Consider the following 376584-nt stretch of genomic DNA (forward strand, 5'->3'; position numbering starts at 1 on the left):
ACGGCCAGCCAGGACGCGCGCGTGATTGCCGACAAGCTGCCGCTCACGCTCAACAAGGACGGCGCGGGCAAGCTCACCATCGACAACGTGCCCCAGGCGCGCCAGCCGCAGGAGCTGGTGATGGAAGCCACCTACGCCGACCCCAACGGCGAGGTGCAGACCCTGCGCAGCACACAAACCCTGTGGCCCGCCGGTGTGGTGGCAGGCATCAAGACCGAGGGCTGGGTGTCGGCCCGCCAGAAGATCCGCTTCCAGGCGCTGGCGCTGCAGCACACCGGCAAGCCCGCGCCTGACGTCGCGCTGCAGGTGCAGGCGATTGCGCGCATCACCACCACCACGCGCAAGCGCATGGTGGGCGGCTTCTACAGCTACGACAACCAGACCGAAACCAAGGACCTGGGCACGCTGTGCAGCGGCAAGAGTGATTCGCGCGGCCTGCTGCTGTGCGAGTCCAAACTCGACGAGGCGGGCGAGGTGGAACTGGTGGTGACCGCCACCGACAAGGACGGCAACACCAGCGTGGCCGCATCGTCGGTGTGGGTCACGCGCCAGGGCGAGCTGTGGTTTGGCGGCGAAGACCACGACCGCATCGACCTGCTGCCCGAGAAGAAGAGCTACCAGCCCGGCGAGACCGCCAAGTTCCAGGTGCGCATGCCGTTCCGCTTTGCCACGGCGCTGGTGGCGGTGGAGCGCGAGGGCATCATCGACACGCAGGTGGTGCAGCTCAACGGGCAGGACCCCACGGTGAGCCTCAAGATCCAGCCCGAGTGGGGGCCCAACGTGTACGTGAGCGTGCTGGCCCTGCGCGGCCGCCTGCGCGAGGTGCCGTGGTACAGCTTCTTCACCTGGGGCTTCAAGTCGCCGCGTGAGTGGTGGACCTCGTTCTGGTACGAAGGCCGTGAGTACCAGGCGCCCACGGCGCTGGTGGACCTCTCCAAGCCCGCCTACCGCCTGGGCCTGGCCGAGATCCGCGTGGGCACGCAGGCCCACCAGATTGACGTGAAGGTGCAGGCCGACAAGGAAAGCTATGCCGTGCGCGGCAAGGCACAGGTCACCATCACGGCCACCCTCCCAGGTGGCAAGCCCGCCGCGAATGCCGAAGTGGCCGTGGCCGCCGTGGACCAGGCCCTGCTGGAGCTGATGCCCAACACCAGCTGGAACCTGCTCGAAGCCATGCTGCAGCGCCGCAGCTGGGGGGTGGAGACATCGACCGCGCAGATGGAAATCATCGGGCGCCGCCACTATGGCAAGAAGGCCGTGCCCGCAGGTGGTGGCGGTGGCAAGGCGCAGACGCGCGAGCTGCTCGACACCTTGCTGCTGTGGCAGCCCGCCATCCAGCTCGACGCCAATGGCCAGGCCAAGGTGACGGTGCCGCTCAACGATGCGCTGACCACCTTCAAGATCGTGGCCGTGGCTGATGCGTCCACCGGCCTGTTTGGCACGGGCAGCACCAGCATCCGCGCCACGCAAGACCTGCAGATCATCAGCGGCCTGCCGCCCCTGGTGCGCGAGGACGACCAGTTCCGCGCCCAGCTCACGCTGCGCAACACCACCAAGGCGGCGATGAAGGTCGAAGTGGCCCCGCGCGCCACGCTGCTCGACTTGAAGCCCCAGACGGTGGACATCCCCGCAGGGGAATCGCGCGAGGTGGCCTGGACGGTGACCGCGCCCGCGCAACTGGCGCAGACCCGCACCCAGGCCATCCTGTGGGAGATCGAGGCCAAGGACACCGTGAGTGGCGCGCGCGACGCGCTCAAGGCCAGCCAGAGGCTGATCCCGGCCGTGCCGCTCGCGGTGCAGCAGGCCACGCTGGTGCAGGTGGATGGCAGCTTCAACCTGGACGTGAATCCACCCGCTGACGCCATCCCCGGGCGCGGTGGGTTGAAGATGTCGCTGCAGCCCAAGCTGGCCGAAGGCCTGCCCGGCGTGCGCGACTGGTGGGCGCGCTACCCATTTGCCTGCCTGGAGCAAAAGACCAGCAAGGCCGTGGGCCTGCGCGACGGCGCGCTGTGGCAGACCGTGGTGGCGCAGCTGCCCACCTACCTCGACAGCGATGGCCTGGCCAACTACTTCCCACCGCGCGATGGGGACGCTAACCGGGGCAGCGACACGCTCACCGCCTACGTGCTGGCCGCCACGCACGAGGCCGCCGCCATCAACCCCGCGTTTGCGCTGCCCGACGACGTGCGCGCCCCCATGGAGCGCGGCCTGATCGCCTTCATCGAAGGCCGCATCGAACGCAGCTTCTGGAGCCCGCGCAAGGACCTGGACATGCGCAAGCTCGCCGCCATCGAGGCGCTCTCGCGCTACGGCAAGGCCCAGGGCCGCATGGTGAGCAGCATCACCATTGCGCCCAACCAGTGGCCCACGCACGCGGTGATCGACTGGGTGAATGTCTTGAAGCGCGTGGCCGATGTGCCGCAGCGCGACCAGCGCCTGGCCGAAGCCATGCAGGTGCTACGCGCACGCCTGTCGTTCCAGGGCACCAAGCTCATCTTCAGCACCGAGCAGGACGACTACTGGTGGTGGCTGATGCAGAACGGCGACGTGAACACCGCCCGCCTGATGCTGGCCGTGATGGACGACCCCACCTGGAAGGACGACATGGGCCGCCTAGCCAACGGCTTCATCGGCCGCCAGCAGGCGGGCGCCTGGCACACCACCACGGCCAACCTGTGGGGTGGGCTGGCGCTGGAAAAATTCAGTGCCAAGTTCGAGGCGGTGCCAGTCTCCGGCACCACCAAGGCCAGCATGGGTGGCAACACCGCCAGCGTGGACTGGAGCAAGGTCGAGCGTGTGAAGACCAGCGACCTGACCGGTGCGCCCCACCAGGGTACCTGGTTTGGTGCGCCTGCTTCGCCGGGCAACCTCAAGAACAACGGCATGTTCCTGCCTTGGGCCAATGCGGCGGGCAAGGCAGGTGGCAAGGAGCAGCTCGCCGTCGCGCACCAGGGCCCCGGCAAGCCCTGGCTCACGCTGCAGTCGGTGGCCGCCATCCAGCTCAAGGCGCCGTTTGCGGCAGGCTATGCCATCACCAAGACCATCACGCCGGTGGAGCAGGCCAACAAGTCGCTGCCCGCAGGCCAGTACACGCGCGGCGACGTGCTGCGCGTGACGCTGGAAGTCAACGCCAGCGCCGACATGACCTGGGTGGCCATCACCGACCCCGTCCCGGGCGGCGCCACGATCCTGGGCAGCGGCCTGGGCCGCGACTCCGCCATCGCCACGCAGGGCGAAAAGGCGCGCACCGGCCCCGGCTGGCCCGCGTTTGAGGAGCGCAGCTTCGAGTCCTTCCGCAGCTACTACGAGTACCTGCCCAAGGGCACTGTCAAGATGGAATACACCGTGCGCCTCAACAACGTGGGCGACTTCGCGCTGCCCCCGAGCCGTGTCGAGGCGATGTACGCGCCCGAGATGTTTGGCGAGTTTCCCAACGCGCGGGTGAAGGTCGAAGCGGCGAAATAATTCGCTGTTGCACCACATGCCTCTTCAGCCACCCCAACCCGCTCCATCACGGCCATGAGCCTCAGCGTATTTGTCGAGCTGCGGTTCTGGCTGCTGGTGGTGTTTTCGGTGGTGCTGCCCGTGGGCATCTATGCGCTGCTGTTGGCCACCCGGTCCATCTCGCGCATGGCGGTGTTGGGCTTTGGCGTGGCGCTGGTGTTGATCGCGGGGGTGGATGTTTACCTGCTGCAGTCGCTCGCATCGCTGGCCAAGACCACGCCGTCGCTGGCGGACGACGCGGTGTTCCTCTCCGAACTCAGCATCGCGCTGTATGTGCTGCCCGTGGTGTTTGGTGGCATTGGCGTCAACCTGATGTCGCATGTGCTGCTGCGCCACCTGAGCGAGGCAGAAACCCGGTTTGACCGGGAGCATCCCGATGATTGAACGGTGGCGATCTCCCTTGCGCCCCAGGTGGTGCGCGGTGCTGGCTGGCACCCCTCTGGCCCCCCACGCCCATGGGCAGGAGGTGCTGGCCGTGGTGTACGCCCAAGCGGTGGTGGTGGCGGCGTGCCTGCTGCTGGCATGGTGGGTGCCTGGGCTGCGTGCGGCCCGCTGGGCTGCGGCGCTGGGCTGCGCGGCCGGGGTGGTGCTGGCATGGGCGCGGGTGCTGGATGTGCCCCGCCAGGCCCACGCGGCAGAGACCATGGCCTGGATGATGCTCTCGCCGCTGCTGGGCGCCGCTATGGCCGTGTTCTGGGCCTGGGTGCGCCGAGGCCGCCATGGCCGCTGACATCGGCGTGGCTGCGCGGGTGGGGCGCTGGTGGCGGCAGCATGCCCCCAGCCCGTTGGTGTTGTTTGCTGCGTTTTTGATAGCTATTGCGGCAAGCCCAGCGCGCGCAATACCCACTTTTGACGAGGTGCGGGCTGATTTCAAACCCTCCGACACCGTGCTGCTCTCGCGCGAAGGCGAGGTGCTGCAGCGCCTGCGCACCGACCCCACGGTGCGGCGCGGGCAGTGGGTGCCGCTGGCCGACATCTCGCCCGCGCTGCGCCAGGCGCTGGTGCTGAGCGAGGACAAGCGCTTTTTTGAACACAGCGGGGTGGACTGGCGCGCCGCATCGGCCGCCGCCTGGGGCAACCTGTGGAACCAGCGCACGCGCGGGGCCAGCACCATCACCATGCAGCTCGCTGGTTTGCTCGACGGCGACTGGCGCCAGGGCCCCGGCGGACGCACTGTGGTGCAGAAGGTCGGCCAGACGGTGGCGGCCCAGGTGCTGGACCGGCGCTGGCGCAAGGACCAGATCCTGGAGGCCTACCTCAACCTTGTGCCGTTTCGCAGCGAGCTGGTGGGCATCGACGCGCTGAGCCGCACGCTGTTTGGCAAGGCTGCCCATGGCCTGGACGACCGCGAGGCCGCAGTGGCCGCCGCGCTGGTGCGCGCGCCCAATGCCCGGCCTGCGCTGGTCGCGCAGCGGGCGTGTGGGGTGCTGCGCGACATGCAGAGGGGTGGCGTTGGCGGTAGTGGTAGCGGTGGTAGCGGTGGTAGCGGTGGGGCCCGCATCGACTGCGATGCGCTCGACCTGTTCACCACCGCCGCGCTGCAGCGCCGCGCGTTTGACGCGAGCGAAGGCGTGGCCCCGCACTTTGCGCGCCACCTGCTGCGCCAGCGCTTTGGCAAGGATGTAGCGGTTCCCGAGCGTGTGCAGAGCACGCTGCGCGCGCCGCTGCAGCGCTTTGCCGTGCAGACCCTGCAGCAGCACCTGCGCGAGCTGCGCGGCCGCAATGTGGAAGACGGGGCGCTGCTGGTGCTCGACAACGCCACGGGCGTGGTGCTGGCCTGGGTGGGATCGTCGGGCCAGCTCAGCCAGGCGAGCGAGGTGGATGGCGTGCTGGCGCTGCGCCAGCCGGGCTCTACGCTCAAGCCGTTTTTGTATGGGCAGGCGATTGCAGAGCGGCGCCTTACGGCCGCGTCGCTGGTGGATGACTCGCCCGCGCACATCGCCACGGCGGGCGGGCTCTACATCCCGCAGAACTACGACCGGCAGTTCAAGGGCTGGGTGTCGGTGCGCACGGCGCTGGCGGCGTCGCTCAACGTGCCGGCGGTGCGCACGCTGGTCATGGTCACGCCCGATGCGTTCCACCGCCAGCTCGGTGCCGTGGGCCTGCCGCTGCGCGAGAGTGGTGATTACTTCGGCTACAGCCTGGCGCTGGGCAGTCCCGAGGTGCCGCTCTTGCATCTGACCAACGCCTTTCGCACGCTGGCGAATGGTGGGCGGTTGAGCCCCGTGGCCCTGGCCTGGCCTGCCACGGGCCGGGCACCCGCGTTCACCCCAGGGATGGACCCGCGCGCGGCCTTCATCGTGGGCGACATCCTCTCGGATGTGAACGCACGCGCCCGCACCTTCGGCACTGACAGCGTGCTGGCCACGCGCTTCTGGACGGCAGTGAAGACCGGCACCAGCAAGGACATGCGCGACAACTGGGCCGTGGGCTGGTCCGAGCGCTACACCGTGGGCGTGTGGGTGGGCAACGCCAGCGGCGCGGCCATGCACGACGTGAGCGGCACCAGCGGCGCCGCGCCCATCTGGGCGGCGGTGATGGGCTTTTTGCACGCGCGCGAGCCCAGCCGTGCACCCAGGCCGGCGCAGGGGCTGCTGCAGGCGAAGGTGCGGTTTGGTCCCGGGCCCGTGGCAGATGGCATGCTGGGCCGTGCGCCCGACCTCCGCCTGCCGCTGGAGGCCGCGCGCGAAGAGTGGTTTGTGCAGGGCACGCAGCAGCCCTTGTTTGCTATTGATTCAGTAGCTGATACGCCATATCCATCGCGCGCAGAAGGCCCAAAAAGCTTCAAAAAAGAGCTTGCCCAGGCGGCCGAGGCACCCGGCAGTCCGGCCCGCATCACCGCGCCCGCTCCCGGCACCATCATTGCGCTGGACCCGGACATTCCCCCCGCGCGCCAGCGCCTGCAGTTCACGGCCACGGGCGACGGGCTGCTCTGGCGCATGGATGGCAAGCCCCTGGGCCGGGGCCCGCGTGTGGCCTGGCTGCCCTGGCCGGGGCGGCATGTGGTGCAGATCACCGATGCCCGAGGGCAGGTGCTGGACGAGATCCGCATCGAGGTGCGCGGAGCGGGCGTGGTGGCAGGCACAGGGACATCCCTAACCCGTGCGGCAACGCCTTGACGCGCCCAAAGCCGAGGAATACGGTGTGATTTCCCCATTCAGCGCCCCGATACGGGTCGCCTAAAATGGTTACAAATTATTTCTATGCCGTTTTTGCGCCAGTTCTTTTCGCATCGCCTGATCTGGCTTGCTGTGTTGGTCTCTTTGGGGATCGGTGCGCTGTTTGCGCGCTCGATCTGGACCATCCGCCAGGACGAATGGAACTACGCTGCGCAGACCAATGCCAACCTGGTGCAGACCCTGGAGCAGGGCCTGGGCTGGGTGCTGGATTCGTTCGACAAGTCCCTGGAGGGCGTGGCCCGTGAGGTAGGCCGCCCCGAGGTGTGGGCGCTGCCCGCCGAGCTGCGCGCGCGGGTGGTGTTCGACAACTCGCTGCGCGCCCGAGGCGCGGGGGATGTGCTGGTGCTAGATGCCCAGGGCAACATCATCCTGGATTCCGGCTCGCTCGTGCCGCGCAAGGCCAACCTCGCCGATCGGGACTACTTCCTGGCGTTCAAGAAAGACGGGCACCAGGGCCTGTACATCGGCAAGCCCGTGCCTTCGCGCATCACAGGGCTCAATATCCTGCCCTTGTCGCGGGCGTATTTCCATGCCGATGGCAGCTTTGCGGGCGTGGTGGTGGGGGCCGTGCGCCTGAGTTACTTCAACGAACTCTTTGGTGCGCTGGACATGGGCTCCAACAGCGGCGTGAATCTGTTCCGCAGCGATGGCGTGGTGATCTCGCGCTTCCCCTACGGTGACATGGATGTGGGCAAGACGATTGCCGGGTCGCCCAACATGCTGCGCTTTCAGAAAGAGGGCAATGGCGCTTTTGTGGGCACGGCGGCGCTCGATGGGGTCGAGCGCCTGTATGCCTTCCGGCAGGTTGGCGAGTTCCCGCTCATCATCAACGTGGCCCAGGCCACCGACACCATCCTGGGCAAGTGGTACCGCAGCTCCCTGTGGTTGGGTGGCTTTGCGCTATTGCTGATGGCTGCCTGCCTGGGGCTGGCCCTTTTGTTCGTGCGCGAGCTGACCCTGCGCCAGAAGGTGGCGGCCCGGCTCAGCGAGGCCGAGCACGATGTGCGCACCATCCTCAACAACATGCCGTCGATGATCGGCTACTGGGACGCGCAGCTGCTCAACCGCTTTGCCAACAAGTCCCACTTCGAGTGGTTTGGCATCCAGCCTGAGCGGCTGCGGGGCATGCACTTCAGCGAGCTGGTGGGCCCCGAGCGTTTTGCAGTGAACAAGCCGTTTCTGGAGCGCGCGCTGCAGGGCGAGCCGCAGCTGTTCGAAAGCACCTTGCTGGATGTGCATGGCGTGTCGCGCCACATCATCGTCTCGTATGTGCCCGACACCGAGGCGGGCGCCGTGCGCGGCATTTTTGTGCAGACCACCGACATCTCCGACCGAAAGCGCATGGAGGACGAGCTGTTTGACGAAAAGGAGCGCGTGCGCCTCACGCTGCAGTCCATTGGCGATGCCGTGGTCTGCTCGGACGCCCGGGGCGCTGTCACTTACCTCAACCCGGCGGCCGAGCGGCTCACGGGCTGGCAGGCCTTTGATGCCGCAGGCCACAACGTCGATGGGGTGGTGTGCCTGCGCAGCCCAGACAACGATGCGCTGCTGCCCAGCCCGTTGCGCACCGCCATCCAGCAAGGCTCTGTGATGGAGGCCGTGCGGGGCATCGTGGTGCACCGCCGCAGCGGCCAGCGCTTTCAGGTGGAGGAAACCGCCAGCCCCATCACCGACCGCCATGGCGCCGTCAAAGGTGCGGTGGCCGTGCTGCGCGACGTGACCGAGGCCGTGGCCATGGCCGAGCGCATGGCGCACCTGGCGCAGTACGACGCACTGACCGATCTGCCCAACCGCGTGCTGTTGCACGACCGCGCGCAGCTGGCCATTGCCCAGGCCCGGCGCGATGGCAAGTCGCTGGCCGTGATGTACCTGGACCTGGATGGCTTCAAGGAAGTCAATGACCGCCTGGGCCACGATGTGGGCGATGTGCTGCTGGTGCAGTTTGCCCAGCGCCTGAAGGCGGCCGTGCGTGCGTCTGACACCGTGTGCCGCCAGGGCGGCGACGAATTTGTGGTGCTGTTGCCCGGCCTGGAGGGCGCCGAGCCCGCGCGCAGTGTGGCGCGCAAGATCCTGGCGTCGTGCGACGCGCCCTTCGAGCTGGCGGGCGAGCCCATGCGCGTGGGGCTCAGCGGTGGCATCGCGCTGTTCCCGCAGCATGGCGACACCTTCGACGCACTCTCGCGCCACGCCGACAGCGCCATGTACGCCGCCAAGCGCGGTGGCCGCATGCGCTTCATGCTGTACCGGGGGGCTGACGTGGAACCCGAGGTGGTGTTGCCCGACGTGGTGGTGGGTGCCGAAGGGTGAGCGGCGGGGCTGGGTGCATGATTTGCTACTAAATTTGTAGCTATCACCGCATGACCATTGCGCGGAGAAGGCACTTTTTTCTTGAAAAGCGGCCGCCCGCGCGCCACACACAGAGGCTGCGCTGAAAATTTGTTGCAGCCCGTCGAAATAATTTTGATGGCTGCCCCCGGCGCCTGCGCCTACCATCTGGCGCATTCCCCACCCTGGAGAGCCTGCGTGCCTGACCTGTCCAAAATCACCTGCATCGAAGACCTGCGTGCCATCGCCCAGCGCCGCGTGCCGCGCATGTTCTATGACTACGCCGATTCAGGCTCGTACACCGAGGGCACCTACCGCGCCAACGAAAGCGACTTCCAGCGCATCAAGCTGCGCCAGCGCGTGGCGGTGAACATGGAAGGCCGCACCACCCGCACCACCATGGTGGGCCAGGACGTGGCCATGCCCGTGGCGATTGCGCCCACGGGGCTCACCGGCATGCAGCATGCCGACGGCGAGATCCTGGGCGCCAAGGCGGCCAAGGCCTTCGGCATCCCGTTCACGCTCTCGACCATGAGCATCTGCTCCATCGAAGACATTGCCGAACACACGGGCCGCCACCCGTTCTGGTTCCAGGTGTATGTGATGCGCGACCGCGACTTCATCGAGCGCCTGATCGACCGCGCCAAGGCCGCCAACTGCTCGGCGCTGCAGCTCACGCTGGACCTGCAGATCCTGGGCCAGCGCCACAAGGACATCAAGAACGGCCTGTCGGCCCCGCCCAAGCCCACCATTGCCAACCTCATCAACCTGGCCACCAAACCCCGCTGGTGCCTGGGCATGCTTGCTACCCGCCGCCGCAGCTTTGGCAACATCGTGGGCCATGCCAAGGGCGTGGGCGATCTGTCGTCGCTGTCGTCGTGGACGGCCGAGCAGTTCGACCCACAACTCAACTGGGGTGATGTGGAGTGGATCAAGAAGCGCTGGGGCGGCAAGCTGATCCTGAAGGGCATCATGGACGCCGAAGACGCACGCCTGGCCGTGAACAGCGGCGCAGATGCACTCATCGTCAGCAACCATGGCGGCCGCCAGCTCGATGGCGCGCCATCCTCCATTGCCGCGCTGCCAGGCATTGCCGCAGCGGCAGGCAAGGACATCGAGGTGTGGATGGATGGCGGCATCCGCAGCGGGCAGGACGTGCTCAAGGCCCGCGCGCTGGGCGCGCAGGGCACGCTGATCGGGCGCAGCTTCCTGTACGGCCTGGGCGCCTTTGGCGAGGCGGGCGTGACCCGCGCGCTGCAGATCATCCAGAAGGAGCTGGACATCACCATGGCGTTTTGTGGCCACACCAACATCAACAACGTGGACCGCTCCATCCTGCTGCCGGGTACGTTTCCCGTCGCCTGAGCCGGGAGGCGTTACCGGGCGGCTGCCTCCGGTGACGGCAGGCGTTTGAGAGTGGCCAGATAGGCCACCACGTCCTCACGGTCGCGCGCCTTGTCGAGTTGGTAGTCCATGGCTTGGCCGGGGATCAGCGCCTCGGGGTCGCGCAGCCAGGCCTTGAGCGTGTCCCGCGTCCACAGAATCTTGCTTGCGCTCAGCGCGGGCGAATAGTCAAAGTCCTTCAGCGCCCCCGCGCGGCGCCCCAGCACGCCCCGGTGAGCCGGGCCGTCTCCATGCTGGTCGGCGCTGTGGCAGCTACTGCAGTGCGCGGCATACAGCGCGGCACCACGTTCTACCGACTGGGCGGCAGCGGGGCTGTGGGCCGTCCATAGCAGGGCGGCTGCCACGGCTACACAATGAACAAGGGGCACTGGGCGAGGCAGGGGCATGGCGGGGAGCGACGGGTGGAAAGCGCCTTGGGCGCGAGCAGGCGAACCCTTGCAATACGGCCTCTCCATCCATCTGGATTCATTCGGCCCTGTCCGGGTGGGGAAAATCCGGCGACACGTGACTCCGCTGCCGAGACGCTGTTTGTGCCCCCACTACATCCAAAGTGCCCGCTGTTGCGTATTCACCTACAGCAATGCCCTGCAGGCACTGCCGAACCGACCAATCCCAGAGAATGGGCGCATGAGCACCCTCCACCCAGACAGTGAACTGATGGACCTCCTAGATCGTATTGCCGCGCAGGACGATTCCGCGCTGAAGAGACTGTACGAGCGCACCTCGTCGCAGCTTTTTGGCCTGGCCCTGCGCATCGTCCGCAACCGTGACGCTGCGGAGGATGTGCTGCAGGAGGCGTTCTTGACCATCTGGCGCAGCGCAGGCAGTTACCGGGCTTCGCTGAGCCCGCCCATGGCGTGGATGGGGCTTATCGTGCGCAGCCGGGCGCTGGATGCCCTGCGCAAGCGCACCTCCGACCGGGCCGATCTGATGAACGAGCTGGACGATGACATGGCGCAGACGCTGGAAGGCGACTCGCCCAACCCCATGGACGCTGCCGATGCCAGCGAGCAGGCCTTTGCCCTGCACCACTGCCTGGGCAAGCTGGAGAGCAAACAGCGCGAGGTAGTGAGCCTGGCCTACCTGCGCGACCAGAGCCATGGTGAGCTGGCCGAGCAGCTCAAGCTGCCGCTGGGCACCGTCAAGACCTGGATTCGCCGGGGGCTGGAGCAACTGCGTGCCTGCATGGCGCGCTATGCCTGAGGTCGTCGCCATGAACATCACCCAACACCCCGATCTGCTCGACCGCCTGGCCGCCAGCTACGCCCTGGGCACGCTGCGCGGTGGCGCCCGCCGCCGCTTTGAAACCCTGGCGCGCGAGCACGCCACCGTGCGCGCCGCCGCCCTGGTGTGGCAGACCCGCTGGTCGGGCCTGACCGAATTGCAACCCGCCATCACGCCCGCACCGGTCGTGTGGACCCGCATCGACAACCTCGTGCAAGCCGACAAGTCGGCGGCGGCCATGCAGGCAGCGCGCGCCCCCACCCCAGCCACGGCCCCCGGTGGCTGGTGGCGTAACCTGCTGGTGTGGCGAGGTGCCGCAGCCGCGGGTGCCATTGCCACGCTGGCCGCGGTGGTGGTGGGCGTGCAGGTCAACGGTGGCCTGCGGGCTACGACCGGCGCGCAGATTGCCACGCTGCAGCAGCAACTGCAGGCCACGCCGCAGATCCAGTACGTGGCCGTGCTGGCCGACGACAAGGCTGCCGCTTCGATGCTGGTCACCTTCGATCCCAAGAACAACCAGCTGAAGCTGCAGCGGGTGGGCAGCTTTCAGGAGAGCGCGGACAAGTCGCTGCAACTGTGGGCGTTGCCGCCTGCGGGTGGGCCGCGCTCGCTGGGGGTTCTGGGACAAGACAAGCTACTGACCCTGGTGGCCGGTGAGGCCGATGTGCGCCAAGTGCCCACGCTGGCCATCAGCCTGGAGCCCAAAGGTGGTGTGCCAAGCGCTACCGGGCCGACGGGGCCGGTGCTGTTCAAGGGCGAGCTGATCCAGCGGATGCTGTAAGCGCGTAGGCGCTCGCTCGGAGCGCGGCAGAAGGCATCGAGGCCAAACGCCCGAAAGCCGAGGATCGCCGGGCCGTCCCCACCAGTCCAGGCTGGGGGCCCTGGGTCTGCCGCTGCACGCAGCATGCTGATCCGGGCAGAAGTCCCTCAGGGTTTGTACCTGCCTGTGTGGGGAGAGGACTGGGTTTTTGGCAACTGGCCAAAAAATATTCGCTGTTCCTGAATCCGGTTTGGATCTATGGTCGTATCTAAGTTGCAACAACTTTTTACAACCTGTTTCTTCACTGGAGACCGCGATGACACTCAGGCCCCCCTTCACTTTGCTCGCTGCGGCCGCAGCGCTGGCACTTGCCACCTGCGGTGTTGCCCATGCCGACACGGGCAAGCTCCTGCTCACGGGCGGCGTCAGCACCATCGCCGGGTCGGCGGGCGGGGGCCTGACGCCCTGGGCGGTCATCGGCAGCAACGCCACCGCAGGCGAGGTGGGGTTTTCGGGCTACGTCACGCGTGCGGCAACGCAGGACTACAGCCTGAACGGCTACGGTGTGGCGTTGGGCCTGCATGACCGGGTGGAGCTGTCGCTGGCCCGGCAGGACTTTGATGCATCGCCAGCCATTGCACTGAACGGCATTGCGCCGTTTGGTGTCACGCCGGGGCAGCACATCAAGATGGATGTGATCGGCATCAAGGTCAAGGTGGCGGGCGATGCTGTGCTGAACGCCGATTCGTTCATGCCGCAGATCGCTGTGGGCCTGGAGCACAAACAAACGCGTCCCGGCTCCATCGGTTCGGTGCTGGATTTCCTGGGCACCAAGACCAGCGGGACGGATGTGTACGTCAGCGCCACCAAGCTGCTGCTTGCACAAAGCCTGCTCGTCAACGGCACGCTGCGCTACACCAATGCCAACCAGAACGGCCTGCTGGGCTTTGGCTCTGCCGCCCCCGGCAAGAACAGCCGCAGCCTGCAGCCCGAATTCTCGATTGCGTACCTCATCAACAAGAACCTGGCCGTGGGCGCCGAATACCGTTTCAAGCCCAACAACCTGCAGGCGCTGGGCGCCGCCGCCGGGTTGGGCGCCGCACTGCGCGAGGACGACTGGAAAGACATCTTCATTGCCTGGGCCCCCAACAAGAACGTGTCGCTGACGCTGGCCTATGTGGACCTGGGTCGCATCGTGCCCGGCATCACCAACAACCGCCGCCAGACGGGCTATTACCTGTCGGCCCAAGTCGCTTTCTAAGGAGATTTTTTCCATGACGGACTCCAAAACCCTCATCGCCATTGCCCTTGCCCTGGGTGGCCTGCTGGCCCAGCCAGCGTTTGCACAAACCACCAGCATGGGCACGGCCGCAGCGCCTGCGGGCCTGTACCAGGCGCTGGGTGAAAAGCCCGGTATCACCCGCCTGATGGATGACTTTGTGAACCGCCTGGTCAAGGACCCGCGCATCGGCAGCCACTTCAAGGACGTGAAACCAGCCGCTCTGAAGGAAAGCCTGACCGACCAGATCTGCCAGCTGAGCGGCGGGCCTTGCAAATATGAAGGCGCTGACATGAAATCGGCCCATGCCGACATGGACATCAACAAGGGCCATTTCAATGCCCTGGTGGAGGTGCTGCAAAGCGCCATGGATGCCCAGGGCATACCGTTCGCTCAGCAAAACCGTCTTCTGGCACTGCTGGCGCCCATGCACCGTGATGTGATCACCATCCGTTAACACACTGCTTTCATGAAAAACACTCTGGTTTTTATAGCTGCCAGCGCTTTGTGGGCAAGCGCTAGCGCCGGAAACGTTCAGATTCAGGTGCTGGACCGCGACGGAAAACCGGTGCCCGAGGCCGTGGTGGTGCTGTACCCCAGCGGCACCGGCGGCACGCCCCCCGGCCTGCTGCAACCCAACCCCACCATCGAGCAGGAAAAAATGCGCTTTTTGCCCGCGGTCACGGTGGTCGAGCCCGGCGCCACGGTGCGGTTCACCAACCAGGACCGCTGGGACCACCATGTGCGTGGTGCGGCGGCCGGTCTGTCGGCCACGGCTTCCAACGCCAATGCCGGGTTTGAGTTGCGTCTGGCGGGCAAGGCCGATGGCAAGCCCGCGAACTCCGCCGAGGTCAAGCTCGATGCGCCGGGGGTGATGCTGCTGTCCTGCCATTTGCATGGCTCCATGCGTGGCCATGTGTTTGTGACGGATTCGCGCTGGACGCTGAAGACCGACGCCGACGGCATTGCGCGTTTTCCGGGCGTGCCGGATGGCGCTGCACAGGTGCGCGTTTGGCATGCTGAGCAGTTGATTGATCTACCGCGCAAGGCCCTGAACGTGGTGCCAGGGCCGGTCCTGGACACCGTGCAGCTGAGCGTGGTGCCGCGCGTGCGCCGTGCGCCTCCGGCGGGGCCTGCGCCCTCCACCACACCAGGGGGACCGACGGGGGGCTATAGCCAGGGGCCTGCGGGGTCGACGGAGCAGGTGGCGCACCGCCATTGACCGAAGCGCGGTGCGATTGGGGTTTGAGGTGCTGGGACTGGGCTGCGTTGATTGCGCAGATTGCGGTGGCCGAAGGTCGCCTTCCCGGGTATCAGCCCAGCGCTCATCCCCTCTGCCTGCGCTCAGTCGACTATCAAAATAATAGCTGTTAGCGCTTTGTCAGAAAGCGCCAAGGGCTAAAAACATCCCGCAATCGCGCATCAAAACGCGTCAACCCGGCATCCGCAACCCCGAAGAAACCGAAGGCAAGCTGGATGGGCGATGCGGCTGCCCCAGCGGTTGTTCCACGCGCACCACCTGTGCCTCCGTGGTGAGGGCCCCCCGCACCCCGTCGCCACTGGGTGCTGTCGTGCCCACGTTCGCGCCGGTGCCCACTGTCTTCGCACTTTCGCCTTGCGCGGTCAGAAACAAATACAGCGCCTGGGCATCCACGTCGCTCAGTTGCCCCAAAGACTCAAACGGCATCACCTTGATCGGCGTACCATCCGGGCGCTTGCCGGAACGCAGCATGGTGACAAAGCTGGCGCTGCTGGCGTAGCGGGCCATAGCGCTGTCCTTGCCGGGACGAATGTCGGATGCAGCGGGCCAGTCCGGAGGGCCGCCCGGAATCTTGCCGCCCGACAGGTCGGCGCCATGGCAACCGATGCACATGTTGGCGACGTATTGCCCGTTGGCCACTGTCAGGCCAGCAGGCACGGGGCGCGATGGCGCCATTTGGTGGTCGATGCGTGCGGCGGCATCGGGGACGGCGCCCAGGCCATACAGCACCCAGGCGGGGCGGGGCAGCTCCACCACCGCCTGCTGGGTGCTCTCCTGGGGCGGCAGCTGGCGGATGTACGACACCAGTGCGTTCAGGTCGTCGTTGGTGAAGCGGTTGTAGTCTTCGCTGGGCATCACCATCACGGGGCGGCCGTTGGGCTTGACGCCATGGCGGATCACGCTGTTCCAGTCCTCGGGCTGGTAGCGGCCCACCACGCCTGCGGAAGTGATATTGGGCCCTGCGATGCGCGTGCCCTTGCCATCGTTCACAAACTCGCGGCCCGTGCCCTGCGCGCCATGGCAGTCGGTGCAGCCGCGCGATGCATACAGGTAGCGCCCGCGTTCAATCGTTTGCGCATCGGTGGTGTAGGCCACGGGGCGCGGCTTGATGTCGATGTAGCGGTTGCGCCGCTGCTCGGCCAGGTACAGGCCGCTGGTTGCGGTGGCGGCCACGATCACGCCCAGCAGCATGGCGCCGCCTGCAGTCCATTTGATCCAGCGTTTCATGGTGGTATCCCTCTTCTTCGATTCAACGACCCAATTGCCGTGTTCAGGCGGCGGATTCTGAATTCGAAGCAGCGGTTTGGGTCACCCCCATGCCGCAGTGTGTGGCAGGGCCGGTGACATTTGTCACAAACAGCCCGCTGGTGTGAGCAGGCGTTGCCTGTTCACACCCTTCTCAGCGCTCGACGGTCTTGTTCCAGCGCGTGTTCCAGGCGGGGCGGTTGGCGTTCACGCTGTCCCAGTCCAGCGTCACGGCATTTTTCATCCACTGGCTGATCTGGGCGACCTGGGCCGCGCCTTCGCCCACGGCCGGTGCCTTGGGGTTGGTGGGGATCTGTGCGCCAAATTGCAGCACGTTGGCCTGGGCCAGCGGGCTCAGCAAAAATTCGGCGAGCTTCTGTGCCAGCTCGGGCTCACTGTTTTTCGCAATCACGCACTGGCCGGTCATGAGCACCACCGAGCCTTCCTTGGGCTGTGCATATTCCACCGGGATGCCCTTGGACTTGAGCGCTGCCACCGCCGTGGGTGTGAGCGGGAACAGCGCGGCCTCACCCGTCTGCACCATCTCGGAGATCTTGGCCGAGCTGGGGATGTACTCCAGCACATTGGGGCCGATGGTCTTGGCCCAGTTGTTGAAGCCCGGCTCCACGTTCTTGTCGTTGCCGCCCTGGATGCGGTTGAACATCAAGAAGCCGTGCAGCCCGAAGGACGACGACGGCATGGACTGGAACACCACCTTGCCCTTGAACTTGGGGTCGGCAAAGTCCATCCACGACGTGGGCGCGGCCCAGCCCTTTTCGGCAAACATCTTGGTGTTGTAGGCAATGCCCGTCATGCCCAGGCTCACGCCGCTGGCCAGGTCGTCCTTGAAGCGCGCGGCAGGGTAGATGTCGTTCAGGTGCGGGTTGGGCTTTTGCTTCTCGCACAGGCCCATGCCCATGGCGCGCACCATGATGCCGTCATCGAGGAACATCACGTGCATCTGCGGCTTGTCCTTGTTGGCCTGGGCCTTGGCCAGGATGTCCGAGGACGTGCCGGGCACCACCACCACGCGCGCGCCGTGCAGCTTTTCAAAGGCCGGGAACACGTACTGCGTGTATGCCTTCTCCATGGTGCCGCCGTTCATGCCGATGTACAGCGTCTTGGTTTGTGCAACGGCGGCGCCGCTGGCGGCCAGGGCCGTGGCAGCAGCCGCTGCGGCCAGCAGGCCACGGCGCAGGGAGACAACGTTCGAGCGGAAAGCGAAGTTCATGGTGATTGCCTTTCGGGTGGGGAGGGGGGTGATGAAAGATCGGCGGGCTCAGTGGGCCTGCACTGTGGTTGTGGGGATGGCGCCAGCGGCGGGCGCGGGCGGTTCGTCAAAGCGAGCGAGAGAAAACGCGTCGATGGGTGTGCTGGTCTGCCCGTCGCGCGCCAGTTCGGCCAGCACCTCGCCCACGGCGGGGCCGATCTGGAAACCCGCGCCCGCAAAGCCGAAGCCGTGGACCAGGCCCGGCGTGGTGCGGCTTTTGCACAGCACGGGCTGGCGGTCGGGCAGGTAGCCTTCGGTGCCGCTCCAGGTGCGGATGAAATGCGCGTGTTTGAGCGCAGGCAGCAGCTCGATGGCCTGCTCTGTGAGCGATGCGATGGCGCCGCGCTCCGAGCGCGCGCGGTCGGCATCGAGCCAGAAGCCCGAGCCGCCGCCCAGCACCAGGTTGCCGCGTTCTACCTGGCGGCAGTAGATGCCACCACCTTCCACGCCCAGGCTCCAGCGCATGAAGTAGGGCAGGGGCTCGGTGACCATCATGGCCGGGTGGCCGGAGCGCAGCGGCACGGCCTCTCCAAACTGCGCGGCCAGGGCACCCGCCCAGGCACCCGCGCAGTTGAGCACCACAGGCGCCTGCACCTGCAGTGTGTTGCCCGACTGCAGCGTGAATTGCCCGCCACTGTGCTCGATGTGCGTGAGCGGCGAGCGCTCGAAGATCTGTGCCCCGGCACGTTGGGCTGCCAGTGCGAACGCGGGCGACACCAGGCGTGGGTTGGCCTGCCCATCGTCCACACACAGCGAGCCGCCCACGGCCTTGCCACCCAGCCACGGGCATTCGGCGCGCAGGCGCTCGCCACTGATCAGCTGGATGCCCAGTTCGAAGTCGCGGCTGATGTCTGCGTAGTGCTCCAGCGAGGCCATGTCCGCCTCGCTGCGTGCGATCTTGAAATGCCCGGTGCGCGCGTATTCGCCATCGGTGCCGATCAGCTCGGGCAGGCGCGCCCAGATCTGGTGGGCGCGCTGCGCCAGGGGCAACTGGCTCAGCGGGCGGCCTTGGCGGCGCACGCCGCCGTAGTTCACGCCGCTGGAGCGCGAGCCACACAGGTCGCGTTCGAGCAGCACCACATCCACGCCCTTGCGGCGCAGCGCCAGCGCGGCCGATGCGCCCACGATGCCGCCGCCCACGATGGCGACGTCGGTTTGGATGGTGCGGGGGGGGCTGGTGCTCATGCGCTGGCTCCCGCATCGGCGCTCTGCCGCACTTGCCGTGCCTGCAGGTGGATCGGTATCGGCTTGATGGGGGCCTGCCCGCGCAGGCGGCCCACCAGCTCCACGGGCTTGCCAGTGGCCTGGGCCAGGATTTCGGCGGCTGCCACACCGCAGCTGCGGCCCTGGCAGCGGCCCATGCCCACGCGGGTGAGGGCTTTGAGCCGGTTCATCTCGTCGGCGCCGGTGTCGCGCACGCAGGCACGCAGCGCACCGGCCGTGATGTTCTCGCAGCGGCACACCACCAGCGCATCGGGTGCATGTGTGGCCCAGTCGGTGGGGAAGGGGAAGGCGCGCTCCAGCCCCTGGCGAAAGCGCATCAGGTGGCCTAGCTGGCCGCGCAGCGTTTGCATGCGGGCAGCATCGACAGCCACACCGTGGTCCTGCAGCAACGCCAGTGCCGCCAGCTCGCCGGCCCACTCGGCCGCGTCGGCGCCCATGATGCCCGCGCCATCACCCGCCAGGTACACGCCCTGCACGCTGCTGCGGCCGTCGGCATCCCGCTCGGGCAAGTGGGCGCGGTGCAGGGGGGCCCAGGCAAATCGGCAGCCCAGCAGGTCGGCCAGCTGGGTTTCGGAGCGCAGTGCGTAGCCAAAGCCCACGGCGTCGCACGGGAGCGTGTGTTCGCGCCCAGCACCATCGGCCCACACCACACCCGCCACGCGGGCGTCGCCCTGCACCCGCACGGGGCGCACTCCGCTGTGGATGGACACGCCGTGCGTGCGCAGCCAGGCCACGTAGTACACGCCTTTGGCAAACACCGCAGGCTGGGTGAGCATGGCGGGCACGGCGGCCATCTGGTCGGTGAGCTTTGCGGTATCCAGCACGGCGGCCACGCTGGCCCCGGCCTTCACATACTGGTAGGCCACCAGGTAGAGCAGCGGGCCCGTGCCCATCAGCACCACGCGGCTACCAATCGCACAACCCTGGAACTTGAGCGCCACCTGCGCGCCGCCCAGCGTGTACACGCCCGGCAGCGTCCAGCCCGGGATGGGCAGCACGCGGTCTGTGGCGCCGCTGGCTACGATGAGCTGGCTGTAGGGCACCGTGCGCGTGGTCTGTGTGGGGCCATGCAGCACGTCCAGCTGGCCGCCCTGGGCGTTCCACACCAGGCTGTCGGGCTGGTAGTCGATATGGTTCTGCAGGCCATCGAGCGCGCTGTGCACGGCAGTGGCGCGCGGCGCCTCGGTGCCATACAGCGTGGCCGGGGGGCGTTCAAAGTGCGCGGGCGGGCGGCGGTAGATCTGCCCACCGCCGCGCGCGGCCTCGTCGATCAGCACAGGTCGCACGCCATGGGCCGCCAGTGTCTGCGCGGCGCGGATACCCGCCGGGCCTGCGCCCACGATCACGGGTTGCAAAGAGGGCGCGGTTGTCATGCCTGGCCTCCGCTGGCCAAGGCCATCGTGTCCACGGGCTCGGTGTGCAGTGCCAGACCCGGTGCAATGAATGTGCTGCAGGCGCGCAGGCGTTCGCCGCTGTCGGTCTGCACCCAGCAGTCCTGGCAGGCGCCCATCAAACAAAAACCTGCGCGGGGCTCGTGGCTGAACTCGTTGCGGCGCAGTTGCGCATGCTGGGTGAGGATGGCGGTCAGCACCGTGTCGCCTTGCAGGGCGGTGGCGGGTTGGCCGTTGAGGGTGAAGTGCACAGGCGCACGGCTCTTTTCGGCCACGCGGTGCAGCAAGGCTGGGCTGGAACTCATGGTGTGGGTGCTCATCTACTTCCGGCCCACGAGGACGCGGTCCAGTCCATACACACGGTCCAGCAGCACCATGGCGCAGGCCGTGACCGCCACCATCAGCGCCGACACGGCGGCCATCAGCGGGTCGATGGATTCGGTGGCGTACATGTACATGCGCACTGGCAGCGTCACCGTGCTGGGCGAGGTGACGAAGATCGACATGGTCACTTCGTCAAAGCTGTTGATGAAAGCCAGCATCCAGCCACCCGTCACGCCCGGCAGGATCATCGGCAGCGTGATGCGCGTGAACACCGTGGCCTGGCTCGCGCCCAGCGACAGGGCTGCATGCTCGGCACTGCGGTCAAACCCCACCAGCGCCGCCACCACCAGCCGCAGCGTGTAGGGCGTGACGATGAGCGCATGCGCCACCACCAGCCAGCCAAAGCTGCCCGTGCCGCCGATCAGTGCAAACAGGCGCAGCAGGGCCACGCCCAACACCAGGTGCGGAATGATCAGCGGTGACAGGAACAAACCATTGAGAAAGCCGCGCCCGGGAAAGTCGTAGCGCGTGATCGCAATGCCCGCAGGAACGGCCAGCACCGTGGCCAGCGTGGCCGATGCCAGGGCCAGCCACAGGCTGTTCCAGAACGACTGCACAAAGTCGGAGTGCTCGAACACCGCCTTGAACCAGCGCAGCGAGAACTCGGTGGTGGGCAGCGTCAGCGTGTTGTGCGGCGTGAAGGCGACGATGCACACCACCAGCAACGGGGCAAGCATGAAGGTGATGACCAGCGCGTTGAACGCGAGGGCGAGGGGGCCGTTCTTTTGCATCTTGGTTATCCCAAAGACTTTTTGTAGCGGCCTTCAACCAGCCGGTTGTAGCTCAGCATGACCACCAGGTTGGCCACCAGCAGGGTCAGCGCAATCGCAGCGCCCAGCGGCCAGTTCAGCTCGTGCAGGTACTCGTCGTACACCACCGTGGCCACCATCTTCAGCCGCCGCCCGCCCAGCAGGCCGGGGATGGCGAACGAGCTGGCCGCCAGGCCAAACACGATCAGGCTGCCCGACAGAATGCCGGGCAGCACCTGCGGCAACACAATGCGCCGCAGCGTGGTGAAGGGCGAGGCCTGCAGCGACAGGGCCGCGTTCTCCACACCCGGGTCGAGCTTCTGCAGTGATGTCCACACAGGGATCACCATGAACGGCAGCATCACGTGCACCAGCGCAATCACCACCGCAATCTCGGTGTAGAGCATCTTCACTGGGCCGATGCCCACCAGGCCGAAGGCGGCATTCACCAGCCCCTCGGGGCCCAGCAGCATGCTCCAGCCAAAGGCGCGCACCACCACCGACACCAAGAGCGGCGCCAGCACCACCAGCAGCAAGATGGAGCGCCACGGGTTGCGCATGCGGCTGAGCACATAGGCCTCGGGTGCGCCAATCAGCACGCAGATCAGCGTGACCAGACCGGCGATCCAGAACGTGCGCCAGAAGATCGCGTGGTAGTACGAATCGGCAAACACATGGCCGTAGTGCTCCAGCGTGAACTCGCCCGCTTTCACCCCCGTGGCCGGGTCGAAGGCGTTGAACGAGAGCACGGCTGTGAGTGCCAGCGGCACCAGCAGCAGCACGGTGAATAGCAGCAGCGCCGGGCCGGACAGCCACCAGGGCAGTGCCTTTTTGCCCAGCAACGGATGGGGCGTTGCTGCCGTCGTCGTTGTCGTAGCGCTTGTCATGGCGTGGCCTCGGCTTCGGCCATGGCCGCTTCATCGGCAGGCAGCAGGCGCATGCAGTGGTCGGGCCAGTCCAGGCCCGTGCGCTCGCCTTCGTCGAGTGCGCTGCGGCCATCGTTGGGGGCCAGCACCATCAGGTCGCCCATGGCTGTGCCCACGCGGTACAGCCACTGGCTGCCCAGGAAGAAGCGCTCGCACACCTCGCCGTCGATGCGGCCCTGCACCGTTGGCACCAGTTGCAGCTTTTCGGGCCGTACGCTCAGCAGCACGGCCGCACCGGGGCGAAACGGTGCGCCTTCCACGCGCACCTCGATGGGGCCTGTGCCCACATGGGTGTGTGTGGCGCTGGCCGTGGTCACCTTGCCGGGCACCAGGTTGGCCTTGCCCACAAAGGTGGAGATGAAGCGCGTGCGCGGGTGTTCATACACGCGGTGCGGGTGGTCGATCTGCGTGGCGCGGCCCGCCTCCATCACCACCACGCGGTCGCTGATGGACATGGCCTCGCTCTGGTCGTGGGTGACCATCACCGTGGTGGTGCCCACCTTGCGCTGGATCTGGCGCAGCTCGAACTGCATCTCTTCGCGCAGCTTGGCGTCGAGGTTGGACAGGGGCTCGTCCAGCAGCAGCACGGGCGGCTCGATCACCAGCGCGCGGGCCAGCGCCACGCGCTGGCGCTGCCCGCCCGACAGCTCGCGCGGGTAGCGGCCTGCATGTTTTTCCAGGTGCACCAGGCCCAGCGCCTGGGCGACGCGCTCCTTGCGCTCGGCCTTGGGCACCTTGCGCATCTCCAGGCCAAAGCTCACGTTGTCGGCCACCGTCATGTGCGGGAAAAGGGCGTAGCTCTGGAACACGATGCCCAGCCCGCGCGTGTTGGCCTTGGCATGCGTGATGTCGCGCCCAGCCAGTGCTATGCGGCCACTGCTCACCGCCTCGAAGCCCGCCACCATCTGCAAGGTGGTGGTCTTGCCGCAGCCCGAGGGGCCCAGCAGCGATACGAATTCGCCTTTTTCCACCGAAAGATTCATGGACTGCACCGCGCAGGTGCTGCCATAGAACTTGGTCACATCCGTGAGTTGAAGGAAGGACATGCGTGGGCCTTTCTGCTGTCTGTCTTTTCTGGATGCCGTCGCCCGGTTTCCTTGAGGGGATACGGGGCAACAGACGGTGTCTTGGAACGCCGGGTTGCCTGTGTTCCAGTTTGTGGAGCGGTGTGCACCGCTGTGGTGCACCTTGTTCCCTGAAATTGGACTTGCCCGGTGATGTTGATTCACTCTATTGCAATATGCGAACCAGCCTGACTCGGGTATTCCATTAAACAGAATTTTTATTCAATTTATTCCGTTTGATGAAATATGAAGATTAGAATGCAACCCATCTATTCCGCAGGAGTGACGCATGGAAGCAGCATCCGCAGGCACGGGCGGCGTACCCCGGGTCTTTGCCCTCATCCGCGCCCTGGTGGCCGTTCAGGCCGAAGGTGGCCGAGTCACCCAATTGGCGCGTGCCATTGGCCTGACGCAGGGCACCACGCACCGTTTGCTGCAATCGCTGGTCGCCGAGGGCATGGTCGAGCAGGACGAGCGCAGCAAGCTCTATCGCCTTTCCACCGAGTTTTTTGCGCTTGCGGCCAAGGCGGGCAACCCTGGCGACCTGCGCAGCATCTGCCGCCCTGCGCTGCTGCGCCTGAGCGCCAGCCTGGGTGACAGCATCTTCTTGTTGGTGCGCAGCGGGTTCGACGCGATCTGCCTGGACCGCAGCGAAGGGCCGTTCCCCATCCGCTCGTTCACCGGCGACATTGGCGGCCGCGTGGCGCTGGGGGTGGGGCAGGGGGCCTTGTCCATCCTCGCCTTCCTGCCCGAGGCCGAGCGCGAAGAAGTGATCCGTTTCAACCTCTCGCGCGTGCGCGAGTACGGCGTGTACGACGAGGTCTATCTGCGCACCGAGATCGAGCGTGTGCGCCAGACTGGCTATGCCGCGCGCAACACCGGCCTGCTCGAAGGCATGGCCGGCGTGGGCGTGCCCGTGCTCGACCGCGAAGGCCGCGCCGTGGCCGCGCTGAGCGTGGGCACCATCTCTGCCCGCCTCAACGAAGACCGACTGCCCACAGTGGTGGAACTGCTCAAGCGCGAGGCCGCCGCCATCGGCCCGCGCATCCACCCCTTCGACGCCACGCTGCGCCGCCCCGCACAAAGCCTGGCGGGGCAGCCGTCTGAGCAACTGCTGGCGCCGCCCGGCGCCGCCAACTCTTCGGTGTGATGGCACGCGCGTGCTGCACCCGACGTGCGGTTCGCTGTGATGACGGATTGGATGTGGCCTGTTGTTCCAGTGCGCAGACCGCCCGCCCAGCCGCTGCAAAAAAGCGCCAAATCCCAGAGGTGTGGTGCCGATAGAACGCAGCACTACCAAGGTGGCTTTGCGTCGCTATAGTCCGCGCTTTCCTGTGCGCAGGCAGCTCCACCGGCAGGTGGATGCAGATTGCGGCACTGCCACCCATTCACCGAGCCAACGCGACCCCATGAGCCTGCAACAAACCACCCCCGGGTACCTCGACCAATGCCGCGCCGCACAGCGTGCCGAACAAGAACAATCCCTGGCCATCACCGACAACTGGGCGCATGTGGACAAAACTAAGGTGCATGCCGACTTCGACGCCTTCTACAAAGAGCTGGCGCCGCTGATCGACGCCAATGCCCCCGAGTCCGAGGCGATTCAGGCACTGATGGAAAGACACTTTGCCATCGTTGCGCGGTTCTACGTGCCATCGCGCGATGCTTACGTGGGCACCGCGCTGTTCTACGCCGACAACGCCGATATGAAGACCTTTCACAACACCTACCACCCGCGCATGGTGGAGTTTCTGGGCGACGCCGCATATTGCTACGCGCTGCAGAACCTGCAGTAATACCTGCAGAGAGCCTCGGCGCAGGCCATTGTGCAGAGATGGGGCATCGCCCCGCAAGGCCTGCAGGTCGCCAACGGGTGGCATACAGCAGCAGGTAAGCCCGGGTAATCTCGCGGCTCCTGCTTGTCGTTTTTTGGGGTCGCACACCCCTGGAGGCTGCTTTGACTCTCAAACCTATTGCACTCTCTGCGACCTTGCAGCCGCCACTGGCTTCCAGCCTGCCGTACAGCTTTGGTAGCCCTGTGCCACTGCACAACGGCGCCTGCCTGCTGCTATGGGTTGCAAGTGCCCTGGCGTTCGCCCTGTTGTTGCTGGTTCCGCGTTGGTGGCAGGGTGCGTGGGTCGGCGTTTTGGCCGCGCTGCTGTTTGTGGGCGTGCAGTGGGCGGGGTTGCGCGTCGCCGTGGGCCAGGACTGGGTGGCCCTGTTCAGACGCCCCCGTTGGCGCGATGTGGCGTTGGCATTGGCCGCCGTGCCGCTGGTGTTGGGCTTGCCTGCCCTGGTGGCGGTGTACGGGCTCGGCATGTCACACCTCAGTGCCAACGCCAGTTTGGATGTTGCGGCGGGCCTGACTTCGGCACAGCTGGTGGTGCGGTTTGCGTTGACGGCCGTGCAATTGCTGGGTGAGGAACTGGTCACCATCCTGCCCCTGCTGGCCACCGTGGCTTTGCTGCACCGCGCTGGCATGCCTGCCCGCTGGGCTGTTGCCTTTGCGTGGGTGGCCACGGCGCTGCTGTTTGGTGCGCTGCACCTGCCCACCTACCAATGGCATGTCGGCCAGGCCCTGCTGGTCATCGGCACCGCGCGTCTGGTGCTCACGGCCGTCTTCATCTACACCCGCAACCTGTGGGCCAGCACCATCGCCCACATTGCCAACGACTGGGCGATCATGGCCTTTGCGCTGGCCTTTTCAAGCAGCGTGGGCACCTGACTGAACGGGCCCTTGGCCTCAAGGAGTTGCTGGTGGACTTTCTCAAGATCCTCAAGTCGTTTGAAGACTTTGTGTACGAAGCCCTGATCTGGCTGGTGTTGTTGCCCAAAACGTTGTGGCGCATCGTGCTGCATCCCCGCCAGATGGTGGCTTACGTGCAGACGGAGCAAACCCGCGAGGGCGACGACCGCTACGGCGACGCCATCAGCCCGCCGCTGCTGCTCATCCTGTGCGTGCTGGTGGCCCATGTGCTGGATCTGGCGCTGCGCAAGCAGGCCGACCAAGAGATGGGCTCGCTGGCCGCCGCACTGCTCAAGTCCGAGCAAAACCTGCTGCTGTACCGCACCATGGCCTTCGGCATCTGGTCGCTGGCAGGCGCTGTCTGGTACATGCGCCACAGCCGGCAGCCCATCCACCGCGTGAATTTGCGCAACCCGTTTTACGAGCCGTGCTACCTGGTGGCGCCATTCGCGCTGGCCATGTCCATCAGTACCTCGTTCGCTCTGTCTGGCGGGGTTCTGCCGGCAGTGGGCGTGGGGCTGGCGGGGCTGGCGCTACTGTGGTTTTGTGTCGCTGAGTGGCAATGGGTGCGCGAACGTGCGGGGCTGGGTGCCGGGCATGCCGCGCTGGTGGCAGGGGCACTGGTGGTGCTGGGGCTGGTGGCGAATACCGGGCTGGGGTACTTGTTGCGGCATTTGTGAGCACGCCAATGGGCGATGTACACCGTTGTGATGGACGGGCCAGCGCAAAAAATCATCGGCAGGGCTGGATGTCAGGCTGTTGTGCTCCTCCGCCGCCCTCCAATCCCTGCCGACCTGGGTGCGCTTCGGAGTCAGAACACCGCCAGTGCCCGGGCCACTTGCGCGTGCGCATCGGTGTCAATGACGCAGTTGTGGGCCACCACCACCCGTGTGAAGGGCCAGCGCAACAAACGCTCCGCACTGCGGGCCGCTGCAGCCCGGTCGCGCACCAGCGCACGCACCGTGAGCGGCACGGCCAGCTTGCCCCGCACCCCCGTCAGCGTGGCATAGGCCCGCGTGGGCCAGGGCAGATCACCCGCCATCCACTGCAGCAGGTCCGTCACGATCAGCGTGGCCGATGGCCGGTGAAACCACACCGATTCATTGCCCGCTGGAATGCCCTCGAATGCAAAGTGCTCCAGCTCCGGCAGCCACTCGGGCAGGTCGCCCGCAGGCAGCGCACGCAAGGTTGCGGCCAGGTCCCGCCGCTTCTGCGCAAGCCCTTGCGGGCCGTAGACCACCGCGCCCGGAAAGGCCTGTGCACAGGGCGCCAGAAACAGGTGGTGCATCTTGTTCGGCGCCACGATAAAGGCCACGCTGCCGAGGTCTTGCACCTGGCGCAACAACGCGCTGCCGGGCGGCATCGGAATGGGCGAGTGGATCAAAAGCTTGCGCCCTGGCAGGCGCACCACCGTCATGCGCGTGGTGATGGGAAGGCCGTTGGCCTTGAAGGCGTGGGTGGCGTGCCAGAGGTGGGTGTCGAGGGGTTCAAGTTGCATGGCGCGGGATGGTGCCTTTGCGAGGGGGGTGGGGTCTTGAACGAAGGCGACACTGGGCTCTGGGTGCTGATGTGTCTTGCTCTGTGGGTATGTGGGCAAATGTCAGCGCTGTGTTTGGGCCGCAGAGCCCAGCACCTGGGACATTTGCGTCAGCATCCACCGATGGCCCGGGGTGCTTGCATGCCGGGGATGGAAGAACGCCTTGAGCGTGTACGGCGGCGTGCGCAAGGGCGCTGGGTGGATGGCGAGCGGCAGGCTCGCCGCAGCATGAACCGCCGCACTGTGCGGAAGTGTCAGAAGGAGATCGGTGGCTGCAATGATGCTGGTCGCAGCCAGCATGCTCGGAAGCTCCAGCGCTACATCGCGCGCTTGCTTCATCTGAAGCAGCGCTCCGTCAATCACACTCGTTTCATGCTCCCAGGGAAGAACGGCGACATGCCGTTCCTTCAGGTATTGGGCTAGCGTAAGCTTGCCTTGGATGCGTGGATGGTCGGCCCGCGCGAGCACCACGTAGTCGCCTTCCATGAAGGTGACGGAATCTAGGCCCTTATGGATGGTGGCGCTTTCGTCTGCGAACCCCAGGGCGAAATGCGCGCGGCCACATGCCAGTGCTTCCACGGAATCACGGCGTCGCGAATGCTCCACCTTGATGCGTATCCGGGGCGCCACGGCCGCCACGGCAGCAACCAATGGAGGCAGGAGTGCGAATGTGGTGAAGTCCGTGGCCGTGAAAACGAAGGTTTGCCGACTGCTTGCCGGGTTGAACGAGCGGCCTTCGCCCAGGCTCGTCGAGAGCAGGCGCAATCCATCCTGCACGCCGTCCGCCAGCCTCCTGGCCTTTGCCGTGGGCTCCATGACCGTCCCCTCGCGAACGAACAACTCGTCCAGCAAGGCGGAGCGAAGACGCGCCAGCGCATGGCTGCACGCCGAAGGGCTGATCGCCAGCTCGTCAGCAGCCACCGCCACGCTGCGGTGCCGCAGCAGGGCGTCGAATACCAACAGCAGGTTCAGGTCCAATTGGCGAAGAGCATCGTGCATGCTGTTCACTATAGCCTGAAGAAAATGCAGTACATGCATTGAGGGGCATGCGTACCATTGGCCTGTTCTCACAGTTCTTTTTTTCGCCCCTTTCCTCCACCATGTCTGTTGCCTCCTCTGCTTGCTCCCCTTTTCGCAACGCCATCGCCTGCGATGCGCAGCGCTGCTTTCAGATCGAATCGGCTGCGTACGGCGGTGACGAGGCGGCGACGCTGGAGAAGATAACGAAGCGCATCGCCGACTATCCCGAAGGTTTCCTGGTGATGGAGCTGGAGGGGCAGGTGGTGGGTTTCATCAACAGCGGCTGCGCACACGAGGTTGCTATGGCGGATGATGCATTCAAGCAGTTGGTGGGTCATGACCCTGCTGCGTCGCACGTGGTCATCATGTCTGTTGCGGTGGATCCCGTGCACCAGGGTAAGGGCTACTCCCGTCGCATGATGGAGCGGTTTGTCCGCGGGATGGTAGAGCGGGGCAAGACCAGTATCCATCTGATGTGCAGGGAGCGCCATGTTGGTCTGTATGAACGCATGGGCTACCGGTATGTCAGGCCGTCGGCCTCTGGCCATGCGGGACTTGCTTGGCACGAGATGGTGATGGAGCCGCTGCCGATGTGAGAGCAAGTGCAAGACGCCGACGATTGCCGCTGTGCAGACCTGCAGCTACCTGATATTCCTGAGACTTGAAACCAGCCTTTTCCCATGTACCCAGTTTTTCGCCCCTGTTCCCCTGGGGATGCAGCGGGCTGTCTTGAAATCTTTGACAGCAACACCCCGCCGTTTTTTGATCCATCCGAACGTGCCTATTTCGTGAAGTTCTTGGAGGAGAACAGTTGCCACTACTTTGTTCTGGAGCAGGCGCAGGCCGTGGTGGCTTGCGGCGGATACTGCGAGGATGCGCAAGGTGGCATGGTGCTGGTTTGGGGCATGGTCCGCCGTGACCTGCACCGACGAGGCCTGGGAAAGGTACTGGTCCACCAGCGTGTCCAAAGGATCCTGCAGGCCCATCCCGGCGCCCCCATTCGTCTGGAGACCAGCCAGCACACCCAAGACTTCTATAGCCACCAGGGGTTCAGGGCAATGGACTGTACCCTGGACTTTTACGGCCCTGGGTTGCACCGCGTGGAAATGGTACTCACACCAGCCTGAACCTGCCGCGCATCCTCGCGCAGGGTGGCCCCCCCTATGTTCGCACGTGAGGGTGTGAAGGGCTCTGGCCGTACCCACCTCAGTTACTGTCCGTGCCCCGCACACTCCCCCACCACCCAATCCCTGAACGCCTTCACCAGAGGCGTCTGCGCCCGCGTCTCTGGGTACACGAGGTAGTACGCATCGGTGCTCGTCAGCACCTGGTCTGACAGCTCCACCAGGCTGCCTGCTGCCAGCTCCTGCTCAATCAAAAAGCGCGGCAGCAGCGCCGCGCCCAGGTGCGAAACCGCAGCCTGGGCAATCATGGCGAAGTGTTCAGACTGAGGGCCGCGCAGGGCCAGGGCGGTGGGGGCGCCCACCAGCTCAAACCACTCGGCCCACTGCGTGGGGCGGGTGCTTTGCTGCAGCAGCACCACACGCGTCAGGTCCTGCGGGGTGCGGATGTGGTGGCGGTCGCGGTAGGTGGGGCTGCACACGGGCACGGTCTCTTCGTGCATCAGGTATTCGCACACGGCGCCCGCCCAGTGTGGGGTGCCGAAGTGGATGGCGGCGTCGAACGGTGTGCCCGCAAAGTCAAACGGCTCGGTGCGGGCCGAGAAGTTGACCATGGCCTCGGGGTGCAGCGCCATGAAGCCGCCCAGGCGCGGGATGAGCCAGCGGGTGCCCAGCGTGGGCAGCACGGCCAGGTTGAGCAGGCCATCGGTGCTGGAAAACGCCATGGCTTTCTGCGTGCTGGCCGACAGCTGCTGCAGCACGTTTTGCACATCGGCCGCGTAGACGCGCCCTGCGTCGGTCAGCACCACACGCTGGCGCACGCGGTGGAAGAGGGCGGTGCCAATCTGTTCTTCCAGCTGGCGGATCTGGCGCGACACCGCGCTTTGGGTGAGGTGCAGCTCCTCGGCCGCTCGCGACACGCTCTGGTGGCGGGCGGCGGCCTCAAAGGCCAGCAGGTCGGCGGTGGAGGGGAGAAAGGCGCGGCGCAGCAAGGTCATACCGGGTTATGCACTGGGGGAATGATGGTGTATGCCAAAAATTGAGCCTTTTGAGTCCCTGCCGCGCATTGGGTATAGGACAGCGGTCCTGATATTTTCAGGTACTTCATTCTGATGTGTGATCAAGTAGTTCCATTTTTTTGCTATCCAGCTCGGCGCGATTGGCGGATATTGGCGCATTCATTGCGTGTGTTCTCCCACGCTGTTGCCATCTCTCTGCCTCTATTCACCTTTGCGAGCCGCCATGTCTGCCACCCCTGTCGCCACCCCCCTTGTGTCCGAAGTCGATCAACTGCTGCAACGTCTGGGCGTGCCCCGCGCCGCCTACACCGGCGGCACGCTGGCGGCGCGTTCGCCCATCTCGGGCGAGGTGCTGGCCCAGGTGCCGCAGCAAAGCGCGGCCGACGCCACGGCCGCCATCGGCCGCGCGCATGCGGCCTTTTTGGCATGGCGCAATGTGCCCGCACCACGCCGGGGCGAGCTGGTGCGCCTGCTGGGCGAAGAGCTGCGCGCCGCCAAGGCCGACCTGGGCCTGCTGGTGACCATCGAGGCGGGCAAGATCCCGTCCGAAGGCTTGGGCGAGGTGCAAGAGATGATCGACATCTGCGACTTTGCCGTGGGCCTGTCGCGCCAGCTGTACGGCCTGACGATTGCCACCGAGCGCCCCGGCCACCGCATGATGGAAACCTGGCACCCGCTGGGCGTGTGCGGCGTGATCTCGGCCTTCAACTTCCCCGTGGCTGTGTGGTCGTGGAACGCCGCGCTGGCGCTGGTGTGCGGTGATTCGGTGGTGTGGAAACCGTCGGAAAAGACCCCGCTCACCGCCCTGGCCACGCACGCGATTGCGCAGCGTGCCATCGCCCGCTTTGGAAGCGATGCACCCGAAGGCCTGCTGGAGCTGATCGTGGGCCAGCGCGACATTGGTGAGGTGCTGGTGGATGACGCCCGCGTGCCCGTGCTGTCCGCCACAGGCTCCACCGCCATGGGCCGCGCCGTGGGCCCGCGCCTGGCAGCGCGGTTTGCGCGCGGCATCCTGGAGCTGGGCGGCAACAACGCGGCCATCGTTGCGCCCACGGCCGACCTGAACCTGGCATTGCGCGGCATCGCGTTTGCCGCTATGGGCACGGCAGGCCAGCGCTGCACCACGCTGCGCCGCCTGTTTGTGCACGAAAGCATTTACGACCAGCTGGTGCCCCAGCTGGCCAAGGTGTACGCCAACGTGCAGGTGGGCGACCCGCGCACCGCTGGCACGCTGGTAGGCCCGCTGATTGACCGCCCCGCGTTTGACGGCATGCAAAAGGCGCTGGAGCAAAGCCGTGCGCTGGGTGCCACGGTGCACGGCGGAGGTCGCGTGGAAGGCATCGGTGGTGGCGAAGCGTATTACGTGCGCCCCGCACTGGTGGAGCTGCAAAAACACGAAGGCCCCGCGCTGCACGAAACCTTTGCGCCCATCCTTTACGTGGTGCGCTACGGCACCATTGACGAAGCCATTGCCATGAACAACGCCGTGGGAGCAGGCCTGTCGTCGTCCATCTTCACGCTCAATGTGCGCGAGGCCGAACAGTTCATGTCTGCAGCAGGCTCGGACTGCGGCATTGCCAACGTGAACATTGGCCCCAGCGGCGCCGAAATTGGCGGCGCGTTTGGTGGTGAGAAGGAAACCGGCGGTGGCCGCGAAGCGGGCTCGGACAGCTGGAAGGCCTACATGCGCCGCGCCACCAACACCATCAACTACTCCACCGCTTTGCCGCTGGCGCAGGGCGTGACGTTTGACGTGTAAGCCACGCGCTGCTGGCACCGTTCATGTTGACCGCTACAGCCCCACACCCCATCGTCATCATTGGCGGTGGCGTCATCGGCAGCGCGATTGCGTACTTCCTCACGCTGCAGCAACCGGGCTGCGAGGTGGTGGTGGTCGAGCGCGACCCGACCTACGCGCGGGCGTCGTCAGCGCTGTCGGCCAGCTCGATCCGCCAGCAGTTTTCTACCGACATCAACATCCAGATCTCAGCGTTTGGCATCGGCTTTTTGCGCAACGTGGGCCAACTGTTGGCGTGCCATGGCGATGTGCCCGACATTGGTCTGCACGAAGGCGGCTACCTGTACCTGGCCACCCAGGCGGGCGAGGCCACGCTGCGCGAGAACCACGCTCTGCAAACGCAGCATGGCGCCGATGTGGCGCTGCTGATCCCGCAGCAACTGGCCGAGCGCTTTCCGTGGCTGGCGTTGCAGGATGTGGTGCTGGGCTCACTGGGTCTATCGGGCGAGGGCTGGTTTGATGGCTACCTGCTGCTGACGGCCTTGCGCAAAAAGGCGCAGAGCCAGGGCGTGCGCTACGTGGCCGATGAGGCCGTGGGGCTGGATACGGCGGCCAGCGATGGCGTGCTGCATGTGAACGCGGTGCGCCTGCAAAGCGGTGCTGTGCTGCCATGCCGCTATGCCGTGAATGCCGGTGGCCCCTGGGCTGCGGCGATTGCGGGCTGGGCGGGCATTGACCTGCCCGTGGTGGGCAAGCGCCGCACGGTGTTCAACCTTGCCAGCCCTGCCGCGCTGCCGGGTTGCCCGCTGCTCATCGACACCAGCGGCATCTGGCTGCGGCCCGAGGGCCAAGGCTTTATTTGCGGCTTTGCGCCTGACGCGGACAACGACGCCGACTTTGCCCCGCTGGAGCCCGAGTACGACGCGTTTGACCACCACATCTGGCCCACCCTGGCCGAGCGTATCCCGGGCTTTGAGGCACTGCGCATGCAGGGCGCCTGGGCGGGCTACTACGAGATGAACACCTTCGACCACAACGCCATCGTGGGCCTGCATCCGGCGTGCGACAACCTGGTGTTTGCCAACGGCTTTTCGGGCCACGGCCTGCAGCAGTGCCCTGCCGTGGGCCGGGGCGTGGCCGAGTTGTTGCTCACGGGCAGCTACCAAAGCCTGGACCTGTCGCCGCTGTCCATCGAACGCATTGCGCGCAACGCGCCGCTGCTCGAAAAAAACGTGATTTGAGCGTCACCAAAGCCGCCCGATTTCTCTCTCACCGATTCATCCAACTGCCAACCACAACACACAAGGAGACAACGACATGGCAATTTCCCGCAAGACCTTCACTGCGCTCGCCGCAGGCCTGGCCCTGGCCTGCATGGCCACAGCCCCCGCGCAGGCGCAGACGGTCACCCAGCCCACGCTGGAAAAGATCAAGGCCAGCGGCAAGGCCGTACTCGGCGTGCGCGAGACTTCGCCGCCCATGGCCTACGCGTTGGGCGCGAATGAAAAATATGTGGGCTACCACGTGGAGCTGTGCGAGCGCGTGCTGAAAGAAATCGCGCCCGACGCCAAGCTCGAGTACATGGCCGTGACCGCGCAGAACACGCTGCCCCTGGTGCAGAACGGCACGTTGGATATCGGCTGCGGCCCCACCACCAACAACACCGCACGCCAGCAACAGGTGGCCTTTGCCGTGACCACCTACGTGAGCGAAGTGCGCATGGCGGTGCGCAAGGATTCGGACCTGAAGTCCATCAGCCAGCTCGCAGGCCGCACCATTGCGGCGTCCACCGGTACCACGGCCGTGCAACTGCTGCGCAAGCAAGAGCGCGCACTGGGTGGCGCCCCCATCAAGACCGTGCTGGGCAAGGACCACCACGAGAGCTTCTTGCTACTCGAATCGGGCCGCGCTGATGCGTTTGTGCTCGACGACAACCTGCTGGCCGGGATGATCGCCAACTCCAAGGACCCGTCGGCCTTCCGCATCGTGGGTGAGCCGCTGGGCGCTGAGCCGATTGCGCTGCTGTTCCGCAAGGACGACCCGACCTTCAAGGCCGCTGTGGACGGTGTGCTCACCAAGTTGATGCAGTCCGGTGAGATGGAAAAGATCTACACCAAGTGGTTTGTGAACCCCATCCCGCCCAAGAGCATGGGCCTGAACCTGCCGCTGGGCACCACACTGCGCCAGCTGTTTGCCACCCCTAACGACAAGCCCCTGGAGACCTACCAGCAATGAACGCCCCCATCCCCGCCACTGCCTTCCGCGCGGCCGACCGCCTGGGCGCCATTGGCGTCTCCGAAATCGTGCGCCTGACGCAAGAGGCCAACCAGCTCAAGCGCCAGGGCCAGCCCGTCATCGTTCTGGGCCTGGGCGAGCCCGATTTCGACACGCCAGCCCACATCCTGGAGGCCGCGCAAAAAGCCATGGTGCGGGGGGAGACGCACTACACGGTGCTGGATGGCACGGCCGAACTCAAGGCCGCCATCCAGCACAAGTTCAAGCACGACAACGGGCTGGACTTTGCGCTGAACGAAATCACTGCGGGTGCAGGTGCCAAACAGATCCTCTACAACGCGCTGATGGCGTCGGTGAACCCGGGTGACGAGGTGATCCTGCCCGCGCCGTACTGGACGTCGTACGCCGACATGGTGCTGATTGCGGGCGGCGTGCCCGTGGTCGTGCCCTGCAGCGAGGCCAACGGCTTTCGCATCACGCCCGAGCAGCTGGAGGCGGCCATCACGCCGCGCACGCGCTGGGTGTTCATCAATTCGCCCTCCAACCCCAGCGGCGCGGCCTACAGCGCCGAGCAACTGCGGCCGGTGCTGGAGGTTGTGGAGCGCCACCCGCAGGTGTGGCTGCTGGCGGACGATATCTACGAACACATCCTGTACGACGGCCGCGCGTTTGCCACGCCGGCTGCTGTGCTGCCCTCGCTGCGCGATCGAACGCTCACGGTGAACGGCGTCTCCAAGTCGTATGCCATGACCGGCTGGCGCCTGGGCTACGGCGCAGGGCCCAAGGCGCTGATTGCGGCGATGGCGGTGGTGCAGAGCCAGGCCACATCGTGCCCGTCGTCCATCAGCCAGGCGGCAGCTGTGGCGGCGCTGACGGGACCGCAAGACGTGGTGCGCGAGCGTTGCCAAGCATTCCAGGACCGGCGTGATCTGGTCGTGGCCGCGCTCAACGCATCGCCCGGCCTGCGCTGCCGTGTGCCCGAGGGCGCGTTCTACACCTTTGCCAGCTGCGAGGGCGTGCTGGGCCGCACCACGCCGGGAGGCATGCTGCTGCGCACCGATGCCGACTTCTGCGCCTACCTGCTACGCGAACACCATGTCGCCGTGGTGCCCGGCGGGGTGCTGGGGCTGGCGCCATACTTCCGCATCTCGTATGCCGCCTCTACTGCCGATCTGCAAGAGGCCTGCACACGCATCCAGCGCGCCTGCCAAGCCTTGTTCTGAATTTTTGATCCGATACCGTTGACATGAAAACGACCTCCCTCACCCCCCGCACTGGCGGCCAGATTCTGGTGCAGCAGCTCATCACCCATGGCGTGGAGCAGCTTTTTTGCGTGCCCGGCGAAAGCTACCTGGCCGTGCTGGATGCGCTGCACGATGCCAACATCGCCGTGACCGTGTGTCGCCAGGAAGGCGGTGCGGCCATGATGGCCGAGGCGCAAGGCAAGCTCACCGGTCAGCCCGGCATCTGCTTTGTGACGCGAGGGCCGGGTGCCACCAATGCGTCGGCCGGTGTGCATATTGCGCACCAGGACTCGACGCCCATGATTCTGTTTGTGGGCCAGGTGGCGCGCGGCGCCATGGGGCGTGAGGCGTTTCAGGAACTGGACTACAGCGCCGTCTTCGGCACCATGGCCAAGTGGGTGGTGGAGATTGACGACCCGGCGCGCGTGCCGGAGCTGATCTCGCGCGCATTCCATGTCGCCACCTCGGGCCGCCCTGGCCCCGTGGTGGTGGCGCTGCCCGAAGACATGCTGACCGAGGCCGCCACTGTGGCCGATGCCTTGCCCTATCAGGTGACGGAGACCCACCCCGGCACTGCGCAGATGGCCGAGCTGGCCCAGCGCCTGCAAGCCGCCAAAAATCCCGTGGCCATCCTGGGCGGCAGTCGCTGGTCTGAGCAAGCGGTGCGCGAGTTCACGGCGTTTGCCGAAGCGTGGTCCCTTCCCGTGTACTGCTCGTTCCGCCGCCAGATGCTGTTCCCGGCTACGCACGCCTGCTACGGCGGCGACCTGGGCCTGGGCGTCAACCCCAAGCTGCTGGCCCGCATCAAGGCGTCAGACCTGGTGCTGGTGGTGGGGGGGCGCCTGTCCGAAGTGCCGTCGCAGGGCTACGAGCTGTTCAACATTCCCACGCCCGCGCAACCCTTGGTGCATGTGCATGCCGACGCGGATGAACTGGGCAAGCTCTACCGCCCCACGCAGGCCATCCACGCCACGCCACAGGCGTTTGCTGCAGCGCTCAATACGGTGCGCCCTACGACCGCTGTACCCTGGAGGGCGCACGCCGAGGCCGCCCATGCCGAGTACCTGGCCTGGAGCGACACGGCGCCCATCCGCATCCCCGGCAACCTGCAAATGGGCCAGGTGATGCAGCACCTTAAGGAAGTGCTGCCCGCTGACACCATCTTCTGCAATGGCGCGGGCAACTTCGCCACCTGGGTTCACCGCTTCTGGCCCTTCACCACCTACGCGAGCCAGCTTGCGCCCACCAGCGGGTCGATGGGCTACGGCCTGCCCGCAGGCGTCGGTGGGAAGCGCCTGTGGCCCCAGCGTGAGGTAGTGGTCTTTGCGGGCGATGGCGACTTTCTGATGCACGGCCAGGAATTTGCGACCGCCGTGCAATACGGCTTGCCCATCATCGTGGTGCTGCTGGACAACGCCATGTACGGCACCATCCGCATGCACCAGGAGCGCGAGTACCCGGGCCGTATCAGCGCCACGCAGCTCAAGAACCCCGACTTCAAGGCCTACGCCCAAGCCTTTGGTGGCCACGGTGAACGCGTGACCACCACCGAGGAGTTCGGCCCGGCATTGGCCCGCGCCCGTGCCAGCGGCCTGCCCAGCGTGCTGCACTGCCTGATCGATCCGGAGGCGATCACGCCCACGGGCACGCTGCAGGGCATTCGCACAGCGGCGTTGGCAAAGCAGTGATGGCGATCCGGCGGTAGCGCCGGGGAGCGGTGTGTGGGCGCGGTGTGGCAGCAGGCTGTCGCACCGCCGCGCACAATAGCGGGCGTGACCGTTCCCGCATCTGAATTTGCTGAAAGCGACCCCGCAACCCCGGCCCAGACCGGGGGCAAGCTGCGCCGCATTGCCCACCTCGACATGGACGCCTTCTTCGCGTCCGTCGAGCTGCTGCGCTACCCGCAACTCAAGGGCCTGCCGGTGGTCATTGGCGGCGGGCGGCGCAAGGTGGACGAGTTGCTGCTGCGCGGCCCGGATGGCACCGAGGAGCGCGAGCGCCGTTTTATTCCTGTGGAAGATTTCCCTCTGCTCAAGGACTATGTGGGCCGGGGCGTGATCACCACCGCCACCTACGCCGCGCGGCAGTTCGGCGTGGGGTCGGCCATGGGCATGATGAAGGCGGCCAAGCTGTGCCCCCAGGCCATCGTGCTGCCGGTGGATTTTGACGAGGTGCGGCGCTTCTCGCGCACCTTCAAGGCCGCCATTACCGAGATCGCGCCCGTGATGCAGGACCGGGGTGTGGACGAGGTGTACATCGACTTCACCGACGTGCCCGGCGGGCAGCGTGAGGGTGGGCGCGTGTTGGCGCGGCTCATCCAGAAAAGCATCTTCGACAAGACCGGGTTGACCTGCTCTATTGGCGTGGCGCCTAACCGCCTGCTGGCCAAGATGGCGAGCGAGTTCAACAAACCCAACGGCATCTCCATCGTCTATGCAGAAGACCTGCAGGAAAAGATCTGGCCGTTGAATGTGCGCAAGGTCAACGGCATCGGCCCCAAGGCGGGCGAGAGGCTCGCGCGCCTGGGCATCGAGACCATCGGCCAGCTGGCGGCGCAAGACCCGCAGTGGCTCATCGGCCACTTTGGCAAGTCCACCGGCGCCTGGATGCACCGCGTGGCCTGGGGCCGTGACGACAGCCCCGTGGTGACCGAAAGCGAGCCCGTGAGCATGAGCCGCGAGACCACGTTCGACCGCGACCTGCACGCCGTGCGCGACAAGGCGGAACTGGGCGCGATCTTCACCGACCTGTGCCTGCGTCTGGCCGAGGACCTGCAGCGCAAGGGCTATGTGGCGCGCACCATTGGCATCAAGCTGCGCTACGACGACTTCAAGATCGCCACGCGCGACCACACGGCAGACATCTACACGGCCGATGGCGGCACCATCCGGCGTCTGGCGGGCCAGTGCCTCAAGCGCGTACCGCTGGACAAGCGCCTGCGGCTGCTGGGGGTGCGGGCCAGCACGCTGGCGCGCCTGGGCGAGGAGCCGGTGCTGGACACGCGGTCTGGGCGCCGCAATGTGGGCGCGGGTGATGGCGGAGCGGAGACCGGCCAGCTTTTCTGAGCCACGGAGCACCGTGCACTGGTGCCCCGTGCGCGCTGGTGCGAATGCGTTTTGGTGTTCCTTTTTTGTGGTGCGAGATGTGTTTCGCCCATTAGACTTGATCAGTATCAAGCGGTTACAACAACGGCAGCATCACGCCGCGCTCCTTGCCGTTTCGGCAGACCGTTCAGGAGGTCCCCCATGCGTATCAACATGCCTGTCACCCAGCAGAACTTCGACTTCCCAGGCGACGAGCTGCTGGTGTCCAGCACCAACACCAAGGGCGAGATCACCCACTGCAACCCTGCCTTTGTGCGCGTGAGCGGCTACAGCTATGAAGAGCTGATCGGCCAGCCGCACAACCTGATTCGCCACCCCGACATGCCGGCCGAGGCTTTCAAGGACATGTGGCGCACCATCGGCCGGGGCGAGCCGTGGACGGGATTGGTTAAGAACCGCCGCAAGAACGGCGACCACTATTGGGTGCGGGCCAACGTCACGCCCATCCTGGAAGGTGGCAAACCACGTGCCTACATGTCGGTGCGCACCAAGCCCGCTGCCGCCGAAGTGGTCGCTGCCGAGGCGCTGTATGCGCAAATGCGTGACGAAGCAGCGGCAGGCACCAGCAGCTTCAGCCTGCAGGCGGGCGTGGTGCGCCAGCACGGCCTGCGCGGTCAGTGGCAGCGGCTGAAGGACATGGCCTTGCTGCCGCGCATGGCATGGATGCTTTTCGTGCTGGTGCTGCTGGCCCTGGTGCCCGATGTGCTGGGCCTGCAGGGCACTGCGGCCTGGGTGGCCCGCGTGGTGTTGATGCTGCTGGGCGCGGGGTGGACGCTGTGGCGCTTTCAGGCCACCGTGCTGCAAGGGGTGCACGACGCCACCCGGTTTGCATCCGACATCTCGGCCTGCAATCTGGCCACATCGGTGGGCACCGACTACCCCCAACCCCTGGGCGCGCTGATGCAGCGCCTGCAGCAGACCCAGGTCAACCTGCGCGCCGTGGTGGGGGATGTACGCACCGAGGTGCGCAACTTCATCCAGTCGGCCGAAGAGATCTCGCGCGGAGGGCTCGACCTGTCGGCGCGCACCGAGTCGCAGGCCAGCAGCCTGGAGGAAACCGCCGCAGCCATGGAGCAACTGGCCAGCACGGTGCTGCAGACCTCCGAGACTGCGGCCAAGGTGTCGCACGAGAGTGCGCAAAGCAGCGACATCGCCACCCGGGGCGGCCAGGCCGTGCAGGAAGTGGGCGCTGCCATGCAGCAGATGAAGCAGTCGTCCGCCAAGATCAGCGAGATCGTCGGCGTGATCGAGGGCATTGCCTTCCAGACCAACCTGCTGGCCCTCAACGCCGCTGTGGAGGCGGCCCGTGCGGGGGAGCAGGGCCGGGGCTTTGCGGTGGTGGCGGGCGAGGTGCGGGCGCTGGCGCAGCGCAGTGCCAGTTCGGCCAAGGAGATCAGTGCCCTGATTGGCGTGACGGTGAACCAGATCGCCAGCGGAGCGCAGCAGATGGACCACGCGGGCTCCACCATCGAAGGCGTGGTGCATGCCGTGGAGCGCGTGAGCACGCTGGTACAGCAGATCAGCAGTGCCACCAAGGAACAGTCGCAGGGCATCGCCCAGGTCAACGAGGCGGTGACGCAGCTTGACACCGTGACGCAGCAGAACGCCGCGCTGGTGGAGGAGTCGGCCGCCGCCGCCCAGGGTCTCAAGGAGAGCGCGGTCTCGCTGGGTCGCTCGGTGGATGTGTTCCGGCTGGGGTGAGCGGCGCCGCAAGAAGCCGCCCGCAGCCATCCGGATCTTGACGAATTCTTACTCGTAACTTACAGTGATTTTCCCGTTTTCCGGGAGATCACCATGACCCTCAACGAGCTGCAACGCATCAAGCAATGGCATGTTGCGCACAAGGCAGACCACCCGCTGGAGTATCACCTGTGGGACCTGGTGCTGACGCTCTGGGTGCTGGGTTGGGTGGGCTGGTTTCCCATCTGCGCCTTTGGCGACGCCTGGACCGCCCCGGTGTGTGTGATCGGCATTTTTGTACCCAGCCTGTATGTGACGTGGCGCACGCGCGCACACCTGCGGCACACCTTGCGGTGTGACTGGATCGAGGTGGACGGGCGGGGATGACGGGCGGTTGCGGCGGCGTTGCATCCGATCCATCAAACCGTTCATGCTGAGTCTGTCGAAGCCTTGCGCGGCATTTCGACGGGCCCTGCGTCAAAGGTTGGGTGTTTTTTGAAGCCCTGTCGGGGGCAGGCCGCTGCGCCTTACTGCCGTGCCGTGCGCACGTTGCGCGGCAGGCCCTGCGGGTGGCTGGTGCGCAGGGGGTTGATGTCCAGCCCGCCCCGGCGCGTGTAGCGCGCATACACGGTGAGCTTGATGGGTTTGCAGCGCGCCCACAGATCCATGAAGATGCGCTCCACGCACTGCTCGTGAAATTCGTTGTGGTTGCGAAAGCTCACCAGGTACTGCAGCAGGCCTTCCTGGTTGATTTGCGGGCCGCTGTAGCTGATCTGCACGCTGCCCCAGTCGGGCTGGCCGGTGACGAGGCAGTTGCTTTTCAGCAGGTTGCTGGTCAGGGTTTCGGTCACCGGGCCCGCGTTGAATTCGGCCGTCAGCAGCTCGGGCGCGGGCTGGTACTGCGTGCATTCCACGTCCAGCCGGTCCAGGCTCAGGCCGTCCAGCTCGTGCACGGGCTCCTGGTCGAACAGCTCGGGGCTGATGAGCCGCACGCCCACGGTGGCGGGGTGCTCCGCGCCGCGCCACGCGGCCTCGCTGATGTCGGTGCGGATGCGCGCCTGTACCTCGGCCATGTCGGCAAAACGCGTGTTGTTGAAGCTGTTGAGGTAGAGCTTGAACGACTTGCTTTCGACGATGTTGGGCGTTTCGCAGGGCACGGTGATGTGCGCCAGCGCCACCTGCGGCTTGCCGCGCGCATTCAGCCACGACAGCTCGAACGCTGTCCACAGGTCGGCACCGAAGAAGGGCGCAGCGCCCGTGATGCCGATTTCGGCCCGCTTGCCCGCGCGCGGGATGGGGAACAGCAGCGAGGCGTCGTACTGGTCCACATAGGCCGATGTTTTGCCGAGCTGGGATTGTTCTGGCGTGTTCATGCTGGTGCGGTGATATGAATGTTTGCTATTATTTTAATAGCTATAAAGGTATGATGGACAGGCGGTAGGGCCTGTTTCTATTTGAATTCTCGCTCGCGCATCCACTTGGTGGCTATCCACTTCTCGCCTGCAATCACCGGGGCGCCGCCGTGCAGGGTGCGTGTGGAGGTGTGGGGGCGGTCGTAGCTGAAGAACACCGCATTGCCACGCTGCGGGCCGACCTCGACATGCACGTCGGGGAAGGTGGTGCCGCCGCCTTTTTCGGGGGTGTTGAGGTACATCACCAGCGTGCCCACACGCTGCCCGCCGCGCTTGACGATGGTGGCGGTGCCGGGCTCGGCGGGGTCGAAGTAGTCGTAGTGGGGCTTGTACTCGGCGCCGGGGCGGTAGTGCAGCACCTGCAGGCCTTCGCCGTTTTCGATGGGCCAGTTCAGGAGGCGCGCGATGCGGGCCTCGATGCGCTGGATCAGCGGGGTTTCGCCGCGCTGGAAGAACATGCCGTCGCTGGTGCGGTCGTCGTTGACCTCTTCGCCACCCGTCTTGGTGGCCACCGTGAGCGAACGTGCCAGGCGGGGCTCGGCGTCGGCAATCAGGGCATCACATTCCTCGGGCGAGAGCAGGTTGCCAAATACCACGATGCGCGGCTGGGCCATGGCCAGCAGCACGTTGACCATGCGGTCGCCGCAGTCCACCTGCGACGGCGATGCATCGAGCGGTGGCTCGGGCACGGGCACGGCCGAGGGCAGGCCCTGTTGCACCGCCAGCTCGTTCAGGTGGTCCTGCAGCGTGATCTCCAGCGCGTCGGCGGCTACGTCCTCGTCCCAGCCTGCGTCGCGCATGGACTGCAGCACCACGGGCGCTGCGTGGCCGGCCTGCGCCTGCTCGATGATCCAGCGGCGCAGCTCGGGCGTGATGGCCTGGCGCGCCGTGTGGGTGCGCTGGGCTGTGGCGGTGCTGTCGGAATGCGTGTCAGAGCGTGATGCCATGGCGGTCCTTCAACGGGGTACAGGCGGTTGGGCAGAGCAATTTACACGGCAGGCGCCGCCTTGCGCCGGAACACCAGGCGCTCGGGCTCGGATGATGCCGGTGCAAAGGCATAGCCGTCCAGATCAAAACCTTCGAGCTTGTGTGGCGTGGCAATGCGGTGGGTGATGGCATAGCGCGCCATCAGGCCGCGCGCGCGCTTGGCAAAGAAGCTGATGATCTTGTAGTTGCCGCCTTTCCAGTCCTCGAACACACATTCGATGACGCGGGCCTTGAGTGCCTTGTGGTCCACGGCCTTGAAGTATTCCTGCGAGGCGAGGTTGACCACCACCGGTGTGGTGTCGGCACGCAGCCGGGTGTTCAGGTGCTCGGCAATCTGGCTGCCCCAGAACTGGTACAGGTTGCTGCCCGCGCCGGTGGCCAGGCGCGTGCCCATCTCCAGGCGGTAGGGCTGCATGCGGTCCAGCGGCCGCAGCACACCATACAGGCCGCTCAGGATGGCCACGTGGCTTTGTGCCCAGCCCAGGTCGTCGGGGCTCAGGCTGCGGGCTTGCAGCCCTTCGTACACATCGCCGTTGAAAGCCAGCACGGCTTGGCGCGAATTGCTGGCCGTGAAACGCGGGCGCCAGGCCTGGTAGCGCGCCACGTTCAGGGCTGCGAGCGTGTCGCTCAGCGCCATCAGCGAGGCGATCTGCTGCGGGGACTGCGCACGCAGCACCTCGATGAGGGCCGTGGATTGCGGCACAAACTGCGGCGTGGTGTGTGGCAGGCCCTCGGGCAGGGGCGTGTCGTAGTCGAGCGATTTGGCGGGGGACAGCAGGAACAGCATGGGGGCGAAAAGCTCTCGGGTCTTTGGGGGGCGATCGGCCAGCAGCGGTGCTGGCGCTACAGGAAATGGTACTTGCTGAGCTCTGGCCGCTGGTTGCCCAAGGGTAATGGCGGGGGCGCAGGCAGCACTTGCAAACCGTTTGGATTGTTTTGCCGCGCACCAAAAAAAGAAGGCGGCCGGGGCCGCCTTCTGGGGGCACAGCCACCGCCCGGGGGCAGCAGCCATGTGTGCGCGCCTTACGCCGCTGGCGGCTGCTCAAAAGGCAGCGCCATGGCCGACAGGTCGCGGCGGGTTTCCACCAGCACCAGCGGGCCTTCGTCCAGCACCACCACGGGGGGGCGTTCGCGGGGCACGTGGATGGGCTTGGGTTCGGCGGCAATCGCGGCCTGCACGGCAGCGATCTTGTCCACATCGGAGTTCACCCATTGCAGACCCGACGAGGCAGCCACTTGCTGCAGCGCATCGACAGGCAGCGTGAACGCCTGCACGCGGGGCAGACCGCCCTTGGCTGGGGCGCTTGCAGGGGCGGCCGCCGGAGCGGGTGTCACTGCAGCGGGCGCGGCAGGGGCTGCAGCCACAGGCGCTGCAGCTGCCGCTACGGGCGCGGGCGCAGCAGCCACGGGGGCTGCCGCAGTGGCTACGGCTTCGGTGGCTTCGGGCGCTGCGGCCACTGGAGCCGCGGGCGTGGCGGCCGGGGCACTGAAGTAGCTGCGGCGTGGTGGCTCGTCCTGCTCGGAGGCTACGGGCGCCACAGGGGCTGCAGCGGGCTCTGCCTGGGTGGGGTCGAAGTCCAGCATGGCCGGTGCGGCGGCTGCGTCGGCACCGTTGCCATCGCGGGGGCCACGTTCACCGCGTTCACGGCGGTCACGGCCATAGCGGTCACGCGAACGGCGCTCGCGGCGCTGTTCTTCTCCACCGGCACCCTGGCCATTGCCAGGGGCGTCATTGCCGCTCAGGTCCAGGTCGGGCAACGAGGCCATGGGCGCGGTGTCCACAAAGTCGCCAGGCACGGCGGGGGCTGTGGCCGCTGCGGCTTCCTGGGCTTCTACGGCGCGGGGTGCGCGTTCGCCACGGGGAGCGCGGTCACCACGGTCACCGCGTTCGCGGCGGGGGCCCCGTTCGCCACGGGGTTGCTGGGCTGGAGCGCCTTCGGTGCCGGTGCCCTGGTTGCCTGGGCCCTCCACCTGCGCACTGGCGGCGGTGTTGTCACCATTCAGGCCGGCGGTGTGCTGGCGGGGCTCGGCATCGCGGCGGCCACGGCCACCGTCACGGCCATCGCGTCCGTTGCGGCCACCACCTTCGCGGCCTTCGCCTTCGGGGCGGCGGTCGGCGTCACGCGGTGGGCGGCTCTCTGCGTCGCGGGGGGCGCGGCCTTCGGCCGAACGTTCGCCACGGCGGCCACGGCCTTCGCCGCTGCCCGCTTCGCGGTTGCCGTCACGGGCACCTTCGCGCTGGCCATCACGGCTGCTGTCCCGGTTGCCATCGCGGCCACCGCTGCGGCGGCCACGGCCTTCGCCATTGCGGCCTTCGCGGCGGGGTTCACCACGGCCAGCAGGCTCGGCGGCCGGTGCAGCTGCGGGGGCTGCCACCGGGGCAGGGGCCGCTGCGGGGGTGCCACCAAAGCCGAACAGGCTCTTGAGCCAGGCAAAGAAGCCTTGTTCTTGGGGAGCTGCCGGTGCAGGCGCGGCCACGGGGGCTGGTGCGGGTGTCGGTGCTGCGGCGCCACGTTGTGGCTGGCCTGCACGTGGTGGGCGGGCTGCGCCTTCGGGGCGGGGCTCGGCCACGGGGGCGGGAGCATCAGGCAACACGCCCTTGATCACCGGGGTTTGCTTGTTGGTGGGCTCCTGCGAGCGACGCGTGACAGACGTCGGGTCTTCCACTTCTTCGGCAAGCTTGTAGCTGGCCTCGATGTGGTCCAGGCGCGGGTCGTCGTGCTTGAGGCGTTCCAGGCGGTAGTTGGGGGTTTCCAGCGTCTTGTTGGGCACCATCAGCACGGCCACGCGCTGCTTGAGTTCGATCTTGGCGATCTCGGTGCGCTTTTCGTTCAGCAGGAACGAGGCCACTTCCACCGGCACCTGGCAGTGCACGGCAGCCGTGTTGTCCTTCATCGATTCTTCTTGAATGATGCGCAGGATCTGCAGCGCCGACGATTCGGTGTCACGGATGTGGCCCGAGCCGCCGCAGCGGGGGCAGGGGATGGAGGAGCCTTCGGACAGCGCCGGCTTGAGGCGCTGGCGGCTCATTTCCATGAGGCCGAACTTGCTGATGGTGCCGAACTGCACGCGGGCGCGGTCCTGGCGCAGCGCGTCGCGCAGGCGGTTTTCCACTTCGCGGCGGTTCTTGCTCTCCTCCATGTCGATGAAGTCGATCACGATCAGGCCGCCCAGGTCGCGCAGGCGCATCTGGCGGGCCACTTCATCGGCGGCTTCCAGGTTGGTGCGGGTGGCGGTTTCCTCGATGTCGCCGCCCTTGATGGCGCGGGCCGAGTTCACGTCCACCGAGACCAGCGCTTCAGTGTGGTCGATCACGATGGCGCCGCCCGAGGGCAGGCTCACGGTGCGGGCGTAGGCCGACTCGATCTGGTGCTCGATCTGGAAGCGGCTGAACAGGGCGGCGTCGTCGCGGTAGCGCTTCACACGGGCGGCATGCTCGGGCATGACGTGCGCCATGAACTGCTGCGCCTGTTCGTAGATGTCGTCGGTATCGATGAGGATGTCACCGATGTCGTTGTTGAAGTAGTCGCGGATCGCGCGGATCACCAAGCTCGATTCTTGGTAGATCAGGAACGCGCCCCGGCCACCCTTGGCGGCGCCGTCGATGGCGTTCCAGAGCTTGAGCAGGTAGTTCAGATCCCACTGCAGCTCAGGCGCGGTGCGGCCAATGCCTGCGGTGCGCGCAATGATGGACATGCCATTGGGGTACTCCAGCTGGTCCATCGCCTCCTTGAGCTCGGCGCGGTCCTCGCCCTCGATGCGGCGCGACACGCCACCGCCACGGGGGTTGTTGGGCATCAGCACCACATAGCGGCCTGCCAGGCTGATGAAGGTGGTCAGGGCTGCGCCCTTGTTGCCACGTTCTTCCTTTTCGACCTGGACCAGCAGCTCCTGGCCTTCCTTGATGACTTCGTTGATGCGCGCCTGGCTGGGCGACACGCCGGGGGCAAAGTACTGGCGCGAAATTTCCTTGAAGGGCAGGAAACCGTGGCGGTCTTCGCCGTAATCGACAAAACAGGCTTCCAGCGAGGGCTCGACGCGGGTGACGACGGCCTTGTAGATGTTGCCCTTGCGCTGCTCGCGCCCTTCGATTTCGATTTCGTAGTCGAGGAGTTTTTGTCCATCGACGATGGCCAGGCGCCGTTCTTCGGGCTGCGTGGCGTTGATGAGCATCCGCTTCATGATGCGATTCCTTCAGTGTGTTGCGGACAGCAGCGGTGCAACCATCCCTCTCAGCGGGGAAAGCTGCGCAGGCTGCCGCCCACAGTTCCAAACCATTAACAACAAGCTCTACAGGAGCTGTGAATGCCTGGACTGACGCATCGAAACGAAGGGAATTGCCGGGAATGCCAATGATCTGCCGCGCTCTAGCGCAGCATCGTGAGGCAGGGGCGCGTGGATGGGGGCGAGTGGTAGGAGCGCAGTTTTGCTAGCAAAAAAGTAGCTGATTGCGCTTGCTGGCTGGGCGTTAAAGGCGATTTTGAGCATGCAGCCAGAGGCCGCAGCCTCCGCCACAGGGTCATCATCCATGCCATCAACAGCCACATGCTCGCTTCGATCCGCTGGCAGGCTGCGCCCGGGTAGGGAACATCTGCCAGCTTGGGGGATTCCGTATCAGTGTTTCAATCTGTCAGCCCGCCGCGTGGCATGCGGGCCACCACAGGCATCTGGCCTGCAATCTGCGCGCACGACACCCGCTGGCATCGACCTGCCTGCGTGAAGCAAAGGGCTGAGTGGACTAAACTCCAGACAAATCAACCACTTACATGACAACGCGCAGGTGAAACACATTATAGGGGCCAAACCGCCCATCGCCCCTGCGGGGCTACCCGCAGCCCGCCTGGTGGAGGTGGACGAAGACTCCGCAGGCCAGCGGCTCGACAACTTTTTGATACGCCACCTGAAAGGTGTGCCAAAAACGCATGTCTACCGCATCATCCGCAGCGGCGAGGTACGCATCAACAAAGGCCGCGTGAGTGCTGACACGCGCGTGGAAGCAGGGGACGTGGTGCGCCTGCCGCCCGTGCGCATTTCCGACAAGGTGGCCGAAAAGGCCGAGCGCCCGGCGCCCGCGCGCGAATTTCCCATCCTGCTCGAAGACGAGCACCTGATCGCCATCGACAAACCTGCGGGCGTGGCGGTGCACGGCGGCAGCGGCGTGAGTTTTGGCGTGATCGAGCAACTGCGCCAGGCGCGCCCGGCCTCCAAATTCCTGGAGCTGGTGCACCGACTGGACCGCGAAACCTCGGGCATCCTGCTGGTGGCCAAGAAGCGGTCAGCGCTCACTCACTTGCAAGACCAGTTCCGCGAGCGCGAGACGGGCAAGACCTATCTGGCGCTGGTCACCGGCACCTGGCCTGCCAACAAGAAGGTCATCGACCTGCCGCTGCACAAATATTTGCAAGCGGATGGAGAACGCCGCGTGCGTGTGACCACGGCCGACGACCCGGACGGCATGCGCTCCATCACCCTGGTCAAGGTGCGCAGCACGGCAGCTGCCCGGCCGGAGCAGGGCCTGCCTGCGATGTCGCTGCTGGAGGTGACCATCAAGACCGGTCGCACCCACCAGATCCGCGTGCATCTTGCCAGCCAGGGCCACGCCATTGTGGGCGACGACAAATATGGCGATTTCGACCTCAACAAACGCCTGCAGAAGCAGGGGATGAAGCGCATGTTCCTGCATGCATGGCGGTTACAGTTCAACCACCCCGCCTCGGGCGAACGTGTGCAACTGAACGCCGAGCTGCCCCCCGAGCTGGCCGATTTTGTGCCCCGCGCCTGACGATCCTGCGCGAAAAAACTCTGCTTCCATGTCCGCCAAAAACTTCCGTCCGCGCCGCTTTGACCTGATTGCCTTTGACTGGGATGGCACCTTGTTCGACTCCACTGCCATCATCGTGCGCTGCATTCAGGCGGCGGTGCGCGATGTGGGCGGCACCGTGCCCACCGACAAAGAGGCCGCCTATGTGATCGGCATGGGCCTGATGCAGGCGCTGGCCCATGCAGCGCCCGATGTGCCGCCCGAGAAGTACACCGAGCTGGGCAACCGCTACCGCTTTCACTACATCCAGCAGCAGGACGACCTGAGCCTGTTCGACGGCGTGTTGCCCCTGCTGAACGACCTGCGCGAGCGCGGCCACCTGCTGGCCGTGGCCACGGGCAAAAGCCGGCGCGGGCTGGACGAGGCACTGCACTCGGTGGACTTGCGCGGTGTGTTCGACGGCTCGCGCACCGCCGATCAGACCGCTGGCAAGCCTCACCCGTTGATGCTGCAGGAGCTGATGGCCGAATTCGACGTGGCACCCGAGCGCCTCTTGATGATCGGGGACACCACCCACGATCTGCAGATGGCGGTCAACGCGGGCTGTGCCAGCGTGGGGGTGAGCTATGGCGCCCACGAGCCCGATGTCTTCCACGCGCTGAATCCGCTGGCGGTGGTGCATTCGGTGCGCGAACTGCACGACTGGCTGCTACAGCACGGCTGAGGCTGGTTGGCGCGACGTGACCCCTTCCATGCCCACGCCCCCTGAGCAGGCCATTCCCCTGTGCAACAGCACCGACCTGGTCGATGGTGGCCGGGCCGTGGCGTTTGATGTGCACTATGCAGGGCAGACCTGCCGGGCCTTCGCCATCCGTTACCGGGGCCTGCCCCACGCCTATCTGAATCGCTGCACCCATGTGGCGATGGAGATGGACTACCAGGAAGGCCAGTTTTTTGACGACACCGGCCAGTGGCTGCTCTGCGCCACCCATGGGGCGGCCTACCTGCCCCACACGGGCCAGTGTGCCGGAGGCCCCTGCCGGGGCGGGTTGGTGAAAATAGTTTTGTCAGAAAGCGAGGGTGTGGTGCACTGGCATACTGCCTACAACCTGCAGCCCGTGGAGTTCTAGACAATCCAGACGAAAACCTCCACCGGCAGCCACTTGCCACCCGCCGCCTGTGTGGGGGCTCAGGCAGCAGCGGTGCAGCGCCCAGGACACAAGACATGACCGACCCCCAATCGCCCGGATCCTCGGGTTTTGATCCAAAAACCAATCCTGCGCCCGACCTGTGGGTGCAAGCAGCTACAAATTCAGGAGCATCTGTGAGCGACCCATCGCGTGAACCCGGCTGGGAGCGCGCCACGCTGGAAAAGCTGGCCTTCTCTGCCCTCAACGAACAGCGCAGCGCCCGCCGCTGGAAGATTTTTTTCCGCCTGGTATGGCTGGCGCTGATTGCCGCCGTGGCCTTCACCGCCCTGCGCCAGGCCTCGCCCAGCGCCAGCAAGAGTACCCCCCACACGGCGGTGGTGGACATCAAGGGCGAAATCGCCAGCGGCGCCGAGGCCAGTGCCGAATTTGTCGTCGCCGCCATGCGCAGCGCGCTCGAAGACGAAGGCTCGCAGGCGCTGGTGCTGCTGATCAACTCGCCGGGCGGCAGCCCGGTGCAGGCTGGCATCATCAATGACGAGATCATTCGCCTCAAGGCCAAGCACAAGAAGCCCATCTATGCTGTGGTGGAAGAAACCTGTGCCTCGGCCGCCTACTACATTGCCGCTGCTGCCGACGACATCTACGTGGACAAGGCCAGCATCGTGGGCAGCATCGGTGTGCTGATGGATGGTTTTGGCTTCACCGGCACCATGGAAAAACTGGGTGTGGAGCGCCGCCTGCTCACCGCAGGCGAAAACAAGGGCTTTCTCGACCCCTTCAGCCCGCAGACCGAAAAGCAGCGTGCCTATGCGCAGACCATGCTCGACCAGATCCACCAGCAGTTCATCGCCGTGGTGAAGGCCGGCCGGGGCGACCGCCTCAAGACCACGCCCGACACGTTCAGCGGCCTGTTCTGGACCGGCCAGCAGGCCGTGGAGATGGGCCTGGCTGACAAGCTGGGCAACCTGGACTACGTGGCGCGTGAGGTGGTCAAGGCCGAAGACATCATTGACTACACCCGCCGCGACAACGTGGCCGAACGCCTGGTCAAGCGCTTTGGCGCTGCGATGGGGGTGGGCGCGGTCAAGTCACTGTCGTTGGCGGGGCCCCAGCTTCGCTGACTGTGATCCACCCGGCCTGACGGCCGGTGACCACCAAAAAATGCCCCGGATGGAGACTCCATCCGGGGCATTTTGCGTTGGGGTTGCTGGCTGTGCCGCGCCTGCGGTGACTCTCAGAAGGAGAGGGGGCATTGCCTTGGGGGCGCATCAAGGGGTGACGCCCTCAGCTGTCCACCCCGCCGGCCTTGCGCTGGCGCGAGCCGTCTTCCAGGATGGTGTCGTCCGCCACCAGCTTGCCACTTTCGTCCCACTGCTTGCGTGCCGTGAGCCGGGTGCGCCCGCGTGCATCGGGGTCGGAGTACTGCTCTTCCAGCGCCAGGCGGCCGTTGTCGTGAAAGGCCTGCTGCGTGCCCGCGGGCCACTGGTCGGCATTGAGCTGGTCTCGCCGCGCCAGCTTGCCATCGTCACGGTACATCTCGCGCAGCAGGCGGGCGTCCTTGCCGGTGCCGCTCCAGGCGCTGCGCTCGCGCACCGCGCCGTTCAGGTACCAGCGCTCCACCTGCACCTCGCGGCCTTCGGCAAAGCTGCGCTGCTCGATGAGCTGGCCCGAGGCGCCATAGCGCTTGGCGCTCAGCAAGTGGCCGCGGGTGTCCCGCAAGGTGCGTTCGTCGGGCGCGAAGACGCGTTCCTCGCGCAGCACGCTCTTGCCGCCTTCGGTGGTGAAGCCCTTGTGCACCCTTCGGCCATCCACCACCAGTTGCTGGGCAGAGACGATGCCGTCGGCAGTCCATTCGGTGGCGTTCAGCAGCCGGCCCTGGTCGTAGCGCAGCTGGGCCGAGCGCGCACCGCTTTCGGCATAAAGCAGGGTGTCGGTGGCACCATCAAAACCGCAGAGTTTGCGGTCTTCAGGCAGCACGCTGGTGCGCGGGCACAGCAGGCGCGCTGGCTGGCCTTTGCTGGTGTACTCCACGTAAAAAAGCTCCTGGCCCTCACCGTGGAAGGACACGCGCTCCACACGGCCGCTGGCGTCGAAGCGGCGCACCGCGCCCTGGGTGCGGCCGTTGTCGGCGGTTTCCTCGCGCCGCACCTGGCCGTTGGGCCAGAACTCCGCCACCCGGCCGTGGCTGTTGCCACGGTCGTTCACCGTGCGTTCGCGCTGCGGGCGGCCGTCGCGGTCGAACATGCGCTCCAGGCCCATGAACTTGCCGTTTTGCAACTGCTGTTCACGCTGCACATGGCCGGTGTTCTCGTCACGGCAGCGCACCAGGCCTGACTGGCCCGCTGTTTCAGCGCCATTGGAAATATTGATCGCCTTGCCATTCAATTCGCAACGAATAATGGCCTCTGCGCGCGTTCCATAAGCACCAATAGCTATTAAGAATATAGCAATTGGGTGGAAATGCTTTGCCATGCTCAGCGGCCCAGTGCAAACACGACCGGGGTGCGGTTGTCGGGCGGTGCGGGTTGTTGGCGCCATTGCCGCACCAGCTGGCTGTGGATGCGTGCGTCGGGCAGCGTCAGCCCGCTGGCCAGTGCCAGCCGGGTGTGGGGCTGCAGTGTCTGTACCAGGGCCTGCCACAAGGCGGGGTTGCGGTACGGGGTTTCGATGAAAAGCTGGGTCTGCCCCGTCTTGAGGGCCAGGCCCTCCAGCTCCTTGATGCGCTGGGTGCGCTCCTGGCTGTCCTGGGGCAGGTAGCCCACAAAGGCGAAGTTCTGTCCGTTCAGCCCGCTGGCCGCCAGGGCCAGCAGCAGCGACACCGGGCCGACCAGGGGAACCACCGGGATGCCAAGGTCATGCGCAGCGCGCACCACGGACGAGCCGGGGTCGGCCACAGCGGGCATGCCCGCCTCGCTGACCAGGCCGATGTCGTGCCCGTTCAGTGCTGCGGCCAACAGCGGGCGCGCGTCGAACGGGGCCGAGCCTTTGTCGCCGTGGTCGCCTTTTTTGTGGACTTCGCGTGGCAACTCGGTGATCTGCTGTTGCTGCAGGGAGGCTGCCAGGGGATGAAGGGCGTCAATGCGCTTGAGGTATGCGCGTGTGCTCTTGGCGTTTTCGCAGACCCAGTGGGTCAGGCGTGCGGCCGTCTGCAGGGTGGCCGAGGGCAGAGCGTCCTGCAGCGGGGCCTGGGTGTCGCAGCCAAAGTCGAGGGGGGCAGGAACCAGGTACAGCGTGCCGGTTTTCGCGCTCATGGCAGCACCAGTCCTGCAGCGCGCAGCATGCGGCAGGTGCGGATCAGCGGCAGGCCGATGAGCGCTGTGGGGTCGTCGCTGTGGATGGCGTCGAGCAGGGCGATGCCCAGGCCTTCGCTTTTGGCGCTGCCTGCGCAGTCGTAGGGCTGCTCGGCGCGCAGGTAGCGCTCGATTTCTTCGTCGGACAGGTCGCGGAACTTCACCTCCACCGGGGCGAGATCTGCTTGCTCAAAGCCGGTGGCGGCGCACACCACGGCCAGCGCGGTCTGGAACACCACTGTCTGGCCGCGCATCTGGCGCAACTGCTGCACGGCGCGCTCATGCTGGCCCGGCTTGCCCAGTGGCTCACCGGCCAGGTCGGCCACCTGGTCGGAGCCAATCACCACGGCCTCGGGGTGTTGTTGCGCCACGGCGCGTGCCTTGGCCAGCGCCAGGCGCAGGGCCAGCGCACGCGGCGCTTCGCCGGGCAGGGGGGTTTCGTCCACATCCGGGGCCACCACGGCAAAAGGCAGGTTCAGCCGCTCTAGCAATTCACGCCGGTAGCGCGAGGTGGAGCCCAATACCAGAGGACGCTGCAGGGAGGGGGATTGATGCATGCGCCGATTCTCTTACACTGCCGCCATGACCAAGGAATTCTCCCCGCAGCGCCTGGACGTGAAAGCCTTTGCACAGGCGGGCGGACGGCTGGCGGGCCACGACTCGCTGCTGAAGTACGAACGGCTGGCCCAGGAGGCCAAGGGCCTGCACCCGGACCTGCTGGTGGACTGGGAGGCGGTGGGCGAAGTGCGTACCGCGCTGGGGGGCATGGGGCAGGTGTGGCTGCACATCAAGGTGCGCGCAAGTTTCCCCATGGAGTGCCAGCGCTGCATGACCCCCGTGGACGTGCCGCTGGAGGTGGACCGCGAGTTCCGTTTTGTGGCCGATGAGGCCACGGCCGAGGCCCTGGACGACGAGAGCGAGGAAGACCTGCTCGCCCTGAGCCGCGAATTTGACCTGCACGAACTCATCGAGGACGAGCTGCTGATGGCCTTGCCCGTGGTGCCCAAACACGACGAGTGCCCCACGGCCGTGCCGCTGGCGTCTTCCGACGAGGATTTCGAAGAAGCCAACGCCGAAAAGCCCAACCCCTTTGCCGCGCTTGCCGGGCTGCGCAAGGACCCCAAGGGGTGATTGGCTGACCCAAAAATCATTTGGGTTATAATCGTGGGCTTCACGCGAATCCCATCGTGTCTTTTGGGCTGATCGCGTTTTTACCAACCTACTCAAGATCAGGAGCCATCATGGCCGTTCAGCAAAACAAAAAGTCCCCTTCCAAGCGCGGCATGCACCGCTCGCACAATGCCCTGAACGTGCCAGGCATTGCTGTGGAACCCACCACCGGTGAAACGCACCTGCGTCACCACATCAGCCCCAACGGTTTCTACCGTGGCCGTCAGGTGCTGAAAAACAAGTCTGAAGCCTGATTTCAGCCTCCACCAAGGCCCGCAACTACTTTGCGTAGTGCGGGCCTTTGTTTTGACCGTCGTATTTTTCTTCCGGCCCCATCCGTTGGTCGGACAAGTCGCCCATGATCACACTGGCTGTTGACTGCATGGGGGGCGACCATGGCCCCCGCGTCACGCTCGCGGCGTGCCGCCAGTTTCTCGAACACCACCCCGACGCCCGCCTGCTGCTTGTGGGGCTGCCCGACAGCCTGCAAGCATTTGCGCACGACCGCGCCGTCATCGTCCCGGCCTCCGAGGTGGTGGCCATGGACGATCCGGTGGAGGTGGCGTTGCGCAAGAAGAAGGACTCTTCGATGCGTGTGGCCATCCAGCAGGTCAAGGATGGCGCGGCGGCGGCGGCTGTCTCTGCGGGCAACACCGGCGCTTTGATGGCCATTGCCCGTTATCTGCTTAAAACACTGGATGGCATTGACCGCCCCGCCATTGCCACCCAGTTGCCCAATGCCACGGGCGGCGCCACCACGGTGCTGGACCTGGGGGCCAATGTGGACTGCTCAGCCGAGCATCTGCTGCAGTTCGCGGTGATGGGCTCGGCCCTGGTGTCGGTCCTTCAGGAGGGGGGTGAGCCCACGGTGGGTTTGCTGAACATCGGCGAAGAGGTCATCAAAGGCAGCGAAGTCATCAAAAAAGCGGGTGAACTGCTGCGATCTGCCGCCAAGTCTGGCGATTTGAACTTTTTTGGCAATGTTGAGGGCAACGACATTTTCAAAGGCACCGTGGACATCGTGGTGTGTGACGGTTTTGTGGGCAATGTGGCACTCAAGGCCAGCGAAGGTGTGGCCTCGATGATCATCGGTGCGCTCAAGACCGAGTTCTCGCGCCACATCTTTACGAAAATGGCTGCGATCATCGCTTATCCGATTCTAAAAGCGCTCATGAAGCGCATGGACTACCGTCGGTACAACGGCGCAGCCCTGCTGGGCCTGCGCGGACTGGTGTTCAAGAGCCATGGATCGGCCGACGCCATGGCCTTCGAGCAGGCTTTGAACCGGGCGTATGATGCAGCCCGCAACAACCTGCTCGACCGTGTCCGGACCCGGATTGCGCATGCGGCGCCGCTTTTGGTGCCTGCAGATGCCCAGCCCCAGCCTGGCGTTGCGGCGACCGCACAATAATGAGACGTTATTCCCGCATTACCGGCACCGGCAGCTGCCTGCCCCCCCGCCGGTTGACCAACGCCGATCTGGTGGCCGAACTGGGCCAACGCGGCATCGAAACCTCGGACGAATGGATTGTGGAGCGCACTGGTATCCGGGCGCGCCACTTTGCGGCCCCCGATGTGGCCAGCAGTGATCTGGGTGTGGAGGCGGCTCGCCATGCCCTGCAGGCGGCCGGTTTGCAGCCGACGGACATCGACCTGATCATCGTGGCCACGTCCACGCCCGACATGGTGTTCCCCTCCACCGCCTGTATCTTGCAGAACAAGCTGGGGGCCAATGGCTGCCCTGCGTTCGACGTGCAGGCGGTCTGCAGCGGCTTTGTGTACGCGCTGTCAGTGGCGGACGCCATGATCCAGACGGGGGCGGCCAGCCGTGCGTTGGTGATCGGTGCCGAGGTTTTCAGCCGCATCCTGGACTTCAATGACCGCACCACCTGCGTGCTGTTTGGTGATGGCGCTGGTGCGGTGGTGCTGGAGGCGTCGGAGACGCCCGGCATTCTGTCGAGCGACCTGCACGCTGACGGCAAGCATGTGGGCATCCTGTGTGTGCCAGGCAATGTGTCGGGTGGCCAGGTGCTGGGGGATCCCCTCCTCAAGATGGATGGGCAGGCGGTTTTCAAGTTGGCAGTGGGGGTGCTGGAAAAGGCCGCCCACGCCGCGCTGGCTAAGGCCGGGCTGACCGAGGCCGATATCGACTGGCTGATTCCGCACCAGGCCAACATCCGCATCATGCAGGGCACGGCCCGCAAGCTGAAGCTGTCCATGGACAAGGTGGTGGTCACGGTGGATCAGCATGGCAACACGTCTGCGGCGTCCATTCCGCTGGCGCTCGACCACGCGGTGCGTTCCGGCCAGGTCAAAAAGGATGAGACCCTGCTGCTGGAGGGGGTGGGTGGTGGCTTCACTTGGGGTGCCGTGCTCCTGAAGTTGTAGCTATAAATCCAATATGGGCAGGCGGTAGCGCCCAATTTCTCTCAAACTTCTGGATTTTTCATGACGTCTTTTGCATTTGTCTTTCCCGGACAAGGCTCACAGTCCGTGGGCATGCTCGATGGTTGGGGCGACCACCCCGTGGTGGCGCAGACCCTGCAGGAAGCATCGGATGCCTTGGGTGAAGATGTGGGCGCCCTGATCAAAGAGGGCCCCAAGGAGGCGCTGGCGCTGACCACCAACACCCAGCCTGTGATGCTGGTGGCGGGTGTGGCGGCTTGGCGTGTCTGGCGTGCCGAGGGGGGCGCGGCCCCGGTGGCGTTGGCTGGGCATTCGCTCGGTGAGTATTCGGCCCTGGTGGCTGCGGGTGTCCTGACGCTGGCGCAGGCGGCTCCGCTGGTGCGACTGCGCGCTGCGGCCATGCAAGAGGCCGTGCCGGTGGGCACCGGCGCCATGGCAGCCATCCTGGGCATGGAGGCCTCCAAGGTCATCGCCGGGTGTGCCGAGGCGCTGGCATCGTTCGGGCCCGGCACCGCCGAGGTGGTCGAGGCTGTTAATTTCAACGACCCGATCCAGACCGTGATTGCTGGCACCAAGGCGGGCGTGGACAAAGCATGTGAAGTGCTCAAGGCTGCGGGTGCCAAGCGCGCGCTGCTGTTGCCGGTGTCGGCGCCTTTCCACTCCAGCCTGATGAAGCCTGCAGCCGAAAAGCTGCGCGTGGCCCTGGCCGACGTTGCTTTGGCTGCGCCGCAGATTCCGGTGGTCAACAACGTGGACGTGGCGGTGCAGCAGGGCGCCGAAGCCATTCGCGATGCGCTCTACCGCCAGGCCTTTGGTCCGGTGCGCTGGGTGGAGTGCGTGCAAGCGCTCAAAGGCCGTGGCGTGACCCACATCATTGAAAGTGGCCCTGGCAAGGTATTGGCAGGCCTCACCAAACGCATCGACCCCGAACTGGTCGGCGCTGCATTGTTTGACTCGGCCACGCTGGCCGAAACCCGGGAGTTGTTGGCATGACGGAATCGACCCAGACAGCAGTACAGGCAGCGCAGGTGGCGCTGGTGACCGGCGCATCGCGCGGCATTGGCGCGGCGATTGCCTTGGAGCTGGCTGTGCGTGGCTACCAGGTCGTGGGTACGGCCACCACGGACGAGGGCGCTGGGCGGATCAGCCAGGCGTTGTCGGCCTACCCAGGTTGCCGTGGTGCGAACCTCAATGTGAACGACGCTGCGGCTGTCGAGGCGCTGATGGATGCCATTGTGAAGCAGCAGGGCGGCCTGCATGTGCTTGTGAACAACGCTGGCATCACGCGCGACACCCTGGCCATGCGCATGAAGGACGACGACTGGGATGCGGTGCTCGACACCAACCTCAAGGCCGTGTTCCGCATGAGCCGTGCGGCCATCCGCCCGATGATGAAGCAGCGTTTTGGCCGCATCATCAGCATCACCAGTGTGGTGGGTGCATCGGGCAATCCGGGTCAGGCCAACTATGCGGCGGCCAAGGCTGGCGTGGCCGGCATGACGCGCGCACTGGCCCGTGAACTGGGCAGCCGCAACATCACCGTGAACTGCGTGGCGCCGGGTTTCATCGAGACCGACATGACCTCCGTGCTGCCCGAAGACCAGCAAAAAGCACTCAATGCACAGATCCCGCTGGGCCACATGGGCAAGACAGCGGACATCGCACACGCCGTGGCATACCTCGCCTCGCGCGAGGCTGGCTATGTGACGGGGCAGGAGTTGCACGTCAATGGCGGCATGTACATGTAATTGAGACAAGTTAACGCCGGTTCATCCGGACGGCGGGTCGTTTAGGGGCTTCTCCTTAAGCGGCTAGAATCGCGGATTCATTCACAACCCCCAGAGGGAAACCATGAGCGATATCGAAGCACGCGTCAAAAAAATCATTGCCGAACAACTCGGTGTGGAAGAGTCCCAAGTCACCAATGAAAAGTCCTTCGTGGCAGACCTCGGTGCCGACTCGCTCGACACGGTGGAACTGGTGATGGCTCTGGAAGACGAATTCGGCATCGAGATCCCGGACGAAGACGCCGAGAAGATCACCACGGTGCAAAACGCCATCGACTACGCCAATACCCACCAGAAGGCCTGAGCGGCGCCCTGCGCCTGACTCAAGCGATCAGCAGAAGGTTTTTACGCATGAGCCGTCGTCGCGTTGTCGTGACCGGCCTGGGTTGCGTCAGCCCCGTGGGTAACACGGTGGCCGATTCCTGGGCCAACCTCCTTGCCGGCAAGTCCGGCATTGATCTCATCACCAAGTTCGACGCGTCGAACTTTGCCTGCAAGATTGCAGGAGAGGTCAAAGGTCTTGACCTGGAGTCGTACATCAGCGCCAAGGATGCGCGCGCGATGGACACCTTCATCCACTTCGGCATTGCCGCTGCTGCACAGGCTGTGCAGGATGCTGGCTTGCCCACGGGCGAAGCGCTCAGTGACGAGTTCGCCACGCGCATTGCCTGCGTGATCGGCTCTGGCATTGGTGGCCTCCCGCTGATCGAAGACACCCATGCGGAACTGGCCAGCCGTGGGCCGCGGCGTATCACGCCGTTTTTTGTGCCTGCGTCCATCATCAATATGGTGGCCGGCCATGTGTCCATGCGCTTTGGCTTCAAGGGGCCGAATCTGGCTGTGGTGACTGCCTGTACAACGGGCTTGCACTGCATCGGAGAAGCGGGCCGCATGATCGAATACGGCGACGCGGATGTGGTGGTGGCCGGCGGCACGGAGTCCACGGTCTCGCCGCTGGGCATTGGTGGCTTTGCGGCCATGCGTGCCTTGTCCACCCGCAATGACGATCCCCAAACTGCCTCCCGCCCCTGGGACAAGGACCGCGACGGTTTTGTGCTGGGCGAAGGCGCTGGCGTGATGGTGCTCGAAGAGTATGAACACGCCAAGGCCCGTGGCGCCAAGATTTACGCCGAGCTCAGTGGCTTTGGCATGAGCGCGGATGCGGGCCACATGACGGCCCCCAATATGGACGGCCCCCGCCGCGCCATGCTCAGCGCCTTGCGCAATGCGGGTATCAATGCCGACCAGGTGGATTACCTGAATGCGCACGGCACGTCTACTCCGCTGGGCGATATCAACGAGACCAACGCCATCAAGGCGGCCTTGGGTGCACATGCCTACAAGACCGTCGTCAGTTCCACCAAATCCATGACGGGCCATCTGCTCGGTGGTGCCGGGGGGATTGAAAGCGTTTTCACTGTGCTGGCCTTGCACGAACAGAAGGTGCCTCCCACCATCAATCTGTTCAACCAGGACCCCGAGTGCGATCTGGACTACTGCGCCAACACGGCGCGTGACATGAAGATCGACGTGGCCGTCAAGAACAACTTCGGTTTTGGCGGCACCAACGGGACGCTGGTTTTCAAGCGTATCTGATCCCTTTGGCTGCTTGCTCCATCGCGGCGTGTATGCCCGTGGACTGCCATTGCGAAACACCTCAGGTGCCCATCCCCTGCTTGGCAGGGCGATGGGTGTTTGCCGGGTGTTTTTTTGTTGGCTCGCTGGCGGTGCTGTACCCATGACCCGTCTCACGCGGCGCGCGCCTGCGGTGTTTTACCCCTTGCGGCGCAGCAGGACTTTGGGTGTCGTGTTGGCTGGTTTGGTGCTTGCGGGGGCGGCGGTGCTAGGTGCTTGGCTTGCAAGCGGGGCGAGGCCGTCCTGGGGCGCTGTGATTGCGGCTGGCGCTCTTTGGTTGACGGCTGCCGTTGGTGCAATGCATTTCTGGCGCCGCCAGTGGGTGGGTGCCCTGCGTTGGGACGGGCAGGGCTGGACGATGGAGGGCGACGGGCCTGGCGAAATATTCTGGGCACTTTCTGCACCACCTGAAGTCCTTCTTGACCTGCAGGCCCACCTTTGGGTGTGTGTCTCTCCTGCGGGGCATCGCCGTACCTGGCTTTGGCTGGAGCGTGCAAGCCAGCCCGGGCGCTGGCTGGACATGCGCCGTGCGGTATATTCGCGCGCCGTACCGGGCGCTGACAACCCTGATGCAACCGCCCCGGCCACGGCCGCTGGGCGTGAATCCTGAGTATCCATGACTGTAAATTCGCCTTCTCCCTCCGAAGACAGCGATCTCCACCTGGTGGAGCGCACGGTAGCGGGCGATCAGCGCGCCTATGAACTGCTGGTCGTCAAGTACCAGCGCCGCATCGAGCGTTTGATCGGGCGCATGGTGCGCGACTCGGATATCGTCCAGGACATTGCGCAAGAGACTTTTATCCGGGCCTACCGGGCGCTCCACCAGTTCCGTGGCGATGCGCAGTTCTACACCTGGCTGTACCGCATTGCCGTCAATACTGCCAAAAAGGCGTTGATGGACATGAAGCGCAACCCGGTCATTTCCGAGAATGCCTTTCGGGGCAGTGACGACGAGGATGAAACTTCCCGGCTCGGACACGAACTAACCAGCGACGAAACCCCCGAGACCGTGCTGGCCGCCCAAGAGATTGCGCAGGTGGTGAATGCGGCCATGGAGGCATTGCCCGATGACTTGCGCCAGGCAGTAACGCTGCGCGAGATTGAGGGCCTGAGTTACGAAGAGATCGCAGCGGCCATGGGATGCCCCATCGGCACGGTGCGGTCCCGGATATTCCGGGCGCGCGAGGCCATCTCGGCCAAAGTGCGTCCCCTGCTTGAGAACCAGTCGGGCAAACGGTGGTGAGGTGATGGAATGAACAAGGTTAAAACAGGTACCAATGAATGGGCGAGCGGCCCTGCGGCCCAAGGGGTGGATCCCAGGGAGCGGCTCTCTGCCCTGGCCGATGGCCAGCTCCACGGTGATGAACTGGAGGCTGCATTCGCCTACGCGTCTGGGGATGAAGAAGGGGCCAAGACTTGGCAGCTGTATCACATGGTGGGTGATGTGCTGCGCTCCGCAGATCTTGCACAGCCTGCGAATCCGGCCTTCATGGCCCGCTTGCGTGAGCAGTTGGCCCAGGAGGCGCCTCCTGTACGCCCCCATGTCCCGACCCCGGTGGAGGTGGTTGCCGCCGGTTTGCCCGAGGCGGCCAATGCGTCCGTGTTCCGCTGGAAGATGGTGGCGGGCTTTGCTTCATTGGCCGCTGTGGCGGCTATAGGCTGGACGTCCTTGGCCAGCTTGCAGGGGGCGGGACCTGCCGGAGCGGGCGCCCAGTTGGCGGCGGTGCCCGAGCGCAGCACCCCTGTCCAGGGGGCGCCTGTGGTGGCCGTGGCGGATGCTGATGGGCAACAAGTGATGCTCCGAGATCCCCGGCTGGATGAGCTGCTGGCTGCCCACAAGCAGTTTGGTAGCACATCCGCACTGCAGATGCCTGCCGGCTTTCTGCGCAATGCAACGTTTGAAACTCCAGGTCGGTGAGTCTGGAATAGGTATGCCTGCTACAGGCGTTGAGATCGCGTGATGAACACATCGGGAGTGCTGGGCGCTGTCAGAATCCTTCGCAATCGGTGGCTGATGCCCTGGTGGGTCGCTGTTGCATGTGGTCTGGGGGCTTCTGCGGTGATGGCTGCGGCCCCGGGGGGCAGCCATGCTGCCGCTCCTTCTGGAGATGTGGCTGCTGCACCCGCTGAGCGTGATATGGCGCAGTGGGTGGAGCGCATGCACAGTGCGCCCTGCCGGAAATCCTATGCCGGGGTGTTCGTGGTGATGTCTGCGAACGGGGCGATGTCCAGTTCTCGCATTTGGCACGCGTGCGACGGGGCGCAGCAGATGGAGCGGGTGGAGTCGCTGAGTGGTACGCCGCGCACTGTGTTCCGGCGCAACGATGAGGTGCGCACTTTCTTGCCGCAGGCGCGTGTTGTGCGCACGGACCGTCGCGACGCTGCCGGGCTTTTCCCGCGAGTGCCCGTAGTCAGCGGTACGTCCATGGCCCAGTTCTATACATCCCAGCTGCTTGGGCAGGAGCGGGTGGCAGGGTTTGTGGCCGATGTGGTGTGGTTCAAGCCTATGGACGCCTTGCGGTTCGGTTACCGCCTCTGGGTAGAGCGCGATACCGGGTTGGTGGTGAAATTGCAAACCTTGGCTCTGGATGGCCGGGTGCTGGAGCAGGCGGCTTTTTCGGAGCTGGATTTGAACGCATCGGTGCGGGTGGAGCAACTCTCCCGATTGATGGATTCCACATCGGGCTACAAGGTGGTCGCCTCGACTGTGGTGAAGACGACGGCCCAGGCCGAAGGTTGGGCGTTGCGGCAGCCGGTGGCTGGCTTCGTGCCCGTCAGCTGCCATCGGCGTGCGGTCTCTGCGGCAGACGATGCCCAGAGTGTGCTGCAGTGCCTCTACTCCGACGGCCTGGCTTCCGTGTCTTTGTTCCTGGAGTCCTTCGATCCCCAGCGCCACCCGGCGCAATCCCAGGTGTCAGGTATGGGCGCGACGCAGTTGCTGGCCCAGCGGGTATCGCCCGATACCTGGCTCACGGCGGTTGGCGAGGTTCCGCAGCAGACGCTACGCCTCTTTGCCGGGCAGCTCGAACGCTTGCGCTGAACGGCTTCGTGTTCTGTGTTGGGCGCCACCGCTGTCCAGCTGCTGACGCACTGCGAAAGTGGGGCCCTCTCCGGGAACCAATTCGCGGCACACTCTTCACAGTCACAGCAAGTTGATGGACAGCATTTGCACAATTCACGAAAGGTCGAAGATGACGAAGTTCGATGGAAATAAGCTGCGCTCTGTGGCATTGGCGTGCATGTTTGCCGGGGTCGCCAGCGCTGTGGCGTTGCCCCAGGCCGTGGGTGCCCAGCCAGCGGCGGTGGTCCGGGGTTTGCCAGATTTCACCGAATTGGTGGACCAAGTGGGTCCATCGGTGGTCAATATCCGAACGGTCGAAAAAGCATCGTCCCGCGCTGGTGCCAATGGTATGGATGAGGAGATGCTGGAGTTTTTCCGGCGGTTTGGTGTGCCTATTCCCAACCAGCCGCGCCAGCAGCGCCCGCAGAGGCCGCAGCAGGAAGAGGAGCAGCAGCCACGGGGAGTGGGATCCGGGTTCATCCTGACGGCGGACGGTTTTGTCATGACCAACGCCCACGTGGTGGAGGGGGCTGATGAGGTCATCGTGACGCTTCCGGACAAGCGCGAGTTCAAGGCCAAGATCGTGGGGGCAGACAAGCGCACGGATGTGGCAGTGGTCAAGATCGAGGCGACGGGCCTGCCTGCAGTCAAGGTGGGGGACGTGAGCCGCCTGCGTGTGGGTGAGTGGGTCATGGCGATTGGCTCTCCCTTCGGGCTGGAGAACACGGTCACGGCTGGCATCGTGAGCGCCAAGCAGCGCGACACGGGCGACTACCTGCCGTTCATTCAGACCGATGTGGCCATCAACCCCGGCAATTCAGGCGGTCCGCTGATCAACATGCGTGGCGAGGTGGTGGGCATCAACAGCCAGATCTATTCCCGTTCGGGTGGCTTCATGGGCATCTCGTTTGCCATTCCCATGGATGAAGCCATGCGGGTGAGTGAGCAGTTGCGCGCCTCGGGGCGCGTGACGCGCGGGCGCATCGGCGTGCAGATTGGCGCAGTCACCAAGGATGTGGCCGAGTCGATTGGCCTGGGCAAGGCGCAAGGCGCCCTGGTCACTGGCGTGGAGGGTGGGTCGCCCGCCGACAAAGCCGGAGTGGAGGCGGGTGACATCATCACGCGGTTCGACGGGAAGCCTATCGAGAAAGTGGCCGATCTGCCGCGTCTTGTGGGCAACACCAAGCCTGGAAGCAAGAGCACGGTGACGGTGTTCCGTCGCGGGGCGTCGCGTGATCTCGGCATCACCATCGCCGAGATCGAACCCGACAAACCTGCTGCAAAGCTCGCTGAGCGCGAAGAAAAACCCAAGGCATCTGCGGCCGCACAACAGGTGGGGCTGTCGGTGACGGAACTGACGGACGCGCAAAAGAAAGAGTTCAAGCTCAAGGGTGGCGTGGTGGTGGTGACTGCCACCGACGCTGCCGCCCGTGCAGGCCTGCGTGAGGGGGACATCATTCTGTCGGTGGCCAATACGGAAATCTCGGGCGTGAAGGAGTTCGAGTCCGTGCTGGCTAAAGCCGACAAAAGCAAGTCCATCAATGTGCTGTACCGGCGTGGTGAGTGGGCCCAATACGCCCTGATCCGGTCTGGCCGCTGAAGAGGCGGCGACAGGGAAGGGGAGTTGCGGGTGACCGATTCCCCTTGTCTTTGATCAGGCCTTTGGGGGCTCATTTCTTTTTTTGTGTTTTTTGCGGTTGCCTTCCGAGGATGTCTAGATGTTAGCTTTTGCTAACTTTTTGAAGCTCCTTCAACCGAATTCGATAGAATAGAGGCTTCCGTTAAACGCTTATTTGCATATTGACTGGCGTCGGGTTCACGATGCGGGATGTTTCTGTGCAATGCACAGCTGATCCACAGCTCACCCACAAGTTGTCCAGCGTTGTTGTTGCGCCAACTGTGAATAAACTGTGTATAAAATCCCTGTTGCAGACCGGCAACTTCCCTTGGGTACAGTCAGGCGGGCTTTTCCAAGCGGCCTTTTTGCCTACAATGAAGATCCAACTATCGCAGTTGCCAATGATTGTTGGTTCAGGGCGCGTCGCCACTCGACGCGCCCTTTTTTCTTGTGGGCGCCGTTTTAATTCAATCACTTGACGCTTTCCGTTGATGAATCACATCAGAAATTTTTCCATCATTGCGCACATCGACCATGGCAAGTCGACGCTGGCTGACCGCTTGATCCAGCGGTGTGGCGGGCTTGCGGAGCGCGAGATGGAGGCCCAGGTCCTGGACTCGATGGACATCGAAAAAGAGCGTGGGATAACCATCAAGGCGCAGACCGCTGCGCTGCAGTACAAGGCGCGCGATGGCCAGACCTACAACCTCAATCTGATCGATACGCCGGGCCATGTGGACTTCTCCTACGAGGTCTCTCGTTCACTGTCTGCATGTGAGGGCGCACTGCTCGTCGTCGATGCCTCGCAGGGAGTGGAAGCCCAGACGGTGGCGAACTGCTACACGGCGCTGGACCTGGGTGTGGAGGTGGTGCCAGTCCTCAACAAGATGGATCTGCCCAACGCCGACCCAGACAACGCCAAGGCCGAAGTGGAAGATGTGATCGGCATCGACGCGACCGATGCCATCCCCTGCTCGGCAAAAACGGGCATGGGCATCGACGAGATTCTTGAAGCCATTGTGGCCAAGGTGCCCGCGCCGCGTGGCGCTGCGGACGGCCCGCTGCGCGCGATGATCATTGATAGTTGGTTTGACAGCTACGTGGGCGTGGTGATGCTGGTGCGCGTGGTCGATGGCCGTTTGCTGAAAGGCGAACGCATCAAGATGATGGCCAGTGGCGCGGTGTACAACGCGGACAACCTGGGTGTGTTCACGCCTGCCAACGAGCCGCGCAATTCGCTCGACGCAGGGCAGGTGGGCTACATCATCGCCGGCATCAAGGAGCTGCAGGCAGCCAAGGTGGGCGACACGATCACCCTCGAAAAGAAGTTGCCCAACAATGCGGGCCCTGCCGCCGAGGCGCTGCCCGGCTTCAAGGAAATCCAGCCCCAGGTGTTTGCCGGTCTGTACCCGACCGAGGCGAGCGAATACGACTCGCTGCGCGATGCACTCGAAAAGCTCAAGCTCAATGACGCCTCTTTGCATTACGAGCCGGAAGTCAGCCAGGCGCTGGGTTTCGGTTTCCGCTGCGGCTTCCTGGGCTTGTTGCACATGGAAATCGTGCAAGAGCGTCTGGAGCGCGAGTTTGACCAGGACCTCATCACGACGGCGCCCAGCGTGGTCTACCAGGTGGTCAAGGCCGATGGCGAAGTGATCATGGTCGAGAACCCTTCCAAGATGCCCGACCAGGGGCGGCTGGAGGAGATCCGCGAGCCCATCGTCACGGTGCATCTGTACATGCCCCAGGACTACGTGGGCCCGGTGATGACTCTGGCCAACCAGAAGCGTGGTGTGCAGATGAACATGGCGTACCACGGTCGCCAGGTGATGCTTACCTACGAAATGCCACTCGGCGAAATCGTGCTCGACTTCTTCGACAAGCTCAAGTCGGTGTCGCGCGGCTATGCCTCCATGGACTACGAGTTCAAGGAATACCGTGCGTCCGACGTGGTGAAGGTGGACATCCTTCTGAACGGCGAAAAGGTCGATGCACTCTCCATCATCGTGCACCGCTCGCAATCTCAGTACCGGGGTCGCGCCGTAGTTGCCAAGATGCGCGAGATCATCAGCCGCCAGATGTATGACGTGGCCATCCAGGCTGCGATCGGCGCCAACATCATTGCGCGCGAGACCATCAAGGCCTTGCGCAAGAACGTGCTGGCCAAGTGCTACGGCGGGGACATCTCCCGCAAGCGCAAGCTGCTCGAAAAGCAGAAGGCAGGCAAGAAGCGGATGAAGCAGATCGGTTCGGTCGAGGTGCCCCAGGAGGCGTTCCTGGCCATTTTGCAGGTAGAAGATTGATGCAGTTCATGCAAATTCTCACGTCCCTGGTGCTGGCCGGGTTCGCTGGTTATGTCGGTGCCTGGTATTTTGGTGCCATTGAGGGCAACTTCGCGTTGCTGCTGTTCCTGGCCACGGTGATTACCGGCGCTTACTGGGTGGCAGAGCGGTTCTACTTCTTGCCGCGCCGCCGCCTTGCTGCGCAGGCGATCGAAGATGCGGCGGTGGCGCGCCGCGCCGAGCTGGACCGCATGGGCATTCAGAAGATCGATGTTGATGTGCAGGAGGCCAAGGGCCAGATCCTGATGCAGCCCTGGTGGTTGGACTGGACTGCCGGGCTCTTCCCTGTGATCGTTGCGGTGTTTTTCTTGCGCTCGTTCCTTTTCGAGCCGTTCAAGATTCCGTCTGGCTCCATGATCCCGACCCTGCTGGTGGGGGACCTGATCCTGGTGAACAAATTCACCTACGGTCTGCGCCTTCCGGTGATCAACACGAAGATCACGGAAGGCAACAAGCCGGTGCGTGGCGATGTGTTGGTGTTCCGGTATCCGCCTCAGCCCAGCATGGACTACATCAAGCGTGTGGTGGGCGTGCCCGGAGACGAAGTGGCCTACATCAACAAGCGCCTCACCATCAATGGCAAGGCCATCGACACCAAAGCGGTGCCAGATTTTTTTGAAGAAGACGCGATGCGTTACTTCAAGCAGTTTGAGGAAACGCTGGGTGAGAAGCCGCACCGTTTGCTGAACAACCCCGACGTGCCCGCTTTTGTGCAGGGTGCCAGCAATTTTGCTTATCGCGAAAACTGCCGCTACAGTGTTGAAGGCGTTGCCTGCAAAGTCCCTGAGGGCCACTATTTCATGATGGGCGACAACCGCGATAACTCGCTGGACTCCCGCTACTGGGGGTTTGTTCCCGAGGGAAATATTGTGGGCAAGGCCTTTTTTGTCTGGATGAATTTCGGTAATCTCAAGCGCATCGGTTCGTTCCACTGACGCGCGCAGTTGCCGCACACCACATAGTGAGGGGGTTATTTATGCATAAGAATCGCACCGCAAGCCGTTCGCGCCAGCGTGGCCTGTCTTTTTTTGGACTGATCTTTATTGGCCTGATTGCGGTGGCCGTGTTTGCCATTGGGGGGCAGTCCTTTCCGATCTTCCTGGAGTACTCCTCCGCGAAGAAGGCTATTGAAAAGGCCAAAGTCGAAAGCACGGTGCCTGGTGTGCGTGCCGCTTTTGATCGTGCCGCTGCAATTGATGACATCTACTCCATTCAGGGTAAAGACCTTGAAGTCACCAAACGCGGTGACAAAGTGATCGTGTCGTTCAAGTACGCGCGTGAGATCCCTCTGGCGGGGCCGGCATACCTGGTCTACCGCTTTGAAGCGCAGACCAACTAGGTGCAGTCAGGTCTCATCGCGCTGCAGGGCCGCCTGCAGCATGTCTTTTCCAATCCTGCGCTGCTCCAGCGTGCCACCACGCACCGCAGTTTTTCTGCGGACCACAACGAGCGGCTCGAATTTCTGGGCGACTCCGTCCTGAACCTGGCGGTGGCCAGTCTGCTATACCAACGGCTGTCCGCATTGCCCGAGGGCGATCTTTCGCGGGTGCGCGCCAACCTGGTCAAGCAAGATACCTTGCACCAGCTGGCATTGCGGCTCAAGGTTTCCGAGGTGTTGCGCCTGGGCGAGGGCGAGGCCAAGTCGGGTGGGCAGCAGCGCCCGTCCATTCTGGCCGACGCCCTTGAGGCCCTGATTGGCGCGGTGTACCTTGATGCGGGTTATGCCAGTGCCGAAGCGCTGGTGCACCGGCTGTTTGAAGGGGTGGAGATCAACCCCCAGATGCAGGCCGCTTCCAAGGATGCCAAAACCGCGTTGCAGGAGTGGCTCCAGGGCCGCAAAATGAAGCTGCCGCAGTACCAGGTGGTGGCGACTGTGGGCGCGGCCCACCGCCAGACCTTTGATGTCGAGTGCGATATTCCCGAACTGGGCCTGACCGAGCGTGGCATCGGTGGTTCGCGCCGGGCGGGTGAGCAGGCGGCTGCGGCGGCCATGCTGGCCACATTGAAAGCAAAGAATTTATGAATGATGCTACGAAAAATGTAGCTGGTGACGAGAGTGCAGAAGGCGCTCCCGTGCAAAACGACCTGGAGGCCATGCTGGCCGCCGCTGCGGTGCCTGCTGCCGTGCCGGGGCAGCGCTGTGGCGTGATCGCCATTGTGGGCAAGCCCAACGTGGGCAAGTCCACGCTGCTCAATGCGTTGGTGGGGCAGAAGATCAGCATCACCTCGCGCAAGGCGCAGACCACGCGCCATCGCATCACGGGCATCCGCACGCGGGAGCAAACCCAGTTCATCTTTGTGGACACGCCGGGTTTCCAGACACGCCACGCCACGGCGCTCAACAAGTCGCTGAACAAGACCGTGATGGGCGCGATCGGCGATGTGGACCTGATCCTCTTTGTGGTCGAAGCCGGCAACTTCACGCTGGCTGACGCCAAGGTGCTTTCCCTGTTCAAGCCCGGCATTCCCACGCTGCTGGTGGCCAACAAGCTCGATATGGTGCACCGCCGTGCCGAGCTGGCACCCTGGCTCAAGAGCATGCAGGAGCGCCACCCGTTCGCCGAATTCGTGCCCATGTCGGCCAAGAACAAGGGCGACATCGAGCGCATGTTTGGCATCTGCGCCAAGTACCTGCCCGAGCAGGCCTGGTGGTACGCCGAGGACGAGCTGACCGACCGCAGCGAGAAGTTCCTGGCCTCCGAAACCGTGCGCGAAAAGCTCTTCCGCTTCACGGGTGATGAGCTGCCCTACACCTCGACGGTGGTCATCGATAAGTTCGATGAAGAAAAGAGCAAGCAGCACAAGCGCCTGGTCAAGATCGCCGCCACCATCGTGGTCGAGCGCGACAACCACAAGATGATGGTCATTGGCGACAAGGGCGAGCGCCTCAAGCGCATCGGCACTGAGGCCCGCCAGGAGCTGGAAAAACTCATGGATGCCAAGGTGTTCCTCGAACTCTGGGTCAAGGTGCGCTCGGGCTGGGCCGACGACGAAGCGCGCGTGCGCTCCTTCGGCTACGAGTGAACTGCGGGCCCTGATTCGCCCACCGGCTGGCCTGCCGTCCCCAGCGGCAGGTTGTTGTTGTCACCCTCTCGCACCACCTTTCCAGAAAAAGCACCGTGGCTGCCGCCAAGCGCATTGCCGATGAGCCCGCCTTCGTGCTGCACAGCTACGACTGGAGCGAGTCCAGCCTGATCCTGGAAGTCTTTTGCCGCCGCCAGGGGCGTGTGGCCCTCGTGGCCAAGGGCGCCAAGAAGCCCAGCTCCAACTTCCGCCCCGTGCTGCTGCCCCTGCAGCCACTGCTGCTCACATACACCCTGGCGGGCGACGGCACGGCCGACATCCACACCCTCAAGGGTGCCGAGTGGGTGGGCGGCCATGTGATGCCCACCGGCGATGCGCTGCTCTCGGGCCTGTACCTTAACGAACTGCTGCTGCGCCTGCTGGCGCGGGCCGATGCACACACCGCGCTGTTTGACGCCTATGCCGGTGTCGTGCGCGTGCTGGCCAGCGAACATGGCGACGCGCTGGAGCCCGTGCTGCGCAGCTTTGAATTGCTGCTGCTGCGCGAGATCGGCCTCTTGCCCAGCCTGGATGCGCAGACCATGACGTTGGAGCCGCTGAACGCCGACGCGCGCTACACCCTGGTGGCCGAAGGCGGCCTGCGGGTAGCGTCCGCCACCGACCGCGCGGCTCTGGCGGGTCGCCAGTGGATCGCCTTGCAACGCGCGCTGGACGATGGCTCAGCCAGCTACACCGCCACGCTGCGCGCCTGTGCCCCCATCGCAGCGGAACTCAAGCCCCAGCTGCGCACCGTGCTGCAATACCATTGCGGCAGCCCGATGCTGCGCACCCGCCAGCTCATGATCGATCTGCAGGCCCTATGAACCAGCCCTCCCACCCCGCTTCGCATCCGACCACCGCCCTCTCGGTCAACGTCAACAAAGTCGCGCTGCTGCGCAACACGCGCCACCTGGGCATCCCCAGCGTCACGCGCGCGGCCGAGTTGTGCCTGCAGGCGGGCGCGCAGGGCATCACGGTGCACCCCCGGCCGGATGAGCGCCACATTCGCAGCGGCGATGTGTTCGAGCTGGCCGCGCTGATGAAGGCCTGGCCCGACCGCGAATACAACATCGAAGGCAACCCCTCGCAGAACCTGATGGAGTTCATCCGCCAGGTGCGGCCCCACCAGGCCACCTTTGTGCCCGACAGCGAAGACCAGTTCACCAGCGACCACGGCTGGAGCTTTCCGCAAGACGCCGAGCGCCTCAAGCCCCTGATCGCCGAATGCAAGGCGCTGGGCGTGCGCGTGAGCCTGTTCATGGACCCGGTGCCCGAGCAAATGGCCGCCGCCCGGGCCGTGGGCGCCGACCGGGTGGAGCTGTACACCGAGCCCTACGCCGCTGCCTGGGGCACGCCGCAGCACGCTGTGGAGCTGAAGCGCTACGCCGCCGCTGCCCAGGCTGCGCTGGATGCAGGCCTGGGCGTGAACGCAGGCCACGACCTCAACCGCGACAACCTGGAAGCCTTTGTGCGCGAAGTGCCCGGCGTGCTCGAAGTCTCGATTGGCCACGCCCTCATCGCCGACGCGCTGGAGCTGGGCTACAACGCCACGGTGCTGGCCTACCTGGCGTGTATCCAGGCGGGGTTTGCTCGTTCAGCCACTAACTCCTGATTTGATAGCTGCAAAGGCATGATGGTCGCGCGGTAGAAGCCATTTTTATTCAAAAAACCCCATGATCTACGGCATTGGCACCGACATCTGCGACGTGCGCCGCATCGCCGCCAGCCTGGAGCGCCATGGCGATCGGTTTGCCGAGAAGGTGCTGGCCGAAGGCGAGCTGGCCACCTGGCGCGAGCGCAGCCGCCGCTGGCCCGACCGGGGCCTGCGCTACCTGGCCACGCGGTTTTCAGCCAAGGAAGCGTTCAGCAAAGCCGTGGGCCTGGGCATGCGCATGCCCATGACCTGGCGCCACTGCGAGGTGGCCAAGCTGCCAAGCGGCCAGCCGGTGATCGTGCTGCACGGCGCGCTCAAGGAGTGGTTCGAGACCCAGGGGCTGAAGGCACACCTGAGCGTGACCGACGAGACCGACTACGCCGCCAGCTTCTGTGTGGTCGAGAAAATTTAAAGAAAATTGGCCTTTCCCGCGCAACTGGTAAGCGCTGATAGCTATTGTTTTGATAGTAAATCTCTGATGGATTCCGATGACTGAACACGCACCCCTGATTCTCGACGTGGCGGGCACCACACTCACCGACGTGGACCGCCGCCGCCTGGTCCACCCGCTGACCGGCGGTGTGATCCTGTTTGCCCGCAACTGGGAAAGCCGCGCGCAGCTGCTGCAGCTCACCAGCAGCATCAAGGCGGTGCGCGACGACCTGCTGATCTGTGTGGACCACGAAGGCGGCCGTGTGCAGCGCTTTCGCACCGATGGCTTCACCCACCTGCCGCCTATGCGCGCGCTGGGCGAGATGTGGATGGATGACGGCCAGGGCGCCAAGGCCGTGCCTGGCAGCGGCGCGCTGCGCGCCACCAATGCGGCCACAGCAGCGGGCTATGTGCTGGGGGCCGAGTTGCGCGCCTGTGGCGTGGACTTCAGCTTCACGCCCGTGCTCGATCTTGACTGGGGCGAAAGCGGCGTGATTGGCGACCGCTCCTTCCACCGCGACCCACGCGTGGTGGCGCTGCTGGCCAAGAGCCTCATGCACGGCCTGCTGCAGGCGGGCATGGCCAACTGCGGCAAGCACTTTCCCGGCCACGGCTTCGTCAAGGCCGATTCGCACACCGATGTGCCGGTGGACAAGCGCAGCCTCAAGGCCATCCTGGCCGACGACGCCGCACCGTACCCCTGGCTCAGCAGCACGCTCACCAGCGTGATGCCCGCCCACGTCATCTATCCCAAGGTGGACAGCCGCCCCGCCGGTTTTTCGCAACGATGGCTGCAAGACATCCTGCGCCGCCAGATGCGGTTTGATGGCGCCATCTTCAGCGACGACCTGAGCATGGAGGGCGCGCGCCGCCTGGACGGCCAGGTGGTGAGCTACACCGATGCCGGCATTGCGGCACTGCAAGCGGGTTGCGACCTGGTGCTGCTGTGCAACCAGAGCCTGGGCGACGGCCAGGCGGTGGACGAGCTGATCGACGGCTTGGAAAAGGCCCGCAAGCAGGGCCGCTGGCAGCCCAGCGCAGACAGCGAATCGCGCCGCCTGGCGCTGCTGCCCGAAACCCTGCCCCAGCCCTGGGACGAACTGATGCTGCAGCCTGCGTACATGCAGGCGCTGGATCTCTTGCCCTGACCTCCATGCCCCGACCTGCCAGCGGCAGGCAGACAGGCCTTGCTGTGCCCTGTCCCCTCGTCAGGTGCAGCGTTAGGGGGTGTTGAAAGGGCTCGGCGTCACGGGCGCCGGTGCGGCAGCTGAGGCATTGGCGGCCGCATCTGCCTGCGCTGCGGCGGTGAGCGGTGGGGCAGGGGGTGGTGGTACCCCCTGAAACCTGCGCACCACACGCTGGAACACCAGCGCATTGGGAATCTGCAGCCAGGCCACCTGTCCGGCTGCGGCGCCGTGGTCTTCCAGCGTGGTGTAGAGCAGGTTGATGTCCACCACGCGGCCCTTGGCGCCAGGCTTTTCGGCGGTGTCCAGCACTTCGATGTAGTCACCAATCTTGAACGGCCGCACGGTGAAGATCAGCAGCGCACAAAACAGGTTGGACAGCACGCTCCACGCCGCGAAGAAGGCGACGGCCCCCACCGTGGCAAAGCCGGTGAAAGCGGTCCAGAGCACGGTGGCTGACACGCCCATGCGCTCCAGTACCAGTAGCACTGCACTGGCCACGATGGTCCAGCGGATCAGCCCGTTCATGGGCACCACCAGTTCGTCGGGCACCTGGTAGTGGCTGCTAGCGCGGCGCACGATGCGGCGCAGCACACGCTGCAGCAGCCAGGCGGCGAACAGGATCAGCAGGATCTGCGTGCCGGGGATGATGACCTCCAGCCAGTCCTGCACCCAGTCGGGCAGGCGGGTTTTCAAGAGCTGCATGCGGGAGGCCACGGTGCGTGCATTGCGCTCCGTGGCGTCAAACGAGAAGGCGGAAAAGAAACTCAATTGCGCAGTTGCTCCACGGTGTCCATCTGCATTTCAAAACTGAAGAAACGGTTGCGGCCCTGGGCCTTGGCGGCATACAGGGCCTGGTCGGCACGCATGATCATGCTCTCGGCATTGGTGCTGTCGTCGGGCACGCAGGTGGTAATGCCCCCCGACAGCGTGAGCGTGCTGCCCAGGGGCGAGTTGGCATGCGCAATGGCCCGCACCTTGAGCAACTGCCCCAGCGCACGCGCAAACGTCATCGCGCCCGAGCGGGGCGTGTTGGGCAGGATGAGGGCGAACTCTTCGCCGCCGTACCGCGAGGCCACGTCCCGGGGGCGCACGCACACTTCGCGCAGCAGGCGGCCCACCTCTTTCAGGCAGGCGTCGCCTTGCACGTGGCCGCTGGCGTCGTTGAAGAGCTTGAAGTGGTCCAGGTCGCACAGCATCAGCGTGAGCGGCGTGCCGTCGCGCCGTGCGGCCAGGATCTCGTTGTGCAGGATGCGGTCAAAGCCTCGGCGGTTGACCAGGCCGGTGAGGGCGTCGATCTCCACCATCTCATTGAGGCGCTGGTTGGCCGCATGCAGCTCGGCCGACATCGTCACCAGCCGACGGCGCATGTCCAGCAGGCGCCGCATGGCACGCAGCTTGGCCATGAGCACGATGGGTTTGACGGGTTTGACCAGGTAGTCGTCGCCGCCCACCTCGATGCCGCGCCACACATCCAGCTCGTTGTCCAGGCCGGACAGGAAGATGATGGGTGTCCAGTCGCCCGCCTCGCTTTCGCGCATCTGCTGGGCCACCCAGTAGCCGTCCTGGCCAGGCAGCTTGATGTCGAGCAGCACCAGGTCTGGGCGGTGGGTCTTGAAGAGGTGCAGTGCAGCCTGGCCCTCGGGCGCCTCGAAAATGTCGGACACGCCAGCACGCCGCAACTCGGCCACCAGCGCTGCGCGCACGGAGCCCTGGTCCTCCACCACCAGCACCGAGAACGCATTGCCGGTGGGCAGGGGCTCGGGGGCCGGGTAGGGGGCGTTGCTGGAGCTGAAAGGCACGGTGGGTCTCCTTGGCGCCTTCAAGAAAGGCGCGGTCTCGGGCTCCCGGAGTACATGGCCCCGGAGCCTCGCACAGGCTCAGGATTCGCGGCGCAGCGCCGGGAACAGGATCACGTCGCGGATGCTCGGGCTGTCGGTCAGCAGCATCATGAGCCGGTCAATGCCAATGCCGCAACCCCCTGTGGGGGGCATGCCGTATTCCAGCGCGCGCACGAAGTCGTGGTCATAGAACATGGCCTCGTCGTCGCCACTGTCTTTGGCCGCCACCTGGGCGTGGAAGCGCGCGGCCTGGTCTTCGGCATCGTTCAACTCGCTGAAGCCGTTGCCGAACTCGCGGCCGGTGATGTACAGCTCGAAGCGCTCCGTCACTTCGGGGCGGGTGTCGTTGGCACGTGCCAGGGGCGAGATTTCGGTGGGGTGCTCCATGATGAAGGTGGGCTGCCAGAGCTTGTCTTCCACGGTTTCTTCAAAGTAGAACACCTGCAGGCTGGCCAGCGAGCGGGTGGAGAGCTTGTCCTTCTCTTCCGTCATGCCCAGCTTCTTGAGGGCGCTGATGAGCCAGGCGGCATCGTCCACATGGGCGCCTGCTTCTGTGTATTGGAAGATGGCTTCGCGGATGGTCAGGCGGGCAAAAGGCTGGCTCAGATCCACGTCGCGCCCACCGTAGCTCAGCTGCAGTGAGCCTGTGGCCTTCAAAGCCACCTCGCGGATCAGCGTCTCGGTGAAGTCCATCAGGTCCAGGTAGTTCCAGTACGCCGCGTAGAACTCCATCATGGTGAACTCGGGGTTGTGGCGCACCGAGATACCTTCGTTGCGGTAGCTGCGGTTGATCTCGAACACGCGCTCGAAGCCACCCACGATCAGGCGCTTGAGGTACAGCTCCGGCGCAATGCGCAGGTACATCTCCTGCTCCAGCGCGTTGTGGTGCGTGACGAACGGCTTGGCGTTGGCCCCACCCGGGATGGGGTGCAGCATGGGGGTTTCGACTTCCAGGAAACCGTGGCTCACCATGAACTCGCGCAGGCCGCTCACCGCCTTGCTGCGCGCCATGAAGCGCTTGCGGGCCTGCTCGTCGGTGATCAGGTCCACATAGCGCTGGCGGTATTTTTGCTCCTGGTCAGCCATGCCGTGGAACTTGTCGGGCAGGGGGCGCAGGCTCTTGGTCAAGAGGCGCAGGCTGGTCACCTTGATCGACAGCTCGCCGGTCTTGGTCTTCATCAGCGTGCCCTCGGCGCCCACGATGTCGCCCAGGTCCCAGTGCTTGAACGCGGCGTACAGGTCTTCGCCCACGGCGTCACGGGTCACATAGAGCTGGATGCGGCCGCCCACGTCGCCCAGCGAGCCGTCCTGGATGGTGGCGAAACTGGCTTTGCCCATCACGCGCTTGAGCATCATGCGGCCAGCCACGGAGACGCTGACGGGTGCTGCCTCCAACGTTTCGTTTGCAGTCTCGCCATGCTCCAGGTGCAACTGCGCCGCTTTGTGGGCAGGCTTGAAGTTGTTGGGGAAGGCCACGCCGCCACCATTGGCTTGCACTTCGCGCAAGGCGCGGAGCTTTTCACGGCGCTCGGCGATGAGCTGGTTGTCGTCCTGGGAGGGGAGTGTTGTGTTGTTGTCAGACATGGAGGGCCGCCCGCAGATGGAGGCGTTCAGAGGCGTTGTTTCGGACCAAAACCCGTGATTTTAGTTTTTTGGCCGTGCCGTGTGGAGTTTGCGCTGGCCTGAGCCCGGATAATTTGCTGCATGTTCCTTAAAGCTGGCCTGCTTTCGCTGTTGTTGCTGCTTGTCAGCCGCGTGCTGGGGGTATTGCGCGAAACGGCGTTGGCGGCCGCTTTTGGCAGCTCTGGCATGGCCGACGTGGCCGTCGTCTTGCTGACGCTGCCGGACTGGCTCGCTGGCGTGCTTGTCACCGGTGCACTGGCCTATGTGCTGTTGCCACAATGGGCCAAAGAGCCCGTCGAGGGGCAAAACGCCACCCAGAACCGCGTGGCCCGCCGCTTGCTGTGGGGGAGCGTCGCCCTGGCGGGCGCGATGTGCGTGTTTCAAGTCCCGTTGGGCGGCTTGCTGGTGCCGGGTGTCTCAGCCGATTTGCAGCAGGCGGCCAGCAGTGCGGTGGTTTGGAGCGCTCTGGCCCTGCCCGCCGCCATGCTGGCCGGTCTGTGGGCGACCAGGCTGCAGCATGAGCGTGATTTTGTGGGCCTGTACAGCGCAAACCTGGTGGTGAACAGCGTGCTCATCGCCGCGCTGCTGTTTTTAGGTTTGTATGGCACGGCAGAAGGGGCGACGCGAACACTGGGCATGTTCCTCTTGTTGGCGGTTGTTTTGCGGTTGTTGTGGCAGGGGTGGCGCATGCGGCATTTGCGCCAACCCGCATTGCGGGTGAATCCGCCTTCAGCGGCGGCGCCTTTGCCGGGATGGCGAATCTGGATGTGGGCTGCCTTGGGGGCTGGCCTGCCTTTGACATTGCCTTTTGTGGCTCGCACCTTTGCGTCCGGTGCGGGCGAGGGGGCTTTGGCGACCTTCAACTATGCCTGGAAGCTGGTGGAGTTACCGCTGGTGCTGGCCATCCAGCTTGTGGCGTCGCTGGCTTTCCCTGCGATCGCGCGGGCGCATGCGGCGCAGTCTGGCGCGGGGTCCTCTGGCGCCGAGGGCATGGCGACATCGGTACGCAATGCCCTGGTGCTGGCCTGGACCTTGGCCTGCGCTGCGGCTGCGGCATTGCTGGTGGGCGCGCCTGCTATTGCGTCCCTGTTGTTCGGCTGGGGGCGCATGGATGCATCCGCCTTGGCGCAGATCGCTGCCTGGGGCCGCGTGGGGGCATGGGGCTTGTTGCCGCAGGCGCTGCTGGCGGTGGCCTTGACGGTACTGGCTTCGGTAGGGCGCATGCGTTTTGCCGTGTTGGCCTACGGCGTGGCGCTGGCGCTGTTGCTGGCGGTGGGGGCTGTGGGGTGGACGGCAGGTGGTGCGCTCATGTGGGGCTTGAACGCCGGGTTTGTTGTTGCCGTCCTGATCGCCTGGGGTGCGCTGGGCGCTTCTGCCCTGCGGCATTGGATTCCCGTGCGAGCACTCTTGGCACCGCTGTGCGGCTTGGTGGCGGTTGCTGGTTTGGCGCTCTGGTGGGGAAGCGCTGACGCTGCGCCTGTACCGGTTCGTGAATTCGGTTTAAAACAGGCCCTCCCGCTTGTTGGTAGTGCACTATCTGCTATCTTTGTTGTAGCGATATGCTGGTTTTCCAGCCCCGGATTGCGCCGTGCCCTGCGGTCATAATCTGCGCCACGCCATGATTGAACTCCTCCAGATCACCAACGACCCCGCCCTGGCGCGCCGCTGCGACGCATTGCCGGGCATGCGCCTGTTTGTTGATCTGGAAGTAAACGGCAAGGCGGAGCGCCAAGCTGGCCGTAACACCTTTATCAGTACCCACCGGCTGGATGACGTTGGCCGCATCAAGTCGCAGCTCAAGCATTCACGGCTCATGGTGCGCGTCAATCCCCTGCACGCGGGCACGTCTGGCGAGCTGGACGCCGTTTTGGCTCAAGGCGCTGATTGGGTGATGTTGCCCATGTTTCACTCCCCTGATGAGCTGCAGACGTTCAGTCGCCTTGTCGCAGGGCGGGCGCCCATCGTGGCATTGCTGGAGACAGCGGGGGCTCTACAGTCGCTGGATGATTGGGTGGGGACCCAGGGGTTGTGTGAAGTGTTCGTGGGGCTCAACGACCTGCATCTTTCCTTGGGTTGCCGCTTCATGTTTGAACCTCTGGCGCAAGGTGTGCTGGACCGGGTGGCGGCCAGGGTGCAAGCTCAGGGGCTGCGCTTTGGATTTGGGGGAATTGCCCGGCTGGATGATGGCCTTTTACCGGGGCGGGATGTGTTGGCTGAGCACCTGCGGCTGGGATCTGGGGCGGTTATTTTGTCGCGTACGTTCCATTGCGCTGACCTTGCGCTTCTGGAGGCTCAGGTCGGGAGCTTACGGGACGCGGAGCATAAGCTCGTGAAGCGCTCGCCCGCCGTAATTGAGGTGGATAGACAGCGGGTTGCTGCGAAGATCGGCGATATTACCCAGGCGATGGGCACGCACACCTAGGAGTTCCCTTGAAGCGGGTGTTTGATATTTTGTTCTCGCTGCTTGCGCTGGCATTGCTCAGTCCCCTGCTTTTTGGCTCAGCACTAGCAGTTTTCTTGGAGTCAGGGCAGCCAGTTTTTTTTCGACAGGTACGTGTTGGGCTGAATGGGCGCGAGTTTGGAATGCTCAAATTCCGCAGCATGGTAAAAAACGCTGCCGCCCTTGGCTCCTATCAGACGGTCGTCGATGATCCGCGTATTACCAGAGTGGGCCGATTCCTTCGTCGCACCAGCTTGGATGAGCTGCCCCAGTTGCTGAACGTGCTGAAAGGTGAAATGAGTGTAGTCGGCCCTAGGCCTGATGTTCCTGTGCAGCGTCGGGACTATACGGTTGCGCAGTGGGAGGAGCGGCACCGGGTGCGACCAGGCATCACGGGGTTGGCGCAGGTTCTGTACAGATCTAATGCAGTAGGGGATCAGCGATTGGAGGCCGATCTGCGCTATGTGCGCGAGGCCAGCCTCTGGCTGGATTTGAAGGTAATTTTCTGGACCCTTGGCCGCTTGGCTGGCAAAGGAAGCAACTAGCGATGTGCGGTATCTTTGGTTATTGGGACCGTGGACGTCGTGCGATTGCCGATGAAGCATTGACCGGTATGGCGCAGCGGATTGTCCACCGTGGCCCGGACGACGGTGGCATACACCATCGACCCGAACGCGGAGTGGCCATCGGTAATCAGAGATTGTCGATCATCGACATTGCCGGAGGTCACCAGCCCATGTACTCGGCCGACGGCCGTGTGGCGGTGGTGCAGAACGGCGAGATCTTCAACTACGTGGAGCTGGCCGCCGAACTGCGCGCTCAGGGGGTGAAGCTGGACACTGCTTCGGATACCGAAGTGATCCTGCGGCTGTACGAGCGCGAGGGCATCGATTTCGTGCGCCGACTCAATGGCATGTTCGCAATCGCGATCGACGACGCGTCCCAAGATTCGCTGTACCTTGTCCGCGATCGTATCGGTGTCAAGCCGTTGTACTTCAGCGATAACGGTCAGCGTTGCTTCTTCGGCTCAGAAATAAAGGCTTTTCGGCCTATTGCGCATGTGGACTCCTTGGAGTCTGCTATCGATCTGGAAGCAATTCACCATTTCTTGACGTTCAATTACATTCCGGCTCCTTGGACCATTTGGAAAGACGTGAAACACGTGATGCCTGGCACGTGGATGAGGCTGACGCGCTCGGGCGTACCACAGGTGAAGCGTTGGTGGAGTTTGGCCGACCAGCAAGAGCGCGACTACTGCTTTGAAGAATGGTCTACCGAATTCATGGCCACGCTGGACGACTCAACGCGTATCAGGCTGCGCGCCGACGTGCCTTGGGGGGCCTTCCTCTCAGGGGGGGTGGACTCAAGCACCATCGTCGGCCTGATGGCGCGTCATGTTAAGGAGCCGGTCAAAACATTCTGTATCGGCTTTGTTGACCCGCTCTACGATGAGTCGCTGTATGCATCCGAAGCTGCTATGCGCTTTGGGTGCTCCCACACCATGGAAGTGGCAGCGTTAAACATGTTGGACCGCTGGCCGACGGTGCTACATCACCTGGATCAGCCGCATGGCGACGCGTCCTTCATGCCTATGTTGCGTGTCAGCGAGCTCGCGGCCAAGCACGTGAAAGTGGTGCTCACCGGCGACGGCGGCGACGAGCTGTTCGCGGGCTATGAAAAGTACCATGCATTCTTCTCGCAGCCCGGCGCGGCGGACCTGCCGGTAGATCAGTTCCGCCGCCGTTACTTCGACAGCATTTCGCTGTTCACGCCGCAGGCGAAATCCGCGTTGTACCGGCCAGCGATGCGCGCGAAACTGGACGGTTTCGACAGCTACGAGCGCGCTGCCCAGCCATGGTTGGAGGAAGCCGCGCACTTCGATCGTATCAACCAAGCGCTGTACCTGGATATGCAACTGCTACTTAGTGGCAACAATCTGGTCAAGCCCGACCGTATGGGTATGGCTGCGAGCATTGAGGCGCGTACGCCTTTCCTGGACTGGCGGATGATGGAGTTGGCCTTCCGTTCGCGCGGCTCTACTAAGCTGGATCTGGCCAGCGGCGACAAGAAGCACTGGCTCAAGAAGGCTGTCGCGCCGCTGATAGGCCAGAACTTGGCCTACCGCAAGAAGCAGATGTTCACCGTGCCCATAGGGGAGTGGTTCCGCGGCGAACGCCAAGCTTGGCTGCGCGGCTTGCTGGGTGGTAGTGAGCTACTGAACGCGCACTTCGAGCGCGCGGAAGTGACGCGGATGCTTGACAGCCACGTGGCCGGTACTTGTAATCTAACGCGCGAGCTGCGCGCGCTGGCGGCGTTGGCGCTTTGGTATCAGGACCTGCGATGAGTCCGTTCTGTGCGAAGCGTCTGCTGTTCGTCACCTATGGCGGCGGTCACGTGCACATGATCTACCCGGTCGTGCACGCACTGCGCGCAACCGAGGCGTTCAATCAGGGCCGTATCACCATCGACGTGCTGGGCCTCCCTGCGGCAACTTACATGCTCAACGCCAACGGCATCGACTGCCTGCGTTTCCGCGATTTCCTGGATCCGGCGCAGGACGCTGACGCGAGTGCTTGGGGTGACGAGTTGGCGCGCCAGCACCATTCACCCACCTTGGGCGTGAGCCGCGAGGATTCGGTCGCCTACCTGGGTTTAAATTACAAGGACCTGGTGCTGCAGCACGGCGACGCAAAGGCGGCCGAGCTATTCGCGCAGCGCGGCCGTCAATGTTTCCTGCCGTTGCATGCGATGGCACGCGTCTTCGACCGGCTCCGACCCGATTTCGTGGTGACTTCCAATTCGCCGCGCGCCGAAGCGGCGGCGCTGGCTGTTGCTAACGACCGCGGCATTCCCAACCTGGCGATGACCGACCTGTTCACAGGCCTGGGCGGCCATGTGCTCAGGGCCAGGAGCATTACATTCCTGAACGAGTTGGCGCGGGAAATGTTCCTGGCCGATGGCCTGGTGAACCCGGCGATCAGCGAACTCCACCTCACGGGCAATCCGGCTTTCGACAAAATCCTTGTCCTGCCGCATGGCAAGACGTCGGGCTGGATGGAGCGGCACTTCCCCGGCGTTGGCAGCCGCCGGACGGTGCTGCATGCGGACATGCCCGCTTGGTGGGATGCGGTTAACAAACGCTCCTATTTCAAGACTGAGGCCGACCTCACGGCTGAACTCGAAGCCTGTTACACAGCCACGGCGGCCAACGGTGCGGCCTACTTGGTGCGTCCTCACCCCTCGCAGGACCGTGCCTTCTATGAGCGCTGGCTGACCCACCGTCCAGGCTCTTTCTTGGCCGCCGACTGCCCGCTGCACGAGTTGCTGGCCAACGTGGACCTGTTGCTGGCCCGCTCCACCACCGTTGGCCTGGAAGCGGCCCTCATGCGCAAGCGCATCCTGCAACTGGAAGCGCATCTGCATCCTGATCTGCCGCTGGCCGCCATGGGTGTGGCCTGGGGCAGCCTAGGCTACCAGCACCTGCCGGGCGAGATCGGCAAGGCGCTGGACGACGACGAGGCCTTTGCAGCCATCCTGGCGGAGATTTCCCGCAAGCTGCCCACGCAGCCGGCGGCGCTTAAAATCGCCAGCATTATTTTGGACAAGTTGCACCTGGCGTGACGGCCGGAGCTTTGGAGAACCGGATGATCGATCACGCAAAGTATGAAACCGATACACCGCATGAGGCCTATTACGGTCTGCCAAAGAGGGTGGAGTTCTGCCGCAGTTGCGTCATCTCCAATCAGCGACCCAATTCCACCATCGAGCAGAAGCACACGCGCGAGACCAAAAAGGAAGTGATTGCCTTCAAGGATGGTATCTGTGACGCGTGTCTGACCAAAGACTGGAAGCAGAGCATCGACTGGGCCGAGCGCGAGAAGGAACTGGAGGCATTGCTAGCACCACACCGCAGCAATGGCGAGCGCTACGACGTACTTATTCCGGGCTCGGGTGGCAAGGATAGCTTCATGCAGGCCCACCTGCTCAAGTACAAGTACGGCATGACCCCGCTGACGGTGACCTGGGCCCCCCATATCTACACTGATTGGGGTTGGAAGAACTTCCAGTCATGGATTCACGCTGGCTTCGACAACGTGCTGATTACGCCCAACGGCCGCGTGCACCGTCTTCTCACGCGCCTGTCGACTGACCGCCTACTGCACCCTTTTCAGCCCTTCATCATCGGGCAGCGCCACCTGGCGGCCAAGATGGCGGCCAAGTACGATATCAAGCTCATCTTCTACGGCGAGAGCGGGGCCGAATATGGCAATTCCTCGGCGCACAACAAGAGCTCGCGCCGCGACATGCAGGAGTTCGAGTACTTCACTATGTCCGACGATTCCGACGTGTACCTGGGCGGTACCTCGTTCAAGGAGCTCAAGCAGGACTTCGACTTCAAGGCGCAGGACTTCGAACCCTACCTGCCGATCGACCCGCAGTTGTGTGACGACAAGGGCATCGAGGTGCACTGGCTGGGCCACTACGTGAAGTGGCATCCGCAGAGCGCGTACTACTACGCGGTGGAGCACGGCGGTTTCCAGGCTGCGCCCGAACGCACGCTGGGCACGTACTCAAAGTACAACTCCATCGACGACAAGATGGACGACCTGCACTACTACACCACCTTCATCAAGTTCGGCATCGGCCGCGCCACCTACGATGCTTCGCAGGAAATCCGCTCGAGCGACATCGATCGTGATGAAGGCGTGGCGCTGGTGCGGAAGTTCGACGGCGAATACCCAGCACGCTTCGAGAAGGAGTTGTTCGAGTACCTGTCGATCCGCGAGAACGAGTTCGGCAAGGCGATCTCGTCCAAGTTCAAGCAGCCGGTGATGACGCGCGAATACTTCGACAGGCTGTGCGACGAGTTCCGCTCGCCGCACTTGTGGAAGTACGAGAACGGCCAGTGGAAGCTGCGCCACACCGTCTTCAACCCCTGAGCGAGCACGCCGGTTTCAGGCGTGTTGGAGGCGGAAGAAAAGCTGACCGTCGAACGGCGAGGTCGAAATCGCGCCCGTGGCGTAGTTGACCGACAGCCGCTCGACCACCCGCAGGCCCGAGCTCTGGAACAGCCCGGCCATCTCGCCCGGCGTGAACAGGTGGCCCGAGGAAGGCACCGACTCGCTGCCGATTTTCCACTGGTAGTGCACGTCGCCGCGCTTCTCGTTGAACGCAACGGCGTCCAGCATGCGTCGCTTCCTCACGTTCCAGCGCCCGTAGGCTAGCCGGTTGTGGCGATTGTTCACGTCTAGCAGTATGGATCCATCCGGCGCCAGTTTGGCCTTGAGCAGGCCCAGTGTCTTCAGTCGCACTGCAGAATCGGCCATGTGCCCGAACACGTTCCACAGCACGGTGACGGCGGAAAAGCCGCTATCCGCCAACCGGTCCAGCTCGTCGCCGAACAGCTGGTGCACTGGAAAGCCGGTGGTCTTGCGGCACAGCGCAGCCATCTCAGCGCTGGGCTCTATGGCGACGACGTCGGTGAGCTGATGCTGCGAGGCTATCTTGTGTAGCCGGCGGCCATCGCCTGAACCCAGGTCCAGTAAGCGTGCACCGGGCGAGATGCGGTCGATGATGAGCTGGTCTACCGCATTAAGGTAGTTGCGGTAACGACTACTGTACTCCGCATACAGTGGCGCGATGGTGTCGTAGGCCTTGAGGGTGTTGGCTTGCGTTTCGGTCACCACGCTGTCCACCCTCCGTCGATCAGCATGTGCTGGCCGGTGATGTAGGCCCCCTCGGGCGATAGCAGCAGCGAAACCATGCCGGAGATGTCGTTCTCGGTGCCCATGCGGCCCAGGGGGGTGCGCTTGTTGTAGCGCTCCAGGAATTGCGCGTTATGGCCGCGCTCGATGCCGCCGGGCGAAACCATGTTCACGCGCACTTTCGGCGCCAAGGCTGTCGCCAGCCAGCGGGTGGTGGACAGCATGCCGCCTTTGCTGGCAGAGTACGCCGCAGGGTTGGTCATGTCCGTTCCTTCGTACAGACCCCAGTCCGGGCCCACGGCGCTGTACATCGTGCCGATGTTGACGATGGACGCGTCGTCGGACTTCTCCAGTAGCGGGTGCAGTGCCTGCGTGAGGAAGAAGGGTGCCAGCAAGTTGACGCGCATCACCTTCAGCCAGGCCTCGTAGCCTTCCTGCGCGAAGGGCACGCCCCAACCGGGCGCGTCGTCGTAGAAGGCGGCGTTGTTCACCAGGTAGTCGAGCTGGCCGAACGCGGATTCGATCTGCGCGCGGATGGCGGCAAAAGACTCCGGCTGCATCAGGTCGGCGTCGATGAAGCGGTGGCCGCCGGGGTGGGCGGCTTCCAGCTCGGCGGCGAAGGCGCGGCCCGCATCCGCGTTCTTGTCGAGCACGGCGATGAGCACGCCGCGGCCGGCGAGCTTGCGGGCGATGGCTCGGCCGATGTGGCCGGCACCGCCGGTGATGGCGGCAACGTAACGCGTCATGGCTGGCCCTTTCCGGCCGGATCGAACGGATGGCTGAGCAGCAACCCGGCCAGGTGGATGTCGTAGTAGGTGTCGATGTCCAGCGCCCGTTCGGGTGGGATGATGACGTGGCCCACGCGGCCTTCCATCAGGCGCGCGCAGCTCTGGATGTAGTTGGCATCGCCGACATACACGCAGGTTGTCACGTCGTACATCTCGGGCACGTCCTGCCGGCGCACGGCGGCTGAACCGGGGATAGCAATGTGGATCAGGCCCTCTGAATCCACCGTCACCATGTTCAGATGCGGGTTCCGATGGGCCGGACTGATGCTGAACAGTATGTCGCAAGGATGCGTGCGGAAGCGCTCGACGGCGGCGTCGATGTCCTGCGGGGCGCGCAGTGGAGACGTGGCCGGCAGCGAGATGAAGGGCTGCGTATCGGCGCCCTTGAAAAGTTCGGGGAAGCTGTCGATGGCGTGACGCCAGGCGACGATCTCAGGCGTGGTGTCGCCGGCGAAGGCGGCGGGCCGGTCCAGCACCTCGGCGCCATGTTCGCGCGCGGCTGCCGCGATCTGTGCGTCATCGGTGGAGACCACGACGCGGCTCACGGACTTGCTCGCCAGCGCGCCAGCGATGCTGTGCGCAATCAGCGGCTTGCCGGCGACCCGGTAGATGTTCTTGTTCTTCACGCCCTTGGAACCGCCGCGGGCGAAGATGAAGGCGGTGGCGCTCATGGTTTCATTTCCTGGCGGGTGCCGGTATCGCTGGCGCGCTTGGCGAGGTCGACGATCCGCAGCACCTTCTGCGCGCTGTCGACGTCGGCCCAGCCTTCGAAACCCGCTGTCTGGGGATACACCGGCTGGTAGCCGGGCAGGGCTTTGCTGAAGAATAAGTCGAACTGGCGCAGGTAGATGTCGTTGCCGTTGGGCAGCTTTGGCGCCTCCAGCGCGAGGCCCTGGGGTTGCTCCGGCGTGATCAAGCGGAGTTCTTCCTTGATCAGGTCGGCCATCAGCGTGCCCTTGCTGCCCACGACCTGCACAGCCATGTTGGCCACACGCTGCAGGAAGTCCAGTTGCAGGCTGACGCGCTTGTCCGAGTATTCGAGCAGGACATGGGCCGAATCTTCGACGTCGATCTCCAGTGGGCTGAGGCGCGCGCGGCTGCATTGCAGCGAGGCCGGCCAGCCGAACAGCCAGGTGGTGTAGTCGATCTCGTGGCTCAACTCCAGCAGGGCGCCGCCGCCCAGCTTGTTCTGGCCGCTCACGCCCTGGCGGTAGTCGCTGCCAGGGCGCCAGTCGGGCAGGTACTGGCCGACTTCGACGCGCGCGGTGTGTACCTGGCCCAGGAAGCCATCTGCTATGTATTGCCGGATAGCGTGCAGCGCGGGCAGGAAGCGGAGTACGTAGCCGACCATCGTGAAGCCGCGCGAGGCGCTGCACAGCGCGGGGAAGTCGCCCAGGTCATCACCGCGCGCCGCGAGCGGCTTCTCCAGGAACATCGGGATATGGCGCTGCGCGAAGGGCCGTGCGTTGGCGACGTGCTCGCTGGCGGGGGAGGACACGAGCACCGCGTCGGGCGCGAAGCCCAACGCGGCTTGCAGGCTACCGGCTACTTCGTCTGCGCCCTCGGGCACCTCGCTGTCAGGCGCCGTGTGTTGCCGCCAGACGGCGATGCGGGCGTTCGGCAGCAGGCTGCGCGCGTTGCGTAGATGGCGCTTGCCGATGCTGCCCAGGCTGATGCACAGGATCCTCGGGCTAGTGGAAATCGGACCAGAGGATGGCTTCATCGTGTTGCTTGTCGCGGCGCAGCTTCAGGCCCAGCACCTTCTCGATCTCGAACGGCTCCACGGCGCCCTGGGTCCATGGCCGTTTGACGCCCAGCATGGCTTCGGTAAGGGCGATGCCGGCTTTCAGCGCCGGTACGGCACAGACCACACTCTTGCGGATCAGCGGGCGGTTGGCTACCTCGGCTGGAACCGGGCGCTTGACACCATCGCCCAGGCTGGCGCTGGCATCGCGCACGGCGGCGACGAAGGTCCGCAGTTCCCCGATGTCCAGGGAGGCCTGGTGGTCCGGGCCCGGCAGGTTCTTGTCCAGCGTGTAGTGCTTCTCGATCATGGCAGCGCCCAGGCCTGCGGCCACCGACGCGACCACGTGGCCCAGCGTGTGGTCGGAATAGCCTACGGGCACATTGAAGGCGTCGCGCATGCTCACCATGGCGCGCAGGTTGGCCTGCTCCGCCGGGGCGGGGTATTCGGACAGGCAATGCATGAGTGCCAGCTCGCGCGTGCCGACCTGGCCGATCCAGTCGACGGCGTTGGCCACCTCGCCCAGATAGCTGGCGCCGGTGGACAGCAGCAGGCCGTCGAACTTGCGGGCCATGTGCTGCAGCAGCGGCTTGTTGCTGACCTCCGGCGAGGGAATCTTGACGGTCTTGCAACCCAGCCGGTCGGCCAGGAAGTCGACACTGCTGTGGTCGAACGCGGTGCACAGGAAGCCGACGCCGCGCGACTTGCAATAGTCGAAGGCCTTGGCCAGCCATTCGTCGGGCAGCTCCAGCTTGCGGGCCATCTCCAACTGGCCGTCGCCTTCCCCGGCCTTTTTCTGGTAGTCGGTGGACGGCGCCAGGGCGGCGATCTCCTCCTCGGCCTTGAACCGCTGTAGCTTGATGATGTCGAGTCCGGCGGCGATGCCTTCGTCGATCAGGCGGAAGAGCATGTCCTCCTGCCGGTTGTGGTTGACGCCGATCTCGCCGATGACGATACAGCGTTCACCCGGCCTGAAGCCAAACTGCTTTGATACGAAATCCATGCCTTCCCCTCAAGGGCGCCAGAAAACGATTTTCTCGGCGTCGGGTGGCGACCCCTGCAGCTCGTGCCACAGGGTCGCCATGGTATTGTAAGCGAGGGGGTCCACGACTCTCTTGCCGATATGGAAGGTGGCCGTAGCATTGGCGTTGCTGCGCTTGAACAGCAGTAAAGGGTCGTCTACCGAAGCAGTGCGGCCGCCAGTCATGTTGAGGAACTCCACGCCGCCTTCTGCGAGGCCGCGAGACATTGCGAAAAGGCTCAGATTACCGGCGCCAAGTCGGGCGTACTCCGTCAGGCTCGCACCCAGGTGGTACAGGCCCGAGCGGCCATGGGCTACGGCCATGGAGGCTGCGACGAGCCTGTCGCCTGCGAACGTGCCAAATAGCCGCAGGCCCTGCGCACCGAGGTTCAGCAGTTGCTCCCAGTAGGCGTCGTCGTAGCGGAAGAACACCGGCGCCTGATTCCGCTGCATTGTTTCATCGTACAGCGCGCGGAAGGCCGGCAGATATCTCGGCATTGGTAACTCACGCGCCGCCAGCCCCTCGCGCTCGGCCTTTCGCAACATGTTGCGCGTTTTAGAGCCTAGCGACTGCAGCAACGCCTCCGTGGTTGTCGGCAACTGCGAGGCCGCCAGAGTGCGGTTGGCGATCACCGTGGTGCCGGGGTGGGCAAAGCCCTCGTTGCGGTTGAAAGGGCTGAAGCGCACGAACTCCGCGATGATTTTCTGCCGCGCCGTGTAGGCGTCGAATGCGGCCCAGGCGGCGCGCAGGAAGGCCGCGTCGGCTGTGGTGGCGATGGGGCCTGTATAGCCGTAGATCCCGGTGATGTCGAAGTAAGGCGTGGCCTTGCCACCCAGCGTCACCGGCGTCAGCAGGAAAGGGTAGAGGAAGTGCGCACCACTCTGCTCGAAGTGCCACAGCAGCGGCGATGAGCCCTGAATGCGCAGGGCGTAGGCCAAGTGGTATTCGGGCAGGTAGGTCGCATCGACCTCGCCCAGCGGGGCCAGCGCCTCGCGCCAGCCGTCTCGCTCGCTCGCGGGGATCAGCCTGTCCATGGTTCAGCGCAGTCCCAGCGGGTCGACGAAGTGCTTGGCCAGCAGGCGCTGGCGGTCCCAGGGGTGCTTCAGGCAGTCCAGGATGCGCGTGACGGTGTCGGGTTGAACGTATGGGTTGCGGCCGTCTAGGCCTGCGCGGAAGGCCGGATCGGTGGCCTCGGCGATGGCCGCCGCGATCGCGGCCGGCTCCAGTCCGCAGTTCACCACGTTGTCGCCATGCACACGGCCCTGCTGCCGCGGCCCGATGTTCACCACCGGCAGCCGGAAGCTCGCGCTCTCCCACATGCCGCTGGAGGAATTGCCAATCATGTACCGCGCCCGGGCCATGGCGGCGTAGTAGTTCTGCGCGCCGAGGGCCTCGTACAGCCGGACATGGGGATGCGCGGCCGCATAGTCGCGGAACTTGGTGAGGAACAGCTCGCTGGCCGCGTCCGGGTTGGGTGCCGTCAGCACCACGGCGTTGGTGATGCCGTCTAGCGCCTGCAGGAACACTTCCACCTGTCGCACCGGCGCGGCGGTGTCGAACGAGGTGGGGTGGAAAGTGGCCAGCACGAAGGGCTCGCCGGGTTTGAGCCCCAGGCGGCCGTGGATGTCGGGCGAGGCCTGTGCATAGTCGGCCAACGCCGTCAAGGCCGGCTCGCCGGTGGCGATGACTCGCCACGCCTCCTCGCCCATGCGCAGCAGGCGGTCGCGGTGCTCGGGCAGTGCCGTCAGGTGCAGGTGCGACAGCGTGGTGAGCGCGTAGCGCGTCTGGTTGTCGGCCGAGCCCTGCGTGATGTCGCCGCCGGAATGGTGAACGACGGGTATCTGTAGCATCGAAGCCACCGACACCACGGCCAGCATCTCCCAGCGGTCGCCGATGATGAAAACATAGTCGGGCCGCTGCTCGGTAAGGATTCGAGTGAACTCGGCCGTGGCGCGCGCGAAGGCGGCCGCCAGTTCGGCGGGCGTGTCGTCCGTTTCGCGCAGGAACGTCGTGACGGCATGCAGCGGCAGCCCATCCGCTTCGATCTGCTGCAGCGTGTTGCCATAGCGCGCCAGGGCGTGGCTGCCGCCGGCGACTAGGCGCAGGTCGATGGCCGGGTCCGCCAGCGCCGCCAGCGCCACCGGCCGCAGGCTGGCGTAGTCGGAGCGGCTCAGGGTGACGAAGCAGGCCGAGGGCATGTCAGCGTGCCGTCCGGATGAACTGGCAATGGAATTCCTCGATCCGCTGGTTCGCAACCACGTCCGTGCGCTGGACGCTGTCGATGGCTTTCGCGTCGAACCAGGCGCCGAACATCGGTGCAATCTCTTCACGGGTGAAGAAGTGCGAAACGCCCATGCTCTTGCAGGGGCCCTCGGGAATATCGTCGTAGGTGCCGGGCTCCAGTTGCCGGCCGGTGCCGTAGCCGGTGCAGCCTGTACCCCAGAGCTTGCTGTAGAACAGCGCGCCGGGCTTGAGCACGCGGGCGATCTCCGCCAGGGTGGCGCGGATCACGCTGGCGGTGTTGGCGTACAGCGCGAAGATGTCCACGGCAGCGTCAAAGTGGGCATCGGGCCAGGGCAGGCTGCTGAAGTTGCCCACGCGCAGGTCCGGCGCCGGCGCGGGGATGCCCGCGTTCTCGTGCGCGATCCGGGCGCGGGCGATTCCTATGGCGGAGGGCGACACGTCGATGCCATGCACAGCGAAACCTTCGCGGTGCATGAACCACAGGTTGGCGCCCGGGCCGCAGCCGACCTCCAGAACCTTCACACTAGCCTTGTTGGCGTCGCGCCAGTTGCGTCCCATGAAGCGCACCAAGTCTTCCGGCGGGTAGCGTCCCCAGGCTCGCGTGCGGAATTTCTCGTCCCAGTGCCCGGTGTAGTCCGCAGGGGTCATGCATTCACCAGGTCGCGAACCTTGAACGAGTCGAGGTAGATGTCGCGCCGGAAGAAGGGCTTGACGTCGCGGAAGATCACGGCCGGCGCGCGCTTGGCCACTTCGGCCTGGAACGCCGCGATCCGCTCGTCGTAGCCGAGCTTGGCGACCTTGAAGGTCGAGGGCAGGCGCATCACCGCGTGGTCGGCCAGCACGGCGTCGGGGCTGACGATGCCCAAGTCCTTGCATTCCCTCCAGATGGCGTGGTGTGCCTCGGTGTGGTTGTTCCAGCGTTCCGAACCGATGGGCGTGGGGCACTCGGAGGTGACGAAGCTGTTGCCGTTGGCGTCGACCTGGCCGCTGTAGATGCCGGCCGAGGCTGTGCGGTAGGTCTTGCCCTCGGGGTCGAAGTTCTGCAGGTAGGTGAAGTCCTTGATGTGCTCCGCCTTGGTGATCAAGGTGGCGAACAGCATCGGCGTGCCCGACACGTGGGTGCTGGTGTCGAAGTCGAAGCCCAGCAGCGAGGCCAGGGCCTGGGTGTTGTCGTTGGTCCAGACGATGCGGTCGGCATCGATGGTGTGGCCCTCGGTCTTCAGGCGCAGCTTGCCACCCACGGCTTCGATGGACTGGATGCCCTGGCCCAGGCACATGGTGACACCGCGGTCCTCCAGCCATTTCTGGGCTCGCACGCACCAGCCACGCATTGCCTCTCCTGTGTCGGGATAGATCGAGACGAAGTCGTCCACTTTGCCCAGTGCCTTGCGGCGTGCGGCCAGCACCGAATCCAGAAAAGGGTCGGACGCCTTGAGCGCGATCATCTCCGCGTCATCCAGATGCTTCAGGCGGCCCAGTGAGGTCTTGGACAGGGCGTCGGGTTGGGCCTCGGTGGCGTCCAGGTTGTATAGGTTCTTGAAGATGCCGGCGAAGATACCTCCGGCGGTCGCTCCGTAGCGCGCTTCGAGTAACTCATGCAGGTTGCGGTGCGCTGGGCCCTTGCCGGCATTGGGCGAGAGCGCTTGGAGTTCCGCCGTGATGCGTGCTTTGGTGTCGGCGGGCAGCGAAGCCAGGTCCGGCAGTGAGAAGCCATCAGTGCGCAGGCCGTTGAAGGCGCTCACCGAAACGAAGTCGATGGTACGGACCTTGCCCTCCATGATCTCGGTGACGTTGTCGGCCAGTGCCTGCGGGATGCCGTCAAACATATGAACGCCCTTGTCGACCGAAAAGCCCTTGAGCTTGGCCGAGTAGGAGATGCCGCCAAAAAAGGGCTCTCGGTCGATCATGTAGATTTTCGCCCCCGGTTCTTGCAGCAGCTGCAGAGTGTCGCAATAGCCCCGAAACCCGGCCCCAACGACCACGTAAACCTTACCCATAAAAATCGCTCCATGTGGCGGCGCTTTGCCGCTGCCGAGAATAACCGTGGCTCGGTGGGGAGGAGTTGATACGCATCAGCCTGCGCCCGATAAGCTCAGCCGCTTGAAGCTGCCAAAGTACGCTTGGCGCGTTCAAGGTCGTCGTGGCGGCCAACGTCGATCCATTCGTCTTCGAGGGCAAATACGCCGATCTTACGGCCTTCACCGACCAGCGACAGCAGCAGGTCGGGCATGTCCAGGACCTGCTCCTTGGGAATGCGCGGCAGCGTCGATGGCGAAAGCACATAGATGCCGGCGCTGATCAGGTTGTCGTAGACGGGCTTTTCGACGATCCCGTGTAGACAGCCGTCACGCATTTCGATCACTCCATAGGGTACTTCCACGCGGTGGGCGCGGGCGCAGACCGTGGCGGTGTAACCGCCATCGGCGTGGAAGTCGACCAGACTACCGAAGTCTAGCCCGGTGAGGATGTCGCCGTTGGTCACCACCAGCGGGTGCTGATCACCCGGTGGCAGCAGCGAGAGCGCGCCGGCCGTGCCAAGGAACTCTTTTTCCTTGACGTAGCGGATGCGGCAGCCGAAAGCGCTGCCGTCGCCAAAGTAATCCTCGATGATGTGACCGAGGTAGTTGATGGCGAAGGTGAACTCGCGGAAGCCGTAGTGCGTGAGGCGAAGCAGGATCCATTCGAGGATGGGTTTGCCACCCACGGGCACCATGGGCTTTGGCATGTCTTGGGTAATTGGCAGCAGCCGCTTGCCCTTGCCGCCCGCCATCACCACCACATGATTGGGACGTTCGCCATGCTGCAGGCCTAGCAGGATGTCATGTACGGCGATACCTGCCACCGAGCCCTCTGGCGTCACTAGCGGTACTTGCTTGATCTCCAGCAGATGCATCGCCTCAAGGATCTTCTGGCGGGGCGAGTGTGCCGGCAGCACGTATGGCTGGCGGTGCATGATTTCGTGCACAGGCGATTGCAGGCCGTGCCCTCGTAGCAGGCCACGGCGCACATCGCCGTCCACGACGGACCCGGTCAGCTTTTCGGCGGCATCCACCACCAGCACGATCTTGGCTTGGGCCTGGTCCAATACCTGGATGGCCTGCAGGACCGAAGCGCTCTCGGGCAGCATATTCTGTCGGGCGTCCAACTGCATCGCATTAGCCTCCGATCAGTGAAAGGCCCAGCTTGACGCTGGAGGGCAGGCTGATGAGGCGCTTCGCCAGCGATTCCGTCCGGGTTAAATCGCTGCGGGGGTGCTCTTGATACATGGGCAGCATGTGCAGTGGCTGCCAGATGGGCCGGCATTGCAGTCCGACGTCGTGCAGGGCCTTCAGGGTGGTATCCAGCCACCCCTCGTCGGGCTGGTCGGCGACCATGCTCACAAGCCAGTAGTTGCTCTCAGTGTCCGGAGGGGTGGGCAGGATGCGTACCCCTTTCATTCCCTCGAATGCGCGCATATACGCGGCCGCGAGAGCTCGCTTTGCCGCGAGGAAGCGTGGTGCTTGCTCCAGTTGGGCCACGCCCAGGGCGGCATTGAGGTTGGGCATGCGGTAGTTGTAGCCCACCTGGTCATGCAGAAACGCCCACTTGTGTGGCTGTTTGGCTGTGGTCGTCAGGTGCTTGAGGCGCTGGTACAGATCTTCGTCGTGCGTGGTCACTGCACCACCGCCGCCGGTGGTGACCATCTTGTTGCCGTTAAAGCTAAAGACAGCCGTATAGCGACTGCCCACGGGGCGGCCCTCCTGTGTCGAGCCCAGCGCCTCGGTGGCGTCCTCTACCAGCATTAGGTTCCATTCGCGTGCGATGGCCGCCAGCTCTTCCAGGCGGCAGGGATGGCCGAAGATGTGGACCGGCATCATTGCGCGAATGGGCCGCCCAGTGAGCTTGTTGACGGTCTGGTTGCCCTGGCGCGTTGCGATCTTCTCGAGGTGGGTGATCAGGGTCTGCGGGTCCATGCCCAGTGAGGTTTCCTCCACGTCCACGAAATGCGGCACTGCACCCGCATGAACTACGGCGTTAGCTGTTGCCACGAAGGTCAGGGCGGGAATGATGACCTCGTCGCCTGGCTGGATACCCAGCACCATCAGGGCCGCGTGAATAGCGCAGGTGCCATTGACGACGACCACGGCGTGCGGTGCATTACAGAAGGCTGCCAGATCCTTCTCGAAGCGATTGACGAATTCGCCGACCGACGACACCCAGCCCTCATCGATGCAGGACTTGACGTACGCATTCTCGTTACCAACGAACAGCGGCTCGTGCAGCGCGACGGGGCGTGGAGCCTCGCCGACGACCGCCGAGACGGCGGCGATGATCTCAGACGACATAGCGCTGGACGTCATGGTAGTGACTACGGTTGACGGGGTTGGCGAACCATTCGAGGCTGCGAGCGAAGCCCAGCTTCAGACCTTCACGGTCGGCCATGGCGCTGCGCCAGCCAATCAGGGCCTGCGCCTTGGTCGGGTCGCAGACCAGGCGTTCCACCTCGCTGGCGGAGGGACGCAGACGTGCCTCGTCGGTCTCGACTTCCAGCGGCTTGCCGGTGATCTCGGCGATCAGCCGCACCGAGTCTGCGATGGAGATTTCGTGTCCGCTGCCCAGGTTGATCACTTCGCCGACGGACTTGTCGCTGTCGAGCACGGCGATCAGGCCCGACACGGTGTCGGTGACGAAGTTGAAGTCGCGGGTGGGCGTGAGCGCGCCGAGCTTGAGCGAGGGCGCATCGCCAAGCGCCTGCAGCATGATGGTGGGTAGCACCGCGCGTAGGCTCTGGCGCGGGCCGTAGGTGTTGAATGGGCGGGCAGTTGCCACCGGCGTGCCGAAGGCGCAGAAGTAACTGTGCGCCATCTGGTCTGCGCCGATCTTGCTGGCTGAGTAGGGCGACTGGCCGACCAGGCGATGAGTTTCCGAGATCGGGACTACCTGCGCGGTTCCGTAAACCTCGGATGTGGAGGTGTGTACTACCTTGCCGATACCCAGGTCACGAGCGGCTTGCACCACGTTCAGGGTGCCGGTCACGTTGGTATCTACGTATGACGATGGAGCTGAGTAGGAGTAAGGGATGGCGATCAGCGCAGCCAGATGCATCACCGCGTCGCAATCGCGCATTGTTTCTCGCACGGAAAATGCGTCCCGCACGTCGCCCATTACCAAATCAATCTTGGCACGGGTTGCTGGCTGGAGTGTGTCCAGCCAGCCGTAGCTGCCAAAAGAGTTGTACATGCCCATGGCCCTGACTTGGCGGCCCTGGGCGACCAGGGCTTCAACGAGGTGCGAACCGATAAAACCTTCGGCGCCAGTGACCAAAATGTGCTGAAACTGTGTCATGGGAAGCTGTCTGCTCTTGCTCTTAAGCAGGTACTATACAAGCCCATCTCCATAGAACTTTGATAACCGCTTTGGCTGGCATTCGCATCATTCCTCGACTTGATATCAAGGGCTCCAATCTGATCAAGGGTATCCACCTTGAGGGGCTTAGGGTCGTAGGCGACCCCCACGCATTCGCTTTGGACTACTACCGCCAGGGTGCGGATGAGTTGGTTTTTATGGATATCGTTGCTAGTCTGTATCAGCGCAACAACCTTGCAGAGATTATTAAGCGGGCAGCCGATCAAATTTTCGTGCCAATCACCGTGGGTGGTGGCATTCGCTCTTTGGATGACGTGCACACGATGCTGCGTTCGGGCGCTGACAAGGTCGCTATCAATACTGCGGCCGTGGCAAGGCCTGAACTGATCACTGAAGTATCTCAACGCTTCGGGGCGCAGTGCATGGTGTTGTCGGTAGAGGCAAAGCGCAGGGCTGGTGGGGGGGGGTGGGAAGCATTTATTGACAACGGACGCGAGCATACCGGGTTGGATGTGGCTGAGTGGATTGTGCGTGCCGTCGCTCTTGGCGCTGGTGAGATCATGCTCACGTCGGTTGACCAGGAGGGTACACGCAAAGGTTTCGATGTGGACCTTGTGCGAACTGTTGCAGCACTAGTCAAGGTTCCCATCATTGCTAGCGGTGGTTATGGGCAGCCCGTTGATCTTGCCCTGGCAGCGAAGGGGGGGGCTTCTGGGTTGGCTGTCGCTGACGCGTTGCATTGGAAGCGTACCTCCGTGCGTGCACTGAAAACTGAAGCGCGCGCTGCCGGGCTGGAGGTCCGGCTGTGATTGCCCCTGAAGTAACTGTCATCGACTACGGTATAGGTAACCTGCTCAATGTTGTGCGTGCATTGCAGCGTTGCGGGGCGGCGGTGACTGTCATAGACCGGGCCACGCAGATCAGAGATTTGCCTGATCGCCTTGTGCTGCCGGGAGTAGGCGCCTTCATTGGTGGAATGCAAGAGATGCGCCATCGCGGTTTTGATGACTTGGTCAAGCGTTTTGCCGATACTGGTAGGCCTTTCTTGGGCATATGCGTTGGCGCACAGATGTTGTTTGAGGCTGGTGAAGAGTTTGGTGAACACCCGGGTTTGGGTTTGATCCCTGGCCGTGTACAGCCGGTACCTGAGATGACGCCGACTGGTGTTGCACACCGCATTCCCCACATCGGGTGGAGCGAGTTGTATCGGTCGCCTGCTGGTTCGGATTGGGCGGAGTCGCCGTTGGCCCGTGTGCCGGAGGGGGCGTCCGTGTACTTCGTGCATTCATATGCGCCGGTTCCTGCTGAGGATGCGCACCGCTTGGCCGATACCTACTACGACGGCGTTCGCATCTGTGCTGCGGTTGGCAAGGGCAATGTCTGGGGTTGCCAATTTCACCCCGAGCGCAGTGGTGAAAGTGGTTTATGCGTGCTGCAGTCTTTTATTGCACTCTGAAGGCAGTTCGCACGTGCAGTTGTTTCGTTCTACCTTGCCTTTGTTCGCGGCTGACTTGGCGCTAACGCTGCTGGCTTGGTGGGGGGCCTTCTGGCTGCGTTTCAACCTGGATATTCCAGATGAGTTCATCCAGCTGGCGTTGTTAGCGAGTCCGTGGTGTTTGGTTGCCTATACGGTGGGGCTTGCATCAGCGAGAGTCCATCGACAAGTCTGGAGCTATATTGGCTTGTCTGAGTTGCGTCAACTGGTTATTGGCATTGGGCTAGGCGCTTTGCTTGTGACAGCAGGTGTGGTCATGCTGCGTTTGCCAGCTTTCCCTCGTTCCATTCTGTTGTTGCAGCCGTTGATTGCTTTGGTGCTTCTGGGGGCTGCGCGGGCCGGTTGGCGTACTTTGGTGGAGCGGCGGCAGGGGGGTAAGCACGGTAAAGCTGTGCTGATACTCGGCACATTGCAAGAGGCTTCGGATGCATTGCGCGCACTCAAGGGGTCTTCTCAATGGCATGCCGTCGGAATTTTGTCGCCACAGAAGGCTGATATTGGGCGTGCGTTGCACTCGGTCCGTGTTTGGGGGGTGTCGGAAGGCATGGTGCAACTGGCCGGATCGATGGATGTGAGGGCCTTGCTTGTTGCGAGCCAACCTGGCTCCGCAGGGCGACAGGAGATGTTGTTGCGCGCGGCTGATACAGGCATTCCATTGTTGACACTGCCACGGCCTGACGAGTGGATCAGAAATGATGGCACGGCTCCTCGCAAACTGGAGCTTGAGGACCTCTTGGGGCGTATGCCTGTGCAGTTGGACGTTGCTGGTCTGGCGGACCTGTTTTCAGGTCAAACAGTGTTGGTCACCGGGGCGGGAGGGTCTATCGGCTCGGAATTGTGCCGCCAGATCGCGCGCTTCGGAGCTCAGTGCCTGGTGTGCGTGGACGTGTCGGAATTCGCAGTCTATCAATTGGAGCAGGAGCTTCGCGAGGCGCATCCCCAAATGCGAGGCGTTTACTACACGGCAAACGTGCGCGAGCCCGAGCGGCTATCGGCTATCGCGCGCAAGCATCGGCCTGTAGCCTTTTTCCATGCTGCTGCGTACAAGCATGTGCCACTCATGGAGCAACTTAACGAGATTGAGGCGCTTCGTACAAATGTCGCTGGCACGCTTCATTCAGCACGTGCAGCAGGAGAGTGTGGTGCCAGTCGTTTTGTCATGATTTCTACTGACAAAGCAGTCAATCCGACAAACGTGATGGGCGCTAGCAAAAGGCTGGCCGAGCAACTGGTGCAAACTGTTGCGTCGAGGTATTCGGGCACGCAGTATGTCTCGGTTCGGTTTGGAAATGTTCTGGGTTCAAGCGGGTCTGTCGTGCCATTGTTCACACGCCAGATTGCAGAGGGTGGGCCCGTCACAGTCACTCATCCTGATATCGTTCGATTTTTTATGACAATTCCTGAGGCGGCCCAATTGGTGCTGCAAGCAGGGCTCATGGGTCGTTCGGGACAGATCTATGTGCTGGATATGGGAGAGCCTGTAAAAATAGTCGAATTGGCCCGCATGATGATTCGGCTATCAGGAAAAGCGGAACAAGACGTTCCTATTGTGTTTACGGGTCTTCGTCCTGGCGAAAAGCTGTATGAGGAATTGCTAGCGGATGACGAGACTAGCGTAGCGACCCATCACCCCAAATTGAGAATTGCCAAGACATCGAACGGACATGATATTGATTTAAACGCAGTCCTGTCTTGGATTGAAAATGCAGGGCCGGAGCCAGATGAAGTTCGGGTGCGAGAATGGTTGCGTAGCCACGTGCAGGAATACACGCCAATGCGCTAGCTGTCTTCTGGTGAAGATAGTCATTGGTTGTTGCTACTGCGCAATCCCCGTCCTCTCCAGCACATCCCCCACCAACTCCAGCCGCACCAAAGGGTTGTCGAGTTCCATCAGCCGTTGCTTGAGTTCCAGCGGGACAGGCAGCAGCTCGCACCAGCGATTGGACACCCAGCCGCAATCGTCAAGTTGGGCGTCTGTGGGCGTGATGGCATTGGGGGTTTCGGGGTCGCGTTGTTGGAGTGTGTGAAGCACCTGCGCCAGAGCAATCGCCGCCTTCTTGAGGTCTTCGGGGACGGGCACGGGGAGGTCAGGGGCCATGTGGTTCACGTCTGCGGTCCATAGGCCGTAGGGCAGGTGATGGCGCTGGGTAATGCGAAAACGCTGGCTGGCGCGGCAGAGCAGGGTGATCAGGCCTGGCTGGGGATGATCCAGTTGCTCAATGATGGCCAGGGTACCGACATCGTTGAAACGCTCTTCTGGCGCACCCGCTTGGCGCACTTCGTGGCCGTGGGTCAGAGATACCACGCCAAAGGGGGCGCCTGCTTGGTGGCATTTGCGCACCATGTCCAGGTAGCGCACCTCGAACACTCGCAGCGTCAGCACGCCGCCCGGGAACAACACGGAGTTCAGCGGGAACAGGGGCAGAGATGACAGTGTGAGGGACTGGGACATGACCGTGGTGAGGCGCCTGGGCCCGCTATCATCCCACGGAGCAACCCGCTTTCAGTGCCGCCACCGGTTTTTGTTCCGCCTGCCTCTTATTCACCCATGCTCTTCCAGATCGCCTCTTTCCTGCTCGACGTTGTTGGTGGCTTGCTCACGGGCGCGTGTTTGCTGCGGCTGTACATGCAGTGGCAGCGTGTTCCGTTTGGCAACCCGGTGGGGGGGCTCGTGTTTGCCCTGACGGACTGGTTGATCATGCCGCTGCGCCGGGTCATTCCTCCGGTGGGGCGCTGGGATGTGTCCAGCCTGGTGGCCGCTGCGCTGCTGCAGCTGGCGCAGTATTTCCTGCTGACTTTGTTGCTTGGCGCGGCATCGGCGTGGGCCTGGTTGCCGTGGTTGGCCCTGTGTGGCCTGGCGCGGGTGGCAGTGTCAGGGCTGATTGGCCTGTTGATCGTCTACGCGGTGATGTCGTGGGTGCAGGCGCGTTCGTCGTTGTCCGACGTGATCGCCAGACTGTGCGAGCCGGTGCTGCGGCCCTTGCGCAGGATCATCCCGCTGGTGGGGGGAATCGACCTCTCGCCCTTGGTGGCCCTGGTGCTGCTGCAGGTCGTGATGATTGTGCTGGGCCATGTGCAGGCCAGCGTCATGCGTTGAACGGGAGAGTCCAAAAAATGACTCTTCCGCGCAATAGGTAAGCTTTTTTAGCTATCAATTGAGGAGCAAATGGCCGTGCAAGTCGCGCAGGCCATTGATCCCATCAGGCGTTACATCACTGCGTCAGCCGGCAGGCGCTGCAGCATGGCCAGGCTGCTGGACACGGTGTTGCGCAGTTCGCGTCGGTCACAGATGAAGTCCACAGCACCCTTGGTCTGCAGGAATTCGGCGCGCTGGAAGCCTTCGGGCAGGGTCACGCGCACGGTGGATTCGATCACGCGGGGGCCCGCAAAACCGATCAGGGCCTTAGGCTCGGCGATCACGATGTCGCCCACGAAGGCGAAGCCAGCGCTCACGCCGCCCATGGTCGGGTCGGTCAGCACGCTGATGTAGGGCAGGCCCTTCTTGGCCAAGCGGGTGAGGGCCGCGTTGGTCTTGGCCATCTGCATCAGCGACAGCAGGCCTTCCTGCATGCGTGCGCCGCCGGTGGCGGTAAAGCAGATGAAGGGCACCTTTTGCTCGATGGCGGTTTCCACGCCGCGCACGAAGCGCTCGCCCACCACGGAGCCCATGGAGCCGCCCATGAAGTCGAACTCGAAGCATGCGGCCACCACGTTGATGCTCTTGACCGCACCGCCCATCACGATGAGGGCATCGGTCTCGCCGGTGTTCTCCAGTGCTTCCTTCAGGCGTTCAGGGTACTTGCGGCTGTCCTTGAACTTGAGAGCGTCCACGGGCAGCACTTCCTGGCCGATCTCGTAACGGCCCTCGGCATCCAGAAACGAGTCCAGGCGCGCACGGGCGCCGATGCGGTGGTGGTGGCTGCAGTGGGGGCAGACGTTCTGGTTGTGTTCCAGGTCAGCTTTGTAGAGCACCGTTTCGCAGCTCGGGCACTTGATCCACAGGCCTTCGGGCACCTGGCGGCGCTCGGTAGGGTCGGTTTGCTGGATCTTGGAGGGCAGAAGTTTTTCGAGCCAGGACATGGTGTTTTCCTCTTCAGTGGCGAGATCTGTCAGCGCAGCCGGTAGGCGTTTGGGGACAGGTCTTGAGTGAAATGAGGGCGCGCACCATGCGGCGCGCGCCGGGCAGCATTATGCGTCGAGTGCTTTACGCACACCACGCAGGAAGTCCACGGTGAGGGGCACCACCTTGGCGTGCTCCTGGTCTTCGATCAGCTGGATGATGCGACTGCCGATGACCACGGCGTCGGCCACCTTGCCGATGGCCTGGGCAGTGGCGGCGTCGCGGATGCCGAAGCCCACACCCACGGGAATGGTCACATGCTGGCGGATGCGGGGCAGCATCTGCTCCACAGCCGCCGTATCCAGCGCGCCGGAGCCAGTCACGCCCTTGAGTGACACGTAGTACACATAGCCACTGGCCACGCGCGCTACCTGGGCCATGCGTTCATCCGTGCTGGTGGGGGCCAGCAGGAAGATCAGGTCCATGCCGTGCTCACGCAGGCTGGCGGCAAAGGCTTCGCATTCTTCGGGCGGGTAGTCCACGATGAGCACGCCGTCCACGCCCGCCGCAGCAGAGTCGCGCACAAACGCGCCTTCGCCGTGCTTCTGGTCGTAGCGTTCCACGGGGTTGGCATAGCCCATCAACACCACGGGTGTGGTGCTGTTGCGCTTGCGGAACTCACGCACATGGTCGAGCACCTGCGTCATGCCAATGCCCAGGCTGAGGGCCTTTTCGCCCGCCTTCTGGATCACCGGGCCATCGGCCATGGGGTCGGAGAAGGGCACGCCCAGTTCGATCACGTCGGCACCTGCCTCGACCATGCCGTGCATGAGCGCGGGGGTGATGTCGGCGAACGGGAAACCGGCGGTCACATAAGGAATCAGCGCCTTGCGGCCCTGCGCTTGCAGGGCAGAGAAGGTGGATGCGATACGGCTCATTTATTTCACCACCTTGATGGGTTGCTCGCCACCCTTGACGGACTGCCCCTGGCAGCTGGGTCGGCAGTAAAAGTCGGCGCCGCTCAGGTCGGCCACGGTGCCGATGTCCTTGTCGCCTCGGCCCGAGAGGTTGACCAGGATGGACTGGTCTGGGCGCATGGTTTTGGCCAGCTTCATGGCATAGGCCATGGCGTGGCTGGATTCCAGCGCGGGGATGATCCCCTCGGTGCGGCACAGGTAGTGGAAGGCGTCCAGCGCTTCCTGGTCGGTGATGCCGACGTATTCGGCGCGGCCGATCTCCTGCAGCCAGGCGTGCTCGGGGCCCACGCCGGGGTAGTCCAGGCCCGCGCTGATGCTGTGGGTTTCGGTAATCTGGCCGTTGTCATCTTGCAGGATAAAGGTGCGGTTGCCGTGCAGCACGCCCGCGCTGCCTTTTTGCAGCGATGCCGAGTGTTTGCCCGATTCCAGTCCTTCACCTGCGGCCTCCACGCCGATGAGGCGCGTCTTCTCGAACGGGATATAGGGGTGGAAGATACCCATGGCATTACTGCCGCCACCCACGCAGGCGATGACGGCATCCGGCTGGTTGCCCAGTACCTTTTGCTCTGCCAGCATGGCAGGCATCTGCGTGATGGCTTCTTTGCCTATCACGCTCTGGAAGTCGCGCACCATCATCGGGTAGGGGTGCGGGCCTGCCACGGTGCCGATGATGTAGAAGGTGTTGTCCACATTGGCCACCCAGTCGCGCATGGCCTCGTTCAGCGCGTCCTTCAGGGTCTTGCTGCCCGACTCGACAGGCACCACGGTGGCGCCTAGCAGCTTCATGCGGTACACGTTGGGGCTTTGGCGCTTGACGTCCTCGGCACCCATGTAGACCACACATTCCAGGCCGTAGCGCGCGCAGATGGTGGCGGTGGCCACGCCGTGCTGGCCTGCGCCAGTCTCGGCAATCACACGGGGCTTGCCCATGCGCTTGGCCAGCATGGCTTGGCCGATCACGTTATTGATCTTGTGGGCGCCCGTGTGGTTGAGGTCTTCGCGCTTGAGGTAAATCTGCGCGCCACCCATTTCGCGGCTGGTGCGTGCGGCATGGTAGATGGGGGAAGGACGGCCTACGAAGTGCTTGAGCTCGTACTCGAACTCGGCGAGGAAGTCCGGGTCGTTCTGGTAGCGGGCGTAGGCCTCGCGCAGTTCTTGGATCGCGTGGGTCAGCGTCTCGCTGACAAAACTGCCGCCGTAGGGGCCGAAATGGCCCGATGCATCAGGTTGCTGATAGGAATTCATGGGGGTTCTTTGCAAGTTGGGCATCGGCCGCACGCACGGCGGCGATGAACCGTTGGATTTTTCCGGCGTCCTTGATGCCCTTCAGGGGGGCGCCATCGGGGCTGTTGGGGTCGGTGGCTTCGACGCCGGAGCTGACATCAACCGCCAGCGTCTTGCAACGCGGGCGGACTTGCAAAATGCCATCGGTCACGTTTGCAGGCGTGAGTCCACCAGACAAAACGAGGTGAGAGCTGACGCTTGGTGGAAGGAGTGACCAATTGAATGCCTTGCCGCCGCCGCCATAGCCTTCGACATGCGCGTCGAGCAGGATGGCCTGGGCGTGAGAATAATCGTGCGCGTATTTTACGAGGTCGAACCGGGCGGCACCATCACCCAGAGGAATGCGTGCGGCACGCAGGTAGGGTCGTGCGCCCTGGCCGGTGGCGGCGAGGCAGTCTTCGGGGGATTCATCGCCGTGAAACTGGATGGTTGCGCCTGCTATCAAAGCGCTTGCAGCTATCACATTTGTAGCTGATTCGTTCACGCAGAGCAGCACGGGGGTCACGAAAGGTGGTAACCGCCTGGCCAGCTGTGCTGCGCGCGCGGGTGTGACGGCACGGGGGCTTGGCGCATACAGCACGAAACCGATCGCGTCGGCGCCGGCGTCCACCGCCGCATCCACGTCTTCCTCACGCGTCAGGCCGCAGATCTTGATGCGGGTACGGGCGGGGGGGAGGGGGTGGTTGTCTTGGGCTTTCATGGCAACCAATCATACGCAGCCGTGCGCTGGGGCAGGCCCCAGCGGGCGTCGTAGACCGGGCCCTGGAAGTACAGCCCATCTGGCGAAAAGGTGGGCGCCGCAGCGTCGCGTGATCTGGCCGCCAGCACCTGCGCCACCCACTGGGGCGGCTGGTTTCCCTGGCCCACGGCGATCAGGCAGCCCATGATGTTACGGATCATATGGTGCAAAAACGCGTTGGCCTGGAACTCGAAGCGCCAGTAACAGGGGCTCCAGCCCAGCTCTGGGTGGGGCTCGCCCAGGCCTCGGTGGGTGATGTCGATGCGCTGTAGCGTCTTGACGGGCGACTTGGCCTGGCAGGCCGATGCGCGAAACGACGTGAAGTCATGCTCGCCCAGCAGGATGTCGGCGGCTTGCCGCATGGCGCTGTGGTCCAGCGGGTGGTAGACCCAGCCCACGCGGCCAGCATCTACGCTGGGCCGCACGGGAGATTGCAGCAGCACGTAGGCGTAGCGCCGTGCGACGGCGCTGGCGCGGGCATGGAAGTCGTCAGGAACGGGCTGTGCCCACTGAACGGCAATGTCGGCCGGGAGAAAGGTGTTGGTGCCGCGCACCCAGGACGATGCGGGCCGATGCAGCGGGGTGTCAAAGTGCACCACCTGCATCAAGCCGTGCACCCCTGCATCGGTGCGGCCCGCGCACAGGGTGCTCACAGGGTGCGTGGCAAAGCGGCCCAGGGCCGCTTCGAGTTTGTCCTGAATCGTGTTGCCCGACAGTTGGCTTTGCCAGCCACTGTAGGTTTGACCGTTGTAGCTGACACCCAGTGCCACCCGCGTCATGGGGAGGCCTGGGGACGGGGTGGGTAGGGAGGTGCTTGACGAAACGGGCTGCATCAGCCCAGTTCGGCCAGCATGCGCTGGGCGCGGGTCTTGAGCGCGCCGCTGGATTCGGCCACCACCTCTTCGATCAGCGTGCGGGCGCCGTCTGTGTCGCCAATGGCGTTGAACTCTTCCGCCAGCGCCAGTTTGGTGGCCAGGGGATCGTCCTGCGCGGCGGCGGAACCATCGTCAGAGGGCTCGGGGGCGGGCGCTGGGGCCTTGGCTGCAGGAGCGGCCATGGGCTTGCTGGGCGCATTCAGGTCCAGTGACAGTTCGCCCAGGTCGAACTCCATGGGGCCGGAGTCTTTGGCGTCGCCCGTCAGTGGCATGGGGCCGGAGGGCGCCATGCTCAGGTCGTCCGCGCTGGGGAAGTCCAGATTGGCCACCGGCGGGGGCGCGATCATGGAGCTGGGCGCCGTGTCGGGGCTGTTCCAGGCAGCAGGGGGTTCTGCGGAGGGTGGGGGCAGATCCAGTTCCGGGCGCAGCGTCGGGGGCTCGTCGTCGTTGCGGGCACCGGTGGCTGCGGCAGCGGCTGCTGCAAAACCGCCAGGTGCTGCGGGCGGCGCATCAGTGAGTGCGTCGTCAGGCAGGTCCAGGTCGAGATCGAGGTCCAGGTCGGGCGGCAGTGCCGCAGCGGCCGGGCCGGCTGCGCCGGTGAAGGTGCTGGGGAAGCCACCGGGAGGCAGCGATGGAGATTCGTCTTCGCCCATGCCAGGGCGGCCGCCAGGCTGGTACAGGCGGTTGTCGGGTTCCAGGTCGCGGCCCAGTTCGGCAACGCGGGCCCAGTCCGGCCCTTCGCCTTGGGTCAGCTTGAAGACTTCACCTGCCACGGCCTCCAGGGCCTTGCGGTCTTGGCGCTTGGCGTAGATCTCGCCCAGCTTGACGTGCACGGAAACACGGCCTGGGTTGTGGCGGACCGCTTCTTTCAGAATTTCTTCGGCTTGCAGATCGCGGCCATAGGCCAGGTACACATCGGCTTCGGCCACGGGGTCCACATCGCCGCCCGCGTCCAGCTGGCTGGGCGAGTAGGCCATGGAGGAACCGGTGGTCATCTCGCTGTTGGCCGTGTCCACGCGCTGGCCACCGCTGGCGCCGAAGAAGGAGTCGGGCTGGATACGGCTTTCGAGGAAGGAGCTGTCCACCCCATTGTTCTGGCGGCGCCGTTGGATGACGCGGTAGGCGCCAAAACCCAGCAGGCCCGCCAGCACGATGCCACCACCAATCGGTAGCAGTGGGTCGTCCAACAGGCCTGCAAGGAAGCCGGGCTCCTCAGCTGGTGCAGGCACCGGGGCTGGGACGGGCATGGGGGCTGGCGTTGGTGCCGGGGCAGATGCTTCGGCTGCGGGTGCCGAGGCTGCGGCTTCGGCGGGAACCGTGGCTTCTGCCGGGGCGCTGGCTGCAGCGACGGGGGCAGGGGCTTCAGGTGCCGGTGGTGCCGTGGGCGTTGCGGGCACAGCGGGTGCTTGCACTGCCACGCCTGCGGGGGCGCTTGCTGCGCCAGCCGCCGCAGGGGCCGCACTGCCGCCTGCGGCCGACGAGGCGGCACCCAGCTTGTTCAGGTCGGTGATGTTCTTGGACAGCTCGGCCATCCGGGTGGCGGCTTCGCCAGCTTGCTTGTCTTTGGCAACCTGCTCTTCAGCAGCCTTCTGGCCCTTGACGGAGCCCTTGGAGAGCGTGAGCTTGTCCGGAGCGGCTGTTGCGGGCTTTTTGTCTTCGACGCGGGTTTGCACAGAGCCGGAAGCGGATCGCTGCGCCGCAGCCACTTCGGTGGTGGGCGCTGCGCCAGCAAGCTTGCGGCGGAAATCGTTGAAGTCGCGCGCCTGTGCGGCGAGGATCTGGCGCGCCTCGGGGGCGGTGGTGGACTGGGCTGCTGCCTCGTCGGGCATCTGCAGCACGGCGCCAGCCTTGATGCGGTTGACGTTGCCCTGGATGAAGGCATCGGGGTTGGCGCGCATCATGGCGACCAGCATCTGGTCCAGCGACACGCCCGCGGGCTTGTAGGCGTTGGCAAGGCGGCCGGCTGTATCGCCAGCTTGCACGGTCACACCATCGGCAGGTGCTACGCGTGGTGCTGGGGCAGGAGCGGGACGGGGGGGCGCTGGTGCAGCGGCGGATTCGGCAGGCCTTGGCGCGGCGGGTGCGCGCACGGCGGGCGCGGCCTGCACCGCTGGTGCGGAAATTTGGGGTGATGCCGTAACCGCAGGCGCAGGGCGGCGCAGCGCGGGCGGATCGAACAGCATGGTGTAGCTGCGCACCAGGCGGCCGGTGCCCCAGTTGGCGTCCAGCACCAGGTCGAGGAAGGGTTCGTTCACGGGGCGGTCGCTGGTCAGGCGCAACACGGCCGTGCCATCGGGGCGGCGCTGCAGCTGGATCTGCAGGTTGTTCATCGTCTGGGTGTATTCCATGCCCTGGGCGCGGAACACTTCAGGGGCGGCTGCCGTGGCGCGCAGCGTGTCGGCTTCGGCCGGGGTGATCTGGGGCAGATCGATTTCTGCACGCAGGGGCTCGCCCAGGGCAGACTGCACAGTGATGCGACCCAGCGCGAGAGCGGACGCATCGGGGGCGTAAAAGCCGGCCGACACCACGGCCGCAGCCGCCAGGACAGAGAATTTCCAACGATGCATGTTTGCCAACAACTGATGAGGATTTTTTGCGGCTCGGACGAGCGGTGCTTTTTTTGTCATGGTCTGGTCCCGCCCCGGCGCGTGAAAATATGTAAAAAGCACCATAGCATCAATGTTTTGCACTGACAAGCTGAGGTGGCGCCGAAGCTTTGAGAGGGGCGCCGGGGCCCCAACTTGGGGCATGTGGCTGTTGCCAATTGCCAACGTCCCGTAACGGAGTGTGTCTGCAGCCTGGACGTAAAAAAGCGCGCACACGGGGGGTATGCGCGCTTCTAGGGCAGGGCCGGTAGCCCCCGGGATCAGGCGTCCAGCAGGATGCGCAGCATGCGGCGCAGTGGCTCGGCAGCGCCCCACAGCAGCTGGTCGCCGATGGTGAAAGCGCCCACGTATTCAGGGCCCATGGCCAGCTTGCGGATGCGGCCGACCGGGATGGTCATCGTGCCAGTCACCGCCACGGGCGTCAGATCCTTGATCGTGGCTTCGCGGGTGTTGGGCACTACCTTGGCCCACTCGTTGTCGGCAGCGATCATGGCTTCGATGTCCGCAAGGGGCACATTCTTCTTGAGCTTGAAGGTCAGCGCCTGGCTGTGGCAGCGCATGGCACCCACGCGCACGCAGAAACCGTCCACCGGCACAGCGGCGGCATCAAAGCCTTCGCCCTGGCCGAGGATCTTGTTGGTCTCGGCCATGCCCTTCCATTCTTCCTTGGACATGCCCCAGGCAGGATCGTCCTGGCTCTTGCCAATACCCAGATCCTTGTCGATCCAGGGGATCAGGCTGCCGCCCAGGGGCACGCCGAAGTTGGCGGTTTCGGCGCCGGTCAGGGCACGCTGCTTGGCGATGACCTTGCGGTCGATTTCCAGGATGGCGCTCTTGGGGTCGTCCAGCAGCGAGCGCACTTCGGCGTTCAGCGTGCCGTACTGGGTGAGCAGCTCGCGCATGTGCTGTGCACCGCCGCCGGAGGCCGCCTGGTAGGTCTGGGTGCTCATCCACTCCACGAGGCCGGCCTTGTACAGCGCGCCCACGCCCATCAGCATGCAGCTCACGGTACAGTTGCCGCCGATCCAGTCCTTGCCGCCGTTGGCCAGGGCGTTCTTGATGACGGGCATGTTGACCGGGTCCAGCACGATGACGGCGTTCTTCTCCATGCGCAGGGAGGAGGCGGCGTCGATCCAGTGGCCATTCCAGCCGGCGGCGCGCAGCTTGGGGTAGACCTCGTTGGTGTAGTCACCGCCCTGGGCGGTGATGATGATTTCGCAGCGCTTGAGGGCCTCGATGTTGAACGCGTCCTGCAGCGCAGTTTCGTTCTTGGCCTGGGCAGGGGCCTTGCCGCCTGCGTTCGAGGTGGAGAAGAACATGGGCTCGATCAGATCGAAGTCCTTCTCTTGTTCCATGCGGTCCATCAGGACCGAGCCGACCATGCCGCGCCAGCCGACCAACCCTACCAACTTGCTCATTTCAACGCCCCTTTTCAGTGTAAGAAACAGTGCCCGACCGGGACTGACCTTTGCCCCGGCTCGTCTGGGCCAGGGAGGGCGCACGACGATACCGGAGCTGGGTCAGCCCTTAATGGTCGTGGTTTTGGTGGTGATTGCGCGCACAGCCACGCCTGCCAGGGCGGCAGTAGCGGTGTTCAGGTCGAACGGGCGGGCGGCAAACATGGGCGAGATTGTAGCGGATTGCCTGCGAATGCAGCATTTTTAAGCCCAAACCACCGGATTTCAGGGATGGGCGATGCTTTCTTGAGACAGGTGGAGAGCAGGCACCCACAAAAAAAGCGCCGCAGTGCGGCGCTTCTCGGGAAGATCGGGCCCGCTGGCGGGGCCCGTCTTCATCAGTTCATCACTGCGCGGACAGCGCCTTCACCACGGCGTCGCCCATCTGCGAGGTGCCCACCTTGGTCGTGCCTTCACTATAGATGTCCGGTGTGCGCAGGCCTTGCTCCAGCACCTTCTGCACGGCGGCCTCGATGCGCTTGGCGGCTTCGTCCTGGTTCAGCGAGAAGCGCAGCATCATGGCGGCGCTCAGGATGGTGGCCAGCGGGTTGGCCACGCCCTTGCCCGCGATGTCGGGGGCGCTACCGTGGCTGGGCTCGTACAGGCCCTGGTTGCTGCTGTTCAGGCTGGCCGAAGGCAGCATGCCGATGGAGCCTGTCAGCATCGACGCTTCGTCGGACAGGATGTCGCCAAACATGTTGCCGGTCACGATCACATCGAAGGCCTTGGGCTTCTTCACGAGTTGCATGGCGGCGTTGTCCACGTACATGTGCTCCAGTTCCACGTCCTGGTAGTCCTTGTGCACGTCGATGACCACGTCCTTCCAGAACTGGAAGGTTTCCAGCACGTTGGCCTTGTCTACGCTCGTGACCTTCTTGTTGCGCTTGCGGGCGGCTTCGAAGGCCACGCGGGCGATGCGTTCGATCTCGGGGCGCGAGTAGCGCATGGTGTCGAAGGCTTCTTCAGCGCCGGGGAAGTGGCCGTCGGTGGCCACGCGGCGGCCACGGGGCTGGCCGAAGTAGATGTCGCCCGTCAGCTCGCGGATGATGAGGATATCGAGGCCCGCGATCAGCTCGGGCTTGAGGCTGGATGCACCCACCAGCTGCTCGTAGCAGATGGCGGGGCGGAAGTTGGCGAACAGGCCCAGGTTCTTGCGCAGGCCGAGGATGGCCTGCTCGGGGCGCAGGGGGCGGTCGAGCTTGTCGTACTTCCAGTCGCCCACGGCGCCGAAGAGGATGGCGTCGGCGCTCTTGGCCAGATTCAGCGTGGCTTCGGGCAGCGGGTGGCCATGGGCTTCGTAGGCGGCGCCGCCCACCAGGGCGGATTCCATCTCGAACTTCAGGTCGAGCGCCTTCAAGACCTTGACGGCCTCGGCCACGATTTCGGTGCCAATGCCGTCACCCGGCAGAACTGCGATTTTCATTGGTTTGCTTCTATTTTGATAGCTGCTTGCGCTTTATGGATGCGCGGAAACGGCCATTTTTGATGGATATTTTGGGGCTCAGGACACCATGGTGTGCGCCAGCCAGGGCTTGGTTGCCAGGCGTTCGGCCTCGAAAGCCTTGATCTTGTCGGACTTGCGCAGGGTCAGGCCGATGTCGTCGAAGCCGTTGAGCAGGCAGTACTTGCGGAAGGCGATCACATCGAACGGGATCTCCTCGCCCTGCGGGCGCACGACCACCTGGCGCTCCAGGTCGATGGTGAGCTGGTAGCCGGGGAAGGCGGCCACTTCGTCGAACAGCTGGGCCACGGTGGACTCGGGCAGCACGATGGGCAACAGGCCGTTCTTGAAGCAGTTGTTGAAGAAGATGTCGGCAAAGCTGGGCGCGATCACGGCGCGAAAGCCGAACTGGTCCAGCGCCCAGGGCGCGTGTTCGCGGCTGGAGCCGCAGCCAAAATTCTTGCGCGCGATCAGGATGCTGGCGCCTTTGTAGCGCGGCAGGTTCAGCACGAAGTCGGGGTTGGGCTTGCGCTGGCTTTCGGGGATGCCGGGCTCGCCCTTGTCCAGGTAGCGCCACTCGTCAAACAGGTTGGGGCCAAAGCCCGTCTTCTTGATCGACTTGAGGAATTGCTTGGGGATGATGGCGTCGGTATCGACGTTCTCGCGGTCCATCGGGGCCACCAGGCCCTTGTGCACGGTGAATTTCTGCATGGCTGCCTTGTGTTACTTGTTGGCGGCGCGTTCAAGCGCGCCCCCTGCCCGTTGAACGTCCTGGCCCACGCCCTTGACGGTGTTGCATCCGGCCAGCAGCAAGGCGGCAGACAGTGCGATGAGGGTTGCGGCAATTTTCTTCATGGCGGGCTCCTTCAGGCGAATTGGCGAATGTCCACAAAATGGCCGTGCACGGCCGCGGCGGCGGCCATGGCGGGGCTGACGAGATGGGTGCGGCCCCCAGCGCCCTGGCGGCCTTCGAAATTGCGGTTGCTGGTGCTGGCGCAGCGCTCGCCGGGTTCCAGGCGGTCGGCGTTCATGGCCAGGCACATGCTGCAGCCGGGCTCGCGCCATTCAAAGCCTGCGGCCTTGAAGATCTGGTCCAGGCCTTCACGCTCGGCCTGCTCTTTGACGAGGCCCGAGCCGGGCACCACCATGGCCAGCTTCACGTTGCTGGCCACCTTGCGGCCCAGGTTCTTGACCACTGCGGCGGCTTCGCGCATGTCTTCGATGCGGCTGTTGGTGCAACTGCCGATGAACACCTTGTCGATGGTGATGTCGTTGATGGGCTTGCCCGGTTGCAGGCCCATGTAGGTGAGCGCACGCTCGATGGCACCACGCTTGTTGGCGTCCTTTTCCTTGTCGGGGTCGGGCACGCGGGCGTCCACGCCCAGCACCATCTCGGGGCTGGTGCCCCAGGTGACCTGCGGCACGATCTCGGCCGCGTCGAGCTTGACCACGGTGTCGAACACAGCGTCTGCATCGGAGTGCAGCGTCTTCCAGTACGCCACGGCCTGGTCCCACTCCACACCGGTGGGCGACAGGGGGCGGCCCTTCACATATTCAATCGTCTTGTCGTCCACCGCCACCAGGCCCGCGCGTGCGCCGCCTTCGATGGCCATGTTGCACACGGTCATGCGGCCTTCCATGCTCATGGCACGGAACACCGAGCCTGCGAATTCGATGGTGTAGCCCGTGCCGCCCGCCGTGCCGATCTTGCCAATGATGGCCAGCACGACGTCCTTGGGGGTCACGCCTTTGGCCAGCTGGCCGTCCACCTGCACCAGCATGTTCTTGGCCTTCTTGGCCAGCAGGGTCTGGGTGGCCATCACGTGTTCGACCTCGGAGGTGCCTATGCCGTGGGCCAGCGCGCCAAACGCGCCGTGCGTGCTGGTGTGGCTGTCGCCGCACACCACGGTCATGCCGGGCAGGGTGGCGCCGTTTTCGGGGCCGATCACGTGCACGATGCCCTGGCGCTTGTGCATGAAGGGGAAGAACGCCGCCGGCGAGATGGTCGCCATGTTGTCGTTCAGCGTGGTGATCTGTTCCTTGCTGACCGGGTCGGTGATGCCGTCATAGCCGTTCTCCCAGCCTGTCGTGGGCGTGTTGTGGTCGGCCGTGCCCACGATGGAACTCATGCGCCACACCTTGCGGCCCGCTTCGCGCAGGCCTTCGAACGCCTGCGGGCTGGTGACTTCGTGCACCAGGTGGCGGTCGATGTAGAGGATGGAGGTGCCGTCCTCTTCGGTGTGGACGACATGCTCGTCCCAGATCTTGTCGTACAGGGTGCGTCCCATGGCGTGGCTTTCTACTTTCAGGTGGGGGATTGGATTTTAGTGTCGGGGGCCGGGTGCACTGGCGCCGGTTCAGGCTGTGGCGCGAGGTGTTCCACCAGCAGGCGTGCCGTGATGGGCAGGGCCTCAAAGTCGCGGGCCACCACCCGCAGTTCGCGGTGGGCCCAGGCGTCGGTCAGCGGGATGGCCTGCAGCTGGCCCACGCCGCGCATGAGCGCAAATGCCCGGTCGGGCAGCAGACCCACACCCAGGCCGTTGTCGATCATGCGGCACATGGCATCAAGCCCGGTTACCTGGATGCGCTGGCGCAGCGGCCGCCCGGCAGCAGCGGCGGCTGCGCGCATGGCCAGGCTGATGCTGCTGTTGGCGTGCAGGCCGACGATGTCCCAGTCCAGGACTTCTTCAAAATTGATAGCTGCTTGGGCAGACAGGGCGTGCCCAGACGGCACTACAAGCACCAAACGGTCTGACCGGTACGGGCGGCTTTGCAAGGCAGGGCTGCCCCCGGCGCTGGCGGTGCCGATGTTGCAGATGCCCAGATCGGCCGCGCCCTCCTGCACGGCGTGCAGCACGTCGCTGGAGAGGTGTTCCTGCAAGTCGATCTTGATCTGGCTGTGCTCGCGAGCAAACGCGCCCAGGTCTTCGGGCAGAAACTGGAAGATGGCCGAGATGTTGGCGTGCATGCGCACATGGCCGCGCACGCCGTCGGCGTATTCGCTCAGCTCGCCCTGCATGCGCTCCAGGCCAAACAACACAGTGCGGGCGTGGTGCAGCAGGCTCTCGCCCGCGGGGGTCAGGGTCACGCCCCGGCTGTGGCGGTAGAGCAGGGCGGTGTCCACGGCCGTTTCCAGGTCGGACAGGCGCTTGCTGACGGCCGATGCGGCAATGAATTCGCGCTCGGCCGCCCGGCCGATACTGCCGAGTTCGCACACCGCCACAAACAGTTGCAGCGAGGTGAGGTCGATACGGCGCGCAAAACTGCGCTCTGAGCTTTTCATGGGGCGTTTGTCTTCTCTGAATGAGAAGGTTGGCTATTTTCTGCCCATTATGTTTTGTTTGTCATCGCCATGTGCGATGGCTTGGCTGCCCGTCCGCGTGTGAATGGCGAGCTGGCGGGCCCCGGGCGGGCCGAGGTGGTGGATTCAGGCCGCGCAGGTGCTGCCGTGCTCCGGCACTGCCGCATTCCAGCGCAGCTCGTGCGCGATGCGCTGGCGCAGGTGGTCGGCCGCGCCCATTTCGCCATGCACCACATACACCTGGTCGGGCGCATGGCCCATGCTGCGCAGCCAGGCGATGAGCTGGTTGCCGTCGGCATGGGCCGAGGCGGACGACAGCCGCACCACCTCTGCGCGCACCGCCACGTCCTGGCCGTGGATGCGGATCGTCTTTTCGCCCTCGGCCAGGCGGGCGCCGCGTGTGCCCGGCGCCTGGTGGCCGGTCAGGATGATCATGTTGCGGTGATCGCCCGCGTGCAGCGCCAGGTGGTGCAGCACGCGCCCGCCGGTGGCCATGCCGCTGGCCGACAGGATGACCATGGGGCCATGCAGCCGGGCCAGGCCCTTGGACTGCTCGGGCGTCTGGACCATGGTGGCGCCATGCTCCAGCGCCTGCACCTCGCGGTCGCTCAGTCGGTGCTCCTGCATGTGGTGCTGGAACAGGCCTGTGGTGCTCACGGCCATGGGGCTGTCCAGAAACACCTTGAGCGATGCAGGCACCACCCCCTGCGCCTTGAGCAGGCCAATGGCATGCAGCACCACCTGGGCGCGGCCTACGGCGAACACCGGCACCACGGCCGTGCCGCCGCGCGCGGCCAGGCGCTGCAGGGCGGGGCCCAGTTCGTCCAGCAACCCCTCGGGCGGGTGTTCGCGGTCGCCGTAGGTGGATTCGATGAGCACCGTGTCGGCCGGGGGCGGGGCATCGGGTGGGTTCATGAGCAGGTCATCGGGCCGCCCCAGGTCGCCCGAGAACAGGATGCGCCGGCCGCCCACCTCCAGCAACACGCTGGCGGCGCCCAGGATGTGGCCTGCCGGGGAGAACGTCACCCGCCAGCCGGGCAGGGGCTCAAATGCCTTGTGGAAGGCGTGGGTCTGGAACTGCTTGAGGCAATGCAGCGCATCCAGCCGGGTGTACAGCGGCAGGGCCGGGCTGTGGCTGCTGAGCTGGTGGCGGTTGAGGAAGGCGGCGTCCTCTTCCTGAAGATGCCCGCTGTCGGGCATCAGGATGGTGCACAGGTCGCGTGTGCCTGGCGTGCAGTGGATGGCGCGGGCATAGCCATCGCGGGTGAGCAATGGCAGGTAGCCGCTGTGGTCCAGGTGCGCATGGGTCAGCACCACGGCATCGATCTGGTGGGGCGTGACGGGCAGGGGCTGCCAGTTGCGCAGGCGCAGCTGCTTGTAGCCCTGGAACAGGCCGCAATCCAGCAGCAGGCTCTTGCCGTTGTGGCGCACCAGGTACTTGGAGCCGGTGACCGTGCCCGAGCCGCCCAGGAAGGTGATATTGACGTTCATGCCGATGCCCCTTGTTCCCTTTTTTCCCGGATTGCGGCCCTTTGACCGGCCGGTGGGCTTTCATGCTACTGCGCAGATCGCCCAGGGTTGCGGCGGGCGGGAGGATTCTTGCCTCAGATCAAGAAATTACCGCTGGCAATGTTTTTCTGTTGCAAATCCCCCGGCGGTACTACAGTGGGCAGCCCATCTCCCTGATGCCCCGTTTTGGCGGGACCTTCATCCCAAAGGTTGAGGTATGCAACCCAGGTTTTCCTGTCACGCGCATGGCGCCTTGCTGGCAGCAGTTTTGCTGACGGGCGGGCCGCAGGTGCGCGCGCAGGCCCTGGACGATCCGCCCGAGTGGGCGGACGAGCCGCCCGTGCTGTCGCGCTGGCTGGAGGAGGGCTACGACGCCGAAGTGCGGCGCCAGCCGCACCGCGCCGCGCAGCGGTACTGCGATGCCGCACGCTATGGCAGTGTGGAGGCGCAATACCGCCTGGGTCGCCTGCTGATGCGGGGGCGCGATGTGGTCCCCGACCCGGCGGCCGCCGCCACCTTGCTGGCCCTGGCCGCCCAGCGGGGACACGAGAAGGCGCGCAGCCTGGCCGAAGGCCTGGTGCTTGGTGATCAGCTGCCGGACTGCCTCACCACGGGTGATGCGCCCCGGCTGGAGGTGCGCGATTCTGCCCAGGAGGTCGTGCCCCAGGAGGTGGTGGACCGCTATGTCAGCAACCTGCCCGACGACAAGCGCCGCCACGCCGAGCTGGTGCAGCGGCTTGCACCCCGCTTCGAGGTGGACCCGCGCCTGGCGCTGGCCATCGTGCGCTCCGAATCCAACTTCCAGGCCCGCGCGCTGTCGCCCAAGAATGCGCAGGGGCTGATGCAGCTGATCCCCGAGACGGCCGAGCGTTTTGGCGTGCGCGATGTGTGGAACCCCGAGCAGAACGTGCGGGGCGGGTTGACCTACCTGCGCTGGTTGCTCGACCGCTTCGGGGGCGATGTGGCACTGGCCTCGGCCGCCTACAACGCGGGCGAGAAAGCGGTGGAGCGCCATGGCGGTGTGCCGCCCTACAGCGAGACGCGCGAGTACGTGCGCCGCATTCTGGGCTTTTACCGCGCGCCGCAGCATGAGCGGCCTGGCAAGGCCACGGGGCTTGTAGCGCAGCCGGTTGTGCGCATGAAAAAACCCCCCGGGCCGTGAGGCCGAGGGCGGTTGGCAGTCGGGCGTTGCGGTGGCCTGATCAGCTGAAGAAATTCTTCAACCGGTCTGTCCAGCTCTCGCCGCTGGGCGAGTGGCGGGCGCCGCCCTTCTTGAGCGAATCTTCCAGCTCGCGCAGCAGCTTGCGCTGGTGCTCGGTCAGCTTCACGGGCGTCTCGACGGCGATGTGGCAGTACAGGTCGCCGGGGTAGCTGGCGCGCACGCCTTTGATGCCCTTGCCGCGCAGGCGGAACTGTTTGCCGGCCTGGGTGCCTTCAGGGATGTCGATGGCAGCCTTGCCGGCCAGCGTAGGCACCTCGATCTCGCCACCCAGCGCAGCCGTGATGAAGCTCACAGGCACCTGGCAGTGCAGGTCGTCGCCGTCGCGCTCAAAGATGTCGTGCTTCTTCAGGCGAATCTCGATGTACAGGTCACCCGGTGGGCCACCGTTGGTGCCTGGCTCGCCGTTGCCGGTGGAGCGGATGCGCATGCCGTCGTCGATGCCGGCAGGGATCTTCACTTCCAGCGTCTTTTGCTTCTTGAGCTTGCCCTGGCCATGGCAGGCTGTGCAGGGCTCGGGAATGATCTTGCCCGTGCCCCGGCAGTGCGGGCAGGTTTGCTGCACGCTGAAAAAGCCCTGGCGCATCTGCACCGTGCCCGCACCCTGGCAGGTGCCGCAGGTCTTGGCGCTGGTGCCGGGCTTGGCGCCGCTGCCATGGCAGGTGTCGCAGCTTTCCCACGAAGGGATGCGGATCTGCGCGTCCTTGCCACGTGCGGCCTCTTCCAGCGTGATCTCCATGGCATAGCTGAGGTCGCTGCCCCGGTAGACCTGGCGGCCACCGGCACCGCGCCCACGCCCGCCCTGCTGGCCGAACATGTCGCCAAAGATGTCGCCAAAGGCCTCGGCAAACCCGCCAAAGCCCTCCGCCCCCGCACCACCGGGGCCGCGCATGTTGGGGTCTACCCCGGCGTGGCCGTACTGGTCGTAGGCGGCCCGCTTTTGCGGGTCCGAGAGCATCTCGTAGGCCTCCTTGGCCTCCTTGAATTTCTCTTCGGCAGGCTTGGCCGCGTCACCCTGGTTGCGGTCAGGGTGGTGCTTCATCGCGAGCTTGCGATAGGCCTTCTTGATTTCTTCGTCCGAGGCGTTCTTGGGAACGCCCAGGATTTCGTAAAAGTCTCTTTTCGACATGGTGATCTGCGGTCCGGTTGGAACAGGAACGCCGCGCAAGCACCGTCAACGGCACCGCGCGGCGGCTGGGATCAACGGGAAGGTGTTCAGCCCTTCTTGACTTCCTTGACCTCGGCGTCCACCACGTTGTCATCGTCCGCAGGCTTTGCGGAAGATGCGGCGCCTGCAGCACCTGCTGCGTCGGCACCACCGGCGGCCTGGGCGGCTTGTGCAGCCTGGGACTCGGCGTACATCTTCTCGCCCAGCTTCTGGCTGGCGGCCATCAGGGCGGTGGTCTTTTCGTCGATGGAGGCCTTGTCCTCGCCCTTCAGGGCTTCTTCCAGTGCCTTCACGGCGGCCGTGATCGCGTCCTTTTCGCCTGCGTCCAGCTTGTCGCCGTGCTCGGCCAGGCTCTTGTTCACGCTGTGAACGGCAGCTTCGCCCTGGTTCTTGGCCTGCACCAGTTCCAGCTTTTTCTTGTCGTCGGCGGCGTTCAGCTCGGCATCCTTCACCATCTTCTGGATTTCTTCTTCCGACAGGCCGGAGCTGGCCTTGATGGTGATCTTGTTTTCCTTGCCCGTGCCCTTGTCCTTGGCGCCCACGTGCAGGATGCCGTTGGCGTCGATGTCGAACGACACTTCGATCTGGGGCACGCCACGCGCTGCGGGTGGAATGCCTTCGAGGTTGAACTCGCCCAGGGCCTTGTTGCCCGATGCCATCTCGCGCTCGCCCTGGAACACCTTGATCGTCACGGCGGGCTGGTTGTCGTCGGCCGTCGAGAAGGTCTGCGCGAACTTCGTCGGAATCGTGGTGTTCTTGGTGATCATCTTGGTCATGACGCCGCCCAGGGTCTCGATACCCAGGGACAGGGGGGTCACGTCCAGCAGCAGCACGTCCTTGCGGTCGCCCGACAGCACCTGGCCCTGGATGGCAGCGCCCACGGCCACGGCTTCGTCAGGGTTCACGTCCTTGCGGGGGTCCTTGCCGAAGAATTCCTTGACCTTCTCCTGCACCTTGGGCATGCGGGTCATGCCGCCGACCAGGATCACGTCGTGGATGTCGGACACGGACACGCCGGCATCCTTGATCGCCACGCGGCAAGGCGCGATGGTGCGCTCGATCAGCTCTTCCACCAGGGCTTCCAGCTTGGCGCGGGTCAGCTTGATGTTCAGGTGCTTGGGGCCCGACGCGTCGGCCGTGATGTAGGGCAGGTTGATGTCGGTGGAGGCCGAGTTCGACAGCTCGATCTTGGCCTTTTCAGCGGCTTCCTTCAGGCGTTGCAGGGCCAGCACGTCCTTGGACAGGTCCACGCCCTGTTCCTTCTTGAACTCGCTGATGATGAAGTCGATGATGCGCTGGTCGAAGTCTTCGCCGCCCAGGAAGGTGTCGCCGTTGGTGGACAGCACTTCGAACTGCTTTTCGCCGTCCACGTCGGCGATTTCGATGATGGACACGTCGAACGTGCCGCCACCCAGGTCATACACGGCGATCTTGCGGTCGCCCTTTTCCTGCTTGTCCAGGCCAAAGGCCAGGGCCGCTGCGGTGGGTTCGTTGATGATGCGCTTGACTTCCAGGCCGGCGATGCGGCCGGCGTCCTTGGTGGCCTGGCGCTGGGCGTCGTTGAAGTACGCGGGCACGGTGATCACGGCTTCCGTGACGGGCTCGCCCAGGTAGTCCTCGGCGGTCTTTTTCATCTTGCGCAGGATATCGGCCGACACCTGCTGGGCCGACAGCTTGCTGCCACGCACTTCCACCCAGGCATCGCCGTTGTCGGCAGCCACGATGGAGTAGGGCATCAGGTCGATGTCCTTTTGCACTTCCTTTTCGGTGAACTTGCGGCCAATCAGGCGCTTGATCGCGTACAGCGTGTTCTTGGGGTTGGTCACGGCCTGGCGTTTGGCCGAGGCGCCGACGAGGATCTCGCCATCTTCCTGGTAGGCCACGATGGACGGCGTGGTGCGCGCACCTTCGCTGTTCTCGATCACGCGCGTGGTGTTGCCTTCCATGATGGACACGCAGCTGTTGGTGGTGCCCAGGTCAATGCCGATGATTTTTCCCATGATTTTTCTCCGAATGCTTGAATGGTTTGGATGGCTAGTAACTTGTGGATAACTCGTGGGGGTTCAAGTCATCCGTGCTGATTTATTTGAAGATTTACTTCGGGGCCGTGACGGTGACCAGGGCTGGGCGCAGCACGCGCTCGGCGATCACATAGCCCTTTTGCAGCACGGCCACGACGGTGTTGGCTTCTTGTTCTGCGGGCACCACGCTGATGGCCTGGTGCTGGTGCGGGTCGAACTTGGCACCGGCGGCGGGGTTGATGGCGATCACCTTGTTGCGCTCCAGGGCCGAGGTCAGCTGGCGCAGGGTGGCGTCAGCGCCTTCGCGCAGCTGCTGGGGCGTGGCTTCCTTGATGGCCAAGGCGGCGTCCAGGCTGTCGGCCACGGGCAGCAGGCTTTCGGCAAAGCTCTCGATGCCGAACTTGCGGGCCTTGGCCACTTCGTCATCGGCACGGCGGCGGGCGTTCTCGGCCTCGGCCTTGGCACGCAGGAACTGGTCGGCCAGGTCGGCACTCTTGGCCTTCAGCTCGGCCAGCTCGCCCTGCAGGCGGGCCAGCTCGTCGGAGGCGTGGGCAGCCATGGCGGCTTCGACTTCTTCGGGGGCGGGGGCGCTCTGGGGCGGGGTGGTTTGGCTGTGGTCTGACATGTCTTGGTCTGAAGGTGAATGAAACAGTACGCGCGGGAGTTGGGGGCATGCCACCACAAATCAAGGTCTGCACCAGGGATTTGTCTTTTGGGGCCCTGCATGCAGCGCGCGGCGGTGGTGAGCATGTCGGCCCAACCCCGGGTTTTGCAAGGGTGGAGTGCCCTTTGGGCCTGCACTTGCGCTGTGCTGGGTGAGGCTTGCCGCGTGCAGAGTGTACAAGCGGCAGCGGCCGGGCTATAATCGCAGGCTTTCCCTTGCCACACCACTTCTAGACGCGGTGGGTGGTCTCACCCAAAAGGAGTTTGCATGCGTCATTACGAAATCATTTTGTTGATCCATCCGGATCAAAGCGAACAAGTTCCAGCCATGCTGGAGCGCTACAAGGGCATGATCACCGCTGGCGGTGGCAAGGTGCACCGTGTGGAAGACTGGGGCCGTCGTCAACTGGCGTACCTGATCAACAAGCTGGCCAAAGCCCACTACCTGTGCGTGAACATCGAAGCCGACCAAGCTGTGATGGCTGAACTGGAGCACGCCTTCAAGTTCAACGACGCCGTGCTGCGCCACCTGACGGTTCAGAAGAAGAAGGCCGACACGGGCCCATCTTCCATGATGAAGACCGTCGAGCGCGAAGAAGCCCGCAAGGCCAGCCAAGCGGAATACGCAGCTGCCGGCGGCGAGCGCGGCGAGCGCTGATCCATCACTCTTTGGAGTGGAGAACCGCGTTGTCCTGACCGCCTGTATCGCAGAGGCTGAACCCCTGCGCTACACCCCCGCCGGATTGCCTGCCATCACCCTGCGTCTCGAACACGAGTCCCAGCAAACTGAGGCAGACCATCCCCGCGAAGTCAGGGCAGCCATGAAAGCCGTTGCCTTTGGTGCAATGGCCGAGCGGCTGGCAAGGCAGAACATCGGAAGTCTCTGGACTTTCCATGGATTTCTGGCCAACCAGCGCAATGGCAAGACTGCAGTGCTCCACATCCAGGATATTCAACAAAATTAATTTTCAAGGGGTCCGCAATGGCCACGTTCAAGAAGTTCAACAAAGACAAGCGCCCAAAGCGCAACACCCAGTCCCTGCTGTTCAAGCGCAAGCGCTTCTGCCGCTTCACGGTGACGGGCGTTGAAGAAATCGACTACAAGGATGTCGATACGCTGCGCGATTTCATCGCCGAAAACGGCAAGATCATCCCCGCGCGCCTGACCGGCACGCGCGCCATCTTCCAGCGTCAGCTGAACACCGCCATCAAGCGCGCCCGCTTCCTGGCCCTGGTGCCTTACAGCGACCAGCACAAGATCTAAGGAGCACAACCCATGCAAATCATTCTGCTCGACAAGGTTGTGAACCTCGGCAACCTCGGTGAAATCGTCAAGGTCAAGGACGGCTACGCCCGCAACTTCCTGATCCCTTCGGGCCGTGCACGCCGTGCCACCGAAGCTGCCAAGGCAGAGTTCGAAGCCAAGCGCGCTGAACTCGAAAAGGCTGCTGCCGCCAAGCTGGCAGAAGCCCAAGCCCAAGGCGAGAAGCTGGCTGGCACCACCGTCAAGCTGACCCAAAAGGCGGGCGTGGACGGCCGCCTGTTTGGTTCCGTGACGAACCATGACATCGCCGAAGAGCTGAACAAGCTGGGCTACAAGGTTGCCAAGGCCCAGATCCGCCTGCCCAACGGCCCCATCAAGGTCGTGAGCGAAAGCGCTGTGAACGTGGCTCTGCACACCGATGTGGTGGTGGAAGTCAACGTGTCGGTCTACGGCGAAACCGCTTGATCGACAGCGCGTAGATAATCTGCGCGACTCACTGCGAAAGCCGCCTCCGGGCGGCTTTCGTGTTTTCGATCGGGGCATTTGTACAGGGTTGCCCACCGGTCATCCACAGATTGTCCCAAGGCTTATCCATCCAGGCCGCCGCCCCGTGGTCCATGGGGTGGCCTGTTTTCAGACCTGTCCCGGAGAAATCCATGTCCGCTGTTTTCCCTCCGCTCGATGAACAGGGCTCGCTGCCATCCCCCAGCGAGGATCAAGAAATCGCCAAGCTGCGCACGCCGCCGCATTCCATTGAGGCCGAGTCCAGCGTGTTGGGCGGTCTGCTGCTGGATAACAACGCCTGGGACCGTGTGGGAGACCTGCTCAAGGAAGGCGATTTCTACCGCTACGAACACCAGGCCATCTATGCGGCCATCGGCGCACTGATCAACGCCAGCAAGCCTGCCGACGTGATCACGGTGTTTGAGCAGCTCAAGAACCAGGGTAAGGCCCAGGAGATGGGCGGGCTCACCTACCTGAACAATCTGGCGCAGTACGTTCCGAGCGCCACTAACATCCGCCGTTACGCGGAGATCGTGCGCGAGCGGGCCATCCTGCGCAAGCTGGTCACGGCCAGCGACGAGATCTCCACCAACGCCTTCAACCCACAAGGCAAGACGGTGGAGCGGATCCTGGACGAAGCCGAGGCCAAGATCTTCGCCATTGGCGAAGAGGGGTCGCGCAACAAGCAAGGTTTTCAGTCGCTCGATAATCTGGTGATCGACCTGCTCGACAAGGTGCAGGAGATGGCCGACAACCCGGCCGACGTGACTGGTGTACCCACCGGTTTTGCGGACCTGGACCGCATGACCTCGGGCCTGCAGGCGGGGGACATGATCGTGCTGGCGGCCCGCCCCTCCATGGGCAAGACCTCGTTTGCCGTGAACATCGCCGAGCATGTGGCCCTTAACGAAGGTCTGCCGGTTGCAATTTTCTCGATGGAAATGGGGGCCGCCCAACTGGCGGTCCGTATCGTGGGCTCGATCGGTCGGGTGAACCAAGGCAACCTGCGCACTGGCAAACTCACGGATGATGAATGGCCGCGCCTGACCGAGGCCATCGAACGGTTGCGCACCGTCTCGCTGCACATCGACGAGACCCCGGGCCTGTCTCCTGGCGAGCTGCGCGCCAACGCGCGCCGTCTTGCACGCCAGTGCGGCAAGCTGGGCCTGATCGTGGTGGACTATCTGCAACTCATGAGCGGTTCCGGATCGGCAGCAAGTTCGGACAACCGGGCCACCGAGCTGGGCGAAATCTCCCGGGGTCTCAAGATGCTGGCCAAGGAGCTGCAGTGCCCGGTGATCGCGCTGTCGCAGCTCAACCGCTCGGTGGAGCAGCGCACCGACAAGCGCCCCATGATGTCCGACCTGCGCGAATCGGGCGCTATCGAGCAGGACGCGGACATCATCATGTTCATTTACCGCGACGACTACTACAACAAGGACAGCAAGGAGCCCAACGTGGCCGAGGTCATCATCGGCAAGCAGCGTAACGGCCCGACGGGGACCGTGAAGCTGTTCTTCCAGAAGAACCAGACCCGCTTCGAAAATTTGGCCATGGGCGGCGGCGACGACTACTGAAGCGCGGAAATCGATCTCCAAAAACAAAAGGCCCCTGCCGACGGCAGGGGCCTTTTCATTTTTGGTGCGATGTCAGAGAACTTCGCTGGCAAAGTCCGCCAGGCGCGAGCGCTCACCCCGTGCCAGCGTGATGTGCCCGCTGTGTGGCCAGCCCTTGAAGCGGTCCACCGCATAGGTCAGGCCCGACGAGCCTTCGGTCAGATAGGGTGTATCAATCTGCGCCAGGTTGCCCATGCAGATGATCTTGGTGCCCGGGCCTGCACGGGTGATCAGGGTCTTCATCTGTTTGGGGGTCAGGTTTTGCGCCTCGTCGATGATCACGTACTTGTTCAGGAAAGTGCGTCCGCGCATGAAGTTCATGCTCTTGATCTTGATGCGGCTGCGGATCAGCTCATTGGTGGCTGCGCGGCCCCATTCGCCTGCGTTGCCGCCGTCCCCCTTGGCCAGAAACTCCAGGTTGTCGTCCAGAGCGCCCATCCAGGGACCCATCTTCTCTTCTTCAGTGCCGGGCAGGAAGCCGATGTCCTCACCCACGCTCACGGTGGCGCGGGTCATGATGATCTCTGTGTAGCGGCGGTCGTCCAGCACCTGGGTGAGGCCTGCGGCCAGGGCCAGCAGGGTCTTGCCGGTGCCGGCTGTGCCGGTCAGCGTCACGAAGTCGATCTCCGGGTCCATGAGCAGGTTCATGGCGTAGTTCTGCTCGCGGTTGCGCGTGGTCACGCCCCACACAGCGTTCTTGGCCGAGCCATAGTCCTTGAGCGTCTGTAGCACCGCCGTTTTTTCGCGGATCTCGCTCACGCGCGCAAACAGGCTGGGCTCGCCGGGGGCCTCGAAGTACACGAACTGGTTGATCATCAGCTGCGGCACGATGGGCCCGCCGATGCGGTAGTAGGTGTGGGCGCCGCTCTGCCAGCTTTCCACATTCTTGCCGCTCTTGGCCCAGAAGTCGGGCGGCAGGGCCAGCACACCTGCATAGAGCAGGTCGCCGTCTTCGAGTGTCTTGTCGTTCTGGTAGTCCTCAGCGTTCAGGCCGAGGGCGCGTGCCTTGACGCGCATATTGATGTCCTTGGACACCAGCACCACCTCGCGCGGTGCGTGCAGCTTGCGCAAGGCTTCCACCACGCCCAGGATCTGGTTGTCGGCCTTGCCGGGTGGCAGGCTGGTGGGCAGGCTGTAGTCCAGCGGCACCGTCTGGAAGAACAGGTGGCCGCCCGCAGCACGCTGGCCGGTGGAGTCGAGCTTCAGGCCCTTGGCCATGTCGGCGCCCTGGGCGGCGGCCAGCGCATCCAGCGTGCGACTGGCTTGGCGGCCATTGCGGGCGACTTCGGTCATGCCCTTCTTGTGGCCGTCCAGCTCCTCCAGCACGATCATCGGCAGGAAGATGTCGTGCTCTTCGAAGCGGAAGAGGCTGGTCGGGTCGTGCAGCAGCACATTGGTGTCCAGCACGAAGAGCTTGGTCGGGCCTTGCGGTGCGGCCTTCTTGCCCCGTGGCGTAGTGGCAGGTGCTGCAGCGCTGGGGGTTGTGGTCGCAGTGGTGGCGCGGGCCTTGCGCGCGCCTGTCGCGCGGGCGGCGGGCGATGCTGCAGGCTCGGGGGCGCGGGCCAGGCTCTCTGCCGAGACCAGAGGAGTGGCGACTAGGGCGACGGGCGCCAGCGGCGCCGCGTTGCCTGTTTTGCGCCCGGTGCGGGCCGATGGGGTGGCTGCACGCACGGGGGCGGCAACGGGTTCATTGGCGGATGTGGGTGACACCCGTGGACGGGCCGTGACTTCAAAGGCTTCGGGCGCGAGGAGTGCAGCGCGCCGGCTGGGGGCGGGGGGCAGGGGCATGGTGGCAGGGCCTCGGTCGGTAAATGAAGAAAGACGGGTCAGAAAGCAAAAAGCCGCCTGGAGGCCAAGGCGGCTTTTTGGGGTGGGGCAAACGTCGCGATAACCAGGGGCATAAATCCATTATGCCCACTCTGGATGTCTTGCCAGGGCAAAACCAAGGGGGTGTCGCGTCGATGCTCCAGGGGCTTGATCCAGGCGCGTAGGCAGTGGAGGATCAGGCGGCCTTTTTCAGGGCCTTGATGGATTTGACGGTCTTGAGGACTTCGTCCACATGGCCGGGCACCTTGAGGCCGCGCCACTCTTGCACCAGCAGGCCGTCGGGGCCGATCAGGAAGGTGCTGCGCTCGATGCCCTTGACCTTCTTGCCGTACATGATCTTGTTCTTGACCACGCCGAACATGTGGCACATCTTCTCTTCGGTGTCGGCGATCAGCTCGAAAGGCAGTTCCAGCTTTTCCTTGAAGTCGTCGTGCGACTTCATGTTGTCGCGCGACACGCCGAACACTGCAGCGCCCGCTTTCACGAAATCCTTGTACTTGTCGCGAAACTGCATGGCCTCCGTGGTGCAGCCAGGCGTGTTGTCCTTGGGATAGAAGTACAGAACCAGAATTTGGCCAAGGTGGGAGGTGTTGGAGACCTTGATTCCACCGGTCGCGTTGGCTTCAAATTCAGGGAGGGGTTTGTTGACAACGATCGCCATATCACTTCAATCTCTCAGGATGTAGTCGTTGGTAAGCCGGGGGAGTGGGGTGTGTTATTGCTCTTGGTGGTGCCCCCGACCGCAACCGGTGATTTTACCCCGAAATCGATTGCCGGCCAAATGTAAGACTGTGTGTCTTGCCTTTGGTGGCGCGCACTTTTGCAAGGCTTTGCATAGGCTCTGCGCGCCTGGCGCGGGGGCTGCGGGCGGCCCTCAGGGCTCCAGAATCAGCGCTGCCACCACGTTGCGGCCTTCCCCGGCCAGGATGTTGTAAGTGCGGCAGGCCGCTGCCGTGTCCATGGTTTCCAGCCCGAGCCGCCGGGTCATCAGCGGTGCCAGCCAGGCGGGGGGCGGGAAACGGTTGCGTGTGCCGCTGCCGAAGATCACAAGTTCGGTTTCCAGTGTCGCCAGCTGTGCGAAGTGCTCCGGGGTCAGGTCTTCGTAACGCGCGCAGGGCCATGCCTGGCGCAGACCGCTTGAGCCCAGAAGGACGCTGTGGGTGATCTTCTCTGCGTCCACGCTGATCCAGCCGGGGCCATAGCCGCTGATGGTCTGTGCGTTCGAGCGGTCGGGCTGGAATTTCATGGATGTGCGTGTGGTGCGGTCTGCAGGGCGCCGCCGCAGGCGCGCGCCAGAGGGGAGGGGGCCGGTTCTGTGGTCAAATTATAGGTTTCGCCGAGTGCCCAGCGGCCCTGGCTGCCTTGTCGCCGCTGTCTCGCCGTCTTTTCCACCGCCTCGCTTTTTCGTCAGCGCATGAAAACCGTCCAAAAATCCGCCAAGCTCGCCAACGTCTGCTACGACATCCGGGGGCCGATCATGGACGCGGCCAAGAAGATGGAGGAAGACGGGCACAAGATCATCAAGCTCAACATCGGCAATCTGGCGGTGTTCGGCTTTGATGCCCCCGAAGAGATCCAGCTCGACATGATCCGCAACCTGCCCAACTCGGCGGGCTACTCGGACAGCAAGGGCATTTTTGCCGCGCGCAAGGCGGTGATGCACGAAACCCAGAAGCAGGGCATCAAGGGCGTCGCGCTGGACGACATCTACCTGGGTAACGGTGCCAGCGAACTCATCGTGATGGCCACGAATGCGCTGCTGGACACGGGCGACGAGCTGCTGTTGCCCTCGCCCGATTACCCGCTGTGGACGGCGGCTGCCAGCCTCTCGGGCGGCTCGCCCGTGCACTACCTGTGCGACGAGGCCAACGGCTGGATGCCCGACCTGGCCGACATCCGCGCCAAGATCACGCCCCGCACCAAGGGCATCGTGGTCATCAACCCCAACAACCCCACGGGCGCTCTGTACTCTGATGATCTGCTCAAGGGCATCGTCGCCATCGCCCGCGAGCATGGCCTGGTGATCTTTGCCGACGAGGTGTATGACAAGGTGCTGTACGACGGCGCCAAGCACACGGCGATTGGCTCGCTGAGCGAGGATGTGCTCACGCTCACCTTCAACTCGCTGTCCAAGAGCTACCGTTCCTGCGGCTACCGCGCTGGCTGGCTGGTGGTGTCGGGCGACAAGAAGCCTGCCAAGGACTACATCGAGGGCCTGAACATGCTCTCCAACATGCGCCTGTGCGCCAACGTGCCCGGCCAGTGGGCGGTGCAGACGGCGTTGGGCGGCTACCAGAGCATCAATGAGCTGGTAGGCGAGGGCGGCCGCCTGCGCAAGCAGCGCGACCTGGCCTATGAGCTGATCACCGCCATCCCCGGCGTGAGCTGCGTGAAGCCGCAGGCGGCGCTCTACATGTTCCCGCGCCTGGACCCGGCCGTCTACCCCATCGCGGACGACCAGCAGTTCTTCCTGGAGCTGCTGCAGGAAACCAAAGTGATGCTGGTGCAGGGCACGGGCTTCAACTGGGCCGCACCCGACCACTTCCGCATCGTGTTCCTGCCGCACGAAGACGACCTGCGCGACGCCATCGGCCGCGTGGCACGTTTCCTGGAGCAGTACCGCAAGCGCTGCGGCACCGATCTGCGGCGCGTCGGTTGATACTCATTTTTTGATAGCTGCTAGCGCTTGCTGGACAGGCGCAAACCCCCATTTTGATTGGCAAAAACTTCATGAAACCCATCCAAGTAGGCCTTCTGGGCATCGGCACCGTCGGCAGCGGCGTGTTCAACGTGCTTGCACGCAACCAGGACGAAATCAGCCGCCGCGCGGGCCGTGGCATCGAGATCACCATGGTGGCCGATCTGGACGTGGAGCGCGCCAGGGCCGTGGTGGGCGATGGCATCCAGGTCGTCAACGACGCCCGCGCCATCATTGCCAACCCTGACATCGACATCGTCATCGAGCTGATCGGTGGCTACGGCATTGCGCGTGCGCTGGTGCTGGAAGCCATTGCGGCGGGCAAGCATGTGGTCACCGCCAACAAAGCGCTGCTGGCCGTGCACGGCACCGAGATCTTCGCGGCCGCATCGGCCAAGGGCGTGATGGTGGCCTTCGAGGCCGCCGTGGCCGGTGGCATCCCCATCATCAAGGCGCTGCGTGAAGGCCTCACGGCCAACCGCATCCAGTGGCTTGCCGGCATCATCAACGGCACCACCAACTTCATCCTGTCCGAGATGCGCAGCAAGGGCCTGGACTTCGACGTGGTGCTCAAGGAAGCGCAACGCCTGGGCTATGCCGAGGCCGACCCGACCTTCGACATCGAAGGTGTGGACGCGGCCCACAAGGTCACGCTGATGAGTGCGATTGCGTTCGGCATTCCGGTGCAGTTCGACAAGGCCTATGTCGAAGGCATCACCAAGCTGGGCGCAGCCGACATCAAGTACGCCGAGCAGCTGGGCTACCGCATCAAGCTGCTGGGCATCACCAAGCGCGCTGAAAAGGGCATCGAGCTGCGCGTGCACCCGAGCCTCGTGCCCTCCAAGCGCCTGATCGCCAACGTCGAAGGTGCGATGAATGCCGTGGTGGTGCAGGGCGACGCCGTGGGCACCACGCTGTACTACGGCAAGGGTGCGGGCTCCGAGCCCACTGCCAGCGCCGTGATCGCCGACCTGGTGGACATTGCCCGCCTGCACACCGCAGACCCCGAGCACCGCGTGCCGCACCTGGCCTTCCAGGCCAACACGCTGCAAGGTGCCATGGACCAGCTGCCCGTGCTGCCGATGAGCGAAGTGGTCACCAGCTACTACCTGCGTCTGCGTGTGGCCGACCAGGCCGGCGTGCTCGCCAAGGTCACGGGCCTGCTGGCCGAGGCCGGTGTGAGCATCGACGCCGTGCTGCAGCGCGAGGCCGATGAAGTGGGCGGTGAAGGCTCCACACAGACCGACCTGATCATCCTGACCCACGACACCCGCGAAGGCACCATGGACGCCGTGATCGCCCAGATGCAGGCCCTGCCCACGGTGCTGGCCCCCATCACGCGCATCCGCAAGGAAGAGCTGAACTGAGCCAGCCCCCACGCGCCATGATGCCGCCCCGCCATGCCCACCCTGGTTGCCGCCCTCACGCTGTCGGCGCTGCTCAAAATGGCGCATGTCGATCTGCCGCGCTGGCATCTGGCGTTCTGGTTCGGCCTGCTGGTCATGCTGACCTTGTTCGGGTTCATGCCGCGCGCGCAGGCCATCCTCAACGGGGTGGGCAGTTTTCTGGCAGCCTGGCTGTACTTCGTGCTGCTGGAGCGCACGGACAACTACGAGGACAAGCCACTGCACTGGCTGGTCCTGATCGGCGGCTTCCTGCTGCTGATCGCCTCGCGTTTTTACCTTGATATCCGCGTGTACGGCATCAGTCTTTGAGCGACACCGGAGGGACACTTTCATGAAATACCTCAGCACACGCGGCCACGCAGACCGCAAACAGTTCTGCGACATCCTGCTCGAAGGTTTGGCGCCCGATGGTGGCCTGTACCTGCCCGAGACGTACCCCAAGATCACCGCCGCCGCCTTGACCAAGCTGCGCAAGGCGTACCACGAGCAGGGCTACGCCGAGCTGGCGTTCCAGATCCTGTCGCTGTACATCGACGACATCCCTGCTGCGGACCTCAAGGCCATCTGCGCCAAGACCTACACCGCTGAAGTCTTCGGCACGGGCGAGATCGTGCCCCTGCGCCACCTCGAAGACGGCCTGTGGCTCGAAGCCCTGTCCAACGGCCCCACGCTGGCCTTCAAGGACATGGCGATGCAACTGCTTGGTAACCTGTTCGAGTACGAACTGGGCCGCCGTGGCGAGCAGCTCAACATCCTGGGCGCCACCAGCGGCGACACCGGCAGCGCGGCCGAATACGCCATGCGCGGCAAAGAGGGCGTGCGCGTGTTCATGACCTCGCCCCACGGCCGCATGAGCGCCTTCCAGCAAGCACAGATGTTCAGCCTGCAGGACGCGAACATCCACAACATCGCCATCGAAGGCGTGTTCGACGACTGCCAGGACATCGTCAAGGCCGTCTCCAACGACCACGCCTTCAAGGCCAAGTACAAGATCGGCACGGTCAACTCCATCAACTGGGCGCGCCTGCTGGCGCAGGTGGTGTACTACTTCGCGGGCTACATCCAGGCCACCGAGAGCAATAGCCAGAAGGTCAGCTTCACGGTGCCCTCGGGCAACTTTGGCAACGTGTGCGCAGGCCATGTGGCGCGCATGATGGGCCTGCCCATCGCCAAGCTGGTGGTGGCCACCAACGAGAACGACGTACTCGACGAGTTCTTCCGCACCGGTGTGTACCGCGTGCGGGGCAGTGCCGATACGCACGAAACATCGAGCCCTTCGATGGACATCAGCAAGGCCAGCAACTTCGAGCGCTTCATTTTTGATCTGCTGGGCCGCAATGGCCAGCGCACCAAGGCGCTGTTCAGCGCAGCGCTGCAAACCTATGGCCGCTTTGACCTGAGCGCCGACCCGCTGTTTGCCGACGCCGCCAAGAAATACGGTTTTGAAAGCGGCAAGAGCACCCACGCCGACCGCCTGGCCACCATCAAGGACACCTTCGAGCGCTACGGCGTCACCATCGACACCCACACCGCCGACGGCGTGAAGGTGGCCCGCGAGCACCACAGCGATGCCAAGGTGCCCATGATCGTGCTGGAGACTGCACTGCCCATCAAGTTTGCCGAGACCATCGTCGAGGCCCTGGGCCATGCGCCCGAGCGCCCCGCCAAGTTTGCAGGCATCGAAGACCTGCCCAAGCGCGTGCACGTGATGCCCGCCGATGTGGAGCAGGTCAAGGCCTACATCGAGCGCCACTGCGCTCCCGCTGCGCAGGGTTGAGGCTGTTTCCCCTTCCTGGAGGGGAATGTTTGAGAAAAAAACGCCCCTGGCGCGCGTCTGGTAAGCGCTAGTAGCTATAAATACGATAGCTAACCAAGGAGCACTGGATGAAGGTTGTCGGTTTTGCCGGGTTCTCCGGCAGTGGCAAGACCACGCTGGTCGAGCAGCTGATCCCCGAGCTGCGGCTGCGCGGGCTGCGCGTGTCGGTGGTCAAGCATGCCCACCACAGTTTCGACATCGACCACCCGGGCAAGGACACCTACCGCCACCGCGAGGCAGGCGCCTTTGAGGTGGTGGCTGCGTCGGACAAGCGCCTGATGCTGGTGCGCGAGTTCGAGCAGCCCGCCACGCTCAGCGTGCACCACCTGCTGGCCGAGCTGTATCAGGGCGTGGACTGGGTGCTGGTGGAAGGCTTCAAGGACAGCGATCTGCTCAAGGTCGAAGTCTGGCGCGCCCCCGAGCCCGGCCAGTTGGCCAAGCCCGTGCGCTACCCCGAGGACGACTTTGTGGTGGCCGTGGCCACCGACGCCGCCGCGAGCCTGCCCCAGCCCACCCAGCTGCCGCTGCTGGACCTGAACCAGCCCGCACAGGTGGTGGACTGGCTGATCGAGTACGGGCACCGCTTTGAATACAACTGGGAACTGCACGGAGGGCTGGTGCCATGCGCCCCCCAATGAAGCCCCTCAAGGCGCTGGACGACGCGCTGGCCGAGCTGCTGGCCCAGGCCGCGCCGCTGCCGGGCACGGACACCGTCACCACCTTCGACGCCGACGGCCGTGTGCTGGCGCAAGACTGCGTCTCGGCCCTGCAGGTGCCCCCTCAGGACAACAGCTCGATGGACGGCTACGCCGTGCGCTGCGCTGATGTGGCGGCGGCAGGGGTGGTGTTGCCCGTGTCGCAGCGCATACCTGCGGGCAGTGCGGGTGCCCCCCTGCAGCCCGGCACGGCGGCACGGATCTTCACCGGCGCACCGGTGCCTGCAGGCGCCGATGCCATCCTGATGCAGGAAGACTGTGAGGCCCTTGCCGCCGCCGATGGCCTGGGTTCGGTGCGTATCAACGCCGTTCCCCAGGCCGGCCAGTGGATCCGCAGCGCGGGCGAGGACATCACCCGGGGTGCTGTGGTGCTGGCGGCGGGCACACGCCTCACCCCGGCCGAGCTGGGCCTGGCGGCCAGCATCGGCCTGCACCAGCTGCAGGTGGCCCGCCGCCCGCGCGTGGCGCTGTTCTCCACGGGCGACGAACTGGTCATGCCCGGCGAGGTGCCGCCTGAGCAGATGCGCCCCGGCGCCATCTACAACAGCAACCGTTTCTTTTTGCGCGCCATGCTGCTGCGCCTGGGCTGCGAGGTGACCGACTTCGGCATCGTGCCCGACCGGCGTGATGCCACCATTGCGGCCTTGCGCGATGCGAGCGCCGCCCACGACCTGATCCTGACCAGCGGCGGCGTGAGTGTGGGCGAGGAAGACCACATCAAGCCCGCAGTGGAAACGCTGGGCACGCTGGACCTGTGGCAGATCGCCATGAAACCCGGCAAGCCCTTCGCCTACGGCCAAATTCCGCGTGAAGGTGGTGCCGCCCACTTCATGGGCCTGCCCGGCAACCCGGTGTCGAGTTTTCTGACCTTTGCGCTGCTGGTGCGGCCCTTTGTGCTGCGGCTGCAGGGCGTGCTGGGTGTGGCTCCCCAATCCATCGCGGCCCGCGCTGATTTTGTGTGGCCCAAGGCCGACAAGCGCCGCGAATTTCTGCGCGTGCGCCACAACGCCGCAGGCGGGCTGGACCTGTTCAACAACCAGAGTTCGGGCGTGCTCACCTCGGCCGCCTGGGGCGACGGGGTGGTGGACAACCCGGCGGGCCAGACCATTGCTGCGGGCGATACCGTGCAGTACATCGCCTTCTCGGAACTCCTGTCATGAAGATATCTGTCCGCTATTTCGCCTCCATCCGCGAGGCCATTGGCACCGGGCAGGAGGGGGTGGAGACGGCCGCCGCCACGCTGGGCGCACTGCGCGACGAACTCATTGCGCGCGGCGGTGACCATGCCAGCAGCCTCGCGCGGGGCCGGGCCGTGCGCATGGCACTCAACCAGACCCTGAGCGATGAATCCGCCCCCCTGGCCGAAGGGGCCGAGGTGGCGTTTTTCCCGCCCGTTACCGGGGGCTGAGTCCGGCAGAGGCCAGGGCCTGAAGGCGCAGGTTCAGAGCTTCCGATGCGCCCATCATCGGCGCCCGCAGTTCATTGCACAGCTCGCCCGCATGGGCCAGAACGGCCTTCAGCGGCGCCGGGTTGGGCTCGGCAAAGCAGACCTCGATCCAGGGCAGCAAGGCCTGCCACACGCGGCGGGCTTCGCCCAGGTGGCCTGCGCGCAGCAACTCCATCAGCTCCACAAAGCGGGGTGTCTGCCAGTGCGCGCTGGCCGAGATCGCGCCCGCACCGCCCAGGGCCAGGGTATGGAAGATCTGCGCGTCTTCGCCCGTCAGCACCTGCAGGCGGCCATCGGCGATCAGGGCCTGTGTCTTGGCAGGGTTGCCGCCGCAGTCCTTGATGGCCGTAATGCGCGGATGTGCGGCCAGCGCCAGCAGCGTTTCGGTGCTGAGCGTGGCCCCTGTGCGGTAGGGAATGTCGTAGATCAGCAGGGGCGCGGCGCTGGCGTCGGCCAGGGTGCGGAACCAGTGCAGCAGGCCCTCCTGCGAGGGGCGGATGTAGTGCGGGGCCGACACCAGCAGGCCCGCCGCCGGATAGCGTGCCAGGGCCTGCACCTGCTCCAGCACCTGGCCCTGGTGGTAGCCCGACACGCCCATCACCACGGGCAGGCCCTGGGCGGCCGTGAGCACTGTTTCCAGCACCTGCAGCTGCTCGGCCTTGTCGAGTGCGGCGGCTTCGCCCGTGGAGCCGCAGGCGACAAAGCCTGCTACCCCCTGGGCACGCAGCCGGGTGGTGAGGGCAGCGAGCGCCAGGTGGTCCACGGCCCCGTCCTTGAAGGGCGTGACCAAGGCGATCCAGAGCCCGCTGAACAGCGGCTGCGGGGAGGGCTTGGTGGCAGTGGTTGGATTGGTAGCGGTGGCAGACATGCAAAACATCCTTTCAGGGTTCGACCAGGGGAAGAACCGTCCGGAAGGAATGCGCGCGGAATGCCGGGGAGGGAAAAGAGAAAAGAAAGAAGGGGATTTCTCTACCAGGTGGTTCCGTCGCTCATCCGGACGGAACCACAGCTCCGGTCAGATGAGCTCTGGTTTTTTGGCTTTGACCACGCACTGCAATGCGCCCGCGGGTGCGGTCGTCATGGCGAGAAGGGTGTGCGTGGGCATGGGGCGCAGTATAGCGAGGCCGTTGTGAAAAGCTTGTCTGAAAGCCGCCACGGCGCGGCTCTAGGGTTGTGCAGGGGCCGCAGCGGGTTGCTCGGGGATCAGTTCGGGGCAGGGCCAGTTCAGCAGCTCGGCCAGGCGGGTGGTGATCCAGGTGGCCTCGGCCACTGACACGCCCGATTCGGCCGTGCACAGCCCGGCGTGAATGCGCAGCAGGATCTCGGCCTCTGACGGGGCCTGCACGTGGTAGAGCGTCTGCGCATGCTCCACCAGGTGGCCCGTGAGGTCTTCGCACAGCTCATAGCGGGTGCGCACCACGGCAGGTTTTTCGGACAGGCGTTGGCGTGTATCGCTGTACACCGCCATGAACGAGGGCGGCACATGGATCTGGTTGTCGTTGTCGTCCATGGGCGCCCTTCAGTCGGGGGTGAACAGGCGCTCGAACTTGGCCTGGTCCGCCGCCAGCGCAAAGCTCACGAGCTGGCCCATCTTCATGTCCGACAGTCGGCAGGCGGCAAACAGCGTGGTCTTGCCTGCCAGCTCCATCACCTCCAGGTCGATGATGGCGTAGGGGTAGGGCACGAACACCTGGTGCTCGAACACCTCCTTGTGCGTATTGCGGGGCGAGGGGTAGAGCTTGTACAGCTCGGTGGTGATGGTTTGCGTGGCCATGGTGGAAAAAGGGGCTGCGGTGCGGGTACAGTGCGGGCGAATCGTACAGAAAAACCCTTTTACCCCTCTATGGCACGAAACAAAAGCGAATGGCCTGCCAAGGTCCTGGCCCTGATCCAGGGCGGCAACCTGCCTGCGGCCATCGCACAGATCAAGGTGGCGCCTTCGGTGTCCGACGTGACACGTCTGCAGACCCTGCTGGCGAAGCTGCCGCCCACCCCCGCGCTAGCCCAGCTGAACAAGGTGGTGGAAGAAGAGCATGCCCTGCTCTCGGCCCCCCGGCTGCACCGCTCGCCATGAGCGCGCCGCATGCCCCCCAGCCTGAAAGCCCTGCCGCCATGAGCCTGCCCCGCGTTTCCATCCAGACTGAAGATTTCGACCTGTCCGCCGAAGTGGCGGCCCTGCGCCGCGAGAACAAGGGCGTGGGCGCGGTGTGTAGCTTTGTGGGCACGGTGCGCGACCGCAATGAAGGGGACCAGGTGGCGTCCATGGAGCTAGAGCACTACCCGGGCATGACCGAAAAATCCATCGAGGCCATGGTGGACGAAGCCTTTCGCCGCTTCGACATCTTTGGCGCCCGCGTCATCCACCGCGTGGGGCTGCTGCAGCCGCTCGACCAGATCGTTCTGGTGGCCGTGACCAGCGCCCACCGGGGCCAGAGCTTTCAGGCCTGCGAGTTCTTGATGGACTACCTCAAGACCCAGGCGCCCTTCTGGAAGAAGGAAGAAACCGCCCAGGGCGCCCGCTGGGTGGATGCGCGGGTGAGCGACGACGCGGCGCTGGCGCGCTGGGGTATCACGCTGGGCAACGCGGCCTGATGCGTTGTGCGCTTTGGGCGCTGGAAATTGGAAAAAATTGGCCGTCTCCGCGCTCTGGTAAAGCGTTTATAGCTATAAAAATTATAGTAACTGATGCTTGTGTGATGGGGTAAATCACTGACGCAGGTCAACAAGGGGCCATGGGGTGGGCCAGGGAACTGTCTTGAAATCAGGCAGGCCGCGCCTCAAGTGTTCTGCAATTCGGAGGACATTCACCCATGCGTCTCGACAAATTCACCACCAAGTTCCAGGAAGCCCTGAGCGATGCGCAGAGCATTGCGCTGGGCCATGACAACGCCTACATCGAACCCGTGCATGTGCTGCTGGCCATGCTGCAGCAGGATGACGGCCCCAAGGCGCTGCTGCAGCGCGCGGGCGCCAATGTGTCCGGCCTGCTGGCTGCGGCCGAGGCGGCCGTCAAGCGCCTGCCCCAGGTGCAGGGCAACGACCAGGTGCAGGGCGGGCCCGAGCTGGGCCGCGTGCTGCAGGCCACCGAGAAGGAGGCCATCAAACGCGGCGACCCCTTCATTGCCAGCGAGCTGTTTTTGCTGGCCGTGATCGACAGCAAGGGCGATGCCGCCAAGATTGCGAAGGACAATGGCCTGACCCGCAAGAGCCTGGAGGCCGCGATCGACGCCGTGCGCGGCGGCCAGAAGGTGGACAGTGCCGAGGCCGAAGGCCAGCGCGGCGCGCTCGCCAAATACTGCCTGGACCTGACCGAGCGCGCGCGCCTGGGCAAGCTCGACCCCGTGATCGGCCGTGACGACGAGATCCGCCGCGCCATCCAGGTGCTGCAGCGTCGCACCAAGAACAACCCCGTGCTCATCGGCGAACCCGGCGTGGGCAAGACCGCCATCGTCGAAGGCCTGGCCCAGCGCATCGTTGCGGGCGAGGTGCCGGAGTCCCTCAAGGGCAAGCGCGTGCTGAGCCTGGACATGGCAGCGTTGCTGGCAGGCGCCAAGTTCCGCGGCGAGTTTGAGGAGCGCCTCAAAGCCGTGCTCAACGAGCTGGCCAAGGACGAGGGCCAGACCATCGTCTTCATCGACGAGCTGCACACCATGGTGGGCGCGGGCAAGGGCGAAGGCGCGATGGACGCGGGCAACATGCTCAAGCCGGCCCTGGCGCGTGGCGAGCTGCACTGCGTGGGCGCCACCACGCTGGACGAATACCGCAAGTACATCGAGAAGGACGCCGCGCTGGAGCGGCGCTTCCAGAAGATCTTGGTGGGCGAGCCGAGCGTCGAGGCCACCATCGCCATCCTGCGCGGTCTGCAGGAGAAGTACGAGGTGCACCACGGCGTGGACATTACCGACCCGGCAATCGTCGCAGCGGCCGAGCTGAGCAATCGCTACATCACGGATCGCTTCCTGCCGGACAAGGCGATCGACCTGATCGACGAGGCGGCGTCCAAGATCAAGATCGAGATGGACTCCAAGCCCGAGGTCATGGACCGCCTGGACCGCCGCCTGATCCAGCTGCAGATCGAGCGCGAGGCCGTGCGCCGCGAGAAGGATGAGTCTTCGCAAAAGCGCTTTGCGCTGATCGAGGAAGAGATCGCCAAGCTGCAAAAGGAGATCGCCGACTACGACGAGATCTGGCAGTCCGAAAAAGCCCAGGCGCAGGGCAGTGCCCATGTGCGCGAGGCCATCGACAAGCTCAAGTTCCAGATCGAAGAGTTCACCCGCAAGGGCGACTTCAACAAGGTGGCCGAGCTGCAGTACGGCAAGCTGCCTGAGCTGGAAAAGCAGCTCAAGGAAGCCCAGGCGCAAGAGGCTGGCAAGGACGGTGCCCCTGCCGCGCGCCGCCTGCTGCGCACCCAGGTGGGTGCCGAAGAAATCGCCGAGGTGGTGAGCCGTGCCACCGGCATCCCCGTGTCCAAGATGATGCAGGGCGAGAAGGACAAGCTCTTGCAGATGGAAGACAAGCTGCACGAGCGCGTGGTGGGCCAGCAAGAAGCGATTGCCGCCGTGGCCAACGCCATCCGCCGCTCGCGCTCGGGCCTGTCCGACCCCAACCGCCCCACGGGCTCGTTCCTGTTCCTGGGCCCCACGGGCGTGGGCAAGACCGAGCTGTGCAAGGCGCTGGCGGGCTTCTTGTTCGACAGCGAGGACCACCTGATCCGCATCGACATGAGCGAGTTCATGGAGAAGCATTCCGTGGCCCGCCTGATCGGCGCGCCGCCCGGCTATGTGGGCTATGAGGAAGGCGGCTACCTGACCGAGGCCGTGCGCCGCAAGCCCTACAGCGTGCTGCTGCTCGACGAGGTGGAAAAGGCTCACCCCGATGTGTTCAACGTGCTGCTGCAGGTGCTGGACGATGGCCGCCTGACCGACGGCCAGGGCCGTACCGTGGACTTCAAGAACACGGTGATCGTGATGACGAGCAACATTGGCTCGCACCTGATCCAGGCGATGGTCGGGCAGGACTCACAGGACATCAAGGACGCGGTGTGGGGCGAACTCAAGAACCACTTCCGGCCCGAGTTCTTGAACCGCATCGACGAGACGGTGGTGTTCCACGCGCTGGATGCGCAGCACATTGCGTCCATCGCCAAGATCCAGTTGCAGCTGCTGCAATCCCGGTTGGCCAAGATGGATTTGGAGCTGCAGGTGTCCGACGCCGCCTTGGCAGAATTGGCCAAGGTGGGGTTTGACCCGGTGTTTGGTGCGCGGCCGCTCAAGCGGGCGATCCAGCAGCGCATCGAGAATCCGTTGTCGAAGTTGCTGCTCGAAGGGCGATTCCCGCCCAAGAGCGTGATTCCGGTCACCGTCAATCCGGTGCTGGAGCCGGGTGTGTTCCAGTTCGGCGTGGCCGAGCGGGGATGAGCCCGGCGGGAAAGGGTGACCTTTACCCTTTCCCCAAGATGTGAAGGAGAGGTGTCGTTTGAATGAATTTGTTGCAGGCCTTGTGCGCCTGCTGCTGCGTGTCGTGGTCCTGGCCATGGGGCTGGTGCTGTTTGCCAGCCTGCTGGTGGCGGCCCTGGTGCTGGCGCTGGTGTGGATGCTGCGCGCAGGCTGGGCGCGCCTGACGGGCAAGCCTGTGACCCCCTGGGCCATGCGCATGGACCCCCGCACGGGTTTCAGCACCGTGTTCCGCTCCACCGAGCGCTGGTCGTCTGGCCGCCGTGGCGCAGCAGCGCCAGACGCGGGCGACGCGGGCGGCGATGCAGCGGCATCGCGCCGGGGCGGTATCCTGCCGGGATCTGCCGAAGTCACCGACGTCGAAGCGCGCGAAGTGCGCTGAGAGTGGCTGCCGGGACGCACCCACAGGGCGTTTACCCTGTGGGTGCGTTCGTTTTTTCGTGACACGCCCTGATCCATGACACCTGCCGATATCCACGCCCATTTCGACTCACAACGCCAGGCCAGCCGCGCGCAGGTGGATGTGCCCCTGCTGGTGCGCCGCGAGCGCTTGCTGCGCCTGTCCAAGATGCTCGACGAGCATGGCCCCGTGCTGGCCGCAGCGGTGCAGGCCGACTTTGGCATGCGCTCGCCGCGCCTGACCGAGGTGGCCGACTTCTTTGTGCTGCGCGCGCTGCTGTCGCACACGCTGCGCCACCTGGCGAAGTGGACCAAACCCCAGAAGGTGCGCACGCCGCTGTATCTGCAGCCCGCCCATGCCTTCATCCAGCGCCAGCCGCTGGGTGTGGTGGGCGTGATTGCGCCGTGGAACTACCCGGTGCAACTGGCCCTGGCACCCGCCATCACGGCACTGGCAGCGGGCAATCGGGTGATGCTCAAGCCCAGCGAGCTCACGCCCCACACCTCGGCCCAGCTGGCGGCCCTGGTGGCCCAGTTTTTTACCCCCGACGAGTTCTGTGTGGTGCAGGGCGATGCCAACCTGTCGGCGCTGTTTGCCTCGCTGCCGTTCGACCACCTGGTGTTCACCGGTTCTACCGCCGTGGGGCGCAAGGTGGCGCAGGCGGCGGCGCAGCACCTCACGCCCACCACGCTGGAGCTGGGCGGCAAGTCGCCCTGCATCATCGACGGCCACTGCAACATGCAGGACGCGGCGCTCAAGATCGCCCACGGCAAGCTGCTGAATGCCGGGCAGACCTGCATCGCACCCGACTACGTTCTGCTGCCCCGGGGGCGCGAGGGCGAATTTGCGCAGGCCTACCGCGCAGCGGTGGCCCGCCTGTTCCCCACCATCGAGGGCAACGCTGACTACGCCTCCATCATCACCCCGCGCCACCATGCGCGTCTGCGCACCATGCTGCAGCAGGCCCAGACCCAGGGGGCCGAGGTGCAGACCATCGACCCGGCCGCAGGCAAGCCCGTGGTCCACACGGTGGGCACGCTGGGCGATGGCGCCAGCCGCCAGATGCTGCCCACGCTGGTGTTTGGCGCCACCTCCCAGATGCAGCTCATGCAGGAGGAAATTTTTGGCCCCATCCTGCCGGTGATCTCGTACGAGCGGCTGGATGACGCCATTGCCCACATCAACACCGGGCCGCGCCCGCTGGCGCTGTACTGGTTTGGCGACAGCGAGGCCGTGCGTGACGACGTGCTGCGCCGCACCGTGAGTGGCGGCGTGACGGTGAACGACACGTTGATGCACATTGCCCACGACAACCTGCCCTTTGGCGGCGTGGGCGACAGCGGCTGGGGCGCCTACCACGGCGAGCAGGGCTTTCTGCGCTTTTGTCACCAGAAGTCGGTGCTGGTGCAGTCGCGCTGGGCGATGGGCGCGCTGTTCTACCCGCCCTATGGCGCCCGGTTCGACCAGATCATGGGTTTGTTGCGCCGCTGGCTGTAGCCGTCGTGGGGGGCTCGCTCTCAGGGCCCTCCTGCACCTGCGCCTGCGCTTGTGTCGCTGCGGTCCCATCGCTCGGCGGGGCTGGGGGGCGGGTGATGAGCTGCACGATGGCATCGCGCAGCTGGCCGGTGGACACCGGTTTGTGCAGCAGCAGTGCCGAGGTGGACTGCGCATCGCGCAGGCGCTGGGGCGAGGTGTCTCCCGTCATGATGATGGCGGGCACCGGCGTGCCCAGGTAGGTGCGCAGCGCCTGCAGCACCTGCTTGCCGGTCTCTTCGTGGCGCAGGCGGAAGTCCGTGATGATGATGTCGGGGGTCACGTCTTCCAGCGCCTCCAGGGCATCGGCGCTGGACTCGGCGGTGAGGCACTGGCAGCCCCAGCTTTGCAGCAGTGACTGCATGCCCAGGCGCACCGCCTCGTCATCGTCGATGGCCAGCACCTTCAACCCCGCCAGGCTGCGGGCCGAGGGCGTGGGGCTGGCATCGTCCTCCAGCGCGCCCTGCCAGCGGTCCAGCCACAGCCGAAACACCGAGCCCCGGCCGGGGTGCGAACGCAGCTCCACCGAAGTCTTCATCTCGCGCGCCAGCCGCTGCACGATGGCCAGGCCCAGGCCCAGGCCCTTGCGCCGGTCGCGCTCGGGGTTGCCGAGCTGGTGGAACTCCTTGAAGATGTCCTCCCACTGGTGCACGGGGATGCCCGCCCCGGTGTCCCACACCTCCAGCGCCAGCCGTTTGCCGCGCGTGCGGCAGGCGATGAGCACACCGCCGCGCGCGGTGTAGCGCAGTGCGTTGGAGATGAAGTTGTGCATCACCAGCCCGACCAGCGAACGGTCGGCAAAGGCGGCGGCTGATGTCTCGCGGGTGCGGTACACCAGCCCCGCCGTGTCGGCCTGCACGCCGAATTCCTGCTCCAGCGCCGTGAGCAGCGGCTGCACGGCAAAGGCCGCTGGCCGCACCTTCACCACACCGGCTTCCAGCCGCGAATAGTCCAGCAGCGTGGTGAGCATTTCGGCTGCCGCGCCCGAGGCGGCGTGCGCGTGCTGGAGCACCGTGCGCTGGTGGTCGTTGAGCGGGCTGCGCTGCAGCGATTCGAGGAAGAGCCCCATGGCATGCAGGGGCTGGCGCAGGTCGTGGCTGGCGGCCGCCAGAAAACGCGATTTGTCGCGGTCGGCCTGCTCGGCGGCCCCTTGTGCGGCCAGGGCGCGCTGGGACTCGGCGCGCAGTTCGTTCACCAGGCGCTCGTTTTCGAGCTTGAGCGCAATGCTGCGCCGCGTGGCCCGGTCGGCGGTGCGGGCCTGCAGGCAGGTCAGCGCGTAGTACACGCCGCTCAGGAACAGCGCGGGCCACATCACTGGCCCGCCGGCCAGCGCCACGGCTGTCATCACCCCGCCGATGGCGCTGGTGAGGTAGGTGACATAGGCCCGGTACAGCGGCGCCCCCAGGCCCAGTGCGCCCGAGGACACGGTGCTGATGATGCCGATGGCATAGATCACGCTATCGGACGTACCCCAGTACAGCACCACATAACCCAGGCTGCCCCAGCTCAGCCCCATGGCGGCCATGCAGGCAATCAGCTTGCGCGCGGCCTGGGGGGCCGGGTCGGAGAAGGGGGAGATGCTGCGCAGCGTGAGGTAGACACCCGCAACCACCAGCGCGTGGGTGGCCAGCCAGACGGTGGTGGCCTGCGTATCGGCCACCCGGGCCATGACCCACAGGGTGCCCAGCGCAGTGGCCAGCGACGCCAGCAGCGTCATCGGGAAGTTCTGCCGCAGCAGGGCTACTTGCTCGCGCAGCACCTCGTCGCGTTCCCACACGGGCCAACCCCAGCGGGTGGGGGGCTGGGCGCCTGGGGGCTCGGGCGCGGTGTCAGAGGGGGTCATGGAGCTGTGGTGTAGACAGGCCCAGGCGCTGCGCGGCCAGCAGCGCGGCGCTGCGGCTGTTCACGCCCAGCTGCGAAAAGATGGCGGCCACATGCACACGCACCGTGTTTTCGCTCAGGCCCAGGTCGCGGGCGATCACCTTGTTGGGTTTGCCGGTGCACAGCAGCGAGAGCACATCGAGCTGGCGCGCCGTGAGCGAGGGCGCATCGGGCCCGCGCGTGGTGGCGCCGTTGCCGCTGTTGATCGGGAAGCAGGGCTGGCCCGACAGCGCGCAGGTGATGGCCTCCAGGATGTCTTCGGCATTGGCTGACTTGGGCAGAAAACCGTCGGCGCCCCGGGCCCGCGCCTCGTGGACCGCGTCGGGCGCCACGCTGGCGGACACCAGCACGATGCGGGCTTGGGGACAGGCCTGGCGCACCAGGCGCAGGCCGTCCAGGCCACTCATGCCGGGCAGCTGGATGTCGAGCAGCACCAGGTCGATGTCGGCCTGCTGCAGTGCACAGGCGTCGGCAATCGAGCCCGCCTCGGCAATCGTGCCCACGCTGGGGTGGTCCTGCACGATCAGGCGCAGCCCGGTGCGGAACAGGGCGTGGTCGTCCACCAGCAGCAGGCGGGCATTCGTCCGGGCACTTTGTAGGGCACTCATTGGGCAAGTATTGCGCACAACCGGGTGTTGTTGGCTAGTCCATTTGTGCGATGGACGCAGGCTAGGTCACTTTCTAGACTTTCCGTCAAGCATTGAAAAGCACGTTGAACAGATTTCTGGAGTGCCCGCCGATGCGCAAACCTTCGTCTTCCACCTCGTTTTCAAAGGGCTTCCCATGACCACCAATGCGCTGATCCACGGTTCCACCCCTTCTGCAAGTGCCCACCGGGGGGGCGAGCGGCGACCGGCCGCCCCTGCGGGCGCCGGACTCGGGGGCAATACGCTGGCACAGATCATGGAAGAAAACTGCCCCGACATGCTGGCCGCCGCAGGGGTGGTGATCGAGCACCTGGATGCCCAGGCCGGAGCCTGGCAGTTTTCTGCCGACCAGGGACAGACCTGGCGCGCCATCCGCACCGACCTCATCAACCGCCCAGGCAACCTGGGCCTGGCGCTGGACCGCGATGCGCGCCTGCGGGTGCTGCCCTTTGGCGGCCACCGGGTAACGGGCGCACGGGTGGCTTTCCATGCCGTGCAGCGCAGCCACGGGCAAGGCAACGGCAGCTACCGCGCCTATGCCCCGGATGAGCGGGACGGCGGCTCGCGCACCGTGACGTTGGTGCTCAGCCTCGCGGCCATCAACGGTGCACCGCCCGTGGTGCATGTGCCGCGCCCGCGCAACAAGCGGGCCATGGTGCAGCGTGCGGCGGCCTCGGTGGGGGTGGGCGCTGCGCTGTCGGGCTCGATGGCCATGGCCTGAACCATGCGGCAGAGCGGGGCCGGGTGCCCGGCCGTGCATGCCACAAACACCGCATTTTGGGGAGCGAAGCCGAACGTTTGACGAGGACAAAACAGGGGCCTCTGGGGGGCAAAAAACCGTTTGCGGCGACAATGCCGACCTTTCGCATTTTCATTCTCTGTTTTCGTTCGGTTTTTTCATGTCCAGTATCCAGGTTCGTCCCGCTACGCTTCGCGATGCAAAAGCCATCGCCCAGATCCACACCGTTTCCGCCCAAGAGGCTTACAAAGGGCTGGTGCCAGACGAGCAGTTGAAATCCATGTCGTCGGTCGAAAAGCGCCAGGCCTACTGGCGCGAGGCCATTGAGTATTGCGAGCCCCAGGTGCAGGTGGCGGTGGACGGCGAGAAGATCGTCGGCTTTGTCGGCTACGACCGCTCGCGCGATGAAAAGTCCCGCCCCACCACCGGCGAAATCTGGGCCATCTACGCCGCCCCCACCCACTGGAACCAGGGCGTTGGCCTGGCGCTGTGGGATGCCGCCCGTGACGGCCTGCACGAAGAAGGCTGCACCAACGTCACCGCATGGGTGCCGCTGCGCAACGAGCGCGCCATTCGTTTCCACGAAATGGCGGGCTTCAAGCAAGAACTCTCTACCGCCAAGACCAATGTGATTGGCGGCGTGAAGATCGAAGAAGTGCGCCTGAAACGGCCCATCAACGCATAGGCCACACGATGATTGAATGGAGCCGCCAGGGCCAGACACAACAAGCCCAGTGGCGCTCCGAAGCTGGCGCCCCGGCACCGCGCCGGGTGGTCACCGCCGACGACACGCTGCCCGCCGACACGGCCTACCGCATGGCCTGTGAAGGCACGGGCCTGCTGTGGCAGGGCGATTTCCAGAACGCCCGGCACCTGCTGCAGGCGCTCATGCGGCGTACCGATTCCAAGACCGGCAAACACCGCCGCTCGGCTGCCAAGGCCGCCCAGAAGGCGGCAGTGGCCACGCCTTCCGAGGCTTTTCACCTGCACCGCCAGGCCCAGGCGCAGCGTGCGCGGGTGCTGGCGTCCATCCTGATCCCGCTGGAAGGCGACTACAGCATCGCGCTGCGCCGCGCGCCCGACTGGCGCGAGGCCTGCACCCAGGCCTGGGGGCCTTCCACCGGCGAGCGCTGCGTGGCCACGCTGCGCGAGCTGCTGGGCCTGGTGGGTGCCTACGAATGGCGCAAGAAGGGGGTGGAGGTGCCCGCGCTGGGCGCAGCGCCCCGCGACCGGATCCATCCGCACTACGGCGTTTTCTCGCCCGTGCGGGGCGAGTATGTGGACCTGGTGGCCAGCACCCCGCTGCCCAGCCAGGCGTTGGCCTTTGACATTGGCGTGGGCACGGGCGTGTTGTCTGCCGTTCTGGTGCGCCGGGGGGTGCAGCGGGTGGTTGCGACCGACCAGGACCCCCGGGCCCTGGCTTGCGCACACGACAACCTGCAGCGCCTGGGGGTGCTGCCCCAGGTTGAGCTGCTGCAGACCCACCTGTTTCCGCCCGGCCGTGCGCCGCTGGTGGTGTGCAATCCGCCCTGGGTGCCTGCGCGTGCCAGTTCGCCCATCGAACACGCCGTGTACGACGAAGGCAGCCGCATGCTGCGGGGTTTTCTGGCGGGGTTGCCCGAGCACCTGGAGCCCGGCGGCGAGGGCTGGCTGATCCTGTCGGACCTGGCCGAGCACCTGGGCCTGCGCCCGCGTGAGCAACTGCTGGGCTGGATTGCCGAAGCAGGCCTCGTGGTCCTGGGGCGGCACGATGTCAAGCCGGTCCATGCCAAGGCGGCCGATGCGGGGGATGCCCTGCATGCGGCGCGGGCGGCGGAGGTGACTTCGCTCTGGCGGCTGGCTGCAGCGGTCTGAGGCTGGAGTTTCAGAGCTTCAGCCCTCCAGCAGCGCGGGCTGCGTGGCGGCATAGACGCCGGGCGCGGCCCCGGGGGCACGTGGCAGCAGTTGCTCCAGCCGCTCGCGCAGGCTGGCGGCGCGTTCTGCGCCCGCGGCCAGGGCCACTTCCTCGAACATGGCATCTCCCACGTCCAGCATGCTGGTGCGGTCCCGCGCGGTGCGCAGGGCCTCGCGAAAATGCTGTGCCAGCAACGGGTCGCGGCGGGCAAACAGCCGCTCGCAGGTGTCGAACAGGTACATGCGCGCACCGGCGAGCGAGCGCAGGGATTCACCCGGCTCCGGCCGCTCGATGGACGGGGCCTGGCTGGTGGCCTCCGCCTCAGCGGGTGGGGGGAGGGGGGCTGTGGAGGGCGTGGGCAGCTCGGCCGGGCCCGTCAGGTAGCCCTGGCGCATGAGGTTGTCCACAATCTGCGCGCCGATGCCGTTGTACATGGCCTGCAGGTCGGACAGCGGTTTGCCGTCGGCCAGCAGTAGCAGCGAGCGTTCGCGCAGGCTCAGGGTGCGTACGCCGGGCGATAGCTCCTGGCGGGCTTTGTCGGTCTTTTGCAGCAGCATGGGGGGCTCCGTTCGGGCACGAATGCCCGCCATTGCAGCCGCCCGCCATGACGCCGTGATGACCCTTTGCCGCACAATCCGGGGGCTTCGCCCTGTAGCGTTTAGCCGCAGACTGGGGATTGCTCACTTTTTGATAGCTTTAAAGGCATATCCATCAGGCGGAAACACCTGTTTTTATTCATATTCTTAGGACTGTGCCGTGTGTGCGCGGCCCTGCACCGCCCCCGACCGCGATGACCCTGCTGCTTGCCCCCATGGAGGGGCTTCTGGATTTTGTGCTGCGCGACGTGCTCACGCGCGTGGGCGGGGTGGACCGCTGCGTGTCGGAGTTCATCCGCATCACCGGCACGCTGCTGCCCGACAAGGTATTCCTTCGCTACCTGCCCGAGCTGCGCAACGGCAGCCGCACGCTGGCGGGCGTGCCCGTGCGGGCGCAGCTGCTGGGCTCCGACCCGGTCAGCATGGCCGAGAACGCAGCACGCCTGGCCGCGCTGGGGCCGGAGGGCATCGACCTGAACTTTGGCTGCCCGGCCAAGGTGGTCAACCGCCACGGTGGCGGGGCCGCCCTGCTGCAGGAGCCCGAGCGCATTGCCGCTGTGGTGGGGGCCGTGCGCCGCGCCGTGCCCGCGCACCTGCCGGTGTCGGCCAAGATGCGCCTGGGCTTCAACGACACGGGGTTGATGCGCGAATGCGCCCAGGCCATGCAGGCCGGGGGCGCGGCCGAGCTGGTTGTGCATGCCCGCACCAAGGCCGATGGCTACCGCCCACCTGCGTACTGGGAGCACATCCCCACCATCCGCGCTGCCGTGGCCATCCCGGTGGTGGCCAATGGCGAGATCTGGACGGTGGCCGACGCGCAGCGCTGCCGCGAGGTCTCGGGCTGCGATGCCCTCATGCTGGGGCGCGGCATGGTGGCCGACCCGGGGCTGGCCCGTGCCATCCGTGCCTTGGACGCCGGGCAGCCGGGGGCGGACCCCGTGGTCTGGGCCGACCTGATTCCCCACCTGGCGGCCTTCTGGCAGCTGGTGTGTGACGACCTGGAACCCCGCCAGCGCGCGGGGCGCCTCAAGCAGTGGCTCAACCTGCTGCGCAGGCGGTTTGTGGAGGCCGAGGTGGCGTACCAGCATGTGCGCACCATGACGGACCAGCGCGCCATCACCGCGTGGGTGGCGGCGCAATAGGCCCAGGCGCAAAACGGCGTCTGATCCACCACGGCCTGTAGGTGCGCGGGCGGCGGATTACAGCAGGTGATCGGGCGCGAGGGGGCCCAGCAGTTGCAGCATCAGGCGCAGGGGCAGGCTGGCATCGGGCTCGGTGGTGGCGTCGGGCAGGCCGCTGTCCTTGGGCGCGCGCCACACCAGGCCCTGGTCGGTCTGCTGCACCTGCCACGCGGCGTCTTGCAGGGCGGTGTCGATCTGTACCGTGGCACGGCGTGACAGCTCGCCGCTGCGGATCAGCAGCGCCACTTCGGTGTTCTGCCGCTGCGAGCGCAGGTCCAGGTTCATCGAGCCGATGACGAGCAGGCGGCCGTCCACGATCATCAGCTTGGAGTGCAGCATGGCGCGCGAGCTGCCGCCAGCTCCGCTGCCGCCTGAGCCCCCCATGCTGCCGGTGCCACCGAAGGCCCCGCGCAGCACCCCGGTGAGTTCGCTGCGCATCTCGTACAGCTCCACCCCCATGGCCAGCAGCGTGGGCCGGTGGCGCGCGTAGCCCGCGTGGGCAATGGGGGCGTCGTTCGACGCCAGCGAGTTGGTGAGCACCCGCACACGCACGCCCCGTGCCCGTGCGGCGGCAAAGGCACGCTCCATGTCGGGCCCGGGCACGAAGTAGGGCGAGATGATCAGCAGGTCGCGCCGCGCCTGGCCCATGAGCTGCAGCAGGCCGTCCACCACGGTGTCGGTCTGGGTTTCGGCGGTGGTTTCGCCGTCGGGTGGGAGCGAGGGGGCGGTGTTGCCATTGCCATTGCCATTGCTCAGGGCGGGATTGGCTGACAAGGCAGGTGGCGCCACGGGCTGGGCGACTGTCTGGGAAGCCGTGGGCGCATCCGCCGAAGCGGATGTGGTTGTGATTGCAGTGCCCCGAGGGCGGACCAGCGCCGCGATGTTGGCGGGCGTGGCGCGCGGCGGGTTCTGGTCGGGCAGGGGGGTGGCGGAGGTGCCATCGGGCGGGATCTTGGCGGGCCGGTCCGCCAGGACGGCGGCGGGTGCCCAGACAAACTGCACCTGCTTCAGGTCCATGGGCTCCTGGTTCCAGATGCGTGCACGCCGCGTGTCCGTTGTGTTGCGCCCGGTGGGGGCGGGCGGGGCCCCGGGTGCGGTTGCGCTGGTACTTGCGCTTTCCACGCGCTCTTGCTGCGTGGCCTCGGCGGCGCGGATGCTCTCGCGCAAGCGGTCCAGCTCTTCACGGGTGATGAGCGACTGCACCGGGTAGGCGCGCTCGTTGTTCCAGTAGCTGTCAAAACTGTGCGAAAGCTCCTGCACGACGCTACCAGCAGCCAGCACGTCCAGGTCCACAAAGTTGCCCGATTCGGAATTGCCAAAGTAGGCATCCCCCAGGTTGCGCCCGCCCGTTACGCCGAGTGCGTTGTCAGCGATGAAGAGCTTGTTGTGCATGCGCTGCTGCACCCGCGAAAAATCACCCAGCAGGCTGAACATGCGGCCCACGGGCGACCCGCGCGCGCCTGTGAGCGGGTTGAACATTCGCATCTCGACATTGGGCACAAAGGCCAGCCGCATCACCAGCGCATCACGCCCGGTGCTGTGAAAGTCGTCCAGCAGCAGCCGCACGCGCACACCGCGCCGGGCGGCGGCTGCCACGCTGAGCAGCAGGCGCTCGCTGCTCGCGTCGGCGTGGATGGCGTAGTACTGCAGGTCCAGCGTTTTCTGGGCGGCATCCACCAGGGCCAGGCGGCTGCTGTAGGCCGCCTGGGGGCCGCTGAGCAATACAAAGCCCGAGGGATGGCGGGCCTTCTGGGCCATGCGGCGGGCCTCTACCCATTGGCCCAGTGTGGTGTCGCTGGGGTTTTGCAGTGCGGTGGACACAGGCCGCTCCACATCCTTGGGCAGACCCGCGCAGCCCATGAGGGCCACAGTGGCCAGCAGGACCAGGCTCCGTTGGGTATGGCGGGCAAGGGGTGTCAGGAAGAGAGGGAAGGGCAGCAACGGGGCCATGGTGGGATGAGAGGATGGGGGATTGTGACCTTGGAGCCGCAGGGGCGTTGCTCCAAGGTGTATCCCGCCATCAGGCCCGCGCCTGTCGGACGCGGCCCCCAATTTGCCCTACTGCCCTACGGATGCACCAATCCCAGGCCTCTCACGTCCGGCCCTGCGCTGGCGGCTTACCAGCTCACTTCGCGGTCGGGTGTGGCACTGATCTTGTGGATGGACAGGTCGGCGCCGTCGAACTCTTCTTCCTGCGTGAGGCGCAGGCCGACTGTGTGTTTGAGCAGGCCATAGACGATGAAGCCCCCCAGCAGAGCCCAGACCACCCCCAGGCCCGTGCCGATCAGCTGTGCCGACAGGCTGACGCCGCCCAAGCCCCCCAGCGCCTTGCTGCCGAAGATCCCCGCCGCCAGCCCGCCCCAGGTGCCACACAGGCCATGCAGAGGCCAGACGCCCAGAACGTCGTCAATCTTCCATTTGTTCTGGGTAAGGGTGAACATCAGCACAAAGATGGCGCCCGCCACAGCGCCCACCACCAGCGCCCCCAGGGGATGCATCAGGTCCGAGCCTGCACACACGGCCACCAGCCCGGCCAGCGGGCCGTTGTGCACAAAGCCCGGGTCGTTTTTGCCCAGCACCAGCGCTGCCAGCGTTCCGCCCACCATGGCCATGAGCGAGTTGACCGCTACCAGGCCGGAGATTTTGTCCAGGGTCTGGGCGCTCATCACGTTGAAGCCAAACCAGCCCACCACGAGCACCCAGGCGCCCAGCGCCAGGAAGGGGATGTTGGAAGGTGGGTGGGCCGAGATCGCGCCATCCTTGCGGTAGCGGTTGGCGCGCGAGCCCAGCAGGATCACGGCGGGCAGGGCAATCCAGCCGCCCATGGCATGCACCACCACCGAGCCCGCAAAGTCATGAAACTCTTCGCCCGTGACGGCCTTGATCCAGGCCTGCACGCCGAAATGCTGGTTCCAGGCAATGCCCTCAAAGAAGGGATACACAAAACCCACAATGACCGCCGTGGCCATGAGCTGGGGCCAGAACTTGGCCCGCTCGGCAATCCCCCCGGACACGATGGCCGGAATGGCGGCCGCAAACGTGAGCAGGAAGAAGAACTTGACCAGCGCGTAGCCGCTTTGCTGCGCCAGCGCTTCTGCCCCCATGAAGAAATGCGTGCCGTAGGCCACGCTGTACCCCACCACAAAGTAGACGACGGTGGACACCGAGAAGTCCACCAGGATCTTCACCAGCGCATTCACCTGGTTCTTCTTGCGGACCGTGCCCAGCTCCAGAAAGGCAAAACCGGCGTGCATGGCCAACACCATGATCGCCCCGAGCAGAATGAACAGAGCATCCGTGCCCTGTTTGAGTGCTTCCATAACGTCCTCGCGCTAGTGATTGATCGACTCTGGTGCATTTTGAGTGTCTGCAGCAGATTTGCACCAGATTGATGCAAAAGTCGTGCCAGATATTGGTGCGAGTATCTGCACTGAGATGGGGCGGCGTGGCAATGGGTGGCGGGGTGCCCTGCGGGCACGGTTCGTTGGACCAGGGGCTGTGGTCAATCCACCGAGGTGCTTGGGGAGCTTTCTTGCAGATCACCGCGCATCACTGCGATGGTGGCGTCTGCGGGCGCTGGCGGCCTGCGGCATTTCAATGCTCTTGGGGGGCCAACTGCTGAGCATGCCCTGGGACTCCCCGCAGCCCGTCCCAATCTGCTCTGGACTCATTGCCCCCTGCCTGGTTCGCGAAACATTTCCCCGTAAGCGCTCGTCCGGCGCCGCTGGAGAGGGCTTGATGCCTGGAGTCCTCTGAATAGGCCTATGGCCGCGCGTGTAGCAGAAAGAGTATTGAGAAGAGTGGTTGCTACTGGGGCCTGCTGAACCCAAGCTGTGGCGGCATGCGGCCTATGGAGGTGGGCGCCTGCCGGGTTGCGATTCCACCGGGGCGGGCGCTGGTCGCGCGGTGCAAAACCTTGACGCAGTGAAAGACAGGGGATGCCTGCTGCGTCAAAAAGCTTCGCGCCCAGGCACCCGGGCCACGATGCGCAGGTCCGGTCCCAGTGCTTCCACCGACCTGAAGTTAAGCTGCAGCCCCTGCGACAGCACTTCGAAAGGCCCCAGCTGGGCCAGTCCGAACCCAGAGCCCAGCAGCATGGGTGCCAGATACACCAGCATCTCATCCACCAGCCCCTCGCGCACCAGCGAACCATTGAGCTTGTGGCCGGCTTCGACGTGCAGCTCATTCACCCCACGAGAGGCCAGGTCGCGCAGCATTGCAGGCAAATCCACTTTGCCCTGCGCGGTGGGCAAGCAGATCACGGTGGCACCACGTGCCTCCAGGGCGGCTTTCTTTTCATCATCCTGGATGGCTGCGTAGATGTAGGTGGCGCGGCCCTCCATGAACAGGCGGGCGTCCGGTGGGGTCTGCAACTGGCTGTCCACCACCACCACATGGGGTTGGCGCGGGGTGGACACCTCGCGCACATCCAGGCGGGGGTTGTCGTCCAGCACGGTGCCAATGCCTGTGAGCACTGCACAGGCGCGCGCGCGCCAGGCATGGCCATCGGCACGGGCAGAGGGCGACGTGATCCACTGGCTGGCTCCGTTGGAGAGCGCGGTGGTGCCATCGAGCGAAGCCGCAGCTTTCAGGCGCACCCAGGGCGTACCCCGCACCATCCGACTGAAAAACCCAATATTGAGTTCGCGTGATTCAGCCGCCCCAGGGCCGACCTCCACCTTCACCCCTGCCGCACGCAACCGGGCAAATCCCTGCCCGGCGACCAAGGGGTTCGGGTCGGTGAGGGACGCCACCACTTTGCCAATCCCGGCCGCCACCAAGGCGTCGCAGCACGGCCCTGTACGCCCCTGGTGCGCGCAGGGTTCCAAGGTCACGTAGGCAGTCGCGCCTTGGGTGCCGTGCCCCGCTTCTTGCGCAGATCGCAGCGCCATAACCTCCGCATGAGGTCCTCCGGCCCGCTGGGTGTGACCACTGCCTATTTCCCGCCCGTCTGGCGCCACCAGCACACAGCCGACACGCGGATTGGGGTTGGAAACAAAAAGCGCCTGGGCGGCTAGCCCAAGCGCTTTGTTCATCATGGTCGTCAACTCGTCAGTGCGGTGCATGGGCGGATGCTAATGCATGGGCAACCAGTGGCGGCAGATCGATCTCTATCACTTGTTCCAGCACTCTGTCATCAAAGGCAATGCACCCGATGCTGCTCCTCGAACCCCGGTATGGGTCAAGGTGTAATTGCCGCATTTGTCACCTAGTTGTCCGCCAGCAGGAGTTGCAGTCAGTGTGTAAGCGGTACCTGACGCAGCGCTCGCTGGCGGCGATGCCACTGCAATGGTGTACCGACCAGACTTGATCGTAGTGAGTGTCGTTGGAAACGACGCCGTCAGGGGATAAGTGCCCGTCGCCGTCGCGGCACGTTCCATCCATTGGGACGCTTGAAGCAATGCCGCACGCGCTTCAGCGCGATGCCCACGCCGAATGTATTCCGTGTAGCTCGGAAATGCCAAGGCGGTAAGGATGGCCACGATGGCGACCACGATCATGACCTCAATCAGAGTGAAGCCTCGGTGCGGGTGATTCATTTGCAATCCATTTCGATTCTTCAGAGTTACTGTAATTGTCGCCAATTGATAGTCGAGGCTGGCTTCGCGAGTTGATTTTTTTCCTTATCACCAGGGTCATTGCCAGGGCCACCGCCGCCGCCGCCACCACCGCCACCGCCACCGATGGAAACAACAATTCCCTTTCCTTTAAAGGAGATACCCTTTGGGGATGTAGTGGTGCGATTAGTGTCATTGTCCTGTGCAGCGGCCGCCTGATAGAGGCCATCACCATTCGCGTCCAAGATTTGTTGTGTCGGTTTTAAACCATACTCAACACCTAGAAAGGTCCGGTAGCCACGTGCAGGGGTAGAGCTTGGCTGGCAGGTTTCTCCAGAAGTGTTACCACCAGATGCTGGAACAATGCTCAAGAGATCAATGACGTCACTACCGTCATAGAAGGTGGGCATATTCAAAACTCTCTCACCTGTAATGGGCAATTCGAAATACCAACCCTTTTGGGTTCCAGCAACAGAGTAAGTCAATGTTGTCTGGCTGGCTGGCATGCGCCAAAAGCTTGCATTGCTATTCACCCCTTGACCAGCAATGACTGGTGCACTGAAAACGCGCTCCGCTAGCTTGGTATCCCGTCCATTAGTCCCTATGGCAGCAGGCGTAACAACGGCCGTATCTATGACCACCTTACCAAGGTTGGGCCCTGCGACCGTATCCAGCTTGTAGCGTGTGTTGTCCAGTATCGAATACAGCGTTTGTACAGTCACATCGGTACGATCGCCTTCAGTCACGTTTCTCCCCGTTCCAAAAACGACCATCATGCCACCCACGGTTGTATTCGGCCGGAGGTTAGGTGCAGAAGAAATTGGCTGGCGATTCGCGGTGTTTGCTTTTTCTACAGCGGTATAGAAGGGCGTACACGCAGTACATCCAGCAGCAGAAAATGCCACTTTCCAATTGCTAGCATCTGCATTAGAGACGTCGAACTTCCAAATATTTCCACGCAAGTCACCTGCATACACAAAATCTACTGTGCCGTCACCATTGACATCCAGCATGCGTGGAGTGGAAAGGCCATTCGCGGAGGATTCTGTGCCAGTGCTCGCCGCATTGATCTTTTTGATGGATTTGTCACCATCAAGATATTGAATCAAAAGAACAGGATCTTCGCTGCCGCTATTATATCCATTGCCGAGAATTACCGCCCAGCGCCCATTGTTCATGCGCGTGATTTGCGTAGCGATTTGTGAATTGTTTTCTGATGTTACAGGGTCTCCGAAAATATGGCCGATATCAGCATCAGCCCCGTCGGTTTTATCCATTACGACGAGCGAAGATGCATTGGCGGCCAGAAAATTAGAAGTCTCTGTTCCACCCGTGTATCCAGGGCTTGTAACGTCGAGAATATAATAGCCTTTGCCGCCTGCTCCTAGTGTTCCAACCAGCATTGTTTTCCAAGACGGAAGTGCGCTGGTTCCCGTATTTACATCGCCCGTAAAAGGTGATCCGTCAACAAAATAGCGATGGCTGTAGTTTTGTTTGGTTAATTGAGAGAGATTTTTGATAATTCCCTGGGGAACATATGCAATCTTCTCTGTGCCATCTGCAGCAGAAAAGCCATGCAACATGCCATCATTTCCGCCGACGTAAATCATGGGCATACGATAGCGTTGGGCGTTTGCAAAAGTCCGATACCCATCAGCAGTCAGGCCGTTATTTGGGCGACTCACATACCATAGTGTAGAGTTCGCGATGTCGCCTTGTCTGGACCTACGGACGCGGAAAGGGGCTGTTGTGGTTGTCCCCTCCTTGGTTCTATCTCCGCGAATATAGTTCAGTCGATCCTCTCCCGACGTATCGGTCACAGTATCGACTGTATTCAGCAGAATTTGCTGGGCTGGGCTTATATTGGACCAGATAAAGGTCGCGCCAGCCGCCGTTGCGTCATTATAGGTAAAGATGAGTCTTGAGGATATATCACTCGCTGACAGTTCATCCAGCTTGTCTCCTGTGGTTTTTCCTCGCACTGGGAGGGTCGAAGTTACTCCCCAGGCCGAATTATCCGAAAGTGCACCAGTAGCAGCAGCAACCGTTTTTGATCCGATGCCACCAATCCAGCCATCTGCCTCATAGGTTGAAAAGAAGGCGGTGGAGCCCAAGTTGCTGATAGAGCTAGACGAGCTTGAAAACCCTGTAATAGGTCTTGTGGAGTCAGCAATAATGGTTCCAACAATGTCTTTAAAGGCATTGACCAAATCTTGAGATGTCTGCGCGGGGTAAAACTTGCCTCTGCTATTGATAGCAGTATGCCAAAGCTCTTCCTGGCGGCCACTTTCATTGGTTGTCAATGGGTCGCGCCAGAGTCGGGTGCCAACGATTGCGCGCGAGAAATCTCCTCCATACATGCCTTGAGCAGTGTTGAAAATTGGATTGGTGCCTATATTGGGCCATGCTGCAGCGCCGTTATATCCAATCGTATAGGTTACCATGTGCTGCCAGTTGGCAGGATTATTTTTTGGGTTCCAGTACTGTGGAATAGTTACCGTGGTCGCCCCATCTGCAAATGTTTCGGAGCCCGATTTTTTAATTAGTGGGACAACTTGATTGTTGATCCCCGATTGGAGGTCATTTCTCCAGTAGTAAAAGGCCATATCAGACAATGTGGATACAGCATTGGTGCCCCAATCATCCCGGTATATTCGAGTTTCAGGTGCGGTTATGTCGTAGGATGTCCCGTCTGGGAAGGTATGGTTAGTTCCGTCGTCATTATTAATCGTATTGGCTGGGTTATTATTCCAGCCGCCATCGGTCATCAAAATGTTGTACGAACGACGGCATGCATGGACGGGAGCTTCGGTAGTGCCAGGATCAAAATTATATGGGTTGTTGATTCCTGTGGTTTTCAGATATTCACCTGCAACGCCTTGCATGCGATGGGTTGGCGTGTTTCCGCCCGCAACTAATGTGTCCACCCATTTGATGAAGTTTCCTCGGTGGCTGTTGTCGGCGGCATCGTCAAGACCTCGCAAGACTTTCATCGAGTTTTTATTGTTGCAGCTCGCATCATTACTCGGAATTGTATTGCAACCCCAAAGTGCCTGATAGGCAAGTCTTATGGAGTCATCTGGTACGTTGGCCGGCCTGAAAGTCTCTTTCAGTGCATTTTTCAAAGCAGTAATTCCTACTGCGCCCATGCTGCCAGAATTGTCAACCGATACGATGATGTTTGGTGCTGGTTCTCTACTGGCTGATCCGGCTGGGTACTGAACAAGACTCAGAAATTCGCCCGCAAGGACTATTTGGGGAAGGCCAATAGTGCTAATTATCAGCGCGATGGCAGTTTTCTGAAAGTTATGATTTTTTTTCATATGATTTCCTGATTTTGCCGTTAATTACTTCGCTTCACCAGATATGGAGGGGAATGCAACAATATTTTGTAAAACAACCTGCGTGCTTGGTTTTAGGCCACGAGCAATGGCGGTAATGCGATAGAAAATTTTGGCATTTACCACCTCAGGTTCAGCGCCGGCTAATATGCCTGAGCCTGTTTCTTTGGGTTCGTATTTAATGGCTTCAACCCAATACCAGGCGCCTCGCCCTGCAGTCGTGTCTGCCAAGATGGGGTTGCTGGAAGTGCCCGCGCTTACGCCTGTGTATTGGCCATACCTAGCACCAATATTGGCGGCAATCATGGCATTCATTGTGGTGGAGTCATTCCAGAAATCTTGTGCGCCAGTGCGAAACTGACAAATGCCGTTGAAGCATTTTGTGGTCTGAGCATCAAGTGTGTATGTCAGTGCGTCCAGTTCATCATGAGCGGTGGGATAAAAAGTTGAACTGACAACAGCGCGTTGGTTTGTAATCAATTCCGAGCCTTGTCGAATATCAAGTTCTGCATCTTGTAGCATAACTTGTGCCGCCTCAAATGCTCTTTGGTAATCTGTATCGTTGCTCACAATGAGTTCATTGAAAAACGCTGTGCGCGATGCCCACAAGGCCAGCAGCATCGACATTAAAACCAGTACAATGACAATGAAAAGTGAGATGCCTTGCTGATTTTTGTATTTTTTCATGATTTACTCACGATATTGCTTTAGGCCAGGCATGGTTGCGAATATGAAAGACGTTCTTGAAAATCATTCGCAGCTTATTGCCACGGGTTGCAGTGGTTCCATCGCATTTGGTATAACTGGCGCCTACAGTATCTATCGATTGCTCACCCTCCAACTCCAAGCAAACTTCAATGCCATAGACCTCAGGCCAATCTGTGGGACCTAGGTTGGCCGCCGATGCATAGCGAAATTGTGGTTGGCTATCTGCTATATTCAATCTCTGCTGCAGGTAGCGGATTTGTAGATCTACGAGATTGCTAATGATGGGTTGTATGCTACCAATACTATTTGCACACTCCAGATCCGTGCCATTTTTTCGAAGCTGATTCAGAATCATCGGGGCTGATGCTATGCCGGGGTTGCTTCCTAAGCAGTCGCTTGTAAGGTATCCAGCGACTGGTGTTGATGAGGGGGGGGCTGGATAGACGGACTCGCTTGCGTTGACATACCGCAGCGAAATAATGAACTGACTGGCGGTCGGTGCGTCCAGTCCTGCTATGGGCGGGAGGCCAGCTAACGAAATGGCGGTTGGTTGAACAAATGTTGCCGCGTCCCGTGGGTCCGCCACTGCGTTCAGCGGCCTTCCCCCTGCTTGACGCAGTTGTTGGCCAATTACCCTGAAAGCATAGGAGGCTTGTTGTTGTAACGTCGTGGTGTCGGTAACTGTCGTAGTTACTCCTCGCGACAACATAATTGCTCCCAGGCCTACACTGACTGTGAGTAGGCCAATTGTCAATCCAACCAATAATTCTATAAGCGTTACACCGCGTTCTCTTTTACTCCATATGCGATTTGAGGTATATGGGTTGAAGGCGCTATCCGCTTTTGAGCTAGAGTGCATCATAGGCTTTGTTCAAATTTCGGAGCAGTAGACCAATGCGCCGCTGGGTATGCACCGTTGAGTGAGATTGATGTATTGCAAGTGACATATTTTTCCAGCAGGGCAAGTTACAGATCCAGAAGTTGAAGTGCCCGTTACTGAAAAAATAGATTTATATGCAGAAGTCTCTGATGCGGAGTCTCCCTCGCGGGCTCGTTCGTTTTCTCGCCAAGCGAGCATCACTCCCAGTTGTCTTGCGTCGCTTCCAGAAACAAATACAGCAGCATCACCAATAGGGAGATTGGCCCTTACGCTGCGCAGCCAACGATCGACGTCATAAGTAACTAACTGCGCAGCGGTACAGCTCGAGGCCGGGAAACCTGAGTTAATCGCGCAGGCAGGGGGGGTGCCTAGTGTGGATCCCCATGCAACTGCGTAGCTTGTGGCGTTTCCAATTGCATTCGGGTTGGCGCGGACCCTTTCGCTGAGATCCTCAATAAGTTTGACAGCTTGGGCGCGTCTCACGCCGGTTTGAGTGTCGGCCAAGGTTCGCATCTGGATGCCAACTATTCCAAGCAGGCCTAGCGCCATTACCACAATGGCTACAAGAGACTCGAGAAGCGTAATCCCCTTTTGGAGGGCCTTGCGCTCGCAGGAGATGTCATAAATTAGCATGTTACGCTTTCTTTAACAACACGGACCCGCCCGCCAGATGAGAAACAAACTGCGGTTGCTGCAGGTGAGGCGACGCCGCCTGCTCTCGGTACAATTGCGAAGCTGGCTGCGTTAATGTTATTGGTTCGCCCCCATCTGTCAAATCGAAATGATGCTACAAGATTAATGTTCATGATATCTACATTCGTGGGCATTTGAAAAGACTGGAGAATTTCCTCTCCTGCATCTAAGTTGCCATCTTCATCTGCATCCACAAAAATAATCCAGCCACAACTCCATTCTTGGGTGGTCGAGGCGAAATTGCAGCCATCTGTTCCATTTGCAATTTTCCTAACGCTAACCTTGCCGCCACGTTTGATAGCCTCCGAGCGCGCTAGATAAAGTGTGCTTGTGATATTGTTCACTGCTTGGTTGGTGCGCCAGCGCTCAATTAAGGGGCCAAAGCTTGGCCCCGCCAGAGCTGCCAGTACAGCCAGGATCGTGACCACAACAAGCAGTTCAATAACTGTAAAGCCCAGTGCGCGTGGCCGCATCTGTACTAGCTGCCTTGTTGAATAAGGGTGGGGTGCATGCATGTTCCGCATCATATTTGCTCGGAGTCTGCTCTGAGGGGGGGGGCTGGACAGGTGGCTTCGGGGGGGGGATGAGTGGCGCTCCCTAGCGCGTGTAGCCGAGGCATGCGCCCGCATTGTTTCGGCCTCGACACTCGCGTTTCAATCGGCGGTCTCTCTCTGTACTGGACTCTTCAGAGCTGCTTTTAGGTTGCTTGGCTCGAGCCTGTTTTTTTGTATGGCCACTAGTGCTTTGTGCCATGTTGGGATCCTTTTTTGCATAGACTTGTGAATGGGCTGCATTTGGAGCGCCTAGAGTTGTCAGGAAAATAAGTGCACAAAATAACTGAAAATTTATTGATCGCATTTTGGGATGGGTGAATTCGGAATTTTGGTGGCATTGATTGAGGGGTTTTGTATATTTGTAAGTGATTTCAATTTTTTTGATGTAAGGTTGTAGTTAATTTCAACGAAGAATTTTAAATTATTTTTTGCATTAATTTTCATATCTGACTGAATTATAATTTCAAAGTCAAGTAGATTTTTAGTGGCGGTTTTATTATTTTTCATTGTCTGCTCTAGAATCATCTGGCCCCCCTTTTGTCTATTTTTCGCTCAGCTCGGATAAATCTTGAGGAGTTCCTTGCCTGTGAAGGCGCTAGCGCAGGTATGGTGTTTCTGGGGGGCTCAAAGTTTGGCGAAGATGAAGGTGTGGTTACTGAGGGGGGTAGGAGTGATCTTTGATTGCCTTTCGTTCTTCTCCGGTAAGAGTTTGTCGGCTACCATCTCCGCAATTCGGTTACTGATCGCTGGGTCTCAAAAAACTTCGCGGATTCGGTGTTGCTAAGTCGTAAGTCGTTCTGTCCCGCTTCCGTGAAAATGGCGCATGGATTCTGCTGGATTAGTGCTGTGGATACCTTTGCAATCCAGACTCTATCGGGGGTTGTGCTCTCTGGTTTCTGGATTCGTGTAGTCTGAATGACGCCTGATGTTGATGCATGGTGTTTCACAAGCTTGTTGAAAATGAGTCAGCGTCGGCGGGGGGGGGGGGGCGTTCGTGACCTCTTATTTCAATGCGTTTGCGCTGCGCGCCTGGCCGGCGATGTCTGCGCGCGTGGATTTGTGTATAGGTACGGGTGGTTGAGCATCTGAATCACGTCCACGCCGCCATGGCGGCTTTTTGGTGCTTCCTGGTGTGGATGATGGAGTTGCGCTGGGCGGGTTTCATTGCAGGTCGGGGTGACTATTTCGATGCGGCCAAGCGGCTGGCGGCGGCATGGTTGGGGTTGCCCCAGGTAGCGCGCTTGGCTCTGTAGGGTGAAGTTGGTTGCTCTGGATTTGTTCTGGCAGCACCAGGCGGCCCGCCTGTTCGGTGGAGTAGTCGAAAACCTGGCTCAGGTTATAATCTAAAGGTTTTGCATGGTGCAAGACGCACGTCAGCGGCCCTTCCAGCTGCTGGCGCAAGTAAAAACCATGGCCTGCTTCGCGCTAGGCCACATCCAAGGAAAAACATGATCGCATCCTCCATCAAGGCCGAAGTCGTCAAGGCGAACGCCCGTGCTGCCAATGACACTGGCAGCCCAGAAGTGCAAGTGGCCCTGCTGACCGCCCGCATCAACGAACTGACCCCCCACTTCAAGACGCATGCCAAGGACCACCACGGTCGTCGCGGCCTGCTGCGCATGGTGAGCCGTCGTCGCAAGCTGCTGGACTATCTGAAGGCCAAGGACGCTGACCGTTACACCGCGCTGATCGCCAAGTTGGGTCTGCGCAAGTAATTTTCATTGCATGCGAAAACGCCTGGGTTAGTCCGCTAGCTCAGGCGTTTTTTACTTCGGAGTCGCAAAACAGAGCGAAGCTGTGTCATTCCAATGAAGTTGCCGCCATGGCTTGGTGGGCAGGTTCCCTGGAATGGCATCGTGTTCTGAATTGCCCTCCATGACAATCTGGCAGCCAGCTGCCAGCTATTAAAACAGGAGCTGAACATGAGCATTTTCAACAAAGTCACCAAGTCCTTCCAATGGGGCGACAAGACCGTCGTCATGGAAACGGGTGAAATCGCCCGCCAGGCCTCCGGCGCCGTGCTGGTCAACATCGACGACACGGTGGTGCTGGCCACTGTGGTGGGCTCCAAGATCGCGAAGGCAGGTCAGGACTTCTTCCCTCTGACCGTGGACTACATCGAGAAGACGTACGCCGCCGGCAAGATTCCTGGCAGTTTCTTCAAGCGCGAAGCCAAGCCCAGCGAGCTCGAAACGCTGACCAGCCGCCTGATCGACCGCCCAATCCGCCCGCTGTTCCCCGAAGGCTTCTACAACGACGTGCATGTGGTCATCCACACCGTCTCGCTGAACCCCGAAGTGGATGCTGACATCGCTGCCATGATCGCCGTGAGCGCCGCTCTGTCGATCTCCGGCATCCCATTCAACGGCCCCATCGGCGCCGCGCGCGTGGGCTACATCAACGGCGAATACGTGCTGAACCCTGGCCAGACCCTGCGCAAGAACTCGCAGATGGATCTGGTGGTGGCCGGTACCGAAGCCGCCGTGCTGATGGTTGAGTCCGAAGCGCAGCAATTGCCTGAGGACATCATGCTGGGCGCCGTGGTGTTCGGTCACGAACAAGGCAAGATCGCGATCAACGCCATTCACGAACTGGTACGCGAAGCCGGCAAGCCCGTATGGGATTGGCAAGCTCCTGCCAAGGACGAACCCTTCATCGCCAAGGTCGCTGGCCTTGCCGAAGAAAAGCTGCGCGCTGCCTACCAGATCCGCAGCAAGCAAGCCCGCACGCACGCCCTGCGCGAAGCCACAGCCTCCGTGTTCGCGTCGCTCAAGGCCGAAGGCGTCGAGTTCGACTCCGTGAAGGTCGAGGGCCTGCTGTTCGACATCGAAGCCAAGATCGTGCGCAGCCAGATCCTGGCCGGCGAGCCCCGCATCGACGGCCGCGACACGCGCACCGTGCGCCCCATCGAAATCCGCAACTCTGTGCTGCCCCGCACCCACGGTTCGGCACTGTTCACGCGCGGTGAAACCCAGGCGCTGGTGATCTCCACGCTGGGCACCGAGCGCGATGCGCAGCGCATCGATGCGCTGGCTGGCGAGTTCGAAGACCGCTTCATGTTCCACTACAACATGCCTCCCTTCGCCACCGGCGAAGTGGGTCGCATGGGCTCCACCAAGCGCCGCGAAATCGGCCACGGCCGCCTGGCCAAGCGCGCGCTGGTCGCCGTGCTGCCGACCAAGGAAGAATTCCCCTACACCATCCGCGTGGTGTCCGAGATCACCGAGTCCAACGGCTCGTCGTCGATGGCGTCGGTTTGCGGCGGCTGCCTGTCCATGATGGACGCCGGCGTGCCCATGAAGGCCCACGTGGCCGGCATCGCCATGGGCCTGATCAAGGAAGACAACCGCTTTGCTGTGCTGACCGACATCCTGGGTGACGAAGATCATCTGGGCGACATGGACTTCAAGGTGGCCGGGACCACCAGCGGCATCACCGCCCTGCAGATGGACATCAAGATCCAGGGCATCACCAAGGAAATCATGCAGGTCGCCCTGGCACAGGCCAAGGAAGCGCGCATGCACATCCTGGGCAAGATGCAGGACGCCATGGGCGAAGCCAAGACCGAAGTGTCCAACTTCGCGCCCAAGCTCTACACGATGAAGATCAACCCCGAGAAGATCCGCGACGTGATCGGCAAGGGTGGTGCGGTGATCCGTGCGCTGACCGAGGAAACCGGCTGCCAGATCAACATCGAGGAAGACGGCACCATCACCATCGCCGCCACCGATGCGGCGAAGGCCGACGAGGCCAAGAAGCGCATCGAGCAGATCACGGCCGAAGTCGAGATCGGCAAGATCTACGAAGGCCCTGTGACCAAGATCCTGGACTTCGGCGCACTGATCAACCTGCTGCCCGGCAAGGACGGCCTGCTGCACATCAGCCAGATCGCGCACGAGCGCGTCGAGAAGGTTTCCGACTACCTGACCGAAGGCCAGATCGTGAAGGTCAAGGTCATGGAAACCGACGAGAAGGGCCGCATCAAGCTGTCGATGAAGGTGCTGGCCGAGCGCCCAGCCGGTGGCAGTGATCGTCCCGCGCCCGCTGAGCGTGGCGACCGCGAGCCCCGCCGCGACCATGGTCGTGACGGTGGCCGCCAGCCTGCTGAGCAGCAACAACAGCAGCAATCCTTGCTGTCGGACGGTGCGTCCGAGCAGGTGGTTGGCTAAAAGCTTGATTGCTATTGATTTTGTAGCTTGAAGCGCTTATCCATAGCGCGCAAGCTGCCAAAATCTTTTGAACCCTATCCTTTTTGGATCGCAATATGCGTGCAGTTGAGATCACGTCTTTTGGCGGGCCTCAGGTGTTGGCTTTGGGGCAGCGCCCCATGCCGCAGCCTGGAGTGGGTGAGCTGTTGATCCGCGTTGCCGCCAGCGGCATCAATCGCCCCGATGTGCTTCAGCGCATGGGGCACTATGCTCCGCCGCCGGGTGCATCGGACCTTCCAGGTCTGGAGGTGGCGGGGGGGGTGGAGTCTGGTGACGCTGCCGCGTTGGCCGAGGCGGGGCTGCAGGTGGGTGACCGCGTGTGTGCACTGGTGGCTGGTGGTGGTTATGCCGAATGGTGTGTCGCTCCGGTGGCGCAGTGCTTGCCCGTGCCAGAGGGGTTGAGTGACGTGGAGGCGGCATCGCTTCCCGAAACCTTCTTCACGGTGTGGAGCAATGTCTTTGACCGTGGCCGCCTGCAGGCGGGTGAGACCCTGCTGGTGCAGGGGGGCACAAGCGGCATTGGTGTCACGGCGATCCAGCTGGCCCGGGCGCTCGGTGCGGTGGTCATTGCCACCGCGGGCAGTGATGACAAATGCGCAGCGTGCCTCGCGCTGGGTGCGCACCATGCCGTCAACTACAAGTCGCAGGACTTTGTGGCCGAGGCTCGGCGCATCACCGAGGGGCGGGGTGTGGATGTAGTGCTCGACATGGTTGCGGGCGACTATGTTGCGCGGGAGGTGGAGTGCCTTGCGGAGGATGGCCGCCTGGTCATCATCGCCGTGCAGGGTGGTGTCAAGAGTGACTTCAATGCGGGGCTGGTGTTGCGGCGCCGTCTGACCATCACTGGGTCTACGTTGCGTCCGCGCCCTGTCGGCTTCAAAGGGGCCATTGCCCGGGCGCTGCGCGAGCAGGTGTGGCCTTTGCTGGCGGTTGGCAAAGTGCGCCCGGTCATCCACAGCACATTTGCGGCAGCAGACGCTTCGCAGGCTCATGCCTTGATGGAGTCGAATCAGCACATCGGCAAGATTGTTTTGACGTGGTAACCATGAACAACAAGAAAAAACTCATCGCAGGCAACTGGAAGATGAACGGCGGTCTGGCCGCCAACGAGGCTTTGCTGAAGGCGCTTGTTGCTGGTCTGGGTGATGTGGCGTGCGACGTGGCGGTCGCTGTGCCCACGCCTTATCTGGCGCAGGTGCAAATGCTCGCCGCTGGAACGGTGGTTGCAGTCGCGGCGCAGGATGTGTCTCGGAACGAATCGGGTGCCTATACCGGCGAAGTCTCCGTGGCCATGCTCAAGGAGTTTGGTGTGCGCTATGCCTTGGTCGGGCACTCGGAGCGCCGTCAGTACCACGGCGAAACCGACGTGGTGGTGGCGGAGAAGGCGCAGCGTGCCCTGGCGGCCGGAGTCACGCCCATCGTTTGTGTGGGGGAAACCTTGCAAGAGCGCGAAGCGGGTCAGACCGAAGCTGTCGTCAAGCGCCAGCTCGCGGCTGTGATCCACCTCAATGGCCATTGCATCAGCGAGATCGTAGTGGCGTACGAGCCAGTCTGGGCCATTGGCACGGGCCGCACGGCATCGCCAGAGCAGGCGCAGGCTGTCCATGCCGTGCTGCGTGCGCAGCTCTCGGCAGCCAGCGAACATGCCGACCGCATCCGTCTACTCTATGGCGGCAGCATGAATGCCGCCAATGCGGCGCAGCTGCTGGCTCAGCCGGACATTGATGGTGGATTGGTGGGTGGCGCCTCGTTGAAGGCGGCCGACTTTTTGCAAATCATTGCGGCAGCCCGTTGAGGCTGCCGAAGTTATTCAATCAGGAGTGAACAGAGAATGAACGTGATCGTGAATGTGATTTTGGCGGTGCAGATGTTGGCAGCCCTGGTGATGATTGGTCTGATCCTCATCCAGCACGGCAAGGGGGCCGACATGGGGGCTGCATTCGGCAGTGGCAGTTCTGGCAGCCTGTTCGGTGCCAGCGGCAGCGCCAACTTTCTGTCCCGTACGACGGGTGTGCTGGCTGCGGTCTTTTTTGTGTGTACTTTGGCGCTGGCCTACTTTGGCAACGCTCGTCCCGCCAGCTCGGGCAGCGTGCTTGAGGCCCCTGCGGCTGTGGCGCCTGCAGCCGCTCCGGATGCCGCAGTGACACCTGCCGTGCCTGCATCGGGCGCTGCACAGATCCCGACCAAATAATCTGCACTAATTTGGGTCCTGCAAGCTGAAGCAGGGTTTTTCCGGAGTAGAATTCCGGATTGTCTGGAAAGCCAAAACCGCAAGGTTCCTCATGCCATCCAGACGCAGCAACCAGCCGTCGTGGTGAAATTGGTAGACACGCTATCTTGAGGGGGTAGTGGCGAAAGCTGTGCGAGTTCGAGTCTCGCCGACGGCACCAAAACAAAGGCCTCCCCGCATGACCCATCCGGGCTCATGTCGGGCAAGGCCACAGCGGTGAGCACATCCTCAAGATGAACCTCGATCAGTACCTCCCCGTCCTTTTGTTCATCTTGGTTGGCATCGCCGTCGGCGTTGTCCCCCTCGTACTCGGCTACATACTGGGCCCCAATCGCCCGGATGCCGCAAAGAACTCCCCCTACGAATGTGGCTTTGAAGCCTTCGAGGATGCGCGCATGAAGTTCGACGTGCGCTACTACCTCGTGGCCATTCTCTTCATTCTGTTCGACCTCGAAATCGCATTCCTCTTCCCTTGGGCGGTGACGCTGCATGAAGTGGGCATGGCCGGTTTTGTGGCTGTTGTGATCTTCTTGGCCATCCTGGTCGTGGGTTTTGCCTACGAGTGGAAAAAGGGTGCCCTGGACTGGGAATGAGCGGGCTTCAACAAGGATCGATGCAATGATTGAAGGCGTGATGAAGGAAGGCTTCATCACCACGAGTTACGACTCTGTGGTGAATTGGGCCAAGACCGGTTCCCTGTGGCCGATGACTTTTGGTTTGGCCTGCTGTGCTGTGGAGATGATGCACGCGGCGGCTGCTCGCTATGACATCGGCCGTTTCGGCGCCGAGGTTTTCCGCGCCAGCCCTCGCCAGTCCGATCTGATGATTGTGGCGGGCACGCTGTGCAACAAAATGGCGCCTGCGCTGCGTAAGGTGTACGACCAGATGTCGGAGCCTCGGTGGGTGCTGTCGATGGGCTCGTGTGCCAACGGCGGTGGCTACTACCACTACAGTTATTCTGTGGTGCGTGGGTGCGATCGCATCGTGCCTGTGGATGTATATGTGCCTGGTTGCCCCCCTACAGCAGAAGCGCTGATCTACGGGATCATCCAGTTGCAGCAGAAGATTCGCCGCACCAACACCATTGCTCGTGTCTGAAGGGTTGATGATGACTGCTGTTGCCATTCGGCCTGAGAAACTCAAAGACAACATTGCTGCCGCGCTGGGCGCCAAGGTGCGTCAGATCACAGTGGCCCTGGACGAGGTCACGGTGGTGGTGTCTGCTGCAGACTACCTGGATTCCATGCGTCTGTTGCGCGACGCCGAGGGCTGCCGCTTTGAGCAATTGGTGGATCTGTGCGGTGTGGATTACTCCGCTTACGGCGATGTGGTGAATGAAGGCGCTCGCTACTGCGTGGTGTCGCACCTTTTGTCGGTGAGTCTCAATCAGCGCGTGCGGGTGAAGGTGTTCTGCGCTGACGATGATTTTCCTGTGGTGGCATCGGTGTCTGATCTGTGGAATTCAGCCAATTGGTACGAACGTGAGGCGTTTGATCTGTTTGGCATCGTGTTCGATGGTCACAACGACTTGCGTCGCATCCTGACTGACTACGGTTTCATTGGTCACCCGTTCCGCAAAGACTTCCCACTCTCGGGCCATGTCGAGATGCGCTACGACGCCGAGCAGCGTCGGGTGGTCTATGAGCCTGTGTCGATCGAGCCGCGTGAAATCACGCCGCGCATCATCCGCGAAGACAAGTACGGAGGCCTGCACTAAGGCGCTCGTCGCCCTATGTGAACCATCATGGCTGAAATCAAGAACTATTCCCTGAACTTTGGTCCGCAGCACCCTGCAGCGCACGGCGTGCTGCGCTTGGTGCTGGAGCTGGATGGCGAAGTCGTCCAGCGTGCCGACCCGCACATCGGCCTGCTGCACCGCGCTACCGAAAAGCTGGCCGAGCACAAGACCTACATCCAGTCGTTGCCCTACATGGACCGTCTGGACTATGTGTCGATGATGTCCAACGAGCATGCTTACTGCTTGGCCATCGAAAAGCTGCTCGGCCTGGAAGTGCCCGTGCGTGCGCAGTACATCCGTGTGATGTTTTCCGAGATCACGCGCTTGCTGAACCACCTGATGTGGCTGGGTTCGCACGGCAACGACTGCGGCAGCTCCACGATCCTCATCTACACCTTCCGCGAGCGTGAAGACCTGTTCGACATGTACGAGGCTGTTTCGGGCGCGCGCATGCACGCGGCGTACTTTCGTCCCGGTGGTGTGTACCGCGACTTGCCGGACTCGATGCCGCAGTACAAGGTCAGCAAGATCAAGAACGCCAAGGCGCTGGAGGCTCTGAATCAGAACCGCCAAGGCTCGCTGCTCGATTTCATCGATGACTTCACCAAGCGCTTCCCTGGTTGCGTGGATGAGTATGAGACGCTGCTCACCGACAATCGCATCTGGAAGCAGCGCACTGTCGGGATCGGCGTGGTGCCGCCCGAGCGCGCGCTCAACCTGGGCATGACCGGCCCCATGATTCGCGGCTCCGGTATCGCTTGGGACCTGCGCAAGACCCAGCCCTACGACGTCTATGACCGCATGGACTTCGACGTGCCTGTGGGCAAGACGGGGGACTGCTATGACCGCTATCTGGTGCGTGTGCAGGAGATGCGCGAGTCCAATCGCATCATCAAGCAGTGCGTGGACTGGCTGCGTGCCAACCCCGGCCCCGTGATCACGGACAACCACAAGGTGGCTGCACCGGCACGTGAATCCATGAAGTCCAACATGGAAGAGCTGATCCACCACTTCAAGCTGTTTACCGAAGGCTTCCACGTGCCTGAAGGCGAAGCCTACGCGGCCGTCGAGCACCCTAAGGGCGAGTTCGGCATCTACCTGGTGAGCGATGGCGCCAACAAGCCCTATCGCTTGAAGATTCGTGCGCCCGGCTTTGCACATCTGGCCACATTGGATGAAATGGCCCGGGGTCACATGATTGCCGACGCGGTAGCCATCATCGGCACCATGGATATCGTGTTCGGAGAGATCGACCGATGAGCAACAACAGCAATACCAAGATCACTGACGCCACGCTCGCCCGTTTTGCGCGCGAAGTGGCCAAGTACCCGGCCGAGCAGGCGCAATCCGCCGTGATGGCTTGCCTGTCCATCGTGCAGCAGGAGCAGGGCTGGGTCAGTGTCGAGAGCGAGGCCGTGATCGCCGACTACCTGGGCATGGCCCAGATCGCGGTGCACGAAGTCACCACGTTCTACAACATGTACAACCAGCAGCCGACGGGCAAGTACAAGCTCAACGTCTGCACCAACCTGCCTTGCCAGCTGCGCGACGGCCAGAAGGCGTTGCACCACCTCGAGAAGAAGCTCGGCGTGACCATGGGCGAGACCACGCCCGACGGCCTGTTCACGCTCCAGCAGTGCGAATGCCTGGGCGCTTGCGCCGACGCACCCGTGATGCTGGTCAACGACCGCACCATGTGCAGCTTCATGGACAACGACAAGCTCGATCAGCTCGTCGATGGCCTCAAGGCAGCGGAAGGACAAGCATGACCACCGCCGCACAGATCCTCTCGCAGTTCCAGGCCACCGGCGTCCAGACCTGCTTTCATGACCGCCACATCAACCCACAGATCTACGCGGGCCTCGATGGCACGAACTGGAGCATCAAGGACTACGAAGCACGTGGCGGCTATGCCGCGCTGCGCAAGATCCTGGCGCAGGGTGAAGGCGAGGGCCTCACCCAGGACCAGGTGATCGCCACCGTCAAGGAATCGGGCCTGCGCGGCCGCGGCGGCGCAGGCTTCCCCACCGGTCTCAAGTGGAGCTTCATGCCCCGCTCGTTCCCCGGCCAGAAGTACCTGGTGTGCAACTCCGACGAGGGCGAGCCAGGCACCTGCAAGGACCGCGACATCCTGCAGTTCAACCCGCACATCGTCATCGAAGGCATGATCATCGCGGCCTACGCGATGGGCATCTCCGTGGGCTACAACTACATCCACGGCGAAATCTTCCAGACCTACGACCGCTTCGAGGAAGCGCTCGAAGAGGCGCGCGCCGCCGGCTACCTGGGCGACAAGATCCTGGGCAGCAATTTCAGCTTCCAGCTGCATGCCGCACACGGCTTCGGTGCGTACATCTGCGGCGAAGAGACAGCTCTGCTCGAATCGCTGGAAGGCAAGAAGGGCCAACCGCGCTTCAAGCCGCCGTTCCCGGCCAGCTTTGGCCTGTACGGCAAGCCCACCACCATCAACAACACCGAGACCTTCGCGGCCGTGCCGTGGATCATCCGCAATGGCGGGGCTGCCTACCTTGAATGCGGCAAGCCCAACAACGGCGGCACCAAGATCTTCTCGGTCTCGGGCGACGTGGAAAAGCCTGGCAACTACGAAGTTCCACTGGGCACGCCGTTCGCGAAGCTGCTTGAACTCGCCGGTGGCGTGCGCAAGGGCCGCCAGCTCAAGGCGGTGATCCCCGGCGGCTCGTCCGCCCCGGTGCTGCCAGCGTCCATCATCATGGAATGCACGATGGACTACGACTCCATCGCCAAGGCCGGCTCCATGCTGGGCTCGGGCGCCGTCATCGTGATGGACGATTCCCGCAGCATGGTCGAGAGCCTGCTGCGCCTGTCGTACTTCTACTCGCACGAATCCTGCGGCCAATGCACGCCCTGCCGCGAAGGCACGGGCTGGATGTGGCGCGTGATCGACCGCATCCAGCACAACCAGGGCCGCACGGGCGACCTGGACCTGCTCAATTCGGTGGCAGACAACATCCAGGGCCGCACGATCTGCGCGCTGGGCGACGCTGCCGCGATGCCGGTGCGCGCCATGATCAAGCATTTCCGTCCCGAGTTTGAAGGACTGATCCGGAACAACGCCTCCCAGGCCGCGACCTCCGCCTGATCGCGAGAAGACATATGGTTGAAATTGAACTGGACGGTCAGAAAGTGGAAGTCGCCGAAGGCTGCATGGTGATGCATGCAGCTGAAAAGGCAGGCACCTACATTCCGCATTTCTGCTACCACAAGAAGCTCTCGATCGCCGCCAACTGCCGCATGTGCCTGGTGGACGTGGAGAAGGCTCCCAAGCCCATGCCCGCCTGCGCCACGCCGGTCACGCAGGGCATGATCGTGCGCACCAAGAGCGACAAGGCCATCAAGGCCCAGCAGTCGGTCATGGAATTCCTGCTGATCAACCACCCGCTGGATTGCCCGATCTGCGACCAGGGCGGTGAGTGCCAGCTGCAGGATCTGGCCGTGGGCTACGGCGGCTCTTCCTCGCGCTACGAAGAGGAAAAGCGCGTGGTGCCCGTCAAGGACGTGGGTCCGCTGATTTCCATGCAGGAAATGAGCCGCTGCATCCACTGCACCCGCTGCGTGCGCTTCGGCCAGGAAGTGGCCGGCGTGATGGAGCTCGGGATGATCCATCGGGGCGAACACTCCGAGATCACCACCGTGGTGGGCGACACGATCGACTCCGAGCTGTCGGGCAACATGATCGACATCTGCCCTGTGGGTGCCCTGACCAGCAAGCCGTTCCGCTACAGCGCCCGCACCTGGGAACTGTCGCGCCGCCGCTCCGTCAGCCCGCACGACTCCACCGGCTCGAACCTGATCGTCCAGGTCAAGAACCACAAGGTCATGCGCGTCGTTCCGCTGGAGAACGAAGCCGTGAACGAATGCTGGATCGCCGACCGCGACCGCTTCTCGTACGAGTCGCTCAACAGCGACGACCGCCTGACCCAGCCCATGCTCAAGCAGGGCGGGGTGTGGAAGGAAGTCGACTGGCAGACGGCGCTCGAGTACGTGGCCAACGGCCTCAAGAACATCAAGAACGACCACGGCGCCAACAGCATCGGTGCCTTGGTGAGCCCGCACAGCACCGTGGAAGAGCTGTACCTTGCCAGCGCCTTTGTGCGCGGCATCGGCAGCGACAACATCGACTACCGTCTGCGCAACGCCCAATTCGCTGCCCCTGAAGGCATCCGCTGGCTCGGCACATCGATCGCTTCGCTGTCCACGCTGCAGCGTGTTCTGGTCGTGGGCTCCAACCTGCGCAAGGACCATCCGCTGTTCGCGCAGCGCATCCGCCAGGCCGCGCGCCATGGCGGCCAGGTCAGCGCCATCGCGGCCATGGCCTACGACTGGGCCATGCCCGTGCAATCGTTCGTCGCCCAGGATGCGAGCGAATGGCTGCACACGCTGGGCGGCATCGCTGCAGCCATCGCCCAGGAAAAGGGTGTTGCCGCTCCGCAAGGCGCGACCGCAGCCACGGAAGCGACCCATGCCATCGCCAGCTCGCTGCTCGGTGGCGAACGCAAGGCCGTGTTGCTGGGCAATGCTGCCGCGCACCACGCGCAGGCGACGCAACTCCTGGCGCTGGCCAACTGGATTGGCGAGAACACGGGAGCTTCCGTGGGCTACCTGACGGAAGCCGCCAATACGGTGGGCGCACAGTTCGCGGGCGCTCATCCTGTCGACGGTGGTTTGAATGCGGGTCAGATGCTCTCCGGTGGTCTGAAGGCGGCTGTGCTGCTCAACACCGAGCCGGTACATGACTCGGCTGCCGGTGCCAGCGCCGCTGCTGCGCTGTCTGGTGCTGACATGGTGGTGACCATGAGCCCCTTCAAGGCCAACATGGAGTTCAGTGACGTTCTGTTGCCAATTGCTCCGTTCACCGAAACTTCGGGCAGCTTTGTCAATGCCGAAGGGCGTCTTCAGAGTTTCCATGCCGTGGTGCGACCCCTGGGCGATACCCGCCCCGCCTGGAAGGTCCTGCGAGTGCTGGCCAACCTGCTGGGCGTGTCTGGCTTCGATTTCGAAACCTCGCAGGACGTGCTGGCCCGCGCTACGAATGCCCCAGCGGGTTCGGTCACGCAATTGCCGGCTGCACAGCTGTCGAATGCAGTGAAGGCGGTGCCCGCAGCGGTAGCCACAACAGGCGAGCCCGTGGTGGCTTCCATCTATCAATTGGACGGCCTGGTGCGCCGCTCCACGTCGCTGCAGCTCACTGCCGACGCGCGCATGGCACGTGAAGGAGTGGCCGCATGATCGACGCGATCTACAACGCGGGCCTGAACCTGCTCTCCTTTGGCTGGTGGACCGGTATCGTCTGGCCGGTACTCTGGATCCTGATCAAGATCGTCTGCATCCTGGCGCCCCTGATGGGCGCAGTGGCTTACCTCACCTTGTGGGAGCGCAAGCTGCTGGGTTTCATGCAAGTGCGCCATGGCCCCAACCGCGTGGGCCCCATGGGGCTGCTGCAACCGATTGCCGATGCGCTCAAGCTGCTGACCAAGGAAATCATTCAGCCCACCGCTGCAAGCAAGGGCCTGTTCGTGCTGGGTCCAGTCATGGCCATCATGCCGGCGTTGGCAGCCTGGGTCGCGATTCCCTTTGGTCCCGATGTCGCGCTGGCCAACGTGAACGCCGGCTTGCTGCTCGTGATGGCTATCACTTCCATCGAGGTGTACGGCGTGATCATCGCTGGCTGGGCATCGAACTCCAAGTACGCCTTTTTGGGTGCACTGCGTGCTTCAGCACAGATGGTGAGCTACGAAATCGCCATGGGCTTCTGCTTCCTGGTGGTGATCATGGTGTCGGGCAGCATGAACCTGACTGAAATCGTGATGTCGCAGGGCAAGGGCATGGCTGCCGACAAGGGCCTGGTGTTCCTGTCGTGGAACTGGCTGCCCCTGCTGCCCATCTTCCTGGTGTACCTGATCTCCGGCGTTGCTGAAACCAACCGCCATCCCTTCGACGTGGTCGAAGGCGAAGCCGAAATCGTGGCCGGTCACATGGTCGAGTACTCGGGCATGGGCTTTGCCATCTTCTTCCTGGCGGAATACGCCAGCATGTGGCTTGTGTCCATCCTGGCCGCGCTCATGTTCTTGGGCGGTTGGCTGTCGCCCATCGACAGCGCGCTGTTCAACTGGATCCCTGGCTGGATCTGGCTGGGGCTCAAGACCTTCCTCGTGGTGTCCATGTTCATCTGGATCCGCGCCACCTTCCCACGCTTCCGCTATGACCAGATCATGCGTCTGGGCTGGAAGATCTTCATCCCGGTGACGCTGGTCTACCTGCTCTTCGTGGGCGGGTGGCTGCTCTCGCCCTGGAACATCTGGAAATAAGCGGGGACACACAAATGACTGCCGTTGTTGCTGCTGCACCTTTTTCGTTCAAAGATTTCTTCAAGAGCTTCATGCTCGTGGAGCTGGTCAAGGGCATGGCCCTGACCGGTCGGTACGCCTTCCGCCGCAAGGTGACTGTCCAGTTCCCGGAAGAAAAAACACCTCTGTCGCCTCGTTTCCGCGGCCTGCATGCACTGCGCCGCTATGAAAACGGTGAAGAGCGCTGCATTGCCTGCAAGCTGTGCGAGGCCGTGTGCCCCGCCATGGCCATCACCATTGAATCGGACGTGCGTGAAGATGGCTCGCGCCGCACCACGCGCTACGACATCGACCTGACCAAGTGCATCTTCTGCGGCTTTTGCGAAGAGAGTTGCCCGGTGGATTCGATTGTCGAGACGCACATCTTCGAATACCACGGTGAAAAACGTGGCGACCTGTATTTCACGAAAGACATGCTCCTCGCCGTGGGCGACCGGTACGAAGGTGAAATCGCGGCGGCCAAGGCTGCGGATGCCAAGTACCGCTGAGCGGTGCTGAGCGCAGCTTTTTTGCCAGACTTTCTATAAAGACCCGATTCATGGACGCCAAGACCGGTTTCTTCTACCTCTTCTCGGTTGTGCTGCTGTTTGCAGCCTTCCGGGTGATCACTGCGCGCAATCCCGTGCATGCAGTGCTCTATCTCATCCTTGCTTTCTCGCAGGCCGCAGCCGTGTGGTTGCTGCTCAAGGCGGAGTTCCTGGCCATTGCCCTGGTGCTGGTGTATCTGGGCGCGGTGATGGTGCTGTTCCTGTTCGTGGTGATGATGCTGGACATCCACATTGATACCGTGCGCAAAGGCTTCTGGAAGCACTTTCCCTTGGCCGCGACGGTGGGTGCACTGATCGCCCTCGAAATGGCTGCTGTGTTGATGGGTGGTTTCCGCAGCATGGACGAGCCCAAGGCAGTTGCTGCTGCCGTGGATGCCGCTGGCCAGGTGGTTCAGTACTCCAACACCAAGGCGCTGGGCAAGCTGCTCTATACCGAATACCTGTACCCCGTTGAGATTGCGGCCGTGATTCTGCTGGTCGCCATGATCGCGGCCATTGCGCTGACGCTGCGCCAGCGCAAGGACAGCAAGGCCATCAATCCTTCGCTGCAAGTTCGGGTGCGTGCGAGCGATCGTCTGGAGGTTGTGAAGGTGGCAGCAACCCAGAAAGCTGGGCCAGAAGCGCCTGCCGAACCTGTTGCCGAGGAGAAAAAAGCATGACGCTGACTTTGGGCCATTTCCTCTCTCTGGGGGCCATGTTGTTCGCGCTGGCCGTGATCGGCATCTTCCTGAACCGCAAGAACCTGATCGTGCTGCTGATGGCGATCGAGCTGATGCTGCTCGCCGTGAACATGAACTTCGTGGCGTTCTCGCACTACCTGGGTGACATGCACGGACAGGTGTTCGTGTTCTTCATCCTGACGGTGGCCGCGGCCGAGTCGGCCATCGGCCTGGCCATTCTGGTGCTGCTGTTCCGCAACAAGTCCAGCATCAACGCGGAAGACCTCAACACCCTCAAGGGTTGATGAGCCACCCGTATTCGCAAGGTTCTCAAGAATGAGTCAAACCCTCTCTGCTTCAACGCTCCTGGCCGTGCCGCTGGCCCCGCTGGCGGGCGCTTTGCTGGCCGGCATCTTCGGCACAACCTTTGGCGGCAACTGGATCGGCCGCCGCCTGAGCCACACGCTGACGATTCTGGGCGTGCTCGTCGCTTTCATCCTTTCGGCCATGACGCTCAAGAGCGTTGCCGTGGATGGCGCTCGCTTCAATGAGACGCTCTACACCTGGATGGTGGTGGGTGGCCTGAAGATGGAAGTGGGTTTCCTGATCGACAGCCTCACAGCCATGATGATGGTGGTGGTGACCTTCGTGTCGTTGATGGTGCACATCTACACCATTGGCTACATGGAAGAAGACGACGGCTACAACCGCTTCTTTGCCTACATCTCGCTGTTCACCTTCTCCATGCTCATGCTGGTCATGAGCAACAACCTGCTGCAGCTGTTCTTCGGCTGGGAAGCTGTGGGCCTGGTGTCCTACCTGCTGATCGGCTTCTGGTTCAACAAGCCCACGGCGATCTTCGCCAACATGAAGGCTTTTCTGGTCAACCGCGTGGGGGACTTTGGCTTCATCCTGGGCATCGGCCTGATTGCCGCCTACACCGGCACGTTGAATTACAGCGAAATCTTTGCCAAGGCTGGTGAACTCGGTGCGCTGTCGTTCCCAGGCACCAGCTGGATGCTGATCACCGTGATCTGCATCTGCCTGTTCATTGGCGCCATGGGCAAGTCCGCCCAGTTTCCGCTGCACGTCTGGCTGCCCGATTCGATGGAAGGCCCGACCCCCATCTCGGCACTGATCCACGCGGCCACCATGGTGACCGCAGGCATCTTCATGGTGTCCCGCATGTCGCCGCTGTTCGAGCTGTCGGATACCGCGCTCAACTTCATCCTGGTGATTGGTGCCATCACGGCGCTGTTCATGGGCTTCCTGGGCATCATTCAGAACGACATCAAGCGCGTGGTGGCGTATTCCACGCTGTCGCAGCTGGGCTACATGACTGTGGCGCTGGGTGCCTCGGCCTACTCGGTCGCCGTGTTCCACCTGATGACCCACGCGTTCTTCAAGGCGCTGCTGTTCCTCGGCGCTGGCTCGGTCATCATGGGCATGCACCACAACCAGGACATCCGCTGGATGGGCGGCGTGCGCAAGTACATGCCCATCACCTGGATCACCTCGTTGCTGGGTTCGCTGGCGCTGATCGGTACGCCGCTGTTCTCGGGCTTCTATTCCAAGGACAGCATCATTGAGGCGGTGCACTTCAGCCACCTTCCTGCAGCGGGCTTCGCGCACTTTGCCGTGCTTGCGGGTGTGTTCATCACGGCGTTCTACTCGTTCCGCATGTACTTCTTGGTCTTCCACGGCAAGGAGCGTTACGACCAGAATCCTGATGCTCACCACGACGATCACCATGGTCATGATGACCACCACGGTCATGATGCCAAGCCACACGAGTCGCCCTGGGTGGTGACGGTACCCCTGGTGCTGCTGGCCATCCCTTCGGTGGTGGTGGGCTTCATGTTCATCCAGCCCATGCTGTTCGGTGACTTCTTCAAGGATGTGATCTTTGTGGATGCTGCCAAGCACCCTGCGATGGCCAAGCTGGCAGAAATCTTCCACGGCCCCGTAGCCATGGCGGTGCACGGTTTGCAGACGGCCCCGTTCTGGTTGGCTGTGGCTGGTGTGGCGCTGTCGTACTACATGTACATGGTGAATCCGGCGCTGCCCGCTGCGATAAAGCGCATCTGCATGCCCATCTACACGTTGTTCGAGAACAAGTACTACCTGGACTGGATCAACGAGAACATCCTGGCCCGTGGTGCACGGGCATTGGGTGTCGGCCTCTGGAAGGGGGGCGATCAAGCCATTATTGACGGCGCCCTGGTGAACGGCTCCTGGAAGCTTGTGCGCGGAGTCTCCGGTGTGGTCCGCTGGGTGCAGTCCGGCTTTGTCTTCCACTACGCGCTGGTGATGATTCTGGGTGTCTTTGCACTGATGACCTGGTTCGTCTGGGGCGACACGTTCCTGCAGCTCATCAAATAAGGAAAACAACAAATGGGTCTGTTGAGTCTTGCAATCTGGACACCGATTGCCTTCGGTGTGCTGCTGCTGGCCATTGGTCGGGATGAGCACGCACGCGCCGTGCGCTGGCTGGCGTTGCTGGGGGCGCTGCTGGGTTTCCTGGTCACGCTGCCTTTGTATGACGGCTTCAAGCTGGGCACTGCAGCCATGCAGTTTGTCGAGAAGGCCTCCTGGATCGAGCGCTTCAATGTGCACTACCACCTGGGGGTGGACGGCATTTCGTTCTGGTTTGTACCGCTCACCGCGTTCATCACGGTGATCGTGGTGATCGCCTCGTGGGAGGCCATCACCGAGCGCGTGAACCAGTACATGGGCGCGTTCCTGATCCTCTCGGGTCTGATGATTGGCGTGTTCAGCGCGCTCGACGGCATCCTGTTCTACGTTTTCTTCGAAGCCACGCTGATCCCGATGTACCTGATCATCGGTATCTGGGGCGGCCCCAACAAGATCTACGCGGCGTTCAAGTTCTTCCTGTACACGCTGCTCGGCTCGCTGCTGATGCTGATCGCGCTGATCTACCTGTACAACCAGTCGGGCGGCAGCTTTGACATCGCGACCTGGCACCAGTTGCCTCTGAGCCGCCGCGCACAGACCATGCTGTTCTTCGCGTTCTTCGCTGCGTTTGCTGTGAAGGTCCCCATGTGGCCGGTGCACACCTGGCTGCCCGACGTGCACGTGGAAGCGCCTACCGGCGGCTCCGCCGTACTGGCGGCGATCATGCTGAAGCTGGGTGCTTATGGTTTCCTGCGCTTCTCGATGCCTATCGCCCCTGATGCCGCCCGTGAGTGGGCCTGGCTGATGATTGCGCTGTCGCTGATCGCCGTGATCTACGTGGGCCTGGTGGCCATGGTCCAGAAGGACATGAAGAAGCTGGTGGCGTATTCGTCCGTGGCCCACATGGGCTTCGTGACCCTGGGCTTCTTTATCTTCAACGATCTGGGTGTGTCTGGCGGCCTGGTGCAGATGATTGCCCACGGCTTCGTGTCGGGCGCGATGTTCCTGTCCATCGGTGTGCTGTACGACCGCGTGCATTCGCGTGAGATCGCTGCCTACGGTGGCGTGGTCAACACCATGCCCAACTTCACGGCCTTCGCGCTGCTGTTCGCCATGGCCAACTGTGGCCTACCGGGCACGGCCGGTTTTGTGGGCGAGTGGATGGTGATCCTGGGCGCGACCAAGGCCAACTTCTGGATCGGCCTAGCTTCGGCCACGGCACTGATCTTCGGAGCCGCCTACACGCTGTGGATGTTCAAGCGCGTGTACCTGGGCCCTGTGGCCAACGACCACGTCAAGGAACTCACCGACATCAACAGCCGCGAGTTCCTGGTGATGTCGCTGCTGGCGATTGCCGTGCTGGCCATGGGCCTGTACCCACGCCCCTTCACGGACGTGATGGACACCTCGGTCGCGGAACTGCTCAAGCATGTCGCGCTGACGAAGCTGAACTGACCAGACTGAACTGAGAGATTCGAGATGATTGACAACATCAGCTGGCTCGCGATTTACCCCGAAATCGTGCTGTTGACCATGGCCTGCGTGATCGCGCTGGTCGATCTGGGTGTTCACAGCGCACGCCGCACCGGCACCTATGTGCTGACCATGCTCACGCTGGCCGTGGTGGCTGCCTTGCAGGCCATGTACGCCAGCAGCGGCAACACCTTCTACGGTTTTGGCAACATGGTGGTGAGCGATGCAATGGGCAACTGGCTCAAGTGCTTTGCCACCGTGGCCATGATGATCACGCTGGTCTATGGCCGTCCCTACGCGGCGGACCGCGACATGATGCGCGGCGGCGAGATGTTCACGCTGTCGATGTTTGCGCTGCTGGGCATGTTCATCATGATCTCCGGCAACAACTTCCTGGTGATCTACCTGGGCCTGGAACTGCTCACGCTGTCGAGCTACGCACTCGTGGCTCTGCGCCGCGACAACGCCACAGCCACCGAAGCGGCCATGAAGTATTTCGTGCTTGGTGCCATGGCCAGCGGTTTCCTGTTGTATGGCCTGTCCATGGTCTACGGCGCCACCGGTTCGCTCGATATCGGCCAGGTCTTCAAGGCCGTCAACTCCGGTCAGATCAAGCACCAGGTGCTGGTGTTTGGCCTCGTGTTTGTGGTGGCGGGTCTGGCGTTCAAGCTTGGCGTGGTGCCTTTCCACATGTGGATTCCTGACGTGTACCAGGGCGCTCCCACAGCCATCACGCTGATGATCGGTGGCGCGCCCAAGCTGGCGGCATTCGCGATCACCATCCGCCTGCTGGTCGATGGCCTGCTGCCCCTGGCGATCGACTGGCAGCAGATGCTGGCGGTGTTGGCGATCGGTTCGCTGCTAGTGGGTAACCTGGCTGCCATTGCGCAGACCAACCTCAAGCGCATGCTGGCTTACTCCACCATTTCGCAGATGGGTTTTGTGCTGCTGGGCCTGATGTCGGGTGTGGTCAATGGCAATGTCGATGCCACGGCGGTCGAGAACGCCTACAGCGCGTCCATGTTCTACGTGGTGACCTATGTGCTGACCACGCTGGCCGCCTTCGGCGTGATCCTGCTGCTGGCGCGTGAAGGCTTCGAGAGCGAAGAAATCTCCGACTTCGCCGGCCTGAACCAGCGCAGCCCGCTGTACGCCGGCGTGATGGCCGTGTGCCTGTTCTCGATGGCCGGTATCCCCCCGATGGTGGGCTTCTACGCCAAGCTGTCGGTGCTGCAGGCCTTGGTGGCCTCCGGCCAGAGCCTGTACATCGCCATGGCCGTGTTCGCCGTCATCATGTCGCTGATCGGCGCCTTCTACTACCTGCGTGTGGTCAAGGTCATGTACTTTGATGCTCCGCTGACGGCCACCAATGTGTCTGCCCCCGTGGATGTGCGTGTGGTGTTGACCATCAATGGCGCCCTGGTCCTGGTGCTGGGCCTGTTGCCCGGTGGCCTGATGGCGCTGTGCGCAGACGCCGTGGTGCGCGCGCTGGCAACCTGATCTGGATGCGGCCGACATGCTGATGCTGCAGCAGCGCGCTGCTTTTGTCCCCTTCGGTCGCTGACCGGTCACCGGCTCGTTCTTCCGTGTCGCTCACCGGATCGGTCTGGCTCATCATCGTGGCGGCCTTCGTTGCTGCCAACCTGCCTTTTGTCAACCAGCGCTGGCTGGTGGCGGGGCCGGTGGCTGCGCCCGCCAAGCCGCTGGTGGGGCGGTTGATGGAGCTTATCGCGCTCTACTTTGTGGTCGGTGCGCTGGCCCTGCTGCTGGAGCGCCGGGCCGGTCAGATTGCTCCCCAGGGTTGGGAGTTCTATGCCATCACCGGCACCATGTTCCTGACCTTTGCGTTTCCCGGTTTTGTGTACCGCTACCTGCTGCGGCGCCACCACGGTTGAGCCAAGCGGAACGGCCTCTACACGCTAGTTGCCATGAAGGTGCTGGACCTCCAATGTCGCCAAGGCCATGTCTTCGAGGGCTGGTTTGGCTCCGAGGACGACTTTCAGGGCCAGAAGCAGCGGGGCTTGGTGCAATGCCCACTGTGTGGTGACGACCACATCGAAAAACGGCTCAGCGCCCCGCGCCTGAACCTGGGCGCCCGGGCACCAGCAGCCCCCGAAGCCGTCACCCCTTCCGCGCCTCAAGGTACCCATAGCGTTGCAGCGTCGGAGGCAGCCATGCTGCCCCCGGCCTTGCAGGCTGCGTGGCTGGAACTGGCTCGCAAGGTGGTGGCCAACACGGAAGACGTGGGTTCGCGTTTTGCGCAGGAAGCCCGGCGCATGCACCATGGTGAGGTGGAAGAGCGCGCCATCCGGGGCCAAGCCACGCCCGACGAGGCGGTACAGCTGCTGGAAGAGGGCATTGCCGTGATGCCTTTGCCGCTGCCAGCGGCTGCCAAAGAAACTCTGCAGTAGCTTGCATGGGTTGGGGCGGGGCAGGAGGGGCCTGGATTTCTGCCTTTTTTGCCCTTCTGCGCGCGACCTGTATGACTTTAATGCTATTGTTTTTGTAGTATTTGAACGCTGCTCCACGCCGCTCTGCCTGCCTCACGCTGCGAATTGCAGCGCCGCCAGCCGGGCGTAGACCCCGCCCAGTGCCAGCAGGCTGGCGTGGGTGCCTTGTTCCACGATGCGCCCATGGTCCAGCACCACGATGCGATCTGCGTTCTGCACCGTGGCCAGCCGGTGTGCAATGACCAGCGTGGTGCGGCGCCCGGTGTGGCGTTGCATGGCGGTGTCAAGGGCCGCCTGCACCATGCGTTCGCTCTCGGCATCGAGGGCGCTGGTGGCTTCGTCCAGCAGCAGCAGCGGCGGGTTCTTGAGCATGGCGCGTGCAATCGCGATGCGCTGGCGCTGTCCGCCTGACAGCCGCACGCCACGTTCGCCCAGGAAGGTGGCATAACCTTCGGGCAGGGCCGTGATGAAGTCATGCGCAAACGCGGCACGGGCGGCGGCCAGTACCTCGTCGTCCGTGGCTTCGGGGCGCCCATAGCGGATGTTGTCCATGGCCGAGGTCGAAAAGATCACGGCGTCCTGTGGCACCGTCCCGGTGTGGGCGCGCAGGGTGTCGAGCGCGACGTCGCGGATGTCCACTCCGTTGAGCAGGATGCGCCCGCGCCTGGGCTCCGGTGTACCGATAGGGCTGGGTGGGGTCGTGGCATCCACGTCATAAAACCGCTGCAGCAACTGGAACACTGTGGTCTTGCCCGCACCGCTGGAGCCCACCAGGGCCACGGTTTCCCCGGGGGCCAGGTGCAGCGAAAAGCCATGCAGCGCGGCCTGCTCCGGGCGCGATGGATAGTGAAACCACACATCGTCAAACTGCACCTCCAGGCCCTGGCCCGACGTGGGCAAGGGCCGGGGCGTTGCGGGGTCTGCCACGGGGGAGCGGCTTCCCAGCAGTTCCATCAGCCTTTCGGTGGCGCCCGCAGCGCGTAGCAGGTCTCCGTACACCTCCCCCAGCACCGCCACGGCACCCGCCAGCAGGATCACATAGACCACGGTCTGCCCCAGGTGGCCTGCACTCATCTGGCCTGCCAGCACGGCCTCGGTGCCACGGTACAGCCCCCACAGCAGCAGGGCGGCATTGGCAATGATGATGAAGGCGACCAGCACGGCCCGTGCGCGGGTGCGCTGGATGGCGGCCTGGAAGGCGTTCTCGGTGGCGCGCATGAAGCGGGCCGTCTCGCGGGGTTCGGCGGCGTGGCTTTGCACCACCGGCACGGCGTTCAGCACCTCGGCCGCGATGGCGCTGGAGTCGGCCACACGGTCCTGGCTGTCGCGCGACAAACTCCGCACGCGCCGACCGATCCACATGGTGGGCAAGACCACCAACACCACCGCCAACAGCACGACCGACATGACATAGGGATTGGTCCACACCAGCATGGCCAGCGCACCGATGCCCATCACCGCATTGCGCAGGCCCATCGACAGCGAGGACCCGACCACAGCCTGCACCAGGGTCGTGTCGGCTGTGAGGCGGGACAACACTTCCCCGGTCTGCGTAGTTTCAAAAAACTGCGGGCTTTGCCGCAGCACATGGCTGTACACGGCATTGCGCAGGTCGGCGGTCACCCGCTCGCCCAGCCAGCTCACCATGTAAAAGCGTGCCGCAGAAAACACCCCCAAGGCAACGGCAACGGCGAACAGCGCCTCGAAATGGCCCCGCAACGCCATGGCCTGAGCGCCCTTGTCAGCGGCTGCGCCCCCCACCAGACCCCCATCGACCAGGCCGCGCAGCGCCACAGGAAACGCCAGCGTGGCCAGAGCCGCCAGCACCAGGAAGACCCCTGACAGCAGGATGCGTATGCGGTAGGGGCGCAAAAACGGGAGCAGGCCGGTTAACGAGCGGGGTGCCCTGCGTGCCGGGGTGGAGGAGGGGGTGGATGCCATGGTGGCAGTGTAGGCCCGGTCAGAGCAGGTGCCACCGGGGCAAGGGTTTGCCGAGCCCCGGAGCGCTGTCAGCAAAAAGTCAGTGATGCGTCGCACGCACGGGCCGCAGCGATCTGCATCGCCAGCCCACCGTGTGAGCCGCTGGATTGAGCGCTGGCCTGCGGTGCAGGCCTGTCGCCGGTGGCGTGCCTGCACGGCGGGCGACCGCTACGTAGGCATTTATACATAGGCATTAGTCCCAGTATCTACCGCAGGGTAGGGGGACATACGATGCGCCGAGACCCACACACGTGGAGACCTTGTTGCAAGGCTCCCTTCCTCAGCACCCTACGGAGCGGCCAAGGCGCAATGAGCGACGTCATTCTTGAAACCAAAAGCCTGACCAAAGAGTTCAAGGGCTTCACTGCCGTGAGCGATGTGAACCTGGCGGTGCGCCGGGGCTCCATCCATGCGCTGATCGGCCCCAATGGCGCAGGCAAGACCACCTGCTTCAACCTGCTGACCAAGTTCCTGGAACCCACCTCGGGGCTCATCCGCTTCAACGGGCACGACATCACGCGGGAACAGCCCGCGCAGATTGCCCGGCGCGGCGTGATTCGTTCGTTCCAGATCTCGGCGGTGTTTCCCCACCTCACGCTGATGGAGAACGTGCGCCTGGGCCTGCAGCGCAAACTCGGCACCTCGTTCCATTTCTGGCGCAGTGAACGCACCCTGAGCCAACTGGATGACCGCGCCATGCAACTGCTGACCGAGGTGGGCCTGGAAGACCTGGCCGACGAGGTCACCGTGAACCTGCCCTATGGCCGCAAGCGCGCGCTGGAGATCGCCACCACGCTGTCGATGGAGCCCGAGTTGATGCTGCTCGACGAGCCCACGCAGGGCATGGGCCACGAGGACGTGGACCGCGTCACCCAGCTCATCAAGAAGGTCTCTGCCGGTCGCACCATCCTGATGGTGGAGCACAACATGAAGGTCGTCTCCACCATTGCGGACCGCATCACCGTGCTGCAGCGTGGCGCAGTGCTGGCTGAAGGGCCCTATGCAGAAGTCTCGAACAACCCGCAAGTGATGGAAGCCTACATGGGCACGACAGACGGCCAACTCCAAGGAGCGCATTGATGGCTGCCGCTCCCGCACTCGAAATCAAGAACCTCGAAGCCTGGTACGGCGAATCGCATGTGCTGCACGGCGTGGACATCGTCGTGCAGCCCGGCGAGGTGGTCACGCTGCTGGGCCGCAACGGCGCAGGCCGCACCACCACCATGCGCGCCATCATGGGCCTGACCGGCGCGCGCAAGGGCTCGGTCAAGATCAACGGCGTGGAAACCGTGAACATGCCCACGCACCGCATCGCCCACCTGGGCGTGGGCTACTGCCCCGAAGAGCGCGGCATTTTTTCCAGCTTGTCGTGTGAAGAGAACCTGCTGCTGCCACCGGCGCTCAAGACCGGAAAAGCCGGCATGTCGGTGCAGGAAATCTATGCCATGTTCCCCAATCTGGCTGAGCGCAAGAACAGCCAGGGCACACGCCTGTCGGGCGGCGAGCAGCAGATGCTGGCCGTGGCCCGCATTCTGCGCACCGGCGCCAACCTGCTGCTGCTCGACGAAATCTCCGAGGGCCTGGCGCCTGTCATCGTGCAGGCCCTGGCCCGCATGATCAAGATGCTGCGCGAAAAGGGCTACACCGTGGTCATGGTCGAGCAGAACTTCCGCTTTGCCGCGCCGCTGGCCGACCGCTTCTACGTGATGGAACACGGGCGCATCGTGGAGAAGTTCGGGGCTGCCGAGCTTGAAGCCAAGATGCCTGTGCTCAACGAACTGCTGGGCGTCTGAGACACGCCCACACTCTTTCCCCACCGTTTTCTTCCACCACACCTACAGGAGACAAATCCATGAAGAAACAACTCAAAGTGCTGGCACTGATGCTGGGCGTTGCTGGCTTGGCCACCTCGGCTGCGCACGCGCAGGACAAGGTCAAGATCGGTTTCATCACCGACATGTCCAGCCTGTACGCGGACGTGGAAGGCAAGAACGGCGCGGTCGCCATCCAGATGGCGATTGATGACTTTGGTGGCAAGGTGCTGGGCATGCCCATCGAACTGATGAGCGCCGACCACCAGAACAAGGCCGACATCGCCGCCTCCAAGGCGCGCGAATGGATCGACACACAGGGCCTCACCATGGTGTTTGGTGGCACCAACTCGGGCACCGCACTGGCCATCGCCAAGGTGGCGCAGGAGAAGAAGCGTGTCTACATCAACAACGGCGCCGCCAGCTCCGCCCTTACCAACGAACAGTGCTCGCCGTATACCGTGCACTATGCGTATGACACCGTGGCTCTGGCCAAGGGCACGGGCTCTGCCATTGTGGATGGCGGCGGCAAGAGCTGGTACTTCCTGACGGCTGACTACGCTTTCGGCCACGCGCTTGAAGCCGACACCACCGCCGTGGTCAAGGCCAAGGGCGGCAATGTGGTGGGTGCTGTGCGCCACCCACTGAACGCATCGGACTTCTCGTCCTTCCTGCTGCAGGCGCAGAACTCCAAGGCCCAGATCCTGGGCCTGGCCAATGCGGGCGGCGACACCATCAACTCCATCAAGGCCGCCAAGGAGTTTGGCATCGGCAAGAGCATGAAGCTTGCTGGCCTGCTGATCTTCATCTCTGACGTGCACAGCCTCGGCCTGCGCAACACCGAAGGCCTGCAGTTCACCACCAGCTGGTACTGGGACCTGAACGACGAGACCCGCAAGTTCTCGGCCCGCTTCTTCGAGAAGACCAAGCGCATGCCCGGTGAGATTCAAGCGGCCGACTACTCGGCCACCATGAACTACCTCAAGGCCGTGGAAGCCGCCAAGACGGTGGATGCCGACAAGGTCATGGAAACCTGGCGCAAGATGAAGATGAACGACTTCTTTGCCTCGGGACAGATTCGTCCTGATGGCCGGTATGTGCACGACATGTACCTGATGGAAGTGAAGAAGCCTGCAGAGTCCACCAAGCCCTGGGACTACTACAAGCTGATCAAGAAGCTGCCTGGTGACTCCGTGTTCACCACCAAGGCCGAGAGCAAGTGCGCGCTCTGGAAGTAAACCCCTGAGAGTACGCACCCGGGCCCAACCCTGCCGCTGCGGGCGGGGCCCGGCCTGCGGGCGCCCTCTGACCTGAACCCCTCCACCTGCTGCTGCCTCCCATGGAAATCTTTGGTGTCTCATTGCCCGGCCTGTTGAGCCAGCTCCTTCTGGGGCTGGTCAACGGATCGTTTTACGCAATCCTCAGCCTGGGGCTGGCCGTGATCTTCGGCCTGCTCAACGTCATCAACTTTGCGCACGGTGCGCTGTTCATGACCGGGGCGTTGCTGACATGGATGGCCATGAACTACTTCGGCATTAACTACTGGTTGATGCTGGTGCTGGCGCCGCTCGTGGTGGGGCTGTTCGGAGTGCTGATCGAGCGCCTGCTGCTGCGCTGGATCTACAAGCTCGATCATCTGTACGGCCTGTTGCTCACGCTGGGCCTCACGCTGCTGATCGAAGGCGTGTTCCGCTCCATCTACGGTGTGTCGGGCCTGGGCTATGACACGCCCGAGCTGCTCGAAGGCGCGACCAACCTCGGCTTCATGATCATGCCCAACTACCGCGCCTGGGTTGTGGTGGCGTCGGTGGTCGTGTGTCTGGCCACCTGGTACGTGATCGAAAAAACCAAGCTTGGCGCCTACCTGCGCGCCGGCACTGAAAACCCGCGTCTGGTCGAGGCCTTCGGCATCAACGTGCCGGTGATGGTGACATTGACCTACGCCTTTGGCGCAGCGCTGGCTGCGTTTGCCGGGGTGCTGGCGGCCCCTGTGTACCAGGTCACACCGCTCATGGGCCAGAACCTCATCATCGTGGTGTTTGCCGTGGTGGTGATTGGTGGCATGGGCTCCATCATGGGCTCCATTCTTACCGGGCTGGGCCTGGGCATCATCGAAGGCTTCACCAAGGTGTTCTACCCCGAAGCATCGTCCACCGTGGTGTTTGTCATCATGGTCATCGTTCTTCTCATTCGCCCCGCCGGCCTGTTCGGCAAAGAAAAATAAGGGGCCGCCAGCATGAACTTCAAGAACATTGCCCCCATCGGATACGGCCTGCTGCTGCTGGGCCTGGTTGCCGCGCCGTTCCTCGGTGCCTACCCTGTTTTCGTGATGAAGCTCATGTGCTTTGCACTGTTTGCTTCGGCCTTCAACCTGCTGCTGGGCTACACAGGGCTGCTGTCGTTTGGCCACGCGGCCTTTCTGGGTGGCGCTGCCTACGTGGCGGGCCACGCGATCAAGGTCTGGGGCCTCACGCCCGAGGTGGGCCTGCTTCTGGGCACGGCGGGGGGCGCGCTACTGGGCCTGCTCTTTGGCTGGCTCGCCATCCGCCGCCAGGGCATCTACTTCTCGATGATCACACTGGCGCTGGCGCAGATGCTTTTCTTCGCCTGCCTGCAGGCCAAGTTCACCGGCGGCGAAGACGGCCTGCAAGGCGTGCCACGCGGCAAGCTGTTTGGCGTGATCGACCTGCAGAGTGATCTGGTCATGTACTACGTGGCGCTGGTAATCGTGACGCTGGCGTTTTTGCTCATCGTTCGCACCATCCATTCACCATTTGGCCAGGTGCTCAAGGGCATCAAGGAGAACGAGCCCCGCGCCATCTCGCTGGGCTACGACACGCACCGCTTCAAGCTGCTGGCCTTTGTGCTGTCGGCAGCGCTGGCAGGCCTGGCAGGTTCGCTCAAGACCCTGGTGCTGGGCTTTGCCACGCTGTCGGACGTGCATTGGACCGCATCGGGCCAGGTCATCCTGATGACGCTGGTGGGCGGCCTCGGCACGCTGTCGGGCCCGCTCATCGGCTCGGCCGTGGTGGTGCTGCTCGAAAACAAGATTGGCGAATTCGGCAACCTGCTGGCCGCCTTGACCAGCGTGGAATGGTTCAAGACCCTGGGCGAATCCGTCACCATGGTCACGGGCCTGATCTTCGTGATCTGCGTGCTGGCCTTCCGCCGGGGCATCATGGGCGAAATCATTGCCTGGCTGGCACAGCGCCGCGCGGGCAGCTCCGCCAAACATTGAGGATGTGACGCCGCCTGCTCTAGCGGTATCTTTTGATAAAAAAGCAGCTGCAGCCCTCACAGGCGCAGCGGCTTTGCATATCCGGTCATCTCCAGATAGCCTCTGCCCACGGGCTGCCCGTTGCCCTCCAGCAGATCGGACAGCCCCTCCCAATAAATCGCGCCGCTGGATCCGCTGCTGTCCAGCTCCTGGTTGTCCAGCAGCGCACGCACCTCAAATTGGCCCACGGGCGTCAACACCCGCCACTGCACCGGGTAGCGTGCACCGCTGTGCGGACTGGCCCAGGTGCGCAGGGGGGTGAACACCACGGCCTGCGCGCCAAACACCTGTATGGGCTGCCCAGGTGCCCGCCATGACCCGCCCGCCCACAGCGCCGACCCATCTGAGCGCCGCAGTCGGAAGGCCGTGAGCGCGCTTCCATTGGCCAGGTTCATGCCAATCCAGTCCCAGCCCTGGGCCTCGGGGTGCATCAGCGCCTCGCTCCACTCGTGGTCCATCCACGCGCGGCCGGTGCCTGGCTCCACTGCCATGCGGCGGCCCGCCACCGTCAGGTGCCCGCTCACGGCCAGCTGCGGCTGGCTGTAGTAGTAGCTGGCCTGCGCCGCATCCGGCCCCTTGCGCGAAAGGCCTTGCTGGCCCTGCAGCAGCACCGGCTGTGTGCTGTCGAACTGCAGCTCCAGCCCCAGCTCGCTGCCGGTGATGCGCGTGGTGTATCGACTGGTCATGAAATCTGGCTTTTCACGCGCCGTGTCGCTGCGTTCCAGCGTCCAGTCCTGCAGGCGGATGTGCGTGTCCGCCTCACTGGCCTGCGCCACGCCAAAGCCCGCACGCGCAATGCGCTGGTCGTGCCGCAGGCGCTGGCCCTTCACATCGGTGATGGCAGCATGCGCAAACAGCAGCTGCTTGGCCGCAAAAGCCGATTGCAGGCTTTGCGTCGCGTCCACCCGTGACCGGAAAAACGTGAGCTGAAAGCCCCACGGCTGCCCCTGCGCTTGCACATGGCCGGTGATGTACCACCACTCGGTGCGCAGCTCCGGGTGGCTGCCATGGTCGCGCGGGAAGGCCAGCGTCCGCGCAGGCAGTGCTTGCGCCGCCCCCGGCCAAAGCAGCGCGCCCAGCCCGGCTGCCTGCAGGCTGGCCCCCATCAGCCAGTGGCGGCGTGTGGAGCTGTGCATGGTGTGGGCATCGAGGTACGGGATGGAATTGCGGAATGTGAATGGCGGGGTGGGGCAGGGCCCTCAGCCCATCAACGCATCCACCTTCTGCTGCGCGGCCGAGCAATCGCCAAACGTGCGGTCCACCCACTCGGTGTCGAAATACGTGGGCAAGTAGCGCTCGCCCGCATCACACAGCAGCGACAGGATGGAGCCGCGCTCGCCCCGCTCGCGCATCTCGCTGGCCAGCGTCAGCATGGCCACAAAGTTGGTGCCGGTGGACGGCCCCACGCGCCGCCCCAGCAGCTGCGACAGCGCACGCATGGCGGCAATGGATTCGCAGTCCGTCACATCCACCATGCGGTCCACCAGCGTGCGGATAAAGCTCGGCTCCACACGCGGGCGCCCAATGCCCTCGATGCGCGAGCCCGGCGCTGTGAGCAGCTCATCGCCCGTGCGGTGGTAGGCGCTGAACACCGACCCCACCGGGTCGGCCACACACACCTGCGTGGCATGCCGCTGGTAGCGCACATAACGGCCAATCGTGGCGCTGGTGCCACCCGTGCCCGCACCCACCACAATCCAGCGCGGCACCGGGTGCGGCTCGCGTGCCATCTGCGTGAACATGCTCTCGGCAATGTTGTTGTTGCCGCGCCAGTCGGTCGCGCGCTCGGCATAGGTGAACTGGTCCATGTAGTGGCCGCCCGTCTCCTCGGCAATCGCTCGTGCCGCGTCATACACCGCGCCCGCGCTGTCCACAAAGTGGCAACGCCCGCCATGGAACTCGATCTGCGCGACCTTCTCGGGCGAGGTGCTGCGGGGCATCACCGCCACAAACGGCAGGCCCAGCAGCCGCGCAAAGTAAGCCTCGCTCACCGCCGTGGAGCCGCTGGACGACTCGACGATGGTCGAGCCCTCATGCACCCAGCCGTTGCACAGCGCATACAAGAACAGCGACCGCGCCAGCCTGTGCTTCAGGCTGCCCGTGGGGTGGGTGGATTCGTCCTTGAGGTACAGGTCAATGCCATGCGCAGCAAACGCGGGCAGCCGCAGCGGGATCAGGTGCGTGTCGGCACTGCGCTGGTAGTCGGCTTCGATGCGGGCGATGGCTTCGTGGAGCCAGGGGGAGGGGAGGGTCATGGGGGGATTGTCGGGGAGGTTGGATTGGCCGTTGGTACTGTGGCCGCGAGTCGCAGGGGCAGCAGTACCGCGCGACACGATAGGCGTGGGCATTCGTCTTTTAAGCGGTTGTCTTGGCTAGACGCATGTGAAGTTGAACGAGATCCCCAAGTTCAGCTCTCTGAGCAATCGCAAGGAATCAGGTTGTACTGTCAGGTAAGGGTATGGGCTTTCAGAAAAACACCCTAGAACTACGTGAGCAGACGATGACTGTGAAATCAGCTGTTGAAAATAGTCTCGATGGGGAGCAACGGCGTGCCAAAGCCATTCGATGTGCTCATCCAGTGAGGCCGATGCCCCTCGAGGTGATTCGAGTATCCAGATATCTTCTAGCCACTTTTTCTGGGCAAATCGCGTCTCGCCTTCACGATGCGCGCGCGTAGGTGCAATGCCTGTCCGTTCCGAAATTGCTTTGTGGTGTTCACCAATTCCGGCGATTCGCAGCGATGCATCAAAGTGATAGAGGCGGTGTTTGCCGACATGCGAAGGTTTGACAAGAATTTTTTCTCGGCGTCGCATGCCGCGCTTCAAGCGTTTTCGGACCGCTGTTGAGATTTGGGCCATTGATTTCTTTCAAATATTGACGTCCCGATCGACCTTCGGATGGCTTTGGGTTGATGGTGTCCTTAGACAAAAATGGTACGGAAACCGGGCGGCTGGTAGTGCTGACAGAGCCTCTCAATGCGGCATCACCAATCCTCCTTCACCGCCATAACCGCATCCCTCACCGCCGCCGCTCGCCCCGCCAGCCACGCGGTGACCGTGCCTGACACCACAACGGCAGCACATAGCGTGAGCAATCTCCATCCAGGCACCGCCAAGTCCATCGTCCAGTGAAAACTCTGCGGGTTGACCACGTGCACCAGCACCACCGACACGGCCAGCCCCAGCAGCACGCCTGCCGCCGCGCCCACGGCCGTCCACGCAGCGCCTTCGCCTGCCACCACGGTCAGGATCTGCCGCCGCGTGAGGCCCAGGTGGGCGAGCAGGCCGAACTCTTTGCGGCGTGCCAGCACCTGGGCGCTGAAGCTGGCGGCCACGCCGAAGAGGCCGATGGCGATGGCGACGGCCTGCAGCCAGTAGGTGACGGCAAAGCTGCGGTCGAAGATGCGCAGGGAGCGGTCGCGGATGGCGCCGGAGGAGGCGAATTCGACCAGGGCGTCGCCGTTGTCGCCCGCGCCTGCTGTGCGGCCTGCGTGGGTGGCGGCCAGGGTGCGGATGGCTGCCTGCAATGCGGCGGTGTCGGTGCCTTCGCGGGGCCACAGGGCCAGGTCGCTGGCGCGGGCGTCGCCGGTCAGGTGCAGCCAGGCGGCGCGGTCCAGGGCCACGGCGCCGGACTGGCGGGCGTAGTCGCGCCACACGCCTGCTATGTAAAAGATAGCTGCTTGGGCATATCCATCGGGCGCAAGCGGCCTAAAAGACTCTGAAAGTGCGGGCCACTCCATGCCAGGGCGCACGCCATACAGGTCCACCACCGCTTCGCTGATGTAGACGGCCACGCGGCCTGCAGGCACGCTGAGGGGCTCGCCCACCAGGGGCAGGCTTTGGGCGGGGTTGTCGCCCAGGGGGCGGCTCAGCATGGCCAGGGGGGGCAGGGTGGGGGAGAGCTGCACGGGGCTGGCGCGCAGGGCCTGCACGCGTTCCACGCCGGGCAGCTGGGCCACGGCTTCGGCAAAACCGGCGGGCAGCAGCGCGGCCTCGGTGCCGGTGGTGCCACTGGTGCTGAGGGCCGAGCGCACATACAGCGGAGAGGGCAGCACGGCGTCCAGCCACTGGGTGACCGAGCCGCGAAAGCTGGCCACCATCACCGTCAGCGCCACGGCCAGGCTGAGCGATGCCACCACGCCGCCCACCGCAATGGCGGCGCTGCCGCGCATGCGCCGCGCGCGCTCCAGCGCCAGCAGCGGCAGCGTGTGGCGCGCGGCCAGTGGCTGCAATGCGGCCAGCAGCTGCGCCATGCCCCAGGGCAGCAGCGCGATGCCGCCCACCAGCAAGAGGCCAATGGCCACATACGCCGCCAGCGGCACGCCGCCCACCGGGGGCGCCAGGGCCAGCAGCCCGCCGCCTGCCAGCAGCACCAAGCCCAGGGTGCCCCGGTCGGCCTGGCTGGCAGCGGTGCCCAGGCCCTTCAGCGTCTGGGCCGGGGGCAGTTGCTGCGCGGCGCGTGCGGGCCACCAGCCGCCTGCAAGGGCTGCGGCCACGCCCAGCGCGCCGTACACCAGCGCGGCGGGGGCGCTCCACTGCAGCGCGGGCTGCACGCCCGCAAAGTAGCCGCCGCCCAGGTCGCCGCCCAGCAGCTGCAGGGCGGTGGCAGCCAGGGCGGTGCCCAGCGCAATGCCCAGCACGCTGCCCAGCAGCCCCAGCGCGGCCGATTCGGCCAGCACCAGCAGCAGGCGCTGGCGCGGCGTGGCGCCCAGCACGGCCAGCAGCGCAAACTGCGGCCCGCGCTGCGCCACGCTGAGCGCCAGCACCGAGAACACCAAAAAGGCCCCGGTGAACAGCGCCACCAGCGCCAGCACCGTGAGGTTGACGCGGTACGCGCGCGAGAGGTTGCTGATGCGCTGCGCTGCGTCGCCGGGCTGTGCAAACACGGCATTGGCGGGCCAGCCGGGCTCGGCGCGCAGCGTGCGCTGCCAGGCGGTGGCATCGGTGCCGGGCTGCAGTTGCAGGTCGATGCGCGTGAGCGCACCCTGGCGGCCAAACAGGTCTTGCGCGGCGCCAATGTCCATCACCGCCAGCGGCGCGCCACCGGCGGCCACGGTGCCTGCAACCTGCACCTGCACGCGCTGCTGCAGGCCGGTGATCAGCAGCACGGTGGGCGGCGGGCCGTCACCTTGCGGGCCACTGGTGGGCAGGCCCAGCGCCTGCAGCGCGGCGGTGTTGAGGAACACGGTGGCGGGGGCAAACAGCGCAAAGCGGTCGGTGCCACCCCATGGGCGCGGCATGAGCGCGGGGGCCATGGGGGGCAGTAACAGGGCATCGGCGCCCAGCACGCGCAGCGGGGTGCGGGTGGGGTTCGGCGTGGCAGCGGCATCCACGGCCTGCGCGACTGCCGACAGCTCCAGCAACGGGCTGGCGCGGGCCACCTGCGGGTCGGTGGCCAGGCGTTCGTACAGCGCCTCGGGCAGGGGGCCTTGCATGGCGCGCAGCTCCAGGTCGGGCTGGCCGTTGACGGCGCGCACGGCCTGCGAAAACTCGTCCAGTGCCGACGCATTGATCACATGCACCGCAAACGCCAGCGCCACGCCAAGCATCACGGCCGCCACCGCTGCGGCACTGCGCCAGGGGTGGTGGCGCAGGTCTTGCCAGGAGAAGGTGCGGAGCAGGGCGAGCATGGGTTGCATTGTGGCCGCAGGCTTTGGGAGCCTGGGTTTTTGATGCACATCAGCCTTGCATTTCAACCCCCTTGAAGACGCGATACCGCAGGCCTATCTTGGAGCCAGGGCCCGCCCTCCTGCGCAGGCTCAGTTGTCCGTTTCAACCCCTTTTCAGGAGCAAAGAACCATGAACTCTCTTGTGACCCGTGGCAGTCTGTTCGACGACTTCTTCAAGGACGTTGCCCCCGGCTTTTATGTGCGCCCGCTGCATGGCGACAACCTGCCATCACCCAGCCAGATCAAGGTGGATGTGAAAGAGACCGAAGGCGGCTACACGGTGCAGGCCGAAGTGCCTGGCGTGGCCAAGGAGGACATCCATGTCTCGCTCGAAGGCAACGTGGTGAGCCTGCGCGCCGAGGTGCGCCAGCACGACGAAAAGCGCGAAGGCGAAAAGCTGCTGCGCAGCGAGCGCTATTACGGCGCCGTGGCCCGCAGCTTCCAGCTGCCCGCCGATGTGGATGCCGCACAGGCCAAGGCCAAGTACGACAACGGCGTGCTGACGCTGAACCTGCCCAAGAAGGTGAACAAGGCGGCGCAGCGGCTGCACATCGAGTGACCGCCAGGCCTGGGCCGTGCCAGCACGTCAGGGCATGGCCATGGCGGCATCGGCCCGTCGCAGCATGGCGGGGCCTGTGAGCACGGTGCGCACAAAATCTGTCTGGCGCCCCACGCCCGCCTTGGTGGCGATGGTGCGGAACTGGCTGCGCACGGTGTGGATGGACACCGACTGCTGGTCGGCATATTCCTGCAGCGAGAGCCCGTTGACCAGCGCCTGGGCCAGACGGGCCTCGGCTGGCGTAAGGCCATACAGGCTGCGCAGCACCCCTTCGAGCGACTGCAGTGCGCTGTCGGGGTTGCTGATGAAAACCGCGCCGCAGGCATGGGCGCCAAAGGGCTCGGACCAATGCGGCAGCGGTGCCACCATCACATGCAGCTCGTTGCCTGTGAGGCCGCGCAGCCGCAGGCCGGTGCCCGCGTGCATGGGGGCGCCGGTCGGTGTCGAGACCACCGCCCGCATGGCGGCCTGCAGGCGCTGGTCGTCTGCGTGTTGTGTGGCGTGCAGGCCCTCACGTTCGTTGATGCCCAGCAGCCCGCTGGACCGGGCCAGCGTGTGCGCGCGGCCGTTGGCGTGCAGCAGGCAGGCGCCTTCGCCCAGCAGCACCACGCCCATGGGCAGGCTTTCCATCACCGAGAGCGATGCATTCGCCAGGGCCTCGGCGCGGTGCAGGCGCCGGTGCAGCGCAAACGCCGTCTGCAGGTGCGGCACCAGCGACTGCAGCCGCAGCTCTTCATCGTCCGTGTAGGGGCCGCAGCGCTTGCTGCGCACGGCCGTGACGTTGAAGGAGCGATGACGGCGTTTTTCAACCACCGCAGCCAGCGTGTAGAACAGGTCGAGCGGGCGCAGCCAGTCGCAATGCCATTCGGTGCGCGGCAAATGCTTGTCCGGATAAAACTTGGACCCATTGACGATGCAGCCCTCGTGGTGCATGCGCTCATCCTGCGTCCAGACATTGGTGCGGCAGTAGTGGGCCGCAAAGCTGGCCATGGACTCTTCATCCACCCCATGGTGGGCGGCGAGCGAGGTCATCCCACCCGTCACCTCCACCGATCCGTCAGAGAAATCCTGCCCAAAGATCATCGTGGTCTGCGACGAGAACTCGGCCGCAAAGCGCGCCAAAAATTCCTGCCACCGGCTCGCGTCCAGCGCGGCGTCGTAGACGCTCCTGATCAGGCCTGGCATTCCGATGTCGTTGTGGGCGTAGGTCGGCAGCGTGGTCATGGGTCCTCGTTCCGGGGGGCGATCGGGCCGTGCAGTCTGCCAAATCATACGTTTGGGGGATGCCGAGGACAACACGAATGGATACAAAGGCGCATGTGCCGGGCGCCTGCGGCGATGCGCGTGGGCTGGAATGCAAGGCACAGGGTTCCTGGTGGGGCTGCCGCATCCGGGGTGCGCGGGGCAACCCGTGTACCCCGGCTGTTGTGCCGCTGCAGGCCTGGCGCGCAGCTTCAGTGGGGGGCGATGCCGTCTGCGGTAAGGCGCAGCACCCGGTCCGCCCGCGCCGCCGCTGCATCCGAATGCGTGACCAGCACCAGCGATGCGCCATGCTCGCGCGTCTGCGCCAGCAGCAGGTCCATCACGCGGGTGGCGGTGGTGGGGTCGAGGTTGCCGGTGGGCTCGTCGGCCAGCAGCAGGGCGGGGCGGTGCACCAGGGCGCGGGCGATGGCCACGCGCTGCAGTTGGCCGCCGCTGAGCTGCTGCGGCAGGCGGGCGCCCAGGCCTTCAAGCCCTACGGCATCGAGCATGTGCTGCACGCGTTCGGGCTCGGTACCGGTCTTGCCCAGCAGCATCAGCGGCAGGGCCACGTTCTGCGCCACGTCCAGGTGCGGCAGCACGTGGAAGGCCTGGAACACAAAACCCACGTGGCCGCGCCGCCACAGCGCGCGGGCGGTGTCGTCCAGCTGGCCCAGGTCGGTGTTGCCGTGGGTGATGCTGCCGGTGTCCCAGCTATCGAGGCCCGCCAGGCAGTTGAGCAGTGTGGACTTGCCCACGCCCGAGTCACCCACGATGGCCACAAACTCGCCGGGCGCCACGCTGAAGTGCACGTTGGCAAACACCGGCGTGCCGCCATAGTGTTTGCCCAGGCCGTCCACGCGTAGCAGGGTCATGATGGGGCGCGCTGCGCCAGCCGCTGCAGCACGGCCTGCACCAGCTGGGCCACGGCGTGGGGGTGGTCGCAGGCGATGGCGTGGCGTGTGGGCATGCTGCGCAGCCAGGTGATCTGGCGCTTGGCCAGCTGGCGCGTGGCGGCAATGCCGCGCTCGCGTAGCAGGCCCATGTTGATGGGGCGGCCGGGCGCCTGCGCGGCCAGAAAGTCCAGCTCGTCCCACACCTGGCGGTAGCCCACGCAGCGCATGGAGGGCAGGTCCGGGTGCAGGTCGCCGCGCGCGCGCAGGGCCTTCACCTCGTCGATGAAGCCACCGGCCAGCATGGCGTCAAAACGCTGGGCAATGCGCCCGTGCAGCCAGGCCCGGTCGTCAGGTTCCAAGGAAAAAAGGGCTTTCCCGCGCTCTGGTAAAGCGTTGTTAGCTCCTTTTTTTGTAGTGTGAAAGCTCGACAGCGGCTGGCCGGACACCTGCCACACCTCCAGCGCGCGCTGGATGCGCTGGCTGTCGCCGGGCGCCAGGCGCGCGGCCGTGACCGGGTCCACCCGCGCCAGTTCGGCGTGCAGGGCGGGCCAGCCCTGCTCGGCGGCCTGGGCCTCGATCTTGGCGCGCACCTCGGGGTCGGCAGCGGGCATGTCGTCGATGCCGTCGAACAGTGCCTTGAAGTACAGCATGGTGCCGCCCACCAGCAGTGGCAGGGCGCCACGGGCGCGGATCTCGGCCATCAGCTGGGTGGCGTCCTGCACAAACTCGGCGGCGCTGTAGGCCTGCAGCGGGTCGCGGATGTCGATCAGGTGGTGCGGCACGGCAGCGCGCTCCTCCGGCGTGGGCTTGGCGGTGCCAATGTCCATGCCCCGGTACACCAGGGCCGAATCCACGCTGATGATCTCGACGGGCTGGCCTTGCTTGCCCAGCACGGCGGCCAGGGCCAGGGCCCCGGCGGTCTTGCCCGATGCGGTGGGGCCTGCCAGGGCGATGGCCGGGAGGTGGTCTGGCAGGCTATCTTGGGTCTCAGGCGCGGTCACGGGCGGCTCCAAACTTCTGCACCAGCGTCCACGAGATGATGGCCAGCACCACCGACCAGAACCAGATGCCGTTGACCAGCGGCCACACCGTGCCGTCCAGCCGCTGGCCGAGCCAGCCGCCAATCGCAAAGGCCGCCAGCATCATCATGAAACCGTTGAGGGCCGACGCCACGCCCGCCGCCTGCGGAAACGGCCCCACGGCCCCGCTTTGCCCGCAGGGTTGGTGGATGCCATGGCCCAGCATGAACAGGTAGAACGGCAGCAGCAATGCCCAGGGGTGGTGCCAGCCCATCCAGGCCACCAGTGCCATCAGCGTGCCGCCCGCCACGCTCAGGCCCCCGGCAATGGCCACCGTGCGCTGCAGCCCATGGCGGGCCAGCAGGCGGCGGCACAGGAAGGTGCCGCCCAGGTAGGCCGCGCAGGCCGAGGCCATGGTCCAGCCGTACTGCGTGCGTGTGAGGCCCAGCACGTCGATATACACAAACGACGACGCCGCCAGAAAGGTGAACAGCCCGCCATAGGTGGCCGTGGTCTGCAGCGAAAACGCCCAGAAGGTGGGGCTCTTCAGCACATGCAGCCAGGTGCCGACCAGCGCACGCGGCTGCAGGGCCAGCGGGTTGCGCTGCGCCAGCGTCTCGGGCATGCGCAGGGCCACCAGGGCCAGGGTAACGATCGCGTACACGGTCAAGGCGGACAGCGCGGCGCGCCAGCCCAGCCACTCGCTCAGCAGCCCGCCCAGCGGCGCGCAGATGCAGGCCACGATGCCCAGGCCGGTGAGCGCCTTGGACATGGCGCGCGCGCCTTCGAGCGGCGTGTACAGGTCGCGCACGATGGCGCGTGCGCACATCACCACCGCGCCCATGGCCGCGCCCTGGGCAATGCGCCACACGATGAGCAGCGCCATGCTGGGCGCCAGCGCGCTGCCCACCGAGGCCACGGTGTAGATGGCCAGGCCTGCCAGCAGCACGGGGCGGCGGCCAAAGCGGTCGGACAGCGGGCCCCACACCATTTGTGAGCAGCCAAACGCCAGCAGCAGGCCGCTCAGGGTGAGCTGCGCCGCCGAGAGCGGTGCGCCCAGGCTGCGGGTGAGCGCAGGCAGGGCAGGCAGGTAGAGGTCAGTGGTGACGGGCTGGATGGACAGCAGCAGGGCCAGCACCAGGATGGCCAGGCCGGGATGGATCGAGACAGGGGCGTGCGCCGCAGGCACAGCGGTGGCGGAGGGGGCAGACATATCTGTCTGAGGGTACCAGAAGGGGCGCCCGCGCCCGGCGGGCCGGGGCTGGTGAGAGGCTGTGAGAAATGGTGTGTGATGCGCGTCGCGCGGGTGACAGTGGGCGGGGCCGGTGGCGCAGCACCATGGTGGTGCGGCTGGCCGGGCCCAGGCCGCCGCACCACAACACAACAATCCAGGAGACATCCCATGCACAAGATCAAACCCCTCCCCAGGGCCCAGGGCTGGCGCCCTGCCGTGGCCATCCGGCTGCGCAGCGCACTGGCGCTGGCCACCCTGGGCACGGCCTTGGCCGCCCAGGCACAGGCCCCGGCCTTGCCCGCACCCGAGAGCGTGACACTCGACAAGCTGGGCTACATGACCACCTTCCCGCCCGAGGGCGCGCAGCGGGTGGACCTGAGCAATTCCTTCAAATACCCCCAGATGCGCTGGGCGCTGCAGCACCTGCGCGAGCTGCAGCCCACGCACAACATCCGCCGGGGCGGGGCGGCCGCATCGGCCTTGCCTGCAGACCCTAAACCCTTGGGCGGCGTGGTGTTTGACGACGACAAGGGCCAGCCCATCACGGTGGACCAGTGGCTCACCCGCACCTACACCGACGCCTTGGTGGTGATGCACAAGGGCCGCGTGGTGTACGAGCGCTACGACAACCAGATGAAGCCGTACACGCCGCACCTGCTGTTCTCGGTCACCAAGTCGTTCACCGGGCTCATGGCGGCGCAACTGGCGCACGAGGGCAAGATCGACCCCAACGCGCTGGTCACCAAGTATGTGCCCGAGCTGGCCGACTCGGCCTGGGGCGACATGAAGGTGCGCGAGGTGATGGACATGACGGGCGCCGTGCGTTTCCGCGAGGTCTACACCGACCCCACCACCGAGATCTTTGGCTACAGCTGGTCCAGCGGCATGCTGCCGCGCCCGCCGGGCTACCAGGGGCCGACCAATGTGTATGACTTCCTCAAGACCCTGAAGAAGGAAGGCGAACACGGCGCGGGTTTTGTGTACCGCACCGTGCATTCCGAGGTGCTGGGCTGGATCGTCTCGCGCGCCACCGGCAAACATTGGGCCGAGCTGATGAGCGAGAACATCTGGCAGAAGCTGGGCATGGAGGAAGACGCCCACGTGATGGTGGACAGCGTGGGCACGCCGCTGCAGGGCGCGGGGCTCAATGCCACGGCGCGCGACCTGGCGCGGTTTGGCGAAATGCTGCGCCTGGGCGGTAGCTACAACGGCCAGAAGGTGTTTGACAAGGCCGTGATCGACGACACCGCCAAGGGCGGCGACCGCGAGAAGTTCAAGATGGGTGGCATGGCGTTTCGCCCCGGCTACAGCTACCGCAACCAGTGGTGGGTGCTGCACAACGCCGACGGCGCCTACGAAGCCGCAGGCATCCACGGCCAGTTCATCCATGTGAACCCTGCTGCCGAGATGGTGGTGATCAAGCTCTCGTCGCACCCGGTGGCGGGCGCGGCCTTCACCCACCCGCTCACGCTCAAGGCCTGGGCGGCACTGGCGCAGGCGGTGCGGCGCTGAGGTGGCAGCGCCTGGGCTTCGGCCTTGGCGCTTACTTCAGCTTGAAGAGGGCCACCATGGCCTCGCGGTAGAGGCCCTGGCCCACGGCGTTGGTGTTGTGGTGCGAGCCACCCTCCACCAGCACAAACCGCTTGGGCTCGGCCGCCGCCTCGTACAGCTTGCGGCCCAGGCTGGGCGGGATGAGGCGGTCTTCGCTGCCATGCACCACCAGCAGGGGCGAGCCGATCTCAGCCACCTTGCGCACCGATTCAAACCGCTGGGTGATCAGGCCCGACACCGGCAGCCAGCCCCACTTGAAGGTGCTGACCACTTCAGGGATGCTGGTGAAGGTGCCTTCGACGATGGTGCCCTGCTCGTCCTGCACCTGGCGCGCCAGGTCGATGGCAATGGCGCCGCCGAGCGAGTGACCAAAGATGTAGCGGGGCTTGTCCGGTTTTTGCTGCGCCAGCCAGGCCCAGGCGGCGCGGGCATCCTCGGCGGCGGTGGCTTCAGACGGCAGGCCCGCGCTGCTGCGGCCAAATCCCCGGTAGTCGATGGCCAGCACCGAAAAACCCAGCTCCTGCATGCGCCGGATGCGGTTGGATGAGCCCGCCACGTTCCAGCGTGCGCCATGCAGGTACAGCAGCACGGGCGCATCCTTGCGCTCGTGGGGCAGCCACAGGCCGTGCAGGCGCTCGGCCTTGCCGCTGGTGTCGGACTGGAAGTCGATCCACACATCCTCCATGCCCTCGGTAGAGGGCGCGCCGCCCCAGCTGCGGTCGCTGGGCTGGAAGATCCACTCGCGCTGCTTGGCGTCGAGGGTGGCGCAGCCCGCCAGGACGGCGACGGTCAGCGCCAGGGAGATCAGGACAGGGGTGCGTTTCATGAGGAGGACAGATCGGCGCCATGCCGGAAAGTTCTGTCCTTCCCCCCATGCACGCTCTGTGCCCATTGTGCGAAGAACGCCGCCCAATGGTGGTTTATCCCCTGTCTTTTCCCCTCATTTGCGGGGGAATTGCGGGCGTTTGCTCAGACCACGCCCTGCGCCAGCATCGCGTCGGCCACCTTCACAAAGCCCGCGATGTTGGCGCCGTCCACGTAGCTCACACGGCCATCGGCATGTTTGCCATAGCGCAGGCAGGCGGCGTGAATGCCTTGCATGATCTGCAGCAGGCGCGCATCGACCTCCTCGCGCGGCCAGGCCAGGCGGGCGGCGTTCTGGCTCATCTCCAGGCCCGAGGTGGCCACGCCACCTGCGTTGCTGGCCTTGCCGGGCGCATACAGCACGCCAGCGGCTTCAAAAGCCTTGGCAGCCTCGATGGTCGAGGGCATGTTGGCCCCCTCGGCCACGCAGACCACGCCGTTTTTGATCAAGGTGGCGGCGTCGCGCGCGTCCAGCTCGTTCTGGGTGGCACAGGGCAGGGCCACGTCCACCGGCACATGCCAGGGGCGCACACCGGCCTCAAACTTCACACCGGTGCGCTCGGCATAGTCGCTCACGCGGCCGTAGTGGTGGTTCTTCACGTCCATCAGGATGGCGAGCTTTTCGGGCGTGAAGCCGTCCTCGTCCACGATGGTGCCGCTCGAATCCGACACGGTGACCACCTTGGCGCCCAGCTGCAGGGCCTTTTCCACCGCGTACTGCGCCACATTGCCCGAGCCCGACACCGACACGCGCAGGCCGTCCAGCGAGCGGCCGTTGGCGCGCAGCATCTCTTGCGCAAAGTAGACCGTGCCATAGCCCGTGGCCTCGGGGCGGATCAGCGAGCCGCCGAACGACAGGCCCTTGCCGGTGAACACGCAGTCCGACCGGTTGGAGAGCTTTTTCATCATGCCCGCCATGAAGCCCACCTCGCGGCCGCCCACGCCGATGTCGCCTGCGGGCACATCGGTGTCTGCGCCCACATGGCGGAACAGCTCGGACACAAAGGCCTGGCAGAACCGCATCACTTCACCGGGGCTGCGGCCCTTGGGGTCGAAGTCGCTGCCGCCCTTGCCGCCGCCCATGGGCAGCGTGGTCAGCGCGTTCTTGAAGGTCTGCTCAAACGCCAGAAACTTGAGCACCGACAGGTTCACCGAGGGGTGGAAGCGGATGCCACCCTTGAACGGGCCGATCGCCATGCTGTGCTGGATGCGGTAGCCCCGGTTGACCTGCACCGTGCCGTGGTCGTCCACCCACGACACACGAAACATCACGATGCGCTCGGGCTCCACCAGCCGCTCCAGCAGGCCGTGTTCGGCATAGCGGGGGTGCTCGGTAATGAATGGCCACAAGCTCTCCATGACTTCGGTGACGGCCTGCAGAAATTCGGGCTGACCCGGATTGCGGAGGGCGACGTGGGAAAGGAAGCTGCCTGCGGACGCGTGTTTCATGTTTCAAAAGACTTTCAGAAGATCAAGAGCGTGTGCAGGCATGGCGCACTGCAACATCGAATTATGTTCAAAAGTTATACGTTTATGCGCATGACTGCGCACAATGGTGGGGAATGTGGCAGGTGACTTGCCACATGTTGGTGCATCTGGTGAGCGGCACAAAACCGTCACCGGTTGGCAAGAAGGGCGTCACGGCCTTGTCACAAGGCTGGCCCACAGTTCGGCGGTTCTAAACACAACGAGGAGAAGAGCATGCACATTTCTGGTGCGAAGTGGGGAGTTTTGGCCGTGGCAGCCATGCTGGCAGCCTGCGGCGGCAGCAACGACAGCCCTTACCCCACATTGAACGGCGACAAGCCCCTGGTCATCGGCCACCGTGGTGCCAGCGGCTACCTGCCCGAGCACACGCTGGAGAGCTACAAGCGCGCCGTCGAGCTGGGTGCCGACTTCATCGAGCCCGACCTGGTGGCCACCAAGGACGGCGTGCTGATTGCCCGCCACGAGCCCAACATCACCGGCACCACCGACGTGTCTACCCGCGCTGAATTTGCCGGCCGCAAGACCAAGAAGATGGTGGACGGCGTGGAGGAAGAAGGCTGGTTTGCCTCGGACTTCACCCTGGCCGAAATCAAGACCCTGCGCGCCATCCAGCCCATGGCCGAGCGCGACCAGTCGTACAACGGCAAGTACCAGATCCCCACGCTGCAGGAAGTGCTCGACCTGGCCAAGAGCGAAGGCGCCAAGGCCGGCCGCACCGTGGGCGTGTACCCCGAAACCAAGCACCCCACCTACCACGTCAACCTGGGCCTGAAGCTGGAAGACCGCCTGCTGGACGTGCTGGCCCAGTACGGCTACACCAGCAAGACCTCGCCCGTCATCGTGCAGTCGTTCGAGGTGTCCAACCTCAAATACCTGCGCACCAAGACGCAGATCCGCCTGGTGCAACTGGTGGACGCCAACGACGTGAACGCCGACGGCAGCATGGACCTCACGGCCCCCTACGACAAGCCCTACGACTTCGCCGTGGCCGGTGACAAGCGCACCTTTGCCAGCCTGCTCACCCCCGCAGGCCTGAAGGAAGTCAAGACCTACGCCGACGGCATCGGCCCCTGGAAGCCGTACCTCATCCCCTCCAAGCAAGTGGACGCCAACAAGGACGGCAAGCCCGACGACCTGAACGGCGACGGCAAGATCGACGACCGCGACCGCGTGATGATGCCCCCCACCGACGTGGTGAAAAACGCCCACGCCGAGGGCCTGATGGTGCACCCCTACACCTTCCGCAGCGAAGCCCGGCGCCTGGCCTCGGACTTCAAGGGCGACCCCAAGGCTGAATACAAGCTGTTCTACAACCTGGGTGTGGATGGTTTGTTCAGCGACTTCCCGGATACGGCCAAGGCGGCGCGGGATAATTGAGTGAAGCCCCCCTGTGGCGCTGCGCGCCTTCCCCCGAGGGGGACGCTCCCAGCGCGGCGGGGCGGCCCTTGCGCGGGAGCGCTGGCCTGCGGCAGCGCGGGCGTGACCGCGGTGCCTTGTTTTCTGCCCTGTTGGCCCTCCGGGGCCACTTTTTTTGGGGGCTCCGGCGTTCCGTCTTGTAGCCGTTACCGGCCCCGCAGGAACAGCGCGTCCAGCTCCTTCATGCTGAGTTGCCGCCAAGTGGGCCGCCCGTGGTTGCACTGGTCCGACCGGTCGGTGGTTTCCATCTGCCGCAGCAGCGCGTTCATCTCATCCAGCGTGAGTTTGCGGTTGGCGCGCACGGCGCCGTGGCAGGCCATGGTGCCCAGGATTTCATTGCGGGCGCGTTGCACCACGGTGGTGGCGTCGTGCTGGGCCAGTTCGGCCAGCACGCTGCGGGCCAGTTCGACCGGGTCGCCTTGCGCAAGCGTGGTGGGCACGGCGCGCACGGCGAGGGTTTTGGGGGAGAAGGGCACGACCTCCAGGCCCAGCATGGCCAGTACTTCGGTGGACTCTTCGGCGGTGGCGACCTCTTGCGGGGTAGCAGCGAAGGTGGCGGGGATCAGCAGGGGCTGGCTGGCAATGCGGGCGCCGCTGTCCACCTGGGCCTTGAGGCGCTCGTACACGATGCGTTCGTGGGCGGCGTGCATGTCCACGATGACCATGCCCTGGGCGTTTTCGGCCAGGATATAGACGCCGTGCAGTTGTGCCACGGCGCGGCCCAGGGGCCAGGCCGAGGGGGCGTCGCGCCCGGTGGGCCAGGCCGTGGTGTCGGCAGTGCCCGGGGCGTTGGCTGTAGCAGCTTCGGCGGGTTGTTCTGCTGTGGTGGCGGTTGCCTGTGGCTGGCCGGTGGGCGGCACCGGGTAGGTGGCAGGTTGGGCAGAGGGCGCCCAGAGGCCGCCAATGGCCGTGGGCGGTGTTTCCGGGGCATCGCCGCCACGGGGCGCCCACAGCGCCTGCAGGTCTTGCACGCGGTGGCCACGTTCTTCAAATTTGATAGCTGCTTGGGCTTGCCAGACGGGCGGTAGGGGCTGTTTTTTATCTGAATCTGTAGCGCTGGCGGGCGTGGCGACTGCTGCGTTGACCGCCGCCAGCGCCGCGGCGCGGGGGGCGGCCAGTGCGTTTTCCACCGCGTGGCGCACAGCCTGGTGCACCTCGCGGCTGTCGCGAAAGCGCACCTCGATCTTGGTGGGGTGCACGTTCACGTCCACACGCGCCGGGTCGATCTCGACATACAGCGCATAGATAGGCTGCTTGTGGCCGTGCAGCACGTCTTCGTACGCGCTGCGGGCGGCGTGGGTCAGCACCTTGTCGCGCACAAAGCGGCCGTTGACGTAGCAGTACTGGTGGTCGGGGCGCGAGCGGGCGGCGTCGGGCAGGCCCGCGCGGCCGGTGACGGTGACGGGGCCCACGCGGTGTTGCACGGCGACCGATTGGGTGACGAAGTCCTCGCCCAGCACGTCCGACAGGCGGCGGGCCAGGGCATCCTGCGCATCCCCCTGGCCGGGCACAAAGGTGGCGCGCCACTGCTCCACCAGCTTGCCTTCGTGCCAGATGGCAAAACCCACGTCGGGCCGCGCCAGTGCATGGCGGCGCACGGATTCAATGCAGTGGGCCAGCTCGGTGGCATCGGTTTTCAAGAACTTGCGGCGCGCGGGGGTGGAGAAGAACAGTTCCTTCACCTCCACCGTAGTGCCGGTGGCGCGTGCTGCAGGGCACAGCTCGCCGCTGCGCGCGTCCAGCAAGAAGGCGCTGGCCTGCTGCGCCGGGCGCGAGAGCAGCGACATCTCCGACACCGAGGCAATCGCCGCTAGCGCTTCGCCCCGAAAGCCCATGGTGGCCACGGTTTCCAGGTCGTCCAGGTTGGTGATCTTGCTGGTGGCGTGGCGGCGCAGGGCCACGGGCAGTTCCTCCTGCGGGATGCCGCCGCCATCGTCTTCCACCGTGATCAGGCGCACGCCCCCGGCCGACAGGCGCAGGGTGATCTGCGTGGCGCCAGCATCCAGCGCGTTGTCCACCAGCTCGCGCACCACCGAGGCAGGGCGCTCCACCACTTCACCGGCGGCGATCTGGCTGATCAGCTCGTCGGGCAGGTCGCGGATGGGGCGGCGATGGGGGGCTGGTGCGGGCTGCGCCGCTGCGAGGGGGGATGGTGCGTCGTTCACCCGGGGCATTTTAGGGTGGAGGGGTATCGGTGCGTGCGCAGCGGGCCGATGGGGATAATGCCCGCTGTTTTTTACTGCCCAGTGGTTTCCCCACCGGCCTCCCCATGGAACTGGTCACCTTCCTCATCGACTTCATCCTGCATGTCGATAAGTACCTTGAGATGTTTGTACAAACCTACGGCGCGTGGGTGTATGCGCTGTTGTTCCTGATCGTGTTTGTGGAGACGGGCCTGGTGGTGATGCCGTTTTTGCCCGGCGATTCACTGCTGTTCATCGTGGGGGCGCTGTGTGGTGCGGGCATGATGAATTTTTCGCTGGCCTGCGTGATCCTGGTGGTGGCGGCCATCCTGGGCGACCAGTGCAATTATTCGATTGGCCGCTTTTTTGGGCCCAAGGTTTTCCAGTGGGAGGACTCGCGCTGGTTCAACCGCCGTGCGTTCGACCAGGCGCATAACTTCTACGAAAAGTATGGCGGCATCACCATTGTGCTGGCGCGTTTCATGCCGTTCATTCGCACCTTTGCGCCTTTTGTGGCGGGTGTGGCCGAGATGAACCGGGCCAAGTTCACTGCCTTCAACGTGGGCGGTGCGCTGATTTGGGTGCTGGGCATTTGCACGGCCGGTTACTTCTTCGGCAACCTGCCGTTTGTGCGGGAGCACCTGGACAAGATCATCTGGGCGCTGATTTTTGTGCCCGGCCTGATCGCCATCTTTGGCGCATGGCGCGCGGGGCGCCAGGCCAAGATTGCCTGATAGGCTTTTTGCTACAAAAATTAGAGCTGCTCGCGCATGATGAATGCGCGCAAGCAGCCTTTTTTATGCCTGTTTTTTGGTTGGGCCCGCATCAACGGCGGCGGTAGCGGCGCTGGTCGCGGTCTTCGCCGATCTCGTGGCCGATGAGTGCACCGGCCGCTGCGCCGCCGATGGTGCCCACCGGGCCGCCAAAAATCGCGTTGCCGGCCACGCCGCCAACGACAGCGCCCACACCAGTGCCCACCTGGGTGCGTGACGGGTTGGATGCACAACCCCCCAGCGCGAGGGCGGCGGTGCAGGTGCTTGCAAGAAGGATGTGGCGGAGTTTCATGGCGTAGTCCTTGTCGGTCTTGAAAGAAGGGGGCGGGCGGCTTGCCCGCCGGGGCTGGCCCGTGATGCCGGGCCTGTGCCTCGACTATGAGTGTTGGAGTGGGCGGCGGGTGTAGGCCGCCTGGGGCGCCCTGTGTAGGACACAGGGCCATGTATCTCGGGGCGCTGAGCACGCTTGCCTGTTACACCCCATAAGGGTTTACGTGGCTCCGGCGGCTGTTGCCAACCGCGTGGCGCAGGCAGATCATTTCCTGTGCACACATTCTTACAAGGAGGCACCCCATGGACCCACAAGCACAGCAGGCGAGCCGGGGAGGGCTGGGCACCCAGCTCACGGTGGCGCAGCAGATCGGGCTGATCGTGGGGGTGGCCATTCTGGCGCTGGTGGTGGTGCTGGGGCTGAGCCTGGTGCGGGTACAGCACCTGGGCGCCACGGTGGACCGGCTGGCCAACGAACAGGTCGAACGGCTGCAGCTGGCACTGCGCTGGCGCAGCAACATTGCCGTCAACTCCACGCGCGTGTTCTCCATCGTCCAGTCCGAAGGCGACGATTTGCAGAACTACTTCAAGGACATGGTGGCGGCCACCACGGCGGACACCAGCAAGGTGCAAAAACGCTACACCGAGCTGGAGAACAGCCCGGAGGGCCTGCGCATCCAGGAGGAGCTGGGGGCGGTGCGCAAGCCCTACCTGGAGGTGCGCGACAAGGCGTTGGCACTGAAAAAGGCAGGCGACATGGCGCAGGCCAAGAGCTTTGCGCTGGGCAGCTTTGCCCCGGTGGTGGACCAGTACAACGCGGTGGCCGACAAGATGGTGGCCTACCAGGTGCGGCGCTCGGCCGAGCAGGCGGGCGAAGCGGCGGGGCTGATCCAGTCCTACCGCACCACGGTGCTGGTGGCGGGGGGTGCGAGCCTGGCGCTGCTGGTGCTGCTGTCGTGGGTGGTGGTGCAGCGCATCCGCCGGTCGCTGGCCGAAGTGGCCCAGGTGGCGCAGCGCATTGGCGAGGGCGACCTGTCGCAACCCATCCACGCGCAGGGGCGTGGCGAGGTGGCGCAGATGATGCGCGCTATGGAAGGCATGCAGACCTCGCTGGTGCGCATCGTGGGTGATGTGCGCCAGAGCAGCGACAGCATTGCCACCGGCTCCAGCGAAATCGCCACGGGCAATGCCGACCTGAGCCAGCGCACGGAGGAGCAGGCCAGCAACCTGCAGCAGACGGCGGCGTCGATGGAGCAGATCACCAGCACCGTCAAGAACAACTCCGACACCGCGCAGCGCGCGGCGGTGCTGGCGGGCTCGGCATCGGCAGCGGCCGTCAAGGGCGGCGAGGTAGTGGGCCAGGTGGTGGCCACCATGCAGGACATTGCGGCAGCCTCCAAAAAAATCACCGACATCATTGCAGTGATCGACGGCATTGCGTTTCAGACCAACATCCTCGCGTTGAACGCGGCAGTGGAAGCCGCCCGTGCAGGCGAGCAGGGCCGGGGTTTTGCGGTGGTGGCCAGCGAGGTGCGCAGCTTGGCACAGCGCAGCGCAGAGGCGGCCAAGGAGATCAAGACCCTGATCGGCGCGAGCGTGGAGAAGGTGGACAACGGTGCCCAGCTGGTAAGCAATGCGGGCCAGAGCATGGAAGACATCGTCACCCAGGTCAAACGCGTGAGCGACCTGATCGGCGAGATCTCCAGCGCCACGGGCGAGCAGACCATCGGCATCAGCCAGGTGGGCGAGGCCGTGACACAGCTCGATCAGGTCACCCAGCAGAACGCTGCGTTGGTGGAGGAGAGCGCGGCGGCGGCCGACAGCCTCAAGCACCAGGCGGCCAAGCTGGCCCAGATCGTGAGCGTGTTTCGCCTGGGGCAGTGAACGGGCTGCGCCCGATGAGCGTGGAGCGCGGTGGCTGCCGCGTCACCCCGGCTGCAGGCACAGCGTGACCAGCAGCGAGGCGGGCTGCACCGCCTTGAGTGCGTGCAGCGCGCGTGGCGCGAGGTGCACAAAGTCGCCAGGGTGCAGCCGCTGCACGGCGCCGTCGCTGGCAAATTCGACCACGCCTTCGATGCACTGCACGGTGGCTTCGCCGGGTGTCTGGTGTTCCTTCATGGATTTGCCCACCGGCAGGACCACGCGCATGACTTCGAGCTGGCCGGCCTTGAGGATGGCGGTGGTGAGGGTGTCGGGCAGGCGCTCGCCCAGGGGGCGCACGCTGACGATCTGGCCGGATTGGGCGTGGGGCAGGGCCATGGCGGTTTTCCTTCCTGTCTTGCCTCGGCGCATCGGCGGCACGGTGCGGGTGCAGGGCGAAATGCCGGTGCGAAGGCGGGGCTGTGAGCCTACTTTGCCCGCTCTTGGCAGGGGGCGCAAGGCCGGGGAATCACCGGGTTAGCCGGTGCTGTACCACCTGCTGGCACCCCATCCCCACGCACCTGCAACAGGGTCTGCACCCAGTTAGACGCCGAGGCCTACACCGACCGGCTGCGCGCCAGCGGCGGGTTCTTTGCGAAGTAGCGCGTGATGCCGCGCATCAGCGCATCGGCCAGCTGCTCCTGGTAGGCGCTGCTGCGCAGGCGCTTTTCTTCTTCGGGGTTGCTGATGAAGGCGGTCTCGACCAGCACGCTGGGGATGTCGGGCGCCTTCAGCACCGCAAAACCGGCCTGCTCCACGCGCGGCTTGTGCAGCTTGGCCATGCCGCCAATCTCGCCCAGTAGCACGGAGCCGAGCTTGAGGCTGTCGTTGATCTGCGCCGTGGTGCTCATGTCCAGCAGCGCGCGCTGCACATGCTGGTCTTTGGATTGCACGTTGATGCCGCCCACTAGGTCGGCCTGGTTTTCTTTGTTGGCCAGCCAGCGCGCAGCGGTGCTGGAGGCGCCGCCCTGGCTCAGCGCGAACACGCTGGCGCCCCGGGCTTCGGGGGTGGTGAAGGCGTCGGCGTGGATGGAAACGAACAGGTCGGCCTGCACGCGCCGGGCTTTCTGCACGCGTGTGCCTAGCGGCACAAAGTAGTCGCCGTCGCGCGTGAGGTAGGCTCGCATGGGGTTGCCGCCCACGGTGGTGGCGTTGATGCGGTCGCGCAGCAGGTAGGCCACGCGCAGCACCACGTCTTTTTCGCGCGTGCCTGCGGGGCCGATGGCGCCGGGGTCTTCGCCGCCGTGGCCCGGGTCCAGCGCCACGATGATGAGGCGGTCGGTCTGGGTGGCGGTGGCGCGGTTGCCGGTGCGGGGCGGCTCGGCCGGTGCGGGCGCGGCCGCCACGGCGGGCGGCGGGGCCTCTGCAGGGGCAGGGCGTTGGGCCCGCTGGGCGATCAGGTCACCCAGCGGGTCATGTTCGGCAGGAGTGCTCGGGCGCGTAGCCACGGTGGGCGTAGGTGCCGGGGGGGCGGCTTTGTCGGCGGAGGGTGTCTCGCGCAGGCGCTCGGCGATCAGTGCCTCCAGCGGGTCCACCGGCGCGGCGGGGTACAGGTCGAACACCAGCCGGTGCTGGTAGGCGGCCACGGGTGGCAGGGTGAAGACCTGGGGCAGGGCAGCCTGCTTCAGGTCCACCACTAGGCGCACCACACCGGGCGCGTTCTGGCCCACCCGGATGCCTGCGATGTTGGGGTCGTCGGGCTTGACCTTGGCCACCAGCTCGCGCAGCGCGGGGCTGAGGTCGATGCCTTCGATGTCCACCGCCAGGCGCGGTGGTGTGGTCACGAAGAACTGTTTGGCCACCAGGGCGCCATCGGATTCGATGGTCACCCGCGAATACTCGGGGGCGGGCCACACGCGCACGGCCAGGATGGTGGCGCCACGCGCAATCTGCTGCGTGCCCAGCAGCAACACCAGGGAGCCCATCTGCAGCACAGCGCGGCGCGAGGGCGGCTTTGTGGAGGGGGTGGGCATGTGGGGCTGGTTCACGGTGTATCAGAGTCCTTGCAGCAGTGCGCGCCCTGCGGGGGTGTGGGCGTGCAGTGTGACCTTCCTTTCGGTGTCATCGATTGCTTCAATGTGGATAGCAAGGTCCGCAGGCGGGGTAAGCGCTGCAGCCTTTTCCGGCCATTCTGCCACCTTGAGGCCCGGGTTGGCAAAAATGTCCCTGAAACCCGCGTCCTCCCACTCGCGCGGGTCGTCGAAGCGGTAGAAGTCGAAGTGCCAGATCGAGAGGTTGGGCGCCTCGTGGGGCTCCACCACGGCATAGGTGGGGCTCTTGATGCGGCCCTGCACGCCCAGGGCGCGCAGCAGGTGGCGCACCAGCGTGGTTTTTCCTGCGCCCAGGTCGCCATGCAGGGTGAGGTAGGCGTTGGCCAGCAGCGGCTGCGCTGCCAGCTGGCGCGCGAAGGCGTCGGTGTCGGCTTCGCTGTGCCAGGTGAAATGGCGTGTAGCTTCGGCAAGGGCATCGGTGCCGCTTTCTACAATCTGGCCGGTATGTGGTGCAACAGTCAACTCGTTCCTCAAATGCAGGAGTGGGCCCGCGAGCTGGGATTTTCCCAAATCGGCGTGGCGGGGGTGGACTTGTCTGCGGCAGAACCCGGGCTTTCGGCCTGGCTGGCGCAGGGTTTTCATGGCGAGATGCATTACATGGCATCCCATGGCATGAAGCGCGCGCGCCCCGCCGAACTGGTGCCCGGCACTGTTAGCGTGATCACGGCGCGCATGGATTATTTGCCGCGCGACACTGCCATGGACGCGCCCGAAGGCTGGCAAGCGGTGGAGCTTTCGCGCCTGACCCGCCCCCAGGAGGGCATCGTCTCCGTCTACGCCCGTGGCAGGGACTACCACAAGGTGCTGCGCGCCCGACTGCAAAAGCTCAGCGACCGCATCGCGGAGGCCATCGGCCCGTTCGGGCACCGCGTGTTCACCGACTCCGCCCCGGTGCTGGAGGCCGAACTGGCCGCGCGCAGCGGCCAGGGCTGGCGCGGCAAGCACACGCTGGTGCTCAACCGCGAGGCCGGGTCCATGTTCTTCCTGGGCGAAGTTTATGTGGACATGGCGCTGCCACCGAGCGCGCCCGTTACGGCCCACTGCGGCAGCTGCAGCGCGTGCGTCGATGTGTGCCCTACGCAGGCGATCATTGCGCCGTACCGCATCGATGCGCGCCGCTGCATCTCGTACCTCACCATCGAGCATGCGGGGCCCATCCCGCTGGAGCTGCGGCCCCTGCTGGGCAACCGCATCTATGGCTGTGACGACTGCCAGCTCATCTGCCCCTGGAACAAGTTTGCCCAGGTCAGCCGCCTGCCCGACTTTGACGAGCGCAAGGGTCTGTCGGGGCAGCAGCTAGTGCACCTGTTTGCGTGGGACGAAGCCACCTTTTTGCGCATGACAGAGGGCGGCCCCATCCGCCGCATTGGCCACGAGCGCTGGCTGCGCAACGTGGCTGTGGCGCTGGGCAATGCGCTGCGGGCCACGGGCGATGGCGCGGTGCGCGCCGCATTGCAGACCCGCGCTGAAGACCCGAGTGATCTGGTGCGCGAGCATGTGGCCTGGGCGCTGAAAATGTGAATAAAAAACGGCCTCTCCGCGCGATGGGTAAGCGTTTTAAGCTATCAAAATGATAGTTTTTGGGTTGTTGGGCCCTGCGGTGTTACTGCACCAGCAATCCGGTGGTTTTGAGGGTCTCCACCAGCCCCTGCGCAAACTGCTCGTAGCCCGCTGCATTCGCATGGATCTGGTCTGACCGCAGTCGGTCTTGCGCCAGCACGCCCGACCAGCCTTTGCTGTGCAGGGGGATCTTCAACGCGTCGGCCACCTCTTCGTACAGTGCATGGTCGCTGAGCCTGCCTGCAGCGGCCATCAGCGACAGCTCGGGCACGGCCACCAGCAGCACCTGGGCGCCGCTGGCGCGCGCGTCGGTGCAGATGCGCTCCACGTTGGTGCGGGTGGTGGCGCTGCTCTGGCGGCGCAGAAAGTCGTTGCCGCCGATGCTCACGATCACCAGCGCAGGATTGTGCTGTTGCAGCAGGCCCGGCAGGCGCGCCAATGCCTGGGCCGAGGTGTCACCCGACACACCGCCATTGACCACCTTCCAGCCCGTCAGGCGCTGCAGCACGGCGGGGTAGGCGGTGTCGGCCGATGCGCCCAGGCCCGAGGTCAGCGAGTCGCCCAGCGCCAGCACCGTGGCCCCGGCGGGCAGCGCCTGCGCCCGGGGGGACTTGCGCCCGCAGGCGGCCAGCGGCGCAGCAAGTGCCACCGCGGCCAGGCGGGCCAGCAGGGTGCGGCGCCGTACCGCGCCCGGTGCAATGGGGTGCAAATCAGGGTGCAGAAAATTCGTCATCGCAGAACCCCCAGGGCAAAAGGCAGGCTCACCACGCCCAGCAGGGTGGACAGCGTCACCAGCCCCGCCACATAGGGCCCGTTGTAGCCCATGCGGGCGGCCAGCACATAACAAGTCGATGCCGTGGGCAGGGCCGAGAAGGCCAGCAGCACCGTGGTCTGCACCGGGTCCAGCCCAAACAGCCGCGCCAGCGCAAAGGCCAACAGGGGCTGCACCAGGTGGCGGATGGACAGCACCGCCACGCTCAGCGCCTTGCCGCGCGTGAGCAGGCCAAACTGCAGGCCGGCGCCGGCGGCCATCAGCCCGAGGGCCAGCGATGCGGCGCTGATGCGGCTGACCGTGGGCACGGCCCACTCCGGAATCTGAAAGCCCAGCAGGTTGGCCGCCAGGCCCGACCCCGTGGCAATGATCAGCGGGTTGCGCACCAGCTCGCGCGCAAAACTGTGCTGGCCCTGCCGCGCCATGGGCCACACGGCCGCCACGTTGAACAGTGGCACACATACCCCGATCAGCACGGCAATCATCAAGAGGCCCTGCGTGCCCGCCAGCCGTTCGGCAATCGCAAGGCCAATGAAGGAGTTGAAGCGGAACGCCACCTGCGCGCTGGCCGCATGGTCGCGCACATCGATGTGTTTGCCGAGCCACGGCCAGTGCGGCAGGCTGTAGGCCAGCGCAATGCCGATCACGCCCGAGAGCATGCCCGCGCCGATCAGCCCCGATGCGGCGCTGATGTCCACCGGGCTCTTGACGATGGACTGGAACAGCAGCACGGGAAAGAGCAGGTAGTACACCAGGCTCTCTACCGGCTGCCAGACCGAGCGGTTGAGGGCGGTGTAGCGGCAGATCAGGTAGCCGCACAGGATGAGGGAGAAGTCGGGGAGCAGGAGCTGGGCGTAGTTCACGCTGCCGAGAATACTTGATGCGCAGCAAGGCCTTGGGGTTAGCCCTTATGTGGAATCCGCAGGGCGCCAACGCGGTGGTTGCGCATACCATCGGCGCTGTTTGTTACCCGCACGAAGGAGAACTCCATGCATCGTCGTCAATGGCTTGCGCTGACCGTACTGGCTGCCGCAGCAGGCACCGCTGCCGCCCAAGGCTATCCCAACAAGGTGATCAAGCTGCAGGTGCCGTTTGCACCCGGTGGCACCACCGACATCATTGCGCGCGTGATCGCCGACCCCCTGGGCAAGGCCCTGGGCCAGAGCGTGATCGTGGAGAACAAGGCCGGTGGCGGCGGCATCGTGGGCGCAGCTGAAACGGCCCGCTCGGCGCCAGACGGCTACACGCTGGGCGTGGCCACCGTGTCCACCACGGCGGCCAACCCGGCCATCAACCCCAAGACGCCGTACAACCCGCTGACGGACTTCACGCCCATCATCAACATTGCGGCCACCCCCAACATCATTGCGGTGCACCCCAGCTTCCCGGCCAAGGACTACAAGGCCTTTGTGGCCGAAGTCAAGAAGTCGCCAGGCAAGTATTCGTACTCGTCCTCCGGCACGGGCGGCATCGGCCACCTGCAGATGGAGCTGTACAAGAACCTCTCGGGCACCTTTGTGACCCACATCCCCTACCGTGGTGCGGGCCCCGCCCTCAACGACACGGTGGCGGGCCAGGTGCCCATGATTTTTGACAACCTGCCGTCGGCCCTGCCTTTCATCAAGGAAAACCGCCTGGTGCCCATCGTGGTGGCTGCCCCCCAGCGCGTGGCAGCCTTGCCCAACACGCCCACGTTCAAGGAACTGGGCCTGGAGCCGGTGAACCGCATGGCCTACTACGGCATCGTGGGCCCCAAGGGCCTGCCCAAGGATGTGGTGGACAAGATCAACGCCGCCGTGCGCACGGCATTGCAAGACCCAGCCGTGAAGAAGCGCATCGAAGACACTGGCTCCCTCGTGATCGGCAACACGCCCGAGCAGTTTGCCGAGCAGATCAAGGCCGAGTTCGCGGTCTACAAGGATGTGGTGGTCAAGCAGAAGCTGACGCTCGAATAAGCGCTGCGCTTTCGCACCCCAAAGCCGCCCCTTCGCCCGGGCGGCTTTTTTACGTGCTATCGTTTTTGTATGCTTGCCGCCAGCCTGAACGCGATTGATGCCTTTGTGGACGCCCTGTGGCTGGAAGACGGTCTTTCGCGCAATACCTTGGCGGCCTACCGGCGCGACCTTACGCTGTACGCCCAGTGGCTGGCGGCCCAGCAGCCCGCGCTGGCGCTGGACGACACGGCCGAGCTGCACCTCAACGCTTACTTTGCGGCCCGCCATGCGCAGACGCGTGCCACCTCGGCCAACCGGCGGCTCACGGTGTTGCGCCGTTACTTCCACTGGGCGCTGCGCGAGCGGCGCATCACAGCCGACCCCACGCTGCGGCTGCAGGCCGCGCGCCAGCCCCTGCGGGTGCCCAAGACCTTGTCGCAGGCCCAGGTGGAAGCCCTGCTCAACGCGCCCGATCTGGGCAACCCCCTGGGCCTGCGCGACCGCACCATGCTGGAGCTGATGTACGCCAGCGGCCTGCGCGTGACCGAGCTGGTCACGCTCAAGACCTTCCAGCTCGGGCTGAACGAAGGCGTGCTGCGGGTGATGGGCAAGGGCAGCAAAGAGCGCCTGGTGCCGTTTGGCGATGAGGCGCATGCCTGGCTGGAGCGCTACCTGCATGAGGCGCGCGGCGCCATCCTGGGCGGGCAGCAGACCGATGATCTGTTTGTGACCCAGCGGGGCAGCGGCATGACGCGGGCGATGTTCTGGGTCATCGTCAAAAAATGGGCGCAGGTGGCGGGCATCACGGTGCCGCTGTCGCCGCACACGCTGCGCCACGCGTTTGCCACCCACCTGCTCAACCATGGTGCCGACTTGCGTGTGGTGCAGCTGCTGCTGGGCCACGCCGACATCTCGACCACCACCATCTACACCCATGTGGCGCGCGAGCGGCTCAAATCGCTGCATGCCCAGCACCATCCGCGCGGATGATTGGAGATGGAGGCCCGCTGGGTTGCCCAAGCCTAGATTCCTCACAACAACACAAGGAGACAAGAGCATGAAGAAACTGGTAGCAGGCACTTTGCTGCTGGGGTTGGCCACCCTGTCCATGGCCCAGGGCTGGCCTTCGGCCAAGCCCATCCGCCTCATCGTGGGGTACCCGCCAGGCGGCGGCATCGACTTTGCCGCCCGCACCGTGCAGGTGCCTTTGCAGGAGGCGCTCAAGCAGCAGATCGTGGTGGACTACAAGCCGGGCGCTGGCGGCATGCTGGCCGCCACCGAACTCACGCGCGCAGCGCCGGACGGCTACACCCTCCTGCTCGCCAACACCGGGCCGTTTGCCATCGCGCCCTACCTGCAGCGCAAGATGCCCTACGAGCCGCTCAAGCAGTTCACGTATGTCGGCCAGATCAGCCAGGGCAGCTACATCGCCGTGACCCGGCCCGACCACCCCGCCAAAGACCTCAAGGACTGGGTGGCGTGGGCCAAGGCCAATGTGGGCAAGGTGAACTTTGCCTCGGGCGGCGCGGGCACGTCCACACACCTCAACGGCGAACTCATGAACCAGGCCACCGGCCTCGATGTGACGCATGTGCCGTACAAGGGCAGCGCGCCGGCGGTGCAGGACCTGATCGGCGGCCAGACGCAATTGCTCATCGATGCGGGGCCGGTGCTGCTGCCGCAGATCAAGGGCGGCAAGCTCAAGGCGCTGGCCGTGACCGGGCCCCGGCGCGACCCGCAACTGCCCGATGTGCCCACGGTGGGCGAGCTGGGCTTTGCCGCCATGGAGTCGGTGGGCTTTCAGGGCCTGGTCGGCCCGGCCGGCCTGCCCAAGGAGGTGGTGGACAAGCTGGCCGCCGAACTGGCCAAGGTGCTGGCGCAGGCGGACGTGAGGGCCAAGTTCGCATCCACGGGTTCCGAAGTACATTCGCTGGGCCTTGTGGAGTTCTTCAGCTTCGTGAAGGGCGAGAACGAGAAATGGGCCCGGCTCATCCGCGAGCGCAAGCTCGAACTCGATTGATGGATTCACCGACCGCCTGATGGCGGCTTCTTTGCGATGACCTACTTACCCCCGCTGTCCCGCCGCTTCCTCCTTGCCACCGCCGCGCTGGCCCTTGCACCGGCCATGGCTTTGGCGCAGTCCTGGCCCACGGCCAAGCCGATCCGCATCGTGGTGGCCTACCCGGCGGGTGGTGTGAGCGACAACGTGGCGCGTGCCCTGGCAGACAAGCTGGCCGCGCAGTTGGGCACGCCGGTGGTCATCGAGAACAAGGCCGGTGCCAGTGGCAGCCTGGGCGTGGATGCCGTCGCCAAGGCGGCGCCAGATGGCTACACCCTGGGCTTTGCAGCAGTGAGCCCGCTGGCGCTCAACCCGCACCTGGGTAAGTCGCCGTTCGACCCGCAAAAAGACATTGCCCCGGTGGTGAGCGTGATGTATTCGCCCGTGCTGCTGCTGGGCACGTCCGCCAGCAAGGCGGCAGATTTCAAGGACTTGCTGGCCACCGCGCAGGCGAAGCCTGGGGCCGTGCGCTGGGCGACTTCGGGGCAGGCGTCGCTGGGCCACATCATGCTGGAGCAGATTGCGGGCAAGAGCCAGGTGCAGATCACCCACGTGCCCTACAAAGGCGGTGGCCAGCAGATGAACGACGCGTTGGGCGGGCAGTACGAAGTGCTGTCCACCAACGCGGGGCCAGCCGTGCTGCAGCACATCAAGGCGGGCAAGCTCAAGCCGCTGGCGGTAGGGGCGCCTGCGCGGCTTGATTCGCTGCCGCAGGTGCCCACGCTGGCTGAGCTGGGCCAGCCCGCTGCCAACCTGTCGTCGTTGTTTGGCCTCTATGCGCCCGCACAGACGCCTGCGGCCGTGCTCGACCGTATCAATGCCGAGGTGAACAAGGCGCTCGCCCAGCCCGATATCCGCAGCAAGCTGGAAGCCACCGACAACGTGCCGACAGGCGGTACGGCGGCCGAGTTTGCGCGCCAGATTGCGCAAGAGTCGGAGAACAACGCGCGCATCATTCGCGCGGCGGGCATCCAGGCCAGCAACTGAGAGTTTGTGCTTTCTTCATAAACAAACAAAAAGGGCCCTGGATGACCAGGGCCCTTTGACTTTGGGCGGCTGCGGCGGCCATGCGCGCCACAGGCCGGTGCGTCACTCCTCGTTGAGGCTTTCGGCCCAGGTCAGCGCCTGAAGGTGGGCCCAGTTGACCTGGCGGTTGGACAGGTGCAGCGCTTCAGCGTTCTTGGCAAAGGCCACTTCGTCACCACTCTCGCAAGCCTTGGTCAGCTCCAGGAAGGGCGCAAACACACCGGTGCCGCGCAGCAGGGCGTCCATCACAGGCTCGGGCAGGGCCACGGATTCCAGGGCTTTTTCGAGTGGCACACCCAGCATGGTGTCGAGCAGCGAGAACACGCCCACCACAAAGGCGTTGTCGCAGTCTTCAGGCGGCAGCAACTCGGCGGCCAGCAGCTCCATCAGGCGGCCACGGACCACGGCGGTCTGGCCCACAGCCGGTGGCGCACCGCCAGCGCGCGAGGTGGTCATCAAAAGTGCCGCCCAGCGGAACAGCTTTTTCAGGCCCAGGATCATCACCGCGTGGCGGAACGAGGTGATCTCGCACGACAGGCCAAAACCCGACGAGTTGATGAAACGCAGCAGGTTGAAAGACAGGGTGGGGTCTTTCTTGAGCAGGTCTTCGATCTCGGCCGTGCTGGCCTGTTTGCGCACCAGGTTGATGAGCTGGATGATCGTGGCCTGCGAGGGGCGGATGGTGGTGGCCTTGACCAGCGAGGGCAGGGCGAACCAGTAGCCCTGGAACAGCTTCACGCCCAGGCCCTTCATCAGCTCGTACTGCTCGGCCGTTTCCACCTTTTCGGCCACCAGGGTGGCCTTGCTGTGGGTGGTGGCAAACTTGACCAGCGGCGCGGCCAGCTCGGGTTTGAAGGCCTGCATGTCCAGCTTGATGAAGGCTGCCAGGGGCAGCCAGCTGGTGTAGGCACGCTTGAGGGCCTGCTGGTCAAACGCCAGGCGGAAGCCTCGGGTGCGCAGGGCCTCCAGCGTGGGCAGGCGACCTTCGATTTCCTCGGGCGTTGCGCCATCGGGCAGGGGTGGGACTTCAAGCACTACCTTTTCGGGGTGGATCAGCTCCAGGTGGCCGCCCGAGAGGCTGTCGTGCGTGCAGTTGATGAACACCGTCTTCTTGCCTACCAGGGCCTCGGTGCCCGCGTAGGACAGGGCGTTGAACAGCAGGGCGGCGTCGCTGGCGGCGGTGTGCGAGTCGGAGGCCGTGGAGCGGTCAAACAGTTCGTAGCCATAAACCGCTCGGCTTTCGTCCACGATGGCCTGGCGGGCAATGATGGCGAGGTTCTCGTCCACCGGCTCCACCGCTGGGGGTGCAGCGTCCGGGGTGTCTTGTTCAGGTGTGCTCGACATGGGGTCTGCTGTAGTGAAAGGCTAGTTCTTGGCGATTCTAGACCCCCGTGGCCTTGCCGCGAACCAATGGATGGCAGCAGGCCGCGCTGCTGTGCTGGCAGGGGGGCGGATCAGTCGCCCAGGTGGTCTGCCCAGGCCAGCGCCTGCAGGTGGGCAAAGTTGATTTGCTGGCTGGTGAGGTGCAGCAGCCCGGCTGTGCGGTCGAAAACGGCATCGTCACTTGACTCGCAGGCTTCGGCCAGCGTGAGCAGGTCGCCCAGGAAGCCTTCGCGGCGCAGCAGCGCTGCTGCCACGGGTTCGGGCACGTTCAGCAGGCCCAGGGCGGACTCCATGGGCATGGACAGCATCACGTCCAGCAGCGAGAAGATACCGACCACAAAGGCCTGATCGGCTTCTTCGGGGGGCAGGGTCTCCAGCGCCAGCAGTTCCATGAGGCGGCCCCGCACCACGGCCGTCTGGCCCACGGACGAGGGTGTGCCCCCTGCGCGCGAGGCCGTGAGCAGCAGTGCCGCCCAGCGGAACAGTTTTTTCAGGCCCATGAGCATCACGGCCTGGCGGAAGGAGGTGATCTCGCGCGACAGGCCGAAGCCTGCTGAGTTGATCAGGCGCATGAGGTTGAAGGCCAGGCCTGCATCCTTCTTGAGGGTTTCCTCGATGTCGTCGGTACTCGCCTGTTTGCGCACCTGGTTGATGAGTTCGATGATGCTGGCCTGCGAGGGCGCGAGCAGTTTGGCTTCCACCAGAGAGGGCCGCGCAAACCAGTAGCCCTGGAACATCTGCACGCCCTGGCTGGACACCATGTCGTACTGCTGTGCGGTTTCGACCTTTTCAGCGATCAGCTCGGCCTGAGAGTTGCGCCCCGCATAGCTGATGAGCACTGCCAGCTGGTCCGGCGCCAGCACGGAGAGGTCGAGCTTGATGTAGTCGGCCAGTGGCAACCAGGGCGCGTAGGCCGATTGCAGCACCGTGTGGTTGAACGCCAGGTGAAAGCCGCGGTCGCGCAGCCCGGCCAGGATGGGCATGCGGGTGGCGACTTCTTCGGCGGCAGCATGGCCCAGGGGTGGGATCTCCAGCACCACCTTGTCGGGGTCCACCAGCTCCAGGTGGCCGCCCGAGAGGCTTTCGTGCGTGCAGTTCACAAAGATGAGCTTCTTGCCCACCAGCTCTTCGGTGCCCGCATGCGAGAGCGCCGTGAAGACCAGGATCACATCGGTGGCCGCCGTGTGCGCCGCGCCGCTGCGCGAGCGGTTGAACAGCTCGTAGCCCACCACCACCTGCTGTGCGTTCACGATGGCTTGCCGCGCAATCATGGCGACCGAGGACTGGTTGCCAGGAGGCGGGGGCGTGAGGGAGAGCCCGGGGGAGGTGGGTGAAGTCATGGGGGGAGTATGGAAGAAAGAGGGGCCGGTGTCTGCGGCGACCTGTGGCGGCCTGCACAGCGAATTTTAAAAGCCCGAGCCAGTTCGGCTGTAACCAGAAGATCAGAGCTGCTGCAGCCAGCGCAGTTCGTTGTCGGTAAAACCTGCCTTGCGGCGGGCGGTTTCGTTGAATGGCGGCTTCAGGCGCGGGGCCTCGTATTGTGCGACCAGGGTGCCGTAGTGGGTTTCGGGGTCGTGCCCCGCACGCTCGCACAGCCAGCGGTACCAGTGGTTGCCGATGGCCACGTGGCCGACTTCGTCGCGCAGGATGATGTCCAGGATGGCCACCGCCGCCAGCGCATCGGGTGCGCCCACCTGGCGCAGCTTGGCCTGAATCTGGGGCGTGGCGTCCAGCCCGCGAGCCTCCAGCGTGCGCGGCACCAGGGCCATGCGGGCCAGGATGTCGTGGCTGGTCTTCTCGCACATGGTCCACAAGCCCTGGTGGGCTGGGAAGTCGCCGTAGTCATGCCCCAGGCTGCGCAGGTGGTCGCGCAGCAGCCTGAAATGCCGTGCCTCCTCGGCCGCGACCAGCACCCAGTCAAGGTAATAGGCCTGTGGCATGCCGCCGAAGCGCCACACGGCGTCCAGCGCCAGGTTGATGGCGTTGAATTCGATGTGGGCAATTGCGTGGATCAGCACTGCGCGGCCTTCGGGGGTAGCAGGCGAGCGCCGGGCCACATCCGTATGGCGCCGCAATTCCGGCCGCGCGGGGCGGCCGGGCAGGTCGTGCGCGTTGCTGGGCGGGGTGGGGGTATTGTCTGCTATCGAAAGCGTAGCTGCTTGGGTATACAGGTCCAGCGCAGCGGCCGCTTTTTGTTCAGGGTCTGCAAGGCACAAGACCTGCAGTGCACGTTGGCGAAGCTCCATCCTTACAATTCTAGGCCGTTGCCAACGGTGCCCACAGACGCGTGGCGCCACTGGCTGGCGCTTCCCCCATTCCAAAACGCAGGCCCGGATGCCTGCCCCCACGGAGACTTTTGCATGGCGATTTACGAACTCGATGGTGTGGCGCCCCAGGTGCCGACATCGGCCTGGGTGGCTGACAGCGCCCAGGTGATGGGCAATGTGGTGCTGGGCGAAGACGCCAGCGTGTGGTTTGGCACCGTGGTCCGGGGCGATACCGAGACCATCACCATCGGCGCGGGCTCCAACATCCAGGACGCCAGCGTGCTGCACGCCGACATCGGCAAGCCCCTGGTGGTGGGCGAGCGCGTGACGGTGGGCCACCAGGTCATGCTGCACGGCTGCACGATTGGCGACGAATCCTTGATCGGCATTGGCGCCGTGGTGCTCAATGGCGCCAAGATCGGCAAAAACTGCCTGGTGGGCGCGGGCGCGCTGGTCACCGAAGGCAAGGAGTTTCCCGATGGTTCCATGATCATCGGCAGCCCTGCCAAGGCCGTACGCGAACTCACGCCCGAGCAGATCGAGGGCCTGCGCCAAAGCGCCCAACACTACATCGACAATGCGCGCCGTTTCCGAAGCGGCCTGCGCAAGATCGGCTGAGCGGGCATCGCCGCCGCCTGCCACCTCATTTTTTCTGGAACCCCTGCGTGTCTGAACTCCACAAGTTTCTTTTTGATGGCCTGCCTGTGCGCGGCATGATCGTGCGCCTGACCGATGCCTGGACCGAAATCTTGCGCCGCCGCGCCAGCAACACCAGCACGGGCGCCTACCCCGCGCCCGTGAGTGAGCTGCTGGGCGAGATGGCGGCAGCCGGGGTGCTCATGCAGTCCAACATCAAGTTCAACGGTGCGCTGGTGCTGCAGGTGTTTGGTGATGGCCCCGTCAAGCTGGCCGTGACCGAGGTGCAGTCGGACCTGAGCCTGCGCGCCACGGCCACGGTGAATGGCGAGGTGCTGCCGGATGCGAAGCTGAGCCAGATGGTCAATGTGGGCGGCGGTGGCCGCTGCGCCATCACGCTGGACCCCAAGGACCGCCACCCCGGCCAGCAGCCCTACCAGGGTGTGGTTCCGCTGCATGGCGACCACCATGAAAAGCTGGAGCGGCTGTCGGATGTGCTGCAGCACTACATGCTGCAGTCCGAGCAGCTCGACACCATTCTGGTGCTGGGCGCCAACGAGCAGGTGGCGGCAGGCCTTTTGATCCAGCGCATGCCCATCAAGGGCGAAGGCAACCTGGCTGCGGGCCTCTCGCACCGCGAGAACGAAGACCAGATCGGCCACAACGAGGATTACAACCGCATCGCCCATCTGGCCGCGAGCCTCACGCGCGAAGAGCTGCTGACGCTGGACGTGGACACCATCCTGCGCCGCCTGTTCTGGGAAGAGAAGCTGCTGCGCTTCGAGCCGCAGCAGGGCGCCAGCGGCCCGCGTTTTGCCTGCACCTGCAGCCGTGAACGCGTCAGCAACATGCTGCGCAACCTGGGTGTGGAAGAGGCCGAGAGCATCCTTGCCGAGCGCGACGACATCGAGGTCGGGTGCGAGTTTTGCGGCCAGCAGTACCGATTCGATGCCGTGGATGCGGCGCAGATTTTTGTCTCGCCCGCAGCCAGCCAGCCACCCGGGCCCACGGGCATCCAGTAGGGCCCTCCTGGTCAGCAACAACCCGTCTGGGGTCCGCCCGGTGCAGGGCGGCAGTCCCGTGGCCGTGCCTTGCATGGCTGACCATCGTTGACATTCAATTTTTCCATCCCCGCTTAGGATTCATGGGCCATCGCGCGGCTGCCGTTCCGGCCGCAGCGCGGGGCAGGGGCGCTGCTAGCGCCGTGGTGGCGGCATGCGGCCGCTGATGGATCTGAGAGAACCTGTTCTGAGGGTGTCATGGAGTTACTACGTCGCGTTCTGGGTGTCCGCCGTGCCGGTCCGGCGGTTGCAGCGCCCGCGCAGCTGCTGTTCGACAGCGCCGCAGTGCCTGACTCGCGCCGTGGCGACAGCCTGCTGGCGGCCCTGGACATCGACGCCGCCATCAACGCCCATGAACGCTGGAAAGCCCGCCTGATGGACTACCTGGAGGGCCGTACGGCCGTAGGGCTGGACCCAGCCCTGGTGCGCCGTGCAGACCATAGCGTGCTGGGCCGCTGGCTGCACGGCGTGGGGGGCGAGGTGTTGGGTGACCAGCCGGCGTTTCCACTGCTGGTGGCGCGTTACCAGTATTTCCACGAGCAGGCTGCCACCCTGGTCGAGCTGGCCCAGCAAGGCGAGTGGGACAAGGCGGTGCAGGTGCTCAATGGCGGCTACCGCTATGGCTCCAGCCAGGTGGTGCTGTTGCTCAAGGAGCTGCAGCGCGGGCTGGTGCGGTCGTTGGCCGAGTAAGGGCCGAAGGCCCTGCGAGACTGGGAGCTGGCCCAGTCTCAATCCGGGCGCGTCTGCCGACTGCCTACCAGGCTGGTGAACAGGCGGTGTTCGCAGACGGGGTCACTGCATTTTTCGCAGTTCCAGGCGCGCAGCCGCTGGGTGTGTGTGCTGCTTTCGGCATCAAATACCCCGTTTCCGCCTGTTGGGTGTGCCTTTGTAGCTATTGATTTAATAGCGTTAAGCGCATGTTCTGCGCGCTTCTCCCCCTGGCCATAAATCACCCGGTATGGGACCTCGGCCTGCTGCAGTGCCGAGCGCAACTGCGCATCGACGGCTTCCTGGATGGCGCGGTCTTCGGGCGGGCATGGGGTGTCCAGCCCCATCAGCAGCACCAGCGTGGCAGTGCGGGCTGTGGGCAGAGGGTCGTGTTGTGCCACTGGCAGGGTGGGCGACATCTCAGGTGCGGCCACGATGTGCGCTGCACCCAGCGCAATATGCTGCCGCAGCGCCCCGGCCAGTGCCTCGGCACCTGTGTGTGGGGCGCCCAGCAGAACCACCACGGGCAGGGGGGCGGCAGGGGGAGGCTGAAGCACGGAGAAGAGAGGTTCAGGTGGCTGGAGAGCAGCGGCCAGGCACGCGCCGGGTGGCGCCTGACTCCGCCGTTCAGCGGGGCGTGAACTGCACGTAGACCTCGTTGGGCCTGACCATGCCCAACTCACTGCGTGCCTTTTCTTCCACCATGTCCAGGCCCTCCTTGAGGTCGTGCACCTCGGAGGTCAGGCGTGCATTGATCTGGCGGGCATGGTCATTGGCCGCCTTCTGCGCATCGATCTGCCGCTGCATCTCATTGACACGCGGCACACTGCCCCGTCCTAGCCACAGCTGGGCGTGCAGCGCCCCCAGCAAGGCCAGCAGGATGACGGGGACGATGCGGGAGACCATGGCGGTGGTTCAGTCCCTTGCACGATGTTGAGTCACTAGGCCGACCGCACTGGGCCATGCCTGTGTTCTGGGCGCGCTGCACGCCAGTGCACCCGTGGAGCCGGCTTGGCCGGGCCACTGGGTGCGCCCCCCTCCCGCGGGAGAGGGGGAAGACGCGAAGCGGCTCAGGGGGAGCATCATTTCAAGTTGTAGAACGCAGCGCGGCCAGGGTACTGCGCGATTTCGCCCAGGTCTTCCTCGATGCGCAGCAGCTGGTTGTACTTGGCGATGCGGTCCGAGCGCGACAGCGAGCCGGTCTTGATCTGGCCGGCGTTGGTGCCCACCGAGATGTCAGCGATGGTGCTGTCCTCGGTCTCGCCCGAGCGGTGCGAGATCACGGCGGTGTAGCCCGCGCGCTTGGCCATCTCGATGGCGGCGAAGGTTTCGGTCAGCGTGCCGATCTGGTTGATCTTGATCAGGATCGAGTTGCCGATGCCCTTGTCGATGCCTTCCTTGAGGATCTTGGTGTTGGTCACGAACAAATCGTCGCCCACCAGCTGCACCTTGTCGCCCAGGCGTTCGGTCAGGTGCTTCCAGCCGTCCCAGTCGCCTTCGTGCATGCCGTCTTCGATGCTGATGATGGGGTACTTGTCCACCCAGGCGGCCAGCATGTCCGTCCATTGCTGGGCGGTGAGCTTGAGGCCACCTTCGCCTTCCAGTACATACATGCCGTCCTTGTAGAACTCGCTGGCCGCGCAATCGAGGCCCAGGGCGATCTGCTCGCCCGCCGTGTAGCCCGCTGCTTCGATGGCCTGCAGGATCAGGCGGATGGCTGCTTCGTGGTTCTCAACGCTGGGGGCAAAGCCGCCTTCGTCGCCCACGGCGGTGCTCATGCCCTTGTCGTGGATGATCTTCTTGAGCGCGTGGAACACTTCGGCGCCCCAGCGCACGGCTTCGCGGAACGTGGGCGCGCCCACGGGGATGATCATGAACTCCTGCAGGTCCAGGCTGTTGTTGGCGTGAGCGCCGCCGTTGATCACGTTCATCATCGGCACGGGCAACTGCACGCTGCCCATGCCGCCCAGGTAGCGGTACAGCGGCAGGCCGGACTCTTCGGCGGCAGCACGGGCCACGGCCATGGAGACGGCCAGCATGGCATTGGCGCCCAGGCGGCTCTTGTTCTCGGTGCCGTCGAGGTCGATCAGGGTCTTGTCCAGGAAGGCCTGCTCGGAGGCATCCAGGCCCAGCACGGCTTCGCTGATTTCGGTGTTGATGTGCTCTACGGCCTTGAGCACGCCCTTGCCCAGGTAGCGGCTCTTGTCGCCGTCGCGCATTTCAATGGCTTCGCGGCTGCCGGTGGAGGCACCCGAAGGCACGGCGGCGCGGCCCATCACGCCCGACTCCAGCAGTACGTCGCATTCGACGGTGGGGTTGCCGCGGCTGTCCAGCACTTCGCGGCCTACGATGTCAACAATGGCACTCATGATTTTCCTTGGGGTTTTTGAAATTCATTCAGACGGGCGGGACGGGCCTCGCGTGTTCAGACCAAATGGAAAAATGGCCGTTTGCGCGCGTCTGTAGTCATTTTATGCTACTGATTTGATAGTGAATCAGTCTGCAGGTACGAACCGGGTACAACCCGACCAGCGTAAGCTGGCCACCGCGCGCTCAGACGCCCTCGACACACACCATGCGCATGATGGCTGCGCCTTCGCGGGCGGCCTTGGCTTTTTGGTACTCGGGCGTGTCGTAGAAGGCGCGGGCAGCCTCAAAGCTCGGGAACTTGAGCAGCACGGTGCGGCCGGGGTTCCAGTCGCCTTCCAGCACTTCCACCTTGCCGCCGCGAATGCACACCTCGGCGCCATGCGCCTGCATCGCCAGCGTGCTCCACTTTTTGTACTCTTCGTACTGCTCAGGGTTGGTGACGGTGACGGATGCGATGACGTAACCACTGCTCATGTCTCAAGCTCCAAAGTTGTTTTCGAGGAATCCGCTTTTCTTGGTGACGTCGTCGAGCGCCACCAAGGTTTCCAGCAAGGCTTTCATGTGCTTGAGCGGCACGGCGTTGGGGCCGTCCGACCAGGCCTCGGCGGGGCGAGGGTGGGTTTCCATGAACAGGCCCGCCACGCCCACGGCCACACCGGCACGCGCCAGCACGGGCACCATGTCGCGCGCGCCGCCACTCACGGCGCCCAGGCCGCCAGGCTTTTGCACCGAGTGGGTCACGTCGAACACCACGGGCGCGCCAGAGTTGCGCATCTCGGCCAGGCTGGTCATGTCGGCAACGAGGTTGTTGTAGCCAAAGCTCACACCACGCTCGCAGGCCAGGAAGCGGTCTTCCGACAGGCCGACTTCGGCTGCTGCAGACCGGGCCTTGTCGATAACGTTCTTCATGTCCCAGGGCGCGAGGAACTGGCCCTTCTTGATGTTCACCGGCTTGCCGGACTGCGCCACGGCGCGGATGAAATCCGTCTGGCGGCACAGGAAGGCGGGCGTTTGCAGCACATCCACCACGCTGGCCACCTCGGCCACGTGCGAGGTGTCGTGCACGTCGGTCAGGATGGGCAGCTGCAGCTGGCGGCGCACCTCATCAAGGATCTTCAAACCGGCGTCGAGGCCGACACCGCGCTTGCTGGTGCCGGAAGAGCGGTTGGCCTTGTCGAAGGAGCCCTTGTAGATCAGCGGAATGCCCAGCGGCGCGCAGGCTTCCTTGAGCTGGCCCGCGACGTCAAGCGACATCTCCAAGCCTTCAATGGAGCAGGTTCCCGCGATCAGGAAAAAGCGATGTTGAAGGCCAACATTGAATCCGCACAGCTGCATGGTGAGGTCCCCTTAGGCTTTTTTCGCGGCTTGCTGGTGGTCCACGGCCGCCTTGATGAAGGCGTTGAACAGCGGGTGGCCGTTCCAGGGTGTGGACTTGAACTCGGGGTGAAATTGCACGCCGATGAACCAGGGGTGGACATTTTGGGGCAGCTCCACGATCTCGGTGAGCTGCTCGCGCTGCGTCAGAGCAGAGATCACGAGGCCCGCCTTGCGCAGCTGGTCCAGGTAGTTCACGTTGGCTTCGTAGCGGTGGCGATGGCGCTCGGTGACCACGTCGCCGTAGATGCTGTGGGCCAGCGTGTCCTTGGACACGTCTGAGCTTTGCGCGCCCAGGCGCATGGTGCCGCCCAGGTCGGAGTTCTCGTCGCGTGTCTTGATGGTGCCGTCCGCATCCTTCCACTCGGTGATCAGAGCGATCACGGGGTGGGGCGTGGCGGGATCGAACTCGGTGCTGTTGGCATGAGCCAGGCCCGCCACATGGCGCGCGTACTCAATCGTAGCTACCTGCATGCCCAGGCAGATGCCCAGGTAAGGCACCTTGCGCTCGCGGGCAAACTGGGCCGTGGCGATCTTGCCTTCCACGCCGCGCTGGCCGAAGCCGCCGGGCACCAGGATGGCGTCGTACTTGGCGAGCTTGGCGACTGCGTCGGCGCTGTCGATGGTTTCGGAATCGACATGGTCGATCTTCACGCGCACATGGTTGCGCATGCCCGCGTGGCGCAGGGCCTCGTTGACCGACTTGTAGCTGTCCGACAGGTCCACGTATTTGCCGACCATGGCGATGGTGACTTCGCCTTGGGGGTGTTCGGTTTCATACACCAGGTCGTCCCAGCGCTTGAGGCTGGTGGGCGGCGTGTTCAGGCGCAGCTTGTCGCAGATGAGGCCGTCCAGGCCCTGCTCGTGCAGCATGCGCGGCACCTTGTAGATGGTGTCCACGTCCCACATGCTGATCACGCCCCATTCGGGCACGTTGGTGAACAGCGAGATCTTGGCGCGCTCTTCCTCGGGAATGCGGCGGTCGGCGCGGCACAGCAGGGCGTCGGCCTGGATCCCGATTTCGCGCAGCTTCTGCACCGTGTGCTGGGTGGGCTTGGTCTTGAGTTCGCCCGCTGCCGCAATCCAGGGCAGGTAGGTCAGGTGCACAAAGGCTGCGTTGTTCGGGCCCATACGCAGGCTCATCTGGCGCACAGCTTCGAGGAAGGGCAGCGATTCGATGTCCCCTACTGTGCCGCCGATCTCGACGATGGCCACATCCACGGCATCGGGCGTGCCAATGCCGGCGCCGCGCTTGATGAATTCCTGGATTTCGTTGGTGACGTGCGGGATGACCTGTACGGTCTTGCCCAGGTAGTCGCCGCGGCGTTCCTTCTCCAGCACGGACTGGTAAATCTTGCCCGTGGTGAAGTTGTTGGTTTTCTTCATGCGCGTTTCGATGAAACGCTCGTAGTGGCCCAGATCCAGGTCGGTTTCTGCGCCGTCATCGGTCACGAACACCTCGCCGTGCTGGAACGGCGACATGGTGCCCGGGTCTACGTTGATGTAGGGGTCAAGCTTGATGAGGGTGACTTTGAGTCCCCGCGATTCGAGGATCGCGGCAAGGGAGGCTGAGGCGATTCCCTTACCGAGGGAAGACACCACACCGCCGGTGACGAAGACAAATTTGGTCATGTCTTTTTTGGTGGTGGGAAATTGGGATTATAGATGGCACCCCGGAGACACCCCCGCCGAAGGGCTCTGGCCCGTCTGCTAAATTCAGCCCATGAATGAGCTTGCTGGCAAACACATTGTTCTGGGTCTGAGTGGGGGCGTGGCTTGCTACAAGGCAGCCGATCTGTGCCGCCAGCTCATCAAGGAGGGCGCCACTGTCCAGGTGGTGATGACCGAGGCGGCTGAACGTTTCATCACCCCGGTCACGATGCAGGCCCTGTCTGGCCGCACGGTGTATGGCTCGCAATGGGATGCACGCGAGCCCAACAACATGCCGCACATCAACCTCAGTCGCGAGGCCGATGCGATCCTGATCGCGCCTTGCAGCGCTGATTTCATCGCACGGCTGGTGCAGGGGCGGGCGGATGAATTGCTCAGCCTGCTGTGCCTGGCCCGTCCTGTGCAACAGGTGCCCCTGTTGCTGGCCCCGGCCATGAACCGCGAGATGTGGGCGCATCCCGCCACCCAGCGCAACCTGGCCCAGGTGTCGCAGGATGGCGCGGTGGTTCTGGGCGTAGGGAATGGTGACCAGGCCTGTGGCGAGACGGGTGATGGCCGCATGCTGGAACCCGAAGAGCTGCTGGAGGAGTTGATTGCCTTCTTTGCCCCCAAGGCGTTGGCAGGGCGCCGGGTGCTGGTGACGGCGGGCCCCACGTTCGAGGCGATCGACCCGGTGCGGGGCATCACCAATCTGTCGAGCGGGAAGATGGGTTTTGCGATTGCGCGTGCCGCCCGAGAAGCCGGTGCCGATGTCACGGTGGTGGCGGGGCCGGTGCATGTGCCTACGCCGCGCGGGGTGCGCCGGGTGAACGTGCAGTCCGCCCAGGAGATGCTGACCGCTGTGGAGCGCCATGTGCAGGCCGCTTCGGTATTCATTGCCACTGCAGCCGTGGCGGACTGGCGGCCTGCCAACCAGTCTTCAGAGAAGATCAAAAAAGACGGCTCGGGCCAGACGCCAAGCTTGGAGTTTGTGGAGAACCCGGACATCCTGGCTGCGGTGGCCCGGTCGCCCCACGCCCTGCAGGGGGATTTGTTCTGTGTGGGGTTTGCCGCCGAAAGCCACGATTTGCTCGCCCATGCCACGGCCAAGCGTGTACGCAAGGGCGTGCCGCTGTTGGTGGGAAATATCGGCCCGGCCACCTTCGGGCAGGATGACAATGCCTTGCTGCTGGTGGACGCCCAGGGGCACAGCGAGTTACCCCGGGCCTCCAAGCGGGTGCTGGCCCGGCAACTGATCGAGGACATTGCGGCGCGGTTGCCGCCTGTGGGGTCGTAGGGGTCTTTGCCGGGAGGCTGTATGAAGACTGGTGCCACCAAGCCTGAATGGGACACGCCACCCGACGGCGACTTTGCGCGTTATGTGGAGCGGCTTACGGCGCCAGCACCTGCCCGGGCCGCACAGGCGCCATCAACCTGGCGCCACGGCGTCGCCAAAGCCTGTTGCGGCGGCTGGAGGGCGCTCGGCGCCCCCGTCCAATCCGCCCGATCTTGCGCTGGTTTTGGCGCCTTTGTTTGGCGTTGTGCGTGCGGTCCGCGCCCTGCTCCTGGTGTTGATTGCACTGCATGGGGTCACTCTGTTCATGTTCGACCAGGGGTCTTTGCCCGGGCTGGTGGTCATGGCGGCCATCTGGTGGGCCCTTGGGCGTTTGATGGAGGTGGCTCCCAAGGCTCTATCATCCGCAGCCTCCGGGGCCGCCTCAGGCATAGAGCCCTTGCAGGAGCGGCTGCGGCAAGTAGCCAAGCAGCGCACAACTGGAAAGAAGAAACAACCGTGAAGATTGACGTGAAGATTCTGGATCCGCGCATGGCGGACCAACTGCCTACCTATGCTACGCCCGGCAGTGCTGGGCTGGACCTGAGGGCCTGCCTGGATGCGCCCCTCACCCTGCAGCCCAATGCATGGCAGCTGGTGCCCACCGGCATTTCCGTCTACATCAAGGACCCGGGGTACGCAGCCTTGATCCTTCCGCGTTCGGGCCTGGGTCACAAGCATGGCATCGTGCTGGGCAACCTCGTGGGTTTGATCGATAGCGACTACCAAGGGCAGCTCATGGTGAGTGCCTGGAACCGCAGCAGTGTGGCCTTTACGCTGGAGCCCATGGAACGCCTGGCCCAGTTGGTCATCGTGCCGGTGGTGCAGGCGCAGTTCAATGTTGTTACGGAGTTTGAAGCCACCGAGCGGGGCGAAGGCGGCTACGGCTCGACGGGCAAGGCCTGACGCTTGCGGTAGCAGTGGTGGGTGCTGCATTTGTAAGACGGCGCTTACTTTTTTGCGTGTCTGTTACCGACAAGTCAGAGGGTTTTCTGTCTACGCAACAGAACCCCGGTGCGTTGTTCCAATCAACCATGTGTCCAAGACGCCATGCAATGCGCCATGGCCTCGGACTGGTCCTCAAGACTTCAGGAGATTGAAATGCTGCAATTCACCCGCCCTCTCGCCATTGCTGGCGTGGTTGTTCTGGCCAGCTCTTTGGCGGCCTGCGGCCACAACCGCCCGGCACCGGCGCCCCAGTATTCGGGGGGCTATTCCAGCGGCTACCAGACCGCACCTGCCTATCCCAACAACCCTGCGGGCACTGAGTATGGCCGCGTGTCCAATATCGAGGTAATGCAGGGCCGCTCCCAAGGCCAGACTTCCGGCGCGGGGGCTGTGCTGGGCGCGGTGGTGGGCGGTGTCCTGGGCAACCAGGTGGGCAAGGGCTCTGGCCGTGCTGCGGCCACGGCGGTAGGGGTTCTGGGGGGCGCGGTGGCGGGCAACGCCATCGAGGGGCGCAACAACCAAGAGTATGTGCAAGGTTACCGCCTGTCCGTGCATCTGGACCAGGGCGGTTACCGCGTGTATGACGTGAGCAGCCCGGGTGACCTGCGTATTGGCGACCGCGTGCGTTTGTACAACGGCCAGATTTCGCGCATGTGATTTAGCTGACTACTGACCAAAAAAACGGGCGTCCCGAGTTTGTTCGGGGCGCCCGTTGTGCTTTGGCGGGGCTCAGTGCAGCAACGAGTTGCCGGGCGCCTGGGGTTGAACGCGAAAGAAGCCTGTACCGGCGGTTCCGCGTCCGATTTCCTCTTCGGTGGCTTCGCGCACGGCCTGCACGGTCAGTTGCAGGCGCAAGGCTATGCCCGCCAGCGGGTGGTTGCCGTCGAGCACGATATGGTCGGGATAGATCTCGGCCACGGTGTAAAGAGCGGTGCGGGGGGCATCGGGGTTGCAGCCTTCTGGCAGGGCCATGCCGTCAAACGTCATGCCTTCTTCGATTTCTGCGGGGAACAGCGCGCGGGGCTCCAGAAACAGCAACTGGTCGTTGAAGTCGCCGAAAGCATCTTCGGGTTCGAGGTGCAGCGCCAAGGTGGCGCCGGGGCCGTGGCCTTGCAGGGCCTCTTCGATGCGGGGCAGAAGATCATCGCCGCCGACCAGAAACTCCACGGGCTCATCGAGCACGTCCAGCTCTTCGCCCAGCGTGTCCTTGAGCGTCCAGGTCAGTGCGACCACACATTGTTGGGTAATTTCCATAGGAGAATTGTCGCAGTTTGACCAACCGCCCCGCCAAGGGGCCCTGTTTTCCCATGGATATCCAGCAACCCCTTTCCCTGCTCGGGGGGCTCAGCCCCGCGCAATTCATGCGCCGCCACTGGCAGAAGAAGCCCTTGCTGGTGCGCCAGGCCATTCCCCAGTTTGTGCCGCCCGTGCTGCGGTCCGAGCTGTTTGCGCTGGCCGCCCAGGAAGGGGTGGAGTCGCGCTTGGTGCAATTGGTCAAAGGTGCCTGGAAGCTGCGCCATGGCCCCTTCAGCCGCCGTGCATTGCCCGCGCTGCAGCAGCCCGACTGGACCTTGCTGGTGCAAGGGGTGGATCTGCACAACGATGCGGTCCATGCGCTGATGCAGCAGTTCCGTTTTGTGCCCGAGGCGCGGCTGGACGATCTCATGATCAGCTACGCCAGCAACGGCGGTGGTGTGGGGCCGCACTTCGATAGCTACGATGTCTTTTTGCTCCAGGCCCATGGCAAGCGCCGCTGGCGCATTGGCCGGCAGAAAGACCTGGCGCTGCGAGACGATATTCCTTTGAAGGTGCTGGCGCAGTTTGAACCCGAAGAAGAGTTTGTGCTGGAGCCGGGCGATATGTTGTACCTGCCGCCGCGCTACGCCCACGATGGCATTGCCGAAGGCGAGTGCATGACCTACTCCATCGGTTTCCGTGCCCCGGCGCGTGCAGAACTGGCCCAGGAGCTGCTGGTGCGTCTGGCGGAAGACGCCGGGGATTCAGACGAGGACAAGCCGCTGCTCTATCGGGATGCTGGACAGGAGGCTGTGGCGCAGCCTGCTCACATTCCTGCCGTCTTGCATGAATTCGCGCGCGAAGCGCTCGCCCGCGCGTTGGCGCAGCCCCTGGTGCTGGAGCGCGCGCTGGGCGAATACCTGACCGAGCCCAAGCCCAGCGTGTGGTTCGAGCCCGGGGATGCGAGGGTGATGCTGGAGGGGGTACGCCTGGACCGCAAGAGCCGCATGATGTATGACGCGCAGCACATCTTCATCAATGGAGAGAGTTACCGCGCCGCCGGGCGTGATGCCACGCTGATGCGGCGCCTGGCCGACGAGCGCCAGCTGACGGCGCGCGATCTGGCCCGCGCCAGCGACGACGCGCTGGAGCTGCTCTCCTCGTGGTGCGACGCGGGCTGGGTCCACGTCTGGGCGGGCAGCCACTGACCAGGAGACCATGATGACCGATGTGGCGGCCCCTTCGCCCGAACCTTTGCGTGACCTGCCCGCAGGGCGGTTCAGTGGGCGGGAAACGTTCCAGCAGCTGGTGCGCGATGCCTTTGCCACCGCAGCCCGGGACGGATGGCAGGAGATCGTGATCAGTGACGCCCATTTCCACGACTGGCCGTTGGGCGAGCGCGCGGTGGTCGAATCCCTGCAGGCCTGGGCCCACAGCGGGCGGCGTTTCACCATGCTGGCCTGCAGCTATGACGACGTGATCCGGCGCCATGCCCGGTTCGTGCGCTGGCGTGGCACCTGGGACCACATCATCACCTGCCGCCGCAGCCCGGCGGCCGACCCTCTGGACCTGCCCAGTGCCTTGTGGTCGCCCCAGTGGGTCATGCATCGCCTGGATCCGGAGCGCTGCATGGGGGTGACGGGCAGCGAGCCCGATCGCCGGGTGCTGCTGCGGGAGTCGCTCAACGAATGGGTGCGCAGCAAAAGCACCCCCGGTTTTCCTTCCACCACGCTTGGCCTGTAGCCTCTGCATGGGGGTGCGCGGAGCTTGTGTGGCAAGACCAACATGGCGGCGACCGCACTGCGTGAAGTCAAGCGGGTGTAAAGCTTTCGTCAGTGTTAGTCAGTATTGACTAAAAATCAATATAATCGGTGGTTGCGCCAAAAAGGTGCAAATCAAACGCTTTGTGCCAATGCGTACCAGGGCTTCAGTGGGCCTGACGCTGTGGCTTTTCAAGATTCTGTCTGTCCAACTAGGAAAATCGAAATGAAGAACTCTCTCGTTCTGGCCGCCCTGATCGCTGCTGCTGCACTCGCCGCTTGTGGCAAGAAGGAAGAGCCCGCTCCAGCACCTGCTCCCGCTCCCGTGGAAGCTCCTGCCGCTGCACCCGCTCCTGCCGCCGAACCCGCAGCTCCTGCTGCTTCCGACGCAGCTGCTGCTCCAGCCGCCGCTCCTGCTGCTGACGCTGCTCCTGCTGCCGACGCTGCCAAGGCTGCCGCTGACGCTGCTGCCACCGCTGCTACTGGCGCTTCCGCAGCCAAGTAATTCGCTGCAGGTGCTGGGCCGGTTTGTACCGGCCCGTGCCCAGGCCCCGCACCGCAAGGTCGGGGCTTTTTTTGTGCCCTGACGGCTCACCTGTATGTGGTGCGAAGTGGCGTGGCAGCTGCGGGGCGCGGTCAACCGCCATGGCAGCGGCTGTCCACCCGCAGCCAGTCGGTGCCCTGGGTGGGGTTGGCCACGATGATGTCCTCTGCCGTCCAGCCCAGTGCGGCGGCCAATGTCTCCTGGGCGAGAGAGGGCACATTGTTCTGCGCGCTCAGGTGGGCAGCCACCACCTGCCCCAGGCCCGCGTGCTGCACGGCGCGCAGAATGTCGGCCGTGGCGGCATTGGCCAGATGGCCATAAGGGCCCCCCACACGGCGCTTCAGAAAGGGTGGGTAGCGCGAGGCCTGCAGCATGCCAGGGTCGTGGTTGGCTTCAATCATGAGGGTATGGCAGCCCTGGAGCTGCTCCAGCACATGGGCGCTGGCGTGCCCCAGGTCGGTGAGTACCGCCAGGTGGGCATCGCCGTCGGAGCAACGAAGCTGCAGTGGCTCCCGCGCGTCGTGGGGCACCGTGAAGGGCAGGGCCTGGAAGCTGCCCAGGTCCAGGGCGTGCATGTCGTGCGCCACATGCAGCATGCCGTCGAAATCCGGGAATCCCAGCGCTGCGTGGGTTCCTTCGCTCATCCACACCGGAATCCGGTAGCGCACGGCCAGCGCCTGGGCGCAGCCGATGTGGTCGGAATGTTCGTGGGTGATGAAGACGGCGTCGAGGTCTTCGGGCTGCAACTGGGCCTGGGCCAGCCGGGCTTGCAGCTGTCGGATGCCAAAACCGCAGTCGATCAGCAGGCGGTGGATGTGTCCACCGCTGCTGCCTTCGACCACGGTGGCGTTGCCCGTGCTGCCGCTGCCCAGGTTCTTGAAGCGCAGCATGGAACGTTGGTGGTCGGTTGGATACGGGGGCGCAAAAAACACACCCTGCCAGGGGCCGGGAGCCCAGGGCAGGGTGGTGGTGTGGGAGCGCCCTTTGTTGTTACTTCAGGTCGTCGGTGATGACGCGCACGATGCGCTCGGCGTTGGCCGAGGTGTCGGGGGCGCCTGACTCGTTGAGCACGGAGACCGTGGTGGACTCACCCTGGCTGCGTACCGCGATGCGGTACTTGAGCGGTGGTGTGGCGGCCGAGGAGCTGCTAAACAGTTTGCCGAAGAAGCCGGGTTCCTTCTTGTCGGCATTGGGGGCCACGTAGCGCACGAAATACATGCCTTCGTTGCGGTTGCGGTCTTCCACGGTGAAGCCTGTGCGGTCGAGTGCCAGGCCCACGCGGCGCCATGCGCGGTCAAAGCCCTCATTCAGCTGCACCACGGGCTGGTTGTTGACGGTGGCCATGCGCGCAGCCTGTGCGCGGGGGGCGGGGGCCGCCACGATGGCTTTGGACTGCTCCTGGCTCACGCCCAGCTTGACCATCAGGCGGCGCAGGAATTCGGTTTCGAGTTCCGGGTCGGAGGGGCGGGGCTGCCACACCGTGTTGTCCTTGGTGGTGGTGCCATAGACCTCGATCATGCCGCGATGGGTGATGTAGATCTCGGTGCTGCCATTGGCGTTGCGCTCCAGGCGGGTGCGGAACTTATCGCGCTCGCCGGTGGAGTACAGCGAGTCCAGCATCTTGCCCAGCGTGGAGCGGATGAAGTCCTGCGGCAGCTTGGCGCGGTTCTCGGCCCAGTCGGTTTCCATGATGCCGACGTTGGGCTCGGCCTGGTCCAGGTTGAAGCCACTTTCTTGCCAGAAGTCGCGCACGGGCTCCCACAGCTTGTCGGCAGGGCGGTTGACCACCAGCCAGCGCTGGTTGCCGTCACGCTCGATGCGTACGTCACCCAGCTGCAGGGCGGCGGCGTTGGCAGCGGTGCCCGAGGGCTGCGCAGCTTGGCCAGCCTGCATGGCGGCTGCAGACACCGTGCCACCCGGGACGGCGTAGCGGGAGTCGCGCGACAGCTGGGTCAGGTCCGGGGGGACTTCCAGGGTCGAGCCTCTGGAGGCGCTTTTGTAGTCGATCTTGTCGCCTTCGAGGGCGGCGCAGGCGGACAGGGCCATGGCGAGGGCCAGCAGGCTCAGGCGGGTGGTAGCAGCTTTCACGCGGAAATCCTCGGGAAAAAGTGTCTCAGGGAGCCGGGCGCTGCCCGGCTTGGATCAGGCCAGCAGGCCGCTGGTGCGCAGTGCGGCTTCGACGACGGCCTCGTTGCCGCTGGACAGCGGCGTCATGGGCAGGCGCATGGTGCCACCACACAGGCCCATGCGGGCCATGGCCCACTTGACCGGGATGGGATTGGCTTCGACGAACAGGTGCTTGTGCACGGGCATCAGCTTGAACTGGATTTCCATGGCGCGGCGCGAGTCGCCCGCGAGGGCCGCCACACACAGCTCGTGCATCAGGCGCGGGGCCACGTTGGCCGTCACGCTGATGTTGCCATGGCCGCCGCACAGCATCAGGGCCACGGCGGTCGGGTCGTCGCCCGAGTACACGCCAAAGCCCTTGGGTACGTCACGGATGAGCCACTGCGCGCGCTCGATGTTGCCGGTGGCTTCCTTGATGCCGATGATGCCGGGCACCTGGGCCAGGCGCAGCACGGTGTCGTGCTGCATATCGGCCACCGAGCGGCCGGGCACGTTGTAGAGCACGATGGGCAGGTCGCCCGTGGCTTCTGCAATGGCCTTGAAATGCTGGTACTGGCCCTCTTGCGTGGGCTTGTTGTAGTAGGGCACGACCTGCAGCTGGCTGTCGGCGCCCACGCCGCGCGCGAACTTGGCCAGTTCGATGGCTTCGGCGGTGGAGTTGGCGCCACAGCCCGCCATGATGGGCACGCGCTTGGCCGATTGCTCCACGGCCACGCGGATGATCTCGCAGTGTTCTTCGACATTGACCGTGGGCGACTCGCCCGTGGTGCCCACCACGCCGATGCAGTCGGTGCCTTCGGCGATATGCCAGTCGATCAGTTTGCGCAGGGTGGGGTAGTCCACGCTGCCATCCTCGTGCATGGGGGTGACGAGGGCGACGATGCTGCCGGTGAGGGGCACGGAGGAAGAGGTCATGTCCGCAGTGAAAAACGGTAAAAGGGCATTCTAACTAGCCGCGATGGGCAAAAGATGCCGTGGGGCCCCGCCAGGCTGCGGGAGTTCCCGCACGGCCGTGATGCGTTGCACGAAACGCGCGGGTTCATCCAGGAACCCGTCCTCGTAGGCCACCACGCGCAGCCCCTGGCTGGCGCCCAGCAGCTCGCCGGGTGCCAGCAGGAATTCAGGCCGTGCAGGGCGCCCCACGGTTTCGTTGCCCAGGGCAAATGTTTCGTAGATCAGCACGCCACCCGGAGCGACGCTGTCCACAATGGCGGGCAGCAGGGGCCGCCACAGGTAGTTGGTGACCACCACGGCGCCAAACTGGCGGCCCGGCAGGGGCCAGGGCCCGTTTTCAATGTCTGCCAGGAGCAATTCGCCCAGCCCTTCGCAGGCGGCGAGGGCCTCGGCAGAGCGGTCCACCCCCACCACCGGGTGCCCCTGGCTGTGCAGCCAGCGCAGGTGGCGGCCCGCACCGCAGGCCAGGTCCAGGGCTGTGGCGCCCGGGGGGATCAGGTGGGTCCAGCGGCGGACCCATGCGGAGGGGGCTTCTGTGTCATGCATAATGCTATTAAATTTACAGCTTAAAGGGCTTTTCCAGCGCGCGCAGAAGCCCCAAAAAGCTTTGAATCTCTGACTGTGGCCGTCAGAAACACGCCCACATCTGGTCGGCCAGCATCACCATGAACTCGGGCACGGTGTACATGCCAAACACCAACAGGCATAACAGCACGGCCACGGCCCGACCCAGCCAGCGCAGGGCGCGCGACCGGGGTGTGGGGGGCGGGGGCGGTTGGTGCATGGTGGGTCAATCAGGCGGTCCGGTCAGGCGGGTTGGGGGGCTGAGCGCTGGATGGGGCTTTCCTTGACGGGCAGGTTCACCAGCCCGGCAAACACGCCCAGGCCGATGGCGATGTACCAGACGATATCGTAGTTGCCCGTGGCGTCATACAGATAGCCACCCAGCCACACGCCCAGGAAGCTACCGATCTGGTGGCTGAAGAACACAAAGCCGCCCAGCATCGACAGGTGCTGCACGCCAAAAATCTGCGCAATGGTGGCGTTGGTGGGTGGCACGGTGGACAGCCACAGCGTGCCCATCACGGCCGAGAACACGTACACCGACAGTGGCGACAGCGGCACCAGCAAGAAGATGCTGATGGCCACCGCACGGGCAAAGTAAATGAAGGCGAGGATGTGGCGCTTGGGCATGCGCTGGCCCAGCGTGCCCGCAATGTAGGTGCCAAACACGTTGAACAGCCCGATCAGCGCCAGCGCATAGCTGGCCACCTGGGGCGACAGGCCATGGTCCTTGAGGTAGCTGGGCATGTGCACGCCAATGAACACCACCTGGAAGCCGCACACAAAGTAACCCGCCATCAGCAGGTTGAAGCTGGGGTAGCGGAACGCCTCGCCCAGTGCCTGCACGATGGTCTGCTCACGCTTGACCGGGGCCGCTCCCTTGAAGCCCGGCTCCCGCAGGCCAAATGCCAGGGGCACGATGAGCAGCACCGCCATTGACAGCACCAGCAGCGCCTGCTGCCAGCCCAGGCCCGCAATGAGCCAGCCTTCCACCGGTACCATCAGGAACTGGCCGAACGAACCCGCCGCCGCCGCCACCCCCATGGCCCAGGAGCGTTTTTCGGGTGCAATCTGCCGCCCCAGCACGCCGTAGATCACGGCGTAGGTGGTGCCCGCCTGCGCCGCGCCAATCAGCACGCCCGCCGTCAGCGCAAACAGCGTGGGTGTGGGCGACAGCGCCATGCCCGCCAGGCCCAGGCCATACAGCACCGCGCCGCCCATCAGCACACGGAAGGCCCCAAACCGGTCGGCCACCATGCCCGCAAAAATCCCGATCAGGCCCCAGGACAGGTTCTGGATGGCGATGGCCAGCGCGAACGACTGGCGCGTCCAGCCCATCTCCTGGGTGATGGGCAGCAGCCACAGCCCGAACCCGTGGCGGATGCCCATGGACAGGGTCACGATGGCCGCGCCGCAGGCCAGCACCTGGAACATGGACAGTTTGGGAATATTCATATGCATGCGCAGGAATGTAGCCAGATTGCGTGAAACGTGCTGATACACACGTGACCAATACAGTGCCCCATAGGGGTGGTGATGACTGGTTTTTTATCCAGCTACGCCCCGCATGCCGCACTACAATCCGCCGCTATGTCTGCCAAACCGTCTTCTGCTTCCGCCAGCGAATACTCCGAAGGTTCGATCCGCGTGCTCAAGGGCCTGGAGCCCGTCAAACAGCGCCCGGGCATGTACACCCGCACCGACAACCCCCTGCACATCATCCAGGAGGTGCTGGACAACGCCGCCGACGAGGCGCTGGCCGGGTACGGCAAGAAGATCCGCGTCACCCTGCACGCCGACGGCTCGGTCAGTGTGGAAGACGATGGCCGGGGTATCCCCTTCGGCATGCACCCGGAGGAAAACGCGCCGGTGATCGAACTGGTCTTCACCCGCCTGCACGCGGGCGGCAAGTTCGACAAGGGCAAGGGCGGCGCCTACAGCTTCTCGGGCGGCCTGCACGGCGTGGGCGTGTCGGTCACCAACGCGCTGGCCACCCGGCTCGAAGCCACCAGCTACCGCGAGGGCAAGGTGGCGCGCCTGGTGTTTGCCGCCGGTGATGTGGTCGAGCCCCTGGTGGCCCGGCCGCTGGAGGCGGGCGAGCGCAAGCAGGGCACCTCGGTGCGCGTGTGGCCCGATGCGAAATATTTCGAATCCAGCGCCCTGCCCATGGGCGAACTCACCCACCTGCTGCGCAGCAAGGCTGTGCTCATGCCGGGCGTGACGGTGCAGCTGGTCAACGAGAAAACCCGCGACACGCAAACCTGGCAGTACAAGGGCGGTCTGCGCGACTACCTGATGCAGACGCTGAACGGCGACCCGGTGATCCCGCTGTTTGAGGGCGAGGGTTTTGCCGACCGCAACAACGAAAGTTTTGCCGAAGGCGAGGGCGCATCCTGGGCCGTGGCCTTCACGGAAGACGGCCAGCCCATGCGCGAGAGCTACGTCAACCTGATCCCCACCAGCGCGGGTGGCACGCACGAAAGCGGCCTGCGCGACGGCCTGTTTAACGCCGTCAAGAGCTTCATCGAACTGCACAGCCTGCTGCCCAAGGGCGTAAAGCTGCTGCCCGAGGACGTGTTTGCGCGCGCCAGCTATGTGCTGTCGGCCAAGGTGCTTGACCCGCAGTTTCAGGGCCAGATCAAGGAACGCCTGAACTCGCGCGACGCGGTGCGCCTGGTCAGCGGTTTTGTGCGCCCGGCGCTGGAGCTGTGGCTGAACCAGCACGTCGAATACGGCAAGAAGCTCGCTGAGCTGGCCATCAAGGCCGCGCAGACGCGCCAGAAGGCGGGCCAGAAGGTCGAAAAGCGCAAGGGCTCCGGCGTGGCCGTGCTGCCCGGCAAGCTCACCGACTGTGAAAGCCGCGACATTGCCCACAACGAAGTGTTCCTGGTCGAGGGCGACTCGGCCGGTGGCAGCGCCAAGATGGGCCGCGACAAGGAAAGCCAGGCCATCCTGCCGCTGCGCGGCAAGGTGCTCAACACCTGGGAGGTGGAGCGCGACCGCCTGTTTGCCAACAACGAAATCCACGACATCTCGGTGGCGATTGGCGTGGACCCGCATGGGCCCAACGACACGCCCGACCTGAGCGGCCTGCGCTATGGCAAGGTCTGCATCCTGTCAGACGCCGACGTGGACGGCTCGCACATCCAGGTGCTGCTGCTCACGCTGTTCTTCCGCCATTTCCCCAAGCTCATCGAGACCGGCCACATCTACGTGGCGCGCCCCCCGCTGTTCCGCGTGGACGTGCCCGCGCGTGGCAAGAAGCCTGCGGCCAAGATGTATGCGCTGGACGACGGCGAGCTGGCCGCCATCCTGGACAAGGCCGAAAAAGACGGCGTGCCGCGCGAGAAGTGCCAGATCAGCCGCTTCAAGGGCCTGGGCGAGATGAACGCCGAGCAGCTGTGGGAAACCACGCTCAACCCCGACACCCGCCGCCTGTTGCCCGTGCAACTGGGCGACATGGACTTTGCCGCCACCGAAGGGCTGATCACCAAGCTCATGGGCAAGGGCGAAGCCGCCGCGCGCCGCGAGCTGATGGAGCTGCATGGCGACGCGGTGGAGATTGATATCTGACGCACCGGCTGGCTGCACGCAGTGCCTGTGATGAGGAATATGACTAAAAACAGTGCTTTCCGCGCATCTGTATTGGGTTTGTTGCTATGTTTTGTGCAGCAATTCGCCCATGCAGACCTGTGGGCGCATGTGGACGAGCGCGGCGTGACGCACTTTGCGGCGGAGCAGGTCGATGCGCGCTACCAGCTGTTTTTTCGCGGCAATGACTTCGACTCGACCCGGGATGCGCCCGTCAATGCCTCGCCCATGCCCTACGCACTGCCTGCCGCAGGCGCGCGCCTGCTGGCGTTTTTCGATATCGCGCCTGACTACAAACGCGTCAAGCACCACCTGCGCGCTGCGGCCACCCAGCATGGCGTGGACTACGAGCTGCTGCAGGCAGTGATCGCCACCGAGTCCGGCTTTGACGCCACCGCCGTATCGCCCAAGGGCGCCGTGGGCCTGATGCAGGTGATGCCCGCCACGGCCAGCCGTTTTGGCGTGAGTGCGGACAAGAAGCGCACGGTGGAGCAAAAACTGGCCGACCCCGCCGTGAACGTACCCACCGGCACCCGCTATTTGCGGCATCTGCTGGACCTGTTCCCCGGCCGCATGGACCTCGCGGTGGCCGCCTACAACGCGGGCGAAGGCGCCGTGCAAAAGGCGGGCAACCAGGTACCAGCTTTCAAGGAAACCCAGAACTACGTGCGCACCGTGCTGGGCCTGTACGCCCAGCTCAAGCCGCCAGCCCCCGTGCTGACACAGCGCGCCCTGCCGGGCCGCGTGCGCATGGAGCTGTCGGGCGGCGCGCAGAACCGGGGCAACCTGCCGCCCACTCAGGTGGCACAGACCCGCAGCGCGCCGCAGACCGCGTTTGAACCCTTACCGACGATTCCGAACGAATGAGCGACCAACCCACTCTTGATTTCACCACCGCAGGCGATGACGGAGGCGACTCCCTGGGCCTGGCGGGCTACGCCCAGCGCGCCTACCTGGAATACGCGCTCTCGGTCGTCAAGGGCCGTGCACTGCCCGATGTGTGCGACGGCCTCAAGCCCGTGCAGCGGCGCATCCTTTATTCGATGGACCGCATGGGCCTGGGCTACAGCGGCCCCACGCGCAACACGGCAGCCAAACCGGTCAAGAGCGCCCGCGTGGTGGGCGATGTGCTGGGCCGCTTCCACCCGCACGGCGACCAGTCGGCCTACGACGCGCTCGTGCGCATGGCGCAGGACTTTGCCCAGCGCTACCCTCTGATCGATGGCCAGGGCAACTTCGGCAGCCGCGACGGTGACGGCGCCGCCGCCATGCGCTACACCGAGGCGCGCCTGTCGCGCATCACCAGCCTGCTGCTCGACGAAATCGACGAAGGCACGGTCGATTTCATGCCCAACTACGACGGCAGCACCGATGAGCCCCGCCAGCTGCCCGCCCGCCTGCCGTTTGCGCTGCTCAATGGCGCCAGCGGCATCGCAGTGGGCCTGGCCACCGAGATCCCCAGCCACAACCTGCGCGAGATTGCCGATGCGTGTGTGGCGCTCATCAAGACGCCATCGCTCAGCCAGGACGAGCTGCTGGCCATCGTGCCCGGGCCCGACTACCCCGGTGGCGGCCAGATCATCAGCAGCCCCGGCGACATTGCCGACGCCTACCGCACGGGGCGCGGCAGCCTCAAGGTGCGCGCGCGCTGGAAGATCGAGGACATGGCGCGCGGCCAGTGGCAACTGGTGGTCAACGAACTGCCGCCCGGTGTGAGCACGCAAAAGGTGCTCGAAGAAATCGAGGAAATCACCAACCCCAAGGTCAAGGCCGGCAAGAAGGCGCTGACGCAGGACCAGACGCAACTCAAGGCCAGCATGCTGGCCGTGCTGGACGTGGTGCGCGACGAGTCGAGCAAGGACGCGCCCGTGCGCCTGGTGTTCGAGCCCAAGACGGGCAAGACCCCGCAGCAAGAGCTGATCACCGCGCTGCTGGCCCACACCAGCCTGGAGACCTCGGCGCCCATCAACCTGACCATGGTGGGGCTCGATGGCAAGCCCGTGCAGAAGTCGCTGCGCCAGATGCTGGAAGAGTGGATCGCCTTCCGCCAGACCACCATCACCCGCCGCAGCCAGCATCGGCTGAACAAGGTGCTGGACCGCATCCACATCCTCGAAGGGCGGCAGCTGGTGCTGCTCAACATCGACGAGGTGATTGCCATCATCCGCCAGGCCGAAGACCCCAAGGCCGCGCTGATTGCACGCTTCAACCTCAGTGACCGGCAGGCCGAGGACATCCTCGAAATCCGCCTGCGCCAGCTCGCGCGGCTCGAAGCCATCAAGATCGAGCAAGAGCTGAAAGAACTGCGCGAAAGCCAGGGCAAGCTCGAAGACATCCTGAACAACCCAGGCTCGCTGCGCCGCACCATGGTCAAGGAGATCGAGGCCGACGCCAAGACCTTTGCCGACGCTCGCCGCACGCTGATCCAGGCCGAGAAAAAGGCCGTGGCCGAAGTGAAGGTGGTGGACGAGCCTGTCACCGTTGTGGTGTCTGAAAAGGGCTGGGTGCGCGCGCGCACCGGCCATGGCCACGAGGCCGCCAGCTTTGCCTTCAAGGCGGGCGACGGGCTGTATGGCACGTTCGAGTGCCGCACGGTTGATACCCTGCTGGCCTTTGGCAGCAACGGCCGCGTGTATTCGGTGGCCGTGTCGCTGCTGCCGGGTGCGCGGGGTGATGGCCAGCCGGTGACCACGCTGATTGAGCTGGAAGCAGGCACGCAGCTGCTGCACTACTTTGCAGGCCCCGCCAACGCCACACTGCTGCTGTCCAACTCGGGCGGCTACGGCTTCCTGGCGGCGGTCGAGAACATGGTGTCGCGCCAGAAGGGCGGCAAGGCCTTCATCACCCTGGGCGAGGGCGAAACCGTGTGTGTGCCCTCGCACGCCGCAGGCACCACAGGCAGCAAGCCGGTGCTGCCCGCCACGCATGTGGCCTGCGCCTCCACGGGCGGGCGCATCCTCACGTTCGAGATCACCGAGCTGAAAACCATGGCCAACGGCGGCCGGGGCCTGATGCTGATCGATCTGGAAGACACGGACCAGCTCGCAGGCGCGGCGGCCTACACGCGCAGCATTCGCCTTGATGGTATTGGCCGGGGTGGCAAGCAGCGCGACGAAACGCTGGAGATCCGCAGCCTGAACAACGCCCGCGCCGCACGCGGCCGCAAGGGCAAGGCGGCGGACCTGGGCTTCAAGCCCACAGCGGTGACGCGGGTGGAGTAAGCCCCCGTTCCAGACGAAGAAGCCACCTCCGGGTGGCTTTTTTCATGGCCGCAGCAGTTTTCCACGGGTTGCTACGGATTGGACGAAATGCGCGAACGGGCGCACCATATGTAAGTGAATGTCTGTGCTGGCCTGCGTCCCAGGCCGTCAGCATGCATGCCAGCAGTACCGGGGCCGCCCCATAACCAGAGGAGACCATGATGTTCAAACGCATCCGTATTGCTCAGAAGCTGTGGCTCGCCGTCATTTTTATCGTGGTCATGCTCGCTGGTGTGGTGGGGTTTTCGGCCTACCGTTCTGCCAAGGTGCAGGCCGAGGCCGACGCCGTGTCGCGTGAGATGCAGACCCGCGTGAGCACCGCCATCCGCTGGGCGGGCCTGACGGAGACCAATGCGGCCCGCACCCAGGCGCTGATCGTGAGCAGCGATCCGGCGGTCGAGGCCGAGTTCAAGGACGTGATTGCCGCCACCTCGGCGCAGATCACCGAGGTGCAGAAGTCGCTGGAGGGCATGGCGCTGTCCGATGCCGACAAGGCGCAGATGGCCAAGGTTGCCGACGCGCGCAAGACCATGATCGACCTGCGCGGCAAGGCCCGCCAGCTCAAGGCCGATGGCAAGGCCGACGAGGCCGTCACCCTGGTCAAGCAGACCTACAACCCGGCCGTGGCGGCTTACCTCAAAACCCTGCGCGACTTCGTGGAGCTGCAGCAGAGCACGGCGCAGACCCGCCTGGCCGAGATGGCAGCATCGCGCATGCTGACGGTGAAGATTGCGGCCGTCGCGGTGGCGGCGTTGCTGCTGGCCATCATTGCCGGGGCCTACTACCTGATCGGCAGCATCCAGCGGCCGCTGGCGCAGGCCAATGACCTGGCGGCCAAGATTGCGGCGGGCGATTTGAGCGAACAAGGTGCTGTCACGCGCGGCGACGAGTTTGGCGACCTGCTGCGCTCGCAGTACGCGATGAGCGATTCGCTCGGGCGCATGGTCCACCAGGTGCGCCAGAGCACCGACAGCATCGCCATCGCCAGTGCCGAGATCGCCACCGGCAACCACGACCTGTCGGCGCGCACCGAGCAGACGTCGAGCAACCTGCAGCAGACGGCGGCGGCCATGGAGGAGTTCACCAGCACCATTGCGCAAAGCGCCAGCAGCGCACGCCAGGCCAGCACCCTGGCTGCGAGCGCCACAGGTGTTGCCGAGCGGGGAGGCACGGTGGTGACGCAGGTGGTCTCGACCATGGAAGACATCAACCACAGCAGCAAGAAGATCAACGACATCATCGGCGTGATCGACTCGATTGCGTTCCAGACCAACATCCTCGCGCTGAATGCGGCGGTGGAGGCGGCGCGTGCGGGTGAGCAGGGCCGGGGCTTTGCGGTGGTGGCCAGCGAGGTGCGCAACCTGGCGCAGCGCTCTGCCTCTGCCGCCAAGGAGATCAAGGCGCTGATCAGTGCGTCGGTGGAGAAGGTGGAAACCGGCACCCGCCTGGTGGCCGATGCAGGCACGACCATGACCGACATCGTGCGCTCGGTGCAAAGCGTGACGGACATGATTGGCGAGATCACGGCGGCTTCGTCCGAGCAGAGCGCGGGCATCTCGCAGGTCAATCAGGCCGTGGGCAACCTCGACCAGATGACCCAGCAAAACGCTGCCCTGGTGGAAGAAAGCGCCGCCGCCGCGCAAAGCCTGCGCGAACAGGCCGAACACCTGGCGCAGGTGGTGGCGGTGTTCAAGGTCAACGGGGCTGCCTATGGCGGGGTGGCGCCGCCAGCGCGTGCGTCACACGCCCCAGCACCTCAGGCCCCGCGTGTGCCCTCAACGCCCGCCAAGGCTGCCGTGGCAAGCAAGCCGGGCGCCCAGCGCATCACCCAGGCCGCCCCAGCGGGCAGCAAACCCGCGCCTGCCAAGACCAAAGCCCCGGCCCCCGCGTTGGCCCAGGGCGCGGATGAGGACTGGGAGTCCTTCTAAACCGCAGCGCGGCCCGTGCAGCAGGCCGTTGAAACTGGCACGCCGTAAGCCAGCGCTCCCGCGCAAGGGCCGCCCCGCCGCGCTGGGAGCGTCCCCCCTTGGGGGGAAGGCGCGCAGCGACTCAGGGGGTCATGCCAATTCAGCGATCAGCTCAATCTCCACACAGGCGCCCATGGGCACCTGGGCTACGCCAAAGGCGCTGCGCGCGTGCACGCCCTTGTCGCCAAACACCTGGCCCAGCAGCTCGCTGGCGCCGTTGGTCACAAGGTGCTGCTCGGTGAAGTCGCCGGTGGAGTTGACCAGGCTCATCACCTTCACGATGCGTTGCACGCGGTTCAGATCGCCGCCGGTGGCGGCATGCAGCGTGCCCATGAGGTCGATGGCCACGGCGCGTGCGGCGGCCTTGCCTTCTTCGGTGCCGATATCGCGGCCGAACTGCGCGGCCCAGGGCTTGCCGTCCTTGCGGGCGATGTGGCCGCTCAGAAACACCAGGTTGCCGGTCTGCACATAGGGCACGTAGGCGGCTGCGGGAACCGACACGGGGGGCAGGGTGATGTTGAGTTCTTTCAGCTTGTCGTAAACGCTCATGGTGCTTCCTCGGGTTGAAGTGAAGGGTGGGTAGAGGAGAGTGGCGCGGGTGGCAAGGGCCCCGGCGCCGGGTGGGGATGAGTGTTACACAGCCGCGCGCACCGAATCCAGCCGCCCCGGTGCCGGGGCGGCAGTAGCATCAGCCCATGCCCGCCATAAGTGCTCCTAATGCCTCCACCTTGCCCGGCTCCGAGGTCCCGCCCGGTGTGGCGGAGCCGGCGCAGCCCGTGGTGCCCTGGCGGCTGCCAACCCTGCTGCTGGGGGTGGTGGCGGGGGCGGCGTTGCAGTTGCAGCAACCGGGCTTGTGGAGCATGGGCGCTTATGCCGCGCTGTTGTGCGCTGCATTGGTGGCAGGTTGGGTGGGGGCTGCTATGCGCAGCACCGGCCGCACTGGCGGGCCCGGGGCCGTGCCCCCGTCCCGGTGGCGCGCGGTGGCGTCTGTGGCGCTGGCGCTGTGTGCGGGCGCGCTGGCCATGGCTGGGGTCAGTGGTTTGCGGGCCACGGCCTACCTGCAGCAGGGCCTGGCCCCGGCGCTGGAGGGCCAGGACATCCGCGTGACCGGGGTGGTGTCGGCCATGCCGCAGGCCAACGAGGCGGGCACCCGGCTGCGGCTGGAGGTGGAATCTGCGCTGCTCCAAGGCACCCCCGTGCAGTTGCCGCCCCGGATCGAGGTCGCCTGGTACGGCGGCGCCTTTTTGCGCGAGGCGGGCGATGCCGTGGACCTGCAGCGCCAGCCCGCCCCGGTGCGTGCGGGCGAGCGCTGGGAGATGACGGTGCGGCTGAAAGCGCCCCACGGCCTGCGCAACCCCTACGGGTTCGACTTTGAACTGTGGATGTGGGAGCAGGGCGTGCAGGCCACCGGCTATGTGCGCGCAGGCCCCAAGGACGAACCGCCGCGCCGCCAGGCCTCCACCTGGCAGCACCCGGTAGAGCAGGCGCGCCAAAGTGTGCGCGATGCCATCCTGGACCGGCTCGGGCGCGGCGCGGAGGATGCCAGCGACCCCGGCCGAGCACGCATCGCAGGCGTGGTGGCAGCCCTGGTCACGGGCGACCAGCGCGCCATCGACCGGGCGGACTGGGACATGTTCCGCGCCACGGGGGTGGCGCACCTCATGAGCATTTCAGGCTTGCACATCACGTTGTTTGCCTGGCTGGCGGCGGCCGTGGTGGGGGCGCTGTGGCGGCGGTCCACACGGCTGTGCCTGTGGGCACCCGCGCCAACGGCGGCGCTGCTGGCCGGGGTTGTGCTGGCCAGCGCCTATGCACTGTTCAGTGGCTGGGGTGTGCCAGCGCAGCGCACCGTCACCATGCTGGGCATCGTGGCGCTGCTGCAGTGGAGCGGGCGCAGCTGGCCCTGGCCCCAGGTGTGGCTGCTGGCCTGCGCGGCCGTGGTGGTGGCAGACCCCTGGGCGCTGGCGCAGCCGGGCTTCTGGCTGAGTTTTGTGGCGGTAGGGGTGCTATTTGCTACTAATCCGATAGCTAAAAAAGCATATGGATCAGGCGCAAAAGGCCATTTTTATGCACTCTTTCGGGAGCAATGGGTGGTCACGCTGGCCCTCACGCCCCTGAGCCTGTTGCTGTTTGGCCAGGTGTCGGTGGTGGGCCTGGTGGCCAATCTGGTGGCGATTCCGTGGGTGACGCTGGTGGTGACGCCGCTGGCATTGGGTGGCGTGGTGTGGGGGCCGCTGTGGAGTCTGGCGGCCTGGAGCCTTCAGCCCCTCACGGTGCTGCTGCAGTGGCTGGCGCAGTGGCCCGGGGCGGTGCTGTTCCTGCCCGCTGCGCCCTTGTGGGCGGGCATGGCCGCCGTGGCGGGTGGTGCACTGCTGGCCATGCGCCTGCCGTGGCGGCTGCGTCTGCTGGCGCTGCCCCTGTTGCTGCCCGTGTTCTGGTGGCAGCCCGCGCGGCCAGCGGCAGGGCAGTTCGAGCTGCTGGCGGCCGACATCGGCCAGGGCAACGCGGTGCTGGTGCGCACGGCCACGCACACGCTGCTGTATGACGCGGGCCCGCGCTTCAGCCGCGAAAGCGACGCGGGCCACCGGGTGCTGGTGCCGCTGCTGCGCGCGTTGGGCGAGCGGGTGGATGTGCTGATGCTAAGCCACCGCGATGCCGACCACACGGGCGGCGCGGCGGCGGTGCTGGCGCAGCAGCCCCGGGCCGAACTCACCGGCTCCATCGAGGCCGACCATGTGCTGCAGGCCCAGCGCCCGGCCAAGCCCTGCCTTGCGGGCCAGCGCTGGGAGTGGGATGGGGTCACCTTTGAGGTGCTGCACCCGCTGGCCGGGGACGATGCCCCCGCGCCCCGTGCGCCGCGGCCCAACACCTTGAGCTGTGTGCTGCGCGTGGCGGCGGCCGGGGGCTCGGGGCCATCGGCGCTGCTGGTGGGAGACATCGAGGCTGCGCAGGAGCAAGCCCTGGTGGCGCGGGGCGCCACGCTGCAGGCCGATGTGCTGCTGGTGCCCCACCACGGCAGCAAGACCTCGTCGTCGCCCGCCTTGCTGGAGGCTGTGCGGCCGCGCACCGCTTTGGTGCAGGCGGGTTACCGCAACCGCTTCGGGCATCCGGCGCCCGATGTGCTGCAGCGCTACCGCGAGCGCAACATCCACGTGGTGGAATCGGCACGCTGCGGGGCGGCCACCTGGGTGTCCAGCGCCCCGGGCGGGGTGGCGTGTGAACGCGACACCGGCCGCCGGTATTGGCAGCACAGCATGGTGCCACGGAGCGATTGATTGCGAAAGCATGGCGCAGCGCGCTCAGGGGCTGTTGCCCAATGGGTGGGCGCGCAACTTGCTATCCTGTTCACAGGAGGCCCGTTCATGCAGAAATTTGACGAGATGTACGCCATGCTGCCGTTTGATGGCAGCGACGTGCGGGAACACTACAAGCGCTATGCACAGTGGTTGAGCAAACAGCCCCCTGACGTGATGCAGGCCCGCCGGGCCGAGGCCGAGATGATCTTCCGGCGCGTGGGCATCACCTTCGCCGTCTATGGCGCCAAGGACGAAGGTGGCGCAGGCAACGAACGGCTGATTCCGTTTGACCTCATCCCCCGCATCATCCCCGCCCACGAGTGGGCCAGCATGCAGCAGGGCCTGGTGCAGCGCGTCACCGCCCTCAACCGCTTCATCCACGACGTGTACCACGGCCAGGACATCATCCGCGCGGGCATCGTGCCCGCCGACCTGATCCTGAACAATGCCCAGTACCGGCCCGAGATGGCCGGGCTGCATGTGCCGCAGAACATCTACGCGCACATTGCAGGCATCGACATCGTGCGCGCGCCGGACGCCCAGGGCAACGGCGAGTACTACGTGCTCGAAGACAACCTGCGCGTGCCCAGCGGCGTGAGCTACATGCTCGAAAACCGCAAGATGATGATGCGGCTTTTCCCCGAGCTGTTCAGCCTGCACAAGGTGGCGCCGGTGGCGCATTACCCCGACATGCTGCTCGAAACCCTGCGCGCCAGTGCCCCGGCCGCAGCCGATGAGCCCACGGTGGTGGTGCTCACGCCCGGCATGCACAACAGTGCGTACTTCGAGCACGCCTTCCTGGCCCAGCAGATGGGGGTGGAGCTGGTCGAAGGACAGGACCTCGTGGTCAAGGACAAGTTTGTGTACATGCGCACCACGCGCGGCCTGCAGCGGGTGGACGTGATCTACCGCCGCGTGGACGACGACTTCCTCGACCCACAGGTGTTCCGCCCCAATTCCACGCTGGGCTGCTACGGCCTCATGGAGGCCTACCGCGCAGGCAATGTGGGCATCTGCAATGCCGTGGGCACGGGCGTGGCGGACGACAAGTCGGTCTACCCCTATGTGCCCGAGATGATCCGCTTCTACCTGGGCGAAGAGCCCATCCTGAAAAACGTGCCCACCTGGATGTGCCGCAAGCCGGACGACCTGCAGCATGTGCTGGCCAACCTCAAGGACCTCGTGGTCAAGGAAGTGCACGGCGCGGGTGGCTACGGCATGCTGATCGGTCCTGCCGCCACGCAGGCCGAGATCGAGGACTTCCGCCGTGCGTTGATTGCCAACCCGTCGGGCTACATCGCCCAGCCCACGCTCAGCCTCTCCAGCTGCCCCACCTATGTGGAAAGCGGCATCGCCCCGCGCCACATCGACCTGCGCCCCTTCGTGCTCAGCGGGCGCGAGGTGCAGATGGCCGCAGGCGGCCTCACGCGTGTGGCGCTGCAGGAAGGTTCGTTGGTGGTGAATTCGTCGCAGGGCGGTGGCACCAAGGACACCTGGGTGCTGGGCGAGGGCACGCCCGCAGCGCAGCCCAAGGCCGTGCAGTCGCAGTCCCAGGGCCAGTCGCAAAGTCAAACGCAAGGGAGCTTCTGAACATGCTGAGCCGCACCGCAGACCACCTGTTCTGGATGTCCCGCTACACCGAGCGGGCGGAGAACACGGCAAGAATGCTGAATGTCAGCTACGAGACCTCCCTGCTGCCCCAGGCCGCCGATGTGGCGCAAAAAGGCTGGGAGGGGCTGCTGTCCATCAGCGAGCTGATCCCTGCCTACACCGCCAGGCACGGCGAGGTGACCCCCGCGCGGGTCCTGGAGTTCATGGTGCGCGACGGCAACAACCCGTCGTCCATCCTGTCATGCCTGCGTGCCGCCCGCGAGAACGCGCGCGCTGTTCGCGGGGCGCTCACCACCGAGGTCTGGGAGACACAGAACCAGACCTGGCTGGAACTGCACCGGCAGCTGGAGGGCGGCGCCTTCGAGCGCGACCCGGGCCAGTTTTTTGAGTGGGTGAAGTACCGCTCTCACCTGTCGCGCGGTGTGGTGCTGGGCACCATGCTGCAGGACGAGGCGTTTCACTTTCTGCGCATGGGCACGTTCCTGGAGCGTGCCGACAACACGGCGCGCCTGCTGGATGTGAAGTTCCACGCCGTCAAGAACGATTTTTTTGGCCGCGCCAGCGAGCGCAACCAGGAGAGCGACTTCTACCACTGGAGCGCCATCCTGCGCAGCGTCTCGGCGTTCGAGGTGTACCGCAAGGTCTACCGTGACGTGATCACGCCGGGCCGTGTGGCCGACCTGCTGATCCTGCGCCGCGACATGCCGCGCTCGCTGCATGCCTGCATGCGCGAAGTGGTGGACAACCTGGCCGTGCTGGCCAACGGCCAGTCTGTCGAAACAAGCCGCCGCGCTGGGCGCCTGCTGGCCGACCTGCAATACGGCCGCATCGACGAGATCCTGGCCACGGGCCTGCATGCGTTCCTCACGCAGTTTCTGGACCGGGTGAACGACCTGGGTGGCGGCATCAGCCGCGATTTTCTGGTGACCTCGGGCGACTGAAAGGCCCGATGAACTGGGCGCAGTGCAGGGGGGCTGCTGCTCACTCCTGCGCGTTGCGCCGCTGGTCCCGCAGCATGAAGAGGTAGAGGCTTTCGACCTTCTCGCGCGCCCAGGGGGTCTTGCGCAGGAACTTGAGGCTGGAGCCTACGCTGGGGTCGATCTGGAAGCAGCGGATGGGAATCTGCCGCCCCAGTTCATCCCAGCCAAAGTAATCGGCCAGGCCCACCACCATGGCTTCGAGGGTGACGCCGTGCAGGGGGTTGCGCGGCTGGGCGGGCTTGCTGGCGGGTGGGGCTGGCGGCGGGGTGTCTGGGGTGCTCATGGCGCCAAGCATACAGACTGAAACCGTGCCCACTTCATCCAGGCTACCCTGTCCTGCGCAACGGGCGTGAATGCCACCAGAGCCCCCATGGAGCTCGCTTGGCCAGGCCAGGGGGGCATCCTCCGAGAGATAACGCGACGCAGCACAGGGGCAATCAGGCTTTGCGTTGCAGATGGTCCTCGCGCTGGAACAGTTCGGCCGCCCAGTCCACAAACGCGCGCACCTTGGCGCTCAGGTGGCGATTGGGCGGGTACACCACATACACCGGCAGCAGGGGCTGGGTCCATTCGGGCAGCAGACGCACCAGGGATCCGCCGTCGAAATGCCGCTGCGCCTGCCAGCTGGTGATCTGGCCGATGCCCAGTCCTGCCACGATGGAGGTGACGTAGGCGTTGCTCTCGTTCACGCTCAGCTGGTAAGGGCCGGTGACGTCGATGGATTCATCGCCCCGGCGAAACTCCAGCGGGTAGTGCCGCCCGCTTTGGGGCGAAAAGTAAATCACGCTGGCGTGTTTTTCCTCGATCTCCAGCGGGTGCATGGGTGTGCCCTTGCGCTCCAGGTAGGCGGGCGCGGCGACGGTGATGAACTCCAGGCTGCCAATGCGGCGTGCCACCAGCGACTGGTCGCTCAGCTCGCCCCCCCGGATCACGCAGTCCACGTTGTCGCCGATCAGGTCCACCGTGCGGTCACTCACGCCCAGGTCCACCTGGATGTCCGGGTAGCGGGCATGGAACTCCGCCAGGTGCGGAATGATGAGCAACTGCGCCACCGATGTGCCCACGTCGATGCGCAGCCGCCCGCGCGGGTTGGCGCGCGCGTTGGTCATGCTGGCCTCGATGTCGTCCAGGTCGGTCAGCAGCCGCACCGTGCGGTCGTAATAGGCAGCACCGTCGGGCGTCACGGTCACGCGGCGGGTGGTGCGGTTGAGCAGTTTCACGCGCAGCCGCTCCTCCAGCGCCTGCACATGCTTGGTCACTGTGGCTTTGGGCAGGTTCAGCGAATCCGCTGCCCGGGTAAACGTGCCGGCCTCCACCACCCGCACGAATATGCGCATGGCCTGTATCTGGTCCATGGCTTCTCCTTGAATCTGGAACTGCAGCACCCACCAGTGGGTGCTGAGGAATTCTCACACGCGAGCAAGCGTTTGATTGTTGAGCTTTTGGAAACAGTGCAGTGGTGTTTGACCTGTTTATCAGAATGTCCCAAGCCACTACATTTCATCCATCGTCAACCGACCCTCCACCTACTAACTTGGGTACCTGCCATGCAGCCCGACCACCCGTCTTCGTCATCCTCGCCATCGCAGCCTGCCGCCGCGCCCGCCAAGGCGGCTGGGGCGGCAAAGTCCGTGTGCGCCGATTCCACCATTGAGGTGGCCAAGGGCCAGCAGGTGGCCGTACGCATGTATGGCCGCAAGAAGTCAGGTCAAGCCTCCCCGGTGGTGGTCCATTTTCATGGCGGCGCGTTTGTGTCTGGGGATCTGGACAACGGCTGCACCGTGGCCTCGCTGCTCGAAGGTGCGGGCGCGGTGGTGGTTTCGGTGGCGTATCCGCTCACACCATTTCCGCAGCCCGTGGACACGGGGTATGACGTGCTCAAGTGGGTGCACCGCAACCGCAACAAGCTCGGCGGCCAGGGGGCACTGGTGTACCTGGCGGGTGAAGAAGCGGGTGGCAACCTCGCTGCTGCCGTGAGCCTGGTGGCGCGCGACCAGTCGCACCCCCCGCTGGCAGGGCAGATCCTGCTGTCGCCCATGCTCGACCCCTGTGTTGGCACGGCCTCGCTGCGTGAAGCCACGGGCGATGCCACCGGTTGCAAGTGGACCGAAGGCTGGCGCAATTTTCTGCGCTGCCCGCGCGATGCCGAACATCCCTACGCTGTGCCTGCGGGGGCCCACCGTCTGGCCGGTTTGCCGCCCACACTGGTGCTGGTGGGCGACACCGACCCCATGCACGACGAGGCCTTGGCCTATGCCGCGCGCCTGGATGCCGCAGGCCTGCAGGTGACATGCCATGTGTTCGCCAAGGCTGCGCAGTGGCCCGACACCCTGCTGCAGGCGGGCGAGCATGAGTGCCCTTGTGCCGCTGCGGCGCAGGACCAGTTTCGCCAGTTCTTCGAAGCCACTCGATGTCCGGTGCCTTCCTGAGAAAACCCTGGCCGTAAAAAGTCATTGACCTCAACATAGGTTGAGGTTTGATACTGCGGCCTTCCCACCAGCCACCTGGTTTCCCACGCTGATTTTTCCGGCTCGCCATGCCGGAGGGAGAAGCTTTGCCCGCGCATTTCTGCAAGCCGTGCCCTCCAGGGCAGGACGGCTGGCGGAGCCATTGATGTCAACGATATGGAGGAAATAACAGCATGAAAAACAGACTGCACTTTTCGCGGGCCCACAGCCACGGCTGTCACAGCACAGGGCACGGCCGCGTCTTTGTCTGACGCCAACCAGCGCCCGCCAGCGGCACATGGCTGGGCTGCTTGACTCTCTCACTGTGTCAATGCCGAGACTGCCTTTTCCGCTCACTGCCTGGGCCCCTGCCACTCCCGCTGCAGGGACGCAGGTGGTGCCGCAGAACCCCTTCATTGGCTTGCCCTGCCAGGCAGGCCCCAACGATTGATTGAAATGACCATGAACTCCAACCCGCTCTCCAAGAACCGCCCCCTGGGCCTGGCCACCATCGCCACCGCCGTGACGGCCGCTGTGGCTGCCCTGGTCCTTGTCTTCCAGGCGCCCACAGCCAAGGCCAATGGCGAAGGCGCCATGCCCCCCGCCATGCCGGTGTCGGTTGCTGCTGTGGTGCAAAAAGACATCTCGCTGTGGGACGAGTTTTCTGGCCGCCTCGAAGCCGTGCAGCGCGTGGATGTGCGCCCCCGCGTCTCGGGCGCCGTGCAGGCTGTGCACTTCCGCGAAGGCTCTTTGGTCAAGCAGGGCGACCTGCTGGTGACCGTGGACCCCGCCCCCTACGCCGCCGAGGTGGACCGCGCCGAAGCCCAGGTGGTGGCTGCGCAGGCCCGCGTGTCGTACACCCGCAGCGAGCTGGAGCGCGCCACGCGCCTGCTCGACGAAAAAGCCATTGCCCAGCGCGAGCATGACGAACGCCTGAACGCCCAGCGCGAGGCCGATGCCAACCTGCGTGCGGCCCAGGCCGCGCTGCAGACCGCGAAGCTGAACCTCTCGTACACCCAGGTGCGCGCCCCCGTGGCGGGCCGTGTGGGCCGCATCGAAGTCACTGTGGGCAACCTGGTGGCGGCCGGTGCGGGCGCCCCCGTGCTGACCACACTGGTGTCGGTCAGCCCCATCTACGCCAGTTTTGACACCGACGAGCAGATCGTGGTGAAGGCGCTGGCGGACCTGCAAAGCGGCTCCAAGGGCCAGAGCGCCCGCCAGCTCATCGAGCGCATCCCCGTGCAGATGGGCACGGGCACCACGGGCGGCACGCCCTACGCTGGGCGCCTACAGCTCATCGACAACCAGGTCGATGCCAAGAGCGGCACCGTACGCGTGCGCGCCGTGTTCGACAACGAAGACGGCTCGCTGATCCCCGGCCAGTTCGCCCGCGTCCGCATGGGCCAGGCCCGCAACACCCAGGCGCTGCTGATCAACGAACGCGCCGTGGGCACCGACCAGAACAAGAAGTTCGTGATGGTGGTGGGCGAGGGCAACAAGGCCGAGTACCGCGAGGTCACCCTGGGCGCGCCGATTGACGGCCTGCGCGTGGTCACCTCGGGCCTGAAGGCGGGCGAGAACATCGTCGTCAACGGCCTGCAGCGCGTGCGCCCCGGTGCCGTGGTGGCGCCCCAGCCCGTGCCCATGACCGCCAAGGCCGAGATTGCGGGTGATCGCAAGGAAGCCAAGAACAACAGCAAGTCGCCCGCCGCCTGAGCGTGCGAACCAGCGACGCAAGGAATTTGCATCCATGAACCTGTCCCGCTTTTTCATCGACCGCCCCATCTTTGCCGGGGTGCTGTCGGTGCTCATCTTCCTCGGGGGGCTCATCGCATTGCGCGGTCTGCCCATCTCCGAATACCCTGAAGTCGCGCCGCCCTCCGTGGTGGTGCGCGCACAGTACCCCGGCGCCAACCCCAAGGTGATCGCCGAGACCGTGGCCACGCCGCTGGAGGAATCCATCAACGGCGTGGAAGGCATGCTCTACATGGGCAGCCAGGCCACCACCGACGGCGTGATGACGCTCACGGTGACGTTTGCGCTCGGCACCGACCCCGACAAGGCCCAGCAGCTGGTGCAAAACCGCGTCTCGCAGGCCGAGCCGCGCCTGCCCGAGGAAGTGCGCCGCCTGGGCGTCACGACCGTCAAGAGCGCGCCAGACCTGACCATGGTGGTCCACCTGGTCTCGCCCAACAACCGCTACGACATCGACTACCTGCGCAACTACGCCGTGCTCAACGTGAAGGACCGCCTCGCGCGCATCCAGGGCGTGGGTCAGGTGCAGATCTTTGGCGGTGGCGACTACTCCATGCGTGTGTGGCTGGACCCGCAGAAGGTCGCGCAGCGCGGTCTGTCAGCCAGCGACGTGGTCACGGCCATCCGCGGCCAGAACGTGCAGGCGGCTGCCGGCGTGGTGGGCGCATCGCCTGGTCTGCCCGGCGTGGACCTGCAGCTGTCCATCAACGCACAGGGCCGTTTGCAGACCGAAGAAGAGTTCGGCGACATCATCGTCAAGACCGGTGCTGATGGCGCGGTGACGCGCCTGCGCGACATTGCCCGGCTGGAGCTGGGCGCGGCCGACTACTCGCTGCGTTCGCTGCTCAACAACGACCCGGCCGTGGGCATGGGCGTGTTCCAGGCGCCGGGCTCCAACGCGCTGGATATCTCGTCCAACGTGCGCAAGACCATGGACGAGATCCAGAAGAACATGCCCGAAGGCGTGGAGTACCGCATTGCGTATGACCCCACGCAGTTCGTGCGCGCGTCCATTCAGTCGGTCATCCACACGCTGCTGGAAGCCATCGCCCTCGTGGTGCTGGTGGTGATCCTGTTCCTGCAGACCTGGCGCGCCTCCATCATTCCGCTGCTGGCAGTGCCGGTGTCGGTGGTGGGCACGTTCGCGGTGCTGCACCTGCTGGGCTTTTCGATCAACGCACTGAGCCTGTTCGGCTTGGTGCTGGCCATCGGCATCGTGGTGGACGACGCCATCGTGGTGGTGGAGAACGTGGAGCGCAACATCGAGGCGGGCCTGACCCCGCGCGAGGCCACCTACCGCGCCATGCGTGAAGTGTCCGGCCCCATCATCGCCATCGCGCTGGTGCTGGTGGCGGTGTTCGTGCCGCTGGCCTTCATCAGCGGGCTCACGGGCCAGTTCTACCGCCAGTTCGCGGTGACGATCGCGATCTCCACCGTCATCTCGGCCATCAACTCGCTGACCCTGTCGCCAGCGCTGAGCGCCTTGCTGCTCAAGGGCCACAACGAGCCCAAGGACGCGCTCACGCGTGGCATGGACAAGGTGTTTGGCGGCTTGTTCCGTGGCTTCAACCGCCTGTTCCATCGTGGCTCCGAGGCGTACAGCGGCGGCGTCAAGCGTGTGATCGGCCGCAAGGCGCTGATGTTCGTGATCTACCTCGCACTGGTGGGTGCCACCATGGGCCTGTTCAAGATCGTGCCCGGTGGCTTCGTGCCCGCGCAGGACAAGCAGTACCTGATCGGCTTTGCCCAACTGCCCGATGGCGCCACGCTGGACCGCACCGAGAACGTGATCCGCCGTATGGGCGAAATCATGAAGGAGAACCCGAACGTCGAAGACGCGATTGCCTTCCCAGGCCTGTCGATCAACGGCTTCACCAACAGCTCAAACTCCGGCATCGTGTTCGCCACGCTCAAGCCCTTTGCCGAGCGCACCCGCGCCGACCAGAGCGGCGGCGCCGTGGCGGGCCAGCTGAACCAGGCCTTCGGCAGCATCCAGGACGCGTTCATCGCCATGTTCCCGCCGCCCCCCGTGGCGGGCCTGGGCACCACCGGCGGTTTCAAGCTGCAGATCGAAGACCGCGCCTCGCTGGGTTACGAAGCCATGGACAACGCCGTGAAGGCCTTCATGGGCAAGGCCTACCAGACGCCCGAACTGGCGGGCATGTTCACGAGCTGGCAGGTCAACGTGCCGCAGCTGTACGCCAACATCGACCGCACCAAGGCGCGCCAGCTGGGTGTGCCGGTGACGGACATCTTCGACACGCTGCAGATCTACCTGGGCAGCCTCTACGCCAACGACTTCAACCAGTTTGGCCGCACCTACAGCGTGCGCGTGCAGGCCGATGCAGCCTACCGTGCGCGGGCCGAAGACGTGGGCTTGCTCAAGGTGCGTTCCAGCACCGGCGAGATGGTGCCGCTGTCGGCCCTGATGAAGATGGAGCCGAGCTTCGGCCCCGAGCGCGCCATGCGCTACAACGGGTACCTGGCGGCTGACGTGAACGGTGGCCCCGCGCCCGGCTTCTCTTCGGGCCAGGCCCAGGCGGCCATCGAGCGCATCGCCAAGGAGACGCTGCCCCAGGGCATCACATTCGAATGGACCGAGCTGACCTACCAGGAAATCCTGGCCGGCAACTCTGCCGTGCTGGTGTTCCCGCTGGCCATCCTGCTGGTGTTCCTGGTGCTGGCCGCGCAGTATGAAAGCCTGACGCTGCCCATCGCCATCATCCTGATCGTGCCCATGGGCATCCTGGCCGCGATGACGGGCGTGTGGCTCACCAAGGGCGACAACAACGTGTTCACGCAGATCGGGCTCATCGTGCTGGTGGGGCTATCGGCCAAGAACGCGATCCTGATCGTGGAGTTCGCCCGCGAGCTGGAGTTTGCCGGGCGCACCCCCGTACAGGCCGCCATTGAGGCCAGCCGACTGCGGCTGCGCCCCATCCTGATGACCTCGCTGGCCTTTGTGATGGGCGTGCTGCCCCTGGTGCTGTCCACCGGCGCGGGCGCCGAAATGCGCAGCGCCATGGGTGTGGCGGTGTTCGCCGGGATGATTGGTGTGACGGCCTTCGGCCTGTTCCTCACGCCCGTGTTCTATGTGCTGCTGCGCAAGCTGGCCGGCAACCGACCGCTGGTGGAGCATGGCGCGCATGTGGCACCCATCTCGCACGCCCCAGGCACCGGTGGCACGGCCCACCCCGTGCTGGCTGCGCCGCGCAAGGAGCACGAGTGATGCTTCTGACCACGGTGACAACAAAGATCTTTGTGGCCCTCGCCACGTGCTCCGCGCTGCTGAATGCAGCGGGCGCAGCGGCCGGGGCAGGAGAACAACCATGACTGATTTGCTTTTGACAAAGAACTCGACCGACGGAGCCCTCGCAGTGCGCAAGCGCAGCCTGCTGGCTCCCCTGGCCGCCGCCCTGGTGCTGGCCGGTTGCATGACCCAGCCCGTGGCCCCCGCGCCGCATGCGGGTGTGCCCGTGCCCGCCAGCTTCACGGCAGGGGGCGACGCGCTGCCCACGGCCCCCTGGACGGTGGCCGCCCCCGCCGAGGCACAGCCGCGCGGCGAGTGGTGGCTGGGGTTTCAAGACCCGGTGTTGGCCGACTTGGTGCAGCGCGCGGGCACGGCCAACACCAGCATCCAGCAGGCGGCAGCACGGCTGGCCGAGGCGCGAACGCTGCTGCGCTCTGCCGACGCCGCGCGCTCGGTGCAGGTGGGCGCATCGGCCGGTGTAACGCGCCAGGCGGGCGCTGCCACCACCGGCAGCGCAGCACCTGCCACGCTGGGCACGGCGGGGCTCAATGCCTCGTACGAGCTGGACCTGTTCGGCCGCCTGTCGCAAACCAGCGATGCCGCACGGCTGGACGCCGATGCGCGCGAAGCCTTGCTGCAAAGCACGCGCCTGATGGTGCAGGCCGACGTGGCGCAAACGTACCTGCAACTGCGCGCCGTGCAGGCCGAGCAGGTGCTGGTGCAAGAGAGCCTGGTCGCGTACCAGGACACCCTGCGCCTGACGCAGCGCCGCCTGCAGGCAGGCGATGTGGCCGAGCTGGATGTGGCCCGTGTGCAGACCGAGGTGGCCGCTACCGAGTCCGATGCCCTGGCCTTGCAGCGCCAGCAGGCCCTGCTCATCAACGCGCTGGCCGTGCTGGCGGGCGAGGTGGCCAGCGGCTTTGTGCTGCCACCCGCGACGGGCGATGCTGCGTTGCCCGTGATCCCACCGGGCGTGCCCGGCACGGTACTGGCGCGCCGGCCCGATGTGTCGGCCGCACAAGCCGCCGTGCTGGCCGCGCAAGCGCGCGTGGGCGTGGCGCAGAAGGCTTGGTTCCCGGCGGTCACGCTCACCGGCAATGCGGGGCATGCGTCGCCCGAGCTGGGCGATCTGTTCAAGTGGTCGGCCCGCGCCTGGGGGGTGAGTGCGCTGCTGTCGATGCCGATCTTTGATGGCGGCCAGCGCGATGCGCAGATTGAGGGCGCCAAGGCGCGCCTGGAGGCTGCGCTGGCGGACCACCGGGGGCAGGTGCTCAATGCGTTCCGTGACGTGGAGGACCAGCTGACCTCGCTGCGTCTATTGTCCGGCCAGGCCGAGGCGCAGGGGCGGGCGGTGACGGCCGCGCGGCGGGCGACGCAGTTGTCGGATGTGCGGTATCGCAATGGGCTGGTGAGCCAGCTGGAGTTGCTGGACGCGCGGCGCAGCGAGTTGCGCAATCGGCGGCAGGAGTTGCAGGTGCGGACGGCGCAGTATGTGGCGACGGTGGGGTTGATTCGGGCGCTCGGGGGAGGGTGGGGGGATCAGCCTGCGGTGAAGATGGCTGCTGTGTCGCAGTAGTTTTGAGAGGTTTTGGCTGCTGGCGCCAGGAGGGTAAGCGCTGATAGCTATTGATTTTGTAGCGCTTGGTTAGGTGTGCTGATGTAGCCGCATGCCTTTGCTGAGGGCGGGAGCCGGGTTGTCGCCCCGGCGGGCGACTCACTTTCTTTTGCTTCGCCAAAAGAAAGTAAGCAAAGAAAAGGCGACCCCCAGTCTGCGACCCCTGCGCTTCGCTCCGGGGCAAACCTGCGTCGTGTCGGTTGCGGGGTGCGCCGTGGAACTCGCTTTGCGCTGCGCGCGCCGCTCGGACAGCCACGGCGAGTCAGAGCACGAAGCATGGGCGCTTCGACGCCCATGCTCACCCCGCAACCGCCCCGCCGCAGGCGCAGCCAGCAGGGGGTGGGCAGCCGAACATCCAAACAGCCGAACAGCCACGCGGGCCATTGCTTCGCTCGGCCCGATTTCGCGAGCGCAAGCGCTGCGCAGGCGGGGCCGAGCGAAGCAAAGGCCCGTGTGGATGTCCGCACCCCGGGTTCCCTTCAGGATGCGCCGAGGAGCGCAGCGGCCAGCGGATCAGGGCTCGCGATTGTCTGAGCGCAGTGAAACGAAGCGAGTTGGAGCGAGACCCCGCTGGACGCGAGCACCGCAGGTTGCCCGCAGCGAAGCGAAGGGACGCAGCCTGTAGGGTCGCCTTTTCTTTGGTGACTTTCTTTTGGCGAAGCAAAAGAAAGCCACTGCGCCGCCGGGCGCACACCCCGGCCTCCGCCCTCAACCCGAGCATGCAGCCCAATCTACAAACTGGCCCCGACAGGCTCAGCCCGACCGAGCAGAGCGATAGTTGGCTATAAAAATAATAGCTAATAGCGCTTATCTAGCAGGCGGTGACGGTAAAAAAGGCTCAAAGAGCAACTCTCCGTCACCCCTCCAACCACCCCCTCAACCTCCCCACCCCTTCCTCCAACCTCCCCACATCCCGACTCGCAAAACACCACCGCAACCACCCCGACGCCTCCCCCCCAAACGCGCTGCCCGGCGCCAACCCCAACCCCGCCTCCCGCACCAGCCGCTTGGCCAGCGTCAGGCAGTCGTCATGCCCGTCAATGTGGAAGAACGCATACATCCCCCCACGCGGCGTGGCCACCGACACCCCCGGCACATCCGCCAGCAACGGCACCAGCGTATCCCGGCAGGTCTTCAGATGCGCCACCAGCGCAGGCGTCACTTCATGGGTGCGCTGCAGCGCCACCGTAGCCCCGCGCTGCACAAACACCGGCGCGCACGAGGTGTTGAACTCGATCAGCTTGGCCACCGCTGGCGTCAGCGATGGCGGCAGCACCAGCCAGCCCAGTCGCCAGCCGGTCATCAGAAAACTCTTGGAAAAGCTGTGCGTCACCACCAAGCGGTCCTCGGGCTCGGCCACGTCCAGAAAGCTGGGGGCGGCGCCGTTGGCCGTGTCGCCTGCGTAGTACAGCCGCTCATACACCTCGTCCGCCAAAATCCACGTGCCCGTGCGGCGGCAGTGCGCCAGGATGGTGGCTTGCTCCTCACGCGTCAGCGTCCAGCCCGTGGGGTTGTTGGGGGCGTTGACGACCAGCAGGCGCGTGGTGGGCGTGATGGCACCGAGCAGTGCGTCCATGTCCAGGCGCCAAGCGCCCTGTGCGTCGGCCACCAGCGGCACCGTGCGCACCTGTGCGCCCAGAATGCGCGGCTGCGCCACCAGGTTGGGCCACACGGGCGTCACCAGCACCACCTCGTCGCCCGCGTCCACCAAGGCCTGCACGGCCACCATCAGGCCGTTCACGCCGCCGGATGTGACTGCAATCCGGTCGAACCACGCATCGGTGTGCTGCTGTGGGTGCAGGCCATGCATGTAGCCCGCAATCGCGTGGCGCAGCTCGGGCAGGCCCAGGTTGTGGGCGTAGAAGGTTTCGCCCTTTTGTAGCGACGCAATGGCCGCGTCCCGGATGAAATCGGGCGTCACCTCGTCACTCTCGCCAAACCAGAACTTGAGCACATCGCTGCGCCCCAGGCCCTCGTTGGCCACTTCGCGGATGCGCGACTCTTCGAGGCTTTGGACTACTTCTCGCATGCAATCTCCTTGAACAACACAGTCATCATCGCAGGCGTATAGTCGTTTTTTCGATTTTTCACCACATTGGCTGACCAACCAACGCTCATGACCTATCCCAACACCCAGCTCTTCATCGCAGGCCAGTGGCAAGACGCCGCCGAAGGCAAGACCCTTGCCGTGTTCAACCCCGCCACGGGCAAAGAAATCGGCCGTGTGGCCCATGCCACCAAGGTCGATCTGGACCGCGCACTGGACGCCGCACAAAAGGGCTTTGAAGCTTGGCGCGACATTCCCGCTGCCGAGCGTGCCAAGACCATGCGCCGTGCTGCGGCCCTGATGCGCGAACGTGCCGAATCAATAGCCGCCATCATGGTGCAAGAGCAGGGCAAGCCCCTGGCCGAGGCCAAGGTCGAGACCATGGCGTCTGCCGACATCATCGAATGGTTTGCCGATGAGTCGCTGCGTGTGTATGGCCGCATCGTGCCATCGCGCAACCTCAAGGCCACGCAGATGGTGCTGAAAGACCCCGTGGGCCCGGTGGCTGCCTTCACCCCCTGGAACTTTCCCATCAACCAGGTCGTGCGCAAGCTCGCCGCCGCGCTGGCCGCAGGTTGCTCCATCCTGGTCAAGGCACCGGAGGAAACCCCCGCCAGCCCGGCCGAGCTGATCCGTGCGTTTGCTGATGCGGGCGTGCCGGTGGGCACCGTGGGCCTGGTCTATGGCGACCCGGCTGAAATCTCCAGCTACCTGATCCCGCACCCCATCATCCGCAAGGTCACGTTCACGGGCTCCACGCCTGTGGGCAAGCAGTTGGCCGCGCTGGCGGGCAAGCACATGAAGCGTGTGACGATGGAACTGGGCGGCCACGCGCCGGTGATCGTGGCGGAAGACGCCGACCTGGAACTGGCCATCAAGATCGGCAGCGGCGCCAAGTTCCGCAACGCGGGCCAGGTCTGCATCTCGCCAACACGCTACCTGGTGCACGAAAGCATCCGCGCCGACTTTGTGGCCGCGTTTGCCAAGTACGCCCAGGGCCTGAAGGTCGGCGACGGCCTCACGGCAGGCACGCAGATGGGCCCGCTGGCCAACCCGCGCCGCATCACCGCCATGGCCGACCTGCTGGCCGACGCGGTGCAGCAAGGTGCCAAGGTGCTGGCCGGTGGCGAGCGCATTGGTAGCGAAGGCAACTTCTTTGCCCCCACCGTGCTGAACGATGTGCCCCTCTCGGCCCGCATCGTCAACGAAGAGCCCTTTGGCCCCGTGGCCGCCGTGCGCGGTTTCGAGAAGATCGAAGACGCCATTGCCGAAGCCAACCGCCTGCCGTTTGGCCTGGCAGGCTATGCCTTCACCACGTCGCTCAAGAACGCGCACCTGCTGGCCCAGCGGCTGGAAGTGGGCATGCTCTGGATCAACCAGGCGGCGGCTCCGGCCGCAGAGCTGCCGTTTGGCGGCCTGAAGGATTCGGGCTACGGCTCTGAAGGCGGCCCCGAAGCCATCGAGGCGCACATGAACACGCGCCTGGTGTCGATCATGAACCTGTAAGTCAAAGCGCCGTCGGGCAGTGCGCCGGGGTGCGCGCTGCCCGACGGCAAAGGTGCACAGAAGAGCCTGCGGGTGGTCTCCCGGGAATTTCCCGCGAGGCTGCCCGCAGGCTCTTTGTGCTTTTCAGCGGTATGCGTGGGCTGCTTCAGCACGACAAGGTGCGCTCGGGTGTGCCTGAAGAAATGGGTTGACGGCGTTCTCTAAAAACATATCATGATATATATCTAGGTGATTCAACATGATCGAAGACATCGTCAAGGAACTGGGATTTCTCACCCTCGGTACGCGCTTCAAGCGCATCGGCGAGGCACTGCAGGCGCAAACCCAGGCGCTGCTGACCGAGCACGGCATCGGCATGCCTGCGGCGCACTTCCCGCTGCTAGCGGCGCTGGACTGGCATGGCCCGCTGGGTGTGGGCGAGTTGAGCCAGGCCGTGGGCGTGAGCCAGCCCGTGGTCACGCGTTCTCTCAAGGGGTTGGAAGAGAGTGGCCTGGTGGTGTCCGAAGTGGTGGAGGGCGACCGGCGTGTGCGCCGTGTGGCGCTCAGCCCTGAGGGGCAGGCTTTGGTCCAGCGCGCCCAGCGCGAGGTCTGGCCCGTGATCGAGGCCTCGGTGGCCCAGGTATGTGCGTCACTCGAAGGCCCCTTGCTGCAACAGCTCGCGGCGCTGGAGGTCGGTCTGCAACGCACCTCGTTGCTGCAACGCTCGGCGGCCGTCATCGCGGGTGAGCCATCTCCACGCCAGCGCAAAACCCCCGCCCGCCGCACATCGGCAAAAAAGACCCAGGAGCCCCCACGATGACCACCCCCAACCCCTTTGACCGGCCCGTCTGGGCATCGCTGGCCCATGCGCCCGCCCTTGCTGAAGGCGGCGATCTGGCACGGCGCTACCGGCGCGATGTCAACCTGTTTGCATCTGCCCGGGATGACAGCGACGACGCCAGCGTGGCGGCCCTGGCCCCTTTGGTGGCCGACGGCGAGACCGTGTTTGTGCTGCAAGCCCAGCCCGCGCCGGTGCCCCTTGGCCTTCAGGCCCTGCGCCGCGCCGAGGGCGTGCAGATGCTGGCCACCCAGCCGATTGCGCCAGAGCCCGGCAAGGAAGACATCGTGGAACTGGGCAACGCCGATGCCGCCGAGATGCTGGCGCTGGCGCAACTGACAGAGCCCGGCCCGTTTCTGCCCCGTACCCACACCATGGGCCGCTTCATTGGCATCCGCGTGGGCGGCCGGCTGGCGGCCATGGCAGGTGAGCGCATGCGCTTTGCGGGCGGCACCGAGGTGAGTGGTGTGTGCACCCACCCCGACTTTCGCGGCCACGGCTTTGCACGCAGGCTGTCATCCGTGGTGGCGCACGCCATCCAGCAGCGGGGCGACCAGGCGTTTCTGCACGCTTGGACGACGAACGCCGCGGCGATTGCCTTGTATGAAAGCCTGGGGTTTCGCATTCGCACCGGGGTGCATGTGGTGGTGCTGGGGCGGTGAGGGCAGCGCAGGCCAGCAGCGTGGTGAGGCCGAGCCTGTGCCTTTGCGGAGGATCGCTACCATTCCTTCTCTTCAGGAGGTTGGGCCCATGCTGTTGAAGCGTCTGCTTGTTCCATTGCTGGTTCTGTCCTGCGCATGGCCTGCCATCGCGGGCACGGAGAAAGAAAGCCACAGCACCCTTGGTGGACTCTTCTTTGCTCTTTTGCCCCCCGATGCCGACCAGGTCATGGCCCGTTTTGACGACAAGGCCCAGGTTCAGCGGTTGGTGCAGCACTGCAACATGGGCAAGGCGGTGTTTGCCTTGCAAGCCGGGGCGAAGTACCAGTGCCAAGCTGAGGTGTTCAAGACCCAGTCCGGCGCCGATGACGGGGACGTGACCGGGGTGACGGTGCAAGGTCCGGCCCGCCAGAGTGACCGCCGCCAGTACGCGCTGTTCTCGCTCGCACCACCCGCCACCCCTCAGTGGGATGTGCGCAAGATCGACCCCGACCACCGCACCGAGCTGCAGGCCTACATCCAGTCCGACACGCGCCGCTTTGGCGGGCTGTCGCGCCAGCTCCAGTGGGACGGTGCCAGGTCGATCCAGCAGCCCCACAGCGCCCCAGGCGCGCGCACCACGGTGGTGGTGCCCGGCAAGGTGGTGCGCGACGCGGCCGCGTTTTACCAGGCGCAAAGGCACCATGTTTTTGTGCGCGGTAGCGAAGGTGCTTTTGCCTACATGGGCGAGGTGCCTGGCACCCCCGAGAGCCATGTCGATATCGATGGCAACGACCTGCCCGGGCTGGTGGTGTCGGAAGGGTGTGATGGCTGGTGCATCAGCCTGTGGCGCTTGACGGGTGGGCTGCGGCAGGTGGGGCGGTTTGGGGGCCACTGATGCCGCTGCATGTCAGCTTGGTTCCCACCGGATGGGGGCAAAAGCTGATCGAATCGACAAGCGCTTGCCCAGAATCCTGTCGGTTCTTGCAGGGACGGCTCTTGTATTGCACTGCCTGCTGTTTGCCGGTGGTTCAGCCTTCTTTTGGGGCTGGTTGCAGATTCTTGGCGGAGGGCTGATGAGCTTCTATTTCTACCGGCAAGGGCAGCGGTCGGCGAGGGATGTGCCATCGCCTTAAGGGCCAACGAAGTGCTTTTGGTCAGCAGACCGCAAAAAAAGCCCCGGCTCATCCGTGAGCCGGGGCTTTTTATTTACTCCTGTTTTGATAGCTGAAACCGCTTATCCATTGTGCGGAGAAGCCCGTTCTGGCTTGAATTTCTTTAAACCAGAATCTTCCCACCGCTTCAGAACCGGTACGTCGAAGTCAGCGTGTACGTCCGCGCTTGGCCATAGAAGCAATCGCCGCGCGCCAGGCACTGGGTGATGTGCACCTTGTCGGTCAGGTTGACCACGTTGAAGGCCACGCGCCAGTCGCCTGCGTCGTAGGCCACCATGGCATCGGCCAGGGTGGCGGCCGGGGTGCTGATGGCGCTGGTGCCGCTCCACTGCGAGCCGGTGTAGCGCACGCCCGCGCCCACGGTCCAGCCGCCACGGCCTTCGCTGGCAAAGCGGTGGCTCAGCCAGGCGGATGCGGTGTGCTTGGGCACGCTGGCCACCGGGGTGCCCTGGTCGCCCGCGTTGCTGCGGCTGATCTTGGCGTCGGTGAAGGCATACCCCACGGTGAAGTCCCAGTTGCGGGCCAGGCTGGCTTGCACCTCGGCTTCGAAGCCCTTGACCTTGACTTCGCCGATCTGCAGGCTGTTGAGCGGGTTGCTCGGGTCGGTGGTCTTGCGGTTCTTCTCGCGCAACTGGTAGACGGCGGCAAAGGCGCTGATGCCCTGGCCGGGTGGCTGCCATTTCACGCCGGCCTCCCACTGCTCACCGCGCTGGGGCTTGTAGGGTGTGCCGTACACGTCCACGCCGCCCAGGGGCTGGAAGGATTCAGAGTAGCCCACATACGGTGCCCAGCCGCCGTCCATCTGGTAGGTGGCGCCTGCGCGCTTGGTCCAGGCCTTGTCGTCCACTGCGGCTGCGGGGCGGCCTTCGGTGTCGGTCTGCACGCTGTCATGGCGCAGGCCCAGCGTGGCGGTCCAGCGGCCCCATTGGATCTGGTCCTGGGCGTAGAAGCCCAGCTGTTTTTGCACGACGTTCGGCTGGCGCACCAGCTGCGCGGCTGTGGGCGGCGTGAAGTTGCCGTACACGGGGTTGTAGACATCGATGGCCGGTGCCACGGCGCGCCAGGCTTTCTGGCCGGTGTGGTTGCGCTGCACGTCCAGGCCCGCCAGCACGGTGTGTTCAGTGCTGCCTGCCTGCAGCTTGCCTTCAAGCTGCGTATCAATGAGCAACATGCGGCCGGTGTTGAGGTTCCACACCGCGTCGCGCACGAGGGTGCGGTTGTCGCTGTTGAACACGGGGCGCGCCGGGCGGCCGGTGGCGGCGTTGGCCGTGAAGCTGGTGTAGATGGTGCGGTAGTCCACTTCGCTCACGGTGCGGCGCAGGTTCTGGCGCACAGTCCAGTCGGCGTTCAGGCGGTGGCTGAACAGGTAGCCCCACGAGTTGTTGGTGGTGTCGTACGCGTCCCAGCCCGGTTCGCTGATGAAGGTGTTGCGCGGGATCTGGCCGTAGCGGCTGGGCAACTGCGTGCCCTGCCATGGGAAAAAGCCGATCAGCGAGCCACTCTTGTCCTGCTGATGCATTGCCTGCAGCGTGAGGGATGTGTCGGCATTAGGCTTCCACGTCAAACTGGGCATGAGCACGACACGGTCGTCGCTGACATGGTCCACCTGTGTTCCGCTGTCGCGGCCCACCGCCACCAGGCGGTAGAGCCACTGGCCTTCAGCGTCGAGCGCACCGGTCATGTCGGCCGCGATCTGCTTGCGGTTGTTATTGCCCAGTTGCACCTGCACCTCGCGCAGCGTTTCGGCCTGCGGGCGTTTGCTGGTGAGGTTGAGCACACCGCCCACGCTGCCCTGGCCATACAGCACCGAGGTGGGGCCCCGCAGAAACTCCACCCGCTCCAGCGTGTAGGGGTCGGGGCGGCTGGTGTTGTAGGTGCCGTAGATGCGCAGCAGGCCGTCCTGGTACTGGCTGACGGTGCCGCCGCGCGCGCTGAAGCTGTCCACCCGGCTGTCGAAATAGTTCGACACCGCACCGGCCGTGTACGCCGTCACCTGGCGCAGCGTCTGCACGCCCTGGGCTTCCATCTGGTCGCGCGTGATCACGCTGATGGCCTGCGGGGTTTCGATGAGCGGGGTGTCGGTCTTGGTGGCGCTCAGGGCGCGCTTGGCCACAAAGCCGCTGACGGGCGCGGTGGGGTTCTCCTGCTCGGCGCCTGCGCTCACGGTGACGGGGGCGAGGGCCTTCTCTGCGGCAGGCGCGTTAGGTGCATTGGGCGCGGCCTGCTGCGCGTGGGCCGCGCCGCACAGGGCGAGCAGGGCCGCGTGCGCGATGGCCGTGCGGCAAACGGTGATGCGAGATGGCATGGTGCTGTTTCTCCGATGGTTGAAAAGAGGTTCAAGCCCGCAACCAGGCACGGCGTGGTGCATGCCTGATTGCGGGCTGGAAGGCGGGCCGGGCGGTAGGGATGCGCGGAGCCTGCGAGCGGGCCGTCAGAACGTGTAGTCCAGCGACACCTGCAGGCTGCGGGGCGTGCCAGGCACCACCGCGGCAAAGCCTGCGGCGGTGGTCGATCCATCCAGGTAGTAGCGGCGGTTGCCCGCGTTCTTCAGGTTGGCCTGTATTCGCACGCCACCCGCAAACTGGTAGCCCACGGCCAGGTCCGCCACGGTGTAGCCGGGCAGGCGCCACAGGTTGTCGTTGGCGGTGAACTTGTCGCCCTGGTGCACCAGGCCGCCACCCACCCACAGGCCGGGCAGCTGGGGCAGGCGGTACTGCGTCCACAGCGATGCGGTGCGGCGCGTGGCCAGCCCCACGCGGTTGCCCACGTTGGCACCGGCTACGGTGTCTGCCAGCACCTTGGGGTCGTGGAAGCTCGCATTGGCCGTCACCGTCCAGCCGGGGGTGATGCGGCCTTGCAGCTCCAGCTCGATGCCCTTGATGCGCTGGCGGGCCGTGAGCACCGAGTAGCCCGGGTGCGCGGGGTCGTTGGCGGGGGCGTTGGTGAACTCCAGGTCAAAGGCCGACACGGTGGTCATCAGGCGCTGGTCCAGCCATTCCTGCTTCCAGCCCACTTCCAGCTGCTTGCCCTCCGAAGGCGGGGCCGACTGCGCGCCCCACACCAGCGTGCCCGAGTTGGCCTGGAACGAGCGCGCGTGGCTGGCGTAGACCATGCTGCCCGGGCGCGGCTGCCAGGTCAGTGCGGCGCTGGGCTGGGTCTTGCCCAGGTCGGTGACGGGGGTGGTGTAGGCGTCCTTGAAGCGGTCATGGCGCAGGCCCAGCAGCAGGCCAAAGTCGCCCAGCGTCAGGCGGTCCTGCACAAACAGGCCGGTGTTGCGTGCATCCGTGGACAGCCGGGTCACGCCCGTGGAAGCCACGGGCGGCACCAGGCCCGCGATGGGGTTGTAGAGGTCGATGGTGCCCAGGTTGCCCCGGGTGACTGCGCCGTAGATGCCTGCGTTGGCGCGCCAGTCCAGCCCCGCCAGCAGCTGGTGCTGCACGGCTCCGGTCTGCACCTTGGCGCGCAGTTCGGCCAGCGCGGTGTCCGAGGTGTATTCCTGCCCCGGCGCCAGCCAGTAGCCGCGCGTCACCTTGCCATTGGTGACGGGGCCCATGGGCGAGGGGAGGTTTACGTTGCGGTTGGTTTCGTTGCGCGAGAGGTGAACGCGGCCTTCGATGCCGTTGGCGAAGCGGTGCTGCAGCTCGGTGGAGTAAAAGCGCAGGCTCCCTTTGGTGTTGAGCCAGCGCTCGCCATAGAACGCACCCACGGGCAGCACATCGGCGCTGCGTGGGTTCTTGGGGTCGGGTACGGCCAGGCCTACGGTCGATACGCCCTCGCTGCTCTGGGTCTCGGCCTGCGCGCGCCAGAGGGTGTCGGGCGTGATCTGCCACTCCAGGCTGCCCGCCACGCCCTGTTTGCGCGGTGTGTTGCCATCCACAAAACTGCCGCCCCGGCTGGCGCCGCCGTCCAGGCGGTAGCGCAGCGTGCCATCGGCATTGAGCGGGCCGGTCAGGTCGAAGTCGGCATTGCGCCAGCCGTGGCTGCCTGCGCCGATCTTCACCGTGCGCAGGGCCTCGGCCTGGGGGCGCTTGCTCACGTAGTTGATCAGGCCGCCGGGCGCGACCTGGCCAAACTCCAGCGCGGCAGGGCCCTTGATGACTTCCACGCGGTCGATGTTGAACAGCGGTGGGTCCAGCAGGTGCGAGAACTTGGCGCCGTCGCGCAGGTAGTTGTTGATGTTGTTGGCCCACAGCCCCCGGATGGCGAACTGCGAGTACGAGCCGTAATACTCGGTGCGCGCCGACACGCCCGATGCGTTGCGCAGCACGTCGCGTTCGGTGGTGGCCATCTGCTGCTCCAGCAGTGCGCCGTCGATCACGCTGACCGAGCGCGGCGTCTCCAGCACCGACAAGCCCAGGCGCGAGCTGCTTTGTGCGCGGCGCGCGGGCGTGGCGGCAGCGCCTGCGGTGGAGTCCACCACATCCACCTGGCGCAGAGAGGGTGCGGCCGTGGTGGTGGCGGGAGCGGCGGGGGCCGTGTCGTCGGTCCTGGCCGTCTGTGCCTGGGCGGTGCCGTACAGGGCCAGCAGCACGGCCTGGGCGATGGCGGTGCGCAGAAGATGATGGTGGATCATATGCTATTGATTTAGTAGCTTAAAACCGTTGTGCAGAGCGCGGAGAAGCCTTTTTCTTTCAAAAGAAAGGCGCGGCGCAGCCACAAAAAACCCGTGGCGCTGCGGCGCTGCACGGGTGGGGCAGGTTCAAGGTGGTGCGGGGGCCCGATGGGCCCCGCAGATCAGTGTCCCTTGGCGGGTGGCTCGGGCAGGGCGGGCGACGCCATGCCGTCCTTCTGCACAAAGCTCAGCGTGGTCACGTAGCTGGCTTCGCCATAAGGCTTGCCCTGGGCTTCACCGGCGGTCTTGTCGCTGTGCTTGACTTCGGCCACGTACTGGCCCTTCCAGGGCAGGGCAAAGGTCACCGTGCCGTCGTCGCCGCTTTGTTCGCCGCGCGACCAGCCCGAGGGCGCCACCATTTCCACCTGCACCTTGGGCAGGGGGGCGCCGTTGAACACCACCTTGAACTCGCCGGGCTTGCCGGTGGGCACCAGGTCCAGCGCCTTGGCATTGGCTTCGGTGGCCTGGCCCGCGTTGGCCACCCAGCGCGCGGCGGGCACCCACAGCATGGCGGGCTGGTTGCGCTTGCTGCGGTCGATCAGCGGGTAGCTGGCCGTGGCAAACAGCGCCTGCGCATCGGCTTGCGTGGTGTAGCTGAAGGCGTCTTTGCCCAGCTTGCCTTCCAGGCGCTGCGTGCCTGCCGTACTGCGCTGGTCGAGCGCGGGCGCACCCAGGAACTTGTCGAGCGCGCCGGGCGAGGATTCGCGCAGGTTTTCATTGAACTCACCAAAGTGCAGGCGGGCCTGGCCGCCCGCGTTTTCCAGCCACACCTGGTGGGCGTGGGCGCTGGTGACGGCCGCGATGGACGCGCAGGCGAGCAGGGTGGCGAGCAGCGGGGCCTTGAGGCGCAGGGACGATGGCATGGCAGTTTCCTTTCGGTGGTTTCAACAAAAATTGGTGAGTGCACAGGGCGTGCGAGCCCCCGGCGGGGCCACGCGCAATACCTGTGCGAAAGAAGTTGGCTGCCTGCGCCCGGTGGTCAGGCGCTGGGTGGCTGGTTGCCGGGCGGCTGGCTGAACGGCGCCGCCCGGGGTGCGTCAGAAATCGACGCTGGCGCTCAAAGAGAACGTGCGTGGTGCGCCCACCACCAGGTAGCCCGCGCCGGGGTAGCCGCCCGATGAAGCCCAGTAGTTGCGGTTGGTCGCGTTGTCCACACGGGCGCGCAGGGTCACCAGGCGGCCCTGCACCTCGGTAAGGTAGCGCACGCCCAGGTCCAGGCGGTTCCAGCCCGGCACGCGCAGGGTGTTGGTGGCGTTGGCATACACGGCGCCGGTGTGCACCATGCGGCCGTCCACGGCCAGGCCGCTCACGCCGGGCACATCCCATTCGGCGCCCACGTTGGCCTGCAGCTTGGGCACGCCAATCACGCGGCGGCCGTCGGTGCTGGCGGCACCGGTGTTCTGCTGCTTGGCATCCAGCCAGGTCAGGCCGCCCAGCAGGCGCAGGCCCTTGGTGGCTTCGCCCTGCACGGCCAGCTCGATGCCCTGGTGGCGGTCCCGGCCATTGCTGCGGAACAGGTTGTCGCTGCCCACATAGGCGCGCGGCTTGGTGGTGGTGAACAGGGCCACGCTGCCGCCCACGCGGCCGCCGTCAAACTTCACGCCCACTTCTTTTTGCCTGGAGACATAGGGCTCCAGCATCTCGCCCCGGTTGGCGGCCGTGCTGGGCGCGGTCTGGCCCTGGCTCAGGCCTTCCACATAGTTGGCATACACCGACACGCCCTTGTCCAGCTTGTAGACGGCGGCCAGCAGCGGGCTGGTGCGGCTCTGGTCGTAGCGGTCGGTCTGCACGGCCGTGCCGTAGGCGTAGTTGGCGATCTCCAGCGACTGGTGGCGCAGGCCGGCCGTGAGCAGCAGGCGGTTGCCGAGCAGCGACAGGGTGTCGCCTAAGGCCAGGCTGCTCAGGCGCGTGCTGCCGGTCGGGCGCGGGTCGGCCAGGTCGCCGCCCCGGAGGGTGTTGGTGCTCAGGGCGGGCAGGGCCGAGGACACGGGGTGGTAGAGGTTGGTGGCCTGCGTGTTGCCAAAGTCCATGGCATACGCGTTCTTCTTGTCTGCGCTGAAGTGCGAGGCCACCATCACCCATTCGTGGCCCACGCTGCCGGTCTGCAGCTTGCCGCGCAGGCCCAGCTCGCCGGTGTTCACGCTGTCTTTGCGGGTGTTGTCAAAACGGTAGGTGGTGCCTGCGCCCGTGCTGCTGTTGGCCACCGTGAGGTTGGCCAGCGAATTCGCCTCGGTGCCCCGGCGCGCGCCTGCCGCAGCCCAGCCGGTCACGTCGGGCGTGATGTCCCACTCGCCGCGCAGCGTGCCAAAGGTGTCGCGCTCGTTGGAATAGGTCCAGGGCTGGGCGAAGTTGGTGGCGTTGTCGGGTGCCGTGGGTACCTGCGTGGCGGTGGCACCCAGCGTCACGTTGGTGCGGGTGTTCTTGAGCTTGTGCTCTTGCCAGCCGATGTCGCCCGACAGGCGCACGTCGCGGCTGCGCCAGTCCAGGCCCACAGCCAGCAGGCCCAGTTGCACATCTTCATCCTTCACGCCGGTGCCGCCATTGTGCGAGGCGGCATTCACGCGGATGCCGGTGTTGCCGTCCGGCCCGAAGCGGCGGGCCACGTCGGCAGCCACCTGCGTCTGGCCGCCGCTGGCCACGCCAAAGGTCACGCGGTTCAGGGGCTCGTTGGGCGCACGCTTGGGCAGCAGGTTGATGCTGCCGCCAATGCCGCCGCCATTGGGGCTGGCACCGTTCAAAAAGGCCGATGCACCGCGCAGCACCTCCACGCGCTCGAACAGCTCGGTGGCGATGTACTGGCGCGGCAACAGGCTGTACAGGCCGTTGTACGCCGTGTCGTCCGATCCCAGCAGGAAGCCGCGAATGAAGTACGACTCCTGAAAATTGCCAAAGCCCCGCGCCACGCGCACCGTGGGGTCGTTCTGCAGCACGTCACCCACGCTGCGGGCGTGGCGGTCCTGGATCAGCTCGTTGGTGTAGCTGGTGACGGAGAACGGTGTCTCCATCGCGTCCTTGGTGCCCAGGATGCCCGCGCGGCCGCCACGTGCCACCTGGCCGCCGGGGTAGGCGGGCGACAGGCCCTGGGCCGAAGCGTCTGCACTGGCGTTCACGGTGACGGTAGACAGGGTCCTGGCCTCGCCCGCAGTGGCGCGGGCGGCGGCTTGCTGCGCATGCAGCGCAGGTGCGGCCAGGGCCAGCACCATCACGGCCGCAGCCAGTGCAGCAGGGGTGGCAGAAAACGCAGGGCGCAGCAGCGGGGCGGTGTGGGGTGAGGGTGCGGAACGCATGGAGAAGAAGATCAAAGAAACAAGGAACTCAGCGCGGAGCAGAGGAAGACGTGCCGGAAACATCGGCTGCAGCCGATGTGCGTGGCCAGCTGTACCAGCCCATCACCGCCACCGGCACACCCAGCGCCACCCACGACCACCAGTCGCCCCAGGTGTCGGATACCAGGGCCGTGAGCAGCCCGGTGGTGGAGAGCACGCCCATCACGATGGGCCAGCCCCACAGGGTCCAGAAAGGGCTGTGCTTTTTCATGCGGCCCCCTCGGTGGTGCGCGCCGCACCCGATGCAGGCAATGCGCCGCCTGCAAAACCGCCCGTGGGGTGGCCAGCCGCGTGGGCCGATGGGCTCGCCGTCTGCACGCCCTTGCGCAGCCACAGGTACAGCCCGCTGCCCAGCACCACGATGGTGGCGATGTCGAGCAGCGCCCAGAGGATCTTCATCGGCATGCCGCCGTAGTCGCCAAAGTGCAGCGGCTGCGACACCAGCAGCGCCGTCAGGTACCACGGCAGCGTGGGCGACGCGGTGACCTGCGCCGTGCGTGCATCCACCAGCACCGGCTTGAGCAGCTTGGAGGTGAGCGGCTCGTTCCCGCGCATGAAAAACGTGTTGTGGTGCGGGCTGGAGAACGCCGTGCCCGGGAACGCAATGAACGACAGCTTGGTGCCCGGCGCCTGGGCCTGCGCCACCTCCAGCGCCTGCTGCAGCGGGCCGCGCTCGGCGGCGGGCACAGTGGGCTGGCCTTCATAGGGCTTGAGCAGCACCGAGAGCTGGTCGTACTGCCAGTATTTGATGAGCAGGTCGGCCCACGTATTGATCATGCCCGTGCCGCCCACCACAAACGCCCACACCAGCGTGACGATGCCCAGCAGGTTGTGCAGGTCCAGCCACTTCACCCGAGTGGAGCGGTCCCGCCGCACCTCGCCAAACGCCAGCTTGCGCATGAACGGCGCATACAGCACCACGCCCGTGACGATGGCCACCAGCAGAAGCAAGCCCATGAAACCCAGGAACAGCTTGCCCGGCAGCCCCGCGAACAGGTCTACATGCAGGCGGAACATCACATGCATGAAACCCTCGTCAAACCGTGGCTGCGCCAGCACCTGGGCCGTGCGCGCATCCACCGCCACCGACTTGAAATCGTCCGTGGGCGCCGGTGTGGGTGTCAGCGTGACGAACCACACGTTGTTGTCGTCCTCGGCGTGCGACGCGAACTGCACCACGCGCTCGGGGTGCAGCGCGTGCGCGGTGGCCAGCACCTTGTCGAGGCTGGCGCGCGGCGTGTTGGCGGGCATGGCGGGCGCTTCGACCTCGGTGCCCAGCAGGTGGCCAATTTCGTGGTGAAAGATCAGCGGCAGGCCGGTGATGCACAGCAGCAGCATGAAGACGGTGCACACCAGGCTGGACCACTTGTGGGTCCAGCTCCAGCGGCGCAGGGCGGTGGGGCTCAGCATGGCGTGGGGGCGGGGTGGCAAGGGCCGTCGGGCAGTCGCACCACCGTCAGCGCCGCCCACGGCACGGGGCGCGCTGTCGCAACAGAGAAGGCGAAAAAGTGGTTCATCAAGCCAGACAACCCGGAAACATCGAAAGACGGTGGGTGCTGGCTGCAGCCGGGAGGCCTGTTCAAAAAAGGCTCCGGGGGAGGGCTGTGGCTTGCGGAAACCTAATTTTACATTGCAAATAGGAATTGTTTTTATTCGTGATTGCGTATGGAGTCGGGGTGTTGCGAAATCGGCTCCGCCTGCTGCCCATCAGGCGCTGTGCGGGAGGGGGGGGGTTGCGCGCAGGGGCTGCGGATACAGGGCGGGGTTGGAGTCTGCAGGCTATATTCCCATCGCCACAACACGCTGGTTTTGCAGGCATTCACACTTGCGTTTGAAAGCCGTGCATCGGCTTCAAACCCAGGCTGCTAGCCGCTTTCAGGAGAGTTCCGTGTCCACGATATCCCGCGCTGTTCAGCCTGCCGCGCACGCATCTGCGGCTTGCATGGGTGCCTTGTGTCGGGCGCTGCACGGGGCTGCCTTGCTCGGGCCCGCTGTTCTGGCCATGCTGTGTGTGGGCAATGCACATGCCGCAGACGGAAACACATCCGCAGAGCAAAGGGCCCGGCTCGCAATAGCCCCCGAGTTTCGGCATCCCGACTTTGTCTGGACCACTGCAGAAGGCGACTTGAACGGCGATGGCGTCCCCGATCTGGCCCTTTTACTGACAAAGCACAAAGGAGAAGGGCAGCGAGAGGAGCGGTTGCTTGTCCTGACCGGAAGGGCGGATGGCAGCTATCAGGTGCTCTCAACGTCTGGCGAGTTCTGCCACCCCAGCAAGTTCTACAACCTGGAAATCAAGAACAATTCATTGTTCGTTCAGGCGGTCTACTACGCAGACGCCGCCCGGTTCTTGGGCTTCACGCTGCAGTTCCGCTATAACGCCAAGATCAAAGACCTGGAACACATCGGCGAGCAGCAGGACGACGAAGACTATTCCAGCAACGCCTCCCACCGCGTGAGCCTCAACTACCTGACCAACACCACCATTGATTCGCGGCGTGCTGGCAAGAAGTACAAGGAGGCGAGAGGCCGGATCATTGATCCTCCGGGTGTGCTTCCTTTGAGCGGGTTCGTCTGTGAAGGCTATGGCATGACGGGTTCTTCGGTCTACCTGGATGAAAGTTTCAAGGTGCACAAGAAGGGCGGGACGCCGCCATGAGGCGGAGCGGGTTTGTTGGAGGGGCTCGCAGCGCAATGGGCATGACCGTCACGCCGGGTTCTAAGCGCTCTACTGCGACCCGTTCACTGCCCTTGTGAGGCATCCGGCGTTTGGCGCTCTGGCAAAAAGAGGTACTCCGATGGGTAGGTCTTTTGCTATTGAATTAGTAGCTATGAAGCGATGACCATCAGGCGGAAGAGGCCAAAATCTCTTGAAAAATTTGGGCTTGCCCCCTTCCGCCACTCACCCCCCCCTCAGAACCGCGTCCGCAATGTCACCTGCACCGCGCGCGGCGAGCCGGGCAGGATCAGGTTGTCATTGCTGCCGTGGCTGGACACGTAGTACTTGCGGTTGGCCAGGTTCTTGATGTTCACGTCCACATCCCACTGGCCCAGCGTGTACTGCAGGGCGGCGTCTACCGTGGTGTAGGCGGGCAGGGTGACCAGGTTGGTGAGCGAGGTGAAGCGGGCGCCCACGTGGTTCACGCCGCCACCCACGCGCAGGCCGTGGCCCAGGTCCTTCATGGCCCAGAGGAAGGCCGAGTTGCGGGGCGTGAGTGCGGGCACTTTGCCCTGGGCTGCGATGGCGGCGGTGGGCAACTGGGTGGAGGTGGTGGTGGCCAGTGACTTCGTCATGCGGCCGTCCAGCCAGGCGTAGCCTGCGCTCACGTCCCAGCGGCCGGGCAGGCGGCCGCTCATGGTCAGCTCCAGGCCGTTGGTGCGCTGGGTGCCCACGTTGATCTGGCGCGAGGGGTTGGTGGGGTCGGTGTTCTTGATGTTGGTGCGCTCCAGGTTGAAGAGCGCGCCGGTCACATTCATGCGGCCATCGAGCAGGTCGAGCTTGACGCCGATTTCCTTGTTTTCGGTGATCTCTGGCTCGGCGGCCGCGATGTTGGTTGCCAGGGCAAACGCTTCAGCCGAGGGCTGGAAGGATTTGCTGTACGACACGTAGTACGAGACGGCATCGCTGGGCTGCCACACCAGGCCTGCGCGGGGGCTGAACTTTTTGTCGGTGCGCGAGAGTGTGGCGAGCTTGCGGTCGAACGTGGTCTCTTGCCCGAACACGTCGTAGCGTGCGCCCACCAGTGCCTTCCATTGGGGCGCGAGTGTGATCTGGTTTTGCCAGTAGAGCGCGGCAGTGTCCTGCGTGGTGTGGCTGGGGATGGCGTTGTCGGCGTTGTAGTTGGCTGCCGGGATGACGGGTGCTGCGGCGATGGGGTTAAAGATGGACACACGGTCCGCACCGCCAGAGACGGATTCAGAGCGTTTTTTCTGCTGGCCCAGTTCCACGCCCATCAGCCACTCTTGCTTGAAGCCGCCGAGCTGGTTGCGCCAGGTGACGTCGGTCTGGTTGAAGACGCCTTTTTCGTCGCGCAGGATGAAGGCCCGGGTGCGCCCCACCGTCAGGTTCACCGGGTCGGTGGTGCCGCCGGGCAGGGTGTTGTAGCGGTCCAGCGTGTAGTCGTACAGGCGCGTGACGTTGCGCACCGACCAGTCGTCGTTGAAGCGGTGGTTGAGCGTGGCCGTGAACGACTGCATGGTGCTGGTGGTGGTGTCGTCCTGCGCCGCGTTGCTGGAGCCGTAGTAGGTGCTGGCGGGCACGTTGACGGGGCGACCGTTCAGCGCCGGGATGCCGAAGTCCGTGAGGCGCTTGTCGCGTGCGTTGGTGTACTGCAGCAGCAGGTCGGTCTGCGCGGCGAGCTTGAGCGCGAGCGACGGCGCGAAGTTGTGGCGCTTCACAAACTGCTGGTCGCGGTAGCTGCCCGAGTCTTCGACGGCGGCATTGATGCGGAAGGCTGCGGTGTCGCTGATGCCCACGTTCACGTCGGCCGTGGCGCGGCGGTAGTCGAAATTGCCCAGGCCCAGCGATGCCTCGCCCGAGGTCTCGCCAAACTTGGGTTTCTTGGTCACGCGGTTGATCAGGCCGCCCGACGAACCACGTCCGTACAGCACGGCGGCAGGGCCCTTGAGCACTTCCACGCGCTCGATGTCGGCCAGGTCGCGGAAGTACAGCGCGTCGTCGCGCACGCCGTCCACAAACTGGTCGGCAATCGCGGTGAAGCCACGGATCACCACCTGGTCGCGCTGGCCGTCGCCATGGCTCATGGCCACGCCGGGCACGTTGCGCAGCGCGTCTTCCATCGACCGCGCGCCCTGGTCGCGCAGCAGCTGCTCGGGCACCACGTTCACGGCCTGGGGCACGTCGCGCAGCGGTGCGCTGCCTTTGGTGGCCGAGGTGCTGGCGGCGGGCGCATAGCCGTCATCGCCACTGGTGGATTGCACGGTGACCTCGCCCAGCGTCTGGGTCGGGGCGGCAGGCGCGGTGGTTTGTGCCAGTGCGGTGCCGCAGAAAGCAGCCAGCACGGCGGCAGCCAGCGGGTGCAGGGCCTGGGGGTGGCGGAAGGGGCGGTGGGAAGGTGCGTGCATGGTTTGTCCTTGGTGTGTGCGCAACGCGGTGGAGAACGGCTCCGCTGGCACCGGGCCTGGCGCAGGCCCATGGGGCCTTGGCTGGGAGGGGCGCGGAGAGCGGGTGAAAAAGAAAGCAGTAGAGGGGGCGGATCAGGAGGAGCGACGCGCCAGCAGGGCCGCAGCGTCCTTCGCGCTCACCAACCCCAGGCCCAGGCGGAGAGGCCCGCCACCAGGGCCACCCCTGCCAGCAGGGGCGCGCGGCGGGGCTGCCAGGTCACGGCGGCCGTCACGGCCACAGCGGCCACCGACAGGGCCACCGTCCATGCGGTCACGCCCAGCGAGGCAGGCACGCCACCGGCGGGGTGTGCGGCCAGCCACAGCGACAGCAACAGCAGCAACCATCCGGCGCGGCGCAGCTGTTGCAGGCGGCGGGCCGCACCTTCGCGGCCTGTGGCGTCTTCGTGGTGGCGGTCCATGCCCAGCGCAATGGCCGACCAGGCCGCAAAACACAGCAGAAAAGCGGACATGGTGCTCAGGCCCCCGACGTTGAAACAGACACATCGGGCGCAGCGGGCAAGGCTGCCGCTGGTGCCGCGCGGGGCGCCTTGGCCGCTGCGGTGGTGCCCCGGGGCAAGCGGCCCGGGCGCAGGCGCCATGACAGCCAGCCCAGCAGCAGCCCGGTGGCCAGGAAGGCCAGGTCCATGCTGGCCCATACCCACTCACCTGCAGGCAGCGTGATGCCGAGGTGGGTGTGGGTGGTCAGGGCGTTGATGGCCGGCAGCAGCGCCCACACCAGCCCCGCAGCGCCCAGCGGCACCGACCAGCCCACGCGGCTGGGCCGCACCACGGCGCTGGCCAGCGCCCACAGCAGGGCCAGGCCCCAGGTGCTGAAGAACCAGGCCAGCTCCACATCGGCCCGGCCCTCGGTGCCCAGCGGGATCAGGCGGTTGGAGGCGATGTACACGCCGCAGGCCAGCGGCAGCCCCGCCAGCGTGGCGATGTTGATGGCCGCCACCAGGCGCTCTCCAAACGGCATCTTTAGTGTGGCGGCATCCGCTGCGTTGGCAGCGCCCTTGCGGCTGGCCTGCGTCTGCGACTTGGCGCTGCGCTTGACCGACCACAGCACCATACCGGTGGCAATCATCAGGCTGCCCAGCAGGCCAAAGCCAAACAGCGCCCAGCGCAGGCTCACATCGGCAAACCGCGCCATGTGCAGGCCATACAGCACGCCGTAGGTCTTGACGGCAGGGCCGGTGGCATCGGCCTGGTCCAGCCACTGGCCGGTGGTGGCATCAAACAGCAGGCGTGGCGGGCGGTATTGCAGGCGGTCACCCTCGTGGCGGGTGACTTCGACCACGGCGCGGCCCTTGGCATCGCGGCGCGCCTGCACGCTGCCAATGCGCCCGCCGTCCCAGCGGGTGCGCGCCTCGGCCAGGATGGGCGGCAGGGCGATGGCGGGCAGGGGCTCGACCTTGTCGGTGGCGCCACGGCGGGGGCGGCTTTCGGCCTTCTCGCCCTGCAGGTCGGCAAAGTACGCGTTGGAGTCCACGCCTTTCTCCCCCTTGTAGGCCGTGGCAATGCCCGCAGGCATGTACAGCGTGTGGAAGATCATCAGCCCGCTGAAGGTGATCATCAGGTAAAACGGCAGCACCAGCACGCCGGTGACGTTGTGCGCGTCCAGCCAGGCACGCTGCCCGCCCTTGGTGGGGCGGAATGTGAAGAAGTCCTTGAAGATGCGGCGGTGCGTGATCACCCCCGAGATCAGCGCCACAAACATCAGCATGGTGGCCACACCCACGACCCAGCGGCCCTCGATGGCCCAGCGGCCCTTTTGCGCCGTGCGCAGCTCGAAGTGAAAGCGGTAGAAGAAGTCGCCGCCCATGGTCTGGCGGGTGTCGATGGCCTCGCCGGTTTGCGGGTTCATGCGCAGCGTCTCGAAGCGGCCGTTGCCCGTGCCGCGCCACAGGATGTTGACGGCGGGGTCGCGGTCGTCAGGCAGGTGCATGATCCACTGTGTGACGCTGGGTGCCTTGCGCACCAGCGCGTCCAGGGCCTTCTGCGCCACCTGCGGGTCGGTGGCATCCACCGGCTGCAGGCCATGCATCTCGGGGCGCATCCACAGGTTGAACTCGTTCTTGAAGAAGGACAGCGTGCCGGTGAGGAAGATTGCAAACAGCAGCCAGCCCAGGATCAGCCCCGCCCAGGTGTGCAGCCACGACATGGCCTGGCGAAAGCCTTCGCGGTCGTTGGGCACCTTCGGCTTTTGGGCTTTGCGGGCAGCTTCAGGGGCGGTGCTGGCGGCGGTGGCTGTTGGGGCCCGTTCTGCCGGGGTGTGGGAGGGGAGTGTGGTGCTGGTCATGCGGCGGCTTTCATCCATTGCGGTGCCATGGCGCAAGCGCCCAGCGCCAGTGCGGGCAGCAGCGTGCCGCCCCAGGCGCCCCAGGCGGTGCGCGCATAAAAAGCCCAGCCTGCGGCGACGGCATACACCACCCAGGAGAGCATGGTGGCCGTGAGCACGGCCTCCACACGCGGCATGCACTGCGCAAGCAGCAGCGACAGCGCCGCCGTGAAACCTGCCGCCAGCGCATAGCCGCCCCCTACTGCGGCCACGGCGCGGGAGGTGATGGCCAGCCGGTAGCGTCCATCGACGCGCGCGGCCTTCATGGCCGTGCCCGGGTGGCGCCGGGCGTACGGGGGCAAGAGGAAGGGGGTCGTGGCCCTGCAAGGCAGGGACGGGCGGTGCGGCGCAGCATCAGCAAGGAGGCTCCAGGCAGGTGTGGGTACAAAAAACACACAAACGCTGGCTGCAGCCGACGGCGGGGCCGGGCTGACTGGCTGGCTCGGTAGTCAGGAAGTCATGGGACTCGGCTGCAGCACGTGCCTGGTACCCACAGCAACATCGCAGGGGCGACACAGGCGCGGGCGCCGATCGTAGGCCGGTATTCTACTTTTGTTGAGAAGCATTCGCATTTATGAATGCGGGAATTTTCTGTCTTTGATGTGCACTTGCAACAACCCGTGACGGCTGGGGGCATGGCAGCCGGGGCAAGGGCGATAAAAAAGGCAGCGAGCGGGCACAAAAAAACGGGCCGGAGCCCGTTTTTTTGATTCTCTTCTTCTTGGCGGTTTTCGTGGAGCGCTCTGGAGAATTCTGTGGATCAGTCCGCGTCGCTCATTTGCGACTGCAGGTAGTTCTGAATGCCCACCTTGTCGATCAGATCGATCTGGGTTTCGAGGAAGTCGATGTGCTCTTCGGTGTCGTCGAGGATCTTTTGCAGAAGGTCGCGCGAGACATAGTCGCGCACCGTTTCGCAGTAGGCAATGCCTTCCTTGATGGTGGCCTGGGCCCCTTGTTCGGAACGCAGGTCGCAGGCCAGGATCTCGGGCACATCCTCACCCACTTGCAGCTTGGCCAGGTCCTGCAGATTGGGCAGGCCATCCAGCATGAAGATGCGGTCCATGAGCCAGTCGGCATGCTTCATCTCGCCGATGGATTCGGAGTATTCCTTCTTGGCCAGCTTGTCGAAGCCCCAGTGCTTGAGCATGCGGTAGTGCAGGAAGTACTGGTTGATGGCGGTCAGTTCGTTCTTGAGCTGGGCCTGCAGATGGCCGATGACTTGTGCGTCGCCTTTCATGGGGGACTCCTTCCTGGTTCGTTGTGTCTGTGAATGCGGCCCCGATTGTCGTGACCCCCGTCAACCCGTGCAAGGCAATCCCATGTTTTTGCGCAATGGCTGCGTTTGATGCTGAGTTGTGTTCGCGTTTGCGGCGTTGGGGTGGTGAAGGCCGATTCTGGGGTTGCAGGTGTGTCGTTATATAGTCATAGACAATTGATTGAATTAAATCAATTGATTGGATTCATGGCTTCAAAGGGCCTAGACTTCAGTCCTGTTCAGTTAACCAACCAACCACTAAAGGAAACAGCAATGTCCCTGATCAACACTCCCGTTCAGCCGTTCAAGACCACCGCTTTCGTCAACCGCAATGGCAAGGGCGAGTTCATCGACCTGACCGAAGCCGACCTGAAGGGCAAGTGGTCCGTGCTGATCTTCATGCCTGCAGCCTTCACCTTCAACTGCCCCACCGAAATCGAAGACGCTGCCGAGCACTACGCAGAATTCCAGAAGGCTGGCACCGAGGTATACATCGTCACGACCGACACGCACTTCTCGCACAAGGTCTGGCACGAAACCAGCCCCGCCGTGGGCAAGGCCAAGTTCCCCCTGGTTGGCGACCCAACGCACCAGCTGACCAACGCTTTCGGCGTGCACATCCCTGAAGAAGGCCTGGCACTGCGCGGCACCTTTGTGATCAACCCCGACGGCATCATCAAGACCGCCGAAATCCACTCCAACGAAATCGCCCGCGACGTGAAGGAAACCGTGCGCAAGCTCAAGGCTGCCCAGTACACCGCTGCCAACCCCGGCCAAGTGTGCCCTGCCAAGTGGAACGAAGGTGCCAAGACCCTGGCTCCTTCGCTGGACCTGGTCGGCAAGATCTAAGCTGCCACTGATTCGGCAGAGCCCCTTGAGTGGGGCTCCCCAGCCGGACAGCGTCATGGTGCCTGTGCGCCATGCCGTCCGGCTTTTTTACGCCCGTACTTCGCCGTATTCCGCCTTTTCTCAGGCTCCGTTGCGGTTTCAGGGTTGCCAAAAGCAACCCCAGCCCCCAACTTATAAATCGAAATTCAAAGGACACCACCATGCTCGACGAACAACTCAAGACTCAGCTTTCTGCCTACCTGGAGCGCGTGCAGCAGCCTTTTGAGCTGGTGGCGTCCCTGGACGACAGCGACACCGCCCGCGAGATGCGCGAGCTGCTGACGACCATCCAAACCCTGCGCAGCGACAAGATCACGCTGCGCACCGACGGCAACGATGCGCGCAAGCCATCGTTCAGCCTGCAGCGCGTGGGCGCCACCAACAGCCTGCGTTTTGCGGGCCTGCCCCTGGGCCATGAATTCACTTCGCTGGTGCTGGCCCTCTTGTGGACCGGCGGCCACCCGCCCAAGGTCGAGCCCGAGGTGATCGAGCAGATCGCTGCGCTCGAAGGGGACTTCAACTTCGAGGTCTACATGAGCCTGACCTGCCACAACTGCCCGGACGTGGTGCAGGCGCTGTCGCTCATGGCCATCGTCAACCCCCAGGTCAAGACCACCGTGATCGAAGGCGGTGCCTTCCAGCAGGAAGTGGCCGACCGCGAAATCATGGCCGTGCCCATGGTGTTCCTCAACGGCAAGGTGTTCGGCTCGGGCCGCATGTCGGTCGAAGAGATCGTGGCCAAGCTCGACACCGGCGCCGCCGCCCGCGACGCCGCCAAGCTGTCGGCCAAGGCGCCGTATGACGTGCTCATCGTCGGTGGCGGCCCTGCAGGTGCCGCAGCCGCCGTGTACGCCGCCCGCAAGGGCATCCGCACCGGTGTGGCGGCCGAGCGTTTTGGCGGCCAGGTCAACGACACGCTGGCCATCGAGAACTACATCTCGGTGCTGGAGACCGACGGCCCGAAGTTTGCCGCCGCGCTGGAGGCCCACACCCGCGCCTACGACGTGGACATCATGAACCTGCAGCGCGCCGACAAGCTGGTCCCTGCGACCGAGCCCGGGGGCCTGATCGAAGTGCAGCTGGCCAACGGCGGCACGCTCAAATCCAAGACCGTGATCCTGTCCACCGGTGCCCGCTGGCGCAACGTGAACGTGCCCGGCGAAGCCGAGTACAAGAACAAGGGCGTGGCCTACTGCCCGCACTGCGACGGCCCGCTGTTCAAGGGCAAGCGCGTGTCCGTGATCGGTGGCGGCAACAGCGGCGTGGAAGCAGCCATCGATCTGGCTGGCATCGTGGCGCATGTCACGCTGATCGAGTTCGCCGACCAGCTCAAGGCCGACGCCGTGCTGGTCAACAAGCTCAAGAGCCTGCCCAACGTGACCATCCACACCAATGCGCAGACGACCGAAATCACCGGCGCCGACGGCAAGGTGAACGGCCTCAAGTACAAGGACCGCGCCACCAACGTGGAGCACACCGTGGCGCTGGAAGGTGTGTTTGTGCAGATCGGCCTCGTGCCCAACACCGAATGGCTCAAGGGCACGGTGGAGCTGTCGCGCTTTGGCGAAATCATTGTCGATTCGCACGGCCGCACCAACCTGCCTGGCGTGTTTGCAGCGGGCGACTGCACCACGGTACCGTTCAAGCAGATCGTGATCGCAGCAGGCGAAGGGTCGAAGGCCGCGCTGAGCGCGTTCGATCACCTGATCCGCATGCCGGTGGTGGCCGGGGCTGCGTGATTTTTCAATAGAAATGGCTGCCTGCGCGCAATGGTAGTGCGCTGATAGCTATCAAAAGATGAGCGGCTGACTGCGTGGAGCGGTCAGCCGCTTTGTTTTTGTGGAATATCCAATCACCAGTTGATATTGAGAATTATTCTCATATAATTGGTTAATCAGCCAGCCACAACCGACCGATCTTCTGCATGCAGAAGCCCGGTCCGTCTGCATGGAGCCAGCTCTGTATTCGTTGTCGTTTCAGAGAAGGACTCCCCTCCGTGGCGCAGGCATTCCGTTCCCCTTCGTTTTCTTCCCGGCGCGCACAAGCGCACGCCTCCGATCAATGGCTCCAAGGCCGTCTGCGGCCGCTTGCATGGCTGGTGGCCTGTGCATGTGTGGCGATTGGCAGCGCGCATGCGCAAGATGTGGTCCAGCTGGTGGCTGCAGCGCCGCAGCTCAAAGAAGTGGTCATCAGTGGCTCGCGCAGCGAGCAGGACCGCGACGAGCTGCCCATGAGCATCGACGTGATCAATGCGCAGGCCATCGAAGAGGGCCAGGTGCGCGACATCCGCGACGTGGCGCGCGAGCTGCCCAATGTGTCGGTCACGCGTTCGCCTGCGCGCTTCTCGCTGGCCAGTGGCTCTACGGGGCGTGAGCAGAACGCGGGCTTCAACATCCGGGGGCTGGATGGCAACCGCGTGCTGATGATGGTGGACGGCATCCGCCTGCCGCGCAGCTATGTGTTCAGCGCCAACGCCTTTGGGCGCGACTACCTGGACATCGGCCTGCTGCAGCGTGTGGAAGTGGTGCGCGGCGCCACGTCGGCGCTGTATGGCTCCGACGGCATGGCGGGCCTGGTCAACTTCATCACGGCAGACCCTGCGGCCTTCCTCGATGGCGACAAGCGCATTGGCGGCCGGGTGAGCTTGGGTTATGACGGCGACGAGCACGGCAAGCGCGTGGGCGCCACGGTGGCGGGCAAGGCGGGCGACACGGTGCAGTGGCTGCTGGGTGGCAATGTCACGCGCGCCAGCGAACTGGACAACATGGGCACCAACGATGCGGCCAATGCTGACCGCACCAAGCCCAACCCACAAAAGGACAAAAGCGGCGCTTTGCTGGGCAAAGTGGTGCTGACGCCCGGCGGCGGCCAACGCCATGTGTTCACGCTGGAGCATGTGGACAAGACCTCCGACTACGAACTGCTCACCGCACGCTCCAAGCCGCCGCTGGCCGCCACGTCCGTGCTCGGCTCCACCTCGTTCACCGACATGCAGCGCAGCCGCGCGACGTGGGAAGGCAACTGGCGTGTGAACACCGCGTTGGCCGATGATGTGAAGGCCACGCTGAGCTGGCAGGACGCGCATTCGCGCGAGTACATCACCGAAGACCGCAACACCGCCGCCGACCGCGTGCGCGACGTGACCTATGACGAGCGCACCTGGCAGGCCAACCTGCAGGGCAGCAAGGTGCTGCGCAACGGCGGGCCGTGGGTGCAGAAGATCACCTACGGCCTGGACTACACGGCGGCCAAAGTCGAGAACCTGCAGACCGGCGTGACGCCGCCCACGGGCGAAACCTTCCCGCTCAAGCGATTCCCCGACACCACCGAGACCAGCACGGCCCTGTATGTGCAGGACGAGTTCGTGAGCGGGCCCTGGAGCATCACGCCCGGCGTGCGCTTTGACACCTTCCGCATCCAGGCCGACCAGGCGGGCTTTGGCGCGCAGGCCGTGTCGCTGTCGAGCAATGCCACCTCGCCCAAGTTCGGCGTGCTGTACCGCGCCAGCGAGCAGTGGAGCGTGTTTGGCAACTACGCGGCGGGCTTCCGTGCGCCCAATGCGGGGCAGGTCAACGCCTTCTTCGAGAACCCGGTGGGTAACTACCGCACAGTGCCCAACGCCAACCTCAAGCCCGAGAAGAGCCAGAACTTCGAGCTGGGCGTGCGCGGGCGCATGGAGCGTCTGTCCATCGAAGCCGCAGCATTCACGGGCCGCTACAGGGACTTCATCGAAGACCTGCGCCAGGTCAGCGGCACGGGCGCGCCGGGCAACCCGCTGGTGTTCCAGTCGGTCAACATCGGCCGCGTCAAGCTGAGCGGCTTCGAGGTCAAGGGCGACATGCGCTGGGGCCAGTGGGCGGGCGGGCAGTGGAGCAGTCCGTTTGCCTACGGCCAGACACGCGGCCGCGACACCGCCACCGGCAAGCCGGTGAACACCGTGGACCCCTCGCGCCTGACAGCAGGCCTGCGCTATGACAGCGGCGGCTGGATGGCCCGGCTGGACATGACCCATGCCGCCGCCAAGAAGGCCAGCGATGTGACGGTGGCCACGGGCAGCACGCAGTTCCTCACGCTGTCGTACACGGTGCTGGACCTGGCGGCCCAGTGGCGCATCCGCAAGGACCTGCGCCTGAACGCGGGCATCTACAACCTCACCGACAAAAAACACTGGCGCTGGGCCGACGTGCGCGGCCTGGCAGCGAACGCTAGTTTTATCGACGCCTACAGCCAGCCGGGCCGGGCAGTGCGCGTGTCGCTGGTGGCGGATTTCTAAGTCACCTCCCTAGGCACCTTTTCAGGCACTTCATCAAGGAGACAGTTCATGAGCCATGCACCTGACACGCCCGATACGCCCACGTCTGGCGCTCATTGCGACGAGGAATACAGCCTGCCCTGCGCTGAGGCGCTGCTGGCGGGCACCCTGGCCCTGATGACGGGCTATGTGCAAGCCTGCTGCGACAGCCACCGCGACGCCATGGGCCGCAAGATTGCGGCCAACCTGCAGATGCTGGCCGACGCCCAGGGCTTCACGCCGCACTTCCGCACCGTGGTCTGGAGCCTGCAAGGCCGCTGGGACCAGCAATGCAAGGCGCGCCAGGACGTGGCCGCCAGCGCCGCGATGGTGGCTGCCGAACAACGCCGCGTGCTGTGGCACAACGCGCCGGAGGCTGTGCAATGAATGCCGCTGTGACGAGCCCCCCAAGCGCTCCTGCCCATCCGCCGCAGGCCGCCCCTGACATCCGTGAGCGGTTCGCCGCAGCCCGCGCAGCGGGCAAGCGCGCCAAGGACGCCGCCGAGAGCCTGGGGCTGTCGGAAGGCGCCGCCGTGGCCGCCCATGCGGGCGAGCACGCCCACCCGCTCAAGGCCCAGCCGCTGCAGGGTTCGTGGCTGGAACTGTTGCAGGCGCTCGAAGCCTGCGGCCCGCTGATGGCGCTCACGCGCAACGAAGGCACGGTGCACGAGAAGACCGGCGTGTATACGCACGTGTCGGCCACCGGGCCGGTGGGCATCGCGCTGGGCGAAGACATCGACCTGCGCCTGTTCTTTGCGCAGTGGCATGCGGGTTTTGCAGTGACCGAGCTGGCCAGCGACCCCGCCAAACCGCCATCGCGCAGCCTGCAGTTCTACAACGCACATGGCCGCGCGGTGCACAAGATCTTCACGCGCGATGCCACCGACCTGGCTGCGTTCGACGCAGTGGTGAGCCGCTTCGTGCAACCCAGCGCGGGTTACGTGTTTGGTCCGGAGCCCGCGCCAGCGGCCTTGCTGCCTGACGCCGACATCGACGCCCAGGGCCTGCGCGAGGCCTGGGCCGCCATGCAGGACACGCACGAGTTCTTTGGCCTGACCAAAAAATTCGGCGTGGAGCGCCAGCAAAGCTTTCGCCTGGTCGAAGGCCAGTTTGCCTGGCGCGCCGCACCGCAGGCCGTGGCGCGCCTGCTGGACGAAGCGGCGGTGGACGGCCTGCCCATCATGGTGTTTGTGGGCAGCGGCGGCTGCATCCAGATCCACACCGGGCCAGTGCGCAACATCCAGCCGCTCGATACGCCGCGTGCGCAGTGGATCAATGTGCTGGACGAAGGCTTCAACCTGCACCTGCGCACCGACATGATCGCCCACGTGTGGGTGGTCGAGAAACCCACGGCCGACGGCATCGTCACCTCGGTCGAGGCCTTTGACCACAGCGGCGAGCTGATGGCCATGTTCTTTGGTGCGCGCAAGCCCGGCAAACCCGAGCTGCAGGGCTGGCGCGACCTGGTGGCGCGCTTGCCTGGCGTGCAGGAGCTGGCCCATGCTGCGTGACCCGATGGCTGTGCAAGATGGCAGGCGCAGGCAACTGCTGCGCGGTGCGCTGGCAGCCCCCTGGCTGTCGGCCTTGGGTGGCGGCGCTGCCTGGGCCGCCACCCCGGCCCGGCCGCCGCGCATCGTCTCGCTGGGCGGCGCGCTGACCGAGGTGGTCTACCTGCTGGGCGCCCAGGGCCAGCTGGTGGGCACCGACACCACCAGCCTGTTCCCCGAGGCCGCGCTCAAGACCGCCAAGGTCGGCTACATGCGCCAGCTTTCGGCCGAGGGGTTGTTGTCCCTCAAGCCGGATGCCGTGGTGGGTACCACCGAAGCCGGGCCGCCCGTGGTGCTGGACCAGGTGCGCAGCGCCGGTGTGCGCGTGGAGCTGGTGCAGGCCGACCACACCTGGGACGAGGTGCGCCGCAAGGTCAGCACCGTGGGCCGCGTGGCGGGCCGCGAGCGCGAGGCCCAGGCCCTGCAGGCCGAGCTGGACGCGCAGTGGGCGGCGGTGAACAAAGTGGTGGCAACCGCCACACGGCGCCCGCGTGCCCTCTTCATCCTGTCGCACGGTGGCAGCCCCATGGTGGCGGGCACCGGCACAGCGGCCGATGCGCTGATCCGCTTTGCGGGCGGCACCAACGCCATCACCCAGTTTGCGGGCTACCGGCCCCTCACGGCCGAGGCCATGGCCAGCGCGGCGCCCGAGGTGCTGCTCAACAGCACGCAGGGCATCGAGGCGCTGGGCGGGGAGGCGGCGTTTTGGCAGCGGCCCGAGCTGGCCCTCACGCCCGCCTTCCGCCGCAAGGCCCTGGTGGCCATGGAGGCCAGCCACCTGCTGGGCTTTGGCCCGCGCCTGCCCGGCGCCGTGCGCGAGCTGCACACCCGCATGCTGGCGGCCCTGGCGTGAGCGCGGTTCCGCTGCCACGGCGCAGCCTGCGCAGCGCGCGCTTGGCTCCAGGGCGGCTGGCGCCGCGCACCGCCTTGCTGCTGGGGGCGGCGCTGGTGCTGCTGGCCCTGGTGTGGGCGGCCACACGCGGCGCCTACGCCATCGCACCCGCCCAACTGGTGCAAATGCTGGGGCAGGTGCTGCTGCAGGCCCTGGGCCTGGCCCCGGCGGCCGAGCCCGCGCCCGAATACCTGGTGTTCATGAACATCCGCCTGCCGCGCTTGTGGATGGGCGTGGCCGCTGGTGCGGGCCTGGGCCTGGCCGGGGCGCTGATGCAGGGCCTGTTCCGCAACCCGCTGGCCGATCCTGGGCTGGTGGGCGTGAGCAGCGGCGCCGCACTGGCAGCGGCTGCCACCATTGTGCTGGGTAGCCACTGGCTGCCCGACATGCCGCGCACCCTGGGCAGCTGGGCGCTGGTGGCCATGGCCTTTGGCGGCGGCCTGCTGGTCACGGCGCTGATCTATGCACTGGCGCAGGCCGATGGCGGCACGCGCATGGGGCTGATGCTGCTTGCGGGCGTGGCGGTCAATGCGCTGGCGCTGTCGGGCCTGGGCTACCTCAACTTCATCTCTACTGACGAGCAGTTGCGCAACCTCCAGATGTGGCTGCTGGGCAGCCTGGGCGGTGCGCGCTGGAGCGCCGTGGCGCTGGTGGGCGCCATCGTGGCGGTGGCCTGCGGCCTGGGCCTGGCGCTGGCGCGCCCGCTCAACGCGATTGCGCTGGGCGAGGCGCAGGCCGCGCTGCTGGGCGTGCCGGTGGAGCGCACCAAGCGCCTGGCGGTCCTGGTCACCGCGCTGGCCGTGGGCGCGGTGACGGCGGCCACCGGCATCATTGGCTTTATCGGCCTGGTGGCGCCGCACTGGGTGCGCCTGGTGGCGGGGCCGGACCACCGCGTGGTGCTGCCGGGCTCGGCCCTGCTGGGCGCCGCGCTGGTGCTTGCGGCCGACGGCGTGGCGCGCACTATCGTGCAGCCTGCCGAGCTGCCGCTCGGCGTGCTCACGGCCTTCATTGGCGTGCCGCTGTTTCTGGTCATGCTGCGCCAGTTCCGGAGCAAGGTATGAATGCCGCCGTCGCATCCCCGGTCACCACCACCGCCGATCTGCTGGTGTGCGACCAGCTGGGTGTGGGCGTGCCCGGCAGGCCCTTGCTGGCCACCGTGCATACGCAGTTGGTGCCCGGGCGCGTCACGGCCATCCTGGGGCCCAACGGCGCGGGCAAGTCCACCCTGCTGGCCATGCTTTCGGGCCAGCGCGCGCCGCGCTCGGGCCATGTGTGGATGGGCGGGCAACCGGTGTCCGGCAAAGGCGCCCAGGCTCTGGCCCGCCAGCGCGCCGTGCTGCCGCAAGACACGGCGGTGGCGTTTGACTTCACGGTGCAAGAGGTGGTGGAGATGGGGCGCTTTGCGCACCGCCAGCAGCCCAGCCGGCACGAGGCGCACATCGTCGCCCAGGCCATGGAGGCCACGGGCGTGGCCCACCTGGCCGGGCGCAGCATCAACACCTTGTCGGGCGGCGAACGCGCCCGCAGCCACCTGGCCCGCGCCCTGGCGCAAATCTGGGAACCCCTGCCCGATGGCGCCCCCCGCTGGCTGCTGCTGGACGAGCCCACCGCCGCCCTCGACCTGGCCCACCAGCACCACACGCTGGCCCTGGTGCGCCGCTGGGCGGTGGAGCAGGGCGTGGGCGTGGTCGCGGTGCTGCACGACCTGAACCTGGCCCTGCGCTACGCACACGACAGCCTGCTGCTCGCCCCGGGCCTGGCAGGCCCGCGCAGCGTGCACGCCACGGCCCACCTGCTCACCCCCGCCACCATCGCGCAGGTGTGGGGCGTGCACAGCACGCCGGTGCTGGCGGCCGACGGGGTGCCGCAGTACCTGGTGGCGGCGCAGTGAATGGCATTTCTGTAGTCAAAATGGCCTCTGCCGCGCTATGGGTCTCAAAAATTGCTATAAAAAGTGAAGCATCTGCATGGTGTGCCTGTGCAACCCACCGGGCTAGGCCCCTCAACCCGTCAGGCTATCTGGCGGGACGGGTGGCGTGGCCTGCTTAGAATCCCGCTGCCCATGCGCCGCTTGCTGCTCGTCTTTCTGTTGGTGTTCATGCCGCTCCAGTCCATCTGGGCGGCGGCCTCGCCCTATTGCGGGCACGAGTCAGCGCCGCAGGCATCGCACTTTGGCCACCATGTGCACGAGCACCATGGCGACGAAGGGGCGGACCACTCGGCCCCGGGCGCCACCCCCAGCACGCTGGCCGACATGGACTGCCATGCCTGCCATGGTGCAGGCAGTGGTTTGGCGCACAGCGCCAGCGCCCAGGCCATCGTGGTGGCCGTGGCGCACCCCCCAGGTCAGGTTAAACCCGCCTGGCCGCCAGCTCCCCTCGCACGCCCCGAACGCCCCAACTGGCCTGTCCTCGCCTGAGCGGCGAGGCGGGGGCTTGGGTGGCTCCGTTTCTTTTCCTGATGATGTTGGAGACCTGCCGTCCCTGGCAGTAGCGGTGCGCGTCTTGCTGTTGGCGTGCGTGCACTGCTGACCGCCTCCTCCATCATCCATCGCGTCTCGCCGATTTCAACCTGTGGCCCCGGCCACTGCAGAGGAATCGGATGCAACCAACGAAACAACGACAACACACGTCCATTGCCGCGCTGGTGGTGATGGCACTGGGCTGGGCACTGCTGGGCAGTGCCGCACAGGCCCAGACCTCCAACCCCGGCACAGCGCCGCTCACACTCCAGGCCCTGTTTGACCAGGCCTGGCAACGCCAGCCCGAAGCGCAGTCTGCCGCCTTGCGGCGCGAGGCTGCGCAGGCCACGCGCAGCGCAGCGGCGGCCTGGACGGCCGAGCCCGTGGCGCTGGAGCTGGCCACCAAAACCGACCGCCCCGGCAGCAACCAGGGCAGCCGCGAAGCCGAGGTGGGCCTGGCCCTGCCGCTGTGGCTGCCCGGCGAGCGCGCCCGCAAGGCGGCTTGGGCCGACGCTGAACTGCAGGCGCTGAACAGCCGCCAGCGCGCCGCGCAGCTGCAACTGGCCGCCACCGTGCGCGAAGCCTGGTGGGCTGCACAGCGTGCGCAGGCCGACTGGGCGCTGGCGCAAGACCGGCTGCTGAATGCCCAGCGCCTGGCCGCTGATGTGGCGCGCCGCGTGCGCGCAGGCGACCTGGCACGCGCCGACCAGGCCCAGGCCGACGGCGCCGTAGCCCAGGCCGAAGCCGCCATGGCCGAGGCCCAGGGCGCACTCGATGCAGCGCAGGCGTCGCTGGCGGCCTGGGGCATCAAGGCCGTGCCCCCCCTCGCGCTGGCCGACGCAGCGGAGCCCGAGCCCACCGTGCCTGACGCCACGGCAGCCGCTGCGCAGCACCCTGCGGCTGCCGACTGGCAGGACCAGGCCGAAGTGGCCCGCCGCGCCGCCGACCTGGCCGCCGTGCAGACCCGCGCCAACCCGGAGCTGACGGTGGCCGCCACGCGGGGGCGCGAGCAGGCGGGCGACCGCTACCAGCAGACCTTCACCGTGGGCCTGCGCGTGCCCCTGGGTGGGGGCGACCGTGTGCAGGCCAAGCAGGCCGCCGCCCGCGCCGAAGCCCTGGCCGCAGAAGCACGCGCTACGGCAGAGCGTGATCGGCTGGCTGCTGACATCGCCGCCGCCGCGGCCCGCGTCAAAGCCACCCAGGCCCAGCGCGATGCCCTGGCGCGCCACGCGGCATTGGCGCAGGGCACACGCGGCTTTATCGACAAGGCCTTTCGCCTGGGCGAAGCCGACGGCCCCACGCGCCTGCGTGTGGAGCTGGAGGCCGCCCAGGCCGAACGCCAACTCGCCCGCGCCCGCATCGACGCTGCCGCCGCCGTCTCCACCCTGCGCCAGGCCCTGGGCCTGCTGCCGCAATGACGCCCTTGGGGCTCTCACCATTTTTGAAAATCACCATGAAACGCTCTTCCACTTTCTCCACCCTGGCCCTGGCCCTGCTGCTGGGCTTGCTACCGCCCACCGCACTGGCCGGTGATGGCCACGACCATGGCGAAGCCCCCGCTGCCGCAGCGGGCACGGCCCTGCCGCGCTTTGCCGCCACCTCCGACCTGTTTGAACTGGTGGGCGTGCTCGACGGGCAAAAAATCGCGCTCTACCTGGACCACGCGGGCGACAACAGCCCCGTAAAAGACGCCCGGCTGGAGCTGGACATTGCGGGCACCAGCGTGCCCGTCACCCGCGTGGCCGAGGGCGAGTTCCAGGCCACCCTGGCCGCGCCGCTGGCCGAGGGTGTGAGCCCCGTCACCGCCACCGTGGCCGCAGGCAATGAGACTGACCTGCTCGCAGGCGAGATCGACCTGCACCCCGCCGCCCACACCGAAGCCGCACCCGCAGGGCTGGCCCGCCGCACTGTGCTGATCGCAGGCGCCGTGGCCGCCGTTCTGCTGGCGCTGGTCGCCGTGTGGGGTTTGCGCCGGGGCCGTGCTGCCCGCATGGGCGACAACCAGCGCGTGGGAGGTGCAGCATGAAGCGCTTCCACCCCATGCCCTCTCTGCTAGCCCTGCTCATGGCTACCGCGCTCAGCGCACCCCTGCCTGCTTCGGCAGGCCCCGGCCACGACCATGGTGACGCACCGCCCGCACCCACCGGCAACGGCCCCAGCCGCCAGGCCGATGGCAGCGTGTTTCTGCCCAAGCCCGCGCAGCGCCAACTGGGCGTGCGCACCCTGGTGACTGCCGCCGGGCAGCACGCCAAGGCCTTTGAACTGGCAGGCACCGTGGTGATGGACCCCAACGCAGGCGGCAAGGTGCAGGCCGTGCTGGCCGGGCGGCTGGAGGCCAGGCCCAAGGGCCTGCCTGGCGTGGGCCAGGCCGTGCGCAAGGGCGAGGTGCTGGCCTATGTGGCGCCCACGGCGGGCGCCATTGAGCGATCCAACCAACTGGCCCAGCAGGCCGAGTTGCGCGCCGCACGCGACCTGGCCGCACGGCGCGTGGCGCGCCTGGCAGAGCTGGCCGACACCGTGCCGCGCAAAGACATCGAGGCTGCCGAGAGTGAGCTGCAGAGCCTCACCCAGCGCCTGGGCGCTGTGGGCGCGGGCTTGGCTACGCGGGATGCGCTGGTGGCCCCGGTGTCGGGCGTCATCGCATCGGCCAACGCCGTGGCGGGCCAAGTGGTGGATGCGCGCGAGCTGGTGTTTGAGGTGGTAGACCCATCGCGCCTGCGCATCGAGGCCTTGGCCTACGACCCGGCCCAGGCGCAGGGCGTGGCCGGTGCCACGCTGGCCGTGGGTGGGCAGCGCGTGCCGCTGCGCTTTGTGGGCGCGGCGCGCAGCCTGCGTGATCAGGCGCAGCCGCTGCAGTTTGCCGGTGACTCTGCCGTGCTGGGCAACCTGGCTCACTTAGCGATAGGGCAACCCGTGCGCGTGTTCGTGCAGTCCACCGACAAGGTCGATGGCGTGCAAGTGCCCGCTGCCGCGCTGTTGCGCAACCCGGCCAACCAGACCATCGTCTGGGTCAAGGAGTCGCCCGAGCGCTTTGCGCCACGGGTGGTCACGGCGGTGCCGCTCGATGGCACCTCGGTGGCCGTGACCTCGGGCCTCCAGCCCGGCGACCGCGTGGCCACGCAGGGCGCCACGCTCATCAACCAGGTTCGCTAAGGAGTCGCAATGTTCAAGTGGCTTCTAGAAAACAGCCTGACCAACCGGCTGCTGGTGCTCATCGCCGCCGCCGTGCTCATGGCCTACGGCGCCTTCACGCTCTCGCGCACGCCGGTGGACGTGTTCCCGGACCTCAACAAACCCACCGTCACCCTCATGACCGAGGCGGGCGGCATGGCCGCCGAAGAGGTAGAGCAGCTCATCACCTTCCCGCTGGAGACCACGATGAACGGCCTGCCCGGTGTGGAGAGCGTGCGCTCCACCTCCAGCGCGGGCCTGTCGTTCATCTACGTCACCTTTGACTGGAGCACCGACATCTACCGCGCGCGCCAGATGGTGTCGGAGCGCCTGTCGTCCATGGAAGAAGGCCTGCCCACCGGCATCACGCCGCGCATGGGGCCCATCAGCTCCATCATGGGCGAGATCATGCAGGTGGCCATCCCCATCGACGCGGCCAAGACAACCCCCATGGCCGTGCGCGAGTACGCCGACTGGGTGCTGCGCCCGCGCCTCATGGCCATCCCCGGTGTGGCGCAGGTCATCCCCATCGGGGGTGAGGTGCGCCAGTTCCAGGTGCTGCCCGACACGGCCCGCATGGCAGCGCTGGGCATCACGCACGACCAGCTCACGGGCGCGCTCAAGGGCTTTGCGGCCAACACCTCGGGCGGGTTTCTGGAGCTGGGCGGGCGCGAATACCTCATCCGTCACCTGGGCCGCACCTCGCGGCTCGAAGACCTGCAGAACCTCGCCCTCACCGCCAAAAACGGCCAGAGCGTGCTGCTGCGCCAGGTGGCAGACGCGACTTTTGCCGCAGCCACCAAACGCGGCGACGCAGGCTTCGAAGGGCAGGGCGCCGTCATCCTGGGCATCCAGAAGCAGCCCACGGCCGACACCATCGGCCTCACGCGCAGCATCGAGGCCGCGCTGGTGGACCTGAAAAATTCGCTGCCCACCGGCATGGAGGCGCCCCGCGTCACCTTCCGCCAGGCGAGCTTCATCGAGGCCTCGGTCACCACCTTGCAAGGCAAGCTCATGGGCGCCTCGGTGTTCGTGGCGGTGATTTTGTTCGTGTTCCTTGGCACGCTGCGGCCCACGGTGATTGCGCTCACGGCCATCCCGGTGTCCATCTTCATCACCGCGCTGGTGTTCAAGTATTTCGGCCTGTCGATCAACACCATGACGCTGGGCGGCCTGGCCATTGCCATCGGCGGGCTGGTTGACGATGCGGTGGTCGATGTAGAAAACGTGCTGCGCCGCCTGAAGATGGACCGCGCCAAGCACCCCCACCACCGCCTGCACCCCATCGAGGTGGTCAAGCTCGCGTCGATGGAAGTGCGCTCGGGCATCCTGTATGCCACGGCCATCATCGTGCTGGTGTTCTTGCCGCTGTTTGCACTGCCGGGCATCGAGGGGCGGCTGTTTGTGCCGCTGGGCATTGCGTTCATCGTGTCCACGCTGGCATCGCTCTTGGTGTCGGTCACCGTCACGCCGGTGCTGGCGTTCTACCTGCTGCCGCGCATGAAGAACCTCGACCATGGCGACACCCGCGTGGTGGCCTGGCTCAAGGCGCGCTACCGCAACGGGCTCTCGGCCGTGCTGGCGCGCCCACGCACCGCGCTGGCCGTGAGCGCGGCGGCGGTGGCGCTGTCGGCAGCGGCGGTGCCGTTTTTCCCCACCACCTTCCTGCCGCCGTTCAACGAAGGCACGCTGCTCATCGGCATGCGGCTCAACCCCGGCGTCACGCTGGCCGAATCGAGCGCGCTGGCCCGCCAGGCCGAGGTGCTGGTGCGCCAGGTGCCCGAGGTCACGCACGTGGGCCGGCGCAGTGGCCGGGCCGAGCTGGACGAGCATGCCGAAGGCGTGCACGTGAGCGAGTTGGACGTGGGCCTGCTGCCCGCAGCAGAGCTGAAACGCAGCATGGCCGAGGTGCAGGCCGACATCCGCAGCCGCATCGCCCACCTGCCTGCGGCCATCGCCATCGGCCAGCCCATCTCGCACCGCATTGATCACATGCTCTCGGGCGTGCGCTCGCAAATCGCCATCAAGCTCTTTGGCGACGACCTGGACACCCTGCGCGGCCAGGCCGAAGCCCTGCGCGCCCGGCTGGCCACCATCCCCGGCCTGGCCGACCTGGAGGTCGAAAAACAGGTGCTGGCCCCGCAGATCGCCGTGCGCGTGGACTACGCCGCCGCCGCCCACATGGGCGTGCCCGCCCCCCAGGTGCTGGCCGCGCTGCAGACGCTGGTAGAGGGCGAAAAAGTCGCCCAGGTGGTAGAAGGCAGCCGCCGCTTTGCGCTGGTGGTGCGCCTGCCCGACAGCGCACGCTCTATCGACGGCCTGGCACGCGTGCTCATCGACACGCCCCGTGGCCCCGTGCCCCTGTCGCGCCTGGCCACCATCGAAGAGGGCGACGGCCCCAACCAGATCAGCCGCGACGACGGCAAGCGCCGCATCGTGCTGTCAGCCAACGCGCAGGGCAGGGCGCTGTCCGACGTGGTGGCCGACATCCGCCAGGCCGTGGGCGACACCCGCCTGCCCGAGGGCTACTTCATCACCTTGGGCGGCCAGTTCCAGGCGCAGGAAGACGCCAGCCGCCTGGTGGGCCTGCTGGCTATCGTCTCGCTGGTGCTGATGTTTGTGGTGCTGTACACGCGCTACCGCTCGGCCACGCTGTCGGCACTCATCATGGCCAACATCCCGCTGGCGCTGGTGGGTGCGGTGCTGGGGCTGTGGGTGTCGGGCCAGCCGCTGTCGGTGGCGGCGCTGATCGGCTTCATCACACTGGCGGGCATCTCGGTGCGCAACGGCATTTTGAAGGTGAGCCACTACCTCAACCTGATGCGCGTGGAAGGCGAGCGCTTTGATACCGCCATGATCGTGCGCGGCTCGCTAGAGCGCCTGAGCCCCGTGCTGATGACCGCCCTGGTCACCGCCTTTGCCCTGGCCCCGCTGCTGCTGGAGGCCGAACGCCCCGGCACCGAAATCCTGCACCCGGTGGCGGTGGTCATCTTCAGCGGCCTCATCAGCTCCACCCTGCTCGACACCTTCCTCACCCCGGCGTTGTTCTGGCTGTTTGGCCGCAAGGATGCCGAACGCCTGCTGGACGACAAGAACGCCGAGGCGTTCTGAGCTTTTCTTGTTTTGTTTTTGTTCTCTTTATTTGTTCGTTTGCTTTTTCATTCACCCGTTGAAAGGACTCTCATGAAAACCACCCGCCAACTTTTCGCCGCCCTGGCCCTCGCTGCTGTGGCCACCACCGCCGCTTACGCCGCTGGCGACCACGGCGCGGGCCACGACCACAAGCCCCAACACGGTGGCATCGTGGTCGAAGCCAACGACATGGACTACGAACTGGTCGCCAAGCCCGACACCCTGACCCTGCACCTGCGCGACCACGGCAAACCCGCCAAGACCGAGGGCGTGAGCGCCAAGCTCACCCTGCTGAACGGCACCGAAAAATCCGAGGCTGTGCTTGTACCGGCAGGCGAGGGTAGGCTCGAAACCAAAGGCACCTTCAAGGTCGCAGCAGGCACCAAGGTGGTGGCGCTGGTGACGCTACCGGGCAAGAAGGCAGCGAATGTGCGGTTTGCGGTGAAGTAAGCCGTTGCCTGAGAGAGAAAGAAAGCGTTGCGCACCACGCGCCGCCGCGCTGGCTTTTGCTGGCGCGGCGGTGTGTTGTCTGTCTCAGTTGCAGTGCGCCTTGAGCACCGGCGAGATTGGTGCGTGCGTGGTTTCAGTAGTGCGGTGTGCTGAAATTTGAAGAAAATTGGGCTCTACCGCCTGTCTGTAAAGCGCTTATTGCTATCGAATTAGTAGCTACATGGTTGACGCTGGGCGCAGGGTGCTGAGCGTCCGTGGGCGGGAGAAGTTGGATTTTTGGGTACGCAGTGTCTGGCTTTTTTTAGGCTGGTTGCGGTTTCTCGGGTCCGACTCGTGAGCGACCGCTGGCACCGAAGGCTGTCGGTCTTGGTCCGACTGGCTCGCCTTTTTATCTGGACACCACAAGGTCATTGAGTTCCGAGGGAACTACAAAGCCGTCTGTGATGCCGCGCATCCTCAGTCCGATGTGCCTTCGACCAGCAACGTTGTGAACCTTGCAACCGCGACGCTCGGTCCGGCTGTGATCGCATAGTGCGTGATCGACAGCGGTAACGCTCAACTGGAAGCCAAGCATGTGCATATTCATGTTCCCGCGTGCGCGTGCGCCTAGCCGAGACGGTTGACGCTGCGACATAAAACAAAGAACCCGGTCGGGTGCAGTGTTTTAGGGTTGGCGCATTGAAAATGTCAGCCCACTCGCTCAGGCTCACCAATGCTTTTCAAAAGAGAGTTGTATTGCACTTTGTCTGAGGCATAGATTTTGTCCAATACATAGTTGGCAACCTTAGCAATCTCTGGGATTTCAACGGGCTTGAAGCCTCTGTCTGGAACGGCTTCTAGATGCGAGAACTCGTTGTTGAGGCGATTGACAAGTGCAACCGCTGTGTCTTCCTCTTCACCAAAGAACTTCTTGATCCGTTCAAAGGAATCGTTTTTGTCGTCGTGATATGGAAACTTGAAGAACAAAAAAGCCTCCAGGAATTTGCGCAAGTTGTTGCCGAAGCCAAAAAACGGCTCGTGGTTCTCCGCTGCGGCAGCTTGGTCTTTGCACTTATAGATTTGGTGAAAGAGATAGTGAAATTCAGTGATGTAGTCTTTTAAGTAAGACGGCATAAGCATGATGCTGCTTGATGCGCCGTTTCGCTCAATCATGAAGTGTTCATGATCACTGACACTCTTTGCCTTTACCCCCTCTGCCGCTGGCAGCTTTTTCATCGGAATGGAAAGGCGCTTGAGATACTTCAGGAAGTCCAAATTGTGCGTGGAGATGAACAGTTGCTTGTAGCGGTAAGAATTTGAGCCATCTGGCTTTTTCACTGGCTTGGTGATCAAGCTTTCAATCAAACTGAACATGAAGAAGATGTGATTTCCGTCCAAGCTTGAGATTGGATCGTCAATGTAGATGATCAGATCTTTTCCCTTGCTCTCAGGGTCATCAAGCTTGGCAATGAAGTAGCAGAAGGCGATCAGGCTGCATTCGCCTTCACTAAGGTTGTATGCCGACTTTCCATTGCGGGTGATCTCAAACTTGACGGTGGCCTTGTCCGCTCCGTCACGAGCTTCCAGCTTGATTCCGTCATGGCCGAAGAAGTTGTTTAGCAGTGCATTGACCCGTTCCGCCCCCTTGCGCTCATCCTTCTGTTTAGCCCTCAAGGCTTGGACTTCAGTCTCGGCGTCACGGATCTCTTTCTCCGCATCGGTGAAGACCGTACCTGCAGTATCTGAGGCGGCCTTGAGGGTGGCGATCCGGGCAAGCTCGGTGTCATAGGTGATGGCGTCAGCAAAGGCGAACACGTCAGCCAGGCGAAGTGCATCTCTAGCTGCGGTCTTGTCCCTTTCTAGCGTGGCAGTCTTGCTGTTGCTCGTGGCGATCAGTGCATTGATGTCGGCAACATACTTTGCGATTTCCAGGGCGTCATGGGAGGGTGTCTTGAGAGCCGCCGGCTGGAACAGGTTGTTCTTCCGAGTCTCAAGCGACTTCTTCAGCGACTCCAGATCCTTCTTGTAGACGGCCAGTGCTTGAGACAGAGCTTTGCTGCTGACTTCAAACGCGGTGCGCTCGTCAGCGTAGAACTGCGCACCTGTAAAGGTGTTTAGTCCAGCGATGGTGCCAATCTCGTTCGTTACTGATGTGATTGCCGCGTCCAACGAAGTTTCCAGTTCGCCAGACTCCTTGCTGAAATGCTCATCGAGCACCTGCCAAATGTCGTGCGGCAGATCCTGTCGGCAGAAGGCGCAGGTGCTCCGTTTCTCGCGGTGGTGCGCCATACCTTGCTTGACCCAGAGTTGCAGGGCGCTGTCTTTAAGCAGTTCTTCAATGGCCTTGGTTGGCGTGATCGCCTTGGAAAGTAACGGTTCGGCAGTGGCCGTCAACGAGTCCAGCTTGAGAGCGACAACCAAGGTGTCTGTGATGTCGGGTAGCGCTTCTTGCTTGAGCAGCTTGATCCGACCTGCTTGTTCTTCGGTCGTGAGAGCGACGAACCCTGGCTTGCTGGTCGTGGCGATGTCACGTCTGATGTGCTCGATGTTGTAGACAGGGCTGCGAAAGTTCGGGTTCTTCTTGATCTTCTCGGCGGCATGTGAGCGCAGCTTGTCGTCCAACCCACTGGACGCTGTGATGTGAGCAGACTTGGCGCGATCGCGCTCTTTCCTTTTGGCTTCCAGGTCAAACCGAAGGCCCGCTTTACCTTCCACGCTGCCAAGCTTGGCTTCAATCGCAGCGATGGCGTCGTCGATCTCCTTGTTCTGCTCACCGACGATGGCGAAGGTCTTGATGACCCCCCCAATCTCCTGATTGACTAGGAAGCTAAGGTTGTCGGTGACGAAGTCGCGGTTGTAGACCCGCACGTCGTAGTCGTGACCTGCAAGCCCAGTGTGGGCAACGTTGCCTTTCTCCCCGTACACCGTGAAGGAAGAGCCCACGTAGTTCAGCGGAAGTTTGCGGGTCTCCAGCGAGCGGAAGACGCGTGACAGGGTTGTCTTGCCTGAGTAGTTGCGCCCATAGAGGATGTTTAGCCGCTGGAACGGCTTGACGTTCTTGCCACTGTCTCGGACGGTCTTCTTCCACTCCAAACCCTGAAAGCTGCCAAAGCTGGCTATGTCGATCTGATTGATCACCGATCCCATCCCCCATAGTTGTCTTGCGGCTATTTGCAACAGAATGTTGATTTAGTCTACAAAGAATGCGCAAGGTGGGCTAGCCCGAAATGTCAACTAGACCAGCCCTGGCTCACCCGACAGCGGATCAAGCGCCTGAAGGTGGAGGATGGCCGAGCCACCCATCGGTTGAGCGTTGGCCCCAACGGCCTCAATGCTATGCAGGCTTTCCATCCGGCCCGCACCCATCGGAAGAAGTTTGCGCCTGACCGATTCCCCCAAGACCACCTTCCGCTTCACTCGCTCACGCCACCTGCATGCAACGTGGCCTTGCGCGCCTTGCACCGCCACATGGCCCTGTTATCTCCCGCGCTGCCGTCAAAGTCATATTCACACGAGTGATGTGAAACATCACTAGCGTTCCATTGACTGATATTGCTGCAGCGCGAATGATCGGTCCCCAGGCGCTGGGTGCATCCGCACTGGCCCCGAAAGACTGATGGATTGATGGATCGACTGATTGATTGGCGATGACAAAAACAAAGGAGACGCCCATGCATGAATGCCCCGTGACCGTGTTCCCGCAGCAGATCCGCTGGGAGACGGACGGCACCAGCCGCATTCCCTTTCAGGCCTATACCGATGAGGCGCTGTACCGCAGGGAGCTGGACCGTTTGTTCTACAACGGGCACTGGTGCTACGTTGGCCTGGAGGCCGAGATTCCCAACGCGGGGGATTTCAAGCGCACGGTGATTGGCGAGCGTTCGGTGCTGTTGGTGCGTGACAAGGACGCTTCGATCCACGTGGTGGAAAACGTCTGCGCCCACCGGGGCATGGCGTTTTGCCGCGAGCGGCATGGCAACCGCGAGAGCCTGACCTGCCCGTACCACCAGTGGAACTACACCCTGTCGGGCGACTTGCAGGGCGTGCCGTTTCGGCGCGGCGTGAAGCAGGATGGCAAGGTCAACGGCGGCATGCCTGCAGACTTCAACCCGGCAGAGCATGGGCTGACCAAGCTCAAGGTGGCCACCCGTGGCGGTGTGGTGTTTGCGTCGTTTGACCACAGCGTGGAGCCGCTGGAGGAGTTTCTGGGCCCCACCATCCTGGGCTACTTTGATCGGCTGTTCAATGGCCGCAAGCTCACCATCCTGGGCTACAACCGCCAGCGCATTCCGGGCAACTGGAAGCTGATGCAAGAGAACATCAAAGACCCGTACCACCCCGGCCTGCTGCACACCTGGTTCGTCACCTTCGGGCTCTGGCGTGCCGACAACAAGTCGCAACTGCTGATGGACGCGCAGCACCGCCACGCGGCCATGGTCTCGACCCGTGGCGCGGCGGGCAAGGCGGCGGATGTGACGCAGGTGTCGAGCTTCAAGGCCAGCATGGAGCTGAACGACCCGCGCTTTCTGGACATTGCGCAAGAGGACTGGTGGGCGGGGCCACCCCCGGCAGCCAGCGGGGACGGCGCTGCGGTGCCCAGCGCGCCAGCATCGGTGCCCACGGCGGTGATGATGACCGTGTTCCCCAGCGTGATTTTTCAGCAGCAGGTCAACAGCGTGTCCACGCGGCACATCCAGCCCGATGGCAAGGGGGCTTTTGATTTTGTGTGGACGCACTTCGGCTTTGAGGACGATAGCGCAGAGATGACGCAGCGCCGCCTGCGCCAGGCCAATCTGTTCGGCCCGGCGGGCTTTGTGTCGGCCGACGATGGCGAGGTGATCGAGTGGTCGCAAGAGGGCTTTGAGACCAAGCCCGCGCACCGCACGCTGGCCGAGCTGGGCGGGCGTGAGGTAGGCGACACAGACCACATGGTGACCGAGACGCTGATCCGGGGCATGTACGAATACTGGCGCAAGGTGATGGAGGCGGAGGCTTGACCATGGACTTCCACACCTACTTCGAACTGAACCAGCTCTACGCCCGCTACGCCCGCGCACTCGACGCGGCGGACTGGGAGGCGTGGCCAGAGTTTTTCATCGAGAACTGCGTGTACAAGCTGCAGCCGCGCGAGAACCACGAGCGCGGGTTTCCGCTGGCCACACTGGCGTTTGACAGCAAGGGCATGCTGAAAGATCGCGTCTACGGCATTCGCGAGACGTTGTTCCACGACCCCTACTACCAGCGCCATGTGGTGGGTGTGCCGCTGGTGCACAAGGTGGATGCCGATGGCCGCATCCACTGCGAGGCCAACTATGCGGTGCTGCGCACGCGCCTGTCGAAGGAATCGACGGTGTTCAACGTGGGACGCACGCTGGATGAGGTGGTGCCCACGCCCGAGGGCCTGAAGTTCGCGTCGCGCCTCGTCGTTTACGACAGCGAGATGATCCCCAACTCGCTGATCTACCCCATCTGAGGAGCTGCCATGACGACGATGACGACGAACTGGATTGACGCCGCAGCGCGGGACGATGTGCCAGAGGATGACGTGATGGGCCTGGCCGTGGCCGGGCGCGACATTGCGCTGTATGGCGTGGGCGGCGAGGTGTTTGCCACCGACAACATCTGCACCCACGGCCATGCGCGCCTGTGCGATGGGTTTCTGGAAGGGCACGAGATCGAATGCCCTCTGCACCAGGGCAAGTTTGATGTGCGATCAGGCCAGCCCACCTGTGCGCCGGTGACCGAGCCGCTGCGCAGCTACCCCGTGAAGATCGAGGGCGGCCGCGTGTGGCTGGCCCTGGACTGAACCTCTCAAGGAGACCCTCATGACTGCCGAACGACCTGAGGTCGAGGCCGCCGCATTGCCGCATGAAGGCGTAAACGCCCACTCGGCCCACACCATCGTGATCGTCGGTGCGGGCCAGGCGGGCGGCTGGGCGGCGCAAACGCTGCGCAGCGAAGGCTTTGCGGGCCGTGTGGTGCTGATCGGTGACGAAGCCCATCCGCCGCACGAGCGGCCACCGCTGTCGAAGGCCGTGCTATCGGGTGCTGCCGCACCAGAGACCACGCGCCTGATGAAGCCCGAGGCCTTTGATGCCCTGGCGGTGCAGTGGCGGCCCGGCGTGCAGGTGCGCCGCATTGACCGCGCTGGCAAACAGGTGCTGTTGTCCGATGGCACGATGCAGCCCTACGACAAGCTGATTCTGTGCACCGGCGGGCGCGCCCGGCGGCTGGCCGTGCCGGGGGCAGACCAAGTGCCGCTGCACACGCTGCGCACCATCGAAGACGCACAGGCGCTGGCCCCAGCCCTTCGGCCTGGCCGCCGCGTGGTGGTGGTGGGCGGTGGCTGGATCGGCCTGGAGGTGGCGGCCACCGCACGCCAGCAGGGCGCGGAAGTGGTGGTGGTGGAGACGCAAAGCCGCTTGTGCGAACGCACCGTGCCTGCGGAGGTGTCGGCGTATCTGTTGGCGCTGCACCGCGCCCAGGGCGTGCGCGTGCTGCTGGGCGCGGGGGTGCGGGGCTTTGCCCGTGCTGCAGATGACCGCTTGGAAGTCTTGCTGGCCGATGGCAGCGCGCTGGCGTGCAACACCATCGTGCTGGGCGTGGGCCTGGTGCCCAACGACGAGCTGGCACGCGAGGCGGGCCTGGCCTGCGAGGGTGGCGTGCAGGTCGATGCCCAATGCCGCACGTCCGACCCCGACATTCTGGCTGCGGGCGATGTGGCCGTGGCGCCCAGCCCCTGGGCGGGCCGCAGCCTGCGGCTGGAGTCGTGGCAGAACGCGCAAGAACAGGGCGTGGCCGCTGCGCGCGCGGCCCTGGGCCAGGCCGTGGACTACCAGCCGCTGCCGTGGTTCTGGTCCGACCAGTACGGCATGAACCTGCAGATTTACGGCATGCCCACGCCTGCGCACCGCGTGGTGCAGCGCGGCGATGCGGCCAGCGGCAGCTTTGTGCTGTTTTACCTGGCGGGCGATGTGGTGCAGGCCGCCGTAGGGGCCAACGCAACGCGCGACCTGCGCTTTGCCCGCAGGCTGATCGAGCAGCGCAAGCCGGTGGATGCCGAGCGGCTGGCCGACCTGAACACGCCGATGGCAAAGCTGTGAACCCACATGGATGCCGCGCAGCACAGAAGCCCGCACCCAAACCCACCAGAACCGAACACGACAACCCGCTAAGGAAACCCCCGATGACCGCAACCACGTCAACCACTTACCTCTGGACCCCGCCCCCCGTCTATTCGCTGCCTGTGCGTGGCCGCAGCGAGCGCCTGCCCATCCACCGCCTGTTCTTTGTGGGCCGCAACTACCACGCGCATGCGGTCGAGATGGGGCGGCCGGTGGACAAGTCGGTGGAAGTGCCGTTCTATTTCACCAAGGCGCCATCCACGTTGGTCGAGTCGGGTGCCACCGTGGCCTACCCGCCCGGCACCCAGAATTACCACCACGAAATGGAGCTGGTGCTGGCCATTGGCGCGCCGGGTTTTCGTGTGAGCGAGGCCGATGCGCCCGGCCTCATCTACGGCTACGCCTGCGGCCTGGACATGACGCGCCGCGACCTGCAACTGGTGGCGCGTGACAAGGGCCGCCCGTGGGACTTGGGCAAGGATGTGGAGCAGTCGTCGGTGGTTTCGGAGATCGTGCCCATGCCGCAGGTGGTGCTGGGCCAGGGCAACTTGGAGCTGTCGGTCAACGGCACCGCGCGCCAGAAGTCCGACCTGTCCAAGCTGATCTGGAACATCCCCGAGCTGATTGCCGATCTGTCCAAGTTCTACCACCTGCAGCCAGGTGACCTGATCTTTACCGGCACGCCCGAGGGCGTAGGCCCCGTGCTGGCGGGCGACCGCATCGATGGCCAGATTGAAGGCGTGGGCAGCATCTCGCTGCACGTGGGCGCGGCGGAATAGCGCCAGGGCAAGGCGAAGGAACCCGCACGAACACAGACGAACCGTTCACGCTGAGCGCAGCCAAAGCGCCGCGCAGGGCTTCGACAGGCTCAGCCTGAACGGGTGTTTGAAGCTCGAAGAAGCTGATGGAAACAACGAAGGAGACAACCCCACCATGACCACCGACCTCACGCCTTCCCCCGTGCGGCTGCACGCCGTTGCGGGCAAGGGCCAGCCCGAGCCGACGCCCGAACTGGAGCAGCTGTACCGGGGCTTCGAGCAAGAGCTGCTGGTGCCGCTGTGGACGCAGATTGGCGACCTGATGCCCCGCCAGCCCCAGTCCAAGGCCGTGCCGCACCTGTGGCGCTGGGATCGCTTGAAGGCCCTGGCCGCGCAGGCGGGCGCCATCGTGCCCGTGGGCCGGGGCGGCGAGCGCCGGGCGATTGCGCTGGCCAACCCAGCCCTCGGCGGGCGCCCGTTTGCCACGCCCACGCTGTGGGCCGCCATTCAGTACCTGATGCCCGGCGAAGACGCCCCCGAGCACCGGCACACGCAGCACGCGTTTCGGTTTGTGGTGGAAGGCGAGGGCGTGTGGACGGTGGTGAATGGCGATTCCGTGCGCATGTCGCGGGGCGATTTTTTGCCGCAGGCGGGCTGGAACTGGCACGCCCACCACAACGCTGCCACCGAGCCCATGGCCTGGATCGACGGCCTGGACATTCCGTTTTCGTACTACACCGAGAGCCAGTTTTTTGAAGTGGGGCGCGAGAAGCTCCCGCCCGCCGAGCGCACCACCGCCGAGCGTTCGTATTCGGAAAGGCTGTGGGGCCACCCCGGCCTGCGCCCGGTGTCGATGGTGCAGGCCCAGCCCGCCACGCCGCTGCTGGCTTACCGCTGGGTGGACACCGACCGTGCGCTGGCCGACCAGCTCGCATTGGAAGACGAAGGCCAGCCGGGCACGCTGAGCCCTGGGCATGCGGCGGTGCGCTTTACCAACCCCACCACCGGCGCCGATGTGCTGCCCACGATGCGGACCGAAATGCACCGCGTGCGCGCAGGCGCTGCAACGCGGGTACAGCGCGAGGTGGGCTCGTCCGTGTTCCAGGTGTTTGACGGCCATGGCACCGTGACGGTGGGTGAGCGCACATGGCAAGTGGCGCGGGGCGACTTGTTTGTGGTGCCGTCGTGGCAGCCGTTCTCGGCCCAGGCATCGGAGGCGGGCGCGCTCGATCTGTTCCGCTTCAGCGATGCGCCGATTTTTGAGGCGCTGCACAGCCACCGTGTGCAAGTCACTGTTTGATCCATCACTCACCCAGCCGGATTCGGCTTTCATAAAACCAAGGAGACAACCCCATGCTGACCGCCATTCGTTCACAGATTTTGAGACCTGCCCTGGCGCTTTGCGCGCTGGCGCTTGTGGCCGCCGCAGGCGTGCCCCACGCCGTGGCGCAGACCTTCCCTGCCAAGCCCGTGCGCTCGGTCGCGCCGTATTCACCCGGCAGCGGCCCGGATGCGGTGATGCGCATCCTCAGTGAGCGCCTGTCGCGCAACTGGGGGCAGCAACTCGTCATCGACAACAAGCCGGGGGCCAACGGATTCATTGCCATCGCCGATGCCAAGCGCTCTGCGCCCGACGGCTACACCCTGCTGCAGGTGGACAACACGCACATGGCCTTGCAGCCGCATGTGTTCAAGCAACTGCCCTACGACCCAATGAAAGACTTTGAGCCCGTGGCACCGGTGTATTTCACCAACTTCTTTGTGGTGGTGGCCGCCAATTCGCCCTGGAAGGATGTGGGCGATCTGATCAAGGCCGCCAAGGCCGCGCCGGGCGACATCACCTACGGCTCCTGGGGCATTGGCAGCGTGGCCCATGTGGGCGCGGCGAGTCTGGAGGCGGCAACGGGCACCAAGATGATGCATGTGCCCTACAAGGACATGGGCAGCGTCTACACCTCGGTGGCCACGGGGGACATCAAGTGGGCGTTTGGCACGGCGGCGACGGCCGGGCCGATGTTCCAGGCCAAGAAGGTGAAGTTTCTGGCCCTGGCGGCGCCCCAGCGCCTGGCGGGCTTTACCGATATTCCGACCATGGGCGAGGCCGGTGGCCCGGCCGGGTTTGAGGTGAAGACCTGGGTGGGCCTGTTCGCGCCCACAGGCACGCCCAAGGCCACCATCGAGAAGATCAATGCCGATGTGGGCAAGGTGCTGGCCACGCCAGAGGTCAAGGAGCGCCTGGCGACCTTTGGTTTCGAGCCCTACATCGGCCCGCCCGCTGAACTCACCAAGGCCATCGAACGCGATTCGCGCACGTTTGGCGAAGTCGTCAAGCGCGCCAAGATTGCCTTGGACTAAGACTGAGACTGAGCATGAAACTCTATTCCTTCTTCCGCAGCGGAACATCCCACCGCTTGCGCATTGCGCTCAACCTCAAGGGGCTGGCCTACGAGCAGGTGGCGGTCGATTTGCGGCGCGAGGAGCATCTGGCCGATGCCTTCAAGGCCATCAACCCGCAGCAGTTCGTGCCCGTGCTGGAGGCCGACGAGCGTCTGATGATCCAGTCGCCCGCCATCATCGAGTGGCTCGAAGAACGCTATCCCCACCCACCGCTGCTGCCCGGTGATGCCGGTGACCGCGCCCAGGTGCGCGCCCTGGCCGCCATCGTGGGCTGCGACATCCATCCCATCAACAGCCGCCGCATTCTGGAGGCGCTGCGCCACCGCTTCGGTGCCGACGAGGCGGCCGTGAACGACTGGTGCGGCACCTGGATCAGCGCGGGTTTTGACGCCATCGAGGCGCTACTGTCGAAGAACCCGCAGCGCGGGGATTTCTGCTTTGGCAGCACCCCCACGCTGGCCGATGTGTATCTGGTCCCGCAGGTGGAGAGTGCGCGCCGCTTCAAGGTGGACTTGTCGCGCTGGCCGCGCGTGCAGGCGGTGGATGCGGCCTGCGCGCAGCTGGAGGCGTTTCGCAAGGCGGCGCCCAGTGCGCAGCCGGATGCCAGCTGAACCTCAGTCTCCCTGCATATAAAACGCCTCGGCATGGAGGTGCGCCGCCTCCAGTCCCTTGCCCAGCGCCAGCAGCGTGGTGGTCTCCACCATCGGCGGCGATCCGCATAGATATGCCTGCCAACCGCGCAGGCTGGAGTGGTCCTGCTCGATGGCCTGGGTCACCAGCCCGCGCCGCTGGGTGGCCGGGTCGGCGCCCGAGGCCACCACCACGTGCACCTGCAGGGCAGGGTGCAGGCTGCGCAGTTGCTCCAGCCATGCCAAGCCATACAGCTCGCGCGGCGAGCGCAGGCCAAAGTACAGGTGGATGGGGTTGCGCATGCCAGCAGCCACCGCGCCGCGCACCACCGACAGCACCGACGCCAGCCCGGTGCCCCCAGCCACGCACAGCATGGGCCCCATGTGCTGCTGGCGCAAATACGCCGCACCCAGCGGCCCGCTGACCTTGACCTTGTCCCCCACCTTCAGTTGCCCGGCGACGTAGCCGCTGACCCGGCCCTGGGGCATGAGCTGGATATGGAACTCCAGCAACTGTTCGCCCGGCAGGTTCGCCATCGAATACGGGCGCACATGCGTTGGCGTGAACCCGAGCTGCATGTACTGCCCCGGCGAATACGCAATGGGTTTTGCTACTTTGAGCAGCAGGCGCCGGATGTCTGCCGCCAGCGGCTCGATGGCCACCACGGTGGCCTTGGCCACGCGGGCGCGGTGCACCACGGCCTCTTCGGGGGCGGGCACTTCGATTGTGCAAGGCTCGGTCACATAGGTCTGGCAGGCCAGCACGGCGCCGTCCACGCCGTCCAGTGGGCGCTGCTGCTCACGCCCGCCATCCAGTACCTCGCCGGACAGCACCCGGCAGCGGCAGATGCCGCAGCGGCCTGACAGGCACGAATACGACATCGGAACCTGCGCCGCACGCAGGGCGTCGAGCAGGTTCACGCCGGGCTCGGCGCGGATCACGCGGTTATGCGGCTGAACGAGGATGTCCATGGCAGGCTGGATGCAAGGTCATGTGGGCGATTGTGCCCAGAACCGCGCCACCCAATCACTGGCTGCAATACCATCGCCACTTCATATCACCTGAGCTGATGGAGTGGCGATGGAGCTATCGGATATCGACCTGAACCTGCTGGTACTGTTTCAGCAACTCATGGTCGAGCGGCGCGTGTCCAAAGTGGCCGACAACCTGGGGCTGACGCAGCCTGCCGTGAGCAACGCGCTGGCCAAGCTGCGGCGCATTTTTGGCGACGAGCTGTTCCTGCGCACCTCGGCCGGCATGGTGCCTACGCCGTTTGCCGAGCAACTGGGCGAATCCGTGGGCTATGCGCTGGGCATGATCCACAGCGGGCTGAACCAGCGCACGCAGTTCACGCCCGCAACGCTCAAGCGCACCATCACCATCGGCATGACGGACATTGGCGAGATCGTCTTCCTGCCCGCGCTGCTGGAGCGCCTGGGGCGCGAGGCGCCGGGGGTCACGCTGAACACCGTGCGCAACAACGCCGCCCATCTGCGCGAAGACATGGAGGCGGGCAAGGTGGACCTGGCCATCGGCCTGCTGCCGCAGCTCAAAGCGGGGTTCTTCCAGCGGCGCTTGTTTCGCCAGCGTTATGTGTGCCTGTTCCGCAAGGGCCACGCGCTGGACCGGCCCAAGCTGCTGCTGCCCGACTACAAGGCGGCAGAGCACCTGGTGATCGTGTCGGCGGGCACGGGGCACGGCAAGGTGGACGAGCTGATCCAGAAAGCCGGCATCGACCGCCTGGTGCGGCTGAGCGTGCCGCACTTTGTGAGTGTGGGCCACATCCTCCAAAGCACGGCGCTGGTGGCCACGGTGCCCGAGCGGCTGGCGCTCAAGCTGGTGGAGCCCTTTGGCCTGGTGGTGCGCGCGCACCCAGTCAAGCTACCCGACGCGCCCATCAGTGTGTTCTGGCATGCCAAGGTGCACCGCGAGCCCGTCAACCAGTGGCTGCGCGGCATGGTGTTTGAGCTGTTTGGGGGCGATGCCGCCGCTGGCGGTGGGTTGCCGTGATCTTTGGGGCGGGCCAGCGGCGCATGCCTAACTGCGCGGCAGGTCCCGCTAGGGGGCGCTATTCTATTTATAGCTAATTGCGCTTGTCAGTCGCGCGGAGAGGCCGATTTTTATCAATAATCTTTCCACCACTTTGATGGTTTTATGGTGGATGGCATTTGTCACGCAACGCTGATCAATACACCAGCTTCTCCGGCCGGATCTCCTGCAGGATGGTGGTGGCAATCTCTTCAATCGACTTGGTGGTGGTGGACAACCAGCGGATACCCGCGCGGCGCATCATGGCCTCGGCTTCGGAGACTTCCATGCGGCAGTTCTCCAGGCTGGCATAGCGCGAGTTGGGGCGGCGCTCGGCGCGGATCTCGGCCAGGCGGTCGGGGCTGATGGTCAGTCCAAAGATCTTGCTGCGAAATGGCACCAGCGCCGGGGGCAGCTGGCGGCGTTCGAAGTCTTCGGGGATCAGCGGGTAGTTGGCGGCTTTCAGGCCACATTGCATGGCCAGGTAGAGGCTGGTGGGGGTTTTGCCGCTGCGGCTCACGCCCACCAGGATCACGTCGGCGCCGGCCAGGTCGCGGTTGCTCTGGCCGTCGTCATGCGCAAGGCTGAAGTTAATGGCTTCGATGCGGTCGGTGTATTCCTTGCTGCGGCTTACGTCGCTGAAGCGGCCGATGCGGTGGTTGGACTTGATGCCTAACTCGTCTTCGAGCGGGTGCACAAAGGTGCCGAACATGTCGAGCAGCATGCCCTTGCAGCCTTCCTGGATGACCTTGAGCACTTCCATGTTGACCAGGGTGGTGAAGACGATTGGTTTTTTGCCCTCGACCTCGCCGGTGTGGTTGATCTGCCGCACCGCCTGGTGGGCCTTGTCCACGGTGTCGATGAAGGGCAGGCGCACATGGCGCGGCTTCATCTCGAACTGGGCCAGGATGGCGTTGCCGAAGGTTTCGGCAGTGATGCCGGTGCCGTCAGAGACAAAAAACACGGTGCGCGAATGCATGGAGGCCCTTTTTTTGGATGCGGCTTGCGCCAGCGGGGTGGACACCACAAAGAAGTGGCGATTCCCCGTTTTGCGTCAGTCGCGTGAAAGCGTCAGCCCGTTGCCAGAAGCTCGGGCCTACAATTGTCACAATTATCCAATTCTCACCATGCACCGCGTCGGCCCACAACCACAACGACAAAGCCTCAGGCCGTGCATGGCCGCCTGCCAGGAGCCATCCAGGGCCCGGCACGCAGACCCGGTTTCAACTTCTGGAGCTTTCCCATGTCTGCACTTTTCAGCCCGACCGCCCTGGTCGTACCGTTTGAAAACCTGAGAATGACCGATGTCGAGGCCGTTGGCGGTAAAAACGCCAGCCTCGGCGAGATGATCTCCCAGCTGCCGCAGGGCGTGCGCGTGCCCACGGGCTTTGCCACCACCGCCCACGCGTTCCGCGAATTCCTGGCCTACGACGGCCTGGCCGACAAAATCAGCGCCAAGCTCAAGAGCCTGGACACTGAAGACGTGCGCGCCCTCGCGCAGGTCGGCGCAGAAATCCGCGCCATGGTCGAGGCCCAGCCTTTCCCGGCCGACCTGCAAAAGGCCATTGCCGACGAATTTGCCAAGTTGAGCGCTGGCAACCCTGCTGCCTCGTTTGCCGTGCGTTCGTCCGCCACGGCCGAGGACCTGCCCGACGCATCGTTTGCCGGCCAGCAGGAAACCTTCCTGAACGTGGTGGGCATCGACGAAGTCATGCACAAGATGAAGGAAGTGTTCGCGTCGCTGTACAACGACCGCGCCATCTCCTACCGCGTGCACAAGGGTTTTGAACACGATGTGGTCGCCCTGTCGGCCGGCGTGCAGCGCATGGTGCGCTCCGACCTGGGCGCTGCAGGTGTGATGTTCACCATCGACACCGAATCTGGCTTTGAAGACGTGGTGTTCATCACCAGCAGCTACGGCCTGGGCGAGACGGTGGTGCAGGGCGCCGTGAACCCCGACGAGTTCTACGTGCACAAGCCCATGCTCAAGGCGGGCAAGAAGGCGCTGATCCGCCGCAACCTGGGCAGCAAGCTGATCCAGATGGTGTTCTCCACGCCCGAGGAAAAGGCTGCCAGCGGCAAGCTGGTCAAGACCATTGATGTGCCCACCGAGCAGCGCAACCGCTACTCGCTGACCGATGCCGACGTGGAGCAGCTGGCCCGCTACGCACTGGTGATCGAGCAGCACTATGGCCGCCCCATGGATATCGAATGGGGCAAGGACGGCACCGACGGCCAGCTCTACATCCTGCAGGCCCGCCCCGAAACCGTGAAGAGCCAGGCCAAGGGCCAGGCCGAGCTGCGCTACAAGCTCAAGGGCCAGGGCACCGTGCTGGCCGAAGGCCGCGCGATTGGCCAGAAGATCGGCACCGGCCCCGTGCGCCTGGTGCACAACATCAGCGAGATGGACAAGGTCCAGCCCGGTGATGTGCTCGTGACCGACATGACCGACCCCAACTGGGAGCCCGTGATGAAGCGCGCCAGCGCCATCGTCACCAACCGGGGTGGCCGCACCTGCCACGCCGCCATCATTGCGCGCGAGCTGGGCATCCCCGCCGTGGTGGGTTGTGGCGATGCGACCGAGCTGCTGAAGGACGGCACGCTGGTCACGGTGAGCTGCTCTGAGGGCGACACGGGCAAGATCTACGACGGCCTGCTCGAAACCGAAGTGACGGAAGTGCAGCGCGGCGAGATGCCCCCCATCAAGACCAAAATCATGATGAACGTGGGCAACCCCCAGCTGGCGTTTGACTTTGCCCAGCTGCCCAATGAGGGCGTGGGCCTGGCGCGCCTGGAGTTCATCATCAACAACAACATTGGTGTGCACCCCAAGGCGATCCTGGACTACCCCCAGATCGATGCCGACCTGAAGAAGGCCGTCGAGTCCGTGGCCCGTGGCCATGCATCGCCCCGTGCGTTCTACGTGGACAAGGTCGCCGAAGGTGTGGCCACCATCGCTGCCGCCTTCTGGCCCAAGCCCGTCATCGTGCGCCTGTCGGACTTCAAGTCCAACGAATACCGCAAGCTCATCGGCGGCAGCCGCTACGAGCCCGAGGAAGAAAACCCGATGCTGGGCTTCCGCGGCGCGGCCCGCTACATCAGCGAAGACTTCGGCGAAGCCTTTGCCATGGAGTGCGAAGCGCTCAAGCGCGTGCGCAACGACATGGGCCTGACCAATGTGCAGGTGATGGTGCCGTTTGTGCGCACGCTTGGCCAGGCTGAGCGCGTGACCAAACTGCTCGCATCGCATGGCCTGCAGCGTGGCAAGGACGACCTCAAGGTCATCATGATGTGCGAGGTGCCGAGCAATGCCATCCTGGCTGAGCGTTTCCTGGAGTTCTTCGACGGCTTCTCCATCGGCTCCAACGACCTGACCCAGCTCACCCTGGGGTTGGACCGCGATTCGGGCCTGGAGCTGCTGGCGCAAGACTTTGACGAACGCGATCCGGCCGTGTTGGCGTTGATCGAGAAGGTTATCAAGGCCTGCCTGGCCCAGGGCAAGTACATCGGCATCTGCGGTCAGGGCCCCAGCGACCACCCCGACTTTGCGCAGTGGCTGGCCCAGGAAGGCATCTCGTCGATCTCGCTCAACCCCGACAGCGTGATTGCCACCTGGCAGCAACTGGCTGCGGGCTGACGCAAGGGGCTGCTGTACCGCCATGGGTCACCACATCGCTCGCGCCAAAGTTCGTGATGTGTTTGTGATGTGACCGTGATGCGTTCTCAGCAGCCCAGCCCCCACCCGAGCGAGCCGGAGATGGCGGGGCCTTTCCCGCCCGACCTGCACGATGTGCGCCACCTCAAGCTCAAGGCGGGGCTGCTGGTGCTGTGGGCTGTGGTGTCGTTTGGTGCCACCTATTTCGCCCGTGACCTGCAGGTGCTGGTGTTCGGTGGGTGGCCCCTCGGGTACTGGATCGCGGCCCAAGGCGCCGTGCTGGTGTTCATTGGCATTGTGGTGGTCTATGGCTGGGCCATGAACCGTTTCGAGCGGGAGGACCTGGAGGGCCGCGAGGCCCCGCCACCGCCTTCTGCACAGGCCCCCGACCGTTCCCATGGCTGAGCGCAAGCCGGGCCCTGCCGATGGTGACCGCGCCTACCTGTGGCGGTTGCACCGCATTCTGGCGCTGTACGTAGCGGGGGTTCTGGGTTTTCTGGCCCTGATGACCTGGGCTGAGCACCAGGGGCTGTCGCGCCACTGGATCGGCCCGATCTTCCTGTTTCTCACCGTGATGGTGTACGCCGGTATCGGCGTGTATGGCCGCACCACCGATCCCGAGGACTATTACGTGGCCGGGCGGCGCATTCCGCCCATGTACAACGGCATGGCCACTGCGGCCGACTGGATGAGCGCTGCGTCGTTCATCAGCCTGTCGGGCGCGCTTTACCTGCAGGGGTTTTCGGGCACGCCGGGGCAGGCTGGTGGCCTGGCTTACCTGCTGGGCTGGACGGGGGGCTTCTGCCTGGTGGCCATGCTGATTGCGCCACACCTGCGTGCCATGGGCCTCTACACCGTGCCCGACTTTTTTCACGTGCGTTTTGGTGGGCGCTGGCCGCGCGTGATTGCCGCGCTGGCGGCCGTGCTGTGCTCGTTCACTTATGTGGTGGCGCAGATCTACGGTGTGGGGCTGATCGCCTCGCGCCTCACGGGGGTGCAGTTCGAGATCGGCATCATGCTGGGCCTGGGTGGGGTGCTGCTGTGCTCGTTCCTGGGTGGCATGCGGGCTATCACCTGGACGCAGGTGGCGCAGTACGTGGTGCTGCTGCTGGCGTTCATGATCCCGGTGTCGTGGCTGGCGTACAAGCAGCTGGGCAACCCGCTGGCGCCGCTGGTCTATGGGGCGCAGATTGGCAAGATTGCCGACCTGGAGGCGCAGCTTCTGGATTCCCCGGCCGAGCACCAGGTGGTGCAGGCCTACCTGCAGCGCGCCAAGGATTTTGAGGCCCGCTTGCAGAACGTGGAGGCCTCGCTTGAGCATGAGCGCGAGAAGGGGCGCGAGCGCATCCGGGCGCTGCGTGCGCAGAATGCCGACGTGGGCCTGATCGTGGCCGCCAGCCGCGAGCTGGCTGCGCTGCCACGCGACGCCAATGCCGCGCGCGAGCGCTGGGCCCGCGAGATGCGCGAGAACTACGAGCGCGCACGCCCCCTGGGCGGGCTGCCGCCCCACAGCCAGGCCTATGTGGGCGACCCTGATGGCACCCCTGAGGAACAGCGCGACTACGAGCTGACGCGGCGCAACTTTCTGGCGCTCATGTTCTGCCTGATGGTCGGCACGGCGGGCCTGCCGCACCTGCTCACGCGGTTCTACACCTCGCCCTCCGTGTCGGCGGCGCGTGCCTCGGTGGGCTGGTCGCTGTTTTTTATTGCGCTGCTGTACCTCAGCGCTCCGGCGCTGGCAGTGCTGGTCAAGTTCGAGGTCATGCAGAACTTGGTGGGCAGCAGTTTTGAGGCGCTGCCCACCTGGATGGCCCAATGGTCGCGGGTGGACAGCTCACTCCTGTCGCTGGAAGACGTGAATGGCGACGGCCTGATCCAGTTTGGCGAGATCCGGCTGGGGGCCGACCTCATCATGCTGGCCACGCCCGAGCTGGGCGGGCTGCCCTATGTGGTGTCGGGTCTGGTGGCGGCGGGTGGGCTGGCAGCAGCGCTGTCTACCGCCGACGGCCTGTTGCTCACCATCAGCAATGCACTGGTGCGCGACCTGTACTTCCAGGACGCGCAGCGCAAGGCCTCGCCCGAGCAGCGGGTGATTCTGAGCAAGTTTGCCTTGCTGGCTGTGGCCCTGTCGGCGGCTTTTGTGGCGGCGCTCAAGCCTTCAGAGATCCTGCCCATGGTGTCGGCGTCGTTTTCGCTGGCGGCATCGGCCTTTGTGCCTGCCATGGTGCTGGGCATCTTCTGGCGCGGCACCACGCGGCAGGGCGTGGTGGCGGGCATGCTGGCCGGGCTGGGCATCGCCGTCTACTACATGCTGTCGCATGTGCCCGCCGTGCAGGGCGTGCTGCCCCGCTGGCTGCTGGCGGACGGGCTCTGGTTTGGCATCCAGCCCATCTCGGCCGGTGTGTTTGGCGTGCCCTGCGGGCTGCTGGTCACGGTGGTCTTGAGCTGGATGACGCGCCCAGCTCCGGCACAGCCGCGCATCCGCTCGGAAATGTAGGCAACACCACCTGCCAGGCTTCCGGGGGATGGCCCGGTTGGCCTGGTCGGCGCCAGTGTCTGTATTTATGTGTAAACCCCGATTTCCACGGGTATCAAAACATGGGATTCTGGGCTGCAGTGCGTGGCCCTCTGGCCGTTGCGACCGTTTGGCCCCTGCGGCCACCGTTTTTTATTCCCTAGGAGAGGCATGGTTCTTGTCAAAACCCAGGCCGGGCAAGAGGCGCTCAAGGATCGCCGTGGCAGTTTGAGTTCGCGCCAGCGTTCGGCTTTCATTCTTTTTGACGGCAAGCGCAGCATGGGCGAAGTCCTGGCGGCCACGGCGGCCATGGGCATCACGCAGGACGATGTCCAGGCCATGATTGCGCAAGGGCTGCTGGCCCCGCTGTCAGGCCAGCCCATGCCGGTGTTTGCCAAGGCCGCCAGCCCGGCGTCTGCCGATGCCGCAGAGGCCCTGGGCACCGACCTGGGCACCATTGCCTCGCCCATGGAAGGTTCGGGGCGCTCGCCCAAGGAGCGCTACCAGGCTGCTTACCCCATTGCGACAGAGCTGACGGCGGGCCTGGGGCTGCGCGGGTTCCGCCTGAACCTGGCAGTGGAGGGGGCAGGCAGCTTTGACGATCTGGCGGCCCTGGCCCCCAAGATCCGCGAGGCCGTGGGCGACGACAAGTTCGAGCGGCTGGACCACGCGCTGTTCGACTGACTTCTCCCGAGTTGCTGCGTGGCGGCCCCGGGGGCTTGCCCCACATCCTGCAAGCCTGCGGGCGGTGACCCGCAGCGATTGCAGCAGCACAAAGCAAAAAGCGGCCCGAAGGCCGCTTTTTGCTTTTGGGGTGCCAGAAGGCGCTGCGATCAGCGGCCGACCTTGAGCAGTTCCACGTCGAACTTGAGCGTGGCGTTCGGGGGGATCACGCCGCCCGCGCCACGGGCGCCGTAGCCCAGGGCGGCGGGGATGATCAGCGTGCGCTGGCCGCCGATCTTCATGCCCTGCACGCCTTCGTCCCAGCCCTTGATGACCATGCCTGCGCCCAGTGCAAATTCGAAGGGATCGTTGCGGTCGCGGCTGGAGTCGAACTTGGCGCCTTGTTCGCCGTTGTTGTACAGCCAGCCGGTGTAGTGCACCGACACGTTCTGGCCCTTGGTGGCCTCGGCGCCTTCGCCCACGGTGGTGTCTTCGTACTGCAGGCCGGATGCGGTGGTGGTCAGTGCCATGGTGAAATTCCTTGATGCTATTAAAAATATAGCTTCTAGCGCTTGCTCATCGCGCGCTAGAAGCTATTTAGAGTGCTATTTTAGCGAATGCCCCGTGCGGGGCGGGGGCTCAGGCTTTCTTGGCGCGGCCCGCGACCCAGCGGGTGGCAAAGGCCTGCACGTCCGACAGGCGCTTGAGCAGGTCGGCGCCCGAGGGGGTGACGGTGTAGCCGTCGCTGCCATGGTCCACAAAACCGGCTTCGCGCAATTCCTTGATGCGGGTGTTGAGCGTGTTGGGGGTGATGCCACCCACGCTGTCCTGCAGCAGGCGGAAGGTCTGGGGGTGGCCGTCCTTCAGGGCCCACAGCACGCGCAGCGCGTAACGGCATTCAAGCCGCTCGAACAGTTGGTTGATGGCGACATTTTCTTTGGAGCTCATGGACGCTTCTCCTCGCGCAAGTATTGGATCTCGATTCGGATCGGGCGGACGGTTTCCGGGCCCGTGATGTGCTGAAACTATAGCGCGGAACCCGTTTTGCTACAAGTTTGGTAGCTCAGAACGTACGTCACATATGCGCTGAGGGGGAAATTTGGGCTATTCCCTGCCAAAATGTTGCGCACCGGCCACGGATCAGGGGGCCGTGAGCGGGTGGCCTTAGGGATCCTCTGCACGAATCGTCGCGCCGTGTGCATCTGCGGGCTCGGGCGGTCTGCCGCGTTGCAAATGCTCGCAATAGCTACGGCTATTGCTGCGTTTTGCGCCTTGCAGTCCATCCCGATCCGCATCGCACACTTGCCGCTCGATTCGTGCAGAGGATCCCTAGCGCGCCAGATACCCCACCAGCAACTGCGCCGCCGGGGGCAGGGCGCTGGCGCTGCGGTAGCAAATCGCAAAGCGCCGCTGGGCCCAGGGGTCGCTCAGAGGCACGATGCGCACGGGGGCGGAATCGGCAAACGGCTGGGCCACCTCACGTGGCACCACGCTGATGGCCAGATTGGCGCGCACCACCCGCAGGGCGGCGTCAAAGTTGGACACCAGCACCCGGTGGGCCAGCAGTTTTCCCTCGACAGCCGCTGCGCGCGCCAGCAGCACCTGCACCGCACTCAGCGCGGGCATGCTGACGAATTCATGCTCCAGCACGTCGGCAAACCGCACGCTCTGCAGCCGGGCCACGGGGTGCGACTCATGCGCCACCACGGCCAGGTGGTCGCTGCGGTAGGCGCTGGTTTCCAGACCCGACAGGTCGGCCGCGTCCCAGCAGATGCCGATGGAGGCGCTGCCATCGCGCACGCCCAGCACCACGTCGGGGCTCACACGCTCTTCCAGGCTGATCTGGATGTTGCGGTGCGCCGGGTCTTGCAAGAAGGCCGCCACATCATCGGCCAGCGACTCGGCCATGACCGACGCGGTGACCAGCATGCGCACATGGCCGCGCGTGCCGGTGGCGTAGGCCGCCATGTCGCGCTCGATCTGCCCCACGCTGGCCAGCATGGTGCGGGCATGCTCCAGCAGCGTCTCGCCCGCCGGGGTGGGCACCACGCCCCGGCGCTTGCGCAGCAGCAGCGGGGTGCCCACGGTGTCTTCCAGCTGCGCCAGCCGCTTGCTGATGGCCGAGCCCACGATGGATTCCTGCTCGGCCACGCGCGCGATGCTGCGCTGCTCGCACACGGCGGCAAAGAGGCGCAGGGTCTGCAGATCCAGGTCGCGCATGGCAACCCTCCAAGTGTTGTGGTGTTCCGTTTGGGAATTTTATGGATTCCGAGATGTATTTTCTGATTCATTCGGGAATTTTTAGAATCTTGCCCAGACCCACCTGAAAGAGACATCCCGTGCACACCTCCCCGATCCCGTCCGACCTGCAGCCCCCGGCGGCCCGCGCCACCGTCCGTGAAGTCGGCCTGCGCGACGGCCTGCAAAGCATTGCCACTGTGGTGTCCACCGCGCACAAGATCGAATGGATCAACGCCGCCTACGCCGCCGGCCAGCGCGAGATCGAGGTGGGCTCCTTCGTGCCCGCCCGGCTGCTGCCCCAACTGGCCGACACGGCTGAGGTGCTGGCCCATGCCAAAACGCTGCCGGGCCTGGTGGCCTCGGTGCTGGTGCCCAATTTCAAGGGCGCCGAGCGCGCGCTGGAGTGTGGTGCCGACCTGATGGTGGTGCCCTTGTCTGCCAGCCACGCCCACAGCCTGGCCAACCTGCGCAAGACGCCCGACGAGGTGGTGGCCGAGGTGGCCCGCATCCGTGCGCTGCGCGACAGCTGCGGCCGCCGAACCTTGATCGAAGGCGGCGTGGGCACGGCCTTTGGCTGCACCCTGCAGGGCGAGGTGGCAGAAACCGAAGTGCTGCGCCTGATGCAGGCGCTGCTGGACGCCGGCGCCGACCACGTGAGCCTGGCCGACACCGTGGGTTTTGCCGACCCCGCATCGGTCGCCCGTCTGTTTGAAAAGGCCCGCGCCCTGGTGGGCGACCGCCTGGCCTGTGCGCATTTCCACGACACGCGCGGCATGGGCCTGGCCAATGTGTATGCCGCCTGGCAGACCGGCATCACCCGCTTCGACGCCTGTCTGGCCGGCATCGGCGGCTGCCCACACGCGCCGGGCGCCAGCGGTAATGTCACCACCGAAGACCTGGTGTTCATGCTGGAGCGCATGGGCGTTGCCACCGGCATCGACGTGACCGCGCTGCTCGCGCTGCGCCAGCGCGTGGCCGGATGGTTGGCGGGCGAGACTCTGCATGGCACGCTGTGGCAGGCCGGGCTACCGCAGAATGCCGCACCCGCCGCACTGCGCGAAGCCACAACGGCCTGACCCCTTTTTCGGAACGCCCTGAACATGAACGACCACACACCCGCCACCTCTCCGTCCCCCCGCCTGCCGCTGGAAGGCCTGCGCGTGGTGGAGTTCACCCACATGGTCATGGGCCCCACCTGCGGCATGGTGCTGGCCGACCTGGGGGCCGAGGTCATCAAGGTCGAGCCCGTGGACGGCGACCGCACGCGCCACCTGCTGGGCGCGGGCGCGGGCTTCTTCCCCATGTTCAACCGCAACAAGAAGAGCATTGCGCTTGACCTGCGCAGCCCCGAGGGCCTGGCGGTGGCGCGCAAGCTGGCCGCATCGGCCGACGTGGTGGCGCAGAACTTCAAGCCCGGCGTGATGACGAAATACGGCCTGGACTACGCCGCGCTGAGCCAGGTCAACCCGCGCCTTATCTACGTCAACCACACGGGCTTTTTGCCCGGCCCGTACGAGCACCGCACGGCGCTCGACGAGGTGGTGCAGATGATGGGCGGCCTGGCCTACATGACCGGCCGCCCAGGCGACCCGCTGCGCGCGGGCAGCAGCGTGAACGACATCATGGGCGGCATGTTTGGTGCGATCGGCGCCATGGCCGCGCTGATGCAGCGCGGCATCACCGGGCGCGGGCAGGAGGTGGACTCGGCCCTGTTCGAGAACAACGTCTTCCTGGTCGGCCAGCACATGATGCAGTACGCCGTCACCGGCAAACCCGCAGCGCCCATGCCCGACCGCATCTCGTCCTGGGCCGTGTACGACGTGTTCAGTGTGAAGGACGGCGGGCAGATCTTTTTGGCCGCCGTGAGCGATGCGCAGTGGCAGACCTTCTGCGACGCCATGGGCTATGCCGACCTGAAGGCCGACACCGGCCTGGCCACCAACAACGACCGGGTGCGCGCCCGCCCCACGCTGATGCCCGTGCTGCGCGAGCGCCTGGCGCAGCACACGGCCGACGAACTGGCGGCCATCTTCGAGCGCCATGGCCTGCCGTTTGCACCCATCCGCCGGCCCGAAGAACTGTTTGACGACCCGCACCTGCAGGCCACCGGTGGCCTGGCCAACATCACGCTGCCCGACGGCGAGCGCGCCGGGCAGACCGCGCAGATCACGCTGATGCCGCTGCGCCTGGACGGCCAGCGGCTTGATGTGCGCTGCGACCCGCCGCGCCTGGGCCAGCACACGACCGAGCTGCTGCAGGGCCTGGGCTACACGGCCGATGAAGTGGCCGCGCTGCACACCAGCGGGGCCATTGCCTGATTTTTCCTTGACGACCGGGGCACCTCACGCGGCGCAGACCGCAGGCCCCCGGATTCCCCACACCCACCACCGGAGACAACCGTGCCCCAGTCCACCCCCGCTTTTGACTCGCCCCGCACCGCGCCCGCCATCCACGTCCTGCCCACGCGCCGCCAGGCCCTGGCCACCGGCGCCGCCGCGCTGGCGGCTGCGGCCTGGGGCCTGCCCCGCACGGCGCGCGCCCAAGGAGACGGCAAGCCGCTGCGCGTGATCCTGCCGCTGTCGGCGGGCTCGGGGGCGGACGGCGCCATCCGCGCCATCAGCACCAGCCTGGCCAAGGCGCTGGGCCAGCCTGTGGTCATCGAAAACCTGCCGGGCGCGGGCGGCATCACCGGCACCACGCAGATCGTGCGGGCGCCCAAGGATGGCTCGGTGATCGGCGTGGTGTCCAACAACCACGTGGTCAACCCCAGCGTGTACAAGAACATCCCGTTCGACTCGCTGGCCGACATCACGCCCATCACCATCCTGGGCGCCACGCCGTTCGTGCTGGTCGCGCACCCTGCAGTGCCCGCCAAGACGGTGCAGGAGCTGATCGCGCTGGCCAAGTCCAAACCTGGCGTGCTCAATTACGGCTCGTCGGGCAACGGCACCATCCTGCACCTGGGCGCGGCCATGTTTGTGGACCAGGCGCAGCTCGACATCAAACACATCCCCTACCGGGGCATGGGCCCGCTGATGAACGACATCCTGGGCGGGCAGGTGCAGCTGGGCGTGGTGGCGGTGGCACCCGCTGCGGCGCACATCAAGGCAGGCTCGTTGCGCGCGCTGGGCGTGACCACGGTCAGCCGCGTGCCCATGCTGCCCGGTGTGCCCACCATTGCCGAACAGGGCCTGCCCAGCTACGAGCTGGATGGCTGGATCGCCCCCGTGGCGCCCGCAGGCCTGCCCAAGGCCGAGCTGGCGCGGCTGTACAACGGCTTCAAGGCCGCCATGGAGATGCCCGAGGCGCGTGACGCGCTGATCGCCCAGGGCTACGAGATCAAGCTCACGCAGCCTGAGCCCGCCGCCGCCTTCTTCCGCACCGAAGCCGCGCGCATGGCGCAGGTGGTGAAAAACGCCCACGTGAAAATTGACTGATCGGGCGTCGGGTTGGTTGTCTGGTCGGTTGGCCAGTCGGTTGGCTGGGGTGAGCTGGGGCGGGCCAGCCAAGCGGCGAGCCGGTCGATGGGCAGGGGAGGGCGGCGCCCGCTCATCTGGCCATGCGGCTGCCTGCACGGTGGCCGGGAAGCAAAAGCTTGAAGCTTTTCAGGCCGTTACCGCGCGATGGGTATGCCTTTGTAGCTATTGTTTTTGTAGTAATCGCAGGCCGCAGCAGTTGGAAGGGCGTACCCGGCTCTGCCCATGGCGCAGAACACCGTTTCTGATGGCATTTTCTTTCTGGTTGCTCTGCGCTAACCCGAGCTGCGTTTGGGGTGCCTTGTGGCTGCTTTTGGGGCTTTTTTGGGGCTGCTTTTAGGGCTCCAGCGCCTGTCCAGAAATCGCTGTCAGCTATTCTTTCGGTAGCAAAACCTCAGCCGCGTGGCGCTGGCAGTGCAGGCGCTCCGGTGTTGCTCTGGGCATGTGTCTGGTGCCGCAGGCGGAACACCGCCACCGCATCCACCATCTGGCGGGCCTGGCCGCTCAGGCTGCCAGCGGCGGCGGCGCTTTCTTCCACCAGGGCGGCGTTTTGCTGCGTCACATCGTCCATGCGCACGATGGCCTGCGTCACACGCTGCATGTCCGAGGTCTGCGCGGCGCTGGCCTGGCTGATTTCCTCCATCAGGGCGCTCACCTCGCGGATAGACGCCACGACCTCGGTCATGGTCGTGCCGGCATCCCGCGCCAGGTCCGAGCCTGCCTGCACGCGCTCCACGCTGGTCTGGATCAGGGCCTTGATTTCGCGTGCCGCACTGGCGCTGCGCGTGGCCAGGTTGCGCACTTCGCTCGCCACCACGGCAAAACCCCGGCCTTGTTCGCCTGCACGGGCGGCCTCGACGGCCGCGTTCAGCGCAAGGATGTTGGTCTGGAAGGCGATGCCGTCGATCACGCCAATGATGTCGGCAATGCGGCGCGAACTCTCCTGGATGCCCTGCACCACCTCCACCATTTGCGTCACCACATCGCCGCCGCGCTGCGCCACGGTGGCTCCGCTCTTGGCCAGTTCGTTGGCGCGTTGCGCGTTCGAGGCGTTCTGCTGCACGGTGGACTGCAGCTGCTGCATGGACGAAGCGGTTTCGTCGAGTGACGAGGCCTGCTCTTCGGTGCGCATGCTCAGGTCGGCATTGCCCTGTGCAATCTCGGCGCTGGCGCTGGCCACACCTTCGGCGTTGCTGCGCACCCCGGCGACCACGGTCTCCAGGTTGTCCTGCATGGCGCGCAGGGCTTCGAGTAGCCGGGCGGGCTCGTCGCGGCCCTCCACGCGGATGCTGGTGGTGAGGTCGCCCGCCGCCACCTTGTGGGCCAGCGACACGGCCACGCCCAGCGGGCGCACCACCGAGCGGGTGAGCAGCCAGCCCGCGCACGCGCCCAGCGCCGTGACCAGCGCCAGCGCCACCAGGCTGCTGACCAACGCGCGCCGCGCGTCCTGCGCAGCTTTCTCGGCAATCGCTGCACTGCTGGCGGCCACCTGCTGGCTCAGCTCGGCGAGCAGCCTGGCGGGGCCCTGGTCGATGTCGGCCACGTCGGCATCCCCGGCCGAGGGCACAAAACCCAGCGACTGGAACACCTCGAAGCCTTTGCGGTAGCCCTGTGCCATCTGCGCGTGGGCCTGGGTGAACTTTTGCAGCGCGGCCTTTTCCTGGGCGTCGGTCAACTGGGGCTCCAGCGCCTTGGCGGCGTCGGCCACGCGCTTCTCGCTGGCCTGGAAGGCGGCCCAGTGCAACTCGCGCTTGCGCGAGTCTTCGCCGCGCAGCAGGGTGTTCTTCCACTCCAGCACCTGGGTCTTGAACTCGCTTTCGATGCGGCTCACGGCGCGTTCCTGCGCCACGCGCCCCAGCACCGTGGTGTCGTAGGTGCCCAGCGTGTGGTACAGCGTGGCAATGCCGAACAGCGCGGCACCCAGCAGCAGCGCCAGCACCAGGCCCAGGGCCGTGGCCATGCGTGCGCCGATGGAGTGGTTGGACATTTTCATCAGAGGCTCCAAAGGTTCTGCAGCGGGCCCGGAGGGCCTGGCGGTGGGATCAGGCCTTCAACTTGAGCAGGTACACCATCACGCGGGCGGTGGTGAGGTCCAGCTCCATGAACTCTGCCAAATCCTTGCCGGTGAGCCAAGAGGGTTCCCACCGGTTCTGCTTGAGCGTGCGCGTCCAGGACTCGTGGTGCGTGGCCGCCTCGACGGCGGTCAGCATCTCGGCCATGCGGGCGGGCGCCACGCCTTTGCCCGTGAACACGCCACGCCAGTTGGCCATCACTGCGTCCAGCCCCTGTTCGCGGAAGGACGGCAGGCCAAACGCGCTGCGGCGGGACGAGACCCCGATGGCCCGCAGCTTCCCTGCCGCAATGGCGTCGCTGAACTCGCTGTAGCCCGACAGGCCCACGGCAGCGCTGCCGGACACCAGCGCCTCGACCACGTCGGCGCCTCCGGGGAATGGCTTGTAGACCAGTTCCTCGGGTTTGGCCTTGGCGGCGCGCGCCAGCACGCCTGCAAACATGTGGTCCACGCCCCCGGCAGAGCCTCCGGCCACCGGCATGCCGCGCAGGTCTGCACGCAGTGCATCGGTCAGGTCCTTGGTGTTCTTGATAGGCGATTTGGCCGCCACGGCCGCCACCAGGTAGTCGCTGGTCAGGCGGGCAATGGGCTGTATCTGGGCCATGTCCACGGCTGGTTTTTGCAGTGCCACGGCGCCCACCATCACCATGCCGCCCATGAGCAGGGTGTTGGCGTCATTGCCGTATTTTTCAGCGTACTTGGCCAGCCCGATGGTGCCGCCCTTGCCGCCGATGTTTTCATATTCCACCTGGTCGGCCGCACCCGCGCCCACCAGCGCCGCGCCCAGTGCGCGGCCGGTCTGGTCCCAGCCGCCGCCGGGGTTGGCGGGGATCACGATGCGCAGCGTGCCCGCCAGCCTGGGCGCCTTGGGCGGCGCGCTGCGCGCGGCCGCGCCTGCCTGGGCCCAGGCAGAGGTGGCGAACGGGGCGCCGAGTGCGCCGATGGCGCCCGTGGCAGTGGCGCGGGCAAGGATCTGGCGGCGATTGAAGGAGGTCGTCATACGGTCTTTGAAAAAAGGGGGGAGGGGCAGATCGCTGGGTCGGCCTGTGCGTATTGCGACAGGAGAGAACCGAACTGCATGGCAGTCTCCTTCAGCCGTGTGGCAATGGTCACCATCCAAGCTGTCAGTCTGCTGTCGGTGGCATGGGGGTAAACGTGGAGGCCTGTACTGCGCAAAGCCAAAAGAAACGCCCTGCGCCGCAGTTGCGGGGCAGGGCGTTGGCGCCTGGGCAGGCCGCAGTGCGGCCGGTAGGGCTTGGTGCTGGCTTACAGCGAGTCGATGAAGCTGCGCAACTTGTCCGAGCGGCTGGGGTGCTTGAGCTTGCGCAGCGCCTTGGCTTCTATTTGGCGAATGCGCTCGCGGGTCACGTCGAACTGCTTGCCCACTTCTTCCAGGGTGTGGTCGCTGGTCATTTCAATACCGAAGCGCATGCGCAGCACCTTGGCTTCGCGTGGCGTGAGGCCGTCCAGGATGTCCTTGACCACGTCGCGCAGGCCAGCCTGCATGGCGGCTTCGATGGGCGCGGTGTTGGCACCGTCCTCGATGAAATCGCCCAGGTGGCTGTCGTCGTCATCCCCGATCGGCGTTTCCATGGAGATCGGCTCCTTGGCGATCTTCATGATCTTGCGGATCTTGTCCTCGGGGATTTCCATCTTGGCCGCCAGGATGGATGCATCGGGCTCAAAACCAAACTCTTGCAAGTGCTGGCGGCTGATGCGGTTCATCTTGTTGATCGTCTCGATCATGTGCACCGGGATACGGATGGTGCGCGCCTGGTCGGCGATCGAGCGGGTGATGGCCTGGCGAATCCACCACGTGGCGTACGTCGAGAACTTGTAGCCGCGGCGGTATTCGAACTTGTCCACCGCCTTCATCAGGCCGATGTTGCCTTCCTGGATCAGGTCGAGGAACTGCAGGCCACGGTTGGTGTACTTCTTGGCAATCGAGATCACAAGGCGCAGGTTGGCCTCGATCATTTCCTTCTTGGCATCGCGCGAGGTGGCTTCACCTTCGTTCATGCGCTTGTTGATGCCCTTCAGCTCGGCCAGCGGCACCACAACACGCGATTGCAGGTCCATCAGCTTTTGCTGCAGGTCCTGGATGGGTGGGATGTTGCGCGCGATCACGGCCGACCAGGGCTTGCCTGCGGCGGCCTGCTTCTCGACCCATTGCAGGTTCAGCAGGTTGGGCGGGAAGTCCTTGATAAACGTCTCCTGGGGCATGCCGCACTTGTCCACGATGATGCGGCGCAGCTCGCGTTCCTTCTTGCGCACATCGTCCACCTGGCCGCGCACCATGTCGCACAGCTTTTCGATGGTCTTGGCGGTGAAGCGGATGGTCATCAGCTCGGCCGACAGGGCGTGCTGGGCCTTCACGTACGCAGGGGTGCCGTAGCCTTCCTTGTCGTACACCTTGTGCACTTTTTCAAACAGCTCGCGCAGCTTGTCGAAGCGCTCCAGTGCCTGCTTCTTGAGTTCTTCGAGCTTCTTGGTCAGCGCCTTGGAGCCGCCCTTGCCGTCGTCATCGTCGGCTTCGTCGAACTCGTCAAAGTCTTCTTCGGCCACATAGTCGTCGGCCTCGTTGGGGTTGGAGAAGCCGTCCACGATGGTGGAGATGACGACCTTGCCTTCGCGGATTTCCTCACCCATGTTGAGGATTTCGGCGATGGTGGCGGGCGATGCGCTGATCGCCTCCATCATGGCCATCAGGCCGCCTTCGATGCGCTTGGCGATTTCGATTTCGCCTTCGCGGGTCAGCAGCTCCACGGTGCCCATTTCGCGCATGTACATGCGAACGGGGTCGGTGGTGCGGCCGAATTCCGAGTCCACGGTGGACAGAGCGGCTTCGGCGGCTTCTTCGGCTTCTTCCTCGGTGGCGCCAGCGGGGGCGTTGTCCGTGATGATCAGCGCTTCGGCATCGGGCGTCTGCTCGTACACCGCCACGCCCAGGTCGTTCAGCGTGGTGATGACGGCTTCGAGGGTTTCGGCATCGACCAGCTTGTCGGGCAAGTGGTCGTTGATTTCAACGTGCGTGAGGTAGCCGCGCGTCTTGCCCAGCTTGATCAGGGCCTTCAGGCGCTGGCGGCGCTTTTGCATGTCTTCTTCGGACAGGACGGTTTCGTCCAGACCGAATTCCTTCATCAAGGCGCGTTCCTTCGCCTTGCTGATCTTCATGCGCAGGGGCTTGACCTTCTCGACCGTGGCGGCCGCTTCAGGGGTCTCTTCGACTTCGCCTTCGAGGTCCGACTCAATGTCGGACAGGTCGGTGTCGTCACCGCCTTCGTCACCGGCGGCGGCAGCCTTGGGCTTGCGGCCGCGCTTGGCGGGGGCTTTGGCTTCTGCGGTGCCTGCGGCCTTGGCAGGGCGGCCGGGGCGCTTCTTCGGGGTTTCCTCTTCGTCGGCGGCAGCGGCGACAGCCTTGGCGCGGGCAGGTTTTTTCTTCAGCAGCTCATCGGCAGCTTTGATCAGCTCGGCGGTACTTTTCACGGACACAGTTTTGACTTTCTTGGCTGCTGGAGCGGGCGCGGCGGCTGCAGGCTTCTTGGCCGGAGCTTTCGCAGTTGCTTTGGCAGCAGGGGTGGGAACAGCCTTTGCGGCAGTGCCTGGAGCAGACTTGGGCGGCTTCGCGGACTTTTGAGCGGGCATGGAACAACCTCAGAATCAAAAACGGACACACAAAGAAATCGCAAGCGCCACAGATCCCGGCGCGGGTGGCGGTGCGAAGCTGAACGGTCTTCGCACTTCGAGGGGAGGCCCTCAGCGGCAAGATGTCTGGGCGATCATTTGGTGTGCAGTCCTTGCGATAAGTGGGCCCATCAGCGCATAGGTGCGCGTTTGTCACGGTGGCCCGGCTCGGAGGTGCTGCTGTCGCTCTTGCCTAACCCTACATTATGCCATGTGGCGAAATTTTCAAGCCTTTGGCTGGTGGAGGCCCAACAAGATCTTGCGTTTTTGCTCCAGGGCGCGGTAGCGCTCCAGGGCCGTGGGGTCCTGGGCGGCTTGCAGCATCAGCAGCTTTTGCTGCTCGGCGATGTCTTCGATGAGCATGCGGTTCAGCAGGTCGCGGAGCTCCAGCCGGAGTTCGGCCAACTCGCCCTCTGTCTGGGCATGGGCGCCGGTCATCACCTTCACCGCCAGGTCTTCGCATTCGTGGTCACGCAGGCTCTCGCGCAGCACCGCCCAGGCCAGGGGGCCATGTTCGTGAAACTGCGCCTCCAGCCAGGTGAACAGCGGACCGTGGGGCGAGGGCTGGGCACACAAGGCCGTGTGGTCGTCGTGGGTCAGTTCTTCCAGAAACGCCATGTGCGACAGCAGCAGCCGCGCAGCGTGGTCGGCCCGGCCCATGGCAGGCGTGCGGGGCAGGCGCGGCTGGGGCGGCCAGGGGGCATCGTTGTCCCGCTTGCTCCACTTGCCTTTGCTGTCCTTTTTCCAGCCGCCACCGCCACTGTTCTTGCGGAAGGGGGGCTTGCCGCCGCCATAACCTCCAGCGCCCGGGGGCTCGTGGCCGCCAGATGCGCCGCCCCCGCCACCCACGTACTCGGGCTCGTGGTGAGGCTGCCAGCCGTCCAGGTCGGGGGGCGGTGTTTCGCCCCATGGGGGCTCGTCGGCATAGGGGTTGGATGCCTTCGGCGGCGCCTGGGTGCGTGGCGCGGGGGCCGCAGTGCGCGCGGGTTCGCGGCCACTGCCGGAGTTCCACAGTTCCGACAGGTCGCGCGCGTTGAGCTGCGTGAGTTCGGCCAGCTCGCCCAGCAGCTGGCGCTTGAGCACGCCATCGGGCAGGGCCGTCCACAGCGGGCGGGCGTTGCTCGCCATGTGGGCACGGCCCTCTGCAGTGGCCAGGTCGCAGCCATCGCTGGCCGATTCGATCAGAAAGCGGCTGAGTGGCACGGCGTTGCCCACATGCTGGGCAAATGCGTCCGTACCGTTGGCACGGATGAAGCTGTCCGGGTCGTGCTCTGCGGGCAAGAACAGAAACTTGATGCTGCGCGTGTCGGTGGCGTGGGGCAGGGCCCCGTCCAGCGCCTTGCGGGCAGCGCGGCGGCCCGCGTTGTCGCCGTCAAAGCTGAACACCACCGCATCCGTAAAACGCAGCAGCTTGTGCACATGCTCGGGCGTACAGGCCGTGCCCAGTGTGGCCACGGCGTTCGGGAACCCGAGCTGCGCCAGTGCCACCACGTCCATGTAGCCTTCGGTGACCAGGGCGTAGCCGTGCTCGCGGATGGCGGTGCGGGCCTCGAACAGGCCATACAGCTCGCGCCCCTTGTGGAACACCGGCGTTTCGGGTGAGTTGAGGTACTTGGGTTTGTCGTCGCCCAGCACCCGGCCGCCAAAGCCGATGCACTCGCCCTTGACGTTGCGGATGGGGAACATCACCCGGTCGCGGAACCGGTCGTAGCGCTTGTCCTGCCCTTCTTCGCCCACGATGACCAGGCCGCTTTCTTCGAGCAGCGGGTCGTCGTAGCGTGGGAAGACACTGGCCAGGCTGCGCCAGCCCTCGGGCGCGTAGCCCAGGCCGTAGCGCTTGGCCACCGCGCCCGATACGCCCCGACCCTTGAAGTAGCCAATCGCCCGCTGCGACTCGCGCAGGTGGCGGCGGTAGGCATCGGCGGCTTTTTCGAGCACATCGCTCAGCGTGGCCTGTTTCTGGCGGGCTGCGGCGGCGCGTTCGCGCTCCTGGGGAGAGATGTCGTCATCGGGCACCTGCAGGCCCACGCCCTGGGCCAGGTCCTGCACGGCCTCGACAAAACCCATGCCCGCGTGGTCCATCAAGAAGCTGATGGCATTGCCATTTTTGCCGCAGCCAAAGCAGTGATAGAACTGTTTGGCAGGACTGACGCTGAAAGATGGCGACTTTTCCCCGTGAAAAGGGCACAGTCCCATGAAATTGGCCCCACCCTTCTTCAGCTGAACGTAGCGGCCCACGATGTCCACCACATCGACACGGGCAAGCAGTTCCTGAATGAAAGACTGAGGGATCGTCACGCGGTGTATTGTCCGCGTAAACTGTTTGTTACCAGTTATTACAAAACGGGGCTTTCGGCATGGCAGGCATGGCGTGGCAGCAGGCAGCGGTCATTGGGGCGCAGCAGACGCGGCGCCGCAGTGTGGCGGCAGCGCTGCTGGCCGTGGGCCTGGGGGCTTTTTTGCCTGCCACGGCGCAAGCCGCCACCGTTCTGCGCGTGCTGGCGTGGCCGGGCTATGCCGACCCCGACCTGGTGGCCGTGTTCGAGAAGCGCCACGGGGTCAAGGTCGAGATCACCACCGTGGCCTCTGACGACACCCTGCGCGCCAAGCTGGCCAGCCCGGGTGGCTCCGGCTTTGACCTGGTGGCCGCCAACACCGCCGAAATCGCGCGTTTGGTGGCCCAGAAGATGCTGGCACCGTTGCCTGTAAGCAACATTCCGAACGCGGCACGCCAGTTGCCGCGCTTTCGGCAGCTGCAGTCCATCGCAGGCATCACGGCAGGGGGCGAGGTGTATGCCATGCCCTTCACCTATTCCGAGATGGGGCTGGTCTACGACCGCCAGCAGTTCAGCACGCCCCCGGACTCGATTGCCGTGCTGTGGGACCCGCGCTGGCAGGGCAAGGTGCTGGCGTTTGATGGCAGCAGCCACGGGTTTTCGCTGGCCGCCATGTACCGGGGGCTGGCGCCGTTTCGCATCGATCCCGAGCGGTTCAGCCCGCTGGCCAGGGACCTTGTGGCCCTGCGCCGCAACGTGCGCTCGTTCTACAGCCTGCCCGAGGAGTCCGTGGAGCTGTTCCGCAAACACAAGGTGGCTGTGATGCATGCCAACTACGGCCAGCAGCAGCTCAAGCAACTGCGCGATGCAGGGCTGGATGTGGGCTATGTGGTGCCCAAGGAAGGCGCGCTGGCCTGGCTCGACTGCTGGGCCATCACCCGCCGCTCTACCCAGGTGGCCCTGGCCGCAGAGTGGATCAACTACATGCTCGACCCGGCGCTGAGCCGAGAATTCACTCGGCGCCAGGGTCTGGCCAACACCCTGGAGGAGCCCTCCGCGCTTTCGGGAGACGTGCCCATGGGCCCCATCGTCTGGCTGGAGCCGGTGGAGGACGAAACCCGGCGCGCGCAACTGTGGCAGCGCATCGTGGCGGGCGACCGCCCCGCGAGGTTCTGACACATGGGCATGCCGCGCATGAAATGGGGCATTGCACTGCGCCTGGGCGTGTTGCTGGCCTCGTTCAGCGTGTTCGCGGCCATCCTGGCGGGCTACTACACCTTTGATTCGAGCCGCGACCGCCTGCAGGGGCGGGCCGAACGCGCGCTGATGGCCACCACGCAGGTGCTGGCGCGCCACATGCAGGCCGGGTTTGGCACGGTGGCGCGCGACACCTCCTTCCTGGCTAGCGTGGTGGCCCAGGAGCCAGACCACGCCCGCCTGGCCGAGATCTTCCGCGCCAGCCTGGCCGCGCACCCCAGCTACCTGCAAATCCGCTTCATCAGCGCGCAGGACTATGGCCTGGAGCTGGTGCGCATCGACCGCCAGGGCGGGGTACCGGTGCGGATTGCCGATGACGCGCTGCAGGAGAAGGCGCATTTCCCGTTTGTGTTTGAAGCCCTGGCGCTGTCGGCGGGAGAGGTTTACGTGTCCGAGTTCGGCATCAACCACGAGGGCTCCCCGGGGGAGGACGCGGTGCCGGTGTTCAACATGGCGTCGCCCGTGGTGCAGGGCGGCCAGGTGCAGGGGGTGGTGGTGGTGCGCGTGGCGGCCGAGCCGTTCTTGCGCAACTTCGACGCCGCGCTGCCCACGCCCTATGGTTTTTACCTCAGCAACCGCTGGGGTGACTTCCTGGTACACCCGGATGCCACCCAGACCTTTGGCTTTGACCGGGGCCAGCGCATCCTGATCCAGGAGGCTTTTGCTCCAGTGGCGGCACTGGTCGAGGGGCGCGCCCAGGAGGCCGTGCTCAGTCGGCCCGCCACCACCGAGGACGAGGCACGCGTGTTCTCTTTCGTGCGCATGCCCTTTGGTGGCGAGGAAGAAGGGCGCTTCATGGTGGTGGGCCTGTCGCAGCCCCTGGCCGCCGTGCAGGGCGAGGTGCTGGACCTGGGCCGCAGCATCCTCAAGATCCTGCTGGTGCTCAGCCTGGTGGGCGTGGCGCTGGCGGCAGGCGTGTCGCGTGTGGTCACGCAGCCCCTGCAGGCCATGGTGGCGGCCGCGCAGGCGTTCTCGCGGGGGCAGACGCATGGGGCGCTGCCCGTGCACCGCAAGGACGAGGTGGGCGACCTGGCCCGCAGCTTCCATGACATGGAGCAGCAGATCAGCCGCCAGATCACCGAGTTGAACGCCAGCCGCGACGCCATGGCCCACCTGGCGCACCACGACGCACTCACCGGTTTGCCCAACCGCCGCATGTTCGAGCAGCGCCTGGCGCAGGCGCTCGAACTCTCGCGCCGCAGCGGCCGCGACTGCGCCCTGCTGTTTGTGGACCTGGACGACTTCAAGGCTATCAACGACACCCGTGGCCACGCCGTGGGCGACCTGGTGCTGCAGGCCGTGGCCCGCGTCATCCTGGGTGCCGTGCGGCAGGCCGACACCGTGGCCCGGCTGGCGGGCGACGAGTTCACCGTGCTCTGTGAAAACGTGGACTCCGAAGAAGCCGCGCTGCAGATCGTTGCCAAGCTGGAGCAGGCCTTTGCGCCGCCGCTCGACATCGAGGGCCAGCCCTTCCCGGTGCGCGCCAGCATCGGTGTGAGCCTATTCCCGCGCGACGCCCAGGATGCGCACACGCTGCTGGCCAGCGCCGACGCGGCCATGTACCGTGTCAAGCAAGGCCACCGCCGAAGGCTGTGAGTTGGCGCCCTGGCGCTGGGTTTGCACACCGTGTTGCCTTCGTGTCAGCCTGCGGCGCTAGGCTCCATAACGTTCACTTCAGGTTCACCTTCTTGCACCCACCCATGACCTCCATCTTTGACCAGCACCTGCCCCGCAACGAAGCCAACTTTGCCGCCCTGTCGCCCCTGTCGTTCATCGAACGCACGGCCGAGGTCTACCCCGACCGCCTGGCCATCGTGCACGGCGCGCTGCGCCAGACCTGGGCCCAGACCTACGCGCGCTGCCGCCAGCTGGCCAGCGCGCTGACCCAGGTGGGCATCGGCAAGAACGACACCGTGGCCGTGATGTTGCCCAACACGCCCCCGATGGTGGAGGCGCACTTTGGCGTGCCCATGGCAGGTGCCGTGCTCAACACCCTCAACACCCGGCTCGACCCCGAGGCCATCGCCTTCATGCTCGACCATGGCGAGGCCAAGGCCGTGATCGTGGACCCGGAGTTCAGCGGCACCATGGCCAAGGCACTGGCCCTGCGCACCGCCACCACGCCCCTGCGCGTGATCGAGGTGCAGGACGCCCTCTACGGCCCCGCCGTGCAAAGCCTGGGCGGCACCGACTACGACGCCTTTGTGGCCAGCGGCGATGCGGCCTTTGCCTGGAGCCTGCCCGCCGACGAGTGGGATGCGATTGCGCTCAACTACACATCCGGCACCACCGGCAACCCCAAGGGCGTGGTCTACCACCACCGGGGCGCCGCCACCAACGCCATCAGCAATGTGCTGGAGTGGGACATGCCCAAGCACGTGGTGTACCTGTGGACCTTGCCGATGTTCCACTGCAATGGCTGGTGCTTTCCGTGGACCATCGCAGCGCGTGCGGGTGTCAACGTGTGCCTGCGCCGGGTGGACGCGCAGGCCATCTTCGACGCCATCCGCAATCACGGCGTCACGCACTACTGCGGCGCGCCCATCGTGCACGGGCTGCTGGTGAATGCGCCCGATGCCATGAAGGCGGGTGTGCCCGCAGGCGTCAAGGCCATGGTGGCGGGCGCGGCGCCACCGGCCTCGATGATCGAGGGCATGGAAAAGATGGGGTTCGACCTGACCCATGTGTACGGCCTCACCGAGGTGTACGGCCCCGCCACCGTGTGCGCCAAACACGAGGCCTGGGATGCGCTCGACATCGGTGAGCGCGCGCGCCTCAACGCCCGCCAGGGCGTGCGCTACCACCTGGAGCGCGACGTGCGCGTGCTCGACCCAGAGACGATGCAACCCGTGCCGCAAGACGGCGAAACCATGGGCGAGATCATGTTCAAGGGCAACATCGCCATGAAGGGCTACCTCAAGAACCCCAAGGCCACCGACGAGGCGTTTGCGGGCGGCTGGTTCCACAGCGGCGACCTGGCCGTGCAGTACCCCGACGGCTACATCAAGATCAAGGACCGCAGCAAGGACATCATCATCTCGGGTGGCGAGAACATCTCGTCCATCGAGGTCGAAGACGTGCTCTACCGCCACCCCGACGTGCTGGCCGCCGCCGTGGTGGCCAGGCCCGACCCCAAGTGGGGCGAGACACCCTGCGCCTTTGTGGAGCTGAAGGCTGGCGCGCAGACCACGCCCGAAGACATCGTGGCGCACTGCAAGAAGCACCTGGCGGGCTTCAAGGTGCCGCGCGCCGTGGTGTTTGGCGAGCTGCCCAAAACCAGCACCGGCAAGATCCAGAAGTTCGAGCTGCGCAAGCAGGCCGGGTCGGCAGCGGCGATTGATGTGTGAACGGCGCAGGCGGGGCGGGTGCCGCATGCCGACGCGCACCCGGCTTGCGTCTTATTGAGTTGATTGCTATATGTTTAATAGCTATAAATGCTCGATGGTCGCGCGGAGAAGGCCTTTTTTATTGAATAAATAGGTGTCTTGGGTGGTGCGGTTTTGACAACGCGCCCAACGTTATCAATTTCCCCTCTGCGCCCGGCTGTTGCTCCCTCTCCCCGACCCTCTCCCGCAAGGGGAGAGGGAGTCAAAACCCCCTGTCAGCCAAGCGCCTCAAGACTCCGCGTTCACAGCATCCAGCCACGCCCTCACCGACAACCCCAGCTTTTGCGCAAACACCCGTGACAGCGCCGACGGGTTGGCATAACCCAGCTCGTTGGCAATCGACTTCAGCGACCGGCCGCTGCGCAGGTGCGCCTGCGCCAGCGTCAGCCGCCAGTGCACCAGGTAGTCCGCCGGTGTCTCGCCCACCACGGTCTTGAAGCGCGCAGCAAATGCGCTGCGCGACAGGCCTGCCTGCTGCGCCATCTGTTCCAGGCTCCACGCCTCACCGGGGGCTGCGTGCAGCGCCGTCAGGGTGCGCGCCAGGGCCGGGTCGGCCAGGCCGGTGAGCAGGCCCGGTGGCATCTGCGCCTGCTGCGGGTGGTCCAGCAGCCAACGCAGCAGCTGTAGCAGCACCACTTCAAACAAGCGGTCGGCCAGCACGCGGTGGCCGCAGCGCAGGCGGTCGGTTTCGGCAAACAGCAGGTCCAGCGACTGCTGCAGCCCGTCCACCGCGCCCAGCGGCAGCACCACCAGCGGGGGCAGGGCGCGGGCCAGCGGGTGGCTGGCGCCGCCGTCAAAGTCCAGCGCCGCGCAGGTGAAGTCCGAGCCCTCGGTGGGCGCGTTGTGAAAGAAGTGCTCCAGCGGCCGGGCATAGAACAGCAGGCTGGGCTCGCACACCTGAAGCCGCTCGGGTGGGCCCGCCTGGGGTTGGTGCGTGACCACCATCTCGCCCCGGCGCAACACATGCAAAAAGCCCCGGCCGGGCGCAGCCGCAAAGTGCGTCACGCCACACAGCGGCCCGTTGTGGAACAGGTGCGCCCGCACCCGAAACCGCTCCAGCAGTGGCGACAACCGGTCGAGCGGGGTGGAGGCCTGCGCGGGTGTGGGAATGCTTGGTGGCATGGTTTTGGATGATTGGGTATGAATTGTGGATTTTATGTGCCAAATGGTACGCACTGGCGCCGGACACTGCAGGGGTGCCGAGAGCAGGCACAAGTTCTCAACCACCCTTCATGACCTTCAAGGAACACACCATGTCCGCTACTTCTTCCTCCGTCGCCCGCGTCCCCCTCGTCGATCGCACTGCCGCCACCGGCACTGTGCGCGCCGTGCTCGACCAGGTCCACGGAGCCTTTGGTGCCACACCCAACATGTTCCGCGCCGTGGCCAATTCGCCCGCTGCGCTGCAAAGCATGTGGGGCGCGTTTGGTGCGCTGGGCGGCGGCGTGATTGGCGCCGCCCTGGGTGAGCAGATCGCTGTGGCCGTGGCCAACCGCAATGCCTGCGACTACTGCCTGGCCGCCCACACGGCCCTCGGCCGCAAGGCAGGCGTGAGTGGCGAGGCCCTGGCCGCCGCGCAAGCGGGCGAATCGGCCGACCCGCGCACCGCGGCCGTGCTGCGCTTTGTGCTGCAACTGGTCAACGAACGCGGCCAGGTCGATGCGGCCGATGTGCAGGCCTTGCGCGACCAGGGCGTGAACGACGAGCAGATCGTCGAGATCGTGGCCCACGTGGCGCTCAACCTGTTCACGAACTACGTGAATGTGGCGTTGGGCGTGCCGGTGGACTTCCCGGGCGTCAAGCTGCGCCCGGCGCGCTGAACGATGGGGCGGTGCGTGTCTGGCCGGTGGGCTGGGTGCGCACCGCCCCAACGGATGCCGTCGCGGGCTCTGGGGCAGGGCTTGGGGCGCATCCATGGCGACGATGCCCATGCGTGCGTTTTCTGCATGCATCACCGGCTGCAAAGTCGTTTGTCAGCCCGGCAGGCCTGCTGCACCATGGCTGCTCCCTTGCCACCCACCCAAAGGAAGCCGCCCCCATGACCCCCGCCCGCGACGCGCACGCCATCGACACCCTGCCACGCCTGGAGGCCCTGCTGGGCCCGCTGAGCGATGCCTCCGTCCACAAAGAGCTGCCGTATGTGCACCCTGCCTACCGCGCCATGATCGCGGCATCGCCCTTTGCCGTGCTGGCCACCACCGGCCCCGGCGGGCTGGACGCCTCGCCGCGTGGCGACCCGGCCGGCTTTGTGCAATTGCTGGACGACAAAACCCTGCTGCTGCCCGAGCGCCGTGGCAACAACCGCGCCGACAGCCTGCGCAACATCGTGGCCGACCCGCGCGTGGCGCTGCTGTTCCTCATCCCCGGCGTGGGCGAGACGCTGCGCGTCAACGGCCACGCGCGCATCAGCGTCGCGCCCGACCTGCTGGCGCGTTTCGTGGTCAACGGCCAGCCGCCAAAGTGTGTGATCGTGGTCGATGTGCAGGCGGTGTACTTCCAGTGCGCGCGCGCCATCCAGCGCTCGCGCCTGTGGGACGCCGTGCCACCCGGCACCGCGCGCCCCGTGCCCACTCCGGGCGCCATTCTGGCGTCCATCACGCAGGGCGAGTTTGACGGTGTGACCTACGACCGCGAGCTGCCAGCGCGCCAGCAGGCCACGCTGTATTGAACGGGCCCTGCGATCCGCCGCCACAGCGCTGCCCCCGCCGCCAGCGCACACAATGGCGGCTGGGTGCGCAGGGCTTGCGCTTCATGGGCTCTCCGGCCGAACACGCAGATGCTTAAGGAGCGTGGGGCTCCGTGGGGCTTGAAGCCAGCCCCCGCGCACGTTCACACCAAGTGAGGGGGAGACATGGATTCCGTGCTGTTGATCGTGGCCCTGGGCGCAGTGGCCGCCGGGTTTGTGCAGGGCCTGTCGGGCTTCGGCTTTGGCATGGTGGCCATGTCGTTCTGGGCCTGGACGCTGGAGCCCCGCCTGGCCGCGCTGCTGGCCGTGTGCGGCGCGCTCACCGGCCAGCTGGTGGCGGCGGCCACGGTGCGCCGGGGTTTTGACCGGGTGCGCCTGCTGCCCTTTGTGCTGGGCGGCCTGGTGGGCATCCCCATCGGGGTGGCTGTGTTGCCCCGGCTGGACATGGACGCGTTCAAGGTCATCCTGGGCACGCTGCTGGTGCTGTGGTGCCCGGCGATGCTGATGGCCAAGAATCTGCCCCGCATCACCCGTGGCGGCCGCGTGGCCGACGCGCTGGTGGGCATGGCGGGCGGCGTGATGGGCGGGCTGGGCGGCTTCACCGGCGTGCTGCCCACGCTGTGGTGCACCTTGCGCGGGCTGGACAAGGACGTGCAGCGCGCCATCATCCAGAACTTCAACCTGGCCATGCTGCTGGTGACCTTCATCACCTACCTGGCCACCGGCCTCGTCACCCGCGAGGCGCTGCCGCTGCTGGCCATCGTGGTACCCGCCATGCTGGTGCCTGTGCTGCTGGGTGCGCGTCTGTACCACGGCATCAGCGATGCGCGGTTCCGGCAGATCGTGCTGGGCATGTTGACCCTGTCGGGAGTGGCAATGCTCGTGGCCAGCCTGCCCAAGGTGCTGGCGCGGCTGGGCTAGGTTATCCCGCTGAATTTGCAGGCGCGCCCGTCGGTGGCCATCCTTTCATCGACCTGGCGCCCATGCCCCGCTACATTTCGAGGGGCATGGAGCAAAAAGATGACACCACGCGGCCACCGGACGCGAACGACCGTCTTGAGGCCGGGGCGCCGCGTCGCCGCTATCGCCTCGCCACGCCGCTGAGCCTGGCGATCGCGCTGGGCTGCATCGTTGCCGTGGCGGGCTTCTGGCTGGTCACGCTGCAGCGCGTGGCGTTCGAGCGTGAGCAGGCGGTGGCCTCCGCCATGCAGTCCAACGCCAACCTGGCCATCGCCTTCGAGCAGCAGGTGTTCCGCACCCTCAAGGCGGCCGAGCAGGTGGCCGCCTTTGTGCGCGAGCAGTACCTGCAGCAGGGCACCGACATCGACCTGCGCGACTGGGTGGAGAGGGGGGTGATCCGCGAGCCCATGTTCACCATCATCAGCGTGGTCAACGAGCAGGGCGACATCGTCAGCAGCAGCCAGGAGACAGGCGCCGTCAACTACAGCGACCGCGCTTTTTTCAAGGCGCTGCAGGCCAGTGATCGCGATGACTTGTTTGTGAGCGAGCCCGTGCTGGGCCGTGTGTCGGGGCAGTGGCGCATACCGATGGCGCTGCGCATCGTGAGCGAGGGGGGCCGCTTTGGCGGCGTGGTGGTGATGTCGGTGGACCCGACGAATTTCACCGACTTTTACCGCCAGGCCGACCTGGGCGCGCAGGGGCTGTTGGAGCTGGCGGGGCTGGACGGCGTGGTGCGTGGCCGCAAGGCGGGGGGGCAAACCAGCTTTGGCGCCGATGCGCGGGGCCTGCCCTGGTTTCAGCACCGCACGCAGGACCCCGAAGGCGAACTGATCGATGACACCGGCGCGGTGGACGGTGTGCCGCGCATCCTCAGCTACCGCAGCATGGCGGGCTACCCGCTGATGGTGACGGTGGGTTCGGCCTCCGACGAGGTGCTGGCGCCGGTGATGCAGCGGCGCGTTGACTACCTGGTTCTGGCTGCGGCTGCCAGCGTGGCGCTGCTGTGTTTTGGCGCACTGCTCATCGGAGTGCTGGCGCGCCAGCGGGCTGTGGCCGATGCACTCGCGTCCAGCGAGGGCCTGTTCCGCGCCACTTTCCACCAGGCGGCCACCGGCATCGCCCACATCACGCCCGAAGGCCACATCCTGCGCGCCAACGACAAGTTCTGCCGCATGCTGGGCTATTCGCTGGAGGAGCTGCGCCAGCGCGACCTGTTTGCACTGAGCGACGAGGGCGAGCGCGAAGCCCTGCGCCGCTTTCTGGCGCGGCGGCTGGTGGCGCACTCGCCCGTGTTCTCCCCCGAGATCGAAAAAGCCTACCGGCGCAAGGACGGTGGCCTGCTGTGGGTGTACGAGGCGCTGGGCGTGGTCAAGGACTCCGAGGGCCAGCCCGACTTTCTGGTGGTGGTGACGCAGGACATCAGCGCACGCAAGGAGTTGGAGATGCGCCTGTCGCACGATGCGCTGCACGACGCGCTCACCGGCCTGCCCAACCGCGTGATGTTCCACGACCGCTTTGAGCGCGTGCTCGAATCGGCCCGCCGCTACGGGCGCCATGCCGCCGTGCTTTATGTGGACCTGGACGGGTTCAAGTCCGTCAACGACCAGTGGGGCCATGCAGCGGGCGACCTGTTGCTGCAGCAGGTCGCCCGGCGGCTGGAAGACTGTGTGCGCGCCGAAGACACCGTGGCGCGCCTGGGCGGGGACGAGTTCGGCATCGTGCTGGCCACCATCGAGCGGGCAGACCACTGCGAGGTCGTGGCCGGCAAGGTGCTGTTGGCGATGGAGCAGCCTTTTGTGCTGGAGGGGGCTGTTGCCCACATCTCGGCCAGTGTGGGCGCGGCGCTTTACCCGCGCCATGGCGCCGATGCCGATGCGCTGCTCGCCCGGGCCGACGCAGCGATGTACGCGGCCAAGCAGGCGGGCAAGAACCGGTTCAGCATCGATACCGCACTGAGCCCGCTGGCCGATGGGGGTGTTGCAGGTCCGTTGGGCTGACAGGCGCCTGGTGGTGCTTTGCAGCTGATGCTGGTTCTATTTAGTTGGGAGCTATCAGCGCTTTATTCATGAGCGATAGCAGCCTTTTCACTCAGATCACCGCGTTGGGCGCGTAAAGCTGGGCGCGCGATGGCCCGGCCGCACATCACAGCTCGCTGGCGTCCTTGCTCTCGCTCTGCTTGATCACCCACCGCACCGTGGCGCGCGGTGCGGGCACGCGCTGGGCGTATACCTCCAGGCCCCCTTGGGTCCACGCGGCATAGCTGCCGCTGGGGTCGTTGGCGGCAGTCTCCGGCCCATAGGTGCTGCGGCCAAACGCGAGCAGGGCGCCGAATGCGGCTGCGCCGCCATCGGCCAGGTCACTGGCATCGGCGACGAATTCGACCCGCCGCAGCTCCCGCCCGCTGAAAAAGAAGGTTTGCGCACCGGACAATCCGGCAATCACCACAGGCTCCAGCCGCCAGAGGCCCGCCAGCCCTCCAGCCAGGCGCTGTGGGCGCGGCACGCGGGCCGCGCCGGGTACGGCGTCACGCAAGGCGTCCGCGCCCATGCCCAGCTCGACGCCTGCAGGCAGCGGTTGTAGCGGGGCAGGTGCGTGCGATGGGGATGGCGCGGCCATGGCCAGCGTAGCGGGCCACTGCGCGGGTGGTGGCGCAGTCGCACGCACCTGGGCCTGGGCGGGCGCCATGCCCAGGGCGCAGGCAAGGGTTGCGCCCTGGACGCTGCGCCACAGGTGCCGGTGCATGGTCAGCGATAGTGCGGGGATGAATCGGTAGAGGTTCATGGTGGGGATTTTCGCTGGCGTGCGTGCAGGCCAGCGGGCAAGCGTTGCAGTGCAGGCTCTCAGTCGCCCATCACCACACCCTCACGCCGTGGGTCAGCCCCGCCCATCCATAGCTTCTTGCCATGTGCCTGCCCGCGGGTGATGGCTTGCAGGCCGCTGGTCATGTTCATCTCACGCACTTCGGCGCCCCGGGCGCGCAGGGCTTCGACGGTGGCGGGCGGGAAGCGTTTTTCTTCCAGCAGCGTGGGGCCGTTCATGGAGCCGAAGTTGGGCAGGTTGATGGCCTGTTGGGGCATCAGGCCCCAGTTGAAGACGCCATACAGCGTCTTGGCGGTGTAGTGGATGATGGCCGCGCCGCCAGGGCTGCCGCCGCTCATCAGCAGCTCGCCCGTGGCCTTGTCGAACACCAGCGTGGGGGCCATGGACGAGCGCGGGCGTTTGCCGGGCTGTACGCGGTTGGCAATGGGCTGGCCCTGGGCGTCGGCGGGGGCGAAGCTGAAGTCGGTGAGTTCGTTGTTGAGCAGGAAGCCTTTCACCATTTGCCGCGCGCCGAACTGGTCTTCGATGGTGGTGGTCATGGCCACGGCGTTGCCAAAGGCATCGACGATGCTGATGTGGCTGGTGCCGTATTCGGGCTGGTCAGGCATGGGCGCAAAGCCCGTCTTGACGGCGCCGGGGTTGCCAGGCTGGGCGACCTTCATGCTCTGCGTGCCAATGAGCTTGGCGCGCTCGGCCAGGTAGGCGGGCGCGAGCAGGCTGGTCCAGCTGCCCGCAGGGGGCTGCACAAAGTCTGGGTCGGCCACGTACTGGGCGCGGTCGGCAAAGGCCAGGCGGGCGGCTTCGGTGTACAGGTGCAGCCAGTCGGCCGATGGGATGCCGTCCTGCAGCGGCTTGGCAGCGGCGTCGGTGTTTTTCAGGATGCCCAGGATCTGCCCGATGGCGATGGCCCCGGAGCTGGGGGGTGGAAAGCCGCACACGCGGTAGTCCTTGCTGGCCACCTGGTAGTCGTGGCAAAGCGCCTCGCGCTTCTTGGGCTGGTAGCCCGCCAGGTCGGATAGGCTGAGCTTGCCGGGGTTGGTGGGGTGTTTTTGCACCTTGTCCACGATGGCCTGGGCGATCTCGCCTTCGTGCAGGGCCTTGCTGCCTTCGGCGGCGATCTTGCGCAGCACGGCGGCCAGCTCGGGGTTGCGCAGGTTCACGCCCACGTCGCGCGCGTCGCCATCGGCCTTGTAGAAGTAGGCGGCGGCCACCGGGTCTTTCTTGAGGTGGGCATCGGCCTTGACCAGGGTGTGGAGCCGCGCGCTGACCTTGAAGCCGCCTTCGGCCAGCGTGATGGCGGGCTGGAACAGCGTGGCCCAGGGCAGCTTGCCGTGCTGCTTGTGCGCCAGCTCCAGCATGCGCACGGTGCCGGGCACGCCGACCGAGCGGCCACCCACCACGCCGTCGTAGAACGGCACGGGTTTGCCGTCGGCGCCCAGGAAGAGTTTTTCGTTGGCCGCTGCGGGGGCGGTTTCGCGGCCATCAAACGCCTCGACCACCTTGCCGTTGCTGTGCAGCAGGAAGGCGCCGCCGCCGATGCCGCTGGACTGGGGCTCCACCAGCGTCAGCACCATCTGCACGGCGATGGCGGCATCCACCGCCGAGCCTCCGGCCTTGAGGATCTGGTAGCCCGCATCGGTGGCCAGCGGGTTGGCGGCGGCCACGGCGAACTTCTCGGTGGCCCAGCCGGGTTTTTCGGTGTAGCCCGACGCGCCTTCGGGCTGGGCGGGCACGGTGTAGGCGAACTGGGTGGGGCTGCTGGCGCAGCCCACCAGCAGGGCCGCGAGTGCGCCGTAGGCCACAAGGTGGAGCCGTGGCGCGAATGTGCGGGCAGCGGCAGTGGTGGAGGGCGTGGTGGTGGGCATGGGCTGGTTTCTCCTGGGTGGCAAGAAGTGACAAGCTAAAGAGAAAGAACGAGCAGGCAGGACACAAGAAGCGGCCATCGTACGGCGCGATGCGCAGCTTGGGGGCGCGGTGTTACATTGCGCTACAGCCTCCGGATTCAAAGGTTTTTAAGGCCTTTGCGCGCGATGGGTATGCCTTTGTAGCTATGAAAAACATAGCTATTGCCCCCAGCAGGGCGTGGCCATCACCTGCGGGTTACGCCGCCACGGGCCCTGCGTGGCCGTCCTGCACCACAAAGCGGGCCAAGGTGCGCACGCCGCTCCCGGGTTGCATTGGGTCGTCGAGCACGCGCAGGGTGGTGGTCCACTGCCTGGGCGTGATGTCGGCCAGGCCGTAGCCGCGCAGGTCGCAGCGGGCCAGCAGCACATGCGGGTTGTGGCGCACCACGGCGTCCACCTTGTCTTGGGTGGTGCCCGAGCGGGAGCTGATGGAGGTGCCGCAGAACTCGCTGGCGATGACGGGCGAGTCGGGGCGGTCGGCGTCGGCATGCACGCGGCAGACGTAGTTCTGGTGGATGTCGCCGCCCAGCAGCACGGTGTTGCGCGGGGCGTGGCGGCCCACCGATTGCAGCAGGCGCGCGCGGGCGGCGGGGTAGCCGTCCCAGTTGTCGGTGGTCACGGTGCCCGAGGGGTAGTGGCGGGGCGAGAACAGGGTCTGCTGCGCGATCACGCTCCAGCGGGTGGCGCCTTGTGCGGTGGCGTCGGCGGCCAGGCCCGCGTCCAGCCATTGCTCTTGCGCGGTGCCCAGCAGGGTGCGGGTGGGGGCGGCCAGTTCGGCACAGCTGCTGCCGCGCACGGCGCCTGCGCTGGGCGATTCGGGGGCGCGGCAGGCCTGCCAGCTGCGGTATTGGCGGCTGTCGAGCAGGTGGATGTGTGCAAGCTGGCCCCAGCGCAGGCGGCGGTAGATCTGCAGGGCATCCCATGCGGTATCGGGCGCAGGCCGGGCCAGGCTGGCTGCACGCAGGGGCATGTTTTCGTAAAAGGCCTGCCAGGCGGCATCGCGCTGTGCCAGAAAGCTGATGGCATCGCCCCGGCCTGCCAGCCCTGTGCTGGCGGCGTAGTCGTTTTGCACCTCATGGTCGTCCCAGGTCACGGACCAGGGGCAGGTGGCGTGGGCGGCTTGCAGGGCCGGGTCGCTTTTGTGCAGTGCATAGCGGTCGCGGTAGTCGGCCAGCGTGGTGGCCAGGCGCAGGCTGTGGGTGCGGGCCAGGTCGGCCGTGTTCTTGGGCGTGGCGTATTCGTAGATGTAGTCGCCCAGGAACAGCACCAGGTCTGGCTGCTCGGCCGCCAGGTGGCGCCACGCGGCGTAGTGGCCGTGTTCCCACCGCTGGCAGGAGGCAAAGGCGATGCGCAGAGCGCCGGGCAGGTCGCCTGCTGCAGGCGCAGTGCGCGTGCGGCCCACGGTGCTCACGGCATCGCCCAGCATGAAGCGGTAGTGGTACCAACGCCCAGGCTGCAGGCCACGCAGCTCCACATGCACGCTGTGCCCCAGCTGCGGCAGCGCAGGGGCTTCGCCTTTTTGCACGATCTGCGCAAAACGGGCGTCGTGTGCCACTTCCCAGCGCACGGTGTGGGCGGCCAACATCTGTGCGGGCTGGGTCAGCACCAGGCGAGTCCAGAGCACCACGCCATCGGGCGTGGGGTCGCCGCTGGCCACGCCCAGCGTGAAGGGGTTGCTTTGCAGTGTGGGCGGGGTGCTCCAGGCCCAGCGCGGCAAGACGGCCGCCGTGGCCGCGCAGGCGGCGTTTTGCAAAAAGGTGCGGCGGTCCAAGATCGGGAGCATTTCAGGCGGTCGCCAACGGCATGCCGAGCCAGCCGCTCGTCGATACCGTCACGCCCCAGGCCAGTGCCACCGTGGAGCTGGCTTTGCCAGGCCACGGGTGGCGTCCCCTTTTGGGGGAAGGCGCCGAAGGTGACACAGGGGGAGTCACTACGCCGCCATCACCCGGTTCTTGCCCGAGCGTTTGGCGAGGTACATGGCCTGGTCGGCGCGCACGATGGCGTCGGTGCTGGTTTCGGTGTCGCTCAGCTGGGCCACGCCCGCACTGAAGGTGATGAGCACCTTTTCGCTGCCTTGCAGGAAGAAGCGGGTGGTCAGCTCGCGCTGCAGCCGCGTCATGGCGGCCACGCCGCTGTCCACGTTGGTGTCGGGCAGCACGATGACAAATTCTTCGCCGCCGTAGCGTGCCAGCAGGTCTTGCGGGCGCATGACCTCGCGTGTGACCTGGGCCAGATGCACCAGCGCGGCATCGCCACCCGCGTGGCCGAGCCGGTCGTTGATGGTCTTGAAGTTATCCACGTCCAGCAGCGCCAGGCACAGGGTGGAGCCCAGGCGCCGGGCGCGTGCTATCTCGCGTTCCATGGCCTCGTCCAGGCCCTTGCGGTTGAGGCTGCCGGTGAGCGGGTCGTGCCGCGCCTGGGCGCTGGCGCGGTCGAGTTCTTCCTGCAGCTTGGCCACCTCGGCGCGCTTGGCTTCGGTGCGCTCGCGCAGGTCTTGCAGCTCGTCGTGGGTCACACGGCTGTCCAGTGCCATGGCGCGGGTAGCGCTCATCACCTCTTGCAGCACGGGGGCGATGTCCTGCAGGGTGTTGGCTTTGCCAATCAGGTCCGCACAGCGTTCCATGGTGCCCTGGTAGCTGGTGCTGGATGCGGTGATCTTGGCCAGCCGTTCGATGAAGGTGGCGAGCATGTCCTTCATCTGCTCCTGTGCTTCGAGCGTCCGGGCCTTGGCCTCGGTCTGCTTGAAGATCACGTCCTTGAGGCGGCGCTGCACGTCGTCGAGGCGGCGCAAGGTGAGTGGCGGGGTGGAGGCGGTCATCAGCGCCTCGGCCTGGCCATGCAGCCAGCGGTCATCCACGCTGAGCACCGCGATGTTCTCGAAGATCATGTGCAGCAGCTCCAGCAGGCTGGCGCGGATGGCGGCCTGGTCTTCGGTGGCAAACGACAGCCGGTAGGTGAAGTTGCCCAGCATGAGCTGCGCCGTGGCGACGGGGGGCGAAGGCTCGCGCAGGAAGGTGACGAGCTGCTTGGCCATCTCGATCACGCGGGCGTCGTCTTCGCCCAGCGCAGGCAGGGTGTTGTCGATGAGGCGTGCGAGCGTCTCGGCCAGCTCGGGCGGCAGCTCGCCCAGGGCTGCGGGGGCATCGGCGGTTTCGATGGGGGTGGCGGCTGCAGGGTGCAGGCCCAGGTTGGCATAGCCCACCATCACGCTTTGCAGCGCGGTCCAGTCCTTGGTGATGATGGCGCGCTCAAACTGGGAGAGCAGGCGCTTTTGGGCCGGGGTCTGAGCGGGCAGCACCCGCTGGATGCCGCTCAGCGGCCCTTCGGGGAAGGGCTGCGTACTGCGGGTGCCCGCAATCTCGTCGTACAGCGCCAGGTAGTTGTCGGGGGTGGGTTGCAACCGGCGTGCGGCCAGTTGTTTGAGTGTCTCGCGCGCGATCTCGGAGGGGAGGCGGTCGGCCATGGGAGGGCACCAGTGTCAGGAGGGACGGGGGTGCGCAAGTGTGACACAGGGAGCCGCTTTTTGGGGCAGGGGCGCATGCTCTTGTATGCGCTCCCTGGCGCCGCCTGCCGTGAAAGAGGTGCAGGGCTCAGTTCACCATCACGAGCTTGCCCATCACGCCGCGCGAGCCCATGTGGGCGTAGGCGGCAGGCAGTTCTGCCATGGGCATGGTGCGGTCGATCACCGGCTTGATCTTGCCCTGGGCGTACCACTGCGCCAACTCGCCCATCATGGCCGCGTTGGCTTTTGGCTCGCGCTTGGAAAAATCGCCCCAGAACACGCCCACGATGGATGCGCCCTTGAGCAGCGCCAGGTTGAAGGGCAGGGCAGGGATGGGGCCGGACGCAAACCCCACCACCAGATAGCGGCCGCGCCAGGCAATGGAGCGGAAGGCGGGCTCGGCAAAGTCGCCGCCCACGGGGTCATAGATCACGTCCGGGCCCTTGCCGTCCGTGAGCGCCTTGATGGCGTCGCGCAGGTTGTCCTTGCTGTAGTTGATGGTGGCGTCGGCCCCGATGGAGGTGCACAGTGCGCACTTTTCGTCGCTGGAGGCGGCTGCAATCACGCGTGCGCCCATGGCTTTGGCGATCTGGATGGCCGAGGTGCCCACGCCACCTGCGGCGCCGAGCACCAGCACCGTCTCGCCCGCCTTGAGCTGCGCGCGGTCCACCAGTGCGTGGTACGACGTGGCGTAGATCATGATGAAAGCGGCGGCATCGACATGCGAAAAACCATCTGGCAGCGGCATGCATAGGGCTGCGGGTGCAATGGTGTGGGTGCCAAAACCGCCCGTGCCCGACAGGCAGGCCACGTTCTGGCCGACCTTGAGGTGCGTGACGCCGTCGCCCACGGCGGCCACCACGCCTGCGTATTCCGAGCCCGGCACAAAGGGCAGTGGCGGCTTCATCTGGTACTTGTTCTGCACGATGAGCAGGTCGGGAAAGTTCAGGCTGGCGGCCTTGATCTCGATGAGCACCTCGCCCGCCTTGGGTGTGGGGGTGGGCAGTTCGGTCCAGGTCAGGGCGTCAACGCCGACGGGGTTGGTGCAAAGCCAAGCGTGCATGGGATGGTCTCCTGTCAATGTTCGGGCGCATGATAGGCCGGGGTGCATGGGGGCTGTTGTCCCACGAGCGACCGGCACCGCCTGCCCCCGCTCGGGCAGCGCAGGCATGGGGCGCCCCACCTACAATCCGTTGCAACCTCTGCTGCAACCATGAAAATTCTGATTTCCAACGACGATGGCTACCAGGCCCCGGGCATCGTGGCCCTGCATGACGCGCTCAAGACCCTGGAGGGCGTGGAGGTAGAGGTGGTCGCGCCCGAGCACAACAACAGTGCCAAGTCGAACGCGTTGACCCTGCATTCGCCGCTGTATGTCCACAAGGCGGCCAATGGTTTTCGGTATGTGAATGGAACACCGGCTGACTGCGTGCACATCGCGTTGACCGGGCTGCTGGGCTACCGGCCCGATCTGGTGGTGTCGGGCATCAACAATGGCGCCAACATGGGCGATGACACCATCTATTCGGGCACGGTGGGTGCGGCCATGGAGGGTTATTTGTTTGGCATCCCGGCCATCGCCTTCTCACAGGTGGACAAAGGCTGGGGCGAACTGGAAGCTGCCGCCGCCAAGGCCCGGGAGATCGTGGCGCAGATGCGCAACCAGGGGCTGGTGAACGAAACCCCCTGGCTGCTGAATGTGAATATTCCCAACATGCCGCTGGGCGCGCTGCGGCCCGCCAAGTGGTGCCGCCTGGGGCGCCGCCATGCGGCCGAGCGTGTCATCGTGCAGGAAAGCCCACGTGGCGATGCCATGTACTGGATTGGCGGGGCTGGCGCTGCCAAGGACGATGCCGAGGGCACGGACTTTCACGCCACGGCGCAGGGCCATGTGTCCATCACGCCGCTGAAGGTGGACCTGACCGATCACGAGAGCCTGGGCACCTGGGCGCAGGCAGCGTCCCGGTGGGCTGCGGGGGCAGGGGCGGGTTCCGCCCCGGGTGTGTGATGCAGCGCCGCCCTGGGTTTCCGGCCCGGCTGCCGGGCTCGACGCCGTCAGCGTCTTCGGTGCCCGCTAGGCCTGCGCCCGTCGTGCAAGCGGCCCGGCAGGCCGTGGCTGCGCCACCCGTGGGGCTGGGGCTCGATTCTGCTGCCGTGCGCGCGCGCATGGTGCAAAAGTTGGCGGCGGGGGGCATCACGTCGCCCGCCGTGCTGCAGGCCATGGGTGCGGTGGAGCGCCACCGGTTTGTGGACAGTGCGCTGGTCAATCAGGCCTATGAGGACACCAGCCTGCCCATCGGGCTGGGCCAGACCATCTCCAAGCCCAGCGTGGTGGCACGCATGTGCGAATTGCTGCTCGGTGCCGAAGGGGCCCGCGCAGGCGGCCTGGGGCGGGTGCTTGAGATCGGCACAGGCTGCGGTTACCAGGCAGCGGTGCTGAGCCTGCTGGCCCGCGAGGTCTACACGCTGGAGCGCCTGCGTGGCCTGCACGACAGGGCCCGCGACAACCTGCGTCCGTTCCGGCTGGCCAATGTCCATCTGCTGTTTGGCGACGGCATGCTGGGCTATGCCAAAGGGGCGCCGTATGCGGCCATCATTGCGGCCGCTGGCGGTGACGCCGTGCCCCAGGCCTGGTGCGATCAGTTGGCGGTGGGGGGGCGGCTGGTGGCGCCCATGGCGCTGTCGGGCGGGCAGCAGATGTTGCTGGTGATCGACAAAACCCCGCACGGATTGAAACAAAACGTGCTCGAGCCGGTGCATTTTGTCCCCCTAAAATCGGGGATTGCGTAAAGGGAATTGCTTATGTTCGTATCGCGTGGTCTTGTGATGGGGTTTACCGTGGCAGTGGCGGGGCTGGTGCTCTCCGGCTGTGGCACCCGCCTGAACAAGGCTCCTGTGGAAGATCGGGGCACCTCCACCTCTTCTGCGCCTGCGCAGGCTGGCCAGCCTGGCGTGGTGGTGGGCGCTCCCATCAAGCCGTTGCCCGGGGCCGAGAACGCAGGCAAGCCGGGTTACTACACGGTCAAGCCGGGGGATACCCTGATTCGCATCGGGCTGGAGTCCGGCCAGAGCTGGAAAGACCTCGCCCGCTGGAACAACCTTGAAAACGCCAACCTCATCGAAGTGGGCCAGGTGCTGCGTGTGGCGCCTCCCTCTGCCGCAGTGGCCGCCACGGCCGTGGCCTCCGACAATGGGGTGGTGACGCGGCCCGTGACCTCGTCCACCGTGGCGCCTGCCAGTGCGCCTGCACCGGCAACATCGGCCGCCAGCACGCCCAAGGCCCCTGCCTCGGCGGCCTCCGCTACCGTGGTCGCGGTGGCGCCCGCCACACCGGCGCCTGCAGCGGCACCTGCGGGAGAGGACGACCTGGCCTTCATCTGGCCTGCCTCGGGTTCGCTGATTGCAGGCTTCGACGAGGCGCGCAACAAGGGTTTTGACATTGCAGGCAAGGCGGGCGAGCCTGTGCTGGCAGCTGCCGATGGCCGCGTGGTGTATGCGGGCGCAGGCCTGCGTGGCTATGGCAACCTGGTGATCCTGAAACACAACAACACCTTCCTCACGGCTTACGCGCACAACCAGGCGCTGCTGGTCAAGGAAGACCAGGCCGTGCGCAAGGGCCAGAAGATCGCCGAGATGGGCAACACCGATGCAGACCGCGTCAAGCTGCACTTTGAAATCCGCCGACAAGGCAAGCCGGTGGACCCTTCGCGCTACCTGCCGGCGCGTTGATCCCGATGGTGGCTGAGCTGCCGCACAGCGGCGATGGCAGAGCGGCCGGGGCGCCCGCCGATGCGGGCGATGATCTGCTCGTCGAGGAGTCGGAAGCGCTGGCCGAGGCCAGCAGTGAAATGCGCCACATGCTCGTGGCAGCGCCGCAGCATGCCGCTCGGCTGGACAAGGCGCTGGCGGATCTGGTTCCCGAGTTCTCCCGCAGCTATCTGCAGCAGTTGCTGGCGCAGGGGCTGGTCAGCCTCAATGGCAAGCCGGTGCTCAAGGCCTCTGCCCGCGTCAAGGCTGGTGACCAGCTGGTGCTGGAGATGCGGCCCACCCTGCAGAGCCAGGCGTTCCGCCCCGAGCCCATGGCCATCGATGTGGTCTATGAGGACGAACATCTCCTGGTCGTGAATAAACCCGCAGGCCTGGTAGTGCACCCGGCACCTGGTAACTGGAGCGGGACCTTGCTCAATGGCCTGCTGGCCCGGGACGAAAAAGCCCTGCTGGTCCCGCGTGCCGGGATCGTGCACCGGCTGGACAAGGACACCAGTGGCCTCATGGTGGTGGCCCGGAATCGCGCCACCATGGATGCGCTGGTTGCCCTGATTGCTGAGCGCAAGGTCAAGCGTCAGTACCTTGCCATGGCCCATGGCGCCTGGACGGGCCCTAAGAGCCGGTCGGTCGATGCGCCCATCGGGCGCGACCCGCGCAACCGGCTGCGCATGGCGGTGGTGGACCTGGCCTTGCATGCGGGTAAGACAGCTCGCACCGACGTGCTTTGGCTGGATGGAACCGACCAGGGCTGCTGGGTGCAATGCACCTTGCACACGGGCCGGACTCACCAGATTCGGGTGCATATGGCGTCGCTCAGGCACCCGCTGGTGGCCGACAGTCTGTATGGTGGGGCGCCTTTGGGGGGGCTGCAGCGTCAGGCGTTGCACGCCTACCGCCTGGCCTTTGTGCACCCGGTGACGGGCAAGGCGCTGGAGTTTCATGCGCAGGTGCCCGAGGACATGCAGCAGGCACTGTCTTCCTGGGGGCTGGGCTACAATGCGCCTTGACGGCCATATCGGCCCCCTGCCCGAAGACGGAATCCCGCCGGGCTCCTGCGTCGCGCCAACGTCCTCGCACTGCGCGCCAATTTGACTGCCCCCTGCTGTTGATGTGACACCCGTTGCAACGCGTGGCACTTTTTCCAGGAATCGCTGAACCATGAACACGGTGGATGCCAAAAGGGTCCTCGAAACTGCGCTGATCTGTGCGCAGCAGCCTGTGCCTGTGCGCGAGATGCGGGTGCTTTTCAATGATGCGCTGGGGGCTGACACGCTCAAGCTTCTGCTGCAGGAGTTGCAGCAGGACTGGGCGCAGCGCGGGGTGGAGCTGGTGCAGGTGGCCACGGGCTGGCGCTTTCAGAGCCGCCCGGAGATGCGGGAGTACCTCGACAGGCTGCACCCAGAAAAGCCTCCGCGCTACACGCGGGCCACTATGGAAACGCTCGCCATCATTGCGTATCGCCAGCCGGTGACGCGGGGGGATATTGAAGATATCCGTGGTGTGACCGTCAACAGCCTGATCATCAAGCAGTTGGAGGATCGGGGCTGGGTGGAGGTCATCGGGCACCGGGAAACCGTGGGCCGTCCTGCATTGTTTGCCACCACCCGCCAGTTCCTGGACGACATGGGGCTGCAGTCGCTGGACCAACTGCCGGTGCTGGACGACCCCACCGGTAATGCGAACGTGCTGGAGGCTATGGCTGCAGCGGCTCAGGGTGTGATCGAGCCAGAGCTGGAGCCTCCGGGACTTGAGCCCGAGGTGGTGGTTGCGGAGCCTGCTATGGAGCAGTCGCCGGTATCCGTTTCTTCTGCGGCAGAGAGCGGAAATCTGCCGCTTGTGGATGATTTTTTTAATGACACGGAGACGGACCTCCGTGACGACCAGATGGACACCCCGGGGGGTGTCCAGGGAAACACTTGATGAACGATTCGACTCCCGACAATCCGGGTGCAACGCCAGAAGCTGGCGCTGCTGATGTGGCTCCTGCAGCGAAAAAGCCTGCTGCCAAGCGCGCACCACGCAAGAAGGCTGCGCCGGTTTCTGCTGAAGGCGTTGATGCGGTCGGGGCGGACTCCGATGTGTCGGCAGACGCGCCCGCCGTGGTGGCGCTCGCGGAGCCTTCGGCTCAGGTTGAAGCACCCGTAGCTGTGGAGCCCGCAGCGGGTGTTGAGGTCGATGGCTCCGCGCCACGCGCTGAGCCCAAGGGCCCGGCCCAGGTCGAATCCTCGGGGCGTGCTCCCCGCGCCGAAGGCATGGGCCGCGACAAGCGCAAGCCCGCGCCAGCGGTCGAGGGCTATCAATTTGAAGATGTGGTCTCGGGTCGTTTTGATCAGGACGACGCATCGGCCGATCTGGCTCCCGCCAAGCGGGTGCTGCTCCCCCAGGTGGAAACGCCCAAGCTCCACAAGGTGCTGGCCCAGGCGGGGCTGGGCTCGCGGCTGGAGATGGAGCAGCTCATCCTGGAGGGGCGCATCTCCGTGAACAACGAGCCGGCCCACATTGGCCAGCGCATCCAGTTCGGGGACCAGGTCAAGGTCAATGGCAAGCCCATCCGCTACCGCATTGATCCACCGCCAGCCCGGGTGATCGCGTACCACAAGCCTGTGGGCGAGGTGGTGACGCATGACGATCCGCAAAACCGGCCGACTGTCTTTCGCAAGCTGCCCCGGCTGATGCAGGGCAAGTGGCAGTCTGTGGGGCGGCTGGACTTGAACACCGAAGGGCTTTTGCTGTTCACCAGCTCGGGCGAGCTGGCCAACAAGCTCATGCACCCCCGGTTTGGTCTGGAGCGCGAGTACGCTGTGCGTGTGTTGGGCGCGCTCAGCAACGAAGAAAAGCAGAAGCTGCTGGATGGTGTGCGCCTGGACGACGGCATGGCGTCGTTTGGCTCCATCGAAGACGGTGGCGGTGAAGGTTCCAACTGCTGGTACCGGGTCACCATTTCTGAGGGGCGTAACCGTGAAGTGCGCCGCATGATGGAGTCGGTGGGCCATGCGGTGAGCCGACTCATCCGCATCCGCTACGGCGCCATGGTGCTGCCTCGGGGTCTCAAGCGAGGCGCCTGGCTGGAGCTGGACGACAGCGATATCCGGGCCCTGGTTCAGGCAGCGGGTGCGGGGCGCCCGGAATCGGGCGAAGGCCGGGCAGAAGCCGGCCCCGGGGCGGGTGGGCGCAGCGGCAATGGCAACGCGCGCAATCGCGGCCGTGGCGGCCCCCGGGCGGGCGATGGTCCGCGCCGTGACATGTCCCAGGGCGGCGGCGGGGCGGGGCCCCGTGGCCAGAAGCCTCGGCGTGACGGCGGCGGGCAGGGGGGGCGTGGCAACAATGCTGCGGGGGGCGACCGCCAGCGCGGCGCGGCCCAGCCCGATCCCATGAAAACATCTGTGGGCTACATCGGTGTGGACAGCTTGGCGCGGCACCGCCAGGACAAACGCCGCCCCGGCGGCGGCGGTCCCCGCCGTGGTGGTGGCGGGCGTTGATCCGGCGTTAGGCTTCCACGGTTAGAATCGAGGGCTTTGTCCGGTGGACAAACGAATCACAGCAACATTATTCATTCAGGAAAATCAACATGGCTATCGAACGCACTCTCTCCATCATCAAGCCTGACGCAGTGGCCAAGAACGTGATCGGCCAGATCTACGCCCGCTTTGAAGCCGCTGGCCTGAAGGTTGTGGCTGCCCGCATGGTGCACCTGTCGCGCCTGGAAGCCGAGCAGTTCTACGGCGTGCACAAGGCACGTCCGTTCTTCAAGGACCTGGTGGACTTCATGATCTCCGGCCCTGTGATGATCCAGGCCCTGGAAGGCGAAAACGCGATCCTGAAGAACCGCGAACTGATGGGCGCTACCGATCCCAAGAAGGCAGAAGCCGGCACCATCCGCGCCGACTTCGCTGACAGCATCGATGCCAACGCCGTGCACGGTTCCGACGCTGCCGAAACGGCTGCCGTGGAAGTGGCCTTCTTCTTCCCCGGCCTGAACATCTACTCGCGTTGATATGGTGATCCCCATGCCTGTTCCCGCAACTGTGGGATGTCTGCGCCATGGGGACGGTTGCGCCCGGCCCTTCGGGAGGTCGGCGCAATGACTACCAATCTGCTGGAATTTGACCTCGACGGCCTTGCAGCCTTCTGCGAGCAGTTGGGCGAGAAACGTTTTCGTGCGACCCAGCTGTTCCGCTGGATCCACCAGCGTGGCGCGAGCAACTTCGACGCCATGAGCGACCTGGCCAAGGCCTTGCGCGACAAGCTCAAGGGATGCGCCAAGGTCGAGGCCCTGCCTGTCGTTTCCGAGCATGTCTCGGCGGACGGCACGGTGAAGTGGCTGTTTGATGTCGGGGATGGCAACGCGGTCGAGGCTGTGTTCATTCCCGAGGATGACCGCGGAACCCTCTGTGTTTCATCCCAGGCTGGATGTGCCGTGGGATGCCGTTTTTGCTCCACGGGGCATCAGGGTTTCAGCCGCAACCTGACCACGGGCGAGATCCTGGCCCAACTGTGGTTTGCCGAACATTCTTTGCGCCAGCGCTTTGGCACCGAAGACCGCGTGATCTCCAATGTGGTCATGATGGGCATGGGCGAGCCGCTGCAGAACTACGCGGCCTTGGTGCCGGCCCTGCGCGTGATGCTGGACGATCATGGCTACGGCCTGTCGCGGCGGCGGGTGACGGTGTCCACCTCGGGGGTTGTCCCCATGATGGACCGGCTCTCGCAGGATTGCCCGGTGGCTTTGGCAGTGTCGTTGCATGCGCCAAACGATCCTCTGCGCGACAACTTGGTGCCGCTCAACCGCAAGTACCCGATTCACGAGTTGCTGGAAGCCTGTGGCCGTTATCTTGCCCATGCACCCCGCGACTTCATCACGTTCGAATACTGCATGCTGGATGGCGTCAACGATCAGCTGGAGCATGCGCAGCAGCTCATCGAGCTGGTCAAGCGCTCCGGGGTGCGTTGCAAATTCAACCTGATTCCCTTCAATCCGTTTCCCGCATCGGGTCTCTTACGGTCAGCGCAGAATCAGGTCCTCGCTTTTTCCAAGGTCTTGAGCGATGCCGGTATTGTCACAACGGTGCGCAAGACCCGGGGCGATGATATTGATGCGGCCTGTGGGCAATTGGCGGGCGATGTCAAGGACCGCACCCGTGCGGCGGAACGCATGGCAAAGCAGCGCACAATCGTGCTCAAACCGGTGACTTGATCAGCAGGCGATCGGCAAACTTCAAGGAGGCTCTACATGGCGGGATTGGTTGGACGCTGGCAGCATTTTGGCCGCTGGACACTCGCGGCATGCAGTGCACTGGTTTGCATCGCGGCACTGCAAGGATGTGCGGCCAACAACGCGGCCACCCGGGTTGACGCAGAGGCTGATGTGGTGACGCCCTCGGACGAGCCTGAATCCCGCCGCCGTGCCCGCATCCGGCTGGAGCTGGCGGCCAATTATTTTGAAATGGGCCAGACTGCCGTGGCGCTGGATGAAGTCAAGCAGGCCCTTGCTGCCGACCCCTCCTACGCAGATGCATTCAACCTGCGCGGCCTGATCTTCATGCGCTTGAATGACCTGGCGCAGGCCGACGACAGTTTTCGGCGTGCCTTGGCTTTGCGGGGCAATGATGCCAATGTGCTGCACAACTACGGCTGGCTGTTGTGCCAGCAGCAGAAATATGCAGACGCAGACCAGTATTTTGGCCGCGCGATTGCCAATCCGACCTACATGGCGCGTGGCAAGACCCTGATGGCGCGTGGCCTGTGCCAGTCCCGGGCGGGCCAGCTTGTCGAGGCGGAGCAGTCGTTTCTGAAGGCCTACGAAATGGATGCCGCCAACCCGGTGGTGGCATACCAGCTGGCCTCGCTGCTGCTGCGGCGCAACGAGCTGACCCGGTCGCAGTTTTACATCCGGCGCCTCAACAACAGCGAGTTTGCCAACTCCGAATCGTTGTGGCTGGGCATAAAGGTGGAGCGCGCCTTGGGCGACTCTGTGGCAATGCGGCAGCTGGCAGTCCAGTTGCGCAAGCGGTTCCCGGATTCGCGGGAGTTGGGTGCTTACGAACGCGGGGCTTTCAATGAGTGAGGTTGTGGAGAGTGGTTTGACAGCGGGTGTTTTGCTCAGGGAGGCACGCCTGGCATCTGGAATGCATATTGCGGCCCTGGCTGTGGCGCTGAAGGTGCCAGTCAGCAAGCTGGAGGCGCTGGAAGCCGATAACTTCACGGTGCTGCCCGACACCGTGTTCGTGCGGGCCCTGGCCTCCAGTGTGTGCCGGGCACTCAAGGTGGATGCGGCCCCCGTTCTGGCCCTGTTGCCCCAAAGCCCGAGTCCGAGCCTGGCGGCGGACAGCGCCGGCATCAATGCCCCGGTCAAGGGCAGTGCGGCCAAATCCCCTGTGTCCTCTTCCTCGTTCGCCGGGGGCGGGTCTGCGTCGCGGTCCGTGGGGTTTGTGGTGCTGGCCCTGCTGGTGGGAGCTCTGGCCTTGTACTTTCTCCCTCGGGGCGAAGACCGCGCGGCCTCCAGCACTGCGTCTGCGCCTGTTGCAACACCGCCGGACGCTGTGCCGTCTGGTGTTGCGGATGCACCAGTGGCCGCAGCAGCGCCTGTGGTGGCAGGGCGGCTTTCCGAGTCCACTTCAGCGCCTGCTGCACCCTCTGCAGCCGTTCCGGCCGTGACAGTGGCCCCAGCGGCGCCACTGATTGCTCCTGCACCCGCGCCCGTGGCTGCCCCGGCATCAGTGCCTGCGATGGTTGCCAGTGCGCCCGCTTCGGCAGCCGACACGCCAACGGGTACGCTGGTGTTGCGTGCCCGCAGCGAATCCTGGGTCCAGGTGAAAGACGCCACCGGCGCTTTGGCCTTGCAGCGCAACCTAGCTGCGGGGGAGTCCGTGTCGGTGTCGGCCCAGCCCCCGCTTGCGGTGGTGGTGGGGCGTGCCGATGCGACGGAGGTGACGGTGCGTGGCAAGCCATTTGACCTGGCCGCCGTGTCGCGCGAGAACGTCGCTCGTTTCGAGGTGAAGTAACGTGCAAAACCCTTTGCGTGATTTTGGCCCTGTTGCGGTCGCTGCCCCTTTGCCCCGCCGTTCGCGCCAGGCCAAAATTACCTGGGGCTCGCGGATCGTCACTGTAGGCGGCGATGCGCCGGTGCGTGTGCAGTCCATGACCAACACGGACACCGTGGATGCCATCGGCACCGCAATCCAGGTCAAGGAACTGGCCCAGGCGGGTTCGGAGTTTGTTCGTATCACCGTCAACACCCCCGAGGCTGCCGCCGCGGTGCCCTACATTCGTGAGCAGTTGGACCGGATGGGCGAGAGCGTGCCCCTGGTGGGCGATTTCCACTACAACGGTCACCGTCTGCTGACGGAGTTTCCCGACTGCGCGCAGGCGCTCTCCAAGTACCGGATCAACCCGGGGAACGTGGGCAAGGGCGACAAGAAGGACAAGCAGTTCGGCCAGATGATCGAAGCTGCCATGCGCTGGAACAAGGCGGTGCGCATCGGTGTGAACTGGGGCAGCCTGGACCAGGATCTGCTTGCGAGCCTGATGGATGCCAACAGCCAGCGCGCGCAGCCCTGGGAGGCGCGCCAGGTGATGTACGAGGCGCTGATTACCTCGGCCATCGAATCGGCCCGGCTGGCTGAATCCATGGGCCTGAGCGGTGACCAGATCATCCTGTCGTGCAAGGTCAGTGGTGTGCAGGACCTGATCGCTGTGTACCGCGAGCTTGCGCGCCGCTGCGACTATGCGCTGCACCTGGGGCTTACTGAGGCGGGCATGGGCACCAAAGGCACCGTGGCTTCCAGCACGGCGTTGGGCATCCTGCTGCAGGAGGGCATTGGCGACACCATTCGCGTATCGCTCACGCCCCAGCCGGGCGAGGCGCGCACGCAGGAGGTGGTGGTCGCGTCCGAGATCCTGCAGTCGCTGGGCCTGCGTGTGTTTGTGCCCAGCGTGACGGCCTGCCCGGGGTGTGGCCGCACCACCAGCACCACGTTCCAGGAACTGGCCAAGCAGATCGACGACTACCTGCGTGCACAAATGCCCGTGTGGCGTGTGCGCTATCCGGGGGTGGAGGGCATGAAGGTGGCCGTGATGGGCTGCATCGTCAACGGCCCTGGAGAGAGCAAACATGCCGACATCGGCATCAGCCTGCCCGGCACAGGCGAAGCCCCGGCAGCGCCTGTGTTCATTGACGGCGAAAAGGCCCTGACGCTGCGCGGCGAGCGCATTGCAGAAGAGTTCCATGCCCTCGTCGAGCAGTATGTCGAACGTCGCTATGGGCGCCATTGATTGCTATAAAATTAATAGCTATCGACGTATATCTATCAGGCGGTAGGGCCTGATTTAGTTCAAGAAAAGTACCAGGAAAATACCGCAGTGAGCAAAGTGCAGAAGCTGAGCGCCGTCAAAGGCATGAACGACATCCTGCCCGCCTCGGTGCCGCGCACCGAGAAGCTGCCAACGTCAGCGCGCTGGCAGTGGTTCGAGGCAGCAGTGCGCAAGGTGCTTGCCCGCTATGGCTACCAATACCTGCTGACACCCATCGTCGAGCCCACGGCGCTGTTTGTGCGCGGGCTGGGTGAAGTGACGGACATCGTGGAGAAGGAGATGTATTCCTTCACCGATTCGATGAACGGTGACAAGCTTACCTTGCGCCCCGAGGCCACGGCCGGCATTGTGCGCGCCATGGTCGAGCACAACGCGCTCTACAACGGTCCGCTGCGCGTGTGGACCCAGGGTCCGATGTTCCGCCACGAGCGCCCGCAAAAGGGGCGCTACCGCCAGTTCAATCAGCTGGACGTGGAGGCGCTGGGTTTTGCCGGGCCGGATGTGGATGCGGAAATCATCCTGGTCGCCCGCGCGCTGTGGCGCGAGCTGGGCCTGGTGGAAGGCGAGCACGTGCGGCTGGAAATCAACAGCCTGGGCCAACCCGCCGAGCGCCGAGAGCACCGTGAGGCGTTGATCCGCTATTTCGAGCAGCACCTGGACCAGCTGGACGAAGAAGCCCGTCGCCGCCTGCACAGCAACCCGCTGCGCATTCTGGACAGCAAAAACCCGGCGATGCAGGCATTGATCGAGGCGGCGCCAAAGCTCATGGACTTCCTGGGCGACGCCTCGCGCGCCCACTTCGACGCCGTGCGCGCCGTGCTGGAGGCCGTGGGGCTGGAGTACCGCGTGAACCCGCGCCTGGTGCGCGGCATGGATTACTACAACCTCACGGTGTTCGAGTGGGTGACCGACCAGCTCGGCTCTCAGGGCACCGTGTGTGGCGGTGGTCGTTATGACGGCCTGATCGAGCAACTGGGCGGCAAGAGCGCACCTGCCGTGGGCTTTGGCCTCGGCATCGAACGCCTGCTGCTGCTGGCCGATGAGCTGGACCTGCCCATGCCTTCCGCTGCAGCGGATGTCTACGCCATCGTGCCCCCCGGCACGCCCCTGGCCCCCGTCATCGCCACGCTGGAGGCGCTGCGCACCGCCGGACTGAACGTGGTGCAGCATGCGGGCGGTGCCGAGGGTGCGGGCAGCATGAAGTCGCAGTTCAAGAAGGCCGACGCCAGTGGCGCGCGCCATGCGCTCATCTTTGGCGAGGACGAGCTTGCACGCGGCCAGGTCACCGTCAAGGCCTTGCGCGATGGCAGCGGCGCCCAGGCCGAGCACGCCCTGGCCGATGTGGCGCAATGGGCCGCCACCCTACAATCCAACGCTTAATCCGAATACAGAACCGCTGATTTCTATGGCCAATCATCTCGATCTAGAAGAACAAGAGCAGCTTGACCAGCTCAAGCATTTTTGGAACACCTGGGGCACCCTCATCAGCGCCGTGGTGCTGGTGGTGGCTGGCGGCGCTGCCGCCTGGAATGGCTACCAGTATTGGCAGAACCGGCAGGCCACCCAGGCCGCGGCACTCTATGACGCGGTGGATGTGGCAGCCCGTTCGGGTGACAAGACGCGCCTGGAACAAGCTTTTGGCGACCTGAAGTCCAAGTACGCCGGCACCACGCAGGCGGGCCAGGCTGGGTTGACTTTTGCCAAGGCCATGCAGGACACCGGCAATGCCGATGCCGCCAAGGACGCGCTGGGTTGGGTGGCTGAGAAGTCATCGGATGATGGCCTCAAGGCGCTGGCGAAGCTGCGCCTGGCCAGCGTGCTGATGGACCAGAAAAACTATGACGAGGCACTCAAGCACGTGTCCGGCAGCTTCCCACCCGAATTCGCATCGATTGCTGCGGACCGCAAGGGCGACGTCCTGCTTTTGCAGGAGAAGCGCCAGGAAGCGATCACCGAATACACCAAGGCCTACAAGGGCCTTGAAGAGGGCGTCGAGTACCGTCGCCTGGTCGAGATCAAGCTGAATGCGCTGGGTGTTTCGCCCCAAGCTGCAACCGTGGCTGCGGCTGCTTCCTCCGTAGAAACCAAGTAAACATGACATTGACTCCACATGCGGTGTCTGGCCGCTCTTCTTTCCTGCGTGGCACTGCGTTGGTGGTGTTGGCTGCGTCTCTGGCGGGCTGTTCGCTGTGGAGCGGCGGTGGCAGCGCGAAGCCTGTGCCCGCCGATCTGGGTGCCAATGTGGCGGTCCTGGGGGTGCGGCAGGCCTGGACGGCCCGCGTGGGCAACGTTGCCGGCCTGCCCCTGGAGGTGCATGCTGCGGGCAATGTGGTGACCGTAGCGTCCTCGGATGGCGTGGTGGCTGCGATCGATGCGCGCACGGGGGGGGATGTCTGGCGCACTGCGTTGGGCGAGCCGCTGTCGGCGGCTGTCGGCAGCGATGGCAAGTCGGCAGCCGTGGTCTCGCGCAGCAATGCCCTGATCGTGCTGGATTCTGGCCGCGAGCGCTGGCGTGAAACCTTGGCCGCCCAGGTGTTTACGCCGCCGCTGGTGGCTGGTGGGCGCGTTTTTGTTTTGTCGGCAGACCGTTCGGTCTCCGCGTATGACGCCACCACAGGGCGGCGCCTGTGGGCGCAACAGCGCCCCGGCGAACCCCTGGTGCTGCGGCAGGCGGGCGTGCTGCTGGCCGTGGGGGACACCCTGGTGGTCGGTCTGTCAGGTCGCCTGGTGGGCCTGAACCCTGACAACGGCAGCGTGCGTTGGGAGGCCCCTCTGGCCAGTGCGCGGGGAACCAATGATGTGGAACGCCTTGTTGAGCTGGTGGGGCGCACCAGCCGGGTGGGTGACAGCGTGTGCGCGCGCTCGTTCCAGGCGGCCGTGGGCTGTGTGAACACGGCCCGGGGCTCTGTCGTATGGACGCAGCCTGCCAGCGGCGCCGAAGGCGTCCATGGCGATGCGGATGCACTTTTTGGCGTCGAAAGCAATGGCACGGTGGCCGCATGGCGCCGAAGCGATGGTTCGCGCCTGTGGGGCAGTGACCGGCTCAAGCATCGCAAGCTGACGGCGCCGCTGTTGCTGGGGCGCTCGGTGGTGATTGGCGACAGCACGGGTGTGGTCCATTTGTTGTCCCGAACCGATGGCGCTCCCCTCAACCGCATTGCCACAGATGGGTCTGGCATTGCGGCGGCACCCGCAGTGGCTGCCGACACCTTGGTGGTCGTGACCCGCAACGGCAGTATTTACGGATTCCGTCCAGATTGATCGGTTGTATTCAATGAAGCCAGTTATCGCCCTCGTGGGGCGTCCGAATGTCGGCAAATCCACGCTTTTCAACCGTCTGACCAAGTCCCGCGACGCGATCGTGGCCGACTTTGCCGGGCTCACGCGTGACCGGCATTACGGCAATGGCAAGCAGGGCAAGCACGAGTACATCGTCATCGACACGGGGGGCTTCGAGCCCGACGCTTCGAGCGGTATTTACCGCGAGATGGCCAAGCAAACCCAGCAGGCGGTGGCCGAAGCCGACGTAGTCGTTTTTGTGGTCGATGCCCGCGCGGGCCTGTCCGCGCAAGACCACGACATTGCCAACTACCTGCGCCGCCTGGGCAAGCCCTGCGTGCTGGTGGCCAACAAGGCCGAAGGCATGGTGCAGGGCGTTCAACTGGCTGAGTTCTATGAGCTGGGGCTGGGCGAGGTCTATCCCGTGTCCGCAGCGCATGGCCAGGGGATCCGCGGTCTCGTGGACCTGGCGCTTGAGCCGTTGCATCTGCCCGACCCCGAAGAGCCGGATGCCGCAGCCGACAAGAGCGTCATCAAACTGGCAGTGGCGGGCCGCCCCAATGTAGGCAAATCCACCCTGATCAACACCTGGCTGGGCGAAGAACGACTGGTTGCGTTCGACATGCCGGGGACCACCCGTGATGCGATCACGGTGCCGTTTGAGCGCAATGGCCAGCGGTTTGAGCTGGTGGACACAGCCGGCTTGCGGCGCAAGGGCAAGGTGTTCGAGGCGATCGAGAAGTTCTCGGTGGTCAAAACGCTCCAGGCGATTGAATCGGCGAACGTGGTGCTGCTCCTGCTGGATGCCACCCAGGGGGTTACGGACCAGGATGCGCACATCGCGGGGTACATCCTGGAGAGTGGCCGTGCTGTGGTGGTGGCGGTGAATAAATGGGATGCGGTGGATGACTACCAGCGCCAGCAACTGGAGCGCTCTATCGAGACCCGGCTGGCGTTCCTGAAATTCGCCTCCCTGCATTTCATCTCGGCCAAGAAGCGCCAGGGCCTGGGGCCGCTCTGGACCTCCATCGCCCAAGCCCACCGGGCGGCGACTTGCAAGATGTCCACGCCAGTGCTCACACGCTTGCTTCTGGAGGCTGTTCAGTTCCAGAGCCCGAAGCGGGCGGGCATGTTCCGCCCCAAGATGCGGTATGCGCACCAGGGGGGCATGAATCCGCCGGTGATCGTGATCCACGGAAACTCGCTGGAGCATGTGACGGACGCCTACAAGCGCTTTCTGGAAGGGCGTTTCCGGAAAGAGTTTGATCTGGTGGGAACGCCGCTCAGGATCGAGATGAAGACATCCCACAACCCATTTGCCGACAAGGACGAGGGTTAGGACAAAGTCGCGAGTGGAGAAGGGCCATGCCCGAACCTGCCCGGGCGGGGGCCTGGCTGTGGTAAGGTGCTGGTTTACAACAACATTTTTGAACACGGAGAATATCGTGAGCAATAAAGGCCAGCTTTTGCAAGATCCCTTCCTCAACGCCCTGCGTCGGGAGCATGTGCCAGTCTCCATTTATTTGGTGAACGGCATCAAGCTGCAGGGGCAGATCGAGTCGTTTGACCAATACGTGGTGTTGCTGCGCAACACGGTGACCCAGATGGTCTACAAGCACGCGATCTCGACCATCGTCCCGGGTCGTGCGGTCAATTTCTCCACAGCAGATACCCCTGATGCCGACAGCAGCAACCCTTGAATGGTTGCCGTTTGCTAGCCGGTTTTCGTTTCTGAGTCAGGTGGTACACAAGGGCGGCCTACTTTGAGTTCGGCTACGCCCCCTCAGGCAGGCACCGCTCCGGTATTGCTGGTCGGGGTGGACTTTGGTCTGCCTCACTTTGATGGCGAGCTGGAAGAGTTGGGTCTGTTGGCCCAGACCGCAGGCATGCAGCCCGTGGCCCGCATCACCTGCAAGCGCAAGGCGCCAGACGCAGCCCTGTTCATAGGCAGCGGGAAGGCCGATGAAATCCGTGCATTGGCCCAGATGCACGGCGCCGTGGAAGTGCTGTTTGACCAGTCCCTGAGCCCGGCCCAGCAACGCAATCTCGAACGTCACATTGAGCTGCCGGTCAATGACCGCACGCTGCTCATTCTCGAGATTTTCGCCCAGCGTGCGCGCAGCCACGAAGGGAAGTTGCAGGTTGAACTTGCCAAACTGCAATACGTGAGCACCCGCCTGGTGCGGCGCTGGTCGCACCTGGAGCGCCAGACTGGCGGGATTGGTGCCCGCGGTGGTCCCGGCGAAAAGCAGATTGAGTTGGACCGGCGCATGATCGGCGATGCCATCAAGCGAACGCGTGAGCGCCTCGTCAAGGTCAAGCGTCAGCGGTCTACGCAGCGCAGGCAGCGTGAGCGGCGAGACACCTTCAATATTTCGCTCGTTGGCTATACCAACGCTGGCAAGTCCACGTTGTTCAACGCCCTAGTCAAGGCTCGCGCCTATGCGGCCGACCAGTTGTTTGCAACACTCGATACCACAACCCGCCAGCTGTACCTGGCCGACGCGGGCAGGTCGGTCTCCTTGTCCGACACGGTGGGTTTTATCCGCGATCTCCCGCACGGGCTGGTGGATGCCTTTCAGGCCACCTTGCAGGAGGCGATTGATGCAGACCTGCTGCTGCACGTGGTGGATGCCTCCAATGCGGACTTCCCCGAGCAGATGGCGCAGGTCGAGCGTGTTCTGCAGGAAATTGGCGCTGCCGACATCCCGCAGATTCTGGTGTTCAACAAGCTGGATGCGCTAGCTGAGGAGCGACGCCCGTCCGATCTGCAGGATCGGTACGAGGTGGCTGGGCATCTCTTGCCCCGGTTGTTCGTGAGTGCGCGTTCTGGCGAAGGGCTTGATAACTTGCGCCATGCGCTTTCGAGCCGCGTGCTGGCCACACATTTGGACATGACCCCAGGTGATGCCGTTGAATTGCCGGATGCAATGCCTTGATTGGGCACAATGACGGACTGACTGACCCCATCCGAGAACCAGAGACTTTGCGCATGAATTTCCAAAATCGCACCCTACGCTGGGCTTCGTTGCCAGAACGTATTCGGGGCATGTTCAATCTGAATGATCCCCGCTGGGGTCGTGGTGAGGACAAATCGGAAGAGGGGGGGCGTCCTGACGATCGGCCGGGTTCGTCCCAGAACGGGCCTCGGGGAGGCGACCAGCGCCCTGGCAATGGCCAGCAGCCTCCGGATCTGGATGAACTCTGGCGCGACCTGAACCGCAAGTTGGGTGGTCTGTTTGGCGGCAAGAACGGTGGATCGCGCGGCCCTGGCAATGGCGGCGGAACGGGCGGCGGGTTTCAGCCCGACATGAAGAGCGCTGGGGTTGGTGTTGGTCTGATCGCAGGCATTGTTTTTGTGATCTGGATGGGAACGGGCTTCTTCATCGTCCAGGAAGGTCAGCAGGCTGTTATCACCCAGTTTGGCAAGTACAAGAGCACTGTCGGGGCTGGTTTTAACTGGCGCTTGCCTTACCCGATCGAGCGCCACGAGCTGGTTTTTGTGACCCAGATCCGTTCTGCGGATGTGGGCCGCGATACCGTCATCAAGAGCACGGGCCTGCGGGAATCCGCCATGCTCACGGAAGACGAGAACATCGTCGAAATCAAGTTCGCTGTGCAATACCGCCTGAGCGACGCGCGGGCTTGGCTGTTTGAGAGCAAAAATCCATCCGATGCGGTGGTTCAGGCTGCCGAGACGGCGGTGCGGGAGGTGGTGGGCAAGATGCGCATGGACACGGCTTTGGCCGAAGAACGCGACCAGATTGCCCCCAGGGTTCGCGCGCTGATGCAAACCATTCTCGACCGCTACAAGGTGGGTGTGGAAGTGGTAGGGATCAACCTGCAGCAGGGCGGGGTGCGCCCGCCCGAACAGGTGCAGGCATCATTTGACGATGTTCTGAAAGCGGGGCAGGAGCGTGAGCGCGCCAAGAATGAAGCGCAGGCCTATGCCAACGACGTTGTACCGCGCGCGGTGGGTTCGGCCTCGCGTCTGAATGAGGAAGCGGCAGCTTACAAGGCACGTATCGTGGCCCAGGCCCAAGGTGATGCACAGCGGTTTTCCTCGGTACTGGCCGAGTACCAGAAGGCTCCTCAGGTCACGCGGGACCGCATGTACCTGGACACCATGCAACAGATCTATGGCAATGTGACCAAGGTCCTGGTGGAGTCTCGCCAAGGCTCCAATCTGCTGTATCTGCCGCTCGACAAGATCATGCAAAACGTGGCCAGTGGTGGGGTTGCGCTGGATGCTCCTGCCGCTAATGCCGCACCTGCTGCGGTGCCAGCGGCACCTGCGGCCAATTTCTCCAATGACCCCCGGGCGCGAGACTCCAACCGCACCCGTGACCGTGAATCTCGCTAGGAGCCGTTCGTGAACAGAGTCGGATTTATTGCGTCCACTATTCTGGTGGTGCTTGCTCTCATGAGCTCGATGCTTTTTGTGGTAGACCAGCGGCAGTTTGGCGTTCTTTATGCGCTGGGGCAGATCAAAGAGGTGATTACAGAGCCCGGTCTGAATTTCAAGCTGCCCCCGCCGTTCCAGAACGTGACTTACATCGACAAACGTCTGTTGACGTTGGACAGCACGGACACCGAGCCCATGCTGACCGCCGAGAAGCAGCGTGTGGTGATCGACTGGTATGTGCGCTGGCGCATTTCGGAGCCCACCGAGTACATCCGCAATGTGGGTCTGGATGAGAGCGCAGGCGCCATGCAACTCAACCGCGTGGTGCGCAACGCCTTCCAGGAAGAGATCAACAAGCGCACCGTCAAGGAACTGCTGTCCGTCAAACGCGAGGCCTTGATGGCGGATGTAAAGCGTGAAGTGCTCGACACGGTGCGCGGAGCCAAGCCTTGGGGTGTGGACGTGGTGGACGTTCGGATTACCCGGGTGGACTACGTGGAAGCCATTACGGAGTCGGTGTACCGGCGCATGGAGGCTGAGCGCAAGCGCGTGGCCAACGAGTTGCGTTCTACCGGAGCTGCCGAAGGGGAAAAAATCCGGGCTGATGCGGACCGTCAGCGCGAGATCGCTATTGCCAATGCCTACCGAGATGCACAGAAGGTAAAGGGCGAGGGCGATGCCGAGGCTGCGCGCATTTATGCAGAGGCTTTTGGGCGTGATCCTCAGTTCGCGCAGTTCTATCGCAGTCTGGATGCCTACAAATCCAGCTTCAGCAAGAAAAGCGATGTCATGGTGCTGGATCCATCTTCGTCTGACTTTTTCAAGGTTTTCCGCGGCGGCACGCCTGCCGCAGCCCAGGCGGCTCCACGCAAGTAGTCTGCGCGGGCACCAGGTTGCTGCATGACGTGGGAAAGTCTCTGGACAGCGTTGGCGCTGGTCCTGGTGATTGAAGGTTTGTTGCCCTTCTTCTCGCCACAAACCTGGCGACGCACAGTCCAGCAGATTGCGCACCTGCAAGATGGTCAGATTCGTTTTTTCGCGTTTTTGGCCATCGTTGCAGGCCTGCTGATGCTCTGGCTCTAACGCTTGTCATCTGGCGCTGCTAGAGATTCCTTGGGTGCCTTCGACAGGTGCCGGTAGAATCACGGTTTTAACAGCCTCCCCTTTTCTCCATGTCTGCTTGGGTCCTTCCGGATCACATTGCCGATGTCTTGCCGTCTGAAGCCCGGCACATCGAAGAATTGCGTCGCGGGCTGCTTGATACAGCCCGCTGTTATGGCTATGAGCTGGTCATGCCGCCGTTGATGGAGCACCTTGAGTCGCTCTTGACCGGCACAGGCGAAGCACTGGACCTCCAGACTTTCAAGCTGGTCGATCAGTTGTCAGGCCGCTCCATGGGGCTGCGGGCAGATACAACTCCCCAGGTCGCCCGCATTGATGCCCACCTGCTCAATCGCAAAGGGGTAACGCGCCTGTGTTACTGCGGCCCCGTACTGCACACGCGCCCCGACCGCCCCCACGCGACTCGTGAGCCTCTGCAATTTGGTGCCGAGATTTACGGCCACCCAGGGGCTGAGGCTGATCTGGAAGCGTTGCAGCTGGCCCGTGAATGCCTGCGTGTCGCGGAGGTCCGTGACACCACCGTTGACCTGGCAGATGTTCGCATCGTCCGCAGCCTTCTCGCTGGCCTTACTGTGGGGCCGCAATTGCTCAGCGCGATCCATGCAGCACTGGCTGCCAAGGATGCCCAGGAGCTGAAGGCCCTGACCCGCGATTTCCCTGCGGCATCGCGGGAGGGTTTCCTGGCACTGCTGCAGCTGTATGGCGACTCTGGTGTGTTGGTTGAAGCTGAAAAAGCCCTTCACCGCGTGCCTGGTGTGCCTGAAGTGCTATCAAACTTGAAGTGGCTTGGCGCCCGCCTGGAGGGTGCAACGGTCACGTTTGATTTGGCAGATCTGCGTGGTTACGCTTACTACAGCGGCGCCCGGTTTGCGATCTATGCCCGTGGTGCCAGTGATGCACTGGTCCGTGGCGGCCGCTACGACGAGGTCGGTGCGGTGTTTGGGCGCAATCGGCCTGCTGCCGGATTCAGCCTGGACATCAAGCAGGTCGTTGGTGTCGTGCCGCCACGTCCCCTGAAAGCAGCCATTCGTGCCCCTTGGGGCGAAGGTGCAGACGTGCATGCCGCTATTTCCGAGCTGCGCTCTGCAGGGGAAACAGTCGTTTGTGTTTTGCCGGGTCACGGCAGTGAAGTGGATGAGTTCCACTGCGACCGTGAACTGGTCCAGGT

The 376584-nt window shown here is 64.9% G+C and carries 336 protein-coding genes, 1 tRNA gene and 1 pseudogene (2 of these 338 cut by a window edge); 203 read left to right on the forward strand and 135 right to left on the reverse strand.

The genetic code is table 11. From position 1 onward, the window contains the following. The 6 genes from ACSQ3O_RS06940 to ACSQ3O_RS06965 form a co-directional block, all read left to right on the forward strand. Positions 1-3465, forward strand: partial view of an alpha-2-macroglobulin family protein gene (locus ACSQ3O_RS06940; protein ID WP_436138320.1) — the 3' portion only. It extends 2532 nt beyond the left edge of the window; 3465 of the gene's 5997 nt are visible here — the last part of the coding sequence; the start codon falls outside the window, past its left edge; it ends in the stop codon at positions 3463-3465. Between the two features lie 54 nt (positions 3466-3519). Next, complete coding sequence (locus tag ACSQ3O_RS06945) at positions 3520-3888, forward strand: hypothetical protein (protein ID WP_137746125.1); 369 nt, start codon at positions 3520-3522, stop codon at positions 3886-3888. After that, positions 3881-4234 carry a hypothetical protein gene (locus ACSQ3O_RS06950; RefSeq protein ID WP_436138321.1) on the forward strand — a complete coding sequence of 118 codons (354 nt, stop codon included), beginning with the start codon at positions 3881-3883 and terminating at the stop codon, positions 4232-4234. The genes ACSQ3O_RS06945 and ACSQ3O_RS06950 overlap by 8 nt, the downstream gene beginning before the upstream one ends. Next, positions 4224-6623, forward strand: a complete 2400-nt coding sequence (gene pbpC, locus ACSQ3O_RS06955; protein WP_436138322.1) for a penicillin-binding protein 1C — start codon at positions 4224-4226, stop codon at positions 6621-6623. The genes ACSQ3O_RS06950 and pbpC overlap by 11 nt, the downstream gene beginning before the upstream one ends. An 84-nt stretch (positions 6624-6707) precedes the next feature. After that, positions 6708-8990: a diguanylate cyclase domain-containing protein gene (locus ACSQ3O_RS06960; protein WP_436138323.1), complete on the forward strand. Its 2283-nt coding sequence runs from the start codon at positions 6708-6710 to the stop codon at positions 8988-8990. 216 nt (positions 8991-9206) lie between these two features. Beyond that, positions 9207-10373, forward strand: coding sequence for an alpha-hydroxy acid oxidase (locus ACSQ3O_RS06965; protein ID WP_436138324.1), 1167 nt, complete (start codon positions 9207-9209; stop codon positions 10371-10373). Positions 10374-10384: 11 nt separating this feature from the next. Here the strand turns inward: ACSQ3O_RS06965 and ACSQ3O_RS06970 are convergent, their stop codons facing one another. Further along, a complete protein-coding gene (locus ACSQ3O_RS06970; protein WP_249367954.1) occupies positions 10385-10756 on the reverse strand; it encodes a c-type cytochrome in 372 nt (123 codons plus the stop codon). Between the two features lie 283 nt (positions 10757-11039). Between ACSQ3O_RS06970 and ACSQ3O_RS06975 the strand changes: the two genes are divergently transcribed. From ACSQ3O_RS06975 to ACSQ3O_RS06995, 5 genes are all read left to right on the forward strand, one after another. Continuing rightward, positions 11040-11615 (forward strand): RNA polymerase sigma factor, encoded by a 576-nt coding sequence (locus ACSQ3O_RS06975; protein ID WP_137746131.1) that lies wholly within the window; start codon positions 11040-11042, stop codon positions 11613-11615. 10 nt (positions 11616-11625) lie between these two features. Next, on the forward strand, positions 11626-12417 hold the full coding sequence (locus tag ACSQ3O_RS06980; RefSeq protein ID WP_436138325.1) for an anti-sigma factor: 792 nt from the start codon (positions 11626-11628) through the stop codon (positions 12415-12417). 295 nt (positions 12418-12712) lie between these two features. Continuing rightward, positions 12713-13657, forward strand: a complete 945-nt coding sequence (locus tag ACSQ3O_RS06985; protein WP_436138326.1) for a DUF3034 family protein — start codon at positions 12713-12715, stop codon at positions 13655-13657. A gap of 13 nt (positions 13658-13670) precedes the next feature. Then, a complete protein-coding gene (locus tag ACSQ3O_RS06990; protein ID WP_436138327.1) occupies positions 13671-14132 on the forward strand; it encodes a group I truncated hemoglobin in 462 nt (153 codons plus the stop codon). A gap of 12 nt (positions 14133-14144) precedes the next feature. Then, positions 14145-14897, forward strand: coding sequence for a cupredoxin domain-containing protein (locus ACSQ3O_RS06995; RefSeq protein WP_436138328.1), 753 nt, complete (start codon positions 14145-14147; stop codon positions 14895-14897). Positions 14898-15107: 210 nt separating this feature from the next. Here ACSQ3O_RS06995 and ACSQ3O_RS07000 read toward each other — a convergent pair whose 3' ends face one another. The 8 genes from ACSQ3O_RS07000 to ACSQ3O_RS07035 form a co-directional block, all read right to left on the reverse strand. Beyond that, complete coding sequence (locus ACSQ3O_RS07000) at positions 15108-16163, reverse strand: c-type cytochrome (protein WP_436138329.1); 1056 nt, start codon at positions 16161-16163, stop codon at positions 15108-15110. Between the two features lie 172 nt (positions 16164-16335). Further along, positions 16336-17412 carry an ABC transporter substrate-binding protein gene (locus tag ACSQ3O_RS07005; RefSeq protein WP_137746140.1) on the reverse strand — a complete coding sequence of 359 codons (1077 nt, stop codon included), beginning with the start codon at positions 17410-17412 and terminating at the stop codon, positions 16336-16338. 48 nt (positions 17413-17460) lie between these two features. Continuing rightward, positions 17461-18636, reverse strand: a complete 1176-nt coding sequence (locus ACSQ3O_RS07010) for an NAD(P)/FAD-dependent oxidoreductase (protein ID WP_436138330.1) — start codon at positions 18634-18636, stop codon at positions 17461-17463. Continuing rightward, positions 18633-20048: an FAD-dependent oxidoreductase gene (locus ACSQ3O_RS07015; protein WP_436138331.1), complete on the reverse strand. Its 1416-nt coding sequence runs from the start codon at positions 20046-20048 to the stop codon at positions 18633-18635. The genes ACSQ3O_RS07010 and ACSQ3O_RS07015 overlap by 4 nt, the downstream gene beginning before the upstream one ends. Beyond that, positions 20045-20371 (reverse strand): (2Fe-2S)-binding protein, encoded by a 327-nt coding sequence (locus tag ACSQ3O_RS07020; protein ID WP_298448914.1) that lies wholly within the window; start codon positions 20369-20371, stop codon positions 20045-20047. Before ACSQ3O_RS07020 ends, ACSQ3O_RS07015 begins: the two co-directional genes overlap by 4 nt. 15 nt (positions 20372-20386) lie before the next feature. Then, a complete protein-coding gene (locus ACSQ3O_RS07025) occupies positions 20387-21181 on the reverse strand; it encodes an ABC transporter permease (RefSeq protein WP_137746144.1) in 795 nt (264 codons plus the stop codon). Between the two features lie 5 nt (positions 21182-21186). Further along, complete coding sequence (locus tag ACSQ3O_RS07030; RefSeq protein WP_436138332.1) at positions 21187-22086, reverse strand: ABC transporter permease; 900 nt, start codon at positions 22084-22086, stop codon at positions 21187-21189. After that, the gene (locus tag ACSQ3O_RS07035; protein ID WP_436138333.1) at positions 22083-23171 is read right to left on the reverse strand and encodes an ABC transporter ATP-binding protein; all 1089 of its coding nucleotides are present in this window, start codon (positions 23169-23171) and stop codon (positions 22083-22085) included. The genes ACSQ3O_RS07030 and ACSQ3O_RS07035 overlap by 4 nt, the downstream gene beginning before the upstream one ends. A gap of 307 nt (positions 23172-23478) precedes the next feature. Here ACSQ3O_RS07035 and ACSQ3O_RS07040 point away from each other — a divergent pair, with 307 nt between their 5' ends. The 4 genes from ACSQ3O_RS07040 (at position 23479) to ACSQ3O_RS07055 (ending at position 26615) form a co-directional block, all read left to right on the forward strand. Next, positions 23479-24339, forward strand: a complete 861-nt coding sequence (locus ACSQ3O_RS07040; protein ID WP_436138334.1) for an IclR family transcriptional regulator — start codon at positions 23479-23481, stop codon at positions 24337-24339. A gap of 259 nt (positions 24340-24598) precedes the next feature. Continuing rightward, positions 24599-24985: a TipAS antibiotic-recognition domain-containing protein gene (locus ACSQ3O_RS07045; protein ID WP_137746148.1), complete on the forward strand. Its 387-nt coding sequence runs from the start codon at positions 24599-24601 to the stop codon at positions 24983-24985. A 161-nt stretch (positions 24986-25146) separates the two neighbouring features. Next, positions 25147-25914 carry a CPBP family intramembrane glutamic endopeptidase gene (locus ACSQ3O_RS07050; protein ID WP_137746149.1) on the forward strand — a complete coding sequence of 256 codons (768 nt, stop codon included), beginning with the start codon at positions 25147-25149 and terminating at the stop codon, positions 25912-25914. Positions 25915-25946: 32 nt separating this feature from the next. Beyond that, entirely contained in the window at positions 25947-26615 is a 669-nt protein-coding gene (locus ACSQ3O_RS07055; RefSeq protein ID WP_436138335.1) for a hypothetical protein, read from the forward strand. Positions 26616-26746: 131 nt separating this feature from the next. Here ACSQ3O_RS07055 and ACSQ3O_RS07060 read toward each other — a convergent pair whose 3' ends face one another. After that, positions 26747-27433, reverse strand: coding sequence for a DUF4336 domain-containing protein (locus tag ACSQ3O_RS07060; RefSeq protein ID WP_436138336.1), 687 nt, complete (start codon positions 27431-27433; stop codon positions 26747-26749). A 102-nt stretch (positions 27434-27535) separates the two neighbouring features. Next, positions 27536-28471 carry a LysR family transcriptional regulator gene (locus ACSQ3O_RS07065; RefSeq protein WP_171012146.1) on the reverse strand — a complete coding sequence of 312 codons (936 nt, stop codon included), beginning with the start codon at positions 28469-28471 and terminating at the stop codon, positions 27536-27538. A gap of 101 nt (positions 28472-28572) precedes the next feature. On the opposite strand from ACSQ3O_RS07065, the gene ACSQ3O_RS07070 reads away from it, so the two are divergent. Together ACSQ3O_RS07070 and ACSQ3O_RS07075 are read left to right on the forward strand one after the other, a co-directional pair. Continuing rightward, complete coding sequence (locus ACSQ3O_RS07070) at positions 28573-29088, forward strand: GNAT family N-acetyltransferase (RefSeq protein ID WP_137746350.1); 516 nt, start codon at positions 28573-28575, stop codon at positions 29086-29088. A gap of 84 nt (positions 29089-29172) precedes the next feature. Continuing rightward, entirely contained in the window at positions 29173-29619 is a 447-nt protein-coding gene (locus ACSQ3O_RS07075) for a GNAT family N-acetyltransferase (RefSeq protein WP_137746153.1), read from the forward strand. Positions 29620-29702: 83 nt separating this feature from the next. Here ACSQ3O_RS07075 and ACSQ3O_RS07080 read toward each other — a convergent pair whose 3' ends face one another. Next, positions 29703-30611, reverse strand: coding sequence for a LysR family transcriptional regulator (locus ACSQ3O_RS07080; protein ID WP_436138337.1), 909 nt, complete (start codon positions 30609-30611; stop codon positions 29703-29705). Between the two features lie 244 nt (positions 30612-30855). Between ACSQ3O_RS07080 and amaB the strand changes: the two genes are divergently transcribed. From amaB to ACSQ3O_RS07120, 8 genes are all read left to right on the forward strand, one after another. Then, positions 30856-32391: an L-piperidine-6-carboxylate dehydrogenase gene (gene amaB / locus ACSQ3O_RS07085; RefSeq protein ID WP_436138338.1), complete on the forward strand. Its 1536-nt coding sequence runs from the start codon at positions 30856-30858 to the stop codon at positions 32389-32391. Positions 32392-32414: 23 nt separating this feature from the next. Continuing rightward, complete coding sequence (locus ACSQ3O_RS07090; RefSeq protein ID WP_436138339.1) at positions 32415-33611, forward strand: NAD(P)/FAD-dependent oxidoreductase; 1197 nt, start codon at positions 32415-32417, stop codon at positions 33609-33611. Positions 33612-33687: 76 nt separating this feature from the next. Further along, positions 33688-34605, forward strand: a complete 918-nt coding sequence (locus ACSQ3O_RS07095) for an amino acid ABC transporter substrate-binding protein (RefSeq protein WP_436138340.1) — start codon at positions 33688-33690, stop codon at positions 34603-34605. Continuing rightward, on the forward strand, positions 34602-35828 hold the full coding sequence (locus tag ACSQ3O_RS07100; protein ID WP_436138341.1) for a pyridoxal phosphate-dependent aminotransferase: 1227 nt from the start codon (positions 34602-34604) through the stop codon (positions 35826-35828). Before ACSQ3O_RS07095 ends, ACSQ3O_RS07100 begins: the two co-directional genes overlap by 4 nt. A 23-nt stretch (positions 35829-35851) precedes the next feature. Continuing rightward, the gene (locus ACSQ3O_RS07105) at positions 35852-37537 is read left to right on the forward strand and encodes a thiamine pyrophosphate-binding protein (RefSeq protein ID WP_436138342.1); all 1686 of its coding nucleotides are present in this window, start codon (positions 35852-35854) and stop codon (positions 37535-37537) included. A 174-nt stretch (positions 37538-37711) separates the two neighbouring features. After that, positions 37712-38914 carry a Y-family DNA polymerase gene (locus tag ACSQ3O_RS07110; RefSeq protein WP_436141086.1) on the forward strand — a complete coding sequence of 401 codons (1203 nt, stop codon included), beginning with the start codon at positions 37712-37714 and terminating at the stop codon, positions 38912-38914. A gap of 180 nt (positions 38915-39094) precedes the next feature. Continuing rightward, a complete protein-coding gene (locus tag ACSQ3O_RS07115) occupies positions 39095-40654 on the forward strand; it encodes a methyl-accepting chemotaxis protein (RefSeq protein ID WP_436138343.1) in 1560 nt (519 codons plus the stop codon). A gap of 93 nt (positions 40655-40747) precedes the next feature. Then, positions 40748-41020 carry a hypothetical protein gene (locus ACSQ3O_RS07120; protein WP_436138344.1) on the forward strand — a complete coding sequence of 91 codons (273 nt, stop codon included), beginning with the start codon at positions 40748-40750 and terminating at the stop codon, positions 41018-41020. A 140-nt stretch (positions 41021-41160) separates the two neighbouring features. On the opposite strand, the gene queF is transcribed toward ACSQ3O_RS07120, so the two are convergent. The 4 genes from queF to ACSQ3O_RS07140 form a co-directional block, all read right to left on the reverse strand. Beyond that, positions 41161-42006, reverse strand: coding sequence for an NADPH-dependent 7-cyano-7-deazaguanine reductase QueF (gene queF / locus ACSQ3O_RS07125; protein WP_436138345.1), 846 nt, complete (start codon positions 42004-42006; stop codon positions 41161-41163). Positions 42007-42083: 77 nt separating this feature from the next. Beyond that, positions 42084-42992 carry a 2OG-Fe(II) oxygenase gene (locus ACSQ3O_RS07130; protein ID WP_298448872.1) on the reverse strand — a complete coding sequence of 303 codons (909 nt, stop codon included), beginning with the start codon at positions 42990-42992 and terminating at the stop codon, positions 42084-42086. Positions 42993-43033: 41 nt separating this feature from the next. Continuing rightward, the gene (gene yaaA, locus ACSQ3O_RS07135) at positions 43034-43819 is read right to left on the reverse strand and encodes a peroxide stress protein YaaA (RefSeq protein ID WP_436138346.1); all 786 of its coding nucleotides are present in this window, start codon (positions 43817-43819) and stop codon (positions 43034-43036) included. Positions 43820-44055: 236 nt separating this feature from the next. Beyond that, a complete protein-coding gene (locus ACSQ3O_RS07140) occupies positions 44056-47214 on the reverse strand; it encodes an Rne/Rng family ribonuclease (RefSeq protein WP_436138347.1) in 3159 nt (1052 codons plus the stop codon). Between the two features lie 598 nt (positions 47215-47812). Here ACSQ3O_RS07140 and ACSQ3O_RS07145 point away from each other — a divergent pair. The 4 genes from ACSQ3O_RS07145 to ACSQ3O_RS07160 all read left to right on the forward strand — a co-directional run bounded on the left by ACSQ3O_RS07145 (position 47813) and on the right by ACSQ3O_RS07160 (position 51065). Continuing rightward, positions 47813-48814, forward strand: coding sequence for an RluA family pseudouridine synthase (locus ACSQ3O_RS07145; RefSeq protein ID WP_436138348.1), 1002 nt, complete (start codon positions 47813-47815; stop codon positions 48812-48814). Positions 48815-48842: 28 nt separating this feature from the next. Next, on the forward strand, positions 48843-49517 hold the full coding sequence (locus ACSQ3O_RS07150; RefSeq protein ID WP_436138349.1) for an HAD family hydrolase: 675 nt from the start codon (positions 48843-48845) through the stop codon (positions 49515-49517). A 28-nt stretch (positions 49518-49545) separates the two neighbouring features. Continuing rightward, positions 49546-49923, forward strand: coding sequence for a Rieske (2Fe-2S) protein (locus ACSQ3O_RS07155; RefSeq protein ID WP_436138350.1), 378 nt, complete (start codon positions 49546-49548; stop codon positions 49921-49923). A 95-nt stretch (positions 49924-50018) separates the two neighbouring features. Beyond that, positions 50019-51065: a S49 family peptidase gene (locus ACSQ3O_RS07160; protein WP_436138351.1), complete on the forward strand. Its 1047-nt coding sequence runs from the start codon at positions 50019-50021 to the stop codon at positions 51063-51065. Positions 51066-51228: 163 nt separating this feature from the next. Here the strand turns inward: ACSQ3O_RS07160 and ACSQ3O_RS07165 are convergent, their stop codons facing one another. From ACSQ3O_RS07165 to ACSQ3O_RS07175, 3 genes are all read right to left on the reverse strand, one after another. Further along, positions 51229-52329, reverse strand: a complete 1101-nt coding sequence (locus tag ACSQ3O_RS07165) for a hypothetical protein (protein WP_436138352.1) — start codon at positions 52327-52329, stop codon at positions 51229-51231. Positions 52330-52418: 89 nt separating this feature from the next. Further along, complete coding sequence (locus tag ACSQ3O_RS07170; protein WP_436138353.1) at positions 52419-53195, reverse strand: SAM-dependent methyltransferase; 777 nt, start codon at positions 53193-53195, stop codon at positions 52419-52421. Then, positions 53192-53791: a Maf family nucleotide pyrophosphatase gene (locus ACSQ3O_RS07175; protein WP_436138354.1), complete on the reverse strand. Its 600-nt coding sequence runs from the start codon at positions 53789-53791 to the stop codon at positions 53192-53194. Before ACSQ3O_RS07175 ends, ACSQ3O_RS07170 begins: the two co-directional genes overlap by 4 nt. A 25-nt stretch (positions 53792-53816) precedes the next feature. Between ACSQ3O_RS07175 and ACSQ3O_RS07180 the strand changes: the two genes are divergently transcribed. The 21 genes from ACSQ3O_RS07180 to nagZ all read left to right on the forward strand — a co-directional run bounded on the left by ACSQ3O_RS07180 (position 53817) and on the right by nagZ (position 73547). Continuing rightward, positions 53817-54365: a YceD family protein gene (locus ACSQ3O_RS07180; protein ID WP_137746172.1), complete on the forward strand. Its 549-nt coding sequence runs from the start codon at positions 53817-53819 to the stop codon at positions 54363-54365. A gap of 110 nt (positions 54366-54475) precedes the next feature. Continuing rightward, complete coding sequence (gene rpmF / locus ACSQ3O_RS07185; RefSeq protein ID WP_005794249.1) at positions 54476-54658, forward strand: 50S ribosomal protein L32; 183 nt, start codon at positions 54476-54478, stop codon at positions 54656-54658. Positions 54659-54762: 104 nt separating this feature from the next. Next, positions 54763-55815: a phosphate acyltransferase PlsX gene (plsX, locus tag ACSQ3O_RS07190; RefSeq protein ID WP_137746173.1), complete on the forward strand. Its 1053-nt coding sequence runs from the start codon at positions 54763-54765 to the stop codon at positions 55813-55815. Next, positions 55815-56792, forward strand: coding sequence for a beta-ketoacyl-ACP synthase III (locus ACSQ3O_RS07195; RefSeq protein WP_137746174.1), 978 nt, complete (start codon positions 55815-55817; stop codon positions 56790-56792). Before plsX ends, ACSQ3O_RS07195 begins: the two co-directional genes overlap by 1 nt. 60 nt (positions 56793-56852) lie before the next feature. Then, the gene (gene fabD / locus ACSQ3O_RS07200) at positions 56853-57803 is read left to right on the forward strand and encodes an ACP S-malonyltransferase (protein WP_137746175.1); all 951 of its coding nucleotides are present in this window, start codon (positions 56853-56855) and stop codon (positions 57801-57803) included. Further along, a complete protein-coding gene (gene fabG, locus ACSQ3O_RS07205; protein ID WP_137746176.1) occupies positions 57800-58558 on the forward strand; it encodes a 3-oxoacyl-ACP reductase FabG in 759 nt (252 codons plus the stop codon). Before fabD ends, fabG begins: the two co-directional genes overlap by 4 nt. 103 nt (positions 58559-58661) lie before the next feature. After that, complete coding sequence (gene acpP, locus ACSQ3O_RS07210; protein WP_137746177.1) at positions 58662-58901, forward strand: acyl carrier protein; 240 nt, start codon at positions 58662-58664, stop codon at positions 58899-58901. 47 nt (positions 58902-58948) lie between these two features. Continuing rightward, entirely contained in the window at positions 58949-60193 is a 1245-nt protein-coding gene (gene fabF / locus ACSQ3O_RS07215) for a beta-ketoacyl-ACP synthase II (protein ID WP_298448843.1), read from the forward strand. 655 nt (positions 60194-60848) lie between these two features. Further along, the gene (gene rpoE, locus ACSQ3O_RS07220) at positions 60849-61475 is read left to right on the forward strand and encodes an RNA polymerase sigma factor RpoE (protein ID WP_436138355.1); all 627 of its coding nucleotides are present in this window, start codon (positions 60849-60851) and stop codon (positions 61473-61475) included. Between the two features lie 9 nt (positions 61476-61484). Next, positions 61485-62150, forward strand: coding sequence for a sigma-E factor negative regulatory protein (locus tag ACSQ3O_RS07225; RefSeq protein ID WP_436138356.1), 666 nt, complete (start codon positions 61485-61487; stop codon positions 62148-62150). Positions 62151-62192: 42 nt separating this feature from the next. Continuing rightward, positions 62193-63272: a MucB/RseB C-terminal domain-containing protein gene (locus tag ACSQ3O_RS07230; RefSeq protein WP_436141087.1), complete on the forward strand. Its 1080-nt coding sequence runs from the start codon at positions 62193-62195 to the stop codon at positions 63270-63272. A 151-nt stretch (positions 63273-63423) separates the two neighbouring features. Next, complete coding sequence (locus ACSQ3O_RS07235) at positions 63424-64893, forward strand: DegQ family serine endoprotease (RefSeq protein ID WP_436138357.1); 1470 nt, start codon at positions 63424-63426, stop codon at positions 64891-64893. A 509-nt stretch (positions 64894-65402) separates the two neighbouring features. Beyond that, positions 65403-67211 (forward strand): translation elongation factor 4, encoded by a 1809-nt coding sequence (lepA, locus tag ACSQ3O_RS07240; protein ID WP_436138358.1) that lies wholly within the window; start codon positions 65403-65405, stop codon positions 67209-67211. Next, a complete protein-coding gene (gene lepB / locus ACSQ3O_RS07245; protein WP_436138359.1) occupies positions 67211-68185 on the forward strand; it encodes a signal peptidase I in 975 nt (324 codons plus the stop codon). The genes lepA and lepB overlap by 1 nt, the downstream gene beginning before the upstream one ends. A 41-nt stretch (positions 68186-68226) precedes the next feature. Then, a complete protein-coding gene (locus ACSQ3O_RS07250; protein ID WP_436138360.1) occupies positions 68227-68589 on the forward strand; it encodes a DUF4845 domain-containing protein in 363 nt (120 codons plus the stop codon). Continuing rightward, positions 68590-69273 (forward strand): ribonuclease III, encoded by a 684-nt coding sequence (rnc, locus tag ACSQ3O_RS07255; protein ID WP_137746186.1) that lies wholly within the window; start codon positions 68590-68592, stop codon positions 69271-69273. After that, positions 69270-70274 (forward strand): GTPase Era, encoded by a 1005-nt coding sequence (gene era, locus ACSQ3O_RS07260; RefSeq protein ID WP_137746187.1) that lies wholly within the window; start codon positions 69270-69272, stop codon positions 70272-70274. The genes rnc and era overlap by 4 nt, the downstream gene beginning before the upstream one ends. Positions 70275-70369: 95 nt before the next feature. Next, positions 70370-71137 carry a DNA repair protein RecO gene (gene recO, locus ACSQ3O_RS07265; RefSeq protein ID WP_436138361.1) on the forward strand — a complete coding sequence of 256 codons (768 nt, stop codon included), beginning with the start codon at positions 70370-70372 and terminating at the stop codon, positions 71135-71137. Beyond that, positions 71134-71925 (forward strand): pyridoxine 5'-phosphate synthase, encoded by a 792-nt coding sequence (locus ACSQ3O_RS07270; protein WP_436138362.1) that lies wholly within the window; start codon positions 71134-71136, stop codon positions 71923-71925. Before recO ends, ACSQ3O_RS07270 begins: the two co-directional genes overlap by 4 nt. Before the next feature lie 61 nt (positions 71926-71986). Next, entirely contained in the window at positions 71987-72379 is a 393-nt protein-coding gene (acpS, locus tag ACSQ3O_RS07275; protein ID WP_298448820.1) for a holo-ACP synthase, read from the forward strand. Between the two features lie 76 nt (positions 72380-72455). Continuing rightward, positions 72456-73547: a beta-N-acetylhexosaminidase gene (gene nagZ / locus ACSQ3O_RS07280; protein WP_137746191.1), complete on the forward strand. Its 1092-nt coding sequence runs from the start codon at positions 72456-72458 to the stop codon at positions 73545-73547. 72 nt (positions 73548-73619) lie between these two features. On the opposite strand, the gene ACSQ3O_RS07285 is transcribed toward nagZ, so the two are convergent. The 3 genes from ACSQ3O_RS07285 to lysS form a co-directional block, all read right to left on the reverse strand. Next, positions 73620-74288: a mechanosensitive ion channel family protein gene (locus ACSQ3O_RS07285; RefSeq protein ID WP_436141088.1), complete on the reverse strand. Its 669-nt coding sequence runs from the start codon at positions 74286-74288 to the stop codon at positions 73620-73622. A 62-nt stretch (positions 74289-74350) separates the two neighbouring features. Further along, positions 74351-75385, reverse strand: coding sequence for a GGDEF domain-containing response regulator (locus ACSQ3O_RS07290; protein WP_137746193.1), 1035 nt, complete (start codon positions 75383-75385; stop codon positions 74351-74353). Between the two features lie 78 nt (positions 75386-75463). Next, positions 75464-77008 carry a lysine--tRNA ligase gene (lysS, locus tag ACSQ3O_RS07295; RefSeq protein ID WP_436138363.1) on the reverse strand — a complete coding sequence of 515 codons (1545 nt, stop codon included), beginning with the start codon at positions 77006-77008 and terminating at the stop codon, positions 75464-75466. A 120-nt stretch (positions 77009-77128) separates the two neighbouring features. Here lysS and ACSQ3O_RS07300 point away from each other — a divergent pair, with 120 nt between their 5' ends. From ACSQ3O_RS07300 to ACSQ3O_RS07325, 6 genes are read left to right on the forward strand one after another with little or no spacing between them, the layout of a single operon-like run. Then, positions 77129-78652 carry a lipid II flippase MurJ gene (locus ACSQ3O_RS07300; protein WP_436138364.1) on the forward strand — a complete coding sequence of 508 codons (1524 nt, stop codon included), beginning with the start codon at positions 77129-77131 and terminating at the stop codon, positions 78650-78652. A gap of 13 nt (positions 78653-78665) precedes the next feature. Continuing rightward, positions 78666-79469 (forward strand): aldolase/citrate lyase family protein, encoded by an 804-nt coding sequence (locus ACSQ3O_RS07305; protein ID WP_436138365.1) that lies wholly within the window; start codon positions 78666-78668, stop codon positions 79467-79469. Positions 79470-79486: 17 nt separating this feature from the next. Further along, positions 79487-80032, forward strand: a complete 546-nt coding sequence (locus ACSQ3O_RS07310) for a sugar transferase (protein WP_436141089.1) — start codon at positions 79487-79489, stop codon at positions 80030-80032. Positions 80033-80034: 2 nt separating this feature from the next. Further along, entirely contained in the window at positions 80035-81831 is a 1797-nt protein-coding gene (gene asnB, locus ACSQ3O_RS07315) for an asparagine synthase (glutamine-hydrolyzing) (RefSeq protein ID WP_436138366.1), read from the forward strand. Beyond that, a complete protein-coding gene (locus ACSQ3O_RS07320; protein ID WP_436138367.1) occupies positions 81828-83108 on the forward strand; it encodes a hypothetical protein in 1281 nt (426 codons plus the stop codon). Before asnB ends, ACSQ3O_RS07320 begins: the two co-directional genes overlap by 4 nt. Positions 83109-83131: 23 nt before the next feature. Beyond that, positions 83132-84427 (forward strand): N-acetyl sugar amidotransferase, encoded by a 1296-nt coding sequence (locus tag ACSQ3O_RS07325; RefSeq protein WP_436138368.1) that lies wholly within the window; start codon positions 83132-83134, stop codon positions 84425-84427. 15 nt (positions 84428-84442) lie between these two features. On the opposite strand, the gene ACSQ3O_RS07330 is transcribed toward ACSQ3O_RS07325, so the two are convergent. The 12 genes from ACSQ3O_RS07330 to ACSQ3O_RS07385 form a co-directional block, all read right to left on the reverse strand. Next, the gene (locus ACSQ3O_RS07330; RefSeq protein ID WP_436138369.1) at positions 84443-85171 is read right to left on the reverse strand and encodes a class I SAM-dependent methyltransferase; all 729 of its coding nucleotides are present in this window, start codon (positions 85169-85171) and stop codon (positions 84443-84445) included. Continuing rightward, positions 85168-85938: an SDR family NAD(P)-dependent oxidoreductase gene (locus ACSQ3O_RS07335; RefSeq protein ID WP_436138370.1), complete on the reverse strand. Its 771-nt coding sequence runs from the start codon at positions 85936-85938 to the stop codon at positions 85168-85170. Before ACSQ3O_RS07335 ends, ACSQ3O_RS07330 begins: the two co-directional genes overlap by 4 nt. Continuing rightward, a complete protein-coding gene (locus ACSQ3O_RS07340; protein WP_436138371.1) occupies positions 85935-86651 on the reverse strand; it encodes an acylneuraminate cytidylyltransferase family protein in 717 nt (238 codons plus the stop codon). The genes ACSQ3O_RS07335 and ACSQ3O_RS07340 overlap by 4 nt, the downstream gene beginning before the upstream one ends. Next, positions 86648-87703 carry a Gfo/Idh/MocA family protein gene (locus tag ACSQ3O_RS07345; protein WP_436138372.1) on the reverse strand — a complete coding sequence of 352 codons (1056 nt, stop codon included), beginning with the start codon at positions 87701-87703 and terminating at the stop codon, positions 86648-86650. Before ACSQ3O_RS07345 ends, ACSQ3O_RS07340 begins: the two co-directional genes overlap by 4 nt. Further along, complete coding sequence (locus ACSQ3O_RS07350) at positions 87672-88727, reverse strand: N-acetylneuraminate synthase family protein (RefSeq protein WP_436138373.1); 1056 nt, start codon at positions 88725-88727, stop codon at positions 87672-87674. Before ACSQ3O_RS07350 ends, ACSQ3O_RS07345 begins: the two co-directional genes overlap by 32 nt. 9 nt (positions 88728-88736) lie before the next feature. Beyond that, on the reverse strand, positions 88737-89780 hold the full coding sequence (locus ACSQ3O_RS07355) for a GNAT family N-acetyltransferase (RefSeq protein WP_436138374.1): 1044 nt from the start codon (positions 89778-89780) through the stop codon (positions 88737-88739). Between the two features lie 3 nt (positions 89781-89783). Then, positions 89784-90944, reverse strand: coding sequence for a UDP-N-acetylglucosamine 2-epimerase (gene neuC, locus ACSQ3O_RS07360; RefSeq protein WP_436138375.1), 1161 nt, complete (start codon positions 90942-90944; stop codon positions 89784-89786). Between the two features lies 1 nt (position 90945). Further along, entirely contained in the window at positions 90946-91638 is a 693-nt protein-coding gene (locus tag ACSQ3O_RS07365) for a class I SAM-dependent methyltransferase (protein ID WP_436138376.1), read from the reverse strand. Then, on the reverse strand, positions 91635-92987 hold the full coding sequence (locus ACSQ3O_RS07370; RefSeq protein ID WP_436138377.1) for an NAD(P)-binding protein: 1353 nt from the start codon (positions 92985-92987) through the stop codon (positions 91635-91637). Before ACSQ3O_RS07370 ends, ACSQ3O_RS07365 begins: the two co-directional genes overlap by 4 nt. A 95-nt stretch (positions 92988-93082) precedes the next feature. Continuing rightward, on the reverse strand, positions 93083-94141 hold the full coding sequence (locus ACSQ3O_RS07375) for a nucleotidyltransferase family protein (protein ID WP_436138378.1): 1059 nt from the start codon (positions 94139-94141) through the stop codon (positions 93083-93085). 4 nt (positions 94142-94145) lie between these two features. Beyond that, entirely contained in the window at positions 94146-95315 is a 1170-nt protein-coding gene (locus ACSQ3O_RS07380) for a LegC family aminotransferase (RefSeq protein ID WP_436138379.1), read from the reverse strand. Continuing rightward, positions 95305-96315, reverse strand: a complete 1011-nt coding sequence (locus ACSQ3O_RS07385; protein ID WP_436138380.1) for an NAD-dependent 4,6-dehydratase LegB — start codon at positions 96313-96315, stop codon at positions 95305-95307. The genes ACSQ3O_RS07380 and ACSQ3O_RS07385 overlap by 11 nt, the downstream gene beginning before the upstream one ends. A 71-nt stretch (positions 96316-96386) precedes the next feature. On the opposite strand from ACSQ3O_RS07385, the gene hisF reads away from it, so the two are divergent. Genes hisF through ACSQ3O_RS07400 form a run of 3 tightly spaced genes read left to right on the forward strand, consistent with a single transcriptional unit; the run spans position 96387 to position 99614 of the window. Then, positions 96387-97145 (forward strand): imidazole glycerol phosphate synthase subunit HisF, encoded by a 759-nt coding sequence (hisF, locus tag ACSQ3O_RS07390; protein WP_436138381.1) that lies wholly within the window; start codon positions 96387-96389, stop codon positions 97143-97145. Next, on the forward strand, positions 97142-97792 hold the full coding sequence (gene hisH / locus ACSQ3O_RS07395) for an imidazole glycerol phosphate synthase subunit HisH (RefSeq protein ID WP_436138382.1): 651 nt from the start codon (positions 97142-97144) through the stop codon (positions 97790-97792). The genes hisF and hisH overlap by 4 nt, the downstream gene beginning before the upstream one ends. A gap of 13 nt (positions 97793-97805) precedes the next feature. After that, the gene (locus ACSQ3O_RS07400) at positions 97806-99614 is read left to right on the forward strand and encodes an SDR family NAD(P)-dependent oxidoreductase (RefSeq protein WP_436138383.1); all 1809 of its coding nucleotides are present in this window, start codon (positions 97806-97808) and stop codon (positions 99612-99614) included. A gap of 33 nt (positions 99615-99647) precedes the next feature. On the opposite strand, the gene ACSQ3O_RS07405 is transcribed toward ACSQ3O_RS07400, so the two are convergent. Next, the gene (locus ACSQ3O_RS07405; RefSeq protein WP_436138384.1) at positions 99648-100283 is read right to left on the reverse strand and encodes an LON peptidase substrate-binding domain-containing protein; all 636 of its coding nucleotides are present in this window, start codon (positions 100281-100283) and stop codon (positions 99648-99650) included. A gap of 96 nt (positions 100284-100379) precedes the next feature. On the opposite strand from ACSQ3O_RS07405, the gene ACSQ3O_RS07410 reads away from it, so the two are divergent. After that, positions 100380-100928 (forward strand): YggT family protein, encoded by a 549-nt coding sequence (locus ACSQ3O_RS07410; RefSeq protein ID WP_137746205.1) that lies wholly within the window; start codon positions 100380-100382, stop codon positions 100926-100928. A gap of 110 nt (positions 100929-101038) precedes the next feature. Here ACSQ3O_RS07410 and accD read toward each other — a convergent pair whose 3' ends face one another. The 13 genes from accD to ACSQ3O_RS07475 form a co-directional block, all read right to left on the reverse strand. After that, positions 101039-101911 (reverse strand): acetyl-CoA carboxylase, carboxyltransferase subunit beta, encoded by an 873-nt coding sequence (accD, locus tag ACSQ3O_RS07415; protein ID WP_137746206.1) that lies wholly within the window; start codon positions 101909-101911, stop codon positions 101039-101041. A gap of 108 nt (positions 101912-102019) precedes the next feature. Next, the gene (trpA, locus tag ACSQ3O_RS07420; RefSeq protein ID WP_137746207.1) at positions 102020-102829 is read right to left on the reverse strand and encodes a tryptophan synthase subunit alpha; all 810 of its coding nucleotides are present in this window, start codon (positions 102827-102829) and stop codon (positions 102020-102022) included. Next, positions 102830-104113, reverse strand: a complete 1284-nt coding sequence (trpB, locus tag ACSQ3O_RS07425; protein WP_137746208.1) for a tryptophan synthase subunit beta — start codon at positions 104111-104113, stop codon at positions 102830-102832. It lies immediately after the preceding gene. Next, entirely contained in the window at positions 104091-104852 is a 762-nt protein-coding gene (locus ACSQ3O_RS07430; protein WP_436138385.1) for a phosphoribosylanthranilate isomerase, read from the reverse strand. Before ACSQ3O_RS07430 ends, trpB begins: the two co-directional genes overlap by 23 nt. Next, the gene (truA, locus tag ACSQ3O_RS07435; RefSeq protein WP_436138386.1) at positions 104849-105670 is read right to left on the reverse strand and encodes a tRNA pseudouridine(38-40) synthase TruA; all 822 of its coding nucleotides are present in this window, start codon (positions 105668-105670) and stop codon (positions 104849-104851) included. The genes ACSQ3O_RS07430 and truA overlap by 4 nt, the downstream gene beginning before the upstream one ends. A gap of 53 nt (positions 105671-105723) precedes the next feature. Then, entirely contained in the window at positions 105724-108333 is a 2610-nt protein-coding gene (locus tag ACSQ3O_RS07440) for a FimV/HubP family polar landmark protein (RefSeq protein WP_436138387.1), read from the reverse strand. Between the two features lie 299 nt (positions 108334-108632). Further along, positions 108633-109790: an aspartate-semialdehyde dehydrogenase gene (gene asd / locus ACSQ3O_RS07445; RefSeq protein ID WP_436138388.1), complete on the reverse strand. Its 1158-nt coding sequence runs from the start codon at positions 109788-109790 to the stop codon at positions 108633-108635. Between the two features lie 385 nt (positions 109791-110175). Next, complete coding sequence (leuB, locus tag ACSQ3O_RS07450) at positions 110176-111252, reverse strand: 3-isopropylmalate dehydrogenase (protein ID WP_137746213.1); 1077 nt, start codon at positions 111250-111252, stop codon at positions 110176-110178. 78 nt (positions 111253-111330) lie between these two features. Continuing rightward, on the reverse strand, positions 111331-111981 hold the full coding sequence (leuD, locus tag ACSQ3O_RS07455) for a 3-isopropylmalate dehydratase small subunit (RefSeq protein ID WP_137746214.1): 651 nt from the start codon (positions 111979-111981) through the stop codon (positions 111331-111333). A 12-nt stretch (positions 111982-111993) separates the two neighbouring features. Next, positions 111994-112125: an entericidin A/B family lipoprotein gene (locus ACSQ3O_RS07460; RefSeq protein WP_063461163.1), complete on the reverse strand. Its 132-nt coding sequence runs from the start codon at positions 112123-112125 to the stop codon at positions 111994-111996. Positions 112126-112136: 11 nt separating this feature from the next. Continuing rightward, positions 112137-113558 carry a 3-isopropylmalate dehydratase large subunit gene (gene leuC, locus ACSQ3O_RS07465; protein ID WP_436138389.1) on the reverse strand — a complete coding sequence of 474 codons (1422 nt, stop codon included), beginning with the start codon at positions 113556-113558 and terminating at the stop codon, positions 112137-112139. A gap of 17 nt (positions 113559-113575) precedes the next feature. Then, positions 113576-114553: a LysR family transcriptional regulator gene (locus ACSQ3O_RS07470; RefSeq protein ID WP_436138390.1), complete on the reverse strand. Its 978-nt coding sequence runs from the start codon at positions 114551-114553 to the stop codon at positions 113576-113578. Positions 114554-114697: 144 nt separating this feature from the next. Further along, the gene (locus ACSQ3O_RS07475) at positions 114698-116062 is read right to left on the reverse strand and encodes an MBL fold metallo-hydrolase (protein WP_436138391.1); all 1365 of its coding nucleotides are present in this window, start codon (positions 116060-116062) and stop codon (positions 114698-114700) included. Positions 116063-116297: 235 nt separating this feature from the next. Here ACSQ3O_RS07475 and ACSQ3O_RS07480 point away from each other — a divergent pair, with 235 nt between their 5' ends. After that, positions 116298-117242: a transglycosylase SLT domain-containing protein gene (locus ACSQ3O_RS07480; RefSeq protein WP_436138392.1), complete on the forward strand. Its 945-nt coding sequence runs from the start codon at positions 116298-116300 to the stop codon at positions 117240-117242. A 40-nt stretch (positions 117243-117282) separates the two neighbouring features. Here the strand turns inward: ACSQ3O_RS07480 and dnaJ are convergent, their stop codons facing one another. The 3 genes from dnaJ to grpE form a co-directional block, all read right to left on the reverse strand. Then, positions 117283-118428 (reverse strand): molecular chaperone DnaJ, encoded by a 1146-nt coding sequence (gene dnaJ, locus ACSQ3O_RS07485; protein ID WP_137746219.1) that lies wholly within the window; start codon positions 118426-118428, stop codon positions 117283-117285. Between the two features lie 86 nt (positions 118429-118514). Continuing rightward, positions 118515-120467: a molecular chaperone DnaK gene (gene dnaK, locus ACSQ3O_RS07490; RefSeq protein ID WP_137746220.1), complete on the reverse strand. Its 1953-nt coding sequence runs from the start codon at positions 120465-120467 to the stop codon at positions 118515-118517. A gap of 94 nt (positions 120468-120561) precedes the next feature. Then, a complete protein-coding gene (gene grpE, locus ACSQ3O_RS07495; protein ID WP_137746221.1) occupies positions 120562-121113 on the reverse strand; it encodes a nucleotide exchange factor GrpE in 552 nt (183 codons plus the stop codon). Between the two features lie 306 nt (positions 121114-121419). On the opposite strand from grpE, the gene rpsF reads away from it, so the two are divergent. The 5 genes from rpsF (at position 121420) to dnaB (ending at position 124496) form a co-directional block, all read left to right on the forward strand. Next, positions 121420-121809 (forward strand): 30S ribosomal protein S6, encoded by a 390-nt coding sequence (gene rpsF, locus ACSQ3O_RS07500; RefSeq protein ID WP_094285575.1) that lies wholly within the window; start codon positions 121420-121422, stop codon positions 121807-121809. Between the two features lie 16 nt (positions 121810-121825). Beyond that, complete coding sequence (priB, locus tag ACSQ3O_RS07505; RefSeq protein ID WP_137746222.1) at positions 121826-122116, forward strand: primosomal replication protein N; 291 nt, start codon at positions 121826-121828, stop codon at positions 122114-122116. A 17-nt stretch (positions 122117-122133) separates the two neighbouring features. Beyond that, entirely contained in the window at positions 122134-122415 is a 282-nt protein-coding gene (gene rpsR / locus ACSQ3O_RS07510) for a 30S ribosomal protein S18 (RefSeq protein ID WP_005795932.1), read from the forward strand. A 12-nt stretch (positions 122416-122427) separates the two neighbouring features. After that, positions 122428-122880, forward strand: a complete 453-nt coding sequence (gene rplI, locus ACSQ3O_RS07515) for a 50S ribosomal protein L9 (protein ID WP_137746223.1) — start codon at positions 122428-122430, stop codon at positions 122878-122880. A gap of 191 nt (positions 122881-123071) precedes the next feature. Beyond that, positions 123072-124496 carry a replicative DNA helicase gene (gene dnaB / locus ACSQ3O_RS07520; RefSeq protein WP_137746224.1) on the forward strand — a complete coding sequence of 475 codons (1425 nt, stop codon included), beginning with the start codon at positions 123072-123074 and terminating at the stop codon, positions 124494-124496. Positions 124497-124568: 72 nt separating this feature from the next. Here the strand turns inward: dnaB and ACSQ3O_RS07525 are convergent, their stop codons facing one another. The 3 genes from ACSQ3O_RS07525 to ACSQ3O_RS07535 all read right to left on the reverse strand — a co-directional run bounded on the left by ACSQ3O_RS07525 (position 124569) and on the right by ACSQ3O_RS07535 (position 127608). Then, a complete protein-coding gene (locus tag ACSQ3O_RS07525) occupies positions 124569-126323 on the reverse strand; it encodes a PhoH family protein (protein ID WP_436138393.1) in 1755 nt (584 codons plus the stop codon). Positions 126324-126537: 214 nt separating this feature from the next. Continuing rightward, positions 126538-127023, reverse strand: a complete 486-nt coding sequence (locus ACSQ3O_RS07530) for a peroxiredoxin (protein WP_063461152.1) — start codon at positions 127021-127023, stop codon at positions 126538-126540. Between the two features lie 213 nt (positions 127024-127236). Further along, complete coding sequence (locus tag ACSQ3O_RS07535) at positions 127237-127608, reverse strand: Mth938-like domain-containing protein (RefSeq protein ID WP_298448742.1); 372 nt, start codon at positions 127606-127608, stop codon at positions 127237-127239. A 168-nt stretch (positions 127609-127776) separates the two neighbouring features. Here ACSQ3O_RS07535 and ACSQ3O_RS07540 point away from each other — a divergent pair, with 168 nt between their 5' ends. The 7 genes from ACSQ3O_RS07540 to moaD all read left to right on the forward strand — a co-directional run bounded on the left by ACSQ3O_RS07540 (position 127777) and on the right by moaD (position 134406). Beyond that, complete coding sequence (locus ACSQ3O_RS07540) at positions 127777-129021, forward strand: pyridoxal phosphate-dependent aminotransferase (protein WP_298448740.1); 1245 nt, start codon at positions 127777-127779, stop codon at positions 129019-129021. A gap of 71 nt (positions 129022-129092) precedes the next feature. Next, a complete protein-coding gene (locus ACSQ3O_RS07545) occupies positions 129093-130427 on the forward strand; it encodes a homoserine dehydrogenase (RefSeq protein ID WP_137746228.1) in 1335 nt (444 codons plus the stop codon). Between the two features lie 33 nt (positions 130428-130460). Then, positions 130461-130775 carry a response regulator gene (locus tag ACSQ3O_RS07550; protein ID WP_137746229.1) on the forward strand — a complete coding sequence of 105 codons (315 nt, stop codon included), beginning with the start codon at positions 130461-130463 and terminating at the stop codon, positions 130773-130775. 22 nt (positions 130776-130797) lie between these two features. Beyond that, entirely contained in the window at positions 130798-132243 is a 1446-nt protein-coding gene (gene thrC / locus ACSQ3O_RS07555; RefSeq protein WP_436138394.1) for a threonine synthase, read from the forward strand. Positions 132244-132350: 107 nt separating this feature from the next. Next, the gene (gene mobB / locus ACSQ3O_RS07560; protein ID WP_137746231.1) at positions 132351-132920 is read left to right on the forward strand and encodes a molybdopterin-guanine dinucleotide biosynthesis protein B; all 570 of its coding nucleotides are present in this window, start codon (positions 132351-132353) and stop codon (positions 132918-132920) included. Continuing rightward, entirely contained in the window at positions 132905-134158 is a 1254-nt protein-coding gene (locus tag ACSQ3O_RS07565; RefSeq protein ID WP_436138395.1) for a molybdopterin molybdotransferase MoeA, read from the forward strand. The genes mobB and ACSQ3O_RS07565 overlap by 16 nt, the downstream gene beginning before the upstream one ends. Next, a complete protein-coding gene (gene moaD, locus ACSQ3O_RS07570; RefSeq protein WP_436138396.1) occupies positions 134155-134406 on the forward strand; it encodes a molybdopterin converting factor subunit 1 in 252 nt (83 codons plus the stop codon). Before ACSQ3O_RS07565 ends, moaD begins: the two co-directional genes overlap by 4 nt. Here the strand turns inward: moaD and dapA (ACSQ3O_RS07575) are convergent. The 3 genes from dapA (ACSQ3O_RS07575) to ACSQ3O_RS07585 all read right to left on the reverse strand — a co-directional run bounded on the left by dapA (ACSQ3O_RS07575) (position 134393) and on the right by ACSQ3O_RS07585 (position 136219). Next, positions 134393-135313 (reverse strand): 4-hydroxy-tetrahydrodipicolinate synthase, encoded by a 921-nt coding sequence (gene dapA, locus ACSQ3O_RS07575; protein WP_436138397.1) that lies wholly within the window; start codon positions 135311-135313, stop codon positions 134393-134395. The genes moaD and dapA (ACSQ3O_RS07575) overlap by 14 nt on opposite strands. Before the next feature lie 297 nt (positions 135314-135610). Further along, positions 135611-135955 carry a hypothetical protein gene (locus tag ACSQ3O_RS07580; RefSeq protein WP_436138398.1) on the reverse strand — a complete coding sequence of 115 codons (345 nt, stop codon included), beginning with the start codon at positions 135953-135955 and terminating at the stop codon, positions 135611-135613. A 9-nt stretch (positions 135956-135964) separates the two neighbouring features. Beyond that, the gene (locus ACSQ3O_RS07585) at positions 135965-136219 is read right to left on the reverse strand and encodes a hypothetical protein (protein WP_298448724.1); all 255 of its coding nucleotides are present in this window, start codon (positions 136217-136219) and stop codon (positions 135965-135967) included. Positions 136220-136288: 69 nt separating this feature from the next. On the opposite strand from ACSQ3O_RS07585, the gene ACSQ3O_RS07590 reads away from it, so the two are divergent. From ACSQ3O_RS07590 to ACSQ3O_RS07610, 5 genes are all read left to right on the forward strand, one after another. Next, positions 136289-136519 (forward strand): hypothetical protein, encoded by a 231-nt coding sequence (locus ACSQ3O_RS07590; RefSeq protein WP_436138399.1) that lies wholly within the window; start codon positions 136289-136291, stop codon positions 136517-136519. Positions 136520-136557: 38 nt separating this feature from the next. Then, positions 136558-137037, forward strand: coding sequence for a molybdenum cofactor biosynthesis protein MoaE (locus tag ACSQ3O_RS07595; RefSeq protein ID WP_436138400.1), 480 nt, complete (start codon positions 136558-136560; stop codon positions 137035-137037). A gap of 218 nt (positions 137038-137255) precedes the next feature. After that, complete coding sequence (gene clpB, locus ACSQ3O_RS07600; protein WP_436138401.1) at positions 137256-139862, forward strand: ATP-dependent chaperone ClpB; 2607 nt, start codon at positions 137256-137258, stop codon at positions 139860-139862. 58 nt (positions 139863-139920) lie between these two features. Further along, a complete protein-coding gene (locus ACSQ3O_RS07605; protein WP_436138402.1) occupies positions 139921-140280 on the forward strand; it encodes a hypothetical protein in 360 nt (119 codons plus the stop codon). Positions 140281-140355: 75 nt separating this feature from the next. Beyond that, the gene (locus ACSQ3O_RS07610) at positions 140356-141795 is read left to right on the forward strand and encodes a coniferyl aldehyde dehydrogenase (RefSeq protein ID WP_436138403.1); all 1440 of its coding nucleotides are present in this window, start codon (positions 140356-140358) and stop codon (positions 141793-141795) included. On the opposite strand, the gene ACSQ3O_RS07615 is transcribed toward ACSQ3O_RS07610, so the two are convergent. Next, positions 141767-143674 (reverse strand): ATP-binding protein, encoded by a 1908-nt coding sequence (locus ACSQ3O_RS07615; RefSeq protein WP_436138404.1) that lies wholly within the window; start codon positions 143672-143674, stop codon positions 141767-141769. The two genes, ACSQ3O_RS07610 and ACSQ3O_RS07615, sit on opposite strands and share 29 nt — an antisense overlap. Further along, positions 143661-144320, reverse strand: coding sequence for a response regulator (locus ACSQ3O_RS07620; protein WP_436138405.1), 660 nt, complete (start codon positions 144318-144320; stop codon positions 143661-143663). The genes ACSQ3O_RS07615 and ACSQ3O_RS07620 overlap by 14 nt, the downstream gene beginning before the upstream one ends. 175 nt (positions 144321-144495) lie before the next feature. On the opposite strand from ACSQ3O_RS07620, the gene ACSQ3O_RS07625 reads away from it, so the two are divergent. The 3 genes from ACSQ3O_RS07625 (at position 144496) to ACSQ3O_RS07635 (ending at position 146952) form a co-directional block, all read left to right on the forward strand. Beyond that, positions 144496-145080: a hypothetical protein gene (locus ACSQ3O_RS07625; RefSeq protein WP_137746243.1), complete on the forward strand. Its 585-nt coding sequence runs from the start codon at positions 144496-144498 to the stop codon at positions 145078-145080. 178 nt (positions 145081-145258) lie between these two features. Further along, positions 145259-145783 carry a GNAT family N-acetyltransferase gene (locus ACSQ3O_RS07630; protein ID WP_137746244.1) on the forward strand — a complete coding sequence of 175 codons (525 nt, stop codon included), beginning with the start codon at positions 145259-145261 and terminating at the stop codon, positions 145781-145783. Positions 145784-145791: 8 nt separating this feature from the next. After that, a complete protein-coding gene (locus ACSQ3O_RS07635; RefSeq protein ID WP_436138406.1) occupies positions 145792-146952 on the forward strand; it encodes a methyltransferase in 1161 nt (386 codons plus the stop codon). An 18-nt stretch (positions 146953-146970) separates the two neighbouring features. On the opposite strand, the gene ACSQ3O_RS07640 is transcribed toward ACSQ3O_RS07635, so the two are convergent. Beyond that, complete coding sequence (locus ACSQ3O_RS07640; RefSeq protein WP_436138407.1) at positions 146971-147549, reverse strand: hypothetical protein; 579 nt, start codon at positions 147547-147549, stop codon at positions 146971-146973. Between the two features lie 233 nt (positions 147550-147782). Here ACSQ3O_RS07640 and ACSQ3O_RS07645 point away from each other — a divergent pair, with 233 nt between their 5' ends. Next, positions 147783-148730, forward strand: coding sequence for a tRNA dihydrouridine synthase (locus ACSQ3O_RS07645; protein WP_436138408.1), 948 nt, complete (start codon positions 147783-147785; stop codon positions 148728-148730). Between the two features lie 57 nt (positions 148731-148787). Here ACSQ3O_RS07645 and ACSQ3O_RS07650 read toward each other — a convergent pair whose 3' ends face one another. From ACSQ3O_RS07650 to ACSQ3O_RS07695, 10 genes and pseudogenes are all read right to left on the reverse strand, one after another. Then, a complete protein-coding gene (locus ACSQ3O_RS07650) occupies positions 148788-150719 on the reverse strand; it encodes a phospholipase D-like domain-containing protein (RefSeq protein ID WP_436138409.1) in 1932 nt (643 codons plus the stop codon). Positions 150720-150886: 167 nt separating this feature from the next. After that, a complete protein-coding gene (locus ACSQ3O_RS07655; RefSeq protein ID WP_298448706.1) occupies positions 150887-152089 on the reverse strand; it encodes an ammonium transporter in 1203 nt (400 codons plus the stop codon). A 630-nt stretch (positions 152090-152719) separates the two neighbouring features. Beyond that, the gene (gene ribD, locus ACSQ3O_RS07660) at positions 152720-153835 is read right to left on the reverse strand and encodes a bifunctional diaminohydroxyphosphoribosylaminopyrimidine deaminase/5-amino-6-(5-phosphoribosylamino)uracil reductase RibD (RefSeq protein ID WP_436138410.1); all 1116 of its coding nucleotides are present in this window, start codon (positions 153833-153835) and stop codon (positions 152720-152722) included. Positions 153836-153883: 48 nt separating this feature from the next. After that, positions 153884-154309 carry a type IV pilin protein gene (locus ACSQ3O_RS07665; RefSeq protein WP_436138411.1) on the reverse strand — a complete coding sequence of 142 codons (426 nt, stop codon included), beginning with the start codon at positions 154307-154309 and terminating at the stop codon, positions 153884-153886. A gap of 26 nt (positions 154310-154335) precedes the next feature. Continuing rightward, a complete protein-coding gene (locus tag ACSQ3O_RS07670; RefSeq protein ID WP_436138412.1) occupies positions 154336-157650 on the reverse strand; it encodes a pilus assembly protein in 3315 nt (1104 codons plus the stop codon). A gap of 24 nt (positions 157651-157674) precedes the next feature. Further along, on the reverse strand, positions 157675-158355 hold the full coding sequence (locus tag ACSQ3O_RS07675; RefSeq protein WP_436138413.1) for a pilus assembly PilX family protein: 681 nt from the start codon (positions 158353-158355) through the stop codon (positions 157675-157677). Positions 158356-158362: 7 nt separating this feature from the next. Further along, positions 158363-158731, reverse strand: coding sequence for a PilW family protein (locus tag ACSQ3O_RS07680; RefSeq protein ID WP_436141178.1), 369 nt, complete (start codon positions 158729-158731; stop codon positions 158363-158365). A 378-nt stretch (positions 158732-159109) separates the two neighbouring features. After that, positions 159110-159238 (reverse strand): annotated as a pseudogene (locus tag ACSQ3O_RS07685) (prepilin-type N-terminal cleavage/methylation domain-containing protein); the annotation flags it as partial. Between the two features lie 9 nt (positions 159239-159247). Next, entirely contained in the window at positions 159248-159889 is a 642-nt protein-coding gene (gene pilV, locus ACSQ3O_RS07690; protein WP_436138414.1) for a type IV pilus modification protein PilV, read from the reverse strand. After that, on the reverse strand, positions 159883-160464 hold the full coding sequence (locus ACSQ3O_RS07695) for a GspH/FimT family pseudopilin (protein ID WP_436138415.1): 582 nt from the start codon (positions 160462-160464) through the stop codon (positions 159883-159885). Before ACSQ3O_RS07695 ends, pilV begins: the two co-directional genes overlap by 7 nt. 1145 nt (positions 160465-161609) lie before the next feature. On the opposite strand from ACSQ3O_RS07695, the gene ACSQ3O_RS07700 reads away from it, so the two are divergent. From ACSQ3O_RS07700 to ACSQ3O_RS07810, 23 genes are all read left to right on the forward strand, one after another. Further along, the gene (locus tag ACSQ3O_RS07700) at positions 161610-161756 is read left to right on the forward strand and encodes a hypothetical protein (protein ID WP_436138416.1); all 147 of its coding nucleotides are present in this window, start codon (positions 161610-161612) and stop codon (positions 161754-161756) included. A 195-nt stretch (positions 161757-161951) separates the two neighbouring features. Next, positions 161952-162218, forward strand: coding sequence for a 30S ribosomal protein S15 (gene rpsO / locus ACSQ3O_RS07705; protein ID WP_005793232.1), 267 nt, complete (start codon positions 161952-161954; stop codon positions 162216-162218). A gap of 207 nt (positions 162219-162425) precedes the next feature. After that, positions 162426-164672 (forward strand): polyribonucleotide nucleotidyltransferase, encoded by a 2247-nt coding sequence (gene pnp, locus ACSQ3O_RS07710; protein WP_436138417.1) that lies wholly within the window; start codon positions 162426-162428, stop codon positions 164670-164672. A 95-nt stretch (positions 164673-164767) separates the two neighbouring features. After that, positions 164768-165754 (forward strand): NAD(P)H-quinone oxidoreductase, encoded by a 987-nt coding sequence (locus ACSQ3O_RS07715; RefSeq protein WP_436138418.1) that lies wholly within the window; start codon positions 164768-164770, stop codon positions 165752-165754. Positions 165755-165756: 2 nt separating this feature from the next. Beyond that, positions 165757-166506 (forward strand): triose-phosphate isomerase, encoded by a 750-nt coding sequence (tpiA, locus tag ACSQ3O_RS07720; RefSeq protein ID WP_436138419.1) that lies wholly within the window; start codon positions 165757-165759, stop codon positions 166504-166506. A gap of 36 nt (positions 166507-166542) precedes the next feature. Continuing rightward, the gene (secG, locus tag ACSQ3O_RS07725; RefSeq protein WP_436138420.1) at positions 166543-166902 is read left to right on the forward strand and encodes a preprotein translocase subunit SecG; all 360 of its coding nucleotides are present in this window, start codon (positions 166543-166545) and stop codon (positions 166900-166902) included. 114 nt (positions 166903-167016) lie between these two features. After that, positions 167017-167101: transfer RNA gene (locus ACSQ3O_RS07730), tRNA-Leu, on the forward strand. A 73-nt stretch (positions 167102-167174) separates the two neighbouring features. Next, a complete protein-coding gene (locus ACSQ3O_RS07735; protein WP_124513227.1) occupies positions 167175-167534 on the forward strand; it encodes an NADH-quinone oxidoreductase subunit A in 360 nt (119 codons plus the stop codon). 25 nt (positions 167535-167559) lie between these two features. Beyond that, the gene (locus tag ACSQ3O_RS07740; protein ID WP_007849129.1) at positions 167560-168039 is read left to right on the forward strand and encodes a NuoB/complex I 20 kDa subunit family protein; all 480 of its coding nucleotides are present in this window, start codon (positions 167560-167562) and stop codon (positions 168037-168039) included. Positions 168040-168049: 10 nt separating this feature from the next. Further along, the gene (locus ACSQ3O_RS07745; protein ID WP_436138421.1) at positions 168050-168658 is read left to right on the forward strand and encodes an NADH-quinone oxidoreductase subunit C; all 609 of its coding nucleotides are present in this window, start codon (positions 168050-168052) and stop codon (positions 168656-168658) included. 27 nt (positions 168659-168685) lie between these two features. Then, complete coding sequence (locus ACSQ3O_RS07750) at positions 168686-169939, forward strand: NADH-quinone oxidoreductase subunit D (protein WP_137746263.1); 1254 nt, start codon at positions 168686-168688, stop codon at positions 169937-169939. Next, complete coding sequence (gene nuoE / locus ACSQ3O_RS07755) at positions 169936-170448, forward strand: NADH-quinone oxidoreductase subunit NuoE (RefSeq protein ID WP_436138422.1); 513 nt, start codon at positions 169936-169938, stop codon at positions 170446-170448. The genes ACSQ3O_RS07750 and nuoE overlap by 4 nt, the downstream gene beginning before the upstream one ends. Continuing rightward, the gene (nuoF, locus tag ACSQ3O_RS07760) at positions 170445-171800 is read left to right on the forward strand and encodes an NADH-quinone oxidoreductase subunit NuoF (protein WP_436138423.1); all 1356 of its coding nucleotides are present in this window, start codon (positions 170445-170447) and stop codon (positions 171798-171800) included. Before nuoE ends, nuoF begins: the two co-directional genes overlap by 4 nt. Positions 171801-171814: 14 nt before the next feature. Then, entirely contained in the window at positions 171815-173947 is a 2133-nt protein-coding gene (gene nuoG / locus ACSQ3O_RS07765; protein WP_436138424.1) for an NADH-quinone oxidoreductase subunit NuoG, read from the forward strand. Then, positions 173944-175026, forward strand: coding sequence for an NADH-quinone oxidoreductase subunit NuoH (gene nuoH, locus ACSQ3O_RS07770; protein WP_298448671.1), 1083 nt, complete (start codon positions 173944-173946; stop codon positions 175024-175026). The genes nuoG and nuoH overlap by 4 nt, the downstream gene beginning before the upstream one ends. 14 nt (positions 175027-175040) lie before the next feature. Next, a complete protein-coding gene (gene nuoI, locus ACSQ3O_RS07775) occupies positions 175041-175553 on the forward strand; it encodes an NADH-quinone oxidoreductase subunit NuoI (RefSeq protein ID WP_137746268.1) in 513 nt (170 codons plus the stop codon). 50 nt (positions 175554-175603) lie between these two features. Beyond that, entirely contained in the window at positions 175604-176272 is a 669-nt protein-coding gene (locus tag ACSQ3O_RS07780) for an NADH-quinone oxidoreductase subunit J (RefSeq protein ID WP_137746269.1), read from the forward strand. After that, positions 176269-176577: an NADH-quinone oxidoreductase subunit NuoK gene (nuoK, locus tag ACSQ3O_RS07785; protein WP_005793248.1), complete on the forward strand. Its 309-nt coding sequence runs from the start codon at positions 176269-176271 to the stop codon at positions 176575-176577. Before ACSQ3O_RS07780 ends, nuoK begins: the two co-directional genes overlap by 4 nt. A 31-nt stretch (positions 176578-176608) precedes the next feature. Further along, a complete protein-coding gene (gene nuoL / locus ACSQ3O_RS07790) occupies positions 176609-178654 on the forward strand; it encodes an NADH-quinone oxidoreductase subunit L (protein WP_436138425.1) in 2046 nt (681 codons plus the stop codon). Positions 178655-178666: 12 nt separating this feature from the next. After that, on the forward strand, positions 178667-180142 hold the full coding sequence (locus ACSQ3O_RS07795; protein ID WP_298448665.1) for an NADH-quinone oxidoreductase subunit M: 1476 nt from the start codon (positions 178667-178669) through the stop codon (positions 180140-180142). A 24-nt stretch (positions 180143-180166) separates the two neighbouring features. Next, positions 180167-181660: an NADH-quinone oxidoreductase subunit NuoN gene (gene nuoN, locus ACSQ3O_RS07800; protein ID WP_137746272.1), complete on the forward strand. Its 1494-nt coding sequence runs from the start codon at positions 180167-180169 to the stop codon at positions 181658-181660. An 86-nt stretch (positions 181661-181746) separates the two neighbouring features. Further along, the gene (locus tag ACSQ3O_RS07805) at positions 181747-182055 is read left to right on the forward strand and encodes a DUF2818 family protein (RefSeq protein WP_298448662.1); all 309 of its coding nucleotides are present in this window, start codon (positions 181747-181749) and stop codon (positions 182053-182055) included. 33 nt (positions 182056-182088) lie between these two features. Next, on the forward strand, positions 182089-182571 hold the full coding sequence (locus tag ACSQ3O_RS07810) for a DUF1178 family protein (protein WP_436138426.1): 483 nt from the start codon (positions 182089-182091) through the stop codon (positions 182569-182571). Positions 182572-182703: 132 nt separating this feature from the next. Here ACSQ3O_RS07810 and ACSQ3O_RS07815 read toward each other — a convergent pair whose 3' ends face one another. Continuing rightward, positions 182704-184551: an ABC transporter transmembrane domain-containing protein gene (locus ACSQ3O_RS07815; protein ID WP_436138427.1), complete on the reverse strand. Its 1848-nt coding sequence runs from the start codon at positions 184549-184551 to the stop codon at positions 182704-182706. Between the two features lie 348 nt (positions 184552-184899). Between ACSQ3O_RS07815 and ACSQ3O_RS07820 the strand changes: the two genes are divergently transcribed. The 5 genes from ACSQ3O_RS07820 (at position 184900) to ACSQ3O_RS07840 (ending at position 189639) form a co-directional block, all read left to right on the forward strand. After that, positions 184900-185670 (forward strand): ABC transporter ATP-binding protein, encoded by a 771-nt coding sequence (locus ACSQ3O_RS07820; protein WP_137746276.1) that lies wholly within the window; start codon positions 184900-184902, stop codon positions 185668-185670. Then, positions 185670-186383, forward strand: coding sequence for an ABC transporter ATP-binding protein (locus ACSQ3O_RS07825; protein ID WP_436138428.1), 714 nt, complete (start codon positions 185670-185672; stop codon positions 186381-186383). Before ACSQ3O_RS07820 ends, ACSQ3O_RS07825 begins: the two co-directional genes overlap by 1 nt. 59 nt (positions 186384-186442) lie before the next feature. Next, complete coding sequence (locus tag ACSQ3O_RS07830) at positions 186443-187639, forward strand: ABC transporter substrate-binding protein (protein ID WP_298448653.1); 1197 nt, start codon at positions 186443-186445, stop codon at positions 187637-187639. 101 nt (positions 187640-187740) lie between these two features. Further along, positions 187741-188625 (forward strand): branched-chain amino acid ABC transporter permease, encoded by an 885-nt coding sequence (locus ACSQ3O_RS07835; protein WP_137746279.1) that lies wholly within the window; start codon positions 187741-187743, stop codon positions 188623-188625. Between the two features lie 12 nt (positions 188626-188637). Continuing rightward, complete coding sequence (locus tag ACSQ3O_RS07840; RefSeq protein ID WP_436138429.1) at positions 188638-189639, forward strand: branched-chain amino acid ABC transporter permease; 1002 nt, start codon at positions 188638-188640, stop codon at positions 189637-189639. Between the two features lie 56 nt (positions 189640-189695). On the opposite strand, the gene ACSQ3O_RS07845 is transcribed toward ACSQ3O_RS07840, so the two are convergent. The 4 genes from ACSQ3O_RS07845 to ACSQ3O_RS07860 all read right to left on the reverse strand — a co-directional run bounded on the left by ACSQ3O_RS07845 (position 189696) and on the right by ACSQ3O_RS07860 (position 195316). Next, entirely contained in the window at positions 189696-190814 is a 1119-nt protein-coding gene (locus ACSQ3O_RS07845) for a lipocalin-like domain-containing protein (RefSeq protein WP_436138430.1), read from the reverse strand. 63 nt (positions 190815-190877) lie between these two features. Next, positions 190878-191933 (reverse strand): PLP-dependent cysteine synthase family protein, encoded by a 1056-nt coding sequence (locus tag ACSQ3O_RS07850; protein ID WP_436138431.1) that lies wholly within the window; start codon positions 191931-191933, stop codon positions 190878-190880. A 117-nt stretch (positions 191934-192050) separates the two neighbouring features. Next, positions 192051-192536 (reverse strand): DUF4279 domain-containing protein, encoded by a 486-nt coding sequence (locus tag ACSQ3O_RS07855; protein WP_137746283.1) that lies wholly within the window; start codon positions 192534-192536, stop codon positions 192051-192053. Between the two features lie 125 nt (positions 192537-192661). Next, a complete protein-coding gene (locus tag ACSQ3O_RS07860; RefSeq protein WP_436138432.1) occupies positions 192662-195316 on the reverse strand; it encodes an ABC transporter permease in 2655 nt (884 codons plus the stop codon). Positions 195317-195476: 160 nt separating this feature from the next. Here ACSQ3O_RS07860 and ACSQ3O_RS07865 point away from each other — a divergent pair, with 160 nt between their 5' ends. Next, positions 195477-195905, forward strand: a complete 429-nt coding sequence (locus ACSQ3O_RS07865; RefSeq protein WP_436138433.1) for an Hsp20/alpha crystallin family protein — start codon at positions 195477-195479, stop codon at positions 195903-195905. 27 nt (positions 195906-195932) lie between these two features. Here ACSQ3O_RS07865 and ACSQ3O_RS07870 read toward each other — a convergent pair whose 3' ends face one another. The 4 genes from ACSQ3O_RS07870 to ACSQ3O_RS07885 form a co-directional block, all read right to left on the reverse strand. Next, positions 195933-197129 carry a helix-turn-helix transcriptional regulator gene (locus tag ACSQ3O_RS07870; protein WP_436138434.1) on the reverse strand — a complete coding sequence of 399 codons (1197 nt, stop codon included), beginning with the start codon at positions 197127-197129 and terminating at the stop codon, positions 195933-195935. 230 nt (positions 197130-197359) lie between these two features. Further along, positions 197360-198019 (reverse strand): ABC transporter ATP-binding protein, encoded by a 660-nt coding sequence (locus ACSQ3O_RS07875; RefSeq protein WP_436138435.1) that lies wholly within the window; start codon positions 198017-198019, stop codon positions 197360-197362. Next, on the reverse strand, positions 198016-199014 hold the full coding sequence (miaA, locus tag ACSQ3O_RS07880; RefSeq protein WP_436141090.1) for a tRNA (adenosine(37)-N6)-dimethylallyltransferase MiaA: 999 nt from the start codon (positions 199012-199014) through the stop codon (positions 198016-198018). The genes ACSQ3O_RS07875 and miaA overlap by 4 nt, the downstream gene beginning before the upstream one ends. 13 nt (positions 199015-199027) lie before the next feature. Beyond that, positions 199028-200272, reverse strand: coding sequence for a multidrug effflux MFS transporter (locus tag ACSQ3O_RS07885; protein WP_436138436.1), 1245 nt, complete (start codon positions 200270-200272; stop codon positions 199028-199030). A 189-nt stretch (positions 200273-200461) separates the two neighbouring features. Between ACSQ3O_RS07885 and ACSQ3O_RS07890 the strand changes: the two genes are divergently transcribed. Then, complete coding sequence (locus tag ACSQ3O_RS07890) at positions 200462-201805, forward strand: serine hydrolase domain-containing protein (RefSeq protein WP_436138437.1); 1344 nt, start codon at positions 200462-200464, stop codon at positions 201803-201805. Positions 201806-201836: 31 nt separating this feature from the next. On the opposite strand, the gene ACSQ3O_RS07895 is transcribed toward ACSQ3O_RS07890, so the two are convergent. Both ACSQ3O_RS07895 and gdhA read right to left on the reverse strand, forming a co-directional pair. Then, positions 201837-202670 carry an alpha/beta hydrolase gene (locus ACSQ3O_RS07895; protein ID WP_436138438.1) on the reverse strand — a complete coding sequence of 278 codons (834 nt, stop codon included), beginning with the start codon at positions 202668-202670 and terminating at the stop codon, positions 201837-201839. A 143-nt stretch (positions 202671-202813) separates the two neighbouring features. Further along, entirely contained in the window at positions 202814-204157 is a 1344-nt protein-coding gene (gene gdhA / locus ACSQ3O_RS07900) for an NADP-specific glutamate dehydrogenase (RefSeq protein ID WP_436138439.1), read from the reverse strand. Between the two features lie 252 nt (positions 204158-204409). On the opposite strand from gdhA, the gene ACSQ3O_RS07905 reads away from it, so the two are divergent. Next, positions 204410-205573 carry a glycerophosphodiester phosphodiesterase gene (locus tag ACSQ3O_RS07905; protein WP_436138440.1) on the forward strand — a complete coding sequence of 388 codons (1164 nt, stop codon included), beginning with the start codon at positions 204410-204412 and terminating at the stop codon, positions 205571-205573. A gap of 185 nt (positions 205574-205758) precedes the next feature. Here ACSQ3O_RS07905 and mutL read toward each other — a convergent pair whose 3' ends face one another. Then, positions 205759-207786, reverse strand: a complete 2028-nt coding sequence (mutL, locus tag ACSQ3O_RS07910; RefSeq protein WP_436138441.1) for a DNA mismatch repair endonuclease MutL — start codon at positions 207784-207786, stop codon at positions 205759-205761. Positions 207787-207881: 95 nt separating this feature from the next. Between mutL and ACSQ3O_RS07915 the strand changes: the two genes are divergently transcribed. After that, positions 207882-208529 carry a DedA family protein gene (locus ACSQ3O_RS07915; RefSeq protein ID WP_436138442.1) on the forward strand — a complete coding sequence of 216 codons (648 nt, stop codon included), beginning with the start codon at positions 207882-207884 and terminating at the stop codon, positions 208527-208529. Between the two features lie 91 nt (positions 208530-208620). Here the strand turns inward: ACSQ3O_RS07915 and ACSQ3O_RS07920 are convergent, their stop codons facing one another. Beyond that, positions 208621-208860, reverse strand: a complete 240-nt coding sequence (locus tag ACSQ3O_RS07920) for a glycine zipper 2TM domain-containing protein (RefSeq protein ID WP_436138443.1) — start codon at positions 208858-208860, stop codon at positions 208621-208623. Positions 208861-209141: 281 nt separating this feature from the next. On the opposite strand from ACSQ3O_RS07920, the gene ACSQ3O_RS07925 reads away from it, so the two are divergent. Then, entirely contained in the window at positions 209142-210722 is a 1581-nt protein-coding gene (locus ACSQ3O_RS07925) for a methyl-accepting chemotaxis protein (RefSeq protein WP_436138444.1), read from the forward strand. A 42-nt stretch (positions 210723-210764) separates the two neighbouring features. Here the strand turns inward: ACSQ3O_RS07925 and ACSQ3O_RS07930 are convergent, their stop codons facing one another. The 3 genes from ACSQ3O_RS07930 to tsaE all read right to left on the reverse strand — a co-directional run bounded on the left by ACSQ3O_RS07930 (position 210765) and on the right by tsaE (position 213271). After that, positions 210765-211097 carry a cupin domain-containing protein gene (locus ACSQ3O_RS07930; protein WP_298448621.1) on the reverse strand — a complete coding sequence of 111 codons (333 nt, stop codon included), beginning with the start codon at positions 211095-211097 and terminating at the stop codon, positions 210765-210767. Between the two features lie 218 nt (positions 211098-211315). After that, positions 211316-212731, reverse strand: a complete 1416-nt coding sequence (locus tag ACSQ3O_RS07935) for an N-acetylmuramoyl-L-alanine amidase (protein ID WP_436141091.1) — start codon at positions 212729-212731, stop codon at positions 211316-211318. Positions 212732-212752: 21 nt separating this feature from the next. Then, the gene (tsaE, locus tag ACSQ3O_RS07940) at positions 212753-213271 is read right to left on the reverse strand and encodes a tRNA (adenosine(37)-N6)-threonylcarbamoyltransferase complex ATPase subunit type 1 TsaE (RefSeq protein WP_137746299.1); all 519 of its coding nucleotides are present in this window, start codon (positions 213269-213271) and stop codon (positions 212753-212755) included. 12 nt (positions 213272-213283) lie between these two features. Here tsaE and queG point away from each other — a divergent pair, with 12 nt between their 5' ends. Continuing rightward, positions 213284-214330, forward strand: a complete 1047-nt coding sequence (queG, locus tag ACSQ3O_RS07945; RefSeq protein ID WP_436138445.1) for a tRNA epoxyqueuosine(34) reductase QueG — start codon at positions 213284-213286, stop codon at positions 214328-214330. An 82-nt stretch (positions 214331-214412) separates the two neighbouring features. On the opposite strand, the gene ACSQ3O_RS07950 is transcribed toward queG, so the two are convergent. Together ACSQ3O_RS07950 and ACSQ3O_RS07955 are read right to left on the reverse strand one after the other, a co-directional pair. Beyond that, positions 214413-215102 (reverse strand): GDSL-type esterase/lipase family protein, encoded by a 690-nt coding sequence (locus ACSQ3O_RS07950; RefSeq protein WP_436138446.1) that lies wholly within the window; start codon positions 215100-215102, stop codon positions 214413-214415. Continuing rightward, the gene (locus ACSQ3O_RS07955) at positions 215099-216004 is read right to left on the reverse strand and encodes an AEC family transporter (RefSeq protein WP_436138447.1); all 906 of its coding nucleotides are present in this window, start codon (positions 216002-216004) and stop codon (positions 215099-215101) included. Before ACSQ3O_RS07955 ends, ACSQ3O_RS07950 begins: the two co-directional genes overlap by 4 nt. Before the next feature lie 126 nt (positions 216005-216130). On the opposite strand from ACSQ3O_RS07955, the gene ACSQ3O_RS07960 reads away from it, so the two are divergent. The 4 genes from ACSQ3O_RS07960 (at position 216131) to ACSQ3O_RS07975 (ending at position 220121) form a co-directional block, all read left to right on the forward strand. Beyond that, entirely contained in the window at positions 216131-217096 is a 966-nt protein-coding gene (locus ACSQ3O_RS07960; protein WP_137746303.1) for a tripartite tricarboxylate transporter substrate binding protein BugE, read from the forward strand. Positions 217097-217165: 69 nt separating this feature from the next. Further along, a complete protein-coding gene (gene xerD, locus ACSQ3O_RS07965; protein ID WP_436138448.1) occupies positions 217166-218065 on the forward strand; it encodes a site-specific tyrosine recombinase XerD in 900 nt (299 codons plus the stop codon). A 67-nt stretch (positions 218066-218132) separates the two neighbouring features. Continuing rightward, on the forward strand, positions 218133-219095 hold the full coding sequence (locus ACSQ3O_RS07970) for a Bug family tripartite tricarboxylate transporter substrate binding protein (protein ID WP_436138449.1): 963 nt from the start codon (positions 218133-218135) through the stop codon (positions 219093-219095). A 36-nt stretch (positions 219096-219131) separates the two neighbouring features. Beyond that, positions 219132-220121 carry a Bug family tripartite tricarboxylate transporter substrate binding protein gene (locus ACSQ3O_RS07975; RefSeq protein WP_436138450.1) on the forward strand — a complete coding sequence of 330 codons (990 nt, stop codon included), beginning with the start codon at positions 219132-219134 and terminating at the stop codon, positions 220119-220121. Positions 220122-220223: 102 nt separating this feature from the next. Here the strand turns inward: ACSQ3O_RS07975 and ACSQ3O_RS07980 are convergent, their stop codons facing one another. From ACSQ3O_RS07980 to ACSQ3O_RS07990, 3 genes are all read right to left on the reverse strand, one after another. Next, positions 220224-221504, reverse strand: coding sequence for an EAL and HDOD domain-containing protein (locus ACSQ3O_RS07980; RefSeq protein ID WP_436138451.1), 1281 nt, complete (start codon positions 221502-221504; stop codon positions 220224-220226). Between the two features lie 110 nt (positions 221505-221614). Then, complete coding sequence (locus ACSQ3O_RS07985; protein ID WP_137746308.1) at positions 221615-222883, reverse strand: EAL and HDOD domain-containing protein; 1269 nt, start codon at positions 222881-222883, stop codon at positions 221615-221617. Between the two features lie 102 nt (positions 222884-222985). Continuing rightward, positions 222986-223789, reverse strand: coding sequence for a ferritin-like domain-containing protein (locus tag ACSQ3O_RS07990; protein ID WP_137746309.1), 804 nt, complete (start codon positions 223787-223789; stop codon positions 222986-222988). A 114-nt stretch (positions 223790-223903) separates the two neighbouring features. Between ACSQ3O_RS07990 and ACSQ3O_RS07995 the strand changes: the two genes are divergently transcribed. From ACSQ3O_RS07995 to ACSQ3O_RS08005, 3 genes are all read left to right on the forward strand, one after another. After that, on the forward strand, positions 223904-224428 hold the full coding sequence (locus tag ACSQ3O_RS07995) for a gamma carbonic anhydrase family protein (RefSeq protein ID WP_137746310.1): 525 nt from the start codon (positions 223904-223906) through the stop codon (positions 224426-224428). Positions 224429-224475: 47 nt separating this feature from the next. After that, entirely contained in the window at positions 224476-225468 is a 993-nt protein-coding gene (locus ACSQ3O_RS08000; protein WP_137746311.1) for an Hsp33 family molecular chaperone HslO, read from the forward strand. 237 nt (positions 225469-225705) lie between these two features. Next, positions 225706-226197: a CZB domain-containing protein gene (locus ACSQ3O_RS08005; RefSeq protein ID WP_436138452.1), complete on the forward strand. Its 492-nt coding sequence runs from the start codon at positions 225706-225708 to the stop codon at positions 226195-226197. A gap of 38 nt (positions 226198-226235) precedes the next feature. On the opposite strand, the gene ACSQ3O_RS08010 is transcribed toward ACSQ3O_RS08005, so the two are convergent. From ACSQ3O_RS08010 to ACSQ3O_RS08035, 6 genes are all read right to left on the reverse strand, one after another. Further along, positions 226236-226772: a hypothetical protein gene (locus ACSQ3O_RS08010; RefSeq protein WP_436138453.1), complete on the reverse strand. Its 537-nt coding sequence runs from the start codon at positions 226770-226772 to the stop codon at positions 226236-226238. Between the two features lie 70 nt (positions 226773-226842). After that, a complete protein-coding gene (locus ACSQ3O_RS08015; RefSeq protein ID WP_063462085.1) occupies positions 226843-227121 on the reverse strand; it encodes a septum formation initiator family protein in 279 nt (92 codons plus the stop codon). A 176-nt stretch (positions 227122-227297) separates the two neighbouring features. After that, on the reverse strand, positions 227298-228584 hold the full coding sequence (eno, locus tag ACSQ3O_RS08020) for a phosphopyruvate hydratase (RefSeq protein WP_137746314.1): 1287 nt from the start codon (positions 228582-228584) through the stop codon (positions 227298-227300). 184 nt (positions 228585-228768) lie between these two features. Next, positions 228769-229059, reverse strand: coding sequence for a DUF1330 domain-containing protein (locus ACSQ3O_RS08025; protein WP_056640013.1), 291 nt, complete (start codon positions 229057-229059; stop codon positions 228769-228771). A gap of 3 nt (positions 229060-229062) precedes the next feature. Beyond that, positions 229063-229920: a 3-deoxy-8-phosphooctulonate synthase gene (gene kdsA, locus ACSQ3O_RS08030; RefSeq protein ID WP_298448594.1), complete on the reverse strand. Its 858-nt coding sequence runs from the start codon at positions 229918-229920 to the stop codon at positions 229063-229065. A gap of 12 nt (positions 229921-229932) precedes the next feature. Further along, positions 229933-231591 carry a CTP synthase gene (locus tag ACSQ3O_RS08035; protein ID WP_137746316.1) on the reverse strand — a complete coding sequence of 553 codons (1659 nt, stop codon included), beginning with the start codon at positions 231589-231591 and terminating at the stop codon, positions 229933-229935. Between the two features lie 91 nt (positions 231592-231682). Here ACSQ3O_RS08035 and coaBC point away from each other — a divergent pair, with 91 nt between their 5' ends. From coaBC to ACSQ3O_RS08050, 3 genes are all read left to right on the forward strand, one after another. Next, positions 231683-232906, forward strand: coding sequence for a bifunctional phosphopantothenoylcysteine decarboxylase/phosphopantothenate--cysteine ligase CoaBC (coaBC, locus tag ACSQ3O_RS08040; RefSeq protein WP_436138454.1), 1224 nt, complete (start codon positions 231683-231685; stop codon positions 232904-232906). A 495-nt stretch (positions 232907-233401) separates the two neighbouring features. Further along, on the forward strand, positions 233402-233848 hold the full coding sequence (gene dut / locus ACSQ3O_RS08045) for a dUTP diphosphatase (protein WP_063462079.1): 447 nt from the start codon (positions 233402-233404) through the stop codon (positions 233846-233848). A 195-nt stretch (positions 233849-234043) separates the two neighbouring features. Further along, entirely contained in the window at positions 234044-234547 is a 504-nt protein-coding gene (locus tag ACSQ3O_RS08050; RefSeq protein ID WP_436138455.1) for a glycine zipper 2TM domain-containing protein, read from the forward strand. Between the two features lie 72 nt (positions 234548-234619). Here the strand turns inward: ACSQ3O_RS08050 and ACSQ3O_RS08055 are convergent, their stop codons facing one another. Next, positions 234620-235144 carry an FKBP-type peptidyl-prolyl cis-trans isomerase gene (locus tag ACSQ3O_RS08055; RefSeq protein ID WP_137746319.1) on the reverse strand — a complete coding sequence of 175 codons (525 nt, stop codon included), beginning with the start codon at positions 235142-235144 and terminating at the stop codon, positions 234620-234622. A gap of 53 nt (positions 235145-235197) precedes the next feature. Here ACSQ3O_RS08055 and ACSQ3O_RS08060 point away from each other — a divergent pair, with 53 nt between their 5' ends. The 3 genes from ACSQ3O_RS08060 (at position 235198) to ACSQ3O_RS08070 (ending at position 237391) form a co-directional block, all read left to right on the forward strand. Further along, the gene (locus tag ACSQ3O_RS08060; protein ID WP_436138456.1) at positions 235198-236334 is read left to right on the forward strand and encodes a JmjC domain-containing protein; all 1137 of its coding nucleotides are present in this window, start codon (positions 235198-235200) and stop codon (positions 236332-236334) included. Positions 236335-236347: 13 nt separating this feature from the next. Next, positions 236348-236869, forward strand: a complete 522-nt coding sequence (locus ACSQ3O_RS08065; RefSeq protein ID WP_436138457.1) for a hypothetical protein — start codon at positions 236348-236350, stop codon at positions 236867-236869. Positions 236870-237112: 243 nt separating this feature from the next. Next, positions 237113-237391, forward strand: coding sequence for a hypothetical protein (locus ACSQ3O_RS08070; protein WP_137746322.1), 279 nt, complete (start codon positions 237113-237115; stop codon positions 237389-237391). 131 nt (positions 237392-237522) lie between these two features. Here ACSQ3O_RS08070 and ACSQ3O_RS08075 read toward each other — a convergent pair whose 3' ends face one another. The 6 genes from ACSQ3O_RS08075 to ACSQ3O_RS08100 all read right to left on the reverse strand — a co-directional run bounded on the left by ACSQ3O_RS08075 (position 237523) and on the right by ACSQ3O_RS08100 (position 242536). Beyond that, positions 237523-238320, reverse strand: coding sequence for an MBL fold metallo-hydrolase (locus ACSQ3O_RS08075; RefSeq protein ID WP_436138458.1), 798 nt, complete (start codon positions 238318-238320; stop codon positions 237523-237525). A gap of 100 nt (positions 238321-238420) precedes the next feature. After that, positions 238421-239518, reverse strand: coding sequence for an outer membrane protein assembly factor BamC (bamC, locus tag ACSQ3O_RS08080; protein ID WP_137746324.1), 1098 nt, complete (start codon positions 239516-239518; stop codon positions 238421-238423). 54 nt (positions 239519-239572) lie between these two features. Next, on the reverse strand, positions 239573-240472 hold the full coding sequence (dapA, locus tag ACSQ3O_RS08085; protein WP_436138459.1) for a 4-hydroxy-tetrahydrodipicolinate synthase: 900 nt from the start codon (positions 240470-240472) through the stop codon (positions 239573-239575). Positions 240473-240502: 30 nt separating this feature from the next. Further along, positions 240503-241057 carry a class I SAM-dependent methyltransferase gene (locus ACSQ3O_RS08090; protein WP_436138460.1) on the reverse strand — a complete coding sequence of 185 codons (555 nt, stop codon included), beginning with the start codon at positions 241055-241057 and terminating at the stop codon, positions 240503-240505. A gap of 82 nt (positions 241058-241139) precedes the next feature. Further along, the gene (locus ACSQ3O_RS08095) at positions 241140-241295 is read right to left on the reverse strand and encodes a hypothetical protein (RefSeq protein ID WP_436138461.1); all 156 of its coding nucleotides are present in this window, start codon (positions 241293-241295) and stop codon (positions 241140-241142) included. 23 nt (positions 241296-241318) lie between these two features. Next, positions 241319-242536, reverse strand: a complete 1218-nt coding sequence (locus tag ACSQ3O_RS08100; protein ID WP_436138462.1) for an MFS transporter — start codon at positions 242534-242536, stop codon at positions 241319-241321. 129 nt (positions 242537-242665) lie between these two features. On the opposite strand from ACSQ3O_RS08100, the gene ACSQ3O_RS08105 reads away from it, so the two are divergent. From ACSQ3O_RS08105 to ACSQ3O_RS08120, 4 genes are all read left to right on the forward strand, one after another. After that, positions 242666-244648, forward strand: a complete 1983-nt coding sequence (locus ACSQ3O_RS08105; protein WP_436138463.1) for a DNA topoisomerase IV subunit B — start codon at positions 242666-242668, stop codon at positions 244646-244648. Positions 244649-244687: 39 nt separating this feature from the next. Then, positions 244688-245533: a lytic transglycosylase domain-containing protein gene (locus ACSQ3O_RS08110; RefSeq protein WP_436138464.1), complete on the forward strand. Its 846-nt coding sequence runs from the start codon at positions 244688-244690 to the stop codon at positions 245531-245533. Next, complete coding sequence (parC, locus tag ACSQ3O_RS08115; protein ID WP_436138465.1) at positions 245530-247887, forward strand: DNA topoisomerase IV subunit A; 2358 nt, start codon at positions 245530-245532, stop codon at positions 247885-247887. Before ACSQ3O_RS08110 ends, parC begins: the two co-directional genes overlap by 4 nt. Positions 247888-248087: 200 nt before the next feature. Next, positions 248088-249854 (forward strand): methyl-accepting chemotaxis protein, encoded by a 1767-nt coding sequence (locus ACSQ3O_RS08120; RefSeq protein WP_436138466.1) that lies wholly within the window; start codon positions 248088-248090, stop codon positions 249852-249854. A 129-nt stretch (positions 249855-249983) separates the two neighbouring features. Here the strand turns inward: ACSQ3O_RS08120 and ACSQ3O_RS08125 are convergent, their stop codons facing one another. Continuing rightward, a complete protein-coding gene (locus ACSQ3O_RS08125; RefSeq protein WP_124511912.1) occupies positions 249984-250442 on the reverse strand; it encodes a RidA family protein in 459 nt (152 codons plus the stop codon). A gap of 146 nt (positions 250443-250588) precedes the next feature. On the opposite strand from ACSQ3O_RS08125, the gene ACSQ3O_RS08130 reads away from it, so the two are divergent. From ACSQ3O_RS08130 to ACSQ3O_RS08140, 3 genes are all read left to right on the forward strand, one after another. Continuing rightward, on the forward strand, positions 250589-253168 hold the full coding sequence (locus ACSQ3O_RS08130; RefSeq protein WP_436138467.1) for a DNA internalization-related competence protein ComEC/Rec2: 2580 nt from the start codon (positions 250589-250591) through the stop codon (positions 253166-253168). Between the two features lie 87 nt (positions 253169-253255). Further along, positions 253256-254779, forward strand: coding sequence for a circularly permuted type 2 ATP-grasp protein (locus ACSQ3O_RS08135; RefSeq protein WP_436138468.1), 1524 nt, complete (start codon positions 253256-253258; stop codon positions 254777-254779). Positions 254780-254781: 2 nt separating this feature from the next. Further along, the gene (locus ACSQ3O_RS08140; protein WP_137746335.1) at positions 254782-255741 is read left to right on the forward strand and encodes an alpha-E domain-containing protein; all 960 of its coding nucleotides are present in this window, start codon (positions 254782-254784) and stop codon (positions 255739-255741) included. 40 nt (positions 255742-255781) lie between these two features. Here ACSQ3O_RS08140 and ACSQ3O_RS08145 read toward each other — a convergent pair whose 3' ends face one another. Together ACSQ3O_RS08145 and ACSQ3O_RS08150 are read right to left on the reverse strand one after the other, a co-directional pair. Further along, positions 255782-256063: a VF530 family DNA-binding protein gene (locus ACSQ3O_RS08145; RefSeq protein WP_436138469.1), complete on the reverse strand. Its 282-nt coding sequence runs from the start codon at positions 256061-256063 to the stop codon at positions 255782-255784. A 154-nt stretch (positions 256064-256217) separates the two neighbouring features. Further along, on the reverse strand, positions 256218-257135 hold the full coding sequence (locus ACSQ3O_RS08150) for a LysR family transcriptional regulator (RefSeq protein WP_137746337.1): 918 nt from the start codon (positions 257133-257135) through the stop codon (positions 256218-256220). A gap of 192 nt (positions 257136-257327) precedes the next feature. Here ACSQ3O_RS08150 and ACSQ3O_RS08155 point away from each other — a divergent pair, with 192 nt between their 5' ends. The 4 genes from ACSQ3O_RS08155 to ACSQ3O_RS08170 all read left to right on the forward strand — a co-directional run bounded on the left by ACSQ3O_RS08155 (position 257328) and on the right by ACSQ3O_RS08170 (position 264808). Next, positions 257328-258209: an alpha/beta hydrolase gene (locus ACSQ3O_RS08155; RefSeq protein WP_137746338.1), complete on the forward strand. Its 882-nt coding sequence runs from the start codon at positions 257328-257330 to the stop codon at positions 258207-258209. Between the two features lie 480 nt (positions 258210-258689). Then, complete coding sequence (locus tag ACSQ3O_RS08160; RefSeq protein ID WP_436141092.1) at positions 258690-259943, forward strand: efflux RND transporter periplasmic adaptor subunit; 1254 nt, start codon at positions 258690-258692, stop codon at positions 259941-259943. A gap of 34 nt (positions 259944-259977) precedes the next feature. After that, positions 259978-263211 carry an efflux RND transporter permease subunit gene (locus ACSQ3O_RS08165; RefSeq protein WP_436138470.1) on the forward strand — a complete coding sequence of 1078 codons (3234 nt, stop codon included), beginning with the start codon at positions 259978-259980 and terminating at the stop codon, positions 263209-263211. Between the two features lie 100 nt (positions 263212-263311). Continuing rightward, entirely contained in the window at positions 263312-264808 is a 1497-nt protein-coding gene (locus tag ACSQ3O_RS08170; protein WP_436138471.1) for an efflux transporter outer membrane subunit, read from the forward strand. An 895-nt stretch (positions 264809-265703) separates the two neighbouring features. On the opposite strand, the gene ACSQ3O_RS08175 is transcribed toward ACSQ3O_RS08170, so the two are convergent. Further along, complete coding sequence (locus ACSQ3O_RS08175) at positions 265704-266876, reverse strand: pyridoxal phosphate-dependent aminotransferase (protein ID WP_436138472.1); 1173 nt, start codon at positions 266874-266876, stop codon at positions 265704-265706. 87 nt (positions 266877-266963) lie between these two features. Between ACSQ3O_RS08175 and ACSQ3O_RS08180 the strand changes: the two genes are divergently transcribed. The 4 genes from ACSQ3O_RS08180 to ACSQ3O_RS08195 all read left to right on the forward strand — a co-directional run bounded on the left by ACSQ3O_RS08180 (position 266964) and on the right by ACSQ3O_RS08195 (position 270753). After that, the gene (locus ACSQ3O_RS08180; RefSeq protein ID WP_436138473.1) at positions 266964-268400 is read left to right on the forward strand and encodes an NAD-dependent succinate-semialdehyde dehydrogenase; all 1437 of its coding nucleotides are present in this window, start codon (positions 266964-266966) and stop codon (positions 268398-268400) included. A gap of 238 nt (positions 268401-268638) precedes the next feature. Beyond that, positions 268639-269199, forward strand: coding sequence for a MarR family winged helix-turn-helix transcriptional regulator (locus tag ACSQ3O_RS08185; RefSeq protein WP_436138474.1), 561 nt, complete (start codon positions 268639-268641; stop codon positions 269197-269199). Then, a complete protein-coding gene (locus ACSQ3O_RS08190; RefSeq protein WP_436138475.1) occupies positions 269196-269879 on the forward strand; it encodes a GNAT family N-acetyltransferase in 684 nt (227 codons plus the stop codon). Before ACSQ3O_RS08185 ends, ACSQ3O_RS08190 begins: the two co-directional genes overlap by 4 nt. 88 nt (positions 269880-269967) lie before the next feature. After that, the gene (locus ACSQ3O_RS08195; RefSeq protein ID WP_436138476.1) at positions 269968-270753 is read left to right on the forward strand and encodes a hypothetical protein; all 786 of its coding nucleotides are present in this window, start codon (positions 269968-269970) and stop codon (positions 270751-270753) included. Positions 270754-271157: 404 nt separating this feature from the next. On the opposite strand, the gene ACSQ3O_RS08200 is transcribed toward ACSQ3O_RS08195, so the two are convergent. The 6 genes from ACSQ3O_RS08200 to ACSQ3O_RS08225 form a co-directional block, all read right to left on the reverse strand. Beyond that, positions 271158-273335 carry a TonB-dependent siderophore receptor gene (locus ACSQ3O_RS08200; RefSeq protein WP_436138477.1) on the reverse strand — a complete coding sequence of 726 codons (2178 nt, stop codon included), beginning with the start codon at positions 273333-273335 and terminating at the stop codon, positions 271158-271160. 126 nt (positions 273336-273461) lie between these two features. Beyond that, positions 273462-275603 carry a TonB-dependent siderophore receptor gene (locus ACSQ3O_RS08205; RefSeq protein WP_436138478.1) on the reverse strand — a complete coding sequence of 714 codons (2142 nt, stop codon included), beginning with the start codon at positions 275601-275603 and terminating at the stop codon, positions 273462-273464. Between the two features lie 161 nt (positions 275604-275764). Further along, positions 275765-276505 carry a DUF4198 domain-containing protein gene (locus ACSQ3O_RS08210; protein WP_436138479.1) on the reverse strand — a complete coding sequence of 247 codons (741 nt, stop codon included), beginning with the start codon at positions 276503-276505 and terminating at the stop codon, positions 275765-275767. 174 nt (positions 276506-276679) lie between these two features. After that, positions 276680-278929, reverse strand: coding sequence for a TonB-dependent receptor (locus ACSQ3O_RS08215; RefSeq protein ID WP_436138480.1), 2250 nt, complete (start codon positions 278927-278929; stop codon positions 276680-276682). A 28-nt stretch (positions 278930-278957) separates the two neighbouring features. After that, entirely contained in the window at positions 278958-279179 is a 222-nt protein-coding gene (locus ACSQ3O_RS08220; protein WP_436138481.1) for a hypothetical protein, read from the reverse strand. Next, the gene (locus tag ACSQ3O_RS08225; RefSeq protein WP_436138482.1) at positions 279176-280378 is read right to left on the reverse strand and encodes a PepSY-associated TM helix domain-containing protein; all 1203 of its coding nucleotides are present in this window, start codon (positions 280376-280378) and stop codon (positions 279176-279178) included. Before ACSQ3O_RS08225 ends, ACSQ3O_RS08220 begins: the two co-directional genes overlap by 4 nt. Positions 280379-280856: 478 nt before the next feature. On the opposite strand from ACSQ3O_RS08225, the gene ACSQ3O_RS08230 reads away from it, so the two are divergent. Continuing rightward, positions 280857-281627 carry a hypothetical protein gene (locus tag ACSQ3O_RS08230; RefSeq protein ID WP_436138483.1) on the forward strand — a complete coding sequence of 257 codons (771 nt, stop codon included), beginning with the start codon at positions 280857-280859 and terminating at the stop codon, positions 281625-281627. A 254-nt stretch (positions 281628-281881) separates the two neighbouring features. Here the strand turns inward: ACSQ3O_RS08230 and ACSQ3O_RS08235 are convergent, their stop codons facing one another. The 5 genes from ACSQ3O_RS08235 to bfr form a co-directional block, all read right to left on the reverse strand. Further along, on the reverse strand, positions 281882-284053 hold the full coding sequence (locus ACSQ3O_RS08235) for a TonB-dependent receptor (protein WP_436138484.1): 2172 nt from the start codon (positions 284051-284053) through the stop codon (positions 281882-281884). Between the two features lie 176 nt (positions 284054-284229). Beyond that, a complete protein-coding gene (locus tag ACSQ3O_RS08240) occupies positions 284230-284562 on the reverse strand; it encodes a DUF3325 domain-containing protein (protein WP_436138485.1) in 333 nt (110 codons plus the stop codon). Between the two features lie 5 nt (positions 284563-284567). Further along, on the reverse strand, positions 284568-286394 hold the full coding sequence (locus ACSQ3O_RS08245; protein WP_436138486.1) for a PepSY-associated TM helix domain-containing protein: 1827 nt from the start codon (positions 286392-286394) through the stop codon (positions 284568-284570). Then, a complete protein-coding gene (locus tag ACSQ3O_RS08250; protein ID WP_137749539.1) occupies positions 286391-286699 on the reverse strand; it encodes a DUF3649 domain-containing protein in 309 nt (102 codons plus the stop codon). The genes ACSQ3O_RS08245 and ACSQ3O_RS08250 overlap by 4 nt, the downstream gene beginning before the upstream one ends. 494 nt (positions 286700-287193) lie before the next feature. Then, complete coding sequence (gene bfr / locus ACSQ3O_RS08255; RefSeq protein ID WP_436138487.1) at positions 287194-287670, reverse strand: bacterioferritin; 477 nt, start codon at positions 287668-287670, stop codon at positions 287194-287196. A gap of 291 nt (positions 287671-287961) precedes the next feature. Here bfr and ahpC point away from each other — a divergent pair, with 291 nt between their 5' ends. The 14 genes from ahpC to ACSQ3O_RS08325 all read left to right on the forward strand — a co-directional run bounded on the left by ahpC (position 287962) and on the right by ACSQ3O_RS08325 (position 304520). Beyond that, positions 287962-288537 (forward strand): alkyl hydroperoxide reductase subunit C, encoded by a 576-nt coding sequence (gene ahpC, locus ACSQ3O_RS08260; protein WP_063462036.1) that lies wholly within the window; start codon positions 287962-287964, stop codon positions 288535-288537. A 200-nt stretch (positions 288538-288737) separates the two neighbouring features. Continuing rightward, positions 288738-290315 carry an alkyl hydroperoxide reductase subunit F gene (ahpF, locus tag ACSQ3O_RS08265; RefSeq protein WP_436138488.1) on the forward strand — a complete coding sequence of 526 codons (1578 nt, stop codon included), beginning with the start codon at positions 288738-288740 and terminating at the stop codon, positions 290313-290315. A 374-nt stretch (positions 290316-290689) separates the two neighbouring features. Then, positions 290690-292849, forward strand: a complete 2160-nt coding sequence (locus ACSQ3O_RS08270; protein ID WP_436138489.1) for a TonB-dependent hemoglobin/transferrin/lactoferrin family receptor — start codon at positions 290690-290692, stop codon at positions 292847-292849. A 48-nt stretch (positions 292850-292897) separates the two neighbouring features. Then, positions 292898-293254, forward strand: a complete 357-nt coding sequence (locus ACSQ3O_RS08275; RefSeq protein WP_436138490.1) for a hypothetical protein — start codon at positions 292898-292900, stop codon at positions 293252-293254. Beyond that, entirely contained in the window at positions 293251-294378 is a 1128-nt protein-coding gene (locus tag ACSQ3O_RS08280) for a hemin-degrading factor (protein ID WP_436138491.1), read from the forward strand. Before ACSQ3O_RS08275 ends, ACSQ3O_RS08280 begins: the two co-directional genes overlap by 4 nt. Before the next feature lie 4 nt (positions 294379-294382). Next, positions 294383-295267 (forward strand): heme/hemin ABC transporter substrate-binding protein, encoded by an 885-nt coding sequence (locus ACSQ3O_RS08285; protein WP_436141093.1) that lies wholly within the window; start codon positions 294383-294385, stop codon positions 295265-295267. Next, on the forward strand, positions 295264-296367 hold the full coding sequence (locus tag ACSQ3O_RS08290; RefSeq protein WP_436138492.1) for a FecCD family ABC transporter permease: 1104 nt from the start codon (positions 295264-295266) through the stop codon (positions 296365-296367). Before ACSQ3O_RS08285 ends, ACSQ3O_RS08290 begins: the two co-directional genes overlap by 4 nt. Further along, positions 296364-297197 (forward strand): heme ABC transporter ATP-binding protein, encoded by an 834-nt coding sequence (locus ACSQ3O_RS08295; RefSeq protein ID WP_436138493.1) that lies wholly within the window; start codon positions 296364-296366, stop codon positions 297195-297197. The genes ACSQ3O_RS08290 and ACSQ3O_RS08295 overlap by 4 nt, the downstream gene beginning before the upstream one ends. Before the next feature lie 171 nt (positions 297198-297368). Next, positions 297369-297725 (forward strand): hypothetical protein, encoded by a 357-nt coding sequence (locus tag ACSQ3O_RS08300; RefSeq protein ID WP_436138494.1) that lies wholly within the window; start codon positions 297369-297371, stop codon positions 297723-297725. A gap of 182 nt (positions 297726-297907) precedes the next feature. Beyond that, on the forward strand, positions 297908-299185 hold the full coding sequence (locus ACSQ3O_RS08305) for a TolC family protein (RefSeq protein ID WP_436138495.1): 1278 nt from the start codon (positions 297908-297910) through the stop codon (positions 299183-299185). Between the two features lie 35 nt (positions 299186-299220). Then, the gene (locus ACSQ3O_RS08310) at positions 299221-299793 is read left to right on the forward strand and encodes a hypothetical protein (protein ID WP_436138496.1); all 573 of its coding nucleotides are present in this window, start codon (positions 299221-299223) and stop codon (positions 299791-299793) included. Then, the gene (locus ACSQ3O_RS08315; protein WP_436138497.1) at positions 299790-300920 is read left to right on the forward strand and encodes an efflux RND transporter periplasmic adaptor subunit; all 1131 of its coding nucleotides are present in this window, start codon (positions 299790-299792) and stop codon (positions 300918-300920) included. Before ACSQ3O_RS08310 ends, ACSQ3O_RS08315 begins: the two co-directional genes overlap by 4 nt. A 9-nt stretch (positions 300921-300929) precedes the next feature. After that, entirely contained in the window at positions 300930-304049 is a 3120-nt protein-coding gene (locus ACSQ3O_RS08320) for an efflux RND transporter permease subunit (RefSeq protein ID WP_436138498.1), read from the forward strand. A gap of 72 nt (positions 304050-304121) precedes the next feature. Then, positions 304122-304520, forward strand: coding sequence for a hypothetical protein (locus tag ACSQ3O_RS08325; RefSeq protein ID WP_436138499.1), 399 nt, complete (start codon positions 304122-304124; stop codon positions 304518-304520). A gap of 687 nt (positions 304521-305207) precedes the next feature. Here the strand turns inward: ACSQ3O_RS08325 and ACSQ3O_RS08330 are convergent. Beyond that, a complete protein-coding gene (locus ACSQ3O_RS08330; protein ID WP_436138500.1) occupies positions 305208-307646 on the reverse strand; it encodes an AAA family ATPase in 2439 nt (812 codons plus the stop codon). Positions 307647-308170: 524 nt separating this feature from the next. Between ACSQ3O_RS08330 and ACSQ3O_RS08335 the strand changes: the two genes are divergently transcribed. From ACSQ3O_RS08335 to maiA, 8 genes are all read left to right on the forward strand, one after another. Next, the gene (locus tag ACSQ3O_RS08335) at positions 308171-309496 is read left to right on the forward strand and encodes an aromatic ring-hydroxylating dioxygenase subunit alpha (RefSeq protein ID WP_436138501.1); all 1326 of its coding nucleotides are present in this window, start codon (positions 308171-308173) and stop codon (positions 309494-309496) included. 2 nt (positions 309497-309498) lie between these two features. Next, complete coding sequence (locus ACSQ3O_RS08340; RefSeq protein WP_436138502.1) at positions 309499-309972, forward strand: aromatic-ring-hydroxylating dioxygenase subunit beta; 474 nt, start codon at positions 309499-309501, stop codon at positions 309970-309972. A gap of 9 nt (positions 309973-309981) precedes the next feature. Further along, a complete protein-coding gene (locus tag ACSQ3O_RS08345) occupies positions 309982-310305 on the forward strand; it encodes a non-heme iron oxygenase ferredoxin subunit (RefSeq protein WP_274108926.1) in 324 nt (107 codons plus the stop codon). A gap of 19 nt (positions 310306-310324) precedes the next feature. Then, the gene (locus ACSQ3O_RS08350) at positions 310325-311602 is read left to right on the forward strand and encodes an NAD(P)/FAD-dependent oxidoreductase (protein WP_436138503.1); all 1278 of its coding nucleotides are present in this window, start codon (positions 310325-310327) and stop codon (positions 311600-311602) included. 83 nt (positions 311603-311685) lie between these two features. After that, positions 311686-312402: a fumarylacetoacetate hydrolase family protein gene (locus ACSQ3O_RS08355; protein ID WP_436138504.1), complete on the forward strand. Its 717-nt coding sequence runs from the start codon at positions 311686-311688 to the stop codon at positions 312400-312402. Between the two features lie 154 nt (positions 312403-312556). Further along, on the forward strand, positions 312557-313681 hold the full coding sequence (locus tag ACSQ3O_RS08360) for a cupin domain-containing protein (protein ID WP_436138505.1): 1125 nt from the start codon (positions 312557-312559) through the stop codon (positions 313679-313681). Between the two features lie 53 nt (positions 313682-313734). Further along, positions 313735-314736 carry a Bug family tripartite tricarboxylate transporter substrate binding protein gene (locus tag ACSQ3O_RS08365; RefSeq protein WP_436138506.1) on the forward strand — a complete coding sequence of 334 codons (1002 nt, stop codon included), beginning with the start codon at positions 313735-313737 and terminating at the stop codon, positions 314734-314736. Positions 314737-314750: 14 nt separating this feature from the next. Further along, on the forward strand, positions 314751-315389 hold the full coding sequence (maiA, locus tag ACSQ3O_RS08370; protein WP_436138507.1) for a maleylacetoacetate isomerase: 639 nt from the start codon (positions 314751-314753) through the stop codon (positions 315387-315389). 3 nt (positions 315390-315392) lie between these two features. Here the strand turns inward: maiA and ACSQ3O_RS08375 are convergent, their stop codons facing one another. Then, on the reverse strand, positions 315393-316379 hold the full coding sequence (locus tag ACSQ3O_RS08375) for a 2Fe-2S iron-sulfur cluster-binding protein (RefSeq protein WP_436138508.1): 987 nt from the start codon (positions 316377-316379) through the stop codon (positions 315393-315395). A gap of 109 nt (positions 316380-316488) precedes the next feature. On the opposite strand from ACSQ3O_RS08375, the gene ACSQ3O_RS08380 reads away from it, so the two are divergent. Next, positions 316489-317418, forward strand: a complete 930-nt coding sequence (locus ACSQ3O_RS08380; protein ID WP_436138509.1) for a LysR family transcriptional regulator — start codon at positions 316489-316491, stop codon at positions 317416-317418. Between the two features lie 175 nt (positions 317419-317593). Here ACSQ3O_RS08380 and ppsR read toward each other — a convergent pair whose 3' ends face one another. Next, on the reverse strand, positions 317594-318415 hold the full coding sequence (ppsR, locus tag ACSQ3O_RS08385; RefSeq protein ID WP_137749499.1) for a posphoenolpyruvate synthetase regulatory kinase/phosphorylase PpsR: 822 nt from the start codon (positions 318413-318415) through the stop codon (positions 317594-317596). Between the two features lie 264 nt (positions 318416-318679). Here ppsR and ppsA point away from each other — a divergent pair, with 264 nt between their 5' ends. The 4 genes from ppsA to ACSQ3O_RS08405 all read left to right on the forward strand — a co-directional run bounded on the left by ppsA (position 318680) and on the right by ACSQ3O_RS08405 (position 324290). Then, a complete protein-coding gene (gene ppsA, locus ACSQ3O_RS08390; protein ID WP_436138510.1) occupies positions 318680-321073 on the forward strand; it encodes a phosphoenolpyruvate synthase in 2394 nt (797 codons plus the stop codon). Between the two features lie 78 nt (positions 321074-321151). After that, positions 321152-321496: a DUF4212 domain-containing protein gene (locus tag ACSQ3O_RS08395; protein ID WP_436138511.1), complete on the forward strand. Its 345-nt coding sequence runs from the start codon at positions 321152-321154 to the stop codon at positions 321494-321496. Further along, on the forward strand, positions 321489-323588 hold the full coding sequence (locus tag ACSQ3O_RS08400) for a VC_2705 family sodium/solute symporter (protein ID WP_436138512.1): 2100 nt from the start codon (positions 321489-321491) through the stop codon (positions 323586-323588). Before ACSQ3O_RS08395 ends, ACSQ3O_RS08400 begins: the two co-directional genes overlap by 8 nt. Before the next feature lie 189 nt (positions 323589-323777). After that, positions 323778-324290 carry a hypothetical protein gene (locus ACSQ3O_RS08405; protein ID WP_137749503.1) on the forward strand — a complete coding sequence of 171 codons (513 nt, stop codon included), beginning with the start codon at positions 323778-323780 and terminating at the stop codon, positions 324288-324290. A 149-nt stretch (positions 324291-324439) separates the two neighbouring features. Here the strand turns inward: ACSQ3O_RS08405 and ACSQ3O_RS08410 are convergent, their stop codons facing one another. The 3 genes from ACSQ3O_RS08410 to ACSQ3O_RS08420 form a co-directional block, all read right to left on the reverse strand. Next, complete coding sequence (locus ACSQ3O_RS08410; protein WP_056061897.1) at positions 324440-324799, reverse strand: FKBP-type peptidyl-prolyl cis-trans isomerase; 360 nt, start codon at positions 324797-324799, stop codon at positions 324440-324442. A 109-nt stretch (positions 324800-324908) separates the two neighbouring features. Then, the gene (locus tag ACSQ3O_RS08415; protein WP_063462008.1) at positions 324909-325217 is read right to left on the reverse strand and encodes a winged helix-turn-helix transcriptional regulator; all 309 of its coding nucleotides are present in this window, start codon (positions 325215-325217) and stop codon (positions 324909-324911) included. A 381-nt stretch (positions 325218-325598) separates the two neighbouring features. After that, positions 325599-326489: a LysR family transcriptional regulator gene (locus ACSQ3O_RS08420; protein WP_436138513.1), complete on the reverse strand. Its 891-nt coding sequence runs from the start codon at positions 326487-326489 to the stop codon at positions 325599-325601. Between the two features lie 119 nt (positions 326490-326608). Between ACSQ3O_RS08420 and ACSQ3O_RS08425 the strand changes: the two genes are divergently transcribed. The 3 genes from ACSQ3O_RS08425 (at position 326609) to ACSQ3O_RS08435 (ending at position 329947) form a co-directional block, all read left to right on the forward strand. Continuing rightward, positions 326609-327586, forward strand: a complete 978-nt coding sequence (locus ACSQ3O_RS08425) for a hydroxymethylglutaryl-CoA lyase (protein ID WP_436138514.1) — start codon at positions 326609-326611, stop codon at positions 327584-327586. Positions 327587-327610: 24 nt separating this feature from the next. Next, positions 327611-328828: a CaiB/BaiF CoA transferase family protein gene (locus ACSQ3O_RS08430; protein WP_436138515.1), complete on the forward strand. Its 1218-nt coding sequence runs from the start codon at positions 327611-327613 to the stop codon at positions 328826-328828. A gap of 129 nt (positions 328829-328957) precedes the next feature. Continuing rightward, positions 328958-329947, forward strand: a complete 990-nt coding sequence (locus ACSQ3O_RS08435) for a tripartite tricarboxylate transporter substrate binding protein (RefSeq protein WP_436141094.1) — start codon at positions 328958-328960, stop codon at positions 329945-329947. 433 nt (positions 329948-330380) lie between these two features. Here ACSQ3O_RS08435 and ACSQ3O_RS08440 read toward each other — a convergent pair whose 3' ends face one another. From ACSQ3O_RS08440 to dnaG, 4 genes are all read right to left on the reverse strand, one after another. Next, entirely contained in the window at positions 330381-331979 is a 1599-nt protein-coding gene (locus ACSQ3O_RS08440) for a methyl-accepting chemotaxis protein (protein ID WP_436138516.1), read from the reverse strand. A 49-nt stretch (positions 331980-332028) separates the two neighbouring features. Further along, positions 332029-333057: a Bug family tripartite tricarboxylate transporter substrate binding protein gene (locus tag ACSQ3O_RS08445; RefSeq protein WP_137749508.1), complete on the reverse strand. Its 1029-nt coding sequence runs from the start codon at positions 333055-333057 to the stop codon at positions 332029-332031. A gap of 266 nt (positions 333058-333323) precedes the next feature. Beyond that, positions 333324-335702, reverse strand: coding sequence for an RNA polymerase sigma factor RpoD (rpoD, locus tag ACSQ3O_RS08450; RefSeq protein WP_137749509.1), 2379 nt, complete (start codon positions 335700-335702; stop codon positions 333324-333326). A gap of 264 nt (positions 335703-335966) precedes the next feature. Next, entirely contained in the window at positions 335967-338039 is a 2073-nt protein-coding gene (gene dnaG, locus ACSQ3O_RS08455; protein ID WP_436138517.1) for a DNA primase, read from the reverse strand. Positions 338040-338107: 68 nt separating this feature from the next. On the opposite strand from dnaG, the gene ACSQ3O_RS08460 reads away from it, so the two are divergent. The 3 genes from ACSQ3O_RS08460 (at position 338108) to ACSQ3O_RS08470 (ending at position 342621) form a co-directional block, all read left to right on the forward strand. After that, on the forward strand, positions 338108-339193 hold the full coding sequence (locus tag ACSQ3O_RS08460; RefSeq protein ID WP_436141095.1) for an ABC transporter substrate-binding protein: 1086 nt from the start codon (positions 338108-338110) through the stop codon (positions 339191-339193). 9 nt (positions 339194-339202) lie between these two features. Next, positions 339203-340870, forward strand: coding sequence for a diguanylate cyclase domain-containing protein (locus ACSQ3O_RS08465; RefSeq protein ID WP_436138518.1), 1668 nt, complete (start codon positions 339203-339205; stop codon positions 340868-340870). Between the two features lie 104 nt (positions 340871-340974). Further along, positions 340975-342621 carry an acyl-CoA synthetase gene (locus ACSQ3O_RS08470; RefSeq protein WP_436138519.1) on the forward strand — a complete coding sequence of 549 codons (1647 nt, stop codon included), beginning with the start codon at positions 340975-340977 and terminating at the stop codon, positions 342619-342621. A gap of 267 nt (positions 342622-342888) precedes the next feature. On the opposite strand, the gene ACSQ3O_RS08475 is transcribed toward ACSQ3O_RS08470, so the two are convergent. Next, positions 342889-343782 (reverse strand): cupin domain-containing protein, encoded by an 894-nt coding sequence (locus tag ACSQ3O_RS08475; protein ID WP_436138520.1) that lies wholly within the window; start codon positions 343780-343782, stop codon positions 342889-342891. Between the two features lie 131 nt (positions 343783-343913). Between ACSQ3O_RS08475 and ACSQ3O_RS08480 the strand changes: the two genes are divergently transcribed. From ACSQ3O_RS08480 to ACSQ3O_RS08495, 4 genes are all read left to right on the forward strand, one after another. Continuing rightward, positions 343914-344480 (forward strand): carboxymuconolactone decarboxylase family protein, encoded by a 567-nt coding sequence (locus ACSQ3O_RS08480; protein WP_015013394.1) that lies wholly within the window; start codon positions 343914-343916, stop codon positions 344478-344480. Positions 344481-344698: 218 nt separating this feature from the next. Then, a complete protein-coding gene (locus ACSQ3O_RS08485; RefSeq protein ID WP_436138521.1) occupies positions 344699-345328 on the forward strand; it encodes a pyridoxamine 5'-phosphate oxidase family protein in 630 nt (209 codons plus the stop codon). Positions 345329-345511: 183 nt separating this feature from the next. After that, complete coding sequence (locus tag ACSQ3O_RS08490; RefSeq protein WP_225782427.1) at positions 345512-346267, forward strand: sulfite exporter TauE/SafE family protein; 756 nt, start codon at positions 345512-345514, stop codon at positions 346265-346267. Between the two features lie 62 nt (positions 346268-346329). Next, positions 346330-348303: a diguanylate cyclase domain-containing protein gene (locus ACSQ3O_RS08495; protein ID WP_436138522.1), complete on the forward strand. Its 1974-nt coding sequence runs from the start codon at positions 346330-346332 to the stop codon at positions 348301-348303. A gap of 145 nt (positions 348304-348448) precedes the next feature. Here ACSQ3O_RS08495 and ACSQ3O_RS08500 read toward each other — a convergent pair whose 3' ends face one another. From ACSQ3O_RS08500 to ACSQ3O_RS08520, 5 genes are all read right to left on the reverse strand, one after another. Then, the gene (locus ACSQ3O_RS08500) at positions 348449-349087 is read right to left on the reverse strand and encodes a hypothetical protein (protein ID WP_436138523.1); all 639 of its coding nucleotides are present in this window, start codon (positions 349085-349087) and stop codon (positions 348449-348451) included. A 59-nt stretch (positions 349088-349146) separates the two neighbouring features. After that, complete coding sequence (locus ACSQ3O_RS08505) at positions 349147-350991, reverse strand: gamma-glutamyltransferase family protein (protein ID WP_436138524.1); 1845 nt, start codon at positions 350989-350991, stop codon at positions 349147-349149. 235 nt (positions 350992-351226) lie between these two features. Next, complete coding sequence (locus ACSQ3O_RS08510) at positions 351227-352813, reverse strand: alkaline phosphatase D family protein (RefSeq protein ID WP_436138525.1); 1587 nt, start codon at positions 352811-352813, stop codon at positions 351227-351229. Between the two features lie 147 nt (positions 352814-352960). After that, positions 352961-354493, reverse strand: coding sequence for a diguanylate cyclase (locus ACSQ3O_RS08515; protein WP_436138526.1), 1533 nt, complete (start codon positions 354491-354493; stop codon positions 352961-352963). Between the two features lie 127 nt (positions 354494-354620). Beyond that, positions 354621-355595 (reverse strand): NADPH:quinone oxidoreductase family protein, encoded by a 975-nt coding sequence (locus ACSQ3O_RS08520; RefSeq protein WP_298448323.1) that lies wholly within the window; start codon positions 355593-355595, stop codon positions 354621-354623. Between the two features lie 150 nt (positions 355596-355745). Between ACSQ3O_RS08520 and surE the strand changes: the two genes are divergently transcribed. The 21 genes from surE to ACSQ3O_RS08625 form a co-directional block, all read left to right on the forward strand. Beyond that, positions 355746-356540 (forward strand): 5'/3'-nucleotidase SurE, encoded by a 795-nt coding sequence (surE, locus tag ACSQ3O_RS08525; protein ID WP_436138527.1) that lies wholly within the window; start codon positions 355746-355748, stop codon positions 356538-356540. Continuing rightward, on the forward strand, positions 356540-357322 hold the full coding sequence (locus ACSQ3O_RS08530) for a protein-L-isoaspartate(D-aspartate) O-methyltransferase (protein WP_298448317.1): 783 nt from the start codon (positions 356540-356542) through the stop codon (positions 357320-357322). Before surE ends, ACSQ3O_RS08530 begins: the two co-directional genes overlap by 1 nt. A gap of 12 nt (positions 357323-357334) precedes the next feature. Continuing rightward, positions 357335-358261: a peptidoglycan DD-metalloendopeptidase family protein gene (locus ACSQ3O_RS08535; protein WP_436138528.1), complete on the forward strand. Its 927-nt coding sequence runs from the start codon at positions 357335-357337 to the stop codon at positions 358259-358261. A 5-nt stretch (positions 358262-358266) separates the two neighbouring features. After that, positions 358267-359307, forward strand: a complete 1041-nt coding sequence (locus ACSQ3O_RS08540) for an RluA family pseudouridine synthase (RefSeq protein WP_436141096.1) — start codon at positions 358267-358269, stop codon at positions 359305-359307. Between the two features lie 151 nt (positions 359308-359458). After that, a complete protein-coding gene (scpB, locus tag ACSQ3O_RS08545; protein ID WP_436138529.1) occupies positions 359459-360220 on the forward strand; it encodes an SMC-Scp complex subunit ScpB in 762 nt (253 codons plus the stop codon). Beyond that, positions 360220-361779, forward strand: a complete 1560-nt coding sequence (locus ACSQ3O_RS08550) for a pseudouridine synthase (RefSeq protein WP_436138530.1) — start codon at positions 360220-360222, stop codon at positions 361777-361779. Before scpB ends, ACSQ3O_RS08550 begins: the two co-directional genes overlap by 1 nt. 89 nt (positions 361780-361868) lie before the next feature. Then, positions 361869-362294 (forward strand): nucleoside-diphosphate kinase, encoded by a 426-nt coding sequence (ndk, locus tag ACSQ3O_RS08555; RefSeq protein WP_124512046.1) that lies wholly within the window; start codon positions 361869-361871, stop codon positions 362292-362294. An 87-nt stretch (positions 362295-362381) separates the two neighbouring features. Then, entirely contained in the window at positions 362382-363494 is a 1113-nt protein-coding gene (rlmN, locus tag ACSQ3O_RS08560) for a 23S rRNA (adenine(2503)-C(2))-methyltransferase RlmN (protein WP_298448304.1), read from the forward strand. Between the two features lie 36 nt (positions 363495-363530). Further along, a complete protein-coding gene (gene pilW, locus ACSQ3O_RS08565; protein WP_298448301.1) occupies positions 363531-364364 on the forward strand; it encodes a type IV pilus biogenesis/stability protein PilW in 834 nt (277 codons plus the stop codon). Beyond that, positions 364357-365301, forward strand: coding sequence for a helix-turn-helix domain-containing protein (locus tag ACSQ3O_RS08570; protein ID WP_436138531.1), 945 nt, complete (start codon positions 364357-364359; stop codon positions 365299-365301). Before pilW ends, ACSQ3O_RS08570 begins: the two co-directional genes overlap by 8 nt. Before the next feature lie 13 nt (positions 365302-365314). Further along, entirely contained in the window at positions 365315-366571 is a 1257-nt protein-coding gene (ispG, locus tag ACSQ3O_RS08575; protein WP_137749545.1) for a flavodoxin-dependent (E)-4-hydroxy-3-methylbut-2-enyl-diphosphate synthase, read from the forward strand. Positions 366572-366694: 123 nt separating this feature from the next. Beyond that, a complete protein-coding gene (gene hisS, locus ACSQ3O_RS08580; protein WP_436141097.1) occupies positions 366695-367990 on the forward strand; it encodes a histidine--tRNA ligase in 1296 nt (431 codons plus the stop codon). Between the two features lie 25 nt (positions 367991-368015). Further along, positions 368016-368702, forward strand: coding sequence for a YfgM family protein (locus ACSQ3O_RS08585; RefSeq protein ID WP_436138532.1), 687 nt, complete (start codon positions 368016-368018; stop codon positions 368700-368702). A 2-nt stretch (positions 368703-368704) separates the two neighbouring features. Continuing rightward, positions 368705-369871, forward strand: coding sequence for an outer membrane protein assembly factor BamB (gene bamB, locus ACSQ3O_RS08590; protein WP_137749531.1), 1167 nt, complete (start codon positions 368705-368707; stop codon positions 369869-369871). A 13-nt stretch (positions 369872-369884) separates the two neighbouring features. Next, positions 369885-371228, forward strand: a complete 1344-nt coding sequence (der, locus tag ACSQ3O_RS08595) for a ribosome biogenesis GTPase Der (RefSeq protein ID WP_436138533.1) — start codon at positions 369885-369887, stop codon at positions 371226-371228. Positions 371229-371334: 106 nt separating this feature from the next. Continuing rightward, complete coding sequence (gene hfq / locus ACSQ3O_RS08600; RefSeq protein ID WP_124512060.1) at positions 371335-371589, forward strand: RNA chaperone Hfq; 255 nt, start codon at positions 371335-371337, stop codon at positions 371587-371589. Positions 371590-371694: 105 nt separating this feature from the next. Next, the gene (gene hflX / locus ACSQ3O_RS08605; protein ID WP_436138534.1) at positions 371695-372828 is read left to right on the forward strand and encodes a GTPase HflX; all 1134 of its coding nucleotides are present in this window, start codon (positions 371695-371697) and stop codon (positions 372826-372828) included. A 53-nt stretch (positions 372829-372881) separates the two neighbouring features. Next, positions 372882-374252, forward strand: a complete 1371-nt coding sequence (gene hflK, locus ACSQ3O_RS08610) for an FtsH protease activity modulator HflK (RefSeq protein ID WP_436138535.1) — start codon at positions 372882-372884, stop codon at positions 374250-374252. A 9-nt stretch (positions 374253-374261) separates the two neighbouring features. After that, the gene (gene hflC, locus ACSQ3O_RS08615) at positions 374262-375170 is read left to right on the forward strand and encodes a protease modulator HflC (RefSeq protein WP_137749535.1); all 909 of its coding nucleotides are present in this window, start codon (positions 374262-374264) and stop codon (positions 375168-375170) included. A 24-nt stretch (positions 375171-375194) separates the two neighbouring features. Further along, positions 375195-375377 carry a DUF2065 domain-containing protein gene (locus ACSQ3O_RS08620; RefSeq protein WP_436138536.1) on the forward strand — a complete coding sequence of 61 codons (183 nt, stop codon included), beginning with the start codon at positions 375195-375197 and terminating at the stop codon, positions 375375-375377. A gap of 89 nt (positions 375378-375466) precedes the next feature. After that, positions 375467-376584 carry the 5' portion of an ATP phosphoribosyltransferase regulatory subunit gene (locus ACSQ3O_RS08625; protein WP_436138537.1) on the forward strand. Its footprint extends 31 nt past the window's final position, so 1118 of the gene's 1149 nt are visible here — the first part of the coding sequence; its start codon is at positions 375467-375469; the stop codon falls past the right edge of the window.

The organism is Acidovorax sp. LjRoot74 (assembly GCF_964254355.1).
Classification (GTDB): domain Bacteria; phylum Pseudomonadota; class Gammaproteobacteria; order Burkholderiales; family Burkholderiaceae_C; genus Acidovorax.

What these genes read in the sequence shown, in the direction of transcription:
- ACSQ3O_RS06945 (WP_137746125.1), top strand. Translation starts at nt 3,520, where the DNA reads ATGAGCCTCAGCGTATTTGTCGAGCTGCGGTTCTGGCTGCTGGTGGTG.
- ACSQ3O_RS06950 (WP_436138321.1), top strand. Translation starts at nt 3,881, where the DNA reads ATGATTGAACGGTGGCGATCTCCCTTGCGCCCCAGGTGGTGCGCGGTG.
- pbpC (WP_436138322.1), top strand. Translation starts at nt 4,224, where the DNA reads ATGGCCGCTGACATCGGCGTGGCTGCGCGGGTGGGGCGCTGGTGGCGG.
- ACSQ3O_RS06960 (WP_436138323.1), top strand. Translation starts at nt 6,708, where the DNA reads ATGCCGTTTTTGCGCCAGTTCTTTTCGCATCGCCTGATCTGGCTTGCT.
- ACSQ3O_RS06975 (WP_137746131.1), top strand. Translation starts at nt 11,040, where the DNA reads ATGAGCACCCTCCACCCAGACAGTGAACTGATGGACCTCCTAGATCGT.
- ACSQ3O_RS06980 (WP_436138325.1), top strand. Translation starts at nt 11,626, where the DNA reads ATGAACATCACCCAACACCCCGATCTGCTCGACCGCCTGGCCGCCAGC.
- ACSQ3O_RS06985 (WP_436138326.1), top strand. Translation starts at nt 12,713, where the DNA reads ATGACACTCAGGCCCCCCTTCACTTTGCTCGCTGCGGCCGCAGCGCTG.
- ACSQ3O_RS06990 (WP_436138327.1), top strand. Translation starts at nt 13,671, where the DNA reads ATGACGGACTCCAAAACCCTCATCGCCATTGCCCTTGCCCTGGGTGGC.
- ACSQ3O_RS06995 (WP_436138328.1), top strand. Translation starts at nt 14,145, where the DNA reads ATGAAAAACACTCTGGTTTTTATAGCTGCCAGCGCTTTGTGGGCAAGC.
- ACSQ3O_RS07000 (WP_436138329.1), bottom strand. Translation starts at nt 16,163, where the DNA reads ATGAAACGCTGGATCAAATGGACTGCAGGCGGCGCCATGCTGCTGGGC.
- ACSQ3O_RS07005 (WP_137746140.1), bottom strand. Translation starts at nt 17,412, where the DNA reads ATGAACTTCGCTTTCCGCTCGAACGTTGTCTCCCTGCGCCGTGGCCTG.
- ACSQ3O_RS07010 (WP_436138330.1), bottom strand. Translation starts at nt 18,636, where the DNA reads ATGAGCACCAGCCCCCCCCGCACCATCCAAACCGACGTCGCCATCGTG.
- ACSQ3O_RS07015 (WP_436138331.1), bottom strand. Translation starts at nt 20,048, where the DNA reads ATGACAACCGCGCCCTCTTTGCAACCCGTGATCGTGGGCGCAGGCCCG.
- ACSQ3O_RS07020 (WP_298448914.1), bottom strand. Translation starts at nt 20,371, where the DNA reads ATGAGTTCCAGCCCAGCCTTGCTGCACCGCGTGGCCGAAAAGAGCCGT.
- ACSQ3O_RS07025 (WP_137746144.1), bottom strand. Translation starts at nt 21,181, where the DNA reads ATGCAAAAGAACGGCCCCCTCGCCCTCGCGTTCAACGCGCTGGTCATC.
- ACSQ3O_RS07030 (WP_436138332.1), bottom strand. Translation starts at nt 22,086, where the DNA reads ATGACAAGCGCTACGACAACGACGACGGCAGCAACGCCCCATCCGTTG.
- ACSQ3O_RS07035 (WP_436138333.1), bottom strand. Translation starts at nt 23,171, where the DNA reads ATGTCCTTCCTTCAACTCACGGATGTGACCAAGTTCTATGGCAGCACC.
- ACSQ3O_RS07040 (WP_436138334.1), top strand. Translation starts at nt 23,479, where the DNA reads ATGGAAGCAGCATCCGCAGGCACGGGCGGCGTACCCCGGGTCTTTGCC.
- ACSQ3O_RS07045 (WP_137746148.1), top strand. Translation starts at nt 24,599, where the DNA reads ATGAGCCTGCAACAAACCACCCCCGGGTACCTCGACCAATGCCGCGCC.
- ACSQ3O_RS07060 (WP_436138336.1), bottom strand. Translation starts at nt 27,433, where the DNA reads ATGCAACTTGAACCCCTCGACACCCACCTCTGGCACGCCACCCACGCC.
- ACSQ3O_RS07065 (WP_171012146.1), bottom strand. Translation starts at nt 28,471, where the DNA reads ATGCACGATGCTCTTCGCCAATTGGACCTGAACCTGCTGTTGGTATTC.
- ACSQ3O_RS07070 (WP_137746350.1), top strand. Translation starts at nt 28,573, where the DNA reads ATGTCTGTTGCCTCCTCTGCTTGCTCCCCTTTTCGCAACGCCATCGCC.
- ACSQ3O_RS07075 (WP_137746153.1), top strand. Translation starts at nt 29,173, where the DNA reads ATGTACCCAGTTTTTCGCCCCTGTTCCCCTGGGGATGCAGCGGGCTGT.
- ACSQ3O_RS07080 (WP_436138337.1), bottom strand. Translation starts at nt 30,611, where the DNA reads ATGACCTTGCTGCGCCGCGCCTTTCTCCCCTCCACCGCCGACCTGCTG.
- amaB (WP_436138338.1), top strand. Translation starts at nt 30,856, where the DNA reads ATGTCTGCCACCCCTGTCGCCACCCCCCTTGTGTCCGAAGTCGATCAA.
- ACSQ3O_RS07090 (WP_436138339.1), top strand. Translation starts at nt 32,415, where the DNA reads ATGTTGACCGCTACAGCCCCACACCCCATCGTCATCATTGGCGGTGGC.
- ACSQ3O_RS07095 (WP_436138340.1), top strand. Translation starts at nt 33,688, where the DNA reads ATGGCAATTTCCCGCAAGACCTTCACTGCGCTCGCCGCAGGCCTGGCC.
- ACSQ3O_RS07100 (WP_436138341.1), top strand. Translation starts at nt 34,602, where the DNA reads ATGAACGCCCCCATCCCCGCCACTGCCTTCCGCGCGGCCGACCGCCTG.
- ACSQ3O_RS07105 (WP_436138342.1), top strand. Translation starts at nt 35,852, where the DNA reads ATGAAAACGACCTCCCTCACCCCCCGCACTGGCGGCCAGATTCTGGTG.
- ACSQ3O_RS07110 (WP_436141086.1), top strand. Translation starts at nt 37,712, where the DNA reads ATGGACGCCTTCTTCGCGTCCGTCGAGCTGCTGCGCTACCCGCAACTC.
- ACSQ3O_RS07115 (WP_436138343.1), top strand. Translation starts at nt 39,095, where the DNA reads ATGCGTATCAACATGCCTGTCACCCAGCAGAACTTCGACTTCCCAGGC.
- ACSQ3O_RS07120 (WP_436138344.1), top strand. Translation starts at nt 40,748, where the DNA reads ATGACCCTCAACGAGCTGCAACGCATCAAGCAATGGCATGTTGCGCAC.
- queF (WP_436138345.1), bottom strand. Translation starts at nt 42,006, where the DNA reads ATGAACACGCCAGAACAATCCCAGCTCGGCAAAACATCGGCCTATGTG.
- ACSQ3O_RS07130 (WP_298448872.1), bottom strand. Translation starts at nt 42,992, where the DNA reads ATGGCATCACGCTCTGACACGCATTCCGACAGCACCGCCACAGCCCAG.
- yaaA (WP_436138346.1), bottom strand. Translation starts at nt 43,819, where the DNA reads ATGCTGTTCCTGCTGTCCCCCGCCAAATCGCTCGACTACGACACGCCC.
- ACSQ3O_RS07140 (WP_436138347.1), bottom strand. Translation starts at nt 47,214, where the DNA reads ATGAAGCGGATGCTCATCAACGCCACGCAGCCCGAAGAACGGCGCCTG.
- ACSQ3O_RS07150 (WP_436138349.1), top strand. Translation starts at nt 48,843, where the DNA reads ATGTCCGCCAAAAACTTCCGTCCGCGCCGCTTTGACCTGATTGCCTTT.
- ACSQ3O_RS07155 (WP_436138350.1), top strand. Translation starts at nt 49,546, where the DNA reads ATGCCCACGCCCCCTGAGCAGGCCATTCCCCTGTGCAACAGCACCGAC.
- ACSQ3O_RS07160 (WP_436138351.1), top strand. Translation starts at nt 50,019, where the DNA reads ATGACCGACCCCCAATCGCCCGGATCCTCGGGTTTTGATCCAAAAACC.
- ACSQ3O_RS07170 (WP_436138353.1), bottom strand. Translation starts at nt 53,195, where the DNA reads ATGAGCGCGAAAACCGGCACGCTGTACCTGGTTCCTGCCCCCCTCGAC.
- ACSQ3O_RS07175 (WP_436138354.1), bottom strand. Translation starts at nt 53,791, where the DNA reads ATGCATCAATCCCCCTCCCTGCAGCGTCCTCTGGTATTGGGCTCCACC.
- ACSQ3O_RS07180 (WP_137746172.1), top strand. Translation starts at nt 53,817, where the DNA reads ATGACCAAGGAATTCTCCCCGCAGCGCCTGGACGTGAAAGCCTTTGCA.
- rpmF (WP_005794249.1), top strand. Translation starts at nt 54,476, where the DNA reads ATGGCCGTTCAGCAAAACAAAAAGTCCCCTTCCAAGCGCGGCATGCAC.
- plsX (WP_137746173.1), top strand. Translation starts at nt 54,763, where the DNA reads ATGATCACACTGGCTGTTGACTGCATGGGGGGCGACCATGGCCCCCGC.
- ACSQ3O_RS07195 (WP_137746174.1), top strand. Translation starts at nt 55,815, where the DNA reads ATGAGACGTTATTCCCGCATTACCGGCACCGGCAGCTGCCTGCCCCCC.
- fabD (WP_137746175.1), top strand. Translation starts at nt 56,853, where the DNA reads ATGACGTCTTTTGCATTTGTCTTTCCCGGACAAGGCTCACAGTCCGTG.
- fabG (WP_137746176.1), top strand. Translation starts at nt 57,800, where the DNA reads ATGACGGAATCGACCCAGACAGCAGTACAGGCAGCGCAGGTGGCGCTG.
- acpP (WP_137746177.1), top strand. Translation starts at nt 58,662, where the DNA reads ATGAGCGATATCGAAGCACGCGTCAAAAAAATCATTGCCGAACAACTC.
- fabF (WP_298448843.1), top strand. Translation starts at nt 58,949, where the DNA reads ATGAGCCGTCGTCGCGTTGTCGTGACCGGCCTGGGTTGCGTCAGCCCC.
- rpoE (WP_436138355.1), top strand. Translation starts at nt 60,849, where the DNA reads ATGACTGTAAATTCGCCTTCTCCCTCCGAAGACAGCGATCTCCACCTG.
- ACSQ3O_RS07225 (WP_436138356.1), top strand. Translation starts at nt 61,485, where the DNA reads ATGAACAAGGTTAAAACAGGTACCAATGAATGGGCGAGCGGCCCTGCG.
- ACSQ3O_RS07230 (WP_436141087.1), top strand. Translation starts at nt 62,193, where the DNA reads ATGAACACATCGGGAGTGCTGGGCGCTGTCAGAATCCTTCGCAATCGG.
- ACSQ3O_RS07235 (WP_436138357.1), top strand. Translation starts at nt 63,424, where the DNA reads ATGACGAAGTTCGATGGAAATAAGCTGCGCTCTGTGGCATTGGCGTGC.
- lepA (WP_436138358.1), top strand. Translation starts at nt 65,403, where the DNA reads ATGAATCACATCAGAAATTTTTCCATCATTGCGCACATCGACCATGGC.
- lepB (WP_436138359.1), top strand. Translation starts at nt 67,211, where the DNA reads ATGCAGTTCATGCAAATTCTCACGTCCCTGGTGCTGGCCGGGTTCGCT.
- ACSQ3O_RS07250 (WP_436138360.1), top strand. Translation starts at nt 68,227, where the DNA reads ATGCATAAGAATCGCACCGCAAGCCGTTCGCGCCAGCGTGGCCTGTCT.
- era (WP_137746187.1), top strand. Translation starts at nt 69,270, where the DNA reads ATGAATGATGCTACGAAAAATGTAGCTGGTGACGAGAGTGCAGAAGGC.
- ACSQ3O_RS07270 (WP_436138362.1), top strand. Translation starts at nt 71,134, where the DNA reads ATGAACCAGCCCTCCCACCCCGCTTCGCATCCGACCACCGCCCTCTCG.
- acpS (WP_298448820.1), top strand. Translation starts at nt 71,987, where the DNA reads ATGATCTACGGCATTGGCACCGACATCTGCGACGTGCGCCGCATCGCC.
- nagZ (WP_137746191.1), top strand. Translation starts at nt 72,456, where the DNA reads ATGACTGAACACGCACCCCTGATTCTCGACGTGGCGGGCACCACACTC.
- ACSQ3O_RS07285 (WP_436141088.1), bottom strand. Translation starts at nt 74,288, where the DNA reads ATGCAGCTCTTGAAAACCCGCCTGCCCGACTGGGTGCAGGACTGGCTG.
- lysS (WP_436138363.1), bottom strand. Translation starts at nt 77,008, where the DNA reads ATGTCTGACAACAACACAACACTCCCCTCCCAGGACGACAACCAGCTC.
- ACSQ3O_RS07300 (WP_436138364.1), top strand. Translation starts at nt 77,129, where the DNA reads ATGTTCCTTAAAGCTGGCCTGCTTTCGCTGTTGTTGCTGCTTGTCAGC.
- ACSQ3O_RS07305 (WP_436138365.1), top strand. Translation starts at nt 78,666, where the DNA reads ATGATTGAACTCCTCCAGATCACCAACGACCCCGCCCTGGCGCGCCGC.
- asnB (WP_436138366.1), top strand. Translation starts at nt 80,035, where the DNA reads ATGTGCGGTATCTTTGGTTATTGGGACCGTGGACGTCGTGCGATTGCC.
- ACSQ3O_RS07320 (WP_436138367.1), top strand. Translation starts at nt 81,828, where the DNA reads ATGAGTCCGTTCTGTGCGAAGCGTCTGCTGTTCGTCACCTATGGCGGC.
- ACSQ3O_RS07325 (WP_436138368.1), top strand. Translation starts at nt 83,132, where the DNA reads ATGATCGATCACGCAAAGTATGAAACCGATACACCGCATGAGGCCTAT.
- ACSQ3O_RS07335 (WP_436138370.1), bottom strand. Translation starts at nt 85,938, where the DNA reads ATGACGCGTTACGTTGCCGCCATCACCGGCGGTGCCGGCCACATCGGC.
- ACSQ3O_RS07340 (WP_436138371.1), bottom strand. Translation starts at nt 86,651, where the DNA reads ATGAGCGCCACCGCCTTCATCTTCGCCCGCGGCGGTTCCAAGGGCGTG.
- ACSQ3O_RS07345 (WP_436138372.1), bottom strand. Translation starts at nt 87,703, where the DNA reads ATGAAGCCATCCTCTGGTCCGATTTCCACTAGCCCGAGGATCCTGTGC.
- ACSQ3O_RS07350 (WP_436138373.1), bottom strand. Translation starts at nt 88,727, where the DNA reads ATGGATTTCGTATCAAAGCAGTTTGGCTTCAGGCCGGGTGAACGCTGT.
- ACSQ3O_RS07355 (WP_436138374.1), bottom strand. Translation starts at nt 89,780, where the DNA reads ATGGACAGGCTGATCCCCGCGAGCGAGCGAGACGGCTGGCGCGAGGCG.
- neuC (WP_436138375.1), bottom strand. Translation starts at nt 90,944, where the DNA reads ATGCCCTCGGCCTGCTTCGTCACCCTGAGCCGCTCCGACTACGCCAGC.
- ACSQ3O_RS07365 (WP_436138376.1), bottom strand. Translation starts at nt 91,638, where the DNA reads ATGACCCCTGCGGACTACACCGGGCACTGGGACGAGAAATTCCGCACG.
- ACSQ3O_RS07370 (WP_436138377.1), bottom strand. Translation starts at nt 92,987, where the DNA reads ATGGGTAAGGTTTACGTGGTCGTTGGGGCCGGGTTTCGGGGCTATTGC.
- ACSQ3O_RS07375 (WP_436138378.1), bottom strand. Translation starts at nt 94,141, where the DNA reads ATGCAGTTGGACGCCCGACAGAATATGCTGCCCGAGAGCGCTTCGGTC.
- ACSQ3O_RS07380 (WP_436138379.1), bottom strand. Translation starts at nt 95,315, where the DNA reads ATGTCGTCTGAGATCATCGCCGCCGTCTCGGCGGTCGTCGGCGAGGCT.
- ACSQ3O_RS07385 (WP_436138380.1), bottom strand. Translation starts at nt 96,315, where the DNA reads ATGACACAGTTTCAGCACATTTTGGTCACTGGCGCCGAAGGTTTTATC.
- ACSQ3O_RS07405 (WP_436138384.1), bottom strand. Translation starts at nt 100,283, where the DNA reads ATGTCCCAGTCCCTCACACTGTCATCTCTGCCCCTGTTCCCGCTGAAC.
- ACSQ3O_RS07410 (WP_137746205.1), top strand. Translation starts at nt 100,380, where the DNA reads ATGCTCTTCCAGATCGCCTCTTTCCTGCTCGACGTTGTTGGTGGCTTG.
- accD (WP_137746206.1), bottom strand. Translation starts at nt 101,911, where the DNA reads ATGTCCTGGCTCGAAAAACTTCTGCCCTCCAAGATCCAGCAAACCGAC.
- trpA (WP_137746207.1), bottom strand. Translation starts at nt 102,829, where the DNA reads ATGAGCCGTATCGCATCCACCTTCTCTGCCCTGCAAGCGCAGGGCCGC.
- trpB (WP_137746208.1), bottom strand. Translation starts at nt 104,113, where the DNA reads ATGAATTCCTATCAGCAACCTGATGCATCGGGCCATTTCGGCCCCTAC.
- ACSQ3O_RS07430 (WP_436138385.1), bottom strand. Translation starts at nt 104,852, where the DNA reads ATGAAAGCCCAAGACAACCACCCCCTCCCCCCCGCCCGTACCCGCATC.
- truA (WP_436138386.1), bottom strand. Translation starts at nt 105,670, where the DNA reads ATGACGCGGGTGGCACTGGGTGTCAGCTACAACGGTCAAACCTACAGT.
- ACSQ3O_RS07440 (WP_436138387.1), bottom strand. Translation starts at nt 108,333, where the DNA reads ATGCATCGTTGGAAATTCTCTGTCCTGGCGGCTGCGGCCGTGGTGTCG.
- asd (WP_436138388.1), bottom strand. Translation starts at nt 109,790, where the DNA reads ATGAGCAAGTTGGTAGGGTTGGTCGGCTGGCGCGGCATGGTCGGCTCG.
- leuB (WP_137746213.1), bottom strand. Translation starts at nt 111,252, where the DNA reads ATGAAAATCGCAGTTCTGCCGGGTGACGGCATTGGCACCGAAATCGTG.
- leuD (WP_137746214.1), bottom strand. Translation starts at nt 111,981, where the DNA reads ATGCAGAAATTCACCGTGCACAAGGGCCTGGTGGCCCCGATGGACCGC.
- ACSQ3O_RS07460 (WP_063461163.1), bottom strand. Translation starts at nt 112,125, where the DNA reads ATGAAGAAAATTGCCGCAACCCTCATCGCACTGTCTGCCGCCTTGCTG.
- leuC (WP_436138389.1), bottom strand. Translation starts at nt 113,558, where the DNA reads ATGGGACGCACCCTGTACGACAAGATCTGGGACGAGCATGTCGTCCAC.
- ACSQ3O_RS07470 (WP_436138390.1), bottom strand. Translation starts at nt 114,553, where the DNA reads ATGAAAAGCTCAGAGCGCAGTTTTGCGCGCCGTATCGACCTCACCTCG.
- ACSQ3O_RS07475 (WP_436138391.1), bottom strand. Translation starts at nt 116,062, where the DNA reads ATGAACGTCAATATCACCTTCCTGGGCGGCTCGGGCACGGTCACCGGC.
- ACSQ3O_RS07480 (WP_436138392.1), top strand. Translation starts at nt 116,298, where the DNA reads ATGCAACCCAGGTTTTCCTGTCACGCGCATGGCGCCTTGCTGGCAGCA.
- dnaJ (WP_137746219.1), bottom strand. Translation starts at nt 118,428, where the DNA reads ATGTCGAAAAGAGACTTTTACGAAATCCTGGGCGTTCCCAAGAACGCC.
- dnaK (WP_137746220.1), bottom strand. Translation starts at nt 120,467, where the DNA reads ATGGGAAAAATCATCGGCATTGACCTGGGCACCACCAACAGCTGCGTG.
- grpE (WP_137746221.1), bottom strand. Translation starts at nt 121,113, where the DNA reads ATGTCAGACCACAGCCAAACCACCCCGCCCCAGAGCGCCCCCGCCCCC.
- rpsF (WP_094285575.1), top strand. Translation starts at nt 121,420, where the DNA reads ATGCGTCATTACGAAATCATTTTGTTGATCCATCCGGATCAAAGCGAA.
- rpsR (WP_005795932.1), top strand. Translation starts at nt 122,134, where the DNA reads ATGGCCACGTTCAAGAAGTTCAACAAAGACAAGCGCCCAAAGCGCAAC.
- rplI (WP_137746223.1), top strand. Translation starts at nt 122,428, where the DNA reads ATGCAAATCATTCTGCTCGACAAGGTTGTGAACCTCGGCAACCTCGGT.
- dnaB (WP_137746224.1), top strand. Translation starts at nt 123,072, where the DNA reads ATGTCCGCTGTTTTCCCTCCGCTCGATGAACAGGGCTCGCTGCCATCC.
- ACSQ3O_RS07525 (WP_436138393.1), bottom strand. Translation starts at nt 126,323, where the DNA reads ATGCCCCTGCCCCCCGCCCCCAGCCGGCGCGCTGCACTCCTCGCGCCC.
- ACSQ3O_RS07530 (WP_063461152.1), bottom strand. Translation starts at nt 127,023, where the DNA reads ATGGCGATCGTTGTCAACAAACCCCTCCCTGAATTTGAAGCCAACGCG.
- ACSQ3O_RS07535 (WP_298448742.1), bottom strand. Translation starts at nt 127,608, where the DNA reads ATGAAATTCCAGCCCGACCGCTCGAACGCACAGACCATCAGCGGCTAT.
- ACSQ3O_RS07540 (WP_298448740.1), top strand. Translation starts at nt 127,777, where the DNA reads ATGAAAACCGTCCAAAAATCCGCCAAGCTCGCCAACGTCTGCTACGAC.
- ACSQ3O_RS07545 (WP_137746228.1), top strand. Translation starts at nt 129,093, where the DNA reads ATGAAACCCATCCAAGTAGGCCTTCTGGGCATCGGCACCGTCGGCAGC.
- ACSQ3O_RS07550 (WP_137746229.1), top strand. Translation starts at nt 130,461, where the DNA reads ATGCCCACCCTGGTTGCCGCCCTCACGCTGTCGGCGCTGCTCAAAATG.
- thrC (WP_436138394.1), top strand. Translation starts at nt 130,798, where the DNA reads ATGAAATACCTCAGCACACGCGGCCACGCAGACCGCAAACAGTTCTGC.
- mobB (WP_137746231.1), top strand. Translation starts at nt 132,351, where the DNA reads ATGAAGGTTGTCGGTTTTGCCGGGTTCTCCGGCAGTGGCAAGACCACG.
- ACSQ3O_RS07565 (WP_436138395.1), top strand. Translation starts at nt 132,905, where the DNA reads ATGCGCCCCCCAATGAAGCCCCTCAAGGCGCTGGACGACGCGCTGGCC.
- moaD (WP_436138396.1), top strand. Translation starts at nt 134,155, where the DNA reads ATGAAGATATCTGTCCGCTATTTCGCCTCCATCCGCGAGGCCATTGGC.
- dapA (WP_436138397.1), bottom strand. Translation starts at nt 135,313, where the DNA reads ATGTCTGCCACCGCTACCAATCCAACCACTGCCACCAAGCCCTCCCCG.
- ACSQ3O_RS07580 (WP_436138398.1), bottom strand. Translation starts at nt 135,955, where the DNA reads ATGGACGACAACGACAACCAGATCCATGTGCCGCCCTCGTTCATGGCG.
- ACSQ3O_RS07585 (WP_298448724.1), bottom strand. Translation starts at nt 136,219, where the DNA reads ATGGCCACGCAAACCATCACCACCGAGCTGTACAAGCTCTACCCCTCG.
- ACSQ3O_RS07590 (WP_436138399.1), top strand. Translation starts at nt 136,289, where the DNA reads ATGGCACGAAACAAAAGCGAATGGCCTGCCAAGGTCCTGGCCCTGATC.
- ACSQ3O_RS07595 (WP_436138400.1), top strand. Translation starts at nt 136,558, where the DNA reads ATGAGCCTGCCCCGCGTTTCCATCCAGACTGAAGATTTCGACCTGTCC.
- clpB (WP_436138401.1), top strand. Translation starts at nt 137,256, where the DNA reads ATGCGTCTCGACAAATTCACCACCAAGTTCCAGGAAGCCCTGAGCGAT.
- ACSQ3O_RS07610 (WP_436138403.1), top strand. Translation starts at nt 140,356, where the DNA reads ATGACACCTGCCGATATCCACGCCCATTTCGACTCACAACGCCAGGCC.
- ACSQ3O_RS07615 (WP_436138404.1), bottom strand. Translation starts at nt 143,674, where the DNA reads ATGACCCCCTCTGACACCGCGCCCGAGCCCCCAGGCGCCCAGCCCCCC.
- ACSQ3O_RS07620 (WP_436138405.1), bottom strand. Translation starts at nt 144,320, where the DNA reads ATGAGTGCCCTACAAAGTGCCCGGACGAATGCCCGCCTGCTGCTGGTG.
- ACSQ3O_RS07625 (WP_137746243.1), top strand. Translation starts at nt 144,496, where the DNA reads ATGACCACCAATGCGCTGATCCACGGTTCCACCCCTTCTGCAAGTGCC.
- ACSQ3O_RS07630 (WP_137746244.1), top strand. Translation starts at nt 145,259, where the DNA reads ATGTCCAGTATCCAGGTTCGTCCCGCTACGCTTCGCGATGCAAAAGCC.
- ACSQ3O_RS07635 (WP_436138406.1), top strand. Translation starts at nt 145,792, where the DNA reads ATGATTGAATGGAGCCGCCAGGGCCAGACACAACAAGCCCAGTGGCGC.
- ACSQ3O_RS07640 (WP_436138407.1), bottom strand. Translation starts at nt 147,549, where the DNA reads ATGCTGCTGCAAAAGACCGACAAAGCCCGCCAGGAGCTATCGCCCGGC.
- ACSQ3O_RS07645 (WP_436138408.1), top strand. Translation starts at nt 147,783, where the DNA reads ATGACCCTGCTGCTTGCCCCCATGGAGGGGCTTCTGGATTTTGTGCTG.
- ACSQ3O_RS07650 (WP_436138409.1), bottom strand. Translation starts at nt 150,719, where the DNA reads ATGGCCCCGTTGCTGCCCTTCCCTCTCTTCCTGACACCCCTTGCCCGC.
- ACSQ3O_RS07655 (WP_298448706.1), bottom strand. Translation starts at nt 152,089, where the DNA reads ATGGAAGCACTCAAACAGGGCACGGATGCTCTGTTCATTCTGCTCGGG.
- ribD (WP_436138410.1), bottom strand. Translation starts at nt 153,835, where the DNA reads ATGCACCGCACTGACGAGTTGACGACCATGATGAACAAAGCGCTTGGG.
- ACSQ3O_RS07665 (WP_436138411.1), bottom strand. Translation starts at nt 154,309, where the DNA reads ATGAATCACCCGCACCGAGGCTTCACTCTGATTGAGGTCATGATCGTG.
- ACSQ3O_RS07670 (WP_436138412.1), bottom strand. Translation starts at nt 157,650, where the DNA reads ATGAAAAAAAATCATAACTTTCAGAAAACTGCCATCGCGCTGATAATT.
- ACSQ3O_RS07675 (WP_436138413.1), bottom strand. Translation starts at nt 158,355, where the DNA reads ATGAAAAAATACAAAAATCAGCAAGGCATCTCACTTTTCATTGTCATT.
- ACSQ3O_RS07680 (WP_436141178.1), bottom strand. Translation starts at nt 158,731, where the DNA reads ATGATTCTGAATCAGCTTCGAAAAAATGGCACGGATCTGGAGTGTGCA.
- pilV (WP_436138414.1), bottom strand. Translation starts at nt 159,889, where the DNA reads ATGCTAATTTATGACATCTCCTGCGAGCGCAAGGCCCTCCAAAAGGGG.
- ACSQ3O_RS07695 (WP_436138415.1), bottom strand. Translation starts at nt 160,464, where the DNA reads ATGCATGCACCCCACCCTTATTCAACAAGGCAGCTAGTACAGATGCGG.
- ACSQ3O_RS07700 (WP_436138416.1), top strand. Translation starts at nt 161,610, where the DNA reads ATGGCGGCTTTTTGGTGCTTCCTGGTGTGGATGATGGAGTTGCGCTGG.
- rpsO (WP_005793232.1), top strand. Translation starts at nt 161,952, where the DNA reads ATGATCGCATCCTCCATCAAGGCCGAAGTCGTCAAGGCGAACGCCCGT.
- pnp (WP_436138417.1), top strand. Translation starts at nt 162,426, where the DNA reads ATGAGCATTTTCAACAAAGTCACCAAGTCCTTCCAATGGGGCGACAAG.
- ACSQ3O_RS07715 (WP_436138418.1), top strand. Translation starts at nt 164,768, where the DNA reads ATGCGTGCAGTTGAGATCACGTCTTTTGGCGGGCCTCAGGTGTTGGCT.
- tpiA (WP_436138419.1), top strand. Translation starts at nt 165,757, where the DNA reads ATGAACAACAAGAAAAAACTCATCGCAGGCAACTGGAAGATGAACGGC.
- secG (WP_436138420.1), top strand. Translation starts at nt 166,543, where the DNA reads ATGAACGTGATCGTGAATGTGATTTTGGCGGTGCAGATGTTGGCAGCC.
- ACSQ3O_RS07735 (WP_124513227.1), top strand. Translation starts at nt 167,175, where the DNA reads ATGAACCTCGATCAGTACCTCCCCGTCCTTTTGTTCATCTTGGTTGGC.
- ACSQ3O_RS07740 (WP_007849129.1), top strand. Translation starts at nt 167,560, where the DNA reads ATGATTGAAGGCGTGATGAAGGAAGGCTTCATCACCACGAGTTACGAC.
- ACSQ3O_RS07745 (WP_436138421.1), top strand. Translation starts at nt 168,050, where the DNA reads ATGACTGCTGTTGCCATTCGGCCTGAGAAACTCAAAGACAACATTGCT.
- ACSQ3O_RS07750 (WP_137746263.1), top strand. Translation starts at nt 168,686, where the DNA reads ATGGCTGAAATCAAGAACTATTCCCTGAACTTTGGTCCGCAGCACCCT.
- nuoE (WP_436138422.1), top strand. Translation starts at nt 169,936, where the DNA reads ATGAGCAACAACAGCAATACCAAGATCACTGACGCCACGCTCGCCCGT.
- nuoF (WP_436138423.1), top strand. Translation starts at nt 170,445, where the DNA reads ATGACCACCGCCGCACAGATCCTCTCGCAGTTCCAGGCCACCGGCGTC.
- nuoG (WP_436138424.1), top strand. Translation starts at nt 171,815, where the DNA reads ATGGTTGAAATTGAACTGGACGGTCAGAAAGTGGAAGTCGCCGAAGGC.
- nuoH (WP_298448671.1), top strand. Translation starts at nt 173,944, where the DNA reads ATGATCGACGCGATCTACAACGCGGGCCTGAACCTGCTCTCCTTTGGC.
- nuoI (WP_137746268.1), top strand. Translation starts at nt 175,041, where the DNA reads ATGACTGCCGTTGTTGCTGCTGCACCTTTTTCGTTCAAAGATTTCTTC.
- ACSQ3O_RS07780 (WP_137746269.1), top strand. Translation starts at nt 175,604, where the DNA reads ATGGACGCCAAGACCGGTTTCTTCTACCTCTTCTCGGTTGTGCTGCTG.
- nuoK (WP_005793248.1), top strand. Translation starts at nt 176,269, where the DNA reads ATGACGCTGACTTTGGGCCATTTCCTCTCTCTGGGGGCCATGTTGTTC.
- nuoL (WP_436138425.1), top strand. Translation starts at nt 176,609, where the DNA reads ATGAGTCAAACCCTCTCTGCTTCAACGCTCCTGGCCGTGCCGCTGGCC.
- ACSQ3O_RS07795 (WP_298448665.1), top strand. Translation starts at nt 178,667, where the DNA reads ATGGGTCTGTTGAGTCTTGCAATCTGGACACCGATTGCCTTCGGTGTG.
- nuoN (WP_137746272.1), top strand. Translation starts at nt 180,167, where the DNA reads ATGATTGACAACATCAGCTGGCTCGCGATTTACCCCGAAATCGTGCTG.
- ACSQ3O_RS07810 (WP_436138426.1), top strand. Translation starts at nt 182,089, where the DNA reads ATGAAGGTGCTGGACCTCCAATGTCGCCAAGGCCATGTCTTCGAGGGC.
- ACSQ3O_RS07815 (WP_436138427.1), bottom strand. Translation starts at nt 184,551, where the DNA reads ATGGCATCCACCCCCTCCTCCACCCCGGCACGCAGGGCACCCCGCTCG.
- ACSQ3O_RS07820 (WP_137746276.1), top strand. Translation starts at nt 184,900, where the DNA reads ATGAGCGACGTCATTCTTGAAACCAAAAGCCTGACCAAAGAGTTCAAG.
- ACSQ3O_RS07825 (WP_436138428.1), top strand. Translation starts at nt 185,670, where the DNA reads ATGGCTGCCGCTCCCGCACTCGAAATCAAGAACCTCGAAGCCTGGTAC.
- ACSQ3O_RS07830 (WP_298448653.1), top strand. Translation starts at nt 186,443, where the DNA reads ATGAAGAAACAACTCAAAGTGCTGGCACTGATGCTGGGCGTTGCTGGC.
- ACSQ3O_RS07835 (WP_137746279.1), top strand. Translation starts at nt 187,741, where the DNA reads ATGGAAATCTTTGGTGTCTCATTGCCCGGCCTGTTGAGCCAGCTCCTT.
- ACSQ3O_RS07840 (WP_436138429.1), top strand. Translation starts at nt 188,638, where the DNA reads ATGAACTTCAAGAACATTGCCCCCATCGGATACGGCCTGCTGCTGCTG.
- ACSQ3O_RS07845 (WP_436138430.1), bottom strand. Translation starts at nt 190,814, where the DNA reads ATGCACAGCTCCACACGCCGCCACTGGCTGATGGGGGCCAGCCTGCAG.
- ACSQ3O_RS07850 (WP_436138431.1), bottom strand. Translation starts at nt 191,933, where the DNA reads ATGACCCTCCCCTCCCCCTGGCTCCACGAAGCCATCGCCCGCATCGAA.
- ACSQ3O_RS07855 (WP_137746283.1), bottom strand. Translation starts at nt 192,536, where the DNA reads ATGGCCCAAATCTCAACAGCGGTCCGAAAACGCTTGAAGCGCGGCATG.
- ACSQ3O_RS07860 (WP_436138432.1), bottom strand. Translation starts at nt 195,316, where the DNA reads ATGCAACCCATGCTCGCCCTGCTCCGCACCTTCTCCTGGCAAGACCTG.
- ACSQ3O_RS07865 (WP_436138433.1), top strand. Translation starts at nt 195,477, where the DNA reads ATGAACTCTCTTGTGACCCGTGGCAGTCTGTTCGACGACTTCTTCAAG.
- ACSQ3O_RS07870 (WP_436138434.1), bottom strand. Translation starts at nt 197,129, where the DNA reads ATGACCACGCTGCCGACCTACGCCCACAACGACATCGGAATGCCAGGC.
- ACSQ3O_RS07875 (WP_436138435.1), bottom strand. Translation starts at nt 198,019, where the DNA reads ATGACCCTGCTACGCGTGGACGGCCTGGGCAAACACTATGGCGGCACG.
- ACSQ3O_RS07885 (WP_436138436.1), bottom strand. Translation starts at nt 200,272, where the DNA reads ATGTCTGCCCCCTCCGCCACCGCTGTGCCTGCGGCGCACGCCCCTGTC.
- ACSQ3O_RS07890 (WP_436138437.1), top strand. Translation starts at nt 200,462, where the DNA reads ATGCACAAGATCAAACCCCTCCCCAGGGCCCAGGGCTGGCGCCCTGCC.
- ACSQ3O_RS07895 (WP_436138438.1), bottom strand. Translation starts at nt 202,670, where the DNA reads ATGAAACGCACCCCTGTCCTGATCTCCCTGGCGCTGACCGTCGCCGTC.
- gdhA (WP_436138439.1), bottom strand. Translation starts at nt 204,157, where the DNA reads ATGAAACACGCGTCCGCAGGCAGCTTCCTTTCCCACGTCGCCCTCCGC.
- ACSQ3O_RS07905 (WP_436138440.1), top strand. Translation starts at nt 204,410, where the DNA reads ATGCACATTTCTGGTGCGAAGTGGGGAGTTTTGGCCGTGGCAGCCATG.
- mutL (WP_436138441.1), bottom strand. Translation starts at nt 207,786, where the DNA reads ATGCCCCGGGTGAACGACGCACCATCCCCCCTCGCAGCGGCGCAGCCC.
- ACSQ3O_RS07915 (WP_436138442.1), top strand. Translation starts at nt 207,882, where the DNA reads ATGGAACTGGTCACCTTCCTCATCGACTTCATCCTGCATGTCGATAAG.
- ACSQ3O_RS07920 (WP_436138443.1), bottom strand. Translation starts at nt 208,860, where the DNA reads ATGAAACTCCGCCACATCCTTCTTGCAAGCACCTGCACCGCCGCCCTC.
- ACSQ3O_RS07925 (WP_436138444.1), top strand. Translation starts at nt 209,142, where the DNA reads ATGGACCCACAAGCACAGCAGGCGAGCCGGGGAGGGCTGGGCACCCAG.
- ACSQ3O_RS07930 (WP_298448621.1), bottom strand. Translation starts at nt 211,097, where the DNA reads ATGGCCCTGCCCCACGCCCAATCCGGCCAGATCGTCAGCGTGCGCCCC.
- ACSQ3O_RS07935 (WP_436141091.1), bottom strand. Translation starts at nt 212,731, where the DNA reads ATGCCCACCCCCTCCACAAAGCCGCCCTCGCGCCGCGCTGTGCTGCAG.
- queG (WP_436138445.1), top strand. Translation starts at nt 213,284, where the DNA reads ATGCAGGAGTGGGCCCGCGAGCTGGGATTTTCCCAAATCGGCGTGGCG.
- ACSQ3O_RS07950 (WP_436138446.1), bottom strand. Translation starts at nt 215,102, where the DNA reads ATGACGAATTTTCTGCACCCTGATTTGCACCCCATTGCACCGGGCGCG.
- ACSQ3O_RS07960 (WP_137746303.1), top strand. Translation starts at nt 216,131, where the DNA reads ATGCATCGTCGTCAATGGCTTGCGCTGACCGTACTGGCTGCCGCAGCA.
- xerD (WP_436138448.1), top strand. Translation starts at nt 217,166, where the DNA reads ATGCTTGCCGCCAGCCTGAACGCGATTGATGCCTTTGTGGACGCCCTG.
- ACSQ3O_RS07970 (WP_436138449.1), top strand. Translation starts at nt 218,133, where the DNA reads ATGAAGAAACTGGTAGCAGGCACTTTGCTGCTGGGGTTGGCCACCCTG.
- ACSQ3O_RS07975 (WP_436138450.1), top strand. Translation starts at nt 219,132, where the DNA reads ATGACCTACTTACCCCCGCTGTCCCGCCGCTTCCTCCTTGCCACCGCC.
- ACSQ3O_RS07980 (WP_436138451.1), bottom strand. Translation starts at nt 221,504, where the DNA reads ATGTCGAGCACACCTGAACAAGACACCCCGGACGCTGCACCCCCAGCG.
- ACSQ3O_RS07985 (WP_137746308.1), bottom strand. Translation starts at nt 222,883, where the DNA reads ATGACTTCACCCACCTCCCCCGGGCTCTCCCTCACGCCCCCGCCTCCT.
- ACSQ3O_RS07990 (WP_137746309.1), bottom strand. Translation starts at nt 223,789, where the DNA reads ATGGAGCTTCGCCAACGTGCACTGCAGGTCTTGTGCCTTGCAGACCCT.
- ACSQ3O_RS07995 (WP_137746310.1), top strand. Translation starts at nt 223,904, where the DNA reads ATGGCGATTTACGAACTCGATGGTGTGGCGCCCCAGGTGCCGACATCG.
- ACSQ3O_RS08005 (WP_436138452.1), top strand. Translation starts at nt 225,706, where the DNA reads ATGGAGTTACTACGTCGCGTTCTGGGTGTCCGCCGTGCCGGTCCGGCG.
- ACSQ3O_RS08015 (WP_063462085.1), bottom strand. Translation starts at nt 227,121, where the DNA reads ATGGTCTCCCGCATCGTCCCCGTCATCCTGCTGGCCTTGCTGGGGGCG.
- eno (WP_137746314.1), bottom strand. Translation starts at nt 228,584, where the DNA reads ATGAGTGCCATTGTTGACATCGTAGGCCGCGAAGTGCTGGACAGCCGC.
- ACSQ3O_RS08025 (WP_056640013.1), bottom strand. Translation starts at nt 229,059, where the DNA reads ATGAGCAGTGGTTACGTCATCGCATCCGTCACCGTCACCAACCCTGAG.
- kdsA (WP_298448594.1), bottom strand. Translation starts at nt 229,920, where the DNA reads ATGCAGCTGTGCGGATTCAATGTTGGCCTTCAACATCGCTTTTTCCTG.
- ACSQ3O_RS08035 (WP_137746316.1), bottom strand. Translation starts at nt 231,591, where the DNA reads ATGACCAAATTTGTCTTCGTCACCGGCGGTGTGGTGTCTTCCCTCGGT.
- coaBC (WP_436138454.1), top strand. Translation starts at nt 231,683, where the DNA reads ATGAATGAGCTTGCTGGCAAACACATTGTTCTGGGTCTGAGTGGGGGC.
- ACSQ3O_RS08050 (WP_436138455.1), top strand. Translation starts at nt 234,044, where the DNA reads ATGCTGCAATTCACCCGCCCTCTCGCCATTGCTGGCGTGGTTGTTCTG.
- ACSQ3O_RS08055 (WP_137746319.1), bottom strand. Translation starts at nt 235,144, where the DNA reads ATGGAAATTACCCAACAATGTGTGGTCGCACTGACCTGGACGCTCAAG.
- ACSQ3O_RS08060 (WP_436138456.1), top strand. Translation starts at nt 235,198, where the DNA reads ATGGATATCCAGCAACCCCTTTCCCTGCTCGGGGGGCTCAGCCCCGCG.
- ACSQ3O_RS08065 (WP_436138457.1), top strand. Translation starts at nt 236,348, where the DNA reads ATGACCGATGTGGCGGCCCCTTCGCCCGAACCTTTGCGTGACCTGCCC.
- ACSQ3O_RS08070 (WP_137746322.1), top strand. Translation starts at nt 237,113, where the DNA reads ATGAAGAACTCTCTCGTTCTGGCCGCCCTGATCGCTGCTGCTGCACTC.
- ACSQ3O_RS08075 (WP_436138458.1), bottom strand. Translation starts at nt 238,320, where the DNA reads ATGCTGCGCTTCAAGAACCTGGGCAGCGGCAGCACGGGCAACGCCACC.
- dapA (WP_436138459.1), bottom strand. Translation starts at nt 240,472, where the DNA reads ATGACCTCTTCCTCCGTGCCCCTCACCGGCAGCATCGTCGCCCTCGTC.
- ACSQ3O_RS08090 (WP_436138460.1), bottom strand. Translation starts at nt 241,057, where the DNA reads ATGCATGACACAGAAGCCCCCTCCGCATGGGTCCGCCGCTGGACCCAC.
- ACSQ3O_RS08095 (WP_436138461.1), bottom strand. Translation starts at nt 241,295, where the DNA reads ATGCACCAACCGCCCCCGCCCCCCACACCCCGGTCGCGCGCCCTGCGC.
- ACSQ3O_RS08100 (WP_436138462.1), bottom strand. Translation starts at nt 242,536, where the DNA reads ATGCATATGAATATTCCCAAACTGTCCATGTTCCAGGTGCTGGCCTGC.
- ACSQ3O_RS08105 (WP_436138463.1), top strand. Translation starts at nt 242,666, where the DNA reads ATGTCTGCCAAACCGTCTTCTGCTTCCGCCAGCGAATACTCCGAAGGT.
- ACSQ3O_RS08110 (WP_436138464.1), top strand. Translation starts at nt 244,688, where the DNA reads ATGACTAAAAACAGTGCTTTCCGCGCATCTGTATTGGGTTTGTTGCTA.
- parC (WP_436138465.1), top strand. Translation starts at nt 245,530, where the DNA reads ATGAGCGACCAACCCACTCTTGATTTCACCACCGCAGGCGATGACGGA.
- ACSQ3O_RS08120 (WP_436138466.1), top strand. Translation starts at nt 248,088, where the DNA reads ATGTTCAAACGCATCCGTATTGCTCAGAAGCTGTGGCTCGCCGTCATT.
- ACSQ3O_RS08125 (WP_124511912.1), bottom strand. Translation starts at nt 250,442, where the DNA reads ATGAGCGTTTACGACAAGCTGAAAGAACTCAACATCACCCTGCCCCCC.
- ACSQ3O_RS08130 (WP_436138467.1), top strand. Translation starts at nt 250,589, where the DNA reads ATGCCCGCCATAAGTGCTCCTAATGCCTCCACCTTGCCCGGCTCCGAG.
- ACSQ3O_RS08135 (WP_436138468.1), top strand. Translation starts at nt 253,256, where the DNA reads ATGCAGAAATTTGACGAGATGTACGCCATGCTGCCGTTTGATGGCAGC.
- ACSQ3O_RS08140 (WP_137746335.1), top strand. Translation starts at nt 254,782, where the DNA reads ATGCTGAGCCGCACCGCAGACCACCTGTTCTGGATGTCCCGCTACACC.
- ACSQ3O_RS08145 (WP_436138469.1), bottom strand. Translation starts at nt 256,063, where the DNA reads ATGAGCACCCCAGACACCCCGCCGCCAGCCCCACCCGCCAGCAAGCCC.
- ACSQ3O_RS08150 (WP_137746337.1), bottom strand. Translation starts at nt 257,135, where the DNA reads ATGGACCAGATACAGGCCATGCGCATATTCGTGCGGGTGGTGGAGGCC.
- ACSQ3O_RS08155 (WP_137746338.1), top strand. Translation starts at nt 257,328, where the DNA reads ATGCAGCCCGACCACCCGTCTTCGTCATCCTCGCCATCGCAGCCTGCC.
- ACSQ3O_RS08160 (WP_436141092.1), top strand. Translation starts at nt 258,690, where the DNA reads ATGAACTCCAACCCGCTCTCCAAGAACCGCCCCCTGGGCCTGGCCACC.
- ACSQ3O_RS08165 (WP_436138470.1), top strand. Translation starts at nt 259,978, where the DNA reads ATGAACCTGTCCCGCTTTTTCATCGACCGCCCCATCTTTGCCGGGGTG.
- ACSQ3O_RS08170 (WP_436138471.1), top strand. Translation starts at nt 263,312, where the DNA reads ATGACTGATTTGCTTTTGACAAAGAACTCGACCGACGGAGCCCTCGCA.
- ACSQ3O_RS08175 (WP_436138472.1), bottom strand. Translation starts at nt 266,876, where the DNA reads ATGCGAGAAGTAGTCCAAAGCCTCGAAGAGTCGCGCATCCGCGAAGTG.
- ACSQ3O_RS08180 (WP_436138473.1), top strand. Translation starts at nt 266,964, where the DNA reads ATGACCTATCCCAACACCCAGCTCTTCATCGCAGGCCAGTGGCAAGAC.
- ACSQ3O_RS08185 (WP_436138474.1), top strand. Translation starts at nt 268,639, where the DNA reads ATGATCGAAGACATCGTCAAGGAACTGGGATTTCTCACCCTCGGTACG.
- ACSQ3O_RS08190 (WP_436138475.1), top strand. Translation starts at nt 269,196, where the DNA reads ATGACCACCCCCAACCCCTTTGACCGGCCCGTCTGGGCATCGCTGGCC.
- ACSQ3O_RS08195 (WP_436138476.1), top strand. Translation starts at nt 269,968, where the DNA reads ATGCTGTTGAAGCGTCTGCTTGTTCCATTGCTGGTTCTGTCCTGCGCA.
- ACSQ3O_RS08200 (WP_436138477.1), bottom strand. Translation starts at nt 273,335, where the DNA reads ATGCCATCTCGCATCACCGTTTGCCGCACGGCCATCGCGCACGCGGCC.
- ACSQ3O_RS08205 (WP_436138478.1), bottom strand. Translation starts at nt 275,603, where the DNA reads ATGATCCACCATCATCTTCTGCGCACCGCCATCGCCCAGGCCGTGCTG.
- ACSQ3O_RS08210 (WP_436138479.1), bottom strand. Translation starts at nt 276,505, where the DNA reads ATGCCATCGTCCCTGCGCCTCAAGGCCCCGCTGCTCGCCACCCTGCTC.
- ACSQ3O_RS08215 (WP_436138480.1), bottom strand. Translation starts at nt 278,929, where the DNA reads ATGCGTTCCGCACCCTCACCCCACACCGCCCCGCTGCTGCGCCCTGCG.
- ACSQ3O_RS08220 (WP_436138481.1), bottom strand. Translation starts at nt 279,179, where the DNA reads ATGAAAAAGCACAGCCCTTTCTGGACCCTGTGGGGCTGGCCCATCGTG.
- ACSQ3O_RS08225 (WP_436138482.1), bottom strand. Translation starts at nt 280,378, where the DNA reads ATGCTGAGCCCCACCGCCCTGCGCCGCTGGAGCTGGACCCACAAGTGG.
- ACSQ3O_RS08235 (WP_436138484.1), bottom strand. Translation starts at nt 284,053, where the DNA reads ATGCACGCACCTTCCCACCGCCCCTTCCGCCACCCCCAGGCCCTGCAC.
- ACSQ3O_RS08240 (WP_436138485.1), bottom strand. Translation starts at nt 284,562, where the DNA reads ATGTCCGCTTTTCTGCTGTGTTTTGCGGCCTGGTCGGCCATTGCGCTG.
- ACSQ3O_RS08245 (WP_436138486.1), bottom strand. Translation starts at nt 286,394, where the DNA reads ATGACCAGCACCACACTCCCCTCCCACACCCCGGCAGAACGGGCCCCA.
- ACSQ3O_RS08250 (WP_137749539.1), bottom strand. Translation starts at nt 286,699, where the DNA reads ATGAAGGCCGCGCGCGTCGATGGACGCTACCGGCTGGCCATCACCTCC.
- bfr (WP_436138487.1), bottom strand. Translation starts at nt 287,670, where the DNA reads ATGAAAGGCGACGCACAAGTCATCGGCCATCTGCAGGCCCAGCTCAAG.
- ahpC (WP_063462036.1), top strand. Translation starts at nt 287,962, where the DNA reads ATGTCCCTGATCAACACTCCCGTTCAGCCGTTCAAGACCACCGCTTTC.
- ahpF (WP_436138488.1), top strand. Translation starts at nt 288,738, where the DNA reads ATGCTCGACGAACAACTCAAGACTCAGCTTTCTGCCTACCTGGAGCGC.
- ACSQ3O_RS08275 (WP_436138490.1), top strand. Translation starts at nt 292,898, where the DNA reads ATGAGCCATGCACCTGACACGCCCGATACGCCCACGTCTGGCGCTCAT.
- ACSQ3O_RS08280 (WP_436138491.1), top strand. Translation starts at nt 293,251, where the DNA reads ATGAATGCCGCTGTGACGAGCCCCCCAAGCGCTCCTGCCCATCCGCCG.
- ACSQ3O_RS08285 (WP_436141093.1), top strand. Translation starts at nt 294,383, where the DNA reads ATGGCTGTGCAAGATGGCAGGCGCAGGCAACTGCTGCGCGGTGCGCTG.
- ACSQ3O_RS08295 (WP_436138493.1), top strand. Translation starts at nt 296,364, where the DNA reads ATGAATGCCGCCGTCGCATCCCCGGTCACCACCACCGCCGATCTGCTG.
- ACSQ3O_RS08300 (WP_436138494.1), top strand. Translation starts at nt 297,369, where the DNA reads ATGCGCCGCTTGCTGCTCGTCTTTCTGTTGGTGTTCATGCCGCTCCAG.
- ACSQ3O_RS08305 (WP_436138495.1), top strand. Translation starts at nt 297,908, where the DNA reads ATGCAACCAACGAAACAACGACAACACACGTCCATTGCCGCGCTGGTG.
- ACSQ3O_RS08310 (WP_436138496.1), top strand. Translation starts at nt 299,221, where the DNA reads ATGAAACGCTCTTCCACTTTCTCCACCCTGGCCCTGGCCCTGCTGCTG.
- ACSQ3O_RS08315 (WP_436138497.1), top strand. Translation starts at nt 299,790, where the DNA reads ATGAAGCGCTTCCACCCCATGCCCTCTCTGCTAGCCCTGCTCATGGCT.
- ACSQ3O_RS08320 (WP_436138498.1), top strand. Translation starts at nt 300,930, where the DNA reads ATGTTCAAGTGGCTTCTAGAAAACAGCCTGACCAACCGGCTGCTGGTG.
- ACSQ3O_RS08325 (WP_436138499.1), top strand. Translation starts at nt 304,122, where the DNA reads ATGAAAACCACCCGCCAACTTTTCGCCGCCCTGGCCCTCGCTGCTGTG.
- ACSQ3O_RS08330 (WP_436138500.1), bottom strand. Translation starts at nt 307,646, where the DNA reads ATGGGATCGGTGATCAATCAGATCGACATAGCCAGCTTTGGCAGCTTT.
- ACSQ3O_RS08335 (WP_436138501.1), top strand. Translation starts at nt 308,171, where the DNA reads ATGCATGAATGCCCCGTGACCGTGTTCCCGCAGCAGATCCGCTGGGAG.
- ACSQ3O_RS08340 (WP_436138502.1), top strand. Translation starts at nt 309,499, where the DNA reads ATGGACTTCCACACCTACTTCGAACTGAACCAGCTCTACGCCCGCTAC.
- ACSQ3O_RS08345 (WP_274108926.1), top strand. Translation starts at nt 309,982, where the DNA reads ATGACGACGATGACGACGAACTGGATTGACGCCGCAGCGCGGGACGAT.
- ACSQ3O_RS08350 (WP_436138503.1), top strand. Translation starts at nt 310,325, where the DNA reads ATGACTGCCGAACGACCTGAGGTCGAGGCCGCCGCATTGCCGCATGAA.
- ACSQ3O_RS08355 (WP_436138504.1), top strand. Translation starts at nt 311,686, where the DNA reads ATGACCGCAACCACGTCAACCACTTACCTCTGGACCCCGCCCCCCGTC.
- ACSQ3O_RS08360 (WP_436138505.1), top strand. Translation starts at nt 312,557, where the DNA reads ATGACCACCGACCTCACGCCTTCCCCCGTGCGGCTGCACGCCGTTGCG.
- ACSQ3O_RS08365 (WP_436138506.1), top strand. Translation starts at nt 313,735, where the DNA reads ATGCTGACCGCCATTCGTTCACAGATTTTGAGACCTGCCCTGGCGCTT.
- maiA (WP_436138507.1), top strand. Translation starts at nt 314,751, where the DNA reads ATGAAACTCTATTCCTTCTTCCGCAGCGGAACATCCCACCGCTTGCGC.
- ACSQ3O_RS08375 (WP_436138508.1), bottom strand. Translation starts at nt 316,379, where the DNA reads ATGGACATCCTCGTTCAGCCGCATAACCGCGTGATCCGCGCCGAGCCC.
- ACSQ3O_RS08380 (WP_436138509.1), top strand. Translation starts at nt 316,489, where the DNA reads ATGGAGCTATCGGATATCGACCTGAACCTGCTGGTACTGTTTCAGCAA.
- ppsR (WP_137749499.1), bottom strand. Translation starts at nt 318,415, where the DNA reads ATGCATTCGCGCACCGTGTTTTTTGTCTCTGACGGCACCGGCATCACT.
- ppsA (WP_436138510.1), top strand. Translation starts at nt 318,680, where the DNA reads ATGTCTGCACTTTTCAGCCCGACCGCCCTGGTCGTACCGTTTGAAAAC.
- ACSQ3O_RS08395 (WP_436138511.1), top strand. Translation starts at nt 321,152, where the DNA reads ATGCGTTCTCAGCAGCCCAGCCCCCACCCGAGCGAGCCGGAGATGGCG.
- ACSQ3O_RS08400 (WP_436138512.1), top strand. Translation starts at nt 321,489, where the DNA reads ATGGCTGAGCGCAAGCCGGGCCCTGCCGATGGTGACCGCGCCTACCTG.
- ACSQ3O_RS08405 (WP_137749503.1), top strand. Translation starts at nt 323,778, where the DNA reads ATGGTTCTTGTCAAAACCCAGGCCGGGCAAGAGGCGCTCAAGGATCGC.
- ACSQ3O_RS08410 (WP_056061897.1), bottom strand. Translation starts at nt 324,799, where the DNA reads ATGGCACTGACCACCACCGCATCCGGCCTGCAGTACGAAGACACCACC.
- ACSQ3O_RS08415 (WP_063462008.1), bottom strand. Translation starts at nt 325,217, where the DNA reads ATGAGCTCCAAAGAAAATGTCGCCATCAACCAACTGTTCGAGCGGCTT.
- ACSQ3O_RS08420 (WP_436138513.1), bottom strand. Translation starts at nt 326,489, where the DNA reads ATGCGCGACCTGGATCTGCAGACCCTGCGCCTCTTTGCCGCCGTGTGC.
- ACSQ3O_RS08430 (WP_436138515.1), top strand. Translation starts at nt 327,611, where the DNA reads ATGAACGACCACACACCCGCCACCTCTCCGTCCCCCCGCCTGCCGCTG.
- ACSQ3O_RS08440 (WP_436138516.1), bottom strand. Translation starts at nt 331,979, where the DNA reads ATGAAAATGTCCAACCACTCCATCGGCGCACGCATGGCCACGGCCCTG.
- ACSQ3O_RS08445 (WP_137749508.1), bottom strand. Translation starts at nt 333,057, where the DNA reads ATGACGACCTCCTTCAATCGCCGCCAGATCCTTGCCCGCGCCACTGCC.
- rpoD (WP_137749509.1), bottom strand. Translation starts at nt 335,702, where the DNA reads ATGCCCGCTCAAAAGTCCGCGAAGCCGCCCAAGTCTGCTCCAGGCACT.
- ACSQ3O_RS08460 (WP_436141095.1), top strand. Translation starts at nt 338,108, where the DNA reads ATGGCGTGGCAGCAGGCAGCGGTCATTGGGGCGCAGCAGACGCGGCGC.
- ACSQ3O_RS08465 (WP_436138518.1), top strand. Translation starts at nt 339,203, where the DNA reads ATGCCGCGCATGAAATGGGGCATTGCACTGCGCCTGGGCGTGTTGCTG.
- ACSQ3O_RS08470 (WP_436138519.1), top strand. Translation starts at nt 340,975, where the DNA reads ATGACCTCCATCTTTGACCAGCACCTGCCCCGCAACGAAGCCAACTTT.
- ACSQ3O_RS08475 (WP_436138520.1), bottom strand. Translation starts at nt 343,782, where the DNA reads ATGCCACCAAGCATTCCCACACCCGCGCAGGCCTCCACCCCGCTCGAC.
- ACSQ3O_RS08480 (WP_015013394.1), top strand. Translation starts at nt 343,914, where the DNA reads ATGTCCGCTACTTCTTCCTCCGTCGCCCGCGTCCCCCTCGTCGATCGC.
- ACSQ3O_RS08485 (WP_436138521.1), top strand. Translation starts at nt 344,699, where the DNA reads ATGACCCCCGCCCGCGACGCGCACGCCATCGACACCCTGCCACGCCTG.
- ACSQ3O_RS08490 (WP_225782427.1), top strand. Translation starts at nt 345,512, where the DNA reads ATGGATTCCGTGCTGTTGATCGTGGCCCTGGGCGCAGTGGCCGCCGGG.
- ACSQ3O_RS08495 (WP_436138522.1), top strand. Translation starts at nt 346,330, where the DNA reads ATGCCCCGCTACATTTCGAGGGGCATGGAGCAAAAAGATGACACCACG.
- ACSQ3O_RS08500 (WP_436138523.1), bottom strand. Translation starts at nt 349,087, where the DNA reads ATGAACCTCTACCGATTCATCCCCGCACTATCGCTGACCATGCACCGG.
- ACSQ3O_RS08505 (WP_436138524.1), bottom strand. Translation starts at nt 350,991, where the DNA reads ATGCCCACCACCACGCCCTCCACCACTGCCGCTGCCCGCACATTCGCG.
- ACSQ3O_RS08510 (WP_436138525.1), bottom strand. Translation starts at nt 352,813, where the DNA reads ATGCTCCCGATCTTGGACCGCCGCACCTTTTTGCAAAACGCCGCCTGC.
- ACSQ3O_RS08515 (WP_436138526.1), bottom strand. Translation starts at nt 354,493, where the DNA reads ATGGCCGACCGCCTCCCCTCCGAGATCGCGCGCGAGACACTCAAACAA.
- ACSQ3O_RS08520 (WP_298448323.1), bottom strand. Translation starts at nt 355,595, where the DNA reads ATGCACGCTTGGCTTTGCACCAACCCCGTCGGCGTTGACGCCCTGACC.
- surE (WP_436138527.1), top strand. Translation starts at nt 355,746, where the DNA reads ATGAAAATTCTGATTTCCAACGACGATGGCTACCAGGCCCCGGGCATC.
- ACSQ3O_RS08530 (WP_298448317.1), top strand. Translation starts at nt 356,540, where the DNA reads ATGCAGCGCCGCCCTGGGTTTCCGGCCCGGCTGCCGGGCTCGACGCCG.
- ACSQ3O_RS08535 (WP_436138528.1), top strand. Translation starts at nt 357,335, where the DNA reads ATGTTCGTATCGCGTGGTCTTGTGATGGGGTTTACCGTGGCAGTGGCG.
- ACSQ3O_RS08540 (WP_436141096.1), top strand. Translation starts at nt 358,267, where the DNA reads ATGGTGGCTGAGCTGCCGCACAGCGGCGATGGCAGAGCGGCCGGGGCG.
- scpB (WP_436138529.1), top strand. Translation starts at nt 359,459, where the DNA reads ATGAACACGGTGGATGCCAAAAGGGTCCTCGAAACTGCGCTGATCTGT.
- ACSQ3O_RS08550 (WP_436138530.1), top strand. Translation starts at nt 360,220, where the DNA reads ATGAACGATTCGACTCCCGACAATCCGGGTGCAACGCCAGAAGCTGGC.
- ndk (WP_124512046.1), top strand. Translation starts at nt 361,869, where the DNA reads ATGGCTATCGAACGCACTCTCTCCATCATCAAGCCTGACGCAGTGGCC.
- rlmN (WP_298448304.1), top strand. Translation starts at nt 362,382, where the DNA reads ATGACTACCAATCTGCTGGAATTTGACCTCGACGGCCTTGCAGCCTTC.
- pilW (WP_298448301.1), top strand. Translation starts at nt 363,531, where the DNA reads ATGGCGGGATTGGTTGGACGCTGGCAGCATTTTGGCCGCTGGACACTC.
- ACSQ3O_RS08570 (WP_436138531.1), top strand. Translation starts at nt 364,357, where the DNA reads ATGAGTGAGGTTGTGGAGAGTGGTTTGACAGCGGGTGTTTTGCTCAGG.
- hisS (WP_436141097.1), top strand. Translation starts at nt 366,695, where the DNA reads ATGAACGACATCCTGCCCGCCTCGGTGCCGCGCACCGAGAAGCTGCCA.
- ACSQ3O_RS08585 (WP_436138532.1), top strand. Translation starts at nt 368,016, where the DNA reads ATGGCCAATCATCTCGATCTAGAAGAACAAGAGCAGCTTGACCAGCTC.
- bamB (WP_137749531.1), top strand. Translation starts at nt 368,705, where the DNA reads ATGACATTGACTCCACATGCGGTGTCTGGCCGCTCTTCTTTCCTGCGT.
- der (WP_436138533.1), top strand. Translation starts at nt 369,885, where the DNA reads ATGAAGCCAGTTATCGCCCTCGTGGGGCGTCCGAATGTCGGCAAATCC.
- hflK (WP_436138535.1), top strand. Translation starts at nt 372,882, where the DNA reads ATGAATTTCCAAAATCGCACCCTACGCTGGGCTTCGTTGCCAGAACGT.
- ACSQ3O_RS08620 (WP_436138536.1), top strand. Translation starts at nt 375,195, where the DNA reads ATGACGTGGGAAAGTCTCTGGACAGCGTTGGCGCTGGTCCTGGTGATT.